Source organism: Paenibacillus sp. WLX2291 (assembly GCF_046603665.1).
In the GTDB taxonomy this organism is placed as follows: Bacteria; Bacillota; Bacilli; order Paenibacillales; family Paenibacillaceae; genus Saccharibacillus.
On sequence record NZ_CP176755.1, the window covers coordinates 4,197,101 to 4,658,473 of the forward strand.

Here is a 461,373-nt window from a genome sequence, read left to right on the forward strand (position 1 = left end):
ATGGAACGCCCGCATATACGGCTCTGCAAATATGATGTCGCACTCCGCGCGAGTGCGTGGATTGAAAGTGATAGGATACTAATCCTCCTGCCAGCTGCTCCGTCGCACTCCGCGCGAGTGCGTGGATTGAAAGTTCGCTTGGGTTCGGATGGTAGAGGCTGTAATCAAGTCGCACTCCGCGCGAGTGCTTGCAGCACGTACGTGTATACTACTTCAAAACCATCATAGTCTAAGCAAACTTTTATCCTCGAATTCATCTGTCAACGGATCTTCTCCAATCAAACCAAAAGCCCTGCTTCTGCTTAATCGCAGAAACAGGGCTTTTGATTATTTGTATTTTATTCCTCATTTGGTTGACCTATATCGTCTTGATGAATATTATCATCGAACTCCGGCTTGTTAAACATATCCACATACGCCTGATGAGGAAAAAGTAGCGGGTTATTGATTAGCATCAACAATTGATTCAATTGGAACGTTAACGTCAATAATGAAATCTCTTGACCGACCGCAGGGTTGGAATGGGTATGTACCCGGTATTGATCCATCGTAAAATGGAGCGGCTCTGGAATCGCATCTTCTCCTGTTCGTGACCTTTTATCCGTATAGGGCATCGCTTTTTCATTGTATTGTTTGTGATTATTCTGATTCAACTGACGCAACCAATATAAAATGCTGTTGTGAATATCATCTGGATATTCTTTCGCCTGTTCTTCCATCGGCATCTGCACACGTAGATGCCCTTTCGACTGTAGATTTGGAGAAATCACAAAGTCAAAACGTTGAATCTGCTTGTATAGTTCTCCACTACTGCTATTGTCTTGAGATAAATGACACAACATAACAATCGGTCGAGTCGATGTTTGTGCTAATCCTTTTTCATGAGGAATCCTACTGTCCTTAACATAGGTTTGATTTTCGTTATATGCATATCCCGTCATGATCCGGCTTATTCCACGCAACGAAGTCTGTAATTTCACAATACTATCTAACCATTTTTTAAGCGGTTTTATTTTCAAACTTTCACTCTTACATTGCACGACGACTGCTACTGCTTCAACGGGAATGTATTTGATAACGCCTTGTCGAAAAATATACGGCGTATACTGCTCGTCAAAAATAGCTAAATCTATTTCATCTGATATACGTCCTTGTGAGTCGATAATAAACACAGAGCGAGCAATTGAGAATTTTTGCGGAATCATCTGTTCAAACATAGACATCCACACTTCTTCGCGAAAACCGCCTGTTGTCAGATGATGATTGGGACTTGCCATTTGAAGTTGTTCGACTAGCGAACGTTCCCACGAGATATAGTTTTCTTTAATTTTACGAATCGTGGATGTCGCCAGCGGGGCCGCTGATGCGTTAGATTTCACTTTGCCTTTGTCCTTGGTTTTGCTTTTGGATTTGACTGTTGTCTGTATTGTATCAGCAACTTTGTTCGCTTTTTTGTTTTTGACCATCCCGTTCACGTCCTTTGTTTGCATAATAATATAGACTGCACCTTTGTATCGTAGCTAAGTCCATCCAAAGTTTATAGATCATTCATGTAAAATTCCTTGTTATATTAACTTCATCCGTCCATATCCAGCATTACGTTTGGCTCCGATACCGGAATGATGTAATGCTCCGACTACAATCTCTTGCGCTAGCTGTAACCAATGCTGCGCCACCTGCATCTGTTCACCACTGCACGTTACCATGAATTTGAACTCTCCTTGCACTGCAAAAAAATGTACAGGAATGGGAGAATCGTCGTCCCGCGGTGCGGGCAAGTCTTGCTTTGAACCATTATTAGTTGTGTCGCGGAGCGATGATGCAGGCATCTTCGACCGTTCATCTGATGAAGGTTGTTTGACCTGCTGAATTGTCATACTGTTATATGCTTGATGATGAGGGGTAAGCACATCCAGCTTCAGTGACGATACAACCGTCTTCGATAATGGCGATCTCATAACAATCGTGTCTGGCGTAATCAGTGCATCATGAAAGGTGATCGCACCTGCGCGATCCGGTGTTCCGAACAACACGACATCATCTGCGCCGCCGGGCAACAATGATGGAAATGCCGAACCGATGACCGTTCGTGCATAATGAGCAGCGACTCCTTTGATTGCGGTACCCGGTATAAAAGGAACCCCGTACATCCGATGCAATTCCACACTACTATCGAGTGCAGATACTTCGCCATGTCCAAGCAATAGATTGGATGCTGTACTCATGGAGAAGCAATGGGCAGCTTGCCCCGCAACGATTGTTTTGTAATATCGCTCGTATACTTTGCTATATAACGATACGTAAGGTGATTCGACGAATTCAGCAGATACGTTAGAAGTTTTCGTTCCTTCGTCTGGATTAATATTAAGATGTTCTTTCATCATATATTTATTGATTTCATCGGATAACGATTGTTTAGTCATCCTTCCTTCTATTAATTGCTGCAATAGAGAATCATTTTTTTTGTTTGAGACTTTTTTGTTTGAGTCTGTATTTGCTGGAGCCGGTGGATGTGCCCACGTTGCTTTCGTTAAACGTAAATACGTATTCATGCATGTTCCTCCACCATTGATGTCAAATCGTCTTCTACCGCTGTTTGATCAATTTGTAAAATCGCTTCTGCATATCGTTTGAACCACACCGAAGCATCCAGTGCGCGGCGTGACATATCGTAATACCGTAATGGCGATACGGTTTGCATCGAATGAATCCACTGCTGTAGATGAGCAGAAGCAGAAATAGACTGAGGTCGATGATGTAACGGCACAATCGCTTCATACATATCCTTCAAAAAACATTCGTATGCCTGTGCGACAGGTGTAGTCTGCTTCTTAGAATCGGAAGCACTCGACGAATCTACGTTTGCTTTTGCATAAAAAAAGACTAACGTCAATTGCAATCCATTATGACGCACCATAGCCGGGAAACGATGACATAATCGTCCATAGGTAGTCACTTTGGGGTCTGCTTGTTTTTGTGCAATCGATTCTAACGTCAGATCGTCTAGATTAGCGATGCCTATGATACCACCATACGCAATCTCTGCATAATGCTGTTGAGTCCTTTTCATCAGGCATCTCCTCTTCCGGTCAATAGAACGGTTATATCATTCAATGTATGCACACGAAATTGAACTCTGCCTTTTCCGACGCTAGTATTCCCTCCAATTTGCAGTACTGTGGATGTATGCAATTGATTGAGCATATCTTCTCGTAATTGAAGGTTAGAGCTTCCTTTGACACGATCGCACCAGATTAATCCGTACAAAATCGCTTCCGTGGGAATATATTCCTCATTCCACAATGCGCCTCTTTTTACAGTTCCCGTTTGTTCGTCCATACGAATCCGACTAATGACTTCACAGCTTAAATTGACAATATGCTGGAATAATTCATCTGAAACCATCACCAAATGCTCGCGCCACCATTGTTTATTAAAAAAAGAATCTTCCGCTCCAAATAAAAACGAGCCGCTCCATTCTGCCCACTGGGTAAATGATGCATCCACCATACTATCCGCTTCCAGTTCATCCAAAAACACTTTGTCTGTGGAAACGTTTTTTGCATAGGTCGAACGTTGATTACTCTCGGAACGTGATTGCTTTTCACAAACTTGACTTTTCTCACAAACGATAACTTTAGCTTCGTCGGGATCATTTAGCTGTTGTTGATGTTGTAGCCATGTTGATTGAATGGGAACGTGTTGTCCAGCAGCTGCTAGATCGCGATGAAATCGTTCAATCGCCAATGGACATGTAACATACGCAAACGTTCCAAAACGACTTGCCACCGGAAAAGCAAGCAGACGCGCATCGCTAAATACCAGCGCGCCAGCAGAAGCATCTGCTTCTTGTTGCATGTGATGACCAAACCAATCTTCTACTTGATGATGAGACTGCAATTCATAATAACTCCGCTTCACACCTTTGATCGTACTACCCGGAACGAATGGCCATTCCGTTACTTTTTCACGTATAATAGGCAGATCAATTCCACCTGCACCTTCACCACTGCCAACATGTAATGGGGTTAACGTATGAATGGAATATACTCGACTGGTCAAATTTAAAGTTGTACTCATTGAATGTATCACTCCTTTAACATCTCTAGTGTTTTATTATTGTTCCCATACGCCCCATAATGCTAATCCATATCCATCTTCCGCATCATGAGCTTCTCCACGTCGATTGCCATCCGATATCGGTTTGAGCCAAGTGTTACGAACGAATGTCCCCACTTGATCTTGTCCGGTAATCACTTCAAAAAAGTATACACTTCCTGCCGGAACCATACGTCGGATCGACTTTTCCTGATTCCCATTGGCAGTGGCATAACCGGAAACAGGTTGCCATCTAGGTAGACATGCCCAGCGTAAACGTAGTTCCAAACCGGGAGCCCATCGCTTCAAATGATCTCCCGATTGCAATTCTTCATTTAACCAACCGGGTTTCCAGCCTTTTGTAAAATAAGCTGGAGTTGCTAATATTAATCGTAAATACGTACTATTTTTTAATTTTTTTAATAATGTTTTAGGAGGACTTTGCCAAAAATCATTCACATCTGTCGTATTCGATTGCCTATTACTGTTGTGAATCATAGGCTTCTGTTCCTTAAAACGAGCAAGCCGACGCTTGCCACCTAAGGAATGTAGTTCGTCAACAGACGATAGCCCATGAGCTTGCCACACGTTGAAGCGACTTTCTATTTGTGCTTCGATCGTTAATCCTTCAGGAAATACAAGCGATTCTGTCGAAAACAGATGTTGATCTTGAGCGGTGTGTCGCTCTGTATCCATCTGAATATGAGTACGCTGCTCACGCACAAACGAATTCATAAAAGAAGGTGCTGGCTGTACCGGGTGATCGCGATGAGAGGCATCAAGGATCGTCGTAGCGGACGATGTTCTGCTAGCAAGATTGAATGTAGTTCCGTGTAGCCAGTGCTGTAATTCGTCGTTATGCATATCTTTCGCCATCTTTGGCGAACATAACCAGTGATACATCCACTGCTCGGAAACGTAAGCTGGTTGTCTATGAGATTCCAGCGGCTTTGTATATGAGGTATCGTCTTCCACATATGGCGGCCACAATACATGTTCCAATTGCCCATCCCGTCCAACGCCGTAACAACCTACATCTGTACTGTGATCAGGTACAGGCGTAATAATATTTAGCGCATATCGGTCTGATGATGCCTCACTAGACTTGATTTTATTCAACTCCATATCTTGCGGAATAGGAAAATACAAACTGCCCTGCCAACGGTACAAAGGACCGCGAATAGCCAATCGGCTTATGGCCGTACGATCCAGAGGAGCGAACGATTGTATCTGTTGATCGGACGTCGGCTGAGACGATTGAGCGGAACCATCTGAACGAACTGAAGGGGCATCTATCCCCGCTTTTTTGTACAGCATCGTACGAATCGTTCCTGCTAATGTAGTCGGTGATAGATGCCCCATTGTATGAGCGCGAATACCAGGCGTTTTGTGAAAAGGGCGACCATCACGAATCATCAAAGGTTCAAGGGGCTGGATAGAGATCAAGTTGCTTACTAATGAAGAATGATCTGTGGGAACAGATGATGCAGTAGCCTGTTTTTGCTTTTGCTTGTGCGTTTTTTTGTAGGAGCTTACAAAGGTGGACGATTGAGAATGTTTCTTTTTGCGCGATTTATTCATGATTGATTCCTGCTCCTTCCATCTGGATCAGCAAAATGAGTTGCTCTGCGATTTGTTGTAATGAGTGCAGCATTTTCTTCCTATCATCAGAGGCGTCTGAAGAAAGAGTATGACTTAATACAAATAATTGTTTTAGTTGTTTTAATCTTGCTTGCGCTACTGCTTCATTAGATGAAGAAGCTTGGGCAAAGATCGGTGTCTGTACTGATACAGCTGCCGATGAGAACGATACAGCAAAGGGATCATTGTCGGTCGTCTTTTTACGTAACAATCGCAAAACTTCTAACCATAACAATGCTTCCAGTTGCGCCGGATGTTCCGTTAGTGAAGGATGAAGATAGGTCGAAGATGCTCCAACCCATTGACGGTATTGTTCACATAGACGTTGCAGATCATAAGCAAATCCGTTGGATAATGGATAAGCTGCTCGTTGTTGTTGTAATCGAATCAGTTGCTGAAAAGAAGGCAATGTCGGATACAACTGCTTAGATGGATCAAAATATTCATTTTTAACGGCAGATTCCGTCCAAGGTAACGTAAGGGTATGTGGCTTTGCACCACCCCGTTTATGAAATTCAATCACTAATGTGCTACGCGTATCTTTTGCTTTCTTTTCAGCGGCATGTGCTCGTTGCCGAACTTCCTCTAGCGGCTCCAACATATGCACGATAACAAGCCCTGCCGACAAGGTAAACGGATAAAGCGGTTCTTCTTTGAAGATATACGCAAATGATTCCGCAAATGTCACTTGCAACTCTTGCACAGCGCGCAGACAGGTATGCAATGGCAAATACGCCATAATGTCATCGCCGCCTCCATAAATAAGCGTGCCTTCATGCTTCTCTACAATGCGCTTCGCTTTAGAGGAAAATGCCGACAAGTGAGCAGAAAATTCTTGATTTTTGCGGATCGCTTCCTGTACAGTCAATGACTTGCCCTTCAACAATCTTCGCAAATGATCGCCCATCTTATCTCCATCAGCAACGAGAAAAGCATAATAAGGCGAAGCTTCCGGCATGCGCTGTTGTTTCCTATTTGCTACATGTTGGGCTTGGTTGCGATTTGGCTGATCGACAGGTAGTGTACCCTCAGATGAGCAAGTAGATAACGGTTGAGGATCGTACGATATCCTACGTCGTGGTTGCCATACAGTCATACCATATAATATGTCTAGTTGCTTCGTGATATACGCTATCATTTGTTCTAATGTCTCTACGGGTAGTGATAAAGCAGGTTGTTTGGTAGCTGTAGACTCAACTGTCGCTTCCGTCGTTACAATCAAATATTCGTTCACAAAATCAGCAATTTGGCGACGGTAAAACAATCGTGGATTATAAGTCTCAACCAGTTTCTCATAGCTGATGTTTTTCTCTGTAAGCAAGGAGAGTGATGCTTTTTTTAATTTTTGTAAAGGTTCACAACATAAAGAAATATTGAATTGCGGATGATGCTGTTGTATTTGCTCCTCCATATATTGCGCAATATGATGCAAATACTCATGTACCGCAGTCGCCATCGTCTGTCTATTCTGTCCATTTGATTGTTGGTTCCGATCATCATGAGCAGATACTTTCAACTGCTCTAAATAAGGAAGAAATGCCTTTTCACATACCGAGACAAACATCCGATTCGTCCATCCTTGGTTTGTCGTGGACGCTGTCGATGTAGAATGAGGTTGCTGGGCATTTGTTCGCTGTGTATGTAAAAAAAGACGTTTGACAAGTGAGATCGCATCCAATTGCTCCACTGAAGTGTGCGAGTGAGCATGACGCGTAGCATCGGACGATGGTTCGCGTACGGTGATGCCCCACTGGCGCAATAACCGTTCCTCATCTGCATGCGGTTTAGCATTCAAACGCCATACCGATTCACGTCCGCCATCCAACGAGGATTTAGATTCACCAAATAATAGACGCGGCTCATTCGGCTTAAAGTCGCGTAATGTTTTGCGTGCCGTCATCATCGCTTCCGCTCGTCGTTGTGCATGGAAATAGGCATCTGCTTCGTCATTCACCTTACTCCACACTGCATAAAACTCGACCAGATCACGAACTTGACGATTCCACGCACCGATGTCGATCATCGGCTTTAACCCGCTAATATTTAACACTTGTTCTGATAACTCCATCCAACGTTTGGTAATGGCAAACCTGACGTTTCGAGCAATATCATGTGGCCGATCCGTATGAATCAGACCGATGATTTTGTTAGGTGCGTTTAATTCATCATCATCTGTTTCGCTTCTGGATTGCTCTTGTTGTTCAGCTTTTGGATCATATAGAACCGGATAAACCAACTCACCGGAAGCTACACCTGTCGTCACGTCTTTATTCTGAAAAGCTACTGCACCTGCCTGTGCTAGCTCCGATAACAAATATGAACCAAACCATAAATCCCGCGTCCGCCTAGCTTGCGCAATAAATTCCTGTACAGGCCCGATGGAAAAGATCATCAACCATCGGCAAGGTTGTTCATGAGGTGTAGTGAATGGTGTTATTGAGGTGTGCATGTTATCGGACAAAATTTTGCCTCCTTTGCTTTCTCCACATAGGCTTGTAATGCTGATGTGTAGGCTGTTTCAGTCAAATCTGGCGCTTTGTAATTTAATGGACTTTTTGGATAATGTAATGGAATATTAGGTAACCATTCAATATCTTCACATATACCTGGTTGTGTAAGGCAAAGTTGCCCATGAGGCGGATGATTCAAAACAGCAATCAAGGCAACACCTTCATCAGGACTAAATGCCAACGATTTTAAAATTAGGGGGGAAGCAAGCCGTTCTTTGCCTTTCGGTTTAAGCTGTGTACGGTCTGGTTCACACTTACCTTGTTTCTGCGGAACAAAATCTTTTGGTTCCCGTTCTGGATCATTTATTCTAAATTCAAAGTTAATCGGCATCCCCAATTCGGCTCTTGGATAAGCAATTACTGGAGTGTTGGACTGCGAAAAATAATGTGTGGGGCGATCATGCTTCCAGTAAGCTGTTTTAAATGCAGCTCGAATAGAATCCGCTTCTGGCCAATAACTTCGACCAAACTTGTTGATATTTCTTTTTTTCTTAGAGCAGTATTGTTTCGTTATAGGTCGTTGCTGACGAAATTTTTTGTAATCTTCGATTAAGATATTCCATATTTTTCGATTTCTTTGAGAAAACGAGTCGAATTTTGTATAGAATTCTGAACGAAGGGTAGGCCACGGACGATATTCCCCAGCAGGTAACAAGCAAACGTTAAAATCCTTTTGCTGCTGATTGAACCACTTTTGTAATTTATACTTATTTTTACAATCTTCTGACGATGGAGAGAATGATTCAGAGTATAAACTACCGCATCCTTTGCGTGTTCTTGCACCAACACCGCCAAAATTGATCCATGCCCAGAGCGCCGCTCGTAGATCGCACTGCCACTGTTTCATTTGTTCTATATACTGAGGTTTGATGCGGAGTTGCCATTGATGTTCTACATCATCTTGCTTATCGTATTCAAAAAAATGTGGAGACCACTTAATATGTAAAATAAAAGCATACTTTTCCAGACCATACCACTTGGTGCCTTTACCATCTTGTGTGAACTGAAACAAGTATGGCGGAATGCCTAAAATTTCATTTTTATATTCATGAATTTTTGGTTTAATTTCAGCCAATTCATCTTTATGTTCAACCCATATTGAGAAAGGTGAACTGTTAGCTGTATGTCCGAACACTTCTGCTTCTCGCTGGGCAAGTTCTGCAACGTTTGTATACACTGCTCCACGTGTCGCTCGCCACCAAAACCGTAAATGTCCTCGTACCGAACTCGCGCGAACTGGCGCAACTGGATCGACTTGACCTGCAATAACGCCGCCGCCAAACATAGGCGTTGTTAACGTTATCGTATATTGCTCGTGATGTGGAGAATCATTATCACTATGTGCCGCTTGTTGAAGGGATTGAATCGCATCTTTTACTTGAGATTCTGCTAATTGCGATGAGGAAGATGCAGGCGGGAGGCTAAGAAATAGTTGAGAGTATTGCGGTAATTTCATACACAAATCCCCTTTATAAGTTTTTAAAGGAATAAATACAATAAAATTATTTTTAAAGATGTAAATAGTAAATAAGTAAATATAAGTATAACTAGTTTTAGGTCTTTTGTCATGCTTTTCTTCTAATGTAATCATATTTCATTGTTTGTGATAAATGAAGGAGGAGTTAGGAGGGGAATAGTCATAAAAATAAGAAGCAATCGGTATAGTATGGCTATGCTCATACTTACAGATTGCTTCTTAGGTTGAACAGAAGAGACTGAAATAACTAAAAGCGTTGTGTGATCGACTCAAGATATTATGTTTTAAAGATTCTCAATGACAAATAAGATACTGAACGGATGGTAGTGTTTTGAAATATATATTTGTATAGGTGCAGTATGTATTGGTAAGAGCCAGTGCAATTATTTACAAGATAGCGATATAGCTCGATATGCGGCTCCTTTACTCCATGGACTCGCACGGAGTGCAACAACGCTGCGGATTTCTCCAGTTACCAGTACGCATCGTTGCACTCCATGCACTCGCACGGAGTGCAACGATGCGTTTTGGTCCGGGACAGATGATAGCAATCTTTCAATCCATACACTCGCACGGAGTGCAACTGATGCCATGTAAACCAAATTATCTACCTGATATCTTTCAATCCATACACTCGCACGGAGTGCAACACCAACGTCCCATATTATTCATTTTTTTAATTACTTTCAATCCATACACTCGCACGGAGTGCAACTTCGCGTCTTGAATCCCTTGCCACACAAGGGCAAAAACGTCTAAAAGCGCGAACCTCTTATTTAGCTTACTCAACACCAGCCCAAATTGCAATAAAATCCCCGACATCCCTTGCTAAGCAAGGAGCGCGAACCTCTTAGGGTTTTGATGTGAGCTTGGGGTTCGCGCTAGTGAACGTTATTGGCTCATCTGCAAACGATATCTTTTATCTTTCCACTTCCATCCCCGATCAAAACGGCTTGCATAGAAAAGTATCTTTTCTACACAAGCCGTATGGTTCTCTATTCTCTTACACTTACAGCTCAATCCCATTCTTTTCTATAAGTTCCCGAAACGTCATACTCACCATGTTCAGACTGGCAACCAACAGGATAAAAATATCACTTACTGGGCTTTGCGAATCTTTGGTTTATTTTCATTTTCGCAAACCATCTTCTACGTTACATCTTGACGCATTTTTTTCGGCTGTTAGGTAAGAAGACGATCTTCACGCTTTTTCTAAATATCGCCTACATCTAGCTCCAGTAAAACCTCGGAGATATGATCCAGAAAAATATTGTTCAGTGCAAAATAATCATTTTCTCTGTGGATATTTACTTCTATGTGTACTCTTTTCAAGTTCGCGCTTTGATTATGGTTTTCGCCATATTTTATCCGTGCATCATCATGATATGCGCTCTAGACAAAGGATGATTAGTTTATCATAAACGAATGAGGAATGCTACTATACTTCAAAATAAGGAATTCATCATGAATACGATATCCGATTAAATACGTAGGAATAAGCGCGAACCCCAAGCTCACATCAAAACCCTGGGAGGTTCGCGCTCCTTGCTACGACTGGGTTTTGAGCATTTTGCTTGTGTTTGATTGTCTTTTTAGGTACTCTAAAAAAGAGGTTCGCGATTTTGGCAGTATTTTTCCTTATGTAGCAAGGGCTGAAGGCCTCCACAACTCCGCGCGAGTGCGTGGATTGAAAGAACTTTGATGCTGATCTACGTGGTACAGAGCCTGAGTCGCACTCCGCGCGAGTGCGTGGATTGAAAGTTCTTTTCGTTGTTGTTTGTCTGATCCGAAGATTTGACGTCGCACTCCGCGCGAGTGCGTGGATTGAAAGACCGTACCGAGAACAGCCACTTGGTCCTGTCCTACTGTCGCACTTCATGTGAGTACGATAAGTATTGTCTATTTAATTTTGCAATTAATATTACGTAAATAACTTAGTTTTAATCTATACAATTTCTTTTATTCAATTTGTTATCTAAAAATTCATCAAAACTCAAAGACCCCATTTCTGCCTAGTTGCAGAAATGGGGTCTTGATTCTCTTTACACTTTATTATTAGTTCAACTTCATAGCATTTGTATAGTACTCTCTTTTGTGATGTGTTCATCAAATTTCCAGTTTAATTAAGCAAGAATTTTTATAAATAAGGTCTATTTAAATTTCAAAACTCAAATAGAGATAGATTCAATTTTCCTATACCTTGACTCTAAAAGAATGCAGGCAACCAAAATTTGAAAATATTCCATTATCTATGCTCAATTTATAATTCAAAAAATTTAATTGCATCTTAACACTAGGTATTTTACTTCAAACATTCACACGCAGTACAACTTAGTTACTAACTACAAGGTTGTCAAAATCAATGGCTCCTTTCAATCTATGCACTCGCACGGAGTGCAACTTCAATCGTTTACGAATCGCGATTATGATGCATATCTTTCAATCAATGCACTCGCATGGAGTGCAACCGTACACCTTCATTAGTAGTAGAATCTTTTGATCCTCTTTCAATCAATGTACTCGCATGGAGTGCAACGAAATAACGCAGGCGATTTATGGTACTGGTTCTCCACTTTCAATCCATACACTCGCACGGAGTGCAACGATTCGCGCAGCCGTTATGAAAGGCTATCCGGATGCTTTCAATCCATACACTCGCACGGAGTGCAACATATGAGCTTTCGCCTTCTGATCGTATCGTATGCTTTCAATCCATACACTCGCACGGAGTGCAACTGCGCGCCTTGAATCCCTTACCATACAAGGGCAAAAACTTCCAAAAACGCGAACCTCTTATTTAGCTTACTCAACACCAGCCCAAATTGCAATAAAATCCCCGCCATCCCTTGCTAGGCAAGGAGCGCGAACCTCCTAGGGTTTTGATGTGAGCTTAGGGTTCGCGCTAGTAGACATTATCGGCTCATCTGCAAACGACATCTTTTATCTTTCCACTTCCATACCCAATCAAAAAACGGCTTGCATAGAAAAGTATGTTTTCTACACAAGCCGTATGCTTCTCTATTCTCTTACACTTACAGTTCAATTCCGTGCTTTTCCAGCAGTTCACGAACGGTCACGCTAACCATAATCAGACCGGCAACCGGTGGGACAAAGGCGTTACTTGCCGGTGGCTGCTTCGCTTTGCGGATCTCTGGTGCATTTTCAGGTACGATCTTCTGAGTCACGTCCTGACGTGGCTTTTTCGGTTCTTCGGTGGAGAAGACGACTTTTACGCCTTTGCGGATACCATCTTTACGCAGCTTCGTACGTACGACGCGAGCGATTGGGTCCATATGGGTTTTGGAAATGTCGGCAACTTGGAAACGAGTTGGATCGATTTTGTTGGCTGCACCCATGCTGGAGATGATCGGGATCTTGCGCTTCAGACACTCCTTGATCAGATGGACTTTGTAAATGATCGTATCGGACGCGTCGATCACATAATCCAGATCGTATTTGAACAGTTCCTCATACGTCTCTTCCGTGTAAAACATATTCAGTGCAATCGCATCACATTCGGGGTTAATCAGCTTGGCGCGTTCGACCATCAGGTCTGCCTTTTTCTGACCGACCGTTGTCGTGAGCGCATGAATCTGGCGGTTGATGTTCGTAATGTCCACGACGTCCTTGTCGATCAGGATGATACGACCAACGCCTGTACGTGCCAGCGCTTCAACCGCAATCGAACCAACACCGCCAATACCGAGGACAGCAACGGTGCTGTTCTTCATTACTTCAATACCTTCCGGGCCAAACGCTAGCTCGGTGCGGGAAAATTGATTTAGCATAAATAAGCTCCTTTCAATATGTTTGCTTATACCATGTTGAGACTTCTTTACTACATTCTATATTGTATTAACCGTCATGCACAATCTCATTCAAGTTACACCGTTTACTCCAGTTCATATGATTGTCTCATAGCATGGGTTAACCCCCATATCCAGCATGATGCCAGACACAGGGGTTGAGTAGACATGCAATCCAAACCAATATATGCGTGAAGCCATTACATCGCAAGGATACAGACATAATCAGCAGACAGCTGATTGTGCCGTATTTAGTTTTTGTCGATAACTGGCTTTTTCGGAGCTAGACGGATATGCAAATCTTCCAGTTGTGCTTGATCGACTGGTGCCGGAGCATCCATCAGCAGATCGGTTGCACTTGCCGTTTTCGGGAAAGCGATCGTTTCACGCAAGTTGGTGCGACCAGCCAGCAGCATAACGAGACGATCCAGACCGAAAGCAATACCGCCGTGTGGTGGCGTACCATATTCAAACGCATCCATCAGGAAGCCAAATTGTGCGCGTGCCGCTTCCGGGGTGAAGCCGAGCATTTCGAACATTTTCTCTTGCAGATCGCGTTGGTAAATACGCTGGGAACCGCCGCCTACTTCGTAGCCGTTCAGGACGATATCGTACGCTTGCGCACGGATTTTGCCCGGATCGGTGTCGAACAGTTCCAGATCCTCTTCGTACGGACGAGTGAACGGATGGTGTTCCGCCACATAGCGCTTGGATGTTTCGTCGTAACCAAGCAGCGGGAAGTCGACAACCCATACAAATTTGTATGCTTTATCGTCGATCAGACCGAGGTCGCGTCCGATCTTCAGACGCATTGCGGCCAGTACATCGGCAACGACTTTTTTCGTATCCGCGGAGAACAACAGCAGATCGCCTTCTTCGGCATTGGTCGTTTCACGCAGTTGTTGAATCTCATCTTCGCCGAGGAATTTCACGATTGGACCGCGGAATTCGCCTTCTTTTACTTGAATCCATGCCAGACCTTTGGCACCGTAACGCTTCGCGTATGGCTCCAGACTGTCGATTTCTTTACGTGTCCATGTGCCGCAGCCTTTGGCGTTCAGCACTTTCACTTCGCCGCCTTTTTCGATGACGGTTGCGAATACTTTGGCACCGCTGTTCGCAACGATATGGCTAACGTTTACCAGTTCCAGACCGAAGCGCAGATCCGGTTTGTCGGAGCCGTATTTGTCCATCGCTTCCGCGTGAGTAATGCGTTGGAACGGAACCGGGATGTCCACGTTGATCGTTTCTTTGAACAGACGTACCATCAGTTGCTCCATCATGCCCAGCAGCTCATCGCGCTCAACGAAGGACGTCTCGATGTCGACCTGAGTAAATTCAGGCTGGCGATCCGCACGCAGATCCTCGTCACGGAAACAACGAGCGATCTGATAATAGCGTTCCAGACCACTCACCATCAACAGCTGTTTGTAGATTTGCGGCGATTGTGGCAGGGCGAAGAATTCACCTTCATGCACACGGCTTGGTACGAGATAGTCGCGCGCGCCTTCTGGAGTACTCTTAGTCAGGATCGGTGTTTCTACATCGATGAAGCCCTGCTCGTCAAGGTAGTCACGGAATACTTTGGTCGCTTTGGAACGCAGAATGAGCGTTTGCTGCATTTCCGGACGACGCAGATCCAGATAACGATATTTCATACGTAGCGATTCGTCGACTTCTACGCCGTCTTCGATAAAGAATGGTGGTGTTTTCGCTGCATTGATTACTTCGATTTCAGTAATGCGTACTTCGATATCACCCGTTGGCAAGTTTGCATTGATCGTTTCTTCGTCACGGCGAACGACTTCACCTTTGACCGACAATACATATTCACTGCGGACACGATCAGCGATTTGCAGTGCATCGCCGGAGTACGCCGGGTTGAATACGATCTGTACGATTCCGCTGCGATCGCGCAAATCGATAAACAGTACGCCCCCGAGGTCGCGACGAGTTTGCACCCATCCATTCAATGTGACTGTCTCGCCGATGTTGGCGGCGGTCAGCTTTCCGCAGTTGTGAGTCCTTAACATATTACATTCTCCTTTTGTAGTGAAATATACATCCCGCTTCATTCGACTGCTGTGTGATCAGCAATGCGAGCGGGTTGATGGTCGTGCATGAAATGGTAATATCCGAAACGTTCGGAGCTTACCAGCTTATTATTTTTTAAAAGTGTATTGCTTTATTTTAAGTGGTTAGCCAGCTCTACTAGCTTGACGGTTTGCTGTTCGCCAGTCGCCATATGCTTGAGCGCGATTTCGCCGTTTGCCAGCTCGTCATCGCCCAGAATGGCGGTATAGCGCGCTTCCAGACGGTCAGCCGATTTCATCTGAGCTTTCATTTTACGTCCCAGATAATCGCGTTCTGCCGCAAAACCTAGTGTACGCAGCTTGAAAAGCTGCTTGACGGTTTCTTTCTCAGCTGCTTCACCGAGTGCGATTAGATATACATCCAGCGGCTTGCTTGCAGGTACATCGACGCCCTGACTTTCCAAAATCAGTTGTAGACGCTCTAAGCCGATACCGAAGCCGATACCAGGTTGTTCCGGTCCACCTACTTCAGAGACGAGCTTGTTATACCGTCCACCGCCGCCGATAGTGTCGATAGCACCGATGCCCTGTGCTTTGTATTCAAACGCAGTGTGCGTATAATAATCCAGTCCGCGCACCAATCGTTCGTTAACGGTGTAGTCAATATCCATCGCTGTCAGGTAATCCTGTACATGCTGGAAATACGTACGGCTGTCTTCATCCAGACTATCCAGAATGGAAGGTGCGCCGACGAATTTGTCCTGATCCACTTTGCAGTCCAGTACACGCATCGGATTACGTCCCATTCGCTGCTGACAATCTTTGCACAGCGTTTCTTTCATCGGACGTAGGAAGCCAAGCAATGCTTCATTGTAAGCGGCGCGCGTCTCGGATGTTCCGACGGAGTTAATCTCCACTGTGACATCCTTCAAGCCCAATTCTTTGAAAAATTCCAATCCCAGTGCGATTACTTCAACATCAATCGCCGGATCGACCGAACCGAACGCTTCTACGCCAAACTGGTGGAATTGACGATACCGTCCAGCTTGTGGACGCTCGTATCGGAACATCGGTCCCATGTAATACAGCTTCGTTACGTCCGGCAATCCGTATAACTTGTTCTCTGCATAGGCGCGTACCACACCAGCCGTCCCTTCTGGACGAAGGGTCATGCTACGACCACCCTTGTCTTCAAAGGTGTACATTTCCTTCTGCACCACATCCGTCGTTTCGCCTACACCGCGCTGGAACAGCTCAGTTTGCTCAAACAACGGTGTACGAATCTCACGGTAATTGAATCGTCTGCACAGCTCTCTTGCTTTTTCTTCGACATACTGCCATTTCTCCACAGTGCCCGGCAGAAAATCCTGCGTGCCTGTCGGTTTTTGAAACGCCATAATTGCTCCTCCTTCAATCAGCTGAAGACCAGTGACTGTTTATGATGACTTTTTATTTTTGAGAACACAAAAAGCCCCACGTCACTGTTTTCACTTGCAAAACAGGGACGAGGGACTGGATATACCATTCACCCGTGGTGCCACCCACATTTCGAATGCTGCCGTGATCCGGCGTACGACTGATATGTTGCGCCATATGCCATTAGCAGATGACTACATATACAGCGGTTGTCTGATGAATCAAGCCGTTTCATCCATCCACATTCGCTTCATTAAAAGCGGTTAACGCCCGCTGACTACGCACAAAGTTACTTGGATTCCAAAAGCGGTATCCGCAATGAAGTCAAATCGACTATTCATCCGGCGATATCCAGCATATGCTTGTATACCGTTGCCTGCTTTTCCATCTTTCACTTTCTGTTCTCGGGGAGGTCTTTTCGCACCGTCGTCCAGGGATTCCTTGCAGCCTAAGGGAATGCCTCTCTTTTTCCAAAATGGAACTGTTCGTTGTCGGTGGTACTTTTCCCGTCCATGAATCGATCATACAGTTTTGCCTAACATATAGTATACCATCTGGCAGCTGTTCAAGCACTACTTTCCTGCTTTCTGTTACGAGACAGCTCCATGTTATATTTACCGATTGTAATGAAGTACTGTAGTAAAGTCAATACTTTTCAGACAAAGAAAAAACCTGCGGCAACGGGCCGCAGGCCAACAAGTATGTTAAAAGGGGGTCATGGGTTCATTATAGATGGTGTTTGTTAAGAGAAGATGTTTCCTATATTACAGTTTCATTACAATAGGTATAACATGCATGGTCAGATGATCCAAAGCCCTTGTTTATCAATGGTTTTAACAAGTCTTCAAGTAGCAGTCATATACTAGAAGCATCTCTTTGTCTCTCAAACAAAATAAAAAGCCCGATAGTATATACCGGGCTTTTCGTCGTTTATATTGTATACGTATATGATCCTGTAGATGCACATTCTGCAAAACGGAAGACTATTCTAATACTTCCACGAATGCATTGTTCGTGCGCAGCTTCTCTACCACTGCTTCTACATCCGCTTCCATCACAGTAGCAGATAATACATATTTCAGATCGTCATAATCTTTGTCGGTTGCACTGAACGCACTCCAACCATCCGCATCGTTGCGACGGTTTGCTGTATCGTCGTCAGTAACCTCATTGCGTTTGCCATCTTCATCAATAATAGCTGTTGGCGGTACAACCGTGCCTGGACCAACACCAGCAGATACGCCGGACGCTGTGCCGCCGCCTGCCGCTCCACCCGCGTTTAACGGAACAAGCGGAACGAGAACGCGGCTGCCTTGGCTAATTTGCTTATCAAGGCGTCCAACTTCTAGATTTTTGACATTAAAAGTTTGTAAAGACGTTTGTGCACCCTGTGCCTGATCTTCGGTACGGAAATAAGCCTGAATATGCTGGGTCATTATAATAACCTCCTCGCTAATGTACAGGTCGTCGTTCAGAAGACCTGTCAAAATAGGCTTGAACTAGGCGTTACATGTTGAGAATTACAATACTTTCAGCAGTTCGCGTACGAATGCGGGCTCGTCTTTTGGTGTGCGGGATGTAATATAGTTGCCATCTACAATCGCTTCACCATCTTGGAAGTTAGCACCAGCGTTCACCATGTCTACTTTCAATGGTGGATATGATGTAATGGTACGACCTTTCAGCAGATCAGCACTTGCCAGAATTTGTGGACCGTGGCAGATCGCTCCGATCGTTTTGTTGGCTTGACTGATTTCGGTCACGAAATTCAGTACATTCGGATCAAGACGCAGATTTTCGGGAGAAGAACCGCCCGGAATGACCAGCGCGTCATAATCGGAAGCTTGCACCTCGCTGATTGCTTTTTCGATTGTATATTCAGCTTTGCCATTTTTGCCAGTTACTTTCTCGCCTTTTTCCAGACCGATAATGTCTGCCTGATGACCGGCTTTGGTCAGTTCGTCGTAGGGAACCTGCATTTCAGTATCCTCAAATTCATTTGCCAACAGAAAAGCGATTTTACTCATGATGTGTATTCTCCCTTCATTGCTAGTGAATGATGTTCATATCTATACAGAAATGGACTTTGCGGTTCACGGAATTGCGCAGTGATGTTGCAGTCGTGGTGAGTGGAACCGCAAAGATGTTTTCGGTTTGTTATTACCCGGTTATAGACCGAATATAACAGAAGAATGGTAGATTCAAAGGTGAGAATTTGGGTACTTATTTACGCTTTTACAGGCACAATATTGCCATAATTGCATGAACATCGTGGATACTCTATTTATTCTGCTCTGGCTGGACTATCGACGATCAATGTTACCGGTCCCCAGTTAGTCAATGCCACGTCCATATCGGCGCCGAAGATGCCGGTTTCCACGGTTACTCCCTGACGACGAAGCGCCTCATTGAATGCTTCATACACAGGAACCGCCTGTTCCGGTCGTGCTGCATCAATAAAGCTAGGGCGTCTTCCTTTGCGGCAATCGCCGTATAGCGTAAATTGCGATACCGACAGCACTTGTCCGCCAATATCGCTAATACCGAGATTCATTTTGCCCTGTTCATCTTCAAAAATACGAATACTGGCTACCTTGCCCGCCAAATATTCGGCGTCTTCTACGGTATCTCCATGTGTGACACCAACTAGCACCATCAGTCCTTTGCCAATCTGACCGACAATCTCCTCGTTCACGGTTACGGATGCGTGCTTGCAGCGTTGAATAACAACTCTCATATGTAAGTCTCCTTTTACGATGATATCTAACATACACGACAATGTTGATCCAGCTTAGTTGGTCTATCCTATAGGTGAATAATATGACTAAAACTATCATACTCTTTTGAAAATGAAAAGCAGCCGACTCCGCGATACTACGGAATTGGCTGCTTTCATTTGACACCATTGCAATTACAGATTGTTTGACTATTCACAGACAGCGTCTTGTACACAATGACGACATCACTTATTGCATAATCCGGTGCACCGTATATACATCTTGCACGCGTTTGATCTTATCGACGACAGATTGTAGATGATCGGTATTGCGGATCATGATGGTCATGTGAATCATCGCCATTTTATTTTTGTCCGAGCGTCCAGAGACGGCGGAAATATTCGTTTTGCTCTCGGCTACCGTTTGCAGCACTTCGTTCAGCAGTCCGCGACGGTCGTGACCAGTGATCTCGATATCCACGTTGTAGTTCGCTTCTACCGCATCTTCCCACTCTACTTCAATCACACGAGCTGCTTCACTATTATCGCTCACATCCGGCACGTTCGTGCAGTCGCTGCGGTGAACAGATACACCGCGACCACGCGTAACATAACCGACAATATCGTCACCAGGCACGGGATTACAGCAGCGTGCAAAGCGCACGAGCAGATTGTCAACGCCTTTGATGCTCACGCCATGTGTTGGACGGCGTTTTTGCTCCGGTGCAGCGGTTTTGACTTCTTTAACCTGTGAAGACAATTCGATAATACTCGATTCTTCCTGCTCCCGGCGTAACTTTTCCGTCAGTCGTGTACAGATTTGTGCAGCCGTAATACCGCTAAATCCGATCGCTGCCAGCATATCCTCTACATCGTGGAATGCAAACTTCTTGCCGACTTCCAGCAGTTTGTCATCGGTCAGCCAGACAGAAGGTTCGAGGTTCAAGCGCTTCATCTCACGTTCGAGCGCTTCACGACCTTTTTGTACATTTTCCTCACGTTTTTCCTTTTTGTACCACTGCTTGATTTTGCTGCGCGCATGGGAAGACTGAGCGATCTTCAGCCAGTCCTGACTTGGTCCATACGAATGCTTGGATGTCAAAATCTCGATAATATCGCCTGTTTTCAGACGATGATCCAGCGGTACAATCCGTCCGTTCACCTTCGCGCCAATCGTACGGTTGCCGACCTCGGTATGAATGCGATACGCAAAATCAAGCGGTACCGAACCATTTGGCAACTCGATCACTTCACCTTTTGGCGTAAATACAAACACCAGATCGGAGAAAAAGTCCATTTTCAGCGACTCCACAAACTCGGACGCATCCTGAGCTTCATGTTGCAGCTCCAGAATTTCTTTGAAAAACGGCACTTTATTTTCCATTACGCCGCCATTGGAGCCGCCTTCTTTGTATGCCCAGTGAGCAGCGATACCGAACTCAGCTGTACGGTGCATATCCCACGTACGAATCTGTACTTCCGTCGGCTCACCATTCGGTCCGACTACGGTTGTGTGCAGCGATTGGTACATATTCGGCTTCGGCATAGCGATATAATCTTTGAATCGACCCGGCATCGGTTTCCACAATGTATGAATAATCCCGAGTGTGGCGTAACAATCTTTGATATTGTCAACGATAATACGAATCGCCAGCAGATCGTAGATTTCGTTAAATTGCTTGTTTTTGTTCGTCATCTTCTGATAAACGCTATAAATATGCTTTGGACGACCAGACAGATCGGCGTCAATGCCCATTTCCTTGAGTTTCTCGTGAATACGGTCAATGACGTTATCGATATACTGCTCACGTTCAGCGCGTTTTTTGTGCATCAGATTGGCGATGCGGTAGTATTGCTGCGGATTCAAATAGCGGAGTGCAATGTCCTCCATCTCCCATTTGATCGCGGAAATACCGAGACGATGCGCGACCGGACAGAAAATCTCCAGCGTTTCATAAGCGATACGGCGCTGACTTTCTTCGGACTGGTATTTCAAGGTACGCATATTGTGCAGACGGTCTGCCAGTTTAATAACGATAACCCGAATATCCTGAGCCATCGCGATAAACATTTTGCGGTAGTTCTCGTTCTGCTGTTCTTCTTTGGAGCGGAATTTGATCCGTTCCAGCTTGGTCAGACCATCAACCAGCATCGCACAGGTGTCGCCGAAACGGCTGCGGATTTCTTCAAGGGATACGGTCGTATCTTCAACAACATCATGCAGCAGCGCGGCGATGATCGAGATGGTGTCCATCTCCATGCCCACAACAATATCTGCAACTGCCAGTGGATGCAAAATATAAGGTTCTCCGGATTTGCGTACTTGACCGTGGTGAGCCTGCTCGGCAAACTCATACGCCTCATTGACGCGCTCCAGATCCTTTGGTTTTATATAGGCGGACGCCTTTTCGAGTAATCGCTCTATGCCCATGGAATCGTTGTCGTATCCTTTCTATTTGCAAAATAACATGCACGCCCTACTGGTACAGCCGGACGCAGCATGTAACACATTGGATTGTATATGAAAATGTTGACGTTTGTATGGAATCTTTTTCATGATACCAAACTCAAAATGGAACCTGTTCAGCAGTAAACACGGCGGCAGGTTCTCAAAAGAGGTTTCCCCTAATTATGCCTCTTGCACCTAACGGCGTCAACCGTTATACATGAAGGGTTTGTAAAGATTCCATACAGTCCCGCTGTCGACCTTTCGATTGCAAAGTATCCACATCCCTAACAAACAACGCGAAAATCTGTATTGAAAAAACCGGGCAAACTCATTAAGCTATTAAGGATGCAAATACGCACGTGCATAATGTACATATCAATCGACCTTTAAGGAGTGAAATGAGTGCAGCGTGAAATTCAAGTAAATGAAAAATTGTCGTTCGGACCGGGACTGCTGCTCAGTTTGCAGCATCTTTTTGCTATGTTCGGAAGTACGGTGCTTGTACCGAATCTGTTCAAAGTCGATCCCGGCATGATTTTGCTAATGAACGGTATTGGCACCCTGCTGTATATTTGGATCTGTCGCGGTAAAATTCCCGCTTATCTCGGTTCCAGCTTTGCCTTTATCGCACCGGTTACGCTTGTCTTGACCAAATACGGTTACGATGATACCGGCTATTCACTGGCACTTGGTGCTTTTATCGTGACTGGCGTCATCTTCCTGCTCGTTGCCCTGCTCGTCAAATATGCAGGTACTAGCTGGATTGATATTGTATTCCCGCCCGCAGCGATGGGTGCAATTGTCGCATTGATCGGATTGGAGTTGATTCCGGTTGCTGCACAGATGGCAGGCTTTATCGCTCCATCCGGTGTAGATGCAACTACATGGACACCGGATGGTCGAGTCATTACGTTGTCGCTCGTCACCCTTGGCGTGACACTGATCGGCGCCGTTACCTTCCGCGGCTTTCCCAAAATTATTCATATTCTAATCGGTATTGTCGTCGGGTATGTACTGGCATTCCCGCTCGGTCTGGCAGATACAACGCGAATTACCGAAGCGAGTCTGATCCAGCTGCCGCATATTACAACACCTACATTTAACTGGTCGGTCATTCTGACGATCATTCCTGTGGCCCTGGTCGTTATCGTAGAACATGTCGGTCATCTACTCGTTACCAGCAATATCGTTGGCAAAAACTTGTCCAAAGACCCCGGCTTGCATCGCTCGCTCATGGGTAACGGTATTTCGACCATTATTTCCGGGTTTGTCGGCTCGACACCAAATACGACATACGGTGAAAATATCGGCGTTATGGCATTAACCCGCGTGTATTCTGTATATGTAATCGGTGGCGCGGCGGTTATCGCAATTGTATTGTCGTTCTCTGGTACGTTTACTGGCGCAGTCTCTGCTATCCCAACACCGGTTATGGGCGGCGTATCACTACTGCTGTTTGGCGTCATCGCCGCATCTGGTCTGCGCATTCTGGTTGAACAAAAGGTCGATTATTCCAAAGCGCAAAATATGCTGCTCACTACCGTTGTACTGATTACCGGTCTGAGTGGTGCAACCGTAACATTCGGTACGGTACAGCTTAAAGGTATGGCGCTGGCAACAATCGTCGGCATTCTGCTCAGTCTGTTCTTCCGCATCTTACACGTCACCGGCTTATCCAACGACAAAAATGATGAAGCACCACCTGCGAAGATTCCAGACTGATTCCTCCCGATCAATACACAACATGAATATACAAAAAAGGACTGTTCCGTTACGGAGCAGTCCTTTTTTGCTATCGATGCCAAATAGACTAACATTTCATTTGCATTCCCTTTTATATTCGGCGGATATAATTTCCTGTCGATTGTGCATGTCCCAGTAGGATATCTTGGTTGTTCAAACCATCCTCAGCAAGTCATTTTCTTATAATACGATCTTGCATGTTACTCTCGTATTGCCTACCTGCGCTGCCGAACCAGTGCCGGTCGGCTAGACGTGTTATAGGAAAATAATTTGCTTGCTCTGTAATGCCCATGAATATTGATGATTTATTTGTTTGCTTTGTGAAGCCGGAAAATGCGCGACACGCCTTTGTAAATGAATTTCGACTCTTTGGTTAATAGCGGTCCGAGAATCGCCAGAATGAGTACATAGATCGCGGCAAATGGTTGTAGAATACCCGATAGCGCTCCAGCAGCACCCAGATTCGCCACAATAATGGAGAATTCGCCACGCGACATAATCGTCAGACCGACATTGGACGATGCTTGCGGAGACAGATTGGCGGTTTTGCCTGCCATCATACCTGCTGTATAGTTACCGATCATCGTAACGATCACTGCGCCAATTGCCAGCCATACCGCATTGCCACCCAGTGACAGTGGATCAATCGTCAAGCCGAAGCTGAAGAAGAACAAGGCGCCAAAGAAATCACGGAACGGTAAAATAATCTTTTCAATTCGATGCATATGCGACGTTTCTGCCAGTACCAGACCGACCAGCAGCGCACCGATTGCTTCGGCAACGTGGATCGTCTCGGAGAAACCAGCGATCAGGAACAATGCAGCAAAGATCACGCACATAAAGATTTCGTTTGACTGAATATTGAGCGCTTTATTAAGCAGCGGAACCGCCTTACGCCCGACAATCAGAATCAACAGCATATATCCAAGTGCAATTGCTGCCGACAACAGAATGCCACCAATTGATGTTGCACCGCTAAGCAGCAAACCAGACAGTACGGACAGATACACTGCAAGGAAGACATCCTCGAACATAATAATGCCCAGAATCATCTCGGTTTCTGGATTGGCTGTCCGCTTGAGATCGACCAGCACCTTCGCCACAATCGCACTAGATGAGATGGTAGTGATACCGGCGATAACAAGCACTTCTTTTAGATCAAAGCCTGTCAGGAAGCCGTACAGCAGCCCCAGCGTAAAGTTAATACCAATATAGATCGTTCCGCCAATCGCAATGGAACGTCCTGCCTTTACCAGCCGTCCGACCGAGAATTCGAGTCCCAGATAGAACAGCAGGAAAATCACACCGATCTTGCCCATGAACTCAATCAGCTCTGCGCTCTGGATAAACCGGAAGTCCACAATACCGAATACCGGCGCATGCGGTCCAACCGCCATCCCTGCCAGAATGTAAAAGGGAACGACCGAGAATCGCAACTTGGTTGCCAGCAATCCTGCCAGCGCGACCAATAGCACAGCAATACCGATCTCGAATACAATGTAATCCATTAGCCGCTCCCCCTTTCAAGCAGCTCTTTCAACGCCGTGATGCCATTACGCTCACCAGCAATGACGAGTGTAGTGCCTTGTTGCAGTACATATTCCGGTCCCGGAATAATACGCTGCTCCTGCGCGCCGATACCTGCGATAATGACAGCGCCCGTTTGCTCGCGGATGGACAACTCGCCAATCGTTTTGCCGATGCAATGTGTGTCATTTTTGAGCTTGTACCATTCGATGCTCAATTTTGAAATGGACAGCTCCGCCTTTTCCAGTGCGCTTGGTTGATAGCTCATACCACCGATAATGCTCGCCAGCTGACGTGCCTCATGATCGTTGAGCGTCATCACTAGCTCATGATCGTCTGGACTAGATACCGGATTGCGGTATACTTCACGCTTGCCATCCTCATGCACAACGATTGCCACCTGATCACGGTCGTCTGTTTCCACTACAAATTTCCTTCCAATACCGGGCAAGTCCGTTTCACGAATAATCGCCATACTTCCCCCTCCTTTTTCTCTAAAGTTGAACATACTGACACATGAAAATGCTTGCATATAAACAGCATGCCTCTTTACCTAATACGCAATACATCCAAGCAGGTTTCAAGAAAACGTTCATTTTCGACCGATTTTGTGCAAAAAAGACCAAAAAACCCGATTTCGTCTACAACGACGACAAAATCGGGTTTTTATGAACATGCACCAAATGGATATTATTACCATTATAAAACAAGAAAATCTTTGCGGTATCTGGTTTGCTTTATCCCGATACTGCAATACATATTCTTTGTTGTAATTAGAACGGATATTGCGTAAGTGTGAATACCTCGATATCTGGCAGTTTTTCGCGTCCGTTCAGATCCTGCAACTCGATCATGAATGCTGCACCAACTACATTACCGCCCACTTCACGGATCAAGTTGACACAAGTCGCAATCGTACCGCCAGTTGCCAGCAGATCATCAGCGATCAGTACGTTTTGACCCGGCTGAATTGCATCAACGTGCATTGCCAGTACATCTTTACCGTATTCCAGCGCGTATTCTGCTTGAATTGTTTTGTATGGCAGTTTGCCTGTTTTACGGATCGGGATGAAACCTACACCAAGAGCATAAGCCAGCGGCGCGCCTACAACAAAGCCGCGTGCTTCCGGTCCAGCGATCACATCAATTTTCAGGTCTTTCAGCATGACTTTCAGTTCGTCGATGGACTGTTTGTAAGCCTCGCCGTTTTGCAGCAGTGTTGTAATATCTTTGAAGCTGATTCCGGGCTGCGGAAAATCGGGAATCACACGAATATGCTCTTTAAAATCCAAAAAAATCTCCTCCTAAAATTAGCGTTTATGATACGCCTTGCATACGGGAAATCATCCATGAAGTCAATTGCGGCAGATCACTTTCACATAACATATATTCCATCTCAGCCAGCTCGCCAAGCTCCCGGTACAGCTGTGAGCTATGCAGCGGACGTTTCGCCGGAGCCTGATTCATCTGTATGGTGCCATTGTGGCGAATGATGAACTCCAGCTCCTCGAACACATCCAGCATCATCTGTACCATGCGTACCGAGCTGGACGTTTTTTGACTCAGGTAAGGAACAAGCTTACTCTCGTCCGACATATGCTGACTGCTTTTGGAAAGCCAGCCGTAGATCAGCTTGAAGATGTCGCGATCGGGAATTTGCAGGCGTTCCTGCTGGTTCGGTCGGTCATGCAGCAAAATGATATTTTCCAGCGATGTGAATGTGGCAAATATATGATCCAATTGCTGAATATGCGCCGGTAATGATAACAGACATAATGTGCGTATGGCTTCTGCCCCATGCTGTATGGAGACATGATTGCAAGCCGCAATATCAACCTGTCTATCATAACCCCAAAGGGATACATCAGACAATTGGCTTTTTAAAGTTTCAGCACGTTTTTCATCGCAAAGGACACCAAGTTGCCCACTTTCTACCGCCATATAACGCGACCATTTGCTACGAATATGATGCAAATTGCGATCCCATTGCCCTGATCCGCGCCGATCCCAGATTTGTAAGCCCGGTACGGCGAGATCCTGTACCATCAACTGTGGTTTACGATTGCCGCGCCATTCGTTGATGCTTGTCTCAGCGAGTATATCGATCACATCGCCCTCGCTGAGCAGTTCCGCCAATTCCCCTTTCCCAAAAGCAACGCCTTCGATCATGCTGCCATCCTGCTCAACGACCAGCCGGAGATGATCCAGTGTTTTACCGATCGCTTTTGCCTGCGAAATGGTAGCGCCGCGCAGCACGATTTTGGGCAACGGATTGGACATACCAAACGGGGCAAGTCGATCTAGTTCCTCCACCGCTGCCAGTGTCAGTTGATCAATGTGACCTTCGTAGTCGGCTTGCGTTTGCGGAATCAAGTCTTCTTCGGTCAACAGGGTAGCGGCACGGTCATTCAGTTTACGGCGAAAGGCATCCAGCTGATCCCTATGTAAGCTCATACCGGCAGCCGACGGATGTCCACCAAAGTGATCCAGCACATCTTCACAATCCAGCAGCGCACGATATATGTCATAGCCTGCAATCGAACGAGCAGAGCCTTTGCTCATACCGGTTTCAGGATCGATTCCCAGCACAATGGTTGGGCGATAATACCGATCCAGCAGCTTCGAGGCGACGATACCGACAACGCCGGGATTCCAGCCTTCGCCCGCTACGACGATCACATCGGGAACACCATGCGGATACTGATCCTTTTCGCTTTCCAGCATGACGATTGCTTCCTGCACCATCCGATTGACCAGCTCCTGCCGAGACTTGTTGAGTTGATCCAGTTCAAAGGAAATACGATCCGCCAGACTCATATTTTCCGTCGTCAGCAGTTCGACCGCCCGACTCGCATGCTCCATCCGTCCACTGGCATTAATACGTGGCGCCATAGCAAAGGCGATACTCGTTGCAGTCATTTGCGCAGGATCGATGGCGGCGATATTCATCAGCGCTCGTACACCGGGAAACGAACTGTTTTTCATATGCTCGACACCGATACGTACCATCATCCGATTCTCATCTTCCAGAGGCATTAGGTCAGCTACCGTACCGATCGATACGATCTCCAGCCATGCTTCCGGCACGTTCTCCATACCAAGTAATGCCTGAGCGAGCTTGTAAGCGACGCCTACGCCTGCCAATCCTTTGAACGGATAGTTACAATAGGGTAGCTTCGGATTGACCAGTGCGACCGCCTGCGGCAATTCAGCTGGCGGTTCATGGTGATCCGTAACGACCACATCGATCCCCAGCGCATTCGCATGAGCAATCTGCTCTACCGCACTAATCCCGGTATCTACCGTTACGATCAGGGTTACGCCTTGTGCATGTGCCTGATCCAGCGCATGATTATGAAGCCCGTAGCCTTCTTTGGAGCGATGCGGAATATACATGTCAAAATCAGCATGCAGATGGCGCAGCAACTGGATCATGAGCGATGTGCTAGATACACCGTCTGCATCATAATCGCCATAAATCCAGATTTTCTCACTGCGTTCCAATGCCAATCGAATACGATCAACTGCTTCCTGCATACCTGCCAGCAGAAAAGGATCATGGCTCGCCGTACGACTGCCTTCCAGAAATGCTTCCGCCTCTGGCACAGTCGTATACCCCCGACCGCTTAATAAGGCTGCGGTCAGTGGCGCAATGCCAAGCTCCATGCTGAGCTGCTGGGCAGCCTGCTGATCCGGCGTAGTCACATTCCAGTGATATTGTGAATGAATCATGATGTTGTTCCTCCTTCAGTGAAGCATTCCGTCGCCCGAGCGTCCTTCGCTACGGTTCCAATCATAGTTGGACTTGTACGGATAACCGCCATTGTACGGGACAACCTGTACATGGACATGACTAACATGGGTGAACCGGGTTAATAGTAGATTTTTGGCATAATCGGCAATCTCAGCAGCTGCCTGCACGGTAATCTGCGGATTAACGCCGATGATCAGTTGAATATGCACACCATCTTCCTGCTCCTGTGCTTGCAACTGTTCGACAGTGATCACGCCCTGTACGCGCTGTACCGTCTCCATATAGTCGCTGGCATCCTGTTGCTCCATCGTATGTACCAATCGACCGTAGATCGACTGACGAGCCAGTACATACCCCTGACGCCATAAGATCATACTGACAATCAGTGCCGAGATCGGCTGTACGTAATACAGTCGGTCTTGTTGCAGCTCCAATGCGGCAATCGTACCGAGTAATCCTGCAAGCACGACAATAGAGCAGTACAGCGAATAGCGATGAGTATCTACCATTTCCGTTAATGTCGTATGGTTCAACTTGCTCACATATCGATAACGGTACCGAAAGATTCCTTCATTGACTGCCATCGCCAAAAAGACAAGCACAATCGCAAACGGTTTCGGCTCTGCCATTTCATCTGCCATTATATCGCGAATCGCTGAGATTCCGATTTCCAGACCACCTAGCAATAGCAACACTGTCATCACCATATTGGCAAATGGAATACCGCTACTTCCATTTCCCGACGATACATCGACTGCCTGTGCTCTGCGCGTTCGACGACCATCCTGCCGAAAGACACGATCCGTCAGCTGACGTGCTGTTGCCGCAGCTGTATATAACGCATCCCCGATCAACGCCTTGTTCATCGCGAGATATCCTGTGATTCCTTTGACAATTGCCAGCGTTAATCCAGTCAGCATCGATGTCCAGAATACCTTTTCCTGTTGCCGGATAAACTTGTTCTCCATTGCATTCCTCCTAAGACGAAAGGAAGCCGCGTCAATAGCTGGACGCGGCTTCAACAGTTGAAAGCTTACAGGGTTACGCCGGTTTCGACGCTTTTTTTACTTTTGGCTTTTGTTTGTTTTTCAGTACTAGCCAGAGCGGGCTCGCGATAAAGATCGAGGAGTACGCACCGAATGCCAGACCGATCATCATTGCCAGCGAGAACATGCGAATCGACTCACTACCCATAATGAACAGGAACAGACACGCAATAAATACGGTCAATACTGTGTTCAGGGAACGGGTCATCGTCTGAGAAATACTCCGGTTGACGATGGTCGCCACATCGCTGCCTTTTTTCTGTTTCGAGAAACGTAGATTTTCACGGATACGGTCAAAGATAACGATCGTATCGTTCAGTGAGTAACCAATAATGGTCAGTACCGCTGTAATAAAGGTCAGATCGACTTCCAAGCGGAAGATTGAGAAGACCGAGATGACGAGAAACGCATCATGCAGCAATGCTACAACGGATGCAACCGCAAACCGCCATTCAAAACGAATCGTTACGTAAATGATAATACCGATACTGGCAAGCAGTACGGCATAGATCGCGTTACGCTCCAACTCTTTGGCAATTGCCGGATCAACGGTATTGACTTCAAAGGAAGCCCCGCTATCCAGTTGCTTGGTGAATGCTTCTTTCAGCTGATTTTCCTGCGTATCGGTCAATACCGTTTCGAAGCGGATCGACATTTTGCCGCCGCTACCGATATTGATGCTTGGATCATTAGAAAAATTCAGTTTATCGACCACAGGCTGAACTTCTGCCTCTGTCAATTGCTTGGTCAATGTAATATCCACATTGGAACCGGAACGGAAGTCAACGCCATAATTTAAACCGAGCGTTGCCAGTGAAATAATACCGGCAATGGTCACAATAATGGAAAATGTGTAGAAATACTTGCTCAGCTTAACAAAATCATAATTCCATTTAAAGCGCATTTCGTTCACTCTCCTTTACGCCGAAATACTCCGGTTTGTTGATCAGTCTTCCCTTAACAAGCAGGGACAACAGATAACGGGAGAAGAACAAGTTACTTGCAATACTTACGATAATGTTAAAGATCAGAACGAGGGCAAAACCACGTACTGCGCCTGTACCCAGACCGAACATAACCGCGGCTGCGATAATCGTAGTCAACTGGGCATCCATAACCGTACCAAAGGAACTGCGGCTACCGGATTTGAATGCGGATTGGATGCTCTTGCCGTTAATGATCTCATCCTTGATCCGTTCAAACGTAATAATGTTGGCATCGACGGCCATCCCGACCCCGAGTATGAAGGCGGCAATACCTGGCAATGTCAATGTGAAATCACCTGCGATAAAGATCATCAATGTCAGCCAGATGTACACGATGATACAGAAACCGGAGATCAAACCTGGTACACGGTAAACAAGAACCATGAATAACAGGATCACGATCGACGCAGCAATACCTGCACGCAGCGTATCAGTCAACGATTGCTGACCGAGCGAAGCGCCAACACTTTGGGAATACACTTCGGTCAGCTTCAACGGCAATGCGCCCAGATTGATCTGGTCTTTGAGCTGCTGTGCTTCCTGAGTGGTGTAATCACCAGAAATGCTTGCTGTACCACCTGTCAGTTCTGCACGTACAACCGGTGCAGACAACAGCGTATCATTCAAGAAAATCGCCAGCGGCTGATTGATCAGACGTTTGGTAATTTCGGCAAATTTGCTTGCATCTTTTACCTGAATGGTGATCTCAGGTTGGTTCAACTGGTTGTAGACAACCGATGCGCCATTTTCCTTGAAATCATCACCTTGCAGTTCCACCTTACAGTATACTTTCAATGGATCTTCATTGGCATAAGTATCGGACGTTGCAGATGAAGTAGCAGCGCCAGTGCTAGGCGTCACTTCTACTGCTGGTGTCGATTCCGCACTCTGTGTCGTTACCGTGTTGCTGTCGGAATTGCTCTTGCTGTCTGCAGATCCGCTTGATTTGCTTGTTGTGTTGCTGCTTTTTTCCGTGGACGACGACTTGTCCGAGGATTGTTGGCTGGACGTATCGGTCGAGCATCCAGACATACTGCGGAACGTCAACTCTGCCGGCTCCTTCATCGTCTGGCGAACGGTTGCTTCATCCGTTACACCGGCGATCCGAAGGCGAATCCGGTCGGTTCCCTCCGTCGTAATCTCGGGCTCACTTGTACCGAGCGCATTCGCGCGTTGCTCCAGACTTTTCGCAGTCTGAATCAGGGATTCCCTGGTGACTGCTTCCCCTTGCGTGGTTGGCGTAGCCTGATACAAAATCTCAAAACCGCCTTTAAGATCCAATCCCAAACGGATGTCTTTAAATAGCGGGGTCGTTGCGCCGATGATGCCAGCTACGACCAGTATGACGACTACGAAACTGATGACTCTTTTCATCCCGTATGTGGTTCCCCTTTCATTCTCAATATTCCTATTATATCGGTGACACAAATGACAGTCAATTTACCGGTGGTCGACAAAACAAACAAGCTGATGCCAGTAAAACACCGGTCCCAGCTTCCCATTGGTCCAATGAATTTGCTTATCCTGATGTGAACAAAATCTTACAATTGCCGATCGTTTCATCCACGACCGATATCCGTCACGTTTCCCCCTTACCGTACGGCATCACCATTTTTCCGCTTCTTTGTACGAGGACATTGTGAGATAGTGCATCAGCTGATTGGGCTTCATCGACAAAATATCGTTGACCAGCGCATACAACCGTGGCATTCCCTGCTTTTCATACTTGCTGTTCAGGCAATCCCATAATTCCTCGGAAGTAATCTGCTCGTAACCCAGCATTTTGAACTCATCGATTTTGCTCTGGCACAGCGATTCGATCAGCTCCGTCAACTCCGCATTGCTCAATTCATCCATGTCCACCAGCTACCTTCCTGTAATAAGCTTCAAAATCATGTTCTTGTTCACATTGACCGTTGCCGGGGTATATCCCTGCCAGCACACCATACACCCTGTACCTTTCGGCAAGGAAATGGCGAATTCCTGCTATTGTTCATAAACTTTACATATAAAAATGAGGAATTCGCAGATTGCGATTACCAAAGCGTTATAAGCTATACAAACTAGTCGACTCCATAACTCTCTTTTGCCACATAAGAACATAAACCTTTTACGGAATAAGCACATATCCTACATACAGAGAAGCAATAAGCAGTGAGAATAGCGTCAATGGCAAGCCAATTCTTAAAAATTCCAAATATCGCAGTCGCTGATTGTCGCGTTCAGCCATTGAGGCTGCAATTAGACCAGCTGCCGAGCTTAACAAAGTGCCACTACCTCCGATGCCTGCACCAAGCGCTAGCGCCCACCAGATCGGATGAAGCACACCAGCTGATTCTGCATCCATCTGGATACCTGTTTCCTGCACCAGCGGAATCATTACAGCGATCCACGGCATATGATCCATTGCCATCGACAACAATCCAGTCATCCATAGCAAAATAAGTGCAATCCACGCCATACTGCCATTCGTCAACTCAATGAGTGCAGTCGCTCCCGTCGTGATCCAACCAGATTGCACCAATCCACCAGCAATAATGAATAACCCGGCGAAAAAGAGCAATGGCTCCCATTCCAGCTGTTTCAGCATCGTCCCTGTTCGAATACCCGCCAGCTGCCCAATCAGCAGCATAACAACTGCACCAGCCGCTGCAATCCAGCCCGGTTTCCATCCAAGAGCAGGAGCGATCATCAACAATATGATCGTTAAAATAAAGATTACCAGTACCGCTTCACGGCTACCACGTCGTACCGTCTGCTGTACATCTTGCGGATCTGTGATATTCCACTTCTCCGGTTGTAGCAAGAGCGGCTGAAAACGTAGACTTTTATAATAAACAAGCCAGATGCACAGCACTTGAATACAGAGCAGCACCCCAATAATCGGACCAAGCACCTGAATGAATGCCATAAAAGTTAGCTGCGGATTGGCAGTACCGATCCACATATTGCTTGTCTGACCGATAAGCGTCGCAGTTGCCGCAGTATTGCTGATCAGCACCGCTCCGATTAGAAAAGGAGCAGCCGGCAAACGGCATTCTTTGGCAATGGATAACAGCATAGGTACGAGCAGCAGCATCGTCGATACGGAATCCAGCAATGCCGAACAGATCGCTGTTAGCACCATCAGCCCAATAAACATCCATGCCGGACGTCCACCGCTACGTCGCAGCACAAGCACTGTTAAGACACGAATCCAACCGCTACGCCCCAGCACTGCTGATATGATCATCATTCCAGTCCAGAGCAGTAACATATCCCAGTTTATATACGTGAATACATGATTCCAGCCCGCAATACCGAGCAGAAGAAACAGCACTGCCGCCACAATGGCAATCAACGTCCGATTTAATTGATCCGTCATCCATACCGCGTACGCTATTAGAAATAATAAAATCGCCACCGTAGGCTGCCAGCTCATCATCGTTTCTGTCATCTGCATACAATCATCCTTTCCACTATGTATACACATCATAAGCAAAACAAAAGGACCTCGCCGAGGCGCAGGTCCGCTTATCTGTTACATCATCATGTAGTACGTTACTGAACGCATGTCAGTTCTTACTTTGTCATGCGTGCCAAAGATTCCAATAGATTTCACTTATACTTTAGCAGCTGGAACCGTCGTTTCTTTTACTGTAGAATGACTGATTGCTGAACGGTCAAACGTCAGCTTCGTTACATCATTCACACGCAGAACAACGATATCGTCTGTAATTTCCACGATTGTTCCGTGCAGTCCGCCGATCGTTACGACTTTGTCGCCTTTGGACAGCGTATTCAGCATTTGATTACGTTGCTTTTGCTTTTTTTGCTGAGGACGGATCAGCAGGAAGTAGAATACAACAAACATCAATACGAATGGCAGAATCGCTCCTACCAGATTACCTGTACCGCCAGTCGAAGCAGCTAAGTTAAACATGGTATTTCCCCCTTATTAAAATATAAACCGGAAGCCGGTTGTTCGGCACCCGTTGTGTTTCCATTGTCATCGCTTACTTTGCTCATAAGCATACGTCTTTATTAAAAGCCTTTGTCATTATCATGCAATCCGTACTGAGTGAAGAACTCGTCGCGGAAATCCAACAGACGATCATCCATGATCGCCTGACGCACATTGCGCATCAGATTCAGCAGGAAATGCAGATTGTGGTACGTAGTCAGACGCAGACCGAATGTCTCGTCCGCCTTGATTAGATGGCGCAGATACGCGCGTGAATAATTCTGGCATGTATAACAATCACAGTTCGGGTCCAGTGGACCAAAATCGCGCGCATACTTTGCATTACGAACTACAACACGACCTTCGCTTGTCATCGTCGTACCGTTACGAGCGATTCGGGTAGGTAATACACAGTCGAACATATCAACACCACGAATCGAACCTTCGATCAACGCATCCGGTGAGCCCACGCCCATCAGATAACGAGGCTTGTTAGTCGGCAAAAATGGCACTGTAAAGTCCAGAGCCTGATACATCAAATGCTTCGGCTCCCCAACGCTCAGTCCACCAATAGCATACCCCGGGAAATCCATCGAAGTCAAATCAAGTGCACTCTGCTTGCGCAGGTCTTCATGCATACCACCCTGCACAATTGCGAACAGCCCTTGATCATGCGAACGATTATGACTTTCTAGGCAGCGTTCTGCCCAGCGCGTCGTACGTTCCAGCGATTGTTTAACGTATTTGTACTCTGCCGGATATGGCGGGCACTCGTCAAACGCCATCATAATATCAGAACCGAGCGCATTTTGAATTTCCATTGCCACTTCTGGTGATAAGAACAGCTTATCTCCATTCAGATGAGAGCGGAAATGTACGCCTTCTTCAGTGATTTTACGCATTTCGCTCAAGCTAAATACTTGAAACCCGCCGCTATCCGTCAGAATTGGACGATCCCAGTTCATGAATTTGTGCAATCCACCCGCTTCATGGATCAGATCATGACCCGGACGCAAGAACAGATGATACGTATTACTCAAAATAATATGCGCATCCATCTGCTTCAATTCTTCGGGACTCATCGTTTTGACGGTCGCCTGTGTACCGACTGGCATAAATGCAGGCGTTTCGATCACGCCATGCGGCGTGTGCACGCGACCAAGACGCGCGCCAGACTGTTTACACGTTTTAATATGTTCGTAACGAATAGGTGATGACATAATGTGTATTCTCTTCTTTCTGCATTCAAGATTTCGTATATCAATGACATTGATTTTGCTGCTTCCATTTAGCGTTATAGCTATGATCTATGCAATCTGTCGCTATGTTGAACCCAAATGGTCTGATAGCAGTCCCATCCTGCCTACTGCTTTATTTAACATGTTCATAAGCTACAATGGACTTCATTCTTCATATAGCTACTCGTAGCTGCTCGTGCTATCGAACGGCTACATCGTACCTGTCTTTCCGTTCAAAGCGCCCATGGTTCGCGATTTCTACAAGAGCACAAAAAACAAGGCGGCACCGACATTTTATTATACCGGAGCCACCCTGTTTCGCACAAGCTATGTTTATCTGAATATATCGATTTCTATAGCAATGTCACTATCGCGTTCTACAACTTCTTTCGACTGCGATGATAGACAAGGAATTAATAAATAAACATCGCGTCGCCAAAGCTGAAGAACCGATATTCTCGCTCAATCGCCTCGTGATACGCCGCCATAATATGATCTCGTCCTGCCAATGCGCTCACCAGCATCACCAGCGTCGACTTAGGCAAATGGAAATTCGTAATCATCGCATCCACCAGACCAAACGTATGACCTGGATAAATGAAAATCTGTGTCCAGCCGCTTGTCGCTTCCAGCGGTTGACCCGCAAAGTCGCGTGCGACTGTCTCCAGCGTACGTGCTGACGTCGTACCAACGGCTACAATACGTCCGCCGCGCGCTTTCGTTTTATTGATCAGAGTCGCTGTTTCTGCAGGCAGAGAATAATACTCCTCATGCATCACATGATCTTCTACTGTCTCCACACTCATCGGACGGAATGTTCCCAATCCAACATGTAGCGTCACGAAGCCTACCGATACACCTTTGGCACGAATTTGATCCAACAGCTCTGTCGTAAAGTGAAGCCCTGCTGTCGGAGCAGCAGCCGAGCCTTCATTTTTGGCATATACCGTCTGGTAACGCTCACGGTCATCCAGCGTTTCCTTAATATATGGAGGCAGCGGCATTTCGCCAAGTCGATCCAGAATCTCTTGGAAAATTCCTTGATACCGGAACGATAATACACGCATTCCCATATCGCCTTCTTCTTCGATCACCGCTTCCAGCTCATCACTGAAATGAATAACAGCGCCAGGCTTGATCTTTTTACCCGGTTTCACTAGCGCTTCCCAGCGATCACCCTCCAATTGTGTCAGCAGCAAAATCTCTGCTTTGGCACCGGTATCCTTTTTCGTCCCAAACAATCGAGCCGGAATGACACGCGTATCGTTCAGAATGAGCGTATCGCCCTCGTGCAAGTAATTCAAAATATCGCCAAAATGCTCATGCCGAGTCTCACCGCTTTGTTTATTCAGCGTGAGCAAGCGTGATGCCGTTCGGTCTTGCAGCGGCACCTGTGCAATTAGTCGTTCTGGTAATTCAAAATCATATACATCCACTTTCATTGTTCATTTATCCCTTCACTATGTCTACATCATGATAATAATGTTGCAAAATGTCTTTGTAATTCGATCCTTTGTCTGCCATGCCTTTGGCACCCCATTGCGACATGCCCAATCCGTGTCCATTGCCTTTACCGGTAAATAAGAACCCGCCTGCTTCTGTCACACGTGCGTTGCCATCACCATTCATAATGACAGTGCTTGATGTACCTGTTCCTTGACCGGAAGCACCTAGCAGTACTGTTCCTGCGGCACTTAGCTCATCTTGTGAGTTACCGGAGCCAATGACCGTATATTTATCCGTACTGACCACATCGAACAATGTGCTGGGTAAGCCGTTCAACGCGGAACGGAACACATCAGGATATTTAACAGCAACTACATTGCCATTGACCTTGATCTCGGTTACACGACCGGATGGACCGCGTTCGGTAATTTGAATCGAAGTGATCGTTGAAGGCAGACTGGACGTCGTTTTCCCTTTCAATGTTGCCACCAGTTGTGCCGACGTATATGGTCCTCTGATCCATTGATAACTGTTCGATTCCGGCACTACTTCCAATACAGTTGCTGCATCACCTGGATTGAGCTGGGCAACCGCCTGTACATTGCTCTGTACGACAGGCATTTTGCGAACATTCGTATTTTTGGTAGTTACCGTCATTTGATCCAAACCGGCATCAGTTTTGTCACCAGTCAGTTTGACATTGTCCTCGCGCACATAACCAGAATTTCCGTTGTCCAGTAGTACATGATACCACTTTTTCAACGAAGCCTGTGCTGCTTCATCTGCTTGCGAATCGACACTAACGAATACATCGCCACCACCGTTCCATACTTCCGAACTGTCTGCGCTGGCACCGCCCGCATTGGCAGAGAAGATCGTTTCGACCAGCTTGCCGTTTTTCATCACCACTTCGCCGTCCGTCGCATCAACAGCCGCAATGATCCGCTTATCTTCGGCACCTACGCCATTATAAGCCTGACTTAGCGTCGTATCAACCACATCGGCAATTTTAAATTTAGAGCCCTGTTCTTGAAAACGAGCATAACTGCGTGCTGCTACTGCTTGTGCTTTGAGCGCTTCTGCTGGCCATGAAGCCGAAACTTCACCACCAACAACCGAATACAAATATTCTTCCATCGGCAACACATTAATCCAAGCGAGTTGCCCATTGTAATTACTCAATTCAAAATCCCCACGATACGTGCGTGCAGAGCGTTCCGTTACTTGAGTACCGGAATCATTACCTTTGACCGTTAATACTGCACTATTGCCACTTAGCATATAATGATCGACCGGTGAAGGACTGGTTACACTGGACGTTACATTTTCGCGCATTATTAGCGCTGGTGCTGAACCGGATACCGTCGTTAAAGGAGCAGATGGCAAAGCGGCAGCAGCCGTTACTTTTAACTGTGCCAATCCAGTACTGTTGGCTTCTTCACCGATCCAGACTTGATACGAACTGCTGCCAGTCAACACGAGAAACGCATCCAATCCCGCATTTTGCGCTGTACTTAGCACTGTTTGCGCTTCTGCTGAACTGGCATAATTGCCTGCCGATAGATGCATATTTCCTTTCACTGCTGGTGTCTGTGTGCCAAGCAACGACTTGGCTGTCTGCGATACCCGTGTTGTCGCCGTCGTTGCTGCCGCCTCTGAAGCGTACATGCCAGTGTACAACTGATACACCGTGCTGCCGCCTTTCGAAGTAGCAAATACAATCGGCTTGTCGCTTGTTGGCTGCAATAGCTTGATCCCTGCCGCCGCTGTATCAAAGCTAGTCGTTTCCAGAACCTTTACCCGGTAGCCATCAATACCAAAGCTCGCCTGTCCGCCAATATCTGCCCACGAACGAAAACTTCCGCCGCTGTTCACCCCTACCTGCAAATCCCCAGCGGACTTCACATTAACAACCGGCACGATAGAAGAATACGTACTGCCACCATTAAAAAACAACCCGACCCGCACATCCTCCTCAAACGTCGCCGCTTGTGTATGCGGAACGTTGGACAGAAAAATAGCTGCAGCGGTCATAACCGCAACTGCCGCTGTACCGATTTTTTTGCCCATCTTCTTTTTCGCTGTTGCTGATAATAGCGGTCGATACGAACATATATTGTGATCCTGTAGTTGTTTTTTCATTACCATCTTCCTTCCCCTTGTCCTCCATTAGATTTCATTAGTTCTCATTTCTCTCATTAGCTCTCATTAGCTCTCATTAGCTCTCATTAGCTCTCATTTCTCTCATTAGCTCTCATTAGCTCTCATTAGCTCTCATTATAAACATAATTCTATCCGATCTTCATCCATAATGGATTCAACACATTCATCCAACCATGTAAAAAGTCCCAATATTCATTATACGCACATTTCCGCCAAATGACTTGGTGTCTTTTAAAATTGTTATCAATCAAAAAAACCTTCAAGAATATATCCTCATTTCGCAATAAGGATTTCCTATTCTTGAAGGCATTTCTAATACAGTACATGAACGAAAAGCAAATTCAATTATCTACCTTTCAAATCCTCTGGCATCGGAATCCCCAGATGACTATAAGCTTTCGGCGTTACAACACGACCACGCGGCGTCCGTTGCAAAAAACCCAACTGCAACAAATACGGCTCATACACATCCTCAATCGTTTGCCCTTCTTCACCAATCGTCGCCGCAATCGTATCCAAACCAACCGGACCACCGCGGAAGCTATGAATCATCGCTTCTAACATCTTATGATCGATCTGGTCCAAACCACAAGGATCAACCTGTAGCATATTCAGCGACTCCTCAGCAATCTCCGGCGTAATGATACCATCGCCTCGTACCTGCGCATAATCACGTACCCGCTTGAGCAGACGATTCGCAATCCGCGGCGTCCCTCGTCCACGAAGTGCAATCTCTTGTGCCGCATCGCCCAGAATCTCAATTCCGAGAATATCAGCACCACGGCTAACGATAAAAGTTAATTCATCCACCGTATAAAATTCCAATCGACTAACGACACCAAACCGATCACGAAGCGGTGCAGACAGCAACCCTGCTCTTGTCGTTGCCCCGATAAGCGTAAATGGCGGCAAATCCAGTCGCACCGACCGTGCACTCGGACCTTTACCAATCATAATATCAAGCGCTGAATCTTCCATCGCCGGATACAACACTTCCTCTACCGAACGATTTAGTCGATGAATCTCATCAATAAACAGCACATCGCCATCCTGCAAATTAGTCAGTAGCGCCGCTAGATCGCCCGGACGTTCAATCGCTGGACCGGAAGTCGTACGCAAATTAACGCCCAGCTCGTTCGCAATAATATTCGCTAACGTCGTTTTACCGAGTCCCGGTGGACCATACAACAGTACATGATCCAACGCCTCACCACGCATTTTGGCTGCTTCGATGTAAATTTTCAAATTTTCCTTAACCCGGCCCTGTCCGATATATTCAGCAAGGTAACGGGGACGCAGACTGAGTTCCACCGCTTGATCTTCCATCATCAAGTTAGCCGATATAATGCGGTCATCCGTCATCTTTATCGCTCCCCTCTTCTTGCCTTACGCAAGCTCATTTATCTATTCCATCATGAATTGAGCATAGCACAACTCAAATATACTTATGCAATCACAGGTGATCATCGAAACACCCGTATACATTACACGAATAAACCAAATCATGCAGCAAATCTATCTAGCATATAACTAATATCATATAATACGTCTGTACCATGTATAATATGTCTATGCAATATATAGTACGTCTATTCAACATATAATCAAATGCAATCATCCAGTACGCCCAACTAGAACATAACCAAGCATGATTATGTCAATATATAATTACATGAAATCATTTAATATACTTATTCCAGCATAAATTCCAGCACAAAACCAAACGTAATCGTGCACTACACCTATCTAGTACAAAAACTTAATGCATTCATGTAGTAACCCATCAGACACACAATATAATACATCCACAGTATGCTTATCCAGTATACAGCATTTTCAACGCACGTTTCATTACCGAATCCGCAGAATCTTCCGGGAACACCTCATGCTTGAGCATCTGCCAGATCCGATCCAGTTCGGTTTCCGTATATCCAAGCGCCTTCAAACCTTCACGTACTTCCGGCCACACTTCTCCCGATGAGACAGAAGACGAATCAATCGGTGCAAATAATCCTGTAGCAATAATGGAGCCACCAATTCCATCCAACTTGTCCTTCAAATCCAGAATCATACGCTGTGCCGTCTTCTTCCCTATTCCCGGCAGCTTGGTCAAAAATGTAATATTCTCCTGATAAATAGCTGCAATGACACCTTCCGGGCTACCACCACTCAAAATCCCCAGTGCCACTCGTGGACCAATACCAGATACTTCAATCAACTTACGAAACAATTTCTGCTCATCTCTGGTCGAAAATCCAAACAGTTGAATCGCATCTTCACGAACGTGATGATGGATATACACCATCACTTCACCGTTATTTTTAGCAATCGCATATGGATTCGGGCAAAAGACACGGTACCCTACTCCATTCACATCCATCACAACATATTCATTTTCCATATGAACTACAGGTCCGCGCAGAAAATCAATCATTTTTTCAATACCTCATTTAGTTTGGAATTCAAAACATAAGAATGTGCATGACATACAGCAACAGCTAGTGCATCCGCAACATCATCCGGCTTAGGAATCTTTTGCAAATTCAAAAACATCCGTATCATTTCCTGTACCTGACGCTTCTCTGCTTTACCGTAACCGACAATCGCCTGCTTCACCTGCATTGGTGTATATTCAGCAATAGGTAAACCCTTTTGCGCCGCTGCCAAAATTGCTACACCACGCGCCTGACTGACTGACATCGCTGTCGTCACATTCCGGCTAAAAAATAACTTCTCAAAAGCAACCATCTGCGGCTCATATTTTTCAATCAGCTGCACCATACCTTCATACACATGTACAAGACGATCTTCATCCGGCGTATGCGCCTCAGTTTGAATGCAACCATACTGCACTGGCGTCAGCTTACTACCATTTTTATCAATAAAACCGAAACCGACAATCGCAATTCCGGGGTCAATTCCCATAATACGCAAAACCATCTCTCCCCTATAATCATCCGTGTCCTTTACATATTCGCCTACGATCTTCAGCTTCACTTACTCTAGTTTCAATTCATAATAATGAACGTACATATCCCAATCTGCTTGTCTTCTATCATAAGCGAAATAAGCGAACATATGTATCATTTTTTTATTATATCAGAAAGTTTGACTATCGGGCTATGTTGCTTTGTTTAATGATCTGAATTTTATTTGCTACATCCTAATGAATAAAATTAAAACACAAAAAAACCACTATTCCTAAAGAATAGTGGTTTTTGGTATCGGGATGACACGATTTGAACATGCGACCCCCTGGTCCCAAACCAGGTGCTCTACCAAGCTGAGCTACATCCCGATATATGCCGGTGAAGGGACTCGAACCCCCACGGTTTCCCTCACGATTTTGAGTCGCGCGCGTCTGCCAATTCCGCCACACCGGCAAGTGTGAAGATATGAAAATAATGGCGCGCCCTAAGAGATTCGAACTCCTGACCTTTTGATTCGTAGTCAAACGCTCTATCCAGCTGAGCTAAGGGCGCAAATGGAGCGGACGACGGGAATCGAACCCGCGACCCTCGCCTTGGCAAGGCGATGCTCTACCGCTGAGCCACGTCCGCATTTTGCTTGTACTTCTCAGTCCATTTCCGCTTTTCGTTCGAAAACCAAAAGTGAAAATGGCGGAACCGACGGGATTTGAACCCGCGATCTCCTGCGTGACAGGCAGGCATGTTAACCCCTACACCACGGTTCCATCATTGCGGGGACAGGATTTGAACCTGTGACCTTCGGGTTATGAGCCCGACGAGCTACCGGACTGCTCCACCCCGCGTCGTTGAAAAAGAAAATCTAGATGGTGGAGACTGAGGGGATCGAACCCCCGACCCTCTGCTTGTAAGGCAGATGCTCTCCCAGCTGAGCTAAGTCTCCATCTCATGACCCGTAGGGGATTCGAACCCCTGTTACCTCCGTGAAAGGGAGGTGTCTTAACCCCTTGACCAACGGGCCTTACTTATAAACATCCTACATCATGTTAACATGTATTTCACAAACAGACAACCTGATCTTTACATATTAAATATATAGTATATTCAAATCTTTCTGGCGGAGAGAGAGGGATTCGAACCCTCGAGACGCTTGTGACGCCTACACGATTTCCAATCGTGCTCCTTCGGCCAACTCGGACACCTCTCCATATGGCTCCCCGAACAGGACTCGAACCTGTGACAACTCGATTAACAGTCGAGTGCTCTACCAACTGAGCTATCAGGGAATAGTCGCCACTCTCTAGAGTGGCTAGTCTTGCTGTTTCGCTTGGCAACGTCCTACTCTCCCAGGACCCTGCGGTCCAAGTACCATCGGCGCTGGAGGGCTTAACGGTCGTGTTCGGGATGGGTACGTGTGGAACCCCTCCGCCATCATCACCAAACGTGCAGATGTGTTCATCACCTGAAAACTGAATCCGAAACGATCCATCGCGTGTCTAGAATCTTGGATAAGCCCTCGACCGATTAGTATTGGTCAGCTCCATGCATTGCTGCACTTCCACCCCCAACCTATCAACCTCGTCGTCTTCAAGGGGTCTTACTAAACTTGGGAAATCTCATCTTGAGGGGGGCTTCACGCTTAGATGCTTTCAGCGCTTATCCCGTCCGCACGTAGCTACCCAGCGATGCTCCTGGCGGAACAACTGGTACACCAGCGGTGCGTCCATCCCGGTCCTCTCGTACTAAGGACAGCTCCTCTCAAATTTCCTACGCCCACGACAGATAGGGACCGAACTGTCTCACGACGTTCTGAACCCAGCTCGCGTACCGCTTTAATGGGCGAACAGCCCAACCCTTGGGACCTACTTCAGCCCCAGGATGCGATGAGCCGACATCGAGGTGCCAAACCTCCCCGTCGATGTGGACTCTTGGGGGAGATAAGCCTGTTATCCCCAGGGTAGCTTTTATCCGTTGAGCGATGGCCCTTCCATGCGGTACCACCGGATCACTAAGCCCGACTTTCGTCCCTGCTCGACGTGTAGGTCTCGCAGTCAAGCTCCCTTTTGCCTTTGCACTCTTCGAATGATTTCCAACCATTCTGAGGGAACCTTAGGGCGCCTCCGTTACATTTTAGGAGGCGACCGCCCCAGTCAAACTGCCCACCTGACACGGTCCCCGTACCGGATCACGGTACTAGGTTAGAACTCAGATGCGATCAGGGTGGTATCCCAACGGCGCCTCCAAGGAAGCTTGCGCTCCCTCTTCCTAGGCTCCCACCTATCCTGTACAAATCGCACCCCAGTTCAATATCAAGCTGCAGTAAAGCTCCATGGGGTCTTTCCGTCTTGTCGCGGGTAACCTGCATCTTCACAGGTATTAAAATTTCACCGGATCTCTCGTTGAGACAGCGCCCAAATCGTTACGCCATTCGTGCGGGTCAGAATTTACCTGACAAGGAATTTCGCGCTACTTAGGACCGTTATAGTTACGGCCGCCGTTTACTGGGGCTTCGGTTCATAGCTTCGCCCGAAGACTAACCACTCCCCTTAACCTTCCAGCACCGGGCAGGCGTCAGCCCGTATACTTCGCCTTGCGGCTTCGCACAGACCTGTGTTTTTGCTAAACAGTCGCTTGGGCCTTTTCACTGCGGCCCCCTCGTGCTATTCACACTACCGGGGCACCCCTTCTCCCGAAGTTACGGGGTCATTTTGCCGAGTTCCTTAACGAGAGTTCTTCCGCGCGCCTTAGAATTCTCTTCTCACCTACCTGTGTCGGTTTGCGGTACGGGCACCTGCTTCCTGGCTAGAGGCTTTTCTTGGCAGTGTGAGATCATGACCTTCGCTACTATAAGTTTCGCTCCCCATCACAGCTTGACCTTGGAGTGTGCGGATTTACCTACACACAAGTCTCACTGCTTAGACAGGCATCCATCAGCCTGCGTCACTACCCTCCTGCGTCACCCCGTTGCTCATAGCGGCTTTCGGTGGTACAGGAATTTCAACCTGTTGTCCGTCGACTACGCCTTTCGGCCTCGCCTTAGGTCCCGACTTACCCTGAGAGGACGAGCCTTCCTCAGGAACCCTTAGGTTTTCGGCGGATCAGATTCTCACTGATCTTTTCGTTACTCATACCGGCATTCTCACTTGAATGATGTCCAGCGCTCCTTGCGGTACACCTTCAATCCTCATTCAACGCTCCCCTACCCCTGATGCGAATGCATCAAGCCATAGCTTCGGTGGTGTGTTTAGCCCCGTTACATTTTCGGCGCAGAGTCACTCGACCAGTGAGCTATTACGCACTCTTTCAATGGTGGCTGCTTCTAAGCCAACATCCTGGTTGTCTGGGCAACTCCACATCCTTTCCCACTTAACACACACTTCGGGACCTTAGCTGATGGTCTGGGCTGTTTCCCTTTCGACAATGGACCTTAGCACCCACTGTCTGACTCCCGGAATAAAGTCTGCGGCATTCGGAGTTTGACTGAACTTGGTAACCCTTGCGGGCCCCGCATCCAATCAGTGCTCTACCTCCGCGACTCATCTTCCGAGGCTAGCCCTAAAGCTATTTCGGGGAGAACCAGCTATCTCCGGGTTCGATTGGAATTTCTCCGCTACCCCCACCTCATCCCCGCACTTTTCAACGTGCGTGGGTTCGGACCTCCAGTACGTGTTACCGTACCTTCATCCTGGACAGGGGTAGATCACCCGGTTTCGGGTCTACGTCCACGTACTCATGTCGCCCTATTCAGACTCGCTTTCGCTGCGGCTCCGGCTTCTCACCTTAACCTTGCACGGGAACGTAACTCGCCGGTTCATTCTACAAAAGGCACGCCATCACCCCTAAAACGGGCTCTGACTTGTTGTAAGCACACGGTTTCAGGTTCTATTTCACTCCCCTTCCGGGGTCCTTTTCACCTTTCCCTCACGGTACTGCTTCACTATCGGTCGCTAGGGAGTATTTAGCCTTACCAGATGGTCCTGGCAGATTCATACGGGGTTTCACGTGCCCCGCACTACTCGGGATCCGTCTCGGAGGGAATATACTTTCAATTACAGGGCTTTCACCTTCTACGGCGGGCCGTTCCAGACCTCTTCATCTACCATATTCCTTTGTCACTCCAAAGAGACGTCCCACAACCCCAAGAAGCAAGCTTCTTGGTTTAGGCTGTTCCGCGTTCGCTCGCCGCTACTGACGGAATCACTCTTGTTTTCTCTTCCTGAGGGTACTTAGATGTTTCAGTTCCCCTCGTCTGCCTCTACACATCCTATGTATTCAGATGTGAGTCACTGGAGATGAATCCAGTGAGGTTTCCCCATTCGGACATCCCCGGATCAATGCTTGCTTACAGCTCCCCGAGGCCTTATCGTTGTTCGCCACGTCCTTCGTCGGCTCCTAGCGCCTAGGCATCCACCGTGTGCTCTTACTAGCTTAACCTAGTTGGTGGTCTTCTTAGAAAAGAAGAACCTATCTTACTCTTCGTTACCGAATCCTGTTTACACAGTGTTCAGTAAGAACAGTCTTCTAAAACGCGATGTTTCGTTTCGGTATCCAGTTTTCAAGGATCAACTTGAAAGAGTAGTTGCTCTTTCAAAACTGACAACGAGTGAGTGTCGATCCACATGGGACCCGCGTCTGGTTTCCCAAACGACTTCGATTTGAATGTCTTCGTTGCAGAAGACGATTCTCCATAGAAAGGAGGTGATCCAGCCGCACCTTCCGATACGGCTACCTTGTTACGACTTCACCCCAATCATCTACCCCACCTTCGGCGGCTGGCTCCTTGCGGTTACCCCACCGACTTCGGGTGTTGCAAACTCTCGTGGTGTGACGGGCGGTGTGTACAAGACCCGGGAACGTATTCACCGCGGCATGCTGATCCGCGATTACTAGCAATTCCGACTTCATGCAGGCGAGTTGCAGCCTGCAATCCGAACTGAGACCGGCTTTTTAGGATTCGCTCCACCTCGCGGCTTCGCCTCCCGTTGTACCGGCCATTGTAGTACGTGTGTAGCCCAGGTCATAAGGGGCATGATGATTTGACGTCATCCCCACCTTCCTCCGGTTTGTCACCGGCAGTCTGCTTAGAGTGCCCACCATCATGTGCTGGCAACTAAGCATAAGGGTTGCGCTCGTTGCGGGACTTAACCCAACATCTCACGACACGAGCTGACGACAACCATGCACCACCTGTCTGGAATGTTCCGAAGAAAAGGTACATCTCTGTACCGGTCATTCCGATGTCAAGACCTGGTAAGGTTCTTCGCGTTGCTTCGAATTAAACCACATACTCCACTGCTTGTGCGGGTCCCCGTCAATTCCTTTGAGTTTCAGTCTTGCGACCGTACTCCCCAGGCGGAATGCTTAATGTGTTAACTTCGGCACCAAGGGTATCGAAACCCCTAACACCTAGCATTCATCGTTTACGGCGTGGACTACCAGGGTATCTAATCCTGTTTGCTCCCCACGCTTTCGCGCCTCAGCGTCAGTTACAGCCCAGAGAGTCGCCTTCGCCACTGGTGTTCCTCCACATCTCTACGCATTTCACCGCTACACGTGGAATTCCACTCTCCTCTTCTGCACTCAAGTCACCCAGTTTCCGATGCGACCCGAAGTTGAGCTTCGGGATTAAACACCAGACTTACATGACCGCCTGCGCGCGCTTTACGCCCAATAATTCCGGACAACGCTTGCCCCCTACGTATTACCGCGGCTGCTGGCACGTAGTTAGCCGGGGCTTTCTTCTCAGGTACCGTCACTTCTCTAGCAGTTACTCTAGAAAACGTTCTTCCCTGGCAACAGAGCTTTACGATCCGAAAACCTTCATCACTCACGCGGCGTTGCTCCGTCAGGCTTTCGCCCATTGCGGAAGATTCCCTACTGCTGCCTCCCGTAGGAGTCTGGGCCGTGTCTCAGTCCCAGTGTGGCCGATCACCCTCTCAGGTCGGCTACGCATCGTCGCCTTGGTGAGCCGTTACCCCACCAACTAGCTAATGCGCCGCAGGCCCATCCTTCAGTGACAGATTGCTCCGTCTTTCGTTCGTCGTCCATGCAGACATCGAACGTATCCGGTATTAGCTACCGTTTCCGGTAGTTATCCCAGGCTAAAGGGCAGGTTGCCTACGTGTTACTCACCCGTCCGCCGCTAAGTCTCAAGAAAGCAAGCTTTCTATTAACTCCGCTCGACTTGCATGTATTAGGCACGCCGCCAGCGTTCGTCCTGAGCCAGGATCAAACTCTCCATAAAAGTGTTTGACTTGCTCAATTCTTGCTGGCGAGAACATTGCTGTTCTCTATTGTTTGAAGAACCTAAGTTCTTCACTCACTCGTTGTTCAGTTTTCAAAGATCAAGCTCTTTCGTATGCCGTTGTATCTCTCAGCAGCAACTTCTATATCTTATCATTTTAACACTTTCTTGTCAACAACTTTTTTTGAAGAACTTTTGATCAATCTTAGTTCATTTCATTTATAAAGTTGTTGGATAAGTATGCACAAAATGTGCTATATACTTAATGGATTCAAAAGTGTTTTGTATCACGTCTCCGTGACAACTTTTATAATATATCATGTATCTAGCGTATTAGCAAGCATTTTCTTTTATAATTTTCCGAAACGTATTTTATTGAATTATTACTACACTTTTCTATTGTATCTTTAGCATTCTAATCATTAGATTAACAACAAACTTGATACGTTACAGCTGATTGATTTTTTATACATGCTATAGGCATATATTCATCCTGCAAAGATATTTTAATATCGAAAATCATAGAATATTGTGGTAAGGATAACTGTGCAAGCAAGTATTTGATTGTATGTTCTCTATATTAAGATAATCTTTTAACAGCTTTCACTGTAGCTTTATAGCTTTCATTCAGCATAGCTTTCTTTCGATCAAACTGTATTAAGCTATAATAAAGAAATTTATATACATCTGTATCAGGTTGTATAGCAGTTGAGTAGTATCGTGTTTGCAAAAATATGCTTAAAGATATTACATATGTACATAAAAAATGTACATAAAAAATCCCCTTTGGCATTTAGTGTTGATCTCATATTTGAAGAGAGATCTTTGTACTGTCTGCTTTGAGGGGACTTATTTTGTATACTTGTCTTGATTTTTAGACGCAACATAGAACCAATGTATTAGGCATTTTAAGTTTATTGCTGTTATAGATACTGAATTCAATCAAAGATTGGTACTGAGTAAGAATTGTATAGTCTCTATTATTAACTATTAACCCACACCATTAAGAAACCAGTAGGTTGCAAGGGTATTTGGTTCTTGGTTCTTGGTTCTTGGTTCTTGGTTCTTGGTTCTTGGTTCTTGGTTCTTGGGTTACAGCTGTATTGTATTGGTTAGCTGTTGGCTTGGGTCAGGTTTTATTCATAGCATGGGTAGGAACCTAGAATTCGGACCTGGCAGCCAAGTGCCTGGATTTCTTCCATTGCGGCGTTGAGCAGGACGGAGTTCTGTGCTGCCATTACGTCGATATAAAAGTAATAGTTACCTAGCTTTTTCTTGGTTGGACGGGATTCGATGCGGGACAGGTTTAGTTTGCGCCACGAGAAGGCGGCAAGTACTTGATGCAGTGCACCGGCAAAGTCTTCGGATAGTGTAATTAGCATACTTGTTTTGACATGATCCGCATCGCGCTTGACTTGAATCGGGCGATTGCCGATTAGAACGAAACGAGTATGGTTATTATCGTGATCGGTAACACGTTCAACGAGTATATCCAGCCCGTACTTTTGCGCACCTAGAGATGTACCAATCGCTGCGAGTCCTTGATCTGGATTCTGGCTGACCATTTGTACGGCTTCCGCAGTACTACCTACATGTTCCAATTCGGCTTCTGGCAATTCGCGGCGGATGAACTGGTGACATTGTGCCATCGCAACCGGGTGGGACAGTACTTTGCGAATGCGGCTATATTCTGGTTGACCGTCTGCTCCCGTAATCTCGGAACGACGTCCGATCAAGTTCTGAATCGATGGATATACCCACTCCAATTGCATTGGAATATCGACTTCATGAACAAGCCAATCCATATGAAGACTTACGGAGCCTTCGATTGTATTTTCGATCGGAATTACGCTATAGTCTGTTTTGCCCTGCACAGTTGACAGGAAAACATCGGCGATCATTTTGTGATGGGTAATCTCTATCGGTACATCGCCCATAATATGCAGCAAGGCTTCATGAGACACAGAACCGGACGGTAAGGCTGCTATACGAATCATAAACGAACTTCTCCTTTGACAGTATCCATAAATGAATAGGTTTCGGTGTCGTAATAGTATATAACGCCTTCTGTAACGGGTTCAAGCCACAATGTGCTCGCACTGATACCTTGAGCTTGCATCGTATCGGTCAAATATTGTGCCAGTTGTTGCTTTTGCGTAGAGTTGCGATCTACTAATGCGATCATCGTTGGCCCTGCTCCACTCAATGCGATTCCTAGTGCCCCGTGAGACACTCCTTCATCCAGTATTTGCTCCATACCTGGAATCAGTGCCGCGCGATAAGGCTGGTGCAAACGATCTTTCATCGCATCGCCTATCAGATCAAGACGATCGGAAGATAATGCGGCAACCAGCAGCGAGCTACGACTGATATTGTAAACGGCATCTGCTACTGACAATTGCGATGGTAATACTTCACGGGCTTTGGTGGTGGATAATTGGAAGTCAGGGATGACAACTAGCGCTTGTAAATCAACTGGTGGCGTAATGCGGATACAGTTCGCTTGCTCTCCGTTCCATGTTGCCGCGACAATACCACCATATAGAGAGGCACCGACATTATCGGGATGCTTTTCAAAAGCAGTTGCCATATTGAGCAATTCTTCATCAGGCAATGCATGACCGGTTAGCGCATTGGCAGCAGCTAACGCCCCGATTAACGCAGAAGCACTGCTACCAAGCCCGCGCGTCAATGGAATATCAGAATACATAGTGATATCCAGCTCAGGAATTGATATGCCTGCTTTGCGGAAAACGGATTGTGCCATTTTGTAGATCAGATTGCTTTTGTCAGTCGGAATGCCGTATAACTGATCGCCAAGCAGTGTAATATTGGTTTGTTCTGCTTCACGCATTTCGATCCATGAGTACAGACCGAGCGCCATGCCAAGCGTATCAAAACCCGGACCAAGGTTGGCGGTACTGGCAGGGATAGCGACACGTACTGCATTTCGGCGTTCATATACTTTGAGGGAAGGCTGATTATTCATCGTTGCATTACTCCTTTAACATCCATGCATGTTGATGGGTATATATGGAACAAAGCCGGTTTGACTGGTAGGTTAGGCACGTATGCCAACAGCAGTCGACCGGCTATTTTTTAAATTTGGTTATGTGGAAACAGACAACATTGCTGTTGTATTAAATATCTTCGACGCGATAGACGCTTTTGATCCGTTGAATAACGTCCAACTTTTCAAAATGCTGAAGTACTCTGTTAAAGCTCGCTTTGCTCGCGCGGTGAGTAATAATTACAATCTCCGCATCTGGATTTGTCTCACTTGGCTGTTGAACGACCGATGCCAGGCTGACTTCGTATTCGGCAAATACTTGAGTAATCTGCGCAAGTACACCTGCTTTATCATCGACGTGCAGCAAGATGAAGTTTTTGTAAAAGACATCTTCATCTGCCAGCAGCTTCTTCTCCTTATATGGCACAATCGCCTTGAGACCGTTAACGCCCAGCTTCAGGTTTTTGATCACAGCAATTAGGTCAGCAACAATAGAAGTAGCCGTTGGCAATTCGCCAGCACCGGCGCCATAGAACATGGTCTCCCCTACCGCTTCGCCATGAACGAATACGGCGTTGAATACACCATTGACCGAAGCGAGCGGATGGGTTTGTTTCACCATGGTTGGCTGTACGTTGATCGTAATATGATCATTCTGGCTTGAGGCGATACCAAGCAGCTTCATTTCATAGCCCAGGTTTTTGGCATACGCGATATCTTCGCGTGTAATCGAGGAAATGCCCTGCACTTCAACGTCACTCAGATCGACATTCGTACGGAACCCGAGCGTGCCGAGAATTGCCATTTTGCGTGCAGCATCCAATCCTTCAACATCACTGGTCGGATCGGATTCGGCATAGCCCAATTCCTGCGCTTCTTTGAGCACATCTTGATAAGAGACACCTTCCTGACTCATTTTGCTCAAAATATAGTTGGTCGTTCCGTTCACAATCCCCATGATTTTGACAATTCGGTCGGAAGAGAAGCCTTCGATCAATGTACGGATGATTGGAATTCCGCCCGCTACACTCGCCTCGTAAAATACATCGCACTGCTTTTCCTGCGCCTTTGCCAGAATTTCAGACCCGTGCAGCGCCATCAGATCTTTGTTCGCGGTAACGACATGCTTGCCGCGTTCCAGGGCTTCCAGAATGTACGATTTGGTCTGATCGATGCCGCCCATCACTTCGACGATCACATCAATCTCAGGATCACGGATGACTTCCCACGGATCAATAGTCAGTTTGGATGGATCGATCTCGATGCTACGCGCCTTGTCTGCACTGCGAACAGCGATCTTTTCAATAATAATCGGTGAACCGACCTGGCTACTAAGATCCTGTTGATTGCCCTCCAATATGCGCACTACTCCAGTACCGACGGTACCTAATCCTAACAAGCCAACTTTTACTGGTTTCATGTCGTACTCCTCCTCCTAGAACTTTCGTTATGCTCTCTAGTCTGATCTACTAGTATGATGATAGTACAGTGCAGATGAATTCTATGACAGATCAGCATGTCCATTGTCTGGATCACCCTTGACCGATAATATGGATATGCCGTACACCCGGAACATTCTGCATATCTTCAATCATGACATCCAAATCCTGTGTTAAACGTGTCGTCTCTACTGACAGAACGACATTCGCGCGTCCTTGCAATGGAATGCTTTGATGAATTGTCAGTACATTGCCGCCGTATTCTGCCATCAGTCCAAGCACATGCGACAAAATGCCGGAACGATGATCCAGATCAAAGGATACGGTAATGATTCGATCTTTTTCGAGTCGATTCAGTGGATGAATGCCGTCCTTGTATTTGTAAAATGCGCTCCGACTCAAGCCTACCTTCTCTACCGCTTCGTTAATCGTGCGTGTATCACCCGAAGCAAGCAGCTCCTTGACACGCATCGTTTTCAAAACAGCTTCCGGCAAAATGTCTTCCCGTACAAGATAATACTTCTCTTTCACAACGTCCTCTCCTTAAAGACTCGTGTTTTCATATAGTGGACATTATAAAGTAACCGTCTATGTCAGGCAACCACTTTTTCCATGAGAAGGCTTACATGAGCTGTAAAAGATAGAGGATTGTTATGATGCATTGATAGTTCGTGCACAAGAGCTAAGAAAAGCTGTGACCTATAATTCGTCAACAGTTGTCCATATGATAGGAGAACAGCTGTATTATAGGATTCGGACGATTCAAACGACAGCTCCATACAGCGATATAACAAAAACCTTTCCCGAGATAGAAACAGGAAAGGTTTGAAGTCAAACGAGCAATAGATTAGAGAAGTAAGATGACAATTCACTGGATCTCACTAGATCTAATTAGATCATTGCTGTTGTATCCGTGCTGCTGAAGAAGCAGAATGTCGATCATTACGCCGAAATGATGGAATCTCCAAATTGGTTCCGATTCGCCATAACCATTCGAATGGACCGTATTTGAAATATTTTAACCAATACGTAGCGAAGATCATCTGAGCGATGAAAAATAGTAAGGAGCCTGCAAATATGCGTCCATATGGCATTACATCCACCCAGCCAATATAACCAAACACCCCTTCGCCTGTAGCGGTAAATACAGAGACATAGATAAGGGATTGTAGCAAATAGCAACTGAATGCCATTCGACCAATCGGACCAAACAAGGACAGAACGCGACTTGCCCACCCTCCGCGATAGCCGATCCATACAATACAGAATATAGCGCTAATCGTTACAGCTACATAGGCAAAAGGGTAAAATTGTGCAATTGTCGATACCCATGGTGCAGTATAGCCGAATGAATTGGCTATTTTGCCTGCCAATCCAACAAGCAATAGTACAGCACCTACAATCGCAAAGCGACCTGGAAAACGAGCAATCTGTTGAAAGATGCCTTTACGATACGCATACATGCCGAATAGGAAAAAAGGTAAATGTTGAATCGCCAGTTGCCATTCGGACATCATTAAAAACCAATTTGGATGTTCATACCATTGTTGCAAGGAAGGCATGCTGCCAGACAATTGAGAAAGTAACCAGAACGGCCATGACGATGGATCGTAAGAAAGCCAATTCCTTTCACTTAGCCATGCCTGTAAACCGGGCGTCCAATCTTGCAATGTTGATGATGTTAATAGCAGTAATACAATACCTGTACTCAGCAAAAGCAGTGGTGACATCCACAAAAATGCTAACAGCATCAATCCATCCAGTGCATACATAAACAAAATATCACCGCTCCAGATCATATACAGATGCACACTGCCGATGAGCAGTAGCGTTAGCATCCGGCGTAGTAATGTCCAGTATGGCTGTCGATCTCGCCGCCGCGCACTATCGTAAATGAGCAGCATACTCATCCCGAACATAAAGGAAAACAAGGTACGACTGCTATCGCCCAGCACAATATGTACGAGCAGATACATCCAGCCTCCCGGTGTGCCGTCTGTGGCTGATGCTCCACTCAGCGCAACCAGGTTACATAAAAAGATAGATAGCAATGCTACCCCACGCATTTGATCCAATACTTCAATTCGTGCACCATCGCCTGACAGCGTTGGTTGCCGATAAACGAATACACCCATATGATCCTCCCCGACCGGTAACTATAACAACAAGCCCGGCTTTTTCATGTGACGTTATTATCATACTGGCATATGCCACCGCATTGTTTGCTGCAATACTTCAATTTCAACACAATATTGTTATGAATCAGATTGTAAAACGAACATTTCTGTCATTTGCAACCGTATTTGGACACATGCCGTGTGAATACATATAGTTGTTGCAATATAGAAGGAGCTTAACTATGTAAAGGAATTGGGGACGGGGAATGTTTATGCTCATTTGGGTGTAGCGTATATATTTGTCATCATTGGCTGTTGGAACGGGCAAAAAAGACCTTACTTCCGGACATTTGATCCCGAACGTAAGGTCTGCTGCATAATGTATGAATGAATATCTGATCAAACGTTGATTAATAGTAGCTACTGCCTTCAACGAATTCGAATTCTAGCTCGCCAATGCGTACAGGTGTACCGTCTTTGGCTCCACGTTTACGCAGTTCGTCGTCGACGCCCATATGACGGAGTGTACGACCGAGCTTGAGAATCGCATCTTCCGTATTCAGCTGCATGCGCTTCATGATATTTTCGATCTTTTTGCTCTCGACAACAAAGGTATCGTTCTCGCGGTGGATTGTAAAGCCATCGTCCTCTTCTTTTTCGAGACGATATACTTTACGTTCTGCTACTTCTTGAACTTCCTCAACTGCTACGACTTCTGGCATTTGATCCAGTTGGTCAGCTGCTTTGTACAGCAACTCCTGAATCCCTTGACGAGTCAACGAGGAGATCGGGATAATCTGGATATCAGGATGCGCTTCTTGTACCTGACGTGTGAATTCCGGCAGATTCTCCTGTGCTTCTTCCATATCCATTTTGTTGGCTGCTACGATTTGTGGACGGTTTGCCAGCTCCGGGTTGTACAGCTTCAATTCTTCATTGATCTTTTTCCAATCGTCAAACGGTTCGCGACCTTCTGAGCCGGATACATCCACAACGTGGATGATGACGCGTGTACGTTCAACGTGACGTAGGAACTCGTGTCCCAGACCGATACCTTCGTGCGCGCCTTCGATCAGACCCGGCAGATCCGCCATAACGAAGCTACGATCATCACCAACAGCAACGACGCCCAGATTCGGTGTAATAGTTGTAAAATGGTATGCACCGATCTTCGGTTCAGCTGCGGATACAACCGACAACAGCGTCGATTTGCCGACACTTGGGAAACCGACCAGACCGACATCTGCCATGACTTTCAGTTCCAGAACAATATTGCGTTCCTGTCCTTCTTCCCCATTTTCCGCCAGATAAGGCGCCGGGTTAGCTGGTGTAGAGAAACGACTATTTCCGCGTCCACCACGTCCGCCTTTGGCAACGACAATCTCCTGATTGTGGCGCGTCAGGTCAGCCAGAATTTCTTCGCTATCTGCATCAATAATAATCGTTCCCGGTGGAATCCGTACGATCATATCTTCAGCGCCAGCACCGTGCTGGTTTTTGGTACGTCCTTTTTCGCCGCGTTGGCCTTTAAAGTGACGTTGGTAACGGAAGTCCATCAGCGTACGCAAACCTTCATCTACACGAAAAATAACGTCGCCACCGCGTCCGCCATCACCGCCAGCAGGACCTCCGTTTGGCACGTATTTCTCACGACGGAAAGAGATTGTACCATTACCTCCGTCGCCGCCCTTTACATAAATCTTCGCTTTATCTACAAACATGTGTGCACCTCTATTTTCAAATTACTTGTCTTCCTGATTCTCCAAAGCAATCAGTGGAGAAATGTGCAGTGTAATGGATGCCGGGTCTTCTTCCAGCCGGGAACTAACAATGCCTGTTGATTGTACAGACGATTGAACATCCAGCCATAATCCTTCCGCATCGGGGTAGTTCTCATCAGGCTCGAAAATACATTCAAGCTCCTGTTCTTCGCTCCGAATCATAATGAGCAGTGTGGGGCACTCACCCCAGGACGATCCTCCATGCTGTGCATACGCGGAGATCGTCTGCTGCATGACTCGGGTCAATTCCTCACACTGCTGTGGCGTAAGCCCTGCGGCAAGGGAAATCCCATCTTCGATCTCCAGTTCCAACTGCATATCGCGTTGAATCGCTTTAAACGTTTGCAAGTAAAAAACCAGCTCAGGGACACCAAGCTTGGCTACGCGGCTCTCGGCTACCATCTGTTCCTTGATTCGCTCGATGTTCTCAATCAATCGCTCCCGATTCCCCATCTGGATGTATCCGTATAACAGCTGCAAATCATTCATCCAGTCATGACGATGGTGACTAAATGCTTCAATGGCTGTTGCATAGACATCCTCATTTTGTTTGTCCGGTAACGAAAAAGCGATGCGATCAATTCTGCGTTGTTCTTCCATCTCACCGTATACCATTTTCAAACTGAGTATATACACGACAGCAATCCACAGTCCAAGCAAAATGAATATCGGAATCGTATGAATACGGTATGCTGCAACCAAAGGTAAAATGATCGTTCCGGCAAGCACAGCCGGACGCCAGCCAAAATGCTTCATCGGTTCTCTCCAATCCTTACATGGCTTTTGAACAACATTAAGTATACCATAAACCATCATTGCGCCAACGACCCAATAACGATTGACTGGAAAAAATTAGCGAACCGATGGATAAGCTGTAGGTGTTGTGATGATGGATCGGAACGATACGAACTGGAATCACACAAAAAGCCTTCCATAAAATAGAATAAGCCCCCGGCACGAACAGTACCGGAGGCTTATTCATCCTGTCGTAAGACCGGATTATTGTTCGATTGCTGCTGCTACTGGAGCAACGTCAACCGGGTAGACGCTCACTTTTTTGCGGTCGCGGCCCCAACGTTCGAATTTCACGACGCCGTCAACTTTTGCAAACAGTGTATCGTCTTTACCGATGCCCACGTTTGTGCCTGGGTGAATTTTTGTACCGCGTTGACGATACAGGATGTTACCACCAAGTACGAACTGACCATCTGCACGTTTTGCACCAAGACGTTTGGAGTGGGAATCACGACCGTTCTTTGTGGAACCTACACCCTTCTTGGAAGCGAACAATTGCAAATTAAGCTTCAACATGTTTGTCTACCTCCTTTTTACGTTAATGTGACTTGCTTTATTTTGATATACTCACCGTAAGACTCTTCAATACTAACCAGCATGACCTGCATGGATTCCAGTAACAATTGGATCTTGTCGAGCGGGCTGTCTTCCGGAAGATCCGGTAAACGGGCGCTCAAAAATCCGTCTTTCATCTTTGCTTTCATTTCGACACCGGTCAGAGTTTCAATTGAGTTCACTGTACCTACCGTAATGGCAGATACTGCTGCACATACAATATCTTCTCCTGGATCGGCATAGCCGGCATGACCGCGAGAGGAAAAACCATGAATTGTACCATCTTCATGCCGTTCCATACGCACGATAATCAATTACCGCACCTTCTTATGCTTGGATTTTCTCGATAGTCACTTTAGTATATGGTTGGCGATGACCTTGTTTTTTGTGGTAGTTCTTTTTCGGTTTGTATTTGTAAACTACAACCTTTTGGCCTTTACCGTGTTTTTCAACTTTCGCTGTTACAGTAGCGCCTTCTACCAGTGGCAGACCTGTTGTCAGACCGTTCTCTTTGGATACAGCCAGAACACGGTCAAAAGTTACGCTGTCGCCGTCATTAGCATCCAGCTTTTCGATGAACAATACGTCGCCCTCTTGCACTTTGTATTGTTTACCACCTGTTTCGATAATTGCGTACATTTCCTTGCACCTCCTCATGTCTCAGACTCGCCTGATTCAGGTGTTATGCCAAAGCATAAGCTTAGGACCATACCAGAGCGGTTACAGCATGTGAGGGAGTTATATCCGACACATACCAAATGATTGTAGCACAGCGTGAAACAGAAATCAATCCTTAATCCAAGATGCAATTCTGCCGGTGCCGTGGCAGACGGAACAGGTCTGAAAAGCAAAGCTGATCGTTTCTTCACGCGCCTTTTTGCGGGTTAATTCCAGCAGCCCGAGTCGTGTCCAGCCGACGATATGCGTTTTGGTGCGATCCTGAAGCAATACTTGTTCCAGTGCGTCCACAACAGCATGGCGGCTTGATTCGTGATCCATGTCAATAAAGTCAATAATAATAATTCCACCGGTATCGCGAAGGCGAAGCAACCGTGCAATAGATTGTGCTGCTAGGATATTCGTATGAGTGACTGTTTCTTCCAGCGTAGCACCGCCGGTGAATTTGCCTGTATTGACATCAATGACAGTCAACGCCTCAGTCTGATCCCAGACAATATAACTGCCGCCCTCCAACCATATTTTACGCTGAAAATCATGATGCAATCGTTCCTCGACTCCAAGATGGGCGAAGATTGGCTCACGTTCCCGGTAGATCTCTACCACAGGCTGGATATCAGCAGATGATATACGCTGCAAAAATGATTCCGCTACAGCTGCGCATTGTGGATCATCGGTAATAAAACGATCCGCTTCTGGATGAAATACGTCGCGGATCATTCGCTCCACTAAGCCGAGATCGCGATGCAACTCCGCTGGCGGACGCTGACGTTCTGCTTCCGCTTCAATCCGATGCCAGATGTGACGCAGGTTGAGCATATCGTTTTCGATTGCTTCGTCTTGCTCGCCCTCGGCAACGGTACGAAGAATAACCCCTTCTTCGTTATCGCGCAGACGCTCCCCAAGATGTCGTAGCCGGTTCCGTTCCTGCTCGGTGCTCACCTTTTTGGAGACGGCGATGTAATCAGCATACGGCATATAAACGAGCCAGCGACCGGGTAACGAATAGTGAGTAGTCAACTTGGCACCCTTGCTGCCGGAAGGCTCCTTAGTCACCTGTACAATCAATTCCTGACCGGGATGCAGCAGATCAGCGATATTCGGTTTTACTCTAGGCTGCTTATCCATATGCGGATGCAGCACATCATCAATATACAAAAATCCATTCTTTTTCTGACCAATATCCACAAAGGCTGCCTGAATACCGGGCAGCACATTCATTACTTTTCCTTTGTAAAAGTTGCCGGCAATTCCCTTGACGGCTGAACGCTCAGAAGCAAATTCAACCAGTTGGCCTTCATCAAGCAACGCCATCCGCGTTTCCTTCGGATCACAGCTTACTATCATTTGCTTCATCGGGATATTTCACCTCTGTTGGTTTCGGGCGATGGCAACATGCAAAAGACGCCCTTTACCCCTAGACGCAGCGTTTCGGCAAAATGTTTCAGCAGACACGGGCGTAGAGAATGCCTGCAATGAAAACGATATTCGACGGATGAACTGTCTACACATAGACACTTCGAGATGCTCATATTCAAACTGGCGCTACATCGTATTATAGAATAAGTATGTCGGGATCGATGCACAACAAAACAGCCGGCATGATGACCATGCCGGTTGTTCTGTAGCTGTATTCTCTTAATCTACTTCGTACTTTTCTTGATAAATTTTGATACTCAATACGAGACCAATACTGAACATATTGAGGATCAGGGATGTACCGCCATAACTGATAAACGGAAGCGTAATCCCGGTAATCGGCATCAAACCGATCATCATGCCGACATTTTCAAAAATCTGAAAGACGAACATGCTGACTACGCCGACAATAATATAGGAACCCCGCCTGTCATAACACTGCAAGGCGATGAGTATCATTCGATAGATCAATAAAAAGTAGAACAGCAGCAGTACCGATGCACCGATAAAGCCAAACTCCTCGCCGATGACGACAAAGATCGAATCGGAATACGGATACGGAACGAATTTGTTGTTTTTCAACTGGCCCTGCATGTATCCATCGCCGAACAGCCCCCCGGAGCCGACTGCGATCTTCGCATAGCTGGATTGATGCTTGGCATCATCAGATGCCTGCGTCGGATCAATAAATGTGTTAATCCGCTCATACCAGTGAAATTTGTTGTTCTGATACAGATAATCATGAATCTGCTGGTTAAAGGTCGTAAACAGCACGATAACAAGCACAAGTGCACCAATAATCGTTGTCAAACCGATAATGACATGCGTGTATTTGGTATTCCCAATCCACAACATGCCGACCAGAATAATCAAATAAATGATGGCGTTACCCAGATCCGGCTGAATCAGCACGAGAACAAACGGCAGAAAAACGACCAGCGCGGTCGGTAGCAAATCCGTACGAAACCGCAACGGATCCCCTTCCCGTTTGCCGAGCAAATACGCGGTCGTCAACACGACAACAATCTTCACAATCTCCGCCGGCTGAATCTGGAAGCCCGGCAGATTGTACCAGGACTTGGCGCCGTTGATCTCAGCACCAAATGGATACAGCAGCAACAGCGATACGATACCAAATGCGTACAGATACCAGTGTTTGCGAAGCAGAATCCGGTAATCAAACAAACTGACAGCAAACATAATCACAAAACCAATGCCGTAGAAAACGATTGTACGTATGTCGTACCCAGCAAATTTCGGGTCCGGTGCAATCGCACTACGCACCAGCAATGTACTGAACACCATAAATACGCCGAGCAGGGTTACAATCCCCCAGTCCAGCTTTTTGAACTTGTTAAGCAAAATCCATCAACCCATTCCAAAAAACTTCTTAAAGCGAGAAAATGCACTTTTTTTCTGATCCATGGGCATGAGTGGAACCGTATCTCCCAAAATGCGGCGGGCAATATTACGGTACGCAATAGCTGCTTTGGAGTCAGGATTCATTACGGTCGGTTCACCTGAATTAGCGGCTTTGATGACCATTTCGTCATCGGGTACAACACCAAGCAGATCAATATTAAGCACTTGCAGCACTTCGTCGATATCCAGCATATCGCCGGATTTAACCATACTATGGCGAATCCGGTTCACGATTAACTTTGGTGAAGCAATATGTGAATTTTCCAACAGACCGATTACGCGGTCGGCATCGCGGACGGATGCATTTTCCGGTGTGGTCATGACGATCGCCTGATCAGCACCAGCAATAGCATTTTTGAAGCCTTGCTCAATACCGGCTGGACAATCGATCAAAATGTATTCAAAATCCTTTTTGAGTTCTTCGATGATTTCTTTCACTTGCTCTGGCGACACGGCATTTTTGTCTTTGGTCTGTGCGGCAGGCAGCATGTACAGCTCGTCAAAACGTTTATCTTTGACCAGCGCCTGGTTGAGCCGGCAGCGACCATCGGCTACGTCACACAGGTCATAAATGATGCGGTTTTCCAGGCCCATCACGACATCCAGATTGCGCAGACCGATATCGGTATCGACCAGACAGACCTTTTTGCCGAGAAGCGCGAGCGCGGTACCTATATTTGCGGAAGTGGTTGTCTTTCCAACTCCGCCTTTCCCTGAAGTGACGACAATAGCCTCTCCCATGTACTACACCCCTTTGAACACATTAAAATCCCGGCCAAGCCGGGCCATATTCGCCATCTTGTCAATTTTCATAATGCCATCCTGCAAATAGGCAAACTCCATATGAGATTCGCGGTTTTCACCCTCATCCGGTGGACGGCTGATCAGCTCGGCAATACGCAATTGGGTCGGCGAGAAAAATGAAGCCGCGATAACCGCATCCTCATTGCCGTTAATACCGGCATGCGCCATACCACGCAGCGCTCCGAGAATATAAATATCATCGGTACTCATAATCGTGCCACCTGCGTTCACATCGCCAAGCAATAGCACTGGTCCTTCGTGATGCAGAACCTGTCCGGAACGAACCATACCGGTTATGATGTGCACCCGGTTACGGTCATACGGAATGACTTCCGGTTCCACTTCAACAGGTTCTTCAAACGAACGGACAAGCAAATTGCCCTTCTGGCTCAAAATATCAAGCAGCGTGTCTTTCTGTTCTTCGGTCATCTGCCGCTCGCCAGTACGAATATCGACATGCACTAGCGGTCCGGTCAGAATGTTCTGGTGCGTATGCTCCAGCTTGAAGCGCAAATCGGCAACCAGATCTTCAAAATCACATGTATCGTCAAACTGGAATGTTAATCCGTCTTTAATCCCTTTTATCGTTACGAATCGTGAAGCCCTTACAGCCATTCATCGTTCACCCCCACCCTACTATCAGTTCGTGCTGATGGCGGGAATTCCTGCCTGAGCGGTAAATTAAGCACACCTGCGACGTATCGCCACATGTGTGTACACGAGACGTATTCATTCCTCTTCGGCAGCACGTTTGCGCAGCTTGGCGACCTTTTCCAGTTGACGACGTACGGGAATAAAGATCAGTAGCGCAAAGATAAAGTGCAGCAGCAAGTTTGGGAAAATATAATGCCCGAGTGCCCAGGCGTAAGGTTCACGCGTCAGTCCGAACACCAGATAGATTCCGTACAACAGGTGATCCAGCAGCAGGCTACCGATCAGCACAACAGTCATCATTAGCGGATACGGTGCGCGTGGCGACTGGAACAGCAGACCTAGCACGTATGCAGACAAGCCCATCGCAAACGAATATGCACCAATCATATCTCCGTAAAATACGACATCATGCAGCAGTCCAAAAATCAGACCAAGCGCCAATGCCGTATGACGATGATAATAAATCGATACGAACAAAATCAAAATATACGTCAGATGTGGAATCAGTCTGCCGTGCATTGCATCAGGAATGAGCCATGGCACGATGGTGCTTTCCCAAACGAAGACGAGAAATAACAGCAGCAGCAATACGATGCGGCGCACCATTATTCCTGTGTCTCCTTCGTATAAACTACGAATACTTCTTTCCAGTCTTTGAAATCAGCGGATGGATCGATCGTTGCCGTGTTAGTCAGACCGAAGTCACCGACTTGACGACTGATTACTTTACCGATGATCATGCCTTTCGGGAACAGACCGCCACTACCAGAGGATACGATCGTATCGCCTTTGGCAAGTGGATCGTTTTCCTTGATCTGCGTCATCGTCAGCATGCCTGTTGCTTTGTCATAACTCTCCACCATACCGAATGTTTCGTTCTCTTTGCCGACTGCCGTCGCTGCAATCGCTTTGGAGTTCGGATCAAGTGGATCAAGGGTCGTCAACAGTTTGACAGTCGCATGATAATTGCTCGTCTGACTCACAATTCCGACCATACCTTGCATCGAAATGACAGGCATGTCTTTGCGTACGCCGTCCTTGCTACCTAGATCGATGACGACTGTACCTGTATCCTCATCGTTATCCACACTTGTAACATTGGCAATATGCAAATCAAAATCATTTTGTGCCAGCTGGTTTTGCGTAAACTTCAGCTGATCTTTGTAGCGTTCATTTTCTTGTACCAAACTATTGTAGTTCGCCTGCTGCATCATGTACTGAGCAGCAACAATTTTCAATTGTTGGTTTTCTTCGTGCAATTTATCCAGATCGCCGATATCTTCAAAGAAGCCCGCTATGTAAGAAGCGGGCTTGTAAAATACACCTTGCACAAAACCGACCGTATCCCGGGCGAATTTCTCCGGCCAGGATATGGAACTGCGGTTGGTCAACGTATATCCCATTAACGCGATGAAGAGAATCAGTCCTACTAGCAGGATAAACAGTTTCTTGTTACCCAGCAGCTTAAACAGTTTCAACACCCTCTTAATTAACGGTTATTCTGTCCCTGGTAAGGGGTTGACCATAATGGCCGTAAATTAACGTTTCGAACGGACGGCCGAGCTGCTGCGTGTTTTGAACAGATGAATGTTTTCCAGCGCTTTGCCTGTACCGATAGCAACACAATCCAGCGGGTTCTCAGCAACGATGACTGGCATTCCTGTTTCACCAGCCAGCAGTTTGTCGAGGTTGCGAAGCAGTGCTCCACCACCGGTCAACACGATGCCACGATCCATAATGTCAGCTGCCAGTTCTGGCGGACATTTTTCCAGTGTGACTTTGACCGCTTCCACAATCGCACTTACCGTATCGGACAGCGCTTCGGAAATTTCGTCGGATGTGATGGTCAGTGTTTTTGGCAGACCGGTTACGAGGTCACGACCACGGATTTCCATCGTTTCTACTTTTTCAAATGGAATCGCGGAACCGATATCCATTTTCAGTTGTTCCGATGTGCGCTCACCGATCATCAGGTTGTACTGACGTTTGATGTACTGGATAATCGCTTCGTCCATTTCATCACCAGCTACACGTACGGAACGGCTTGTTACGATACCACCAAGCGAAATGACAGCTACTTCGGTTGTACCGCCACCGATATCAACGACCATACTGCCTGTCGGTTCCCAAACGGGAAGGTCAGCACCAATCGCTGCTGCAAATGGCTCTTCAATCGTGTACGCCTCACGCGCACCTGCTTGTTTGGTTGCATCTTCAACTGCACGTTGTTCAACAGCGGTAATACCGGATGGTACACAAACCATCACGTTTGGATGCTGCGGGAACATGGAGCGCTGCTTTTGCGCCTGACGGATAAAGTATTTGATCATCGTTGCCGTCGTGTCAAAATCGGCGATAACGCCGTCTTTCATCGGACGAATCGCACGGATATTACCCGGTGTACGACCGATCATTTTTTTGGCGGATTCACCGACAGCCTCGATTGTATTCGTATCGGTACGGATTGCCACGACAGAAGGTTCTCTCACGACAATGCCTTTTCCTCTTACATATACCAGTGTATTCGCTGTTCCTAGGTCAATGCCCAGATCTTTCGTAAAGCTCCCAAACATAACTTTTAACTCCCTTTCCTCTGAATCTCGACTATTATATTACATCAGACCCTGTTCCTTCAAACTTACGAATCGTGTATCCCCGATCACGACATGATCCAGCACTTCGATTCCGATCAAATGACCCGCTTCTACCAATCTGCGCGTGAGCGAGATATCTTCCGGGCTTGGCGTTGGATCGCCGCTCGGATGGTTATGGGCACAGATGACCGACGCACTGCTGCATTTGATCGCAGCGCGGAATACTTCACGCGGATGCACGATGGACGCGTTCAGACTGCCCATCGATAACGTTTCCTGGGAAATAATCTGATTCTTCGTATTGAGAAACAGACATACAAAATGTTCTTTTTGCAAATAACGCATCTGCTCCATAAGCAGATCGGCTGCGTCCTTTGGACTGCGAATCGCGATTGCCTCATCTCGGCTCGTCCGCGTAATGCGACGACCTAATTCGATACCGGCTTTGATCTGAATCGCTTTGGCGGTGCCGATGCCACGAATCTCTGTCAATTCTTCAATACTCAAATCAACGAGCTGGCGGATATTACCCACCTGCTTCAAAATACGGGTTGCCAGATGAATGGCAGATTCGTCCCGTGTACCGGTACGCAGCAAAATTGCCAGCAACTCGGCATGGCTGAGCGCCTCTGCCCCATAATTCATCATCCGCTCGCGCGGACGATCCTCATGAGGAATATCACGCAACAGATATTGTGGCGCCTCCATGATGGTGTCCCCTTTTCTCTAACGAAATCAAGACTCAAACACCGAAATGCCGAATTGCTCCAGCATATCGCTTAGCAATGGCACAGGCAATCCAACAACGGTAAAATAACAACCTTCGATTCGATCCACCAAGGTGGAGCCGAGACCCTGAATCGCGTAAGCGCCCGCCTTGTCAGCAGGCTCTCCGCTGCGTACGTAAGACTGAATGCGTTCCGCCATGAGCGGCTTCATATGTACGACAGTCCGGCTGTATTGACTCAATGTACGACCACTGGCCGCATCGATACACACAATACCGGTATACACATTATGACTGCGTCCTTGCAGAGATTGCAGCATACGTTCCGCTTCCGCCTCATCACGGGGCTTGCCAAAAATGACGCCGTCCAATACTACAATCGTATCGCTACCAATGATCAGCGCATCGTGCCATTGGCTGAGCGCTTGTTCACGTACGGCTTGCGCCTTGCGTAGCGACAACTCAGTAACTACCTGTTCTGGTGTCCATTCCTGCGGTACCGTCTCGTCGGCATCGCTTGGCAAAATTTCAAATTGAAGCTGTAAAGAGGTCATCAATTCCTTTCTCCGTGGAGAAGCGGACGCCAGTACAATCGTGTGACGTGAATGTTCTCTACCCATAAGAAAGGCCCTCTCCTTATCCATATTCATTGTCATTCATCAGTGAGTACTTAAAGTTTGCGATATAACCAGATTGCAGCTACGACTCCAATCAGGCTAAGCAGACTCATTTTGAAATGAAGCTCAATCGTATAGCGGATAATGTTCAAATTCGCACTGGGAGACCAGTCAATCGTCGTCGATTTTGTCAGAAAAGACAATACCGCTACCGGTTCAAGCAATGTAGCGATCCACGAGCCGATGAGCCAGCCCAGCAGTAAAAATAAAATCAGTGTTCCAGCGTTCTTTTTCATACTGATATTCCCCTGCCTTTAATTTGACACCACATTATTATACGTTGATTCCAGCAGCAATACAAACAAAAAAGAAAGTGAGTGATTTTGAGATGCTGTACAGTGAAAAAAGACTGCCGCATGACAGTCTTTTTCGCAAATGCTGCGACAGCGGCGGTATTGAGCCGCGCTGCATCAACAGATCAGTGACCGGTTTGTGTGGAAGTCAGCTGTTCTGCCAGCGCTTTGGATACTTTCCAAATGTCACCTGCACCCATCGTAATGATCAGGTCGCCCGGCTGCATAGAAGAGGACAATTCGTTGACAACGTCGTCCTTATCAGCGACATAACGTGCGCTGTCATTGCTGTGTTTGATGATCAGATCGACAAGAGCTGCGGAGTTTACGCCTTCGATCTGTTTTTCGCCTGCGGGTGCATAGATGTCAGTGATGATAACTTCGTCCGCTTCGCCAAATGCACGGCTGAATTCATCCAGCAGAAAGTACGTACGTGAATAGCGCTGCGGCTGGAAAATGGCAATGATCTTCTTGCCAGTAGCGCGCGCTGCCTTCAGGGTAGCTTCGATCTCGGTCGGATGGTGAGCGTAATCGTCCACAATCAGAATGTCGTTAGATTCGCCGATCACTTGGAAGCGACGCTTTGCTCCTTGGAAACGAACGATGGCGGCTGCGGCGGCCGTAAACGACAGTCCCGTTTCTACACAGGCAATCAGTGTTGCCATCGCATTGTACACATTATGCAGTCCCGGTACGGACAATTGCACCGTGCCCAGCTTCTCGCCTTGGTAGCTCATAACAAAGGAGATTTTACGATCGCCCGGTTGAATGTCGCTCGCTGTGTAGTCTGCTGGTTGGTCGATACCGAACGTAACGGTATCACCTTGAATGCTTGGCAACAACTCACGGATATTCTCGTCATCGGCATTGATAATCGCCTTGCCGCCTGAACGCAGCTGGCTCAGAAATTGCACGTAGGCTGCTTTGATATTGGCAAAGTCGCCATCGTAATTTTCCAGATGATCGGCTTCGATATTCGTAACAACAGCAATGGCCGGATGGTATTGCAAAAAGGTACCGTCGCTCTCATCGGCTTCGGCGACTACATACTCGCTTTTGCCTGCTTTGGCGTTCGTACCTAGATTAACGATCTCGCCACCGATAATGTATGTCGGATCGGCTTCGCACTCTTCCATAACGAGCGCGATCATTGACGAAGTCGTTGTTTTGCCGTGTGCACCGGCAACGGCGATGCCTTTGCGCTCATTGAGCAGACGCGCCAGCATTTCGGAGCGGTGCAATACTGGAATCTCCAGCTTGCGCGCTTCTACCAGTTCTACATCATCTTGCGATACTGCCGAGGAATAGACCAACAGATCGGCACCATGCACTTTTTCCGGTGCATGACCGATATGAATGTCTGCTCCTTGGTCTTGTAGCTTTTGCGCCAGCGCGCTCATCGCTACGTCCGAACCGGTTACTTTATATCCCATTTCAAGCAGGACTTTGGCGATAGCACTCATGCCGTAGCCGCCAATCCCAATAAAATATATATGTTGTTCTGTCTTGTTCATCCTGTCTCACCAGCCCTTTTCAGAATCGGTTTGATGCAAAAGAGTCGCTCTTACATCTGAAATTAAATACAGCGTTCCGGTCACGACCCCAAGATCTTCCCGTTCTGTCTGCGACTGTAGCAGCTGGATTGCCTGCTTCCAGTCTTTTTCCACAATAACCTGTACGTCGGTTCTGCCCATCTCCTGTTGCAGACGCTGTACCAGCTCTAACAGATGTTCCGCTAGCATTTTGCGACGGAAATCCGGCTCGGTCAAAATCAGCGTATCCGCAATGGACAGCAGATGGCGGAAAACCGGTTCATGCTGTTTATTTTCAAGCATTCCAGCGAGGAAATGCAGTTTGTTATACGTATACGTTTGCGGAATGCTCTTGACGAGCGATGCCGCACCTTCGGGATTATGCGCACCGTCCAGTACGATTCGCGGATTCGTCAGCACCGTCTCCAGACGACCTGCCCAAAAGGTATGGCGGAAGCCTTCCAGCAGCGGTTCATCATCTAGCACGAATGCCATATACTGACGCAGCACTTCCAGCGTCATCATCGCCAAACCGGCGTTGGTGCACTGGTGCTCGCCCTGCATCCCAATTTCGATATCCAATTCACGGAAAATGCCTTGGAAATGAAATTGTTGGCTGGCTTCATCGCCGCCTGTTCGTTCAGCGGTATAGTCGCGTCCTGCCAAATACATGCGGCTGCGGCATTGCTCTGCGCGTGCTGTCATCACCTGAATCACTTCCGGTTGATCCACACTCGTAACGACCGGGACGCCGGGTTTGATAATGCCTGCCTTTTCCCCAGCAATCTGCTCCAGTGTATCTCCCAAAATATCGGTATGGTCATAGCCTACATTGGTGATCACTGATACGACCGGATTCACAATATTCGTTACATCCATCCGTCCGCCCAATCCTGTTTCCCAAACGACGACATCAGGATAACATTCCTGTGCATAATACAGAATCGCCAGCGCCGTCGATACTTCAAACATCGTTGGCGAACCCAACTCGGTAGCGGCGATTTGCTGCACTAACGGATACAGCCGGTTAGAGAGCTTGAGCAGCGTCTCCTCTGGAATATCCTCGTTGTTGTATTGAAACCGATTGGTGAATTTCGTAATGTACGGCGATGTAAAAGTTCCCACATCATACCCGCAGTTGATCAGCACATTCGTCAAAAAGGCGCAAGTGCTGCCTTTGCCATTCGTACCAGCGACATGAACAAATTTCAGTCGTCGATGCGGATGTTCCAGCAACTCCATCAACATTTCAATCCGTTTCAGCCCAGGGCGAATGCCAAACGGAATCAGACCGTTAATCCATTCTACCGCCTGCTCATACGTATGTAGAGGGGCTGACTGCCCCTCCGCGGATTCATATTCCATCGATATCACCCTTAACCTTTCAGTTCGGCAATACGGGCAAGAACCTTGTCGCGTTTGTCGGAATAGTCAGCCTGTTTGGCGCGTTCTTCCTCGATCACTTTTGCCGGTGCTTTGGATACGAAGCCTTGATTGGACAGCTTCTTCTCTACGCGCTCTACTTCGCTGTTCAGCGTCGCCACTTCTTTTTCCAGACGGGCGATTTCTTGCGCGATATCCAGCAGCCCTGCTAACGGCAGATACAGTTCTGCGCCAGTTACTACGGTACTCATCGCTTTGTCCGGTGCTGCCAGATCAAGACCTGCTTCATACTCGGACGTGTTACAGAAGCGTTGAATATAATGCGCATTCGATTGGATAATATCCAGCGTTTTGCTATCGTTCGCTTTTACGAGCAATTCGATCTTTTTGCTCATCGGTACGTTCACTTCGGCACGGATATTACGTACAGAACGGATGATGTCGATCAGCAGCGTCATTTCTTCCTCAGCTGCTTTATTTTCCAGAGCTGGGTCGAAGGTCGGCCAAGCGGCAAGTGTGATCGTATCTCCTTCATGCGGCAGATGCTGCCAGATTTCTTCGGAAATGAACGGCATGAATGGATGGATCATGCGCATCGTACGATCCAGTACGTAAGCCAGTACCGATTGCGTCGTTTTCTTGGCAGCGGCATCTTCGCCGTACAGCGACAGCTTGGCAATCTCGATATACCAGTCGCACAGATCATCCCAGATGAAGTTGTACAGCAGACGTCCGGTTTCGCCAAACTCGTACGAATCAATTAGACGCGTAATATCGCGAGATGTTTCGTTCAGGCGATGCAAAATCCAGCGATCAGCTGTGCTGAGTTTACCAGTCAGATCGATTTCTTCAAAGGTAAAGCCTTCCATATTCATCAATGCAAAACGGGAGGCGTTCCAGATTTTGTTAGCAAAGTTACGCGCTTGTTCCACACGTTCCCAACGGAAACGCAAATCTTGTCCCGGTGTGCTGCTAGTGGAGATCATGTAACGCATTGCATCTGCGCCGTATTGCTCGATCACGTCCAGCGGGTCCACGCCATTACCAAGCGATTTGGACATTTTCTGTCCGTCGGAAGCACGTACAAGCCCGTGCATGAGTACATCTTTGAACGGAATCTCATCGGTAAATTCAAGTGCGGTGAAGATCATACGAGCAACCCAGAAGTAGATAATGTCATAGCCCGTTACGAGCAGATCGGTCGGGTAGTAACGCTTCAGATCGTCCGTTTGATCCGGCCAGCCGAGTGTAGAGAATGGCCATAGCGCGGAGCTGAACCACGTATCGAGTACGTCTTCGTCCTGACGCAGCGTTTTGCCTGCATGCTCTGGCAAACCGCTTGGATCTTCAGCGGATACGATGATCTCGCCTGTTTCTTCACAGTACCATGCCGGGATGCGATGTCCCCACCACAGCTGACGGGAAATACACCAGTCGCGTACATTTTCGATCCAGTTCAGATACGTTTTCTCAAAACGATCCGGTACGAAGTTCGTGCCGTTGCCGCTTTTTTGTGCTTCGATAGCAGCGTCTGCAAGAGGCTTCATTTTTACAAACCATTGCGTGGACAGATACGGCTCAACAACAGCGCCCGTACGCTCACTGTGCCCTACTTGATGTACGTGATCTTCGATGTTGATCAGTACGCCTGCTTCTTGCAAATCTTTGACGATCTGCTTGCGCGCGTCACTGCGATCCATGCCTTGATATTGATCAGCGTTCTCGTTCATGATGCCGCCTTCGTCCATTACAACGATCTGTGGCAGATCATGACGTTGACCCATTTCAAAGTCGTTCGGATCGTGGGCAGGGGTGATTTTTACCGCACCGCTACCAAATTCGCGATCTACGTAATCGTCGGCAATTACCGGAATGGCGCGGTTTACGATTGGCAGAATCAGCATTTTGCCGATCATATCTTTGTAGCGCTCATCCTTCGGATGAACAGCAACCGCCGTATCACCTAGCATCGTTTCAGGGCGCGTTGTCGCCACGGTAAGGAAACCACTGCCGTCTTCGAGCGGGTATTGCAGATGGTACAGATGACCGTTTACCTCTTTGTATTCAACCTCGATATCGGACAGAGCAGTACGAGCCTGCGGGTCCCAGTTGATAATGCGTTTGCCGCGATAGATGAGGTCTTTTTCATACAGGGTTACAAACACTTGGCGAACCGCTTTGGACAATCCTTCGTCCAACGTGAAGCGTTCGCGGGAATAGTCAAGGGAGAAGCCCATTTTCGCCCATTGTTCGTGAATCGTTTGAGCGTATTTATCTTTCCATTCCCATACTTTATCCACGAATTTCTCACGACCAAGATCATGACGGGTAATGCCTTCGGCGCGCAGATTTTGCTCTACTTTGGTTTGCGTCGCGATACCAGCGTGGTCAGAGCCTGGCAACCATAGTGCATCGTATCCTTGCATCCGTTTGGTACGGATCATGATATCTTGCAGAGTAAAGTCCAGTGCGTGACCGATATGCAGCATACCGGTTACGTTAGGCGGTGGAATGACAATCGTATAGGGTTGCGCATCCGGGCGCTGACCCGCTTTGAAATAATCATTGTTCATCCAATAGTCGTACCATTTGCGCTCGGCCGATTTGGGGTCATAGGTTGTTGGCATCTCGGTCGTTGCCGGGTTAGTGTTTGGTTCTGTCATGCAGATCCCTCCATCTTCATCATCAATATCAGAACAGGCGGCATGTACAACTATGCCGGAAAATAAAAAAAGCCCTTCGTCTCAAAGGACGAAAGGCTTTGCTCTCGTGGTACCACCTTTGTTTCGTTACCTGTATTGCTTTGTGATTTCCATTCAGAAATGCACCTCAGATAACGACACTCGAAGACAGATAACGGCTGCTACCGGTTTATTCTAGTCCCGCTGCAACAATGGCTAGTACTTGAATGACAATCAAGCACATACGGTATTCAAATAAACGACTCCCGGACGACTTCGACATCCCGTATCCTGTAGAACCTCTCAGCGCAGCAGCTCTACTCTCTTTAGGTCGATCATGTCTACTATTTCCGTTCACAGTCTGTATTATGGTGTTGCTTTCGTGAAAATATTTCGTTGATTATCATAACTTGTGCACGTAGGAAAGTCAATAAAAAAAGCTAACATCCGCACGATTGGCGCGGTGTCAGCCTGTATGTTGCATCCTGTTATGACAGCAATCCGAGCTTCTGCGCTGCCTGCTTAAAATCGTCCGGCCAGCGATCCTGGACTACGATCGTTTCCCCTGTCCATGGATGCACAAATTCCAGTTGCTCGCCATGCAATGCCTGACGCGACAATATGCCCGGTTTGCCACCATATAACGTATCGCCAACAAGCGGATGACCAGCATCACTCATATGCACGCGGATCTGGTGAGTACGTCCTGTTTCCAGCGTCAAACGCACCAGACTGGCAGATGACGCCGCATGGATCAGCTCCACATGCGTGACCGCTGATTGACCACCCGGCGAAACACGGCGGCGCTGCTTATGATGGCGATCCTTACCAATCGGCTCGTCGATCACACGCAGACGTCGATCCACCTTTCCCTGTACTAGCGCGACATAGCGGCGACCGATATCCTTGTCGCGCATCTGCTCATCTAGCAGCATCAAGGCAAATTCATTTTTGGCGTATAAAACAGGCCCTGTCGTATCGTCGTCCAATCGATGCACATGACGTACTGCACAGTGCTGATGGCTATGTTCAAAATAAGCAGCCACGGCACCTGCTAACGTCCGGCGCTGATCCTGTGCATCTGATGGATGAACAGCTACACCGGCAGGCTTGTGCACAACCAGCACGTAATCATCTTCAAACAGTACATCAGGCAAATGATGATGATCCGGAGTAAATCCATATTCGCTATCTGGAAACAGCCGCAATGTGATCATATCACCATCCACCTTGATCTCGCCGCGTGAGTGCAATCTCCCTAATAATTTGACCGGAAAATGATGCCCCAGCCATTCCATCATCCGACGATGACGCTGCTCTGTCTGCTGCAAATCCAGCTCTGTACCGGGCGTCACATCTAACCATTCTCCATTCCGGCTCGCTTCCGGGCGGGCAACCGCAGAAACAGGATGATCCGCTGCACCTGATGTGAGCGGATCAATCATACCGCCAGAATGATCAGCGGTAGAACGTTTATGTTGCAAAAAATCATCCATATATGAGCAGTCCTATTACAAGGACTTCATCACGTCGCGATGTGCGGCGATCGTCTGCTCAATATCTTCATCGCTGTGCACGCCAGAAACGAACATGCCTTCAAATGGCGATGGTGCTACGCTGATGCCCTGATTCAGCATACCGCCAAAATAACGTTTAAACCGATCCATATCGCTGACTTTTGCTGTGTCATAGTTAGTAACCGGACCTTCGGTCAGGAATGGACAAACCATCGAACCGACGCGATTGATCGTGAGCGGAATACCAGCTTCACGCGCATTGGCTTCAAAGCCCTCCTGCAAGCGTGCAGATACCTTTTCCAGACGATCATATACTTCCGGTGTCAGCAGGCTCAGCGTGGTATATCCCGCCGCCATTGCCAACGGATTGCCGCTCAGCGTACCTGCTTGATAAATCGGACCAGTTGGCGCGATCTGTTCCATAATCTCGCGTTTGCCACCATAAGCGCCGACTGGCAAACCGCCACCAATCACTTTTCCGAGACAGGTTAGATCAGGTGTGACACCGAAGCGTCCCTGCGCACTGTTCATATGCACACGGAAACCAGTCATCACCTCGTCGAAAATAAGCAATGCGCCGTATTGGGTCGTCACATCACGTAGCCCTTGCAAAAAGCCTTCCTGCGGTGGTACAACGCCCATGTTGCCTGCAACAGGCTCTACAATAATACACGCAATATCTTCGCCAAAGCGCTCAAATGCCAGTTTCACCGCGTCCAGATCGTTGTACGGAACAGTGATTGTATTGGAAGCGATAGACTCCGGTACACCGGGACTGTCCGGCAAACCGAGTGTCGCTACACCCGAACCAGCTTTGATCAGCAGACTATCGCCGTGACCATGATAAGAACCTTCGAATTTCAAAATTTTATTGCGCTTCGTATAGCCGCGTGCCAGACGAATCGCACTCATCGTCGCCTCTGTACCAGAATTGACCATGCGTACAATGTCGATTGAAGGGACGCGCTCTACAACCAGCTTTGCCATCTTTGTCTCAATCTCAGTTGGCGCGCCAAAGCTAGTACCTTTGACTGCCGTTTCGTGTAACGCTTGAATGACCTTCGGATGGGCATGTCCCATAATGAGCGGACCCCACGAACCGACATAGTCGATGAATGAATTGCCATCGATATCATACAGACGCGAACCTTCGCCGCGCTCAGCATAGACCGGAGTCAGACCGACCGTTTTAAATGCACGTACCGGGCTGTTCACACCACCCGGAATATACTGCTTGGCTTCCTCAAATGCTTCACGAGAACGCTCATCACGACGTACAGAATTGGTTTGATTCATTGATCAAGCACCTCCATAACATGGTTTACACACAAATGCACCTGTTTACACGTTTTCTATTCATCTTTCCACTGAACTTATGCCCAGTCCTCGCGCAACCAGCGCACAACATCTTTGGAGAAATAGGTGATAATCATATCGGCACCGGCACGTTTAAAGCCAAGCATCATCTCAGTTACGATACCACGCTCATCGATCCAGCCCTGCTGAGCAGCGGCTTTGACCATGGCGTATTCCCCGCTTACGTTATAAGCGACCAGCGGTAGATCGAAGTTCTCACGGACAGCGCGCAGTACGTCCATATACGCCAGTGAAGGTTTTACCATCAGCATATCAGCACCTTCCTGTACGTCGCTTTCTGCTTCGCGCAGTGCTTCACGTACATTGGCAGGGTCCATTTGATACGATTTACGGTCGCCGAATTGCGGTGCCGATTGTGCAGCTTCACGGAATGGACCATAAAATGCCGACGCGTATTTGACCGCATACGACATAATCGGAATATCGTGGAAGCCTGCTTCATCCAGCGCTTCACGAATCGCATATACAAAGCCGTCCATCATGTTGGACGGTGCGATAATGTCTGCACCCGCTTGCGCCTGTGATACGGCGGTTTGCGCCAGCAGTGCCAGCGATTCATCGTTGTCTACATCGGCATGAATATGTCCATCATGCTCGTGCGTATGCACAACACCGCAATGCCCATGATCGGTAAATTCGCACAGACACGTATCGGCGATCACGACCAGCTGTGGATGCTGCTGTTTGATCATACGAATCGCCTGTTGCACAATGCCTTGATCAGAATATGCGCCCGTACCTGTGCTGTCTTTGGCTTCTGCTTCTGGCACACCGAACACGATGACGGATGGAATACCTAGATCAACGATCTCCTGTACCTCTTCGCCAAGACGATCCAGCGAGAAGTTAAATACACCCGGCATTGAGGAGATTTCCTGTTTTACATCCGTACCATAGGTTACAAATACCGGTTGGATAAAATCGTTTTTGTGCAGCTGTGTTTCGCGTACCATACCTCGGATGGCAGGCGTTTTACGTAAACGACGGTGACGTGTAAATGGTTGACTCATAACTATATTTCCTCCTATACACTCATTTTATATGGTTGCTCATGCTCTGTTTTATCATATCCTGTGCATGATCTGTGTCCGTATTCAACCGCTCAAACATACAAAGCCGACCTGCTGATGCAATGGTCGGCATATGATCATGTCGATCAACGGGGGTAATGCTGAATATAAGTTTCTGACATCCATAACATAGGATGCGGTGATACCGTCATGCACTATGCTATCTTCTTATGATTGCGCAGGCAATTCCGATCCATTCCATTGGCATAGCACTTCCAGCAGTCCATTGATCGTTGATGACTCTGCCAGCAGATCAACTTGCAATCCAGCCTGCTCCGCAGTTTTTGCCGTTTGTGGACCGATGCAGGCAATGGTGCTGTGAGCCAAGGATGCTATCGGGTCTTCGATCCCCATCTTGCGCAGCGCTGTTAGCAGATTGGTCACTGTGGATGAGCTGGTAAAAGTCACAGCATGAATTGCCTGTTCTTCCAGCAGCTTTTTCAATTCCAGATCTTCTTCGGCTGCCAGAACGGTTTCGTACGTATCTACTTCCGTAACATCCAGCTTCATCCCACGCAGCGTTTCCGGCAACCATGCGCGTGCCAGATCGCCGCGCGGCAGTAGCACCTGTTGTCCCGGCTGCAACTGTGCTGCCAGACTATCCAGCATTCCTTCCGCGTGAAACTTCTCCGGTAACGATGTCACGTGAATGCCGCGACTACGCAGCGCCTCGCGGGTAGCCGGTCCGACGGCGACAATCCGGGCACGGTGCAAAGCACGAATATCCTGCTCTTGCTGCTCCAGATGTCGGAAGAAATACTCTACTCCGTTTACACTCGTAAAAAATACCCAATCGTACTGCTCCAGCTGTGCAAACACATTGGTAATATGCGCCTGCGTCTCGGTTCCAGTCGGCATCACCGTCTCAATGACCGGGTATTCATACGGCTCGCCGCCCAGCTCATCAATTCGATCAACTAGCTCGCTCGCCTGACTGCGCGCACGAGTAACCAGAATACGTTTGCCAAACAACGGCAACTGCTCCGCCCATTGCAATTGTTCACGCAAATTGACCACTTCGCCAACAACGATAACGGCTGGTGGTTTAAAATTAGCTTCTGCCACTTTGGCAGCAATATCTTGTAGCGTACCCGTCAACGTCTCCTGCTCTGCACGCGTGCCCCATCGCACGAGTGCCACTGGTGTATCTTGCGGACGACCATACCGAATCAATTGCTCACTAATATAGCCGATTTTGGCAACACCCATCATAAAGACGAGCGTACCGGTTGCATTGGTTACTTTGTCCCAATGAATACTGTGATCCAGCTTGTCAGGGCTTTCGTGACCCGTGATGATAGATACTGACGATGCCCAGTCCCGATGTGTAACCGGAATACCGGCATACGCAGGCACAGCAATCGACGAGCTGATGCCCGGCACAATTTCGTATGCAATGCCATTGCGTTGCAGCAGATCGGCTTCTTCAGCAACCCGTCCGAAAATAGTCGGATCGCCGCCTTTTAGTCGCACGACCGTTTTGCCTTGTAGCGCCAGATCGACGAGCAATTGATTAATCTCATCTTGTTTCATCGTATGACGATCAGGCAGCTTGCCGACATAGATTTTCTCCGCTCCCGGCTTTGCCTGCTTGAGCAAACGCGGACTTGCCAGCCGGTCGTACACGATCGCATCAGCCAGCCCGATGCATTCCCAACCGCGCAGTGTAATCAGTTTTAAAGCCCCCGGACCTGCGCCTACCAAATACACTTTACCGGTCATGATGTCATCCCCTAACGTCCGCCAGAATTTGATCCGCTCCCTGACGTTTCAGCTTGTCGGCGACTTCAATACCGAGCTGTACCGGATCAGTACCCTGCAACGTTTCCTTGAGCATAATATCTCCATCCGGTGAAGCAACCATACCAGTCAGTTGAATTACATGCTCCTGCTCCGAATGGTCAGGATGCAGACGCACAGCATACGCACCGATCGGCACCTGACAACCGCCATTCAGTTCCGCTAGAAATGTCCGTTCTGCCGTTACCGTCAGTGCTGTCAGATCATCGTTGTACAGCGATAGCAGACCAAGCAGTTCGATATCATCGGCACGACATTCTACACCCAGCGCACCCTGTCCAACTGCTGGTAAACACAACTCCGCAGGCAAATAAGCGCTAATACGATCATTCCAGCCCATACGCTCCAGTCCAGCAGCAGCAAGCATAATCGCGTCAAAGCCTTCCGTTTCCAGCTTACGCAGACGCGAGTCGATATTGCCGCGAATCGATTCAATGTTAAGATCTGGACGGTATGCTTTGAGCTGACTTGCCCGGCGTAAACTGCTTGTACCCAGCTTGGCTCCTTGTGGCAAGTCTTCCAGACCGCTACCATCGCGGGTAATCAGACAGTCACGCGGATCGACACGTTTCGGAATCGCTCCGTTCACCAATCCTTCGGGCAATACGGATGGCATATCCTTCATGCTGTGTACCGCCATATCAATCTCGCCATTGATTAACGCCTGCTCGATTTCCTTGACGAACAGCCCTTTACCACCGACCTTGGACAATGTGACATCCAGAATCTGATCGCCTTTGGTAACGATCTTTTGCACTTCAAATTCCACTTCCATGCCCTGCTCGGCAGCAAGTGCTTGTAGCGCGTCGATAACATGCCCCGTCTGGGTCAATGCCAGCGCACTCTGTCTGCTTCCCACGATTATTTTGCGCATTACATAACCTCTCCCCGATTGTGTCTAATCCATTGCTTCGTCTGCTCATCATCCCACCATACAAATTGCTTATGTCGGATTTGAGCCAAAATATCCAGTGCTGACGCTCGTTCCAGCAGTAATTTACGCTCAGCAGCATCATTTACTTCCGCTTGAATACGGTGACGCAAATAATGCAAAAAAGCGATATACGTTTCATATTCCTGTCCAAAATGTGCTTCCAGCTCCTGCACAATCCGACGACTGACAGCCGGACCTGCACCAGACGTAGAGATGGACGCAACCAATCCTCCGCGCCGAATTACCGCCGGGTTAATAAAGTTGCCTTCTTCCTGCCGATGCGCCACATTCACGGGAATGCTATATCGTTTCGCCGCTTGTGCAACCTGTTCATTGACATGTTGTTGTGACGATGCCGCATGGATGAGCCAATACCGCTGCGCGTCCACATCGCCATGCGTATACCCTCTGGCGTGCCAGATCAGACGTCGTTCCTCCGCCAACTGCTGCAAACCAGCCGTCACTTCCGGGCTGATCAGCGTAATTTGTGCGCCAGCTTCCAGCAAATGCAGTATTTTGCGTTCCGCTACCATTCCACCGCCTACAACAAGCACCTGCTGACCACGGCAATCGAGTAATACTGGCAAATACGGTATAGGCTCCTGTCTCTCACTCATACGCCTACCCACTGGTGAAATGCCGACCATGCATTAGCGGCAAAATTCAAAATAAACACGATATATCCAGCAATCGCCCAACGTGCCAGCACGACCGCCGAATAATTACGCATTTTACGAGTAGCAAAATAAGTCACATACACGCACAACGCCAGCAATGTGACGATCACTTTCAGATCCAGCAGCAGAATATAACGCCCTTCCGCAAAAATGGACATCAGCGCCACAATCAGCGATACGATCAATAGCGGCGTACCGATCAACATCGACGTGTACGTATACTTCTCCATACTTTCCAAGCTGGGCAAACGGCGCACCGTATTGTCCCATTTTTTCAATTTCAATTTGCGATGCAAGAACAGATACATTACTGCAAACACCGCTGATACTGTGTAAAAGGCAAAGCTCAAATTCGCCAGCACCACATGCAGAATCAGCAGCCCATGCACGGTATCCCAACCGGTCGGCAATGCGCCTTCCCCCGGCGAATGCAATCGATTCTGCACCATCGCGCAGAACCCAACGACATTCAGCAGCAATACGGCATAGTCTGTCTTCAATACCCGTTCAATAAAAAAGGAAATCAAGATAAGAATGAATGTCAGGAAAAAGAAAAAGTCATACGTTGAAAATAGCGGCAACGTCTTCTCTTCCACTGTACGAATCGTAATGCTGACCATCTGAATGACAAACACCATAACAAGAAACCCTGTGCCTATCCGCTTCGCCCTCGGATTGCGACGTATGCAATCCGAGAAATAAAACAGAAGGCTCAGGGCGTATAGATAGATAATAATATCGTATAACAGGTTGAACAGTGTCAACACAAATCACCTGCCTATAAGGTAGCGGAAGCAAAATAAGCCAGACTTCCTTCCACCACGGGTGGATGGGAAGCAATTGCTGTACGCTGTGTCGGTGCTTCTTTACGTTCATTCACCGGCTCAGCAGGCGCTTCGATATCATCTTCCAGCGCGAACAGGCGGGTAAACAATTCTAGTGTATCGGCACCATTTTTCTCGGCTGCCATTTCTTTGACCCGGTTGATCGGATCATGGTTCATCTGATTGACGATACTTTTGGTGAGACGGCTGATTACCTTACGCTGTCTCTCATCCAGTTCAGGCAACTTGTTAAACAAACTTTCCAGCGTTTCTTCATGAATGCGTGCACCGCGTTCTTGCAGAGCGCGGATGACCGGCTTCACGCCAAGTGTTTTCAACCATTGTTGGAAGACGTTGATCTCCTCGGAGATCATACGCTCGATCTTAATCGCTTCGGCACGGCGCATCGCCATATTGCTCTCTACGATCCCTTCCAGATCATCAATATCATACAGAAATACATTACTCAGTTCAGCAACTGCCGGATCAATATCACGAGGTACAGCAATATCAATCATAAACAGCGGACGCGATTTGCGCTGCTTCATACTGTACTCCATCACCTGTGGAGTAAGTACATAGCCCTGCGCCCCGGTAGAACTGATCAGAATGTCCACTTCATGCAGACGATTCAGTCCTTCTTCAATCGTGCAGGCAGTGCCACTAAATTTATGCGCCAATTCTTGAGCGCGACCAATCGTACGGTTCGCTACAATGACTTCTGCCGCACCATTGGCATACAGATGCTTCACGGTCAGCTCGCTCATTTTGCCTGCGCCCAGAATCATGATCGTTTTGTTATGAAAAGCACCAAAAATCCGTTTGCCCAGCTCTACCGCCGCATAGCTAACCGAGACCGCGCTCTCGCCGATCATCGTTTCCGCATGTGCGCGTTTGCCAAGCGTTACAGCTTGCTTGAACAACATATTGAACCATGTGCCCGTCGCTTTGTTTTCCTGAGCCAGCTGGAAGGAACGCTTCACCTGACCGAGAATCTGCGTTTCACCAAGTACCATCGAATCCAATCCGCATGCTACCCGGAACAGATGCTCAATCGCTTGCTCATCTTCATATATATACAAATGTTTCGTAAATTCTTGACGGGAAATACCGAACCATTGCTCCATAAAGCTACGGATATAATGTCCGCACATATGCAGACGATCCAGTACAACATAGATTTCCGTACGGTTGCAAGTTGCTACGATGGTGCCTTCCAATACACTTTGAGTATCTTTCAGCTGCCGGAGAGCTTCCGGTAATATTTCGTCCGCAATGGCAAACCGTTCTCTTACTTCAACCGGTGCTGTGCGGTAGTTGAGTCCGACAACAACTATGTGCATTGCAAGTTCACCTGCCTAGTCTAAAAGTTGTAACCAATATCGTTCATTCTTAACAATACGTTAATTATATCACATCAAATTGACCAAATTCGGCGTTTTTATGAAATGTTTATGAAATCCCCATCCATCTGGACAAATCGTAATACATTTGTCAAATCTTTCACCGACCGCTCCATGCATGAACCATCTGTTCCGTTTTTATATCGGTGTTTTATGGATAAACAGACAGAGCATATCACACAAAAAAGCATTCAGAGAGTCTGTTTAGACGTTACCGAATGCTTTTTTATCATTTTAACATATTCAATTCATCATATGCATGTTCATGGTAAAGCTTCATGTGATATTCAGAGTTGCTAGCGGCAATTACATGTATGCGGGTCACGTCAAAGCTACAGATTACGATTCCAATTTGAGTAAGCGTTTCAATTGAAATGCCAGTTCCTTGTCGACCAGCTGAGTGGATGGATGCTCCTCATTTCTGCGATCCAATAGCGTATCAATTAAGCCGAATGTGAGGGCAATATCTGCTTCAACCGTCTGTGCATCGTATAGCTTCTGCAATCGGCGCGAATCGCTCTGATGAGTGTAAATCAACTGCTCATGACCTTGTTCACATTCCAAAATCTGCTCAACGGTGCCGTGTCTGTAAGTGTAGTGCAATGCCAGCTGTCCACGCGTACGCAATACCAGACCTGTGCCATGAAACGCGATAAATAATCGCCGGATCAGATTGCTCAGCCGTACGTTGACCAGCTCACACGACAACTCGCATACATAATACCCATCACGCCATGCAAAAGGCAGCTGGACTTCTTCACCCCAGCGCGTGCCAAACCGGAATTCCTGATTGCCGTTATCCAGCACACGAATGTGCAGATGAATATGCGGGTCACTGGCATAGGCAATAAACTGCGAAAGCTGTTCCATCGACAACTGTATGCGCGCCTGTCGGTATTCGGTCACCAGCCGCTGGGTCATAGTCTTCCCCCGATTCCATGAAATGTACCATATGATGCATAGATTTATGCTTTGTCACAAAAATGTTGAGTATATTGCTGCTTATTCATGCTTACCATCATCGTCATTGTCGCTATGCTGAGCATGAAGTACTGCTGGTTGCTGCAATTCATTCTCAGTATCGCTAATTACAGCGTCCTCTGTTTCTTCTTCATCCCATTCGTCTTCCTCTGCTGCAAACGCATGACGCTCGATAATCGCCCACAGTTCATCTTTGCCAAGTCCGGTTTCCGAAGAAAACATTACAAAGTCATCTTCCGGCACAAATGCCAGCTCCTGTTTGACGATTTTTACATGTTTCGCCCATTTGCTACGCGGGATTTTGTCAGCTTTGGTTGCGACGACGCAAATATTACAATCGTAATATTTCAGCCATTCGTACATCATAATATCGTCTTTGGACGGCGCATGACGCAGGTCGATGACGAGCAGCACCAGCTTGAGCGGATCGCGCTCCAGCAAGTAACGCTCGATCATTTTGCCCCATGCTTCGCGCTGGGATTTGGATACTTTCGCATATCCATAACCCGGAAAATCAACGAAATACAGCATTTCGTTAATTTTATAATAGTTCAAATGCTGGGTTTTACCCGGTGTGGCACTTGTACGCGCCAGATTTTTGCGATTGATCAACCGGTTCGTCATCGACGATTTGCCGACATTGGAGCGTCCGGCAAGTGCAATTTCTGGCACGCCATCTTCCGGGTATTGATCTGGCTTCACAGCACTAATAATAAATTCAGCCTGATTTACTTTCATTTCGTATACATTCCCTTCTTATTTCAAACGGTCGTCGCAGACGCTTCCCTACATCCATCTGTTTCCACCGTAATCCTGTTGTTCGCTTGTGTATGCCCTATCGTTACATCGTGTCTAATACCGCATGCTATCTTTTTTTAGTGTATATGACACTTCAACTATATGCTTCTCTTACCGTTAGTTGTCGTTGAATCAACAGCTTGTCGCACGTATCTATCTCAGTCCAATATGATCGTTGACATGATAAAGGATAGTCATCTGAACATAGCTCATGACTTGTGAACCTCACCTAGTATATCATCTTTTGCAGACACCATGTGGAATTATACAAAGGAAAATGTAGCCACCATTATAGATACAAAAACAGCATCGCCTACCGCAGGACGGTAAACGATGCTGTCGATACTCTTACAATGCTGTTGGTGCTGATGGATCTGCGATCAATGCGTGTTCCAACACCTGATCCATATGAGCGACCGGTACAAAGGTCAGCTCGTTTTTGATACTTTCAGGAATATCTTTCAGATCGCGCTCATTGTCATGCGGCAACAAAATTTTCTTGTATCCGGCACGATGGGCAGCGAGTGTTTTTTCCTTTAAGCCACCGATTGGCAGCACGCGTCCGCGTAATGTAATCTCGCCAGTCATTGCCACTTCCTTGGACACATGACGTCCAGTGAGAGCAGAGATCAGCGCGGTTGCAATCGTGATGCCCGCCGATGGTCCATCTTTGGGAATCGCGCCTTCTGGGATATGAATATGAATATCATTTTTCTCATAAAAGTCGGCGTCGATACCGAGCGCGGTTGCTTTGGAGCGGGTGTAGCTGAATGCCGCCTGCGCGGATTCCTTCATGACATCACCTAGCTTACCAGTCAGCATTAACTTACCACTACCCGGAACGACAGTTACTTCGATGGTCAGCGTTTCACCACCAACTTCAGTCCATGCCAATCCGGTCACACTGCCGATCTGATTTTCTTTTTCCACCAGACCGTAACGGAATTTCGGCGTACCGAGGTATTCCTTTACATCGTCAGGTGCAATTACGACCTGTGTCTGTTCATCGGCAACGACGGCACGAGCAGCCTTGCGACATAATGCAGCAATCTGTTGTTCCAGATTACGTACACCGGATTCACGCGTATATTCACGAATGACGCGCAGCAGCGTATCTTCGCTAACGTTCAGTTGTTCTTCGGTCAAACCATGATCTTCCGTTTGTTTGGGAAGCAGGTATTGTCTGCCGATTTGCAGCTTTTCCAATTCGGTATAGCCGGGAATATACAGCATTTCCATCCGATCCAGCAATGGACGTGGAATACTCTGCACACTGTTTGCCGTGGTCACAAACATGACGTTCGACAGATCGAATGGCACTTCAACAAAATGATCGCTGAACGTATTGTTCTGCTCTGGATCAAGTACTTCCAGCAGTGCAGCCGACGGATCACCGCGGAAATCGGATGCCATTTTGTCGATCTCATCCAGCAGGAATACTGGATTGATGCTACCAGCATTGCGCATACCTTGAATGATTCGCCCTGGCATTGCGCCGACATACGTACGACGATGACCGCGAATTTCCGCTTCATCGCGTACACCACCAAGTGAAATCCGTACAAATTCACGTCCAAGCGATTTGGCGATGGAGCGTGCCAGAGACGTTTTACCAACGCCCGGTGGACCGACTAGACAGAGAATCGGGCCTTTGAGCTTTTTCACTAATTTTTGCACAGCCAGATATTCCAGCACACGCTCTTTGGGCTTGTCCAGACCGTAATGATCTTCATTCAAAATCTGCTCCGCATGATGCAGATCTAGATCGTCATCTGTACGTTTATCCCATGGCAGAGCGAGCAGCCAGTCCAGATAGTTGCGGATAATGCCGCCTTCTGCCGAGTTGGCAGGCGTTTTCTCCAGACGGTCGATCTCTTTCTCGATCTTTTCCTCGACTTTTTCTGGTACGGTCAAGTCAGCGAGCAATTGACGTAGTTCTTCCGCTTCCCCGGCACGTCCTTCTTTTTCGCCAAGTTCCTTCTGGATTGCTTTCATTTGCTCACGCAGGTAGTATTCACGTTGTGTTTTTTCCATTTGCTTTTTGACGCGCTGGCTGATTTTGCGTTCCAATTCCAGCACTTCACGTTCATTATGCAAAATATCCAGCAATCGTTCCAGACGCGTACGCACTTCAACCGCTTCCAGAATATGCTGTTTGTCTTTGATTTTGATAACCAGATGGCTAGTAATTACATCTGCCAGACGCCCCGGTTCTTCGATGTCCGATACGGCTGCCATCGTTTCCGGGGTTACCTTTTTGGACAGATTGATATAATGTTCAAATTCAGTTAACACGGTACGCATAAGTGCGAATACTTCAGTATCATTGTTTTCTTTTTCCGGCAGCTCGCGCGCCAGCACTTCGTAGTATTCTTCATTGTCTACATATTCTAGTACTTCGGCACGTTCCAGACCTTCCACCAGCACACGAATTGTTCCATTCGGCAGTTTCAGCATCTGTCTGACCTTTGCAATTGTGCCTATTCTAAAAATCTCATCCTCGCTCGGCTCCTCAATGTTCACTTCGGATTGGGAGCATAGCAGGATGAGGTTATCATCGACCATCGCCTTTTCTAAAGCCTTGACGGATTTATCGCGCCCGACATCCAGATGAAGCACCATGCTTGGATAAACGAGCAGTCCTCTCAAAGGCAGTAAAGGAAAACGACGTGCCTTGTTTTTATTGGGTCCCATCGCTTTCGTACCTCCTATATTATGCGTATCGCACTGTCTGTGTGGCTATATGCCTATATCATTCCTATTTTAACAAATATCACATTGAAACACCAATCGTGGGGAAAGCGGATGGGGGTTTTCTTCTGGGGTTACTGAGGGGGATTCGGATTTAGATGGGAGCGCTGCGGGAAGGAATTAGGGCACGTCCTCGGGTGGAGCCGCGGGAATCTTTTGGAATGGGGAGAGAATGAAGATTCCCGCCCCTCCAAAATCGTCCTTTGCCCTAATTCCCTTCCCTTCGCTCCGAGCTGAATCGAAACTTTGGAATGGGTTTAGTAAAGGAGAAAAAAGCTCATCCACGGGTGGGGGTAGCAGTAGAAAGATAAGGTGTTTGTAGGGTGAGATTGAGATGTATTGGTATGTGGCTACGCCTATGCCTACACCTACACCTACACCTACACCTACACCTACACCTACACCTTATTATCGGGAAAAGTTTAATTGATATAAAAAGATATAAACAGATATAAAAAAAGATACTGATGGGTTTCGCATCAGTATCTGGGAATTGTTGCATATTTCACATATGAAATTAGCGACAGGTATACGTGCATGGTGCCTGTGTTTTACATATGTGTTTGTTAGAGCTGTTTGGGATTAAGAATTTTAATTTTGATGATCTGTGCAGATGGTGATGGTTGGGATTGCGTCTATTACTGTTTTTATCCTGATGAAATCAGGATTGGACTGCGGGTTGGTGGCGTTCTTCGCGACCTGGGATTTTGCCAGTGGCTTCGAAGGCTTCGACGATGATGTCGATTTCTTTTTTGAGTTCTTCTACCATGTCGGCTTCAGGCACTTTGCGAATCATTTTACCGTAGCGGAACAGCAGACCTTCACCGCGTGCGCCGGCGATGCCGATATCGGCTTCTTTGGCTTCACCTGGTCCGTTGACTGCGCAACCGAGTACGGATACTTTGATCGGCACTTTCAGTTTTGAGATATATTCTTCGACTTCATTCGCAATGGAGAACAGATCAATATCGAGGCGACCACAGGTCGGGCAGGATACGAGTGTTGCCGCATTGGAGATCAGACCGAATGTTTTGAGCAGCTCACGAGCTACTTTTACCTCTTCCACAGGATCGGCGCTGAGGGAAATGCGAACGGTTGAACCGATACCGAGCGATAGCAATGCACCGATACCCGCGGAGCTTTTGATTGTACCGGCGTTCAATGTACCCGCTTCGGTAATGCCGAGATGCAGCGGATATTTGATCACTTCAGCAGCTTTGCTATAAGCAGCAATCGCCATCGGTACATCAGATGCTTTGAGCGATACGATAATATCGTGGAAATCAAGTTCTTCCAAAATATTAATATGGAACAAGGCGCTCTCTACCATTGCTTCCGGTGTTGGATACCCGTATTTCTCTAGCAAATGGTTTTCCAATGAACCGGCGTTCACACCGATACGAATTGGAATGTTTTTCTCCTTGCAGGCACGTACCACCGCTTCAACTTTATCGCGACGACCGATATTACCCGGATTAATACGGACTTTATCGATACCGTTCTCGATTGCCAGCAGAGCTAGCTTATGATTGAAGTGAATGTCGGCTACAAGTGGGATATTGATGCGTTTCTTGATTTCTTTGATAGCAGCAGCGGCTTCTTCGTTGTTCACTGTTACGCGAACCAACTGACAACCCGCTTCTTCCAAGCGCAAAATCTCGGCTACAGTTGCTTCCACATCTGCCGTCTTCGTCGTACACATACTTTGGATCAGAACTTCATTGTTGCCACCGATCGTCAGGTTGCCAACTTTGACAGGTCTCGTGTTTTCTCTCAAAAACATGGTTTCTTCTCCCTTGCATTTGGGCTTAATCGCAAACCAGCCTTTATCCTGCAAAGGAAAAAGGCCGGCGCGATTTCGATTTATCTATACGTGTAGAAGAATCGCATGAAACAGCGACACCCCGGAAATCGTCGTTGTTCAACGAGTACAGAGCGGGATGTCATAAGCTACTCAGGCACTTTCTTCTTGTTTTTTGTCTTTGCCAGTTTGGAGTTCAGGCACAACCTTGCTCTCCACTACTTGCTCAGTAATTACGCAACGAGTAACGTCATCACGCGATGGCACTTCGTACATCACGTCCAGCATAATGCCTTCGATGATAGCACGCAGACCACGGGCACCGGTATTACGTTTGATCGCTTCGCGGGCAATCGCCTGCAATGCGCCTGGCTCGAATACGAGTTCCACATTGTCCATTTCCAGCATTTTGGAATACTGTTTGGTCAGTGCGTTTTTCGGTTCAGACAGGATACGTACCAGTGTTTCTTCATCCAGCGGTTCCAGTGCAGAAATAACTGGCAGACGACCAACAAACTCTGGAATCAGACCGAATTTGAGCAAGTCTTCTGGAAGAACCATGCTCAGATATTCGCCGGCTTTCAGGTCTTTTTGACCTTGATTGTCGGAGCTGAAACCAATGACTTTTTTACCGATCCGGCGTTTGATGTATTGTTCCAGACCATCAAATGCACCGCCGACGATAAACAGAATGTTCGTTGTATCAATCTGGATAAATTCTTGATGCGGGTGTTTACGTCCGCCTTGCGGTGGAACAGAAGCAACCGTACCTTCCAGAATTTTCAGCAACGCTTGCTGTACGCCTTCACCAGATACGTCGCGGGTGATGGACGGATTTTCGGATTTGCGTGCCACTTTATCGATTTCATCGATATAAATGATGCCGCGTTCTGCTTTTTCTACATCATAGTCTGCTGCTTGAATCAGCTTCAGCAAGATGTTTTCTACGTCTTCACCAACATAACCAGCTTCTGTCAGGGAAGTCGCATCCGCAATCGCAAACGGCACATTCAAGATGCGCGCCATTGTTTGCGCCAGCAGTGTTTTACCAGAGCCTGTCGGACCAACGAGCATAATGTTACTTTTTTGCAGCTCGACGTCTTCAATTTTGCTTTGGGTATTGACGCGTTTGTAATGGTTATATACAGCAACGGACAGGGATTTCTTCGCTTGTTCCTGACCGATGACATATTGATCCAAAATGGAACGGATTTCTTGTGGTTTCGGAATGTCTTTGAGGTCGAGTTCTTCTTCATGACCCAGTTCTTCCTCCACAATCTCCGTGCACAGTTCGATACATTCGTCGCAGATATATACGCCTGGACCCGCTACCAGTTTGCGGACCTGATCCTGCGATTTACCGCAAAAAGAACATTTGAGCTGTCCTTTTTCATCGTTGAATTTAAACATGTCTACACCCCTTTTTAGCTTGTGACAGGACGGGTAATAACCTTGTCGATCAGCCCGTATGATTTGGCTTCCTCAGCATCCAGGAAGTAGTCACGATCCGTATCACGTTCAATTTTGTCCAGTGTCTGACCGGTGCGTTCTACATAAATCTGATTCAGCTTCTCGCGTGTTTTGATGATCCATTCGGCATGGATCTTCATATCGGACGCTTGTCCGCTAATACCGCCCAGTGGCTGGTGAATCATCACTTCGCTGTTAGGCAGCGCGAAACGTTTGCCTGGTGCGCCAGCTGTCAGTAACAGGGAGCCCATACTTGCGGCAAGTCCCATACAGATGGTCGACACATCCGGTTTAACGAATTGCATTGTATCGTATATACCCATACCCGCTGTTACAGAACCACCGGGAGAGTTGATGTACAAGTGGATATCTTTCTCCGGGTCTTCAGCAGCAAGGAATAATAATTGTGCGATAACAAGATTGGCTACATGATCATCAATCGCCGTATTCAAAAATATAATACGGTCCTTGAGCAATCTTGAGTAAATATCGTAAGATCGTTCGCCTCTACTGGTTTGTTCAACAACCATAGGTACCAGACTCATAGAACCAACCTCTTTCTTATCCAGGAATATGACGACGGGAATTGCATACATTGAAATACAGATGCAATTTCTATTTTAACATGTAGACTGCGTCATGTCATTTTTTCAAAGGTAAAGATTTGGAAAATATATCGCAGTCTACAAATGCATGACAGCAACTATTAACCAATTTCCGTACGCAAAAACCGTTATCTATAAACAAGTCCCTAAATAGGGAAAAATAAGGCACGCAGATTATACGTGCCTTATCAGTAGAGGTTGCACATTCATGCAACCGTACAGTATGCAATTGAATTATTCGGCTTTCTCAGCCACTGCTTCCACTTCTTTGCTGCTGTCAACCAGCAGTTCGATTGTTTTGCGCAGTTTGATTTCTTCGGAAAGACTTGCCAGGGAACCATTCGCACCCAGAATGCTGCGAACTTCTTCAGCACTGCGTTGGAATTGGGAAGCCATTTTTTCCAGCTCCGCATCCACTTCTTCGTCAGAAACTTCGATGTTCTCGTCTTTTGCGATTTGCTCCAGTACGAGGTTATTGCGTACACGTTTTGCAGCTTCTTCTTTCATTTGCTCTTTGAGGTCATCCGAAGTTTGACCGGAGAAGCTTGTGTACATTTCCAGGTTCATACCTTGTTGACGCAGACGGTTGTCGAAATCGCGAACCATGTTGTCGGTTTCGGAACTTACCATTGCATCTGGAATTTCGATTTCAGCGTTTTCAGCAGCTTTATCAACAACAGCTGCTTCTTTTGCTGCTTTTACTTCGTTTTCTTTGCGGGAAGCGATTTGTTGTTTCAGGTCTGCTTTGAATTCGTCCAGTGTGTCGAATTCACTAACATCTTTTGCAAACTCATCGTCCAGCTCAGGCAGGTTTTTGCGTTTGATTTCATGCAGTTTTACTTTGAACACGGCTTCTTTGCCAGCCAGTTCTGTTGCATGGTAGCTCTCAGGGAACGTTACCGTTACGTCTTTGAAGTCGCCAGTAGCCATACCAACTACTTGATCTTCAAAGCCTGGAATGAAGGAATTGGAACCCAGCTCCAGGGAGTAACGCTCAGCTTGACCGCCTTCAAATGCTTCGCCATCTACGAAACCTTCGAAATCGATAGATACGGTGTCGCCATTTTCAGCAGCGCCTTCTTCGATTACGGACAGTTCAGCATGACGTTGTTGCAGACGCTCCAGCTCGCTGGCGATGTCTTCGTCAGATACTTCAACTGCGGAAACAGGAACTTCCAGGCCTTTGTAGTCGCCCAGCTTCACTTCAGGTTTTACTGTTACTTTTGCTTTGAATTTGAAAGTTTTACCTTTTTCAAATTGCTCAATTTCGATTTCAGGACGATCAACAGGGAAGATATCTGTTTCGTCGATTGCTTCGGAGTATGCTTCCGGCAGCAGGATATCGATTGCATCGTTGTACACACTCTCGATACCAAAACGTGCTTCAAAGATCGAGCGAGGTACTTTACCTTTACGGAAACCCGGTACGTTCACGGATTTAACCACTTTGTTAAATGCTTTATCAATCGCTGCGCTTACACGCTCAACAGCGACTTCTACTTCAAGAACACCAAGGTTCTTTTCTGTTTTTTCCCATTTTGCTGTCATTTCAAGAATTCCCCTCCAACAAATATTTAACATGAATGATTTCGTTTAAATTGTACATTTTCACGTGCAGAATAACCACTATAGTATATACAACAATTCATGTTTTATCAAGTTCGTTTCTATATCCCTTCATGGGACGTTGTCATGCATACTGCACTCACGTACTCAGCGTGGTATTTGCCCGGATACGAACTGCTGCAATGCACGGTACGCTTGTTCATACCGGAATCGGATGCTGTCGGTGACGCCATACAGTGTGCGCGTCTCTTCCTCATCGCTAGAACCTTCCAGCGTCTCAGCAACCGTCTGATGCAAGGCTGCCGCCCACACATCAATCTCAGCATCATCGCCACGCGAGATGTACAGATAGTCCTGCGTACCGAAAATACTCATAATGAACTGCGACCACAGCTCCTGAGCAAAGTAGAACAGATTCGGCGCGCTAATTTCCGCCTTGTCAGATACCCGTTCCAGAATCTGAATAAAGGATAACGGAAACTCGGTCGGATCCAGCGGAACCGTCTCTACGTCCACATCAACGCGTTCATTGCGATGCATATAATGCACATTACCGCGATGACCACGGCGGCGCAACGTTTGCAGTACGCGGAATTGGATAAGCGGATGTAGCTGCCCATCCTGCTGTAGCCAGTCTACAATCTGTTCATCAATCTGTGGTTGCTCCAGATAAGATAGTTGCTCCAGCGCTAACAATGTGCGTTCCGATACAGGAAGCTCCATCGCAGTCTTGAGCAGCTTTTCTTCATACTGACGGTCTTCGGCTTGTTTGAGCCTAACTTTGTCCCGCATCAACTGCTCGTTATCAGGCGCTTCCTCTGGCTCGGATTCCATCTGCGCCATCGTTTGCTGACTGTAAGTCGCCTCTGGAAAAGTAGTCTGCAACCAGCCAAGCAGCGATTCCCACTCTTCTAGCTGACGTTCATCCTGTCCCTGACATTGCAGTAAAAACTGAAGCAGTTCCATCGCCTCTCGATAACGTTCCGTCTCCAACATGCTGGTTAATTCAACCTGATAATAATCCAGCGTTTTCGGAAACAGGACAACATTCCGATTATGTTCTGTATGTGAATGCGTTGAATCAGCGATAACGACACCTCCTGCACTTCTTGCTTCTTTATGCACAACTCCATGATTATAGCACAGCTTATCACAGCGCACAGCCGTGTTACACGTCTATACATACGTGGACTACTATTTTGTTTGCGACCTATTCATGTATTAACACACTGCATAGTAACGAAACGTCTGGCGTACAGATTGACTTTGGTAACAAGCATGCTTGTACAGAGTTGTTTGCGTTGCTGTATTTGGATAAAAATAGCTTGCTTTCTTTTACACCACATGTTAATATATTTTTGTTGCGCTTGAAACGTAAATTTTATATTTGTCCCAGTAGCTCAGCAGGATAGAGCAACGGCCTTCTAAGCCGTCGGTCAGGGGTTCGAATCCCTTCTGGGACGTCACAGAGAAAAGCATCTCCGTTTAAACGGGGATGCTTTTTTGTATATTCCGGTTTGGATATTCGCATATCTTGTTATGATCATTCAATACAATACACGCCACAGGTAAAAGGTAGCATACGACTCCCAGTTGCTCCAGCCTGCGGACAGCTTCAGCAATTCCTCGCGTGTTGGCTTTGCCGATGAACCGGTTAGATGACGAATTACATTATGAAGCCCCACATCATCAATCGGAAATGCAGACGGGATTCGTAGACAGCGCATGAGTACATAATTAGCAGTCCAAGGACCAATACCGCGAATACGAACGAGCATTTTCTCCGCTTCACGATATCCACCAGCAGCCAGCAATTTCTCTTTGCTCAGTTCTCCACTGGCAACAAGGCGAGCAGCATGAAGGATATATTCGCATTTTTTCACGGTCATATGCATCAATTCCAGATCGTCCATGTTAAGTTCTGCAATCCGCTCGGCTGTAGGGAAGATACGATACGTCTCTCCTTCGTATTCTACAGATTCGCCAAACGCTTCAGTCAAACGACATTTCAGCGTGTGTGCATAGCCGATATTGATCTGCTGACCAAGGATACCCCAGCATAATGTCTCAAATAGATCGGGAATCCCCATATTGCGTAATCCGTAAAAGGACTCCACCGCATGACCAAGCAGTGCGTCACTGCTGGCCAGTTTGTAGAACGGCAACAGATCGATACCCAGATCAAACCAATCACTCACATAGGCAGCTACCGCAGCACGTTCCAGTTCGTCGGTCGGTGCAGTATCGCCAAGAAATTGCACAACGATCTCACCCTGCTGCTCTTCAACGATACGCAGCAGTGGGCGCGACTCTCCAACCGCCAATGCTTTATACACATCGTGTTCGCCAACCGTAAACAAGCACTCGTTTGGCGAACTGCGTAAAAACTCAATATTCATGCGAAAGTTGAATTCAGCAGGTACAGGTAATATGAGACGATCGCCATGATCTTGCCATCGTCCATGCTGCTGAAAATGCTCAATTTCGGAAAGTGATAGTCCAGCGTAATAAGGTACTGCTGGCTGATCATCTATCCTTGATTTGGTTTCTTTTATATTGGAGTCATCATTTGAAGCATACGATGGATTATCTTTTGGATATGTCTGATGAGGTTGTTGCTGTTTGTCATAACCGGTCATAGTAGATCCTCCTGTGTTATATAACGATGTTCTCACAGTGTTATATACCCGATTTGACGACCGGTTGGACGATAAGACGTATGCAATGTACAGCTAACTGGTATAAGGTATGTGATTTGCTGTATTGTATCTTTTATTTGTCGTAAAAATGAACCAGTTGATCTACTTGTACGGGTAGCCCGGTACGAATCGACCGATTGGCAGCGATGCCTGTCAAAATTGAGCGCGCCCCATCGGTATGATTGGCGGCGCGATGAAAAGGATCATCCTTCGGTTCGCCAAATATATCATTTAATAATACCGGATCACCGCCACCATGACCGCCTGCTTGTTCTTCAACCTGTACTTCGTAAGGCTTATCAAACATAGGGTAGACAGTTATTTTTTTGCCTTCTAGTGCACCTTCGTCTGCTTTTTCACCACCAGCGTTAACGTACGATTTCTCTACAATCTCCATTTCGATACGTCCCTTTGTGCCGTTGAAGGCGATTCGGTATCCTTCCCACGGCATATAAGCGTTGAGCGAATAGGTTAGCATCGCTTGATTGCGGTAACGAACCACTACGCTCATCGTATCTTCAATGCTGATTCCGTCGCCAAATACGCTCTGATCACGTTGGTATCCATCCTCATGCTCGGCATCCAGATACATCGCTTTCAGATTATCATTCTGATCCAGATGCAGTGCAAACGGATCGTCCTTGGCATGTTCATTGCCTGTTGCCCGATTATAAAAGGACGTTTGTCCGCGCTGTTCGGCATTGTCACGTCCATAAAAGAGCAAATCGCCGAATGCAAATACTGTTTCCGGCTGTGAGTCAATCCAGAAATTGACCAGATCAAAATGATGGGTCGATTTGTGCACGAGCAGCCCGCCGCTATTGCGCTTGTCGCGATGCCAGCGCCGGAAATAATCTGCACCATGCTGTGTATTCAGCAGCCATTCAAAATGAATCGAAGTCACCTGACCAATCACACCATCGCGGATCAGCTCGCGTGCCTTCGTGTGATGCGGTGCATAGCGGTAGTTAAACGTCACTCTTACTTGTTTGCCAGTACGCTCTACAGTATCCAGAATTTGCTGACATTTGTGCTCGTCTACCGTCATCGGCTTCTCGGTAATTACGTTACAGCCTAGCTCCAGCGCCTGAATAATATAATGATGATGCGTTCGATCCACGCTCGTTACGATTACCTCATCCGGCTGCTTATCACGAATCATCTGCTCAAACTGGTCTGCACGGTACAGATCAATGGCAGGATGATCATACTTTTGCTGTAACAGTTGATTCGCGTATTGTGCCCGCGTCGTATTGATATCGCAAAAGGCTACCAGCTCTGCGGTTTCCCTAAAATCGCGTGCCATCGCTCCATAAAAAAATTCTGCGCGTCCGCCGGTGCCAACCAGTACATATCGCTTCTTGCTCATCTTGTTCTGCCTCCTGTTATCGTAAACTCACTTCTCCATCAGCTTAACAAAACAAGCGGGAACAATCGCCGCAAATGATGTCCTGTTTACAAATCCCGCATATTTTGTTGTATGATACTACATAAATGGATAACGCTTACATTGAAACGTACGAATGTATTGCATACATGTGTGACTTATATTTATCTGCTTTATTCAACAGCTTACTACCATCTTCACATTTGGAGGATAAACCTGATGACCCTAGATACGACGACTATGGATCTGCAAAGCAATCTGACGGATAGCCGGATGCCTGATGAGCTGGTGGGCGAATATGCGGCGCGACAGCATTATTTTGCAATGACGGATGAGCATCTGCATCCACATTATGAAATGTATATTTTGCTAGCTGGAGAACGGCAGTATTTTATTCGAGATCAGGTGTATACCGTTCATGCCGGAGATATTGTGTTTATTGGCAAGCATGAACTGCATCGGACACTGCCTGGTCAGCTGCCGGAGCATGAGCGAATTGTGCTCTACTTTAACGATACCTTTGCTACGAAACGACTAGGTGCATATGCCAATTGGTTGCTGACGCTTTTTGATCCAACGCATCCGGTATATCGTCCGCAGCATCGTCAACATATGTTGCACGAGATCATACAACAGCTGGTGCGCGAATTGAATACGCGTGCGCAGGGATATCAGCTTATGGTAGAGCAGCTAGCGATACAAATATTACTGCACTGCGCAAGACAGCCGTCAGATCAACCAACACGGGTTGATTCGTCATCACGGTCAGCGGTTCAGGGACAAATGTCCGCAGTCGCACGTCATATCCGCGAACATTACAATGAGCCGTTGCCGTTGCAACGACTGGCTGAGCAATGTCATCTCAGCCCTGCTCATCTCAGCCGTATATTCAAAAAAACGACCGGATTTCATGTAACCGAGTATATCAATACGATTCGAGTGCAGGCGGCACGGGAATTGCTGAGTCATACCGAGATGAGAATTATCGATGTCGCCGCAGCAGCAGGCTTTGGCAATGTTTCGCATTTTGGCAAAGTATTCAAGCACATATGTCACACCAGTCCACGCCAGTATCGGCAAACCGAACGCAAAAAACAGGCGTTACCGCAGCAATAATGCAGTAACGCCTGTTTGTAATTAATTGTCATGACGAATAGGGCGCGAATTGGATAAAAATAAAGCTCCGAGTAATACTAAAATAGCAATCGACCAGAGCATCGTATTCATCGCATTATCATAATCGACGATAATCAAACGGATGATCGCCGTGATGCCAATATAGATGAAGTAACGCAGCGGAAAATGAAATCCGCTTTTGAAATATTTGATGATCAAGGCAATAAACTCAAAGTACAGGAAAAAGACGAGCAGTGTAGCGGTAAATTCATACGATGTTGCTGCCTGATCATCCAGAAAGATAAAACTAAAGATATGCCAAGCTTCTTTAAATAGGAAAAAACAAAGTGTAAAAGCAACCAGCCCCAGCGTTACATTGAGTACAGCCTGTAAAATGGCGGGAATTTTGTACACATAGCGCATCCATCGATCCATTTATAATGCCTCCCGTTTTCACAGATATAGTGTTTTGACTTTTTGAAAAAATAAGAATGAATAAAGTATACAAGTTACTGAAATTCGCTGCAATGCCATCATTTTTTTACATTCAGATCGCTTTTATTATTGTGCTTCTGTGTACATTATATCGTCCATCCTAACAGCAAATATAAATGGCATATGTATTGCGGCAAGATCATGTAACGACAATAATATAAAATACATATATTGTAATTAATGGTTTTATTTTATTATATATACTTAATGTGTAATCCATATTAGACTAAGCTGGTAAGTCATTATAAAACGAAGGAGTGATTTACCGATGGCGCAACGCGAAGTGCATATTTCCGTAATTAATGTAACTGACAGTGAGCTTGTACTTGAAGACAAAACGGTGCTGGATCATGGAGAATGGGCGGTTTCACCGACCAATGTTCCTAACAATGCCAAGCCCGTGAATTTCGAGGCGGATTCGGACGGCTTTTCTACAGGTGTGGAAGGAACGATTTATTACAAGCTTCCGCAAGGAGAAATCACGTTATATTTTGATGATCCATTTGTTGGTTCAGACGGATTCTCGGCACAGAGCAGTTCACCTGCATACAACATTCAGGTGATTGGCGGCAGCGGTAATGTTTGTAATGTGACTTATCTGGTTAGCAATGCCTGAGTGCTCTGATTACGACCTTCATGGATAAGCCGCGAAATAATCGAAGTTATATTGTAAATGTCATGTATCCAGTTGGAAGATCTGACTGAAGGAACATACAAATGAACATAATGATGTACGCCAAAAAGCGTCTCCACTTAATTTACGGAGATGCTTTTTGGCGTAGGGTCTATTTTTTATATAGGATTTATGTTTTGCATAGGATCTATTTTGTATAGAATCTATAAAGGAACTGCTTTTTTGTGTACGATCCATTTTTTCGTGTTTTATGTCATTTTTGTATTCGTGTTTTTCGTAATGGATGAAATGGAAAACGAGAAAAATAGAATAACCAACTATGCTGACTTCTCAGACTATGTTCAAATTATTATGGTAAAAAAATATGGTAAAAAAACATCGCCCTCTTCGTCCAATAGTCCTATGATCAGCATTTTATACTATCTTTCTTCTACCTTCGATGCCAAATAGATAAAAAACATTTTAAAAAAAGGGACTTTTTATTCAAAAATGAGTTTAAATTGGGAAAATGTGTATTATAATATCAGTGTGCTTATTCATTAAATTACATACACAATATACGCACTACTTCATCTTACTCGTTTTGGAAGCGTACACACCGTTGCCATGCATACAAGATACAGGTTTTCTGAACCATTTCCATTCAAGATTCCCTACAGTAAAATATAGGAACTATTTATGTGCATATCAACGGGAGGGGATACAGAATGTCTAGACCCATCTCTGACGAGGAATTGGGACGCATCATTCAATCAGCTGACAACGATACCTCCGTATCCCTGAACACCCGGGAAGACGGACTTGCTGGCGATAGTAACAATGGTTGGATCAAAGTTAAGGATAACCGGATTCATGTCTTTTCACCAAAAGCAGGTGGCAAAATGGCATCGATCCGTGCTGTTCTACCCGTTACGCTCATTGTAAATGAGAATATCATTTCTGGTACTGCTCATGTGAGCGAAGAAGATGTAGTCAATTGGGAACTTCAACATACACCGATGTTCGAAATCAGTGTATCACCAGATCAGATGGAAGCGTACTTGACGCTGCATACCCGCGAACGGTTTGAATGGACGCTGGTTGATACGCCCGCAGCGAACCAGATGATCGTGCGTGCGATGCCAGACCAAACGCGCATCGTCGACACTGTACAATTCAAGCATATTACGAATGCGCTGGAACACCACGGCATTCGTAAACATATCGATAAAGTTGCCATTCTGGATGAATTGGAAGCACCCACTCATCAGCCGATCGTAATCGCGCGCGGGCAAGCCTCGATTCCCGGCACCGATGCGCGGCTGGAATTGTTTTTCCCGGAAAAGATTGAGACGATCTTCCACGAAGCGGGCGGGATTGTCGATTATCGTAGTCATCGCCGGATTCCATCGGTACATGAGGGCGAGATTGTCGCTGCCAAGCATGAACCGATACAGGGAATGCCGGGCTACGATGTATTCGGCAATGAACTGCTACCGCGTCCGGCACAGGATCTGGAAGTGGTAGCAGGAGAATTTGCTGAAATGAATGATCATGGACAGATTGTAGCGCTGCGCCCCGGTCGTCCGCGGATGACGGGTAAAGGCAATCGGCAGGTGATCGATATTTCCAATGCTTTTGTCGTAGATGGTGATGTTGATCTGCGAACAGGGAATATCGTGTTCGCCGGGGATGTGATTGTAAATGGAAATGTGACCGATCATATGATCATTGAATCGCTTGGCAATGTATATGTGCATGGTAATGTGTACAACTCCACTATTACGGCAACCGGCAGTATTTCGATTGAAGGAACGATTATTGGCGGGCGCATCTATTCTGGTTATTTTGGCGTGATGTTCAACCGGATGTATGCAGCGTCCAAGCAGCTCAGTCATGAGATTCGTCAGCTTGATCTGGCGGCGCATACGCTAGCGGAAGAAGTCGCTGCACGTCAGCAGACCGTACGTTATAGCCAGATGATTATGCTGCTCATCGAACGTAAATTCAAAACGATTCCTGAGCTATGCAAAGAATTATTGCAGGTATTTGCCAGTATTCAGCATGTGGATAGCCGTGAATCGGAGCAGCTCAAACATCATCTGCATTATTTTCTACATTCCGGTGCAATTCTGGAACAGGTTGATGAGCAGCAGATCGTATTGATTCGTGGGCTGCTGGATCGTCTGTATGCTAGCGTATCTTGTATGCAGGAGATTGAAGTCAATATCGAGCTGTACCGCTGTCAATCAAGTGAGATCAAGTCGAACGGTGATATTGTGATTACGCATGAAGGCGTTATGCAGAGCGAATTGTACTCAGCAGGCAGTATCGCTTTTATGAAGGAGCAATCCATTTGTCGTGGTTCCCGGTTACATGCGGAAGATCGGATTATTGCAGGAATGGTCGGTAGTGATGCGAATGCGGGTTGTATTTTGCAGGCGAAGAAGCATGTATATGTCAAGAAGTTGTATAACGGCTATATTATGATCGGCGATTATCGGCATCACGTATTGGAACCGGTTGAGGATCAGTTGTTTGATGAGGAGTATATGCAGAGTCGTCCGATATTCCATGCGGCGGGAACAGCTATGCAAAATATACCGAATGGACGAGCAATGATGAATGGACGTTAATCAAACGAACGTTAATCTAAAGTTATACGATTAGACAGTCCAGACTGTCCTAGATAGTAATATTAATAATTAGGCAGTATTTCAAACTACCTATACAAAAAAGCAGGCAGTTGTTGGTCATCAACAATTGCCTGCTTTTTCATTAGTATTGTCGTTTTACCTTCGGCTGCGGTTATGGATCGTTACAGTATTCTATGTGCTATATGATCGTGTTACATTACATTTCTTACAACTGCGGCACAGCTCGATACGCTTGCGGAATTCGCTCCAGCAGACCGTTTCCGTACAATTGATGGAACGGTTGCTCTGGCATATGAACATAGCCGATATAACATCCACACTGGCTCATCCCACATGGTCGTTTCTCTGCCATTTGCTCCAGTTCATGACGGTAAATGCTACCGATCACGCGCTTGTCCTGATAGCAGCGCTTCACGATTCCATTGCCCTGCACATAAAAGACCTGCTCGCCCGCCAGACAGGATTGTCCGAGACTGTCATAATCATTGAGATTATATGCAAAATACGGATCAATCTGCTGCAAATACTCCACTTCGCCGGGACGATAGTAGTTGGGGCGATCTTTGAACGCATTGATCCATACATACACATCATCAGGTAAACGTCGGCGCAGAGAAGCAATCGCTGCAAATGATTCGCGTAAGCCGACTGTACCAGCGCTAAAGGCAATGCCCTGTTCATACAGCGTCATACACTGTTCAAAAAATCGATCTTCCGTCGTCTCACCCGGATGATAGGTCGCCCAAAATGCAGCTTTGTCACGCTGCAATGCCGATGTCCAATCCAGCTTGACTGACAGATTCGTCTGAATCGCAATCTTATCCACATGCGGTAGCTGAGACAGTTTCACCATCGCCTGTCGATACCAGCTGTGCACCAACCCTTCGCCATATGGATTAAAGAAGATCGACAAACGGTGTCCCCGACTCTCCTGCTGACGCACCCAGTTTACGAACTTGTCCAATTGCTGACGATCACGCGCTAGCGTTTCGCGGCTGTCCACTCGTTTACTAAACGGGCAGTAAGGGCAAGCGTAATTACAAGATGACAGGCTGCCGCGATAATATACCGAAGCTTGCATGCCTGAAGCGATGGCAGGTCGATAGGAAGCAGCCGAAGAGGGAGCGGAAGCTGATGATAGGAATAATGGCTTGTCGCTCATACGCCCTCGTATCCTTCCATCAAAGCATACACATCCGGCGAGATCAGCCAATCGCCAATGCTGTCCGACAGTGCCATACCGCGCGGCGTCAGACGCAGCGTAGTAGGATGCTCCGAGATTGATCGAACAGGCTCAGCCTGTGTTGCCAATACCAAAGCGTTGGTCGGTACAACGGTCGGTATCCACTCCGCAAGCCCCGTCCAGATCAGTTGTTTCAGATCGGGAAGATCATCAAGCAACCAACTGCCAAAGCGCTCATAATAATCCAGCTGCTGCAAGCCTTCGCGATGCAGCAATGCTTTTAATACAAAGCGACGGCGACGTTCCTGCTCATTGAGTACAAAGCCGTAATCGGCAGTGTCGTATCGCTCAGCGGCAACATAGTCAGCGATAATGCTGCGCGTTGCTGCTGTCGTGACGCCATAATGCGAAGCATAATGCACATTGCGCGTATACGAGCGCGCCCCGCAGCCCATGCCGACCATGCCTTCCTCCTGACAGCTGTACGGCAACAATGTCTTCGTCGAATGAAACGGACGGGCAAAGCGGCGCATCGAATACTGTATATATCCTGCCTGCTCCAATTTCTCCCTTGCCGCCTCATACAGCTCCATCCGAATATCATGCTCCAATCCGGTATGACCCGGCTTGAGGATCGTATTCTCACGCACATATAACGGATATAGAAAAATCTCACCCGGTTCAAATTCTAGCGCTTGTTCGAGCGAATATAGCCATGAATCTATCGTTTGACCCGGCAGACCGTAGATCAGATCGACATTAAGCAGTGGAAAATCATACTGATTGAGCATAACGAGTGCTTGCCGCGCCAGATCAGGATTTTGCGGACGATAGATCGCCTTGCTCTCCTGCTCGATAAAGCTCTGAATACCCATACTAACCCGATCCACGCCCCAATGTTTCAAAATCTCCATACGTTCTTCGGTTACCGTTTCCGGCGACGTTTCCACCGAGATCGAGGACGTCTGTACATCTAGCCCCATAATATCCTGCGCAATCACAAACAATCGATTCAATTGCTCCGGTTCCAGCAATGTCGGTGTCCCTCCACCAATCGCAAATCGTGAAAAGGGACTGCCCGCCATAATCGGCGCCCACTGCATCGCCTGTCGTTCTAGCGCATCCACATACTGCTTATGTACATCCAGCCTTTTGTCAGGCAACGTAAATAAATTGCAAAATCCGCAGCGTGCTCCGCAAAACGGAATATGCATATATAGAAAGTAACTGTCCAGTTGTTCCTGTTCCCACAGCTGCTGTAGCGGATAGGGCGGATTCAATTCACGATACGCCGTCTTATGCGGATAAGAATACAGATAGGAACGATACGGTGCAGCCGATAGCTGCTGTTCCCACTCCCGCAATTCAGATGTCCATTCGTGAGGTGCCAGCGCGCGCAGCGGCGGGTTCATTTGCTTCTGCATCATGAGATCACACTCCTCCGGTTTACGATTTTACAGAAAAAATTCACGATACGGTACATTCCAGACTACTTCATGCGCCAGCCGATGTCCTTCATACCCATCTTCACCATACGCCGTTCCATGATCGGAAAAGACGAGACACAGCACTGGACGCTCCCGCTCACGTAAGGAAGCAAACAATCGTCCCAATTCCCCATCTACATAACGCAATGCCGCCCGCTGACTCTCTACCGAATCACTACGGTTATTGGGAATATAATAGTGATTCGGTCCATGAATCGCCGAAACATTCATGAATAGAAACAGCTTGTCCTGCTCTGATATGCCATCCAGTAATTTCAGCGCATGATCCACCTGATTGGCAGTAGAATTAGGATTGGTCACCCCAAAGTTCATACGCCAGTAGCTCTGTTGAAAATACCCCGGCAGAACGCGGGACAACTTGTTCTTTTTCGTAAAAAAAATCACGCCGCCGATGCAGATCGTACGGTATCCTTCCTGCGCCAATCCGCTTACGATATCCGGTGCATCGAATAACCAAGTGTTGGGATGAGTACGCAGCCCGCTATGCTTGCCATGAAATAAACGGACATGCGATGCCTTATCTGTATTAGCAGGCGTAGGTAGAAATCCACCAAAAAACGCATGGTGCGCCGCATACGTAAAGCTGCCCGGCGTATGCCGCTTCTCCCACCCGCCGCTTTCACATAGATGGGGACAGTTGTCCTGCTCTAGTACCGCGACATCATAACGAAGCGTATCAAGCGTAATCATCACAATATCGTGACTGCCTACAATATCATTCATATTTAGCATGCGTGCCTGTTTCCTTTCCTGATTGCCTATCGTTGCTATCGTCTCCTGCTGTCTGCTTAACGTTCCAATTGCCGTAGCAGACAATCCAGCTCCCATTCATACGGGCTCATGCCCCGGTGACGAATATGATACAGCAGATCGCCAAACGGATTCACATCCATAATGAGCGGACGACCGCCATGTTGTGGCACCAGTACATCCATGCCAGCGCAAAATGATCCTGCAAAGCATGACAATGCCTGCATCGCCACTGCCGAGATGCTGTCTACGGTCTGCGGCGGCAATTGACAATCTTCCAGCACAATACGCTCATTGCGCAAATGCAGGTTTGTGATTGGCGTTCGACTCAGACGCGCTACCGCATGTCCAGCTCCTTCACGACAAACGAGCTGACGTACATCATACGCCTTGCCGTTGATCATATCTTTGCTAACCCAGCGCTCCACATGTATACCTTCCACCGCCAGCCAATCTACAATCCGCCGGATATCATCATGCTGCGTATATCGAATCAAGCGCCCTGAATTGTAAAAGATCGTCTCGCCATTCACCTGCTCCATCCCAATCGTCGTCATCGCAATCTCGGCACCTGTATGTGGCTGATACTGATATGCGATTACGCCCGATGCTGCCGATCCGCAAAACAGCTTCACAAATACACGACGAGCATATTGCTGCTTCAAACTCTGATGCAGATGCTCATAGCCTGTAATACTCGTGATCGTATCGGTCGGCATATGAAAACTCTGACCTGCATGATGCAGCTGTTGACGTAACGTTTCATAATTAGATTCGCCAGATTGCCATTCACTATGCAATGCTCCATGATCTTGCATGGACAATATCGGCGGCACGGCTACTCCAGCAGTCGCCAGATGATGCGAGCACGCCCTTTTATCAAACATAAGCGCTACATCAGCTGGTGCATTCAGCCATTGCGCTTGCGGCATATGCAAAGACACCTGCTGCTGCAACCATGATAATAGTCGACAGTACCCGCGAAACCACTGCGCTGGATAAAAGATACGTCCATGCTGTGGCGGCAATGTTCTCGCCTGTGCAGCAGGGATACAATGCCCTTCGGTCAGCTGATCCAGCGGCACCAGATCATCATCATTCCAGCCTTCCGCATCTTCCGCTCCTAACGCAATCAATCCACGCTCCACAGCAAAATCATCGCCCGGTGCATCCAGACGCAGCAACAACGGCTGCTGCTCATCTGCCAATACAGCCTGCTGGCGGTTGCTCATGCCTTCCATCACTTCCGGTAACGACTCGCCTGCACGAATAGCGTGCAGCAATCGGACATACGGTACTTCCAACGCAGCGGCGCGTCCATGATAAGACAGGGCCTGCTGCCAGCCTGCGGTTCGTTTATTGCCCGGATTGCCAAATAAAATATGGTTAGTCGTGCGAGATAAGGTGGCTGTCATTATTCCGTCAACGCCGGATAGCGCCACTCCTCACCTAGATCCTGCTGCTCACCCGTACTAACGTTGAGACCTGTACGGCGCCAGCGGTTTAGCATCTCATCAGACATATAATGGTAGTTCAGATTTAGATGTTTAAGCTGACGAATCCCCTCGCTGTTGATCAGCGCTTCGGCTCCTTTGTCAGACAACGTGCCTTCGGACAAATCCAGTTCTTCCAGCTGAGACAGCACCGGTGCACTAGCTGCCGCAATGGCAATCTCATCCTGCAATTCACTATCCTTCAAGCCAAGATATACTAATTTCGGAAATGGATTATTATTCAGAAACGGCAAAATATCCTGCTCCAGATCGCCGTCAAATCCGTAATCGTCTACACCGAGATACAATTCCAGCTTACGCAGCTCCGGCAATGTACCATGATACACAGCTTGCAGTACACTCGCTGGCAATCCGCCACAAATAATGCTCAATTCTTTCAGATTGTGATGCTCCAACGGATTCAGCTCCAGATCGGTACTGCCTTTGACGATAAACGTTTCTAATTGTGGATAAGCGGATAGCAACGGCCCCAGATTACTCTGGTTAATCCAAGACACCTCACATTCCTCAAAGCTCATATCACCAATGAACAGCTTGCGCAGATTGGGAAATGAACGGCTCGCTTGTATTAAGACTGGCAGGAAATCATCCGGTGACTGCTCGTATGCACCGCCCCAGTCTCCGATGATCAGACTGGTCAGAGCATTGCTTTTCTCCGAGTCGGCAGCTAGTTCCTCAATTAGCGGTGCCAGTGTCTTCCCGTCCTCATGTGCATCAAAATCAATACTCAACTTCACTTCCATCGTATGTACATCCTCCTGTCACACCGGATGACCGGCATAGTATGGTGCTACTTCCAATTTTACAATACGGCAATTGTCGAAATCAAAAGATACAGTTTCACCACATATTCATTTCGAAAAGAAAAGCCATGCTGCGGTGATGATGCTTCCGGTCATGTCCGTCCGACTCTTCTACCTCTACCTGCATCAATTGCAACGAAAAGGGAATGAACGGCGGCTTGACCTGAAACGGTTTCCCGCGCATGGCTGTGCTAGTTCTTGTATCCAGTTACACTTCCAGTTGTAGCTGAGCGATCAGCTTGCGCAGCGCGGCGCCGCGGTGGCTGATGCTTTGCTTTTGTTCTATTGTCAGATCCGCCATCGTCTTCTGCTCAGTCGGCAGATAAAATAACGGATCATATCCAAAGCCGCTATTGCCTGACGGCGTAGTGGTAATCCAACCTTCTACCGTGCCTTCCGCTGTCCATGTCTGATGACTGGACGGATCATACAGTGCCAGGCTGCATACAAACCGTGCAGGACTGAGTAATGGTTGCTCGGTATCTTCACCCAGTTGTAATTGCTCCAGTGCATTCAGCAGCTTGGCATTGTTATCAGCATCGGTTGCCTGCTCACCCGCATAACGGGCAGAGTAGACACCCGGTTCGCCATCCAGACGATCCACACACAGACCGGAATCGTCCGCCAGCACAGGCACGCCAAGTGCATCGGCAACGATTTTGGCTTTTTTGAAGGCATTTTGGGAAAAGGTTGTCCCGTCTTCCACAATCTCCGGCAAATCAGGATAATCGAACATGCTGCGTACCTCAAAGCCGAGCGTGGCAAACGCATGCGCGAATTCCTTCACCTTGCCTTTATTTTTGGTTGCTACAATGACGATTTTGCCGGAAAGGACACTCATACCTGTGCGCCCGCCTGACCGGTACTGATCTTCAATGCAATCGGCCCCAAAATTTCTTTTTGCGCTTCGATCATAGTCAATACGCCCTGCTCACCAAGCTCTAGCATCTGATCCAGTTCCTTGCGGGTGAACGGACGCTCTTCGCCAGTGCCTTGCAGCTCGACGAATTCGCCTTTGCCCGTCATGACGATATTCATATCAACTTTGGCTTTGGAATCTTCTTCATAGTTCAAATCCAGTACGGCACGATCGCCGACTACACCTACGCTGACCGAAGCCAGATAATCAGTGATCGGGAAACGAGCCAGCTTGTGCTGAACCGCCAGTTTGTCGATTGCCATCGCCAGCGCGACAAACGAACCGGTGATGGAAGTTGTGCGTGTACCGCCATCCGCCTGAATGACGTCACAGTCAACTGTAATCGTGCGCTCGCCCAGTGCCTGCAAATCAACAATCGAGCGCAGCGCGCGACCAATCAAGCGCTGAATTTCCATCGTGCGTCCGCCCAGCTTGCCTTTGGCAGCTTCACGCTGATTGCGGGTTTGCGTAGCGCGTGGCAGCATGGAATATTCTGCGGTGACCCAGCCTCTGCCCTGTCCTTTCATAAAATGGGGAACCCGTTCTTCGACCGACGCGGTACACAGTACTTTGGTGTCGCCGACTTCGATATACACGGAACCTTCCGCGTATTTGTTCACATTGGGAGTTATTTTCAAAGGGCGCAATTCATTTTGCTGCCGTCCGTTGATTCTCATCGTTGTATGCCTCCTGCTTCTTATTCGCTTTTCCATTTTAACAAACATGGGGGGTAAAAGCACTCTAATAAAGTGTGGGGGTGCTGGAGAGTGTGCATGGAACGCTGCGGGAAGGAATAAGGGGACGTCCTCCGGTGGAGCCGCGGGAATCTTTGGATTAGGTAGAAAATGAAGATTCCCGCCCCTCCAAAGCAGTTAAGATATTTTGCTTTCGCAAAAATCACTTTTCATTGAACCCCGTGTTTGAAGAACACAAACACTAGAACTCGTCCTTTCCCCTTATTTCCTTCCCTCCGCTCTGTGCAACTTGCGCCAGTATGGTGGTCGAGGGGGCAGATAAGATCTTTTAAGAGTTTGGTGCGGTGAATTTGGGGCTTTTGTTGGTGGGATGTATTGGTGCAATGTACTGATAGGATGTATTGGAAAGTATTTGTAGGGTGGGTTAGGGATTAATAGCTTTGACGTTCGGGGGTTTGGTGGCGTGATTGGTGACTGATGGGGGAGTTGGTGGGTTGGTTGGGGATGTGAGGTTTAAATATGGTATAGGTACGGAGAGGTAGGAATTGATGTGGAAAGAGGCGATGATGATGGATAGCAATTCTTCGGGGAAAGTGCCTTATCGTTTGAGTAGTTTGAATGTGGGGCAGGCGACGTTGGAGTGGTTGGAGAAGCGTGGGGTGAGTATTCGGGAGATTGGGGAGCTGGTGTTGTTTTTGCAGCAGGGGTATTTTCCGGATTTGACGATTGAGGAATGTGAGCAGAGTGTGAAGAAGGTATTGATGAAGCGTGAGGTGCAGAATGCGTTGTTGACCGGGGTGCAGCTGGATATCCTGGCGGAGCAACGGCAATTGATCTCGCCGCTTCAAGAGATGATTGAGAATGATGAAGGATTGTATGGCGTGGACGAGATTTTGGCGTTTGCGATTGTGAATGTATATGGTAGCATCGGATTTACGAATTACGGGTATATCGATAAGCTGAAGCCGGGTGTACTCGGACGGCTGAATGATAAAAGTCTGGGACCGATCCATACGTTTTTTGATGATATTGTTGGCGCGATTGCGGCGGCAGCCAGTAGTCGGATTGCACATGGACGGCGAATGGAGCAGGAGCTGCATCAGGATACAGGCAGTATGGAACTGCCAGAGGATGATGAAACGAAATAAGGCAAGCGATGACGATCACGATTATTTGGAAAACGGATGGCACGTATCCTATCTCTGTTTCTTCGAAATTTGTTCAAAAAAACGCCAGTTTCTTTGCCGTTGTATGCTAGCTGCGTTCACCAGAAGTGAGCATAGCGGTACATATCGGGTGCAAAGAAGCGGGCGTTTTTACTGTAAAGCATGCACATACGCTTAGCGCATGATCGTATGCGATTCTTCTTCGTGCTGGTCATGCGAATCGCCTTTGCGGTTGCTCAGCTTGATATCCGGGCTGCGCAGGTTGAATTTGCGGCGCTGGCGTGCCTTATGCTCGGCTTCGCTATCGCTGGCAAGCGAGCGCAGTACAATGAGCCAGACGAGGCACAGAGCGGTAAATACATATACAAGCAATAAGGACAATAATCCTTCATAGTTACGAGTAGACAATCCGGACAGCATCAGTAGTCCAAGTACCGGAAACAACAATGCCGACAAAAAGCGTGGTGGCAAATGGGAGCCATTGCGGCGTGAAGCTAGCAGTGACGGTACGATATAAGCAAGCGTTGTATAAAAAGCGATCAGAGCAAATCCGTTACTGAGCCTGCCAGCGTACGTAGTAAACGGAATCAGCGCGGCGGACCAGCCCTGATAGACGGCGATATTAATCACACTGACGATTCCTTGCACAATAGTGAACGATAGTCCCAGATATACAAGAACCGAACGGATTCGATACCAGTTCGCCCCTTTACGCTCGGCGAGAATAGCCAGACTGCCAAACAGTCCGATCATGGCACTGACCAGTAATGATAAATAAGCGACCAAACGTAGTCCCTGTACTGCAATATCGATCCATGTGCTGTCTGCATTGTTCATGGTGAGGCCCCTTTCATCTCCGGGCTGAAATCAAACATACGGCGTTGAAGCGTTACAGTTAGTTTACGTTCGATAGCTTAATCCCTGATGAAATTGTACTTAATTCCAGTTAAATCCCGACGATAATGTCAAAGATTCTATGATATAATCGAACGAGAATACGACCGGAACGGAATATAATAAGGAAGAACCTGCACATGAATCTGCGCCTGTTGGATGAGACGATCAGGCGGCAGCAGCAGGAACAGATAATAACTATTGGGGGCTTGGCTGTATGTCGGACGAAGTAAACCGAATTCACCGGATTCCATTCCGAAAAATAAGCAGCATGCTGCATATCAAACAAAAAATTGTGAATGTGTATCCTGATCATGCTAGTAAAATGGTAGTCGTCGAAACGGAAAAGTTATCCCGCAAAATGGACACGGTTGTCATTGAAGTCAAAAACAATTATCTCGATATCGTGACCTTGACTGCTGCCGAGTATAATCAGCGTCCATCAGAGCTGTATGTTGCCGATAAACTAAAATCATTGCTCGATGAAGCAGAGCGCGATGCTTTATTGCATAGTTTGCAGTCTACCATTCGTCATACCGAAATTCAACTTGACCGCCAAACGTCATCACCGGATGAGCATGAGCAGGCAGAACAGTTTTTGACTCATGCCCGGCGCGCACTATCAAAGCTGACTGAGCGGCTTTGAGCATGATTTTCACGGTATTAAGCAAGTACAATCTATCCAACATGTTTCAGCGTATTCTACTGCCGCTGCTCATCATCCTGACGATGGCATACAGCGTTCATACGTTGTACGCGAATCTTATCGCTGATCCTCATGCCAGCGATTTTTTAAGCGTAAAAAAGGAATCCAATCAACCTACCAATCTGCCATTATGGCTCAATATTATGTATGTGCATGTGCTATTTGCCTGTCTGGCGCTAGTGTGCGGCGCTTTTAACTTTTCATCGTATCTGTTGCGTCGTTATCGTCGCTTGCACCGGGCAAACGGCTATCTGTATGTGATCGCGATTTTGCTAGTCGATCTGACTTCCGGTTATCTCGCGCCCTACGCAACCGGTGGCAAAATAACGAGTATTCCATTCAATCTCGTTAATATCGCATGGATCTGGATTACGATCATAGCGCTGGTGCAGATCAAAAAAGGGAATATTCAACGCCACCGCCGCTGGATGGTGCGCAGTTATCTGTTTTGTTTTACAAATATGTTTATTCATAGTATCGAATGGCTATGCCAGCATGTGGTAGGCATGAGTCTGCTGACCAGTTATGTAGTGGGTGTGTACGGAGCGATTGTATTGAATGTTCTCATTGCAGAAAGCATCAATACAATCTGGTTGCGTGGATCGATCCATCCAGATCATGTGTACCAAAGATGAAATCAGCAAAAAGAGCGGCATCTCCACTACACTATCATGATGGTATCGCGTCATGATGTGCAGCGGGATTGCCGCTCTTTTGGTATTCTATGTTGCGTAGATGATGTGACCATTCTGCTCTTCATGCCGGATTCTGCCGCAACGCTCCAGCTCTGCCAAATGCGCCAGTGTCTCTGACATCGCAAATCGCAGTTGATGCAAAGACAGCTTGCTGTTGAACAGACCGATGCAAATGTCATACCCGCTGGACGGTTGCTGACGGAGCATATGCTCCATTTTGTCCAATCGTTCACTATGATGCTCCAGCAGCTTGATCGTGCGTTCTTGAAATGCGGTAAAGGGACGACGATGTCCGGGGTATGCCTGCTCTACTTCATACTTGCCTAGCTCATGCAATCCTTGCAAATATAAATGCAGCGGATGTGGATCGCTGCCCGGAATCAAGCTAATATTCGGCGAAATCTGCGGCAGCACGGCATCTCCGCAAAAGATCATTTTCTGTTCCGGCTCATAAAAGGAAATATGACCAGCCGCATGACCGGACGTCTCAATCGTTTCCCATGTGCGTCCGCCCATTTGCAGCGGCTGTCCGGGTACGATGATGGATGTGTGCGGCTGCGGTGTGACCTGTGAAATGAAGCTATGCAGATGATCCGGCAGCTGTGAAGTAATCTCGTCTGGCATCCCGTTACGATTAAACTGCAACACCAGATCATGCGCTGCTGTACTGTCCAATCCCCATGAACGAATCGCTTCCGCTTGCGCCTTTTCCGACAACCATACAGGAATACCCGTCTGCTGCTGAAACCAGCCAGACATGCCGTAATGATCCGGGTGATGATGCGTTAGGACAATCGATTGTAGCGCTGACCACGGAATATCCAATTGTTGCAGTACATCATGCCATGCCTGCTCATTGTCGGCTGTACGCGGTCCCGGATCAATAATACTCCATCCATCCGCTCCGCCGACCAGATAGCTGTTAACCCAGCGTAATGGATAAGACATGGCAATTTTGACCTGAATAATCTCGTGTTCCCAATATGTAATCTCCGGCAGTTGCATACTTCCAAGCCCTCCACTTCTCAAATGCCCAGCCTTCTTCGCGATCATAACTCGTTCCTCATCATGACAACTACGTTCTTCATACTGACGCTAATTGGTAACGCTCTCCCAAATAAGGACAGCATATCATGATCCTTATCAAAATCAAATGCAATCCCAACACAAAAACCCTTCTCATCCTACCGTCTGCCCTTCAGCAGCAGGTATAGATTCGAAGGGTTTGTATCGTAGTCGTACGTTCATCAATCAATAACTTTCTTCCCACGGATTGAACATTTCGTGCTTGAAGTAAGCAGCATCAGCGGATTTTTCTTCCCAGCTCCATGTTTTCTGGCTTGCTTTTTCCATTTCTTCACTTTTGATTTCGCGAATTTGATCCAGAATTGTGTAATCTTTGCCCATCTCTTTTTGATGTTCCCAGATCACGAACATGATGCTATCCAAGTTATCGCCGTATCCTACAACATGTACACGACCAGCAGGATCATTCAGACCAACATTCAGGAAGTCATTGGTGACGATGTATTTATCGTTTTCCATATGATAGATAGCTGCCCATTGCTCCAGCTCGTTTTGGTTTTTGGAAGTCTCCGTGCTTTCTACAAAGCGGAACCAACCGCCGGAAACAGGTTTTGCTTTCTCCATGATTTTAACGTCTGTCAGTTGATTGTAATTCATTAGGTTAGCCCCCTCGATTTGCTTTAAAAGTAGTTTAACTTAAAATTAGGTTTTTTACAATTAATTTGTTTAAAATATTTTAGGTTACAACGTTTAATGTGATATTCTATTTATCGGAAGATTTTTGAAGAAGTTTATAGTTTCTTCCTCTTTTTCGTGTTATTCCGACAAATTATTTGACGAATATTGTTTTTGTTTGTGACTTAAGTATGCCTCTGGAACCAGTAGTTCCACAATAGGAAATGGTTCTTAATACTTAATAGTAATGAAGTGTGTACTTCCTACTCCTTGCTGACAGGTGCGCGATTACGCTATTACTATATTTATAACCACAGCCCGCTAGCTCAATCCCTTAAAGGGAATTTAATCAAATTTGAAGGAATTTTATAGGTGTTTTGACTGCTATTATGCCGTTTTAGCCACCATCATAATGGTTGGATACATATTATTCGTGTGCAAACTCATTTTGGTTTACAGATCAGAAGATTTTGTCGAAATAATTATGTGTCTATTGCTTACTTCCTACCTTCCTATTCCCAGATTCCCGGTAGGAACCTTTCATAGTAAATTCGCTGCAAAATAACGTAAATACGCTTAGTATTTTCCGTACACTTCAAGGATTTTGTACTTGTTTTTAGCAATTGTGCAAGTAAAAAACACGCTTTTGCTTTTACAATTGGCTAGCTCGGTTTAAAATAGGTGTATGTTGGACATATTGAGGACAACTACGCTGTCTTACTATAGATATTGTTTTCCTGTTGGATAGGAACCTCAGTGAAATCGGAAAATTCAATTTAGGAGACTCAACAAATGATCAAAACGCAACGAATCAATCAGATTAAGGAATATGTATTTGAACACGAATCCGTCTCACTGGAAGAATTGGTCGACCATTTTGGTGTCTCCAAAAATACGATTCGCCGTGATATTCGCTCGCTGGTGGATTCTGGTATTTTGAAAAAGGTGTATGGCGGGGTATCGGTCAATCATTCTACACTCGTCGTCTTTAATGAAAGAAAAGATCAGAACCTCACCAAAAAGCAAGAGATTGGACGGCTCGCTGCACGGTATGTGGAAGATGGAGATGTAATCTTCGTCGATTCTGGTACGACGACACTAGAACTGCTGCCGTACATTCAGGATCGCCAGTTGACAGTGGTGACGAACAATTTTGATTTTATTCATGGAGCCAAAGGGTTTCCGAATCTGACCATTTTCTCGACAGGCGGTATGTTTGAGCGCAAAACCGATTCGTTTGTCGGCTTTCAGAGTGTCGAGCTGCTAGGTAAATACAATATTAACAAGGCATTTGTGGCGTCGACCGGCATTTCGATTGTGAATGGCGTGACGAATTCGTCGCCGCTGGAGACGGATTTGAAAAGCACGGTCGTGAAAAAGAGTTCGAATGTGCTGTTGATGATAGATGACAGCAAGTTTGATAAGTATGCGCTGACGACGTATTGTGCGTTGAGTGAGATTGATTATTTGATCACGAATAGTGTGCCTGGGGATGAGTATGTGCAGTATGCGGGGCAGCACAGTATCGAGATTGTCACGCCCTGAATCAGGTCGTTGCTCCGTAGCGTGGTAGCAAGTACGCTTCGGAAAGCGATAAGGGAACGGACTCGGGTGGAGCCGCGGGAATCTTTTGGAATTTGGAGTAAATGAAGATTCCCGCACCTCCAAAGTCGTCCTTTTCCCTTATTCCCTTTCCTTCGCTCCACACGTACAGCTAATTTGGTGCTGGAAGGGCAGGAGCAAATACCCGCTTTAAGCATTCATGAGGTATGGCAGGATAAAAGGTACACAAGGAAAAGCAGCGGTCTATATCGCTCTGAATAAAAGGTCGAAGTTGGTGGCGACTTTTATTCAGAAGAGATGGATATGGACGGCTGCTTTTTTGTATGATCTGTATCGGGCAGATCACTCATAGTTTGGTTGTTTACTTTTTAGTTTTATCAATCCGCGAGTTGGGTGGAGACCGTAGCAGCTTTTCCGCTGGAGCGGAATTCGCGGATTTTGGAACGGACGCTGTCCTCGATCGCTTGGCGGGCGGGAGTGAGGATGGTGCGCGGTTCGGTTGTGTCGGGATCTTGTTCTAGGGTGCGTCGCAGCTGGAGTGACCAGGCGGTGACGCTTTCGGTGTTGATGTTCACTTTGGCATGACCGAGTTCGATTGCACGGGTTAGCTGGTTCAAAGGGATGCCGGATGCGCCGTGCAGGACGAGCGGGATGCCAATCGCCTGCGAGATGGCTTCCATTTCGGTAAAGCCGAGTTTCGGTTCGCCGATGTATTTGCCATGGACAGAGCCGAGTGCGGCGGCGAGTGCATCGATGCCCGTTTCGTCGACGATGCGGACGCACTCATGCAAATCGGCATACTGAATACCACCGATCAAGCCGTCCTCGATCCCGCCGACGGTGCCGACTTCGGCTTCGACAGATACTCCATGTGGAGCGGCGTATTCCACAACTTGGCGGGTTTGCTGGATATTGAGATCGATTGGGCCATGCGAACCGTCGAACATAACGGATGTAAAGCCTGCGTCGATCGCCTGCAAGCAGCTATCCACCGATTTGCCGTGGTCGAGATGCAGAGCAACCGGCACGGTAATGCCCTTTTCTTCCACCAATACACGAACCAATGTGGCGATGGTGCGGTAGCCGCCGAGAAAATCGATCAGACGATCAGACGCGGCAACGATGACTGGCGCTTGTTCCGCCTGTGCAGCGTCCAGAATACCATGCACCCACGACAATCCATTTACATTAAACTGTCCGACCGCATATTGCTCACGCTTCGCCTGTTGCAGCATTTCTTTCATGGATACCAGAGTCATGCTATGCCCCTCCCCATCCGGGTTTGGCCGACATTACACCAGACCAAGCCCTTCCTTCATCTTTTTCAACATAATAGCACTTGATTCTTCGGCACGATCACTATAGGCAAAGACGGAATTGGTGGCAATGCCGTCAAATTTCATCTCCCGCAGCTTGCGGAATAATGTATCAAAATCGACATCGCCTTCACCGATATTCAGATGCTGATGTACGGTTACCTGTGCATCTGGCGGATTGACGATATAACGCAGTCCGTAGGCAGCTTTGTGGTTAAATGTATCTGCGAACAGCACATGATCGAGCAGATCGCCCGCATCGTCGAGCATTTTGGCAATATCGCCGATTCCATCATCGTAGAAGAACGTATGCGCGACAGAATAGACCAGCTTGATCCAATCCCGATCCAGCGCACGGATCATATCGAGCGCTCCGGTATTCGTTTCAATAAAGTCGTACGGATGCGCCTGCAAATTCAAACGTACCTTTTCCTTTTCAAATACTGGAATCAGCTCATCCAGCGATTTGATGAATTTCTCCTCCGATGCCTGTGCTTCGTACTTGGAACCGGTGAATTCGCTGTTGACCAGATCAACATCCAGCTCTACCGCAATCTCAATCGCACGTTTCCAGTTGCGTACCGCAGCTTGACGACGGTCTTCATCTGGACCTGCCCAATGCTGCATCGGCAAAATGGATGACAGCTTCAAGCCCGCTTCGCTAAGCCACTTTTTCAATTGCTTGATCTTGTACTTGTCTACACGCGGATATTTGTAAAAGGGCAAGAAATCTTCGCGCGGTGACAGCTCGATATATTCGTATCCCATATCAGCTACTTTGAAAATCGTTTCCTCTAGGGAGTGGGAATCTCTGAAATGGGTCGGATCGTAGGCAAGTTTCATGAATCGTTCCTCCTGCAATATGGAATGGATTAGGTATGTGTTGCAATGAAATGATCAGTACGGTTTGGAGTTTTTCAGCATGTTCTCCTTATGTGCGTATGCTTTGCGGATACTTTCCTTGTCGGACACTTCCGCTACGCCCACATGCCACCAGCTGTCATAGCCGTCGGTCATCGTTTTGGGCAATACTTTCATTTCGATCAAGGTACAGCCATCATGTTGCTTGGCATCTTCAACAGCGGCTTTGATCTCTTTCACCGTGTTCGCACGATATACTTTGGCGCCGTACGCTTCGGCTACTTTGGCATAATCGATATTCAGAATTTGATTATCCACAGTACGGAATTCACAGAAGAACGTATCGCTGCCGTGATCCATTTGCAGATTATTGATGCAGCCAAAGCCGGAATTATCGAACAGCATAATATTAATCTTCTGCTTGTACTGGATCGCTGTGATCAGCTCAGAATGCAGCATCAGGAAACTACCGTCGCCAACCATCGAATACACTTCGCGCTCTGGATGTGCCAGCTTGATACCAAGTGCACCGGACACTTCATAGCCCATACAGGAATAGCCATATTCCAAATGGTACGTATTCGGTGCTTCTGGATTCCAGAGACGTTGCAGATCACCCGGCAATGAGCCAGCAGACGAAATAACGATGCTGTCCTTGTCCACCGTATCATTGATCGCAATCAGCGCATTTGTCTGCGGCAATTCGGTCTGTAGCACATCTGCATATTCATTCAAAGTCTGCTGGTCAAAATGGTTTTTGATCTCTGGCACGAAGTTGTCGCGGTTGAATTTCACATCAGCCAGACGAGCACGCTCAGCGTTCCATTCCTGCTTGAGCGTCGGAATACTACTGCCAAATTCACTGCGATATCCTGCCAGACGTTCATGCAGCGCAATCAATGCACGCTTGGCATCCGCCACCACACTAACTGCATCCAGCTTGTACGTCTGCATCCGGCTCACATTAATATTGAGGAAACGCGTGCGATCAAAGTCGAACGCCGTCTTCGATGATGTAGCAAAGTCCGTATACCGCGTACCAATCCCGATGATCAGATCAGCTTCGCGTGCTGCTTTGTTCGCTGCCAGTGTACCGGTAATCCCCATGCCGCCCAGATTGTTGGCAAATGTATATTCAACCGTCGACTTACCCGCCTGCGTCTCCACGAGCGGAATATCGTACGCTTCGGAAAAGGCGATCAATTCTTCGCGCGCTTCCGAATACTTGGCACCGCCACCGACGAGAATCAATGGCTTTTTGCTGCTGCGAATCAGTTCGGCAGCCGCATCCAGCTCCCGTGCACTCGGTTCACGGCGATCCACATAATGTACACGTTTCTGGAAAAATACTTCATCATAATCGTACGCTTCACCTTCGGTATCCTGACAAATACACACTGTTGCCGGACCACCCTGTGCCGGATCGGTCAACACTTCAAAGGCACGGATCAAACTGCTCATCAGCTGCTCTGGACGTGTGACCCGATCCCAATAACGGGATACCGGCTTCAGTGCATCATTCGTTGTGACAGCAGCGCTATATTCCTGCTCTACCTGCTGCAATACGGGATCGGGCTGACGAGTAGCAAAGGTGTCTGCCGGTAGCAGCAGCACCGGAATATTGTTTGCCAGCGCGGTTCCGGCTGCGGTTACCAGATTGGCAGAGCCGGGACCGGAGGAGGAGGATACGGCATAGATTTTCTGGCGTAGCTTTTCTTTGCTATAGGCGATGGCGGCGTGTGCCATGCCCTGTTCGTTTTTGCCTTGGAAGATTTTCAAATGACCAGCGTCCTGCTCTAGCGCCTGACCGATGCCCAGTACGTTACCATGACCGAAGACAGTGAACATGCCCTCAACAAACGGCGTTTCCTTGCCATCGACAGAGATATACTGCTGGTTCAAAAACTTGATCAGCGCCTGTGCGGTCGTAAGTCGGATTTTGTTTCCCATAAAAGTCTCCACCTTCGGTTAAAATGATGAGTCTGAATCAGGGTTGGATGACCGGTTGCTGTGAGATCAGCGCTTCAATCTCCTCCACAGTTGGCATCGCATCAGACGAGCTATGCTTGCTGACAACGATGGATGCAGAAGCACTACCGTATTTGAGCGCGGTTTCGATGTCTTTGCCGCGAATGATTGCGTACAGGAATGCGGACGCATACGAATCACCAGCGCCGAATGTTTTTAGCACTTTGGTTTTGTAAGCGTGACCACGATAGGTTTCACCAGTGCTTGTATATGCGTATGAACCGTCCACGCCATGCTTGATCACGACCAGTCCAACGCCTTGTGCGAACAGCGTCTGCGTCGTTTGTTCATTGGAGCCGTTTTGCGCCTGTTCCATTGCATCGTATTCGTCGCGCGTACCGATCACAATATCGCTTTGTGCAGCAACAAGTGAATAATACACTGCTGTTTCCGCTTTGGATGCCCAAGTGTATGGACGATAATCAAGTTCAAAAGCAATTTTGACACCGTTGCGGCGTGCATAATGAATCGCCTGCAATGTCGCTTCACGAGAAGGACTTTTTGCCAATGCCGTACCGGAGATGAGCAGCAAGCCTGCCTGTGTAATGTACGATTCATTGATCTCTTCAGGACGCAGATACAGGTCGGCAACATCGTCACGGTACATCAGAATGCTGCACTCATCCGGGCTTTTGATTTCGGTAAATGCCAGTCCGGTCTTATGCCCTTCCTCATCGACGACAAAATGAGAAGCGTCGACGCCAGCCTGCTCCATATAATTGCGGATAAAACGTCCATGCTGATCGTCAGCGATCTTGCCAATAAATCCAGTAGTCAATCCAAGGCGAGCGGCACCGATAGCGATATTCGCCGGTGAACCGCCTACATATTTGGAAAAGGTCATCGTCTCTTCCATAGGGCGATTGTATTCGACAGCGTTCAGGTCGATACATGCCCGTCCGAGCGTTACAAGCTCAAAACGCGGGGTCTTGTCAGTCATTATGTTCAGCGCTCCTTTATCAATCGCGATTCAGAATCCATTCATGATCCGGGTCATTATAGAACTTCCAGATACGCTTCGGACCAGCCATAACATTTAAATAGTAGGAAGTGTAGCCGTCCGGCACACCGACTGGGTGATATCCTGCTGGAACGATCACTACATCGCGGTTCTCTGCCGCCATCGTCTCGTCCAGACTACGGTCATCTGTGTACACACGCTGGAACAGAAATCCTTGCGGTGGGTCTAGCTCATGATAATACGTTTCTTCCAAAAATGACTCATCCGGTAGCTGGTCACGGTCATGCTTGTGCGGCGGATAGCTAGAGAAGTTACCGCCTTCGGTATATACTTCCACAACGAGCAGACTGCTGGCGGATGGATCATTGTCCGGCAAAATGTCATGCACGGTGCGCTGGTTGTTGTATTTGCCACGTTGGACGATACCGACATCTGATGCGGGCAGCAGCTTCGTAGGTAGAGCTTCCAGTGATGGCGAGTAGCACAGAGCTACCGTCGCACCGGACACGGCTTCCACTGTAAATGACTTGCCACCGGCGATAAAAACACTATCTGTCGGTTTGCGTTCAAATACGCTGTCGCGCGTACCAATCTCGGCAAAACGATTGTCGCCTTCCGTCACAGTAATCTTGCCGGTTACGGCGACGATACAGCATTCTTCCTTATCCAATGTTTCTTCATACACCGCTCCATCGTTCAGATCTAGCAACTTGAAGCCTACATAGGCAAGCGGTGAATTCGACGTAAGTACTTCCTGTACAACGGTAACGCCTGTTTGCGGCGATGATGATTGCGGTTTGCGTAACAGATGACTGGTCACTTGGAACCCTCCTGTTGGCTTGAAACTGGTTTATATTTCAGTACTTCCATATGTCAGGTCGCTGCAAGAAGCGTCATGCGTGAGATGTACGACGCTTCCGCTTGGCGACGATGTGTCGATCTGGTATGACCTACTATTGCATTCGTTTTGTCAGATTACGTCTGGCATGCCGAGCAGCAGCAACGAGCGATGATGTCATGCAATCATTCGAAATCTGGCTGCGGATACCGAGCGGTTACGACCTTTTTACGAGTGTAAAAGTCTACGCTGTCTTTGCCGTTGGCATGCAGTGTACCGTAGAACGATGATTTCCAGCCCGAGAATGGGAAGAATGCCATCGGTGCAGGCACACCCAGATTGATGCCCAGCATACCGGCGTCGATATTTTCACGGAAATAACGAATCGCGTTGGCATTGGAGCTGAACAGACACGCGCCGTTTGCAAATTCGGAACGGTTGGCGATATCGATTGCTTCTTTCAAGTTTTTGACGCGGATAACGGACAACACTGGTGCGAAGATCTCGTCTTTCCAGATCGTCATATCTGGTGTTACATTTTCAAAAATCGTCGGACCGATAAAGTAACCATCGTCGGACATACGCTCACGACCGTCGGTGAGCAAGGTTGCGCCTTCCTCAATGCCTTTTTCGATATATTGAATGGTGCGCGCTTTGTTCTCTTCGCGGATAACGGGACCGAGGAACACACCATCATCCAGACCGTTACCGATCTGTACGTTGATCGCACGCTCTTTGAGTTGCGCGATGAATTCGTCGGCGATGCCATCTTCTACAGTGACTACCGCGCATGCCATGCAGCGTTCGCCTGCGGAACCGAAAGCGGCGGAGATGACGTTGGTCAGCGTATCATCCAGATTCGCATCGTTCAGAACGATGGTATGGTTTTTGGCACCTGTCAGCGCTTGTACACGTTTCAGGTTTTCGCTGCCTTTTTTGTATACATATTCGCCGACTGGTTTGGAGCCGACAAAGGAGATCGCTTTGATCTCTGGATGCTCCAGCACGCCGTTTACGACATCATGCGCTCCATATACGATGTTGAATACGCCATCCGGCAAGCCTGCTTCGGTAAACAGCTCTGCCAGCTTCTCCGTCAGCAGCGGTGTACGCTCAGACGGCTTCAGGATGAATGTATTGCCAAGTGCAATCGCCATCGGGAACATCCAGCATGGCACCATCATCGGGAAGTTGAACGGTGCAATTCCGCCTACAACGCCGATCGGATAACGATAGTTGGCTGCTTCTACATCCGTAGCAATCGATGCAAGCGAATCGCCCATCATTAGCGTTGGTGCACCGGCAGCGAATTCTACGTTCTCGATCCCGCGTCCAACTTCACCCAATGCTTCGCTCAAGTTTTTACCGTTCTCCAATGTAATAAGACGTGCCAGCTCTTCTTTGTTCTGGCTGAGCAATTGTTGGAAGTTGAACAGAATACGTGCGCGTCTTGGTACAGCGACCTGTTTCCACTTTTCAAATGCTTTGCTAGCAACCTGTACGGCGTGCTCCACATCTTCTTTGGTCGAGATAGGAACCTGACAAATCAGTTCTTTGGTCGCCGGATTGTAAACGTCTTCATATACGGTCGTATTGCTCTCCACCCATTTGCCACCAACGTAGTTTTTCAACTTGCGGGCTGTGCCTGTCAATGTAGTCATCATGGAACTCCTCTCAACATTACGGAATGTAAATGAATAGGTACGGATTTCGCATTTGGTTATATCTTGGTTATATTTGTATGATATACAACAAACAAATCATCGTCAACCCTATTCCGTCACCAAACTTGATCATTTTGTTGAAACATTTCCGTTATTCTATTAAAAAACCTTATATATCAAGACTTTACGATCTCTTTTAGCGACAAAAAATATATAAAATCTGTATTTCATCATCCTATTCATTGGTATATGCTAATAAATTAATAATCATATATTGATTATATTTTGGTTATATTTTATATTAGTATCATCAAAGTTTATAGGAGAATGTCTATGAAAGCGAGACGTCTACAGGATATCGAGGAATATATCCGCACACAGAAGAGCGTCACACTAGATGAACTGTGCGTACGCTTTGATGTATCCAAAAACACCATTCGCCGCGATATTAACCAAATTGTACAAAAAGGCTCTATCGAAAAAGTATACGGTGGCGTCACCTCCGCCAGCGAACTCGTTCCATTCGAGAATCGCAATATTCGCAACCAATCCAAAAAGAATGAAATCGGACGGTTGGCGGCTGCCTGTATCGAAGCTCATGATCTGATCTATATCGATTCCGGTACGACCACCCGCAACATTATCGATCATCTTGATCCTGCCCTACCGTTGACGATTCTGACCAACAGTCTGGACGTGATTAATGGTGTAGCCGATATGCAGCATGTTACTTTGCTCGTCATTGGCAATACGTACAAGCCCAAGACGCGCTCGTTTGTCGGGATGGACAATCCGCTATCGCTGCAAAAGTACAATGTGAACAAAGCCTTTATGGCAGCAACTGGTGTCAGTATGACACACGGTCTGACCAATTCCGATCTACTGGAATACGAGATCAAAAAGGTCATTGCCGAGAAAGCGCAAAAGCTGATTCTGCTGGCGGACAATAGCAAATTTGGCAAATCCACATTGCTGACTTATGCCCCGCTAAAAGATGTGGACATCTTGATCTCATCCGAACCGCTGGATGACGATTATCGCAGCTTTTGCGAACAGCATCATATTCAACTGCAATCCCCATGATAAGAACCAAGTGATCATTTCTATATCCCAACTACTTAGGAGGAACAAAGTATGCCATTACTACGTTTTGATGTGATTGAAGGACGCACTGCCGAGCAATTACAATCGTTATTAGACACTGCTCATGATGCTATGGTGGAAGCGTTTACCGTTCCAGCTTCCGACCGCTACCAGATCGTCAGTCAGCACCCGGCGCATGAATTGGTAATTGAAGATACAGGGCTCGGTTTCCCGCGTACTAAGGATGTGGTTATCTTGACGATCACTAGCAAACAGCGTACATCAGAGCAAAAGCAAAAACTGTACGCCCTGCTCGCAGAACGTCTGGAACAACATTGCGGCATCGCCCCTACCGATCTGATGGTATCGATTGTCGAAAATGGTGACGCCGATTGGAGCTTTGGACAAGGACGTGCTCAATTTTTGACTGGTGAGCTGTAGACTGTTTATCCGTGCTGCTGATGATCTGCTTTACGCATACCAATTGAATATTACAATGAAACGCTTGATCTATTGCCATATGATGGCGATGTATCAGGCGTTTTCTGTTGATATGCGGGAATGATGATCATCGTGTCATAGATGTCTCGTGTATATAGCATGTGCAGTTATAAGCTAGATATGAAATATCAATTACCTATGCAATGCCAATAACCCAGATGCAGGTATACATCTGGGCACTGGCTCCGTCAACAGCTGGCGGAACATCTATTCATAATATGGAAGTTAATGATGGATACAGCAGACTTAGCCGACAGGCTGACTGCTATTGTAATGACGGAAAATGACCGATAGCGTCGTTTCCTTCGCAGTACGAATATTGTCCTCGGCACTGAGCTTGTAGTATTCCGGGCGGAACAGTTCAACCGATACGGCGCCGTCATAGCCTTTTCTTTTCAGGGTAGACAGAATAAAGTCCAGATCAATCACTCCCTGTCCCGGCCATACGCGATCTTCGTCTGTAAGGAAGCCAATCGGATAATCTTCGGTATCGTCGATATGCAAAATAAAGATTTTCGACGCATCCGCCTGCTCCAGATCTTCGCGCTTGGAACCCATCGCATGAAAATGGAAACAATCTAGCACCAGACCGACATTATCGCGGTCGACCGCTTGAATAATGTCATATGCCTGACCGAATGTATTCACGGTACATTGCGGATGTCCTACATATTCGAGCGCAATGCCGATGCCGTAAGGCTTCGCCAGATCAGATAACTCACGCAGCACCTGTACACTGCTTTCGTGGATATCTTTTTTGAGGAACTTCTGCTCAGTCACAAGTGGTACGGCAACGATATATGGCACACCTAGCTTGCTGCCCTTTTCCAGCATATCGATAAACTCGTTGCGGATCTCATCATATTCCGCTTCCGAACGGTTGTTGAAGAACACCAGCGCATTGAATGCCAGCGGCTTAATATGATGGGTATCAAAATAGTGGATCAGATCGTCGAGCGAATGATCTTGTAAGTATTCCGGCAGTTTGTCCATCGTGCGAATCTCGATATAGTCATATCCATGCTGCTCACAAAGTTCCAGATCAGTGACCAGATTGGAGTTCTCCAGTGTCGTTGCCTGATTAAAGCAAAGTTTCATGATTACGCTCCTCCCGCTATCTCTCCTATTGGTATACGATCGTGCTTGCATAACATTGTAAAAGAATACAAGGCGACACGGCACATCCGACGATCTACCGTGTCCCTACAGTGATCTGAATCGAAATCAAACGCTATACAATGGAGCCGCACCACCATAAAACTCTGGAGTTGGTCCCAAATCAATCGTTTCTTCCTGTCCGGATTCTTGCGCGCGTACACAAGCATCTGCTGTTACGGAAGCAATATATCCGTCCCACGAAGTTGGACCTTGCGGTTCGCCGCCTTTGCTCACTTGATCGATAAAGTCTTGCAATTCGCGATCATATGCATCGATAAAGCGATCTTTCCAATCGGTCAGCAAGTCTACGCCCAATTGTGCATTTTTGCGATATGTGATACCAGCCACTTCCGGCAGGCGCACGATGCCTTCTTCACCGATAATCTCGCATTGAATATCGTAGCCGTATTTGCAATTGACAAACACTTCGGTCGTAATCAAAATGCCACCTTTGGTTTCCAGTGTAATCACTTGTGGATCACGCAGATGACTGGAGGCGTGACGTGTTTTTTTCGGGAACGATACACGCACGGAAGTATAATCATCGTTGACCAGCCAATGCAATACATCAATCTCGTGTACCAATGTATCGGTTACTGCCATATCGGTTGTATAGGCTTCGTTCACTTCTGGGTTGCGGTGCGCACAGCGAATCATCAGTGGCTCGCCGATAAAGCGTTCGTCGACTGCGCGTTTCAATTGTTGGTAACCGCTATCATAACGGCGCATAAAGCCGACTTGTACTAGACGTTTGCCATGCGCGATCTCAGCATCCACAATTTGACGGCAACCTTCCGCAGTCGTAGCTAATGGTTTCTCGCAAAATACATATTTGCCTGCGGCGATACCTGCCAGTACACTCTGTTGATGCGCAGGTCCCCAGCTTGTTACGAGAATTGCATCTACATCATCTGCTGCAATCAGAGAGACGTCGTCTGGATAGACTTTCGCGTTTAGATTGTAATTTTCCACAGCTGCTTTGGCTGCATCTGCATTCACGTCCGTTACGGCGACGATCTCGCCACCGCTCAAATTGTTCGTAATCCGGCGAATATGCTCGCGTCCGATTGCTCCTGTACCGATAACTCCAATGCGTAATGTCATATCAATGGCCTCCTGAATGTGGGTTAATTTGAAATGATGTTACTCCGATTGCTGTTGGACTTACTGTTTGGTGGTAACAGGCTTCACTACATATGCCTGCTCTTCGGATGTTCCTTTGTCATAATGGTTGCGGAAGCTTTGTTCTAGTTGTTCCAGCGACAGATCTTTCGTTTCGGGAAGGAATACTTTGACAAATGTGATCGCCAGCAGTCCAAGCCCTGCGAAAATGTAGAACGTTGCCGACAGTCCAATGCCGCTGAGCAGAACTGGGAACAACAGCCCAATCGTAAAGTTAACGAGCCACAATACCAATACCGTAAAGCCCATACCAAGTCCACGCAAACGTTGCGGGAAAATCTCCGACAACATCAGCCATGTTACCGGTGAAATGGCTCCTTGCTGGAATGCAAGGAACAGAACGGTTAATGTCAGAACCGCATAGGGCAATGCAGGACTTCCTGCCAATAAAGCGGATACAATGGCAATGAGAAGTAAAGAAGTCGTCGTGCCGATCAAGCCTGTAATCAGCATCGGTCGACGACCAACACGACCGAGCAACCAGATACCAACAATCGTCGCAATAACGGAGATCGCACCATTGGCGATATTTCCGATCAGCGCTGCTTTGGTCTCAAATCCGGCATCTTTTAGAATCTCCGTACCGTAGTACATAATGGAATTGACACCGGTAATTTGCTGAACAATCGCAATCCCGATACCAATCCAGACGATCCGGCGAATCCATGGTGTTGCCAGGTCTTTGAAACTGGCTTTATCCATATGAGCTTCCTTCTGTACATTTTCCTGAATTTCCTGCAATTCCTTATGCGCATCTTCTTGGCTACGAATCTTTTGCAACACCTTCAGCGCTTCATCATTACGGTTGCGACTAATGAGCCAGCGCGGACTTTCCGGTTGACGCAGCATGCCGAAGAACAGCAGCAATGCAGGCAGAGCAGCGATAATCAACATATATCTCCATACATGTGCAATTTCGCCCAGCATCGTACCTAGAATGGCATTGATAACAAAGGCAGCTAACTGACCGCTAACGATCATCAACTCATTCTGGGTAACGATCCGCCCCCGCCGATCCGCTGGTGCCATTTCTGCCAGAAACGAAGGTACCGTTACCGAAGCACCACCGACTGCAATCCCAAGCAGGAAGCGAGCAGCTACCATGATTGTGACATTCGGTGCCAGTGTACAACCGACAGTAGCAAAGAAAAACAAAATCGACAAGTACAAAATATTTTGACGACGTCCGGCATAATCGGATAATCTGCCGCCAAACACAGCACCCAGTGCTGCGCCTAACAGCAGTGAGCTTGCCACGACCCCTTCTGTAAACGGTGTCAAATTCAGCTGATCAGCAGCCGACATATACGGCAATGCGCCGTTGATTACGCCGGTATCATAACCGAATAACAAACCGCCCAGCGTCGAGATAATGATGATTTTGCCAAGAGCCGCTTTATGTGCCGTTTCACTTTGCATAGGATTCATCTCCTTTTGGCTGCTGCCTTGCGAGCAATGCTTCATCAATATACTTGCGCGCAATCAGTGCATATTCCAACGGATGTGCCACATCCGGGTCCTGCTCCGCCTCTACGACAATCCAACCGCTGTAATCATGCTGAATTAGAAAATCATACACCTCGCGGAAATCGATACAGCCATCTCCCGGTACGGTGAACATGCCTCCAAGGAAGCAATCGCGGAACGATTTCCCTTGATCCCGGCAATTGGTTAAAACGTCAATCCGAGCATCCTTGAAATGGACATGCCGGATACGATCCATATGCTTGCGCAGCACATTCATATACTCCCCGTCCGATACATAGATATGACCGGTATCATATAGCAAATGTACATACGCTGGATCTGTGCCTTTCATTAGGCGATCAATCTCGTCTGCTGTCTGAACACCAGTGCCCAGATGATGATGGAATACTAGCAGTAATCCATACTCCTCAGCGACTTTACCAAGATGATTCAATCCGTTACTTAGAATCTGCCATTCTGGATCATTGAAGTATGGCTTGTCCGCAAATACGTTGCGATCCAATCCCTGCACACTATACGTCTGCTCCGATACGACAATGACATTTGCCTGCACCTGCTGCAAATAGCTGCATTGAAGACGGAAGGCTTGCTCCACCTGCTCCAAACCGTCGCGAATCAAGAAGCTACTGAACCATTGACCAGCGATGCGCAACTTGCGCAATTTCAGTTCCCGATTCAAAATATTTGGCTCCGGGAAAAATCCCCCTACCTCTGTACCTTGAAAACCCGCGACAACAATGTCGCTTAACAGATGTTGCAATGTGTTGCCCGCACCGATTTCCGGCATATCATCGTTACGCCAACCGATAGGTGCAATCCCCCAATGGATAATCTTCGCTGTCATACATGTCCTCCTCATCTATACCGATGGTGAAATAATGATCAACTTTTGATTACTATATGATTAGATATTATTGTTAAAAGCGCTTTCAGTCAATCTTATTTTAAAAAATTTGTTCTACATTCAATAAAACACTCATTTAGAACTATTTTTTCAACCACCAGCAGGTTGATTATGACTATACGCTTATTATTTTGAGTATGTTTTGATTAACTTATCATTTCAAGATGTAACAATAGGTACAAATATAGCATGAAATAATAAAAAACCGTTTTGCATGATAGTATGCAAAACGGTAGATTGAAATGGATAACGTGCGATGATGCAATACGCGGCAATGTTTGGTTGTTAGTGATGCGATACGACTGCCGCCGAAGCTTCAGACGTACTGACGTTCTTTTCTTTTACATACAAGACATACAGTACCAGACTACATAGCGCGATGCTCACCATTAGCCATTGCACGTATGCCGGTGCAAAGGTATCCAGCATATGACCTGCTGTAACCGAGAATAATCCGCCGCCGACAGCCGAACCCGCCATTAGAATGCTCGTATTGCGCGCGATGTTGCGCGGCATAAGCTTTTTGGCATATACCAGTGTCACGACGAACAATCCAGACAGTGTCAGACCAAGCAGTACAATCAATACATACGACAGTGTGACACTGCGATTCACAGCAAACAATGCCAGCAATACGATCATTCCTGTCCAATGGATAAACAGATATTTGCGATATCCGAGCTTCTCCGCTTCATATCCGGCAAACATCCGTCCAATTACCATCGCCGCCCAGAAGACGGTTACGCTAAATGGTGCCGTGCTATCATCCGCCAATCCGTTCACCAACATTAAGGAAGGCAAGTAATGCACCAGACCAATATCGGTCGAGCCGTACAAGAAGAATAATAGAACAAAGGCGGGCAGCAACAGACTGCCGCGTATCATCAGACGTCCGCGTGATGCAGGCGGCTGATTCGTCGCTGCTGCTGCAACCGCTGCACTGAGTGGGCCTGAAGAAGCGGCACCCATCGTCACCCCAGCTGATACATGTTGTTTGTGGGCTGGTAGAAATAACGGCTCTACTTCGTGGAACTTCATCACCCGCAGGAAGATCGATAACAGGATCGCATAAACCGCAATCCCGAATAAGGCGTAATTCCACATGCCCGATGTGATCAGAATCCCAATCGCTAGCGGCAATAGCAGACTGCCGATCCCGAAGGCAATTTCCAGACGACTCATAGCAATCGCGGCATTCGATCGTAAGCCTTCCAGAATAACGGCACCAATGACTGTATCAATAATACCGCCGAGGAATCCAACCAGACCAATCGCTAACAGCAGGATCGGCCAAGCAGGCAAGAATGCGACGATCGTGTAACAGATCGCGATTCCCCATGCCCCAATATGCAGCATCGTCTTTTTGGAGATTTGGTTGGATAACCATGGTTGAATCAGCATCCCGCCAATGGATGCGCCAAATTCTACAAAAATGAGCGTTCCCGCGTCTGTATACGCTTTGCCATACATGGGCAATAGCACCGTCAAAATCGATGCGACCGTTACTTTGACAAAACCCATCATGAGATAAAATAAACTGCCCATTAATACAAGCCTTTTCAACACGCTCACTTCCCTTCTATATGCAAGAGCATCTTAGATGTATATTGTATTCTTCCCCTAATTCTCAGCTCATCGAAACGATTATACTGGTTTTTTACTGAAAATAAAGAGTTTTTTCAATAATTTTTATATTTTCATTTTCTAACGCTTTTGGAACGTAGAATCGTATCGTCCAATGCTTGTAACAACGGCATTTGTTTTCAATCATGAAAAGCGAGACGTATCAGAAAACAAAGCAGACTATCCAGCGATAGAGCGTATCGCGGATAGCCTGCGGATCAGATCATTTCAGATACAATCATCAACTTGGATTAACCGAGTTGTTGCCCGGTCAGGAACAGATAACCGATCAAGAACAGATTCAGCGCGACGATAATGCCAGTCGCAATCCAAGCAATGAGTTTCGTCGTCGACGAGTTGGCAAAGCTGCCCATTTTGTGCTTATCGCTAGTAAACAGTACCAGTGGAATAATCGCAAATGGCAGTTGCAAACTAAGCACCACCTGACTCCACAACAGCAGATCGCCCGTACCGCGCGAACCATACAACCACGTAACGATAAAGGCAGGCACTACCGCCAGCAAGCGCGTAATGATCCGGCGCAGTACTGGCGAGATACGCAGACGCACAAATCCTTCCATCACGATCTGCCCAGCCAGTGTACCCGTAATGGTTGAGTTCTGACCAGAAGCAAGCAATGCGACTGCGAACAGCGTACTTGCAATACCGACACCAACAGTCGGACTGAGCAGCTCATACGCCGCTTCGATCTCAGTCACCTGCAAGCCGTTCCCATGAAACGCTGCCGCACCGAGAATCAGAATCGCCGAGTTGATCAAAAAGGCAACCGTCAGCGACATAACCGAATCCAGACGGGCAAATTTCACCGCTTCCCGTTTCCCTTCCTGATCGCGCTTATATTGACGCGATTGGATAATAGAGGAATGCAGGTACAGATTATGCGGCATAACGGTTGCGCCGAGAATCCCTAGCGCGACGAATAACATTTGCGAATTGGTCACTACTTCCAGCTTCGGCACATAACCGCCGAATAAGGCAGCCACATCTGGATGAGCGGCAATCATTTCAAAGCCAAATATGACAAAGATCGTCGCCATCAGTACGATGACGATAGACTCGATAATACGAAATCCTTTTTTCTGCAATAACAACAGCAGCAATACGTCAAAGGTAGTGATCAGAATGCCCCACAGCAGCGGAATGCCAAACAACAGATTCAGCGCAATTGCTGAACCGATAACTTCTGCCAGATCGGTAGCGATGATCGCCAGCTCGGTTAATATCCAGAGTACAACAGCTGTCTTCTTGCCAGTAGCGTCACGGGTTGCCTGCGCCAGATCCTTGCCCGTAACGATACCCAGCTTGGCTGCAAGACTTTGCAGCAGCATGGCGACCAGACTTGATATGAGCACGACCGATAGCAGCGTATAACCGAATCGCGAACCACCGGCAATCGAAGTTGCCCAGTTGCCCGGATCGACGTAACCGACTGCAACTAGCGCACCCGGTCCCGCAAACGCAAAAAATTTACGCCAGAAGCCCGCATTATGTGGGATTTTCACCGTATTGTTGACTTCTTCCAGACTGATCGACGACGTGCTACGCAGCCAGCCGTTCTTTTTCACCCCGGATGAAGGTTCCAGTTCCACTTCAGTATCCATTTACTCTCCCTCTTTTCTCTATGTCTCTCTTTAGGACAATCGTAATATGATGATCTTGCTATGATTGTGATGTAAATCTATACGTATGTTCATGGATGAACATACTATGGATCAAAATAGACATACCGTTTGCTTCTGACCATATTTTGCATCAGGGAAACTTATTTGTCAACGGGTAATTTTTATGGCTATTGGCAATTTAAAGACAGGTACAAGGTGAAGGAATATGCACTCTCTATCTCATTTAACCGATTATGACAGCATGTATAGATAAGAATGGAAATAATTATGTAGCAGCTGGAAAGCAGTCGGTACAGGTCGTATGTTTGCATGGCTGCTATCCTCTTTGTGCATGAAGGAATCACGCTATGCAAAAGCGCTCCAAACCGCGTGCTGCCATAGATGAGCAGCCTGCTGTTTGGAGCGCTTGTTTTGCTATTATTTTCTGCATAGTAGACGTGATGTAAATGATGGTACATACAAATGGATTGCAGATACTACGCATGTTCTCAAAGCGTTACTCTTTGTTAGTGATCATATCATCCTAACGCCTTTGCCACGGTATAATCCTCTACCGGAATATCTGGCTCAGCGTCCATTACGAGCTGAGAGAGCAAATATCCGACATACGGTCCCATCGTCAAGCCAGATGCACCAAGACCATTAGCAGCGAACAATCCTTGCCAGCCCGGAACTCTGCCGAATACCGGTAAAAAGTCAGCGGTAAACGGGCGGAAGCCCACGCGCATTTCGACAAAGGTACTGTCCACCAGCTTCGGTGCCAGCTCCAGCCCTTTGTTCAACACTTCCTGCATGCCACCCGGCGTCACGCGTGTATCGTAGCCCTGCACATCATTCTCATGCGTTGCCCCGATCACGATGCGCTGCTGTTCAAAAGCAAGCAAATACTGATCATTCGGCGGAATGACAACCGGCCAACTGCCAGTATCGTCATCCCCCGAATCATCCACATGCATAATCTGCGCCTTCTGGTAGTGCATATGAAACGTGATTCCGCAATTAGCGAATAGCTGCGACGCCCATGCTCCCGCACAGACGACTACCTCGTCTGCCGAATAGGTCTGACCGTTCACCTGTACACCGGTTACGACATGCTCGCCATATACCAATTCCGCATCACCATGTATCACTTGCGCACCATTGTTCTGCGCCGCACGTAGCAGTGCATCCCGTAGCAAACGACCGTCGATACGCGCTGCACCGCTCACATGTACCGCTTCATATCCGTGATCCAGCAGTGGAAATTGCTGCCGTACCTCTTCTTCATTTAGCAGCGTAATCTCGCCGATCTCCGGCGCATCATCCAGACGCTTCTGTGCACGCTTCTGCATGGCAAGGATTTTGTCATGATCACGATGCAAACTGAGTGCACCGACACGAGCATATCCCGTCTGATGCTCTCCATGTTGTGCCAGTTCAGCAATTAGCGTAGGATAAAATCGTGCGCCGCCACTTGCCAGTCGATACCATGACTGATTACGTCGCTGCGACAACCACGGGCAAATGATCCCGGCTGCCGCATCCGTTGCCTGCCCAATATCTTGCCGATCAATTAACATTACTTGGGCATTGCTTTTGCTTAATTGATAAGCCGTCGACGCGCCAAGAATACCGCCGCCGACCACAATAATCGTTTTCGTCATCTTTGATTCCTCTCTATCTTGCCTGTTACTCAGGAAATGTCCCGTACCCGAAGCTTCGGATCGTGATCTTCTTTCCATTATACACAAACATAACCCTGCACATGGACACACCAAAGACAAATGCATGCGCTACACTGTTGCTTATGAAGAGTAGAAGCATACTGAATATAAAGAGGGATAAGCATGAATGTAAAAAATAAATATACCAAACTGAATATGAGCCACGTACCGATGATTTTGCAGATGATCTTGAATGTGTGTCTGGTCGGCATGGCAGCTGTACTGAGCGCGCTATTGATCTACGAAACGTGGACGATCTTTTCCTTGTTTTTTTTGAATACGGATAGTGATGTTAGTTATTATCAGTTTACAGACGAGCTGCTGGTGTTCTTTTTGTACTTTGAGTTTCTCGCGCTGATCATTAAGTACTTTGAGGCGCATTTTCATTTTCCACTGCGGTACTTTATTTATATCGGAATTACCGCGATCATTCGTCTGATCATTGTCGATCACGACGATGCGATGCACACGTTCTGGTGGTCGCTAGCGATTATTGCGCTGACTGGCGCACTGTTTCTGTCCAATGCAAGAAAGTCCCACGGCGATCACTGATCACCGGGGACTTTTGGCTGTGTGGATCATTGTATTTGGCTAGGCGAATCATGATTGTGTGCAAGCTCTGCCACTTTGTCTACTTGCCGTCGATCATACCATTGCGCAGATGTTCTAGCAGCAATTGTCCGTTGTGATCCAGAATGGAGCAACCCACCGTATCACCGTCGCGCAGCACGACCGCACCCGGCGTACCCGTCATAATCACATCTCCCGGTAATAACGTCATCACCTGTGATAAGAACGATACGATATACCACGGTTGAAATTTCATATGATCCGTCTTATTTTCATGCACCAGCTCACCATTATGATGCGTCTGTACCGTCAACGACAGAACATCCTCCACCTCATCCGTTGTGATCAATTGCGAACCAAATCCAAAAAACGTATCAAAACTCTTGGCACGCGCCAAAAAACGTGGATGGCGGGCATGGATATCGGCTGCGGTCACATCAATCGCGGTACAGAAGCCAGCAATATAATGAGGCGCTTCCTCTTCCGTTACATGACGACAGACTTTGCCGATAATAAGCGCCAATTCCGCCTCCGCAGTCACCTTCTCCGATTGCGAGGGCAATTCGATCTCATTCTCCGGTCCAATAATCGTCGTATCTGGCTTCATAAAGCTAACCGGTTCCTCGTCTGGATCCCCTTGCTCCAGCTCCGCAATATCCTGCACGTAATTCATCCCGATGCCCCAGATTTTGCGTGGATGGCGATACAACGGTGCATGTACGACTTCGTCACTAGCTAGAGCAGGGATCTGCGCGAGACGCTGTCGCTGTTCGTCATTGGCGAGCAGTTGTGTCAGCTGCTCCCATTGCCCACTAGTGATCAGTTCAAACATTCCTGTTTCCCACTGCTGATCCCAAGCCTTGTTTACATCTTCCAACAATATGTACTTCTGTTCATGAACCCATGCCGCCTGTTCTTTCCCATTCACCTGAATCGTTGCCAGTTTCATATTCCGTCCTCCTGTTGCTGTATACATGAATAAATTGTTCTCATTATAGTACAGTCATGTTGGACAAATATAGAGACAATCTCGATTCCATCTATACGGCATGATGGTGAGGGACTTTTTCGTGCATTATGTACAAATCTATCTGTAAAGTGAAGCAGATTACTGTACCAGTATCATTTTTAATTATCACCATAATGAGTACGAAATGCGTAAAATTCAATAACACCTTCGCGCATGCGATATACTAAGCGATTCGTATCATCAATGCGACGACTCCAATAGCCAGATAAATCGCCGCGCAAAGGTTCGGGTTTACCAATTCCTGAATATCCATTACGTTCAATATCTGCAATTAGTGAGTTAATTCGTTTCAAAGTCTTACGATCTTGTGTTTGCCAATAAACGTAATCTTCCCATGCATGGCTTGTAAAAATCAAGTTACTCATCTGCCATACGCTCTAAATCTTTATATGATTTGTGTATGCTATTTCCCGACTCCATTTGCTGAATAGATTCACGTAATCTTTTCAAATTAGCGGGGTTATAAAAAGGATCGGTCTGTGTTGTAATTTCGAATGGAATTTTGCCTTGACGAACGGATTGGCGGATAAAAATATTGACTGCGGTAGACATATTCATTCCTAATTCAGAAAATAAGGATTCTGCTTCCCTTTTCAACTCTTCGTCCACCCGAATATTGATATTGGTCTGTGACATATACATTCCTCCTTCTATTTGTATTGTAAAGCAAAGTGCGCACATTGTTAATACACTGTCTGTATTTTTTGTTTATATCTATGAGAATTGATTATTTAGGATAATAAATAGAATTAAGATACACTTTTGTTGTCTCACACTCTATGCTTTTTTGTATTCGTGTTTTCGTCCAGTGGTTAAAAGTAGTACAATGGAATCCATAACGTTCAAAACGATTGTTATCGTATTTGTATAGATCATTATGGATATGATCATTTGAGGAGGAAGTACAACATGACCAATTATGCTACATATTTTCAGGAAAACCGCGAGCAGCATTTGGCGGAGCTGAAGGAATGGTTGTCCATTCCGAGTATCTCTGCGCTGTCCGAACACAAACCGGACATGCAGCAGGCAGCACAATGGCTGGCGGATAAATTGACCGCTGCCGGTCTGGAAAACGTCAAAATAAACACCACTGCCGGACACCCGATTGTGACGGCGGATCATCTACATGCTCCGGGCAAACCAACCATTCTCGTCTACGGTCATTATGACGTGCAACCGGTCGATCCGCTAAATCTGTGGGAGACGCCTCCATTCGAGCCAACGATTCGCGGCGAGAAGCTGTTCGCTCGCGGTGCAACGGATGACAAAGGTCAAGTCTTCCTGCATGTCAAAGCAGTAGAAGCGATCTTGAAGCAAGACGGTCAACTGCCCGTTAACATCAAATTCTGCATTGAGGGCGAAGAGGAAATTTCTAGCGCTCATCTGCCCGCATTCTTGGAAGAAAACCGCGAATACTTGGCAGCAGATGCTGTTCTCGTATCCGATACATCGCTGCTGGAACCGGGCAAACCGGCGATCAGCACTGGTCTGCGCGGTCTGTGCAGTCTGGAAGTATCGATCCAAACTGCGAACACCGATCTGCACTCCGGTTCATTTGGCGGCGGCGTTCCGAATGCACTGCACGCGATGGTCGAACTGCTGGCAACCCTGCATGACCGTGATGGCAAAGTACTGGTGGAAGGCTTCTACGACGACGTCATTCCATTGTCCGACGAGATGCACGCCGAATTTGAGAAACAAGGCTTTAACGAGCAAAAACTGCAAAACGATCTCGAACTGACAGCACTGCACGGTGAGGAAGGCTATTCCTTTGTTGAGCGTATTGGCGCACGTCCAACGCTGGAACTGAACGGCGTATACGGCGGCTTCCAAGGCGAAGGCAGCAAGACGGTAATTCCCAAAGAAGCCCATGCCAAAATCACTTGCCGCCTTGTGGCTGACCAGAATCCGCAGGATGTACTGGATAAAATCATCACCCATCTGGAAGCAGTGAAGCCAAACGGTGCCAAGCTGATCATCCACCCGGGTGAAAAAGCACGCGCCTTCAACATCGATCCATCTGGCGAATTGCTGCAAAAAGCAGCCGATGCGTATGCGACTGTGTACGGTACACGCGCCCTGTTTACCAAAGACGGCGGTTCGATTCCTATCGTGGAAGAGTTCTCGCGCGTGATCGCTCCTACCGTTGTCCTGATGGGCTTCGGTCTGCCGGACGAAAATCTGCACGCGCCGAACGAGCACTTCAATCTGGAAAACTTCGACAAAGGTCTACTGACCATCGTAGAATTCCTGAACCGCGTGTAAATAAGATCTGCACCAACGAATATAGCAAACAAAACTGCCCTCATCTATCCGGCAAATAACGGATGAATGAGGGCAGTTTGTATATACTGACTTTTTTAGATGAGATGCGCATCTTCCAAAATCTCGCTCAGATACGTATGCTGTGTTTTGGAAATGAAATGCTGCAATATTTTCCGTTCAATAAAGGGTAATTCCATCTCGGATAGCTCTTTCTGATCTGATAAATAGTAGATCGCTTTTGCTAATACTCGCAGATCGTAGGCAGAAGCGAATACCTCCGGCACACCGCGCTCTACCCCGAGCAGCCGATATACCGCCTCCATCGCTGTACGTACCGAGTATTCCGTCGTAAATACCGTATCCCGCTCCGTTTCCGCAAAATTACCGATAAACGCCAGATTACGTGAACCTTGCGGCACAACCAGCGGGCGATCTCCCGCCTGACGCAGCATGAAATACGACGTAATAAACGGCATATACACAGGTACAACATGGCAAGACTGCCCGGCAATCGCAGCAATGCGATCGTCCGGCACACCAAGATGATATAGCAGCTCCTGCGCAATCTCTTCGCCGGTACATTGCTCAATCGGCTTCTGTACATAGTTACCCGGTGTGTTGGACAATAGACCGTACACCCAAGTAATCACCTGATGATCCTGCTGCTCCTTGAAATGAGGCTGACGATGCGTCGCAAAGCTCAATAGCCAGTTGGAATCCTTGACAGTTACGATACCACCGCTGACAATATTGCCGGTATGCAGCTTGCGCCCAGTGATCGTTTCCAAATAGGGATCAATCTCATCGTTCTCCCATGTGATTGTTGCCGATACATACCAACTCTCGTCCGGCAAATTGGCACAGAAGGCGTCTGGATTACCAAATTCCGCTGATTGCTTGGCAAGGTTTTTCCATAAATTCCAGCTACCGCCAAGATCGTGCGTAACCGGTGCTGGTGTATGATGATTACCTTCGGTTGTACTCTCTGTGATAGAACCATTCGTGACGAATACCAGATCGTCGGCGCGGAGTTCCCATTCTTCCGCCTGTCCATCGCGGGTAAGCAGTAGCTTGCGAGCGGTTTTGACATCTTCTTCAATTTCAACGAGCACATTGCTCACCTGAATGCCGTATTGCACATCCACATGATGCTGTTCCAGATACGCCAGCATCGGCTTCACCAGCGATTCATACTGGTTGTAGCGAGTGAACTTTAACGATGTAAAATCCGGTAACCCTTCAATATGATGAATAAAGCGCAGGACATACCGCCGCATCTCAATCGCCGAATGCCATGTCTCAAACGCAAACATCGAACACCAATACAACCAGAAATTCGAAGCAAAAAACTCCTCGCCAAACACATCCTCAATTCGCTTACCTTCCAGCTGATCCTCAGACATCATAAACAGCGAGATCAGTTCCTTTTGCGCCGCTGGAGACAATGTGAATTGTCCGTCATCATCGGTACGTTCGCCACGGTTATGAATCAGCCGACAGTTCGAGGAGTTCGGATCATCATGATTCAGCCAGTAAAATTCATCCAGCACCGAAGCGCCTTCCACTTCCAGCGATGGAATCGAACGGAACAGATCCCACAAACATTCAAAATGCGATTCCATCTCCCGCCCACCACGCGTTACAAAGCCATTATGCGGTAGGAGCGTACCATCCAACGAACCACCGGAAACATGACGTTCTTCCAAAATATGAATCTGGTCACCACTCATATGACCATCCCGAATCAAAAAGACCGCTGCCGCTAAGCCTGCCAGTCCGCCGCCGATAATATAAGCGGATTTGTTCTCTACCCCCTCTGGTTTTCTGCTACGTACAAAAGCTTCATAATTGCCATTTGTATAGCGCATTTTATCCCACTTCTTTCTATATGAATGAACTTGCATCCAACACTTGATACATATAACTACCCTACGTGAACTTCGGCTGACCCAGATCAACGCATGAACGAATATGACGATTATTCCACATGTATGAACTATCAGTTCAGTATGCACGATAAGCTGAATAAACCCACGGTATATCAACACTTTGGCAAAGGTATACAACAAAAATGCCGCATGATACCTATCGCATCATGCGGCATTTCAAGTACATTATCTTATTTCCAATTCCACTTTGGTTCCATTGTTGCCTTCACGAGCAGCATGTAAATCAACCATCGCACGATGCAACCGCTCCATCGCTTCCTGTAACAAACTGCGCGAACATGCCAGATTCATCCGCATGAACCCTTCCCCATTTACCCCGAACGCACGACCGTCATTTAAAGCGATACGAGCGTCATGTAATAGGAAGGAAACGAGATCCTTTTGCTCCATCTGTAACTCGCGAAAATCTACCCACAACAGATATGTCGCTTCTGGCAGATTCACGGATAGCTCTGGCAAATGCTCGGCAAGGTACTGCTGCACATATTGCATATTGCACCGAATGTACGCCATACATTGCTCCAACCACTCTTGTCCGCCGCGATATGCCGCTTCCGTCGCGACCGCGCCAAACTGGCTGATGCTGCCAACACCGAAATTGTTTATTTTCAGCGCAAATGCATCACGCAATTCCTTGTTCGGAATGATGATGTTGGACGTATTCAGTCCGGCAATGTTAAATGTTTTGCTTGGCGCCGTGCATACAATGCTACGATTGCGCGCCGATTCGGACAGCATCGCATATGGAATATGACAATTCGGCTCATGCACGAGATCACCGTGAATCTCGTCGGATACGACGATAATACCGTACTTACTACACAGTGCATCCAGACGCTCCAACTCATCCCGCGTCCATACTCTGCCGACCGGATTATGCGGACTACACAGGATAAACAGCTTCACACTCTCGTCCAATGTACGCTCCAAATGGTCAAAATCCATCTCGTACTGCCCATTGTCCAATCGTGTAAGCGGACTTTCTACCAATTGCCGTCCATGACCTTTGACAACATTATAAAAAGGCGGATAGACCGGCGTTTGAATGACGACTTTGTCTCCACGTTCGGTAAACGTCTGCACAGCAAAGTTGAGTGCGGCGACGACGCCAGGTGTGAACACAACCCAGTCGTCTTCGATCTGCCAGCCGTGCTTGTGCTGCATCCAGTTTTTCAGCGCTTCATGATAGCCTGCGGACTTGAACGAATAGCCGACAACAGCGTGTTCGGAACTTTTTTGCAATGCGTTTTGTACAGGTTGCGCAATGGCATAATCCATGTCCGCGACCCACAATGGCAATACATCTTCCGTTCCAAATATATTCTGTAACAAGTCCCATTTCTCCGAATTTGTGCCTTGTCGTTGCGGCGGGTGGTCAAAATGCGAGGTGTAATCCATACGTGTAGCCTCCACTTCGGCGGCAGCGCTATCTGTATGTATGCGCTGGTACGCCCTGTATTTGGTATGACTCATTTTGGGAGTGGGTGCCGGGTGATTGGTGTGTGAATCGTGAGGAAATCCGGGTCTTTATGCCAAAATGAAATCAAGATTATGTTTATCATAACATGTTTGATGGGGAGGGCAAGCCTGATTAAACCGACTGATTTACTTGTTGTCTTTTGGCAGATGTGCTGGGATTGCATCATTCACTTCGAGAAGGAATAAGGGAACGTCCTCAAGTGGAGCCGCGGGAATCTTCGGATTAAGGAGAGAATGAAGATTCCCGCCCTTACAAAGCAGTAAGATATTTTGCTTCGCAAAAATCACTTTCTATTGAACCCCGTGTTTGAAAGTCACAAACACTGTAAGCAGTAAGATATTTTGCTTCGCAAAAATCACTTTCTATTGAACCCCGTGTTTGAAAGTCACAAACACTGTAAGTCGTCCTTATCCCTTATTTCCTTCCCTTCGTTCCGTGCAACTCGCATAATTACTGGAAAAGATATTGGATGGTATGGCAGATTGAAGCGTGCTTGAGTAGATTTGAGAGTGGTTGCTCAAAAGGCTCTTTTTATGTAGTAATCTATAAGTTCAATTTGATATAGTTTGATATAGATAAAATAAGGTGAGGCGAATACAAACGAAAAGACAGCCATTTCACACAATAAGGGCATTGTGGAAAGTGGGCTGTCTTTTGTTGAAACGTATTTGTTATTCCATCAGATCAGGTCGAGAATTTCGTCGACGCGTTCTAGGCGGTAGTCGGCGTCTTGGGAGTGGAGTCCGGCGTCGCCTACGGCGGCTACGTTCATGCCTCCGGCGATGGCGGCTTGGACGCCTGCTTCGGCGTCTTCGACGACGAGGCATTCTTCCGGTGCGATGTCCAGACGTTCGGCTGCCAGCAAGAACACCTCGGGATCGGGTTTGCTGCGCGTGATGTCATTGCCGTCTGCAACGGCGTCAAAGGCTTTAGACAGACCGATTTGTTCCAGAATAGTCGGTGTGTTTTTGCTGGATGAGCCGATGGCAATTTTGACTTTGCGCTTTTTCAGCTCGTCGATCGTCTCGCGGGCACCCGGCAGCAGGTCGTTTGGACTCAGTTCGTGCAATGACTCGCGGTATGATTCGTTTTTGCGTTCCGCCAGCTTCTGCTTTTCTTCTGGCGTATAGGTACGTGTTGCCTGTTCGAGAATGATATCCAGACTTTCCATACGGCTGACGCCGCGCAGACGGTTGTTGATCGTCTCGTTAAATGGAATGCCTTCTTCGTCGCTAATCTTTTTCCAAGCTTTGTAGTGGAACTGGTCGGTGGATACGATAACTCCATCCAAGTCAAAAATAACGGCTTTGATCGTCATGATTGTTTCCTCCTCTATGGCTGGCAAGTATGCGTCTTCTCTACATTCATGGTGCCCAAATCGGCAACGAAGCGGGCAACCGTCCATGCCGCGCAGTCCATGATGTTCTCAGCTATTTATAAACACAAACGGCTTGCCTGTATCTAATTAGCCGAAAAAACTTTGACGATTCCCATCATATGGATTTGTTATTCCACGAGTTATCGCACCCTTTTTCTACTGATGTTGATAAGATTTAGTGAATATAACGATAGTGTTATGCTTCGCGTTTCGGGCATACCGAGCAGTAAGCCGCATCGTCGGCAGATTGATAATACAGACAGCAGGTTTGACGCACTCGGCGCGGCGTATCGGAACCGGGTAAGGGACGTTTCGGTGTATTGAAGCGGGATACCGGATTCCAGCGTTCGCCGAACAGCGATGCAGCAGCTGAGCCTTTTAAATAAGCAAAGTCTTCCTCAATGCGCTGCCGATTGTAATCGTATGAGGGATCGGACAGCATCGTTTCATATACATAATAGACATAGATCGCGGTATTTTCCCACAAAATCGCTCGCGAGACACCTGCCGCTTTGGACAGACTGTTCCATACAGGCTGTAAATGATCGGCGAATATCGTATGCAGATACGCGTCACGCTGCGCCTCGTTCAATGGCACTTGCTGTGCATGTTCAGGAGCGTGTTGCTGCTGAGATTCATCCGCTGAGCATGAATTCGTTATCTCGTACGTATTCGTTATGTCGCACGTAACAGAAGTACTGTCAGCGTCGTGCAACAATAGAGCATCTTTCTGCTGCACACGCAGATGTGGCAACCAGATGTCGCCTTTGAATATAGATTCAACGCGGCAATTGTCCGGTGTAATCCGCAATCCTTTGCCAAACATCGTCATCGCGTACAGTGACGGCGCGACGATCATATAACTGTAACGCTTGGCAAACATCGATGCGATCAGCGGCAGAGAATCGCTCTCGTAAATATCTTGCAATGTATGCAGATAGGCGGCAGCCTTGTCCGGTATGAGTAACTCGGTAACATCGATACTATGAGCAACATCATCGGCTGGCTGGTCGGTCATACGCAAATCTTGTATAAGCGTCGTCCACTCCGCTTCATTCCAGACGGTGGATGACAATGGTAGATCGTTCATGAAGTCCCTCCTTTTGCAAACGGATACTTGCCAGAAAGTATACCTGTTACGACCGTGACTGTCCAATTCCAAGCTGCTGTTTACAAGTGATGCAATCGTCATATGTAGGTCATGCTACAGTCTTTTTTGACATAAATAATGATTGACGTTATGGGCGTTCCCCAGTATTATAAATACATTATTGAGAACGATTATCATTATTAAGGAGTGTTAACTTTCCATGAAAGCACGCTATACTCTGCCAGCAACCCTGCTGTTATCCTCTGTGCTGTTCGCAGCCTGCGGTAACCAGCAAGCCGCCACCACAACGTCAAACAACGAAGCAGCCAGCTCTGCTTCTACAGAGTCTGCCACTACAACGAATGAAGCCTCTTCCACAATAGCCGGAACCGAAGCTACCACAACTGATTTCTCTAGCGAGGTGGAACAGTACCGTACATATGCGATTTCGGAGATTGACGCCTTTGTCACTCAAACCGAAGGATTCACCGATGCCGTCAAAGCAGGCAAATTGGACGAAGCCAAAACGCTGTATGCACCTGCACGTATGCACTATGAGCGTATTGAGCCAATCGCCGAAGCACTGGGCAATCTCGACCCGGACATCGACGCTCGTCAAGGCGATGTAGATGATAAAGACTGGCGCGGATTCCACAAGATCGAACAGATTCTGTGGGAAAACAAAACAACCGACGGTGCTAGCGAATATGCAGATCGCCTATTGCAAGACGCCAAGCTGCTACGCGCCAAAGTTGAAACAGTGGATATCGATGCCAGCCTGCTCGTAACCGGTGCAGTTGAGCTGCTCAACGAAGTCTCCTCTTCCAAAGTAACTGGTGAAGAAGAGCGTTATTCCCGCACTGACCTGTACGACTTTGTCGCTAACGTGGAAGGCGCACAGAAAATCTATGAAATTCTCAAACCAAGTCTGGCTGCCAAAGACCCGGATCTGGAAAAACAAATCGGCGAGAAATTCGACGCGCTGAATAAGGAACTCGCTCCATTTGCTACGAAGGACGGCGGTTATGTCAGCTACGCCAAGCTGACCAAAGAAGACATCCGTACCCTGAGTCAGAATCTGGATGCACTGGCTGAACCGTTGTCGCAGATGGGAACCATTCTGGGAGTGTAACGATGAGCAATAATCATTCCTCTACACCACCATCTGACGGACAGCAGGATAATCAGCAGCAACCAGCAGTACAGCCGGAATCTGCATCATCAACCATGAACAATGAATCCCAACCCAAGTCCGTTTTTAGCAAGCCTGTAAGCCGCCGCGATATGCTGCGGCTTGCTGGCGCTTCTGGCGTTGGCTTATTGCTGGGCAGTACAGGCGCATTCGGTCTGATGGCAGCAACTAGCGGCAGTCTGCAACCTGCCTACGATCAGCCCGGTAGCACGGAAAATGTAACGACTGGTACAGAAGGCGGTAGCGACCGCTACGACTTTTACGGCAATCAGCAAGCAGGCATTGTGACACCGAGCCAGAATGTTATGTGCTTCGCTTCGTTTGATGTAACAGCAAGCGATGCTACCAGTCTAAAACGTATGCTGCAAAATTGGACCGTTGCTTCCGCTTCTCTGATGACCGGACAACTGCTGAACGGACAAAATGAAAATGAACATCTGCCGCCCGCAGACACAGGCGAAGCAGCAGGCTTGTTGCCATCCCGACTCACGATTACATTTGGTGCTGGACCGAGTTTGTTTGATAATCGGTTCGGATTAGCAGGTAAAAAGCCTGCTGGTTTCGCCGATCTGCCTGCTTTTAACGGCGACAATCTGCAACCAGAATGGTGCGGCGGCGATCTGGCAGTTCAAGTGTGCGCGGACGATATGCAGGTCGCTTTTCATGCGATGCGCAATCTGATTCGAATCGCTCGTGGTACGGCGGTATTGCGCTGGAGTCAGGAAGGATTTCAACGTAGTACCGCAGCGGACCCGAACAATTCCACCCCGCGTAATCTGATGGGCTTCAAGGACGGTACCGCTAATCCGAATATCAAGGATGCTGCGATGATGAACGAGGTCGTCTGGGTACAGCCGCAGGACAACGCAGGGTGGATGACTGGCGGCAGTTATATGGCAGTGCGGCGTATCCGTATGCGCATCGAGGTATGGGATCGCTCCAGTCTGGGTGATCAGGAGCAGACCTTTGGACGATATCGTGTTAGCGGTGCTCCGCTCGGATCGCAGCACGAAGCAGATCGCGGTGATATGAATGCCAAGGACGCATCCGGGCAGCCAGTCATTCCGATGAATGCGCATATGCGGGTCGCGCGTGGAGACGGCACTATGCAGATTTTGCGGCGTCCGTATTCGTATTCTAGCGGAATGGATAAAGTGACTGGTCAGCTGGATGCGGGACTCTTTTTCATTAGCTATCAGCGCAGTCTGGACAAGCAATTCATCCCGATGCAAAAGCGTCTGTCCGAGATTGATGCACTCAACGAATATACCCAGCATATCGGCAGCGCGACCTTCGCCTGCTTCCCGGGTGTTCGTCAAGGGGGATATATCGGGGATACGCTGTTGTGAGAATGTAGGCATATTGAGGGCATATACCAGCTCGAACAGTACGTATCATGTAACGGGTTGATGAATACATGGTATCGCCTAATTCTATATGCTCAGCAGCAGGATCGGGTCTACTATGATGAGATGCCTGCGCATATCCCATCAGAGAATATTCTGTTTGTTCATGAATAACGTTTGCAAGATCGACGCGGTTGATACGGCTATCGCTGATATCAGCCGCTTACTTTTTAGCGAAAAGAGGAACACAGCATGCTCAAACCTATGCTGAATCGTTATCAACCTTACCGGATCGCTTTGCTGACAGTGCTATTGGCATTGCTCATGCTGACGCTGTCCAATCTCATTCCAGCGAACATGGTATACACAAGTCAACTATCGGTATCGCACTCTTCGCTGTTGTATCCTTCTACTGCTTACGCAGCGGACAGTAAGCCAACTGCCGACGATCTGTTACCACTCGTCGGCAGCGCACTCGTCGATGCTGGTCAGCAAAAATGGAGCGATGCCAACAATGAGCTAAAGCAGTTCGCTGACGGCTGGGCAAAGCTGGACACTTCGGCAGCAGCTCAGCAGGCAACTGATGTGAACACTGCCCTGCAAGCGGCGCAACAGGCGTTAGCACAGGCAGATAGCAAGCCGGATGCCGTCACAACCGCACTCGGAAAGCTTGCCCGCGCAGTCAACAGCTATGCTGAAGCGGCAAACGGCACAGCTTCCGGTAACGGTGCTACGCCAGCAAATGGTTCTTCCGAAGCTGGTAAACAAGCGGTACAGGAAATTTTGCCGCTGACCACTACAACGCTGCAACATATCAATGCAGCCGACTGGCAGGCAGCGCAAGCCAGCTACAAGCAAATTGTCGATGCGTGGCCCAATGTAGAAAATGCGATTCGTGCCGATAACTTTACCGTGTATAGTCAATTGGAAACAACGATGAGCATGATCCGGGTTGCACTGCAAGCCGAACCACCGCGTGCTGATCAAGCCAAAGAACAAACGCAAAAGCTGATCGATCTGTTCAATCAGTACATTGCTGGCAATATCGCCGATAGCGCACCGGCAAGCGGCAGTATGCATCTGAGTGATGCGGTTACGCTGTTGCAACAGGTGCAAACATCCATCCAACAGCAGGATGCAGCGCAGGCAACAACGCAGATGCAGCAATTCATTACGATGTGGCCGCTGGTAGAAGGCGAAGTACAAATTTCTTCTTCGTCCACCTATACATCAGTTGAAAATGAAATGGCAGAAGCACAAGGGTATCTCGTTTCGACGCCGCCCAACTGGAATCAAGCGACAACTGTCGTGAATAATATGCTAGACGAATTAACGCCGATCACGTCCAAAACATCGTACACGTTCTGGGATGCGGCAGTCATTTTGCTGCGTGAAGGTCTGGAAGCCATTCTTGTACTCGCCGCACTGCTCGCTTATGCGAAACGCAGTGGCAGCAAACAGGCAGGAGCATGGATCTGGAGCGGTGCATTATCTGGTCTAATCCTGAGTGGTGCCATTGCTGCACTATTCGTATATGCCTTTTCCCAGATGGCTTCCAGCGGCAGTACGCGCGAACTGATCGAAGGTATTACTGGTCTCGTAGCCGTCGTACTGATGATCAGCGTCGGTAACTGGCTGCACCAGAAAGCCAATCTGAAAAACTGGAACAGCTATATCGAGAATCAGGTCAGCGGCGCGATTGCACGCGGCAGCCTGTGGTCGCTGGCAGCAGTGTCTGGTCTTGCGATTCTGCGGGAAGGTGCAGAGACAGCGATCTTCTACATCGGCATGGCACCAGCGATTGCATTATCCCAATTGCTGCTCGGGATCGGGCTGGCACTGGTCATTCTGATCGTAATTGCGGTGCTCATTATCCGCTTCAGTGTGAAGCTGCCGATTCGTCCGTTCTTCCTGACTGCAACCGTGCTAATCTACTATCTCGTCTTCCGCTTCCTCGGCGAAAGTATTCACGCTCTGCAAGTAGCAGGCAAATTGTCGGCACATACGATATCAAGTATGCCGTCAATCAGCTGGCTGGGCGTATATCCGACATGGGAAACGCTTATTCCGCAGCTGATCGTGCTCGTACTTCTTATTTGGAGATTTGTGCTGCCTGAGATTCGTGGCGGGCACAAACAAGCGGCTTAAACATAAACGTTTAGGCTTTCCGACATTCTGTAGTATACGAAGAGTGTTGTAGAATGGTTTATTTGTGCAGGACAGAATGAGTAATGATGGAAGTAAATATCCATTTGCTGCCTTCGACTTTACAGATGATTTCATTTACATCAATGCTCACATGTATAGATTAGTCTTCATCAAAAAGAGCCAGTACGCTGATCTGAGATCAAGCAGTGTACTGGCTCTTTTTGGATTTACATATTCGTTAGTCTGTATCTTTACTTATGCATATGTTAATTTCCATGTATCTGAGTCTGTTTTTCACCCGTGCTTAGCCTTGTTTTCGCCATTTAAGAGGATCTTCACTTTACCATGCCATCACGCCGTCGGCGTTTAGAAACTCGCCGTTGTGCCGGGTGCCATCGATAGCATAACGTACGATAATGGCGGCACCTTCTGCTTTCGTTTTACCACCCGGTGCATTTCCATTCAAATCGGTCGTTGTGAAGCCCGGTGTTACAGCGAATACCTGTGCACTACTGTCTCGCAATTCGTATGCCATCGATGTGGTCATGGCGTTGTTCGCCGTTTTTGACGCGTTATAATCAAACGCGTTCAGCGTTGTGGGTGCCTGTTGAATATGTGTCAGCGATGCCATATCTGTCGTCACATTGACGATCGTGCCATCGTTGCTCTTGATCAGCGGCAGCAGATGTTGATTCAACCGGAATGTACCGAAGAAATTAACTTCAAACGCATTGCGCAGATTCTCTTCTTGCGTCGCTGTAAACGAACTTGCAAATGCGCCCGGCATACCGGCATTGTTGATCAGTAACGATAGCTCTGGATATTCCTGCGTAATACGCGTCGCCGCCTGCGAGATGCTGTCCGCATCCGTCATATCGATAGCGACAAACGCAGCATCTATGCCTTGAGCAGTCAATTCAGCAGTCGCTGCTTCGCCGCGTTCCACATGACGCACGCCGACAATCACTTTCCAGCCTGCTTCGCCAAGCTGCTTGGCAATCTCGAATCCAATTCCTTTGTTGGCACCTGTTACAAAAGCAATTTGAGTCATCGTAGTTCCTCGTTTCGTATTGGATTTGTGTATCAACGACTTTAGATTACTATGCTACACTTAGTGTAGGTCAACCCTATTTTGCAAAAGAAATGAGGAGCTTATGTTTACGATTGGACAAGTTGCCAGAGAAGTCGGCGTCAACATCGGTGCGATTCGCTTTTATGAACGAAAAGGTCTGCTGGAGCCTGCTATACGCAGTGAGCAGAATAATCGACTGTACAGCGAGCTGGATTTGAAATGGCTGAACTTTATCAAATGTTTACGCGAAACAGGCATGAGTGTCGACGATATTAAGGATTATCACGATCTCGTAAAGGTCGGCACAGACACATTGCCGGAGCGTATCCGTTTGATTCAGGAGCAGAAGCAGAAACTGCTGGACGATATTGCATATAAACAATCACAGCTGGTGCATCTGGAAGAAAAGTTGGTGCGGTATTATAACGGAGAAAATTACTAAACGATCGCCACTCTTATCCCAAAATACCAAAGCCCCGATCCTACAGAGTATTCGTTGGAATGTCTGGATAGAGGATCGGGGCTTTACATGATTGAGATGCTGGTATGTCTAGGTTTGTTTGCACAGTTGTATTCCGAATGATGTTCGATTTCAACATAGAAATATCCTACAGGCAAACTCCAAACTTAAAAATAATCCGAGAAATACGGAATCTGCTGCTCAATTGCATCTTCCAGCATGTCCAGCGTATCCGCACCGCAGGTGATTCTGCCGATTTTGCGTAAATAATCCGGGCGCTTGTAGCCGAGCAGCATCGTCGTCATCGTCTGAATGTCGATACGAGAATCGGTCGATTCGCTCACACGCTCTACGCTCCCCCGTCCTTCCGGCGAAATATGCAGCCGGAATACACCTTGATTCCACGATAGCAGCGGGTCTTCCATCGTGAATGTCCACACCCGCTCCTTCGTATCCGGCTTAAACGGATATGCAGCGATAAACTGCTCCAGATCGACGATTCGTGCCATATAATACGGCGAAATGGACTCGTGAATATCCGCATCCTCCAGCAGAAATGCCAGCGGCTCGCTCGTATGAATATTGCCCTGCACCTTCGTAATCATCGAGAAATGCGCACTGACAAAGTTCCACAGCCCAATCCGCGCCTCTTCATTCAGGAAAATCATATCCTTAATATGGAACACTTCATCTGCGATCCAGTACAGTACATATCCTTCTGGCTCGCGCTTTTCATTGTAATAAATAGCGGCAACGAGATCGTCCAGATCCCACATAAAGTACTCCCGCCATGCCAGCTCATTACGCACCAATGCTCCATGCGTCTGCATCGCAAAATGCTGGTACGCCTGCTTCACCTCATCGCTCTCTGCCATGAAGCGCTCGACCTCACCCGGCACCTGCTTCATCTTGGGCAGCTGGTAATCGTTCACCTCGAACACGATCTTGTCTGAAATGATCTCCCAGCCTTTGCGCCGATAATATGGAATCGAATACGGGAACAGATACGAGATGCTCTGCCCTTTTAGACGCATATTTTCCAGCGCCTTGTTGAGCAGCTTGTTCATCAAGCCCTGCCCAGAATATTCGGGGAATGTGCCGACACTGGTCAGTCCGCCCATTTCATACGTTGTATTGAAGATTCGCACCTGAAACGGATACACCGCCACCTGCGAGATCAATTTGTCCTCATTAAACCAGCCCCATACATCTGCTTGATGCAGAGTCGACGCGAATACTTCTAGAATCTCGGCTTCTTCCCAACCGATATTGTTCAAATCCTGATGTGTCACCTGAAATACATAGCGCAGCAATTGCACATACTGCTCCAGATGCTGATCTCCGACCTTATTCATTTTCAGCTGTTTCTTTTTTCCCATAACGGTTTCCTTTCGCATGTTTGAAATGAATAGCTGATCCTTTGCTTGCTATTTTCATTATATCGCACCTAACATAGACTTGCGAAGACGAGAAATTTGTTAATCTTCTTTACAAATATAACGATCTTAGCGGAAAAGCTATTGCATTCCCCCATATCATGAATTACTATAAACTCAAGAAAATAATTTTCTTCTATATTTCTATAAAAGATTTGGTTCTTTTCACAAATGTTGTGATTTTATTTCATATTGTCTTTATATAACTGTAGTAGCAGCACTGTTGTCGCATGAAATTTATTTTCATTAAGATTGCCCATTTTGTAAAATATGAGGAGGAATGACCGGTGTCCCCGATACTTCATGTGCTGGAACAGGGATTGGATAAGCTGTCACCGCAGGAACGCAGACTTGCGCATTACATTTTGCAGCAGCCATCATCCATTATCCGGCTGGGCATTACGCAGCTGGCAACGCAGTGCGGGATTAGCCCGGCGACGGTGACGCGTTTTTGTAAGACGTTTCATTTTGAAGGCTTTCCTGATTTTAAGATGAAGCTGGCTGCCGAGCTGGCGCAGCAATCCATTCCCGGTTCGTATCAGGACATCATCGCCGGGAATCCGCTATCCGAGATCGTCAAAGCGATTGAATCCAATCATGTGACTTCCATCAACGATACGACACGACTGCTTAGTCTGCCGCGTCTGGAGCAGGCGGTCGGTTATCTGATCCGTGCACGGCGGATCGATCTGTATGGTATCGCTACATCGTCGATTGTGGCGCAGGACTTGTACCAGAAGCTGATTCGGATCGGCAAAAACTGCACAGCCTTCGCTGATTCGCACATGCAGATTACGTCCGCCTCCACCCTCACATCCGAGGATGTGGCGCTGGCAATCTCTTACTCTGGCGAGACGAAGGAGACGATCGACGCACTCACCTGTGCGAAGGAAAACGGAGCAACCACACTGTCGATTACCCAGTACAGCTCCAATCCGTTATCCTCAATCGCGGACATCTCACTCTTCTCCTCTTCACTAGAAAAAGGCATTCGACGTGGCGATATGGCATCCCGCATCGCCCAGCTTCATATTATCGATATTTTGTTCACCGGTATGATCAGCGCCCAGTTTAACGATTCCGTCAACAAGCTGGAGCTGTCTTATAAAAATGTGCGGCGTTACCGCAAAGACTCAGGAGGTTGAGATTCATGGTAAATTTGGTCAAGGTAGGCAACGAACAGGATTTTGGCAAAGTAGCAGCGTATATCGTATCCAGTCTGGTGCAAACATCGCCGCGTGCAGTGCTTGGTCTAGCAACAGGCGGCACACCAGTCGGATTATATAAAGAACTGATCGCCATTTACAATCAGGGCGTGATCAGCTTTGAGAAAGTGAAAACATACAATCTGGACGAATATGTGGGGTTGCCAACCGATCATCCGGCTTCGTATCGCACCTTCATGAACGAGCATCTGTTTAACCATATCGATATTTTGCCGGAAAATACGCAGGTGCCTAACGGTCAAGCTGCCGATCCGGCTCAAGAATGCCGTCGTTATGATGAAATGCTGTCCGAAGCATCGATCGATCTGCAAGTGCTCGGCATCGGACATAACGGACATATTGGCTTTAACGAGCCGGGCAATGAACTCGTGCCAAGCACGCACGTCGTCGATCTGCTACCGGAAACGCGTGAAGCGAATGCCCGTTATTTTAACTCCATCGACGAGGTGCCGACACAGGCGATTACGATGGGCGTCGGTACGATTATGAAGTCGCGCCAGATTCTGCTAATGGTACGCGGTGCGGACAAAGCGGAGATTATCCACCGCGCATTGACTGGTCCAATCACCACCTTGTGCCCAGCGTCGCTGCTGCAATTGCACCCGAACGTAACCGTACTGATGGATGCGGAGGCTGGGAGGTTGTTTCAGCAATGACCTATACCGATGATTCCAATGGAACACCTCTCCCGACTTCCTTTCGCATCGTCAACGGCAAGATTGTAACGCCAGAGCAGATCATCGAGAACGGAACACTGATTGTGGAAAATGGTGTGATTACGTATGTAGGACCGGCAGCGGAGCAGAGTACTCATACGATCTCTACTCCAAGTGCTGATACAGGTAATTCATTATCATCTGCTACAGATACCATCCCTGTATACGATGCCAACGGTGGCTTGGTACTGCCGGGCTTTGTGGACATTCATGTGCATGGCGGCATGGGACAGGATTTTATGGATTCTAATCCTGAGGTGCTGGATATCATCACTACGTTCCACGCCGGACAGGGTACGACATCCATTCTAGCGACAACGATGACCGCACCGCGTGCAGATATTGACCATGTGTTGGAGCAGGTGCAAGCCTATGTGCAACAAGGTGATATGCCGGGCGCGCAGGTCGTCGGTGTTCATCTGGAAGGGCCGTTTATTAGTCCGAAATGGCCGGGCGCGCAAAATCCGGGTCATATTGTACTGCCGAATGTGCAATGGCTGGAAGAATGGCATGCCGCCTATCCGGGTCTGATCAAGCAATTGACGCTAGCACCGGAGAGAGAAGGCGCGCTGGAAGTGATCTCATGGCTGCGTGTGCACAACATGACTGCTGCCGCAGGTCATACGGATGCGACATATGAGCAGATCATGGATGCGGTAGCTGCCGGACTCAATCATGCCGTGCATACTTTTAATGCGATGACGCCACTACATCATCGCAAACCGGGAACTGCTGGTGCTGTACTCGGTACGCCAGCCATTCATGCCGAAATCATCGCCGATGGCATTCACGTTCATCCGGCAGCTGTGTCTCTATTGGCACAGCTCAAACAGCAAAACAACCTGATCCTGATCACCGATGCAATGTCCGCCGCTGGTCTAGGCGATGGCGATTATATGCTGGGCGATCAGCCAGTCAAAGTCATCAACGGTATAGCGACATTGCCAGAAGATAGCGGCACACTCGCAGGTAGCCGATTGACGATGATCGAAGGCTTTCGTTTTCTGGTGGAACAAGCGGGATTGTCGATCTTACAGGCTTCGCAAGCGGCGAGTGGCAATCCAGCGCGTCAGTTGAATTTGTATGAACAGTTTGGCAGCTTGGAAGTTGGCAAGCAGGGCGATGTGCTGGTGCTGGATGAGCAGATGGAATTGCAGCATGTGTTTATTAAAGGTCAGCAGTTAGGTAGTTAATTAACAAAAATGACGTATAGATCATTACGCTGAATCAGGCGTAAGCTCTATACGTCATTTTATTTATCTGGCGAAATCGTTCCTTTTTCTTGCTCATATTGTTCGATATGTTGCTCAATCAAATACTCAATTTGCATTGCAATCGAGCGTTTATTCTTCTCGGCAATCACTTTAATTTTCTCGAAGTTCTCTTCTTTCAATCTCAGAGTAAAGACTCTTTTATCCGTAGCCATGAATGAAATCTCCTCAAAAGTGATGTCATTATTGTATCATTGTGAATGAATCGCATATACGATCACCTTGACTTCTAAGTGATGTCACTATAAACTAAAACAAATACTAAAAGTGACATCACCTTTGGAGGTAATCAGATGGATGAGTTTGACAAAGCGTTTGATCAATTCAAGTCTATACGCATGGAAAGTATCGCAAATCTATGTATTTATAATTCTAAAGATTATAAAAAGTTAATGATAGACAGTGATCGTTTATTTACTGAGTTGTGTACATATGTGAAACCGCAGGGAATGAAGTTGTTAATGGATTATTGTAATGCAATGACTCTGCTACAAGGAATAGCAGAGTCGATGATGTATGAGCAAGGATTAAAAGATGGGATTAATTTTTTGAATACAATTAAAATCAAATGATTTTTATTACTTCTTATTAACTATAGCCTCAAGCTCATCAAGGTCCTTCCATTCCAAGCACATTTCAGGTACTTCACAACTATGATTAACAAGAGAATCCAATAATGATAAAACTTTTATACTATGCGCCTCAGAATTTTTAATATTCTCAATAGCATTATATGGTTTATCACTTTTTACATCTAAACTAAAGAAAGCTTGTTCAAAATTAGGGATTAACGCAATGAGTCTTACCTTCTCATTATTTACATGCATCTTTTTGCTGTCCATAATATTTTGATTTACTGTCCAAGCAGAATTTCTAGTTTGATTTGAATTAAAAGGTTTATCGCTATCATGTAAAATAGAATATTGACTCTCAAATTGATTTAAAATCTTAACGAGTGAACAAATTATAGCTTTTCCTCGTGCTCTAATAATATGAATATCTTTGTACTTTTCTGGATTTTCACTTATTAAATATTTAAAGGCAGAGTATTCTGTATCCCCTTCAACAATTACAGATTTCCCTCCAAAGAAGAACTCTGCAACATAGGGATCACAAGCATTTAATAATTTTAGATTACTACGATCATTTTCATCTAGTTTAGCTGTTTTCGGTCTAAATAATGTTGTTCCTTGTATGTTTCCAGAATTATTTTTTTCTACTCTTACAATAGTTGTATTATCCCTAGAGAGATCTATAAAGGCAGGTGAATGTGTCGTCACCATAACTTGCCAATTACCAGAAGAAGGAAGTTCATACAATACATTGCAAGCTTCTCTGATAGCATTAGGATGTAAGCAAAGTTCAGGTTCATCTAGGAGTAACACATGCGGTCTCTCAGATTGTACGACTTTTTTTGAAATTCCTGATTCTGAAATATATTTTAATGCCGTCCATAATAATGTCCTTCTAGCACCACTACCCTGTCTTTCTATGTTGCTAAGGTACCCACCCTCTGGTCCCATTAACAATTGAGAACCTGCTTTGAAGAGATTTACAGCCTTATCTAAATCTTCCTCTGGTCTAGCATCAAACTTCACTCTGTATCCAGTGAAAACCTTACTAACTAAACTCGAAATTTCAGTTTCTATACGATCAATTTCTGTACTAGCGTCTTTAATAATTTTATTTTGAATTTCTTTAATATTTGATAATAACTTTTCATACTCCGATTGTTCTTCTGAAGATTCTTCAATTTTACTTATTTGAAATTGCTTCACTCTATCTTTTAATACACTTTCTAAAATTTTCACTATCTCATCTGCTTGTACTTTAGGATCAGCAAAAGCATCAACTTTATGTGGTTGAGGACGTTTAGAATTGGCTACATTAGGTGCTCCCCAAGGAACATTTTCTGACCAACTAGATGATGTCGCATCATAACCTTGTCTTTTAGGATCGCCCGGTGCTGTCCATACCCATTTTTCTTTAACTATTTTTTCTCCTTCTATTTCGTTAATCCATTGTGCGCCTACAGTTTCATCATAAATGACAGTATGTAATTCAATTTCTGGACATTCCCTAGTATTAAGAATACCACTAGGAAAATCATCAATTGTGATTTTCCCTAAATTAGAACCTTGATTCATTGCTAATTCGTAAGCTCTTAAAATCGTACTTTTCCCAGCATTATTTGGACCTACTAATACAACAATATCATCTAAATCTATTTCTACAGGTACAGAGCCAATACACCTAAAGTTTTTTACAAACAATTTAATTAATCTTGGTTTAGCAATAGAGGGATTTTGCGATTCCAACGTAACTTCATTAACTTCTTTTTTTGCTCTCGCCATTTTTATTCCTCCTAAGTTTTATGAAAATTATATTTATTAACTCAAATTTCAAAATTAGGACTAGCAAATTTTATTTAATTAAATTTCGTTAAAAATATTTGGGATTTGCTTATCACCTTTTTTATAGTCAGGACGATTTGCTTCAAATGAACCTTCAGTTTCAATAGAACTCATGTCTGCTACTTTGAATAGTCTCCAACCTAGCTTTCCAGATGAACTGTATCCATCGATTTGATATCCTCTAAGTAATTCGTGTCCTTTCGTACCAATACCATAACAATATGGTTCGACCGTCCTCGCACCACCATCATAAAAAAAGGTCAATAAATTCTTTTGATCAATTGCATCACTTATAGTTGAATTCATTTTGGCACCCCTTGTTTTCAATTTTATATATAAATTTGCTAGTCCACATATTAAAAATGTTATTATAATACTTTTAAATATATATTTATATTTAATGGATAATAATTACTATAATTATATTTATTGATGTAGCTACTGTAAAGTATTTTTTAAAATCACAAAGAGGTAGCTCCTGCTAGTTACAGGAACTACCTCTTTGTGATTTTCACTTCTCTTCCGCAGCCGAACTCGCACTATCAGCCGACTGAGCAGCGGTAGAGATATTATTCACCATCAGCTGATACGCCCATTTCCCACTTGGATCAACGATCCATACATGATCCTGATCTTGCGGCGATTGCCAGCCGGTGTAATGCTCTACTGTTGTCTTCTCGCCATTGAGCAGCTGCACATCCAGCGTCAATATTTGCTTGTATGACTGAACCTGTGCCGCTGGTACAGGTAACTCCGTAGTTGGCATGTTCTTGATGGCATCTGTCATATTACTCGCCAGATCGCTTGCCAGCGCTTTGCCATTTAGCATCCATTCATCTTGCGATGGGTCGGCGCTGTTGGCTTTATGCGTGAGTGTCCAGTTGGCAGATGGAGCACTGCTTTTCCAGACGACTTTGCTCAGTTGTTCGTCATCCCAGCCAATCGGCGTCGTGTCGATAAACTGGAAGGCGGTGCCGGACAGGTCATTGATATTTTGCTGAGATAATTCGATGACTGGACCGTCGTTCAGCCTAGCGTAGTAATAGCCTTTGGTTGGTACTTCGTCACCTAGCAGCAACGTGTACGTTTGTCCGCTACTGGTGGTGAGTACGATATTCGGTTTGTCTGCATGCAATCCGTATTTAGATAGATCGGACGGCTGCTCCTCAACGGTGCTGTGTACTGTCGCCGCCTTGAGCGTGCTCAGCCAGTCGTCGATCATGTACGTATTGACCGGATACGCAGCAGGAGATGTCATACTCCACTGCCCTTCGGTTTGCTCCAGTTGGATCACATCGGCAGACATCTGGGTAGATTGCTCCGCAGCTGCACCATTGTTCTGTGTACTGTCATCATTCTCACTGTTAGACGTGGTAGACGTAGCTTCATCTGTACTTTTCGTAGCCGTACTCTTGCCTGCTGCATTTGCAGCGGTTGTATCGCTGGCGGTATCATTTCCGCCTGCTGCGTTAGAGCGGATGACAATACTCTGTACCTCGCTATCCTCTACCGTCAATAGCTTGCTCTCTGCCGTAGTTGCCGCAGTGTCTTCGTTTTTGAAAAAGTTCTGGGAATACGCGTAGCCGACTCCTGCTGCCAAAATGAGCAGCAGGATGATCGAGGGTAGCAGTTTTTTCATCATATCTAACATGCCCCCTCCTTACGCTCTGCGGCGTCTCCACCACAGGAATATACCTGCCGCTACGAACAGCAGTGGGAATACGATCACGGTGGAAATCAGGATGATTCGTGCCTGCGGCAGTGTCAGTGTTGCAGTCTGGTACTGGTCTTCCACCTTCGGACGAATCGTTACCTGACTGTCATTGCCGATCAGATAATTGATGCTGTTCACGACAAAGTCCAGATTCCCCTGCTGCTGAATCGACTGATCCATCATAAAGGTAGAGCCGCCCAGCACAATCGCCTTCGGCTTGCTATCCGAACCGCCTACGGCAAAACCGAGGTCAAACGGTCCAGTCAGATCATTGGCATCCTTCTGTGTGGACGATTCCAGCAGCCCAGACAGATTCGTCTCGCCATAGCTCTCAGATGAAGTGGACAACAGTGGTGTAACGGTCAAACCGTCTTTGGCTTCCTGCTTGAGCGCAATCGACAGCGACATAATGGTATACAGATTACTATTCGCTAATTTGGTCGTAATCTCATGGTTGCCGTATTCCGGCACAATGGTCAGTGGATCGTACAGCGATTGTCCTTTTGGCTCGACCGCTACCGCATGCGTGTCGGTAATGCCGTACGTGCTCATCAGGGAATCGATGTTCGTCCAATCGGTTTTGGCTTTTTCATTGAAGCCGAGTGACAGGAACAGCTTGCCGCCCTTGTCGACATACTGGCGAATGACTTTCGTTTCCGCAGCGCTCAGATCGGTTTGCGGGGCAACGATCATCAGCACACTGGCGTCATCGGGAATACTGCCTTCCTGTGCCAGTGATAATTCGGATACGTCGATATTTTCTTCTTTTAACTGCCCTGCCAGTACGCTCAGTGTGGACGTATTAAATTCGTTATGCCCGTTGAGCAGGTACGCTTTGTACGTTTTGTCTGACGACAGCGACAACAGACCAGATGTAAGCTGCTGCTCGCCCGTAAATTGGTACGAGGTTGAAGCTGCTTCACTGTCGGTACTGTCGGCGTCACTGCTGCTGAACATGTTGTAGACAAGGATCGATTTGGTGCGCTCGCCTTGTTTTAATACGACTGTGCTCTCGGTTACGCCATACTGGCGCGCCAGTTCAGGATTTTGCAGCAGGTCGTATTGCTTCACTTCCAGCTTGCTATTCAGCTTATGGTATTCATCCAGCAAGTCCGTCACTTCGCGTGTATACACCTGCGCATCCTGCGAATTCATGAACACCATCGCCTCAACCGGCTCGTTGATGCTTTTCACTGTATTGATCGTCTGGTCGGACAAGGTGTTTTGTTTATTTTGCGTCAAATCCGTCTGGAAATTGCCTAGCGAGTTCAAAAATAACGTCAATACGATAAAAATACCAATCGCCGCCACCGAGACGACAATTGCATTTGTGCGTGTAATCCATTTGCTCATCTTCATTACCTCCACCGCTTCCGCTCTACGACTTGAATGCTCAGCACGAGGAATAGTGCCGACAAGGTGATGTAGAACAAAATATCCGGTCCGTGTAGTATCCCCTTAATCAGGTTATTGATACGCGCAGACAGGGAAAATGGAGTTAACCACTCCTGCAAACTGGAATTGGTAGCACCGGACATGAACGAATCCATCAGCCACAACGTTAACAAAATGACAAAGGCAATCACTGCCGCCACCATCTGGTGTTGTGACAAACTGGAAGCAAACAATCCAATCGCCATCATCGCTGCACCAAGCAAAAAGACTGCCAGCACCGACAATCCGAGCAGCGTCAGATCGAGTGTACCAAAAAAGGACATAGTCAACGGATAGACCAGATTGCAGACAATCAGTACGATGAGCAGTCCGAGTGAAGCTAGATATTTGCCGATCACAATCTCGGTTGCGCTGGCAGGTGAGGTTAATAATAGCTCATCCGTGCCCTGCCGGAATTCCTCCGACATGAGCCGCATCGTCAATAGCGGCACGACGATCAGCAGCATGAATATCGTATCCCCAAGTACAAGCCGGTAGTCGATAATGCTTGGCTGGTATACGACAAAGCTAACGTAAAACATCAGACTCGACAGCAGTACATAGACGGCAATGGCGAAGTATGAGGTCGGGTTTAAAAAGTACATCTGTAGTTCCTTGGAGCACACCGCCCACATTCGTCTCATTGAGCGTTGCCCCCTTTGTTGTCTTTTGGTTTGTGCGTATAGTTGGCATGTTCTGACGATGGTTCATCTGGCGAAGATGACGTTTCATTGTGTTCCGTTTGGTCATCCTCAGTAGTAGATGTCGCTTGTTCTACCATAATATTCTTTTGAGATACAGGTTCATCTAACGTTGCAGATGTTTCCAAAGCTGAAATAGGTTGAGTATTGGTTCTCTCTGCTGATTCCGACGCTAAAGTAGGCTGTGTATCCGTTCGTTCCAACGCTTCTGCCCCCATAATAGGCTGCGTATCTGCTTGTGCTGCTTCTGTCGTCAGCTTCACGAATACCTCTTCCAGACTCATGCGCTCTTTGCGCAGTTCCAGAATGGGAATACGTGCAGCGCCGAGTGCCAATGACAGCTTTTCCCGAAAATCGGTATCGTCCGTTCCTTGTAGACGTACTTGAATCGTCTGCTCCTGCTGATTATCCTGCGATAAGGTATAATCTGCCTGCGCCCATTTCCACGGATCAAGCAGCTTGCGTAGCGCCGCAGGACGCGCCTTCACTTCCAGCGCGACTTGGAAAGTGTTGTTCAGCGAGCTGTCGAGTTGGTTGGATGCGCCATCGGCAACTAGTTTGCCGTTATTAATGATCAGCACCCGATTGCATAACGTGCTGACTTCCTGCAAAATATGCGTACTCAGCAGCACTGTATGCTGTTCACCCAGTTCGCGAATCAACTGGCGAATCTCTACGATTTGATTCGGATCAAGCCCGGACGTTGGCTCATCCAAAATGAGCAAATCCGGTTGGTGGATAATCGCCTGTGCCAAGCCGAGCCGCTGCTTGTAGCCTTTGGACAGCGAACGAATCAATTGCCGTTCACGACCTTGCAGACCGAGCCGGGTGATCATTTCGCTGATGCGTAGCTTTTGCTGGCGTGCTGGTACATCACGTAGATCGGCGACAAACCGTAGATACGATTGCACCGTCATATCGGGATACAGCGGCGGCGTTTCCGGTAAATAACCGATACGTGCCCGTGCCTTGCGCGATTGTTCATGCATAGGCATACCGTCGACCCAGATTTGCCCAGACGTCGGCGTAAGATAGCCGGTAATCATGCGCATCGTGGTCGTCTTGCCTGCGCCATTGGGACCGAGAAACCCGACAATCTCCCCACGCTCCATCTCAAAATCAATCCCGTCCACACTCCGCCGCTGGTCAAAATATTTGCTAACTTGCTGGACTTGAAGCATTGTTGTCATCTCCCCCTATCTGCACACATCCCGAACATACTCTCTTTCCGTTCGTATCCGGTGATGTGGATGTATTTACAAAACACATTTTACTATACCGGATAAAGTATAAATTCAGCTTAAAAAACGATAAGGGGAAGCTTAAAAGGGCTGGAAGTGAAGATTGACATGCAAGTGGGTGGTGATTATTGAGGCATAGGGTGAAAAATGTAGGTGGTTAGGATGTAGGTAGATAGCAAAACCAGCCGGGCAGGTGGAGAGAGCCTGCTAAGCTGGTTTTTATACTTGTATATCTTATTTGTGAAATGTGAATTTGTCCGCTCATTTTGTAAGATGGCTTGAATCATCTAGGTGCAGCAAGATCGTAACATTCCATAAGATCACACGTTGAAACTGTTCAATTATCACCAGCGAATGACAATGGGTGTTTTGCTACTTACATCAATCGGAATATCCTTTGAACCGATGCCCGCAGCAGACGCCGCCATAATATCTTCTTCGATACCGATATTTTGTAGATTCAGTGTTCGTGCAGCTGTTAGCTTGAATTTGGGTTCGCGCTCCACCGGAAACGTGAGACTACCTTCGGAGGTGTTACCACCATTTGTCTGGATCGCCAGACTCGCAGCTGCGGAAATCTGATTGGAGTATTGCACCATGCGCTCATATAATAAATCGCCATTCTTGCTAGCTGTAAAATCCTCAGCAAAATGAGGTTCTTTTACAACTAGAGGCCAATCGCGCTGGGCATCGAATTGTTCACCAATTAACATCTCTTCCAGTTCTGGAGTCTGGATATCGTCCTTGATCATCTCTTCCAGTGTTAGACCTTCTCCATCATCGGGAGCTTCCTGCCGCTTTTGTAGATCTTCCAAATAATCGCTAATCGTTTCATCTGCGCGTTGTTCTAATCCTAGTTCATATTGCTTTTTCACTTCTTGCACTGCTGTCAACGAAGCCGCATCCGCAATATTTTGAGCCTGCCGCTTCTCAATGAACACGGTAAAATAGTAAAACATAAATGCACTGCCTAGAATGACAAAAGCAAGTGTCGCGATTGTCAAAATCGACATGCCGCCACGCTCATTGTTCATTCGCTCACGAAAGATTGCAATCCACTTGGTCATTTGTACCCTCTCCATTATTGTTCATTCCATTCTAAGGAAGCTATGAAATCAAATTTGAAGCAGTTTCGGAATCTGCTGTTTGATGCTCAAGATATAGCAACCTTGTTCACTGCTTGCTGTATGCTGTGCTCTTACTTATCGGTATACTCGACGAGCCATTGAGCCGCCTCTGCTCGGGAAACGTCCGCTTGCGGTTTGAGTAATGTTGTAAACCCAAACACATTGCGATAGGTCGGTTCACCATAAGCAAACGTAGCAACCGCACGAATGTATGGTTCTTTGTTTTGATAAGGCTTACCAATATCTTTGGCATCGCCGATAGTAAAGAGCGAATCCTGCACAGTAGATAGAGCAAGAATAGGGTCTTTTACACTGTTCATATCTTGATACCATGCCCATAACAAGGCTAATTGTTCACGCGTTAGCGGTTCGTCTAGCTTCAATGCATTGTCTTGATCCAGAGCAGGTAGAACGTCTGCTTTTCTCATTTGCTCTACTAGTGCATAGTCTGGATCGGCAGTATCGACATCGGAAAATGCTGCTGGTGCTTGATCGGCATCCTTCAGTTCCTTGTAGTCATATCCATGCATCCAACGAATAAAGTCGCGCCGTGTAATGCTCTCATCTGGTTGAAAGTTGCCTTGCTCATCTGTAGCCGCGATACCTGCTCTTAACAATGCAGCAATTTGCCATTGCACCGAACTGGTCGCGATATCATTGACGGTCACTGTGTTCTGGGCTGTCGATTCAGAACTAGGTTGCTCTGCTTCCTGTTCCAATTCTGCTGTCTTTTCTTGTTGTTCTTTCTGCTGATCATTGATTACAGTTTTATCTACAATCCAATGTGCAGCCTGTGCGCGGGTGACCGGTTGTTGAGGTTCTAATGTATCTTTCACATCGAACACTTGTTCAAGTGAGTGTTGCTCGTCTTTTGCATAGTGGGAAACTGCGAATACATACGTATCGCCAATTGTATTCCCATCTTTATACTTGTTTAATACAAACTCCATGATTGACTTATCAACGATAGGATTAGTGATACTTCGTTCGCGTTGATACCATCCCCACAGTAACGTGAGTTCCTGACGGGTCAGTTCTTTCTCTAATTTCATTGTGCCATCTGGAAAACCTGTAATCACACCGGCATTCTGTAATCCTTCTATCAACTTATAGTCAGGATTGGTAGCATCCACATCGCTAAAACTTGGCGTCTTTGCATCTTTGGGCTTGATATTTTTGTTGTCATAACCATACATCCAATGGATGAATTGAGAGCGCGTGATCGGCTCATCTGGATTGAAATTTTCACCGCTATCTAATGGAACGGCACCTGATGCCAGTAGTTTCGTAATCTGTTCTTTCTCCGGTATTTGTGCAATATCTGCTGGAACAGCAGTGTCAGACGATTGCGCTGCTGCTTCTCCACCACTGACAACAACCTGCACGAGAACCGGCTGCGCCAAAGGATCAACTATTGTATTGGTTGTGTCTTCATTGTTGGTGGTATCTTGCTGCGTCGTTGGAGCAGCAGTACTAGCTGGCTGTTGCGCAGCATTCTTGCTACAGCCAGCTAGTACTACAACTATCATAAGAAGTAAGAGTAAAGTTTTGTTCATTGGATTCACATCCTGCTATGTCGTTTAGTTAATAAATTATGTCTTCAATTATCTTCCATAACGCCAATAAGAGATTGTTCCGAATACAACTATTGCAAAATAGAGCTGCATCCTTGTAACCCTTCGTTCTTTTGCGTCAGAAACAATATATCGCAGTATAGCAGTTGTAATGAAAGGAGCAATGCATATACATGAAAGAATAACACTAGTTTTAAAATCAATTATTTGAAGGTTTCTGTTTAAATAGCTAATAACAAAACACCCTAATATAAAAATTGCAGTACTAATTTGCAAACAAAGAAGCTGTACTTTTTTATCAAATTTCTCGTTTAAAAAACTAATCATTATATCACCTCATTTCTTAGCCTTGTTTGTTTCTGCCTGTTGGCTGTCTATCCAATCTGAGATCTTATTCGTAACCTCACCTGTAAATTTCTCCCCTGGCTTTAAATAGCGATCATGAAAATCGAGACGCTCTTGGTTTCCAAGTAAATCATCATACTGCCTTTGTGTAAGTGAAGGACCATTTTGTGCCCATCTTTCTACAGTCTGCTCATTGCCACTTCGGTTCCACAATAAATTAAGTTGCCGATTAGTAATACTTTTCTGTCCAATGTCAGAGGAAGAGACATTAATCCCACGATCAGATAAATCTGAAAAACTAGTCGAGATATCGTTCTTATCCCTTATTCCTCTCATTATATTTCCAAAGAGAGGAGCTACAAACATGGATTTGAAAAACTCTCCAGCCGCTTGTTGTTCAAGACTTTTGTCATCTTTTTTATTAATAGCAGCTTTTATTGATGTCATAGATATTGATTCAACCATACCACCAAAAAAGCCAGCGATAGACTGCCCAAATTTTGATACTGCGGGCGCCTTGATTACATCCGCAACTTTATCAAAAATCAGAGCTCCGGCTACGCTCTCAAGCACCATCATTCCCATATCCTGTATGCTAGGATATTGTTTATCCAAAATTAGTTTACTAGCTCCACTCACAGCAAAGTTTACAGAAAATGCTTGATAAAATCTTGCACTAAACACAGCGGATTTTATCGTTTGAATTGGAGAAGTAATCAAACCTCGAAATCCATTTACTGCACCTTGTGCTAACCCTTTAAAATAATTAAGTCCTCCTCTTCCCAGTTGTGTAACCAATGCCTTTAATCCCTGATTACGAAATAAAGTTACACCTCCGCGGAAAGCTGCAATGATACCTGATTGAGCAATGCCTATTACAGATATCGCAGCCAGCGCGCCATAACCAATGCCAGCAACAAAACTAAAATTATCGCCCGCTACTAATCCGTAGATACCGCCTACTACAGCTCCAACAACCAAGGCAGTTATCAATATAGGAATAGATATTGGCGCACTGAGAATGAAAGCCCCAACTGCAGCAACTACAATAACTACGGCTGCAGCACCGATCAATCCTGCAGCAGCTCCCTTACCAAAGTTAGCTAAACTCTCAACTGGATGAGCAACTACATCTTTGGCTTTATCCCATAGCTGTTCATACCATGGGCGGTTATCCTGCTGTTTATTCCCTTGTTGATCTCCGTTTTCGGTATCCACTGCCAATGTATCCGTTGGATTCGTTTGTACACCATTCGGATCTATAGTGGAAGTAGAGGTGCCATTGCCACCCGGAGGTTGCACGGTTCCAGTACCGGGAACGGACACACCATCCGTTGGAACTGGAGTCGCTGGGGTCACATTGGTGCTGCTATTGCCATCTTGAGAATTACTATTTTGGGAATTGCCCTGCTGATTGCTTCCATCATTACCGGCACCAGAAGAATCGGAGTTTCCACCTTGCTGATTGCCGTTTCCTGTTTCATTACCAGGAGTTTGAACCCCCGGCGGTGGAACAGCTACATCGGTTGTTGTCTTCTCGGGTGTCTTATTCCGATCCTCCACTTCCACTTCACTTAGATGTGACTGGATGGGCGATTCAGATGGAGCAGCGTTAACGATGACCGGCAGGATCAACATAAAAACGAATAGCACTGCAAGCAGTGCTCCTCCGAATGTAGATATTAAGCGTCGGATATGAACCACTTCCTTCCCGCCTACTTATAGTGTATGCAATATCACGTTGCTACTTCTTGTACGTATGTGATTGCTTTCATTCGTATGTGATGGCTGTTATGTGTATGAGTTTTAATAAAAGACAATCGTTGGCTTACTGTGCATCATCCAGATCTTCTTTACGTACAGTCGCGCTAGAAGAAATGGGAATGGACAACCCTGACGTATCGAACAGATTACTCGACAACATCGGAGATTCTAATGTGACTTTGACCGTAACATACGTATTGCCACCAGATGAATATTCTGACTTGCTCATATCGGCAATTTTGTAATTTCCAGCAAAGTTGCGAATAGCCGTCTGATAACCGGATTCGCCAGACTGCTCTACCATCGCTGCCCTTGCTCCCTCCATCACCGCCTGTTTGACCGTCACGGCAGTAATCGCAGCAGACGCAAACTGAAATACGATCACAACCATTAAAAAGAACAACGGCAGCACACCGACGAATTCAATCGCCTGTGCGCCCCGTTCGTTTTGAAGATGTTGACGGACTACCTGTACCATATGCTGAATATGTTTATTAGATTTCATTGGATTAGCCACCAATTTTAATTTTGTCGATTGCTTCTTTGATTTTATCTGTCAAAGAAGAGGCAATACCACCGCTTTCTTTACCGAACAGACTCATCAACGCAATAATCAGAACAACAACTACTGCTGCTACACCTACATACTCAATCGCTTGTGCACCTTTTTCATTTTTGGTATATTGACCGATTGTCGATGCTTTGGCATACAGATACGAGCACATTTTGTTCAACATTGTTATTCACCTCCTCTCAAGCACTGATTATCATACCTTCCTTATTGCAATGCATCCCATGAGATTCCGATGCCTTCCGGATTATAAATAAAGTTCAGTACAAGCAACCCGACAATACATAACAATACCGCCGGTAAAATTAGAAAGCTTGTAATGAGCGTTACTTTCGGCCCTGCTTTGGCTGCTTTCTCTTTCATCATGCCAATTCGCGTTTCTCTCATATCTGTGGACAACAATTGAAATGTCTGTGAGATCGGTACACCCAATCGGCTCCCTTGTACAAGCGAATTGACCAGCGTTTCCAGTTCACGACTCTGATTGCGATTCATCAATCTCACATACGCATCATCACGCGGAACACCAATATCTAGCTCCTGTTGAAAACGAACCAGTTCTTCTTGCAGCGGTCCATCCATTTTGGACACAATCTGCTTCATCGCCGGGTCCATCGGCACACCTGCTTGAAGCGATACACTCATCGCATCCATAAAGTCGGGCAAGTCCAGACCGAGTCGTTCTTGTCGTTCTCTGGCAGCAGCTCGAAGCCACAAAGAAGGGAAAATCAGCCCGACCATGATAAACAAGATCAGTACCACTCCATTTCCAAATCCCGACCAGACGAGCAAGGTGCCTAGCAATAAACCTGTAAATACACATAAAAAGCGAAAACCATAAAAGGAATCAAGGCGTAATCCACCAGGATGTCCGGCAAGTTCAATCTGCCGTTCCATTTTGATCGGGTTGGTAAATAATCGAAAGCGCAATCCTAATGGAATCAATTTCTCCGACCATGAAAATATTCTTTTTTTGAAACGTTCGCTAAACTTGATGCGTTCTTTTTTATCCTGAATCATACCTAGCTTTTGACGCATCTTCAGGCGATTCAACTGGTAACGCCAGTAGAAAAATACAGCAGCGCCCCAAGATAATAAGGCGGTATATAAAAAAGTATTGATCCATATCATTATGCATTCACGCCTTTATATTGGTTACTTTGCGAATAGCCATAAAACCAATCAGCATCAGAATCACTACAACGACCAGCAGAATGAAACCCGGAACTGTAAACAGCGGTGTAATGAATCCTTTGAAAACAATGTTAAATGCCACAACTAGAAATACGGGCATCAGCGCCAGAGTCAATGCAATGTAACGGGACTCGGCTGTCTGGTTGTTCAATTCCTTATTCATTCTTTCGCGCTCTTCCAATGTTCTTGCCAGCTGATCCATCGCTTTGGCGAGATTCCCACCTGCTTGGCGCTGAATGGTAATCGTCTGGGTTAACAGACGAATATCGCGGCTACTGAATGTATCAGTCATATCACTTAATACGGTATCGATGGTATTACCAAGCTTCAATTCTCTTGCCATGCTCTGAAAGAGAGGGCCCGCAGGTGCCTTCAACTCCTCTGCCACCATACCAATCGCTTGCTGAATGCTCATTCCGGCACGTATAGAACTTCCTAACATTCGGCACACCTCCGGCAATTGACGATCAATCTGAGCCGCAAATTTGCGCCGTCTGGATTTAAGCCACTGTGAAGATCCAATCGTAACTACAAAATAAGCAACGATCATATCCATCGGAAATCTCATTCCGAGTAACGCATTCAGCAAGTAGGTGATCACAAACAGCAACACACATTGCATAAGTACATAGTTAAAACCGGTAATGCTCAGATCGGCTCCTGCTAGCTTCTGCTCCCAATCCTTGCCGTAATCGGATCGGTTGAATCTACCAGCCCAACGAAGATACATATTTTTTCGACTTTTCACTTCTTCTGTATGCAGTTCTGCAAGACGTTTGTTGAGCAGTTTACTTTTTCTGCGTACAGCAGACAATTCAAGTACCGCAAATGTAATCACAACAACAGTCAAAAATAGTAGTATCAAAAACCAAGTTTCAACTGTCATACCGAATCTCCTCTTCGGCAGGTTCGAAAAACGCTGTGCCAAGGTCATAGCCGAATGTAGTTAGCTTGTCTGCACAACGTGGAACATAACCGGTTGTGACAAAGCTGCCTCGTATCCGTCCACTAGCTTCAGTTGCAATACGCCGAAAGCGGAAAATATCCTTGAGCTGAATGCTTCCATTCTCACTAATCGCTTCGGCGATAGAGACAACTTTGCGTGTACCATCCGATAAACGCAGCGTTTGAACAACGAGTTGGATCGCAGATGAGATGAACGGTCGTACTACTTCGGCGGTCATGGAGGAATTGTTCATCAAGATCATCGCTTCCAAACGAGACATCGCATCCTGTGGACTGTTGGCATGGATTGTCGTTAATGATCCTTCATGACCGGTATTCATCGCTTGCAGCATATCCATCGCTTCGCCGCCACGAACCTCACCGACGATAATGCGATCGGGTCGCATCCGCAAAGCATTTTTGACCAGTTGCCGAATGGTGATCTCACCAGCACCTTCCATATTCGCGGGACGCGCTTCCAGCGAAACGACATTTTTACGATTCAAGCGAAGCTCTGCCATGTCCTCAATCGTAATAACACGTTCTCCAATAGGAATGGAAGCTGATACGACGTTCAGCAATGTCGTTTTACCGCTGCCTGTACCGCCGGAAATAATAACATTCATTTTGGCACCGACCATCGCTTCGATGAATTGCGACATTTTGGGAGTGAGGGTCTTGAAGGACATCAGATGATTGATCGTATACGGGTCTTTTTTAAATTTACGAATCGTGATCACTGGTCCATGCAGCGCGATCGGTGGAATAGCAGCATTCACACGACTGCCATCTTCCAAACGACCATCTACAAGCGGTGAACTTTCATCAATACGTCGACCGATTGGGGCGACAATACGATCAATGATATTGCGGATATGATCGTCATTTTTGAAGCTGATCTCAGAGAGCGTAATCTGACCTTTGCGTTCAATATAGATTTCATCTGGTCCGTTCACCATAATCTCCGTAATATCATCATCTTGTAGCAATGGCTCCAACGGTCCAAAGCCAACAGAATCATCCAGTATCATATCTAGTAATCGAGTTTTGTCCATCTGGGTAATGATTACTTTTTCTTGATCCATCATCTCGGTAATCAGCTTCTCAATCGCACGGCGTTTCTGGTAATTAGGCAGCTTGATCAGTTGATCCAGATTGGTTTCTTTTAGCAAACGATGTTTGTAATGATTGAACAGATAATCAATATAATCTAGCGGCTTCTGTTCTTCGATTGTCTGTTCATCAAGCCTGCTGCTCAACTCTCGGAAGATCGACATGACGCTCTCCTCCTTCCTGTCCACTCAATGCAGCCTGCAATTGAATAAATTCTTTGACCAGTCCCTTTAGACTTTTTAGTTTCTCCTGACGTTCCATAATGAGAGGCACGCCCAGATTGGCACTTGTTTGCAATTTGCCTTTCAAATCTTCGGTTATAGAACCAACAACCGGCAAATTGATAATTTTCTCTACATCTTCTCGGGTGACATCAGAGCGACGACTGTATTTGTTAATAATCAGGGCGATCTGACTAGTATCGATCAAATGGTATCGATCCAGAATATTCAAGATACTTTTCAAGCTGAGAATCGAGGATCGATCCAGATTTAATACATACACCAGTTGATCGGTCTGGCTAATCGCACTGATAGACACTTCATTCAACTCTCGCGGCAGATCAAGAATGATATAGTCAAAATTTTGCCGACAGACGCTAAATAGCAATTCAATATCTTCGCCTGTAAAATTCTCCGCTTCCTGTGGATGGGCAGGAGACATGAGCAGATGAAGATTGGACGATTCCAGCTTGTACAATACACTGCTCAGTTGACTGAACGTCAATTCATGCAAAACGGATTTTAGATCGCCTAGATTGCGTTCATATTCGATATCCAGATAATGCTGAATCCCACCAAATTGCAAATTCAGATCGATTAACAAAATCCGGGCATCTTTGTTCTGCAAAGCCATCGCCTGCGCTGTATTCACACTGACTGTTGTCGTTCCCGCACCGCCTTTACTGCTATAGACCGAAATGATTTTACCGCCGCTTCTGCCGTGTTGTAGTAATGGACGATGATCACTGCCGCGTAAAGCAATCTGTGAAGCCTTTTCCAGCATGGATTCTAGTTGTTCCAGTTCATCCGGAATCCGAATAACATCTGCAACGCCAGCGCGATACATTTCACGAATCCGCTCAAAATCTCCACTCCGACTAAGGAAAATGATTGGCGCACTTGCATTTACTTTTTTCAATTGCATCACGATAGGTGTTAATTCAATCTGTTCTTCTGGCTCGGCAAATAGTATAATTCGCGGTTCTTTGGGATCAATCTGCATATACGCTTCGCGCGGCTTCTCAATTACTTCGCCGGGCTGCATATTGTAAAAATGAATATTTTGAATGAGCTGCTGGGTCAGGCGCTCATTGCTTGAGATGATGGAAACTTTTACAGTAGACAAATGAGAACCCCCTCCGGTGGTAAGTATGTTGTTCTATTGAATGTCTTGTTATTGCGAACTTTGCTCTTTGGCTGCTTGCTGCTTCTCTGTAGCAGATTGACCAGATGTATTCGTATGTTCTTGTTTCGATTCGGATTTGGTGTTCGTAGTTGCATTAGATTTGTTGTTGGTTGTAGAAGTCTCTTTTTTGTTATTGGTCGATTGAGTTGAATTCGGTTTCTGACTAGCTTCATCGCTTTGACTTGATGAAGTATCAGTTGATGAATTGCTACTCTCCTCACCAACATCCTTGCTGCTGCCACTTTTCAGCAAACGTACTTCTTTGGCATAATTCAATGCCCAGATGACGGATTTGGAATCGCTAAGTTTGACGAGTACACCGATGGCGGTAATATCACTACCTGTTTTTTGTACACTATTGACTGTGACATCTTTTAGCAAAATTTTGGTGATTCGTTTATCTCCGCCTTGCCCTTTGTCTCCTGTCTGCTGAGAATCGTAGGAGTATAAAATATCGACCTTATCATAAGCATCAATCTGTTCGTCGAATACAGCCATTGGTGCTCTCATCATCACTTGACGATAATCGCCTTTGACAAAGGTGTTATTGCGCAATACGGAAGTTGTAATAACTGAACCTTTCGTAATCGGGACGACCGATATTTTGTTAGCCAGTTGTTGCTGAGTCGTAATCAGCGAATCCATCACATATTTGCGTGGAATCTCTTGATCTGTCAGCAGGGATGCATCAATGACTGTTCCCGCTGGAATATCCTCAGCTGCTACTTGAACAGTAACGAATTCACCTAGACTAGCTTTCGTTTCTCGCATATAGGTGGAGAATAAAATGACAGCTACTGCCCCAAGTACAATCGCTAGTAGCATAAATACAAATGCGCGTTTTTTAGATTCAAACATGAGCTTCGGCCACCTTCTGTAATAATGCTATAAGTAAAATTGTGCTCATTCCTATAAATGGTGCTAAAGGTAATTCTGATGGAACGTTTAGCTTGTTCGGTGCTACTTTTCTTACAATCAGCAATGGCCACGCCAACAATGCTGCAAGCGGAAACGTGAACAAAAATGCCCAGATTCCTACTGACCAGCCAAGATATGCTCCAATCATGGCAAATAACTTAATATCTCCGCCGCCAAGTTTACCTTTACTTATAATCGCTAGGAACAAGGAAATGCCTCCGAGACCGATCACTCCAACAATAGGTTCCCACCATACCAGATCACCTCGTATCCAGTGCAATAACATAAACATCAACATTCCGGGTAATGTAATAATGTCTGGAATGATACGTCTTCTACAATCCGTGACGATACATATGATTAGCAAAATCAAAAAAATAAGTTGAGCGGCGTAATCCATCTGCTTCTCCTATCAAGTTAAAAACTGACATTCCTGATTCCTGAATAAGTTTTACATGTTCCATTGTGTCCGAATTGTTACATCAGGTAAATAGAGCCATCTTCCCAGTATAAGGAAAATATAGTTACTCACTTCTCTTCCTAACGCGATTTTTCTGCTTTTTTTACCAATAAAAGGTTACAAGTCTGTTTCTTTTGGGTTCAGCAGGTTAATTTCGACAAAAATATAGATATATTTCTATTTTGTTAAGTCTAAGGTTTGAAATTAGAAAGGTTCTATGAACCTAGGTAAAATGAATTATATTTCTACGTTTTTGTACTTTTCTCAATAAAAGGTAACTGATTCTCTTTTATTCCATATGTATGTATATACTTATAAAACTGATGAAATGTAAGACAATAGACGCTATTTTATTACACAGATATGTAAATGTATTCCTCTATTGTTGATATAAAGTATGCGGCTATACCGAAACTCACTATCGTTTTCCTACATCGTTCTATTACCATTTGCAAATAAAAAAGGCTATATGCTCGTAGTAAACGCAGCAGATAGCTTTCTTTATTGAAACTTTGATGGAGAATTGATTTACCGTTTTCATATATAAGTTGCTTGATACAATCTACTATACTTTCACAACCAATCAACCCTGCTTGCACTCCGACCGCATACTGAGTACATCCGACGTTCCCTGCTGATGCAGATCCTCTAGCTCAACTTGTACCCGCGGCTTGCGATTCACCAAGCCAATCCCGGCAGCAATCAGCAGTAGCCCAGCGAACAGTGTCATCGTCACCATCTCGCCCAGCAGGAATATACTAAATACATTCGACAGCACCGGAATCGCGAACGTATACGATCCAACTGTACTCGCTTCGCCACTGTTGAGCAGCTTGAAGTAGACCAACCAGCCACCTGCAATCACGAATACCGAGATGAACAGCAGAATACTCGTAAACTGCGCCGTCCAGTGAATCTCTTGCCAGCTCTCCGTACCCGTTCCCAGCGCCAGCAGCACAACGCCGCCTATCAACAATTGCATCGTGAGCGCCCACAAAGAATCAATGCGGTTACTCTGTTTCTTCATATAAATGGTACCAATCGCCCAACTCAATGCGGAAGCAATCGCCCAACTCAATGCGGAAGCAATCGCCATGATGATACCGAATGGCGACAATTCACCTTCCAGACCGCCAGAGCTGATTACTGCTACACCAGCGAAGCCGCACAGCAGACCGATTGCTTTTAACATATACATCCGTTCGCCTAGCCACATCCAAGAGAACAATCCTAGCAGCACAGGTTGTAAGAACACGATGGTTGAGAACAATCCAGCAGGCAGATAACCGATGCCGATGGTTTGCAAACCGTAGTATCCGATAATATTAAAAATCCCCAGCACCGCATAGATATGCCAATTGCGTTTCCATTGTAATGTCGAGCGATTGCGCAATGCCAGTACCAGCAACAAGATGCCGCCAATCATCGTACGCAAACCGGAAAATAGCAGCGGCGGTACATCTGGCAGCACCATTTTGGTCAGTGGCCAGTTGATGCCCCATATGCTCACAAGGAACAGAACGAGCAGCAATGTCGTTTTACGTGATAACCCTTTATGTTCGTTACCAGATAGACGGGATTCCTCACGTTTGGACGATCTTCCGTTCTCATCAATAAACTGGTGCTTGTATTGGTCTTGCGATGACAAGTCAGTTGCGATATCACTGCTAGCCTGATGTTGTATAGAATGTACTGGTTCACCATGCCCGGAAGAAGCCGGATGGCTGACTGCATGTGTGGAATGTTGCTTCATACCGTTTCTCTCCTATCTATATGTTCATTTGTTTATATGCTTATGTTAACTTCTTTGATATGATAAATAAAATGAATCTTTTTCATAAAGGAGATAACTATTTTGTTATGACTATTACACAGATTATGATTTTCGTACGAGTTGCTGAAACGTTGAATTTTACGCAAGCTGCACAGGAGTTGCATATGACTCAGCCCGCTGTCAGTCATGCAATCGCCAGTATTGAGAACGAGCTAGATGTACAATTACTGCTGCGTGACCGGAAAAAAGGTGTATTGCTCACGGATGTCGGTCAGCGTGTTGTGCGCGAATTTCGGTCGATTTTGCAAAGTATGAACCGGGTTGAACAGCAGGTAGCTGCGGAAAAAGGCTTGGAAGTCGGTACGATCACTGTCGGTGCATTTCCGTCGGCTTCAGCGTATTTTCTACCCCCGATTATTCATAACATTCAGCAAAATTATCCGAAGCTGATCTTTGATCTGCACGAAGGTTCCACCAACGAAGTGAAGGAATGGGTGCATAGTCGCCGTCTGGATGCGGGCATTATTTTGCTGCCGGATCCGCTAGTTGATGCCATTCCGCTTCACTCTGACCGGATGGTGCTGTTATTACCGGACGGGCATCCACTACAAAAGCAGTCGCAGATCACGATCCGACATCTACATGGACAGGATATGATTCTGTGCAAAGGTGGGCATGAGGTGGCAATTCTGGAAGCCTTTGATCAGGAGAAAAGTCAGCTTGCGATCCGCTTCACTACGCACAATGTCAGCACGCTAGTCAATATGGTGCGACAAGGATTAGGGATTGGCATCGTATCTGATCTGGCGCTGTCGATGTTCCCACACGAGCTGGCAGTCAAGCCGGTATATCCCGTCATTCAGCGCCAGATCGGCATTGCAGTGCCTTCGTTGGAGCAAGCTTCACTGGCAACACGATTATTTATTAAAACTGCACAGGAGCTATTTGTAACCGAACCGGTATGATGCTGGTTCGGATTCTTTTTATTTTTGTAAGCGTTAACAAAAATGCATGGCATCTATATGTTATGTCGTTTATACTGAAGATAGTATATACAACAGTTGAACAACAGTTTGGCAAAAGATGCTCTATGATGTGCTTTGTCTGTCATTTATCCGTGAAGGGGATGTATATGCCGCATGACCACGTATTTTGATGAACCGCAGAGTATGTATTACCGTTTTGGAGAGGATCAATCGCAGGTGCTGAAGGTGCTGGCGGAACGATATATTGGTGCGAATGCGCAGGCGGACTTTGTGTATCGCGCCTTTCAACGGGAAGGTATATTGCAAACGTCTTCCGGCTTGTACGATCTGAATCTTGGTGAGCGATTTCCAGAAGTCATCAAGGGGCAGCTTGTCTACGCCGCTGGACTTGTGTGGGGTGATGAGGAGCGCAATCTGGATGTGCTGCTGCGCTGTTATGGACCTGTGCGCTTTTTCTTTAACGGAGCGCTGCATTACCGTTCCAACGTCATGGATGAGCTAGAGCCTGATTCTACGGTGAAAGTGTCTATCGACATCAAGCCGGGCTGGAATACGCTGGTATTGGAAATGAAATATACGCCTGCCGGATTCGGCTGTCAGTTTGGCTCAGACGAAGGCAAGGTGCGGATTCTAAACGTGGTAGCGCCTTTTGCAGAACGCGCGGGACAGGCTGGCTGGGCGTATTCTGTACCATTTACACCAGAACGGCAAACAACAGTAAACTCACATTCGTCATCTGCCGATGCGACAATTCTTGTACCAGAGTCATTGGATGTGTTCGGTCATGAGCAGGATAACGGTCTACAATGGCTGCCACGACAGGCATGGAATGAGCAGGAGCAAGTACTGCCACCCCTGGAGCGCATGTACGGACGTAGTGTACATCAAAGTGTGTATGCGTGGACGCGCATCAATCATACCGATCCGCAAAGTCATTCTATTCGTCTGCATGGTCAGGCAAGCGGTTCACTGCACATCTGGCTACAACAGCAGGAAGTGGTACGGTTAGAGCAAGCGGGAAGCTTCGATGTGACTGTTCCTGTTCACTTTGGCTTTAACGACTTGCTAGTATGCAGCACATGTAGCGATGCGGACACACCGTGGCAATTCACGGTACAAGCGCATAACAAAGAGCAAAACGTGCAACCGGAATTACCATGGCGGATTCGTGGAACGGGGCATGAGAATTGGCTATACGCTGGACCTTTTGCCAGCGGCGCAGAGCCGGCACCGGAATGGATGAACCGGATGGATCGGCTATATGACGGTGGCGGCAATTCCATTGCCCAGCATACGTATTGGCGGTTGGATCGTCCGGGGACATGGATTCGACCGTATTACGAAAATGCCATGCTCAGCAACAAATGGACAGTCGGGCAAGTGACCAATTACGGACGCTGGGATTATCCACTCGGCGTAACCATTTACGGGCTGCTTCAGGCAGGAGATTATCTGAATCGCCCGGATATTGTGCGTTATGCTGCCGAGCATGTGCAGTCATGTACACGGATGTACGATTATTCGCTCTGGGATCGGGAACAATACGGCTTTCCAGCGATTAATCAGCAGCTAGTCATGCTGAAAATGCTGGACAATTGCGGCTCCTTCGGCTCGGCGATGCTGCAAGCGTATGGTGCTTGCGAAGAACCGACCTTCCTGCCAATTGCCGAGCGGATTGCTGACTTTATATTAACCCGGCTGGAGCGGCAGCCAGACGGTGCCTTTTATCGCAAATGTATCGGTGAGTATGCCGCCAATACGATGTGGGCGGACGATCTGTATATGAGCACGCCATTTCTCGTTCGGTATGCCAGATTGACTGGTCGCACGGAAGCACTGGATGAAGCAGCGCGCCAGTTCCTACTATTCCGCAAATACCTGTATATGCCAGAGCAGCAAATTATGTCGCATGTGTATGATTTCAAATACAATCAGGCGACGCAGGTGCCGTGGGGACGTGGGAACGGCTGGACACTATTCTCATTATCCGAAGTATTGGAAGCGTTACCGAAGAACCATGCACAGCGCGGGGAATTGATCGCCTTTTTCAACGATCTATGTGCCGGATATGTCGCCTTGCAGGCAGATAGCGGGCTGTGGCATCAGGTGCTGAATGAGCCGGATACGTATGAAGAAGCATCCTGTACAGCGATGTTCGCATACGGGTTCGCGCGTGGCGTTCGGTTTGGCTGGCTGCATGATCCGGGTATCTATACAGCTGCTGCACAAAAAGCATGGAATGGTCTAACTCGTCATGCGATCGACCGTCAGGGCAATGTGCATGGCGTATGCAGCGGCTCGCGGTATGCTTTTACCCCGGAATATTACGACCGTGATCTGCGCACAGTGACGAACGACAATCACGGGATTGGTATTATGATGCTCGCCGGAACGGAAGTGGCGCGGATGAAGCAGCATCTGGGACAAACGATTGGCGTATCGGATGGCATCTTGTCATAGGATGATGCGTTTCTATAGCAATAGCCGGATATAACGAGAGAGCTTTCCCGTTCGTATCCGGCTGTTTGTCGTACTCCAATTCTTATTGCCTATCGTATTATTTAAGACATGAATCTCAAACTAGTTACCAATCTATATATCGAAGAACGTACATCAAGAAGCGAATTGCGAAATGAGAACGAGTCCCCAACTCGCTATAAACTTACAATGAGGTGCCTACCGGATGAGCCGAGGATGGGGCAACAATCTGGACGGTCAGCTCCCCCTCCTGCACCGTCACATTTACCGTGCAACCGGGCAAAGCTTCCCCGGCAATCAACGCACGAGCGACCTTCGTTTCCAGTGCACGCTGAATGAATCGTTTCAACGGACGTGCACCATATGCAGGATCGAAGCCTTCCTCAGCAATCAGGCTTGCCGCGTCATCGCTAATCTGTAGGTTAATCTGCCGATCATGCAGACGTTGACGTAGTCCCTCTGCCAGCTTGAGCACAATTTGACGGATCTCACTGCGATTCAGCGGTTTGAAGATGACGATATCGTCTACCCGATTCAGAAACTCCGGTCGAAAATGACTGTTCAGTTCACGCAATACGGTTTGTCGTACCGATTCCTGAATATCGCCATCACGTTCCATCGCATTCAGCAGGTGAACAGAACCGATATTGGAGGTCATGATAACAATCGTATTTTTAAAATCGACATTCCGCCCTTGCGAATCGGTCAACCGACCGTCATCCAGCAATTGCAGCAGCAGATGGAATACGTCAGGATGCGCCTTCTCCACTTCATCTAGCAAAATAACAGAATACGGCTGACGACGTACCGCTTCAGTCAACTGACCGCCTTCTTCATACCCGACATAGCCCGGAGGCGCACCAACCAGACGGGACACACTGTGCTTCTCCATATACTCGGACATATCGATACGGATCATATTCTCCTCACGGTCAAACAGGGAAGCGGCAATCGCTTTGGCAAGTTCGGTCTTGCCGACACCCGTAGGACCGAGAAACAGAAAGGAACCGATCGGTCGATTCGGGTCTTTGATTCCGGCGCGTGAACGGATCACTGCATCGGCAACAAGCTGCACTGCCTCCTCCTGACCGACAACCCGCTCATGCAGCACTTCTTCCAGACGTAACAGCTTCTCACGCTCACCTTCCACCAGACGACTGACCGGAACACCCGTCCAGCGGGACACGATATCCGCAATTTCCTCCTCAGTCACGGCTTCGCGCAGTAGCCGTCCATCCTGATCGCTCTGTGCCGCTTCTTCTGCCTGCTTCAGCCGACGCTCCAGATCGGGGATGATACCATAACTTAGCTCGGCGGACTTGTTGAGGTCATATTCTTCCTGTGCTTTTTCCAGATCCAGACGCGCTTGTTCCAGTTGCTTTTTGATATTGTTAATATCGTCGATCACTTCTTTTTCCTTGTCCCAGCGTGCCTTCATCTCCAGCTGTTTCTCCTTGAGATTCGCCAGTTCACGCTGCAAATGCTCCAGACGGGACAAGCTCAGCTCATCGGTTTCTTTTTTCAAAGCGGCTTCTTCAATCTCCATCTTCATGATGCGGCGGGTAACTTCGTCCATCTCGGACGGCATCGAATCAATCTCGGTCCGAATCATTGCGCAGGCTTCGTCGATCAGATCAATCGCTTTGTCTGGCAGAAAACGGTCCGAAATGTATCGATCCGACAGCACACCTGCTGCCACAATTGCGTTATCGTGAATTTTCACGCCATGATGCACTTCAAATCGTTCCTTCAAGCCGCGCAAAATAGAGATTGTATCTTCCACATTCGGCTCGCTCACAAGTACCTGCTGGAAGCGACGCTCCAGCGCAGCGTCCTTTTCGATATACGTGCGATATTCGTCCAGTGTCGTCGCACCGATACAATGCAGCTCACCACGCGCCAGCATCGGCTTCAGCATATTGCCCGCATCCATCGCACCTTCTGTTTTACCTGCGCCGACAATTGTATGCAGCTCATCGATAAAAAGAATGATCTGCCCGTTGCTCTGCTTGATCTCACGCAATACCGCTTGCAACCGTTCTTCAAACTCACCGCGATACTTGGCACCTGCTACCAATGCGCTCATATCAAGCGAAAAGATCATTTTATCCTTCAAGCCTTCCGGTACATCTTTGCGTACGATACGATGCGCCAATCCTTCCACAATGGCTGTCTTACCAACGCCCGGTTCACCGATGAGCACGGGGTTGTTTTTCGTTTTGCGTGATAGGATACGGATGACGCGGCGAATCTCGTCATCGCGACCGATCACCGGATCGACTTTGCCAGCACGCACATCGGCGACCAGATCACGTCCATATTTCTCCAATACTTCATATGTTGCTTCCGGGTCCTTGCTTGTAATACGCTGATGCCCGCGAATGTCTGATAATGCGGTCAATACGGTGTCGCGCTTCAACCCATGCTGACGCAGCAGTGTGCGTACATCCCGATTGCCGCTATCGTCCACATCCAGCAGTGCCAGCAATGCGTGCTCCACCGCCACATATTCGTCCTTCATCTCTGCTGCTTCCTGTTCTGCCCGATTCAAGACAGCCAACAGCCCTGCCGACGCATAGCGACTAACGGCTGTCGAACCGCTAATGCTTGCTTTGCGGCGCAGCTGTTCATCATTTTGCTGACGGATCACATGCGGCGAAACATTCAGCTTGTGCAGCAATCGAGGCAGTAAGCCTTCCTTCTGCTCCAGCAAGGCTTTGAGCAGATGGGCGGTACTGATCTCCTGATGTCCCATACTCGTTGCCAGCGATTGCGCCGTTGCTACCGCCTGTTGTAGCTTGTTGGTCAATTTGTTGTAATCCATATATTTTCGTCCTTTCTATAGGGTAGTTATTATTGATTTATAGAAGTTCTATCTTTATGAGAAATCGGCAAAATGCTGTATGGTACATTCGGCAACATGTCCGATTCACACATACAGCAGGGAAGGTATTTGGAGATAGCCCAATTGTTGTACAGCTATCGTATAGTAAAAGGCAGCTTCTTTCGTTCAGGATGCTACCCGTCTAGCAATTCAGAGCAGATAATGTGTGAATTACGTGAATTACGTGATACCTGAGTTATACGATGTCTGGATTACGCGATATCTGGATCATGCAATGTCTGATGTAATTCTGGATTACGTAATGTCTCCATCGTGAGTGCCTACAGGCTACAGATTACGCTTCATCCTCGCCCGATAACGGCTCGTGCGGGACAATTCCTCGTACAGCTCGCGTTCGCGTACACTCAGATCAGTCGGAACGACAATTTCCACGCTGAGCATCAGATCGCCGTATCCGCTATCATCGTCTTTTAGCCCTTTGCCGGGAATCCGTAGCTTGCGCCCGGACTGGATACCAGCTGGTACCTTCACCCGCACACGAGATGTATCAGGCAACTGCACCTGAGCTTCCGATCCGAATACCGCTTCCCATGGAGCAATCTGCAACGTTGCCAGCAAATGACTGCCATCCAGTTGAAAGGTACCATGTGGGAGAATATGCAGTGTGATCAGCAGCTCGGTATCTATACTGATCCCGTTCGCGCCTGTTCCACGAATACGGATCGTACGGTCATTCTGGATACGTTCGGGAATTTTGACATGGATATTGGAGCTTCCTAGTTGTACCGGCAGTTGATCGCCACGGTATGCCTGTTCTAGCGTAATATCCATCGTGGCACGCGTCGTACGCTGCTGCGATCCGCTATTCCAGTAATCACTGCCCAATCCGTTTGCCGCCTCGCCGAATATGTCATAGCCATTCATCCGCTCACCGAAAAACATATCAAATAAATCCTCATCCACAAACCCACGTCCAGCTCCGGTCTGTTGTTCGCGCCTTGCACCGGCTCCGCTATTGCTGCTACCGGATGAACGCTGCCCAGCTGATTGACCCGCGCCTGCTTCATATGCTCGGCGCGCCGATTCATATTGAAGCTGCTCATCATATGTTTGACGACTCTTCTCATTACCGATGGTCTCGTATGCTTCGGTGATTTCTTTGAATTTGGATTCTGCTTGTTCATCCTTGTTCACGTCAGGATGCCACTGCTTGGCGAGTTTCTGGTAGGCTTTTTTGACCTCCTGCTTGGAGGCGGTAGATGATACGCCGAGAATATCGTAGTAACTACGGGACATCTTCTCCCTCCTTTCCACAACATAAACATACAGGTATAACGTAAGACATGGTGAAAAGGTGCATTTTTGTCGTATCTATCGACAACACACTTTGGTGCAACTACTTGATCAAGCAGTGGCATATACAGTCACCAGCGATACTGGTTTGTGATTGGAATGTATCTCTGATCTAGTCGAAAAGGGAAGCGTATCATCCACTAGTCTACCTATTTTTAAGCCAATTTACTAGTGATCTAAACATGTGATATTTGATCTTTATTGACTTTCAATTGTATGACATAGCCCCGCTGCAACTAGGATCAAAAGCAAAATTCCTTCCTATTCCATCATGATCGCAGATCGAAGATATGATATCACCTATACCTGCATCGTATCCCTGTTTTTCATGAAATATTATGCTACTACTAATTGCTCGGAGCATGCCAACGTTTGCTCTTTTTGTAAGCTAGCGGTGTCATCTGCATCACATTGCGGAATCGCTCGATAAAATAGCTCGTACTGTTGAAGCCTACCTGATATGCCGCTTCGGTGACACTGCTCTCGCTCTGTAGCAGTATAAGACTTTGCTGAATTCGATAATCGGCAACGTAATTCAGCGGTGTCGTTTTTAAGAAACGGCGGAAGTAACGACAGCATTCCGAACGGCTCAGTGATCCGACGCTCGCGATCTCGTCTAACGTTATCCGATCGGCATAATGCTGATGAATCCAGTGCAGCATCTGCTTGATACGCTGACTTTTGATCATTTCTGCTGGGCTATATTCAGGCTGGAAACCATGACTGATCAAGCTTTTCCAGATGGACGTCAGCTGTACTGCCAGCTCCATTTCAAACAAGGCAGGGCGCTCCTGCAAACATTGCCGAATCCTACGTATCGCTTGCTTAATACAATGTCCCCATGTCTGCTGCGGATCAATGAGCATATACGGTACATTCGTCGCTTGAATATACGGCTGCACGCAGCTGATGTACAATTCCTGCGTGGTTACAAAATGGGGCGCCACATTCAGACAAATATATGTGCATTCATATCCACGTACCGCTTCTGCCATATGCAGACACCCGCTATTGATAAACAATCCTTCTCCTTCGCGTACATGCACCTGTTGATCCTGCACCTGAAATAATGCTTCCCCATGCGTAATCAGCACAAATTGCAATTCATCATGCCAGTGCAGCGGAATATAGCCCTGAGCATGCTGACGAATATGAGTTTCATAACAGGCAAGCGGCAGTGTCGTTGTCCGGTGCAGCGTCAATTCGCGGCGACTGCCGTTATCGATAGCAAAGCTATTAGCACACATATGCCTCCACCTCAATCTAGTGTTATTTTTGGATGATATATCGGTATTCTTGAACGGCTTCTTTCCTTATCCTAATCATATCATTGTAGTTTAGAAGGAGAAATGATTATGATTCTGTCATCCAGAAGTAAAGGATTATTGCTGGTGATCATTGGAGCAACCTGCTGGGGAATCGGCGGTACAGTTGCCAAAAAGCTATTCGAACAATTTGCGGTCGATGTGAATTGGCTGGTTAGCACGCGCTTGCTGGCAGCAGGCATTCTGCTGCTGACACTGCAAGCTATACTTGGCGGTCGCTCTGCCGTCACCTCCGTTTGGCAACAGAAATCGACGGCTGGGCGGTTAATTCTGTTCGGTCTGGCAGGCATGCTGGCAGTGCAATATACATATATGGCATCCATTCAGCATGGCAACGCCGCGGTCGCGACGCTGCTGCAATATTTGTCACCTGTGATGATCATTATGTATTTGCTGCTACGTCGGCAAATGGTGCTCTCATCTCGTGATCTGATGATGGTAACGCTGGCGCTACTGGGTTGCTTTTTGCTGCTGACGAACGGTTCGCTGGCAGGCTTGACGGTACCGATCCCTGCGATCATCTGGGGTGTGCTGTCCGGCGCGGCGGCTGCATTTTATACATTGTATGCCGCTGCGCTCGTGCGGGAACATGATTCGCTGACCATTGTCGGCTGGGCGATGATCATCGGAGGCTGCGGCTTGAGTATCCTTCATCCACCGTGGCGAGCGGACTTTGCCTATATGGCACCTACGATCTGGCTCTATATGGCGTTTATTATCATCTTCGGTACGATGATCGCCTTCTGGTTTTATGTCAAAAGTCTGCAATACTTGTCCGCACGCGAAGTCAGTCTGCTTGGTAGTCTGGAACCACTGGCAGCGGTGATCACAACCGTCTTCTGGCTACATACGCCTTTTGGGTGGTTTCAATGGCTTGGTACTGCGTGCATCATCGGATTGATTTTGCTGCTGACGCTGAATCGGCAATCGACATAGATCCAATGACATAAAATATAGTAAAAGAACCGCGCAATCGTTGATCCATTGCGCGGTTCTTTTACTATATGTGCATACGTGTATGTGTGTGTATTACATCATCATTCTATGATCATATCATGGTATAGGAAATGTCATGCGATGAACAATACGCTCCATACATTATCCAAAATGCTGCTGCAAAAACTCCATCGTCCGCCGTGTATGATGCGGTCCGACATAATGCCCGTCAAATGGATAGACCGCAATGTCCTTCGGTGCGCGAATACGGTTATACGCCGCGAAGATTGTTTCAGGCAAACAGACCATATCCTTTAGACCGCAGGAGACAAGCAGCGGAATCTTCACCCGGTCACCCAGATTGAGCATATCAAAATAGCTAAGCGTTTGCAGCACCTGACCAAGATGCTCCGGGTAACGGCTTACAAATTGCGCCGCTTCTTTGAGCGAACTTTCTGAATTCAAAATCCCAAAATCCATATGGCACATATTCGGAATATTAGCGACAGCAACCGCCGGAATATCGCTAAGCGCCGCCGTAATCAGTGACAATCCACCGCCCTGGCTCGCGCCGTAGACTGCAATCCGCGAAGCATCTACATCGTGACGCGCCGCTGCCCATTCTACTGCCTTCAGTGCATCGATCGTAATCGCCAGATAATAAAATTGCTCCTTATCCAGAATGCCCTGCGTCAGCCAGCCCGTGCTCATACCAAATTCTGACGGCAGACGATTGCCTGTCTCCCCGCCCTGTCCGCGTACATCAACAGCAAATACAGCATAGCCCATCGCCGCCCACTGGGCATACTCCTCCGGGTATCCTTTACTGCCGGTATATCCGTGGTACATCACAATACATGGTAACGCTTCCTGCTCCTGCCCAGCCGGACGAACAAACCAGCCCGACAACGGAGTATCGTCAAATCCTTCATACGTCACTTTGAATGCCTGTACCGTTCTCATCGGTGTAGGTTGTTCTTCCACATGATCGTTTAGCGGCTTGTCACGAAACGTATCCAGCGTCCGACTCCAGAATTCATCCAGATCTGCCGGTGCAGTCAACATCGGCGAATATTGCTCTAGATCGCGTATTCTGCGTGCAATCGCATGGCTTATCATCAGGTCAGGACTCCTTTATCATCAATTAAAATGGATCGGCAAGTACGTCATCTACTTCATTATGCGACTGCTCTGTATGCCAGCCTTATCACTTATTTGTTCAGCTTCACGATCCAGCCGGTAATCATACGGAAACAAAAGCTAAAAATCGCCGCCGGAATAAGCGCCACGATAAGCGTAAGCACGACACTACCGACACTAACCGTACCCGGGTTGTTACGAAACTCCAGTACGACCAACAAAATTGCCATAATAACATACCAGCCGATAAAATCGGACAGTCTAACATTGGATTTGATCCAGTTCATGCTTCTCCCTCTTTACTCCAGAATAAGCCTGCACCGCCGCAGCATGCCGGAGCGAAGGCTCAATATCCTCATGCTATCAATAAACGTGTAGGATGACAAGCCAGCATTGCCGTCTAAGTAACATTGCTGCAACCCGCATCCAATGAACCCGATATTGCGTATACACATTGGATGTAAATGGTAAAAAAACGCAACGCCTTTCCTATATCGTCGTAGTAAAGCGTAGACGTGAACAGCAGAGTCAACCGTTGTAATGAATCATGAAGGCGTAGTAGCTTATGCTTATCGCAACCCCAATACGATAGGCAATATAACGACTACCTCATGCAACAAACAATCACAATTTGTACATACGATACAACATATGCAGCTCACAAAAACAATAATGGAGGTTTCCTGATGAATACGTCTGGAACACGATTACAGCTTATCGATGCGATGCGCGGCTTTTCGCTGCTTGGCATCATCATAGCGAATATGCTCATTTTCCAATATGGCAGTTGGGGCTTGATCGATATACAATCAGCATCCTTCACCCGTCTGGATCACATCGTCAACGGACTGCTGGAAGTGTTGGTAGTTGGTAGTTTTATGCCGATTTTTGCTCTGTTATTTGGCTTTGGGATTGTGAAAATGAAAGATAGTCTGGAGCGAAAGCAACTGTCGCCATATACGCATCTGAGCAGACGCTTTTTGCTACTGATGTTGATCGGGATGGTGCATGCCTTTTTTATTTGGGAAGGCGATATTTTGACGTATTATGGGCTGTTTGGCTTTGGCTTGTTGCTGTATCTTCGCTGTCGTCCGAATACACTGCTAGTATGGACATCGATCGGATTTGGCGTATTGCTACTGATTGGACTGGTAAGCGTTATAATACCTGATCCAGGTAGCAGTATGGCAGAAGAGCAGTATTTGCAACATATGCTGACTGTGTACAGTCAGGGTAGTTATCTGGATATTTTGCTGCATCGCAATACAGAGACGCCGCTTGGCTCGTTTCCATTCAGCTTTGTGCTGATGTTTTTGTTACTTGCGATGACTTCGCTGCTCTATATTCCGATGTTCTGGCTCGGTATGTATATGGCGAAAACAGGTGTATTTGAGCAGGCAAATGCCAAACGTTCGCTGTATGCACGCGGTACGCTGATCTTACTTCCACTCGGTCTAATTCTCAAGGCGTTGCCGCTATTCATGCCAGTGCTGGAATGGGAAACGCTGGCGGTATTAGTGGGTGGTCCAATGCTAGCGATTGGCTATGTATTTGCTTTTGCATGGTTGTATGTCAACGTAGGTGAACGTCGCTGGATGAATCATTTTGCAGCAGTCGGGAAGTTATCGCTGAGCAACTATTTGCTACAAAGTCTGATCAGTACCACGCTATTTTATGGCTACGGTTTCGGCTGGTTCGGTCAGTTTGGCGTGGCGGCAGGTACCTGTATTGCGCTAGCGATTTATATGCTGCAATGGCTGCTTAGCCCGTTATATGTCCGCCGCTATTCATATGGTCCGGTAGAAAAGCTACTGCGTATGTGGACGAATCTATCTCGCAGCGGACAGCCAAAAGCGGCTTTCTTTGAATAAAAGAAAGCCGCTTTGTCATCGTATATATTCATATTTGTGCCAGCTTGTATACATTACTGCAATGGCTTCACAAACCCGGTCGAGCCTGCCTCATAACCCATATGGCGGTAAAAATCATGCGCCCCATTGCGTTCTTCGCGGTTGCCACTATTCAGTGTCATTGCGCGTGCGCCCATCGTACCTGCCCAGCCTTCTGCCGCCTGAAGCAGCGCGCGCCCGATGCCACCACCGCGTACGTTCTCATCTACAACCAATGCGCCAATACGCACATGCGTACCATCCCGTTCAAAACGCATCTGATGAATAAGCCCGATCATCCCTACTACTTCACCGTCTGCTTCTGCCACATATGTTTGATAATCCTGATGATCTTGCAATGCCGTAAAGCGTCTACGTAAATCGTCCTCGGATACAGGATAACCAAGCTGATCCATTAGTATCGTCAATGTTGGAATATCTTCCTGATGCGCTTCGCGAATAACAAGTGTGTGCTGTTCCATACGGTGTGCTCCTTTGAATGATATTGGGCCATGCGAAACGCTGATCTTTGATGTATACATCGCTTTTATGTATTTCATAGCAGCAGCTTACATGCAAGTTAACACAACGAGCCTGCACAATTCCATAGCAGCAAAATGATACGTTTGTTAGATTGTTAGACGTTCTCTACTCTATACCAGTAGCGATATCCATGCTGGAATCCGAGCTGCTCATACAGCTTGCAAGCCGGTTCATTATCTGCAATCACTTGCAAATACGCATATTGCGCGCCCATCTGCTCGCCCCAGTTCAGCAATGCATGCACTGCATAACGTGCCAATCCCCGACGGCGATATGCTTCACCTGTCATTACATCATATATACCCACAAATTCCCCATCGCATACAGCTAGCGCACAAGCTGCCGGTTGCCCTTCCACATAAACGATCACACCTGCATAGGGACATTGACTGGCTTGTAGCAATTGCGGAATCATCTGCTGCGCTTGTTCCGACATGTCACCAATGGAGTCTGCCAGCTTGATCCATTCGACTATAGCTTCATATTGAAGAGGAGTCTGATGGATACAATCCGTCTGAGTAGAACTGATGAACATCTTGCTGGTAGCTGCATTATTGATACTTCCAACTCTCTCATCATTATATTTGTTGTCCGGATGAAAATGATGTGCAATCTTCTGTATAGATTGATCTATAGCAGCATTGTTGGATGCGTACGTATCCAGCCGCAACCACTGCACAAGTGAAATATCGCATTTGTCATATCGCTGCTGCTCTAATACACGATCGAATGAAGCGGATATCTCATCCTCCGTGATTTTAAATATCGCTGGCAATTGCTGCGCATGATAATACGCTTCACATTGCGAGATGATATGCTGGATGTCTGCCAGATCTCCATCATAATTCAGCACACTCACGGAATTGGAGCGCTTGGTATAACCATTTGCCGTCCGTAGTGCTAGCCCTTGCAGATTATACGTATGCAGCGTCGCCCATGTACGAAGACTACTCTGCTCTAATGTCCGATGAAACTGTTCCATGATGTATACCTCCTTCACATTGTACATTCCCGTTATATGTACATACCAACTCACTCACTTCATAGTGATATCACATATTTACAACAACCGATTGACAGAACGATTAATAGAATAAAAATTCATTTTAATGAATAAAAATAATTATAAATATACTCGTAAATTGCCATACTAGCAAATATTTTGTGTAGAACAAAGTAGGTAAGCAGCAGCTCTCATATTCTCCAAATTCTACGATCCAAGTTACAAAATTTGTATAACACAGTGCAAAAGAGTATAATAGAGTCATCTCAATATGTAAATAAATATATATAAATGATGAAAATTGTAATATTGCACTGTTTCCCCATTTCAATATCTGTAAGGAGGATATGTATGAGTCAGACAAAAACGAAGTACGCCAACTATATCCCGATGCGAGAATTGAACACAACAGAGAACCAATTATATCCATTTCATGCGTATAGTGAATTACTAGAGCAAACGCCCGTCCGCTATGATGAGCATCGCAAATGCTGGGATGTATTCCGATACGAAGATGTGCAATATGTACTCAAACATCCGAAAGTATTTTCCTCTCAACGCAACCGTAGCAATCAGAGTCTGTTATACATGGATCCACCGAAGCACAAGCAGCTGCGCGATCTGGTAAATCAGGCATTTACTCCGAAAAAAATCGAACAGCTAGCACCGCATATTCAAAATATCGCTGACGATCTGCTGGCTCCGCATCTGGCAAACGGTACGATCCCTCTGGTGCATGAGCTGGCTACCCCATTGCCTGTTATCGTTATTGCGGAACTGCTCGGTGTACCAACGACAGACCGGGATGCGTTTAAGCACTGGTCAGATCTATTAGTCAAAGGCGCACGCGACGATAGTGAAGAAGCGTTCCAAGAGCTAATGGAAGAAAAAACGCGTGCTCATGAAGAGCTAGAGCAATATTTTGGTGAAATCGTCAATCAACGTCGTGAACAATTGAAAGACGATCTAATCTCCCTGCTCATTCAGGCAGATATCGAAGGGCAGCAATTAAGTGATATGGAGATTATCCGTTTCTGCATTCTGCTGCTGGCAGCCGGTAACGAGACGACGACCAACCTGATTACGAATGCAGTGCGTATTTTGTCTGAACAACCGGAGCTTCAGCAGCAATTGCGCGAGCACCCGGAATGGATTCCGACGACTGTGGAAGAAACATTGCGGTATTATCCGCCAATCGTGGCAATCGGTCGGGTTGCCCACGAAGACGTCGAGCTGCAAGGTCAACATATCCAAGCAGGGCAGCAAGTAATCTCATGGGTCGGTGCTGCCAACCGCGATGAACGCAAATTCCCGCAAGCGGAAACCTTTATCCCGAATCGCAAGCCAAATCAGCATATGGGCTTCGGCTTTGGTATTCACTTCTGCCTTGGCGCTCCACTCGCACGTCTGGAAGGTCGGGTCGTGCTACAAACGCTGCTGCGTCATATGGAGCAAATCCAGTTGGTAGAGGATGCTCAATTAAAGCCGATCCAAAGTGCATTTGTATTCGGCGTACAAGAATATCCAATCACATTCAAGCCGCTTAATCCGTGAGCTGGTGAGCTGGTTAATTATGACGATCGATTGTAGAGCAATATAGCCACTTTTTGCATATTGTATCGTGCATATCGATTGTTTGGTGAAAATGCCGTTCTGCTCTTTATGAGTAGAACGGCGTTTCTTTTTGCTGATGTAGTCTGTGCAGTACCGCGTGCATATGGCATGTACGATCCGTGCTTTGTATTCGCTCTCCGCCTCTACTCTACGTATAACCAACCTAGTATCACATATATAAATATGTCCATAGCCCCATTTTTCAGAGGATCTATCTTAGCGTTCCCACTCTCAATACAGACCCAACATCTTGGTAAAGATTTGATGAACATACAGGACTATTCGCTTATTTTTGGCTGTTTTTATATATTTTCAGCACATATACTCATCATTCGCCTGTGTTCGATCCCCATTACATAAGGGCAAACACTTGCCTATACATCCTTTCACCCAGCCATTATGGGACAAGTTCAGTCAAACTTGAAACATGTAATGTTACAGGTTACAATCAAGGCATTCCGGCAGCTATAGCTGACCGATACCTTTTGAAGGAGTGATCTGAATGCCAAGAAAAACATCCGTTTTGCTGAGTATGTCCCTCGCTTCCGTTCTAACGCTGACTACGGTCGGTACCGCAGGAGCTGCTGCGGCAGATAGTACCAACTGTCCATCCGTGAATGCTGTATCTGTAAAAACAAAAGCAGCTACTGCTCCCGCTCAACAAACCCAGCAGCAAAAAGCACAAAAACAATTAACACAAAACAAACAACTCGTACTGAATATGTTTAAAACGATTTTCACTGAACATAAGCTTGATCAGGCTAGCCGCTATATTGCTACCGACTACATCCAGCACAACCCGCTCGCTGCTAATGGGCGTCAAGCATTTGTCGACTTTTTCCAACCATTTGTCAAACAAAATCCAGATTATAACGTAGAGGTCAAACGGATCATTGCGCAAGGTGACCTTGTATTCGTACACAGTTTGGCGAAAACAACCAAAACAGATCGCGGTATGGCAGTCGTGGATATTTTCCGCGTCAAAAACAATAAGGTCGTTGAGCACTGGGATGTCGGTCAAGCCGTACCAGAAACGTCTGCCAACGATAATACGATGTTCCCACTGGCTGGTACACCTGTACAAGTCAAAGCTACCAGCACCAAGCAAGTTGCCGCCAATGTGAAGCTTGTAACGACATTCTACAATGATTTTTTCAATAAAAAAGATGGCAATGCGCTCACCAAATATGTAGCCGAGAATTATATCCAGCATAACCCTACCGTTCCAACCGGACGTAAACCGCTGGAATCGTTTATCCCTATGTTAAAACAAAACCCAGATAGCCAGAACAAAATCGTACGTGTCATTGCTGAAGGCGATATTGTAGCACTGCATGTACATTCCACAGCCAATAAACAAGACTGCGGCTCTGCCGTCGTCGATATTTTCCGCGTAGCCAATGGCAAAATCGTTGAACACTGGGATGTCATTCAAGAAGTTCCAGCGCAATCGGCGAATAATAATACAATGTTCTAACGATACGTTGGGAGTCGAATGGGACTCTGCTTCATTGCATTTGCAAAGATAGATCGGATTTACGAATAGACCTGTTTGTTCCGGGCATACAATTGCTGCCTGTAGAACAAACAGGTTTTATTCCATTCAAGCAGAGATGAATAGAACAATTAGGATGACAAAATCGTCTGTAAACGAACAAACCGATTGGATGTAAACAGCACTGTGTATATCTTTTATAACTACAAACAATAACACATTAGCTTATTAATAGCTTCAACCTATCAATCAATAGGATGCAAGTATTTGACCCTACAACGATTCCAGCGTAAAGTGAAACTCGTTCTTACATACTCCATGGGACTCAAACCAGCTTCACCGGAAAGGATGTTGTTCATGCTTACTCAGTTGCTAGCTACGATGTATCAGGTATTTCTGCCCATCTCTCTACCGGTGATAGGTGGCGTATTATTACGACGGTTTCGCGGACTAGATACGAAGCCACTAGTAACGTTATCGTTGTATGTACTCACACCGTCCATCGTATTCACTACATTGCTGCATGCAGATATTTCGCTTGGTGATGTAGGGCATACGATTAGCTTTTCGCTACTTAGTCTCGTTATTTTGTGGCTAGTGGCGGTTATGTTGAGTCGGGTGCTTCAGCTCAATCCACAAGAGCAAGCCGGGCTGACGATGATTTCGACATTTACGAATTGTGTCAATTACGGGTTGCCGCTCGTATTGTTGGCTTTTGGTCAACTTGGCTTGGATAAAGCTTCGGTGTATGTGATCGGGCAGATGATTATTGTGAATACAGTCGGGGTATTTTTCGCGGCTCGTTCTCATTTTTCGGTACGTCATGCGGTGTATTCGGTCTTTCGGTTGCCTGCTATTTATGCGGCGATGATAGCGACCATCTTACGGCTGAATGGATTATCACTCCCAACGGCGTTGGATGAAGGATTTGCGATGTTGGTTGCCGCTTATTCGCCGGTAGCACTGGCAGTTCTTGGTGCACAAATGATTCATGTCGGTGTGACCAACATCAATGCCAGCAGTAACGATCCCGCCCAGCTTGCTGCACAAGTTGCCCCCACTCGCCGTGCCTTGTGGGCAGGTTTGAGTTTGCGCATCATAGCGGCTCCGCTATTATCTTGGCTGCTTCTCCGGTTGCTTGGCATTGATGGAATCTTGTTCAATGTGCTGTTTATTTTGACTTCTATGCCGACAGCGGTGAATGCGGTCATTCTGGCAGAGCAATTTGGAGCTGCACCTCGTCTGGTGTCTCGCTGCATTTTATGGACAACCTTAAGCTCGATTGTTGTATTGCCTGTGTTGATTTACCTCCTTCAATAACAAACAGGGTATACAGTATGATGAGCAATGAGCCACGACAACACTAACTAGACGCAAAAAAGTAGAATACCACACTATGTCTGACATAGCGGAGTATCCTACTTTTTATATAAAACTTATATAGAACATCTATTGTATCTCAATCTGACATTGTACAAATATACCATCAACATGAGTCAGTCACAGAATACTGGCAAATGCGGATTACGCAGATGCTCAAACAACATTTGAATCTGCTGTTCCGTGTTACGATCAACCGACAACGGAGGCAATGCATCTTCGGCAAAAAAGCCTACGTCCATCGTCTCCGTTGTATCGGTGGCTGCTTCGCCTCCGGTAATCTCGCATAAAATAAATAGTTTATAAATATGCCAAGGTGATGGCGGATGCTGATGGAATTTTTTATCGAGGATGCCTAGCAGACGTACCGCTCTGGCTTCGTAGCCCGATTCTTCTGCTATTTCCTTCACGACAATCTCTTTGGGGGATAATCCGATGTCTGCCCAACCGCCCGGCAGCGCCCATGCTCCGTCGATCTTCTCGCGAATAAGCAAAATGCGTTCATCCCGAAATACGACACCACGCACATCCACTTTGGGCGTTGCATAACCCGTTTCATTCGCAAACAATCCACGAATCTGTTCTGTTTCCACATCCGTATACTGTTCCATGATCTCCACACTCAGCTCACGCAATTGCTGGAAACGCTCAATATCGTACACATCGCGCGAATATTCCAGTCCCGCTTGACTGATTGCTTGTATCTGCTTCGCCCATTCCAGCCACTTTGGCTCCACCGCTACCACCCTTTCCATTTCTCTCATCCGGCACTCAGTCTGCCGGGTTTGTCTCATATGGTAACAGATGGCGCGTGCAATTGTACAATTCGCAATTCCATTGCTCTGGCTCGTCACACTGGACGACGGTGATCGACATATTTTCAAGTGCATGCCATTTCGGTTCCTGCTGCAAAATAGCATTCAGCACATGATTCAGCAGTACACCGTGACTGACGATAAGAATACGTTCATTCGGATAGCGCTGTGCCAGCTCGCTCAAGCAGCTAATGCCGCGTGCTGCGCCAGATTCGGGTGTTTCCAGTCCAAGATCTTGTTGCTTCCAGTTCTCTCCCCAGCGTTCGATGCGTTCCGCCTGCGTCGTACCTTCAATTAATCCACCGTCCAGTTCACGCAGACGCGCATCGCAGGAGATGTCCAGCTTGGCGGCTTCGGCGATTGCCTGTGCAGTCTGCTGCGCGCGAATCAGGTCGCTGGCATAGATGCGATCCCAATGCTCACCAGCGATGCGTTCGCCGAGCAAACGTGCCTGTTGCCACCCGTTTTCATTTAGAGGAATGTCCGAACTACCCTGTGCACGGCCTTCTTTGTTCCAGATTGTACTTCCATGCCGGATCAAGCCGAAAGTCGTCATAATGATGCCTCCATTCCCTGTCGTTTCTGTTGAGATTCGCTGTATTATAAAGTGACTTTTGCATGTAAAAGGTATACAATGATCTTTTGGCAAGTCTGTTTGCATGATGCGCAATGCCACGTTCTGAACAGACCTCTATTTAGTGTATCATTTTTCGTGTACACGGTCTGTCCTTTTCGCAATTGTATTCAGGACGCTGGTCTTTCATTAGATATTAGCAGTACAGTCACAGATGGAACTGGTTCATTCTGCAATTGATTTTGCAGTTTATATATGGCAATATAACGAAACGGATTAACGTTCGGCTATTCGTGTTTATACTATTCAAACACGGTGTTTTCCGAGGTGGATGGCTGACAGTCATCGTATCTCACTGTTTATCGTTGTTATTTTGGAAAGGGGTTCAATCATATCATGGCCAATACCATGTTTCGTCTGTTCACCGAGTTATCTTCACGCAAGTGGGTATCTCGACTGACAGGCAGCTTTGCCCAATCACGCGCCAGCCGCGCAATGATTCCGAAGTTTATTCAATTGTACGGAATTCCGGCTGAAGAAGCAGAGAAAAAAGTGGAAGATTATCATACACTGAACGAGTTTTTTACCCGTCGACTGCGTCCAGGCGCACGACCGATTGATACGGACTCCATGTCCATAGCCAGTCCAGTCGATGCGCTGATTACCGCGATGGGTCCGCTGAACAATGAGCTGATTCCGAATGTCAAAGGGCAGGATTACACGCTGGAAGAACTGCTGAATCATTCCCCGCGTCTGGAATCGTACCGGGACGGCTATATGTTTGTGTTATACCTCAGTCCGCGTGATTATCATCGCATCCATGCACCTGTGACCGGCAAGCAAACGGAACGCGAGCATATCGCTGGTAAAGTATATCCGGTGAATGAGAAAAGCATGGTCAACATGCGTACCGTGCTGAGCCGCAATGAGCGCCAGATTACGTATATGGCGCACCATTGTGGAGAAGTCGCTGTAGTCAAAGTCGGCGCGCTCAATGTGAGCAGCATCCGCTATGCCGATGAACAGCGCACGAGCTGGAACAAAGGCGATGAACTCGCTTATTTTGAATTTGGCTCTACTATTGTGCTGCTCATGCAAAAAGGCACCTTTACCCCTGACGAACAATTATCTATCGGTAGCCGCGTCAAAATGGGCGAAAAACTCGGTACGCTGGTCGATCTGGAAGCTACACGTCCATACCAGCGAATCAAGGAAGCCGAATTGCAAAAATAGTAACTACAGCAACCGCAATCTACAGCAGCATTGATCAATTGTTACATTTGTAAACGACAGATAAAGCCTGGACAGCATCATGTGCTGACCAGGCTTTTTGCGTAAGCTTGTAAGGTGAATCCGCGTAAGATGCGAATTCTTATACCAAAATGAAGCTGTATATAAAATAAGTACGTTTACATCATTAAGTATAAACCGTTTTCAGAACCAAGCCTCTGCTTCGGGAATACTAATCTCAAAGCGGCGCAGGCGGCTGCGGAAACTTGTTCTACCGTTTCCTTGGTTACCGTTGCTTGTACGTCCCCGGCGTCTAAAGCGCATGACTGTACCCTCCTTTCTGGATGACTGTATGTGTAATCAAGCTGTATGTGAGTGGAGTGCTACATTTAGAATGAGGTGAGATTGTGTTTACACAGCCTTTACAAATCGATATAACATGATTTGTACTTACCCCCGCATGTCAGCAATGAAACAAGCAGGCAACAAGCTAGGATCGCGCAGCAATCAGCGGATTTCGGAAGGGCTTTTGCCTGTGTATTGTTTAAATTGACGACTGAAAAAGAAAATATCGCGGTATCCGAGCGCATCTGCCACCTCTGTTACATTCATGCCTGTATATACGAGCAGATGCTCAGCTCGCTCAATACGCATACGGATAATATAGGATTGTACTGATACGCCGATCAGTTCCTTGAATTTGATCGAAAAATAGCGTGGCGACAATCCGGCACGCGCAGCCAAATCCTCCACCCGGTGCGCCAAGCTTGGGTGCTGACGGATATAGTTTGCCACTTCCTGAATCGTCTCATTCAGCTGATTGCTCACTTTACGCGGTGCAGGTTTGTGCTGCTCATCACGCAGTAGATGGATCATAAGCTGCTTGAGAATCAGACGCGCTTCCTCTTCAGCGGCAAATGCCTGCTCTAACAACAGACGAACATAACGAACGAGCATATATTCAAAATCAATCGTTTCTTCCAATATACGATAATGTACAGGCACCTGACTGACCGGTTGATCCACATCGAAGTGAATATACGTTAACACCAACGGTTTTTGCGGATTATGGGTAGCGGTCGTCTCGTCACCCGGACGGAACAGAAAACAGCTGCCTTTGCTGATCGCATACGGCTCGCCGTTCAGAATCAATTCTCCTTCTCCGCTCCATACGTAGAACAGATCGTAGTTTGGCATCGGTTTATCTCGCTTCGGCCAGCGCCATTCCGGTTCACAGAAGATTTTGGCAAAAGCCGGTTTTAATACGTAAGAAGATGGTGATAATTCCAGCATTCATGTCCCCCCTTGATTCGTTTATGTGTATTTATGAGCAGCCGGAAGATGGAGATATACGATTCTCCACGACCGGCACATTGATCATGATGCAAAAAAGTTGCTATGCGCTTATATTGCGCAAAAAGAAGGCATTCGTCAATGGCTTGCCCTGCATCACTATCAGAAAGAGGCAAATGTACATACCAATCATCCTGTATCAAACCTGCGATACGCGTTGCCATGCTAGCTGCAAACGCTGGATGCCTTCGCGAATTTGTAGTTCATCCATCTGAGCAAAACTAAAGCACACTGACGGTGGTCCCGGCGTCAATCTGGAATCTGCTGCATCCCGCCAGTAGACTTGCAATTGACGAGCTTGCTGACGAAACCATTCATATTGCTCTACCGATTGTGTCCATATACCGTAACGATGCAACCCCGAATCGGTCGGCATCCATTCAAACAGACCGTTCAATTGTTCATCCATTTGCTGCTGCAACAGATCGAATCGAGCGCGATACAGCCGAGTCATCCGCCGCAAATGGCGCATATATTCGCCGCGCATCATAAAGCGTGCCAGCGCGCGTTGTTCCAATTGCGAGGATGGCAGTGGATCGTACAGCTTTTTGGCGGCGATTAGTGCGGACGATAGACCAGGTGGCATGACCGCATAGCCGATGCGCAGACCGGAAAACATACTTTTGGAAAAGGAACCGACATAAATGACTGATTCCGACGTATCCAGCGCCTTGAGCGGCTCAATTGGACGACCACCCCAGCGAAATTCGCTATCATAATCATCCTCTACAATCCAAGCTGAATGACGATCTGCCCATTGCAGCAGCTGTTGACGCCGCGCTAACGGTAAAATCACACCGGTCGGAAACTGGCGCCCCGGCGTGACAAACAACAGCTGCGATGCCCAATCCTGCGGCAAAATCCCATGCCGATCCAGCGGTGCCGGTATAATCTGTCCACCACTAGCAATAATGGCACGGGCGATGCCATTGTAACACGGGTCTTCTAGCACAACATCATCCTGCTCGTTAATTAGCAGCTGACAGAGCAGCACAATTACTTCCATCGAACCACTGCACAACACGACCTGCTCTGGTTTTGCCTGAATGCCTCTTGTTCGTCCCAGATGAGTGCAAATCGTTTCGCGCAGACGTTCATCACCAGCGATACCAGTACTTCCTGCAAAATCAGGCGACTGCATATCGCGACTTGCTGCTGCCAGCGCCGTTTTCCATGCCGCTAATGAGCTACCAGACAGCAAAATATCCGGTGGAGCAAACGAAATAGGTGACAGATGTTCTTCTGTACACGCATGGAGATGTGTAGGTAGCAACGAATGATTCAACGATCCATGTAGGCTAGAAATCGGATTGGTCGAAGTCTGTTCTGAATTGTTGGGCTGACCTTGGATAGAAGAACGATGATCAAGATCCAACACCCGCTGTCCCCAGCGTGATAATTGTGGACGGTCAGATGGAAGATCTTCGTTTTCTTTTTCGTTTTTATTTTCTTTTGCTTTTGCTTTTGCTTTTGGATCATCGTTGTCATAAACGTGATTGGATTGTGACCATGCAGATGGCTGGTGATGCGATTGTTCGTTAGACGTACTGTTGGAATGAAGCGGGGGCAATCCCGCCAGCTCATCGGATACGTATGTGCCGCGTCCGACAGCAGATTCTACATAGCCCTCTGCCAGCAACAGATCATATGCCTCCGCTGCACTACCACGCGAAATTCCGTACACTTCCGCCAGCTTACGAGTCGAAGGCAACCGACTACCGCGTGCAAGCGTTCCATTCAAAATCCCTTCCCGCAGCGCATAATACAGCGCCAAATATTTATGCCCATGACGCTCCAATTGACGCTGATACGAGATCATAATCTCCATCGTACTGTCCCTCCTTTCGCAATCCTGTCTTAGTCTCAAACGATGATGTCAAATGCTATGTATAATTTCTATATACTATCTTTACACTTTAACCCACTAAAATTGGACTACTCGTTTTCTGGATTATTGGATCTTTTCACCTGTCACTTTTTAGCATAATCTCAAACTACATAATTGGTCAACCAATGGCAATGCGAGCTTGTACATGGCAAAGAATGTATACAATAGACAGAGGGAGAGAATACACATGCGCAGAAAAGATTTCTCGATTAAGGAGCAGCAGGAAATTGAAGAATTTTTGGAAGAAGTTAGTTTTGGATTTCTGGGAATTCCTAGCGAGGATGGATGGCCGCGAGTCGTGCCGCTGAATTTTGCGTATGGCAATGGTGTCTTTTACGTACATGGCAGTCGTGTGGGCGAGAAGATGAAGCTACTGCAACACGATAATCGGGTCAGCTTCTCGGCGGCACACGAATATGCGCTGATTCCTTCGTATTTTACAGATGCGGATATGGCATGCCCAGCGTCGTCCTTTTTCAAAAGTGTTACTGTACGCGGACATGCGGAGATCGTTACCGATCTGGATGAGAAGGCGGAAGCGTTAGGGATTTTCATGCGCAAATTGCAGCCCGAAGGCGGCTACGATCCGATCACCACCGACGATCCACGATATGTTCCACGTCTCAAAGGCGTAGCGCTGATCAAGATCGTTCCACAGGAATGGAGTGCCAAATTCAAATTTGGGCAAAATGCGCGCGACAAAGAGCGCCAGCAATTAATGACTGGCTTGCAACAGCGCGGTACCCCGGGCGATCTGGCAACGCTGGAAATGATGGAAAAGTACTGCCCAGCTCACCGCTCCGCACAAAATCCAGAATAATATTTCACCTGATCCTATACCTTTCTGTTCACATACATCGTCACTTGACTCTTGGCTATCCTATTTTCCAATATATATCGTAGGAACAAATTTTGTAGATGCGTCAGCTATGTGCTGTATAGCCAATATGTATTCACATCCTTTTCACATCTCAACGCTTAAAATTCACCGTCTGCACCGTGACACCTTCGCATCGTCAATGCTATACTATGAGACAGCGAAATCAGGCGGAAGCTCCTGAACAATCTCCATACTCTTCGCCTGGTTAATATTTAAGCAGACCCGGAAGGATGAAAAAGATGAACCCACTGGCAGTACAATTGAATGACAATTTGAAACAGGACAGTCCTTACATTTATGATATGCTGTCCGCGCTCGGCAAAGAGCTGTATTTTCCGAAGGAAGGCATTTTGAGCCAATCGGCGGAAGCGTCGAGCAAGGCGAAGAAATACAATGCCACGATCGGGATTGCGACGGAAAACGGCAAGCCGATGCATTTGAAGGTCATTCAGGACTCCTTATCCGCTTTTCAGCCAAAAGATCTGTACCCGTATGCACCACCAGCCGGCAAACCGGAATTGCGTACCGCATGGCGTGAGAAAATGATCAAGGACAATCCGTCTCTAGCCGACAAAACATTCGGTAATCCGGTAGCTACCAATGCGCTAACCCACGGTTTGAGCATTGTTGCCGATCTATTCGCCGACGTTGGCGATGCGATCATTTACCCGGACAAAAACTGGGAAAATTACGAACTGACCTTCGGCGTACGTCGCGGTTCAGAGATCGTCAATTATGAACTCTATACCGACGACATGAAATTCAATAGCGACGGACTGCGTGAAGCATTGCTGGCGCAAAAAGATAAAGGCAAAGCGATCGTCATTCTCAATTTCCCAAACAACCCGACAGGCTATACGCCAGATGTGGAAGACGGTCATCGCATTGTTGCAGCGATCAATGAAGCGGCGCTGGCAGGCATCAATGTCGTTGTCGTAACAGATGATGCGTACTTCGGATTGTTCTTTGAAGATTCGATGCACGAATCGCTGTTCGGTGAGCTGACAGGTTTGCATCCGCGTGTGCTGCCGATCAAAGTCGATGGCGCGACCAAAGAAGAATATGTATGGGGCTTCCGCGTCGGATTTATTACGTATGGCGCTCAAAGCAGTGTCGCTCTGAATGTACTGGAGCAAAAAACACTGGGTATTATCCGCTCCACGATTTCCAGCGGTGCGCATCCTTCGCAAACATTCGTACTGCACGCACTACAATCGCCGGATTTTGAAGCACAAAAAGAAGAAAAGTTCCGGATTATGAAAGGTCGTGCCAACAAGGTCAAAGATTTGCTCAATAGCGGCAAATATGACGATGTGTGGGAGTATTATCCGTTTAACTCCGGGTACTTTATGTGTCTGAGACTAAAAGATGTATCCGCTGAAGCGGTACGTCAACGTCTGCTGAGTGAGTACGAGATCGGCACGATTGCCCTGGGCGACCACGATCTGCGCGTCGCATTTTCCTGTATTGAAGAGGCGTATCTGGAAGATCTGTATAATCTGATTTACCAGGCGGTTCTGGATGTGAAGCAGGGGTAAGTTTCTCTTTTCAGTCAATATAGCAATCCATCATAATATATTCTTTATATATTCTTTGAAATTTATGTATCCAGTAGCCATCACAAGACGGCTACTGGATTTTTTTGATCAAATGTACTTACAGGTCTTCAAGATAATCGCTGGAGAATGTATATCCCGGAATTGTCGAAGAAGCAGAATATTGCTGCTTGCTCGAATCTACCCACACCTTCACATAATTCACTCCATTATTTGAGCCTTGAGTCATATTTATGATTCCCGCGTTGTTATAATATTTCCCTACAACTGCACCGAAATCGGGAGAGCCTTCACAGATAATAATAGAACCTGTCGGACTTCCATAATATCCCCACTGTCTTTCATTTAGTAGACTTCCAGTTTTAGAATCGATCACTTGTAAAGCCACGCCTTGAACAGTCATATTTTGATTTTCTGTCGTTTGTGTTGGACTAACGGCATTGGAAGCAGAAGCATACGTAGTCGTAATTCCTGTTGCGATTCCAAAGGAACAAGTAACGGCGAGCATGGATACAGCTAATTTTTTTCTAATCATAAATATTCCTCCTAATGGAATTATTTTGATTAGGTGCCATTTTACACATGATATTTCAGTAACGTCAAACAGGGCAGCAAGCACTTTTACACAAATCATAAGGCATTATAAAGCTGTCTTTGCCTGTCGTTATAGGCTTTACATCATTTTTGATTTTTGTTCAAAAAAATCTAATTTTGAAGTAATATATTGTTACTTTTACTATATTCCGATAATTTTTTCACACGAAAAAAAGAGCCATTTTAAGGGCTCTTTCTGGTTAAAATATGCACTACTTTTTATTAAACAGCTGAATACTGAATGCTTTAGATTCAACCCAATTAGTATTGATAGATTTATTATTAAGCCAAATACGCCTCTTTCACCTGATCATTTTTCAGTAACTCGCCCGCTTGATCTTGTAGCGTAATCTCGCCTGTCTGAATGACATATCCGCGATGCGCGATTTGTAGCGCTTGATACGCATTTTGTTCCACCAGCAAAATTGTCATGCCAGTCTCATTCAGCTCTTGAATGATCTCAAAAATCTGATCCACGATGACCGGTGCTAATCCCATCGACGGCTCATCCAGCAGCAGGATTTTGGGACCCATCATCAACCCGCGCGCAATCGCCAGCATCTGCTGTTCGCCGCCGCTCATCGTACCGCCGACCTGATGATACCGCTCCTTCAATCTTGGAAAATAAGCAAATGCCTTTTCGGTACGCTCTTTGATCAGACTTTTGCTTTTTACAGAGAATGCACCCATTTCCAAATTCTCTTTGACTGTTAAACGCGGGAAAATGCGGCGTCCTTCCGGCACATGAGCAATGCCGCCCTGCGCAGTCAGATGTGGCGGCTGGGCGGTTATGTTTTTACCGTTGAACCAGATTTCGCCTTTCATCTTCACCTGACCGCAGATTGATTTGAGTGTGGTTGATTTGCCTGCTCCGTTGGAGCCAATCAGGGTAACAATCTCGCCCTCGTTCACTTCGATATCGATGCCGCGCAGCGCTTGAATGGCGCCGTAATAAGCCTCGACCTGTTTCAGTTGCAGCAGACTCATTCCGCCACCACTCCTTCCTCCACCGCACTTTTACCGAGATACGCCTCGATCACTTTCGGATTGGTGCGAATATCTTCTGGACCACCTTCTGCAATTTTGACTCCGTGATCCAGTACTAGAATATGATGTGACAGCTCCATCACGAGCTTCATGTCATGCTCGATCAGAATAATGGAAATGTTCAGCTCGCTCTGGATGCGCCGGATCAATCCGGTCAGATCGGCGGTTTCACGCCGATTCATCCCAGCGGCTGGTTCGTCGAGCAATAATACTTTCGGCTTGGCTGCCAGTGCACGGGCAATTTCCAGTCGTCGTTGCGCGCCGTATGACAGACTGCTTGCTTCGGAATTGTACCATTCTGCCAGACCTACATATTCCAGCAACCGATACGCTTCTTGCTGTGAATGATGCTCTTCGTGCCGAACGCGCGGCAGATTCAGTAGCGTACCGACGACACCGGTTTTCAGATGGATATGCATGCCGACCTGTACATTTTCCAGTACGGTCATGCTGCCGAACAATCGGATATTTTGAAACGTACGGGCGATGCCTTTGCCAGTAATGCGATCCGGCTTCACATTGACGATTGATTCACCGTCTAGCTGAATACTGCCGCCGTCCGGTACGTAAATGCCCGTGATCATATTGAAAAAGGTTGTTTTGCCCGCACCATTGGGTCCGATGACTGCGGAAATCTGACCGCTTGGAAACTCAAAATCCACGCCGCCCACCGCCGTCAGCCCGCCGAATGTTTTGGTCAATCCGCTCACCTTCAGGATGCTCATTCTGCCAACCCCCTTTTTGTATATTCCTTACAGCTTCAATTCGATGATGCATACCATCGTAATCTTCCGATCTGATCCATCAGTGGCTATGCAATGTATATTTTTAGTGATGATTCGCTTCCGAGGTCGGTACAGGAACGATAACTACAGGGGTGTAGCGCGCCATGATCGAACCGGTGAGATGAATATACGCATTGCTCCAGAACGATGAACGCTTTTGAGACGATTGTTGTACCGTCTGGCTTTCGCTGAAGACATCGGATGTAGATGCTGTGTGCTGAATATTCCGTTCCAATGTATCCTGTTCATTTGGAGCTGACTTCGGTACGAATGGCAGCAGCAGGGGTTTTAGAGTTTGGATGATGGTCACCGGTAACAACCTCCTTCGGAATTTTGCGATTTTTGGCAGCGATAAGACCGTTGGGACGGAAGATCGCGACCAGAATCAAGATCATGCCGAAAATAAACCGTTGCATTTTGGATGGAGATAGCGCTGTCGGTACATTAATAATGCCTTGCATGGACAGCTGGTTGAGCCAGTTGGTCACTTCCGTTAGCACCTGCAAATTCAAGATCGTGACAAGACTCGCGCCGAGAATAACACCTGGTACACTCCCCATACCGCCGAGCACGACCATAACAAGAATCGTCGTCGATTCGATCAGCGTAAAGCTTGTCGGATCGATAAATGTCTGCTTCGCCGCGAACACTACACCCATCATCCCGGAAAAGGATGCCCCGATCGCAAAGGCGATCAGCTTGGTACGAATGAGCGGAATCCCCATCGACTGAGCAGCGATTTCATTTTCACGAACCGCTTTCCATGAACGTCCGAGTCGGGAATGCTCCAAGCGACGTACTGCGAAGATTACGATCAGCAAGATCGCAATCACGATAAAGTAAAACTGATGCGGAAACGTAAAATCAAAACCGAACAGATCTGGCGGCTGAATCGAGGATAAGCCCATCGCGCCGTTCGTGATGTTCACTGGCTTTTCCAGATTGTTAAAGATGATGCGGATAATCTCCCCAAAACCGAGAGTGACGATTGCTAAGTAATCGCCCTTGACCCGCAGTACTGGCAACCCAAGCAGAATCCCGAAGATGCCTGCCATAAAGCCGCCGAGCAAAATGAAAATCCAGAATGTACCACCGGATAGCGGAAACAGCTCACCGGAGATAAAATTGTTCGCCTGATCGGTAGCAAAGATACCGTACGTATATGCCCCAACCGCGAAAAAAGCGATAAAGCCCATATCCAGCAGACCGGCAAAGCCGACCACAATATTCAATCCCAGCGCCATCGCCACATAGATGCCGCATTGCGTCGCCACTTCCATATACGATTCATACGAAGAGCCGCCGGATGTAGCGAACGGAATGACGACCACCAGCAGCACGAGTGCGATGATCCATTTGATTCCATTCGTAAACGAGGTGTAATACAGTAACAGCAACGATCCTAGCATTAACAAAAAGGCGGTGACCGAACGATCCATTAGATAAACCGCCCCCGCCGTCACGAGTGTGAAGGCAATCAGGAGTAATCCTTGTGCCAGCTTGCTGCCACGCAGCGATGAGCGTACATTTGCCAGTTTTCCCATATGCTTCACCTACACTTTCTCTTTGACGGCTTTGCCAAACAAGCCTTCCGGTTTGAAGATCAGTACGACGATCAGAATCGCAAATGCGAATACATCCTTGTACTCTGCACCGAAATTGCCACCGGTCATAATGCCGAGGTTCGCAGAAGCAAACATCTCCAGCACACCGATTACGACACCGCCGAACATCGCGCCGCGGATATTGCCAATCCCGCCCAGTACCGCAGCAGTAAAAGCTTTTAGCCCGAGAATAAAGCCGATATACGGATCAATCGTGCCATACTGCTGTGCGAACAGAACACCTGTCGAACCGCCTAGTGCCGAACCGATAAAGAAGGTTAGCAAAATGACCTTGTTCACGTTGATCGACATCAAGGAAGCCGTCTCCCGATCCTGCGCCACGGCACGCATCGCGCCGCCCCATTTGGAACGATTGACGAAGATGTCCAGACCGATCATCAATACAATCGCTACGATAAAAATAAAAATCGTATTTGTCTTCACTGTTGCATTGCCAAACGCCGCCGACAACGACGAGAACCCGAGTGTAAAACGCCCTTCAAACAACTGCGGTACGCTGACGATATAATTGCCTGTTTTCAGCTCAGCGATAAACCGAACCACGTCCTGCAAAACGAACGAAACGCCGAATGCCGAGATGAGTGAGATCAGCTTCGGTGCCTTGCGCAGCGGACGATACGCTACACGCTCAATACCGACACCGAGTGCTCCAGTGACCATCATCGCAATAAACAGAATAAGTACATACGAGAGCCATGGCGGCATGCCGCTCGATAAGCCCATCGCCTGAAATCCGAACAGGACAGCGGTACCAACAAATGCTCCGGTCATGAAAATCTCCCCGTGCGCAAAGTTGATCAATTCCAGAATGCCATATACCATCGTGTATCCGAGTGCCACGACCGCATAGATCGCACCCAATGCCAGACCGTCAATTAGCACCTGGGGCAATGTTTGTAAAATAGTTGCGAACATGAACGTACCCCTTTCGTAAGGAATAAAACAAGAGCCAAAAGGTATGCCGTCAACCTGCACATACCTTTTGGCCGCATGCTAACTTCCGTATTATTGGCTCACTTCGGAAACAAGCTCACCCGGATAAGTGTCCCCTTTAAATTCGTAAATGTAGACTTTTGCAAAGGAGTTGTCGCCTTTGTCATCAAAGGAAACTTCGGTGGCAATCCCTTTGAAATCTTTCGTTGCACGGACTGCATCACGAACGGCTTCACGAGTTGGCAGTTCGCCTTTGCTGCTTTCAACTGTTTTCTTGATTGCATCCAGCATGATGGTCATGGAGTCGTAGGCGTAAGCGGAGTAACCTTCTGGCGCTTTGCCGAATTCTTTTTGGTAACGTCCTGCCCAATCTGTACCGCCTTCCATTTTGGCAATTTCACCGGCTACGGAGCTGTACAGTGCACCTTTGACATCGGCACCTGCAACTTCTACCAGACCGGAGGAATCCAGTGCATCGCCGCCCATGATCGGTGCGGTAATGCCTTTATCGCGTGCCTGCTTGATGATCAGACCGCCTTCCGCATACAGACCGCCGAAGAAGATAAAGTCTGGGCTTTGCGTTGCCGCAATGTTAAGTACGCCGTTGAAATCTTTCTCACCGACGGTAATGCCTTCATAACCGACGATCGTTGCACCTAGCTCCTGCGCTTTATCGCGGAATGCTTCGGCAAGACCTTGACCGTATGCCGTTTTATCCTGAATGACAAAGATCTTTTTCGCGCCGACCGTGTTCACCGCGTAATCAGCAGCTGCCGGACCCTGGAAGTCATCACGCGCTACGACGCGGTTAGCAACTTTCAGCTTGCGATCTGTAAACTCGGTTGCCGTACTGGCTGGCGAGATCATTGGAATATTGTATTTTTCATACACAACGGAAGATGGAATGGATACCCCGGAGTTCAGGTGACCGATAACGCCCAGTACGGATTGATCGGCACCGATTTGCTCAGCGTTGGCAACGCCTTTTTTCGGATCGCCCTGATCATCGTAAGGAACGAGTTCGAGGGAATAGCCCAGTTTGGTGAATTCTTCTTTGTGATCTTCGAGCGACATCTGCGCGCCGAGACGGATCGCTTCGCCCTGAATCGAGCTGCCGCCGGATAGAGGGGATTGGGTGGCAATTTTGATTACTTTGCCTCCACTGCTATCTCCTCCAGATGCGCCGGTTGTTGTTCCCGTACTACCACTGTTGCCACAACCTGCCAGCAAGCCCGTAATCAATGTTGCTACCACCAAACCATTCCATTTCCACTTCATACTTTGTAATCCCCCTCTTTAATGTAAGTTTATATAACATATAAAGATATAATAACTTGACTAAAGTATACATAGACGTCATGCATAGAGCAATCAAAACTTTTAATCCAAAACTTCATATATTGGAATATATTATGAATTAATATTTCAAAATTCCGAATATTATGCTGGATAAACGTGTTTATTTTTCGTTTTAGACGAATTTCGTATACATTCTATAAATAAATATGCATTTTCGAGTGATTTCATTCATAGTCATTTGTAGGATTATGTAGTTTTTCATAGGTTTTAGTTTAGAATTTTCTCTGTTTTAAATGTTATTTTATATAACATTTAAAATAAATATTTTCTATTGAAATGTTAAATTTTATTTATCGGCTTTATTTCTGGAATATATATGTAAAAAGCGATCTACCTAGTAGGCAGATCGCTTCGATATTTATAATGTGGCAAGCATTTTGATCATATGAATTTCCCATGTACTCATTCATTGTATATATCCTTTGATGCGAGCGATGGCTTGTTTAGCAGCTGTTTTCCCATTGGGCGATCCAATACGCACAACATCCGCAAGCCATTCCAGCGCTTGTTCATCACGATGATATCCTAGAATCTCACATGCCCGTTCTTGCACATACATATCTTCATCCTGCACATAATGATATAGTGTGTGCAATTGTTGTGCAGGAGTCAATGCCATAATGCAATACAACCATTGGCAACGTAGATCATCATCTATATCCATCTGTTGCAGTCGAGATTGAAGTTCAATGATACATTCCACATCCAATTGCATCTGTTTTTCCGCTACTGAATATTCCAAAGTTGCCGGATAATCACGTCTCCACTCACTCCACATCGCAGAAGGACGCTGTTCCCACTGCATTAGAAAAGAAGACAGGTCACAAAACATAGGAGAAATATCTGTCTCTTCATGTCGCACAGCACAAATACGATACGACAAAGGTCCCTTATAAAAGACACCTATATAATTAGACTCATCATCTGTCCATAATAGTAAGATATCGTGAAACACTTCAATTTGAGATGTGAACGTAAGCATCTCCTGAATCTCATCCAACTCCATAAAACGAATGTTACATTCATTCGGCGGCAACATAGCCAGTTGGGATCTATGCCGGTCTAGCGGCTCTATCCATTGGGGAGGTAATGAAATCGATACGGCTTCTAATATTTCGCTAATTAGCATATGTAATAACTCCTTGCTTCGGTATTCGCTTCTGTATTTGATTGTACTACAGTTATATAGAACGACTCCAATAAAGATATAGCTTGGATAACATCCAATATTCCTTCGACATACAGCCTTCAATATACAAAAAGAAAAGGAAACGCTTGGCAAAGCGCCTCCTTTCCGAGATAGATTTCTCAGGAACTTGGATCGAGAATATGGTTAACCAGATCGTTTAAAGGCACAGTTGCCAGCGCGATGGCGGTATCGGTTACGCCATAGTAAATATAGAGCAGATCGTCTTTGACAATGTTGCCAGTTGGGAAGATCACGTTGGGAATCTGGAAGCCGAATTTCTCATAGTAGGTTTCGGGTTCCATAATGAAGTGATGGGTGCGAGCGATGACCAATTCCGGGTTGTCCAAGTCGAGCAGCATAGCGCCGACACGGTAAACGATCTGGTCGTCCACTCCGTGGTATAACACAAGCCAGCCTTTATCGGTACGAATTGGTGGAGTCGAGCCGCCGATTTTGCGGGATTCCCAATCCATGTTTTCCGCTTTGGCGAGTAGCTTAGGTTCATCCCAGTGAATCAGATCATCAGAATAGGTGATCCACATCGCTGCTTTATCTGTGCCGTATGGTGTGCCTATGTATTCTTCAGGACGGCGCAACAGGACGTATTTGCCGTTGATTTTTTCTGGAAACAAAATATTGTCACGGTCGTTAATCTCCAGCGGAGTCGTATCGGACACATGCTTCCAGTGGATTAGATCAGTAGAGGATACGATGCCAGAGCGGGTCAACCAGTGTCCCGGCTCGTTGCCCCAGCCGTCAGGATATTCGGGAATGGAGCGCTCAGGAATACCAGCACCGGTCGGATAGTAATTCATCGCACACGGACGCAGTGCATAATTCAGGTAAAAGGTGTCGTCAATTTTGACAATACGGGGGTCTTGTACACTACCATACGGAAATCCCAGCTCATCCGGCGTCAATACTGGTTGATCCACCACATGGGTAAAATGCACACCGTCATCGCTTTCCAGCAAACCAAGATAGTTTTTACAAGGGGTTAGCGAACCGGCGGTGCGCTCGATCATATAAAATTTGTCATTGTCCACGATAACGGCGGGATTGAATACAGTCACTTTGCGCCATTCATACTCGCCGGGTACGACGATCGGATTGGCTTCATGTCTTGTAATTTTCATTCACTGCCTCCTGCGATATGGAATGTGGGTAGGTCATATACTTTATTTAATATAACATTATGATGTTTAAAATAAAAACAAAATATCCCTTCCTATCAAAAAAGATGATAGTCCATCCCAATAAATTATAACGTAGCAGTGCAGATGTCGTGCAGCAGAAGTCATTCTATATTCTCAGACAGCAATGATCCCTTCATCCTTCCAACCTCGCGCTGTCGTAGTCGAAAGGTGCGGAACGATGAAGGGATGACATTGTACTATTCTTTGTATATGAATCGTAGCTATAGTCTATTGCCTCTCAGGTAAAATAAATTAGCTCATCGCGGCAAAGGTTTTCTCCAATGCTTGTTCAATCGCGACATGCTCGTAGCCAAGATCGCGAGCAACCGCTTCATACGTCATGAAGCCTGCGGCGGTGTTTACACCTAGCTTGAGTGCAGCATTCTTTTCCAATGCAATGCGCAGACCGAGATTGGCGATTAACGAAACATAAGGCATGGTGACATTAGTCAGCGCCAATGTGGACGTTTTCGGTACAGCTCCAGGCATGTTCGCGACGGCATAATGCACGACATCATGCTTTTCGTAGGTTGGATCATTATGAGTAGTAATGCGATCCACTGTCTCCACAATGCCACCCTGATCAATCGCCACATCAACGATGACAGAATGAGCTTCCATCTGCTTGACCATATCCTCAGTCACTAGCTTCGGTGCTTTGGCACCCGGAATCAGTACAGCACCGATCACAAGATCAGATGCTTTTACCGCTTCTGCGATATTGTACGGATTGGACATCAGCGTCTGTACGGACGAACCGAAAATCTCCTCCAGTTGACGCAGACGGTCGGCGCTCAGATCAATAATCGTTACGTCCGCGCCCATACCAACAGCAACGCGGGCTGCATTTGTACCGACGACTCCACCGCCAATAACGGTCACTTTGCCTTTTTTCACACCCGGTACACCACTAAGCAAAATCCCTTTACCACCGTGCGGACGCTCCAAGAACTGGGCACCGATCTGTACTGCCATCCGTCCGGCAACTTCACTCATCGGGGTCAACAGCGGCAGCGTGCGATTCACTTCTACCGTTTCATAAGCGATACCGATGACCTTTTTGTCCAATAATGCAGCAGCCAGTTCTGGAGCCGCCGCCAGATGGAGATAGGTGAACAGAATGAGTCCTTCGCGGAAATAACCATACTCCGATGGCAACGGTTCTTTGACCTTGAGGATCATATCCGCAGTTGCCCACACGTCAGCAGACTGTGGCAGCAGTGTTGCGCCTGTCGCTGCATAAGCTTCATCAGTAAATCCGCTACCTGTGCCTGCACCGCTCTCCACATATACATTATGCCCTGCACCTGTTAACGTTGCCACACCTGCTGGCGTAATTGCCACGCGGTTTTCGTTGTTTTTGATTTCCTTCGGGACTCCAATCTTCATATCCATTCCTCCTTAAAATGTACTGCTATATCGAACGTTGCTGAACCATACATTCATTATAGGATAGCTAAAATATCATGTAATCGTCTGTTTCCCCAAATTTGATAGAATTTACTTGTTCAAAAACACAAAAAGCCCCCTATAATGTCATTTAAATTGACACAAAAGAAGGCTTATTACATTGTGATGCTATGTTGAGGTGGATATACTAGTAAGTTTTTATGGCATTATGTTAATCTTTTACCCGTGTATGACAGGTTCGTATCATTTCATTATAGTCTGATGGCATACCTATGCTGATTTTGTAGGTATCACTATAGATATGCTACATGTATCGATACGTATACACCCTTCGACTTAATGCTCACCGTCAAACCAGAGCAGCTTCAATTCCAAGTACAAGGTCACCTTTTCCGCCATGCTATTGAGGTTAATCCCACCCACCTCGGCAATGCGGCGCAGGCGATAATTCAGCGTATTACTATGCACATGCAAAATCGCCGCAGCTTGCTTACCATCGCTATCCCGATCCAGAAATACCGCCAGTGTTTGTAGCAGATTGCTGTTATGCTCCTGATCGTAAGCAGCTAAGCGATCCAGCGGTCCCCATGATACCGGGAATTGACGCGCCTCGCGATGCATCGCTGGTAAATATCTGTAAAAGCCCGCATCCGGGTAATACGTGATGGACTGCGTTTCCGGCAAATGCTGATGCAGCACGAGCAGCTCTTTTGCCTGTTCGTAGCTACGCTGGATATGCAGCGCTGAGCTAACCTGTTCTCCGGCGGCGATCATGCCAAACTCACTGACAGGTAACAATTGCTGTACCCGCGCGACCATAGAACGAATACGCGTGGGCAGATCGGACGGCTGTTGTCCCGCCTGACAGCCGCACAGTAAAATCAGTCGATTCCCTTCTTCCATATATAGAGGAATCCGCACTGCATATTCTACTGCTGCCTGCTGGATACGCTCCGTACATGTATGTAGATGACGATGCTCGCCTTGCTCCATCAGCAGTACATAATGGTACGGAAGCAGCTCAATGCTATGACTGCGTGCATGATCTGCGGCTTCCTGCTCCGATTGAAAACGACCATTTAACAGACGGCGTAACAGATCGATCTTCTGTTGACGTTGTTGCTGCTGCATCATTTTGGAAGCGGCGATTACAGCGCCTCGGCGAAACTGCTCCAATTGCTCATCGCTATACGAACCGTCATGCTCCATTAGCCAGATATAACCGATGACCTCATCGTAATGACGAACCGAGATCGCCATGCGGCGGCTCAAGCCCACATCACTCAATTGCCGAATATGCTGCGGCTCAGCACTATCCTGCAATTGTTGCATCGCTCCAGATTCATATAATGCTCGCTGGACATGCTCGGGTACACGACGACCGATAATCGTCGCAATGCGCGCCGGATCGGTATTCGGATCGTGCATACTATAGGCAAGCAGCCGATGCGCTTCATCCTCAATCGTCACCGGGCTGCCCATCACTTCGCTGATCATCTCCGCCAGTGTTTGCAAACTATCCACTTCGTGCTCATTTATTTTTTTCATATCCATCGGTGTCCACCACCTGTCTGCCGGTTGTTGGTCATGTTTCATTGTGCATGGTCTAATCGATCGCTGGATACAACGACAGCAAGCCGGGCTTACGAAGCACCGGCGCTGTTATTGTACATAGGTATGATTCTAGATTGTATAGGCTTGTGTTGTTGCACATAGCTGTTTGTGTGTATAACGATTGTTCTACATCGTATATTCTCATGCTGTTGGCTAGCTTTGCATTCTGAACATGTAAGCGAGCTTGTTATCCCAACTCATCATCAGCTGCCAGATCGCGCAGCCATTTCCGATTGAGCGAAGCGCGCTGCATCCATACGACGACTAGACCTGCTGCCAGTGTCCATACCATACGCAGCGGATCGCCAGTGAATAGAAATGGAATCCACAGCACTACCGCGATTAACAACTGGGCGTGAGTGATCAGGCGCACCGTTTCTAGTCGCTGTGCTGTAACCGGTAGCGGATAAATGGATAACCAGAGTGTGTCCGTATGCTGTTTGCGTAGCATCGTCATCTGAACGCCGGACAGCAGAATGAACAGCAGATATACCGCTACTCCAAACCACGACAGACGCGCCAGTAGCACTAGCACAATCCCGATGATGACGAACCGTGCCAGCGTTGGCAGAAGTTCGCTACGTACAAAAGTCTTGATTAACAGAAAACGGAATGCCTGCTCCTGATTCCAAGGCACTCGGCGTCCGATAAAGGACAACCAGCGACGGTGATTGATCTTGCGTTCACCGGTCGGTACATCGACGAACCAACCGAGCATACGCATCACACCTGCGGCATGATTCTTCTCAGCAGCAATCAATCGTTCCCAAGGCACAGCCGCTTTACCAGGCAGACGCAGAACTAGCCAGTACACGATCACGCCCACAATCACAACGACACTCGCAGTCGTCAGTGGTAGCCACAGCCATGCCGCCAGCAAAGCGGTAATATACACATACCGCAATAGTCGGAACAGCACACGCGCAGTCTGTCCATTGATGCGTAGCTCCTGCCAACTGCCGTAATTGCTGGCGATTTTGAGCAGTAATAGAACAGCGAACAGCAGCAATAGCGGCTTGGCATCAGCGGCGGCACGTACATAGAACGGCCACGATACGAGCGCAATGAGCGCCAGCCAGATATATTTGCCAATCACACTACTACGCCATGCTGGAGCAAAATAGTTCTGCATCTGTGTTTCCAGTGGCAGCATGAAGATTACATCCGCCGGTCGCATATACGTACGAACTGTTCCATATAGCGTCAGCGGTGTCAGCAGCACCAGCATAATCCAGTACACTGGCAATCCTGCTGGAATATGTTGCACAAACGTCGTATACCAGGCGGCAAAGGCAATGAGCAGAAAGAAAGTCACAACTGCCACACCGCTCTGGACAATATATTGCGTATACGGCAAAATGCGACCCCAGAACTCACCGCGCCGCTTTTGCCGCAGCTCTGCCAGATTAATCATTGCTAACCGTCCAGGTCGAATCCTGTACCAGATCATAGAAAATCTGCTCCAGCGGTACGCCCTGCTGACCCGTCTGCTCACGAATCTGCTCCAGTGTACCTTGTACAATTACGCGACCTTTGTGCAATACGATAAATCGGTCGCAATAATTCTCAATCGTGGACAAAATATGCGAACTGAGCAAAATCGACGAACCGCTCTGCTTCGTTTCTACCATAAAATCAAGCAAGGAACGAATACCGAGCGGATCGAGTCCGAGAAACGGCTCATCGATCACATACAGCGGCGGTGCCGCCACAAAGGCGCACATGATCATGACCTTTTGCTTCATCCCTTTGGACAGATGCATGGACAAACTATCTTCCTTTTCGCCCATATTGAACAGCGAGATGAGGCGTGCTGCCCGCTGTTCATACAGACTCTGATCGACACCGTAAGCGCGTGCGGTGAATTCCAGATGCTCACGCACCGTCATTTCCTCATACAGCTGCGGCGACTCCGGTACAAATGCTAGCGAAGAACGGTACTGCTGAGCATCGCCTTGCAGTGTCGTTCCATGAATCTGTACTTCGCCACCCTGCGGTGTCATCAGACCGAGAATATGCTTCATCGTTGTACTTTTGCCTGCACCGTTCAAACCGATCAGACCGATCATCTCGCCACGGCCAACGCTGAAACTAATATCGTGCAGGACAGGCTTGCCAAGACTGTAGCCGCCAGTCAGACGGTCTACCTGAAGTACGGGCACCTGTTCCATAGACTATAACCTCACTTTTCGTCAGAAGCGCCATTCCGTTTGGCTTTTAGCCATTTTGGCGCTCCTTTGCTTTTTTGATCGGCTTTGCGCACTTTGGCTTTGCCATCGCGTTTGGTTGGTGCAGCTTTGCCAGTAGCTGGACGGCGCGCTGGTGCTTCTGATGATGTGTGTTCCTGCGTGCGGAAGCCATTCGTCTGACCTTGATTACTAGATGCAGCTGTATTGGCATTTCCTAAGCCTGCACCATTGCTATTGATTGCCTGATCGCCTACTGGTTTATCGTTGCGGACAACCGGCTTTTTGCTGCGCGGCTTGGCTGGGGAAGCGGTACGTGCTTCGCCACTCTCCAGAACGAGTTCTTTTAACGAGATATGCAGCGTATCGCTGAACTTGCGCATAATGAAGCGCTCGCGTTCGGTAATGATCGAAGCGGACACGCCTTTTTTGCCCATACGACCGGTACGTCCACTACGATGCACATAAAATTCCGCATCAAATGCCGGGTCCAGACTGACGACCAGATTCAGGTCTTCGATATCCAGTCCACGCGCAGCTACATCGGTTGCGACCAGCACCTGCAATTTGCCGGAGCGGAATTGTGCCAGCACGGTGCTGCGGGTTACTTTGTCAGCGTCACCGTAGATCGCTCGCGCTCTAAAGCCCATATATTCCAGCTTGGATTCGACTTCAGCAATCTGCTCGGTATCGTTAACGAATACGATAGAACGCGGTGCTTTGTAATGGCGCAGCACACGACGCAGCGTATCCACTTTGTCGCGTTCTTCCGTTACAAAATACACATGATCAATCGCGGACGCGGTATGCTGTCCCGGCTCGATGCCAACGATAGCATGATCGTTCATCTCGCGCTGAGCGATGCTATGAATCTCTTCATTAATCGTAGCCGACAGGAACACAAGCTGACGGTCACGTTTGGCGCTTTTGATAATCCGTTGTACATCGCTACCGCCGCCAAGCCCAAGTACCTGATCCACTTCATCGACTACGATCGTACTAACGTTGTGCATCTTCAGCTTACGTACATTGATCAGCTCGTTGATACGTCCCGGCGTACCGACCGCGATATGTGGATGACGACGCAGCTTTTCGATTTGACGCTTGATTGCTGCGCCGCCGATCAGTCCGAGTGAAGTGATGCCTTTCTCTTCGCCGTACCGCTCACATTCGCGAACGATTTGCATCGCCAGCTCCTGCGTTGGTGCGAGGATCAGCGCCTGCATCTCCTTTTGCTCTGGATTGATCTTTTCCAAAATCGGCAGCAGATACGCTAACGTCTTACCGCTACCAGTCTGCGATTGAGCAAGCACATCGCGTCCTTCCAAAATAAGCGGAATGCTCTGTTCCTGCACCGGGGATGGTGCGGTAATGCCATAACGGGACAGTGCATCATTCAGCGATTCGCCAATGCCCAGCCCAAGAAAATTTACGTTGGTTTCCATAAGTTTCATCCTTTATCTTTCCATACTATAGCGTATTGACAAACAATTACTTCACGCCATGCAGCAAGTACCATTATATCAGCAATTCACCCTTGTCCGCACACAATCTATCCGTTCCTTTATTTACGGTCAAAAAACGAATACGTCAGGCGATCGACGAGCCGTGGGAACAGCTGATACAATCGCAGTGCAAACCCGGCATAACGCGGCAAATCCACTTCCTCACGTCGGCGTTCCATCATGCGTACGATCTCGCGACAGACTTTGTCCGTCGATAACATAAAGCTACTCACATTGCTCACATAAGCCCCCGTTGGGTCCGCACGATCAAAGAACGCGGTACTGATCGGACCCGGGTTGATCGCAGATACAGTAATGCCACTGTTCCGCAGCTCCTGACGCAATGAATTGGTAAAGCCCAGCACCGCGAATTTGGTCGCCGTATAGGCGGTTGATTTGGCAGTCGGAAACTTGCCCGCCATCGACGCGACGTTGATGATCTGACCGCTACCGCGCTCCAGCATATGTGGGACAATCGCTTTGGTACAACGAACGATGCCCATATAATTCACATCCATCATCTGCGCATATTCATCTACACCCGTTTCTGCTAGTGTCGTGAATTGCCCGTAGCCCGCGTTGTTCAGCACAATATCAATGCGTCCGTACTGGTCTAGTACCTGCTGCACTACTCTCTCGACATCCTCCTGCTGCTGTACATCCATACGATACACGCGATGCTCACCTTGCAAGCCAGCCGATAACGTCTTTAGCTTATCCTCGGAACGGGCAGTCAATATCGGAATGGCGCCTTTCTCCGTCAATAATTGCGCCGTATGAGCGCCCAATCCGCTTGAGGCGCCGGTAATGAATACGATTTTGTTGTTCAATTTCAACGCCAATCCCTCCAGTCTACCTTATTTTAGGTGATGCACGGTTACATATCCAGCACAAACAAAAAAGCCGTTCTTTCCCCCTCTACCAAAGGGGCTAAAGAACAGCTTGCTTGTTTACTGCATTTTCATTAAATTGTATCTTACTCAGAAACGAAATCAAGCAATAAGCGAAATTAGGATACCATAACCTGAATATCCAGCTCGCCGATCCCATCCATAATCAATGGAATCGTCAGTGCTTTGGCAGACATGAAGCCTGTTACCGCACTCGTTTTCATCACTTTTGGTGGCGTGATATCTACTACTACACCTTGATTCGATAAAATAGTACTAGCGTTACCGCTGATCATATTGCCCAGCTCCGAAATCGCGCTCTGTCCCATCTCATCCATCTCCGTTAGCACAAAACCGCCCATCATTGCCGAAACCATACGCAGTGCTACACTTTCATGAATACCAAAAATAATATCTCCGCTCATTTGCCCGGTCATACCAATTTGAATCCAGATATGATCATCAACCAGCTCGATATCTTTGATACCGAGACTGCCTGTAGAAGGTGAGACTTGAACGACCTGACCAATAACGAGTCTCGCTGCTTCCAAAAATGGATTAATAACTTCCGCCTTCATACCTTAATACTCCCTCCACTAATGGGCTATATTTTAAATGAAACTTATGACCTATGATTAATATGCTCATTATACCTTATAACCTAGGACAATTCATCCAGAAACATGGCTACAACCCAAAATTTTAAAATTATTTTTACAAAATGGGAGCGAAATCGACATGTTACGATTTTATTGGGTATAAAGACTGGTATAACGAACCTTTTTATGGGTCCATTTGACGACTTTTTATTATTATCGGAAGGTAACGATGTTTTATGTAGACCAAAAGCTGGCGTTTTATTCAAATTCCAGTGTTTTTCTGGTAAAAATTTCGTCGAATTTCGCTGTAAATGATCCATGATTGCTTTTGCAAAACTTGCGAAATGGAGAATTGGATTTTCAGCATCATTGCCGCTTTTTCGGCAATCCACTATAATTTACTAACAGGTGTACATAAGGAGGAACTCATGAATATCAGTCAACTGGAAACATTATTGACCATTTCGCGGACGATGAGCTTCCGTAAAGCAGGCGAGCTGCTGAATCTGACCCAGCCTGCGGTGTCCGCCCAGATCAAAAGTCTGGAGGACGAGTTCAAGACGGTACTGGTGAACCGGAACCAACCGGTGACACTGACCGATCAAGGAACGGTCTTTCTGGAGCATGCCGAACAGATTCTGGCTGTTGTGGAACAGCTGAAGCAGCGTCTGGCAGATCTGGATGAGACTCCGCAGGGACGCATTTTGCTCGGTACGACAACTTCGTTTGCCATTCAGATTCTGCCGCGCGTGCTTGCTTATTTTCAAAATCAATTTCCGCTGATCAAAACGATGATTCATTCGATGCCTTCCTCCCAAATCTACTACAGTGTGGAAAATGGTATGGTTGATGTTGGAATCGGTTACCTGATCGAACGCAACCCGAACCTCGAAACCTCCATCCTGTATTACGATATGTTTGAGCTGGTCGTTTCTCCCCAGCATCCGCTGGCTCGCACCAAAAAGGCAACCATTCAGGATTTGCAGCATCTGCCGCTTATCATGCTCTCACCGGATACCGTCGGACGCAAATTCGTAGATGATGTATTCAAAAAGCACGGCGTTGTGCCGGAGATCATTATGGAGCTGTCCAGCAGCGAGGAAGTGAAGCGCATGGTCGAGATCGATCTCGGTGCTGCAATCATCTCCCGCCAGTCTATCTCCAGCGAGCTGCGTCATGGCACACTGGTTATGATTCCGATGCCAGAGTTTGAAGTAAGTCACCCGGTCGGTCTGATTTACAAATCCGGTCGTTATCTGAATTCGGCGATGCGCCAGTTTCTGGATGATCTCAAAGGCATGCCGGAAGACCGCTTTATCAGCCCTGAATAAATCAACAAGGTAGCTGTACGAAGTTGCGATTCCCGTGTGCTGCAACTGGTGATATGTTATGTACCAGTTCATCCGCACCTCATTCCCATGGAAGCAAAGGAGCCTGTTTGCCAATGAAATTCGATCTTCATACTCATCATTATCGCTGTGGACACGCGGATGGCGACATCCGAGACTATATTGAAGCAGGCATTGCCGCCGGGCTGCAAGTGATCGGCATTTCCGATCATACGCCATACTTTGGCTTTGACGAAGACCAGGCATTTCCTAACACCGCTATGGGCAAAAGCCAGCTATCCGCCTACGTGCAGGAAGTGCTGGATCTGAAAAAGGAATATGAGGGCAAGATCGACGTTCTGCTCGGCATCGAATCCGACTATTTCCCGCATCATGCCCATTTGTACAAACAACAGCTGGATTCATATCCATTTGACTATATTATCGGCTCTGTTCATTTTAGCAGCGGTCGCAGCATCTTCGATCCTACTCGTTGGGATGAACTGGACAATGCTGGCAAAGTGACGGTCAAGGAAGAATACTTCCGCATGATCGGCCAATCCGCCCAGAGTGGATTGTTCCATATTCTTGGTCACATTGACGCCATGAAAAGCAACTACCCGGCGTTCACCGACATCGAAGCACCGCACGCGCTGGATCAAATGCTGCAAACGATTGCTACTTCTGGCGTCGCCATCGAGGTCAACACCTCCGGCAAAATCAAAGCCTGCGGACTCTGGCACCCTGTCGATGCCATTCTGGAACGAGCCTACCATTTTGGCGTAGAAATCTCCTTCGGCTCCGACTCCCACATCCCACAACGCGTCGGCGACGATTTCGACGTTGTGGCTCAGAAGCTACGCGATATCGGCTATACCGAATGGGTATATTACAAACAAAAACAACGCCAAGTCGTGGCGCTGTAATAGTAAAATCAATCTATCACGATCTTATCACCTACCATCCAAGTCCTGCCGACCAAAGCAGGACTTTTTTTGTTTTCCACTAACCATAATTAGATAATCCCTCATCCCTCCACATCCAATAAAACACGTCCCCTACTCTAAAAAACCGCACCCCATTGTAACAAATACAAGGTTTACGGTTTACGGTTTACGGTTTACGGTTTACGGTTTACGGTTTACGGTTTACGGTTTACGGTTTACGGTTTACGGTTTACGGTTTACGGTTTACGGTTTACGGTTTACGGTTTACGGTTTACGGTTTACGGTTTACTCTTCTGCCCTTCCAACTGCCCCCTCCGTATCTGGACAAATCCGACATGGCGCGGAAGCACATAGCGGCGTAAAGGGAATAGGGAACAAAGACGACTTATAGTGTTTTCTTCAAACACGAGGTTCAATAAAAAGTGATTTTTGCGGAAGCAAAATATCTTACTGCTTTGGAGCGCGGGAATCTACCTTCACTTCCATTGCGTAGATTCCTGCGGCTCCACCGGAGTCTGTTTCCCTATCCCTTTACAGAGCGATTGTTGCTCCAAGCTCAAACTGTCGATTTCCCCACCCATACCCACAAATAAAAAGAGACCCGCCAAGTCGACGGGTCACATGCATATACCAAAAAGGGGGTCTTACACTATGTATCTTACCCGCTCCCTGTTAAAGTTAGATTGCAACCACATTGCAGTTACATAACATTAAATAACATAAGCATTTCCACTCCAGCTAACGCTGATTTGGTGTATCATCCATACCAGCAGTACTCACTGCCCGCCGCTCCTGATTCACCAGTACAATCCCGCACGTCACCAACGCCAGCGCCGCAAAAGACCAGATCGATGCCTGTTCATGCAGCCACAACGCCGACAGAATCACACCGAACGGCGGCGACAAAAACAAATACATCGACACCTTACCGACCTCGTTGTACTTCATCACCGTATTCCACAGTGCAAACGCGCCAGCCGACAACAGCGACAAATACAACAGCATCAATAGCCCCGTCCCATCCCAATCAAACGGAAACGGATTCCCCGACGCGCAACCGACGATCACCAGCCCGATCCCACCCCAGAACATCTGTCTACCAGTCAGACTGATCACCGGTTCAAAAGCTGCCTGACGACGTGCCAGCACATTCCCAACACCGCCGGACAGAGCAGACAGCAGCATCAGCAATTCAGCCACACCAAACGCCAGATGCTGATTGCCCCCCGACGCCATCCCCATCACCGCAATACCGCCAAAGCCTAGCAACAACCCTAGCCACTTACGCGTGGACAGACGCTCCGTACGCACCAGCCAGCGCACTGCCAGCAGTTGGAACAACGATACTGAACCTGAAATGATCGACATCGTCATACCTGAGCCGTTGCCTAGCGCCGCATATACGAAAATATACTGCAAAAAAGTTTGCGTTAATGCCAGCACCACCAGCGAGGAAGCCGGAATACGTGTCGCCGGAACACCACGCGGTTTGAGCAGCCACGCCAGTCCCATTAGCAGCAATCCCGCTAGTACAAACCGATACCCTGCAAACAGCCACTGAGCGAACAGATCGCCACTACCAATATGTAGATGCGCATAGCTTAATTTGATAAAAGGCAATGCACTGCCCCATAGCATTGTTGCCAGCACTGAACTGACAACAACGCCAAGGCGACTCGTAAACCAGCGTTCCACCGTCATGGCGCAACAGAATCGCCGCCGTGTTCACGCGAGGACGCATACAGTGCGGCGCGGTCTTTGCGGAGCTGAAATTCACTCTGAGCGACCGAGTACACAATGATGCCCATCTCCTGCCAGTAGCTTTTGATACCGGAATTGGAAGGCGGCTGTTGACGCATGCCGTTCTTTTCCAGCACCCGGATCGACAGATCGTTTTTGACATGACAGCGACCGACGATATGAGACAAGCCCATCTGCTCAAACCCAAAGCTGATCAGACTGCCCACTGCTTCGGTGGCATAGCCTTTGCCCCAAAATGTTTTGCATAGCGCAAAGCCAATTTCGGCGCGCGCGGCATGCTCGTCCCAGCGTTGAAAGGAGCAAACGCCGTACATGGATTCTCCGTCTTTGGACATGATCGCAAAATGAATCGAACTCATACTACGGAACGCTTCCTCCACCCGGCGCCCGAGTCGATCTGGCTGTAGCACCTGATATTCCTTCATCTCCGGTGTACCGTACAGATAGGTGAGCACCTGGGGATCGCTAGCGCACTCCCACCAGCGCTCCACGTGCTCTGCTGTCAGGCGACGCAGCACCAGCCGGTCGGTATGCAGCTCAGGCACAGCTCTTTTCAAATCCTGTTTACTCAGCATCGCCATTCCTCCGTTTCCTTACTTCTGCAATGCCCGGTAGATACCGGTACGCAGTTCTTTCATATAATAATCCAGCGCCGGAATACCAGCGTCAACCGCATCCTGTACAGCTTGCTCCACATCATACGGAATACGGGCAAATTGAATGGAATACGGAACTGGCTCTGTGGCATCTGGTTCGCCTTCAAGAATGACATACGATGCTCCTTTGCCATCTAATGGATTACCTACGCTACCGGTATTAAACAGGACGCGTCCATCCAGATGCTGCAAATACGCATTATGAATATCTCCGTAGCCGACTAGCTCAGGAATGCGCGGAAGAGATGTATCTTCGTCCGGCACCGGAGCAAACATGCCCATGCGACTGTCCAGATCGTCCCACGGTTGTACACGCTGAAATACACTTTCCGGCGAAGCGTGGACGAGCGAGATCAGCCGTCCGCTGAATGTGAAGTCATATCGCAGTGGCAAGGAATCCAAAAAGGACAACCGTTCTTCGCCCAAACGACGATGATGCCAGCCGAACAACTCGTCTTCGTTGCTCATGCGCACGATCAGCTCCTCCCAGTTGCCGCGCAGCACAAGTTCACAGCGTTCTCTCACACTGTCGGTAATAGCAACCGAATCCGGTCCCTTCCCCACAATGTCGCCAAGACAAAAAATGCGCCGTATCCCACGGCGATCTATATCATCCAGCACTGCCTGCCAAGCAGGCATATTTCCATGAATATCCGATACAAGTGCAATACGTTCCATGATTTCCCCCTCCATCCTGACCGTTTGCCGGCATAATTCAGTAAGCGCCCGCAGATCAGGTCGACGCGCGGTGCAAGGTAAAGATAGTCAGCTCCGGTCGGCACATAAACCGCACCGGTAGCTGCGACATCCCGATTCCTCGATTCACATACAGCGGCAGATGACCGTTGATTCCAGCCTTGTAACCGCCCATCACATATTTGCGTGAGCCTTTGGGCGTAATGACCGCTCCGACCAGCGGTACCCGAATTTGCCCACCATGACTGTGCCCGGACAACTGCAAGCCGAATTGTAACTCCTCCGGTATACGGTCGGCATAATCCGGCTCATGCATCAGCAGAATGCGGCAGGCATCATCTGGAATGCCTTTCGCTCCTTTATGTACATCCGGGTTGCCGAGTAATTGATCATCCAGTCCGGCGATTGCCAGCACACCGTCATCGCGAGTGATAATATGATTTTCGTTAATAAGCATCTGGAATCCACCTTGACGCATCTGCTGCGATACTGCTAACACATCATCCAGATAATCGTGATTGCCGAGTACGGCGAATTTACCTAGTGGTGCCTGCATTCGCTGCAAGGCGGCAATTCCGCCGTTCAGCTCGCTAGCATATTCATCTACCATATCACCAGTAAAGCACAGCAGATCGGGCTTTTCACCCATAATCACATCTGCCAGCTTATCCAGATCGCCGATATTCTTGCCCATGCCGAGATGCATATCGCTAAACTGTACTAGCCGCATCCCATTCAGACTAGGTGGCAAATTCGGTAATTCCAGCGAAATATATACCTTTTCCAGCCAGTTCGGTTCACCGATCCAAGTGTAACTCAGCCCACCCAGACCAAGCGCTGCGCCAGTAGCAAGACTGCCTTTGAGAAACTGACGCCGACTAAAGGTGCGAGGATGCTGTGGTTTGTTCTGATTTGTATTTGAATTGATTGCTGTCCATACATGCAATTCCGGGGAATGGGTACTCCCGAAGCAGGTATATGCTTGATTATAATATGGCTTCAGGTATGTTCCCTCCATTTCCCATCCAAACGGCGATCCGCTGTTATCATTATAAGTTCTCATAATATATAATGATTATTTTGCCGAATCCTTGCGCCGCCGTCAAATGTGGAACGAAGCAATACCCAATCATACATCGTGCATTGCCAGCAATACAGCCTGCTGTGTCCTTCCGAACATGATGTATTCTGTTCTTCGTAATCTAACCTTGCTTACGCCGATTCGGTTCCTCGGAATACCACTTCCTGCAATCGCTCTTCTGACGCCTCGTATGCCGCTTCCATGCCTTTTTCGGCGATCAGGGACTTGGACACTTCGCGATAAATAATCGTCGCTTCAAACGACTCCAGGAACGGGAACGGATCAAGTACAACCTGACGCTCATCCAACCATGTTGGCATAATCGTCTTCTGGTCGGCGGCGTCCAGCTTTTTACCAACTTCAAAGCCTTCTTTCCACCATTCCATCTCGTCTTTTTTGTCTACACCCGGCTCATTCAAGCACACATATAGTGACAGATCATCGCATAATTCCAGCACAGCGCGATGGTAACGTAGCTCCTCTTCGCCCGGTGCGGTCTGCTCTTTGATCCGCTCCTGACGCTTCTTCTCCTCATCCAGAAACCCTCGTCCAAATGGATCTTGTGCACCATATTCACCGATTAGCGCGCCATAATGGAAGCTGGCAAGCATACCTGCATACGGACACATCTCCTCTAACTGATCAATCCCGTATCGGTAAAATACTAGCTTCGCAGGCTCTGGAAAATCCATAAACGAAAATGGACGCTCCTTCACTTCATTCCACATCGGAATCTGATCCAGCGGAATCCAGCCGCGATCATGCTGCTCACAAGCGAGTAACACATCGTCCCAGCGCTGCTGATCGCGTGAAGCCCCTTGATCCATATGACGGGAAATCGCTCCCGATATGCGGGCATGGTCGTGCTGTCGAATCATAATAAATGAATCTTTTCGTTCTCTCCAGATCATATCTGTCATCCCCCTAGTCATGTACTTGCTGTCATTATCTATATATCCTTAGCGGTTCTGTTCCAACCAGCTTGCTGCATAATCCACCAATCCACGTTGTTTGATCAATTTGGCAGTCGCACTGCCGATGGTGCCTTGAACGACCAGATGCGGACAATCCTGCTCCAGATCAGCACCAATACGGTCAAAATCATCAGAATCAAAGTTCAGATCGCGGAATCGTACCCATTGCTTGCCCTTCTCCGTCGTCATCGGTGCATCCATCGTAATCTGCTTTTTGCCATTCCATTCCCCATGATATTCCGCCAGATGAATCGAAGTGTTGGTGAGATACGTCGTACCGAGCATCAGCACGTATCCATCAGCGTCATATAGATGTTGAAGTGGCGATTGATCGCCCAATCCAAAGTCCAGCGGATGCTGCTCCGCCCACTCTTTTCCATGCTTGCCACGAATCGCAAATGATACATGCGGATGATGACTGCGATACACGCCATGTTGCTTACGGAATGTCTCAGCGATCACCCCCATGCCTGTCGTAACAGTAAAATCTGGATCATATGGCGGCATACTTTCGCGAATCAGATCCCACCAGCGCGGATCGGCAGGTGGGTAGCGCCATAATTTGGGATCGGTCAATTGTGATGTCTGCGTTGGCATCATAAGGGTGCCTTCGGAGCCGAGCACATCTTCTAACGCCAGAATGACCGTTTCCGCACCGCCGGGAATCCAGCCGCCGATTTGTTTGAGCGAGGAATGCAGCAGCAGATTCATGCCGGGCTGCACGCCGAGCGCGGCAAATTCAGTTTTCAATTGGGTATAGTTAATCGGACGTTCCGTAATCATATTCATTCCTCCGGTCATATCTTGCTGCTATGTATATTTCAGGTACAGCAACCGAACAGATAGGAAAAAGCGGGCTGCACAATTGTGTGCTACCCGCCTTCACCGGAACCTACACGACGAGTGTATTTCCGTTCTGTATTTGCTGCCGGTCTATATGAAATTATACACTCAACCAGCGTTTAAACATACGTTTGTTCGTTTCCTTGTTCAGATCCGCAATAGATGTTGTGAGCGGAATGCCTTTCGGGCAAGAACGTACGCAGTTTTGTGAGTTCCCGCACGCTTCGATACCGCCTTCGCCCATGATCGCATCCAGACGTTCTTCCTGATTCATCTCGCCTGTCGGATGCGCATTGAACAAACGCACCTGAGACAATGGTGCCGGACCGATAAAGTCCGTTTTCTCATTCACGTTCGGGCAAGCTTCCAGACAAACGCCGCAGGTCATACATTTGGACAGCTCATACGCCCACTGACGCTTCGTTTCCGCCATCCGCGGACCCGGACCAAGATCATACGTACCGTCGATCGGAATCCATGCTTTGACCTTTTTCAGCGCACTGAACATGCGGCTGCGGTCAATGACAAGGTCGCGTACGACCGGGAATGTTTTCATCGGTGCAATCGTGATCGGTTGCTCCAGCTTGTCGACCAGCGATGAACATGCCTGACGCGGTTTGCCGTTGATGACCATCGAGCAGGCTCCGCATACTTCCTCCAGGCAGTTGGATTCCCAGCATACCGGAGCGGTGTCTTTGCCCCCGCTGTTGATCGGATTACGCTGAATTTCCATCAGGGCGCTAATTACGTTCATACCCGGACGGTATGGAATCTCAAATTCCTCATTATACGATGGACCTTCCGGTTGATCCTGACGGGTGATGACAAACTTCACTTTCTTGGCTGTCTGCTGTGCTGCCGGGTTTCCGGTGGTTACTGCTTCCGCCATTGCTAATGCCCCCTTGTTTGGACAATAAGATAGGTTGCGTGTGCAACATGATGCTGATCAGGCTCCCTGTAGAATTACGTCATGCACAGAAAGCCTTGTATTGGCTGAACCTGACATTATCATAAACAGACTTGACGTCTTAGCTTTTGGAATAGTCGCGGATACGCGGCGGGATGAGCGATACATCTACTTCGTCGTAGGAGATCTTCGGTCCATCCGGTGTCCAAGTGGCTACCGTTGTTTTCAAGAAATCTTCGTCATTCCGACTTGGGAAGTCTGGCTTGTAGTGCGCGCCGCGACTTTCATCACGGAGCAGAGCACCGAGCGTCATCGCTTCTGCCAATTCCAGCATGTTCCACAGCTGACGGGTAAAGGCTACACCCGGGTTGTTCCAGCGGGAAGCATCGTTGACGTTGATCTTGTTATACCGCTGCTTCAGTTCCTTGATCTTGTTGATCGTCGCTTGCAGCTTGTCGTTGTAACGAACAACCGTCATATTGTCGGTCATCCATTCGCCCAGCTCACGGTGAATCACATAAGCGTTCTCCGTACCGTCCATGCCGAGCAAACGCTCATACTTGTCTTCCTGCTGCTTGCGTGCGCCGTCGAATACACTTTGCGATATATCGGCGGACGATTTTTTCAGACCTTTGACATATTCGACTGCCTTCGGACCAGCGATCATGCCGCCATAGATGGCAGACAGTAACGAGTTGGCGCCCAGACGGTTTGCACCATGATACTGGTACTCACACTCACCGGCTGCGAATAGACCGGGAATATTCGTCATCTGGTTATAATCGACCCACATGCCGCCCATCGAATAGTGGACTGCCGGGAAGATTTTCATCGGGATTTTGCGCGGATCGTCGCCCATGAATTTTTCATAGATTTCGATGATGCCGCCCAGTTTGACGTCTAGCTCTTTCGGGTCTTTGTGAGACAGATCGAGATAGACCATGTTTTCATTGTTCACGCCTAGCTTCTGGTTAACGCAGACGTCGAAGATTTCGCGGGTAGCGATATCACGCGGAACGAGGTTACCGTAGGAAGGATATTTTTCCTCTAGGAAGTACCAAGGCTTGCCGTCTTTGTACGTCCAGATCCGTCCACCTTCTCCACGCGCTGATTCAGACATGAGACGCAGCTTGTCGTCGCCCGGAATCGCGGTCGGGTGAATCTGGATAAATTCGCCGTTCGCGTAATTCACGCCCTGCTGATACACGGCGCTTGCCGCTGTACCTGTATTGATAACCGAGTTGGTCGTTTTACCGAAAATAATACCGGGACCACCGCTCGCAAGAATGACCGCATCTGCGCCAAACGTAACGATCTCCATCGTGCGCAGATTTTGTGCAGCCACACCGCGGCATACGCCTTCGTCATCCAGTACGGCATTCAGGAATTCCCAATTTTCGTACTTGGTGACCAGACCAGCAGTTTCCCAGCGACGTGCCTGCTCATCCAGTGCGTACAGCAATTGCTGACCCGTCGTCGCGCCTGCGAAAGCGGTACGGTGATGCTTTGTTCCGCCGAAACGACGGAAGTCGAGCAGACCTTCCGGTGTCCGGTTGAACATGACGCCCATCCGGTCCATCAAGTGAATAATACCCGGTGCCGCATCACACATCGCTTTGACAGGCGGCTGGTTAGCGAGGAAGTCACCGCCATAGACTGTATCGTCAAAATGCAGCCACGGCGAGTCGCCTTCCCCTTTTGTATTAACCGCACCGTTGATACCGCCTTGCGCACATACGGAGTGCGAGCGTTTGACCGGTACGAGTGAGAATAAATGAACGTGAACGCCAGCTTCCGCCGCTTTGACGGTTGCCATCAGACCAGCAAGACCGCCGCCCACGATAATAATATTGGATGTTGCCATAAGAAATTACCCTCCCCTTATAACGTGCCTACTCCGGCAGGTGAGCAACGAATCCGCTCTGCCGGTAATTTATGCGACTAGATGACGAATACTTTCAAATGCAACAGTCGGATCTTGGAAGTCCACATTGCGGAATGCCACCATGGACAGCAAGAACATAATTGCAACCACTACGAAGATGGTCATGCAGATATAGCTGGATACACGCTGCGCGCGCGGTCCCACTGTGATGCCCCACGTAACGAGGAAGGACCAGAGTCCATTGGAAAAGTGGAACGATGCAGAAACGACGCCGATCGCGTACAATACGAAGGTAACAGGATTGGTCATAATATTGTGCATAATCCCGCCAAGCTGTTCATGTGTTACATTGCCCAGTGCAACTTGGAAACGTGTATCGTACACATGCCATGAAATATAAACAAATGTAATAACACCGGTTACACGCTGAAGCGTATACCGCCAGTTGCGCTCATTGCCGAAATGATTGTTGTTCGGTTTCGCCTGATACGCGATATACAGACCGTAAATCCCGTGATACAGCAATGGCAAAAAGATAAACACAAGTTCCAGAAACAGGACTAGCGGCAAACCGTTCAAAAATGCCACACCTGAGTCAAATGATTCCTTTCCCCCTTCGTATGCGGAAAAGTTGGTGATCATATGCTCAATAAAGAACAATCCGAGCGGAATGATCCCGAGCAGCGAGTGCAGCCTTCTGGCGTAGAAGCCTTTCATGAATGACGTTCCCCTTTCATAATAAGAGCGTTTTCATTGCGACAGGCATGTAAAATGCCGCCTAGACTCGGATAGACGGTAATGAATCGGACCTCCGGCTACCCTTGCATAGGAAGTTCCCCATCTTCCGCAGCGTTGCAACCTGTTATTTAGCCATCATCGTATCTTGCGTTACAGTCACTCCATTCAGGGAGGCTGTCACATAAAATTACGTTGTGAACAAGTTGTGTCTTTTTCATGTTACTCTAAATTGTCTTATAATGGAATTGCAATATAATTATTAATTGTTATAACTTTTTTGCATAAGAGAGGAGACTTTTGTCAGATGATTGAAGATCTGGATGTGTTTGCAGTCGTTGTTGAGCAATCCAGCCTAAATCAGGCTTCCCGCCTGCTCAACTTATCGCAGCCTGCTTTATCACGCAAAGTTGCCAAATTAGAGGAACAGTTAGGCGTATCGCTATTCAATCGCAACGGTAAACGGCTGGAGCTAACCGCGATCGGACGGCTAACGTATACATTCGCCTTGGAACAGCGTCAGCAGCAGCTGCGCTTTTTGCAAAGTTTGAACCGCTATAAGTCCGAGGAACAGACCACCGTCACCTTCGGCGCCAGCCTGACTACGTTACAAACGACGATGCCACCGCTCGTACGCAGCTTTACCGAGAAGCATCCGTATGCCGAAGTAAAGCTAATTACGGGCAAGACACATGAGATTGTCAATGACATTCGTGACAAACGTGCTGATATCGGCATCGTCGCTTCGTCGATCCATGAATCCGGTCTTGTCTGCGCGCCACTGTTCGACGATCACTTAGAACTGGTCATTCCGAAAAGTCATCCGCTTGCTGAGCAGAAACAGCCGGGTATGCAAAGTCTGCAAGGATTGCCGATGATCATGTTCTCCAAAGGCACCTGGTATCGCAAACTGATCGACGATGTATTTCACCGTTACATGGTCATGCCAGACTTGCGCATGGAGATTGATTCCTTTGAAGCGATTGTACGCTTACTGCCGATCTGTATGGCGGCGGCACTGTTACCGCGCTCGTATATCGGGGAGCAGCTGTTGTCTAGCAATGAATTGGTATCGCTGCACATTCCAGAGCTGGAACAGACACGGCGCACAACCTGTCTCATTTACAATGAAGCGGCAGAGCTGGGTAGCGCCGCTCGCCAGTGGATCGCGGATACGACTGCCAATTTTGGCGATCGTTCACCGATGATTCGCGATGCCAATATCCGGGTGGAAGATAATCCGCCTCTATTGGAAAATGAACAATTATCACCGGATGAAGAGTAACGTTGCACTCGCCGTTTACCTTTTTACAATCGTGAACATACATCCTGCCATTCATACACAATCCCGTTGTAAAAGAAGACATGAGTCTTTTGCAATGGGTACGGTATTGCGATACACTTGCATTACGTATGCCTGCGCTCATCCACTACTCTATCAGAGCAAGATCATAGTTGATTCCAGCACGGTTTGTTGCGGTTAATATCCCGTATCATTACAGACTGCAATTTACAGCATACGTTCATTTATTTCATTATGAGGAGGAACTCATGAATCCAACCGGACAGCCCGTACAATTGAAACCTAATTATAAAATACTGGGCATACTCGCTATGATCGGTCTGATCTTCTTTCTGTTTACACAGGTGTTTCCCATTACGCCGTCCGACACACTGGAAACCGAACAGACCGCATCCATCACCCCACAGCAAGCGCTGCAAACCGCAGAAACATTCAAGTCCAGTCTGCCGTTGAACCCAGAGGAACGCAGTGATCTAGGCACGCCCAGCGTTACCTACGTAACCAATGCAGAACTGAGCGGTTATATCGCGCGCGAGAAGCTAGGCAGCGAATATTCCAAATCCGTCGAGAAGCTCGCTCCCTACGATGTGTTTCGCGTTCATTACGGCAACCCTGCGTATTCTGTAGATATTGATGTACATATGAACACTGGCAATGTCACTGGCTTCAAAATCGGTAAAGTATCCCATGCACTGAGCAGTATGACGAGCATGACTACCGAATCCCCAGTCAGCAATGATGGCTCGCTCACCCTTGCGGATAAAGAAGAACTGGCACATCCGCTGTTGCTAACGCTCGGTTATGATCCTGCCAAGCTGAAACTGCAAAGCACCGAAGATCAGCCGGGGCTGGATTATATAGTAGATGGCGCTACAATCGGCGACGCACAATTGCATCTCAAATTGGCATTCGACGACAATCAGGTTGCATCTCTAGAACCCGTATTGACACCACCATCGTCGTATACCGGTTATATCGAGTCCCAGACCAATCTGGCGCTCTGGTTAACGCTGGGCGGTTACGGCTTCTTCACACTGGTGCTTGGCGTACTAGCGATTGTGTTCGCATCGATCAAACGCCGCCATACTTCCTTTAAAAGAGGAATTATTCTCAGCATCATCTACTGCGCAGTATCGATCATCAGCGTTGTGAACATGTGGCCGTATCTGGAGCGCATGTATGGCGGCGGCTCTTACGGCGAATTGACCATGCTCATCATGGTCGCACTGCAACTCGTACTGAATGTGCTGATGGCAGTACTGCTATACTTCTCGCTTGTCGGCGGGGATGCATTATGGCGCGAGCGCGGCATGAATATGTGGCCACGTCTTCGTGAAAAAGGCTATGGCACCTATGTACTGCACAGCGCAGCGATTGGTTATCTGTTTGCAATCATTTTGCTGGGCGTGCAATCGGTCATTTATCTGTTGCTCGAAAACTCACTCGGTGTCTTCTCATCCAGTGACGATTCCAGTTCACCATACAATATGGTCATTCCCGTGCTGCTGCCGCTGCTGGCATGGATGGCAGGCATCGGCGAAGAAGGTGTATACCGTCTGTTCGGGATCGGCATGCTCAAAAAGCTGCTACGCAATACATTTATCGCGTCCGTCCTGACATCGATTATCTGGGCGCTTGGTCATACGCTGTATCCGATCTATCCGGTCTATTCGCGTCCGATTGAGCTGCTAATTATCGGTCTGCTGTTCAGTCTTGTGTTCTTACGCTATGGCTTTATGGCTGCGGTCTTCGCACACGTCATGTTCGATACCATTCTGATGTCGTTCAGCCTGATGTTAACTGGCGGTGCAACCAATGTGGCGTTTGGTATTTTCTATATCATTATGCCAGCGATTATCGCGTATCTGATCTATCTGTATGCACGTAACAAAGGTGCGGATAACGCCTATCCGCCATACACACCACCGCCGCATCCGTATGCACCATTCCCGGGTGCTGTACCGGATGGTGGACAACCATACTATCGTCCAGATTTACCGCCACCGCCGGGTAACATACCAAACGATCCGCAGCGCTTCCGCATGTATGAGGAACCGCAGCAAGGTCAGTCACAACCGTCTGATCCACAACAGCCGACACAGACACCATATGATGGGCATTCCGTTCAGCAGAACATACCGCCCGTGCGACAACAACCGACGGATACTTCATCTGTGCAATCGGAACACAATGATTCTTCTCTGCAACAGAAGGATTCTTCACAACAAAAGGATTCCCATTCGCTGGACAAAGATGACGATCCCGATCGCAAAGTGTAAAGGATCAAATACGAATAGATATACTGGAACACTCGTTCCGAACGATCCTATGATCATCCTTCATAAAAATGTTCATCAGAATAAGTAAAGAAATAGCTGCTGAAAAACCTACTGAAATAACCAAAGAGCCTCGACCTTATATCGGTCGAGGCTCTCTTTATTCATTTGTTATACCTGCATTGTATCCATACTGTACCTAATTGTAATGCCAGTTAGAATTGCATACATACCATACGCTGCCGCTGGAGTATCATCTACTCTTCCTTCAACGCATCCAAAATCGTATGTGCCAGCTTATCTCCAATCGACAACGGACGGAAATCCTCCACACTCGCCTCGCGAATCTTCTTCACCGAGCCAAAATGCTTCAGCAACTGCTTACGCCGCTTTTCGCCAATACCCGGAATGCTATCCAGCTGCGATACGACCATCGACTTGGCACGCTGCTCACGGTGGAACGTAATCGCGAATCGGTGAACCTCATCCTGAATCCGTTGCAACAGGTAAAATTCCTGACTGTCGCGCGCCAGCTTCACCGCTTCCGGCGGATCGCCGATCATCAGCTGTGCGGTACGGTGCTTCGCATCTTTGACCAGACCACAAACTGGAATAAACAAGCCGAGTTCATTTTCCAGTACTTCAATCGCCGATGAAATCTGACCTTTCCCGCCATCGACGACGATCAGATCAGGCATCTCCAGATTTTCCTTGAGTACACGCTCATAGCGACGGCGAATGACTTCGCGCATCGTGCCATAATCATCCGAGCCTTCTACGGTACGGACTTTGTATTTGCGATACTCTTTGCGGGCAGGCTTACCATCTACAAAGACGACCATCGCCGATACCGGATTGGTTCCCTGAATGTTGGAGTTATCAAACGCTTCGACCCGATGTAGATTTTGCAGACCGATTGCCTGACCGAGATTCTCGGCAGCTTTGGATGTACGTTCCTCGTCACGTTCAATCAGACGGAATTTCTCATCCAGCGAGACGCGTGCATTATCCTGCGCCATCGTAATCATCTGCTTTTTCAATCCACGGCGTGGGATCAAGACCTTCACATTTAGCCATTGCTGCAATAAGGCTGCGCTGCTGATCGCGTCCAACGAATCTTTACTACCCGCCACTGCTTCGCCTGCGGCAACGATTACTTCACCAGACATATCTAGCGTATCGCCTGACTCTCGCTGCGCTTCTTCCGCCTGTTGTGCAGCTTGTGCAGCCGATTGTACCGCATACTCCTCACCTTGCTCCGCTACCTGATCAGCAACATCATTGAATCCGGTCGCAACGTCATTGCCATCCACGTCGCTACCGTTCAATCCTTGCTGTTCCGCCGCATCCAGCGCTACATCATCTGCACTGCTCAGATCGGTAAACAATTCTTCCGCTGGCAGCATAATTTCTTGTGGCATCGCCGGATTATCACTATAGTATTGCGTCACATACGACATAAAGTCATTATACGGCTCTCCGTAAAAAGGAAAGACGGACGCATGACGCTCGATCATTTTGCCCTGACGCACGTACAGAATCTGCACACACATCCAGCCTTTGTCGACGGCAAAGCCAAACACGTCGCGGTCTTTGGCATCCGCCATCGTGATCTTTTGCTTCTCCATCAGCGCATCAATATGACGAATCTGATCGCGTAATTCCTTTGCACGTTCAAAATACAAATCTTCCGCTGCTTCTTCCATTTTGCGCTGCAAGTCCTGTTTGATCTCTTCATGACCACCACTTAGAAAACGCGTAATCTCCTGACGGATATCTTCATACGATTTCTCTGGCACTTCATATTCACAGGGCGCCAGACATTGTCCCATATGATAGTACAAACACACTTCCTTCGGCATCACTTTGCATTTACGTAGCGGATACATACGATCCAGCAGCTTCTTCGTCTGTTGAGCGGCAAAAGCATTCGGATACGGACCAAAATACTTCGCTTTATCTTTCAGCACCCGGCGCGTAACTTCCAGCCGCGGATGCTCCTCATTCGTGATCTTAATGTAGGGAAATGTTTTATCGTCCTTCAGCAGAACGTTATATTTGGGCTGATGCGTTTTGATCAGATTACACTCCAGAATGAGTGCTTCCATATTACTTCCAGTAACGATATATTCAAAATCGCGGATATCCGCGACCAGACGCTGGGTTTTGCCATCATGACTGCCTGTAAAATAAGAACGGACACGATTTTTGAGTATTTTCGCCTTACCGACGTAAATGATCGTACCCTGCCGATTTTTCATCAGATAACAGCCCGGCAGATCAGGCAGCAGCGCAAGCTTATTGCGAATATTGTCAATCGCCTGCTCCTGTTCCTGAATTGTTTCGTAGTGCGACTCCATAGACTGCTCCTTTCTGTCTCTGTACGCAGATTACCGATCACGCTGGGCATAGGGCTACTTGTGCCCTAAAGCAATCTTCCATCGTATCAGTCTGCTTCTCTGTTGTATAGCTAGCATTGTATAAACTATGCTCTTGCAAGCAAATCACTATCTCGATGAAACATCTCAAAATAAAAGCTTTCAATGATGACTATTACTTATTAACCGCATATAGCACACTTGCCGCGCTGTCATCAGAGCATATGCTATCGTGCCTATCCTGACTCGCCAAAACATTCATTCCTTTTTGCAACAATAGAGAAACATATGTTCTATTCTATTATAAAACATTCTGCCTATTATAATCTATCCCCAGATAATCATTACAGCAGCCACTCTCGCCTGCTCTGTATACCTGTCTTCTGAATATATGGAATCAAACACGACAAAAATACGGCAACCGCCCTAATGGACAGTTGCCGTATTATATTGCATTACATTACATGATAAAATGCGAATTATTGGTGTTTTGCCAGGATCGATTTCAGGGAGTCTTTGGAGTTCAGACCTACCACTTTATCAACCGGTTGACCATCTTTGAAGAAGATCATTGTAGGGATACTCATTACACCGAAACGGGAAGCCGATTCAGGGTTTTCGTCTACATTGACTTTAGCGATTTTTACATTGTCGCCAACTTCAGTTGCCAGTTCATCCAGAATAGGAGCTAGCATTTTACAAGGACCGCACCATGGTGCCCAGAAGTCTACCAGTACTGTGCCTTGTCCTTCCACTTCGTTTGAGAACGTTTGATCAGATACATTAACGATTGCCATGGAAAAATCCTCCTCTAAATATACATGTATTTAAATTATTACTTATTTAAACAACGAATGCTGTCATTACAACACTATTATAACACAGAAAACGGTATCCCGAAACAGTAAATAGGAATTTTTCATATATAACTTTATTTTCGTAAGTTATATCCATTCTGGAACTATGTTATAAAAGATGTCTGTTTTATTATAATCTTTTCGTGCGGAAAAGGAATCTTCTTCATCAGAAAATCATAATCCAACTTCTCTATGACAGATTGTCCATATTGCCGCGTTTGTTATCGCCGCTAACACTGACAACGTCGACAAAAGGCGCGATCCGATTCAACAACCGCTCGCCTTTGTATCGTTCTTCACCGTCTTTGTTCGTAAAGCTCAAATGCTGCAAGAGTGCATCCAACGAATAATTGGATGTATAAAAGGTAGGCTTGCGCTCCATACGGTAGTTAAGAATAGCACCGAGCACATGGTCACGCGCCCAAGGGTTTAAATTTTCCGCACCGATATCGTCAAAGATGAGCAGATCGGTATTCTTCATCATTTCAATCGTTTCTTTGAGTCGGTTGTTATCTTGCATCATAAACTTCAAATCTTCCACAAATTCCGGCATGTAGACGATGACGCCAGTATAGCCGACCTTTGCTAGTTCATGCAGCATATAAGACATCAAAAAGGTCTTGCCTGTACCAAAATGTCCGACCAGATACAGTCCCTTGTCGGTCAGACCATTTTGTTTGACCCCGTTAATATAGTTAAAAATCTGCTTCACTGCCGGTACGCGCTCCATATCTTTGGATACGATCTCGACAGCGTTATAGCCTTCATTCAGTGCGCGGTCATCCACATAAAAACTATGGATGCGTTCCCGCACCTGAAGTTCATGTTGATGGACGAGTTGCTTCTGACAGGGCGTTTTGCGTTCATGCAGCCGTGCGCCGTTTTCGGACGGTTGGACGACCAGATTCGTATAATGTCCTTGAAAATCGTTCGGGCATTTGTCCAGTCCGGGGCAGTTATCACAGTGGCGTCGATCCCCGACGTATTGATACAGTTTGCTCAGATTGGTCAGCAGTTCCTGATCGGTTAGATCAGGGTGCTTGCTTCGCAGTTCCAGTACCAGCGGGTCGCCGAGCAACTGCGCGGCAATTTTATTCGATTGTTCCCGAAAACGGGAATTTTTCATCTGTCGCAGCAGATCACCGATGGATTCCATGGTGGGCTCCCTTCAAGTAAAGTGTTGGTGTGGATGGTTTTGCTCTGTTTGGAGCGGCTTGATGTGGGGCGCTGTTGAGGGACAGCGCTTCAGAAAGGGATGAAGGAACAGGCTCCGGTGGAACGGCAGCAATCTACGAAATAGGAATAAATTGTAGATTCCTACCGTTCCAAGGTCGCCTTTTTCCTTCATTCCCTTTCCTTCGCTCCGTGCAAAGCGTTCATTGTGGTGCTTGTAAGGCGTAAAACGATCCACTCCTTGTGGAGGGGATAGCAGGAAAAGAAAATGGATTCGTGTTGGGTGGCTCTTGGTGAACGTACATTTTGGTAAATGTGCATATACTTTATATATATCAATTGCATCAAGCGATTTGGAGATTTTAGATTTGGTGTCGATATTGTTTGTACATATTAGAGACTTGGGATAGGTCGTGGAGCATATCTCTTTGTATTGTGTACATATGAAGTCGACATGGGAACGCGGATTTTTCAGGTGTCGAACAGGTGTTGTGCTTTTCCCGTTCTTTTATTGTACTGTTCTTTTATAGGATGGGCTATTGTTTTATTTGGTGGCAAAAGGGCACAAGCAGGCTGCGGCAGCCTGGGATTGGGAGGCTGGTGCGGCCTGCTTGTGGGGTATTAGTTTCCGTTTTTGCCGGATTGCATTTGTTCGGCGAGACGCATAACTTCGGCGAGTTCCTCTTCAGAGATGCCGGATGGTTTGCCTTTGGTATTCTCAACGATTGGGATTTCCGGTTTGGGACGAGTATTACGGTTGTAGGTGCGACCGGGTGTGCGTTTGCCACCAGCGGCAGCTGCGCGACCGCGTGCCTGATCGGTCAGTTGAACGTCGAGTTTTTGCTGTTCGCGTACGTAGCGTACGGCTTTTTCGTACGTGTCTACTTGCTGATTCAGCATATTGGTTACGATCCAATCGACGAATTTGCTACTCAGGCGTTCACCCGGTTGCGACATTTTGATTGCCAGCAAATAGTGAATCAATACGTTCATCACTTGCTCTGGCAATTTGTAATTGATATCGATATGTTCGAATATATCGTGAATGCTGTTCGGCACACTGCCGGGATAGAACATTTCCAGCACTCTTGTGTATGGGTGGTTGCGCAGCATCATATTATATTGGTGGATATCGCATTTGCCGGTAAACTGGCGCGGCACCTCCAGATAATATTCCATCTCTACCGCGTATTCGACTTGCAGATCCTGTGTCTGCTCCGGCGTCTCCGCAGTCTCGGCAGCTTGAGCAGACTGCTCAGCTTCCTGTTGTTTGCGCAGCGAGACGACCTTCGCTTCGTGAATCTGGCGCTCCTCTGTCCGTTTTTTGCCCTGACGGAATTGCAGATTGGCACGACGCTGAATTTCTTCCTCTGCCAGTTCGCCTGTCGATGTGAACACACCATCTTCGTCCAGCATACGACAGATATCCTGAATATCCAGTTTGTATTTGTAAGCGATATAACTTAGCACATTCATTTGCTCAGGCTGGAAGCGTAATTGCTCCACCTGCGCCCGATTGCGTGAACCGCGCGGGAAGTAGCGAATAATGTCCGCATAGTTGATCAGGTCTTCTTCGCTCACTTTATGCTGACGATTGCGCGGCTGTGCAGCCACTTCAGTTAGCGCCTGCTCCAACTCGTAATCGATCACATGCGTATTCAATTCGAAAATATCATAAAACGGCTGCGAAATGTTTTCACGCTGCAATGACGGATGTTCCCATCCTTCCGGCTGTGGTGCAAAAAACTGTTCACGTAGCGAGAGCACAGCGAATTTGCCGATTTTGTCCCGCAGCAACAATGTTAAATGCTGTGTTCGGAAAAACTCGCCCGGTGACAGCGGCGGTTGAAGCTCGTATTCATATATATAATCATCCTGCTCAGGAAAATAAACCCGGCTCGTCTGCAACAGACCGACCGCCTCCAAGAGCGAAGCCTGCTCCATCAGCTGCTTGCGTCCTCGTTCCCCCGGTTCCAGACCAAGTGTGAGAAACAGCCCACGCTGCTGTTCAGCTGCGGAATAACCGACCCGGCGTGCATCCACCTGCTCGCACAGTAACCGATACAGACTAACGGCAAAAGCACCAGTTAGCGGCTGATATACGAGATTCAGCATCCGTTCGTCCAGACTGCTCAAACCGAATTCGCGGTATACGCAGTAGCGATGATTTTCGGTAAAATGTAGTAAATTCTTGATGCGCATAGTCCGCCCCCTTTCTGTTTGTGCTTCATAATGCGGAATTTCATTCTACCACAAATCCAATATCGCAGGCGGCAAAAAGAAGTTCAAATTCTCGGCAAAATCATCACCGCTCGGGCTGAACATCCATCGTTTGCGACCTTACGCCAGATCGCCTGTTTTTTTATCAGCATACAAATGAAACAAGCATGAACAGACTGTGAAGTGAATTGCCCTGCCCTGATGCTTACGGTACAATGGAAAAGACAGATTTTGCATGATTCGTCTGTTACGTTTCCTTGCTTGCCTAAGCAAAGTAACGGGCAGACGATCCGAATAAATGTATGTTATTAACCATTATAGGAGTGAATGATCATATGAACGAAGCTGTAGCTACATTAGAAGGCTGGTACGCCTTGCATGATTTCCGCACGATCGATTGGACAGCATGGAAAGCGACAGATGATGAAGAGCGCGCTGGTGCATTAGAAGATCTGAATGTGCTGCTGGATCAGTGGAACAGCATTAGTGAAGCAGGCACAGGCAGTACTGCTACGTACAGCATTGTCGGGCAAAAAGCTGATTTTGTATTCATGCACTTGCGTGAAACGCTGGAAGAGCTGAACGAGATCGAAACGGAATTTAATAAAACAGGCTTCGCCAAGTTTACGCAAAAAGCCTACTCTTATGTAAGCGTCGTTGAACTGAGCAGCTACATGGCAGGCAACAGCGATGAAGATCCGATGCAGAATCCGCATATCGTTTCCCGTCTGAAACCAGCATTGCCGGGTTCGCGTTACATCTGCTTCTATCCGATGAACAAAACACGCAATCTGGGCGACAACTGGTATATGCTGCCGATGGACGAGCGCCGCGAGATGATTCGCAGCCACGGTCTGATCGGACGCAGCTATGCAGGTAAAGTGAAACAGATCATCACCGGTTCGGTTGGTCTGGATGACTGGGAATGGGGCGTTACGCTCTTCTCCGACGATGCACTGCAATTCAAAAAACTCGTTTACGAAATGCGCTTCGATGAAGCAAGCGCGCGTTTTGGCGAATTTGGTGCCTTTTATGTAGGCAGTCTGCTGAACAGCCAGAAATTCGACGATATGCTCAAACTGTAATGTATAGTTTCCCAATCATCCCCATACTGCTTCTCGTGATGGAAGCCGGTGCGGGGTATTTGCGTATAATATTTACTGTTGATTACTATCCTTTTTATGCGCATGTATGCAAATTTGGTAAGTATTCATGCCTATTGGAGTAGTAGGAATAGATTCATTTTTCTATAATTTTGAAAAAAAGGAGATAGAAACACTGATTTCATTGAATTTTTTGTCGAAAAAGGTAATCTTTCAGTTAATAGCGGACGATATAGAAATCAAGCTGATAGACACATCGAACGCGTGAAGCAGATCGTCAGCAAAACAAGATGACCGTGAAAAGAGGGGAACGCTTATGTCACTGAAATTCAAATTGATTTTGCTTGTCGTATCTGCCGTTATTCTGATCGCTGTTCCTGTAGGGGGGATCGCATTGTATGCGATCAAAGGCGAAGCGACAGAATCCGTCCATAATGAATTGCAAAACACCGTTCAAAGCGCTGTAAGCCAGACGCAAGGCTGGGTGAATACAAACCGTAAAGTACTGGAAACGATGGGCAGTTTCATTCAAGACAATATCCCATTGGATCAGGTCACAACCAAACAACTGTCCGTTTACAAAAATGAATACAACGGCGGCAGTATTTCCGATATGTATCTTGGTCTTACCAATAACAAACTGGTAGACGGAAGCGGCTGGGTGCCAGATGCGGGTTATGATCTGCGTACGCGTCCATGGTATATCAACGGCAAAGCGGCTGGGAAACTAGCAGTCAACGATCCGTATCTGGATCTGAGCAGCAACAAATATTCCGTTCCAATGACTATGCCGATGAAAGATGCAAATGGCGACTTCGCTGGTATTCTCGGCGCCGATATGTATCTGTCCACCATTACCGATTATATCAACTCCATCAAAACACCAGGGGGCTTCAGCTTCCTGCTCGATAGTAAAGGCACCGTTCTGTCATATCCAAATGCAGACTTTGTTAATAAACCATTGTCCGAGCAAGCCGACTACAAATCCGTTGCTTCCAGTCTGCTCGCCAGCGATTCCGGCAATGTCACTTACAACTATAACGGCGACCCGCAACTGATGTACTTCCAGAAACTGCCGGATACGGGCTGGGTCATCGCCACTTCTATTTCTGAAAAATACGCGTTTGCTGAATATGTAAAACTGCGTAACAATATCGCGCTGATTCTAGTTGCGCTGACAATCGTCTTTATCGTGCTTGCTGTCATTATTGCAACACGCATCGTTAGACCGCTGATCAAACTGAAAGAAAATGCACAAAAACTCGCTGAAGGTGATCTCACCGGTCAAGTTGAGGTCAAAGGCAAAGACGAAATCGCTCAACTGGGCACAGCATTTAACAAAATGTCCACTTCCTTACGCGGTCTGATCCGTACCGTCTCTGGCTCTGCAACAAGCGTCAATGATGCTTCCCAGCAAATGCATCGCAATGCTGGCAACTCCAGCGATATCGCGCAGCAAATCTCCACTGTCATCGAAGAAATCGCTCGTGGTGCCAACGAACAAGCAGAATCGATCCAAAGCGGTGCTGAAATGGTCGGCGACATGACATCATCACTGGATAAAGTATCCAACCATGCAGAACAAGCTGCCAGCATGATCGGTAGTGTGAATGAAGCGATGACACGCGGTACTGATGCGATTACGCGTCAATCGTCCCTGTCACAAGCGAGCCAAGAAGCGACTGGTCGCGTTGAATCGTCCAATACCCTGCTGCTGCACAAGCTTGATGAGATCGCCAAGATTACACAGGTGATTCGAGAAATCAGCAGCCAGACCAATCTGCTATCGTTGAATGCTTCGATTGAAGCGGCACGCGCTAGCGAACACGGACGCGGTTTCGCCGTCGTTGCCAGTGAAGTTCAAAAGCTTGCTGAGCAAGCTGCCGGTTCCGCTGAAGATATCAACCGTCTGCTGAGCGAACTGCAAGAAGCAGGCAAACAAAGTACCGAAGTGCTGGGCATCTTCCGCGATACGAATACCCAACAGCTTGGTTCGATGAACGAAACCAAAGCTTCCTTTGACGAAATTCGTGAATCGGTAGACGGTATTATCTCACGCATTACGCTCGTTCTGTCTGGTGTGAACGATGTACAATCTGGCGCAGCACGCGTCTCCGATGTGATCACTGGACTCGCTGCTGTTGCTGAAGAAAGTGCTGCTGCAACTGAAGAAGCTGCTTCGTCCACATTGGAACAAGCGCAATCCATTTCCAGCATCTCCACATCGTCCCGTAATCTGACCGACAGCGCTGATCTGCTGCTGCAAGAAATCGGACAATTCAAAGTGGACAACACTGGCGATGCTACAACATCTACTCATACTGCACCATCTGACAACACATCCGACCCTAACGCTCCAAAAAGCAAAAAAGATAGTTTCTTCCGCCGTTCGGCTTGATCGTAGTACAAACAAAAAGCAGGTTTTCCCTAATCGGAAAACCTGCTTTTTTATACATACTATATCTATTCATTTCCATATGAGACTTGCTGTTAGGAACAACAACTTGCAACAAGAGGTTGTTCCTCGCGTCGTGCACGATATTCAGTCCGTATCGATAGCGGAGCCGTCCTGACGGGAAGCCAGATAATCCTGTTCTTCCCGATCGCGGGTACGGCTTTTGTCCTTGAGCCGTTCGATGGCTGGCAGAATCAGAATGTCGACTTCTTGCTGGATGATATAAGCAAGATCATACTTGCTCTGATCTTCCAGAAAGCCGCCAACTTCCATTAAACCGTTGTATCGGTCTAACTCCTCACGTGTGAGCAGACCGCGCACTTGAACGCTACAGTGTCTCATCTTAGAAGAATTTACCTTTTTTCAGTGCCAGTGATACGCCGCCGATGATGAACAGCCAACGGATATCGATTACTTTTTTCAGTTGTGCAGCTACGAAGCCTTTCAGCTTACGGTCGCCTACGATACCTACCGCTTCACCTTTACCCAGGGATGCTACAGTACCTTTGTTGTGGAAGACGAATTTCTTCGGCTGTTGACCACGGATCGAAGCTACGATATTTTGTGCAACGATTGGACCTTGTTGCATTGCGATTTGTGCTGTTGGAGGGTACGGGCGACCTTCCGGATTGAACATCAGCGCGCTGTCACCGATGATGTAGATATCATCATGACCCGGTGCATGCAGGTACTCGTCGATTTTGACACGACCACGCATGTTTTCGAAGCCAGCATCTTCTACGATACGGTTACCACGGATACCACCTGTCCATACAACTGTGTTGGCAGGGATTTTCTCCAGATCGTCGCCAACAACTACGCCGTCTGTTTGACATTCTTTGATCGCGATACCGATTTTGAATGTAACGCCTTTGTTTTTCAGAACGTTCATTGCATACTCAACCAGTTCCGGATCGAAGCCTGGCAGTGCAGTTGGAGCTGCTTCTACGTTGTAGATTTTTACCAGCGAACGGTCGATACCGTGCTTGCGGCACAGTTCAGGAACACGGTCAGCCAGCTCAGCTACGAATTCGATACCTGTGAAGCCGGCACCGCCGACAACAAAACTCAGACGCTCAGGTTTTTGATCTTGTTTGTAAGCTACGAATTGACCTTCGATGTGCTCACGGATTTTGCGGATGGAGTTGATGCTGCGGATCATCATCGCATTTTCCATCATACCCGGGATACCGAATGTTTCCGGCTCGCCGCCCAGAGAGATAACGAGGTAGTCGTAAGACAGTGTACCGTCTTCCAAAACAACCTTTTTCTCTTGTGGCAGGATTTGTTTGATGTTGGATTTCACCAGATCGACTTTGAATTCGTCAACCAGTTTGGAGATCGCTACTTGTGCGTTCTCTTCTGCATCGGTACCTGCAGCAGGCATATGCAGATGCGTAGTGAAGTAATGATAGTCGTGACGGTTAACGAGTGTCACGTCAGCCTCATTATAGTTCAGTTCTTTTTGAAGACGTTGTGCTGTCATCAGACCGCCGTAACCAGCGCCCAGAATGACGATTTTTGGAATGCTACTCATGTCAGTTTTCCCCTTCCAGGTTTGTTCGATTATAGGTAATTGAAAATAATCTACTCATTATTAACCATACTTCCGATACCGGTTTGCAAAAATACCGGAAATCAGCAAAGAATGGGCTGTATTCCGGATTAACAGACGTTTTTGCAATATTGTATAATTGTGAAAATATACACAACAGTATGCAAAGATACGTGTTTCAACAAAAGTACTATGTCATATCTCACATAACATTGTAACCTTTATCGCTTATCTTTTCAAAAAAAGTTTGACTTTTTTCAAAAAAATGTTCGTTTTCTGTCACAAACCAATATCGACACAACTGAAATGATAGCGATTTTCAGACAAAAGATCAAGAGTTAAATTGACAATATCGTCAAATTTCATATTTTATTCCTTTAAAGCGCTCACATCAACGTAAATCCGTTAACCGTGCCCTGTTCCACTTTCTTTTCCTTTGAAAATCGTTCTCAAGCGACTTATAATGAGTAAGACTGGTGTTGACCGGATGCATCGCTGTTTGTCATCCGCAATCCTATATAAATAGAGAACCATTGCAACATGCGCTGCTTACAAGCCGCAATCATTTGACCCTTATGGAGGTGTACACGGTGACATCTACAACCACCGGAGAACGTACTGATATTATTATTATTGGCGGAGGCCCTGCGGGCATGTTCGCTGCATTTTATGGCGGTATGCGTCAGGCATCCGTGACATTGATCGAAAGTATGCCACAGTTGGGCGGACAGCTGGCTGCCCTTTATCCCGAAAAATACATTTATGATGTAGCTGGTTTTCCAAAAGTAACCGCACAGGAACTGGTGAACAACCTGCAACAACAGATGAACCTGTTCGACGCGGATATCAAGCTGGAGGAAAAAGTAATCAGCGTGGAGAAAAAAGGCGACCGTCACTTCGTCGTTACGACGGACAAAGGTGTTCACGAAAGTAAAGCCGTGATCATTACCGCTGGTGTCGGCGCATTTGAACCACGTCGTCTGGAGCTGGAAGGCGCGGACAAATTTGAAAAGCAAAACCTGCACTATTTTGTCAGCGATCTGAGTCGTTTTGCTGGACGCAAAGTGCTGATCAGCGGCGGCGGCGATTCCGCTGTCGATTGGGCGCTGATGCTGGAACCGATCGCTACTGAAGTGACGCTGATTCACCGTCGCGACAAATTCCGCGCGCATGAGCACAGTGTAGAGAATCTGATGGCTTCCGGTGTGAAGGTCATTACCCCGACTGAAATTACCGAACTGCATGGCGACGAGCAGATTGAACGCGTGACATTGTCTCATGTAAAAACCAAAGAAACGCAAGAGATCGAAGTCGACGACGTGATCGTTAACTTTGGCTTCCTCTCCTCACTCGGTCCGATCGCTGAATGGGGTATCGAGATTGACAAAAACTCCATCGTGGTCGATTCGCGTATGGAAACAAGCGTTGAAGGCATTTTCGCTGCCGGTGACATTACGACGTATCCGGGCAAACTGAAGCTGATTGCTGTCGGCTTTGGTGAAGCACCAACCGCGATCAACAATGCTAAGGTATACGTTGATCCAGACGCCAAGCTGTCTCCGGGACATAGTAGTAACCTGAAGCTGTAACGGATCGAAATGGAGTTTCTTTAACGTTACTATCATCCAATCAGATGATATCGTTGTAACACTTCTTGTCTCGTCATATCCTATACAATCTGTACTATGTACAATTTGTAATATGCACTAAGCGCCTGTTTCGCTGTATCAGTAATGATGCACGGAACAGGCGCTTTTTTGTTCCCAATGTTGGTATTTGTTCATCTTTTAGCAGGCAAAATGATCTATTTTTGTCGTATAGTATAAAGAAGTGAAGCAAACTGTTTTAAATTGGGCTATTTCAAATCAAACGCAATACACACGGCAGTCGTGTTGCTGGTTGCACTACAGCATACTGTACGGCTGCGTCTCATGAAGTCTGCTGTGCAGACCTATGCTTGTATAATAAAGGAGGTTTACTGCTTGAGCGTTGGTGTATATTTGATTCTCCGCGTGATTATCTCGCTGGTGCTGGTCGTTATTGGCGGCATGATGGTCATTCTCGGACGCAAATTTTTCAAACAGAGCAGCAAGGCGGCTGGGATTGGCTTCGTCGTATTTGGTCTGCTCGTGATTTCGCTTGCCGTACGTGGCGTTATTATGAATTTTGCCTGATTCGTAGCGGCTGGAATGAACGTTCGGGAGGTGCGACATGTTGCAATGGCTAGCAATGATTACGATGCTGATTGATCATCTTGGATATGCCTTTTTTCCAGATGAGCGTTATTTGAGGGTAATCGGACGACTTGCTTTTCCGATTTACTGCTACTTTATTGTGGTCGGCTACAGCTATACCCGTAACAAGGGCAACTATGCTGGTCGGCTGTTAACCATTGCGGTACTGGCACAATTTCCATTCATGTTCGCTTTTAACATTCAGAATCTGAATGTTGTGTTTACGCTCTTATTCGGTCTGCTGCTTATTCTTGCGATCGACCGGATTCCTAAGCCGTATTTCCCATTGTCGATCTTGCTAGCGCTTGCTGTTGCCTGGATTGCCGAAGCGCTGCATACGGATTACGGAGCATATGGTATTCTGCTGATTCTGATCTTCCGCTACGCGCAAGGTTACTGGCGAGTGCTGCTGCATCTGATGATGGATATCTTGTTCTTGCTCGGTCATTTGAACAGCTCTATCCAGATCTACAGTGTACTGGCTACCCTTCTCATTACGGTTAGTGAGCAGGTACAAGCACAGCAGATGTCCAAGTCGCCAACCGAACGTCCTTCGTGGCTAGGCTGGTTGCAACCCCCGCGCTGGCTATGGCGCGCCTTCTATCCCGCCCATCTGGCGATTATCGCCATCATTGTTCAAGGAAGCGCCTATGGGTATCTGTAGGTGCTTTTTTATCGGGTAGATGAAGAATTTTCGATTTTTTCTGTTTTTATATAAAAAGCTATCGCCAGATCAACAGTCATGGAGTATAATCTTTACCGGAACAATTCCGCTGGCATCAGGCGGTTTTAAATATAGGAAGGGGCTCCTCCATGAAATCGAACAAAAAACATAACCTGACTGAAGACATTCATTTTTTTACGGCAGGGCTGTCCGGCAGTCTGATTACCGTATGGCAGGAAGATGCTGCTAGTGTCTACTGTGAAATCGGGCGTGGATATGTTGAAGCTTACACAAACAAGTATGTACGTGTACGCAATCTGCAATCTGGAACGAAAAGCCTGTATAGTCGCGATGTAACGATGTTTCAAACTGACTGATTTCGTGGCAATAACGAACACAATTGTATACAAAGGCATATTGCCTGTTGACTCACATCAACCACTGTTTTCTGCGACCAGCAGTAAAACGGTGGTTTTTTTGCGCTTTTCGATGATTCTGTCATCTCTATGAGCATATGAGATCAGGCGCTACAGCGGAATAGGAGAGTGCTTTTTTCACGTTTTTTGCCAGCTTGCTATATGAACAAAAGCTGAATTTTTTTTTAGATACTGTTCACGTACAGTTCATTTCATCTACCTATACTTCATCTCAGAGCCGAACCGATTCGTATTCCATTCAGCAGAGTCGGCTCTCACACAGAGGAGGAATTTATGATGAAAACTAATACTTTGAAAATGTTGTCCGGCGTTGCACTATCCGCTGCTATTCTGGGAGGCACCTTCGCTTCATTCAGCACTGCCAGCGCTGCTACCCCGACATCTACCGTCACCCATAAAACAACTGCTGTTACAGCGCAAAAAGCAACCGCTCAGGCAAAACCAGCGGCACTGACCGAAGAGCAATTGGCGGCACAACAAGCGGCTCAAGCACCAGATACCGATGCACCCGCTCCTGCCAATGATGATGCTACTGCACCTGCTCCCCTGCCAGACGATCAGCTGAATCAGGCAACGCAACCAGCCCCTGTACCTGCAAAACCAGTTGTCAAAGCTACATCAATTAACAAAGTGAGCACTGTCAGCGAACAGGAGCTGATCATTGGTAAAATCAAAGCGATCACTGGTAACAAAATTACGATCTACCGTTCCAAAGGCGAAGATTGGGACAGCCCTTCCTACAACGGCGCAACCGTCACCTACACATTGACTGAATCTACCCCAATCACAACCGTCCTGCATGACGAAGATGGCGATGTAGTCAAAGAAACGAAGCAAAACCTGTCCAATCTGAAAGTTGGCGACCTGCTCGCTATCCATCTCGCTTCCGGTAGCCAAAAAGTGATCGAAGTCGAATTGATGAAGTAACCTGTTGAACGAAGATCATTAAAAAAGTTCTTAACAATTGTTAAGAACTTTTTTATACAAATTCAGACTTTATTCATTGGGAGTTCATATAGTCAGCCTATACTTTGTACAGTAAGACAGTCACCTGGCTTACATTAACCTTAACATTTCGGGAGGAACTCAATAATGAAAGCACTCAAAGTACTATCCGGTATCGCTTTATCCGCAGCACTTCTGGCAGGCACGGCTGCCGCATCGGTTTCGACAGCTAGTGCAGCAACAACAACCAAATCGACGACAACGAAAACGACAACTGCCAAGTCCAGCACAGCCAAAGCACCAACGGCTAATACGAATGCGATTGTTGCAAAAGTGAAATCGGTAAGCAGCGGTAAACTGGTTGTCTACAAATCATCCACACAGCCGGATATTCCAAGCGGTACCGAAGGTTCCACAGCTCCAAAAGCTGGCGAAGCGCCTCCAAGTGGTACGGCTCCTACAGCTCCAGCAGACGGCGCAGCCAAAGCAGATGCAGGCGGTCAACCACCTAGCATGAGCTTCAGCACGACAGCGACTACACTGACAACAACTAGTGCAACCAGCGTCGTGAGTGTGACTCGTACAGCGAACAGCACCAAAGCAACAGAAACGAAAAAATCCCTGTCTTCCCTGAAAGCCGGTGACGTTGTCTTCATCACGCTGGCATCCGGTAGCACAACCAAAGTTAGCAAAATCGAGATCATGCCTGCTCAAACCGCTGCCAAAACGACAGCAAAAACAACAACGAAAACGACAACTAGCAAATAAGCATAATCGTCGTATCGCAGCTTGTTGCAAGCATATCGCAATATCGGCGTTGTACTCACTGCCTGACAACGCTGCTACACACATGAAATCACGATTGCGCATAAGCAATATTCGTATATTTCGCATATATTGTACAAAAGGATCGTACCGGGTTATCCCTGGTCACGATCCTTTTTAATATGTACATAGTTACAACTATACCTGCGCTGAATCTCTGTTATCCGTCCTAATCCGCAGATTATATTCTCTTTTATCATTTTTTTCTTAAAATTTTATGCTGTTTTCCAAGCTTATGTAAACCGCATAACAACAGGCTTTGTGATCGATATATAGTTTTTTTGCAAGCGAAAGGAAAGGAAATTTTAAGTTTCTGTTCATATAGAATTCATATAGCGTGGGTACACTCCGTGAGAACATGCTTTTCAAACTCATGTTCAGCAATGTTAAGGAGGAATAAACATATGAAGACAATGTGGAAAGTACTCTCCGGTTCAGCGTTCTCAGCAGTATTGCTGGCTGGTACAGTCTCTACAGCAACATTCGTATCAGCAGCTCCAGGTGGCGGTCCCGGTGGACAAGGCGGCAATGGCAATAATGGACGTGCAGCCCAGGTACAACAGGGTCCGGCAGCATTTGGACCAGGCTCCCAACAACAGCAGGATCGGAACCAGGCGCAAAGCACCTCTTCCAATAGCACGACAGCAACAACTGCCGAGCGTCCCGCTCCTCCGTCAAATAGCAATGGCGAAGCACCAACACCACCTGCACTGCCAAATGCAGATGCTCATGGAAAACATGTGGATGGTAACATTACAGCGATCAGCGGCAGCACGATCACTGTAGAACGACCAACTCCACCAACTCCACCGGTGAAGGCGGACAAATCGACAACGACTGATACATCCACAAAAGCAACCAAAACAACGAAAACCGACAAATCGGCGAAAACAGGCAAAACGTCTGACCGTCCAGCATCCGTTCAACGTGATACGTACGGTGAGAACAAACCTGTTAAACCTTTGCCTTCTGTAGGTAACGACACGTATGGCGGCAGCACAACGGTGACTGTCACCGACTCTACGTATATTGTAAAAGTAAGCGGCGACCCGAAATCGGGCATCACCGAAACGAAACTGTCTCTGTCCGATCTGAATGTCGGTGATCATATCTCCGTTATTCTGGAAAGCGACAGCAAACAGGCAGCACGTATCGAAGTACGCGAAGCGCCTGAAGCACCGGCAGATGGCAAAGGTCTTCCTAAGCCACCAACTCCGGGCAAAGATGCTCCAACTCCACCGGACGGTCCACCAGCACCACCGGTAGCAACAAATGAATCAACCTCTTCGGAATCCTGATTATTGCTGATCCGAACGCACCATCTGTAGAGGACAAAACAGCTATTATGCTGAATAGTAAAACCCCCGTATCTCTGAATATATCGAGATACGGGGGTTTTGTCATTTCTATTGTGCTATCAACCTGCGGAAGTGGTAGATGCGCTGCTGTCGGTTGTAGAACCGGAATTGCTATCAGCTGGTGCACCGCCTCCATTCCCTTGCGGTGCTCCGCCGGAGCCGCCAGGACCGCCCATTCCGCCGCCCTGCATGCCGCCACCCATTCCATCAGATAACTGGATTTTGTCAGCTGTTGAGGAGTCGCTGGCGTTCAGCCATACGCTAATGATGTCGCCTTCTTTGAGGTCAGATACAGATTTGGTCGTTGTACTCGTTTGATTGTTGTCCATTGTCATCGCAGAGATTTCAGTGCTATCGGAAACCGTAATCGTAACCGTTTCGTCAGAGAACATATTTTGTCCGCCGCCCTGTCCGCCACCGCCGTTACTTTGCGAAGTTGATGTAGATGATGCGTCGCTAGATTGTCCGGTTGGTGCTTGCGTGCCTTCATTTGGTGGAGCGGTTGGTGTCTCACCATCCGGTACTGCTGGTGGAGTCTGACCGCCATCAGCTGGCGAAGCGCCGCCGTCGCCCGGTTGTCCTTGCGGTGGTGTACCGCCTCCGCCTCCACCGCCGCCCATCGCGGACGGGTCCATATTGGACTTGTACAGTGTGATCGTATTGCCGTCTACCGATTTGATTTTGCCGAATAGGTCAGCGGTCTGCTGATTCTGCGTATTGTCTGTCGATCCAGCAGCGGAATCCGTTGCCGACGAGCTGTCGGTTGTCGATGTGCTTGCTGTTGCTGTAGTTGCCGCGCTGGTTGCAGCTGTATTCGTACCGGTGCTGCATCCTGCCAGCATCGCGATTGCCATTGTCGTGCCCAAAACGATTGTCCATTTTTTCATATCACTTGCCTCCTTGTGTTGTAGCCGGTGCTGTAATCCAAGTTGTATTCGGCTATGAATGCATTGTAAAAAAGGCTTGTGAACTACGCATGAACACTTTCTAAAAAAAATTTAAGGTAATCTGTGATATGATAAATGGAACCATCGTACCGCAACTTAGCACCGCTGAAACAGAATAGTACTTTGACATATCTATATCCCCGTATTGTATGCAGAGGAGGAATCCCCTATGACACAGCGAATGATTGCCATCAGCGATATTCACGGCGAGGTTGACCTGCTGAACCGACTGCTTGAACTAACCGAATATGACCCTGCGCAAGATCAGCTTATTTTGCTGGGTGACTATGTAGATCGGGGCAGCGATGCCCGAGAAACATTGGAACGTGTAATGGAACTCGTAGATCAGGGTGCGGTTGCTCTGCTAGGCAATCACGAGGATCTGATGCTGACTGCACTGACTAGCGGACGCGAATCTGACTGGAACCGCTGGTTAAAGGTAAACGGCGGACTGGCAACACTGCAAAGCTATGGTTTTACACGTGAGCAGCTGATTACGCTCTCTGGTGAAGATTTTCATTTGCCTGATCTGCATAATGAGGTGCTGGATCGGCATCTGGCGTTTATCCGCACATTGCAGCTGTATTATGAGACACCGAATTATATTTGCGTGCATGCAGGTATTGAACCGGGCAAAACGCCGGAGGAATGTTCCCGACGCGAGTTGATCTGGATTCGCGAAGCGTTTCATAATGGATATGATGGCGACAAATTCGTTGTATTCGGTCATACGCCGACCTTTTATCTGTATCATGACAATAGCAATTTTGAGATTTATTACGGCGTGAATCGGATTATTGGCATCGACGGTGGCGCAGTATACGGCGGTCAACTCAATGCGCTTGATCTGACTACTGGAACAGCTTATTCTGTCCGCAAAGTACAGGCATAGTGTAGTGCCTATAACGCTTTGATCTGCGCGGTTCAACGAAACAAGCTGGTGGTAGTGCTATGATGCTTCGTGCTTCGGTATTGTTATGGTGCTTGCACTTGGTAGTAGCACTTATATTATTGATATAGACCTACAGCGCTGATCGTTCAAACCAGATTGTTATATACGCGCAGATCGAGCATCTATTCAAACGGTATATCTATCTGTATGATGGAGCGAATGCAAAGACTGAATTTGTACATATGTATCCTTTTCGTGACGAATTGCTGGAATATTTGTCATTGGGGGCTGAAGCTTTTACAATAGAGAATAAGACTGTTATATAACAACGATGACCAATGACCGGCAAACAAAGATCTGTTTCTGTTCTTCTGTTTGTTCCCGGTGAACCGACAAGGAGGCGCCATGAACGAAAGCACCGAGCGCAAATTGACCACCAATGTCCATTTCTTCGCCGCCGCCCTGTTTCAGGAACGCATCTACGCCTGGCAGCCCGGCTTTAGCGTGGAGCATGGCATTATCGAGCGAATTGGCAGTGATTATATAGCACTGAGAAATGAACTCGGAGACCTGACCTTTTACCAGCGCAACCAGACGATCTTCGTCAACAAATGAATCTGCCGCCAATAGCACGATGGGGTGCTAACGGTTGGCGGATATTCCGTTTGTACATAATCAGAGTTCGCATCAGAGCACGAACAACAACGTTCAAGTACTAATTAATAACAGCCAACGTATTACTATAATCAGTTGAGTTATACACGAAATACCAGTGCCAAAAAGCACCTGCGTAGCAGAATAACCTTCTGTAGGCAGGTGCTTTGATGTGCTTGTGCTTCTTATGTGCCGCAAACGCTATACATGTTGTAGCTCAGTCGCGCTCATTGCATGTTATACACTTAGTCCTCGCAAGGCTGAGCCAGTACTTCATCTTCCTCGCGTGTGCGGAACGATGAACCGCAGCCACACGTTGCGATCGCGTTCGGATTGTGGATCGTGAAGCCGCCGGACAGACCGGATTCTTCAAAGTCGATCTCCACACCGTTCAGAAACTTCAGGTCTTCTTTATCGACAACCACTTTCATGTCCTGAATCGTCATATATATATCCTGTTCGGATTCCTCACTATCAAAGCCCATCGCATACGAAAATCCGCTGCATCCGCCAGCATTCACGCCTACGCGAACAAACAGGCCGGGAATGTCCTGGTCAGCCATGATTCCCTTCATGCGTGTTGCTGCTGCATCACTAATTGTAATCATCTGTATTCCCTCCTTTTCCCTTTTCATTATACTCCTCCATGCACAGGGTCTCAAGGCATATTCCTATACGAAAATACCTCATTTTTTAAGCAATTGTGTTGCCCGTGTCCCGGTAGAGGTTTATAATGATAAGTGAACGCTGACATGAAATGTCGAATTTTCGTCATAAACAATTCCCGTTTTAGCCTTATTTTTCGTTGTACCTTTTTTCACAAATATAGTCTTTTTCTGATGACTTCTTATGTATATTATTGTATATTGGATAATGGACAACATTTTACCTGTGGTTTCTCGCTGTCGAATACTGGTATGAATCACAGATAAATGATGACCGATAGACTTCTTCTATTATTCAATAGTGCCAAATTGGTGTAAGACAGGACAAGGGGAGTCTTACCGTATGATGACACCAGAGACAGAAGCGTCAAGGAGAACAGGAGGAATCTAGCATGTCCACCATTATTACACCGCATACGGATACTCGCATGGCGGAGATCATTCACAAAGTACGCACCGGTGAGCGTTTGACGCTCGAAGATGGCGTCTATTTATATGAAAGTGACGATATTTTGACCATCGGGCAGCTGGCGAACGAAGCCAACCAGCGCAAAAATGGCAATAAAGTCTACTTTATCGAAAATATGAGCCTGTACTTTACCAATGTGTGTGAAGCACATTGCGCATTCTGTAACTTCCGTAAGGATGAAGGCGAAGAAGGCTCGTACACACTGAGCGGTCAGGAAATGGTCGACTATGTGCAACAGCATATTCACCCTGGCATCCGTGAGTTCCATATTGTCGGCGGTCACAACAACAACGTACCGTTCCAATATTATGTAGACTCTCTCAAAGCATTAAACGAAGCGTTCCCAGATGTTACACTCAAAGCCTACACCGCAGCGGAGATCGACTTCTTCACTCGGATCAGCGGATTGAATGTACGCGAAGTACTGATCAAGCTGCGCGAAGCAGGTCTGCAATCGTTGACCGGCGGTGGCGCGGAGATTCTATCCGACGAATATCGTAAAAAAATGCGTGTCGACAAAGCGAATGTGGATCGTTATCTGGAAGTGCACCGCACCGCTCATGAACTCGGTATGCGTACGCACACTACAATGCTGTATGGTTCCATCGAGAGCTATGAAGATCGCGTGCAGCATATGATTCATATCCGCGAGCTTCAAGACGACACGAACGGATTCCAAGTATTCATTCCGTTATCCATGCAGCCAAAAAGCAAAAACGCAAGCATTATGCGCCGTAACTCGGCGTATGAAGATCTCAAAACGATTGCGATCAGCCGCCTGATGCTGGACAATATCGACCATATCAAAGCTTATTTTATCAACATCGGGACACAGCTCACTCAGATGGCACTGGCGTTCGGCGCATCCGACGTACACGGCACTATTCTGAAAGAGCGCATCAGTCACGCAGCCGGCGCTCTAACACCGGAAGGATTGACCCGTAAAGAGCTGGTATGGCTTGTAAAAGGTGCTGGACGCATTCCTGTCGAGCGCGATACGTTCTATAACGAAATCAAAGTGTACGACTGAGCAGATTAGACAGGATGGCGCGCGGCATAACCGTGCGCTTCATCCGCTATGATTCTCACGCTTTCCATTTCAACACATACCGGGCTTTACTTTTGAGAATTGCATGCATACATGTGCGCTCATCGAGTAAAGCCCGTTTATACGCCTGCCGTCGTACATACCGCTGATGCCAGGCTACAATCGGCTTCACCCGGTCTCTTCTGTCCCCAATCATGCCGGATGATGCCTGTACACATCATGATCATTTCCATCTATATCATTGCTATCCGGGAATCTACTGCATTCCCTATCCATCACACTGCATATAAGGGAGAAGATACTATGAAAAACTTTGTCATTCTGGGTGGGGGTTACGGCGGCATCACGCTGCTGCACGAACTGCTGGATCAGAAAATACCGGCGGATACTCAGATCATTCTCGTAGACCGCATGCCATTTCAGGGACTGAAGACCGAATATTACGCACTGGCGGCAGGCACATCCTCCGATATGGAGTTACGTGTCAAATATCCAACCCATCCTAAGCTGAACATTCGTTACGGCGAAGTGACGGGCATCAATTTGGACGAGAAAAGTATCCAATTTCAAGATAGCGAAGTCATTGCTTACGATCAACTCGTGATCGCACTCGGTTGTACCGACAATTTCCACGGTGTACCCGGTGCAGATGAATATACATGTACCATTCAAACGTTTGAAGCGACGAGAGAAACGTACCGTCGGATCAACAATCTGCCTCCACAATCGACGGTGAATATTGTCGGCGGTGGTCTGAGCGGAATCGAGATCGCTGCAGAAATTCGCGAAAGTCGTGAAGACCTGCATGTACGCATTCTGGATCGCGGTGAGCGTCTGCTCTCCTCTTCCCCGGCACGTATGTCCAAATATGTAGAAGCATGGTTCCGCGAGCATAATGTAGAGCTGCGCAACAAGATCAATATTAGCCGTGTCGAAGAAGATTGTGTCTACAATGGACCCGACGAGCGCATTGCCGCCGATATTACCGTCTGGACTGCCGGTATCCGTCCGGTGCCGCTGATCGACGAACTGAATGTCAATCAGGACAACTCCGGTCGCGTCATTCTGGATGATCTGTACCGCATCCCAGGTCGCCCAGAAGTATTCGTATGCGGCGATTGTGCATCCTTGCCATTCGCAGCTAGCGCGCAAGCAGCGGAGTCTCAGGCAGAACAAATTGCCAATGTCGTCGTAGCTGGCTGGAAAGGCGAAACGCCAAAAGTACAACCGCTCAAGCTAAAAGGCACACTCGGCGCACTCGGCAAACACGCTGGCTTCGGTTCCGGCTTTGGCTTTGGTGGCAAAAGCTCTGTAACCGGTCGTGTACCGCGTCTGCTGAAAAGTGGCGTATTGTGGATGTCCAAGCATCATTTCGGCTAGATCCTACGCTGAAATAGCAATTGGATGAAAATACGCTGTGAAGTGTATCCTAACTAATTACAGAGACTCTTCTAACTAGTTACAGAGTATATTCTGACTTGCTACATCTTCGCTGGAAGCTGTGACAACGTATGGATATCCGACACAGCATGATCTCATATCAAAAAAACCTTCTGCATCCGTCGAGTGAAGCGATTGCTTCCTCTTGGAGTGCAGAAGGTTTTTTATGTTAAATCCATCGTCCTCAATAGTATCATGCTTGGCAGAAATCGGTGACCTCAATCGAGGTCCAAATTCGCCCATGCGTCGGCTTCGGCAATCTTTTCTTTGATTAGGGTATATAGGGAATCAGCATCGTCGGCTGATACAATTTCTCCATTTACGAGCGCGTACGGCATCGCATAACATTGTCCGCAGTTGCCCAGACAACCATATTCCACAACATCATAATCCGGGTGATTCTCTAGTTCTTTCAAGATTGCGTCCGTGCCATTATGCATATTGCTCTGACAAAATTCAATAATCGGTCTCATCATACGTAACACTCCAATCTGTATTGCGGTACATCTTTTTTATTCTAGCACGATGTGCTCGTTCTGTGCCGGATAATAAGGCGATTTTTAAAATAAATTTGAAATGAGTATAAAAATCAATGTTACAAATGCTGAAATTGGTTTACTTTTATATTATAATGTAGTTACGAAAGGAGTTGAACAATATGAGTGATAATAGCGTACAAACACAAATGTATGATGAAGTGCTTGAAGTGCTGGATAAATTGCGTCCGTTCCTGCAGCGCGATGGCGGTGACGTGGAATTGGTAGACGTTGAAGACGGTATCGTCAAACTGAAACTGATGGGTGCATGCGGTAGTTGCCCAAGCTCCACCATCACGCTGAAAGCCGGTATTGAGCGCGCCCTTTTCGAAGAAGTTGAAGGTGTAGAAGAGGTTGTACAGGTATTCTAATCTGTCTCCTGTTCATGCTTAATGTATAGGCGATTACCAGCCAAAAGAGACCTTTCCATTGCGGAAGGTCTCTTTTTTATATGCCATTTGATATCACTATTATTTACCAACATATGGACGAATGGGGTCTAGACCACCGGAAATGTCCATAATATTACCAGTGATAAAATCGGAATTCTCTTCGCACAGGTACGAAATCACGCGAGCAATATCCTCGCCGCTGCCGGGGCGTCCACGCGGAGTTTCTCCGTCGCTCATGCCGAGTACATCCTGAATGCGCTTTTCTTTGTTATCGCCACGTATATCGCCTGGGCAGATCATATTCACGGTGATTCCGTTAGATGCTTCTTCAACAGCCAACGTTTTTGTAAACGAGACCAGCCCGACTTTAGCTGCTGCATATACTGCACGGTGCGGCCAAGAACGCGACTCGGCAGCGTGACCGAAGCCAAAGTGGATAATACGTCCCCATTTGCGCTCTCGCATACTAGCCAGTACTCTATGATCCAGCAGCATGGTGCCGATCAGATTGCCCTGTAGCAGCTCCATAATCTCAGAGCGCTGATAGTCGGCAAACAAACGTCGTTCACGGATAAACGGCCCTGCATTGTTCACCAGAATATCCACATTGCCCAGTTGTCGCTCTACCTCGTCGATCAGCCGGTCGATATCTTCTTCCTGCGATACATTCGCCTGCACTGCAATACAGCGCACACCCATATGTTCAATCTGCCGCTGAAGTTGCTCCGCCTCATGCCGGCTGTGTACGTAATTCAATGCAATATCATGACCCTGGCTCGCTAATGTGAGCGCCGTCATTTTACCAAGACCTTTGGCACTTCCGGTAATTAGGGCGGTTTTACGTTCCAATCGTGTGCCTCCTTCGATCCATCCTGCTTGTGTTTCCTTTTCAGTGTACCGATTTATTTGCCATTATGTCAAAGCAACCAGCAAATCTATGCCCATATTCTGATCATGCAGCATCCTCAAGCAGGTTAGCTATCAAATTCCTTACCCGTGCCGCTATCGGTTTGAAACCACACGATATTTGCAGTACATTAGAACCAGAGACATCCAAAGCTGCGGATAGCCTTACACAGACACACGATGAAAGGAGTACGACGATGAGTTCAGCCAAAGTCAAGACGAATGCGATGCGCATTCTGGACAAAGAACATATCCTCTACTATGTACACGAATATGATCCCGAAGATGGTCAAATACACGGCAATGCCGTAGCCGAAAGAATCGGCAAACCCGCCGAGGTCGTACATAAAACGCTCGTCACTCGCGGCAAACAGGGACTGCACATCTTCGTCATTCCGGTTGCCGAGGAACTCGATCTGAAAAAGGCAGCGCGCGTCGCAGGCGAGAAAAAGCTAGATATGCTGCCTGTAAAAGAACTGCTTGCTCACACCGGCTACATTCGCGGTGGCTGCTCGCCAGTCGGTATGAAAAAGCTATATCCTACTTTTATCGATCATCGCGCGCAGACACTGGACATGATGATCGTCAGCGCTGGGAAAGTCGGTATGCAAGTGGAACTTGCTCCACAGCAATTGGCAGATGTGGTCAAAGCCCATTTTGCCGAAGTTTGTATGTGATTATATGAATATAGGGGAAAAAGCATTCTGTCTGTAGCAGATAGAATGCTCTTTTGATTATCAAAACAGGTTACCAAAAACGATATTGGTATATCTTGCGATTCGTCCTCAACAACAAAAAGGCACGTTATCTCTACTACGATAACGTGCCTCTTGTATCCATGATTCACTTTTCAGGTGATACTCGGAATCTGATTCGACCATCCATACATTAGAACTTAAAATGCAGGGATAACTGCACCTTTGTACTGTTCTTCAATGAATTTCTTCGTATCGTCGGAAGTCAGTGCTTTTGCCAGCTTTTGGATCGCTTCGGAATCTTTGTTGTCCGCACGGGATACCAGGTAGTTGGCATATGGAGCGCTGCTGTCTTCGACGATCAGCGCGGATTTGGGATCAATCTTCGCTTCCAGTACATAGTTCATGTTGATCATCGCCAGATCGACTTGATCCAGTTGACGAGTCAGCATCGCTGCATCCAGCTCTTTAAATTGCAGGTTTTTTGGGTTGGATGTGATGTCTTTGGTAGTCGAAGTGATGTTTGTTTTGTCTTTCAGTTCGATCAAACCATTGTTAGCCAGCAGGATCAGTGCGCGCGCACCGTTGGATACTTCGTTCGGGATTGCGATCGTTGCACCATCAGGCAGTTGGTCGATAGAAGTGTACTTTTTGGAATACCCACCGAAAGGCTCGATGTGTACGCCCTGTACAGTTACCAGATCCATACCGCGGGATTTGTTTTGCTCATCCAGGTAGGGCTTGGTTTGGAAATAGTTTGCATCCAGTTTACCATCGTTCAGCTGTACGTTCGGTTGGATGTAATCAGTAAATTCAACAACGTCCAGGTTTACGCCTTCCGCTTCCAATGTTGGTTTCAGATGGTTCAGAATTTCAGCATGTGGTACAGCTGTTGCGCCAACGCGCAGTGTGACTGGCTCGCTAGAGCTACCGGAAGTACCAGATTGTGCGGATTCATTGCTAGTGCTGGAAGAACTGTTACCGCAAGCGGCAACAACCGCGATCAGCATAACGCTAAGAAGTGCAAGCAACCATTTTTTCATGTTCATGTTCCCCTTTTTCTAATGTGTATTTGTATGATAAAAGTGTCATAAACGCATTATACCTACCCGATAACTTGCTTATCGGCGTGAAAAATGAATCACCAGGCGATCGCCCAGCATTTGTAGCGCTTGTACGATCACAACCATCAGCACAACCGCAACGAGCATGACGCCCATATCATAACGGTAGTATCCGTAGTTGATTGCCAGCGTACCCAGTCCGCCTGCACCGATCATACCTGCCATTGCTGTATTCGATACGAGTGCAACGACCGTTACCGTCAGACCAGCAAGCAGTCCCGGCATCGCTTCGCGCAGCAATACTTTGCCTACAACCTGTCCAGTTGATGCACCCATTGCATAAGCGGCTTCGATTACACCACGATCTACTTCACGCAGTGCCGTCTCCACTAACCTTGCAAAAAACGGCGCAGCCGCAATGACGAGCGGCGGGATCGTTCCTTTGACACCAAGTGTCGTACCAACAATCAGATCCGTGACCGGCAACAATGCCACGATCAGGATAATAAATGGTACTGAACGCAAAATGTTCACGATAACTGACAATACCGTATACAAGCCGCGTAAAAAGCCAGATGTAGAACGAGCAGTCATAAACAGCAACACGCCCAGCGGTAAACCGATCAGCAAGGTAAACAGTCCAGATGCTCCAACCATCTCCAGCGTCTCAATCGTCGCCGTACCGAATTCGCCCCAGTCAATCTGTGAAAAGTCCAGTTCGCCAAAGTTGCTCACGATTCTATCACCTCCACATTCAGACCTTCGGCTTTCAGCATATCCAGCGTCCGCTGAACCGCAGCCGGTTCGCCGTCAAAACGTACGACCAGTTGTCCGTACGGTACACTTTTGAGCGTTCCGATCGTCCCCTGCAAAATGGCAAAGTCTACACCAGTCTCACGTACCGCGCGCGATAAAATCGACTCGTACGTCTTCTCGCCAAGGAAGGAAACTTTGACAGCCGTCGAAGATGCACTGTGTGGACCTGCTAACACGGCATCCAGCAAGGAGCCTTCACTAGATTCACGAGTAATAAAGTCGCGTGTAACTACATGTTTCGGCTTCAGAAATACTTCTGCTACCGGACCTTGCTCGACAATGCCACCCTGATGAATGACTGCGACGCGATCACAGATCGTCTGGATTACGTTCATTTCATGCGTAATCAACACAATCGTCAGATGGAAGCGCTGGTTAATGTCTAGCAGCAGATTGAGGATCGATTGGGTCGTCTGCGGATCAAGCGCCGATGTCGCTTCATCGCATAGCAGCACATCTGGATCGCTTGCTAGTGCACGAGCGATGCCGACACGCTGCTTTTGTCCACCAGACAGCTGCGCTGGATACTTGCGCGCGTGTGCTTCCAGACCGACCAGATTTAGCAATTCCTGCACGCGGGAGCGAATTTTGGCTTCCGGCGTTTTAACCAGACGCAACGGGAAAGCGATATTATCATACACCGTTGCTGAGGACAGCAGATTGAAATGCTGAAAGATCATGCCGATTTTGCGGCGACGGGTTTGCAATGCCCGCTTGCCGAGCCGGGTCATATCTACATCGTCGATCCAGACATGCCCGGAAGTCGGACGCTCCAACAAATTGATACATCGGATGAGCGTACTTTTGCCTGCACCGGAATGACCGATCACACCGAAAATTTCACCTTTTTCAATCGACATGTTCAGGTTGTCCAGTGCCGGACTCAGGTTCTTGCCTTTTCCATATACTTTGGTTAAGTTCTCAAGACGGATCAAACGTAGGGTCCTCCTCCCTGTTGTCAATCATGTTGTGATTTCGTTCGTATCTATTTTCAACCGGTTCTTTTTTATACACAAAAAGAGCCCATTTCCTGCAGAAAAGGGCTCTCTATCCGTAAGATATTGCCTTCTCATCTGCCAAAATCACAGACTGTGCATATGCTGTACAGCTGTCATCTTGTAGGATTTAGCACCATGTCATTTTGAAAAGGCACATGCCATTCACAAAATCGGTTGCCGGGCTTCATCGGGCCAGTCCCTCCACCACTCTCGATAAGAAAATATGAAAACATCGAATGAAAATCTTTACTCAGTATAGTGAACTTCACAGTCTTTGTAAAGTGCAAAATGGGCTTTTTTCACCTATTTCAGCAAATATTCATATTGGTAGAAAGTTCCGCCATTTCCCGTTCACATCGAGTTGGATTGGAAATTAAAATACGTAAAACGGCATATACTGCTAGAACGTGATCGTTGCCATTGCCTACAAAAACAGCTGACAAACACGAATATATCCGTGCTGTCAGCTGTACGTGGCTCGTGGCTCGTAGCTCGTAGCTCGTGGCTCGTGGCTCGTGGCTCGTGGCTCGTGGCTCGTGGCTCGTGGCTCGTGGCTCGTGGCTCGTGGCTCGTGGCTCGTGGCTCGTGGCTCGTGGCTCGTGGCTCGTGGCTCGTGGCTCGTGGCTCGTGGCTCGTGGCTCGTGGCTCGTGGCTCGTGGCTCGTGGCAATTATACTGTAATCATTATCGTGGCGCAGGTACGCCTTTGTCGCCTGGTGTTTCTTTGTTCCATGCGTCCGGTGCGATTTCGCCGCGTGGTCCACGGCTTAATTGCCACGTACGCAAACTCATGTAACATAGAATCCCGAATAAGAACTGAATGAGCAATGTATGTGTCATCGTAGCGAAGAAATAAATTTCCGGCACACTCATCGTAAAGATGTTCACTGCACCGCTCACAAATTGCAGCAAAATGAACAGAACGGCGATCAGACCCATTTTGCGGATACCCGGATTGTTCGGATGATACCGGTAAGCGTAATGACCGAGAATCGCAATGACGATCACCAACGCGACCGCTGCCACACGATGCAGGAAGGCAACGGCTACACCGCCAGACAATTCCGGCACAATCGCTCCATTACAGAGCGGGAAGCCCGAACAGCCACCGCGTGAATCGGTATGTGTAACGAACGCTCCAGTATACACGACGATATACGTGAAGATTGTTGCAAACCAAGTCAGGTTACGGAAGCCTTTGCTGACAGGTGGCTGATTGGACAGATCATGCGTCCGCTGACGTATATGGAGCCGCCGTGCAGTGAACGCCATCAGCATGGAGCTAGAGAAGGCGATCATCGAGAACCCAAAGTGCAATGCCATAACAGCCGAAGATTGTGAAAATACAACTGCCAGTGCGCCCATAATCGCCTGCAATACGACGAAAATAAAGGTCAGCAACGCATACAGTCGCAATTCCCGATTTTTGTTAAAAAACATAAATCCGATAAACGAGAACAATGCGGTCAAACCGGCAAATCCGCTTACTGCCCGATGCGTGTACTCAATAAATGAAGAGATCGTATAGGCGGGAATAAATTTGCCATGACAAAGCGGCCATTGAGCGCCGCATCCCATCCCGGAGCCGGTCTTCGTAACGACTAGACCGCCCATGGTAGCCAAGAACATGGCGAGACAGGTTATATAGCTCAACCATTTTAACTGTTGAATCGTGATCAGTGGCTTGCGTGCCATAATAAGAATCACCCGCTGTTTAGTTAATAGTGACGTTCATGTGAAGTCCTCTTTTATTATAACGAAAGGACAGCCTGTGATACCGCAGGCTTTGTGACAAAAAACGATCAATCTTGCCTACATATCCAACAAAAACAGCCTGCCCCGCATCAGATCGGAACAGGCTATTGACTTGCAATTGTTATTCAGCAGTTTGTGCATTCAATGTATGGTACACCTCAACCGCACGATCGAGAAACTGCTCAATTTCTTGACGGGATTTGCGTGCTTTGTTCACAAAACGGATCAATTCTTTGCCGTTTGCATACGCAACAAAGCTTGGGATGCCGAGAATATTTTGCTCCTGACTCACGTCGCCTACACCGTCTACATCGACTTCTACCAGTGTCAGACGATCCGCATAGTTAGACTCTACCTCTGGCATAAATGGATCGATAAATTTGCAGTCTCCACACCAGTCGGCTTTGAACACGGCAACCGTCAGTTCTGGTGAAGCAATAGCTGTATGGAAGCTTTCGCTTGTATTAATGATTTGCATCACATATTCCTCCTTTTGAAACATAGTATGACTTTGTATCTACCACCTAAGAGATTGTAGATACGTGCTGCGGACGATCAGCGATCCTGTCCAATGCAGCAATGTTGAGCAAAAATCAAATCAAGATGCTCTGCCGCGCTGCAATCTCATGAGCGGACTGAGCAATTTGCGTAGTGGTCCCGGATACGTGGATAATTCCTCGGCTCGTACCACACGCAGCACAACAAGTGAAACAGGATAAATAATCAGCGTTGCTATTCCTACCATACAACAACCAATGAAAAATGCAACCCTGTGGTTCATATATGCTGTCAGCGCAATGCCCGCCTGATTGAGTAGCAGACCGACTACTGTCAAAATCATCACCGTCAGAATAAAGCCAATCCAGCGATTACCGAGCACAGAGAACGGCACTACCTGACGCAGCGAACGCAAATTAAGTACTGTGATCAGGATAAAGCATAATCCGGTCGCTGCGATAATACCGTAGATGCCTAGCAGCGGTGCCAGCGCCACGCTCATGATCAATTTTAATACGATACCAGCAAGCACATGGAACATAGACAGATTGACTTTATTAATCCCGATCAGCATGGAGTTGGTCGTCATCATCGTAATCTGGAAAATCGTGCCCAGTGTGAGCAGCGCGATAATACCTGCTCCTTCGGTATTCGTAAACAGCAAGCCGTTAATTGAGTACGCTGCCGTCGTCAGCATCAATACGATCGGAATACCGGTCAATACCGATATACGCAGCGCTAGTGAAATCTGACGTTTCAGATTATCTTCTTCCCGGCGCGCATAAGCTGCCGAGATGATCGGAATGAGCGATGTACTGAGTGCAATCGCTAGAATCGGCGGAATACCGGCAATGCTTTGTGCACGCGTACCGAGAATACCGAGTGCCGCAGTTGCTGCCGCATCGCCGATATGACCGACTAACAGCGGCTTGATCAGCGTACCATCAATAAAGTTTACCGCCGGAATCGTCAGCGACGAGATAACAATCGGAATCGACAATTTGAAAATATCACCATAAATTTGGCGCAGTGGAATTACTGTTTCCGATTGCAGCGATGTTGCATGGATTCGATTCGCTGCATCCTGACGACGCAATTTCAAAGTATAGTACAGCATAACGGCAAATGCCCCGATACTCCCCAGCACACTACCAAACGATGCTCCGGCTGCAACTTCAATATCGCCGTAACCAATCCGCAGCAACGTATATGCGAGCAAAATGGCAGTCAACACACGCGCAAACTGCTCAATAATTTGCGAGATACCTCCGGCAGACATCATATTGCGTCCTTGAAAATACCCGCGCATCATCGCAATTGCCGGGAACAGCAGCAGAGATGGCGCGATTGCCTGCAATGCCAGTGCCGCAGACGGTTCTTTTGCCATTTGTGCGTAATACGGTGCCCCTATGTACATCAGCAGCGTCATCACTACACCGGCTGCTCCCGCGAATAACAGCGCCGCATAATAAATGCGCTGTGCTTCATGTGGTCGTCCGAGTGCATAGCGTTCGGACACCATTTTGCTGAGCGTACTTGGAATACCGGCTGTGGCAACCGCCAATAGCATTAAATACACATTATTCGCTAGCGTAAACGAAGCATCCCCGGTAAACCCGAGCATATGCTCCAGCGGCACGCGCTGTACCAGACCAAGCACGCGCGCAACGAGTGCAGCGGCTGCCAGAATGATCGTGCCTTTAATAAATGATTCGCCTTTGGACAAAATAATTCCCCTTCTCTCAGTGCCATATTGCAAACTAGCAGACAATATAAAAACCGGAAGGCTGATTCGCCTCCCGGTCGTCGTTTTACGTCAGCATTACTATTATAGACACGCATCGCCCCGCTTCGCAATGCGACAAAACAAACGAAATCGTCAGTTAGCCACAATCCAGATGATCCAGACACCGATCATCGCCAGTTGCAAAATAATCTTTACAACGGCACTGGCGAATAGTCCAAGCACGGTTCCCCAGCCAACGCGCAGTGCATTTTGCCAATCGCGTCCCTGAATAAGTTCCGCCGAAACCGCACCGATCAATGGACCGAGGATCAGACCGAACGCCGGAATGACAAACGGACCAATCACCATACCGACAATCGACAGAATCACTGCCAATCGTGAACCGCCAAATTTCTTCGTTCCATAAGCACCGACCAAATAATCGGCAACGAGCAGCACGACTACGATCACCGTTTCAATGATCCAGAACCATGGTCCAAATTCATTAAAGGTGAAAAACCAGCCGTACACGAAAAAGGCAAAATAAATCGCTACAACCGAAGGCAGGATCGGATAAATTGTACCCAGCATCCCGACAATAAACAGGGCAATCACAAGCACCCAGCCGATAATCTCCATCGTCATATCTAGTCTCTCCTCATTGTGATGTCCGGTAAGCGGACAATCGAAATCGATGTGTATTGCTAGGAAGTCTTCTACATGACTCCATACGTTTGTATACCTGTATACTGTGCAAATGACACATTCGTTTCAAAAACATGTGGAGTCGGCTAGCTACATGTGTAGATGGTTCTGCCTAAGCAGCCTATTGCCTTACACGAGAATATGGTCGCGGATTACTTCTACAATGCCGTCGTCATTGTTGCTGGCGACGACCAGATCGGCTTCTTCTTTGACCGTATCCTGTGCATTGCCCATCGCTACGCCAAGACCGACCGCTTGGATCACCGCTAGATCGTTCAGACTGTCACCGACGGCAACTACCTCGGACATGTCGATATTCAGCAGCTTGCACACTTCAGCGATACCGGTTGCTTTGTTAATGCCGAGTGGATTGATCTCCAGATTGTACGGCGACGAATTGGAAATTTCCAGTCCGCCCATATTTTGCAGCGTCATCAGAATATCATGACGCAGTTCGTCATTTGGTGTGTTGTAGCCAAACTTGAGCCATTCCACCTGTTCCAGCGGCTGATCTTCGTTCAGCCAGTTATCGCGATTGTATAGACGCTCAACAGAATATGCCCAGAACCAAACGTCTTTGTCGATAGCAAGCTGGTGCATTTTGCGGATATTGTCCGGGTCGAGCAACGTACGACGATGCAGCTCGCGTGGGGACTTCCATACTTCGCTGCCGTTTACGGTGACCATCGGTGTTTCCAGTCCAAGCTCTTGTCCGTATGGCAATGCGCTGGAAGCAGCGCGACCGGTGGACAGGCAGACATGGATGCCAGCGTCCATCGCTTTGTGAATCCATTTGCTTGTTTCGAGACTGATCTCGTGGTTATCATTGAGCAGGGTGCCATCCATGTCGAGGGCTAGTAGTTTGTATTTAGGGGTTGTCATTGGTGGAGCCTCCAGTTGAAATTTAGTCTGTTGGGAAGTGTAGGTGATGCTTGCGGTTTGATGCTTTATCCACTGCGGAAAAGAATAAGGGAACGTCCTCAGGTGGAGCCGCGGCAATCTTCTGATTAGGAGAGAATGAAGATTCCCGCCCCTCCAAAATCGTCCTTGTCCCTTATTCCTTCCCTCCGTTCCGTGCATATTGTTACTCTCACTTCTCACTTCTCACTTCTCACTTCTCACTTCTCACTTCTCACTTCTCACTTCTCACTTCTCACTTCTCACTTCTCAAAATTATAGCGATGTAGGCATAAAGGTATTCAAAACTGAATGCAATATATACATGCAGTTTGAGAAAGTAATGGGATTGTTGAGCATTTTGGGATTGGTAGTGCATGTACAGTTTTGTGAGGTGGTCTATATTCGCAATCTCAGTAACTTCATATCAAGATAAGTGTAGCATACTCTGATTGGTGCTCTCAAAATTTTTTGTAAAATGTAAATGAAGTTTTCGTAAGATTTTTCTTTTGACTCATTTGTTCCTATGCTTATTCGCCAAGGGAGAATGGGAGCATGGTTGGGGTGGTGGACAATTGGCAATTTGCTAGTTCACAATCAATTTCAATAATCAGTAAAAAGGTACAGTGCGTATGGCACTGTACCTTTTATGTTAGCTGATGTTCTGGTTGTGTATTGGTATGGATTGGACATGTAGTTGGAATAGCGAGTGAACGTATATACATGGTGCTCTATGCCACTTGTTTGCTTGCATCTTACGCTGTTCCCGATTATTTGGCTGGGATGGCGCGGGTTTGGCGCCATTTGCGCAGAAGGATGCCGTGGCGGGGGGAAAGCAGGAACGTGATGATGAACAGGATACCTGCTGTGGTGACGATGCTGCCGCCGATGGAGGCGTTTAAGATGTAAGCGGCGGCGTAGCCTAGAATGGAACTGGCGACGCCGACGGCTACGCTGGACAGCAGCATCATGTGCAGACGGTCGGTCAGCAGGTAGGCAGTAGCTGCCGGGATGACGAGCATACCGACGACGAGGATTGCGCCTACGCTTTCGAAGGATGCTACTGATGTCATAGACACCATACCCATGAGCAGGTAGTGGAACAACAGTACCGGAATGCCGCAGGCTGCGGCGAGTGCCGGGTCAAAGGCAGTTAGTTTGAATTGTTTATAACATAGTGTTAATAGTGTTACGACGACTAGCAAGGTGAAGCCTAGCATCCACACAGAACGCGGTCCCATGTCTATGCCGTTGAATGCCCACGTATCCCATTGCACATAGGCGATCTCGCCGAATAGGACACAATCGAGATCCAGATCAATATTGCGCGCGTTCAGACTTACAACGATGACGCCGATCGCGAACAGCGCGGTGAAAATAATGCCGATAGACGCATCTGACTGTACACCGGAGCTTTGCAGCCATTGAATGAGGAAGACCGCCAGCAGTCCGAGCGCTGTGGCACCGATCATCATTGCGAGCGAATCGCGTCCGCCACTAAATAGAAAAGCAATGGCGATGCCCGGCAACACAGCATGGCTGATGGCGTCGCCGATCAGTGCCATTTTGCGCAAAATAAGAAAGCACCCGAGCAATCCGCAGCTTGCCGACATTAGAATCGCTGTCGTAATAATCCAAAAATCACTGCTCATGCGTCGCCCCTCCGTTTCGCTGCCATTGTTGTCGATTGCGTCGATGCTGCCACATGCGTGCCAGCCAGCCGCGGCGCGGTGATGCCAATGCCGATATAGCAAAAATCAACGTTGCCGCCAATACGGTTACTGGTCCGGTCGGCAGCTGTGATACCATGCCACTCCATAACGTACCTACCATTCCGCTGACAGCGCCGAATATGCCCGCTAGTATGAGCATGATGTGCAGGCGATCTGTCCAATAGCGTGCCGCAACCGCTGGCGTAATCAGCAACGCCGACATCAGCACAACGCCAACTGCCTGAATACCGGATACGACCACTACGACCGTTAATAGCAAGATCAACTGCTCCAGCCAGACCACCCGCCAGCCCAAGCCACGGGCAAAATCACGATCAAAGCTGATCAGCTTGAACTGTTTGAAGAGCAAGCCGCACAGCACGAGTAAAACAACGCTAATTCCTGCCAGCAAATACAAATCTTCACGCATCATCGACGCCGCTTGACCGAACAGAAATTTGTCCAGCCCACTTTGCCCACCATCTCCACTATGTTGAATCCGGGTCAACAATAGCACACCGATGCCAAAAAAGAGCGACAACACAATGCCTAATGCCGCGTCTTGCTTGATCCGTGAATAAGTCGTAATCCAGCGTATACCGAAAGTAGCAATTACCCCGGCAATCAATGCTCCGATAAAAAAGCCAAGCGCCGATTTCACCCCGGTCAGCATAAAAGCGATACAGATGCCCGGCAATGCCGCATGGGCGAGCGCATCGCCGATCAGGCTACGCTTTTGCAAGACCATGTAGCAGCCGATCACGCCGCTGCTTAATCCGAGTAACATGCAGCCTGCGATAATCCAGCGCACATTCGGATCGCCAAGCATGTATATGAGCAGTTCCATTCTGTATCCCTCCTTATTTGCCGGCGATGATCATGCCGCCTTGATCGTTATGTTGCAGAAATGTAATTTTGCCGCCATACGCACGTTGCAGGGTCTCGGCTGTAAATGTCTCACTGACCGGACCAGCTGCGATCAGTTCACGATTCAGCAGCAGCACATCGTCAAAATACGATGCCACCGTCGATAGATCGTGATGCACAACAAGCACCGTTTTGCCTTGCTGCTTGAGCTGCTCCAGCAGTGTGATGATCGCCTTTTCCGTTGTGGCATCTACACCGGCAAACGGTTCGTCCATCAGATACAAATCCGCCTGCTGTGCCAGTGCTCGCGCCAAAAAGATACGCTGCTGCTGTCCGCCAGACAACTGGCTAATCTGACGATCTGCATAGTCTGCCATGCCAACCTGACGCAGGCACTCCATTGCGGTTTCTTTTTCCCGTTTGCCCGGACGACGGAACCAGCCGAGTCGTCCATATGTGCCCATCAGTACAACATCCAGCGCATGCGTCGGAAAATCCCAGTCGACCGATTCGCGCTGCGGCACATAACCAATCCGTTTCCGCTGCTCTGTATACGTCTTGCCATAAATGTGTACCTGTCCGCTGAGCGTTGGTACTAATCCCAGCATCGCTTTGAGCAGCGTTGATTTACCAGCACCGTTCGGTCCAAGCAGACCGATGAGCCGACCTTCGCCCAGTGTAAAAGAGACATTTTGCACGACAGGCTTTTTGTGATAACTAACCGTCATATTCTCTACACGGAGCGGATAATCATTTGCAGAGATAGACCTGCTCGTAGTCTCTGTTGCGGTTGATGCCGTAACTGATGTAGTCATGGAATGACCCTCCTTGCTCGTGATTGGTATGATGAACGTTTCTACATAGGATACTATTCGCTGATCGTTACGATTCAGCTATGGATCGATCCTATGCTCTTTCGATGCAATATGTTATTTCAGCGCATTGACGATCGTTACGGTGTTGTGTTTGACCATGCCTACGTATGTGCCTGCTTCACTGTCAGCAGCGCCAAGGGCATCGGAGTACAATTCACCGCCAATGCTCACCTGATGACCTTGCTCTGCGGCTCCGGCAATGATAGCTTCCATCGAACGTGCCGGGATGCTACTTTCGACAAATACAGCTTTGATACCGCGTTCTACTAACATATTGCGCAGCTCGACGACATCTTTGGAGCCATATTCCGAAGCGGTGCTGATGCCCTGCAATCCGCGTACTTCAATATCGTAAGCATCGCCATAATATCCAAAAGCATCATGGGCGGTGACCAGCACCCGACTTTGCTGCGGAATATTCGCAATTTGCTGCTGTACATCGGTATGCAGCTGCTCTAGCTCTTTTAAATACGTATCCGCATTGCTGCGATAAGCATCTGCATGAGCAGGATCGGCAGCTACCATAGCATCGCGGGCACGTTCAACCGCACTCATCCACAAACTGACATTGAACCAGATGTGCGGATCATGCTCAGTTGTATTTTCCTCACTTTGACGTAGACGCTCTGGCTCGATCTGGTCGGTGATCGCAACAACTTGTCGCGTATCGCTCATCTTTTCCAAAATGTCGGTCATGCTACCTTCCAGATGCAATCCGTTGTACAGCACCAAATCGGCATCGTCCAGCTTGCGAATATCGCCTTGAGACGCTTTGTACATATGCGGATCGACGCCCGGTCCCATCAGACCGACAACTTCCACATGCTCGCCGCCTATTTCTCGCGCGGCATCGGCAATCATGCCAGTAGTGGCAGTAATATGCAAAATGCCATCTTCCGGTTCACCCGCTGCCTGTCCACTACTGCACCCGGAAAGGACGACAATCAGAGCAATGAGCATGGCAGACTGCATCCAACGACGACGCCATGTGCGAACAGACTGGATATGACGTATTACTACCGCTGACGATAAAGTCTCCATAGCTTGATTTTGTTTGCCAGTCTGAACGTGTTGATCTGTTTGCGCATGATGTACAGCATCTGCTGATGCATGAGAAGAATGTTGGGAGGATGATTGGGATGGCAATTGCTTGTTGTACATAAATGATTCCCCTTTCGTCATTCGCTTTTGATTATGGATGGAATGTATGAACTCAATGTTTCCTCTATGACTTTATTTTTATATACACCATATTTGTTTCCTTAGTGCAAATTTTAAGGTGTAGGGAAAGAAAAAACAAGAATGTAATTTTGAACATATTCATTTCAAGACAATAGAAAAAAGCCTGTTTGTCTATGAAAGAACAAACAGGCTTGCTTCAACTAGCGTTGTGTATCTTTTTGTTGATCGTCTTTTGCATGTGGGTAAGACGGTCTATTTTGCAATTTATCAGAAGTGGATGCAGGCTTACTGTTGGATATTATCCATTTGCGCATCGGCATTTTGATTTTGCGTTTTCTTCGGTACACCGTCCAGACCGTACTCCTGATCGTAAGCGTCAAAGATTTTGACCGCAACTGGTGCCGCGCTACGAGAACCGAAGCCGCCTTCTGGAATAACAACTGCGACAGCCAGTTTCGGGTTATCACGTGGGGCGAAGGCGATGAACACACCGTTATCGACAATTTTGCCGTATACGGATTGCTGGGATGTACCTGTTTTGCGCGCAACATCATAGCGATAGTTGTTCAGTACTTCCACTTTACTGCGCATTCCGTTAATAACTACGTTCCAGTCTTCCGCTGGGAAATTGATGGTGTTAAGCACTTCACGTCCATATGTTTTGACCGTATTGCCTTTGGCATCTGTAATTTTGCTGACAAACTGAGGCTTTAAGCGCTCGCCACGGTTAGCGATTGTAGTTACATACTGCGCCAATTGTAATGCAGTATAACGCCCCTGCTGACCAAAAGAAGCATATGCCATCGCCGCCTGTGCACTACCGGCAGCTTTGATATTCGTATATTCACCACGTCCGGGATTCTCGTAAGGTAGACCGCTTTGCGTCGATACACCCAATCCAAATTCCTTCATGTATTTGTCCCACACATTGACCGATTCGTTGCCGTATTTGCTGTATAACGGTTTACCAACCATATCAATCATAAACGCATTGGACGATTTTTGAATAGCAGTTGAAGGAGTTAATGAGCTTAATACTTCACCCAATGCATTTCTGACTCGCGTTTCGTAGCCTGCTTTACCAAACTCAGCATAGCCGCGATCATAGTAACCAGCATAAGGTCCAAAAAATCCTTCCTTCATCCCAATGAGTACACTAAGCGGCTTAATAACCGAGCCCATCAGCACAAGCGACGAAGCACGTCTGCCATTGTAAATCTCCCGAATGGTACCGTTTGGATAATACGGTTCAATCGCCTTCAATTGTTCAGCTGTCGGTGACTGCGACCAGATCATCGGATCGTAGTCCGGCATACTTGCCATGGCAACGACATTCCCTGTATCGACTTCCATCGCCACTGCATACCCAGTCAGCGCATTGGCAGCATGAGCAGTACCGCTACGATATGAACGCAGAAATGCCACTTGATCCGTAATTGCCTGCTGAGTAGCCAGCTGTACATTTTTATCAATCGTCATCCACAGATTGTAGCCCTTTTGCGGCGGTGTCAGCTCTGATCGTCCGTCTACACGATTGAGTGCATTAATCGGTGTGCTGCGAACGCCATTTTGACCGCGCAGCTCATCTTGGAACGTATACTCCAATCCGTCTACACCGACCAGTTCGGTATCCATATACCGTTCATCAGTTCCGCTAAGACGCGCGCGGTTTTTGTATTTGTTCATACTGGATTTTACACCGGAAAATCCTTTCAAATAGCCAATCGTCTGCACAGCTACACGATCCGGGCTATACTCGCGGATACTTTCTTCACGTACTTCAATTCCTCGATATTCGTCCTTATGCTCCAAGAAATAAGCGATTTCTTTGTTACTCAGGTCTTTCTTGATTCGACGCGGAGTATAGCCGTAGTTTTTACGATACGTAATATCCATCGCTTCGATAATCTGATCGGCAGTCATCTTATTGTTCGGGTCGCCATATGTATTGAATACCCGCTTCAGATCGCCGACAATTTTCAAAAATTCATCTTTGTTCTCATCCAGACGATAGTCTTTGCTTAATGTAAAATAAAGCGATTGCGTCGATAGCGAATACGCAATCTTGCTGCCCGACGCATCGTAGATGATGCCCCTGCTCGGCATAATCGGCGTCTCATTGTTCACGATACTGGACTCCGCTTCCGTCAAGGTTGGACCTTCTACAAACTGTAAAATTGCCAGTCGCACGACCAGCACACTAAAGATCAGAAACGTGGCAAAAAAGAAAATATTCAAACGGATCGAAAACTGCCGCCGGTGACTCTCTTCAAATTCTTCGGAATCGGTCGAATTCCATTTTTTCATCGACTGGGTAAACCTCCTATTTGCTACAAAATATAAAATCAAGCGACAGGTATATGATTCATATTCAACAATTTTCATATTCCATAATATGTAGTTGTTTCTTCATTTTAGCATATGTGTGAACAAGAACAAATGCCATTCAACATCCTGAGCAAAATATGTGTAATACCTTATTCCACCTACAAAATGGAGAAGGTCATACCTTATGAATCATGTTCTAACGTTTTAGATGCAAAAGCCCCGGAAGTTCCCTTCCGAGGCTCATTATATTCTATCTCCCAATGTACGAACCGATCTTCAAAATGTAACTGGTAGCGAAGCCAGACTTTGAGACGACAGCGAGAAATGCCAGACGATATCGTCGCGCGGAATGCCTAGTCGAATATTCGGCATGCGTTGCAGCAATGTCGTAAATGCCACATCCCCTTCCACCCGTGCCAGCGGAGCGCCCAGACACATATGCACACCATTGCCAAATGCGAGATGACGGTTAATATCGCGCGTAATATCCAATTCCTCGGATTGCTCAAACTGATGCTCATCCCGATTCGCCGATTTATTGAATACGATCACTGTATCGCCCTTCTGAATCTGTTGACCGCCAAACTCAATATCTTCTTTAGCAAAACGTGGACCGACAATCGTAGATGGACCGTTAAAACGTAGTAACTCCTCTACTGCATTCGGGATCAAGCTATGATCGTTTTTGAGCTTTTCTAATTGCTCTGGGTAATCGAACAGCATCAGCATACCGGTCGCAATCAGATTGGATGTCGTCTCATGGCCGGCAAAGATCAGTAATGTGATCATTGAGGTCAATTCGTCTACACTAAGCTTATCGCCTTCTTCTTCAATCGCAATCAACTGACTGATCAGATCATCCTGCGGATGCTTACGCTTTTGCTCAACCAGTTGCAGCGTATATTCACCAAATTTGCGCATATTGTCAGCGACGCCGGGATCGGTTTTACCAAGTCCCAGACCGCTTGCCAGCGCATCCGACCATTCCTGAATGCGAATATGATCTTCCTTTGGTACGCCCAGCATTTCCGAGATTACCCGAATCGGCAGTAAAAAAGCATAATCGTTGACCAGATCCATATGCCCTTGCTCCTGCACCTGATCCAGCAGCTCGTCTGCAATTTGCTGCACTCTCGGTCTGAGACCCTCCATATACCGCGGCGTAAATGCCTTGGATACCAATCCACGTAATCGACGATGATCCATACCGTCGGACGTATGCATCGATTTGCCAGTAAAGAAGGTCGCTGGACCCGACGGATCCGCCTGCTGCTTCAATGCGCGATTCGGCGGCTCGTATCCTTCGATCAATGCTGGATCGACCGTAAAATGATTGCGATCCTTCAGCACAGCTATCGCCTCTTCCATACGTGTAACGAGCCATGCCGGACGCTCCGACAATCCCCACGGCGAAGCAATCGGAACAACGGGTGCGACACCGCGTACTTCCGCAATGGCTGGAAATGGATTATCGCCTGCCTCACCTTTGAAGATACGAAATGCTTTGTCAGATACTTGCGTATTGGATGGATTCATAATGAATAACCTCCTGTTGTTGTTTTGATGTGAATGCAGGAGTCTCTCCCGTGAAATAAATAGTAAACCTACCTAAAATCAATCGCAAGTTTCCTATTTTTCGCAAAAACGTAACATAACACTCATTTACTGCTAGTGTGATTGGAAGTGAGCATGCCATTTTACCCAGTTTTTGAAGGTGCTAAAATAGACATATCATTCTCTATATCCCTTGCTGTATATCGTATGAATAGATTCTTGCTACTTTTACATGGATGTGTGTAACGCGCTTTTTTACTTTGGATCAGTGTACGCCTGTAGACTACCCGTTTAGCATAAAAAATGATAATAATTACTTAGTATAAATGAACATATGTATTTTTAATAATAAGTACTTTTCACTCTACATTATAGAATGTACTTTCAGATCTTAGAATAAACAAAAAAGAAGCAAGCGTATCGCCTGCTTCTTTTTGTACTTTGACGAACAGATGCTAAATCGTGATCTGTTGGCTGATTATACTATTATTGACTTGTGTTCGTGCTATCCGCATTCGCATCTGTCGATTGTTTTTTCGGTACGCCATCCAGACCGTATTCCTGATCGTAAGCATCGAAAATCTTACGAGCGACTGGCGCAGCACTTTGCGCACCAAAGCCACCTTCGGGAATCACGACAGCGACAGCCAGTTTCGGATTATCGCGTGGAGCAAAAGCGATAAATACACCGTTATCGACATTATGTCCATAAATGGATTGCTCGGATGTACCTGTTTTACGCGCGATAGCGTAAGGGAAATCATCGAATACCTGTACATCCGTTTGCATCCCTCTAATCACGGTGTTCCAATACTCATCTGGGAAACTAACCGTATTCACAACTTGCGCCTTGAATTGCTTCACCACATTGCCTTCCGAGTCCGTAATTTTACTAACCATCTGTGGTTTCAGACGTTTACCTCTATTGGCAATCGTTGTTACATACTGAGCCAGTTGCAGTGTTGTATATTTCCCCCCTTGACCGAAGGAAGCAAATGCCATTGCTGCCTGTGTACTACCCGCAGCTTTGACATTCAAATACTCACCGGAACCTGCACTTTCGCCAGGCAGCCCACTCTTTGTCGAAACGCCCAGTCCAAATTCTTTCATGTATTTATCCCATACATTGACTGAATCTGCTTGGTATTTGCGATATAGCGGCATGCCGACTTCATCAATCATGAAAGCATTGGAGGAATGCTGAATCGCAGTAGCAGGATTCAGACCACCATATACGTGCCCACTGGCATTTTTGATTTTGGTCGTATGCCCTTCTTTACCGATCTCGGCATATCCTCTATCTTGATAGTACGTATACGGAGTAATAACTCCTTCTTTTAATCCAATCAGTACCGTGAGCGGTTTGATAACCGAACCCATTAATACCATGGAAGAGGCATGACCTTCACGATATACCTCTTTGATCGTTCCGTTTGGATAATAAGGTGTAATATCCTTGATCTCATCGCTCGAAGGCGACGTGCCCCAGATATTGGAGTCGTAATCTGGCATACTTGCCATCGCAACAACGTTACCGTTAGTCACATCCATAGCGACTGCATAACCGGTTTGCGCATTGGGTGCATACGCATTCCCACTACGGTATGAGTGCAAATAGGACAATTGATCCGTAATCGCTTTTTGCGCTGCTAGCTGGACATTTTTGTCGATCGTCAGCCAGACGTTATCGCCTTTTTGCGGAGCAGTCAGTTCGGTACGTCCGGTTGCGATATTCAGCGAGTTGACCGGAGTCGTTTTCAGACCGTTTTTACCGCGCAGAGCGTCTTGATACGCATACTCAATACCGTCGACACCTACATATTCAGTAGACAGATATTTCTCATCCGCATCAGTGATGCGCGATTTGTTAATATAGTGATCCATCGTAGTGCTAACGCCGCTAAATTGACGAAGATAGCCAACCGTCTGCACAGCTACACGATCTGTATCGTAGTGACGAACACTTTCTTCTACAACTTCAATTCCCGGAAATTCATCTTTGTGCTCTAGAAAATGAGCGATCTCCTCATTGGTTAGATCTTTTTTGATCCGACGCGGGGTGTAGCCGTAGTTTTTCTTATAGGTAATATCCATCGCATCAATGATCTGCTGAGCCGTCATCTTCTCGTTGGGATCGCCATATTTGTTGAATACTTGCTTCAACTTGGCAACAATGCTGTACAGCTCGTCTTTATTTTTCTCCAGCGAGTAGTTTTTGGACAAGGTAAAGTAGAGCGACTGGGACGAAGTAGAGTAAGCGATTCGCTGTGTACCGCTGGCATCCAGAATGTTACCCCGGATCGGCGGGATTGGCGTACTTTTCGTGGAGATACTGGCTTCCTGCTCACGCAGATTCGGTCCTTCCACAAACTGCAAAATCGCCAGTCGTACAATGAGAATGGTAAATACGATAAACGTGGCAAAAAAGAACACATTCAGACGGATAGAGAATTGGCGCTGATTTCTGAGTTCGCGTTTGGACGACTCATCAATACCCGATTTTTTCATTGGCTGGATCTTTTCCCTTCTCTTGCGGCATTGCTTTATGATGCCTGCTTGAATCTTAGTTTTGCGTGTTTCTTGATCTTGAACGACAGCAGCTTACGCTGCACGAATATGCAACAAACTTTATATTAGCACACGGATTACCATGTTGAGAAATTTTGCGTTCATATGATGTGATATGACATGGTTACAATACACTTTGCTCGACATGTGTCTCGGCAAACTTCGGTGGATTGAACCAGTTGCCTGCGGATGCCCATGTTGGATCAAGTGGAATCCATTGACCAGAACTCGGCACATACACTTGATTCCACGCATGCGGACCGTACCCGCCTTGACCGTTATATCCAAGCCCAGTTACAACGCGCACATCAATTCCTTGCGAACGAGCCATGACCGCATACAAACGAGCATAGTCGATACATACACCGAGTTTCGTTTCAAATGTATCTTCCGGTGTTTGTTCATGCCAGACGCCGCGCTGCTCATAATCGGCAACTTTGCCATAGTCGTAGCTGACGCGCGAGCCGACCCAGTCATATAGCAGTTTGGCTTTCGTCTCGGTATCGGTCGTAGTACCGACAATCTCGGCAGCTGCCTGTTCAATATTATCTGGAATGCTGCGATCCACTACATCATATTTACGCTGGAAAATGCCAGTCAATTCCTGCTCCACCGCACTGGTGAACACAGGCAGCGTATTTTTGACAAAGGAGCCGGTCAGCGGCTGTACAACCGATTTGACCGTACCATTGTATAATGACGATGCTTCCACATACGACGACCATTTGTTGTTGGGATACAGACTGACCGCGATAAATAGAATTACGATCACAATCGCACCGCGTAGCACACCATTTAGCAGCCCGACCAGACCGCCGAGTATTCGGCTCAGCCAGCCTGAACGCCGCCCTTCCGTCGGAACGGGGCCACGTCGCAGACGTTCTGGAATAAGCAATACCGCCAGCAACGAAAAGGTGATATTCGCTATGACATAACTCAACATAAACAACACAGCAAACCGTAACAGCGAGAATTCCGAGATTAGATAAATGGCGGAGTAATACATTTCCCACCACCATTGCAAATTGCCGTCCGGCACGGAATTGGACACCTGCTCTGCCCATGACTGCACATACGGAGAAACGAATAGCGCAAACGGCGCCGCCAGCAGCAGCGCCAGTACCGTTAGCAGTGTGCGTCCTGCCCACGAAAATAGACGCCCTGCCGAGCGGCTTGCCCCGCTGCGGACGCCTTGCAACACCGAGATCAATACGATGACATACAGCAGACAGGAAACGAAGCTGCTGTCAAACCACGCTGCAATATCCTTTACTTCCATCTACGTCCTCCTCTAGCATGACGGTCTGTATACCGCTTGCCAGTATGCTCTGTCATTCGATGATCACATGAACGAACACTCTGGATGCTTCCATTCTTCATTTACTTGCCGCCGTATTTTGCTTTGCCTGCGTAATGACCGATTGAATCGTACTGTTCACGTCCCATTCGCCAAGCGGCACACCGCGGAAGGTCATGCTGACTTTGCCTGCACCTGGTTCACCGGTAAACTCGATATTGTCCGATTTCACGGTGTACGTGCCATCTCCATTTTGAATAAAGCGTGCATCCTTGGCTTCGTTTTTCATCACGTCCAGTGCCTGATCGCGCAATGCACCGACCGTTTGATCCGTTACATTGGTAACGGTATCGCGAATCTGATCCAGTGAGATGCCGCTGTAAATACAGACCGCTGCGACGATAATGATCACGATCAGCCATTTGATGACTGTTTTGACCAGATTGATCACGAGAAATAATATAATTAGAGCTACCAGAATGATCAGCCAATTCTGTCTGAAAAATTCGCTCCATACTTGCCAATCCATCTGTATAACCTCCAATATGCATTTTCCTATGGTGTCTGTACGATCTATTTTTTGTCCATGATGGTATTCAGTAGCTAGCTTTTTGGCTAGTCTATAGTATAACCGAAATATGCTTATGGTGTCAGTAGTCGCCTTGCCGCTTACAACATCGAATACGAGCTGTTCATTCCTTTCCAATCTTAGACAGAGGTGATTGCCCTGATTCATATTATCGTAGAAGGCAAAAACGACCGTAGTAAATTGCGTCGTGTCCTACAACCGGAAGTGCAGATTCTATGCACCTTTGGCACACTAAACTCGCAAAAGCTGGAAAAGCTCCGCAAGCAGGTTGGACAGGACGAAGTGTATCTGTTTCTGGATAACGATTCGTCCGGTCGCAAAATTCGCGGCGTGCTCAGCGATGCCTTTCCAGATGCAACGCATATGTATACCCGTCGCGGTTATGCCGGTGTGGAAGGCACGCCGGATGAGTATGTCGCAGCACAACTGGAAAAGGCAGGGTTAGACGAATATATTATCTACCCTGCCCCGCCTTTTTAAAGTTTTGTTATTCGTATTCGTCGCAGACTGACATCATTCTCAGCGATGCACCGTGTCAATCATCATCAAAATAAAGCTTATCGTCAAATAGTTAATCGAAAAGATAAATGCTCTTTTCGCCCATTGATCCTTGTTCTGCTTTTGGAAACCAGCGATTGCCATCACCAGCCATGTCACAGACAGCACCAATGAAGTCACCATATAGATCCAACCAGTATAGCCGTACACATACATTAGAATCGGCACTGGAATTAGCAATGCAATATACGGTAGCATCTGATACTGGGTACGAGTAATGCCTTTGACAACGGGCAAAAGTGGAAAGCCCGCAGCACGATATTCTTCCACCCGACGAATGCCCAACGCCCAGAAATGCGGCGGTTGCCACAGAAACAGCATCGCAAACAATAACCATGCGCCCATATCTATTTGTTGCGACACCGCTACGTATCCGATCACTGGTGGCATCGCGCCTGATATACCGCCGATCGATGTACTCCAAGTGGAGCTTCGTTTCAGCCATAGCGTATAGATGACGATATAGACAAACATGCCCAGCGCACCAAGTGCCGCTGCCAACAGCCCTGCGAATATTGCCAGTACGGATAAGCCAACGATGCCGAGTCCAATCGCATACCACAATACAATAGTAGGAGATAGGCGACCAGTTGCCAGCACACGGTCGCGGGTACGCGTCATTTTCATATCCAGTTCGCGATCCCAGTAATTGTTAAATACGCACGATGATGCCATCACCAGCATCGTTCCAAGTAATGTCCATAACAAATGTCCAAACTGAATATGCCAGCCCGAAGCGAGCCAGAAGCCGCCAAAGGTAGCAATCAGATTGGAGCGCAAAATCCCCGGTTTGGTAAGCGCGATAAAGTCACGCCAGCTTGCTCCTTGCTCGCCTGGAGCCGGAGTTTCATGTAAGCTAGAATCCGGTAGTGTAGAATAGCCCGGTTGTTTATCCAAGTGAACTTCTTCCTCCTTAACATTAGGTTGCATGCAACCGATGATTACAACATAGGGCTGTTCATAAAAAAGGCTCACCTCTTCCACTCCCTATTTCCATAGGAAGATGCAGGGTGAATCCCGATACATCCGTACAAATCGCCTTATCCACTTTATCATACTCCCATGCAATTGTCTTTGCCTTTGCCAAGAGATGGCGGCGATTATGACAATTTGTTGAAGGATGCGTATTTTAATCTCAGTTTCACGTTTTTGCTAACTGGTTATGGTAAACTACAGGCGAAATGAAGCAAAGCTACTGCGTCATTGCAAAATTGGAATTGCATACGAGATGAGACGCCGAATGACTAAGGAGAGAATATTCAATGGATACTGCCACCCATTTTGCCATGGGGTTTGGACTTGCCGGACTTGCTTATGTAGACCCTGTTGTCGCTTCCGACCCCGGTCTGGCGATTGCAGTTATGGTCGCAACGATTATCGGTTCGCAAGCACCGGATTTTGATACTATATTACGTTTAAAAGACAATGCCACTTATGTACGCAATCATCGCGGCATTACGCATTCCTTGCCATTTATGGCGTTTTGGATTGCGCTGATCGGCGGAGGCACTTCGCTGCTGCTACATCATGAAGGCTTCTGGCACATTGTATTGTGGACTGCGATTGCGGTCGTCCTGCATGTGTTTACCGATTTGTTTAACACCTACGGTACACAGGCGGTGCGACCATTTAGCGAAACGTGGATTTCGTGGAATATTATTAATATTTTTGACCCGTTTATTTTTGGAACGCATATTGCGGCGCTGCTGCTGTGGGTAACCGGATTGGTTCCGCCTGCACCGCTATTTATTACGCTGTATTCGACCATCGCTGTCTATTATGTATGGCGGACGACGACACACTGGTATTTGACCCGTAAGGTAGAGCGTATGGATATTGAAGACGGACGCTCGCCGGAGCCGGATGGACATTATGTGCTCATTCCGACCATTTCGCTGCGCCGCTGGCATGTAGTACATGCCAAACAAGACGGCAGCTACCGAGTCGGCTGGTATAGCCCGAATAAACTGATCTGGATTGACGCTGTGGCATCGATGCAGCATCCAGCGATTGAAGCGTCCCGTCAGCATCGGGATATTCAAGCGCTGCTGTACTTTTCCTCGTATACCATTTCTGAGGTGGAGCAGACGGCTGGCGGGTATATTGTACGCTGGGCGGATGTGCGCTATCGCCATCGTCGCCAGTATCCGTTTGTCGCGGTTGTAGTGATGGATAAGGAGTTTCATACGCTGGATTCGTATGTGGGCTGGTTGAGCCCGGATAAGATGAATGAGCGGTTGAGTGTGCATGTTGGATAGGTGTTAGGGAAAGGCTGAAATGACTTGGCAGTTGCATCAAACACTTCGGGAGGGAATAAGGGAACGGGACTCCGGTGGAGCCGCGGGAATCTTTTGGATTAGGAAGGAATGAAGATTCCCGCCCCTCCAAAGTCGTCCCTATCCCTTATTTCCTTCCCTTCGTTCTGAGCTTCCGCCTCATTTTCACTTTCACTTGGTAGGGGAAGTAGAATTTAGAACATGAACATTGCTGTAGAGTAGAAACGGGATTACTGTTTTGGATTCAATTTTTATGTGTATTATCTATTAGTTTACTGGTTCACTATTTTGTTGGTTTACTGGTTTGCTGGTTTACTATTTTAATTGGTTGATTTGTTTATTGGTTTACTAGTTTGTTGGTTTATTGGCTTAGTCGTGTATGGGTACATTATGATTAGTAAACGTTATGTATCTCTATCATTTTAAAAAAAGCCCTGATTGGTTTGGCAGCTGGAGTGCTGGGACCGGATCAGGGCTTTTAGTGTTTTGGGTTTGTTGGTTGGTTGGAGCTTGGTGTTGTAGTGTATGAAAGAGCGTAAATAATACGGTTGGGTGATGGTGGGCTGCATGGGTTGGTGGGCTATGCAGCGAGTGGTGATGATTGTTGTACGTTTTTCTTACGTGTTACTTTTAGCGGTTGGAGTTACTGAATTTCGTTTATTGCATTTATTTCGTTATTGGCGTTTGGGGTTAATTGGAAAATAGTTTTTCGGCGTCGTCTAGTGCCATGCGGTGACCTAGGGATGAGTAGTCTAGCCATTTTTGACCGTCGAGCATGTAGACGTGTTTTTCTTTGACGGCTTTTAGGTTTTGCCAGACTGGGTTTTTCTCTAGTTCGTCAAAGGTTGCCTGCGCTTCGTTGCCTTTGCTGATGATAACGAAGATCGCGTCGGCGTTGTAGTCGGGCAGTACTTCTTTGGAGACGACGGCGAATGGTTCGTCGGTAGAGATTTGTTTGACCATGTCTGGTGCTTGTAGTTTCAGGTCGGTGTACATAATTGGACCAAGTGGGCGAGCGGTGCTCATCACGCGCAGTTCTTTGGCGGTGGCGCGGATTGCCATGACTTTGGCGTTTTCGCCTAGTTTGCTGTGGATCAGGGTGCTGACTTCATCGGCTTTTTGTGTGTATTCTTTAATAAATGCGTCGGCTTTGTCAGTCAGTCCGATATGCCCGGCGATTTGTTTCAGGTGATCTTGCCATGTGCCTTCGTCCATGTTGATAGAGATGGTTGGTGCGATTTTCTCATATTTGGAAAGGTCTGTGCCTGCATACGTTTGGTCAACGTAGATTACATCCGGGTTCAATGCCAATAGGGCTTCCATATCAGGATCATCTACTGTGCCCAGCTTGGTAGTGCCTTGCAATTGATCGGCAACATGCGGCAGGAAGTCTTTGACATCGCCACCAACAACAGAGCCGACTGGTTGAATGCCTAGCGCCAACAGATTGTTCGTAACGTGGATGGACAGCGATGCAACGCGTGCGTCGGCTGTATGTGTAATAGTGCCATTCTCGGTTTTAACTTTGGATGATGCTTCACCAGTAGCGCTGCTTTCGGTCGTGCTTGCGCTCTGACCGCATGCTGCCAGCAGAGCAATTAGCAGCCCCAATACGATAAATAGATGTACCTTTTTCAACATGTCTCTTACTCCTCCGAATAAATACTTATTTATAGTTGTGTTGTCTGTTTACATTTCAAAACATAATCTCTGTTCAAAATTTACTTCGGAACAGCAAATACAGAAAATACGGTCCGCCAATCGCCGATACGACGACACCAGCAGGAACAGCATTCGGTTGGAAAATCGAGCGTCCGATCGTATCCGCTGTTAGCAAAATGACCAGTCCGATCAATCCGGCAGCAGGCAGAAAATATTTGTGCTGCGCACCAGTCAGGCGACGCGCAATATGCGGCGCGACTAATCCGATAAAGCCAATAGAACCGACCATCGCTACACTCGCACACGACAGAGCCACCGCCAGCAGCAGCATTTCGATCCGGCTGCGACTGACATGACCGCCCACGCCTAGTGCGAGTTCATCTCCAAGCGCGAACAAATCAAGTCGGGATGAACGATAATATACCCACGGTACAATCAGCACGATCCACGGAAATAGCGTCCACACATGAATCCAATCGCGCGCCCATACACTGCCCGCCAGCCAAGTCGCGGTAAAGCTGTACGTGTCTTCGTTCAACCGAAGCGATAGCAGCAGTGTCAGTGCACTGATACCCGCCGCTACTGCAATGCCAACCAGTATAAGCCGAATGGGCAACAGTCCGCGTCTACGGTCGTAGGCAAGGGTGAAAATGAACAATGCTGTGAGCGTACCACCGACAAAGGTGAAGATCGGAATCCAGATTGAGGACGAACCTTCCAATGTACGGAAAAAGGACACATACACAATCAAGCCCAACCCAGCTCCAGCATGAATACCAAGAATACCCGGATCAGCGAGTGAATTACGCGACGTCCCTTGCAAAATCGCTCCAGCAATCCCAATGCCAATTCCCGCCAGCATCGTAATGAGAATACGCGGTAGCCGATAATCGAACAAAATCAGTTGCTCTTGCCTGCTGCCTGAGCCAAATAATGTAGACAGTACGCGCAGCGGAGACAAGCGGATTGTGCCAGTGTTAAGACTGACGAGTACAACTAGTACTGACACGACGATGAGCAGCAGACTGACGAGCCATGCGCGCCGAGCTCTTTTCATCTGTACGCTATGTAGATCCATCACAGTCCTCTCCCTTCCCGGCGCGCCAGATAAAGGAAGAATGGAACGCCGACCATCGCGACCATCGCTCCAATCGCAAATTCACGCGGCGGCTGTACCATCCGTGATGCAAAGTCCGCCCAGACGAGCAAAATCGCACCCAGCAATGCGGAGAACGGAATGATCAACCGATAATCAACACCGATCAAGCGGCGTGCAATATGCGGGATCACTAGCCCGACAAAGCTGATCGCTCCGGCTGCCGATACCGATACCCCTGCCAGAATCACGACAGCAATCAGCGACAGCACCTTGATCCATCGTACCCGCACACCTAGATTAACCGCAGACTCCTCACCAAGTGCCAGAAAAGTAATCGGTCTGCCCAACGTGATCGCCCAGATCGTCGTTAGTACAATGATTGGTACTAACAGCTTCAGTTGATCCCAGCTAATCCCGCCGACTCCCCCTGCATACCAGAATGCCAGATCCTGACTGAGATCATAATAGATGGCAATGCCTGTACTAAGTGAATGCAGCATTGCCGCAATCACGGCTCCGGCTACTGTCAACTTCATCGAGTTCAGCCCGCCCGGTGTCGATGCGCCCAATGCAACGATCAATACCGTCGCCAGCGCCGCTCCGACAAAGGACATCAGCATGAGCGACGAATACGATAATGTCGGCAAAAAGGCAAAGCTCAACGCCACCACCAACGACGAACCGGCATTGATACCGAGCACACCAGTGTCCGCCATCGGATTACGTGTGACCCCCTGCATGACTGCACCGGCAACAGCAAATGCCATACCGACAATGACTGCCCCGATGACGCGTGGCAAACGCAGATTATAAATAATCTGATCCGCCGTAGCCGCCGGGTTATAATGAAAAACCGCCGACCATACAGCCGACAGCGTCAATTCCTTCGCTCCATACGAAATGGCAAAAAAGACGGACAGCAATAGCCCGGCTACAGCACAGGCAAACCAGATGCCTGTTTTCAGTTGTTTGTGTAATCTACTCAAAGCATACCGCCGCTTTCTTCCAATTAATAGTGAGAATCATTATCATTATAACATCGTTATTATAACGTATTCCCGACATTTGTATATAGTCATTCTGGCTTTCATTTGGCTTGACCATCTTCTCAAACTACGGCAAAATAGAAAACAGAAGTCTTGTAATACGCTTACATGACTTCTGCTTCGGGATGTATATTCTATGCTGTCGAGACTGTATCATGTAAAAAGCAGGTGTGTTCCGATTCACCCCATTTGGGTAAATCGAACCAACACCCGCTCTCATCCATCTTATCTATTTCAGGAGGCTGTCATCGCTATGAGCAAGATTCTTTCCGCCTGGTTTGCCTTTTCTTCCATTATTTTGTTGTTATTCTGTGCTGTTGCTATTTCGTACTCTGCCTGGCTCGCCATTTTGCTTGGTGTCGTTGCTATTGGCAATATCGGCTGGGGCTTTGTCATCAAAGCCAAACAACAACGCCGTAGCGGGAATTATCCCGCCTGACCGATACGCATGATGCGTATGTTCTTGCAACGCTGCATTGCCTAGCAGAGTATACAACCGCTTATCGCGATACAGGCAAGAAGCCCATTTTCTCTTTGACGCCAGTCAATATTGTCTCCGCTGAGGCTTGTGCATGTTGTGCGCCCTGGCGGAGAATGTCGCGTACCTCGCCGGATTCACGAATTTCTTTGTAGCGCTGCTGCAACGGTTCCAGACCGGCAACAACCACTTCGCCCAATTCCTTTTTGAATCCTCCGTACATTTGACCTTCGAATTTGTCAGCTACCTGCGCCAGACTCAAGCCCGAAAATTGCGAATAAATCGTCATCAGATTACTCACTTCCGGTTTGTTGATCGGATCATATTGCACTTCGCGTCCAGAATCGGTTGTCGCGCGGCTGAACTTTTTGCGAATGACATCCGGCGGGTCTAGCACGGCGATATAACTGCCTGCGTTCGGGCTGCTTTTGCTCATCTTTTTCTTAGCGTCATCCAGTGACATGATGCGTGCGCCCACTTCGGGAATGTACGGATCTGGAATGGTGAAATACTCGCCAAAGCGGTGATTAAAGCGTGCAGCCAGATCGCGTGTTAGCTCCAAATGCTGCTTCTGATCATCGCCAACCGGTACTAGATCCGCATTATACAGCAGAATATCCGCTGCCATCAGTGCCGGATATACAAATAGACCGGTACCAATATTTTCTTTACCTGCGGATTTGTCTTTGAACTGAGTCATACGTTCCAGCTCGCCCATCGAAGCGAGCGTTGTCATAATCCATCCCAGTTCCGCGTGCTGCGGCACATGCGATTGCATAAAAATATTCGATTTGGACGGATCCAAACCTGCGGCAAGATACAGCGCAGCAACCGATTCGGATGCTTCGCGCAGTGCTGCTGGTTCTTGAGCTACTGTGATCGCATGCAGATCGACAACCATAAAGTAACAGTTGTATTCATGTTGCAGTTGAACAAAGTTCTGGATGGCTCCAATGTAGTTACCGATCGTCAACAGACCGCTTGGCTGAATGCCGGATAGTACAGTTTTCATGCTTATTTCCTCCCTTGTCGTTGGCTTACTACGTATACAGCTGTGTGTATTCTACATATCAGGAGTGTTCAGCTGACATGTATAACCTTCGTGCTATTGTTATGTACAGCGCGTTCGAATGGCTTACCCATTGATCCGCCTGCACCATCATCGGATATGGGCGAACGCAAAAAAGGCCCACATCCTGCAAGGGACGTGTGACCGTGGTGCCACCCTTATTTACCGGAAAAGAATACTCAAACAGACAGCAAACTGTGCGTCGTATATACATCGCAGCAGTCTGTGCGCATGCTTGCATCTTACAATCGCAAGCACATAACAGCGTCCAAACGCCAAACGTGAAGCTGTCCCGTTCGTAACTGAACCCAGCGGTTCTGATCCGGCCTTTATGCCACGTTAACGGCGGGCTGCCGGCCGGCATACTGAGGACGATCGCTGTGCAATCTCCGCTTCAACCTGGCACTCCAGAGTCCATTCGGCAAACCATCTTCACCGGTTTCCATCACCCACCGGCTTTCTGTAGAAGCATTCTTCTGCCTACTCTTCTCTATCATCGTTTTCCGATATTTACAAAAATACGCGTTGGTGCTGCGTGTTCTTTGAAACTCATCATAATTGGCAAATCGTCAAATGTCAAATCGCTTTTTGCCCAAAAAATCTGGTATGATAATGATACTATATTTGCACTTTATTTGTTCTGCAAGATGAGGAAGGAGCCGCGCAATGACAGTTAGCAAAGGAACCTGGAACCAATATGAAACCTATATTCTCAAAAGCAAACAGCTCGAAGTCACGCTGCTGCCTAAGCTTGGCAACAATGTAATCGGACTGCGCGATGTACAGGAAAACCGCGAGATTTTGCGCCGTCCTGAAGAAAGCGAACTTGATTTTTATTTGCAAAAGCCATACCACTTCGGTATGCCTATGCTGATGCCGCCGGGACGTATTCGCCGTGGGCATTTTGAATTCGACGGTGTGGAATATCAGTTTGATCAAAATACAGCTAACGATAATCATATTCACGGATTGCATCGTACCCAGTCATGGCGAGTTGCTGATATTGATGAGAGCGAAGACGGTTGCCAGATCGTTACCGAGTTGTTAACGGCTGATGATCCCAACTGGATTCGGCAATATCCTACCCCGCTCAAGCTGGAAATGACGTTGCAATTGCAAGGAACTTCCCTGATGCAACGCCTCAAAATTACCAATCTGGGGCAAAACTCTGCTCCGTTCGGATTCGGTCTACATACCTGGTTCCTGTTAGATGGCGAACCGGAGCGTTGGACGCTGAAAATCCCGGTGAGCAATCAGCTATTGCAGGATGAAGAGCAGATTCCGACGGGCGAAGTCGTGCCGCTGGAGGAATGGGACGAACTGAATACCGGCATGAACATGCAACATCGCAATTGGGACAATCTGCTGCGCATTGGTGATAAACGTCCAGTGAGTGCCGAATTGAAACGCGATGATGGTTACGGGCTGCGCTATTCTGCTGATCCGGATCATTTTAAATACTGGGTGTTGTACACCAAGGGCGAAAGCGACCAGTTCTTATGTATCGAGCCGTATACAAGTCTGCCGGACGCACCGAATTCGACACATCCACGCGACTTTACCGGTCTGATCGAATTGCATCCAGGGCAACCGGTGGAATTGAATTTACAGCTGGATGTTATTGAGAAATATACACAACTGTAATAGAAACACAGCTGTAACAGAAACATAGCTGTAACAGAGCAAACGATTGTGTTGCTGCCTTGGATCAAGGCTGCTGCATAGCTTCGATATTGCGTTGTGCGACCTAGCTGAATCCATCTACACACAAAAAGCGACTCCATAAGGAGTCGCTTTTGTTTGATATGATCGTGCTATCCATTGTTCCATCCCAGCACACCGGGTATGTGGCTCAATCGAGCCGAATAGGAATATAAAATAATATAATGGCAGGAATCATGATGCCTGTTCCGGTTCAATGGCGGTATTGCGTTCAGTGCTAGTTATGATATTGGTTGTACATCCGTATGATACGTTCTAGTGTACCGCTTGATTCTGTTGTTACTACTTTGCGAATAGATGCGTAACAATCGCTTGCTAACTACGTTCCTTCTGAATAAGTGCTGCTTATGATTATTGCTCGTATAGTTTGTGTTTAGTGCTTGTTATATCTAGTTTTGTTTCAAATTGGTTCTAGTTTCGTTCTACTTTTGCTCTCATTTCAATCTACTTTTCTACACTCTACCTCTTGCTACGTATTGCCTTGCTACCACAACTAAATCCTTACTACTTGCTTCTCACCAATCGTTAGATCGACGGTGTACATACTGGCTAATTACGACAATTCTGCATTTGCCTCGTTGTATGTAGCTCTTGGATAACGAATCATGTGGTTCGCCATGTTGTAGTTAGATTCGATCACAGTGTCGACCATGATTAATCCTTTGGATACAGCGAATTCGTAACTGATCTCTCCGTGTGTCCAGTGGTTTTTGAATTTTAGCGATTCAATTGCCATTTGGCGGAACGATTTGATCTGCATTGCCGTCAATCCATCTTCTGGACCGCTCCATTCTCCGTTTCTACCACTGATCGGGTTATGCTTGATACCAAACTTACCAATCGTATTGTTGCGGATCTGTACGAATACTGTACCAGAATCCAGATGTGCCAATTCATTTTCCAGTTCTTTGAACACAATGTCTACTTGTCTGGATAATGAAAACAAATCATTTTTAGGCATTTGTTCCCCTTCCTTTCTCTGTCAATCATGTAAATTCAGGACTTCGGACTCATTATATGGTGATTATGGAGTAGTGGCAAGCACATCATCAATAAATAGGTCTTTATAACTATTATTCGACATTTTTCACTGTTATTATACTGTTTTCTGCCGTGTTTTACGACAGCAACTGAGTTAAATTTGTCACTTTGTAACTTGCGCATTTATGCAAAAATTAAGAGTCAGTAGTAAAAAAAGAAAGGCTTTGTCTATGAAAAGACAAAGCCTTCTTTACATCATATGTTGCATGGAATTGGATCTTTTACTGTATATTCATGCAGCAGGAATGACATTCTTTTTACCAATACATCATGCGTATTGGAACAAATTATTGTTGTACCCGGTCAGCAGTCATTTCCAGGAATAGATTCACATCGGCGATACTCGCGTCGACTGCTTGCTGCCAAAATTCTGGCTGTGTCAGATCGACACCAAGATGTTTCTGTGCCAGATCTTCGACTGTCATCCGACCAGTATCACGCAGTAGCGCATCATAACGAGCAGCAAAGCCTGCACCTTCTTGTTGAGCCAGTGCATAGATACCGGTGCTGAACAGATAGCCAAATGTATACGGGAAGTTATAAAATGGCACGCCCGTTTTGTAAAAGTGCAGCTTGGATGCCCAGAAATGTGGATGATACGAAGACAACGTATCGCAGAACGCTTCACGCTGCGCATCTTCCATCAATTGATTCAGTTGCTCGCTACCTACCATACTGGAACGACGCTGCTCGTAAAAGCGTGTTTCAAACAAGAAACGCGCATGAATATTCATATAAAAAGCAATGCTGCGTTGAATTTTATCTTCTAGCAGAGACAGCTTTTCTTCATCGTTAGCTGCACCTTTGACCAGTGAATCGGCAACAATCATTTCCGCAAATGTAGACGCCGTTTCCGCTACATTCATCGCATATTGTTGACTGAACGCAGGCAGCTCGTTCATCACATGCTGATGATACCCATGACCGAGTTCGTGTGCTAGCGTCGATACATTGGACGCTGTACCGCTATAGGTCATGAAAATACGGGTTTCCTTACTTTGCGGCAGCGATGTACAGAAGCCACCCGGACGCTTACCAGCACGATCTTCCGCTTCAATCCAGCGCTGGTCAAATGCTTTGACCGCAAAGTCTGCCATATCGGGATTAAACTTGCGGAACTGCTCTACGATCAGATCGGCGGCATCGTCATAGCTAACTTGACTATCCACATTACCGATTGGCGCATCCACGTCATTCCAGCTCAATTTCTCGACACCTAGCACTTGAGCCTTCCGCTCCAGATACGATACGAAGACAGGCTTATTTTTGACAATAACATCCCACATCGTATCTAGCGTTTGCTGAGACATACGGTTTATATGCAATGGCTCCTTGAGTACACTGTTCCAGCCACGATTATCATACAATTTCAGACGGAATCCACCGAGATGGTTGAGCGTATCGGCGCAGAAATCTTCTACTCCAGTCCATGCTTCTTCCCATTTGCGGAACATGTCTTCACGTACTTCTCGGTTTGTATCGTTCATTTTGTTGGCAGCCTGTCCAGCGGACAACTGCACGGTTTCACCATTTTGTTCAAATGGAATTCGCACATGGCTTACGATCGTATCATAGAAGTCACTCCAGCCATGATATCCATCAACCGCCAGACCTAGCGCCAGACTTTCCAGTTCTGGTGTCATTTTCTCACGTGCCAGACTACGAATTTCGTTCAGGAAAAAGGAGATCGGCTCCACTTTTGGGCGTTTGATCCACTGCGCGAATACGTCATCTTCTGTATTCAGCAGGATACTTTGAAATTGTACAAATAGACTTTGCAAACGTGCTGACAAATCGCCAAGCGATGCCGATAGACGAACCGCCTGCTTATCACTCTGATCCTGTGCAGTCAGACAACCTGCAAAGGAAGCAGCTTCGCGCAGACGAATCCGAGCATGTTGCAGTTGTTCCAGCAAACCGTCAAAAGCCGTTGTCTCTTCTACTGTGTTCGGAGCAGACACGGTTTTGACCTGTTCAGTCAGTTTTGTAATATCTTCGGTCAGCTGCTGTAAGTGCTGTTGCAGTTGTTCCGAGCCAGAGCCTCCAGCAAAGATCGGTTCCAGATTCCATGTTTGGTTAAGCGGATGGTTCATGATGACATCACCTTTCTGTGTAAGTTTGCAGACAGACCACCTGCGGTTGCTATGTACAATAGATCTCTCATCGCCAAGTGGGTATAACTATAGTATACTCTAATTCAACACTATTTTGGTATGGAGGAGGAAGCCTGACATGCGACCACTACAAATCTCAGCTGATACCGCCGTCAAGCTGGCAGAGAAGCTGAATATCCCGCTTGAACAGCTGATGCACATGCCTCAGCATATTTTAATGCAGAAACTGGCTGAAATGGCTAAGGACGAACTGGGTGACAAGTCTCAATGATTCCGTTCAACCAGGCATGGCCTTACGATATTGTGATGAACGATGTATATATTCAAGACTGCCCCTTTTGCCAAGCTGGCAATGTGCTGTTACCGATCAAGCCGAAGGAATTGGCAACAATCCGCAACGGTAAAAAAAGGCTGCTCGTCTTCCCATGTTGCAGCAATCGGGTGACTTTGCTAGACAGTGATAGCGATTATTTGCTGACGGATACCGTTTTACGCTGATTGACCCGCCGATCAAGCACGTTTGTCACTAGAACATGGTTCATTAGCTACGTATGGAGAATACGCGGATACAGGTATCTCGTACGGATGTTGTTTACATGTGAGCAGAAATAATGAGAAAAAGAACCGTCTTTCGCAGTATCCAGTGCGCAAGACGGTTCTTTTTTGTGGTTTATCTTTAAAGTTTCAGCATTTTCTAAACATAGTATCCTGCTGACTACTCTTGCATCTCATGCGGAAGCTCGTGATTTTTCGCTAGCATCTGCTCGCGCAGAACGACCCATTGCTCACGCGAAGCACGAATCATCGCGGAATCGGTAATGCGCTGGTCGTTGATAACACGTGAGAACCATTTGACCGCTTCGTTAAATTGATCAAGACGCCGGTGCAGCTCACCGATCAGGAACATGAGCCGAGCATCGCTACCGCCGATACTTTCTAGTTCATATACACGGATGTACGAATCCATGCAGTATTTTAAAAAGCGCAGTTCCTGCTCGGTTTCGCCATTGTAACGGTGCAACCATGCGATATGATGCAAAAAGCTGGCAATAATCCGTTCTCTGTCACCGATTGCTTGCGCACACATCAGCGCCAGTTTATACGTTTCCAGCGCTTGCTCGCGTGTACGATGACCGCCCATATCACGTTTGGCAAGTCGATTACCGATTTCGGTCATAAACTTTTGCTTATGGGCGGAGCTAAGTGTAGCCATCGAATTCTCCGTTGAGGCAAAGCCGCAATGCGGACAAACCCGTACGACGTAGAAATCAGGATTCTCATGCTGGTAATATGCGCAAAAATCAGAATCCCGGCGTGAGACGCGTTTTAGACTTGGTCGTACACGACTCGTCTGAAACGATTCCTCACATTGCGGGCATTGGACGTTGATTTGATATAGCGGTTCTAACTGTATGGACTCCTCCATCTGTACTTCTTCCCCCACGTTTATTTATACTTCTGTATGCTGACGATACAGAACTCAATGACTATTTACAAAGTGATGTGCTGGACCGGATAAACGGTCGACTACGAATTGACGCAATTCATCCTGCACGCCAATCTCCTGAAGCGCTGCATTCATGCAAGCTAGCCAGGCATCTGCCTTCTCATTCGTAATCGGAAACGCCATATGCCGCGCACGCATCATAGGATGACCATACGCATCAGAAAATAACGATGGACCACCAAAAAACTGTGACAAAAACATATACTGTTTCTCCATCACAGGATAAATATCTTCTGGAAACAAAGGACCAATCAATGGGTCTTGCTGCACTTTCGGATAAAAAGCCTCCACCAGACGGCGGACACCTTCGGCACCGCCAAGCAGCTCATAAAGAGATGCACGATTATTCAAAGGGTATCGCCAACTTTCGTTACGTCGTTGCCCAAAGTATACCATAGTTACCGGGCAAGTGGGACGCGCGTTGTCGAAATTTCTGCTATCCCACGGTCGTCAACAATGTCTGTCGCCTCTGATCTGGTATAGACGAAGCATTCCAAGACAATGACATATAAAAAAGGACGCTAACTCAATGTTTAGCGTCCTTGTGCAGCCGAGCGTATCTACGCGGCTGCGTCTATAGGTTCAAGTTCAACAATTCAATTCATACTGCTCACCCTGCTGACTTGCAGCAGTTGTTCATTCAGTCCATACGTCATACCAACTGATTTCAGTACATGCTGCCGTCTTCTTCCCCGGGTTGCGCGAAAGAGGATCGGATGACATATACAAAACCACACACTAGAAGTCCGGAAATAATGCTTATACCCATCATGATCACTCCAATTCTTGAATGTGTTGTTGACTACCGACGGTTGATTACGGTTAACTTATGTATTCATTTTACCATACTGACTACGAAATAGTACCCTTTTTGTAAGCGTTTACTTTAACAATTAGATTACAGGCTCTTTACAAAAGATCGTATTATTGCGGTTTTGTTGCATAACCCTAACGAATGTCAACGTTTGCCTGCCAACTGGCTGTTTATCTATCGTTTGGAGATGTGTTCTGTGAAGATCCCTGCCCAAAAAGATTGTTTTCATTGCCAGAATTGATTATCATCAAAAGGGAGCAGGTTAACGATTCTGGATAAAGGAGCTTCCCCAACTTGAGATACTATGTACTGGATCGCGGAGACCAACTATCGATCGAACTAAGTGAACGGTTTCATAAGCTGGCTGCCGGATATGGCTTTCAGCTCGATGCGGAATCGCCGGAAATTGTTGTCTCTATCGGCGGAGACGGCACGATGCTGCACGCTTTTCATACGTTTATTGACCATATTCCTGATCTTGCCTTTGTCGGTATTCATACCGGTCATCTCGGCTTCTATGCCGACTGGAAAGCAGATGAGCTGGAAGATCTGGTAAAATTCATGGCTGGTGAGGTTAGCGAAGAAGACGATCACAATCCGAAAATCGTCAAATATCCGCTGATCGATCTGGAAATTCACGCCAAAAGCGGGGTATCTCGCTATACGGCACTGAACGAGTTTACGTTAAAAGGGCTAGATGGCACGACCATCGTGGCACAGCTGGACATCAATGATGAGATTTTCGAAATGTTTCGCGGTGACGGCATTTGCATCTCTACCCCTTCTGGCAGTACAGCCTATAACAAGGCACTTGGTGGGGCGATGGTGCATCCGACGATTGAAGCGCTACAAATCGCCGAGATTGCGTCGATCAACAATCGAGTCTATCGCACACTCGGCTCGTCCATGATGCTGCCCAAGCATCACCACTGCGATATTCACTCGCGCAAGCAGCAGCGCTTGCAGCTGACGGTGGATCATCTGAACATTCCAATCGACGATCTCATCTCGATCCGCTGTCAGGTGTCCAACATCCGCGTCAGCTTCGCCCGCTACCGTCCGTATCCGTTCTGGAATCGGGTCAGACAGTCGTTCCTCGGTTGAACTGACAGCTGACAGTAGCAATACGTAGTAACGCTACACCACATTTTCAATTGTATACATGAAAACAAGCCTTCCTCTCTCCGCCGGCTGATCCCGTTGGAGTGAAGAAGGCTTGTTTGTATATCACCTAGATTTTGGAGTTGAATGTTTCTTTGTCCGTGTGCAGTTGCTGTTTTAAAATCCTACTGAACAATGCAGGAGAAATTTCACCTGTTCCTTTAGAAACCCGACATTTTAAAATATCCCCATTAGGTAAAACTTTTCTATACATATCATCGACGCCCCGTCTGTACATTTCCCAACCATCTCTTTGCAAATACCTTCTTAAGTCTTTCCAACTAGCCATGTAATAAGTTTACAATCTCTTCGGGACTGTTATAGACAAGTACACGCATAATATAGGGAACATGCTTTTTACGGTTAGGGGCATTCTGATACTGCTCAAAATATTCAAAATATTCTTCCGCATATTCAAATAATTGAGTAGCCAGAGACAATTTTAATTCTTCAAGCGTGTTTGCTTCGGCAATAATATCTTCAATTTGTTCAATCGAACCAACGAATGTGTCGTTTGTCTGTTCATATTCAAAAGTAAACTCGTATGCTGCAAAAATTAACTTTAGCTGCTCTATGGAAAAACTGGCAATAATATCGCGATTACGTTTGACGAATTGTGGTTTCACTCTAACAACATCATCAATATATTGTCCAAAGTTAGCTCTTACTTCAGTAGCACTTTGTATAGCATTCATAAAAAGCACTCCTTTCTGTATGTATGATTATACAACTATAAATGAGAAAAGTACAGACTGTACATTTTGTACTTTTTTAAATTTCACAAATAAAAACTCCTTCTGCATTCACTGTATTTCACAGTAAGTATAGAAGGAGTTTCATTGAAGGTTATTTAATCCTTTTGCGGCTCGTTGGCTGCCTGTGGGGCTGCTGCGGGTGCAGGAGCTGCCGGAGCAGGTGCCGGATTGTTCCGCTGGGATGGAGAAGGTTGCTGCGTTTGCTGTTGTGGTTGTTGATTGGAAGCTTGCTGCTGTTGATTAGGAGACTGCTGTTGGTTCTGACGTTGCTGATTATTCTGGTGATACTGTTGGTTCTGATTCTGGTTATTCTGCTGCTTTTGCCGTGGAGATGACTCTTTGGCTTGATTGTCAGCAAAACCAGTGGCTGTTGCTTGGGCAGAAGCTTGTTGCTTGCCCTGCTTTTGACCGGAAGAGCCTTTGTCCTGACGGTCACCACGGTCACGTTTGCCGTGACTTCTGCTGGAGCGCTGTGGTTTGTCGCCGCCCTCGCTAGACTTGGCTTCCGGCGGGCCGTCTTTGGTCTTTTGCAGAACAAAGTAGGCACAGCCAAAATTGCAGTATTCGTTAATATACTCGGTCAGACTGGATAGAGAACTGTCCTTCGCCGCTTTCGGATGACCATCCCGGTAAAATCCTTTGAGTCGAAGCTGGTTATAGCCCCAATCGCCCAAAATATAATCATACCGTTCCAGTACTTCGCTATAGCGTTCACGGAAAATATCGACATTCCAGCCGTTCCGGTATTCTTTGATGATCTCGTAGGTTTTGCCACCAATCTGAATCAAGGTCGTCCCGCCTTTCGCAATTAAACGGTCGAAGTTTCCTTCGACTTCGATGCGGATTTTACCTGTTCATGCGCATGGTAGGAGCTGCGAACGAGCGGACCGGATTCTACATGGCTGAATCCGCGCTTCAGTCCTTCTTCTTTTAAAATCGCAAATTCTTCTGGTGTGTAATATTTCGCCACGTTCAGATGCTTCGGACTTGGCTGCAAATATTGACCCAGCGTCAGAATATCGCAATCCACGGCACGCAGGTCATCCATAGATTGTAAAATTTCATCCCACTCCTCGCCTACGCCCAGCATGATGCTGGATTTGGTCGGAATGTTTGGTTGCAATGTTTTGGAGTTGCGCAGCAGTTCCATCGAGCGTGGGTATTTTGCTCTCGCTCTGACACGATCGGACATGCGCTCTACCGTTTCAATATTATGGTTCAAAATATCCGGTTTGGCATCCATAACAATGCGCAGCGATTCAATATCGCCCATAAAGTCAGGAATCAGCACTTCCACACTGCACAGCGGCAGGCGTTTGCGCATCGCACGGATCGTTTCCGCAAAAATCATTGCCCCGCCGTCTTTGAGATCGTCACGGGCAACACTTGTAATTACACAATGATTCAGGCCCATCTGCTCTGCGGCTTCAGCTACCCTTTCTGGTTCTTGCAAATCAAGTTCCGTCGGCATCCCTGTATTCACGGCACAGAAACGACAAGCGCGCGTACAGATATCTCCCAGTATCATGAATGTAGCAGTCCGGTTCGCCCAGCATTCGTAAATGTTCGGGCAACGAGCTTCCTCACATACGGTATGCAGCGTTTTGGAGCGCATCATGCTTTTGATTTCCTGATAGTTTTCGTTGTTGGTCATCTTGATTTTGATCCATTCGGGCTTCGGTTGCTTAGCTTTTGTAGACAAGATGCTTGACCTACCTTCCTCGGGTGTATTGTCATTCAGGATTTATCAATCATTGGGATTCATTATAGCATGAAATGCATAAGCCTGAAATCTTTGCTTTGTTTAAATGGTAATGATCGTTTACACTAATGATTGTCGTGCGGATGCTTCGTTCCCGTCATACGGCGGTTGCGGAGGATTCGCCAAAGTTACGGAAAGGACGGCATAATCAATATGAACAAAATAAATGCAAACAAAACGTTGTCAGCCGAAAACATGAGTTCCTCGCGTCGCCTGCTGACCGCGCTCATTCTCGGTTCGCTATCGGCATTCGCGCCGCTATCAATCGATATGTATTTGCCAGCATTACCTACGCTGGCGGATAATCTGCACACGCAAGCATCGCTTGCCCAGCTCAGTCTGACCGCATGTCTACTCGGTCTTGCTTTTGGACAGCTCGTTGTCGGGCCGCTCAGTGATGTGAAAGGTCGCCGGATGCCGCTGTTATTTTCACTCGTGTTGTACACAATCTCCTCGCTATTGTGCGCTTTTACCGGCAACATCTGGGTATTGATCTTGCTGCGGTTTATTCAAGGTGTAACCGGAGCTGCCGGAATTGTCATCTCACGGGCGGTCGTACGCGATCTGTATTCTGGTCACGAGCTGACCAAATTCTTCTCTCTGTTGATGCTGATTAACGGGGTGGCGCCGATTGCTGCACCGATCATTGGCGGATTATTGTTAAAGGTTGTACCATGGCAGGGTGTATTTGTAGTATTGGCTATAATAGGGGCAGTTATGCTGATTGCGGTAACGTTCGGTTTGCCAGAATCCCTGCCATCGGATCGCAAAGCTGCTGGGGGGTTGAGCAGTACGCTTCGTACATTCGGTCGTCTTGTACGTGATCGTGCTTTTATGGGCTTTGCATTGTCGCAGGCGTTTGTTACAGCAGCGATGTTTGCTTATATTTCCGGTTCGCCCTTTGTGATTCAGGATATTTTTGGCGTATCGGCACAGGGCTTCAGTCTGTTCTTCGCGCTGAATGGTCTCGGGATTGTCATCTGCTCTCAGCTGGCAGGTCGTCTGTCTGGAACGTTTGGCGAATTGCGTATATTGCGTCTTAGTTTGACCGTTGCTTTTACAGCGGCGTTACTGCTGCTGATTATCGCATTCTCAGGTGGCGGATTGTTCCTGATCGCAGCCATGCTGTTCCTGATCGTATCGTGTGTCGGTTCGGTTGCGGCTACGTCTACTTCACTGGCAATGCAAACACAGGGAAATTCAGCAGGTAGTGCCTCCGCTCTGCTCGGTCTGCTGCCGTTAACGCTAGGCGCTGCCGCTTCCCCATTGGTCGGTCTCGGTAGCGGAACAACAGCGGTGCCGATGAGCGTCGTTATTTTCACAGCGGAGACGCTGGCAGTGATCTGCTTCCTATTACTGGTCAAAAAAAGACAGTAGCAGGCGAAATCGCAATAACAGCGTAATGACCTACAATCAGGCACAAAGGATGTTGCAACAAACGATGGTGATTATTTAAGACACAGGATTGTTTGTTTTTATTTGAGATGATTGCTTCATATAAGGTACATTTTGAAAGAAGTTATGTCTTAGAAGAAGTTACATTTTAGAAGACATTGCGTATTGGATAAGCATTTATTTTAGAACAAATTGAGTGTAGAACAAGTTAGATTTGAGAACGATATACAGGTAGAACAGGTGGCACTTTGCAAATGATGCAGGGTGCCACCTGTTTGTATATCATCTGTTTGTCTGCTGTACATATATGCTATACAGGTACGTTAAATCTGTAGCTGTATGTATATGCTGAATTTGTAAATGTAGATATCCTATTCAAAAATCCATTTATATCCATATAAATCTAAAATTAGGGCATAAATGTCCGATATACATACAGATAAGCACGAATAAAAGAAATCGAACCGCCAATCACGTACCTTCATAATGAAAACCAAATCTCGTAATGAGAACTATATAATGAAACGTGTTTACTTACCTGTCCCTTCAATGAATACTCGCTACGTCAACCTACGTACAGGATCGAAATTGTTTCGCTTGATATGGAACTGTAATTTAATTTAATGATAAAGGGGATTTGCAGGCATGTGGATGGATCGGCATTTTGGTAAAATAACCGGGGTAGTCGTCTTTCTAATGATTATGAATTTCTTGTTGCTGCATACAGGATGGAATGTGCTGCTTGGTATGATCTATGTAGGTATGGCAGCTGTGCATTATCGCGATGGAATCCGGCATTTTGTTCATCTGTCATTGCTACATCGGTATGGAACAGCGCTCGGTGGGCTGCTTCTCACCGGAGTAATCTCGCTGCTGCTGTTCTGGTACGGATTGGATCTGGCAAGTCAGTCTCAACATGCTGCATTGTTACACTGGACATGGATGAGTGCCGCCGCAGCGACTCTACTGACAGCGTATCTATTCTCGATGATCTGGCTACGCAAAAAGCCAGCTACACCTAACAGCTAATCTGTTCTACTTCATATGATAGCTTTCGCTACCATCAACAGGCTGTCTTCCGTAGATACACTATGGGAGGCAGCCTGTTGTATGCTGTATGAATCTACTTATTGGATCGTAACGGATAGATTTGCGTTTGTCTTCATTATATGGTACGTTCTGCTACAATCCTACTATTCCTAGTATCATTTGTGGAAATTTCTGTGTATCGCAGCGCTGATTTGTTTCCATCCGAACTATTTTTGTCTGGATGGTCATGTTAAAATGGTGGGACAGTTTAACGCAATCCGCTAGGTGATCATGATCTGATTTGAGTATTTATGCCATAGTAGTTAAAGCGGTTACTTACATGTGCAAAATTTCTCATTGATCCTATCCTGCGACAATCTTTTATTTAGCGAAGTGCTGTCATGATTCCCCGTTTGTTTTGCTTATAGATATTTATTGGTAAAGGATGAGATCAGAATGACTACTAATATTTTGGAGCGTCTGCGGACAGATACTGCGGAAGCCCATCGTCAGATTGAGAATAATGACTATGCGCGCTCCATGATGGATAAAAGTATGACGTTACCGCAATATACTGAATATTTGCAGCTGTTTTACGGATTTTTGCGTCCGTTGGAGCAACATGCGATATCTTCTGGACTGCCAGAGCAGCTCGGATTAGATATGGATATTCGTGGTAAAACAGCATTGCTCGAACAAGATTTACTGCATCTCGGTGTAACTCGTGAACAGTTGGATGCCTTGCCACTATGCGACCGTTTGCCGGATATCTCTACATCTGCGCGCTTAATCGGCAGTATGTATGTCATCGAAGGTTCTACGCTCGGTGGACAGATAATTACGAAGCAATTGATGAAATTCCTACCGGTTGAGCCGGGAGCAGGTATTTCCTATTTTAACGGGTATGGTCAGGATACACGTGACCAATGGCAAAGCTTCCGCGATGTAGTTGTGAATCGTGGACAATCGCCGCAGGAACAACAAGAGATTGTGGATGCGGCACGCCAGACGTTCCAACTGCTTGATGCGTGGTTCCATACGTAATTCGTCTTCTTACAACACAGGAATGGAGGTCAGCCTACAATGTCTGACGCCAGCAACAAGAACGATCAACCACTCAATCGCACTTTGCTGACAGAAGGAAACTACGTCACCAAGGAACCGATTGACCTGACTAATTGCGATAAAGAACCGATTCATATTCCAGGTCGTATTCAGCCGCACGGCATCCTGCTTGCTGTCACCAAAGATAGCGAGCATACGATTGTTCAGTGCAGTACGAATACGAAGAATATGCTGGGCTATACACCGGATGAACTACTGGGGCAACCACTGGAACGCATTATCGGAACAGAACAGCTACTCAGTTTACTACATAGTGATCTTAGTGCTGAAGCTACTTCCGATTTGCAATATACCGAAATTGTCATTGATGTAAATGGAGAAACGATAACGTTCTATGCCGTTTTGCATGAAAGTGAAGGGCTTATTATTATTGAAATGGAATATCCGACAGCAGATGAAGCAATCGGAAATGATTTTGAATGGATCCAGTCCTTTTTTACGAAGGTCAAGCAAACGAACAACCGGATCGAAGCGAGTCAAGCGGCGGCGGAGCAGATTCAAGATATGCTTGGCTATGATCGGGTCATGATTTATGAATTCGATAATCAGTGGAATGGTAAAGTGATTGCGGAAGCCAAAAATGAAGGATTAGAACCGTTTCTCGGTCATCATTATCCGGCTTCCGACATTCCGAAGCAGGCACGCGCGCTCTATCTGCGCAATTGGCTGCGACTGATCGTCGACGTCAACTACGAGCCTGTTGAAATTGTTCCAACAACTCAACCGCTTACTGGGAAACCACTCAATCTGAGCTTATCCGTATTGCGCAGCGTATCCCCGCTGCACATCGAATATTTGCACAATATGGGTGTGGGTGCGACGATGACTATCTCGCTGATTCATGATAATCAGCTGTGGGGTCTAATTACCTGCCATCATTATTCGGCAAAATACATTTCCCATCGTAAACGCAATCTTTGCAATTTTCTTGGTTCGTTCTTCTCCAGCGAATTGTATCAGCGTCAGCAACTGGACAATTATGAAGCCGAACTGCAATTGCGCAAAACGGCATTACGTATTGCGAGTATCTTCACCGGTAATACAAGTTCGGTACGGGTAGCAGAACAGCTGCATGACGAAGAACATACGTTACTTGCCTTAATGAGCGCATCTGGTGCAGCAATCAGTTATCAGGACAAGCTGCTGACGTTCGGCAATACGCCAACTCCGCAGCAGATTCGCGAGCTGGCAGGCTGGATGGGCGGGCGTTCGCGCGAATACTGGCATGCTACTTCGCGGCTCAGTCTGGAATACGAAGCAGCCAAAGCATACAAAGCCAAAGCGTCCGGTGCGTTATACCTAGCGATCTCGCCGGGGCAGCAAAATTATATTATCTGGTTCCGCCCTGAAGTACTGCAAATCGTCGATTGGGCAGGCGACCCTGCCAAAGCAGTCATTCAAGAAAATGACGGTATCCGACTCTCCCCACGTAAATCGTTTGAAAAGTGGCGACAGGTCGTGCAATCCACCTCCTTCCCTTGGCAGCCCAAAGAGCTGAATATTTTGCCGGAATTGAAAGCAATTGTGCATCGGCAAACGGAAAGTCAATTGCGGCAAGTTGAAGAACAAGCGCTTCAGGATGCACGTACACTGCGTCGGAACGAGCAGCGATATTTACAGCTCATGGAGATGTCCCCAGTTGCCTTCTTCACGCTGACGGAACGTCGAATCATCTATTCCAATCACGAGGCTGCTGTACTGCTCGGTCTGGAACAGAGCGATGATCTGCTTGGTCTGGACTTCATGCAGTTTGTACAAGATGATTCCAAGGATGAGATGGTCAATTATCTGGAACAATTGGAGCAGAATCTGATCCATATGATCACAAACAATACCTTTTTCCAAAATCGAAACGGCGATTCGTTAAAATTGGAATTAACGCTGGCTTCGATTAGCTATGGCGGCAAACCGTCAGTCATGATCATTGCACGCGAATCTTCACTTGATACCGGTCTGGAAGAAGCATATCATGTCGTCAGTGATCAGCTGCAAAACTATATGACAACCGATCCGCTCACTGATATGCCAAACCGCGTGTCATTTGAGAAGAAGCTGATGGAAGACTGGTATACCGCTATTCAGCAGGAGGAATTGATGTCTCTGCTGCTCGTTGATATTGACGATCTGCGAGAATACAATGCCATCCACGGACTTAACGGCGGCGATCTATGCGTACAATGGGTTGCGGACGTGTTGAATGTAATCGCAAGTGGTGCAGAATCAGATATTGCCCGTTTTAGTGGCGGTACCTTTATGATTAATCTGCGCGGCAGCAGCAAAGACGATGTAGTCCAACTTGCTGAGGATATTCGCAGTAGCGTCTTAGCACTGCAAATTCCTGCGAACACGGCGGAAACCGGCGACTTTATTACCGTTAGCGTTGGCGGAGTTATGCTGCAACCAGATCCACTCGTTCACCCGACCGATCTGATCCTGCGCGCCGAAGAAGCGTTAATGCAGGCGAAGAATCTTGGTAAAAATCAGGTTGCCTTTTTATAAATGATATCCATCGTCCTGTATACGATGACAGGATGAAATAACATAAATAGCCCGCATCGCCAGAACCATTGCAACTGAATTGCATAGATGGTTAACGACGGATGACGGGCTATTTGTATTTGTAAGTTACGAAAGCATACAACAACTAGACGATGAATAGATCATAGATAGAACGATAGGTAGAACTTTAGATATTTTCTCAAAAAATAAGATGCAGGTTTACCAAGAATGAATCGGCGCTTTGTAAAACTTTGTTAGACGCAACCTTGGGTGTTTGCAGATGATTGTATAAATGAATATTGTGACGTATCCGTTATGTATGTGCATATATAAACAAGACCATCACTGTGTTGCACTACGAATGACACTGGAAAAGATTGCTGTATAATAGGCTAAGCACCGATTCAAGTATGTACATAGTACGGCTCTATTCCCTTTGCTCCTATGCAATCAGGCGAACAGATTATGAAAATGGAATACGGCACAGAACGAGAAGGATTTTACTTTTTAAGGAGGTTCCTATGTCTCAGCAACAACCCAAAGAATCACTATTGCAACTCATCAAAAAAGGAAATACCTCTTCCGCTGTCGCCATGATCGGCAATGCGGTTATCGCCATCTGCAAAGGTGTCGCTTTTGCCTTTAGCGGCAGTGGTGCGATATTCGCGTCAGCGATGCACTCGCTGGCAGATGCGGTCAATCAGGGGTTTGTATTTGTTGGTAGTGTCTTATCTGAAAAGAAACCAACTCCACGCTTTCCGAACGGCTTCGGACGGGTTATCAATATTTTCTGTATGATCGCGGTAATTGTCGTTACGATTATGGCGTATGAAACGATCCATGAGGGCATTCATCTGCTTCAGCATCCAGCAGCTAGCGGCAGCGGTGTCTGGCTCAACATTATTGTGTTGATCATCAATATTCTGGTCGATGGGCTCATTCTAATCAAAGCGATGAAGGAGATTATTCACGAATCGCGCGCCGGAAGCGCATGGATTGGGCATTGTTTCCAGTGCGTTCCGCAATGTAGGACGTGCAGCACCGCCGACACGGCTCGTCTTTTACGAAGATATTGTAGCGGTACTAGGAGCAACACTGGCGCTAATATCGGTAATTGTGATTGCACTGACCAACTTTGCACTGTTGGATGGTATCGTCACGCTGATGATTGGCTGTCTGATGATTGCTGTTGCCTTCCGGGTCGGTTACGACAATATGATCGGGTTGATCGGTGTCTCCGCGCCGAAGGATGTGGAAGATAAAGTGACCGAGACGATCTTTGCAGATGAACAAGTCGCAGATATTCAAATGCTGCGCATCGTGCAAGAAGGTCGTTATTATCATGTAGATGGCGTGATTGAGCTGAAGCAAGGATTGACGTTAGCGGATGCTGACGATATTAAATTACGCGTTCAGCAGGCACTACTCACGAATCCCGACATCGCCGATGCGGCGCTTAGTATTATCGAGGATGACCGTATTCAGACGTGGAAAGACAGCGATGCCGAACTTGATCGAGTGTAATAATCTACATCTTATATAGCAATATAGAATGTAGATGGATGCGGCATAATAAATAGCATGACTATATTCTGCATCAGCCTATTCATTCCGTACCAATTCATTCTATACAACAACTGTACCAAAATAATCGTGGCTACCTCTATGTATCATACAATACGCCTGAGCAGAATGAATATCACTGCTCAGGCGTATTGTTTTGATTCATGTTTCGTTCGTAAGGCAATCGTAGTATCAGGCGCGATAGTATGTGCCGACAACTTTCAGCTCTGCCGATTTGACGATCCGAAACGGGTAGATATATCCGTGCCGGATTTTTCTTTTGCCTTTGCCCCAGATGTCGGTGCCGCTGGTGAAGCGGTATGCCTGATCAATAAATTTGGAGCAATAGTTGTTGGTCACATCGTCCATTCCCGTATGCAGACGGTACGCTTTGACCTGTTTGTAATACTGCTCCGCCCACTCTGCCGCCAGCACACCTACATCTTCGTGGCGTGCACGAAAAACGACAAAGCGGTCACCTACATAAAAGCGTTTGACATACCATTCCACCGTATCCGAGAATACCGGACCAAACGGATGCACATGATATACGCGTCCATCTGTCCCGAGAATGCCCATATGACCAGCATAATACGTCGATTCCGAGCTGGGCGTGTACAAAATATCGCCCGGTTTCAGCGGAATCTCCCGAATACGCGATACTGGTAGATCGCTCTCCTGACGACGTGCAGCTGCACGCTTGCGCGGAGTCTCCACTAGCGCCCGGTGAAAGACACCGCCGATTGCCAGATACACTTCTGCCCATTTGATTCTATGATCCTGATCGCGATCCAGCCATTTACGTAGAAAAGACCGGATACGCTCTATTGTTTTCCCCATATTGCACCTCTACTCTGATCCTGTACCTGCTGTGAATGTATTACCCATTACTCGCCCGTTGTCTGTACTTTATGTGATCGCTGGGCTATGCTGGATAGTAATCTTATTTTGATACATACACAGGATACAAATCAACATTGGAAGGAGCAGGAATATATGCATATTATTGATCTGCATTGCGATGCACTGTATAAACTAGCTGAAGCGCAAGGAACACTCAGCTACAGCGATGCGCCGGAGCTGGAAACAAACTATGCTCGCTTACAGGAAGGGCAGGTGCGGATGCAGGGATTTGCCATTTTCGTTGATCCAGCATTACCTGATCCGTTGCGATTCCAGAATTGTCTGGATCAGGTGCATTACTTTTACGATGAAGTGTTAGGCAAACATCCACAGATGGTTCATATTACCGATTGGCAGCAAATTGCCCAATTGCAGCCCGGACAGATTGGTGCGTTATTGACGTTAGAAGGTGTCGATCCGATTGGCAATGATCTAAAAAAGATGCACATTCTGTATCGGCTTGGTGTACGCTCGGTCGGGCTGACATGGAACTTTGCCAATCTGGCGGCAGATGGAGCGCTGGAGGAACGTGGAGCGGGTCTGACGGCATTTGGACATGAGCTGGTGCAATTTTATAATGACCATCGCATATTGACGGATGTGAGTCATCTATGCGAGCGCTCGTTCTGGGATGTGCTCGATGTGGCGAAATATCCCTTTGCTTCGCATTCGAATGCACGCGCTATTCTGGATCATCCGCGCAATCTGACCGATGAGCAGGCAGTGGCGATGTTTGAACGAAATGCGATGGTGCATGTTGTGTATTGCCCGTATTTTATTAAGGAAGGTGATCAGGTTCAGATCACTGATCTGCTGCGGCATATCGATCACTTCTGCTCGCTGGGCGGCGTGAAGCATATCGGGCTGGGATCGGACTTTGACGGGATTAGCGAGCATGTACAGCAGCTGGAGCATGCGGGGAAATCGCAGCTGGTCATTGATGAGCTACTCAAGCATTACAGCGAGGAACAGGTGCGCGGGTTTGCGCATGAGAATGTTATCCGGCATTTGCCTGAATGATAGTTGATAGATGCCTGGTAGTCGCAAAATAAAAGTAGATGTTTGTATTACGATAATGAAGAGTATACTGAGCTTCAAATGCGCAGTACTAGCAAAAAGCCGGACTTGTCCTATTACTGGACAGATCTGGCTTTGCGTCGTTGCTTCAGTTATCTTGCTGATGCGTTTCGTTCTGGTTAGGATTTTCCCAGTGTTTGAATTGCCCACCTCTGCTTATTACATCCTCATTGGGAAATAGCTGCGTCCATTGTCCGACGCCCCGATCAGTATACATATAGGTCTGATGAGGTTCATCTCGAAAAATGACGTACATCGGAAAAGTGGGTAATGTACTTATTTTCGTTTCTATACTGTAAATATCGTTGGCTGCATATCGCTTCTCGTGAACCAGATAGTTTGTTACATCTTTTTTGAGATACATAATTTTTAAATGAATCGTTGCAAATATTAGCGTTGCGATAACTGCCAACATCAGCAGTACCCACCATCGCTTTCTCATGAATACCTTCCTCTCTCTATTTCTCTTCGTTTCGTGCTATATCCAGTATGTATAGTTCTGTTTCGCGACTCGAATACTGGTAAACCTGTATGTAATGTATACAATCGCCCGAACAGCAAAGTTGTGCAGTTCGGGCGATTGTGTGAGTATTGGATTGATTCAAAATCTTGTTATTACGTGCTGTGATTACTGATCTGTACGCCTTATCAAGCACCAAACTGAGCGGCATGCAAACGGGCATAGGCACCACCAGCGTTGATCAATTCGTCATGTGCGCCTTGCTCGGCGATGCCTTCTTTGGTCACGACGATGATGCGGTCGGCGTTCTTGATCGTTGCCAGGCGGTGGGCGATAATCAGTGTTGTCCGACCGACGGACAGCTCATTCAGGGATTGCTGAATCGCTGCTTCTGTTTCGGTATCAAGTGCCGACGTTGCTTCGTCCAGAATGAGGATCGGCGGATTTTTCAAGAACATGCGGGCAATGGACAGACGCTGCTTCTGTCCACCTGACAGCTTCACGCCACGTTCCCCAATAATCGTATCCATGCCTTCCGCATACGACTGGATCAAGGTTTCCAGTTGCGCCTGACGCGCTGCTTGCCAGATCTCCTCATCGGTCGCATCCAGTTTGCCATAAGCGATATTTTCCCGAATCGTACCGTCAAACAGGAACACATCCTGCTGGACAATGCCGATCTGTGTCCGCAGTGACGATAAGGTCATCTGCTGGACATTCAAACCGTCAATCGTAATCTCGCCAGCACGAATATCATAGAAGCGTGGCAGCAGACTGCATAACGTCGTTTTCCCCGCACCGGATGGTCCGACTAACGCGACCGTCTCTCCTTCACGAATATCCAGATCGATGTTGTGCAAAATATCATCCTTGCCTTCATATCCGAACGAGACGCCGCGATAGCTAATCTGTCCACGCAATGGCGGTGCAGGCTGCGCACCCGGCAGATCATGAATCTCGGTATCGGTTTCCAGCAATTCCTCATAACGGCGGAAACCGGCAATGCCTTTTGGATACGTCTCAATAACCGAGTTCAGCTGTTTGATCGGCGTCAGGAACACATTAGATAACAGCACGAAAGCGACAAAATCGCCATATGTCATGCCCCGTTCCAATACGAACCATGTTCCACATACGAGTACAAACAGCGATACGAATTTCATCAAAATATAACTAATTGACGAGTTCCACGCCATAATCCGGTATGCAATCAGCTTCGTACGGCGGAAGCTGCCGTTATCTACCGCAAACTGAGCAATCTCGTGATCTTCGTTAGCAAATGCTTGTACAACGCGCATACCACTTACGTTGTTCTCTACGCGTGCATTGAAGTTAGCGATATCGCCAAACATTTTGCTGAAGGCGCGCGACATTTTCCGACCGAAGAAGATCGACAGATAGATCATGAGCGGAATAACGATAAAGGTCAGAATCGCCAATTCCAGATTCAGACTTGCCATCAGCAGGAATGCCCCGATTAGCGTCATCACCGCGATAAATAAATCTTCTGGTCCGTGGTGGGCAATCTCCCCGATATCCATCAGATCGCTCGTCATCCGCGAGACGAGATGACCGGTCTTCGCATTGTCGAAAAAGCGGAACGGCAGACGCTGAATATGATCAAACAGCTTTTTGCGCATGTCCGTCTCAATATTAATTCCAAGCTTGTGACCCCAGTATGTAACGATATATTGCAAAATAGAACTAACTAGGAATATACCGAGCAACCCGGCACATGCCCACAAAATAACCTGCCAATTGCCACTCGGCAGCAAATCATCGATCACGCGCTGTACCGCAATCGGAAAAGCTAACTCCAGCAGCCCTGCGATCACAGCACAACCAAAGTCGATCATAAACAAACCTCGATACGGTTTGTAATAAGCAAAAAAGCGACGCAGCATATAAACCCTCCCTTTTCTAGCATTTGCCAGCAACATGGTGACATAGCACGACGCCGTACGAGCGACAGAAACTGCCACACATACAGCGCCGAGCTGCACTGAAAATCAATTATAGCACTACCAGACACAGTTGAGAATAGTTATCAATTACTTTTCTCACATATTTTTCACATAAAGGCGCGGATAAAATAAAGTACTGGCACCGCCACGACATAAAACATCGCAAATTGCAGCCGTTGCGCCCGTGGCATCGTCAACAATCCAATAATAATCCCAATCGCCAGCAGCGCCATGCCGACCAGCACTGCCGCCCGGGTCTGAAATAGAATGTATACGACAACCGCAGCCAGTACCAGCAGCCAGCTTGTCCATTTGTACATCGTGTTGTTCATGATTGTCATCTTCCGCACCTCGTCTCCGTATGATGGTTCCATCTGCTGAGTGGCTGCTCTCGCTTATCCGGCTATAGGAACGGAATCGTCAACCTGTTGACGTCGTTGTTTGTAAAATAAGATCAGCGCTATGTTAAGCCAGTCAGTATACTATGTATTTCAACCGATTCAGGCAGCTTCTATCAAAAAATGTACATATTCAGCATATTTTTTTGCAACGAATGGTTGGAGTTCCTATTCAGTCATACAAAAAACAGAATGCCTGCTCAGTCTATGACTGAACGACATCCTGTTTTGTATGATCAAACTATTTATATATTCCCGTATTGTTACTGAATCTTATTGCTCTGACGGATACTTTAGTCCCCATTGACTGCGCACTTCATCCAGCAGACGCATAATGGACAGCGATTCTTCCAGCGGCATAATGTCGCTTTCCAGCTCGCCTTCGAGAATGAGGCGACCTGCTTCCTCCGCTTCAAAGGCATAGCCCTCAGACTCGCGGTCATCGGTAAAATGCTCTACCTCTTCCCCGTTAATGTACAGGTACGCTTCGCGGCTAAACAGGAATTGCGGAATGCGGATGTATCCTTCAGTACCGTGAATGTATGCTTCATTCGGGAACAAGATGTTGACTGCGCCGTTCAGACTGGCAGCGCGTCCGCCTTCGTAATCTAGCAGGATAGAAAATTGCTCGTCCACACCCGTTTGTCCGATATACGATGTGCTGTGAATGTTGTTAGGCTTGGCACCTAGTACCATGGAAGCGAACGATACCGGGTAAATGCCTGTATCCAGCAGTGCCCCACCGCCCAATTCTTTGTTAAGCAAACGATGATCTGGATCGCCGTCAAAACGGAATCCAAAATCTGCCTTCACCAATCGCACTTCACCGATTTTGCCATCTTGAATCCATTCTCGCACTTGGCGCAGCGGCGGTAAGAAGCGCGTCCACATGCCTTCCATCAGGAACAGCTTGTTCTCGCGGGCAAGCTGGATTGCTTCTTCGAGTTCACCAGCGTTCATCATAAACGGCTTCTCACACAGGACATGCTTGCCAGCATGCAGCGCGTCCAGCACATTTTGCTTATGTAATGGATGCGGTGTACCGACATAGATCGCATCGACCTGCTCGTCCTGTAATAGCTTCTCGTAGCTGTCGTACCCAACGGTCATATTGTATTTACGAACGAATTCATCTGCACTTTCCTGACTGCGCGAACTGGCGGCATACGCCACTCCGTTATTCGTAAACGGCAGATCGCCGACAAATTTATTAGAGATACCACCGGTGCCGATGATGCCCCAGTTGATTTTGCGTTCACTAGCTTGAGACATATAATACCCTCCACTTCGATAATAGACTTGCGGCATATTGCTGCTAATTCTATATTTCACCATTACAGCCTTCTTTTAAGCGTAAAAGGTTTTGACGATGCCGTATAGCAATATTCTGATATTTTATATCATATATTTGCGCTCGTCTTACATGGGATTACAGAATAGGGAAAAACAGTCGGATGTTGTTGATCCGACTGCTCTTTTTGTGGATATAAAACATACTGTTGATTCTACTACTTCTGCTACTTCTTCTACGTTCTACTTCTACTTTTTCTATTGTTGTACCTTTTCCCGATCTTTGCCTTTATCAGCTTCGCCTGCGTTGCGGTTGGCAGCATCGCGGTCTTCCTGCATTTCGGCGACGGTTTTGACCTTCAGGCGTGCTGCACCAGCGTAATCTTGTGTCGGCAGCAGATTGCCGCTGTCCAGACGCTGTTTGGCGGCGGCGATTGCTTCACCGTATTGCGGTAGCCATGCTTCGCCTGCGACTAGCATCTCGTCCACCATTTGCCAGATTTCCGGTGGATTGCAGACTGCGCCGATCAGCGGGTCCATCATAAATGCCTGACGTAGCAGCTTGTCATCGCCATGCACAGCTGCTTCTACCGCCAAGCGCTGCACTGAAATGCTCACATTGCACACTGCCGCCGGACCAAGTGGCAAATCTCCTACATGCGGCATCGAAATGCCATTACGATCTACATAACCAGGGGCTTCGATCACAGCATCATTCGGCAGATTGGAGATGACGCCGTTGTTAATCACATTAAAATGTCCACGGTACACGCGCCCCGTTTCCAGCGCTTCGATAATGTACGAGCCGTGTTCTTCGCTGCGTTCTTCCGCGGCAAAGCGCTTGGGTTCCTCCTGCATCCAGTTCGGGAAATCCGTTTCAAACCAGTTACGTCCTTCGGTACATACACGTAGATAGCCGCCCGTCTCGCCGTTAATCCAGCTGTTCAAATCGATCCAGTCACCAATCTCCTGCGGACGCTTGCGATACCAAGGCACATATTCGCTCAAATGACCGTTCGATTCGGTGCTGTAATATCCGAACCGGCGCAGCATATCAATGCGTACCTTTTCCGTACGGCTATATTCGTCATGCTTCTCAAATGCTTCCAGCAAACCAGCCGTCAGGTCGCGCCCCTGATGACTCGCCCGAATATACCATGTCTGATGATTAATACCAGCACAGACGATATCGACATCCTGTTTGTCCAGTCCGTACACGTCCGCAATCTGATGATGACCATGCTGTACGCCGTGACAGAGACCCACCGTATTGACACCGCCATACGTATTGCACGCCCATGTTAGCATCGCCATCGGGTTGGAGTAATTCAGCAGCAGTACATGATCGTCTGCGACCTCGCGAATATCGCGGCAAATGTTCAGCATCTCGGCAACACCGCGCTGACCGTACATAATGCCACCGGCGCACAACGTATCACCGACGCATTGATCAACACCGTATCTAAGCGGAATGTCTACATCTGTCGCAAAGGCTTCCAGTCCGCCGACACGGATCGTACAGATGACGTACTTCGCATCCTTCAGCGCTTCCCTGCGATCAGTAGTATGCTGAATGCGAATATTCAGCCCGTTGCCGTCGATATCCCGCTGACAGAGCCGGGTCACCATATCCAGATTGTGCTCGTTAATATCTGTAAATGCGAGTTCAATCTCGGCAAACTCTGGCACTGCTAGCAGATCACGCAGCAACCCGCGTGTGAATCCGATACTTCCCGCTCCTACAAACGCTACTTTAAAAGACATGATACCATCCCTCCATCTACTATAATGAATGTATTGTAAAACGCCTCTCCAAGTAAGCGTTATCAATATTGTGACTCTTTCCACGGTGATCTGTCCAAAATCCTAACCTTCCTCACTCATGAAACGGTTGGTTATCTGTCGTCTCGTTCGCAGGCTCTTGATAGCTACGTACAAATCGCTCGGATTGCATCCGATAATCGGCAGGTGTATGCCCAGTATGCTTTTTGAATAACAGATGAAAATAAGGGCGGCTGGCAACACCTACATAATCGGCGATCTCGGCAATAGGAATGTCCGTTTGACCAAGCAGCATCATCGCCTTGTCCATGCGCAATGTGTTTAAATAATCCGTCGGTGTGCTGTGCATATGTTTTTTGAAGATACGATGCAGATAGCTTGGATGTACATTAACGGATGCAGCAATCTGTTCCATGCGAATGCTGCGGTCATAGTTCTGACGCATAAACTGGATGCTCTGATGTACATATCTCTCGCTCAGGGGCGTCTGCTGCTGCCGATGTTCCTGTGATAGTCTTGCAATGCGTACGAGCAGCTGAGCAAATAGCAGATCGCCCAGCATCGATCCTTCACGCTGCTGATCCAGCTCCAATACAAGCGACTTGAGCGTGTAATACACATCCTCTGGATCGGACAGCACCATATAGGGCTGGGATGTATGAATCAGCTCTGCTAGTTCTTTTTCCTGCTGAATCAGTTGATGCAGGATGGATGCGGTCGGTGCACAGCTTTGCAATCCAAATTCCAGATTAAGCATGCGACATGGTGTATCGCCAACGATCAGGCGGTGCGGAATATTCGCATCAATCACGATAAATTGTCCTTTTTGCAGATCAACGCTCACACCCTTCACAGCATTGTCGTTCTCCGCTTGCTTCGGTGTACCTGACGAAGGATATAGCTCGATACGACAGCAACCGGAGATCATATACATAATCTCTGTGGACTGGTGCTGATGATAGTCCATTTCGTACTGTTTCCATTGTTTGTAATAGTAGGCATAATGCTGCGGTCGATAGCCCGATTCTGCGATATGTAGATGATACAGACTGGCGGACAATGCTGGGTCATGTGCATCTGTAGGATGATGATTTGCTCGCGTTGAAGCATCGTACACCTGAATGGAAGGTAAAGCCTCATTGGAAGGTCGACGTGCAGAAGCTGTCTTTTTACCTTGACGATGTGGGCTGTTATTGTCCGGTCGTTGTGCAGTCATAGTTGATCACCTGCCTGATTACATTAAGATGGTACTGCTATCCTACCGCATTCCCTCTATTGGTCACAAGTGAGCGTATATATTCATTGTGTGCTATATAGATATCTTCATTACGTACTAGATCGTATAGAAACCATACTACATAACATGTATAAAAATAACGTAGATCAAAAAGTATAAAAAAGCTTCGCCGTTATCACATTGCTGTCGGCGAAGCTTGCTTTATGTTACGTTCAGATTAACGGAATTCAGGTGGTGTACGACGTGCTACACCAGTCGCAATCGCTGCTTGGATAACACCGCGACGAACTTCCTGCACGACCTGTTCGTTAAATACACCGGGAATGATGTACAGCTCGTTCAGCTCGTCTTCCTTCACGACCGAAGCGATGGCGCGTGCAGCAGCGACTTTCATCTCCTCATTGATCACGCTGGCACGGCAATCCAAGGCACCACGGAAAATGCCGGGGAAGCACAGCACGTTGTTGATCTGATTCGGGTAATCGCTGCGCCCAGTTGCCATTACGCGTACATGACGCTCTGCCACTTCAGGATCAATCTCAGGATCAGGATTCGCCATCGCAAATACGATCCGATCTTCTGCCATCGTATGCAGATGATCGACGGTCAGCAGCCCCGGACGAGACACACCGACGAATACATCGGCACCTTGAATGACGTCGCTCAGACTACCTTTTTCCAATTGCGAATTACTGTTGTTGGCGATCCAGTTCCACATCTCGTGCGGATATTCTTCGTCGCGTACCAATGCGCCGTTTTTATCGACAGCGATCAGGTTTTTCGCACCGGCGGACAGCAGCATTTTGACACAGGCTGCTCCTGCTGCTCCGATACCGAGCACGACGATTTTCGCCGTTTCCAGCGATTTGCCAACGATGCGTAGCGAATTGAGCAATCCAGCAAGAACAACGACTGCTGTACCATGCTGATCATCGTGGAATACCGGAATATCCAGTTCTTCCGTCAATCGACGTTCGATCTCAAAGCAGCGCGGCGAACTGATATCTTCCAGGTTGATCCCACCGAATGCCGGAGCTAGCCATTTGACCGCTTGAATGATCTCTTCCGTATCCGTTGTATCCAAGCAGATCGGGAATGCATCGACTTCGCCAAATTGCTTGAACAGCATCGCCTTCCCTTCCATAACTGGCATTGCCGCTTCTGGACCGATATCACCTAGTCCGAGCACTGCCGTACCGTCGGAGACGACTGCGATCATATTACGTTTTACGGTTAGGGAAAATGCCTTTTGCCGATCTTCATGAATCGCCATGCACACTTTGGCTACGCCCGGTGTATACACATGGGAGAGATCTTCCCGGTTTTTGACTGGAGACTTGGGCTGTACTTCAATCTTGCCGCCCAGATGCGCCAGAAAGGTACGGTCTGATACGTTAACGACTTTGACTCCCGGCAGTGCCCCAACCGATTGTAGCATTTGCTCGCGCACATTTTCTGGCAAGTTGACGGTTAAGTCACGCGTCGTACTTTCCGGGCTGGCATGAATGACGTCAATCGCCACCACATCGCCACCAGATTCGGCAATCGCACCAGCCACATCGCCAAAACTCACCTGTTTCTTATCCATCTGCAAACGCATAATCATGCTCGTTCCAAGAGCCATCGTTATACCTCCTGCAAAATACGATTTTGGGTATTGCCCATCACTATCGGATATTCATCATCCACAGCGCCAATCGCCACGATACCGCTATCTAGCCGGCTTGCGCCCGCTGTATATATGGCAGAAATCGGTGCATGGGATAATGATATGTAAGCGGCATTTCCTTCCATCCGCTTCATAATAATAACGCTTACATTGGAAGACGGACTTAATTATAACATAGTTTGCGGTGAAATAAACGCAGTCCCACGCTCGGAAATGAGATTGCCTTTGCCATTTTCGATACGATGGTTGGACGGTTGCTATTCAGCATTCCTACTCGTTGATCGCCATGCTTCAACATTCCGCTTCTCGACGTGCTGAACCCATTCTTTTACATATTCCAAAAAACGCCGCATCGCAGGTGAGGCTTTTGATAGCGATTGCACCGCCAAACCAAGCGAACGGAAACTTCGTTCCTCTAGCTCTAGCATCCCGGCATTGTGATCCCGCCCCTGCAAGACGAGTTCTGGTAAAATGCTAATTCCCAGCCCGTTCTCCACCATCGCGATAATCGCATAATCATCGCCCAGTACAAAGCGCACATTCGGCGTAATACCTGTATGTTCCAGTACACGCCGCACATCGTAATCCGAACCTTCGCGCGGCATAATAAAATCCTCTTCTGACAACCGTGACAACGGAAAGGTATCCGCCTCCCGCAGTGGATGATCTGGCGGTACGATTACTAACATCCGATCTTGACGTAGCGGCAAAATATCAAATGTCCCGCGCGCAGGCAATGTCATAAAGCCACAATCGATCTCACCGTTAGCAATCCACTCTTCAATTTCCTCATAATCGCCTTCGATCAACCGGAACGTGATGCCCGGATAATGACGCTGAAATTCCTTAATCATCCCCGGTAGCCAGTGCACCGACACACTTGTAAAGGTGCCAATCCGAATGACACCGGATGCAAGCCCATGAATGGACGAGACTACCTGCTTGAGCTGTTCGTTCCAATTCACCGTCTCACGCATTGGAATCAATACACGTTCACCATTAGCAGTCAGTCGTACCCCGGAACGGTCGCGTAATAACAATGGAAAGCCAAATTCCCGTTCCAACCCGTGAATAATATGACTCACCCCGGATTGCGTAAATCCTAGCACTTCCGCTGCCCGTGTCAGACTGCCCAGCTCTACCACTTTGAGCAGAACCTCATATTTATGAATACTCAATCTGTATCCGCTCCTTTGGCCGCTGTATCAGCTGCATCTATTAAGAAACAATCAATGCTGCTTACACTTTGTTCTATGTTTGCCGACTTCATAATTCGCAGGATGATTCGCAAGGATTTAGCCATTACTTCTTCTCATGTATATCATTATAAACATTCAATATACTTATACTTCTAACGCTACTATACTGATTTTATTAACCCGTTGCTAGCAGGAATTCGGAGCCTGTGTGCAGCGTCTATGACTACACCAATCAAAGGATGGATTATCATGAAACAATCGCGGGCTGACCTGCTGATCTTTATCGTTACATTATGCTGGGGGTCCTCTTATTTATTTATGAAAATGGGCATGGATTCGCTTAGCCCCTACAATCTAATTGCGCTGCGTTTTGGCTTTGCCTTTATTCTGACAGCGCTCATCTTCTTCCGCCAATTGCGGCATCTGGACTGGCGCACAACCGGATACGGCGCGCTACTCGGATTATGCCTGTTTGGCGTGTTTGCGTTTATTATGTTCGGTTTGCAGACGACCTCGACGTCCAATGCAGGCTTTCTCGTTAGCCTGACGGTCATTTTTGTCCCGATTCTGTATTGGATCATCTTCCGGCGCAGATTGGCAGGGCGGCAGATTGCCGGTGTACTAATGGCTTTGTCAGGGATTGGATTATTGACCTTGAACGGGCAACTCAGTATTCATCCCGGCGATGCGCTCTGTATTCTGGCGGCACTCTGTTATGCAGGTTATATTCTAATGACTGGTGCGGCGGCGCGCATTACGTCTAGTACGCTGAATCTGGGCATCATGCAGCTGGGATTCGCTGGTCTGTACGGACTGATCTTTTCGTTTCTATACGAAACGCCAACCTTGCCGCAGACAAGCGACGGTTGGATCGCCGTGTTGGCGCTCAGTGTAGTGTGCAGTGCCTTTGGATTTGTCATACAGCCGATTGCTCAGAAATATACAACACCAACGCGTACCGGGCTGATCTTTGCACTGGAACCGGTGTTTGCGGCGCTGTTCGCTTTCTGGTTCGAGCATGAAATGCTGTCAGTCAAAGGGTATATTGGTGCTGCTCTGGTGCTTGCAGGTGTAGTCGTATCCGAGTGGAAGTTGAAAATAAAAGCGCCTAAACCAGTCATACCGCCACAGGACGTGCAGAAGGTTTCACCGCTCTAAATATGATATGCGGAAATAGCTACTTTTCGTGATTGTGACAAAGTATAATACTGATATTCTAGAATATCTAATTATATTTCACCCGCAAGCCGCTGTATCTCTTCATTTATGAATCGCAAAATCAGCAGATTTTTCTTTGAATATACTTAATTTCACCGCCGATTGCTCTTGAAGGACCAACAATGACAATTAGTAAATTCCTCGAGTAGCCGTTAACCATGAACGATCTAGTGCGAATTGATGTGTTAGAGCATATAGCTTCTGTTTTACTATAGGCGCTGATAAGTAGCAAATTCAACATTTTTATCAGTGGCGGAACAGGGTCGGGTAAAACGACTTTTTAATGCGTTCAATAGACGACCGGGTGATTACGATTGAGGATTCTGCTGAGTTACAAATTCGCACTGGCCGAATCTGATCTCGATGAAAACACGTAATCTCGACATGGAAGGTAAGGGCAAGATTAGCATTCGCAATCTGATTCGTTCTTCGTTGCCTATGCGTCCAAACCACATTACTGTTGGTGAAGTACATGGGGCAAAAGTACTTAATATGCTGTAAGCAATGAACATAGGTCACGATGGCAGACCTCTATAATCGTGAATCGTGTGCTAGCATTTTTAGTTTGTATACCCAATCGCAAAGAAACTTTTGCTCAATAATTAAATTCTATATACTATTTTATTGAAATAAAAGTAAAAAAGTGATACTATTACCAGTGCAAGAAAGAGTCTATATAAATAATACATATTAACTAGGAGGAACGAATGAAAAAAACAACCATGGTTTTAATTTTATCTACATCTATGCTATTATCAGGAGCAAGTTTAGCATCTGCACAAAGTACTACAGATAGTACTGATCAAGCTACAAATTCAGCAAGTAATCCAATAGTTTTAACTCCAGTAAGTCCAAGTGATTTTAATGGCTCTATAAATTCTGGAAATGTAAAGGGTTCTGTTATGAGTCCTTTAGACACAGATGGGCAAAATATTTCTTATAGCTTCGGGCATTTTACAGATTACGTGAGAAGTTCTAGTCCACTTCCAGCTCATAGATATGGTACAATCAGACTCCAGATAGCTCAAACTACTAATACAGATAAGAACCCAGCTAATTTGACTTATGTGTTTCAATCAACAGATGCGAAGCTAAAATCATCCAACTATGTAGTAAGTGGAAATAAAAATGGAGATATTATTACCTTCACTAATGTACCTAAAGGCACAGCAGATAAACCTATCTATCTTTACATTTACAATACAAATACTTCATCTACAGTCAGACTAAGTGGGAATGGACATACTCTTGATTAAGAAAGGATGATTTTAATGAGCAACAAAAGTTGGAGATTGAGTAGAGTTACAATTGTTACAATATGTGTTATTGGAACATGCTTGATTTTATTTAGTAACTTTAGTCAAGAAACAAAAGCTGCAACTAAACAACCATCTGTGGTGGAAGGTACTGCTTCTACTGAAGAAATGAAACAAGTCAAAGATAATGTTAGCACTATTTATGCAGGTGATTACTACTACAATGTTACTACTCAATCAACAAATAATCTTCCAACGGATCAAGTTGCTCATGGGGTTGAAAATGTTACTGATAAAACTATATTAATTATTATGGATAATGGAAAAACTTATATTAGAGCTGGAAAAGCTGAATAGTAAAAAGCGACAGGTTTATAAACCTGTCGCTTTTTTTATATTGTTTAAGCTGAACTATATATATTCAGTTGAAGAACCCGTGGTACTAGTTCCAGTTAATCTTGGATTACACCTATTTGTAATCGTATATGCAAGCTAAATCTTGTCTGAATGCACTTCAAACCCTTATACACTTTTATAGCGAATGGAAGTCAGAGTGAAACGACGGATCAAGATAGAAAATACTATTTCCATTTGCTCTCTTTTTTGTAGCATCTAACGTGTATATCATGAATCAAAGTAGTAGGCAGTAAGTAACTTAGGATGAAATCTAGCAAATCAACTTGCAAAATAGTAGAAAATTGGCTTTGTAACGACTGTTTTTTTGTACAATCAAAAATGTCGTTACATGCGAATCCACCTTCTGAAATGAGATTTGATCACTTTCATTTTGATCGTTTTTCTGGGTAAGACTATTTTTTAACTAGCACAACGGGCTTAGTTGATTTAAAACCCATTTATCACCTGGTACTTACCCTCGATTCATTTCTCTTGACCATTTATTAATGATCGTGAACTTTCGTTACTATAATATGTTGTTTTTTTGTATAAAATCACCTTATCTTAACGAAAATGGAAAATCAGGTTATGGTACATATCCCTTTTTCACGATCACATCAGTACAGCTTACCAACTGCCTCTGCTTGAAATGGTTTCAGTTCGTCCAGACGATTGTCATGAATTTTGGCTGCCCATGCTGGATCGGCAAGCAGAGCGCGACCGACGGCAATCAGATCAAATTCGCCTTGTTGCAATCGTTCTGCCAGACCGCTTACACTTCCCTGCTGCTCAGCATCTGCACCGGATGCGAAAAATTCGGTAAAATCCTGCTTCAAGCCGACCGAGCCAACGGTAATGACGGCTTTGCCAGTGAGCTGTTTTGCCCAGCCTGCCAGACTGAGCGGTGAACCTTCAAATTCCGGCTCCCAAAAACGACGGGTGGACGCATGGAAAATATCTACACCTGCTGCGGCAAGCGGCTTCAGCAGCGCTGCCAGTTCCTCTGCATCATGTGCCAGCTTCGCTGTGTACACTGGATATTTCCACTGCGAGAACCGGAAAACAATCGGAAAGTCAGGACCGATCGCACGGCGGCACGCTTCTACCACTTCCACGGCAAAACGTGCCCGGTTGGCAATACTTCCACCGTATTCATCTTCGCGGCGATTGGTCGTTTCCCATAGAAACTGATCGATCAGATAACCATGCGCCCCGTGCAGCTCAATGCCGTCAAAACCCAGCTGCTGCGCTTGCGCTGCCGCATCAGCAAATGCCTGTACAACCTCCTTGATCTGCTCTACCGTCATGATTTCGCCTTGTACGGCACCATTCACATCCAGACCTGACGGCCCGATCGACGGTACGGCACCTTCCGGTTGTGGAAAGTTCTCTCTAGCGATACCAGCATGAATAAGCTGCGGCATAATTTTGCCGCCGACGCGATGCACCTCGTCAACGACATGCTTCCAGCCTGCACGAGCAGCTTCACTGCCAAAGTCCGGGCTGTTCGCCGGGTCCTGATTGGCAGAAGGATGCGGAATGGAGACATTTTCAGTAATAATCAGACCGACGCGTTGTTCAGCACGACGACGATAATAATCCGCCACCTCGGTTCCGGGTACACCGTTGGGCGAGAACCCACGCGCCATCGGTGCCATAACGATGCGACTGGACAGCTTCAATTGACCAAGTGTAAATGATTCAAACAGCGGTGCCACATACTGTGTATGATTGGATTGCATATTATTGTTAGTACGATTCATATTTATCGTAACCTCCAGAGATGTTTTCGGTTATACTGTTATTATTATCTTTAGGAAATAAATATATAAAAGTAAGCTTGAGTGTAAAAGAAGTCCCGCTCCGGTGCATGCTGCCGGGTGGGTATATGCCTGATTGTACAGGCGTCTAGCAACAGATACAACCAACAGAAACCCAGATGTGTCGTTTAAGTCTCACATGTTAGTAATTGTAGTTTAGACATTGGCACATGACTACTATATGACCGATACAGGAGGTATCCCCTATGAATACAGCACCACGCCCGAATGCGCAGGACCCTCGTGTCATTCGTACACGCCAATTGATTCATCAGGCGTTTGTCGAATTGCTGCAAACGAAAGAATTTAATGAGATTACGGTGAGCGATATTACCCGTCGTGCCACCATTAACCGGGTTACATTTTACACTCATTACACCGACAAATACGAATTACTGGAATATATGATCTCCACACAGTTGATTCAATTGCTGTACAAAGGCATCGATCCGCAACAGGCACTTTCTGCGGAAGCACTAACGACCCTAATCTGTGCGCTATGCAATTATCACGAATATTCCAGTTCCCAATGTCCCAAAAATTTCGATTCGCTCAGTCCGTTGGTCGAGAAAAATATGAAGTCCCAATTGCAGCAGTATATACTACAACAGTTAACTCATCATCTGCCGGATCAGGATGAGGCGCAATTGGTTCCTTTGTCCGCGATGATCAGCTGGTCGCTGTACGGCGCAACCTTACAATGGAATCTGGAGCAAAAGGATCGCCGCGAAACGCCGCAGCAATTGGCGTCGAGAATCGTTCCGTTGCTGACGAGCTGGATGACGATGTCTGGTATAGAATATCCCATTTCTAACCAACTCCCAGCAGCTACTACCAGCAATACGATCCTACCAACCTCTGTATGCCTATCCCAATGGAGTGAATCATATGAACTCAAAACAAGTATCTGAATTGTTCGGCATCTCGATTGATACACTGCGATATTATGAAAAGTCAGCTATCATTCCACCTGTCACCCGCAATACCAATGGTTATCGTGATTACCAGACACGAGATTTGAATTGGATTTACTTGGTGAAAACACTCCGCAAAGCTGGAATGACGATGGAATCGCTACAGGAATTTTTACGGTTATCGCAAGCACGCGAAGCAGATGAGCAACATGTCGCAGACCAACAAAAACAAATTCTGATTGATCAATTGGAAGAAGTAGATGAAAAATTACGGGAGATTCAGACTGCACGCGATCTGCTTGCTTATAAAATAGAAACGTATGACGATCATATCGCCAAGTTTAAAAGTAACACCTTTTCGGATGCCGATATTGAGAAATTATGGGAGTTGAATAAAAAGTAGTTGCTATGGAGTGGACTCCATCGTTTACTTTTATACAAGAAACCGCAATAACATGAAGGAGGACACACAAGTATGCAAACAGTCCAACTCAATAATGGTATAGACATTCCTATTTTGGGGTTTGGAGTATTTCAAATACCCAAAGAACAGACAGCTCAGGCAGTTCAAAATGCGATCCATGCTGGTTATCGACATATCGACACTGCACAGAGTTATCTGAATGAGCGCGAAGTAGGGGAAGGTATCGCCGCATCCGGCATTGCTCGCGACGAATTGTTCGTAACTACAAAAATCTGGGTACACAATGTCAGTTACGACGGAGTGATGAGATCATTTGATGAATCCCTGGCACGTCTTGGACTGGATTATGTAGATTTGCTGTTGATTCATCAGCCTTTCAACGATGTGTATGGTGCATGGCGTGCTATGGAACAACTGCAAACAGCGGGTCACGTGCGCTCCATCGGCATTTCAAACTTTGCCGTTGATCGTGCAGTCGATTTAGCCGAATTTAACGAAGTTGTACCGCAGATCAACCAAATCGAAATCAATCCGTTCCAGCAACAGGTGAGCCAGATCCAAGCATTGCAGCAAGAAGGCATCGCAGTTGAAGCATGGGCACCTTTTGCCGAGGGCAAAAATGATATTTTTAGCCATCCCGTCCTGAGCGAAATCGCTCAACGATACAATAAGTCGATTGCTCAGGTAATCGTTCGCTGGCTAGTTGAACAAGATGTCATCGTACTCGCCAAATCGATCCAACCAGAACGTATGGTGGAAAATATCGATGTTTTCGATTTTGCATTAACCGCTGACGACAAAGCTGAAATCGCCACTTTAAATCTAGGGGAGAGCCAATTTTTCTCTCATGCTGATCCAGCTATGATCAAATGGATGCGTGGTCGTGAACTGGAAGGAATATAATGTCTCATTCCTATATAAGTAGGATCGGGTAAAGACAATCAGATGAGCTGTTTTACGAACAGTGAATACAAACAGTGAATACAAAAAAACCTGTCCTACCCCAAAGGGTGCGACAGGTTTTTTGTGCTAGTACAGCCTATTTATCTTTGGAGAGCCACGTGATTGTGATGCAGCTCCCCGCTCAAATGATCCGCTTAAAAGGCAGGTACTGCGATATCTGCGTAGTTATCTTGCAGGAACTTCTTCACTTCTGGACCTGCCATATGTTCTTTCAGCTTTTGGATAGCAGCGGAGTCCTTGTTGTCTTCGCGTGCAACAAGTGTGATGGCGAAGGTGGAGTCTTCTTTTTCCGTTACAAGTGCGTCTTTGACTGGAGTCAGGTTCAGCGGTTTGGCATAGGCTGGAGTCATTGCTACCAGATCAGCTTCGTCATACATCCGTGCTAGCATCAGCAGATCGACTTCTTTGAATTTGAAGTTTTTCGGATTGGCTGTAATATCGGCTTGTACGGCATTCATGCCTACGCCGTCTTTGAGCGTGATCATGCCAGCTTGGGCAAACATTTGCAGGGAGCGACCGATGTTGGACGGATCGTTAGCGATCGCGATCGTTGCGCCTTCTGGCAGAGCGTCGATGCTTTTATAGTTTTTGGAATACGCGCCATAGATGGCGTTGTAGATCGGTTGAATGCCTACGAGATTGCTGCCTTTGCTTTCATTGTACTGCGTCATATATGGTACGTGCTGGAAGAAGTTGGCGTCGACTTCTTTGTTTGCCAGTGCATCGTTCGGCTGTACGTTATCTGATAACACGATAACATCCAGATTGATGCCGTCCTGCTTCATCAGCGGTTTCACGATGTCCAGAATATCGGTCATTGGCGGGATCAGAGTAGCGACTTTTAATGTCGTTTCGCTAGTTGTGCTTGCTCCGCTCGTGCTTTCACTGGATGCGTTGTTCGTTTCGGTAGTTACTTGTTGTCCACATGCTGCCAGTAGCAGTGCCATAGCGAACAGTAGGATCAGGATCGGTTTTTTGTTAAACATATGCAATAGATACCCCCGTATTTGTGTAGTGATAATGTAGATGTTACTTTTTTGGCTTTTCCAGCATTTCCTTATCCGTCAACGCTTGTCGATCAGGCGCGAGATTAAGCTGCCAGTGAATTGTACCGCCTGTACTAAAATAATCATAAGAATGATCATATAGACCATTACATCGGTTTCAAAGCGCTGATACCCGTATCGAATCGCAAAATCACCAATTCCGCCGCCACCGACAATACCGACCACGGTCGAGTACGAGATGAAGCTAATCGCTGATGTCGTGAGTCCCAGTACGAGTCCAGAACGCGCCTCAACGTACAGAAATTTGAAAACGATCTGTATACCAGATGCCCCCATCGCACGAGCCGTTTCGACGATGCCGCGCGGCACATCCAGCAGCGCCTGCTCCACCAGCCGCGAATAATACGCAATGGCGATAATCGACAGCGGTACGGATGCTGCTTCGGTGCCAATCGATGTGCCGACCACTATACGTGTAAATGGAATCAGAAATACGACCAGCAGCAGAAATGGAAAGGAACGTACGACATTGACGATACTGTTCAGCAGCCCGGACAGATACACATTTTCATACAGCTGTCCTTTGCGAGTGATATAGATCCAAGTACCGAGCGGCAAACCGATCAGAATGGCAGCTGCTAGTGAAATGCCGACCATTGTAAAGGTATCGCCAATCGCCTGCCAGATCTCTGTCTGATACTTCTCTACCATTTCACCGAAGGTGCGTGTATTATCCACGGTCGCCACCTCCGATGCCGAGCAATTGCTCACGATACGATAGCGTATAATCCGGCGCAGGGGCAAAGCCGTCCTCTGCGCGCGAATACCTCTCCACGATCATGCCCTGCTCCATGACGGAGACGGTATGACAGAGGCTTTTCACTACATCCATCTCATGCGTAACAAGTATAATCGTTACGCCCAGCTGCTCGTTGATCTGCCGAAGCAGCCCGAGAATATCTGCGGTCGTACCGGGATCAAGCGCTGATGTCGGTTCATCGCATAACAGCACCTGCGGACGTGTAGCAATCGCACGCGCAATGCCAACACGCTGGCGCTGCCCTCCGCTTAATTGAGACGGATAATATTGGATTCGATCCAACAAGCCAACCTGCTCCAGACACTCTTTAATGCGCTGTTCTCGTTCTGCCCGCTTGATGCCTGCTAGTTCGAGCGCCGCTGACACATTGCCGCCAACGGTACGATTGTGCACCAGATTGAATTGCTGAAAAATCATACCGATTCGCTGGCGTACTGGACGCAATTGACGTTCCGACAAGGTGGTCAACTGCTGTTCGCCTACGATGACACGACCTTCATCAGGACGCTCTAGCATGTTGATCATACGCAGTAGTGTAGATTTACCTGCGCCACTGCTGCCGACGATGCCATGAATATCGCCTGCACCAATATGCAAATCCACCTGCTTGACCGCAGGAAGTGTACTACCAATTTTGCCAAAATATTTGCTCACGCCTTCCAGCGTAATCATTGCTATTCCCTCCTCCGCCTCAATCCGGACCGATGAGGATAAGTGTATTACTATTTTGGTATATCTGTTATAGCCTGTTACTCCTGCTACATTATAAGCAAATGCTGCGCCTGTGTCACTATTTTTCACAGGTTATTAAAAATGAAATATGTATGAAGATACTACGCGTTCCTTCTATACAAACAAACACCGCCTGTATTGTCGCTCTCATGACGGCAATACAGGCGGTGCTATATACAAATGATTTTGTCATATCCAACTCATCCAACGGCGATCCAGACCTGATCCTGTTCCACCTTAACCGGGAATGTGCGTACTTGCCCTTCATCCGGCGCTTGCACCAATCCAGTTTCCAGATCGATCTGCCAATCATACAGTGGATCATATAGAACGTGACCGGAGACGATGCCTTCGGCAATTGGTCCACCCTTCGGATGCGGGTTGCGATTTTCGAGCGCGAAGACTTGATCGTCTGACGTGCGGAATACGGCAAGTTCCAGACCTTGGATCTCCAGAACACGTCCGATTCGGCTTAGAAATTCATGTTTGGTTCCTGCGGGGTAAAAATGTTGTGTGCTGTTCATCGCTAATCCTCTCCTTTGCTGCATCGTATGGATGCTGTACACTTCTATTGCTGATTTATATTATTGGCGATTCATACTACTCTTGATTATTTATACTTCTACTTTTTTGCCAAATAGGGCGGTGCGCGTTTGTTCGTCGTTCAGTACTTGTTTCCATGGATCTTCGACTTGTGCCAGCGCCAGATTGACGCGTTCGATTAGCTGTTGGCGATTGTTCTCATCGTCCAGCACAGCCGCTCTGATCGATTCCAGTCCCATGCGCTCCACCCACTCCGAGGTGCGTTCGAGATATTTCCCTGTTTCGCGGTAGTATTGGATAATTGCGCCGCACAGATCGATCAGCTCCTGATCAGTTTTTACTTTGCAGAACGAATCCGCCAGACGAGCCTTGATCCCGCCGTTACCGCCGATGAAGATCTCCCAGCCGCCATCGTTGCCGACGATGCCGATGTCTTTCGTACACGATTCAGCGCAGTTGCGTGGGCAGCCGTTAACTGCCATTTTGAATTTGGCAGGGAAGTCGAGACGTTCAAACCGCTGTTCCAGTAGGGCGCCCATGCCCATCGAATCCTGTGTACCAAAGCGGCAAAATTGGGAGCCGACACAGGTTTTGACGGTACGGAGCGATTTGGCGTAGGCGTACCCAGATGGCATATCAAGTTCTTCCCAGACGCTGGGCAGGTCTTCTTTTTGTACACCGATCAGGTCGATCCGTTGTCCGCCCGTCATTTTTACAGCTTTGACATTGTATTTGACCGAGACGTCGGCGATTTTTTTCAGATCTTCTGGTGTCGTAACACCGCCGTACATCCGTGGGACTACAGTGTAGGTGCCGTCTTTTTGAATATTGGCGTTCATGCGTTCGTTGACGAAGCGCGATTCTTTTTCATCTTGATATTGAACCGGGTTGATCATACCGAGATAGTAGTTGATCGCTGGACGGCATTTCGAGCAGCCTTCAGGATGCTTCCACTCCATCACGTTCATCACTTCTTTGATCGTTTTCAGACCTTTGTCGCGAATAGCAGCAACTACATCGTCACGGCTGTGGGTTGTACAAGCGCACATTCCTTGGCTCGAAGCGACAGCTGCGCCGTCACCGAGGACGAATTGCAGAATTTGCTCCACAACGGGTTTACAACCGCCACACGAGCGGGTGGCGCCAGTGCAAGCTTTGATCTCATCTACGCTGGTCAGCCCTTTGTCTTGAATCGCACTAACGATATCCAGCTTGGTAACACCGTTACAACCGCAGACGATTTCGTCATCCGACATCGTTTCAACCGAAGCTTTTTTCTTGCTATGACTGCAACCGCCGGTGCCCATCAGCTCAGCATACAGCTCGTCAGTCATCGGTGCGCTATCGCGGATCAATTTTTGCAATTGTGCCGAATCGTTAATATCGCCAAACAGGACGGCACCGACGATCATATTGTCTTGCAAAATGATCTTTTTATATGTTTTCTTCCAATCATCACGCGCGGTGATGACGGATTGTTGTTCATTTTCGATAAAGACGCCAGCCGAGAATACATCGACGCCGGAGATTTTCAATTTGGTGGATACGGTTGAACCTTCATATGGTGTCGCTGGATTGCCGCAAATGTGTTTGGCAAGTACCATACCTTGTTCAAACAGCGGAGCAACCAAACCGTAGCAGTTGCCACGATGCTGTACGCATTCGCCGACAGCATATACGTTGTCCATCGATGTTTGCAAATAGTCGTTAACCAGAATGCCGCGTTCTGTTTCAATTCCACTATTACGTGCCACTGCTATATTCGGACGGATACCGGCTGCCATAACGACAAAGTCAGCTTCCAGTACGGTTCCATCTTTGAACAATAGGCTTTCTACGCGTTCGCCGCCTTGCAGTTCAGCCGTTTGTGCACCCATCATGAATTTGATGCCTTGCGATTCCAGTTCTTTTTTCAGCATAGCGGCAGCGACGTAATCCAGTTGACGTTCCATCAGATCGTTCATCAGATGCACAACCGTGACGTCCATGCCGAGACTAACCAGACCTTTGGCGGCTTCCAGACCGAGCAATCCGCCGCCGATAACGGCTGCGCGCGGATAATGAGCTGCTGCTTCCATCATCTGATGACAATCTGCAATATCGCGGAAACCGACAACACCTTGCTTGTCATGACCCGGAATCGGTAGAATGAGCGAGCTGGAGCCAGTAGCGATAATCACTTTGTCGTAAGGAACCGCTGTGCCGTTATCTGTCATGATCAGGCGATTGTCATTGTCAATCGATGTGACTGTGACACCAGTATGCAGCGTGATGCCATTCTCCTCATACCATTCGCGGCTGTTCAGCACGATATCATCAATCGTCTGACTGCCTTCCAGTACGTAGGACAGCATGATCCGGTTATAGTTCGGATGTGGTTCGCTACCGATGACGGTGATATCATAATTGCCGCCTAATTTGATAATCTGCTCCAGTGTTGCTACGCCTGCCATTCCGTTTCCAATCAGTACAAGTCGTTCACGTGTTGTGGTCATTACGTTTCCCTCCGTTTATTTCTGTTGTTGTCGCTTCGGCAATGATATGCCTATCTATAGGGTGATGTATCATAACTATGTTACATATTTCACAATCTTTAATATCTAAAATTAAATGCTTTTGATGTACCCAGTATACCGCTGGTAAAATAGGCATGATGTGATCTAGATCACCTTATTTTTTGTAAGAAGCCTACCTGCTGCGTATAGTTAGCTTGCATAAATTCATTTAACAAGGAACATACGAAATAATCGAATCTTTGCTATCTTCATCCAAATGTGAATAACATTTGACTATATATAATTTTAAATTCCGAACCTATCTATGTATTTTTTATGTATTCAAAATAAAAGTAAAAACCATGCGATCCACATCCTATTCAGATGATGTTCATTGCATGGTTTTTACTCTTATTCAAATGTTATACGGTATCTACCGATCTGCATGAAGACGGATGGTCAGTACACTTTGCTCTGTCCAGCGTTCGCAGCAACCATATCTGGCAATTGCTCCAGCATATGCTCATCCAGCACGATAATGCCATGACGGCGAAATAACGCTGCCGTCAAACCGGAGCCAGGCAATTTGCTACCGCTAAAGGTACCATCGTATACCATCCGGCTGCCGCAGGATGGGCTGTTCGCTTTTAACACTGCTACTGTAATACCAGCCTGCTGCGCTTGTTCCAGTGCAAGCTGTGCACCGTGTTGAAAAGCAGCCGTCACATCTTCACCGGATACCGTCAGCACTTTTGCCTGTCCTTCCCATACATCCTCCGCTGTACCGCCCACAATCTCCGCTGGTTCGCGTGGTGTACTCAGACCGCCCAGCACTTCCGGGCAAAAAGCGACGGCTGTGCCTGCTGAGATCATTTCATCCAGCGGCTGTACCAGATTGCTGCGTCCGTCGTACCGGCAAGCGGCACCAGTCAGACATGCACTGATTCCGATCATGTCCATCCCTCCTCAAATCTCATCGCCCAATTCATTCCGGCTACCGTTCCTCTCCATCTCCGGTTCTTCCCATTGCTGCTCCAATCGCTCTTCGTCAGCAATGCCCTGAATATCCTCGGAGTTGATGCTAATATAACGATACCCTTCCTCCTGCTGACGCTTGAGCGCTTCTTCTTTTACGAAGCGCGGGCTGCCTTCTCCTGCATCTTCGTCATATACTAGCACAATGCCGTCTGTTTTGCGGAACAGCAGTTCATCACGCGCTTTGAATTGCCAGATGCCCTGATACGGCTGGTTGCTGACGATGCCGTGGAAATCAATGCCTTTCAAAATCTGATTGTAATAGTCCTTCTTGTCATCGCTCCAACGTTCCTCTGGATTAGCAAACGCGGACAATATCGACACCCGCAGCTGTGGATACTCCTGCTTCAATTCAATTGCCGTCTCGCACGCCCACAGATCGACGCCGTACTGTCCAGGCGTAATCACCCATTCCAAGCCTTCTTCCAGCAGCGGAATTAGCTTACTGCGGATCGCCTGACGGATATAGTGGATGCCTTCATGCTTTTGACTGAAAATGCTCAGTTCATGCGCACGGTAGCCGGTGACGAGTAGATTCTTCATGCTGTTCTGCCTCCGCTTCCGTTTCCATTGTTCTATGATGTCCCTATACATGATTCTGTTATTCATCATATCATGTTACCGGGCGAAAAGTGAAAAGCCTGCTCCATTAAAGGCAGCAGGCTACAATTATGAACAAGCGATTGATGTTCTGGATATTTTACGTAAACGCGTAAGTCACATAGAGGTATAGAACGACTCATTTCAATCATTATTACTACATATCACACACGAACAATCCATTGATTTTATAGGCGAGCATACGAGTATGCAAGTCTCTTATGACATCGGAGTCAGTTTACCACCGTCCTGCAAGGTTACCGTTTTGCCGTTCAACCAGCTGTTGGCACTGTTGTCGGCATCGTAGTAGATCGTATGACCGTTGTCGTTGATATTTGCCAGCGTTGTGTCACTGTCAGTCAGAGCAGTCACGTAGGAATTGGCAGTTACGTTCCAGCTGCTCGTTACATCCAGCTTCAAGGTTGCCGATTTCAGCTTCTGATCGCTGTTCAATGCGCCTGACCAAGTGCTATCAGTAGCCAGTTTGAGCGTAATCGTGCTCAGGCTGTCGCCGATAACATTGCCGGATAACTCTTGATTATTCGCATTCAACGTCACAATCGCACCATTGGAACCGGTGGTGCCCCATTTGTCAGCTTGAGCCTGCAACAGCGTGCCGGAAGCTCCCGTTACATCGGCATTGTTCAGGTTAATGACTGCATCCGTATTCGTGGAATAGAAGATCGGTCCAGCAGTTGCATTGAGCGAGCCGCCAGTCATTGTAAATGTACCTGTGCCATCTTCAGCATCGCCGGAATAGCTTTGATAGATCATGACACCGCGTGTACCTGCACCAGTCAGGGATGTATTTTTCACCGTAGCGGAGTTCCGACCTTCGATAACGACAGCTTCGGAGCCAGTTGCTTTGATCGTCGCACCGGATACGGTAATCTTACCAGTAGAATAGATGCCTGGTGAGCCTTCGCCGGATGTGTTCATTGTGCCGCCAGTTACATTCACTGTACCTTCACCACGATCGGTAGCAATTGCAGCAGCGTGTTCGCCAGCTGTCGTGATCTTCACATTCGTCGCGTTGACCGTGCCAGTCATCGTTGCATCCAAACCGCGCGAGGAATCTTGACTTGTTTGGATCGTAGAATCAGAGATGTTCAGTACCGAGCCTTCGCCAGTGGAGAAGGTTGCGTTAGAGCCGTCTGCATCGGTCATAATGGATGTATTTTTTACCGTAACTGTACTGCCGGATTCCGACAGAACCGCAGCATTCAAACCGTAAAAGTTACTGTTATCTTCAGACGATGTATCGCCAGTTTTGGTAATGGTTGAGTCGGTCAGGGTCAGTGTTCCGCTGTCGGATACTTTGACGGCGGATTGGTCGGCTTCGGTTGCAGCAATCGTCTGATCCGATTTGGTGACGGTATCGCCGGATTGTGTATATTTGCCTGTACCTTCGACTTTGGCATCTGTACCGTAGCCGCTATCGGTGCCATCTGGCTTGGCTGGTGCTTGATCACCGTCCGGTTTGGCTGGTGCCAGATCGCCTTCCGGCTTGGCAGGTACATTCTCATCGGTATTGATATCTGCGCCAGTGCTTTCGTCGTCTGCTGTAGCAGTCGTACCGCTGGTCAGCTTGACCGTAGAGTTGGTGCTATCATAGGCTGCGGTCACGCCGAGTGCTTTGGACAATGCACGGATTGGCAAATAGATCGTACCGTTATAATTGATCGGTTCTACTGTGTTACCAGAACTGTCGGTAAGTGTTGTTTGCTGACCATTCAGCATGATCTTCACATCGCTTAGTGCGGCGGAGACGCTTTTCTGAATGGGTGCAGCGTAAGCGGAGAATGAAGTGGTCAATACGGCGGTCAATGCTGCGCCGAGAATAAAGCCTTTGATACCGGATTTTCGTGTCATGGGAATTCCCTTCCTTTGAATAAAATAGTGTGTATATCCTGTGTATGGATGAAGCGTAGTATACAATCAAATCCAAGCATGAAAGAGTATAAATTCGTATAAAGGAGATTTTCGTGTGTTCTCTTCCTGCTGACAAACACATCTTACTGCTGCTTTGTGAATTTCATATGTACAGTGAGGAATAATTGCGATCGTTTACAAAATAAAAATTCGCGCACAAAAAAGACCGGTTCGGATCAGCGAATCGGTCTTTTCGGGATGAATATTATGGATGCAGTAAATCAGACTGCGCATGGGAAGAGATTAGGTTCCCATCTTTTTGCGCTGGTTGTTTACTTTTTTGGTCATCTGGCTTTTCATCGATTTGGTGCCGGTGGATTGTTGTCCGTTGCCACCTTTGCCTTGATTGCCTTGCTTTTTCTGTGCCAGCAGACGTTTAGCCATCTCGGCTTGACTCAGCTTTTTCGCTGAAGCCTCTTCCGATGTGGATGCTGGTTGATTATGTTCTGTCGTCAATAGACTCACCTCAGCTCCATCATAGCATATCGTAACCGTCAACTCTATCCCAAAACGACAACAATTGCCTGACAATACGCATGTACTTATTCTAGCAAATATACCTGTTGCCGATGCGTATTCAGCAATGCCAGTACCGCGCCGCCACTGCTAGCAGACAGGAACCGAAAGCGCTCGGCACCGCCGACGATCATTTCCGGTTGCATGTCATAACGCATACGCAGCGTATCTGGCAAATGATCCAGTATAATCGCACTCATCTCCTGCGCTTCCAGCCGATCTAGCAGCAAATGCTGATCCATCGGACGATGATTGCCGATCAGTTCGTCAATGTGCCGAAATTCGCCAGTACGCTGATAATGAGTGCGTGCGTATAGATAACTGTATACATTTTCCGCATACGAGCGAGCTTCAAAATTAGCTATGCTGGACAATGCCACCTGTACTTGCTCCCCGTAATCGACGGCGGACCGCTTCTCATGCAGATAATACTCACAGTTGCGGTCAAAATCCTCCACTAACCACGCGTACACCTCTGGAATATTCACCCCGCCAAACACATCGATATCGCCAAGAAAGCGGTACTTGCCATCGTGATATTCAAAGCCCCAAATATGCTGCTCGCTATATAGCGCATCATCTAAACATTGCAACCCGTCTGTACTTAATAGATGAATCCGATACGCACGCTGATCTTCCAGATGCTCATGCGTAAATGACAACATCGGCAAAAAGTAACAGGTCAACGATGGATCTTCCAGTACATCCTCCGGTTCTGGAAATAGCGTAATCGCTGGATCTTCCGTTGTCGATACATAGTTATTCAACTTGCGCTCCATCATGAGAGTCACCTCCCGTTTAACCGTTCCCACCTTGGAACGAAGGGTATTTGGTCATGCCACCATCGGCAAAAATGGTAATCCCAGTTACGTAACTAGCTTCGGAAGAAGCAAGCCATACGGCGACCGAAGCGATCTCGGACGGTTCCCCGATATATCCCATCGGAATCAGCTTGGTGACGGCTGCCTTTTTCTCCTCGTCTTCAAACTTCTCAGCATTGATCGGTGTGTTAATTGCACCCGGCCCGATGCCATTTACCCGGATACCATTCGGCGCGTATTCCATTGCCAGCGTCTGGGTCATCATCTTCACGCCGCCCTTACTAGCGGTATAGTGTACAAAATGCGGCCACGGAATAATCTCGTGCACGCTCGACATATTGATAATGCTGCCTTTGATATTATGTTTCAGCATGTAACGGATCGCTTCACGGCTACCAAGGAACGTCCCGGTCAGATTGACGTTGATTACTTTGTTCCAATCTTCCAGTGACAGTTCATGCGATGGTACTTCATTTTCCATACCTGCATTGTTAACCATGATATCCATGCTGCCAAATGTATCATGTGCCGTCTGAATGATGCGCTGTGCATCCTCTTCATTCGACATATCGCCTTGAACATCAATCGCCTGTCCGCCGGCTTCCTTGATCTTCTGAATCGCTTCTTCCACGCCATCGTGGTTGCTATGGTAATTAATCACTACATTCGCTTTTTCCTGTCCAAAACGAAGCGCAATCGCTTGACCGATTCCTGTTGCCGCCCCAGTGACAATGACTGTTTTGCCCTGCAAATCCGGATACATACTGTCGCCTCCTTGATCATCATGCTGTCGTATTCAGCTCATCTTTTACCAATACAGCTTGTTGCTGGTAAAAGAAGGTACAACCATTGGTTACACGAAATCGCATGATGGTAAACAGTCGCGCCCTTTGTTTTACGATATTCCAGCTTCTTTGAGCGCCTGAAGTAGCGATTGTGTCAGATTCTCCTCATTGTCGGACGCTGCGGGATGATCGTGTACGAATAACACTTCCGCTGCGTACGCATAATTGAATCGAATATACCCGCCAACACTATGATAAAATAGCTGCCCAGAATGTTCTGTTTCCAATCGCAAATCTGGCGGCCATTGCAAAGCGATCCGATCAGCCGTTTCCTTGAGTCGCAATCGTAAAGGTTCACGGCTGCTCGGATGTGGTGTAATCTCGGCACTGGAAGAACCTGATGCTCCAACAGCGTATGTCATATCCGCGCCAGGATCGTTGACGATAAACACACCGCCTGCGCTGGTAGCTGATGAAGAGGCGTTAGGTGTAGAATGATCATTTCCATACGCGGCTTGGCTAGCGTGTCCTTTTTTCGATTTGCCTTTCTGTAACATCAATTGATGATATTGCTTAGATTCATTCAACGGTTCAAAATAAGCTTTCTCACGCAGCTGTTCATAACCGGGATGATAGCGCTTGCCCAGCTCCATATCCATAAATTGCTGCCACGATAATGTGCCCCAATCGAGTGATTCGATAATCGTCGCATGACGCGGCAACCAGATACCGCCCGGCAATTCACGATGCAGTGCAATCATATCGCCGTCAATTGTACTGGCAATTACGATACATTCTTCGAGCTGCTGGGCGGTAATGTGGCTGCTCTCGTCATGATCCCATAACTCATATTGAGCAAACCCCTGCAACTGCTGCGCATCAGGTTGTTCAACATGCAGCAATCCACAATACGTCCCCTGTCCATACTGCTGCAAAAATTCACTGTACGCCGCAGGCAATGTAACTTCATGCTCCTGCTCCCACTGTCGCAACTGTTCTGCATCGATAAGATTGTTCTGCTTGGATACCAGATACATGTTGTTGCCTCCTTCATAATAATGCCTCTGATTTCTTTTAAACCATTCCGATCATCTTTATACAAAAAATTCCTCTGCGAATAGATACGCAGAGGAATACTATGGGTTGTTTGGCGTCATATTGTCATAATCAGCTGACGCTGCATCGCTTGTCCAATCGCCATACGTGACCGATCATTACTGCCTACTTGGAGTGGTTATGCAGTAGATTCAGCACACCACGCAGATCGGCAATCGGAATCTGTCCCGGCGCAGAGGCACGTTGGACAGCGCCAAAGGTCAACGCCGAACCGACCAGCTCACCTGCGAGACGACTGATCAATCCCTGACCACCCATCGACATCGTAATGAGTGGACGTTCCGCATACTGTTCTCGCATCGTTACGGTCGCATCCAGCAAAGCAATGACATCCGCAGCAGATGTTGGCATCACTGCCAGCTTCAGCAGATCGCCACCCAGCTCCTGTGCTCGGCGCAAACGTGAAATCATCTCTTCCTTTGGCGGCGTTCCCTGAAAATCATGATTGGAAATAATCACCGCCGTATGATGCTGATGCGCCTTGTCCACGATGGTCTGTATATGTTCGTCGCCGCTGAACAGCTCAATATCGATCAGATCGACCTGACCGGAAGCTGCCAGCGACTGATTCAGCTGTACATAATAATCGGCATCAATCTCGCGTTCTCCGCCTTCTTTTGCCGTACGGAACGTAAAGATCATCGGCACAGATGGCAAATACGCACGAATCTCCAGCAATGCAGCGCGAACGCGTTCTATACTATCCACATGTTCAAAAAAGTCCGCTCGCCATTCCACGACATCCACATCAGCGGTTTGTAAAAAGCGTGCTTCTTCCTGCAATTGTTCGGTGGTGCGACCGACGAGCGGCACGCATAATTTCGGTGCGCCTTCGCCAATCACCACATGTTTTACAATAACGGGTGTAAAGTCGTTAGCCATAAATAAGCTCCTTTTCGACGAAATGATAAGGTTATCCATGCAGTATACAGGGCATACGCCGGACAGCAGTGAATGAGGTGTTCATGGTGTATGTATGGAATACTGCTGTGTGACAGCTGTCAGTAACAAGGATATGCCTATTGCCATCACACCGAACTGCCCGGCATGGACGTTCATTGCCCTAGTATACCCGTTATTGTCGCGCTTGAGAATGACAAGCTGCATGGACATTTTCTGCAATGCTGCTGTGGAGCGCTTTACCATGATGTAAGTTACAGCATCTAACACGGATCATGCGTTATGGTAAACCAAGCTAGCCATATCACGGAAAAAGAAGGTCTGTCTATTATGAATGTCAGGAAATTAGCGCAACGATTCGGATTCAACACGTATGGACGAAAACAATTACAATGCGATCTGATCGCCGGTTGTACAGTCGGCATTATCGCCATTCCGCTCGGCATGGCATTTGCCATCGCTTCCGGTGTGAAGCCGGAAACGGGACTATATACAACGATTATCGCCGGCATCTTGATCTCATTATTCGGCGGATCTCGATTCCAGATTGGCGGTCCCACTGGCGCATTTATCCCTGTCTTGCTCGCCATCGTACTTCAATACGGATACGATAAATTACTCGTTGCCGGCTTTCTAGCTGGTATATTGCTCGTTGTAATGGGATTGCTGCGTCTTGGCGCACTCATTCGCTTTATACCAAGACCTGTCACCGTAGGTTTTACCGCCGGGATTGCCGTTACGATTTTCACCGGACAGATCGGCAGCTTCCTCGGATTGACCGGCTTACAACGTCACGAAAGCTTTCTATTGAATATGAAAGAAATCGGCTTGCATCTGCATACGATCAATCTATATAGCGTCGCAATCGCACTTCTCTGTCTAACCGCATTGCTACTCATTCCACGCGTATTGCCCCGCATCCCCGCTTCACTCGTCGGTCTGCTCACGGCTACGCTATTCTCCGTCTGGCTATGGAGCGGCAAGGTAGCAACGATTGGCTCTGCTTACGGTGAGATTCCAGCCGCCTTACCCGGTCTGCATGGGCTTGATCTCTCTTGGTCGACCATTGTACTTATGATTCAACCCGCTTGTATTATCGCTCTGCTCGGAAGTATCGAATCCTTGCTATCTGCTGTCGTGGCGGATGAGATGAGCGGTACGCGACATCGCGCCAATCGCGAATTGATCGGACAGGGTATTGCCAATATGATAACGCCATTGTTCGGCGGCATTCCGGCAACAGGAGCGATTGCTCGTACAGCTACGAATATCAAAAGCGGTGCCTTCTCCAAAGTGTCCGGTATCGTACATGGATTGGTCGTTCTGCTCGTCTTGCTGCTTCTTGCACCGTATGCTTCTGCTATTCCGTTATCCTCTATGGCACCGATTCTGATGGTGGTCGCTTGGAATATGAGCGAGCGGCGCAGCTTTGCAGCTATTTTGCGTTTACGAAATGGAGATTCGCTGGTGCTGCTGGTGACTTTTCTGCTGACTGTCGGTACAACATTAACGCTAGCAGTCGAAGTCGGCTTGGCGCTATCCATGATTATGTTTGTATACAAAAGTGCAGCCGCGCAGCAGATTCGGCAAGTCGTACCAGATCATCAACTCCGTCACGGTAAAGTAGCTCCCTTATCTGTACATGCTGGAGATAGCAATACGATGCATTGTGAGCGATTGTCTATTTTCACGCTTCAGGGTCCGCTATTTTTCGGATCGGTCAATCCGTTTGAACAGCCCGAATTTGTGCAGGCGTATCGACCGGAAGGCGTCCTGCTATTACGGATGGGCAGAGTTAGCCTGATCGATGCTTCCGGTGAAGCACGATTGCGTACACTTCACAATCAGATCAGCCAGCATGGTGGCAGACTGCTGCTATCTGGTCTGGTTGCCCAGCCGCTTCATCTGTTGAAGCGTAGCGGTTTGTTGCATCAGATTGGTGAACAGTGCTGCTTTGACCATACAGGCGAAGCGATCAGTGCCGCTCTGCAAACGGACAATCGTACCTGCTGTATCAATTGCGCTGGTGGTCCTTATCGAGAATGCCGTGCACTGTGTACAAACAGTGACCGACCATCCGATTCGTCCGAACGTTCGGTTTCCGCTGAGACTGCTATCCTCTGATTATGTTTTTGCTTGATTATGTGCCGGATTGATGGAACCGTTCATGCGCGCATAGGTAGCATCGTCACATAATACGAACAGCTTGGCATCTTCCGGTATTGCGTCATTTAGCTTGCGGTTGATCGTCATATCATTACGATCACTGATCAATGTTGCACCTTCCGCCAGTAGCGCATGAAAGGCATCACCATAGCTGCGCCATTCCGCACGTACTGGCACATGAAATAGATCCTCGCCATATCGCCGATTCAATAGCTGATTAATAATATCATTGTTGCCTTCGTGCAGCGCCGAACGTACCGCGAGACGTGAGATCGCATCATGAGATAGTACAAATTCATTAATATGCACATGACGAAAGTTTTTGATATGATTTTCCAGCATAATTTCTACGGTGGTATGTACTTGCGGGGCGATGCGTTCGATACTGGAAGCGACTAGCAGTGATTTGCCATCTACGAGGGAAGCATCGTCAATCCGCGAATCAGCGAAAATAATTGCCGATTGCGCATGGGCGATATTCGCCTGCTCTAGTACTTCTTCGCGTGTCGGATCACCATGCACATAATGCACCTGCGGATGATCGTGCGGATGCTTGTCCAGCTCGTCGATAATAATAATGTCCAATTGCGGATTACTGGAAAATAGCTCATCAATCGCATATTGCGCCTTTTTGCTCCAATTGATAATGACGACATGATTGTGCCCGGTATAACTCAATTTGCCCGCGTCCCTTCTGCGATTGTATTCCCCCATGGAGTCGATGATTTTCCCGATAATCAGACTAAGCAGCCCGATCCCAAAGATGTATAGAAATATCGTAAATAGCTTGCCCGGTACGTGTTCCATAAAATAATCTCCGTACCCGACCGTCGACATCGTCGTCAGCACCCAGTACAGCGCATTAAACCAGTGCCCAAACGTCTGCGGCTCCAGCGCATACGCGATCAACGAGCTGACAAGAACAAACAGCAGTGCGGTAAACGCCAGCACCGATTTGCGCATTCGGATCAGCCGACGCGACAATTGAATCAGGATATGCATGAGTCTATTCCTTTCGTATGTATATTCTGTTGTTCACTTTGCTTATTCCATCCTACTCCATTTGTACTTTCATCCGCTATAATAAAAACAACGAGAGAGAAATCGCACACAAATATGCGGCCATTGGCAGATTCAACAAGGCAAAACAAAGGGGTAGGCGCACTATGGAGATTGCAGTTTTGGATTGGCTGTCTTATCTTAACGAAGACAATCTAAAGCGATGGATGAATGAATATCGGTCACTCGGACCATTGATTAGCATTCTGATTCCATTTCTAAAATCATTTATTCCACCGATGCCAACGGTGATCGTACTGGGCGTCAATGCCGCCGTGTACGGGCTATGGATCGGTTTTCTGTATTCGTATATCGGCATTATCGGCGGATCGCTGGTGGCGTTTGTGCTGATTCGCAAGCTGTCACAGCACCGTTATCTGGCGCGTCTTGCCAATCGCCCCAAAGTAGATCGTACCCGGCGCTGGATTCGCGACAATGGATTTACGTATGTATTTCTGCTCAGTCTGTTTCCAGTCGGTCCATTTACGATGCTGAATATTGCGGCGGGCTTGAGCGGTATTCGCTTTCGCTCGTTTCTGATTGCGATTCTGTTCGGGCGAGGGCTGATGGTATTCGCCGTTTCGTTTATCGGTGCAGATCTGGCACTATACTGGGAAAAGCCGTGGTATATTGCACTTGTAATGCTGTTCATCGTCGTCTGTCTGATGATCAGCCGCCGAATCGAAGCTTTTTTTAGCAAAAAGGATGCACAGACACAAGCTTGAACAATGATTGAGTTGCACAGGTAATGAAATTTACCAGCAACGCGGTCAGATATGGATGGAACGGGTAATTATACGTATAGCACCATATCGGCTGCCTGCAATGCCTTGGCGTTCATCGTGATCTTCGTCTACTGTTGACGAGTCGTATGATCGCATCATATTCAATCATGCAGCCGCCAGCTCCCAATTTTGGGTCGCTGGCGGTTTTGTTTTTTTATAAAAGGAAGGAATGAAACGAATGGATATCACACTGCTGCTCTCCTCTACGGCAGATCAGGATATAACGGACATGATGGAGCAATATCGCGCCTTCGGTCCACTGGTCAGTATTGCGCTTGCCTTTTTACTATCGTTTGTACCGCCACTGCCTACGATGGTCGTCATTGGGCTTAATGCAGCGGCAAATGGATTATGGTATGGCTTCCTCTATTCATGGCTCGGTGTAATGGTCGGCATATTGACCGTATTCCTGCTTGTTCGTCAATTGTCACACTGGACCTACATTCAACGCTTTGCCCAGCGAAAAAGTATTCGCAAAAGCTTGAGCTGGATCGAAAAAAACGGCTTTCTGTATTTATTTCTGTTCAGCTTGCTGCCATTTGGACCGTTTACCGTGATGCACGCAGCCGCAGGATTAAGCGGCATCTCGCTACGTTCCTTTCTCATTGCCTCTGCAACGGGACGGGCAATTATGATCTTTATCGTATCGTATATCGGTTCCGATCTGGACAGTTATATAGAGAATCCGTGGCTATTATTGCCCGTTGCTCTATTCATTGCTGCCGGATTATTTCTGGTCAAAAAATTGGAGAGCTGGGTTGGCAAGCATCATGAAGAAGCAGCTGCCACTGCTGACAGATAATCGCTTACCATGAAGCGATAGCCCCATCTGTTCGTGATTCCGTACCGCCGATCAGCACACCATTCTGCTCATCACGCACGATTATTTGTCCGCGTCCAAATCCACCGGAGCTGTTGGCACGGCGAATGACATGACCTTTGCGCATCAGACTTTGGGCAAGATGATCGGGGAACGACGGTTCTACTTCGATCACTTTCCCTTCCAACCATTGCCAGCGCGGAGCATCTAGCGCTGCCTGCGGATTCAGCCCGAAGTCGATCATATTCATCACCACCTGCACATGCCCCTGTGGTTGCATAAACCCGCCCATCACGCCGAATGGACCGACCGGACGATTCTCCTTGGTCAGGAAGCCGGGAATGATCGTATGATACGTCTTTTTGCCAGGTTCCAGTCGATTATCGTGAGTAGTATCCAGTGAAAAGGAATGCCCCCGATTTTGCAAGCCAATGCCTGTACCCGGAATGACGATACCGGAGCCAAAGCCCATATAGTTACTCTGGATATAAGACACCATATTGCCTTCATCGTCCGCCGTTGCTAGGTACACAGTTCCACCAGCTGGCGGCTCCCCCGGTGCGGGCTGCAATGCGGTATCGCCAATCAGCTGACGACGCTGCTCAGCATACTCGTCGGATAACAGTTGTGCGGCGCGGATCGTCATTTTGTCTTCTTGCGTAATATATTTGAGCCCATCGATAAATGCCAGCTTCATCGCTTCCATCTGCTTATGATGCGTATCGACCGTATCCCGCTCGGTAAAGGTATATCCTTTGAGCACATTCAGCGCCATGAGTGCGATTAGCCCCTGCCCTGCTGGCGGGATCTCCCACACATCGTAGCCGCGATAATTCACCGAGATCGGCTGCACCCACTCCGGCTTGAACGACGCCAAATCCTCCTTACGCAAATAACCACCATGCGCACGAGAATGTGCATCTATCTGCTCAGCCAATTCCCCTCTGTAAAAGGATTCTGCGCCGCTCTCTGCAATACTGCGCAACGTTGCGGCATGTCCTGGCGATGACCAGATCTCACCGATACGCGGTGCTCTGCCCTGCGGTGCAAATGTATCAAACCAACCACGATACTGCTCGCCTTCTAACACCTCACTGAAACGCTGATACGCTATATTCCAGTAATATCCGAGTGTAGGCGATATCGGAAAGCCCTGTTCTGCATAATCAATCGCTGGCTGCAACACTTCCGTCAAGGGCAAGCGTCCAAATCGCTGCGATAGCGCCTGCCACGCTGCGGGCGCACCCGGCACTGTAACAGGTGTCCAGCCATGTGTCGGCATCTGCTCATGCCCAGCTTGTTTGACTGCATCGATAGAGATCGACTGCGGCGCAGGACCATTCGCGTTCAGTCCATGCAGCTCATCCTTCATCCAGACGAGTGCAAATGCATCGCCGCCAATGCCATTCGATGTCGGCTCCACTACAGTCAGGCATGCTGCTGTAGCGATAGCAGCATCGACCGCATTGCCACCCTTTTTCAAAATATCCAGCCCTGCTTGTGCTGCCAGTGGCTGTGACGTTGCCACCATCCCATTGCGCGCATACACGGCATTACGCTGCGAAGAGTACGGGTAAAATAACGGATCAAATGTAGTCATCTTCATCCTCCATTTCAACAATTACGATGTATGCCCATTATAAACCAAAAACCGCAAAGCCGTTTCTGTCACGAAACGAACCTTGCGGTTTGCTGTTAAAGTATATCGTTGATCGGAGTTATTTTTAATTGTTCGGACGGTCGTTGTCCCGTTGATCGGAAGACTGAATTTGGTTGCTATTATCATTCGTGGTAAACTATGCGAATAGCATCATCTCATTTCTTTGCTTATATTACACAGGCTACTGTTCCCTACTTCTTACACAGAAAGGTAATTGCGTATGCTATTTATTCGTAAAAAGGTAATCAACCGACTCGCCGAACCATACAGAGAACCAGACATGGTATGCTGTTATGTAGAGTCACAAAGTATGGCTTCCACTACCAGTCGTGCCATTCTGCTAATCAATCACAATACGATGAAGGTACTATTTCTCAATTTCTTCTCTACCAAAGTTGTACATACGATGCAATGGAATACGGCTGACCTGTATAACCATTCCTTTCTATACCGGATGCCACTGGTGTCCATCTGGTCCTTCGATGCAGGCGGGGAACATTGGCGCTTTCTGATCAACAAGTTCATTCTGACGCTCGGTTCCATGCAAGGCGATTTCCTAGACTTTATAAGTCACCATATCGTGCACGAGTACCAGCTGTAACTCTCCGTATGCAAGACGCGTCATCAAACCATTCCACCAACAAAAGACCACATCCACGTATCAAGAGTGCTTCTCCTACGTAGTCGTGGTCTTTTATTTTCCATTTTTCGTTGTTTATTTGTGCTTTAACATGCCATATTGCCAAACATTAGATCATCACATTGTTGAGTTTCCCCTGACGTGATACCGCGATCACATCGCTCACCTTGCGCAGAATCTCATCCATCGAAGCTGGATCATGTACATCATATTCGTCAATGTTCAGACGCAGCACCGGGCATGCGCTGAATTCGTTGATCCAGTTGGAATATCGACCATGCATCTGTTCCCAGTATGAACGATCTGTATCAATCTCCATCTGGCGTCCGCGTAGCTGAATACGGTTCAGAATAGATGGCAGACTGCCTTCCAGATAGACAAGCACATCCGGGTGCGGGAAATACGGTGTCATGACCATCGCCTCAAATAAGCTCGTATATGTCTCGTAATCGGTCGCTGACATCGTGCCTTTGTCTGCGTGCATTTTGGCAAAAATACCGGTATCTTCATAGATCGAACGATCCTGTACAAAGCCACCGCCCGCTTCAAAAATATGCTTTTGCTCCTTAAATCTTTCAGCCAGAAAATAAATTTGCAGATGAAAGCTCCAACGTTCAAAATCATGATAGAATTTTTCCAGATACGGGTTGTGATCGACCTTTTCCAGTGATGTTTTGAAATTCAGTCGCTCTGCCAGCGTCGCCGTCAACGTCGATTTGCCGACACCTACTGTACCGGCAATCGTGATCAGGGCATTCTCAGGTATGTTGTATTCGTTCATGTATAAGCTCCTTTAAGGCGGCAGCAATTTCGCTGAATTGCGCCGGATTTTCCACAAAATCAACGGCATCGCCGTCAATGGTAATGATCTTCGTCTCCGGCTCATTGACCGCAATCGCTGCCATCGCACTATCATAATCAGCGATCAACTGCTCTAAATATGCTGTATCCATCGCCTGTTCAAACGAACGTCCACGACGCGCAATCCGCGTTAACAGCGTATCCAGACTAGCACGAATATAGAGAATAATATCTGGCTTCGGCAGATCGTCGGTTAGCAGATGATAAATCTGGCGGTACTTATCGCGTTTGACGCCTTTGAGTGTGCGTTCGGCGAAGATCATGTTTTTGTAGATATGATAATCGGAAATGACCGGCTGATTGTTAGCGATATATTGCAGCCCGGTATCTTCCAATTGCTTGTATCGGTTGCAGAGAAAGAACATTTCCAGCTGAAAGCTCCACTCATCGATATTCTCGTAAAACTTGCCGAGAAACGGATTTTCTTCCACAATCTCTTTGATTAGCGGCAGGTCAAACTGCTGCGACAGCATTGTGGACAGTGTCGTTTTTCCAGCGCCAATTGGGCCTTCTACGGCAATAAACGGGGGTTGTGTCATAGGCTGTACTATCCTTCCTGTATCGCATCGTCGTGCATAGACTTTATGTATTGTATCACGAAAAATGAGGTTGACCAGCGAGGTGTTACATTTATGCCAGAATTTTTTGTGACGCCGCTGGACAACCGTGTAGCTATGCCTATATAGCGGAATCAGTCGCAATATGACAACAACGCTAGCTATAACTTGATCGGCGCATCTCCATGTTCATAACATACAAAATACGACCCAAAGCGGTTCTTAACCACCGCAAGTAGGCGATCGTTAGGAATCGATTTGGGTCGTATTTATTTTGAAGAAGCGCAGGTAGACTTGAGATTGCCTATTATTATTCCTCGAACAAATACACAATCATGCTGTGGTCTTGTTCAAAGTTCCAATCTACATAAATATCAGCTACCTTCTTGCCGACAATGGATTGGATACCGACATGATTTTCCAACAATTTCTTCTCAAGACGATCCTTCGTCATGCGCAGCATATGTTCATAACCGAGACTGATAAATTCCTTTTCCAGCAAAATCGTAACCCCGCGCCTGAAAATAAACAGCATACGGCTGTTGATCCACCATGAATCGATATCATCGGGCGGCTTTTGCAAAGCACTGGTCGCTTCGATGATACGCTCATGAATCAGCACCTTGTTGTCATAGTCGGCGGCAGACGACATGTCCTTGCCCAACAAGGCAATAATTACACCGGATGCGTGATACAGTCCCCAATCGTAATACCAGTCCAGCACTTCCATATGCAGTTGATTCTGCAAAAAACTACGTAGTTCTGGTAATAACGATTTCATCAACAAATCGCGCGTATAGCGGAACGCCTGCTCTTCTTCCTGACTTAGCAGAAACTTCTCCACTGGGCTTATAAAATTTTTCAGATGAAATACCATACAGTTCTTATTCAAATAAATGGATACCGACTCCGGACCTTTGCCAAAACGATTGCGCAAAAGTTTGGTCGTATAACTGGTTGTTTGGGTAATTATGCTTTTTGCGTTCACTGATTTATACACTCCAGGTTCCATAGAGTTTAGAGGATATCGGGATTGGATTGCCGTAGAGCATGGCAGTAGGACAGCGCTGATTTCACTCCACGCTGTAAGACGAACTAACTTAACTGCTCAGTTCGCGACGAAGCTGACGGACAAAACTAAACAGATGTAACGGCTTGGTAAAATAGCGCCCAAACCCGGCTTCAAATGCCCGCACGACATCCTGATCCATCGCAAAACCACTAACCGCCCACACCGACATGTCTGTATGCGGTAGATGCTGCTGCAATTGGGCAGGGATCGTATATTCTTCCATGACAGGCAGCTGGATATCCACAATGACCAGTTTGGGCAAATGCAGTTGTGCCTGCTGCACTGCCTCGACTCCATTTGTGGCTTCAATTAATGTGATATGCGGGAACTTTTTGTGCAGCAAAGAGCGGAGTAACTGGAGGTTGATTGGATCGTGACCTACATACAAAATGGCTGTCATCTTCTCATGTCCCCCTTATAAATAAATAGGCCGAAGCAGAGGCGTTGTACACCTCTGCTTCGGCCTAATATCAGCGCATGTTCATGTCTGAATTATTACCGAACTCCATATTCGTCTGTATCATGACTATTATGATTTGAATGTATACAGGATCAAGCTGTCATCCGCCTGAAAGTTCCAGTCCGTATACACATCTTCGATCTCCTTTTGAAACAGACTTTCTAAGCTGGTCTGCTGCTGCAATAATCTTTTCTCCAGTCTGCGCTTCGCTGCACGCAACTGATTCTCATAACCCAGTTCACAAAGCTCTTTTTCCAGAAGTACGGTTATACCCTTTCGAAAGATCGCCAGTGTGTTGGGCGTTAACCACCATGAATCCATGAATGAAGCCTGCCGCTGAATCGCTCCGGTCACCTCATTAATCTGTTGATGTACCGTCTGCTTTCCTTCATAGTCTGCCGTCTGCCCCAGTTCTGGATCATGCAAAATCCCTGCAATGATACCAGAGGCATTATGCATACCCCAATCATAATATAACCGATCTACCTGCAAATTTAAATGCTCCTCCAAAAATTGTATTAGTTCAGGTAGCAGTGATTTCATTACCAACTCGCGAGTATGCAGAAAGGTCTGCTCCTCTTGCTCGTTTAATAAAAATGCCTCCACCGGGTTCAAAAAGTGATGCAATTGGATCAAGATCGTATGTTGATCCATGGTAATCGACATCGATTCGGGACCTTTTCCAAAGCGTGTGCGCAGCAATTTGCCGGCATAACTTGTGGTCCGGCTGATCATCTCGGTATTGTTCATTGGAAATGCACCCACTATCATCTATGCAAAATTTAGTACCACTTCACTCCTTCACTATACTCCATTTATATGGATACATGTTCAACGAACCTATAAATGGTTCTCATTTGGCAAAATCAAGACTATAGTTGCAGACAAAATACGCATACGCTTATATCCATTCTATTGCTTGGATATCATGGTTTGGGTAAATTTACCTTCCAAAATCAGCCGTTATATGTTACTAATTAGTAGGTAATACAATACATAGATAGATAAGGGGTAATTTGGATGAAATGGTTTCTTTATGTTTTGAAGCATTACGCGACCTTTACAGGTCGAGCATCGCGTACAGAGTTCTGGATGTTTGCATTGTTTAATGCGCTATTTGCGATTGCCTGTCTGATTATTGACAATATTCTCGGCACTGAGCGCATTCTGTACGCTGTGTACATGCTAGCAGTTCTGGTTCCTTCGATCGCAGTTAGCGTACGCCGTCTGCACGATATCGGTCGCACTGGTTGGTGGTATCTATTGAACTTCGTACCATTCGGTGCATTTGTAATTCTCGTATTCGATTGCCTGCCAAGCGAACCAGCAGATAACCAGTACGGTATACACCCGGATTATATCAATTACAACAATCCACAAAAGCAATCCGCATAAACGCAGCTTGACCACATCGAACGCTACATCATAGGTCCAACGCAAGATAAGATATTCAAGCAGTAGCTATTCCAACCAACATACGCAAAGTAACAAAACAAACCGCCAATCTACAGCTTTGATCATTCTTCTCCTACGAGAACAAGATCAGCCAGAGATTGGCGGTTTTCTGTTAACATCACATAGTAAGTGGACTCCATACTACACTTCTGCTGTCGGCATATGCTCTCTCATCGTTCTATATTCTCATTCTGATAAAAATATCATTCTTTTATAACTAACAAATGCACTGAATTCTGGTAAAATAGGAAGGGTTGAACAGTGTATGTAGTGAGCGTTCTTATTCGTCCACTCCATCGGAGCATAATGATCTGATTGCACCCAGATCATTGCAGTAAATTGCTCACCATGACCAACCGTTCCGCTCTCTAGCTTGTATACAACAGACCGTACATATCCCACAACGAACAGGAGCCTTACACATGCAAACAGACTCTACATCTATGCAAACGTTACACAAAAAATGGATTAGCGCCGCTTTGTCACTGACGATCGCAGCTACTGGCGTATTCACGACCGTGCCAGCAGCATCGGTAGCTGAAGCTGCCACGTCGTCCAAGATCAGCATTACCCTTGACGGCTACAATCTACCTTTCCCGGTTGCTCCGACGATGATCAAAGGCACTACCATGGTGCCATTCCGTACCATTTCCGAAGCGCTGGGCATTACCGTATCATGGAATCAATCCGCCAAAACGATTACCGCCACATCACCTGCTGGACAAACCAGCAAAAAAGTCGTCCTGAAGATGAACGATACAAACGCAACAGTGAACGGTCAAAATGTAACACTTGCTGTTGCTCCGCAAAGTATTAGCAATAATACGATGATTCCGCTTAGCTTTTTCAGTCAGCAATTCGGTGCGGATGTGAAATGGAATGCAGCGGCACGAACGGTAGAGATTGTATCGCCTGCTGAAGATCTGTACACACTAGGCTTTTACGCGATTTCATCGTACGATGAACGCAGCTTTGTGCCAGACTTTGACAGCGTTGCTTACGGATGGAGCCGGATTACAACGGACGGCGAATTTTCCACCACCAGCACCGAATACAAATGGCCGCAAGCAGCAGGCACCGACACACCGGATACCATTATTCAAAATACCGCAACCCAAGGCACATCGCCTTATCTGATGGTCTATTCCGTGGACGGACACGGTGAGCTGACCAAAAATCTACAAGACGCTACCTTGCAAAATCGCACGATCAGCGCCATCGTCGATACTGCCACCAGCAAAGGTTTCAAAGGCATCGTACTCGACTTTGAAGGTCTTGGTTGGAGCGGCGATAAAGCGAAAGCACGCACGGAATACAACGCCTTTATCCAAAATATGTCTGCCCGTGCACATCAGGCAGGTTTGAAGCTGACACTGGCATTGCATCCGCTGAATAGCTCGTACACCGGCTATGATTACAAAACGCTCGGCACGCTTGCAGACGATCTGATCATTATGGCATACGATTATGCCGACAAAAAAAGCCCTGAACCAATCGCCAAAGTTGACGATGCCATCCAACTCGCTATGAAGCAAGTAGATAAAAGCAAGCTGATTCTTGGCATCTCACTCAGCAGCGAAGATAGCAGCTCCGTTAACACCAAGATCGGTCTTGCCAAGCGCTACGATCTGAAAGGCATCGCTCTCTGGCGTCTTGGCATCATCGGACAAAACGCATGGACAGCCATGCACAAGTCCGTTACGTTTAAGTAATCTATTGTGAGCAGGTACATTCGCCATATACGAGCACAGTTTGATAATAAAACATATCCAAGTAGAGGATATGACAGCAAGCCACGAACGTTACCTTACATGAATGTAAGCTTTTTTTAAGATCATTCGATAGTACAGCAACCTCCGTATTGCATATGATGAAATCAGCAAAAGGCGTATCTGCCTTCTTCTCTACGTTGCCGTTGATGCTTTTACGCAATCGACAACTATGACTGGAAGATAGGCATCATTCGCGCGGTTCATCTATTTCAAACGGAGGTTTTTTGTCATGTCTACACTTACTGCTCTTCCCGGCTTCAAATATTTACAAGTCAACAGCTTTCAGCTCAAGCTGATCGGTATTGTTCTCATGGTGTTCGATCATATTCATCAGTTTTTCTGGATGGACGGAATACCGATGTGGTTCACTTGGATTGGACGGATCGTGGCTCCTATTTTCCTGTTTGCTAGTGCCGAAGGATTTCATTATACGCGTAGCAGAGGCAAGTATTTGCTGCATCTGTATATCGGATTCTTGTTTATGAATGGCGTTAGCTTTGTTGTTCAGCAGCAATTCCCTTCAGACGATGTGTTGATGAACAATATTTTTGGTACGTTGTTTTTGGCTGTATGGTATATGTGGATGATGAAGATGCTGAAATCGTCTGTCACCGAACGAAGTTGGCGCAAAGGCATGATAGCTGCTGTTGGTTTGCTAATTCCGATAGGCTTGAGTGTGGTTGTACTGGTAGCGCTGAGTGCTGAGACGCCGCAAGTAGGCGTTATGTATCTATCCATGCTGTTCCCGGTTCCGATTACAGTAGAAGGCGGCTACTGGTTTGTACTGCTCGGTATTGCCTTTTATTTGTTGCGTCGCAGCCGTGCTTTACAAATCGCTGCACTTACTGGATTGTCCGCATTTTTGGTATATAACAGCGGCTTCAACTGGATCGGTGAATTTCAGTGGATGATGGTCTTCGCCGCCATTCCAATTGCGCTATACAACAGGCAAAAAGGGCGCAATATGAAATATCTGTTTTATGTATTCTACCCGGCGCATATTTATTTCCTATACTTCCTTGCTTATTTTTTGCATAAATAAATGTGTGCTTGGGATATTGTAGATGGATGCTACTGATGGAATTTTCAATGTATTCGTTCTATCATGATAGGAATTGTATTCGTTCTGTATGAGAGGAATTTTAATTCATTAAGGCTGTTTAGGTGAATCTCAGTCTATGCATATGCTGTTATAAACAGCTTCTGCCTTTTTTGTACTATGAAATATGCACCCCAAATGCTCATTAGTGTACCCGTGGGGGTTTCTAATGAGCATTTGGGGTGCATTTTAGTGTACTTGTGTGTGTTCTCGTGTGTGTTCTAATGTGTAGTTTAAGCGAGCAGTACCTAGAAGTACAAAAGCTTTTTCGTTATAGATGACTGCACTTCGTTAACATACTCGGTTACAAGACTTCTTACTATTTTGCAGATGGTACTTCAACGGTATTGCTTGTAAAAAGGGGATTTGGAAAATGAAGAATCCTATATCGCTATAGAAGCACATCTTGAGAATAAAAGGTCATATGTCGCTATGAAGACACATTTGGAAAATGAACGATTCTTTCTCATTATGCAAACACAGCTATGACTGTTTCCGATCTTCATCAATGAGTGCCGGATGATTTGAAATCGCTATATGACGATTCATCTGTATCGTAGAATATAACATCCCCATCGGCTACGATATATTTTACGTTGTACGGATCGGTCACAATACGATCACGCTCACCATCTGTATTGTCGAATTGCTCCATGTCCCACCATTGATTATCTAGCGGTGCATGAATGTATTGCAGATGTGGCTGACTCGTATTGCCGTTGACAATCGACTCCAGATCAAAATTGACAGTAATATAGCCCTGCTTCAAAAAGATCGGTGCTTTCTCATCCAGTGTATGGGTACGTCCGTATTCCGCCAGATTGGTTCCCTGCGGTACAGCGTACACATTGGCAGGCAGACTATATTCACCGTACCACTGCTGTACACTTGCATTCACTCGTGCCTGAGACGCCGAAGCATTGTCCGGTCGTTCTGCCGAAGAGATGAATGTACGCAGCGGCGATGGCAGAATCTGAATATCATAGCCGCCGGTATACGTCGTTTGCTGTGCTCGCTTCAAAAAGCTTGCGATATACTGCTCCTTGCTCACAGTCCAGCCTTGATTTAGCTCGTAAATGGTAGCTGCTGTACGGTTCAAGTCAGCAGTCGGTACATTGCGTAGCCGCTGATTCAACGTAACCGTACGACGCTCCGTGTCCGCTGACGAACCGATTTTGATGAATTTCCGCTGGTCGGAATGGTAATACAGATCGACTGGTATTCGTTTTGGTGCAGTAGCTGTATCTTTATCTTGATACACAAACGAAGGCGTAATCCGAATCGCATCCTTGTCGCCAAATAGATTGCCTTTTGTTTTCAGATCGAATTTGAAATGGTAGCCTGTTTTGACGGCTATATTTTTGTAGCCCTGTGACGGATGACTACCACGCATAATCGGAAGTGTATACGGGGCTTGGTTTCCACGCGCTGCGCCGTCGATATTACCAGTGCCGACCCAGTAAGCCGCACCAGTCGAGGCATTGCTGCCAGTTGCCTTGCGAAATACTTGTTCCCAGTTAAAGTCAGCAATATCGGTCACTCGGAAATCATACATCCGACCAATCACCTCAACCTCTACTGTATCCTTGGCAACATGGTTGGTCAGGTCGGTATTGGCATCTTGCTGAGCGGTAAAGCTGGCAGGCGCATTCTCAGCGATAGTACGGAACGATACCGTATAATTGCCTTCGTCGATCCAGACTGGCAGGTTGAATACCGTATCCAGTTGGCTGACCGGTACGTTAATCCATGTGTTTTTTGGATAAAACGTAGTCCTATCCTTGCTATACACATCGAACGGAAATAGCACCTGTTTGGCTTTTACATATTTTGCATAATCTCGATTACCATAGCCAGGGTAATTGACATGTTGTCCACTTGTCGGAATGCGAACCGTGAACGGACGATCCAAAATGAGTGCCATCCGTCCGGTTGTCGGCTGTGTCTTCTGGTTATGCTGCTTGTCATCGGAAATGCTGGAATAGTTCACCACTGGCGTATGCACAGTGACCGTATTAATGCCGTAAATATCGTAGGAAGCATTGGCACCGCCCTTGATATTGCCCGGCATCACGATGTAGTCGATGCTGCCTTTGCTGGTGGTGTTGGAGCGGTTCGTTTTGCTAATTGGAACAGTGTTGCCGGTGCTGTATAGAATATTTTTGCCGATCATTTGCGGTTCTGGAATCGGTTTGGGATCGGGACCGTTTACGGCTGTTTTGGTATTATCCATCAGTACATCGTTGTTGAATTTTAGATAGTCGTTTTCTACTTCCACATCATCCACAGCGTTTTCGGCTTTATTTTTGAATGAACTCGATTCATTCGGGATGCTAGGACGACTTTTGTTGCCGGTCAATGATTTGTTACCGCCATTGATGACACCCGGTGTGGGCGGTGCATCGTAAGCACCTGTCGTTTTCGCAGAAAAGGATGGTGAAATATAGTTGTTAGGTGAAATCTCTATTGTTTCACCTGAGAACGCATAGTTCATCAAGGTCGCCTGATCGATTTTGTATACTTCCAGATTGTCGATCTTCCAGTAGGAGTAAGGACGTTTGACGTCATAGCTATAGTTTTTCGTTTCGGTCGCTCGTTTGGTGCGTCCGGCATTATTTTCCCATTTGAGATTGTAGGTTCGTTTGACAACGACTTTGTATGTACAGACGCCGGAATATTCGGTGAATGTATGCTTGGACAGATACGTGCGTGCGAGTACATTACCGTATAGACTCTCGCTGGTAGGGATACCTTTGGAAACGTCAAACTGTTCGGAATCACGTTTGTCTGCTTTGATCACAGCCGTTGCTAGCGGGTCCATGTATTTGCCGATGATCTGTTTGCCAGGTTGTGGGATGGAACAGATACCAGTTGGTTCAGGTGGAGGCTCTTGCTGATCCACTCCGACTGCGATTTCGACGGTATCTTTGAGGTTCCAGACACCATCTGCGGACTTCCATGTAGCGGAAACCTGCGTTGTTCCTTCTGCAAGAGCGGTGACAAGACCGGTAGGACTTACTGTAGCAACTGAAGTGTCCGAAGACTCCCAAGTAGTTTGTGTTCGGTTAGTGACGCTTGTCCAGTTGTCGTCAAAATCTTGCATGTCGTATGTTTTGGTACGTACCTCAGCTGCGAGCTGCGTAGTATCTCCTACTTGCAGCTCAGCATCTTCGGTAACTTGAATTTCTTTTTTTTCGGTGACATGACCAGTATATTGAATTTGTAATGGAGTATAATATTCTACTTTTCTTTTATCGTATCCGTCTGCTCTGGTACTATATTTATATTCTCCTTGCGGTATATAAGGATAACCAGTTTCGGCATAAATGATTGCAAAGATTGCACCTTTCTCATACTCAATACTTTTACCACCGTAATAATAAAACCTTTTATCTTCTGTCTTTTCATTACTTTTAATATCATAAGCGAATTGTTTATTAAACTCTATTTTTTCGAACCCTAAATCTGAGATGTACTTTTGATTGTACGGTTTTCTGTTCGCATCGACCATGCTTTTTGGAGGGTATTGTTCAGCAGTAATTTTATTCTTAACTATTTCTGCCAGCGGATATGTGTCATTTTTTTCACCATGTGTACCAGTAGTGTAATTATCATATCCATCATTGCGCGAGGCAGTCCATTCCTCACCATCTGTTTGAACCCATATTACTTTAGGACGTGGATCAGCTTCACCAGTTAAAGGTATTTCTATAGTTTGTACCTTGGAAGGCCCTTTTGGGCTTACTACAGCATCAGATGGATAGCTTAGCGATTCATTACTTTCCGCCTTTGTAATATCTTCATTCAAAATTGTATTACTCAATACAATAAAGATAAGTAAAATAAGCATTTTTTTTTTAGTCATAAGTCCACCTACATTGTGATTGAAAATATTGATCCGTCGTCTGTACGATAAGTCGCTAATGAATTATCTGCTTCAATATAATTTCTTGTCCATATTTCCATACCTATTTGATTACTTACATACTTCTGAAATGGTTCTATGGGATCTCCTGTGGGGAGTGTTTGATAACCATATTTTTTTGGGAGTTCATTACGAATAGCTACTCCAACAGCCCAATGATCTGTACTTGAATTCATATAGTCGTCACGACTAAAACCTTTTTTTTCAGGGTATAAAGTTTGTTGTATATATACACGATAATAGTCTTTCTCATCTGGACGTCTTTCATCTTCTACAACAAAAGTAGAATTATAGATACTTTTTCTATTTTTCCAGTCCCGAGTATCTACGACCAAAAAATAATTAAGAGTTGATTTACCAGCACCATTTTTAAAATTCATTTTTTTAAATTGTACGTTTTCGAACTTTGTAATACCCGTACTTAAATTAGTAATTGATTTAAGATTCGTCCCAGTCGTCCCTACCTCGCGTAGCTCATTCAAGTCTGAAAACGAATCTGCCTTCTTTGACTGAACGTCTGCCAATCGCATCAAAATCACAGCCGCTTCGGCGCGTGTTGTGGTCTTTACTGGGCCGAAGGTTCCGTCAGCGTAACCGCCCATTAATCCGGTTCCGATCACTACGGATACATATGGCAGATCACTCTTGCTCATCGTCTTTTTAAAATACTCCGCTACTGGCACGACGGTATCCGCCGTATCACTCAGTGCCTGCTTGTAATCATCCGATTCAGCTGCCAATCCAGAGGACATCCATTTGGCCATTTCTTTACGCGTAATTGGCGTGGATGGTTTGAATCCGTTCGGGTAATCGGCGGTTGTGATAAAGCCTTTGGCGGATGCGCTTTTCACGCCACTTTCACTCCAATTTCCAGTCACATCAGAGAACGAAGCGCTGGTGCCATCCGCTTGGTTCGTTGATACACGATCTAGCAATACGGCGAATTCTGCGCGTGTCACAGATGCGCTGGGTTTGAATGTTCCGTCCGCATACCCTTTAAAATATCCTTTGGATACGGCTTGATCGATAGCGGTTTTTGCCCAGTGCGAGGATGGAACATCCTTGAAGCTGGCTGCTGCTGCGCTGGAATGGTGCTCAGTTGGGCTGCCCAGCATGAGCATGGACGCCGCCAGTACGGTAAACACAGTTTTCTTCATTACTCTTGTTGTACTCTCAAATCTTATCTTCATTTCGAAATCCCCCTGCATGAATAGTATGGCTTTGCTTGCTATCCTATGTAGATACTCAGTTAGCAATATAGTGTCAGTTCTCAATATACACCAATTCTGGCATCTTTTCTTGCTTTTTATCGGTCGAAAGCACTACTTTTGATAGCCGATTGTGCAATTGAGCGGTTGATAGCCTTTGCGCGCTGCTTCTTTGGGAGAAGTAAACAATTCTTCTGCTGTATAATCCGACGTGCAGGAGCTGGTGGAATAGTAATATTTGCGTCCATTCGCGACAATGCCCTGATACATGTCCTGCTTCATAATACGTGCGCCGCCAAGTGCGTAATTGTTGTAATACGCGTTCCCTAACGGAATCCCCTGCACAAAAGCAAGGACACCGGCATCGTCGATCGTATTGTTCCACTGTTCCTGATCGATGTAAGGCACGGTAAAGGTATACGAGACGCCGTATTGCTTGGAAAGCGTATTATAACGGTTAATCGTTGCACTGAGGTCGTTTTGAATTGTATTCACGATGGCGGTACGTCTTGCAGCATCATAAGAAGCTTCATCCTGCAAAAATGGAATCCCGCTATCTCCCTGTAGATCTCGGCGGAATCCTTCCAGCCATTTGCCATCCACAGCACGATTCACGGTTACATAGTCGTCCAGCGTAAAGTTGTAGGTGTTATGATCCTGATCTTCATACGCATACGGCTTTTTGGGACTCCATACATGGCGCATCTCTGTCTCTCCGGCAGCATTGCGGTATGCTTCAAACTGATACACATAATATCCGTCGTACCCGATCACCAGTAGCGCAGGAATATATCCATTCAACACCTGCTGACCGACAGGATCGTGACTGACGCCAAAATTCAAATACATCGTATGAAAAAACGTATCCGCTGCCTCTTCTTTGTTAATGCGGACATTTTTGGCTGATTGGTACTGGCTTTCTAGTGGCTGACTGGCATTGGTCAGCAGTGCCTGTGCAGCATCTTGCGTCGCGGTATCGACCGCACGATTGTAGCGGACTTGCAGTTGCAAATTGTTGCGATTATCCTCCTGATCCAAAGCGTTTTTGACGAATACAAATAGTAGAATCAGTACGAAGAAAATCGCCCAGTTAGTAATCTTCATTCAGCACCATGCCTCCGTACGGAATGACAATCTTCTCATTGGGAGCACTGCCGCCATTGAACAACAGATCGCCCATCAGAGTTGCCATGGTGCGATTGGTGTTTTTGACGGTAACGCTAAAATAATCCCCTGCCGCCAATTTGTACATCCGTGCTGGATCATGCATATTGTCGTTGCCAGCTGGAAATAACTTTGCCCGGATCTGACTGTTGTAATATCCTTCTTTATTCACCTGATAACTGTCCTGAAACGAACCGTCGTCGTTGTACACGGGATCATAGCGCTTATGCTGATGCTCCATCTGAACATCATACGTATTGCCAGTGAGATACAATTGATCTTCAAACTGCTGGTACATCTCCGGCGTAATATATCCTTTATCCCGTACGCTGTCTACGAATTTGGTCACGGTATTCAGCACGATAATCTGGGAATTGCTATCCTGCGAGCTGTAGGCGGTATAGATCGGCCAGATGCCCATCAGCAGCACCGCCAGCAGCGCTGCGAATATTTTCAGAATGGCATTGCTCATGATCGTCCCTCCTTCAGTGATATTGCAGTAATACCAGATTACCGGACGTATCCCGCACATAGATCGGGGCATAGTCGCGGTTCAGATCAATACCGGATACATCCACATCGTCTGGTTCCAATTCCTTGCTATACCGGATTCCGTCCACCTCAATATCGACACCGATATCATGGATCATATGAATACTCTGGCGCACCTCGGCTCCGCTGGCAGTCTCACTCTGTTGTATCTTCAATGTAGACTGTTGATTCCGATCGGTCGTTGACGTTAACGCATACGTTTGAGCATTTATGGTTGCCGTTGTGCGGAATGATGACGAACCGGCAGACAGGCACATAATGAAAATCAATATGCCTGCCCCTAGCCACAATGCCGATTTAGCATGTTCTCCTAAGCCCATCATAGATATGCCTGGATTAATTCTGTTTGAAAATCAAAGCGCGTACGACATTACTGCGGTCGCGGATGATTTGACTTTTGAATGTACCTGTTGGATTGATATAGTTACCGGACGATTGTGCCAGTGCATCTGCAAATGTTCCGCCAGCTTTGTCAGTGCTGACCGTACCGTAATCGGTGCTATCTGCGGATGCTGTCGTATTCACCTGATGGAAATACCAAGTACCGGATGGATTTTTACCAGTTAGCACTTGAATGCCGAACGATTCCTGATCCTGAAACTTACGTAGCGAGGAGATTACTTGACTACCGGAAATATTCGTATTGTCATACACGGCATATTGCGTCTGATCCAGTTCCTTCTGAATACCGGAAAAGTTATTTTGAGCAGTTTTTGTTGCTTCCTGTGCGCTAATAAACAGCACAACAACGATAGTGATAAGGGCGATAGTCAGGAACAGTCCTGCGGCTACTTTCAAAGCGGCTGATGCGTTATTCATGGTTTAACTCCTTTAAATTGAATTGGGATGAAATACGTGCTAGTAAAACTGTATAAAACGATAAACTGGTTGATATGTGTTCAATAGAGCTGATGGATGATTCTTCACAATCTATTCCTGATGGTTCATTTCTTGCTGTTCATTCTTCGCTGTTCATTCTTCGCTATTCATTCGTCATAGTTGATTCAATTGCTGGTAATATGCACTCATCTGCTGGAAGCTCATATAAATAAACGGCAGTACCAGATACATAAAAGTCAGTACCGTCATCGGCGCAAACCCGATGATACGTCCCCATTCGGACTTCGTATCGATCATGCGTTCATAATCCTGCTTACGCTTCTCAAAATTGTAATTGCGCTCATTGTCCAGATCGTCGAATGCTTCCTTGATCGGAATACGCTCCACTGACAAAATGAGTTTGTCAATCGTGCGGGATAATGGTACAAACGGCGCATCATGCTTCAGCACTTCCAGCGCCTGCTCCGCCCCACTTTCAAAATCCAGCACCGCCTTGTGCAGCGGTTCGCGGAAAATGGTCGAGAATCGCTCCATCCACTCCAGCATCATATCAACCGACATACGGTCAATCTGGCAGAGCATGGCGAGAATCGTATGGAATTGATCGACTTCATTTTGCATATCGATATAACGGACTTTTTTCTGAAATAACAGCATCGCGTATGGAAGCAGATAGCCGCCATAGGCAATTGCCGCTGCCAACAATAACTCGTACCATTTAAAATATTCATTTTGCAGTACATATAGCTTGTCTTCGATACGTTGTGTTGTTGTTAGCATTTGCGAGCTATTGCCTGCCAGCTCTGGATTGGCATATAGCAGTTGCATCAGTCGATCTTCCACCTGCTCTGGCTGCATCTGTTGTAGCTGTGTAATAACACTCGTATCAAAAGCGGTTGTTTGCCGCGCCTTGTCCATCTCTACATCCGATAATTGACCGAACATCGTGCCGTTCTGAGTTGGTGCTTGCAAGATGTTATGTACCGTAATGGAATGCATCGTTTGCAATGACATCATCATCACTGCGAATAGTGCAACAGCGAGCAGTATCCGGTGCAAATAATGCCATTCCAGCGGCGTTCCCGCATTGGCATCCTTGATCAGCGTCGTAATACGATAGCGTGCCGTTGTACGCGGTGCAGGTAGGAAACGATTTACGATCCACTCGATCGGTGTGAAAGATAGCAGCTTTTGCTCCCACAGAATTTTGCGTACCTTTGCCTGATACAATCCCTCTTGCTGATCCTGCAATTTTTTGAGCAAAATGTACGATAGCAGAATAACTGCAAAGATAATAATTTTGAAAAAAAAGCCAAATTTGCTGTCGTAAAATTGCTCCATCACGGGAAAGTTGTTTTTCGCCCATACTTCAATTGGTTTGGTGAACAAAATCGGAGCGATGCAGATCGCCGTCAGCCCTTTTAACAAATAACTGAGCTTTGTGCGCTTGAGCAGTTCCAGATTGATTTCGTTAGTTAGCCTGCCCATATTGCTAAGATACAGCGAACCGTCCTTGACCGTTTTGTCGCCAAATTCCTTTACCAGACAGGTAATTCCGGCAAAAGCCTTGAGAAAGCGGTTCGGCGCTGCTTGATAATAATGTTGCAGCAGCTTTTCGGGCTCAGGCGCAACCAGAATATCGTGCACCTTGCGCGCATGCAGTGAAGCTTCGTGGGTCGAAGATTCTGCCGCATCATGTAATGCTTCTTCGATCATGCCGTGCTGCTGATAACTGTGCCGTACATCGTCCATGACTGATTTAAGCTGGATGAGCAGGCGATTTTCTACCCGATTCACAAACGTATCGATCAGCATGCCGTTCATCACCAGCGCCGTCAGTGCAATCATGAACATAAAGGTCATATCTTTGTTCATAAACAGCAGCACCAGAATGAAGGTGGATAGGATCGCTAGTGTCGCAAATACGATCTTCATCGTCTCGCGGCGCATGGAGAATTCATCATAAGAGTGAATACTTTGCAGCCGTTTGCGTACCCGCATAATGTAATGGCGCAGTAGCGGCACACGTATATACGCATGATACGAATCTTGCAAAAATCGGTTATACTGCCGGATACGTCTGGATTTGCCGGAACCAATATAATCGGCATAGGTGCGATACAGATCGGCATTGCCATTTTGCATATTACGGCGCTGGACAAACTTGAACGCCGCAAACAGCACCACAAAGCCAAATGCTGAACCAATCAGTATATAGATCAGTACATTAAGAAGCGTCAACGGTTATGCCACCCCAGTTCTCCGCCATAAATTGTTGGAATCGGAGCTGATCGGCAGGCTCCATCATCGTCAGCATCTGCTGTCGGTTATAGTCCGAAATCGGATGCACCGCCACATAACGTCCATTCTGATATTCGATAATGTTGCGTCCCTCGCCCACTTTGCGATTGGTCGAGCGCTGGAAGTATTCGGTCATACTCTCCATCATCGCCGTAAAGCGCTCGTCGGAACGCTTGGCGGTTTTGAAGCTGGTCGGATAGTCCTGCTCCTGATCGACAATGATACATTCGGTAATCCGCTCAATATAACGCGAACCATCTGGATCACGGCGCAAATGCACATCAAAGTTCAGCACGCGCACGACCTGTTCTTCGGCGGTTTTCTCATTGCTGAAAATATTTTGCTTGAGCAGTGCATTACGCAGCGAGTACACCAGATCGCGGAACGTTTTGGCGTGGTGGGTGAAGATGGTGAACAAGCTTGCGACCTGCGCCATCTGGATCATCCATGCAGCGACCTCGTCCGTCGCTACCTCACCGAGAATGTTGACAGTACCGTCGGTTTTCTTTTGCACATCCAGCCCGGCTTGACCGGATACTGTTTCGGTTTCTTTAAAGGTCAAAATATTGCGTTTGTTGTAAATTTTACGCAGATGTAGCTCGAACGACATTTCCTGAATCCGCAACGTGAACGTTTCGTTAATATGAGCGACAAGCGCCATTAACAGCGTCGTTTTACCGGAACCTTGCGCACCTGTAATCGCTACAATACGCCCGCCCTTCATCAGGTAGATGAGTAGCGATTTGACCACATCATGGTTGGCGATATTGTCAGTAATGAGCTGATCCAATGTCGCCGAAGCGGGATCGAATTTGCGGACGAAAAACGCCCATGATTCCGAGAAGCTTGGACGCACGACTACAATTCGGCTGCCGTCCTTCATTTCGTTCACTTTGAATCCATTCGCTTCGGACAATTGACCCGGATTGTTGTACCGGTAAATGTTCTGGCATACGCGCTTCAATTCGGCTTCAGTGCCAAACGACAGAAACTCCAGATGCACACTTTTTCCCCGGTAAAAGATCCACACGCTATCATGGCTGAACGGAATCTTCCGCTCATTGATCGCTGAGGTAAAATCGTAAAAGTCATCATCGTATTCCACCTGATTGACTGGAACACCGGACACACCACCACTGACACCATCGATCTTCATATCACGGATTTCATCAATGACACTGAAGCCTTTGAATGTCTGGTAAATGCGCTGTACAACAATATACAGCTTGTCCTCAAAGCCCAGCATACCGGGGAAATCATCGTATACACGATTGATTTCATCGGCTGTGATCATGTACGAACCGGAGCCGCCAGATTGTGGATCATATTTCAATCCTGCCAGCGAATAATCTTCCAGTAATCGCGACAAACCGTTCAAACCGTGCATCATTTTGTACTGATACAGCAAAATATCGAACTTCTCCTGACTGCTCAGTGCCATCGCATGTTGAAATGGAATGACTTTATCCAGATTGTCCTCCGTCAATTCATACGTTTTGAGTAGCAGATCATAGATCGTGCTTTTAACAAATGTTTTGGCATTCAGATCGCCATGCGTACAGTCTTTGAGCGACTTGATCAGCGTTGCACGCTGGTTAAGCCGTCGTGTATATTCCTCCTCGGACAATCCAAGATCGTCCAGCGACGATGAGGTCATTTCGTTCAGTGCGGCTTTGACATAATCAATCATCGTCGGCAATGTATATTTGCTGCTCTGACGGTCTTTTTTATCATTTGCACTGCCTTTGTATGCCAGCTTGAAATAAGCGAGCACGAACAAGATTAGTACAATCAGACCAATACAGGCACGGTTGATCAGCAATGCTATATCGAGGCTAGCCATATCGCTTTACGCCTCCTTAGCAAACATATGGTGATCCACTGCCAGCGCATCGAAGATGCCGCGGTTCAGTTTGCGTACGTCATGTAGCAATCCATAGTCCGGCTGATCATGGTGCACATGCTTGCGTTTCAAGAAAAACTCAACCACTCGCTGCTCGTTGCAAGCATCCATATACCCGCTATTGTGCGGAATCGTAAACAAAGGTGCTTTGATTTTGAACAATCGGCGGATATTGGCAGCTGTCAGTCTTGAACTGCTATCATACTGACCAATGACCAGTACAACCTTCTTATCATGCAGCCATGCTGGTGGATGATGGAAAAATTGACGCAGCATACTCAGATTCTGACTGAGTGAAATGACGACCAGATTCGCGCTATCAAGTACAGCTTCCATCAATGGATCAACCTCACCACTGCCAATATCGAACAGCGTCAGATCGTACGCACTGCGTGCCGTTTCACAGATCGTACCTGCCACTTCGTGCATCGACAGTAACATATGTCGATCCGGCTTGTTCGTACCGGGCAGCAGATCAAGCGATTCGCTGAATACAGGCATCGTATAATCTTTCATCATTGCTGGCGTCAGTTGACCGGAGCGTGCCAGCATCTCTAGCGAATCCATGCCAAGCTGCGAATACCGAAGCGCCATCTCATCAAAGGAGCGCTGTTGACGGCGAAACGCGTCTTCGACCAGCGAACCTCCATATTGCGTATGCCCAACCAGAATCCGGCTTACATAATCCATCGCCAGCACTGCCGCCGAGGATACCAGATTGGAAGAACTCCCTGTCTGCCCGGCACGCGCTCCCCAGTAAGCAATTACATTCCCCATACCGGCTGATTCCTCCGTGACATTTTTTTGGCGTATACTTTCAACTGCTGTTGATCCAGCTCGCACACATTGCCTGCCATCTGCTGAATCGTACTGCGTAGTGGACGCGAGATGCGTTTGATGCTGATCGTATTACTGTTCTGATTCATAATTTTCTGCATATAATCCATCTCATCGAATGGAATCGTGAATGCCTGTTCTTCAAAAATGACTGGTAATACATCCAGCATTTTCTCGATATAATCCTCTGCCAATCCGCTATCTAACTGATTTACAAACAATCGTCCAAACGGAATACGCGGCTGTCTGCTATCTCGTCCGTGCAGCAGCAGGCTCATCAGCTCAATCGCCTTTTCCAAAGAACGACGTTCTGGTGAAATGACGACAAACCGTTGTTTGAAGCTCAGTAAATCGGATTCAACTATAAAATCAGGCTGAGAGCAAAAGACCAATACCTGATCGTACTGCTGCTCCTGATCCAATTGAAGCTTCATATCACCAAATGCAGCAAAATCATACCCGATATCAAATTCATCGTACTGGGATACACCAGCTTCGGTAGCGAGAATCGGTGTGTTATAGCGGATAAACCCTTCACTGCTCGCATCGACCAGCAATACCCGCCGACCTGCGGTTTGCAGAAATTTGCTCAGATAGATCAGCAGATCGCTAATGTCGGTTGAACCGAGAAATAACGTGTAATTCATAGTAATCCTCCTTGCGAAATACAGAATATAGGTGGTGCAGCATATACTATTTGATTAATGGCTGTTCGAATACATCGTTCGCTTTTTGATCGGCTGATGATGACGAATTGCCTGCACTTGCATCGGATGAAGCATCCGTTGTGCCTGTCGTGGATGAAACAGACGTTGAATCCTGCTGAATCGGTGTCACGATTGGCTGCTGTGATGACGGCATGGCAGACGGGTCAGTCTCCGGTACAGCAGACACCGCTGGCTCAGATTGCAGCGTTGGCGTCTGCGAAGTCAAAGAATCACTTGATGTAGAACTTGTTGCATCATCAGACAGATCAGTTGTTGAATGAGCAGATGTGCTGTTGTTCATGGAAGCACTGGACGCCTTGGCTTTGTCAGCTTCACTCATGCGGCTCAGACTCTCATCCAGTGTAGTACGTGCTGCTTTGCTCAATTGCAGGGTCGCTTTTTCCAACACATTCGGATCGGACTGGATCAGATTGATAACATCTGTATTCGCCGGATAGTTAGGAATTGCTTTGTCCTGCATGTATGGATCGGCGTAAGAGATAGCGTACAGCTTCGCACCTTGCAAATACGCATCGACAATCGCGCTACTCATAACGAGCAATTCCGATTCGTTGATGTTGTACCAGACATTGGTGCCGGACAGGTCTTGAACCTTTTTCTTGGATAATACGATGTAGTCGTTACCATTCGGAAAACCAATCCGTACATCGACATAATCGCCTTTTTGCAAACGGCTTGGCAATTGCAGTACGTTATACTCGCGAATCCGCAGATCGTTCGGTGTAGCACCTTCGGCGTACACCATCGCAGGAGTTAGCGCCGTTCCTTTGCTGGTATCGATTTTCATTACTTTGCCGATCAACTGCTTCGGATCGGTCAGTGCATTACTTGGTGCGCCTTGTTTGGATACAAAGGCGGTCGTAATTTGCTTGCTGCTGATGGTATCCCCAGCTTTCAGTTCACCAGTTGTCACCACGATTTTGCTAGATACGGCTTGCTGTTCTTCCAGTGCTTGTTGCGTTTGCAGCAGTTCGACTTCATACTGGGCTTTGACGGCTTTTAACTGCTTGGATTGGTAATTGATGAGAAATATGTATCCTAGCGACGATACAATCGCCACGATCAGACCGCCGATGAGACCGGCGTAAATCTTATTTTTCATCCGAAAACGAATAATGGACACGTGCTAACACTCCTTACGCAAAGCTGGTTTCGATCTGTTTTGATATATTGGGTTTGATGCTGATTTTGGATCTACTATTTACTCATTATTGGTGTGGGCTTGCTTGGATATACTTAGGATTGCTTTGCATTGCTTTCATTCCCTGTCTGTGATCGACCAGATCGGCGTATTCAGTACTTGCTGGATCAATTGCTTTTCATGCTCGGTCGGTTGGCTTTGTGCATTTTCCAGACGGCTAATGCGTGTCTGATACGAACCGATATGGCGTGCCAGCTCGCCTTGAGACAGCTTTTGTCGTTTACGTGCGAAGATCAATCGCTCCGCTTCGTTTAGCATGATTTCCAATGATTATGGCTCCTTTCTGCAAAATGGACAACAAAAAAAGCACGCAAAATGTCCTAAGACATTAAGCGTGCTTCGCTTATACTGAGTAGGTATTGTTTATTTATACAGCCATATTATATGATTCTTTCGTACTATGTCAATCGCTTTTTTGCAAAAGATGGTAGTTCTCTCGCCATCATACCTTTACATAGATCAAGGAGGACGACTATGGAACAACCGAAAAAATACCGCATCGGCGTAGAAGTCACACTGGAAATCATCGGTGGCAAATGGAAAAGCGTCATTCTGTACCATCTGACCGAAGGTGAGAAACGATACAACGAATTGAAACGGCTCATCCCGAATATCAGCCAGAAAATGCTCACTCAGCAGCTGCGCGAATTGGAACGTGACGACGTAGTCATTCGTCATGATTATGGCGAGGTTCCGCCACGAGTGGAGTATAGTTTGAGCGCGTATGGCGAGAGTCTGATTGAAGTGCTGGACTTCTTTTGCCATTGGGGTGAGAATCATCTGGAGCGCGTCTACGGCGACAAGCATCTGATGCTGGATGAATATTTTCTGGACGATCATCCATCACCGACCAAGGATCAATAATGTGCTACAGGGTAGGTACTTGAAAGTGCCTACTTAACAGAGCATGGACTTCCCTCTACAATGGCGTTACGGCTTCACACACCATAACACTACGTACAGGAGGAATTTGCTTTATGAAAACATTGATCGTTGTCGCCCATCCGAATCTGCATGAATCCCGTATCAATAAACGTTGGTTGCAAGAGCTGGAACAGTACTCCGACCGGCTGACTATTCACAATCTATATGAGCAATATCCTGATAGCAAGCTGGATATTGCTCGTGAACAGACGTTACTAGAACAACACGACCGCATAATATTACAGTTTCCACTGTACTGGTTCAGCAGTCCGCCGCTGCTCAAGCAATGGCTAGATGAAGTATTTTTGGAAGATTGGGCGTATGGCACAGATATTGAGCTATTTCACAGCAAAACGATTAGCGTGGCAATCTCCGCCGGCAGTCGGGAAAGCGATTATCAGATGGATAGCAAATATTGCTATGATATCCACCACATCCTCAGTCCGTTTGAAGTAACAGCGCGATATCTGAATGCGCAGTATCGGGAACCATTTGTGCTGTATGCTGCCGGGTCGCACTTGAGCGATGATGCGCTGGAAGATAGTGCAAAGCGTTATGCCGAATATGCATTGCAGCCTTATGCTGATGCACAAGCTGTACAATACCTACACTGATGCTAGCAGTATTAGCCTTAAATACTACTTTGCAACTACCACTCAAAAAACAAGCGTATGGCAAGGGAATGCTCCCTTATGCCATACGCTTGTTCCCATTCCATCTTCCTATACCCCATACTAGCAGCGACAGTACAATCATCACACCACCGGACAGGCTAACCGCCGACCAACCGCCATGCTCCCACATATAACTGCCGACCGACGAACCGACCGCACCGCCGATAAATGTACTAACCATCAGCACCGTATTCAGCCGACTCCGTGCCGCCGCTTCCAGTGCATAAATGCGCGTCTGATTGGAAATTTGCGCACCCTGTACACCCAGATCAAGTAGCAAAATACCGACGATCAATCCGATCAGCCACATACCGGCAAAGCCGAACAACAACCAAGACAGCAGCGTAATACCTAACATACCACCGATAATCCAATGCGGCGCTATGCGATCTGCTAATCGTCCAACCCACGGCGCGCCCAATGCTCCCGCTACACCAAACAAGCCGAACAACCCGGCGATGCGGCTGTCATAATGATACGGTGTTCCTTCCAAATAAAAACTAAGCGACGTCCAGAATACGCTAAATGCGCCAAAGTTCAGCGCACCAATCAGCGCGCCTTCGCGCAAGGTAGCATACTTGCGAATCAAGCCCGTAATCGACAGCATCAGCTCACCGTACGAAGATTTCAATTCCGGCTCTACACGCGGCAACCGACTGCGCAGCACGATCAGCAGCACCAACATAAATGCCGCCGCCAGCACATACATCCAGCGCCATCCCCATGTACCACCGATCAGACCAGATATCGTACGCGCGAGCAGAATGCCGAATAACAAGCCACTCATCACCATACCGATCACTTTGCCACGCTGCTCCGGCGATGCCAGCTGTGCGGAAAAAGGCACCAGAATCTGTGGTACGACAGTGCTGAGTCCAATGATCAGACTGGCTACGTACATCCACTGAATCGATGGAGCCGCCGCTGCACCGAGCAGCGATAACGTAACAACCGCCAGCAAAATAGAGATGAACCCGCGCCGTTCCCGAATATCGCCCAATGGTACAAACAGTAGCATTCCTACCGCATAACCGATCTGCGTAAACGTCGAAATATACCCCGCTTCATCGCGTGATACGCCAAACGAACGCGCCATATCCGCCAATAGCGGCTGATTATAATACAAATTGGCAACTGCGGCACCGGCAGCAATCGCCATCGTCCAGATCAAGCCCGGAGTCAACTGTTTATTATGCGTCATTCCACCGACTCCTTATGTGTTGTTGCTTTGATAGATTTTGTTGAGCAGCTGCCACAGCTGTTCCTTTTCCTCATCCGTCAAACTGCTGGTCAATTGCTCATTGGCTGCTAATAGCGTCTGATACAGCACCGGTTCAAAATCAACCGCCCGCTTTGTCGGATACAGCAAATACGCACGACGATCATTGGGATCGACACGGCGCTCAATATATCCTGCTTCTTCGAGCTGACGCACCGAGCGCGCCGTCGTTGCTTTATCAAATTTGAGATCATTGGTCAGCTGATCCTGATTCACACCCGGACGCTGCAAAATCGCTTTTAAGTAACTATGATGCCCACCGCTACCGATGTCATGCGGCTTGAACATGCGAGCTAGGTGCTTCTGATTTAAACGATTGATATAGGAGATCAGCTTGCCGATCGTATCCCTTTTCATACATGTACACCTTCTCTACCGAATATAAAGCGTCGTTCAAGAAACATTCAAATTTTATAATAAAATAGTTGCGAGCGCAACAAAATATCATTATACTCAGGTTGCAAACATTGTTGCACCTGCAACTAATTAGATAAATGAGGTGTATGACATGAGTGAAGCCGCCAATCGGCGCACATATCAGGACGATCCCGATATTCAGCGTAAACGCTGGATTATTCTGATCGTTCTCAATCTGTTTACTTTTATGGCTACACTGGACGGTAGCATCGTCAACATCGCGCTGCCGACCATTTCCGAAACGTTAGGCTTACCCGTTGCACAGAGTGAATGGGTGACAACGAGTTACCTGATGGCGATCTGTTCCGCTATTCTGTTCTTCGGGAAGCTGGGCGACAGTATCGGTAAAATCAAAATCTTCAAGCTGGGCATGGCAATTTTCATCGTCGGTTCGCTGTTATGCGGATTCAGCCATAGTCTGTCGTTTCTGCTTATTTCACGAGTAGTACAGGCGATAGGCGCTTCCATGACGATGGCGAACAGTCAGGGCATCGTAACGGATATTTTCCCGCCGACCGAACGCGGCAAAGCACTCGGTCTGGTCGGTACATTCGTCTCGCTCGGCAGTATTGCCGGACCAAGTCTAGGTGGTGTCATCCTGTCGTCGCTAGGTTGGGAATATATTTTCTGGGTGAATGTGCCGATCGGCATTATCGCTATCATCTTTGGTCTGAAGCTGTTACCGCCAGATATGGTAAAAACAGGCGCCAAAATCGACACCACCGGCACCTTGCTATTTACTGGATTTATCCTGTTTCTATTTGCCGGATTGCTGCTTGGACAGCAGTTGGGATATGGAGATGGTCGCATCGTAGGTTCACTGATTGCGTCTGTCGTGTTGCTAGGCATCTTCTTATGGGTGGAAAAACGTAAAAGCGATCCCTTGCTTCAACTTGATCTATTCCGCAATCCGCTGTTCTCGCTTGGGATTCTGTGCGGCTTTCTCGTGTTCGTTGCTAACTTCTGCTTTAACATTATCGCACCGTTCTATACGCAGAGCATCTTGAATCTGTCACCGTTTCAAGCGGGCTTTCTGTTAATGCTGTTGCCAATTATGATGGTCATTATCGCACCACTGAGCGGCGCGCTGTCGGACAAAATCGGTTCAGAAATTCTGACCTTTGTCGGGTTGATCGTGATGGTAATCGCGCAGTTCGGGCTATCGCGTCTGCATCAGGGTAGCCCGCTACCAATCGTCGGCACATGGGTCGCAATGCTCGGAATCGGCAGCGGCTTGTTCCAATCGCCGAACAATTCGCTGATCATGTCCCGTATCGCTCGTACCCAGCTTGGCATCGCTGGCAGCGTCAATTCCTTGATCCGTAACGTAGGTATGGTTGTCGGGATTACTGTCGCAACCAGTACGTTATTCGGCGTCATGAGCCGCGAAGCCGGGCAACGTGTGACTGGATTGATCCCAGGACAGCCCGACATTTTCCTGAGCGGGATGCATGTTGTGTTTACTGTGTCGGCAATCATCTGTCTGGTCGCTGCCATCTTGACTGGCTGGCGGATGCTCCGTTCGCGTCAGGATGAAGTCGGTAGTGCGGAACCGCAGCAGCGAATGGCAGAAGGCAGGGCTGGCGGGAAATAAGAATAGAGTTATAAGGTATTGTGTCGGGCATACTAAGCTTCTGCATAATAGCCTAGTGATATAAGCATATAACTACATTGGCAACGTTGATCCAATTGCTTACTACGCGAAAAAACCTCTGTTATTCGACAGAGGTTTTTCTGCTTTTATTTTGCTGTATATACTCACTACATATTCGATCTAAAATCCAATCTTGATACTCTCGCCTTCCATCGCCACCGCAGGCGACTTGGTCAAAGACAGCTTCTGATCTTCCGAATAACCTAGCGTTTCGCCATCGTGCAGTACTACATTGCTGCCTACTACATAGCTAATAATATTCAGCGTAAATTCAAATACATCTTCAATCGACTGCTTGGAATCGATAATTTCCAGCTCGTCTTTGCCAAAATTCTTCAAACCGACTGTGTAAGCACCGCTACCAGAGCCGTCTTCGGTTTTGTACAATCCGAGGAATACCCATAGTTGAACTGGCAATTCCTGCTCTTTTAGAATCTCGGCGCTCTCCACATACGATTCTGCCGACATGACCATAGGTGGTGCATAATACGCAATCGCATTGCTCAACTGCAATATACTACTGGTCAACTGTGTAAATAGCGCATGACCGAGCAATACGTCCGTAATGCCCATCACGGTAATAATTACATGCGACTGGTGGGTGGCTACAACTTGTTCCGCTTCCGGCCACAGTACGTTAAATTTGCAGTTTTCTTCCACTTCACGGTTCGGAACCGGACCTGGCATATGAGCGATCGCAACATTCATTCCGCCCAGTTCAAACACCATATTGTCATCCGGCTGTAAATCAGCAATCGTAATGCCCCACTGTTCACGCATAATCTCTACTAACTGCGTCGCATCAAAGGTATCGTCATTTAGCAAGGCAAAGCCAAGCAGCATCGTTGCTGGTTCTGGCAAATACGACTGTACTTGTACAGCAGATGCCGCTTCTGTATCGTAACCAAATGCGCTTGGCTGACTGGATGCCGTAGTCGGCTCTGTCTGGCGTTGTTGCTGTTGAGCGGTTGATTCCGCTTCTTGTTTCTTACGTCGAAACTTATCAAAAAATCCCATTATGCATCGCTCCTTTATTATGTAATGAATGGCGTCAAATGCTTTTTATCCGCATCCAACCAGCAGTTACGGCTGTCCGGCGATTGCAGATCATGATTGCAGCGTTCGTTTCCAGTGTATCAGGTATGACAGCATTTTCCTATCTTCCCTCAGAACATTTGGCAGGAAGAGGAAATGGAAAAGCGAACGTTCTCCACATTTACCTATTCAAAAATCTGACATCAAAAAAAGTCTGACATCCCGTTATATACTGTGGAATGTCAGACTTGGATCGAAAAAATGAGTGTATATTACACATCCATTGATGTGTTGTTGATTGGCTCATATGTTGTAAATGTTCTTAATACATGTACGTGGTAACTCTCAATATCCATCCTGTCTAAATCGGTAACATCATCAAAATGATCGAAGACAATCCTAGACAGACGCTGATCAAACATAGTACCAGCAACACCTGCTGGGGATTCAATCCACTCGACAGCAGGCGATAATGAATTTGCGTCGCATCTGCTTCATAGATCTTTTGCCCTCTCATCATGCGCCGAATCACGACAAAGATATTGTCAAAGATTGGCACACCCAGTGCCAGAATCGGCACAAACAACGATAGCAAAGTCGCCTGTTTGAACGCTCCATCCAGCGCGATAATCGCCAGCACGAAGCCGAGGAAGGTCGCACCTGAATCGCCCATATATACTTTTGCAGGCGGTTTGTTGTAACGCAGATAACCAATGCCTACACCGACTAAGCTAATCGCCATGATCGCGGGACCGCTTTGCCCCTGTGCCATCGCGACGATGAATAGCGTAATTGCCGAGATTGTCGCCAGACTGCCTGCCAATCCATCCATGCCATCGCTAAAATTAATAACCGTCGTCACGCCAAAAATCCACAGCAGGGTCAATACCAGCTGTAACCACTCGGGCAACAAAATATACTCACCGTTAAACGGATTGGAAAAACCGACAAACTGAATGCCCGCCATATAAACGATTAATGCTGCTGCCAGTTGAACAAGCATTTTGGGCAGAGCTGGAAACTCGCGATGACTGACTTTGTACCAATCATCTACCAGCCCGATGATGAGCACCAGCAGCGAGCCTCCAAGCACCGCTGCCATTTTGCCCGGACTGGCATCCATAAATGTTATGTAGGAGATGACAAATCCGCCAAATAGTGCGATCCCTGCCATGAGTGGCACTGGTTCTTTGTGCAGCTTGCGCTCACTATCCGGGCGCGGCTTGTCTACAAAATCCAGTGTAATCGCCCATTTGCGCAGCATCGGAATCGTGATCAGTACGAAGACAAACGACAGGATAAAAGCCGCAATATATTGCATAGTTCCCTCCTTGGGATTGGACATCACGATCATGGCTTGTTGGTTGAAGATGAAGAGATCGAAACAGATGTTGTTGATTCACGGGCAGTAGGTCTAAATTACATATACAGCGAAATTAGGGCGAGGGCAATATGGCAAATCTGATATTTCTGTCAGAATTGTTTTGAAGGGTGTATGGGAGGGGATGTTTGGGCAGCATTCACTGCGGGAAGGAATAAGGGAACGGGACTCCGGTGGAGCCGCGGGAATCTTTTGGATTTGGGAATGAATGAAGATTCCCGCATCTCCAAAGCAGTAAGATATTTTGCTTCGCAAAAATCATTTTTCATTGAACCCGTGTTTGAAGTTCGCAAACACTATAAGTCGCCCTTTTCCCTTATTTCCTTCCCTCCGTTCCGTGCTTGCCCATCATCTGCCCTCAACATACAACTTCAAAAAATTCCTATAGAGGGTGGGTAGTAGGATTAGAGATTAGGTTGATTCGGTTGGTTAGGTTGCTTGGGAATTATATTGGCTGGATAAGGAGTTGTTTGAGTATGGGATTGGTTGGGATTTTGTTGTAAGGTGTTGAGATTGTTAGGGGATAGGATTTTGAATGTGGGGTTGGTGGTGGTATGCTTAGTTTGTGATTTTATACATAATATGGAAGTTGCTTGAGTTTGTGATTTAGTTGGGGATTAGAGGTTTGGGGATTAGTTTGTATATGGGAAGGTGATGGGATTGGTGGGGATGTTTAGAAGAAAGGGTTGGGTGCTTGGATTGTGGAAGATTTGGGTGGTTGTGGGGATAATGGGTTGGGTGGGGATGTGGGGTTGTGGACTAGTTGAGGCGGGCGGTGTTCCTGATGATGTGAGGGTGAAGGTTGAGCAGGAGTTGCGGGATTCGCAGACGCAGGTTCATATATTGGGACAGGATGGAACAGTGCAAGGGCAAGAGCATGTTTCTGTTCGTGAGGATACATATACGTTGGGTGAAGGGTATCCGTATTATAGTTTGAATGGAATTGCGGTTGAGAAGCTTGGTGGGCAGGCAGATAAACGGGAGATTTCTGCGAATCAGGTTCTGGATCTGGCAGGGTATGTATTTACGACGCAATATCACGGGCAGGATCAGTCGTTGATTTATACGTCTACTCCGCCGAAATATGATGCGATTACGACGGTTGCGACTTCTGAAGGGTTCTCAGAGGATGATTTTACGCGACCATTGCAGCATGCTATTGCTTGGAGCGGTAATGATGGGGATGGTAAATTGATTGATGATATGCGTACTGGGATTAAGGCATGGGTTGCTGATGTTGATGGTCAAGAGCAGGTTATGCTAATACAAAACAATATGTTGTTAGAGATGAAGCAGTTTGATACGCTGACGCTTGAGGAATTTGTACACCGATTGTGGAGCGCTGAAAAATCACGGGCGGATTGGCAGGATGCGCCGGGGAATGGATGGAATCATGATGCTAGCGAAATGTCTGGGGCGGTTGGAGCTAGTGTACATGTAGACGATACAGAAAACTATAATGCCGATGATACGAATGATGGAATGGTTTGGATTTGGGGTGGTGTTGCTCTGGGAGTCGTTGTTGTGGGAATTGCAGGATGGTTGGTTGCTCGTAAGATTAGAATGAAGCGTAGGCAGCAGTAGTTTTAAGATTAGGGTGCTGGGTGCTGGGTGCTGGGTGCTGGGTGCTGGGTGCTGGGTGCTGGGTGCTGGGTGCTGGGTGCTGGGTGCTGGGTGCTGGTTAAGTATAATAAATTTGCAAAAAAAGGGATACCTGCTTGATCAGCGGGTGTCCCTTTTTGGATGAACGATTCGGTTGGAAGCTTACGCTTCTTCGAAGATTTTCTCAACTTGTGGCATGATGTCGTCCCAGCTTGCGTCAGGCAGTTTGCTGACGGTGACGAAGTCGCGCATGCCGAAGATGTTGTCTACGCCGTCGATGTTGACGAGGGCTTGTGCCAGCGCGTGGTCAGTGGTGTCGCCTGCTTTGACGGATTTGCTGCCTGCACCTTCGAAGATCGTTTGGTCTGCGTTGATTTTTACGGCATTTGGGTTTGGTGTTGGTTGTAATTGGATTTGAATCGCCATGATTGTCATTCTCCTTTGCATCCTATAGTGGTTGTATGAGCAATTAGGAATTGCGTTTGTTATTGCGGGTGTTGGCTTTGGGCTTGTCTTTTTTCGGGTTAATCGTCAGATCGAGACTTTCCCAGCGACCGCGCAGCCAGTTGTCGAATTCGTCGCCTTTTTCGCCTTCGTAGGCGTTATAGATATCGGCGCGCATTTTGTTCAGTTTGTCTTTGAAGTCCTCGTAGCTGTGATCAGCAGGCAAACTTTTTTTGATACGGATCAGCGTTTTGGTCATGTGGTTGAACAGTTCGCCGCCTTGACGCTCTGGCAGTTCTACATCCTGTCCCAATTGACGCAGCTGTTCGTATGCTTCCTGACGTACCGCTGTTACAGGATCGTTATGCAGCAAATGTTGCAGCAGATCGATAACCGGCGGCAGATCGTATTGACCCAGCTCGCGAGCCGCTTCTTGACGGCGCTGCCAATCCGACTGACGATGCGCATCCTTTTTCAGCTGGCTATAGTTTTCCGGCAGTTCATATTGTCGGGCAGGCACTGCCTGTTCCTGTTGTTCTTCGTTGAATTCATTACTCAAAATATTCATTTCCTCTCTGTGCTTCATCACATGAAGCGTGCATTGTTCCAGCCTCTATATTAGCATACTTACCACGGTTACAGCATATGAACACCAAAATGCCTATATTCCTGTTTACGATACGTACGATTTCCTAGAAGTGACGTTTGCACCTATGGTACCATACAGCTATACATAGCCTTACAGGAGGAACGATTGTGATCAGAAAAACACTACGCTTATTCCCTATACTCATTTTTCTATTTCCCGCCATTTTGTTGAGCTTCTTCGTTTGGAACGAATATACCGATAGCTTGAATCCAGTAACGTCTTCGCAATATTCGAACGAAATCAGCAACATTTTTTATGTCGATCAGGGACATCGTGTTGTTGCCCTTTCCCCATCTACGTCGGACAATCAACTGAATGCGTATCTGTATCAGGCAGACGGATCGCAATATGAAGGGGAAGTGAGCATGGACTCTAATATCTTCATGGAGCATCTGGCGGCTTACTACAAGGATCAGCTTCTTCTGACTGTAAAAGATCAAGAGAACGATGCCCATGCTTATATGCTCGATACTGCAACCAAACAGCTCACCAATCTCATCAACCAGCCGCTGTCGATTACCAGTTATCTGAGTTCGGACAGCTATATGTGGCGCAATCAAATCATCTTCGCGCAGGCAGATCAGAGTGGACAATACGACGCGTTTATCGCCCGCATTGCCAATGGAAAGTTCCAGTATATCAACTTGCAGGATGGCAGTTATTTCAAAGGGCAACGTCCAACCAGCATCGATGCAGTCAGTGATACTTTCGACAATGCAGGCGGCACCATTCCGATGTTCAACGTATCACTGGCAGATTCCACTACCGCTTACATTAGCGGCATTCTGGACGACAAGGGTAACATCGACGTGTATTACCATCCCGAAAAGCAAGACAATACCTTTGAAGCAGAGGATCTGGCGCAGCTGCAATTCCGCAAGCATTTTGGCACGCAGTCGCGTCCTGTCATCAAGATCAATAGCACGTATCCGGTACAGGCGTATACGTATTCGCAAGACGACGATGCACTGGCGGTCGTTCCTACACCAAAGCCGGTCTACGACGCCCAGCTCTTTTTGCTAAATGACCATGAAATCCTTCTTGCCGGTTCCACCACACCAGACCCGGTCAAAGGCAAGCGCAGCGGCTATGTCTACAACGAACAAACCAAGCAATCCATCGACGTCTCTGCGTTACTGGCTAACTTGAGCGTAGAAGACTTCAACAATAACGAATTGCGATTTTACAAAGAATCCGGCAGTCTGCTGATCTACTATTCGTATGAAGATCATGGGGGCGGGTGGTTGAATACCGATACGAAGAAAACGGCTTCCCTACAAACGGACGCTGTACAACGCTGGCAGCTAAACGGACAAACAGGTGCGCTGAGCGATTCGCCATCTGTACATGGATTTCTTGCTTTTGTCGGTCAAGGCGGTGCGCTGGTCATCAACTGGCTGATCTGGCTTGTCATTCCGGTGCTGATGATTCTAGTGCCGCTCCTACTCATTCCGCTGCTGCGCTATCGTAAGAAACGACAGTTATCCAGAGGCATCGTGGTGGATGCGGTCATTACACGAATGAAGGAAACCGGTACCCGGATCAATGAACAGCCGTTGGTCGATTTTACGATTGCTTTTCATATGGAAAATCAACCGCGTGAGCTGCATATACGCAAAGTGATCTCCTTGCTGAATGCACCTTCGGTCGGCGATACGGTCATGATCAGCTATGATCCAGCACGCAACAAAGCGATATTTGTTAGCGAAAATGATGACGTTCCACTGCCGCAAGAAGCACCAGAGCCAGAGTTGATTCAGAATGCTACGCTTCAGCGTATTGACCGAATCGATTCCGTTCAGCGGGCAGAAGCACTGGTGCTGCATTTTGAAGCGGGCGGACAGCATTATGACATTCCTGTTGTGCAGTCTGTCGGATTCACGTATCGAACTTGGGAGCAAGCGACTCTCGCTGTCATCGCTGGCACTCCGCGCTTGTTCCGTTACGGCGCATCCCAGCCATATCGTCCAGAAGATCATCTGACGTTGCAGGGGGAACTGATTTACAGCAAACCGTATCCGATACGTAGTGGAGATCGTCAACTGGTGCTCATGGAAATTTCTATTCAAGCGGGCGAACAAGTCATCCGACGGATGAATAGTCTGTTTGTACAGGATGCAGTGTTGCGCGCCATGCGTATCGGCATGACCGTGCCTGTCAGTGTCAATCGATATGAACTGGAACGCGAAATCCGTTTGCTGCGCGGCAAGCAAGGTAGCGCTATCGTACAACAGGTAGAGTTTCAAGGAACGATTGGCGAACGTCCACTGGCGAAGATCACTGTACAGCGCGATGGTCGTCATTATGTGATCGAACAGTCCATTGAACCACTGTTCGGCGTGCAAATCGGCGATGAGCTATGGATCGCTTATGACAAGCAGTTACAGGAAGCGATCATCGTAAAATATGCTCATAGCTGACCGTAGAGGTTATCAGCGAAACGGTATCAGTTTGAACAGACCGATATCCGCAATAATGTCGCGAATGCGTACAATCTGCTGCTTCGCTTCGTCAGCGGCATGCGATGCCGGATATTGCTCTGAACCACCTAACAGTTCTAGCTTGCTGAGCCGCATGAGATGAAGCAATCGGTGATTCGCTTCGCCTACCGGATCATCGGCAGAGATATGGCGGTCCAGATCGTTCGGCTGTACCATATCGCCCTCCAAAAAACGCTGATGAACTTTGCGCTTGATCTCCACCACGTCCGGCTTGCCTGTATTCACTGCTGATTCGATAGCAGCGATGGCTTGCTGCTTGGCTGTATCTGCCTGTTCGGCTGGTGCAAGCACCGCATGTAGCACATGGGCATGTTCAAGCCATGTCCAGTAATCGTAGCTATTCTCAAAAGGGACGGTGATGAGCGGTTCGGTAATGTGGCGCGCAATATCCTCCTCCCCATTTACATACAGCAGCCATGCCAGTTCAACGAAGCATTGCAGCTGCCCTTTGTCATTGCGCATCTGTCGCTTGGGAAGACGCTGGATGTAGGAAGAGAGCATTTCTGTTTCTTGAGCTGGTGCAGTGTTAGAAGTGGCATGTTCATCGGCGTTAGCACTGGCTGGGTCGGTAGTGGAAAGCGATGAATTGGGCGATTGAGATTGGGCGGCTTCTTGGATTTGTGTGAGAGCCTGTTGTAGAGTTTGTGTTTCGCTCATACGTGTACCTCCGGGTATGTAGTTTGGGATTAGTCCATCATGTGCAATCTGTGCGACAGAGGGCATGACTTTGATTCACGTGATGCAACCTTTGCGTACGATAACCTCTGCGCACGATTCATCTCGTTCCACTGCTGTGCATCATGGGTGGTACGTTGTTTCTTTTACACTATTAACCCCTACAGTATACCTGAAAAGATAAATCTGGCTACAGCTTGCTCATAGCGTACCATTTTATCAGTATAGAACGAGCCAAAAAGGTCAGAACCAATTGATACATCATCATGGTTCTGACCTTTTCTTTTGGCTTGTTCTATTTATCTTACACCCGCTTCGGCAGCCATTTGCTGTACTGGCGGCGCAGACGGTGCAGTTCCTCGCCGTGGCGCATCGCTTTTTGCTCCTGCGATTTGCCAATTGCGACGATTAGCGCTTCCAGCATAACGAGCGGCGCTGCCATGGAGTGAAATTCCCACACTTCGCCGCGTGCGGTATACAACGCGACGTCCGCTTTTTGTCGCATGTCGCTGACGACCAGATCAGTCAGCAGGATGATGCGACAGCCGCATTGACGCGCATAATGAAACAGCGTTGCCATCTCTGGCGATTCCGATACAAAGCCGAACATAACCACTGCATCCCCCGCGCGCATATGGATAAAGTATTCCAGCAGTTCATGCCCGCCGTGATCCATCGTGCGCACACGGTTGCCAAATCGAGTCAGACGAAATTCCAACAACTCCGCCAGCGCGCGTGCCGAACCGGGGGCATACATATGAATCGTACCCGCTTCGGTCAGCATGCGTACCGCCCGGTCAAAATCCTTTTGCTCCAGACGGTCGGCAGTTTGCTGTACATAATTGGCGGTGTCCATCATTTGCGCGGTGGTGCTGCCCTGCTCCTCCAAACGGTCAAAAGCAGATTGCAGCTTGCGTGTCGGTGAGACCAGACCTTCTTTTTTGACGCGGTTTTTGAATTCTTTCAGGTTGCGGCATTCAATCTCTGCCCAAAAGCGCGAAACGGTCGATACGCTCACCTCGCAAGCGGAAGCGATATCTTCCTCCACCATAAAAGGGATGCCGTCGATATGTTTTAAAATATAATCTGCCACCCGCTGGTGACTGCGCGACAATTTGACATGATCAAACGTTAGTCCCATCGCCGTCCCTCCCTTATGTTGTTCCCGATGTCCATACTAGATATATAATGTGCGTCATACAGGTTCTTGCTGCTATACATTATATTGGTATGAAAACATACGACTGCATGCGCCACTTCTATTTTTGCTATTTTATCCGCCTACAAGTGATTCTCTTATCCGTGCAGGGAATCAACAACTTCGACTTTCTTTTTCAATAGCTTTTTGACGGTATTGGCGGCGCGTACTTGTAAATGTAGAGATGGCGAAATGTGGCGTTTGCACAGTCCAGCGGCGATGGCGGCACGGATATTTGCAACGGTGTCGTAATTGCCCGGCAATTCGTTGTACACACAGCCGACTTGGAACATCTGGTGCGCGTCACTGCCTGCTACGACTGGTACACCGTGTTGCTCGCCCAGTGTGAGCACTTTGGCGATATTTTCTTGAATACCGATTTCGTGTAGATCTTTGCCGTTCAGATCGAACGCGTCGAATCGGCGTAGCAGTTCAGGTGCTACATGGTAGAGATGATTGGATTTGCGGAACGGGTGTCCGCCGATGACCATCAATCCGGCGGGTTCGCACAGCTCGAACAACGCTTCCAGCGGGATAAAGCGATCTGGTGAAATGTAGCCGTCCAGCGCTTTGCGTACGCTTAGTAATTGTTCCTTTGGTCCGCTGATCAGGATATGACCGCCTTCGGCAACGTCTACCTCCATACCGGTAAAGATGCGGAAGCCGTTACGGTCGTAGTAGTGACCGTTGCATGGGAAATGCTGATCCAGTGTGCCGTATACGTCGTCAAAGCGGTGAGTGTTGAAGTGCTCGGTGAGGATGATCGCGTCGAGTCCGTGCATCTTGGCTTCGTCGAGGATCGTGGTGAAGTGTTCGATGGAGAAGTCGGTTTTTTTAGACAGTTTGGCGTGAATGTGGAAATCGAATTTCATGGTGGGGTACCTCCGGGTGAATGTATTTGGTTGGATACAGTTAGGAAATGCTGAACCGCTCCGGGAAGGGATTGGGAAACGGACTCCGGTGGAGCTACGAGAATCTACGGAATAGGAGATACTTGTAGATTCTCGCACCTCCAAAGTCGTCCTTTTTCCCAATTCCCTTCCCTCCGCTCCGTGCGATTTAGTTACTCATATGGAACGAATGCAGCAAATTCACACGGAGGTGGAGAGAGAGTAGTATAGAAAGATTTTAGGGCATGTTACTTTAAACGATTGGTGTAGAGATAATGGTGAGTTTGGGCTTGAACATTTAGGGTTGAGCGGTGTTACTCTATTTTGGGTTGTAGCTTCGGGTATATTCAGCAGTTTGTATTTGGTTCTATATTCATTTAGCTTTTATTTACTTAGGTTCTGTTCTTTTAGCTTCTAAGCTTTGGGTTTCTGTTCACTTAGAATGTACTCGTTTTTCTATTTACCATCGTTTGGTTTGTTGGCTGCTATCTACTTGCTTTTACTGGGCTGCTACTTAGTTACTTTCTATACCTTGTTTCTATCTTCTTTATATCCTATACCCTGCTTAGGCGCGGATGGTTTCGCGTTTGGGGAAGGTATAGGGGGGGGGGTCGGCGATGGGGGTTGGGATTGGGGTTGGGATTGGGGTTAGGTTTGATAGTAGGGTTCCCGTTTCGCCGTGGTATAGGTTGATGTGGTTTGGGTGTAGCAGCATGTAGATTGGGGTGCCGGGTTCGTAGGTTGTGTCGCCTAGGGTGCGGGCGGTTAGAATTCTGCCGTTGGTGTGGACGGTTACGGTTGTTTCGGCGCCTGCTGGGATGACGGTTTCGATGGTACAAGGAATGGCGCCGGGTGTGTAGTGCTTTTGTAATTGGATGTGTTCGGGCTTGATTGTTAAGACGACGGGTTGGCTGGATTGCGGCGCTGGATCGTCATGGGATGCTGAATTGCTCTCGTTCTTGTTATGAGCGACAGCAAAGGAGCAAACAGGGCTGCTGATGTATAGGTTGCCGCCATCGGTTGGAACAAGCTCGGCTTCCAGATGATTGGTATCCATGCCACCGTTACCAAAGAAATCGGCGATCCGTAGAGTCGTGGGGCGGCGATATAATTCCTGTGGACGATCCACCTGAACGATATTGCCATCGAAAAAGACAGCGATTCGCGTAGACAGCGTCAATGCTTCCTGTTGATCATGGGTAACGTAAATGATCGTGGCGCCTAGCTCGCGATGCAGTCGTTTCAACTCGGCTCTCATCTCTACCCGCAGTCGGGCATCCAGATTGGATAGCGGTTCATCAAGCAGCAGCAATTCTGGCTCGGTCACGATGGCACGGGCAATGGCGACGCGCTGCTGCTGTCCACCAGATAGTTCGCCGGGATAGCGGTCTGACAGCTCGGCGATGCGTACTTTGTGCAGAGCGGATTGTACCTTTTGCCGAATGTCGGCTTTGCTCATTTTGCGTACCTGTAAGCCGAAGGCAACGTTGTCGAATACGGACATATGGGGCCATAGCGCATAGCTCTGGAAGACGAGATTCAGTCCACGCTTTGCCGGGTCCATATGGTAAGCGGTATCGCCGTTGGCAACCTCGCGACCGCTTAATACGATGCTGCCTCCACTCGCCTGCTGCAATCCCGCAATGGTACGCAGCAGAGTCGTTTTGCCACAGCCGGAAGGACCGAGAAAGGTCATGAATTCGCCCTTTTCCACAGTCAGATCAATGCCTGACAGCACCTGCTTGCTGCCAATCTGCACCTGTACGCCCTGCAATTGTATTGCACTCATATTACTGTCCTCCAATTCCTGTAGTCAGATCGGCTTTGCCGTAACGGGTCGCTAGTGCATATACCGCAATGACGATGCCGATCATGATCATCAGCACGACGTTGGTCAGCTGGGTATAGCCCTTTTCCACATATTCAAATGTTAGCGTAGTCAGCGTCTCGGTTCGCGGCGTCACTAGCATGATGATCAGCTCCGTCTCCTTCATCGCCCCGATAAACACAAGCAAAAACGCAGACAGTAGGCTTTTCCGATTCAGCGGTAGCAAAATGCGCCGGAACCGTCGCCACCACGACGCACCATTCATCTGCGCCGATTCTTCCAATTCGCCGCCAATCTGCATCATCGCGGCACTGCCTGCTTTGACCGTAAACGGCAGTTCCTTTACAACGGTAATCAAAATAATGAGCCAGATCGTACCATACAGCGCGGGAACGATCCAATGCGGCTTGGCGAACATCGTAATATAGATCGCCGATAGCGAGATCCCCGGCATCAGATACGGTAGAAACGATACCTGATCTACCGTACGCCCGATCCATGTCTGCTTGCCGCGCGCCACCACATAACCGAGAATCAGCCCAAAGATCGCCGCAATGATCGCCGAAGCTCCAGCGATTAACAGCGAATTACGCAGTGCCAGTAGGAAAATCGGATTGTGCAGCACTCCCTTTTCCCCGGAATTGATCTCGCTCACCGAACCGCCGATCCAGTAATGCAGTGTTAGATTATCCAGACTATACACGCCTTCGCGCAGCATGAATGTTTGCAGTAACAGAATAAGCAGCGGCACGACCGAGATGAGCAGCATCAGCACGGTTGTTATGCTCGCTACTGGTGAACGCCATTTACCTAGTGTCAGTAATGTACGTGGACTGTCCTTACCAGTAATCGTCACAAAGCTGCGCTGCCGCCCCATAATCCGGCTATTCCAATAGATCATCAGCATCGAGATGAGCATGAGCATCAGCCCGAGCACATGTGCTTCTGTCGTCAGACGGGCACGCATACTGGAATATAGCATCGTCGAAATCATATAAAAGTCTACTGGTGTTCCTAGAATCGCTGGAACGCCATACGAGCTAATCGCCCGTGTAAAGGTAAGAATGAAGCCTGACAGAATCGCGGGCAGCATGAGTGGAAAGACGATTTTGCGCAAAATATGCAGTCGCCCCGCTCCGCTAATACTCGCCGCTTCCTCCAACTGTGTATTCATCGAACTAAGCGCCGCCCCGACCAGCAGGAAGAAGTACACACTGTCATGAATCGTCAGCGACATCACAATCGGAAGGAATCCGTATGCCAGTCCGTCCGGCGTACTCAGATGGGTCAGCGATTGCCAGATGCCCGGCGTACCGCCAATTTTGTCATTTTTGAAAAAGGTCAGCCATGCTTGCGCAATGACCCATGACGGCAATAGATATGGAATGACCGCGAGAAAGGTAATGCCCTTTTTGAAAGGCACATCCGTACGCGTCACCAGCCATGCCAGCCCGCAGCCGAGTAGCATCGACAGAATGGCAACCGTCACTGCTACTGCTCCAGCATGCAGTACCGGCTTATAAAAGAGTGACGTACTTATATCGCTCGCCAGCACCCGCTGCCAATGATACAGTGTGAAATGCCCCGGATTCGCTTCCGCCGTCACGCGCATATCCTGCTGTTTCCAGACAAAGGTGGAGATCAGAATGCTGATCACCGGCCATACAATCGTATACGCGAGAAACAGCAAGCCAAGCCCGCCGATCAGATGAACCGGGCTGCGCAGCCAGCGCAGGAGTGTATTGCGCAAGCGAAGCCGCTGTTGTTGGGGAGAAAGGGAACGGATAGGCGTGCTCGACATGTGTTCAGGCTCCTTTAATAGAGGATGGGATACAATACGTTCGTATAAGTCCGTGTAACTTTTCAATGAATCTTTGGTCATAACTGGCTTGAAACTATCAGCTTGCTATCTTACAGCATCTAGACGCTTACTTCTGCTTGATCCAGAAATCGCGTACTTTCGGCGATGTCATATACAGCGTATCCGCATCAAAGTCCCACAGATGCAATTGCTCAAAGCCAACCGGATTCTTCGTCTTCACATCAGAACGCGGTACCCAGGAACCGACTTCGTTGAACGGCGCCAGTCCTTCGCCTTTGCCGTCCGCTTCGCCCATCATCCAGCGGATGAATAGCTTGCCTGCCGCTTCATGTGGTGCTTGTTTGGCAAGGTATAGATACCCGGCATCCGGTACAGCGGTTTTGGGCTGAATATCGTAGATTGGCTGCACATGCCAGCCCTTTTCTTCCACTTTGGACACGTCGCCCGAAACGGCGATTCCGACGGCATCACTGGACGTTTTGCCGATGGCGTCGAGTACATCGTCGCTGCCTTTAAGTACGGTCAGACCGTTGGCGAACAGCTGGCGGATAAATTCATATCCGGCATTTTCCGTGCCTTGCAGCTGAATGTCCTTGCCGAACTTTTCTTTGTATGCCGCTGCCATATCGTCGCTATGAATGACCATTGTGGTGAACAGATCCATAAATGCTGGCGAGCTGAGCGGATCGGCAACATACACTTTATTTGTAAATGCGGGTGTTGTCAGATCCCACCAGTTGGTCACCGGAATCTGCTTGTAATGATCGGTATTGTAAAAGAGGGTACGAAACTCTACATAGTTGGCATACCCCGGTGCCTGTGTGCGATACGGCTCATCCACCTTGGACGCGATATCGTCGGGCAAATATTTCAGATAGCGTCCCTGCTCGACCATCTCTTTGCCAACTGCTCCACTCACTTCCTTGGTGATGATTACGTCCGGGTTGAATTGTCCGGCATCCTGCTCGTTCGTAACCTTGTCCATCATCTCGTCGGATTTGACTTTGCTGACTTCGACTTGGATGTCGGGGTATTGTTTCATAAAGGTTTCTGCGGCATCGTTAGCGCGACCGGAAGTGGAATAGACGACTACTTTGCCACCTTCTTCTTTTGCCTGCTGGTATAGGGTATCTGCCGTCTCACTCGTTGTGACCGTCGATACTGCCTGCCCGTTAGCGACGGATGAATCGGTGCTGTTGCCACATGCGGACAGCAGCAGTGCCGGAATGAGCAGCATGGAGAATACACTGGTCGCTCCCGCTTTACGAAGTGAAGATTTCCCTTTGAATGTTGTGTTCATGAATTCCTCCTGGAATAATGATAATTGGCTTTGGCATGAGCAACTCGTGATTGCGTGTGCAGTTAACAACAGACAGCAGCAGAAGTGGAACATCGATGTTGATCGAGAGTATGTATGACTTGTAGATATGTTATCGCTGCCTGCATGTCCCATACTAAAGCCGAAGTGTCAAAATGAGATTAAGTCATATGTCGATTTTGGTAAAAAATTATCACGTTCTGTATACTTGGTATTTTATTATCAAAAAAACTCGGAATATTACAAAAAACGCTTACTGCCCTCGTTTTGAGGAAAGTAAGCGTTTCGCTATTGATGATGTATTCAGGTGTATTGCCAATCTTATCAGTTACAGCGACCATATCAGGACTCATAATATTGCTTGGTAAATGGCTCCGCTAATCGCGAAGGATGAATCGTCGCTCCCGTCGTAAAAAACTCGCAAAAATTCATAATCAGCGGATGCCAGCGTTCGGCTATGATGCGCTGCCGATCGTTCAGCAATGCTTCTTCGATATGGACGCGTTCAATTCTCAACTCGGCGGCGCAAATATGTCCGCCACCTTTTTCATCAAATACGTGCGCTTGTTCCAGCACAGCTTCCATTTGCACCGGGCACTCCTGTATACATGGCGCTTGCACCGTCTGTGATGGTACAGCAGTCAAACCAGCATGTTGGAATTTGTCCGCTACATGGACATAGCCTATATTCTGCTTGTACTCTGGCACTGGAAACGATCCTGTCGTCAACGCCAATCGGTCAACCGCATGCACCAAATCGGCAGAAGCGAGATTGATCGTGCACTGCTTTTCCCTTTGCAGATTAGCAATTGTCTGCGAACGATTCGACATACCGATCATGCACGATTGATTGATCCACCAAATGGACGAAATCGGTGCGATATTCGGCGTGCCGTCCGGGTTGAGTGTGCTAATAATGACAACAGGTGTGCCAAAGTATAAAATTTGTGGCTGAATGGTCTGATGCATGAAGATGCCCCTCTCTGTAATCCATAGTATGGACATAGTATAGATGAGAGGGGCAGGAGCTTCTTTTGTTATCTTGCGGCTTCATTCTGTACAGGAGCAAGATGCTGCTGACGGTAGGCGGTTGGCGTGAAGCCTGTCTTTTGCTTGAATAAGGTTGCAAAATAGGACGGGTTATCCAATCCGACCTGTATGCCAATTTGTGATATGCTCTGTGTCGTCGTCAACAGCAGCTTCTCCGCTTCACGGATACGCACGGTCTGGATATATTGTGTCGGCGTGTATCCTTTTACTATACGGAATGAGCGTTGCAGGTGAAACGGGCTTCCGCTCGCGAGCCGGGATAATTCCTCTAGCTTTAGATCGTCCCAGTAGTATTGGTGTATTAGTTGTACAATCTCTTCCACCCACTGCTCCTGTGGAGAATATAGTTGATCTGGGCAGCATCGCTTGCACGCCTGAAATCCTGCCTGCATCGCCTGTTGCACGGTAGAGAATAGTCGCACATTGTGACGATTCGGTATCCGTGATTTGCAAGATGGACGACAGAAGATTTTGGTTGTTTTGACACTATAAAAAAACGTCCCGTCATACTGCTGATCATTTTGAACAATCGCTTGCCAGTAAACATCAGTCAGTACAGGAGAAGCATCGGTCGTTTCGGATAGTATCACGTTCATATTCATCACACTCCTGCACGTAGTGTACTATGACTCCATATGCTCTATTCTATGAGGATTTCTGTTCCTATACATCAGTCTAGTGGATAGCGTTCTTTGCGATTGGTTCGATTTAATAAATAATCGGTACTTGTATCGTGAAAATCAGCGATTTTGATTAAAATATGCGTTGGAATATCCACTTCGCCACGTTCGTAATTGCTATAAATGCGCTGGCTGCATTGAAGATACTGCGCCATCTGTGTTTGTGTTAAATCTTTGTCTTCACGTAAATGGCGGATTCGTATGTACATAAACTACACCTCCAACGCCAGCATATCCTAGCGAATATCTCGCTATTGATTTTTAGCGAAAATATCGCTAGAGTGTAGTTATCAAATATTTCACGAGGAGCAGATCATATGAGTATTTTGGAAGAAATATATTACGGAACGTATCGACCATGTGAGCAGATTAAACCTGATTCCAAAGAATACGGACAAATCAATAATCGTATACATACTATGCTTGAAGCACTACAGCATCGAATGACCGAAGCGGATTATCAATTATTACAGGATATGTTTGATCTATATGACGAGGTAACTTCGTTATACACTGCATCTGCATATACTCACGGATTTAAAGCGGGGATTCAGATGTGGAATGAAATGCATCACGAGAAAATATAATAAATTATTTTTTTAAAAATAAAAATAATATTATCCTCTTCAAGCCAAGAACAAAAACATCATAATACGTAGAATACAACTAGTACATAATATGATTGAGGATAGTATTATTTCTCAACAAAATACTTTTTAGTTGTACACTCTGTCATCAGTGTAGAGTATTAATTTAACATTAATAAGTTCACTCTTTAATATGCTCAGTTGTATAAGCAACAAATTTAAAAATTTATGGATAAGCAATGCTAAAAGGATAGTTTCTACTTTACATGGTTCTTCTTCTTTGCTTATCTGATTCCTCATATCTTTCCATTCCCAATGCAGTAATTTTTATAAGTATACTTTCTTCAGTTGTTATTATCTCTATAAAATGTTTGTCATTTAAATACTGATATGCAAGTCTTTTTTCTACAGCAAGACTATTATATTGTTCAAGTTCATATTGAATATCATTTGACTTCTCTGAAAATGTATCATGATAGATCTTACTAAGTAATGTGTTTCTTAATGTCTCTCTGTTACTAATATTTAAAATAGCGTCTCCTTTATCTTGCATTACTTCTTCACGCATAGATTGTATAGAAATTGCCATGGAATCTTCCCATATATTAGATGGGTCAAAAAATACTTCGTTTAAATTTGCAAAGCTATAATCATCATTATGAGCTGTTTTTTTTTATAATTCTCTTTATATATCTTTTTTTTGTTTATCAGGCGATTTTCTTTGCATCTTATTTAATTTTTCTATGCTATAAAAGGTAGCTAGTCTTAAAGTATCCATTTGAAATTTATAGGTTAATGCACCATCTGGATCAATCAATTCAGCATTAAATGCAAGTTGCCAGATTTGAAAGAAAAGAATACGTGATTTAAAAAAATAATCATGTTTTCGTATGTCTTTATATTTTAAACTTTTTAAATAGAATGCTTCTAAAACCTTACAAAATAACTCCAATTCTCTTTGTTCTGAACCCCTCTCAGAATTATCATCATACATTTTGTATCTTTGAAATTCATAATATGCAATTAGTGTATTATTGTCCGCATATTTTATGTTATCTTCAAATATTTTAAAGATCTCTTGCTTCAATTCATATGGTGTACTTTCTACATCTCTTAATTCGCCTGGGCGAAAGACAGTTGACCTTTCAAAATAATTCATTATTGCCGAGTATAACGGCCAATAGAAATTGCTTTTAGCTATGATCCAATTTTTTTTATTCTCTCGAATTTCTGTAACAATATAGTTATAGGTTTGTGCCCCAGCAATACCAGCAATCAATGTAACCCATGAGTTAGAAGCAAAAGATAAAATCAATTCACTTCGTTTAGGAGTATCTCTAAAGAAATACATATAAGAAAAATATAAAACAATAAAAGCAATAATAGAAAAAATTAATATTTTCACTTTAGAATAAGATTGCAAATAAATTAACCCTCTTGGCAAATAGATATCCCATTTAACTATTTTACTTTTTAATGCAATCCAAATATCACTTAACTTAGCTATTTATTCCACCACCTCTATTAGTTTTAATTCTTTTATACTATCCTTTCGTAAAAAATAAAAGAACTAAATCACTCTATATTCAGTAAAATTCTGCTTTGATATAAATCAGAAATACCTCAAGTGATTACTAGCATAACTTTACCCGAATATGCATACAATTAAAAACCCGGAGTGAAAACCTGTACGTAGGCAATCATCCGGGTTATTTATATAGATTTAGCTAATATGCAAAATCCACTTACACCATCACTTTACAAATATCATTCGTAAACTCAACCGGATCTTGTAGCGGCAGTCCTTCGATCAGCAGCGCTTGGTTGTACAGCAGGTTCGTGTACAATCCCAGCTTCTCGCTATCGCTCTCATGCGCTTTTTTCAGCGATTGGAATACGTCGTGGTTGATGTTGATTTCCAGTACTTTCTCGGCTTTGACATCCTGGCTGTTTGGCATCATTTGCAGGATTTTCTCCATTTCGATTGACAGCTCGCCGTCAGTAGACAGGCAGACCGGATGGGATTTGAGGCGTTTGGATGCTTTGACATCCTTCACTTTGCCGCCCAGTACGTCCTTCATCGCTGCGAACAGTTCTTTGCTTTCGTTCTGTTCCGCTTCTGCTGCTTCGTCCTTCTCATCCGGCTCGATGCCCAGATCGCCGCTGGATACGGATTTGAATTCTTTTTCTTTGTATGCGCTGATGATCTTGATTGCAAACTCGTCGATATCGTCGGTCAGGTACAGAATTTCGTAGCCTTTGTCCGATACCATCTCGGTTTGTGGCAGCTTCTCAATGCGCTCGATGGAATCACCAGCAGCATAATAGATATACTTCTGATCTTCCGGCATCCGCGATACGTATTCATCCAGTGTAACAAGCTTCTTCTCTTTGGACGAATGGAACATGATCAGGTCTTGCAGATCGTCCTTGTGCATGCCGTAGTCATTGTAGACGCCAAATTTCAGCTGACGACCGAATGATTGATAGAACTTCTCGTAATTGTCACGCTCGTCTTTGATCAGGCTTTGCAGTTGGGATTTGATTTTGTTTTTGATGTTTTTGGCGATCAGCTTCAGCTGACGGTCATGCTGCAACAGCTCGCGCGAGATATTCAGCGACAGGTCTTCGGAATCGACCATCCCTTTGACAAAGCTAAAATAATCCGGCAGCAAATCCGCACATTTGTCCATGATCAGAACGCCGTTGGAGTAGAGTTCCAGCCCTTTTTCATACTCTTTGGTGTAGTAATCGAACGGCGTATTTTCCGGGATAAACAGGATCGCGTTATACACAACGGCACCGTCGGCACTAATATGCACATGCTTGAGCGGCTTGTCGAAGCCGTAGCGTTTTTCCTGATAAAAGTTGTTGTAATCGTCGTCGGTCAGTTCGCTTTTGTTTTTGCGCCAGATCGGGATCATGCTGTTGATCGTCTGTTCTTCGGTATATTCTACGTATTCCGGCTCTGCGTCTTCTGCTGCATCTTCTGCCTTCTCGACCGGACGGCTGTTCGTCACATCCATCTTGATCGGGTAGCGGATAAAGTCGGAATATTTTTTCACGATGGTACGCAGACGATATTCGTCCAAATACTCGTCGTATTGATCGTCCTCGGTATTTTCCTTAATGCTGAGGATGATGTCCGTACCAACGGTTTCTTTGTCCGTTGGCTCGATGGTGTAGCCATCTGCGCCTTCGGAATGCCATTTGTACGCTTGGTCGCTGCCAAGTGCGCGCGTGATCACAGTTACTTCATCCGCCACCATAAAGGCAGCATAGAAGCCGACACCGAATTGACCGATGATATTGTGACCGTCCTGCGCCTGGTTTTCCTTTTTAAAGGCAAGCGAGCCGCTCTTCGCGATAATACCGAGGTTGTTTTCCAGCTCCTCGGATGTCATACCAATCCCTGTATCAGAGATGGTCAGCGTACGAGTCTCTTGGTTTGGCTTGATTTTGACGTAGTAATCTTCCTTATGGAACGTCAGATTGTCGTCGCTCAATGTTTTGTAGTAAATTTTGTCGATGGCATCACTGGCGTTGGAGATCAGCTCGCGCAGGAAAATCTCGCGGTGCGTGTAGATCGAGTTGATCATCATTTCTAGGAGACGTTTGGATTCAGCTTGAAATTGCTTTTTGCTCATAATGAAGTGAAAGCCCCTTTCCATTCTTGTATAAAATAGCAGGTATATTCCGCTTGGCGACACGTATGCCGCATAGCAGATACCTTATGTATCGTGACATTGTTATTTAGCACTCTAATCAATCGAGTGCTAAACCTATCTTTTATATATCATATTCCCAATTTCCATGTCAATGTTTGATCTGATTCATCCACTTTACGGAAAGGCAAGATCCATACGGAACTACTGTATATTATTTACATTACAGGTATACCCTTTTCTCACTAACTGAACTATTATATACTACTCTTAATGTCCCCTCGCTGAGAAAAAGTTATTGCTTATGCAACCATCTAATTTTAAAATACATACTTTGCCTGATCTCAGGCACCAAGGAGTGAATACCGATGCCCCACTCGTACCGCATCCAGCTGAAACCGCTACCGGGATTTGAATGGTCCAGCTTGACTGGCAACGTCGCCAGTGCTGCCGCTTATGTAGGTAGCGATTATATGTATGCCTTTGCCGATGCTTGGTCGTTCTCCTGCTTGAAGGAACAGCCAACATCCGGCTTTGCCGCGCTCGGGCAGGAATCGGTATTGTACAACACCTCATATGAACAGATTCTCGACTGGAGCCGGATCGATTACCGCGTATCCAACCATTTACCTGCTGAAGAAGCACTCGGAATCATTCGGCTGGAGCTAGCGCAGGAGCGTCCGGTGCTGGTGAAGGGCGATTCCTTTTATTGCGGCTGGTTTCCGGAAAATTATGGGCAACAGCACAGCCACAACTTTTACCTGATTACTGGATATGACGATCTGACTCATCAGCTATTTTGTACGGATGTGGCGTATATGACGCATCAGTATCCGCAATCAGTGAGCGATTTCAGTCTGGGCTTTGCCGGGGAACTGATGACGATGTGGCCTACCCATGATCGCTATCGTCCGATTGTGCATCAGCCAACGCGAAACGAAATTCTGGCGCGCAGTGCGGAGCGCAATCTAGGTCACAATCATGAAGCTTGTCCGATGGTTGAATCGATGTTGCGATTTGCTGACGAATTGCCAGAGCTGGATCGGCTAGCAGTGGAGCAGCAACAGCAGGACGGTCCGGGGAGTATGAATCGACTCAGCCTGGAGCTGCTTTATATCGTACAATCACGGATGCAGTTTGTACGATTGCTGGACAAGCTGTGTAATGAGCAGGATCAGGCGATGTGTCCGTTAAACGATGCATTTACCCAGAGTGTACGTAGCTGGTCCTTGATTCGTTCTGCGTATTTACATACATTTGAGCCGCGTATCAAACGCGAACGTATTCTGGATAGCATGGCAGCCGAGATTCGAGTCACGGCAGCGTTAGAACGGGAAATAGCGCAGAGTATTCTACATATTCGCCGTTTACAGCATGTATCTGAGCGTTACCAACAGCGAGTGTTAGGCGGCTAGCTCGTGTACAAAACACCTGCAATACCTGTAGATTGCGCATCATGAATCGGGGTCAATGATCGGCAGGAAGATGATAGACCGAAGCAAGATAAGCAAGTACCCACTCCGCTTCATGCACATTGTAATCCAGCGTCATTGTCTGGGCGAGTTGCTGAGCTGTCTCATGAAACAATGAGGTCATAATCCAGACAGCACTCCAGATATGTGCAGTTTCGGCGCGCGGATATGTATCCAACAATCGCTGATACGTCGCGCTTGGTAAATATTTGTGCAAATATTTACCGCTTTTGCCTACATTGATGCCTTCTGGATGCTCACTTGCTACTTGCCATGACAATAGCAGCTCCAACATCGGGCGTACATACCGATTCAGATGATCCAGCGCGTATAACAGCTCGCCGCGTCGCAATCCTTTGGCGATGTAGGTGGACACCCACCAGAATTCATTACAGCAATCGGCAAAATGCTGCGCAGTTGGCAACTGAGTGCGATGACTTGCATCTGTCGGCGATGGAATCGTCGGCATGATGCCGTCCTTATCCAGCACAATTCTTGTTAACGTATCCTCCTGCACATAGTCATATCGCTGCTCCATCGGCAGCAGTCGCAGATCGATCCGGTTGCCATCGGCAAACAGCATCAAATACATGAAGCTGCCATTGTTCGCGGGCGGAACGAGCGTCCCTTGCTCCGGCATCTGCATGATGATGCGCTCGCCGAACACCTCTACCCAATCGTGATTGTCCATAAAAAACTGCATCTCATCCACGATATACACCACATCATAATCCTGAAAAGAATCACGCGTCGCCGCCGAATTGACGCGTGATCCATTCATCGCCACCGCCCGCACATGCTCATACTGCTGCGCCACATGCACAATCAACTCCATCATCTGCTGCTCACTTCGCATCTCGTTCTTTCCTCCTCTGTATTCACGTCAATACAGCATGCTCCAACCGCTGCTCTGCTACATTAGGAACCGTATAGATACCAGTTGTCTATTAAATTGACCGTATGCTACGGACATGTTTTAGTATTTTAGCTCCTTTTCCACCATGCTATGATGAATGCATCACCACAAGCCAAGCCTTCATGCACTGTCAGCCTTCAGGAGGTGATATTTATCATAACGCTATCATTCAGGCAAAAGCAAATGATTCATCTGCTGCTTCAGCATGAACATTATTTGCCTGCCAAACAGCTTGCTGACGCTATGCAGCTATCCGAAAAGACCATCTATCGAGAGTTGCAAGTCATTGAAGAATTGCTTCACGACTGCGGCATCGAATTGCACAAGCAAACCGGACGCGGCTATCGGCTAGAATTGACTGCCGCTCAGCGAACACAGCTGCATCTGAATGAACCACCGGAACAAGCGGAAAGTATTTTATCAATCCCAAGTCGGCGCATTCGGATTTTGGCACAGCTACTCAGTCAGGCTCCACATGAAACGTCGATCAGCCGACTGGCAACGCAGTATTACATCAGCAATGCCTCCATCGTCAACGATCTGCGTTTTATTGAAGATATGCTCGAACCGTTTGAGTTAAAGCTCGTTCGCAATCAGCGCGGCACTTGTATTACCGGCTCCGAAGCGGACATTCGCAAAGCATTTATGCATCTGATCAACGATCTGATTCTGACCGAGCCGTATGGTGCCGAATATGCGGTGCATGAACGACTCGATCATCTAACTGTTCGCGAATTGAAGCAGCAGTTTGCCGCAGATGATATCGTCTTTGTGCAATCGCTGTTGGAGGAAGCGGAACAGGAACTGCATTATCCGATTGGTGATCCGTACTATATCAATATTCTCACCCATCTGCTCATTCTGATGAAGCGGATGGAGCATGGCAAGCTGCTCACCGGTAAGCTGAATACGGCGCAGGCACAATCGCCGGACGAACGTATTTTCCGGCTGGCACGGCGGATGCTGTTACAGATTGAAGCGTACCGCGGCAATCGGCTGCCAGAAGAGGAAATCTATTTTATTTATCAATATCTGATCAGCTCCGGGGCAGGCGTATCGCTGCATGAACATACCGCTACTGAGCTGATCGTGCAGGACAGCCCGCATATACCGGAGCTGGTGCAGCAGTTGATTCGTTATTTTGCCACTTTGTCGCACACGTCGTCATTGGATACAGAGCAGCTGGCACATGGCATGCTTGTTCATTTCAAACCGATGCTGAATCGGCTCAAGTATCAGATTTCGATCAAAAACCCGCTGATTCAGCAGATCAAGCATGAATTTCCGGCAGTGTATGATCGTACTGCGCTAGCAGTGAGTCTGATGCTGGAACAGCTGCATATCCGGCATATGAGCGAGGATGAGATTGGCTATCTGGCATTGTATTTTCAAAATGCACTGGAACAGCAGGTGCGCCATCAGCGTGTACTGCTCGTCTGCTCCAGTGGTGTCGGAACTTCGCATCTGCTGAAAAGCCGGATTGCGCGCGCCTTTCCCGACTGGGAGATTGTGCAGATTGTATCATCGAGCCAGCTGGCACAGGCGATGCAGGAAATGGAACCCTCCATCGATCTGATTATCTCTACTGTCAAGCTGCGTGAGAGTGAATGGTCTGTCATTTATGTAAGCGCTCTATTCAATGAGGATGATGTCAAACAGGTGACTGCGCACATCCTGCAACATGCGAGAACGCATGAGCAGGCGACTTCGCTAGAGACGCATTTCAGCCGCTATCTGAATGATCGTCATCTGGAGATCATTACGCAGGATAAGGCGCGCGCCATACGCCGACTCGCAAGCAAAATGAGCGGCAAACGTCAGCGCGGCAGTCAATTGACGGGCTTGCAGCAGATCAATCTCTCTTGCGGCGATCGCATCTCGTTAGTAGCTGCCGCTGCATCATCCCAGCCACAGCTTGGCGTGATTCTCACCTGCGATGCAGAGGATCGGATTCAGTCGCTGGACTGGCTACTCTGCTTGCCAGATCAGGATACCGGTCTGCAACTGCTCACACAACTTGCCGACTGGTATCATCTCTCCGACGGTCGTCAGCATCTGCTCCAATTGTCAGGCTCACACGTCAACAGCACTTCATTTCAACAACGATTGAAGGAGGATCATTATGGATATCACGAAAATCATCAATAAACATCGGATCAAGCTGGATTTGCAAGCAACTACCAAAGATGAAGTCTTTCATGAGTTGAGTGAATTGCTCTACGAGCAGGGCGTGTTGTCATCGGTTGATGCATTTGTCGCCGACATCTACCAGCGCGAAGCCGAAGGACAGACCGGGCTGGAAAATCATATTGCCATCCCGCACGGCAAATCCGAAGCTGTACTGCAAACATCGCTCGCTATCGGACGCACCGCCCACCCGATTCCGTGGGAAACAATCGACGGCAAGCCCGTGCACTGCATTATCCTATTCGCCGTCCGTATGGTTGATAAGACGACTACCCATATTAAATTAATGTCGCAGGTCGCTTCCGCGCTTGCTGATGAGGAGGTGGTGGACAGGCTGTTGACCGAGCCAGACCCGGATAAGCTGATTGCCCTGTTCTCGGTTCACGCCGAGACACACTAACGGGATACAGCCGTTCCCCACCTCAAGCGTACAGTTACATCCGACGATATAACTTCATTCCATATTCAAATCCAGTGCATTAGGGAGGAAACACAGATGAAGATTGTTGCTGTTGCCGCCTGCACCGCAGGTATTGCCCATACGTATATCGCCCGTGAGAAGCTGATCAAAGGCGCTCAGGCGCGTGGTCATGAGATCAAAGTCGAAACTCAGGGCACGATTGGCACCGAAAATGAACTGTCGTCCGCCGATGTTGCCGCTGCCGATGTGGTCATTCTAGCAGTTGATATCAAGATCGGTGGCGAGGAGCGCTTCAAAGGCAAACCGATTATTCGCGTCAAAACAGAGACGGTGATCAAATCGCCGGTACAGTTTGTGGAGAAGGTAGAGAAATCGCTGGCAACCATCTGATTGCTGGGAGGGAATAATGATGACGACCCGTAGTAAAATGATTGGTCAAAACATCAAAAAGCATCTGTTGACCGGTATTTCGTACATGATTCCATTGATTGTAGCGGCAGGGATCTGTATCGCGCTTGGACAAGTGCTTGGCGGTATTCATGTATCCAAAGCCGTTGGCACCATTCCGTATTATCTCAATGAGATTGGCGGCTGGGGAATGGGGCTGGTCGTACCGCTGATTTGTGCGGCGATTGCCTACTCCATCTCTGATCGCCCCGGCATCGCACCTGGTCTGATCGTCGGCTATTTGTGCGGACAGATTCAGGCAGGCTTTATCGGTGGGATGGTTGGCGGTTTTCTAGTCGGTTATGTCGTACTGGCAATTAAAAAGTACATCCGGCTCCCTGCCTCCATGCAAGGCTTAATGCCAGTCATGATTATCCCCGTGCTGGCGACTGCCTTTTCTGGACTGATCATGTTTCTGTTTATCGGTCAACCGATTGTCTGGCTGCAAAATGGTCTGGTGCATATGCTGGAATCGATGCAAGGCGGTTCCAAATTCGTGCTTGGCGCTGTACTCGGCGCGATGGCAACCTTTGATTTTGGCGGTCCTGTTAACAAGACGATGTCCTTGTTCGCTGACGGTCTGCTCGTACAAGGCATTTATGGACCGGAAGCCGTCAAATTCGTCGGCTCCATCATTCCGCCGCTCGGTATCACCTTGTCGTATCTGCTAACTCGCAAAAAGTATACCAAAGCGGAAAAAGAAGCGCTCAAAGCCGCCTTCCCGATGGGCATCTGTATGATCACCGAAGGCGTCATCCCCATTGCCGCACGCGATCTCGTACGGGTTGTACTCTCCTGCGTTATCGCATCGGCAGTCGCTGGCGGGCTGATTATGACTTGGGGTGTGGAAGCACCCGTGCCACACGGCGGACTGTTCGTTGTCCCATTGTTCACACATCCGTGGCTGTTCATGCTGGCACTGCTAATCGGCACTACCATCTGCGGCGTTGTCCTGTCTGCGATCAAGAAGCCAGTGACCGAGCTGGACGAGCAGTTTGACGATAGCATTGACCAGCAGGTGGATGAAGACGATATCGTATTTACATTTGAAAAGGCGGAAAAAATCTGACGTCATTCCATGTATATATCACCAACGATGTATATCTAACGATCTATACTAACCAAGAGGAGTGTTGACCATGTTGTTGACGATGAGCGAGTTGCTAAAAGTCGCACAGGAGAACAAATTTGCAGTAGGTGCATTCAATATTGCGGATAGTACGTTTGTACGGGCGGTGATTGAAGAAGCAGAACGCTCGCAATCCCCGGCGATTCTCTCCTTCCACCCGACCGAATTGGAATTTGTAACAGATGAGTTCTTCGGTTATGTCCGTGAACGTGCCGTGAAAAGTAGTGTGCCGTTTGTCATTCATCTGGATCATGGCGGCTCCATTGCGGACGTCGTTCGGGCAATCAAATGTGGCTTCACCTCCGTTATGATCGACGGCTCGCTATTGCCGTATGAGGACAATGTCGCGCTCACGCAGCAAGTAGTCCAACTGGCGCATGCTGTCGGCGTATCGGTCGAAGCAGAGCTAGGTACAATCGGCAGCACTGGCAATTCGGTCGAGGGCGGCGTAACCGAAGTAACGTATACCGATCCGAATCAAGCGGAGGATTTTGTTCGTCGTACAGGTACAGATACGCTGGCGGTAGCGATTGGCACGGCGCATGGCATCTATCCGAAACATGTGAAGCCGAAGCTGCAACTGGATATTTTGCAGGATATCTCGACACGCGTCGATATTCCGCTCGTCCTGCATGGCGGCTCCTCGAATCCAGATGCCGAGATTGCCCAATCGGTCACTATGGGCATCGCCAAAGTTAATATTTCCAGCGATATGAAGTACGCCTACTTCGCCAAAGCACGCGAAATTCTCGCCCGCGAAGAATGGTGGGACCCGAACGTCATTTATCCAGAATGCATCGTTGCCGCGCAAGAAGTCATTCGCTACAAAATGAATCTGTTCCAATCAGTTGGTAAAAGCGAGTTGTACCAGAAGCAGCCTGTGCTGCAATAACTCATCATTTCATAAAACAAGCGACCGTGCCTTGAGCATCGTCGCTTGTTCTTTGTTGTTATTGCTTGTTCTGTACAGTAAGCGATAATCAGACTGGAAATGACGTTCAGCCGTTGCTCACTCCATTGTTCTGTACGCAGAACAGTTCCGCCGGGGTACATATACAATAGGATGATATACTGATCACAGCGTTACAGTATGGCACAGGTGGGAGCGTTATAGTATTGGCCGCCTATAAACATACACGCTTATAGTTAAGGAGGTCAGCTGGATGAAGGTATTGCGCAAATTCATTCTCGCTTTTCTATTGTCCAATGTGATCGGCAATTGGAGCTTCAAGCAGATCTCCTTTTTGCAATACGATCTGGCGACGGGCTGGCTGAGTACTGGCAATATGGTTCGCTATCTGGTCAATCTCGCCTGCTACATCGCAGTGGCAGTCTGGATCTATCAGATTCTGGAATGGATCGAAAAGCGGCGAGAGCAGCGTAAAGAGGAATCCGGTTAACGCAGCAACGAACATCGTGCAACAGACGATAACCGTTGCCCTGTATGTCACCGGCTTCCTTTTTGCTGTGAGGCATTGCTTGTTTGCTACTAAATCAGAGCACAACTATCATCTAAATGCACCCCCAATGAGTGATCCGCAAATATAGTTTAATTTTTATTGATGATTGTGATTTATATCACATATTAAATTTTAGTTTTAATTTAATATAAAGGCATGGAAGAGATGATCATCCCTCACAACAAAAGATCAGCAGCACAGGGCAGCAGCAACCGGTCGCACCGGCAGCAGTTCTAGCCCCGACCGCTCCCTTGTTAGCAACTGACTGATCTGTATTTCAACAGCATGTCCCTCATATCAGAACCGTATCACACAAATATAATATTCCTAAGGAGTGTATGAATCATGAACGCATGGCTCAGACAAAACAAAATCGCAATGTGGCTGTTAACTGTTCTTCGTATCTATATCGGTCTTCAATGGATTCAAGGTGGGTGGGGTAAATTAACGGGTGGATTCGACGCCAGCGGCTTCCTCAATAACGCGATCACACTCAGCACTGGTGAAAAACCAGTCGTCAAAGCAGCTTGGGCGGGCTTCCTGCAACACTTTGCTCTTCCAAATGTAGAGCTGTTCAACATCCTCGTACCCGTTGGCGAATTCTTAGTCGGTCTTGGCTTGATCCTCGGCACCTTCACAACCGTTGCTGCACTAATGGGTATGGTCATGAACTTTGCCTTCCTGTTCTCGGGTACAATCAGCACCAACCCATACCTGATCCTGCTGGAAGTATTCATCGTCGTCGCTGGTGCAAACGCTGGTAAAATCGGTCTGGATCGCTGGGTACTGCCTTACCTGAAAGCTCACGTCTTCAAACGTCAGCCCAAAGACAGTGGCGGCGGCGCACCAACCGCACCGACTCACAAAGCGGCGTAACTGATAAAGTTTTATATAAAAGAAATAACGCGCAATTCTCGAAATAAGGATGCGCGTATTTCTTTTTTCAGTTCCATTGCATATTCAATCCTACCGCTTCTACATATCATGAAGGATTCCAAGATCAGTACCGCTCGCCATCATCACCAACTACATACGCATTAAGCGCTGATGCAATTTCTTTCATTTTGGGCACTACCCATTCATCGCCTCCACTTACAATCAACCGACCATCAAAATAACGGAAAGGAATTTCAATCTCGTCTTCTTCCGTTTTCCACACAAAAAAGTTGCCCTCCATAGAAATAGTAAACGGTCCTCCACCAGAAGTAATTTCCTTTTGGTATGAGAAATCATCTTGTCCTGCAAAATAATGTTGCAATTCCTCAAGTGTGATCGGGTACTTCGTCGACTCGTAAAACTCTTGTGCACGCGTAATATGTAGATCGTAGCTCAATGATTTCACTCCTTTACTATTGAACGATCGTTATACATCTGTTTGCTTATTCTTATTGATGAATAGGACAACGCCGTGTGTATAGTTTACATTGGGCAGCCCTATTCATCTCAATACAATGAATGTAAAATAAAATCCGATTTCCTATCATAATCCACCTGACTTAAACGTCTCGGCTCGGCTCGCCACAAACACATACGTTGCCATCGAACCGATCACATCCGTTTGCTGCACGGAATGCTCCAGCATGCGTACCTCAGATTCAATCAGCGAACGCAGCTTGTCCGGTACATCAAACAATGCGTCCAGCTCGTCCTCATACGTATTCAGCACCATGTCTGTCTCCCACTGTCCATCCTGTAGCTGCACAGACTCTATCGACTGCTCGCGCTCGATGGTCCAGCCTGCTTCCGCAGCTACCCGATGAATGTCATCCACCGTAAACAGCGTGCGGATATTGGCGGTACTATTTTCCTTGAAGCATTCGTATTTGGCTTGAATCAACACTGCCAGAAGATGTGGAAACTGCTGAATGTGCTCGATCCGTGTATCCCATTCGGCAAAGCACAAACGCTTGCCCCAGTGACGTACACGCTCCAGAATCTGGCGCAATTCTTCAAACGAAGCCATATACCACGACGCATGCGAGATCACAACATAATCAAACGCATCTTCTGGAAAATGAGTATCGAAGCTCAGCACATCCACCTCATAGTCCATCTGAATCGGCGCACCCAGCTTGGAATCCAGCAAATAGTTCGCTGAATCGCCAACAGTGATAGGGCTACCATAATCGCGCGTTGCTACATCAATACCATGCACCAATCCGTCCGAACCGGTCGCCCACGCCAGCACCGCCGTCGTATCTCCCTGTCCACAACCGATTTCCAGTACCGTATCGCCCGGCTGAATGCCCCAGAACTTTACCAGCTTTAACCGATGCTCAGTCTGAATACGCTGAACGTCCTTATGCTCCTGCCCGGTCGCCATACAACTCACAATCTCATCTACAATCCGCTGCCGCTCATCTATTTCGTATTCTTGGCTCATTCTTGTACCCCTTTCGTTATTGAGAATGTGCTGAAGGACAGACAAAGCTTTCTTTACATCGTGCCAGTAGGATTGCTGTGCAAGCCAACAATCTCAATCACTTCCATCTCCGCTACTGCTCGTGCTCCTTCCATCATATAGGCACGCGTACCAATCTGTATTTGATGTATATGAACCTGACGACGACGCTCTGGAATAACGATCCACATGCTCGCAGTGCCTGTAGAAGGAACAGGCTCTATTTGAAGAATAACTGCTCCCTGTTCATCCTCAAACTCTGGATGAATCATATACAATTCTGAAAGAATAACATTCGGCGGTACGTCGTTATATTTACCGTTGCGCTCCAATATTGCTGGCGTGTCACCCTGCTTTGCTGGAACATTCTTGACTGGCATTTCGTAAGCAAAATCTGGACGATACCCTTGCCATGGCAATACCCGACGACCGCCCTCGTCTGGGCTGTAAAATCGGTAACGTACGCGAAAATCGGGCGGATATCCCAACACTTCCTCATAGCTTTTTCTAGTATCCATGTTCATCTTCCTTCTCTTGTTATGGCATGAGCGCATGCTCTCCACCTTATCCATTCATTGACTACATCCACTTGCCAGAAACTGATGAATCCTATGTACCTTTCAAACGATCACTGTATTCATTTCCCACTTTAGGTATGCACTTCTTGATTCCGTTTATTCTGCTTGCTTGTACCGTTGTCCACGCTTGCTGTAACGGGATACGCTGCTTCTATTGTAATACATCTTTATCCATAATAAATATCATTTTCCACATTCATATAGTACTAGAACATTCTCCACCCGTTTGACGTCGCTGGCTGGTCGTGATATTTTAACAAAAAGCCAATACGACGGTGCAGCATAGTAAAGCGGGCAGAATGGTCGGCAATTCGGCGATTTGGTTCCGATGTTATCTCATGGTGCAGCGAATTTACATACTGGCGACGGGAGGATGTATATGAGAGAACAATGGTTTGGCGAACTGGAACAATTGGAAAAGGATATCGTGGATTGGCGCAGACATATGCACCAATACCCGGAATTATCGTTTCAAGAAGTGAAAACATCGCAGTTTATCGCAGATACATTACAAGGCTTTGGTTATGACGTTCGCACAAATGTGGGCGAAGGCGGCGTGCTTGCCGATCTGAAGGGGGCATTGCCGGGACCAACGATTGCGTTTCGCGCGGACTTTGACGCATTGCCGATTCATGAGGAAAATCAAGTGCCGTACCGTTCGCAAAATGACGGCGTGATGCACGCTTGCGGGCATGACGGTCATACCGCGTCCCTGCTCGGCGTAGCCAAAGTACTCAGTCAGCATAGTGACCAGCTGCAAGGCAGCGTTCGATTTATTTTCCAACATGCTGAGGAGAAAATTCCCGGCGGTGCCAAAGCGATGATTGACGACGGCGCACTGGAAGGCGTCGATGAAGTGTACGGTGCCCATCTAGCAAGCTACCTTCCTTACGGCAAAATCGCAGTCGTGTCCGGTCCATCCATGGCAGCGGCAGACGGCTTCTCCGTCGTCATTCAAGGGAAAGGCGGTCATGGTGCACGTCCAGATCAGACAATCGACTCTATCGTTGTCGGCAGTCAAGTCGTTGGCGCTTTGCAGCATATCGTCTCCCGTCATGTCGATCCGCTCAAATCGGCAGTCGTGACTGTCGGCGTCTTCCAAGCAGGTTCGGCGTTCAACGTAATCGCCGATACCGCCAAGATCGAAGGCACCGTGCGTACGTTTGATCCACAAGTACGGGTTCAGATCGAAGAAGACATTCAGACCATTTTGCAAGGCATCACGTCGGCGGCACGCGCGACCTTCAAGCTGGAGTATACGCACGGCTATCCGGCTGTCGTGAATCCACCGGAGCAGGCGGACTATGTTCGCTCGCTGGTGAGAGATTCGCTTGGTGAGGAAGCGTTGCAGGAAGTTCCACCTTCTATGGGTGCTGAGGACTTTGCTTATTATCTCGAAGAGCGTCCGGGCAACTTCTTCTATGTCGGCTCCCAGCAAAACGAAGACACAGCGTTTCCGCATCACCATCCACGCTTTGACATTGACGAGCGTGCGCTACTGAATACAGGTAGAGTGTTCCTGAGTATTGTCGCTGACAAACTGTTGACCCCTTCGCCAGAAGCAGCACCAGTTCGTTAATCGACTAACCACATGTTACAAGCATAATGACAACGTATATACGTTTATTGCAAAAGCCCGTCCTGTTCTCATTTGAGAATACGACGGGCTTTTTGGATATTCGTATTGTATTGTACACATATGGTGCACAATAACTGCTGTTGCTTACGTTGCAACAGTGCATGTTATAGCAATCCTCTTTATATCGTTTCTCTTTGTATCCTTTGTTTTTGTCTCTGTTCCGTGTATGTCAGTTCACTTCACAGCAGGTACTATAGCACTTTGCAGTTGGATCATCTTCTGAATGGTAAGCAGCACCCCTTTTTCTTCATTGGATTTGGTAATCCAGTCGGCAGCGCGCTTCGTATTATCGCAGGCATTGGATACGGCAAAGCTGTATTTGGCGATATCCATCAATTCCACATCATTTTCCCCATCGCCAAATGCCATCGTCTGTTCATACGTCACATGAAGCAGCTCCTGCAATCGTTTGACTGTTTCTCCCTTATGCGTATGCAGAGCGGTAATATCCAGCCATCTCGGCTCGGAGTCGATAATATAGATCGTATCCAGCAATTCGCTCTCAACATGGGCGCGCAACGCGGCACTACGCTGTAATGGATCGAAGACGGTTAGCTTGAGGAATTCCTCTCTAATCTCTACAAATGAACCAATCTTGATCACTTCCTGATACGAGCCTTTGACCACTCGATACAGATCAGGGGAAATCGTATCTTTTACGTATGCGGCTCCGCTTGTGCAAGCGATTAGTGTCAGCTCAGTATCAAATTGCTCAATCAACCGAATCGCATGCAGTGCGCGTTCACGCTCCAGAATGAATTCGCGGATCAGTTGACCGTCTTTTTTGATACGGGTTGCGCTGTCTCCCAGTATCCAGATGCCTTCTCCCGCATGCTCGAACAATTTCTCCACCCGCTCACACTGCTTGCCTGTACAAGCGACAAATTCGATGCCTTGCTGCTGCATCTGCGCATACACCTCACGAAACAATTCCAGATCAAACGAACTCTCATTATTCAAAAACGTCCCATCCAAATCGGTCACAACTAGCTTAATCATATCCATTCTCCTCGCTCTTCATGAAATTGACAGGTCACGTTGGTTCTCATTGTTCCTCGTACCCTTTCCTATACGCCTGCCGCATAAATTCTTTATAAATATAGTGAAAACGTCGATGTGTAGCCGGATGCTCGACAATCCGCTCGAGCGTATAATAAATGGCGATCAATGCAAGAATAGCTACAAGTGCCTGCACAAACATCCACATAAGCACAACCTCCCTTTCGTAATCTCTTTATAAACACTCTTTATGAAGTGAATGCAAATGTAATCACATCATCTTCCCTGATCGCCAATGTTTTTGATCCACCGATACCGATTGACTTTCACTGCTGCAACGATACATTTTAGCATCTGGTCACTTTTTAAAATGAGGAAGATCCACACTGGCGACCAATTCCATACGAATGCACCCAACAACGACAATGGCAAAATCAGCAACCACATAAAGATAAAATCGTTGTACATGACAAACTTGGTATCGCCTCCACTCTGCACAATACCGGATAACGACGGCATTTCATAAGAAGTACCAACTACCGTGATCGACAGAATGGTCATGAAGGTAAGCGCCAGCTCACGAGTATCCGGTGAGATCGAATACAGGAATAGCACATGATCTTTGAGCACATACAATGCAATGCCTGTCACCAAGCCGATGCGCACATATATGAATTGCAACGTACGACTGTACAACTTCACTTGTGTCATATTGCCTTCACCGACTGTTTTGCCCATGATGACGGACGAAGCACTTGCCGCCGCATATGCCCCTACAGTGACGAATTGGAAAATGCTTGTCGCCACACTATTCGCGGCAATCGCAGCTGTGCCCATATGACCGAGGATACCAGTCTGTAATGCCATCGCAGCCGCCCATGACAAACTTGCCAGCAAAATCGGCAGCGACACTTGAATGTACGACTTCCAGACGTTTACGGACAATGACATATAATCCCGCAGACGGGGAATAGCAGACAATTGACGGATGCGCACATACCCGACCACAAGCAGACATTCGATGATGCGCGAGATCAGCGTAGCGATAGCAGAGCCTTCCACTCCAAGGCTGGGCAAGCCTAAATAACCATACACTAGTACTATATTCAGCACAATATTCACAACTAACGTGCAAACGGATACGATCAAGCCAATACGTACGATTTCCAGACTACGCAGCGTTGCCAGCAACACATTCGTCACCGCATAGAATACATAAGACCAAGCAATGATTGTAAGAAAAAGCGCTCCTTCGCGCACAATCTCCTCTTCATTGGTCATCATACTCAATATCGGTGTAGCAAACAGAAACGAAGCTAGCCACATGACGATCCCAATACCTAGCGATATAACCATACCAGCACTAGTCGCTTGCCCAATCAGATGCTCCTGCCCGGAGCCGCGATAACGCGCAGCAACAATCACAACGCCCTGTGCACAGCCGATCATAAGAAAGGTAGCGATAAACTGAATCTGATTGGCAAGAGCGGAAGCGGACAATGCAGTCTCACTATATCCACCCAATATCAGATTGTCCGATACAGCGACGGCGACGGTAATTATATTTTGCAGACCGATCATGAACGTCAAGCGGAAGAAACGGGTATAAAATTGACGATCTCGCGTGATCCATGTCATCGTTCAAGACTCCTTTGATGCGATTGCATTCAGGAGTCGACCGTATAGTCTTTGTAATAATATAGCTTGTCCTGCTCGTTGATCTCCCGTAATACCCGGCACGGGTTACCAACTGCGATGACACCTGCCGGAATATCGCGCGTTACGATGCTGCCTGCACCGATCACACTGCCGCGCCCAATACGGATACCCGGATTGATGATCACACCGCTACCGATCCACACATGATCTTCAATCACAACCGGGAATGCATACATTTGCCCAGTCGCTCGTAAGGTGGGATCTACCGGGTGCCCTACCGTACATATCGTCACATTGGGACCGAGCAGTACGTGATTGCCAATCGTAATCGTCGTATCATCAATCAGCGTCAGATTCGTATTCGCGTAGAAGTGGCTGCCAATCTCAGTATTGGAGCCATAGCACAGATGCAGCGGCGGCTCAATCCAACTGTTCGCTCCGATCTGCCCGAAGATTTGCCGGATCAGATCATGACGTTTGTCCGCTTCAGATGGGCGTGTATGGTTAAAGTCGTACACTAATTCTTTTCCCCGTAGACGATCTTGTGGCAATCCTTCGCCCATATCGGTAAATAATTTGCCCTGACGTATTCGTTCGCGCTGTGATTCGCTTTCCGACATATTCTTCAACCTTCTCTCTACTAATGCAGCGTTGTATGATAACTATAGTATGATTATAGTGTGAGATAACGATGAGAAATATCGAAATAGGATTCTTTTTTATAACAATCGTACACAGGAGGGCCTATGCAGCAGCAATTGAATATTATGGACAATGGTTCGGAAATTGTTGAGTATGATACACCGCATCTGGCGATTCGTTCGCGTGCGTCCAGACTTTCGTATTTTCAGAATCGGGCGGCGACCTGTCATTGGCATCAGGATTGGGAATGGGTATGGGTGTTGAGCGGGCATATGTACTATTTTGTAGATGGGGAGACATATACGCTGGAAGCGGGACAGGGGATATTTGTCAATTCCAATCGTCTGCATTACGGATATGGAGATGAGGAAGATTGCGAATTTCGGGTGCTACTGCTCAGCCCTTCACTGCTAGTGCGCAATACGTACATGGAGGAGCAGTATATCCGCCCCTTTATCGAGGATCAGTATACCGGGGCGCTCCTACTGGACACGCAGACGCATTGGAAGCGCCAAGTGCTGAAGCAACTTAACGAGCTGTACGAGATTTGCCAGCAGCGACAGGATGGATATGAATGGATGGCACTGAGCCGCTATGAACTGCTGTTTTGGGAATTGTACCGGAATACGATTGCCCAGTATGGCTCTCATCGCGGACATTCACGAGATATGGAAGCGGTAAAGCAGATGCTTGCGTATATTCAGCAGCATTTCGCTGAATCTGTACAGCTTCACCATATCGCTGCCGCTGGCTCGGTATCCAGAAGCAAATGCTGTGCGCTATTCAAGCAATCCTTACACAAAACACCGATTGAATATTTGAACAGCTATCGGTTGCAAAAAAGTATAGATTACATGAATAACGCCCAGTTGAATATTACAGAGATTGCGGCTGCTAGCGGCTTTAACAGCTCCGCTTATTACGCGGAATTATTCAAAAAACAGATCGGCGTTTCGCCGCTGGAATATCGCAAACAGCATCACAGATAGCGACGACCATCTCCATGATCGGCACATACAGATAGTTAGTGTATAGATCGGCATAGAGACGGTTAGCATATGAATCGGTACGTTGGCGAAACAGAAAGCGCGATAAGCAAATGATCATTTATTCCGATGAATCGTCCTCTTCCAAACGCAGCTGTCTTGCCATTTCCAGCACATCTTGCAGGGGATGGTTGGAGATCGTGCCGATTTGAATCGAATGCGCCGCTTGTGGATTGACCTTCATATACGTATATACCATTTCTGTACGGGACAGCTGGTTCGTACCGCCTTGCGGCTCTACTTCGACCTCTACCTGAATCGTCTGCCGCTCATACAACGAACGATGCACATCCTCCCAGGTGTCGACCATCTCCAGTTCCTTTTCGGTTAGCCGCAGCAACTGTCCATGAACGTTGGATTTGGGTGTTTCCCGCAGGTAAAAGTAACCATCCTCGTCCGCCACAATCGCATGCCCCGGCAATACTGCCGGTTCCATCGGCTTCACTCCGCCAAACAAAATCATCTGCAATTCCATACTGGTCAACGTCCCGTAACAAAACATCCGATATGAAGCCATTTTCTGCATCACTTATGCCTCCTGCCATGTTTTGATCAACACAATTTCTAACGGCTCTCCTAGCGATAGCGCTCCGATATCCCCAGCATCATAATAGAACAACGAAGTCGCTTGCTCTACCAGCATGATTTTATGCTAGCTCACTCGCTGTGATATGCTAGAGGAGCAAGATGATTCGGTAGCGATAATGCGGCGATTGCGGTGTTTGGGCTGACTGCGTAATACTTTTCTCCAAACCATTTGCGTTTTACGTAGGCGCTACCGTCAATCGTGGGTAATACAACTTAGATAGCGATTCAAACATAAGCTACAGCCTATTCTTTGAATGAACGGAGAGATGATAATTATGGAACAGAAAAATCTTTTATTCGGCGTTGTTGCCGGTGCATTGGTTGGTGTAGGAGCGGCTCTGCTGTTTACTCCCAAATCAGGTGAAGACCTGCGTGAAAGTCTGAAATCAGGTGCCAGTTCGTCAGCTTCCAACCTGACAACGACATTGAAAGTCAAAGGGCAAGAAGTGAAATCGAACACCGAGGAACTGATTCAACTTGCCAAAGAAATTACGCCAGTCGTCAAAGAAGCGATCGGTGTCGTACAGGAATGGAAAGAAATGATCGTAGGTGCAAAAGCTGAATTGACCGGCGAGGTCAACAAGCTCAAAGGACCTTCTACCACGACTTCCCTGCCTGAAGGCGGTTCAAACCATTCCGCAGCTCTGTAAAACGCAATCTTATATTACGTCGAGAATGCAGTCCGTTGATCGGTATCTCACCGATTGATTGGCTGCATTTTTGTATGGATTTCGTGCTGACTGATTTGCGTATGTGTACACATTCGCCTTATTACGCCAATTCCCTACTTTTTCGTCACCTGACTTTAGCATCAATTTTGCGTGAAGACATCGCCTTTTGAACCATGCCTTGGACTATGTTGTGCATATGTGATCAGCGTCTGATTCGTTCATTATCTGCTCATTGTGGTCAACGAGGAAGCTGTATATCCCATTTTCATATGTATTCCGTTTCGTTCTATAACGTATGAGTTTACTGCTATGTCTTCGGTATTCTCCTATCGTCTTCGTTAATATGTCATTTTTTATACGTGCTTTTGGTGCTTTCAACCTATACCTGTCCCTTCCAACCCATGCTAACTTTTAAATGTAAGCACTTACATTATGAATTCCAAAGGAGAGATTAACACATGAAGAACAAAGGTTTTAGAAAAGGAACTGCCTGGCTGCTTAGCAGTGCATTGCTGTTAGGTGGACTCTCTGTCGTCGGTCAATCGGCTGCTGCCTCTTCGCCCTCTCTTATTCATTCTAATTTTGCAAACGTTAACATTTTATCGTCGCTATCGCAAATTACTTCTTCCGAGCCGGGTGCAACGACAACTGAACCCGGTGTTGGCACACTGGCTGCCGCGCAGGCTACTACATATAGCGCCTACAATTTGACCGGCTTCTCAGCTGGCAATCCGGGCGGCGGCTCCATTGCCGAGACCGATTCCCGCTACAAAAAAGTATACAATGCCACCGATCTCGCTCAAGCACTGAAAAAAGGCTCCAGCATCAAGGTGATCGAGATTATGAACGATCTCAATCTAGGCTGGAGTGAATTACCGACAGCCGCACAAACGTCCCCATTTGCCGCGCACAATGCGCCCCTCACTCATCCTGTGCTCAAGAAAACAGGTGTCAGTAAACTGACGATTGACGGATTCGACGGATTGACTATTTTCTCTGCTAACGGTGCCAAGATCAAGCATGTCGGTATTACGGTGAAGCGCAGCTCCAATCTGATCATTCGCAATCTTGAATTTGACGAGCTGTGGGAATGGGATGAAGCAAGCAAAGGCGATTATGACAAAAACGACTGGGATTATCTAACGCTGGAGCAAACGAACAAAGCATGGATCGACCACTGTACGTTTAACAAAGCCTATGACGGTATCGTCGATGTGAAAAAAGGCAGCAATGGCGTAACGATCTCATGGTCCTACTTCCGTGGAGATGACGGCAGCTCCAACAGCTGGGTCACTCAACAGGTGAAAGCGATGGAAGCTGACAAAGCATCGTATCCGATGTACAACTATCTGCGCAGTAGCGCCGTCGGACTGAGCCAAGCGGATATTATCTCCATCGCCAGCGGACAGAAGAAAACGCATCTGGTCGGTGCAACGGAATTTGCATCGGACAATGCTGATCTGCAAGTGACGCTGCATCACAATTATTATCAGGATTCCCAAGATCGCATGCCGCGTCTGCGTGGTGGCAATGCCCATGCCTACAATATCGTAATGGATGCAAGCGGTCTAGTAAGTGCCAAGAGCAAGATCACAGACGCAATGGAAAAAGCAATCACGTCCAAAGGCTACCATTTTACGGTAACTAGCAATGGTGCGATCTCGACCGAAGGTGGCGCTGTATTGGTAGAGAAATCGAATATTATCGGCGTTGCCTCACCGATTCGCAATAACCAGACCGATCCCAATGATGCCAAATATACCGGTAAAATCCGTGCGGTCGATACGATCTACACCGCCAATGGCACGACCTTCCGCGGCAACAGCGATACCGCTGGCAGCCCGCTTGCTCCTTATCCGGCTGCGGCTCTCACCTTCTCGTGGAATGGCTTCACCACACTGCCGTATACGTACCAGACAGATGATCCATCCACACTGATTAGTCGTTTGAAAGCTTCTGACGGTGCAGGCTCTGGCAAACTGTCATGGACGAAAACAAACTGGCTGCTCACTTCGTATTGATATCCATATATTCCAGCAAAACAGGCTGCGCAATGAAAGCGCAGCCTGTTTTTGTCGGTTCTTCATCATAATAGAATTGGAAATATCCAGTTGTTCATCTGTAAAAAGACGCATAAACACGTTGATACGTATAAAAAAGTCTGTATTTCTGCTCGCCAAGTCGCTTAACACCGATTACATTCTCTCTACTTGTGGTTAATACTAAACAACCATATTTTCACATTGTAAAGGAGAAATTGCCGTGCCGCATACCATCAATCTGGAAGCCATTACCCAACAGCTTGAATTGCTGGGTCAAAGTCAATTTGGCAAGCTGCCCAGCTCCATCGATATTCATACCAATGAACATTGTGTTGCTATCTTTCTGAACGACTTAACCGATCCCACTGATAACAGAATGCCGGACGATCTGGATGAACGTTATACGCATGTGTATATTTTACTGGATCAATTCATTTTCCCCGCGATCAAAAAGAAAATCGAACAGGCGACAGGAAGTACGGTCGTGAGTCATTTTATTGATTGGAAAGAAGAATCAAACTGCGCTTCGATTGTCGCTGCATTCAATCTGGAGCCTGATCGACTTACAGAAGACCTATACTCCGGCAAAGCCGATCTGCATATGAAGGTCAGTCAGATCACCGAAGATGTGCAAAAAACACCGACCGATATCGAATCATTCTGGATGACTTCCTCCATTCTGGTCGTGATTCGCAAAGGATTGCTGATTAGTCTGGAAAAACGGATTATCAAAAAAGGCTTCAACAATGCGCTGCGTGTTTCCAAGCGTGAGCTGGAACTGGACCGCTTTGTTGAAGAGTTGCCGGTAGAAGACATTCTCGGCAAACAGCTGGACAGTGCTTTTCTCGACTGGGATTTTGAACATGATAATAGTCTGCTTATCCTCACGTTCCAAACCGATGGTACATCGAAGAAAATCAAAGCTTGATCATACTCGGCATTACCGCCCTTGATCCACGACAAACAACCGAATCTCATGACTGCATTGTTGCAGTAACATGAGATCGGTTGTTTGTTTATGGATTGCATTGTTTATTATGTTTATTTGCTGTTGGTACGGTTACTGTTGCGCTTGCATGCTTACAGATGCTGAAGTTCGTTGACGATTCGCCCCAGCGTCTCCTCGGACACGCGTGTTATTTTGTTATCAGCAATCTGACGCAAGGAAGACTGATGGACAATGTTCGTTAACGCACCGTTCAGCAATTGTGGTGCATAACGGTTAAGCACATCTACCGCCTGCTGATCCATTTGCAGCTCCGACAACATCGTCTGCTCGGTATACGTACGCCGGAACAAGCCGCCTGCCGGATAACTGAATCGGTAGACACCAGAGCCGATTTTCAAACGTACCCCATCTGCCTCCTTCTCCACTCGCAAAATACCTGCTACTACATGAACATTCTGTCCACTCTCTAGCAGTTGCTCAGCAGCGGCACCGCGCAATGTTAAACTGGCAGTCGTATTCGCAGGAATACGCACATTCACGAACAGTTGCCCATGATCCAGTGTCCAGCCACATTCAATCGTTCCATACAGACTTTCGTGTGCAGCCCGTGCGTATGTAAGCTGACGACCACCAAACTGTGGATGGAGACGAATACGACGATAAGCCGGTGTATCTTCTCGCATATCCAGTCCAGCAATGCGGCGGTACATCCAATCCCCCACTGCGCCGTACGAATAGTGATTGAACGAATTCATATCGTCACTCCAGAAGGAGCCATCCGGCTTGATGCTGTCCCAATGCTCCCAGATCGTAGTCGCCCCCTGTGATACCGAATACAACCACCCCGGATATGATTGCTGCATCAATAGCCGCATGGCCGTTTCATGATACCCATGATCTGACAACGCAAAGCATAGATACGGTGTACCGACGAACCCGGTCGTCAGATGATAATCATTGTCCACAACGAGCCGATTCAGATCAGCTGCCACCCGTGCCCGAATCGCTGGCTCTACCAGATCAAATACAAGTGCTAGCACATGCGCAGTCTGAGTCGGTGCAGCGATTCGTCCGCGCAACGTTACGAATTCCTCGCGAAATGCTCGTACGACTTGTTCATGCAGCAGATGGTAATAGGCTGCATCGTCCAGCAGATTCAGCACGTCCGCCGCCTGTGCCACCAATCGGCAGGAATAAGCGTAATACGCCGTCGCAATCAGATCGGTCGGAGTTGCTCCCACATAATCGCCTTCTTTGGCATCCAAGCCTAGCCAATCGCCAAAATGAAAGCCGGTGTTCCACAAATATTCATCCTCGCCCTGTGCTCGAATATAGTCCACCCAGCGCTTCATGCTGTCGTACTGCTCTGCCAGCAAACGCGTATCCCCGTAATATTGATACATCGTCCACGGGCAAATTACAGCCGCATCGCCCCATGCCGCCGAGCTAGACCCTTCGATAATATTAGGCACAACAAAGGGAATCCCCCCATCCGGCTGCTGCTCCGCTTGTACATCATGCAACCATTTCGTGAAAAATGGTCCGCCGCCATAATTGAATAGCGCTGTCGAGATGAACACCTGCGCGTCACCCGTCCATCCTAGCCGCTCATCGCGCTGCGGACAATCGGTCGGTACATCAAGGAAATTGCCACGCTGCCCCCAGCGGATATTTTGCTGCAACTGATTGATCCGATCATCGGAACAGGCAAATTCACCCGTAGATGGCATATCCGAATGCAGCACTTCCCCGCTAAAATCCGCTAACGATAATCCGTGCTGCTCCTGCCCCGGATATCCTTCTACCTGCACATACCGGAATCCCTGAAACGTAAAATGCGGTGCATACTGTTCATGCTCATCACCAGATGCCCGGTAGGTGACCGTCTGCTTCGCCGTGCGCAAATTGCCAAAATAAATATTTCCTTCCGCATCCAGCACTTCGGCAAAACGCAGCGTAATCTCACTCCCTTTGTCCGCTCCTCGTACAGATAGCCGTAACCGTCCAACCATATTTTGCCCCATATCCAGAATATGCGCACCAGCTGGCGTGATCCATGTCTTCACCGGTTGTATTTTCTGCGTCACAACGGTTGCCCAATTTTCCTGCGCCAGCAGCGGTTCATACGGCAGACGCAGTGTCTGTACTGGTGACCAATGTGAATCATCGAATCCATGCTCATTCCATCCGTGTTGTTCTAGCGACGCATCATACACTTCCCCATGATACAGATTGGAATACAGTACTGGTCCAGTCAACGCTTTCCAGCTACTATCACTAATTACGACCTGTTCTCGTCCATCACGATACCGCACATGTAGCTCCAGCAGCGCCGCCCGATGATCGCCATATACAAAATGAGTATCGTTGAAGCCCAATTTGCCCCGGTACCAGCCGTCTCCAAGCCAGATTCCGATCGCATTGCCGCCATTACGCAGCAGAGCGGTCACATCATACGTCTGGTATTGCAGCCGATGATGGTAACTCGTCCAGCCCGGTGCCAGCACATCGTCCGATGCCTGCTGTCCATTGATATACAGCTCATACACTCCGGCAGCAGTCGCATACACGCGAGCAGATACGATATCGTGATCCAGTTCGAATTCACGCCGCAATTGGAATATCGGCTCCGATTCGCGATGAATACGGTTTACATCTGGTGTGATCCACTTTGCCTGCCACTGACTAGGATGCAGTAATCCGGTTTCCACTGTGATTGCCTCACTCCACTCACTCTCCGCGCCACAGGACGACCATACCTTCACTCGGAAACTATACGCTGTACGTGCGCGTAATTCCTTTCCTTCGTAGGCAAACTGGATCGATTGCTCTGTCTCTATTTTGCCAGAATCCCAGAGCGGATCATGAAAGTCGATATCGTCCGCCAGCGTCAATTGCAGTCGACATGCATGCTGAATGATGCCCCGTTCTGCACTATGTAGCTTCCAACTAAAACGTGGGATAGCGATATCCGTACCTAGCAAATGCTTGCGATATTCACATAACACCTCTGTAATCTCAATAACAGACATTCCTGCATCTCTCCTCTGTATGATCAGATGAATCCATTGGCAATGCGGTGAACATGTCGTTTACAGCTGCGACGATGAATAGAACGATTAGATCCCAGCACATGCAAAAATGCTTTCTTTACTTTTCACCGAAATATGGCGCATTCCTGCTGTTTTTTGACAGATTGGCAAATAAAAAAACAGCCGCCCTGAACATAAGGACAGCTGTTTGAGACGCGTAGGGAGGTTTGAGTTTAGCAACATTTGCATATTCTGCTACTGCATCTGTACGTGACCATATCTGGATCAGAGCCAATACCGCACGCCTGCCATGAGTACGACACCTGTAATAACAGTGATCGATAAGCTTTTCGTTTTCAACGCAATGAGCAGTGTCGGCACCAATACGATGACCGCATGCCAATCGACATACAGGGTGCTCCCTTGCTTATCCAGCGCACTTTCTACAATCAATGCTGTCAAAATACATACTGGGATATACGACAACCATCTCATCACGACAGTAGGTAAGGCGATATTACGTACAACGAGAAACGGAATGACCCGCGGTAGCATCGTTACGAGCGCACAACCAATGATAACGAGCAATACACTCCACTCTATACTCATCGCTCAGTCACCACCCCGATCGTCGCTACAATTATTGTCGACAAAATAACTGCCAGCTGCGTCGACATGAATAACGACAACACGACCATCGCAATGACCATATACACAATTAGACGCAGAATATGATTGAGTTTGTCTGGTAATATGCTGCCCAGTTGCAGTACCAGCAGCGCGATAAACATCGCAGTCAGTGCGTAATCCAGCCCGAACATCTCTGGATCAGCGATCCAGTTGCCGAATAGCGCACCGATGGTACACGAGACAATCCAGACGAGATATGCCGTAATATTCAAGCCATGCATCCAGCGATCATTCAGCGGACGTCCATCCGCAATTCGTCCCGCTGCCACGCCAAATGACTCATCCGTTACTAGCAAACCGATGCCCAGATTGTTCCACAGCGAATATCGGGTGAATTGCGGCGCTAACGTCGCACTCAGCAGAAAATGCCGCAAATTCACAATAAACGTCGTCAAAATAATCGCTGAGGCTGGTGTATGTACCGCCAGCAAAGCGCAAATAATAAACTGCGACGCTCCCGCATACACCAGAATCGACATCAAGGTCACTTCCAGCACACTCAGATGCGAAGCCGCCCCGACAATACCTGCCGCTAGCCCGATGCTAATATAGCCTAACAACGTCGGAATACAATCCCGCACCCCTTCTACAAATGTAGGCTCCGCTGCCGTTCTGTCTTGCATCGTTTCCGCTTGCCCACTCAACATACGCACCTGTACCTTCCTTTCAAGTTCTACACTATGTACAATCCAAACTGTCTATCTCTTCATGAGCTATCCATATGCTACAATGGACTAAAGTTTAATATAGTATACATATATTCTATATAGCATACAATAGTCTGTTATATTAAATATCATTACTAAAGGAGACTACCCATGGAAGCCATTCAACATACCGTTGCCCGTAATCTTGTCAAACTGCGCAAAAGTCGCAACCTCACGCTAGAGCAGACATCCGAGCTGACAGGTGTGAGCAAGGCGATGCTTGCGCAGATTGAAAATCAAAAATCCAATCCGACTGTTACCACCCTCTGGAAGATCGCTAACGGTCTGCAAGTGTCGTTTACTACCTTTCTCAAAGAAGAGGAGCAGCCTATTCGCAAGCTGAATATCAAAGACCTGAATCTGATCACTGATAGCGATGATAAGTATCTGGTGTATCCCTTCTTCGCCTACCACCCGGAAAAGAAATTCGAAGTGTATGTCGTCGATCTACTCCCCGGCTGCTCGCATCCACTTGAAACGGAACCGCTCAAAATGCATCCGGGCGAGGAATATCTGATTATGAAAGAAGGCACCATCACTGTGAATCTAAACGGTGCGCAGTACGAAGTGTCCGAAGGAGACGCGCTGCAATTTTCCGGTACGATTCCGCATGGCTATTTTAATCATTCGGATGAAAAAGCCAGCTATTTTATGGTCATGTATTATCCCGAAGATGGCTCGCATCAGTTGTAACAGCAAGTCGATCTCCACGTTACTATGACCACATGACAAAGAGGCAGAACAGATATGTGGTAACAAGTATCTGTTCTGCCTCTTTTTTCTGATCTTAGAACCTTTTCCATGCTTACAACCATTTGCGATTCTACAATTCATTGGAATGTTAGAACTTTTGCAATATTAGAAAATTGAGATCAATTCCCGCGTATATTCATGCCGATCCTCAGCGAATAGCTGCTGTTGATCAAATGTATCGACTACACGTCCATCCTTCATCACCATCAGCCGCTGACTCATCCGGCTCACAGCTGCCAGATCGTGCGAAATAAACAGATACGACAGATTCAACTGCTCTCGCAGCTCCGTTAACAGCTTCAGCACTGCCCCCTGCGAGATTACATCCAGACTTGCCGTCGGCTCATCCAGTATGATCAATTCCGGCTCAATGCTGATCGCTCGCGCAATCGTCACCCGCTGCCGCTGTCCACCGCTCAATTCATGCGGATATCGGTCTGCCAGTTCTGTCGGCAACTCCACTGCATCCAGCAATTCGTTGACCAGCTGCTTCCCCGATCTCGCTGTAAAGTGCTGTAAGCTCAACACATCCCTATACTGCTTATACGGATCAAGTAAAGAATCGCGGATGTTCAGCTTTGGATTCAGTGCAGCCGACGGATTTTGGAAAACGATCTGCATGCGGCGGCGCCATGGATACAGTTGCCGTTCGCTTAACGACTCTAACGATTGTCCATTCCATATGATCTGTCCGCTGTCGATACGTTCGATCCGCATGAGACAGCGTGCTAGCGTGCTTTTGCCACATCCACTTTCGCCTACTAGCCCTAGACACTCACCCTGATTCAGATCAAATGACACCTGATTTACAGCCATATGCGACGACTGCGATTGTTCTTCGTCATTATCTACAATTAGCGGACGCTGGTGTCGGTACGATTTGCACAATTGCCTTACTTGCAGCAATGTCATCATGGCTCTACTCCTTCCAAACCGGATGTCAGCACATGTCCCGGTCGTTGCAGCATAGGCGCAGCCGCAATGAGCTGCCGTGTATATTCATGCTGCGGATGATCCAACACCCGATGTTTATTACCGGTTTCGACTATTTGACCATCCTTCATCACTGCCAGTCGATCGGCATATCGGCGTACATGTCGCCAGTCATGAGTGATGAACAGAATGCCGCAACCCGTTTCTCGCTGCTTATCTCGCAGCAACTCCAGAATCCGATGACCGGATACACTGTCCAGTGCAGTCGTCACTTCGTCCGCAATAAGCAGCGCTGGCGATAACAGTAGGGCAAGCGCGATGGAAGCACGCTGCAATTGCCCGCCGCTCAGTTGAAACGGATACCGCTCATACAAATCCCCATCCAATCCGACGGATTCCAGTGCTTCTATTCCTTTGCGCCGCCGCACCGTGCGCGACTTCTCACCATGCACCTGCTGGTACTCATCCAGATGCTGACCAATCCTTAGAAACGGAGTAAAGGAGCCTTGATAATCCTGAAACGCATACGCGATCTGCCGTCCACGCAGACTGCGAAGGTTGGACGGTGGTAATGTAGTCAGCTCCTGATTGCGAAACATTACACTGCCGCTCATCCGCAGATTATTAGGTAGCATCTGTCCAATGCCCTGCGACAGCAAGCTTTTGCCACTACCGCTCTGACCGACTAGCGCGAGCCATTCACCTGCACGTAGAGAGAGGGAGACGTGATCCACAAGCATCTGCTGCCGACTGGCAATGCTCACTTCCTGCAATGTCAACATGATCACGATACCTCCCGGTTCAGATTGTCCTTTTTCACATCAAAGCGGTCGCGTAGCCAGTCGCCCAGCATATTTGCGAGCAGCACTGTTAGTACAATTGCCAGACCGGGATAGACCATCAGCTCTGGCATCGATTGAAAATACGGACGCGAATCGTTCAGCATCGCACCCCATTCCGGCGTCGGCGGCTGCGTGCCGAGTCCGATGTAGGAGAACGACGAGATCAGCAAAATAATTTTGCCCAGATCCAGACTCGCCAGCACCAGCACATGCCCGATAATATGCGGCAGCAGATGTCTACGCATAATCGTAGCGTCCGATAGCCCGTTCGTACGGGCGATGATCACGTAGTCCTTTTGCGCTTCACTCAGCACGACACTACGCACCAAGCGTGCATAATTGACCCATTTGACCAGTACAATCACCAGCACCAGATTGCCGATGCCAGCGCCCAGCAACCCGCTCAACACAATCGCTACAATCGTATCGGGAAAAGCCAGAAAGCCGTCCGCAATACGCATAAAGATCACATCTACCCAGCCGCGCCGATACCCTGCAATCAGCCCGAAAGGAATGCCTAGCACTAGCGCCGCTCCCAATGCCAGCGCGCTAAAGCCGAGCGTCTGCTGACCGCCAAGTAACAGACGTGTCAGCACATCTCGCCCCAGATGATCCGTACCGAGCGGATGCTGCCAGCTGATGCCCTGTAACCGTTGCCCCAGATCAGTCAGCAGCGGATCATGCTGTAAATACAGAAATGTATATGCGCATGCTGCAACGATCAGGATAACCATCCCAATCAGCACACCGCCCTGTATCTTCCGACGATGGAAGATGCGTTTGGAATCAGGCAGGGCAAGAACATGTTCTGTTGTCATTTTGCTCATACACCTGCATTCCTTTCCTTCAATCTCATTTCCGGGTTCAAATAGCGATAGGACAGATCGACCGCCGTATTCACCACGAACACGATCAGCGCCATAATCAGAATGTAACCCTGAATGAGCGGATAATCACGCTGCCGAATCGAATCAACGATCAGTTTGCCAATACCCGGATATGCAAATAGCACCTCGATGACGATAACGCCGCCGATCAGACTACCAAGACTGACACCAAATACGGTAATCACTGGCGGCAGACTGTGCCGCAGCACATGCACGCGGAAGATGCGCCATTCCGAATATCCACGCGCCCGTGCCGCTCGTACAAATTCCTGACTGAGCGAATCGAGCAGGCTAGAGCGTAGCAGACGCACATAAACGCTGGAAATTGCCAATCCCAGCGTCAATGAAGGCAGTATGAGCGAGATCCAGCCATCGCGTCCCATCGTTGGCAGCCAGCCAAGTCGTACACCGAGCAAGTCGATAAGGATCAAGCCGAGCCAGAAGCTGGGCACTGCCGCACCGACAATCGATAGCAATCGGCTCAGATGATCAATCCAACTGCCACGATACAATGCAGATAGCGAACCGAGCGGTAATGCCACTAGCAGCATGACCAGTAGCGCACCAGTTGTCAGTTCCAGCGTCGCTGGCAATCCCGCCAGAATCATCTGCATAACCGGTTGCCCGGTCACATACGATTGTCCAAAATCCAGCCGTACAAAGTCCGCCAGCCACATGCCATATTGCACCAACAGCGGCTGATTAAATCCCATTTCCTCCTTGAGCGCCTCCACCTGTTCGGTGCTGACAGACAGCTCATCCACATTCAAAATCGTCAGCACCGGATCGCCCGGTGCCAACCGTATAAACAGAAAGCTGATTAATGTAATAAACAGGACAAAGCCTATCGTCTCAATCAGCTTTCGTAAGATAATTGCTAGCATTACATCACATCCAGTTGGTTGGTGATCATATAATATTCACTGCGCGTCGTGACCCAGTGTTTCACCTTGTTTTCGTTATAAGCAACAATCGTCGCTGGATGCAGAACGAACGAATTGATCACATTGTCATGCACATAATCCGCTGCCTGCTCTGCCAGTACTGCCCGATCTTCGGGCTTCACCGTCCGATTGAGCTTGTCGATAATGTCTGTCAGCTGCTTGTCCTGTGCACCACTGAAATTCAGCGCACCATTCGGGTGATACGTCGCATTCAGATAATAACCAGCATCCCCACGCGGTGCAGTCAGATTGCTGTACGTTGCGAGATCCCAATCGCGATTGGACGCCATATAATCTTCTGGCGTATCAATCTGACGAATGTCTACCTTGATCCCGATCCGTCCAGCATCCGATTGGAATACCTGCGCAATAAGCGGCAGATCGGCACGAGCAGAATATGTCAGCAGTGTCATCGTCAGCGGCTGACCGTTTTTTTGCATGACACCATTTTGCAGCGTATAGCCTGCTTGGTTCAAATAATCTACAGCTGCTTGCTCACCAGAAGGCGAAGGCTCATACGTCGGTGCAAAAGGCAGCGATGGCAGAAACGGTCCAACCGCTGGCTCGCCATATCCTAACAAAATGCTATCCACAATCTCTTTGCGATCAATCAACGCATCTATCGCCCGGCGCACATTCACATCCTGTAATGCCGGACGCTCCATATTCATCGTCATCTGATGCACGCGGAATGTAGAAGTCGATTCCACCTTAATCCCATCCTTCGCATCCAGCGTTTCCAGACTTTCCACTTCAGGACGATATACAATGTCGACCTGACCGGAAGTTAGCGCCAGTGAGCGTGCATTGGCATCTTCATTAAACGAAAAGGTTACTCCGTCCAGCGGTGACGCGCCATCCCAATAGTCTGCATATTTCTGCAATTCCAGCTTACTGCCCGGTGTAAACGAAGTCAGCATAAACGGTCCTGTACCAATCGGTTTATTGACAATATCGCTCTCGTTCACGTCAATGATCGACGTATTTGGATTCACCAGCTCGGATACAAATTCTGGAAACGGTTCAGTCGTCGTAATGTTGAGCGTATTGCCATTCGCTTCTATGCTTTGAATTTTCAAAGCGTTTTTCACTCCGATATTCTCGGTTGTGGCGCGTTCTAGCGATGCTTTGACTGCATCACCTGTTAGTGGCTTGCCATTCTGAAAGGTAACATCATCACGCAGATGAAGGGTCCAGTGCTGTCCATCCTCGCCTTCCCAACTCTTCGCAAGCCACGGTGCAACCGTCAGCTTGTCCTCATCCAGTCGCACCAGCGTCTCAGCGATGCCCGCACGAATCGGCACATAGCTGGAATCAACATGCGGATCAAGCGATTGCGTGGAGAAGTTGTATAGAAAATGTACATGCTTGCCCTGCTCCTGACTGGCTGCATTTTGCGAAGACGATGAGCAAGCACTGAGTACAAGCACGAGTACCACAATGACAGGCAACAACAAGCGATTGGACTTCAGATTTCTGGCTGACCAATGTCCAGTGAACAAGTTTGTTAGAGCTTGCCGCCTATGTGTCGTTGGAGGCTGGATGGTTTGCCATGATCCGGTTTGTGGAATATTTTTATATTGAATTTGAGATGTGACAGGGTCAATTGCAATGCATGCTTCATTCGCATACGTACCAGCTTCGATATGGCGGTATGGTTGAGCTGCTGTATCCATGCCTTGCTTGGATTTCTTACCGATTGCTGTCTGGTGTTCCGCTTGATTCTTCATATCATGTTGTTTCCTGAAGGTGATTGCTGTAGCTCCATGCTCATTACTGTTTGTATTCATCTGATATAATCTCTCCCCCGTATGTATAGCTGCCAAGCAGCCTTATATCATTATTTACATTTTATTAGTAAAGTTTACGATCTACATCTTATCGTAACGTTTACGATTTGACAAGCAAAAAATCGGTATTCCATCTGAATTGATAGAATACCGGTTTTTCATATGTTGATAGGTATATATGAAATATGTTCACTTTGTATAACTTAGTAATGATACTCTTTCGGTACAAAGCATGCCGCGATCAGATAGATCAGCAAACTGGCTCCACTTGTTACGAAAATACTAATAACGAACAGAATCCGCAGCAGACTTGCATCCATATTCCACATTTGTGCCAATCCGCCGATCAGACCTGTCATCATCCTGTTTTGACTAGAACGGTATAATTTTCTCATCATGATCAATCTCCCTTAAAATAGTTTGGTTTACACATTGAGCTTATACATCTGCATTCGCTTGCTTCACATGTACATTCGCCTAATTCACTTACCTGACTTGCACTTGATGAGTACGTTTTTATCGTACAGATTCAAGTAGCACTTCTGTTCCGGCGTTATCGCCGTTGATTGTATGATCATTACGCTCTGGTTGTTAAGCTCATTGATTTTCTTTTTGCTATTCCATTCCTTTGTGTTTCGTCTTGCTTTTATATTACCGGACACAGCATTCCGTTCAAACCGTCCAACGACTGTTTTTGAGTTTGGACTTTGGTCGGGGAATGAGCTGGACTAACATACTGGATGTACATACGAGGATTGGATATGAACGCTCCACTGCTATTGCTTTTTAGATGGATGAAGCTTACACTACACTTATTAAAAGTATTATCAAAAGTAAATACACTCTCAGGCAAGGAGCCTTATTTCTATGAATGTACCAACTCACAGCACCCAGCATGTCAAAAAAATAAATACCGAGCTGGTCAAGCAGACACTGCGCACGAACACTACTGGCACCAAAGCGTCTATCGCCCGCTTAACTGGACTGAGTGTCGCTACCTGCGGCACTATTCTGAATGAACTCGTTCACAGCGGAGAGATTATCGACCTCGGTACGGATGAATCCAGCGGTGGTCGTCCGGCGAACCGTTATCGTTTTAACGCCGATTATGCCAGTATGATCTGCATGATTGTACGCACCGAAGGCGGGGTTCATACGATCACCTGCGCCGTTGCCAATCTGAACGGCGAACTGGCAGAGCATGAGATTCATACGCTAGAGCAGATTGATGTACCGATTATTGAGCAGTTGCTGGACGATTTGACACAAACATATACGCATGTGCGCGCAATCGGCATCGGCATCCCCGGAGTGGCATTAGGCGATACGATCGTCATCTGCGATGTACCGCAACTGTCGAATCAGCCGCTAGCAAGTTTGTTGAAGCAGCGGTATGAAGGCATAGAGATTTTGCTGGAAAACGATATGAATCTGACCGTGTACGGACTGTATCAGCAGTTGCAGCTGGAACAGGATCGTAACTTTGCTATCGTGACATTTCCACGCAATCATTATCCGGGCGCTGGCTTTATCGTGAATGGTCAGCCGATGAACGGCAACAGCTACTTTAGCGGTGAAATTTCGTATTTGCCATATGGCGTTAGTCGTGAACAACAGCTGGAATTCCTGCAATCTGCTGAACAAGCAGCCGAATTCATCGTGCAATCGCTCGTATCCATTATTGCGATTATCAACCCGGTGCAGATCGTTATTACCGGTGACTCCATCACTGCCGATATGCTATCCAAACTGGACGCAGGCTGCCGGGCAATCATTCCAGCCGAGCACATGCCAACACTACTCATTCAAAATGACACTCGATCCGAATATCTAAGCGGTCTGATCACCGCCACTCTGGAACGTCTCACGTATCACATTCAACTCATTCAGCGCCGCTAGAACAACGTCACACCCGTCACACCCGTCACACCCGTCACACCCGTCACACCCGTCACACCCGTCACTGTAAAAGTATATGTTCGCCAATCTTGCCGCGCCACATATTCCGACACTTCATACACAACAATTTATGATCCATTGCTCAGGAGGACATTGCTCATCATGGCACATCTGCAAACCAACACGCCCAAGCGTAAACGCAATACTATCTACATCATGCAACTGGTGACTATTTTCCTCGGCTTTATCGTTTTCGGCATCTCGGAAAATATCAAAGGACCTGCCATCCCGCGCATCCAGTTTGATTTTAATCTTAATGAACAGCAGCTTGGCACCCTGCTATCGCTCAATGCGCTCGGTTATTTGATCGCCTGCTCGTTCACCGCCATTCTCGTACGTAAATGGGGCATCAAAATCGTCAGCATTCTCGCCTTCGGCTCCATGGTGCTGTCGGGCGTATTCATTTTCGTATCTCATACATATCCACTGTTCTCCGCATCGTATTTCTTTATGTACATTGGCAACGGCATGCTGGAAATCGCACTCGCGATTCTCGGCGCACGCATCTTCGTCAAAAATACCGGCATGATGATGAATCTGTCACACTTTTTTTACGGACTCAGCTCAACTGCGGCGCCGCTACTCGCTACTGGTGTGATGTCGCTAACCGTATTCGGTCATGAACTGGACTGGCGCGGCATGTATTTGGTCATGCTGGCTCTCTGCATTTTGCCAATTCTAACTGCGCTGCGCAGTACATTTCCCGGCGACGATCTGCCGCATGAGGATCGGATCTCGCTGAACATGTTGCTGCGCGATCCCGCACTGTGGATGATGGTCATGATCCTCTCCTCTGGCGTCGTATCTGAATTAGCAGTCGGCGGATGGTTGGTCAACTTTTTGGAAAAGGCATACGCTTGGGATACCGTCAAAGCGTCCGGTATGCTATCGTCCTTCTTCCTCGTCTTCTCGCTCGGTCGACTGTTGCTCGGTCCACTCACTGACCGCATCGGCTTTGTGCTATCGCTGATCATCTTCTCGGCATTCTCGGCGGTTTGCACCTTTGCTGCATTAGGCGGTGGTGAGTCGCTGGCGTTTCTGTTTGCCTTGTCAGGTGCAGGTATTGCGATCATTTATCCAACGGTGATGGCATTTATCGCGCGTCGTTATCCGACGGGTAGTGATACGGCGATTACGTTTGTCGTGACCATGATGGGTGTAGGCAGTGTGATCGGGAATTATGTAATTGGCTGGATTATTGAATTTGTAAAACAGATGTATGCAGCGGGCAGCACCGTTGGATTATTACGCGGATTGCAGGCGGGATATGGATTTATCGGCTTGTGTGCTGCTGTCTGCGCGGTATCGGGGATTGTGCTGTATGTGTATTTGAAGCGTAAACAGGAACTAATTTGATAAAGAATGGATTGAAATTGGCCTTTGTGAAATTGGGGATTTCGTTTATTGGCAGTTCATTGGATGAAGTTGAGTATGAGGCACATACAAAGTCAATATGATGGAATTACAACATAGATTGACTTTGAAGTCATCACGCTTTGCACCTCTAACCAAGCACGCATCATGTTATTATGTATACTTGGCAAATCAAAATAGACCGCCCATGTTCATAGAGCGGTCTATTCGTGTTCCTATTGATTATAGGTGTAAGGTGTAAGGTGTAAGGTGTAACGTATAAGGTATAAGGTATAAGGTATAAGGTATAAAATTATTCTAAAAGCGACACGTACACAAAGACCATATTATATATCTAAATCGTAGCTCCACACAGTCTCTATCCCTTTTACCAAAAAGCTCATCTCACGTTACTCGCCCATAATATAAGACTATAGGTCAATAGCCAAAGCTGACCGGAGTCATTATAATCAAGATTGGAGAAAGGAGGAAATCCAGCGTGTATTTAACACGTATGTTATAAAAACGCATCCCATCCACCATCAACTGGATTAGATTGAGCTATTTATTCATCAAACAAGCAGCTTGGACATGTATGCACGGCGATACGATACATATAGCACTATCAGAAACAAGTAATAGGAATCTATTCTTTGTACTACACGATCGTCTTATATTTGCATACATATGTAACACCTGTACGTTATTCAATAAACGTATTGCATCAAAAACTAAATGAAAACGAGGACGAACAAGAGATGGGAACCATGAACGCTTCTTTACATATGGAGAAAGACAATCAGCTTCACCAATATAAACTGTACGAACAACGCATGCGATATGAGGAGAATGAATTCTATGCCAGCCTTTGGAGAAGATGGCTGGCATTCACAGTGGACCGAATGATTCTATTTGTCGCTTGTCTTGCTTGTATCTGGATGCTGGTCGTACTAGGTGAGCAGATCGAGATCATGCAGCATTCAGATATGTATACTGCCATTGATCATGCCAAAGATAATGTATTCATAGGCATCTTTGGCGGGGCATTGCTATTTATGCTGTTTGTATGCCCTTGTCTGTATTACGCTCTGTTTGAAAGTTCACGTCTGCAAGCAACACCGGGCAAGCTTTTACTTGGACTAGCTGTTGTGGATCAACACAATAAACGCGTGCGTTTTACTCGCACACTCAGTCGATCCATTTCCAAAGAAATCAGCAGTTGGCTCTTCGGCATCGGCTTTCTACTCGCTCGATTCACGCCTAACAAACAGGCACTCCACGACATGATCGCCAAAACGTATGTCGTGGACAATCAAGCACGACATCGAATCAACTATCTGCAATACAAATGTGAGCAGCATATCGATTTGCTGGATACATAGATATTTCGCTCATAACATCCAAAATTGCCGGAGGTGCACCGCATGATATTCCGTATCATTCGAGGTATGTAGCTGTCGGGCTGGATCAAAACGCGTACCAGCCGCCACGGGATACGTCTGTCCTCTGGCTTCATCTGCTGCATCATCACGAGTAGCGGAATGACGATCATCCGATATATTCCGCTGCGGATTCCTCTATTTACGGAAAGGCGGAACCTTTATGAACGAAACGGACTACCAGGCATTTTATGAACAAGTGGGCAATAGCAATGGCTGGAACTTTGATCACATTCGCTGTATAACGGAAGGCACAGCAGTAGATCTGTATCAACACGTACAATCATTGCTGCAACCGCATCATCTACTGCTAGATATCGGTACAGGCGGCGGTGAAGCCTTGCTGAGTCTGACAGCCAGCGCAGCATTGCTGGTCGGTATCGATCAATCGGCTGCCATGATCAACACAGCCCGGCGTAATCTAAACATCGCTAATACTCCTCATGTGCGCTTGATGGAAATGGATGCACAGCAGCTACAATTCCCAAATGACTTTTTCGATATCATCTCCTGTCGGCATGCGCCAATGCATATCTCTGAAGCTGCCCGAGTACTGCGTCCCGGAGGTTATTTGCTCACTCAGCAAGTTGCGGAACAGGATAAATGGAATCTCAAACAGGCTTTTAAACGCGGTCAGGCTTACGATGTACCGCCTCATACATTGCAGCGTCAATACATGCAGCAATTGGAGCAAGCCGGATTTCAGGATGTAGAAATATTACAATCGGAAGTGCACGAATATTATGAGTCCGCGGAAGATTTAATTTTCCTGCTCCAGCATACGCCGATCATTCCCGACTTTGGTCAATGTGAAAGTGATTGGCGGATTCTGCACCATTTTATCGAACATCATACAACTGACAAAGGCATTTGCACCACAGCCGCGCGCTTTATGATTATTGCTAGATTGGTATAACACTGGTGTATACAATACGGAAGATGAAATAGTTAAAAAAGCTCCTACCATCGCATACTAAATGCTTGCTGGTAGGAGCCTTTTTGTTAATCGAATTTACGTAATACTCGCAGTCTACCAATCATGCCTACCACACCGTCACATTGGAACTTCCGCTGCTCTGGTATCCTTCCGTCGCCAGCACCTGATATGACCATGTACTGCCCAGATTCATACCGTGACTCGCCCATGCTTTGACATGATTGGCAAAAGTAATCGTCGAATTCACACCAGTCGGACGCTTGGTCTGGCGTACGCTCCAATACTGGGTAAATGTCTTCGTGCCCTCAATGGATGGCGCATTCGTACGAGTAGCAGTATAAATATCGTACGTACCACCGTCGCTAGTAAATGTGCCTTTGTATGTACCTGTCGGACGATACGTACCCCAACTGTCGACCACATAATACTCGATCAGCGAATTACGCGTCCAGCCGTACAGCGTCAAATACCCGTTACCAGAAGGTGACCATACCCCGGCGTTGTAGTTAATGACCCGATTCGGCGATCCGGTTGCCCAGCCTTTGCCGATGACGAAATTGCCAGTGTTTTTCCAAGTTACGCTGTAATTGCCACCAGAGCCGTTCACCGCATTGACCGTACCGCCGCCATCCGTCCAATTTTGCCAGTAATCTGTAGTTGCTGCGCTAGACGTAGCTGTCAACAGACCGGAACTCATGGAGATGGCGAGAATCGTAGTGAGAACTTTCTTTTTAAAAGGGAACATGTATAACCTCCTAGAGAGAATGAAATGAATGTTGACATGAATGGCGAATTGCCTTACAGCTCGTACATAGTCCGCCGAATTACTGACGAACCGTCAAGCTTTTGCTGGCGTTATCCCAGACCAGATTGCCATGAAATGCAGTTACGAGCGAAGCCGCCTGCACATAGGTCGTATCGCCGATCAGACGTCCATCCTGTAACGGATGCCCATCCTGTAACGGATGCCCATCCACCGTTGCTGTTTTGGTAGCAGCGTCAAAGCCAACGGCGAATCCAAACACCGACTGCAATTCACGCAATGGCACATAGTCCTCATTGTCGATCAACAGCCCTGCGGCATGCACCGTCTGTCCATTATGAATATAATTCACCGTCGTTGGCACAGGTTGAGCGGCGGCAGTTGAACTAGATGAAGAGGAAGCAGATGCTGCTGATTGTTGCGCAAAAGACTGCGGATGTGCCACATCAGGCGCCTTCGAACCTGCACTAGCATACTGCTGGAGCAGGTCCAGTCCACCTTGAAATTGATTCAGATCTACCTTTCCACTAATGCCGTCTACCTGACCCGCGTCACTATACTGCCAGAAGTTCCACTGTTTCCATGCGGCGGTATCCTCGGGCGGCACCCCATCACTGTAACGGGCAATCCACAGATTGTACGTGCCCAATGGAGCATCAAAATTCTGCCCAAACGCATTCCCCGTATACACAAGCGGCTTGCGCCCACTCAGCCGCTCCACATCTTGCAAAAAAGCAAGTGCAATAGCATTGATCGTCGCCCGATCCACATTCGACGGATTGTTTTCACAATCCATCACTAACGGCAACTCCAATACCCCCACCGATTGCACCACACTCACAAAATGCGCCGCTTCCGCCTGAGCCGCCGCCGTAGATGTCGCCGTCAGAAAATGATACGCCCCCACCAGCAATCCCGCGGCATGTGCACCCTGTACATTGCTGCTAAAATTCTCATCCTGAGAAGCGGAGCCTTCACTCGCTTTGACAAAGACGAACGCCTTACCCGCCGCTTTTACCTTATGCCAATCAATCGCCCCTTGATAATGGCTAACATCAATTCCCTGCGTATTGCTAGTTTGCCCTGCTTGCATGGAAGTTGCTCCCTTCGATGGTTGAAGTGGTGAGGATGTTGATATTATTGAGTTTTAGGCATTGGTGGATACAATGGGATGTGCGTGATCAAGATAGTGAAGTGCATTTGTTTCTAGTAGTGAAAGGATCATGCCGATCCATTGCTTATGATGATAATCTAATCTTTCTTGAATATATATTCCATATGAAGGAATTAAAACCTTTTTCATCCTTGTTATAGGAATGTATAAAATAAGCGAAATGGTGGGAAAGGATGGATAAAATAGAAAAAGGCCTTTCCGGCTGGCAATCGCTACTCTTGTGATCATTGAGTAATCATGCGCTGCTGCTCGGGAAAGGCTTGTTTAAATGAAATGAACTTGTCATCTCAAATGTTTGCTGTACTTAGTTGCTGTATTCGCTCACTTCAAAGGTCAAGATTTTATCGAAAATCACATAATCTTTGCGACTGCTGAAGGGACCTTTGTTGTTATCGTGCTTGTCGATCGCATAGGATGCTTTACCTGTACCAGCTTGTTTGGCTTCATACCAAGAGATGAAGTCATTGACCTCAGTCATGCTAAGATCAAATTCTTTTTCCAGCCCAGTGATCATAGTTATAACCAAAATCGCGCGATTGCCGTTTTCTGGCTCTGGAGTTGGAGTCGGGGTAGGCTCTGGTTCAGAAGCTGGAACTGCGCTCATCATCTCCAATTCATCAATACTTACATAAATGCCACCATTGTTTTGAGTAACATTAATACGATATTTGGAAAATTTCTCTGTATTCGCAAAAGTAAATTCGCGCTTCTCTCCTGCTAACCAAGTAGTTTCATTTTCACGATGATCCAATACAATCCATTTGTTATTTTGCTCATCATAAGCTTCGAAATTCCAAACTTTTGGTGCACGATCAATATTTTCTGCTAATCTTGGGGTGATTCCTTTGATCGTATATTTGGAGATAGCGACTGGCTCTGGAAATTGATAAGACAACCAACCTGTAGACGTTCTAGGTTCCCATGTATCTTCATACGATTGGCTAGTAGAACGATTAAATGCTTTGTAAGCTGCATAGAGTGAACTATACTCTTCATTAGCCGATGCTACACCAGATGGAGCAGTATTGGATGTCATTTGTGGAATCAAATTGTTGGAATACTCTGTTGTGGCTGCGAACGAGGCGCTTGTAGGGAAAATAATTAGTGTAATAAGCATTGCCAAGATTAACTTCATTTTCATATGTATCTATCCTTTACTATGTTTTTAAAATTATAGTAGAGCATCCATTAAAATATTGCCAAACATTAAATTCTATAATAGGGATATATGACTAAAATTTACCTAAAACCTAAAAATAAAAATGAGAAGCTACACATTGGATAGGGTAGCCTCTCATTGGGAACTATTTCATCTCATGTGAAATGAGATTGTTATTCTATTTAACTACACTTATTTTTTCAAAAAAGAGGTTACCTTATATCTACAATACAATCGCGATAATTCTCTTGAAAGCCTTAATGTTCCTCCACAACTTCCACTTGCTTCGCCTTAAAATCATTCAACATCGCCCGCACCTCATCCGTCGAACGAGCACTCATCAACTCATTCCGCAGTTCACTCGCCCCACGGAACCCACGTACATAAATCTTGAAAAACCGTGGCAACGGCTTAAACGAACGCGGCTCAATCGCCGAATACTTATCATGCAGATCCATATGCAGCCGCAACAAATCCAGCAATTCCTCACTATTATGCTCTACCGGCTCCACTTCAAAAGCAAATGGATTACTGAAAATTCCCCGTCCGATCATCACGCCATCCACGCCGTACTGCTCCACCAGCTTCAACCCTGCCGCCCGATCCGCAATATCCCCGTTAATCGTCAGCAGCGTCTGCGGCGCAATCTCATCCCGCAACTTCTTGATCTCTGGAATCAGCTCCCAGTGCGCAGGCACCTTGCTCATCTCATCCCGCGTCCGCAAATGAATCGACAGATTCGCAATATCCTGCTGCAAAATATGCGTCAGCCAGCTCCGCCACTCGCCTACTTCACTAAAACCAAGTCGCGTCTTTACACTGACTGGCAATCCGCCAGCTTTTGCCGCTTGAACAATCTCGCCCGCCAGATCGGGACGGCAGATCAGCCCGCTGCCTTTCCCATTCTCGGCAACATTCGGTACAGGACAGCCCATGTTGATGTCGATGCCTTTGAAGCCCTGCTCCGCCATACCAATACTCATCTGGCGGAAAAACTCCGGCTTGTCCCCCCAAATATGAGCCACCATCGGCTGTTCATCCTCGGTGAACATCAATCGCCCGCGCACACTATGGTGCCCCTCCGGGTGACAATAACTCTCCGTATTGGCAAACTCCGTAAAAAACACATCCGGTCTAGCCGCCGCACTCACCACATGACGAAACACCACATCCGTCACATCCTCCATCGGTGCCAGTATAAAAAAAGGCTTCGGTAAATCACGCCAAAAATTGTCTGTCATGTTAAAAATCCTTTCGTTTTGCATATCGCTGTGATTCTTTATCCAGTGTGTATGGATAGTTATTAGACGTATATGATAAATTTCAATTCAAAGATTTTTGCTTAGATTCAGTGAAAATTGTATCACCTTATAGGGTGAAAATCACACTGTAGTAGACATAAGTAGATCAACAGTAACTTTACTGAACTCAACTATTATACTAGATTGTACAACAAAAAAAGAGAATTAATTTAACTCTCTTCACTAACTTATTTATATTCTCGGATTAATTTTGCTAAATCTGTAAGGTATACAATATTCAATCTTGCTTTTCTTTTTAGTACGGTATGTATAAAGCAATACGATTATGCCATACTCTTGCATAGTAGTACTATGCCTTTTCAATTGCGAACTTGTTTAAATTCACCACAACTCGCACATAGCTTTGCTCTTGGCGTTCTTAATGGTTTCCCGCAATAGTGGCAAGACTCACCAAACAAAGAAATCTGATGATGCATGATTGCATTATGATAAACACCTGAAACACCAGTAATTTTCTCATATTCTTTTACAACAGGGCTAAATCTTTCATCCATCGATATTTGCTCTAGTGATAGTCCATGCTTATGTCTAAACTCATCAGTTGCTTTCATACATTCACCGTATAGCTTATACACAATAGGGTACTCTTCTTCATCCAACATCGGCATCTCACATCTGCAACGCCAACACCACATCATTTTCATAGTGTATCACTCCATATTATGGTTAGAATTATAAGCAAACATCTCGAAATAAATGTCATGAAATTTTCTTTTACTAATACATTTACCAAATAAAAGGTACAATCGCCATAACAACGGGCAATCGTCGTAGATCAAAATTATATTTCTTTACTAATAAAACGAATTGATTATTAGTTTTTATCAGAACTCGATACTACCCATGTATAGAGTATCCAGTGTGAAAAAGCAAGCTTTATGATTTGCTCCTATCTTAGATCATTGACTTTATCTTAGGCTTAACTTATGATCAACATAAGATAAACCTAAGATTTATTTTATAGGAGGAATTATGACAATAACTGAAAATCTTTACTGCTCGTATTATACAAAATCTGAGTACATAACTGATTACATGGTAAAAAGGCTACAAGTCCAAAGTGATAGTATTATCCTAGAGCCCTCTGCAGGTGATGGAGTGTTCATTGACCCATTACTAGAAATTGATTCTAACTTGAATATTACTGCTATTGATTTAAATCCTGAGACGGTTACTCTGCTAAAAGGTAAATATTCTAATAATCCAAATATTAAAATACTTGAAGCTGATACCCTATTGGATAATAGCCTCGATCAAAAGGTAATCGTTAATGGATATTATGACAAAATAATTGGAAACCCTCCTTATGGAGCATGGCAGGATTACAAAAAAAGAGAGGAATTAAAGAAACGATATAAGGGTTACTATGTTAAAGAGACTTACACTTTATTCCTATTACGCTGTGTCTCCCTTTTGAGGAGACATGGGACTCTTACTTTTATTATTCCAGATACTTTTCTGAATCTCCATATGCATAAACAATTGAGAGAATACATTCTCTTAAACACGAAGATCAGTGAAATATTAATGATTCCTTCTAACTTTTTTCCTGGAGTTAACTTTGGTTACGCAAATTTAACAATAATTACTGTAAAGAAGTGTAGTAAAGAAGATGCCCTTAATAACACTATCCGTATCATAAGCGGACTGAAAAAAGTTTCTGATATTGAGAATATTACAGAGGAAAAAAACTTAGAAAAGTATAACATCATCAACATTAAACAAAAAGAAGTTTTCGATTCTATCGATATGGCTTTCCTAATAAAATCAGGAGATGATATTCGCCGCTTAATAAACAACTCTGAAACCACATTAGGCGATCTAGCTGATTGTGTAACGGGTTTTTATTCTGGAGATAATAGCAGATTCTTCAAAGTTGCTAATTCACAAGTTAGAAATATTAGTAAATGCGAAGTCATCAAAACAGAGGAAATTAATTATAATTTTATAGATTATCCTGATATTCTTGATGGAATTGATGAACAAAGATGCTTTATCCCTGTAATTAAAGGTAATTCTAAAGGATATTTACGTAAAGATGAATGGTTTCTGAATTGGAGCAAGGAGGCAGTCCAACACTATAAAACAGATAAAAAAGCCAGATTCCAAAATTCGCAGTATTATTTTAGGAAAGGTATAGCATTACCTATGGTTAAGGCATCAAAAGTAAGTGCTAGCTTAATTGATAACAAAGTATTTGATCAGTCAATCGTAGGAGTATTTCCGAAAGATACAAAACATTTATACCTTTTGCTGGCTTTAATTAATTCGGATATTGCTAATACAATTATTCAAACAATCAACCATACTGCAAATAATTCAGCAAATTACATTAAAAAAATTCCGATTGTCATTCCATCCGATACTTTACTCGCAAAAATTAATAAGTTAGTAGAGAACCAGATCTCTCAAATTAAGAAAACTGGTTCTCATGATAAGAATATTGATTTGGAACTTAACAAGATATTTAAAGAATTATACCAAGGATAATTACCACTTCAAATATTGGGCCAGATTTGATTCACAGAGATATTGCATTGTTTCTGGCTCAATATCATTTTCCCAAGTGATATTTTGCATAATCCACTTCTTTAGAGGAAACCCAGTCAGATCTTCAATTTGTTTATAGGTTTGATCACCACAATAAACAGTCCAAACACCTGATTTTTTGAGTGTCTGTAAATAATTATTATTTTCCTCTTCAACAGCTCTTACAAGTATTATGTTATTGTAATTGGAGTTTAGTTTTTTGTAGATGCTCCCCACCATTAATAATCTATTGGTGTTTCCTTTTTCATTTGAGCCGAACCCACTTTTAAAATCAATATTATAATGTGCGCCATTAGATTCAAAATGAAGATCACTTTTTAACTGAATATCTCCCGAAGCAACTAACTCCCAAATCAGATCGAAATACTTAAAAATCTCTTCTTTCTCTGATAGGATAAGCGAAGTTGTGTTTAGGAAGTCAACTACCCCACCAGTTATTATGTCCTTGACATCACCATATGTTGGTGGGTCAAAAAAAGTAATTTTCCTACCTACTGGTAGAGCCCAACAGAGCTTACAAAAAGGCTCCCATAGCTCACCAATTCTCCGAGAAAACGCCATGTAATCATATTTCCACACTCTATTTCTATATTCCAACATAACTACATTAGCCGCATGTGTTAGTAATAAAATCACATGTAAGAACTCATAATTCTCCCAGCCTTTTTCAATCCCTTTTTGTTGTGCTTGGGTGATTAAACTTACCTTATGAGCCTGTATTGATCTATTTAAAAAGCTCGCTAATTTTTTAGTATCTCCATTTTTAGCCTTTGTTAGCAATAAATCTCCTATACCTCTAAATTCTTCTAAAATCTCATCTTTTGTGATCTTTCTACTTATTTTCAAAATATCTTCACCATCCATTTTATAAACTTCTACTATTATACCCTCATATCTGTACCCCATCATAGCAACCGATGACTAATGGATGCTTATGGGTGTATAAACATCGTGCACCACACATGATGATTTATCTGCATTTAAGAGAACGAAGCTAAGAGAATTGGTAGTTAGAGTTGTATCTTTTTAAAAATCCAATTTTTCTAACCATCCTTAATTATAGTCTGTGACGTTCACCTCTATCCTAAACTGTCTAATCTATATAATAGAACACATGCTGCAAATAGAGTAACAATCAATGATTCATCCTGTAAAATAATACATTTTCAAGACTCGATTAACTCGCAAAGCATCTCCTATCCTAAATGGCATATCGCTCCAAAGACTTAAAGATTGTATTTCCGGGTATATTGCTTCAATTCTACAAAGAATCATTAACGTGATGATTCAGAATAGTTACAATGAAAATGAAGTACAGTCATAGTATCTCCAACGGCGCAGGTAGAAGGCTGAACAAGAACTTCACACCTCTACTGATACGAAAGAATAGGACCTTGTAATTGATAAAGAGCATGCTGAAACGGTCAGAAAAATCTAGCATGTTTATGAAGGATGAGACTGGTTTAAAATCATCAATTATCTAGGTGAAAACGAAGCACCAAATCCTTGATCAGGGCGTGAAAAACAGGGGGTTATTCATCTGCTCCTGTTAATTTTATCAACACCGCCACCGACTCCACATGCACCGTATGCGGGAACATATCTCTATATTTCGCTTTCTGTTATATTCGCTGAAACTCTTTATAAATAAAGAGTTTCAGCGATCATTTATTTTGTTTTGCGTTTATTACTTGGCACTTAATATCATTTTTCACATCAATTTCACATCAAAAAATTTAATGGAATACTTTTAAGAAAATCATAGAAACTTTAAATAAGGAACTTCATTCATATTAAGTTTAATAATTAAACAAATTTCATAATAAAAAGACACTGTCTTTGAGACAATGCCTTTAAAGTAGTATTCCTCTTTATCCCACTAGCATGGAGCGATAATATTCGATCATGGATTCTTTCGAAATTATATTATTAGAATTTTCATACTCTGATAAACCCGCTCTAGCATCAATCCACGGACTCTCCAAGTGAGTTAAATTTTCAAGTACTTTCGCATCAAACATACCATATTTATTCCATACATCGTCTAAGAAATCAATCTCTTCACTTTCAAACTTATTCTTATCGATCGTTGTTTTCTCATTGATATTTCCCCAACCATATCTCTTATAGCGACTATACAATGTATAATTGGCTGGACCATGAATCCAAGCTTCAAAATCCTCAGCAAATAATTGCGTTCCTCCTGTTAACGCCAAACGCCACGCTTGAGCATAGTAACAAAGCTTTTGTAATTTTAATTGAGTTATTACACTACCTTCTTCATGCGATTTATTGATAAAGAAAAATGCGATGTCTAAAATACTCTTGGTATGCATGTATTTTTCCTCCTTTTGTAATGAAGGGATATAATTAATATAACCTAAAAGTACACGATTTAGTAGGTCCTTTAGTCTAAATTAATCTTTTTTTAAAATACTTCTTTTAATATTACCTAAAAATTCTTTATCATTTAAATAAAGTAGTCCATATTTATCTTTTGATTTCATTATTTTTTCATACATATAATTTATATAAGGAGTATCGACAACGAGTTGGAATATAGGAATATAAGGCTTAACTTTGACTTCTTTATCCAATACAGCTCTTGCTTGTAAAACATAGCGTTGCTGAAAATATAAAAGAAGTGAAAATTTTCTAAAGCAATAGTCTATGGTTTTTTTATTTAGATCAATACTAACAGAAAGTTTCGCAATATTTTCGTAGTACATATTGGTGTCGATCTCTTTTTCTATAAGTCCTTCTTCTAGTTTTATATAAACCTCTTTAATTAATTCACCATCGAAATTAGTAACTAAAAATTTGATGATGAATCCAACTTGAGCATATTGAGATAATTCTATGCATTTTATTGCCGCTAGATAAATAGAGTAAATTTTAGCTTTTAACTTTATGATATCTTCATCAACTGCTCTAATCATTGGCAAGGGTATTTCAGATAACTTCAAACCAACCTCATTTATTTTTTTGTCAGCTCTTCTGCTTTCTACATGATTCGTTGTCATCTTATAAATAACTTTCGAAAGTAACTTAACATCATTTTTTTCAATAGAGTTCATGATCATTCGATCATATAAAGATAGTATTAATCCAGAATCTTGAGGAGGTTCTAAATTTATTAGATTTATAAATTCATCTAAAAATAAATTAATGAATTCTTGCTTAAAAGCAAGAAAAACAAGTTCATTGAGTGCAGTTCCATAATAATAACTTTTCAAGTCATGTGGATTTAACTTAAGTGTTTTAAGTAACTGCAAAGCTTCTTTTGCTTCTTCAATTCTATTATTTTGGATATTACGTGAAATTAAAGTGATATGGTTTTTCAAAATACTTTTATAAAAATCTTCAAATTCTTTGTATCCTGTGTCATCTCTAACATAAATCCAGAGTAAATTTCATCTTTATATTTTATTCTACGTGGTTCATTAGCAATCAAAGAGACTGTACTACTCCATTTTTCAAAATTATTTTTATAGTCCTGAACCATATTTTTTTCAGTTGCTAAAAATAATAATTGATAAATACTATCTACTGTACGAGAAAGCGGAGAGTAGTATGCTGCCAGTTGTCTCTTAGTATAGGTTATATATGATAAATTAAGATAAATATTCATTTTTTCAATGTTTTTAACAAGCTGATAGTTTAAATTGAAATTATTCATTTGATCTTTTACTACAGATAAGCCTGACATAATAGTGAAAAATAAAAATATTAGCCATAAGTAAATTTTATACTCATAATCTTCAACTTTTATAATAGATGTGTCATTTAATGAAAGAATCAAGCTAATATGTTTTCCTAATATAATTGAGAACAAAGAACTTATTATAAAAGCTAACATTTTATAATTCCAGAAACCATTAAGACTTATAGACAGCGATTTTTGTTCACGATAACTAAAATAAAAAAAAGTAAGCGTTATAGGTATGATAAACACTAGAAATTTAGTACCACTCTTAATCAAAGCAACATAAAGTTTATCTGTTGCTGTTACATCCATTTTAGTTAGGACCGAGCTCGCTATTTCAAAACCATTTTTATCATAACCTATCAAATTTCCTATAATTCCAGTATAAAGTAAACAGAAAAAAAGTATAATAATCCAAGTCGTTAAACTTGAAAGCATGTTTCTAAAAAAATAAATAATAGATATTGGAAAAAAAACCAAAAAAATCAACACTAATTTTTCAGAAAATAACCATGCTAAAAAATACAATCCGATCAATACTAAACCAAATATAATAGGTATTTTTAAAAAACGTTTTAAATTATAGAATAACGCCCATAAAGACCATCCTGTTAGCTTAATTATATAAAAAATGAATTTCAAAAAAACTAATAATATCTTTAAATGAACGCTTTCTTTCTTCCTATCCATTCACTTTGCATCTCCCTAGCCGATATCAGTTTCTAACTTAACAATATAATATTACCATTTTATGTAATTAAAGTAAATAAAGACTTTATTGTATTCATAGATATTAAGTAGTGTATATTGTTAAAAACCTCAATATCTTCCATTATATATAATAATATTTACACCTTACTTTAGTTATATATCTATTTAACTCATATATGTAAAAAAATATCACCACTAATGATTGTACATCTATTAAATTAACAATGTGCTTGTTAATAGCTATTTAATAGGCTGTATCTGAATATACTAAAATACTAAGTTACATTGCAATTAATGCAATGATAAAATACATGAGTTCTAAAAACTACATAGTATATTTGTAAAAGAACTGAAAATCGCTTTTATTTTTTATACAGATAGGAGAATTCGATTGAGAATAATAAATATCACTATTGATGAAAAACATCTAATAGAGTTTTTCTCAGCAGGAATCAAAACTCAAATTTAAGAAATCGAAAATGAATTTGTCTACTGGGATCGCAAAGAATTGATGCGTCGTACGTGCATGAGTTGGACTTTCATCCAGCAAACATTCTTCCACGATCCTCGATTTCCTAAATACAAAGTTAATTCTAAATGGCTATTTCCAGCAACAGAAGCGAGACAATTTCTGACCATGTGGCTGAAAGAACAAGCGAAAGAGGAAAGAAAATGAGCAATTTTTAGGTGTTTAACTTCAATACAAGTGAAGCGAAAATTTCAATTATTGGCGGTCAGCCATGGTTGGTCGCGAAAGATATATGTGCAGCATTGGACATAGACCAAACCCAAACCCGCCGGCTAGATGAAGAAGAAAAGAGGGAGTTTCAACCGACACCCTTCGCGGAACACAATCATTACAAGCTGTAAACGAACCTGGCTTGTACTCTCTAGTACTTGGTAGCCGGAAGCGAAAGAATTCGCTGGATTACTCACGACGTACTTTCATTGATCCACCGCATCGGCATGTACGCCACGGACGAACTGCTGACTAATGATAGAGCAACTAAAAGTTAAAAGGATGTACATTGAACTTACCCCCTTCGCAAAATTTAAATGAACTAAGATTATATTCATGGTTAATAAGTAAATAATAATCAAAAGGAGATGATATGATTGAGTAAATCCAAACCTGTGAAGAAATCTGAAGATAGCAAACTAGTCTTTATTATCATCTGGCACAATTCAATACCACCATCGAATCTTGAAGAATATATGTGATCGTGCTGTTGAATGGAAGATTATTAAGAATAATCCAGTTGCTGATGCAAAGCGCTCCAAGGTTAAAATAAGGACATTGTTCCTTATGATGAACATGAAGTACAACTGCTGCTACATGCGCTTCAGAAGGAAGCTTATCATTGGAGAGTAATGATTACATTAGCGCTCACAACTGGATTGCGACGCGGCGAATTGTTAGGTTTGGAATGGCATCATATTGATATGGATACAGGCACGATAGACGTATCTCAAAGCGTCTCAACTACGGTAGCCGGTATTGCAAAAGTTAAAACTCCTAAAACCAAAAATTCCAAACGAAAAGTAGCTGTTCCTGCATCTGTATTAACAGAGTTGAAAGAATATTATTTGTACCGTCGTAAAGAAAAATTAAAAATTGGCGATGCGTGGCAAGGTGGAGAACGCTTCTTTGTATTTGCACATATTGATGATAAGGCATTTCACCATGAGCGACCCTATCTATGGTTCCGTAAATTTATCCAGAAGAATAATCTACGCTATATTCGCTTTCACGATCTTAGACATACATCAGCAACTCTACTAATCAATCAGGGAGTGCATGCAAAGATCATATCTGAACGTCTCGGTCATGGTAGTATATCGATTACTATGAACATCTATGGTCATGCGCTGCGTTCTGCCGATCAGGCTGCCGCTGATAAACTTGAATCGCTGTTTACCCCAGCACATAATATTCCAAATTAAAGGCGCTCAGAACATCAGTTCTCAGCGCCTTATCTTTCACTTCTATTTGTTTCTTTTATCTCTACATGCTTTACGTTCGCACGTTTTTTTACATCAGTTTTACATCAGCTCATAAAAACATCGTCTGTAATACATGGATTTGAGTCTCTGTATTATTCCATAAAGGCTTATAGAGCAACCATTCTTAAAGCTGTACTAATCACGGACTAATACAGCTACAGATTCTACATGAACTGTATGCGGGAACATATCAACCGGCTGCACTTCCACCGTACGATACCCCCCCACCTCCAATATCTGCAAATCCCGTGCCAGCGTCGACGGATTACACGATACATACACAACCTTCTCCGGCTGCATCTGCAAAATCGTCTCCAGCAACCTCGGATCGCAGCCTTTGCGCGGTGGATCGACCACGATCACGTCCGACGTAATTCCCTGCTCTTTCCAGCGTGGAATCACATCCTCGGAAGCGCCAACCTCAAACTCCACATTGCTCATACCATTCAGCTCAGCATTTTTCCGAGCATCTTCAATCGCTTCATTCACAATCTCCACACCATACACTCGCTCAGCATGTTGTGCGAGGAACAGCGAGATGGTACCGATTCCGCAGTACGCATCAATCACTGTTTCCTTGCCCGTCAATCCAGCATACTGTACCGCCTTCTCATACAATACTTCCGTTTGCACCGGATTCACTTGGTAAAACGACCGCGCCGAGATGGCAAATTTCACATCGCCGATGTAATCGTGGATCACTTCGTTCCCCCACAATACAATCGTCTCATCGCCGAAAATAACGTTCGTTTGCTTCATGTTAATATTCTGGCAAATGCTAACCACCTGCGGCATTTCGGCGCGGATGCGTTCGATCCATTCCGGTTTGCGGGGCAGGCGTTCGCCGTTGGTAACGAGGACGACCATCATCTCATTGGTGCTGAAGCCGACTTTCACTACGACGTGACGCAGGATGCCTTCGCCAGTTTCTTCGTTATACGTCGGGATGCGCAGGTCGCTGCCGATCTGTTTGACTTTATTCACCAGCTGATCGTTGCGACTATCTTGGATCAGGCAGCTTTGCATATCGATGATCCGGTGGCTGCCACGCGCGTAGAAGCCGCCGATCAGGCGACCGTCTTGTTCACCCATCGGTACTTGGGCTTTGTTACGATAACGCCAAGGTTCTGCCATTCCGAGCGTTGGCAGGACACGGATACCCGATGTGGAAGTAGTCTGTTGACGTGGATCAGTAGAAATCGTGTTCTCATAGGCACTCGCAGCATTATTGTTGCCGTGAACGTTATCCATGTCTTGAGTTAACGTAATTTCGTTTATTGTATCTGTAGCTTTGTCTGCTTCATCGCTATTTCCATCCATATTTGTTTGCTCAATAGAGGATGACTCTACTAACACTTTGAGCTTGCCGATCCGCTCCAGATTGTCGATGACGTGCTGGCGTTTCCATTCCAGCTGTGCATGGTAGTTCATATGCTGAATCTGGCAGCCGCCGCATTGGGAGAAAATCGGGCATGGAGCGCTGACGCGATCTGGGCTTTCTTGCAGTAGGGTCAGCATTTTGGCGTAGCCGTACTGCTTTTTCGTTTTGACCACGCGGGCTTGTACCTTTTCGCCGGGCAGTGCGCCGGAGACGAATAGGGTGTAGCCGTCGGCGCGTCCGACGCCTTCGCCTTCGTGGGTCAGTCCGATGATATCCAATTCCAGTTCGTCGTTTTTGGAGACAGGCAGGTTGGCGATTGCCGCCGTTGTAGCTGCCGATTGACGTCGGGGAGCATTATGTTTTTTACCGCCTCTGCGGTTGTTATTATTCATGATTGCTTCTGTTCCACCTTCATTAAATTGATCTGTCCGAAACGTGCATCGACACAGATCGGGGCATAGGATTGTTCCATATGCGTAACTATTAAATTGTATAGAAAACTGCACGACGTTACAATACATATCGCTACTTTACCGACGGATTGTTGGATTTTTATCGACACTTGCACGTAGAAATGCGTCATTTTGCTCGTTCTTGATGACCAAGTAGCGATAGTAAACGGAAAAGCATTCTATGTTTCTACATTTCTTTGTTATACATTCCTTTTTTGTGCATTATGCTATTATCTATTTCTCTTTTCTACATTTCTCTGTTTTGCATTATGCTACTTCTCTACTTTTCTATCCTACATTCTGCTGTTCTCTATCCTTCTCTTACACTCTATTAACTGGAATAGATCGAGCAGAACGTACGGTCAAATCTGCCTGCGAGCAAGTCTTCTTTGCGAATGAAGAAGTGCATATAGCCTGCATCCCACCAGACGAAGCCGATTTGTTGGTCGCTGTCCGCTTCTAGCAGCATGAATACATCGTCTAGCTCCTGCTGCAAGCGCGCCTCATCTCCGCCAAAATGTGGCAATAGCCGTTTGCGATCCTCTTCACTTTTGTACAGATACTTGCCATTGTACCAATACGACGTCGCGATGAGTTCATCGTCACCGTGCTGACCTTCGGCATAGCCGAACAGTTGACCGATTCTATTGTCCGGCTTCCAGTCCATCTCCTCGCTGATGAGCATATAGCTTTCATCGGATTCTTCGGTCAGTGTGTCCTGATCTAACAGATGCAGAGTACTGTAACCATAGTTCGGAAATTCTACATCTGCATGCGCATGGACTTCATATGCTTCAAACTTGATCTGATCTTCTTCCTCCAAAATGGTAAAGTCTTCTTCCTCCTGATACCGCAGCTGAGATACATCATCTCCACTCCAATACAGTACTTGATGTTCAATGTTCTGTGCGGTTTCCCCTTCCCCTACAAAAAAGTATAATATCCCCTGCTTAGGCAATAACGAGCTATGTACACCTTGATATGCTTCATCCTGTATTTCCGCCTGCAACTGGGCAAGGTTCAATTGCGCGATTAAGGTCATCTTATGTCCATCTCGCGTCTGCGGCCATGTCAGCTGCTCTGGCAAATCAGGGGAACCGCCAAAGCGTGAATGTCCGATGCGCTCATGACCTTTTTCACCGCGGATCAATTTCACCACAGGGCGCTGGTGATTGCACAAATAATGCTCTAGCTCAGGCGCTTCGTACTTGTCGAGTAGTTTCTTTAATTCCGCGTCAGGCAGCAGATTCGGGTAATTGGAATACGTGGTCATTGTAGATAACTCCTTTCAAATGTAAGCCTATTGGAAAAAATTCGAATTGTCGTACTGATAGAATCTGTTGGACAACCATTACAAAATAAAGCCTCCGTCGTCCGTATGCTGTTCTTTCTTTGCAGAAATTCAGTATAGGGACGGTGGAAGCTTGAGATGATTTGACTATTCATTACAATCTGAATCTGTTACGGCAATCTTCTATTCTGCAATCTTGTATTCTCATGAAAATTAACGCCACTTACCTTTACAACGGACGATTATCGTTGGCGAAGATGCGCAGCTTGTGCTTGAGCACTTCAAACTTGCCCGGTAGCTTGCCGCCTAATTCTCCGTCGAGATTCAGCATCACACGGTCGTTGTTCGGCGACTCAATCTCTAGCCGACTCGTGCGGAAGTACAGCACCTTCGGATCGCCCAGATGCTCCCCACGCAGCGCCATTGTGACGAGGCGGATAAACTCGGCGAGATTGCAATTTTTCACAGCAATCACATCGAACAATCCATCGTCGATACGCGCGTCAGGTGCCAGCTTTTCAAAACCACCGACGGAGTTCGTATTGGCGACGAGGAAGATCATAAACTGGTCATGGATTGGCTCCATACCTTCCGGGCGGATGATCAGCTCGGTTGGTGCCAGATTGACCATCTTCTCGATGCCCTTCATATAATATGCCATCTGACCGATCATCGTTTTGAGCTTGCTGGGCACTTCATATGTCAGCTCGGTAAAGGAACCGCCACCAGCGATGTTGATAAAATAACGATCGTTCACTTTGCCGATATCAATCGGACGCGTCTGCTGGCGGATGACGAGATCGCAGTACTCTTCCCAATTACGCGAAATGCCCAGCGCACGGGACAGATCGTTTGTCGTTCCCAGCGGGAAGATGCCCAGCGGTGGCGGGTTGTCGTACGCCGCCATCCCGTTGATGACTTCATAGATTGTACCGTCGCCACCTGCGGCGATGATCATATCGTATCCACCGCGTTCAATCGCATCCATCGTGGCGTGGGTTGCATCGTGTTCGCCAGTTGTTGCATGACAGCTCGTTTCGATACCGCCCTGATCCAGACGCTGCAAAATATCCGCCAAGCGGCGGCGCATTTCTTCGCGTCCGGAGGTCGGATTATAGATTAATCTCGCTCTTTTCATTCCATTCTGCCACCTATTGTTGATGTGATAAGCCTGTTGAAGCAGTAATACGGCTACCCGTTCCAGTCAGAGACATGCAAAATAACAGGCTCGGCTATGTTCTATTGTTTCCGTATACGTTCTTGACCTGCACTATGGTTCATCTGCTGCAATAATAGATCCGCTTGTCGCTCCATCCAATGGGACAGACGCGGATGCGGCAGCAGCGCTTCACCAGCATATTGATAGCTTAACCCTTCCAGTCGGCGGGGAATCACGGTATTCAGGAAATAGCCCCGACTCAGAAACAAGGGCGCAACCAGCACCCGATACCCACGATTACTCCATTTGCGCGTCTTCAGCGTCAAGCTGTCAGGATTCAGCAGGGCATAGTCTGCATACGCTGTGCCACTAACATGACCAATTCTTCGCGATAGGGAAGATATGCCTTTCACCCAGCGATGCAGAAAGCCCGGATGGATACTGCCATGACCGACGACCAATACGACTTCACACGCCGGGTCTTCTGACAGGTGCTTGATTTTATCCCAGATCATATGCGCAATATCCTCGTCATCGTCGACCGGATATCCGAAATGAACATTCGCTGTAATCGCAAAAGGCTCCAGATCGGTTTCTTTTTCCGGAGCTTCTTTGATGCCAAGGGCATACCCTATTTCGTCGATATGTGTACTGCCAGAGGATACAAACAGGGGGATAACCAGCAGATCGGTTACCCCTTGATGCTCCAGCTCATTGATTCCATCCTGTATCAATCGCCCCGGCACATTGTCCAGATAGCTGCTGTATACAGGCAAGTCTGCCGGAAAAGATGTAGCGGCGACGGCTTCGTCAATCCAATGCATCCATTCCGACTCCGGCGATCCATGACTAATAATCAATATCCCCGGTTTGCTCATCCGTTATCGTCCCAGACGCTCCAGCGTCATTTTGTAGCCGTCGTTGCCATAGTTCAGGCAGCGTTTTACACGCGAAATGGTTGCCGTGCTTGCGCCGGTTTCCGCTTCGATCTGGTTGTACGTTGCACCTTTGCCAAGCATGCGAGCGACTTCAAGACGCTGAGACAGAGATTGAATTTCGTTTACAGTGCACAGGTCATCGAAAAATATATAGCATTCTTCCAAATTTTTGAGCGTCAGAATCGCTTCGAATAATTGATCTACGCTTTTATCATCAAGTTTTTTAAGTTGCACGATTAGATCATCCCCTACTACGGTTAATGTACCTTCATTGTATAGATTCCCATTTGTTTTTTCAAGCGTTAACGATGTACAGTGTTGCAGAATAACAACGCCGGAATAGTTTGGCTGTGCCGCAGTAAAGCCAAGAACGCGTATGAAAATATGATTATTCTTTTCAATATTCGTTGTCCTTTTCAGCAGGACAGCAAAAAATGCACCGTTCCCTATCTAGCGGCTGATAACAAAGGTCTGTCGGGAAATGCGGCAATCAACGATTTACCGACCTCTGTCCTCATATGATAGACAGTGCTATTATTTTGAAAATAGTTGAGCGTACAGAAGCATCATGAAAACCGAGCGTCACTCTATAGCAACATCCATCATCATACTGATGTCCATTCGGTCATTGATCTTGTCTTGGTTCACAACATGTAAAATAGAAACATTCTATGACATATACATACGCTGCATTTCCATATTGCCATCTTTATCTGGCATTTGTATTCGATATCCGTCCATTCTGTACTTCAGCTTGTTGCCGTTATTTAAACCAGCCTCGCCGTGTGAACAGCAGCATCATCCCGCCGCCCAGTATTAGCATGAGGAACAATATAGCAAAATAGCCGTATTTCCAATGCAGCTCCGGCATATTGTCGAAGTTCATTCCGTAAATGCCCGCGATCAACGTCAACGGCATGAATACGGTCGTAATCACGGTCAATGTCTTCATAATGCCATTCATCCGATTGGAATTGAGCGAAATATAACTATCCCGCAAATCCGACGTCATCTCACGATCCGACTCGATCATATCGGACAGCTTGAGCAAATGATCGTAAATATCGCCAAAATACGAATGATGCTCGTCGACCTTCTGAATATGCTGGGAGTTAATAATCCGGTACATCAGATCGCGCATCGGTACAATCGTCCGGCGCAGCTTGAGCAGTCGTGAGCGCAGGGCGAACACCTGATTGAGCAGCTCATCCACCGCTTCATTCGGACCGAGTTTCTCCAGCGCATCCAATTCATCCTCAATATCGAATACGCATGGAAAATATTCATCGACGATTTTATCGATAATCATATAGGCGACAGCAATCGGTCCGCGCAGCCATTTGGGGCGTTTGCCATCATGGTAGCTCAGCACGCGTTGCCATGCAGTATCAACTTCTTGATGCTGCTCATGATGAAACGAGACAATCAGACGATCGCTAATGAACAGATCGACTTCCTCAGCATTCAATGTATCGCGCTGTACTTTATGCAAAACGAGAAATTGGACATCCCCGTAGTAATCCATCTTGGGACGTTGCAGCAGGTGCATACAATCCTCTACTGCCAGCGGGTGAAAATGAAAAAAGGTGCTTAGTAGCTCCGACTCTTCTTCTGTCGGTCGATCAAAATCGACCCAGCACCAAGCATATTTCTCATGATGAATATCTTCCAGTGGCACATGCTCCACAATAGTATGTTCTGGTGTGATGCCAAGTATGCGTATCAACCGGCTCATCCTCATTTCCTACAAGAATCGCTAATCTTCCGCGAGTATATCACAACTGGATATGCAGCACATAGTCTGGCGCCACAGCGCATAAAAAACCGCCGTCACAGAGCAACGGCGGAATGGTATACGTATCATCGCCTGTCTGACTGACCACTCACCAGAAGTCAGACAGAGGATGATAGCTTATGCAAGGATGTGATTAGAACAGTTTGAACAGCAAGAGATAGATCAGACCGGACAAACCGGCAGCGACCGGAATGGTCACAATCCACGCGATTACGATCCGACCAGCAAGTCCCCACTTCACTTCACGGAAACGCTTGGCAGCACCGACACCGAGAATGGCGGAAGTTACAGCATGCGTTGTACTGACTGGCAAATGAGTCAGTGTCGCAGTGAAGATAACCGTTGCGGACGTTGCATCTGCGGCAAAACCGTTAATCGGTTCGATTTTGAAAATTTTCGTACCCATTGTTTTGATGATTTTCCAACCACCAACCGATGTACCGAGTGCCATCGCGGTTGCAGCAGAGATTTTCACCCATAAAGGGACTTCCAGATGATCCTGCACACCGGCAGCAACCAGCGCGAACGTAATGATCCCCATTGCCTTCTGCGCATCATTCGTACCGTGCGAGAATGACTGTAGTGCTGCGGTCAGAATCTGCATCGTACGGAAGCCTTTGTTGACCGTATGCGGGCTACGCTTGGCGAAGATCCATTTCAGAATATACATGACGATAAAACCCATCACAAATGCGATCAATGGCGACAACAACAAACCTTCAACGATCGTACCGAATCCGCTCCAATTGACCGAATCGGAACCCGCTCCAACGAGTACCGCTCCAGCCAGCGCACCGATCAATGCGTGAGAGGAAGAAGACGGAATACCGAACAACCAGGTCGCCAGGTTCCAGATGATCGCCGCGATCAAGGTCGCGATTACGATCTGAATCCCGTTGTCCAGCTTGGTCGGATCGGCTACACTACCACCAATCGTTTTGGCAACGCCAGTAAAGGTAATCGCACCGACAAAGTTCATCACTGCCGCCATTAGAATGGCGGTACGTGGTGGCAATGCGCGAGTCGATACCGATGTGGCAATCGCATTCGCCGTATCGTGGAAGCCGTTGATAAAGTCAAAGGCGAGCGCCAGGAATACGACAATGCCTAATACCCATAATGAGGTTTCTACCATATTTATTCATCATTCGGTTGTGCTCCCACTCCTATCCACGGGAACCGAATGATCCTACCTCCTTAATTATCGTGAGATTTTGCCCATTCCGCAAAATCATCATGTCTGTAATGGTTCGTTTAAACTGCAATGCTGATGATCACGTTTAGCACAACGGGAGCAGTATACACCGTTCCAGCGGCAAACGAAAAACGAACCACTCTTGTACAGGTCGGTTCGATTTTCCATTCATGATCAGGAGTTGCTCATGATGATGGATTCCAGCATGTTAGCTACATCTTCACAGGCGTCGGTTGTCGTTTCCAAGCGCTCGTAGATTTCTTTGCGTTTGATCAGTTCGATCGGGTCTTTGACGTTAGCGAACAGTTCTTTGATACATTCACGCATTACGTCATCGCCTTGGTTCTCCAGATCGTTCAAACGAATCGTATGCTCGCGGATTGCCAGCAGTTTTTTCTGGGAAAGCAAGTGAATCGCTTTTTGCATCTCATACGCACACTCGCGCAGAATCTCTGCAAAACGGTTAATATATTGGTCAGGCTCACTCAGGTGATACATATCAAAACGGGAAGCACAAGCTTCCATGCCGTCGATTACATCATCCATCGTCGTCGTGAGATCCATAATATCGTCACGTTCCAGCGGTGTAATGAATGTTTTGTTCAGCTCGGTAATGATCGTATGCGTGTAAGTGTCGCACTGATTCTCGTAATCTTTCATCGTTTTGGTGAATTGCTGGATATTGTTCAGACCCGCAACTTGTTCAGCGAAGTAATCTGCGGCCTGTACAATCGTATCCGCCATATTCTCCAGCGTCTCAAAAAAGATATCCTTCTTTTTAATACGCATTCCTCTAACCCCTTTTCACAATTGTGCCGAAACTTGTCGGCAAAATGCATTTTAAACGCATCAAACGCAAATTTGGCTCTGATAGCAACCTTTGTTATCTTATCAATCCGTACACCATTTTGTAAAGAATAGCTTATAAAATCATGCATAATTATCATACAAAAATCATACAACATTCGACGTCTACCCTATACATTACACTTAAAATGGATATTTCATCCATTTCCATCCATTTTTTCACCATCAATTGTAAGATGACTGTTAAATGAGCCGCTGTTCGGCACAATGTTATAGTAGGTCACTCCGGGCACAAATGGCACTTCTTTGCCATCCTGATAAAAGCGGATAACATCGCCGGATTTGCGACTCCATTGTCCCGAAATCATATTGCCTTGTTGAAATAAAATCGCCTCCCCACCAGAATTCATATCCAGACTGAGCCGACCGACATCGTCGAGTACTTTGTAGTCTCCGCCCAGCATGAGTACATTGGCGGCGGTAAGCACCTTACCGGTATTGAGATCGATATGATCCTCACCATTCATCTGACGTTTGTACAAACCAGTTGCTTCATTGTAGAGATAACCAACCTTGTAGCTGTCGAGCAGGAAGCGTAGTTCGATCGTAGTTGCTTGTTCGCGCGCAGTATATGCACTTCGTTCACCAGCAGGACTAGTGTTGCTTACCGTTGGATCAGACATTTCTGTAGCAGTGCCTGCCGTATTGGAATCCATGGCATCTGTTGGCGGCGTTATTGCAGCATCCGTTGCACCAGAATCCCCGGTATCGGTTGATGATGTTGCGGATTGCTCTGCTCCATGCACAAAGGAAAATGTCGGCAAAGTTACCGTTTCGGCATAGCCTTTTTTCTGTGCGGCTTCCCGTAGTTTGACTTCATTTGTGTACAGATTATGCGGAGCCTTGCGACTGGAATCGCGCCAGAAGGGAGCGCTGGCATTGGTGATCTCGTCCAGATGCTCTGTATCATCACGCTGCAAAATAGAATAAGCGTCCGTACTGCCACCAGCATGTACTAGCAAGGCATGAAGCGTATCGCCGATATGAATCAAATACGGACGAATACTGCGTACCGGACCGATCGTGACGTCACCATGATAACTCTGATACACAGCGATCAGCCGCGTAATCCCGCCTTCTGCCAGCACCTCGTACACCATATCCGCCTGTGCTAATCCAGATTGTGGACGCGCGGCAAGCGCATTGTTAATCATTACCGCAATCGGACGTGCATCATCCGGCTGCTCCACATCCAACCCGGTTAACGGTGCAGTATATGCAGGCTGCTGAACAGGTTCTTCCGGGATCGGCTCGGTTGACGGTGTTTGCTCTGGTACGGATACGGCTGGTGGCGCAGGCTGCGCTGCTTCTTCCGACTGGCACGCTGTAAGTACAGCGGCAAGCACCATGATACAGCACCAGCAGCTTCTTTTCAGGGATGACAATGCGTTCATCAGTTCCTCCTTGAATAGCAGAACCGCCATACTCGTATTCATTCCTTCTTGCTGCAATGCTTCGTATAATCTGCCATGTATATCCTTTTCGCTCAGCGCTGTATAGTCAGCGTAGCAGAGCCGGATGAACTTCGCATGAACAGGAATCATGGACAGAAGGGAATGAATGTGCATATTGGTTCTGAATCTAATATGACATATGAAGCTTAAACGAACCTGTAAACGTGCAACTATGTATTCTTCTGCTTCATATAATAAGCTCATTATATACATAGCTGATTCGCTAGCGGAACGGTATCCGATATATTTCTGGAATTTATATGTAAATTACTACGCTTTACAATGACTTAATATAAGAATATTAAAAAATAAGCTTGATTGTGATTTTTGTTACATATTAAATTTTAATCATGTTTTAAAATAAAGTCATGAAAGAGATGATCATTACAAATTGATTAAGGGGTGTATGAATCATGAACACATGGCTCAGACAAAACAAAATTGCAATGTGGTTGTTAACCGTTCTTCGTATTTATGTCGGCTTTCAATGGATTGAAGGCGGCTGGGGCAAATTGACTGGCGGATTCGATGCTAGTGGATTCCTGACAAATGCGATTGCATTAAGCACCGGGGAAAAGCCAGTCGTGAAAGCAGCATGGGCAGGCTTCCTAGAACACTTTGCCCTGCCAAATGTCGGATTATTCAACATACTTGTACCGTGTGGTGAGTTCCTCGTTGGTCTTGGTCTGATCCTTGGTACATTTACAACCGTCGCAGCTCTGATGGGTATGGTGATGAACTTTGCCTTCCTGTTCTCGGGTACGATCAGCACGAATCCTTACCTGATCCTGCTCGAAATCTTCATCGTCGTTGCGGGTGCCAATGCTGGTAAAATCGGTCTGGATCGCTGGGTACTGCCTTATCTGAGAACACATATTTTCAAACGCCAACCTAACCACGGCGATGGAACGCCCAATACGCCGAAGCATAACGCGATCTAACTGAATTTGCGCACTGTGTGCAGAGTTCGATAGCGTGTAGAAGAATAGGCTGTGTATGTACGGAATCAGGTATGGGGCAAGAGGAATCCATCGCAGGGATTACCAATTGAGCGTTACACATACCCTTCCATTGCAAACGTTCCTTGTATGACAACGATGCTCCGTTACGACAACGATGTTCCGGCG

At 46.9% G+C, this 461,373-nt stretch carries 398 protein-coding genes, 11 tRNA genes, 3 rRNA genes, 2 pseudogenes, 1 riboswitch and 3 other annotated features; of the genes and pseudogenes, 105 read left to right on the forward strand and 309 right to left on the reverse strand.

Annotated features, from left to right (window positions below; genetic code table 11):
* Positions 1-338: 338 nt before the first annotated feature.
* The 14 genes from ACDE64_RS17930 to ACDE64_RS17995 form a co-directional block, all read right to left on the reverse strand.
* On the reverse strand, positions 339-1,466 hold the full coding sequence (locus ACDE64_RS17930) for a DUF6602 domain-containing protein (protein WP_411347749.1): 1,128 nt from the start codon (positions 1,464-1,466) through the stop codon (positions 339-341).
* A gap of 99 nt (positions 1,467-1,565) precedes the next feature.
* Positions 1,566-2,423, reverse strand: coding sequence for a type III-B CRISPR module RAMP protein Cmr6 (cmr6, locus tag ACDE64_RS17935; protein WP_411347750.1), 858 nt, complete (start codon positions 2,421-2,423; stop codon positions 1,566-1,568).
* Between the two features lie 125 nt (positions 2,424-2,548).
* Positions 2,549-3,070, reverse strand: coding sequence for a type III-B CRISPR module-associated protein Cmr5 (gene cmr5, locus ACDE64_RS17940; protein ID WP_411347751.1), 522 nt, complete (start codon positions 3,068-3,070; stop codon positions 2,549-2,551).
* Positions 3,070-4,080 carry a type III-B CRISPR module RAMP protein Cmr4 gene (gene cmr4 / locus ACDE64_RS17945; RefSeq protein ID WP_411347752.1) on the reverse strand — a complete coding sequence of 337 codons (1,011 nt, stop codon included), beginning with the start codon at positions 4,078-4,080 and terminating at the stop codon, positions 3,070-3,072. The genes cmr5 and cmr4 overlap by 1 nt, the downstream gene beginning before the upstream one ends.
* A gap of 36 nt (positions 4,081-4,116) precedes the next feature.
* Positions 4,117-5,679 carry a type III-B CRISPR module-associated Cmr3 family protein gene (locus ACDE64_RS17950; RefSeq protein WP_411347753.1) on the reverse strand — a complete coding sequence of 521 codons (1,563 nt, stop codon included), beginning with the start codon at positions 5,677-5,679 and terminating at the stop codon, positions 4,117-4,119.
* A complete protein-coding gene (gene cas10, locus ACDE64_RS17955; RefSeq protein WP_411347754.1) occupies positions 5,672-8,200 on the reverse strand; it encodes a type III-B CRISPR-associated protein Cas10/Cmr2 in 2,529 nt (842 codons plus the stop codon). The genes ACDE64_RS17950 and cas10 overlap by 8 nt, the downstream gene beginning before the upstream one ends.
* Positions 8,173-9,705, reverse strand: a complete 1,533-nt coding sequence (cmr1, locus tag ACDE64_RS17960; protein ID WP_411347756.1) for a type III-B CRISPR module RAMP protein Cmr1 — start codon at positions 9,703-9,705, stop codon at positions 8,173-8,175. Before cmr1 ends, cas10 begins: the two co-directional genes overlap by 28 nt.
* 3,053 nt (positions 9,706-12,758) lie before the next feature.
* The gene (locus ACDE64_RS17965; protein ID WP_411343476.1) at positions 12,759-13,514 is read right to left on the reverse strand and encodes a ThiF family adenylyltransferase; all 756 of its coding nucleotides are present in this window, start codon (positions 13,512-13,514) and stop codon (positions 12,759-12,761) included.
* A gap of 269 nt (positions 13,515-13,783) precedes the next feature.
* Positions 13,784-15,565, reverse strand: coding sequence for an aspartate--tRNA ligase (gene aspS / locus ACDE64_RS17970; RefSeq protein WP_411347757.1), 1,782 nt, complete (start codon positions 15,563-15,565; stop codon positions 13,784-13,786).
* Positions 15,566-15,717: 152 nt separating this feature from the next.
* Positions 15,718-16,962, reverse strand: coding sequence for a histidine--tRNA ligase (gene hisS / locus ACDE64_RS17975; RefSeq protein WP_411347758.1), 1,245 nt, complete (start codon positions 16,960-16,962; stop codon positions 15,718-15,720).
* A gap of 1,002 nt (positions 16,963-17,964) precedes the next feature.
* Positions 17,965-18,417 (reverse strand): hypothetical protein, encoded by a 453-nt coding sequence (locus tag ACDE64_RS17980; protein WP_411343479.1) that lies wholly within the window; start codon positions 18,415-18,417, stop codon positions 17,965-17,967.
* Positions 18,418-18,501: 84 nt separating this feature from the next.
* Positions 18,502-19,008, reverse strand: a complete 507-nt coding sequence (locus ACDE64_RS17985; RefSeq protein WP_411343480.1) for a type 1 glutamine amidotransferase domain-containing protein — start codon at positions 19,006-19,008, stop codon at positions 18,502-18,504.
* A 257-nt stretch (positions 19,009-19,265) separates the two neighbouring features.
* Positions 19,266-19,718 (reverse strand): D-aminoacyl-tRNA deacylase, encoded by a 453-nt coding sequence (gene dtd, locus ACDE64_RS17990; protein WP_411347759.1) that lies wholly within the window; start codon positions 19,716-19,718, stop codon positions 19,266-19,268.
* Positions 19,719-19,947: 229 nt separating this feature from the next.
* Positions 19,948-22,128 (reverse strand): RelA/SpoT family protein, encoded by a 2,181-nt coding sequence (locus ACDE64_RS17995; RefSeq protein WP_411347760.1) that lies wholly within the window; start codon positions 22,126-22,128, stop codon positions 19,948-19,950.
* A 420-nt stretch (positions 22,129-22,548) separates the two neighbouring features.
* Here ACDE64_RS17995 and uraA point away from each other — a divergent pair, with 420 nt between their 5' ends.
* A complete protein-coding gene (gene uraA / locus ACDE64_RS18000; RefSeq protein ID WP_411347761.1) occupies positions 22,549-23,868 on the forward strand; it encodes a uracil permease in 1,320 nt (439 codons plus the stop codon).
* 326 nt (positions 23,869-24,194) lie between these two features.
* Here uraA and ACDE64_RS18005 read toward each other — a convergent pair whose 3' ends face one another.
* The 68 genes from ACDE64_RS18005 to ACDE64_RS18340 all read right to left on the reverse strand — a co-directional run bounded on the left by ACDE64_RS18005 (position 24,195) and on the right by ACDE64_RS18340 (position 94,294).
* The gene (locus tag ACDE64_RS18005) at positions 24,195-25,397 is read right to left on the reverse strand and encodes a cation:proton antiporter (protein WP_411343484.1); all 1,203 of its coding nucleotides are present in this window, start codon (positions 25,395-25,397) and stop codon (positions 24,195-24,197) included.
* Positions 25,397-25,891 carry a cation:proton antiporter regulatory subunit gene (locus ACDE64_RS18010; RefSeq protein WP_411343485.1) on the reverse strand — a complete coding sequence of 165 codons (495 nt, stop codon included), beginning with the start codon at positions 25,889-25,891 and terminating at the stop codon, positions 25,397-25,399. Before ACDE64_RS18010 ends, ACDE64_RS18005 begins: the two co-directional genes overlap by 1 nt.
* 298 nt (positions 25,892-26,189) lie before the next feature.
* Positions 26,190-26,708: an adenine phosphoribosyltransferase gene (locus tag ACDE64_RS18015; RefSeq protein WP_411343486.1), complete on the reverse strand. Its 519-nt coding sequence runs from the start codon at positions 26,706-26,708 to the stop codon at positions 26,190-26,192.
* A 25-nt stretch (positions 26,709-26,733) separates the two neighbouring features.
* Positions 26,734-29,148, reverse strand: coding sequence for a single-stranded-DNA-specific exonuclease RecJ (gene recJ / locus ACDE64_RS18020; protein WP_411347762.1), 2,415 nt, complete (start codon positions 29,146-29,148; stop codon positions 26,734-26,736).
* Between the two features lie 15 nt (positions 29,149-29,163).
* A complete protein-coding gene (locus ACDE64_RS18025) occupies positions 29,164-30,138 on the reverse strand; it encodes a cation diffusion facilitator family transporter (RefSeq protein WP_411347763.1) in 975 nt (324 codons plus the stop codon).
* Positions 30,139-30,211: 73 nt separating this feature from the next.
* Positions 30,212-31,120, reverse strand: a complete 909-nt coding sequence (gene secF, locus ACDE64_RS18030) for a protein translocase subunit SecF (protein WP_411343489.1) — start codon at positions 31,118-31,120, stop codon at positions 30,212-30,214.
* Positions 31,110-32,576, reverse strand: a complete 1,467-nt coding sequence (secD, locus tag ACDE64_RS18035) for a protein translocase subunit SecD (RefSeq protein WP_411347764.1) — start codon at positions 32,574-32,576, stop codon at positions 31,110-31,112. The genes secF and secD overlap by 11 nt, the downstream gene beginning before the upstream one ends.
* 231 nt (positions 32,577-32,807) lie before the next feature.
* On the reverse strand, positions 32,808-33,059 hold the full coding sequence (locus ACDE64_RS18040) for a post-transcriptional regulator (RefSeq protein ID WP_411346841.1): 252 nt from the start codon (positions 33,057-33,059) through the stop codon (positions 32,808-32,810).
* Positions 33,060-33,312: 253 nt separating this feature from the next.
* A complete protein-coding gene (locus tag ACDE64_RS18045; RefSeq protein WP_411347765.1) occupies positions 33,313-34,644 on the reverse strand; it encodes an SLC13 family permease in 1,332 nt (443 codons plus the stop codon).
* Positions 34,645-34,803: 159 nt separating this feature from the next.
* Positions 34,804-35,124: a preprotein translocase subunit YajC gene (gene yajC / locus ACDE64_RS18050; protein WP_411343492.1), complete on the reverse strand. Its 321-nt coding sequence runs from the start codon at positions 35,122-35,124 to the stop codon at positions 34,804-34,806.
* A 101-nt stretch (positions 35,125-35,225) separates the two neighbouring features.
* Positions 35,226-36,365, reverse strand: a complete 1,140-nt coding sequence (tgt, locus tag ACDE64_RS18055; RefSeq protein ID WP_411347766.1) for a tRNA guanosine(34) transglycosylase Tgt — start codon at positions 36,363-36,365, stop codon at positions 35,226-35,228.
* Positions 36,366-36,796: 431 nt separating this feature from the next.
* Complete coding sequence (queA, locus tag ACDE64_RS18060) at positions 36,797-37,825, reverse strand: tRNA preQ1(34) S-adenosylmethionine ribosyltransferase-isomerase QueA (RefSeq protein WP_411347767.1); 1,029 nt, start codon at positions 37,823-37,825, stop codon at positions 36,797-36,799.
* A gap of 7 nt (positions 37,826-37,832) precedes the next feature.
* A complete protein-coding gene (locus ACDE64_RS18065) occupies positions 37,833-39,971 on the reverse strand; it encodes a SpoIID/LytB domain-containing protein (RefSeq protein ID WP_411347768.1) in 2,139 nt (712 codons plus the stop codon).
* Positions 39,972-40,337: 366 nt separating this feature from the next.
* Complete coding sequence (ruvB, locus tag ACDE64_RS18070; RefSeq protein WP_411343496.1) at positions 40,338-41,354, reverse strand: Holliday junction branch migration DNA helicase RuvB; 1,017 nt, start codon at positions 41,352-41,354, stop codon at positions 40,338-40,340.
* Between the two features lie 454 nt (positions 41,355-41,808).
* Positions 41,809-42,426, reverse strand: a complete 618-nt coding sequence (ruvA, locus tag ACDE64_RS18075) for a Holliday junction branch migration protein RuvA (protein ID WP_411347769.1) — start codon at positions 42,424-42,426, stop codon at positions 41,809-41,811.
* Positions 42,423-42,926: a crossover junction endodeoxyribonuclease RuvC gene (gene ruvC / locus ACDE64_RS18080; protein WP_411347770.1), complete on the reverse strand. Its 504-nt coding sequence runs from the start codon at positions 42,924-42,926 to the stop codon at positions 42,423-42,425. Before ruvC ends, ruvA begins: the two co-directional genes overlap by 4 nt.
* A gap of 290 nt (positions 42,927-43,216) precedes the next feature.
* Positions 43,217-43,290: transfer RNA gene (locus ACDE64_RS18085), tRNA-Pro, on the reverse strand.
* A gap of 5 nt (positions 43,291-43,295) precedes the next feature.
* Positions 43,296-43,375 (reverse strand) — tRNA-Leu (locus ACDE64_RS18090).
* A gap of 22 nt (positions 43,376-43,397) precedes the next feature.
* Positions 43,398-43,474 (reverse strand) — tRNA-Arg (locus ACDE64_RS18095).
* A 3-nt stretch (positions 43,475-43,477) separates the two neighbouring features.
* Positions 43,478-43,552, reverse strand: a tRNA-Gly gene (locus tag ACDE64_RS18100).
* A 58-nt stretch (positions 43,553-43,610) separates the two neighbouring features.
* A tRNA-Asp gene (locus ACDE64_RS18105) sits at positions 43,611-43,686 on the reverse strand.
* A gap of 4 nt (positions 43,687-43,690) precedes the next feature.
* A tRNA-Met gene (locus tag ACDE64_RS18110) sits at positions 43,691-43,764 on the reverse strand.
* Between the two features lie 22 nt (positions 43,765-43,786).
* Positions 43,787-43,862: transfer RNA gene (locus tag ACDE64_RS18115), tRNA-Val, on the reverse strand.
* Between the two features lie 6 nt (positions 43,863-43,868).
* Positions 43,869-43,940, reverse strand: a tRNA-Glu gene (locus ACDE64_RS18120).
* Between the two features lie 94 nt (positions 43,941-44,034).
* Positions 44,035-44,126: transfer RNA gene (locus ACDE64_RS18125), tRNA-Ser, on the reverse strand.
* Between the two features lie 3 nt (positions 44,127-44,129).
* Positions 44,130-44,205, reverse strand: a tRNA-Asn gene (locus ACDE64_RS18130).
* Positions 44,206-44,244: 39 nt separating this feature from the next.
* Positions 44,245-44,361 (reverse strand): 5S ribosomal RNA (gene rrf / locus ACDE64_RS18135).
* Positions 44,362-44,423: 62 nt separating this feature from the next.
* A 23S ribosomal RNA gene (locus tag ACDE64_RS18140) occupies positions 44,424-47,353 on the reverse strand.
* A gap of 257 nt (positions 47,354-47,610) precedes the next feature.
* Positions 47,611-49,163 (reverse strand): 16S ribosomal RNA (locus tag ACDE64_RS18145).
* The 16S, 23S and 5S rRNA genes sit together here with 10 tRNA genes alongside, the layout of an rRNA operon.
* Before the next feature lie 1,136 nt (positions 49,164-50,299).
* Positions 50,300-51,160 (reverse strand): prephenate dehydratase, encoded by an 861-nt coding sequence (gene pheA / locus ACDE64_RS18150; protein ID WP_411347771.1) that lies wholly within the window; start codon positions 51,158-51,160, stop codon positions 50,300-50,302.
* Positions 51,157-52,152 (reverse strand): homoserine kinase, encoded by a 996-nt coding sequence (gene thrB / locus ACDE64_RS18155; RefSeq protein ID WP_411347772.1) that lies wholly within the window; start codon positions 52,150-52,152, stop codon positions 51,157-51,159. The genes pheA and thrB overlap by 4 nt, the downstream gene beginning before the upstream one ends.
* A gap of 151 nt (positions 52,153-52,303) precedes the next feature.
* Complete coding sequence (locus ACDE64_RS18160) at positions 52,304-53,593, reverse strand: homoserine dehydrogenase (RefSeq protein WP_411347773.1); 1,290 nt, start codon at positions 53,591-53,593, stop codon at positions 52,304-52,306.
* Between the two features lie 112 nt (positions 53,594-53,705).
* On the reverse strand, positions 53,706-54,143 hold the full coding sequence (locus ACDE64_RS18165; protein WP_367062841.1) for an ACT domain-containing protein: 438 nt from the start codon (positions 54,141-54,143) through the stop codon (positions 53,706-53,708).
* Positions 54,144-54,508: 365 nt separating this feature from the next.
* Positions 54,509-55,747, reverse strand: a complete 1,239-nt coding sequence (locus ACDE64_RS18170) for a DUF418 domain-containing protein (RefSeq protein WP_411347774.1) — start codon at positions 55,745-55,747, stop codon at positions 54,509-54,511.
* Positions 55,748-56,139: 392 nt separating this feature from the next.
* On the reverse strand, positions 56,140-57,450 hold the full coding sequence (gene obgE / locus ACDE64_RS18175; protein WP_411343503.1) for a GTPase ObgE: 1,311 nt from the start codon (positions 57,448-57,450) through the stop codon (positions 56,140-56,142).
* A 21-nt stretch (positions 57,451-57,471) separates the two neighbouring features.
* The gene (locus tag ACDE64_RS18180) at positions 57,472-58,266 is read right to left on the reverse strand and encodes a Spo0B domain-containing protein (protein WP_411347775.1); all 795 of its coding nucleotides are present in this window, start codon (positions 58,264-58,266) and stop codon (positions 57,472-57,474) included.
* A 243-nt stretch (positions 58,267-58,509) separates the two neighbouring features.
* On the reverse strand, positions 58,510-58,821 hold the full coding sequence (gene rpmA / locus ACDE64_RS18185; protein ID WP_188777152.1) for a 50S ribosomal protein L27: 312 nt from the start codon (positions 58,819-58,821) through the stop codon (positions 58,510-58,512).
* 17 nt (positions 58,822-58,838) lie between these two features.
* On the reverse strand, positions 58,839-59,174 hold the full coding sequence (locus ACDE64_RS18190) for a ribosomal-processing cysteine protease Prp (RefSeq protein ID WP_411343505.1): 336 nt from the start codon (positions 59,172-59,174) through the stop codon (positions 58,839-58,841).
* A gap of 13 nt (positions 59,175-59,187) precedes the next feature.
* A complete protein-coding gene (rplU, locus tag ACDE64_RS18195) occupies positions 59,188-59,499 on the reverse strand; it encodes a 50S ribosomal protein L21 (RefSeq protein WP_411343506.1) in 312 nt (103 codons plus the stop codon).
* Positions 59,500-59,512: 13 nt separating this feature from the next.
* Positions 59,513-59,592: a sequence feature (ribosomal protein L21 leader region), on the reverse strand.
* A 54-nt stretch (positions 59,593-59,646) separates the two neighbouring features.
* Positions 59,647-60,894, reverse strand: a complete 1,248-nt coding sequence (locus tag ACDE64_RS18200; RefSeq protein WP_411347776.1) for an Rne/Rng family ribonuclease — start codon at positions 60,892-60,894, stop codon at positions 59,647-59,649.
* A 282-nt stretch (positions 60,895-61,176) separates the two neighbouring features.
* Positions 61,177-62,319 (reverse strand): FtsW/RodA/SpoVE family cell cycle protein, encoded by a 1,143-nt coding sequence (locus tag ACDE64_RS18205; RefSeq protein WP_411347777.1) that lies wholly within the window; start codon positions 62,317-62,319, stop codon positions 61,177-61,179.
* 6 nt (positions 62,320-62,325) lie between these two features.
* On the reverse strand, positions 62,326-63,120 hold the full coding sequence (gene minD / locus ACDE64_RS18210; protein ID WP_411343509.1) for a septum site-determining protein MinD: 795 nt from the start codon (positions 63,118-63,120) through the stop codon (positions 62,326-62,328).
* Between the two features lie 3 nt (positions 63,121-63,123).
* Positions 63,124-63,798 (reverse strand): septum site-determining protein MinC, encoded by a 675-nt coding sequence (locus tag ACDE64_RS18215; protein ID WP_411343510.1) that lies wholly within the window; start codon positions 63,796-63,798, stop codon positions 63,124-63,126.
* Between the two features lie 114 nt (positions 63,799-63,912).
* Positions 63,913-64,443, reverse strand: coding sequence for a rod shape-determining protein MreD (gene mreD, locus ACDE64_RS18220; RefSeq protein WP_411343511.1), 531 nt, complete (start codon positions 64,441-64,443; stop codon positions 63,913-63,915).
* A complete protein-coding gene (gene mreC / locus ACDE64_RS18225) occupies positions 64,443-65,315 on the reverse strand; it encodes a rod shape-determining protein MreC (RefSeq protein WP_411343512.1) in 873 nt (290 codons plus the stop codon). The genes mreD and mreC overlap by 1 nt, the downstream gene beginning before the upstream one ends.
* 60 nt (positions 65,316-65,375) lie before the next feature.
* Positions 65,376-66,410 carry a rod shape-determining protein gene (locus ACDE64_RS18230; RefSeq protein ID WP_411343513.1) on the reverse strand — a complete coding sequence of 345 codons (1,035 nt, stop codon included), beginning with the start codon at positions 66,408-66,410 and terminating at the stop codon, positions 65,376-65,378.
* A gap of 39 nt (positions 66,411-66,449) precedes the next feature.
* Entirely contained in the window at positions 66,450-67,139 is a 690-nt protein-coding gene (radC, locus tag ACDE64_RS18235; RefSeq protein ID WP_411343514.1) for a RadC family protein, read from the reverse strand.
* A 27-nt stretch (positions 67,140-67,166) separates the two neighbouring features.
* Positions 67,167-67,778, reverse strand: a complete 612-nt coding sequence (locus tag ACDE64_RS18240) for a Maf family protein (protein ID WP_411347778.1) — start codon at positions 67,776-67,778, stop codon at positions 67,167-67,169.
* Positions 67,779-67,828: 50 nt separating this feature from the next.
* Positions 67,829-68,071: a DUF4321 domain-containing protein gene (locus ACDE64_RS18245; RefSeq protein ID WP_411343516.1), complete on the reverse strand. Its 243-nt coding sequence runs from the start codon at positions 68,069-68,071 to the stop codon at positions 67,829-67,831.
* A gap of 182 nt (positions 68,072-68,253) precedes the next feature.
* A complete protein-coding gene (murC, locus tag ACDE64_RS18250; protein ID WP_411347779.1) occupies positions 68,254-69,642 on the reverse strand; it encodes a UDP-N-acetylmuramate--L-alanine ligase in 1,389 nt (462 codons plus the stop codon).
* A 6-nt stretch (positions 69,643-69,648) separates the two neighbouring features.
* Complete coding sequence (locus ACDE64_RS18255) at positions 69,649-71,025, reverse strand: bifunctional folylpolyglutamate synthase/dihydrofolate synthase (protein ID WP_411347780.1); 1,377 nt, start codon at positions 71,023-71,025, stop codon at positions 69,649-69,651.
* An 11-nt stretch (positions 71,026-71,036) separates the two neighbouring features.
* On the reverse strand, positions 71,037-73,706 hold the full coding sequence (locus tag ACDE64_RS18260) for a valine--tRNA ligase (protein ID WP_411347781.1): 2,670 nt from the start codon (positions 73,704-73,706) through the stop codon (positions 71,037-71,039).
* 81 nt (positions 73,707-73,787) lie between these two features.
* Positions 73,788-74,091, reverse strand: a binding site (T-box leader).
* A 121-nt stretch (positions 74,092-74,212) separates the two neighbouring features.
* Entirely contained in the window at positions 74,213-75,220 is a 1,008-nt protein-coding gene (locus ACDE64_RS18265) for an RluA family pseudouridine synthase (RefSeq protein WP_411347782.1), read from the reverse strand.
* A gap of 15 nt (positions 75,221-75,235) precedes the next feature.
* Positions 75,236-76,537, reverse strand: a complete 1,302-nt coding sequence (gene hemL / locus ACDE64_RS18270; RefSeq protein WP_411347783.1) for a glutamate-1-semialdehyde 2,1-aminomutase — start codon at positions 76,535-76,537, stop codon at positions 75,236-75,238.
* A gap of 77 nt (positions 76,538-76,614) precedes the next feature.
* Positions 76,615-77,628 (reverse strand): porphobilinogen synthase, encoded by a 1,014-nt coding sequence (hemB, locus tag ACDE64_RS18275; protein ID WP_411347784.1) that lies wholly within the window; start codon positions 77,626-77,628, stop codon positions 76,615-76,617.
* A 228-nt stretch (positions 77,629-77,856) separates the two neighbouring features.
* Positions 77,857-79,410 carry a uroporphyrinogen-III C-methyltransferase gene (gene cobA, locus ACDE64_RS18280; protein WP_411347785.1) on the reverse strand — a complete coding sequence of 518 codons (1,554 nt, stop codon included), beginning with the start codon at positions 79,408-79,410 and terminating at the stop codon, positions 77,857-77,859.
* A 4-nt stretch (positions 79,411-79,414) separates the two neighbouring features.
* Positions 79,415-80,362, reverse strand: a complete 948-nt coding sequence (hemC, locus tag ACDE64_RS18285; RefSeq protein ID WP_411347786.1) for a hydroxymethylbilane synthase — start codon at positions 80,360-80,362, stop codon at positions 79,415-79,417.
* Positions 80,362-81,039 carry a bifunctional precorrin-2 dehydrogenase/sirohydrochlorin ferrochelatase gene (locus tag ACDE64_RS18290; RefSeq protein ID WP_411347787.1) on the reverse strand — a complete coding sequence of 226 codons (678 nt, stop codon included), beginning with the start codon at positions 81,037-81,039 and terminating at the stop codon, positions 80,362-80,364. The genes hemC and ACDE64_RS18290 overlap by 1 nt, the downstream gene beginning before the upstream one ends.
* A complete protein-coding gene (ccsA, locus tag ACDE64_RS18295) occupies positions 81,036-81,737 on the reverse strand; it encodes a cytochrome c biogenesis protein CcsA (protein ID WP_411343529.1) in 702 nt (233 codons plus the stop codon). The genes ACDE64_RS18290 and ccsA overlap by 4 nt, the downstream gene beginning before the upstream one ends.
* A 140-nt stretch (positions 81,738-81,877) precedes the next feature.
* Positions 81,878-83,266: a glutamyl-tRNA reductase gene (gene hemA / locus ACDE64_RS18300; RefSeq protein ID WP_411343530.1), complete on the reverse strand. Its 1,389-nt coding sequence runs from the start codon at positions 83,264-83,266 to the stop codon at positions 81,878-81,880.
* A 399-nt stretch (positions 83,267-83,665) separates the two neighbouring features.
* A complete protein-coding gene (locus tag ACDE64_RS18305; RefSeq protein WP_411347788.1) occupies positions 83,666-84,247 on the reverse strand; it encodes a non-ribosomal peptide synthetase module in 582 nt (193 codons plus the stop codon).
* 81 nt (positions 84,248-84,328) lie between these two features.
* A complete protein-coding gene (gene yihA, locus ACDE64_RS18310; RefSeq protein ID WP_411347789.1) occupies positions 84,329-85,045 on the reverse strand; it encodes a ribosome biogenesis GTP-binding protein YihA/YsxC in 717 nt (238 codons plus the stop codon).
* A gap of 408 nt (positions 85,046-85,453) precedes the next feature.
* The gene (lon, locus tag ACDE64_RS18315) at positions 85,454-87,799 is read right to left on the reverse strand and encodes an endopeptidase La (RefSeq protein ID WP_411343533.1); all 2,346 of its coding nucleotides are present in this window, start codon (positions 87,797-87,799) and stop codon (positions 85,454-85,456) included.
* A gap of 718 nt (positions 87,800-88,517) precedes the next feature.
* On the reverse strand, positions 88,518-89,639 hold the full coding sequence (ispG, locus tag ACDE64_RS18320; protein WP_411343534.1) for a flavodoxin-dependent (E)-4-hydroxy-3-methylbut-2-enyl-diphosphate synthase: 1,122 nt from the start codon (positions 89,637-89,639) through the stop codon (positions 88,518-88,520).
* Positions 89,640-89,810: 171 nt separating this feature from the next.
* Positions 89,811-91,067, reverse strand: a complete 1,257-nt coding sequence (clpX, locus tag ACDE64_RS18325) for an ATP-dependent protease ATP-binding subunit ClpX (RefSeq protein ID WP_367062897.1) — start codon at positions 91,065-91,067, stop codon at positions 89,811-89,813.
* A 14-nt stretch (positions 91,068-91,081) separates the two neighbouring features.
* On the reverse strand, positions 91,082-91,672 hold the full coding sequence (clpP, locus tag ACDE64_RS18330; RefSeq protein ID WP_411343535.1) for an ATP-dependent Clp endopeptidase proteolytic subunit ClpP: 591 nt from the start codon (positions 91,670-91,672) through the stop codon (positions 91,082-91,084).
* 294 nt (positions 91,673-91,966) lie between these two features.
* Positions 91,967-93,280: a trigger factor gene (tig, locus tag ACDE64_RS18335; protein ID WP_411343536.1), complete on the reverse strand. Its 1,314-nt coding sequence runs from the start codon at positions 93,278-93,280 to the stop codon at positions 91,967-91,969.
* 165 nt (positions 93,281-93,445) lie between these two features.
* Complete coding sequence (locus ACDE64_RS18340) at positions 93,446-94,294, reverse strand: hypothetical protein (RefSeq protein WP_411347790.1); 849 nt, start codon at positions 94,292-94,294, stop codon at positions 93,446-93,448.
* A gap of 393 nt (positions 94,295-94,687) precedes the next feature.
* Here ACDE64_RS18340 and ACDE64_RS18345 point away from each other — a divergent pair.
* Positions 94,688-94,761, forward strand: a tRNA-Arg gene (locus ACDE64_RS18345).
* An 84-nt stretch (positions 94,762-94,845) separates the two neighbouring features.
* Here ACDE64_RS18345 and ACDE64_RS18350 read toward each other — a convergent pair.
* Positions 94,846-95,937 (reverse strand): DNA-3-methyladenine glycosylase family protein, encoded by a 1,092-nt coding sequence (locus ACDE64_RS18350; protein WP_411347791.1) that lies wholly within the window; start codon positions 95,935-95,937, stop codon positions 94,846-94,848.
* Between the two features lie 133 nt (positions 95,938-96,070).
* Positions 96,071-97,366 (reverse strand): Gfo/Idh/MocA family protein, encoded by a 1,296-nt coding sequence (locus ACDE64_RS18355; RefSeq protein WP_411347792.1) that lies wholly within the window; start codon positions 97,364-97,366, stop codon positions 96,071-96,073.
* Positions 97,367-97,603: 237 nt separating this feature from the next.
* Here ACDE64_RS18355 and ACDE64_RS18360 point away from each other — a divergent pair, with 237 nt between their 5' ends.
* Positions 97,604-98,500, forward strand: a complete 897-nt coding sequence (locus tag ACDE64_RS18360) for a helix-turn-helix domain-containing protein (protein ID WP_411347793.1) — start codon at positions 97,604-97,606, stop codon at positions 98,498-98,500.
* Between the two features lie 21 nt (positions 98,501-98,521).
* Here the strand turns inward: ACDE64_RS18360 and psiE (ACDE64_RS18365) are convergent, their stop codons facing one another.
* Positions 98,522-98,935 (reverse strand): phosphate-starvation-inducible protein PsiE, encoded by a 414-nt coding sequence (gene psiE, locus ACDE64_RS18365; RefSeq protein WP_411343541.1) that lies wholly within the window; start codon positions 98,933-98,935, stop codon positions 98,522-98,524.
* 328 nt (positions 98,936-99,263) lie between these two features.
* On the opposite strand from psiE (ACDE64_RS18365), the gene ACDE64_RS18370 reads away from it, so the two are divergent.
* Positions 99,264-99,611: an aegerolysin family protein gene (locus ACDE64_RS18370; protein ID WP_411343542.1), complete on the forward strand. Its 348-nt coding sequence runs from the start codon at positions 99,264-99,266 to the stop codon at positions 99,609-99,611.
* Between the two features lie 725 nt (positions 99,612-100,336).
* The gene (locus tag ACDE64_RS18375) at positions 100,337-102,244 is read left to right on the forward strand and encodes a DUF342 domain-containing protein (RefSeq protein WP_411347794.1); all 1,908 of its coding nucleotides are present in this window, start codon (positions 100,337-100,339) and stop codon (positions 102,242-102,244) included.
* Positions 102,245-102,470: 226 nt separating this feature from the next.
* On the opposite strand, the gene ACDE64_RS18380 is transcribed toward ACDE64_RS18375, so the two are convergent.
* The 7 genes from ACDE64_RS18380 to rph all read right to left on the reverse strand — a co-directional run bounded on the left by ACDE64_RS18380 (position 102,471) and on the right by rph (position 109,619).
* Complete coding sequence (locus ACDE64_RS18380; protein WP_411350335.1) at positions 102,471-103,346, reverse strand: STM4011 family radical SAM protein; 876 nt, start codon at positions 103,344-103,346, stop codon at positions 102,471-102,473.
* A gap of 77 nt (positions 103,347-103,423) precedes the next feature.
* Positions 103,424-104,875, reverse strand: coding sequence for an STM4012 family radical SAM protein (locus ACDE64_RS18385; RefSeq protein WP_411347795.1), 1,452 nt, complete (start codon positions 104,873-104,875; stop codon positions 103,424-103,426).
* 27 nt (positions 104,876-104,902) lie between these two features.
* Complete coding sequence (locus ACDE64_RS18390) at positions 104,903-105,688, reverse strand: STM4013/SEN3800 family hydrolase (RefSeq protein ID WP_411347796.1); 786 nt, start codon at positions 105,686-105,688, stop codon at positions 104,903-104,905.
* A 56-nt stretch (positions 105,689-105,744) separates the two neighbouring features.
* Positions 105,745-107,121, reverse strand: a complete 1,377-nt coding sequence (locus ACDE64_RS18395) for an STM4014 family protein (protein ID WP_411347797.1) — start codon at positions 107,119-107,121, stop codon at positions 105,745-105,747.
* Positions 107,121-107,963, reverse strand: a complete 843-nt coding sequence (locus ACDE64_RS18400; protein ID WP_411347798.1) for an STM4015 family protein — start codon at positions 107,961-107,963, stop codon at positions 107,121-107,123. The genes ACDE64_RS18395 and ACDE64_RS18400 overlap by 1 nt, the downstream gene beginning before the upstream one ends.
* A 268-nt stretch (positions 107,964-108,231) precedes the next feature.
* The gene (locus ACDE64_RS18405) at positions 108,232-108,864 is read right to left on the reverse strand and encodes an XTP/dITP diphosphatase (protein ID WP_411347799.1); all 633 of its coding nucleotides are present in this window, start codon (positions 108,862-108,864) and stop codon (positions 108,232-108,234) included.
* Positions 108,861-109,619, reverse strand: a complete 759-nt coding sequence (gene rph, locus ACDE64_RS18410) for a ribonuclease PH (RefSeq protein WP_411347800.1) — start codon at positions 109,617-109,619, stop codon at positions 108,861-108,863. The genes ACDE64_RS18405 and rph overlap by 4 nt, the downstream gene beginning before the upstream one ends.
* A 566-nt stretch (positions 109,620-110,185) precedes the next feature.
* Here rph and ACDE64_RS18415 point away from each other — a divergent pair.
* Complete coding sequence (locus ACDE64_RS18415) at positions 110,186-110,785, forward strand: phosphatidylglycerophosphatase A (RefSeq protein ID WP_411350336.1); 600 nt, start codon at positions 110,186-110,188, stop codon at positions 110,783-110,785.
* A 192-nt stretch (positions 110,786-110,977) separates the two neighbouring features.
* Here the strand turns inward: ACDE64_RS18415 and ACDE64_RS18420 are convergent, their stop codons facing one another.
* Entirely contained in the window at positions 110,978-111,640 is a 663-nt protein-coding gene (locus ACDE64_RS18420; RefSeq protein ID WP_411343549.1) for a hypothetical protein, read from the reverse strand.
* 274 nt (positions 111,641-111,914) lie between these two features.
* On the opposite strand from ACDE64_RS18420, the gene ACDE64_RS18425 reads away from it, so the two are divergent.
* Both ACDE64_RS18425 and ACDE64_RS18430 read left to right on the forward strand, forming a co-directional pair.
* Entirely contained in the window at positions 111,915-112,343 is a 429-nt protein-coding gene (locus ACDE64_RS18425) for a hypothetical protein (protein WP_411343550.1), read from the forward strand.
* A 2-nt stretch (positions 112,344-112,345) separates the two neighbouring features.
* The gene (locus ACDE64_RS18430) at positions 112,346-113,038 is read left to right on the forward strand and encodes a DUF2306 domain-containing protein (RefSeq protein WP_411346845.1); all 693 of its coding nucleotides are present in this window, start codon (positions 112,346-112,348) and stop codon (positions 113,036-113,038) included.
* Between the two features lie 87 nt (positions 113,039-113,125).
* On the opposite strand, the gene ACDE64_RS18435 is transcribed toward ACDE64_RS18430, so the two are convergent.
* Positions 113,126-114,151: an MBL fold metallo-hydrolase gene (locus ACDE64_RS18435; protein ID WP_411347801.1), complete on the reverse strand. Its 1,026-nt coding sequence runs from the start codon at positions 114,149-114,151 to the stop codon at positions 113,126-113,128.
* Between the two features lie 198 nt (positions 114,152-114,349).
* Positions 114,350-114,781 carry a hypothetical protein gene (locus ACDE64_RS18440; protein WP_411343552.1) on the reverse strand — a complete coding sequence of 144 codons (432 nt, stop codon included), beginning with the start codon at positions 114,779-114,781 and terminating at the stop codon, positions 114,350-114,352.
* 810 nt (positions 114,782-115,591) lie between these two features.
* On the opposite strand from ACDE64_RS18440, the gene ACDE64_RS18445 reads away from it, so the two are divergent.
* On the forward strand, positions 115,592-116,344 hold the full coding sequence (locus ACDE64_RS18445; protein WP_411347802.1) for a DeoR/GlpR family DNA-binding transcription regulator: 753 nt from the start codon (positions 115,592-115,594) through the stop codon (positions 116,342-116,344).
* A 395-nt stretch (positions 116,345-116,739) separates the two neighbouring features.
* On the opposite strand, the gene fba is transcribed toward ACDE64_RS18445, so the two are convergent.
* From fba to iolA, 6 genes are all read right to left on the reverse strand, one after another.
* On the reverse strand, positions 116,740-117,621 hold the full coding sequence (fba, locus tag ACDE64_RS18450) for a class II fructose-1,6-bisphosphate aldolase (RefSeq protein ID WP_411347803.1): 882 nt from the start codon (positions 117,619-117,621) through the stop codon (positions 116,740-116,742).
* Positions 117,622-117,654: 33 nt separating this feature from the next.
* Positions 117,655-118,521 (reverse strand): sugar phosphate isomerase/epimerase family protein, encoded by an 867-nt coding sequence (locus tag ACDE64_RS18455; protein WP_411347804.1) that lies wholly within the window; start codon positions 118,519-118,521, stop codon positions 117,655-117,657.
* 54 nt (positions 118,522-118,575) lie between these two features.
* A complete protein-coding gene (gene iolD / locus ACDE64_RS18460; protein ID WP_411347805.1) occupies positions 118,576-120,489 on the reverse strand; it encodes a 3D-(3,5/4)-trihydroxycyclohexane-1,2-dione acylhydrolase (decyclizing) in 1,914 nt (637 codons plus the stop codon).
* Positions 120,490-120,526: 37 nt separating this feature from the next.
* Positions 120,527-121,507 carry a 5-dehydro-2-deoxygluconokinase gene (gene iolC / locus ACDE64_RS18465; RefSeq protein WP_411347806.1) on the reverse strand — a complete coding sequence of 327 codons (981 nt, stop codon included), beginning with the start codon at positions 121,505-121,507 and terminating at the stop codon, positions 120,527-120,529.
* A gap of 19 nt (positions 121,508-121,526) precedes the next feature.
* Positions 121,527-122,348, reverse strand: a complete 822-nt coding sequence (gene iolB, locus ACDE64_RS18470) for a 5-deoxy-glucuronate isomerase (RefSeq protein ID WP_411347807.1) — start codon at positions 122,346-122,348, stop codon at positions 121,527-121,529.
* A 203-nt stretch (positions 122,349-122,551) separates the two neighbouring features.
* A complete protein-coding gene (iolA, locus tag ACDE64_RS18475) occupies positions 122,552-124,027 on the reverse strand; it encodes a methylmalonate-semialdehyde dehydrogenase (RefSeq protein WP_411350337.1) in 1,476 nt (491 codons plus the stop codon).
* Positions 124,028-124,363: 336 nt separating this feature from the next.
* On the opposite strand from iolA, the gene ACDE64_RS18480 reads away from it, so the two are divergent.
* Positions 124,364-125,113: a DeoR/GlpR family DNA-binding transcription regulator gene (locus ACDE64_RS18480; RefSeq protein ID WP_411347808.1), complete on the forward strand. Its 750-nt coding sequence runs from the start codon at positions 124,364-124,366 to the stop codon at positions 125,111-125,113.
* Between the two features lie 51 nt (positions 125,114-125,164).
* Positions 125,165-125,554 carry a tautomerase family protein gene (locus ACDE64_RS18485; RefSeq protein ID WP_411343560.1) on the forward strand — a complete coding sequence of 130 codons (390 nt, stop codon included), beginning with the start codon at positions 125,165-125,167 and terminating at the stop codon, positions 125,552-125,554.
* 306 nt (positions 125,555-125,860) lie between these two features.
* Here ACDE64_RS18485 and iolI read toward each other — a convergent pair whose 3' ends face one another.
* The 7 genes from iolI to ACDE64_RS18520 all read right to left on the reverse strand — a co-directional run bounded on the left by iolI (position 125,861) and on the right by ACDE64_RS18520 (position 135,255).
* Positions 125,861-126,712: a 2-keto-myo-inositol isomerase gene (gene iolI, locus ACDE64_RS18490; RefSeq protein WP_411347809.1), complete on the reverse strand. Its 852-nt coding sequence runs from the start codon at positions 126,710-126,712 to the stop codon at positions 125,861-125,863.
* A gap of 126 nt (positions 126,713-126,838) precedes the next feature.
* The gene (locus tag ACDE64_RS18495) at positions 126,839-127,876 is read right to left on the reverse strand and encodes a Gfo/Idh/MocA family protein (RefSeq protein ID WP_411347810.1); all 1,038 of its coding nucleotides are present in this window, start codon (positions 127,874-127,876) and stop codon (positions 126,839-126,841) included.
* Between the two features lie 60 nt (positions 127,877-127,936).
* Entirely contained in the window at positions 127,937-129,373 is a 1,437-nt protein-coding gene (locus ACDE64_RS18500; protein ID WP_411347811.1) for a sugar porter family MFS transporter, read from the reverse strand.
* Positions 129,363-130,286, reverse strand: a complete 924-nt coding sequence (gene iolE / locus ACDE64_RS18505; RefSeq protein ID WP_411347812.1) for a myo-inosose-2 dehydratase — start codon at positions 130,284-130,286, stop codon at positions 129,363-129,365. Before iolE ends, ACDE64_RS18500 begins: the two co-directional genes overlap by 11 nt.
* Positions 130,287-130,631: 345 nt before the next feature.
* Positions 130,632-131,912 (reverse strand): MFS transporter, encoded by a 1,281-nt coding sequence (locus ACDE64_RS18510; protein WP_411347813.1) that lies wholly within the window; start codon positions 131,910-131,912, stop codon positions 130,632-130,634.
* 308 nt (positions 131,913-132,220) lie between these two features.
* Positions 132,221-133,591, reverse strand: coding sequence for an Nramp family divalent metal transporter (locus tag ACDE64_RS18515; protein ID WP_411343566.1), 1,371 nt, complete (start codon positions 133,589-133,591; stop codon positions 132,221-132,223).
* Positions 133,592-134,130: 539 nt separating this feature from the next.
* Positions 134,131-135,255: an NAD(P)/FAD-dependent oxidoreductase gene (locus ACDE64_RS18520; RefSeq protein WP_411347814.1), complete on the reverse strand. Its 1,125-nt coding sequence runs from the start codon at positions 135,253-135,255 to the stop codon at positions 134,131-134,133.
* A 183-nt stretch (positions 135,256-135,438) separates the two neighbouring features.
* Between ACDE64_RS18520 and psiE (ACDE64_RS18525) the strand changes: the two genes are divergently transcribed.
* A complete protein-coding gene (gene psiE, locus ACDE64_RS18525) occupies positions 135,439-135,867 on the forward strand; it encodes a phosphate-starvation-inducible protein PsiE (RefSeq protein ID WP_411347815.1) in 429 nt (142 codons plus the stop codon).
* 79 nt (positions 135,868-135,946) lie between these two features.
* On the opposite strand, the gene ACDE64_RS18530 is transcribed toward psiE (ACDE64_RS18525), so the two are convergent.
* The 3 genes from ACDE64_RS18530 to ACDE64_RS18540 all read right to left on the reverse strand — a co-directional run bounded on the left by ACDE64_RS18530 (position 135,947) and on the right by ACDE64_RS18540 (position 137,551).
* Entirely contained in the window at positions 135,947-136,834 is an 888-nt protein-coding gene (locus ACDE64_RS18530) for a fumarylacetoacetate hydrolase family protein (protein ID WP_411347816.1), read from the reverse strand.
* A 179-nt stretch (positions 136,835-137,013) separates the two neighbouring features.
* Positions 137,014-137,280, reverse strand: a complete 267-nt coding sequence (locus ACDE64_RS18535; RefSeq protein WP_411347817.1) for a Txe/YoeB family addiction module toxin — start codon at positions 137,278-137,280, stop codon at positions 137,014-137,016.
* Complete coding sequence (locus ACDE64_RS18540; protein WP_411347818.1) at positions 137,273-137,551, reverse strand: type II toxin-antitoxin system RelB/DinJ family antitoxin; 279 nt, start codon at positions 137,549-137,551, stop codon at positions 137,273-137,275. The genes ACDE64_RS18535 and ACDE64_RS18540 overlap by 8 nt, the downstream gene beginning before the upstream one ends.
* Positions 137,552-137,824: 273 nt before the next feature.
* On the opposite strand from ACDE64_RS18540, the gene ACDE64_RS18545 reads away from it, so the two are divergent.
* Positions 137,825-139,183: a dipeptidase gene (locus tag ACDE64_RS18545; protein ID WP_411347819.1), complete on the forward strand. Its 1,359-nt coding sequence runs from the start codon at positions 137,825-137,827 to the stop codon at positions 139,181-139,183.
* Positions 139,184-139,278: 95 nt separating this feature from the next.
* Here ACDE64_RS18545 and ACDE64_RS18550 read toward each other — a convergent pair whose 3' ends face one another.
* From ACDE64_RS18550 to ACDE64_RS18565, 4 genes are all read right to left on the reverse strand, one after another.
* Complete coding sequence (locus ACDE64_RS18550) at positions 139,279-141,051, reverse strand: oleate hydratase (protein ID WP_411347820.1); 1,773 nt, start codon at positions 141,049-141,051, stop codon at positions 139,279-139,281.
* A gap of 246 nt (positions 141,052-141,297) precedes the next feature.
* Positions 141,298-142,530 carry a MalY/PatB family protein gene (locus tag ACDE64_RS18555; RefSeq protein WP_411347821.1) on the reverse strand — a complete coding sequence of 411 codons (1,233 nt, stop codon included), beginning with the start codon at positions 142,528-142,530 and terminating at the stop codon, positions 141,298-141,300.
* 761 nt (positions 142,531-143,291) lie between these two features.
* Positions 143,292-143,930, reverse strand: a complete 639-nt coding sequence (gene pgmB, locus ACDE64_RS18560) for a beta-phosphoglucomutase (protein ID WP_411343574.1) — start codon at positions 143,928-143,930, stop codon at positions 143,292-143,294.
* 256 nt (positions 143,931-144,186) lie between these two features.
* Complete coding sequence (locus ACDE64_RS18565) at positions 144,187-145,080, reverse strand: IucA/IucC family C-terminal-domain containing protein (RefSeq protein ID WP_411347822.1); 894 nt, start codon at positions 145,078-145,080, stop codon at positions 144,187-144,189.
* A gap of 220 nt (positions 145,081-145,300) precedes the next feature.
* On the opposite strand from ACDE64_RS18565, the gene efeO reads away from it, so the two are divergent.
* The 3 genes from efeO (at position 145,301) to ACDE64_RS18580 (ending at position 149,766) form a co-directional block, all read left to right on the forward strand.
* Positions 145,301-146,212: an iron uptake system protein EfeO gene (gene efeO, locus ACDE64_RS18570; RefSeq protein WP_411347823.1), complete on the forward strand. Its 912-nt coding sequence runs from the start codon at positions 145,301-145,303 to the stop codon at positions 146,210-146,212.
* Positions 146,213-146,307: 95 nt separating this feature from the next.
* A complete protein-coding gene (efeB, locus tag ACDE64_RS18575) occupies positions 146,308-147,621 on the forward strand; it encodes an iron uptake transporter deferrochelatase/peroxidase subunit (protein ID WP_411350338.1) in 1,314 nt (437 codons plus the stop codon).
* Between the two features lie 249 nt (positions 147,622-147,870).
* Positions 147,871-149,766, forward strand: coding sequence for an FTR1 family protein (locus tag ACDE64_RS18580; RefSeq protein WP_411347824.1), 1,896 nt, complete (start codon positions 147,871-147,873; stop codon positions 149,764-149,766).
* Between the two features lie 340 nt (positions 149,767-150,106).
* Here the strand turns inward: ACDE64_RS18580 and ACDE64_RS18585 are convergent, their stop codons facing one another.
* Complete coding sequence (locus ACDE64_RS18585) at positions 150,107-150,817, reverse strand: SDR family NAD(P)-dependent oxidoreductase (protein ID WP_411347825.1); 711 nt, start codon at positions 150,815-150,817, stop codon at positions 150,107-150,109.
* Positions 150,818-150,920: 103 nt separating this feature from the next.
* Here ACDE64_RS18585 and ACDE64_RS18590 point away from each other — a divergent pair, with 103 nt between their 5' ends.
* On the forward strand, positions 150,921-151,280 hold the full coding sequence (locus ACDE64_RS18590) for a MerR family transcriptional regulator (protein ID WP_411343580.1): 360 nt from the start codon (positions 150,921-150,923) through the stop codon (positions 151,278-151,280).
* Between the two features lie 185 nt (positions 151,281-151,465).
* Here ACDE64_RS18590 and eis read toward each other — a convergent pair whose 3' ends face one another.
* Complete coding sequence (gene eis, locus ACDE64_RS18595; RefSeq protein ID WP_411343581.1) at positions 151,466-152,677, reverse strand: enhanced intracellular survival protein Eis; 1,212 nt, start codon at positions 152,675-152,677, stop codon at positions 151,466-151,468.
* A 344-nt stretch (positions 152,678-153,021) separates the two neighbouring features.
* On the opposite strand from eis, the gene ACDE64_RS18600 reads away from it, so the two are divergent.
* From ACDE64_RS18600 to nagA, 3 genes are read left to right on the forward strand one after another with little or no spacing between them, the layout of a single operon-like run.
* Complete coding sequence (locus ACDE64_RS18600; RefSeq protein ID WP_411343582.1) at positions 153,022-153,879, forward strand: MurR/RpiR family transcriptional regulator; 858 nt, start codon at positions 153,022-153,024, stop codon at positions 153,877-153,879.
* Between the two features lie 5 nt (positions 153,880-153,884).
* Complete coding sequence (gene nagB / locus ACDE64_RS18605) at positions 153,885-154,616, forward strand: glucosamine-6-phosphate deaminase (protein WP_411343583.1); 732 nt, start codon at positions 153,885-153,887, stop codon at positions 154,614-154,616.
* On the forward strand, positions 154,613-155,869 hold the full coding sequence (gene nagA / locus ACDE64_RS18610; RefSeq protein WP_411347826.1) for an N-acetylglucosamine-6-phosphate deacetylase: 1,257 nt from the start codon (positions 154,613-154,615) through the stop codon (positions 155,867-155,869). Before nagB ends, nagA begins: the two co-directional genes overlap by 4 nt.
* A gap of 59 nt (positions 155,870-155,928) precedes the next feature.
* Here nagA and ACDE64_RS18615 read toward each other — a convergent pair whose 3' ends face one another.
* Complete coding sequence (locus ACDE64_RS18615) at positions 155,929-156,102, reverse strand: Arc family DNA-binding protein (protein ID WP_411343585.1); 174 nt, start codon at positions 156,100-156,102, stop codon at positions 155,929-155,931.
* A gap of 138 nt (positions 156,103-156,240) precedes the next feature.
* Between ACDE64_RS18615 and ACDE64_RS18620 the strand changes: the two genes are divergently transcribed.
* Positions 156,241-156,519, forward strand: coding sequence for a hypothetical protein (locus ACDE64_RS18620; protein WP_411343586.1), 279 nt, complete (start codon positions 156,241-156,243; stop codon positions 156,517-156,519).
* Positions 156,520-156,525: 6 nt separating this feature from the next.
* Here ACDE64_RS18620 and ACDE64_RS18625 read toward each other — a convergent pair whose 3' ends face one another.
* From ACDE64_RS18625 to ACDE64_RS18710, 18 genes are all read right to left on the reverse strand, one after another.
* The gene (locus ACDE64_RS18625) at positions 156,526-158,301 is read right to left on the reverse strand and encodes an ATP-dependent nuclease (protein ID WP_411347827.1); all 1,776 of its coding nucleotides are present in this window, start codon (positions 158,299-158,301) and stop codon (positions 156,526-156,528) included.
* 78 nt (positions 158,302-158,379) lie between these two features.
* Positions 158,380-158,667, reverse strand: coding sequence for a hypothetical protein (locus tag ACDE64_RS18630; RefSeq protein WP_411343588.1), 288 nt, complete (start codon positions 158,665-158,667; stop codon positions 158,380-158,382).
* 205 nt (positions 158,668-158,872) lie between these two features.
* On the reverse strand, positions 158,873-160,003 hold the full coding sequence (locus ACDE64_RS18635) for a DUF4340 domain-containing protein (protein WP_411347828.1): 1,131 nt from the start codon (positions 160,001-160,003) through the stop codon (positions 158,873-158,875).
* Between the two features lie 18 nt (positions 160,004-160,021).
* Positions 160,022-161,428, reverse strand: coding sequence for a GldG family protein (locus ACDE64_RS18640; RefSeq protein ID WP_411347829.1), 1,407 nt, complete (start codon positions 161,426-161,428; stop codon positions 160,022-160,024).
* Positions 161,429-161,433: 5 nt separating this feature from the next.
* Positions 161,434-162,153: an ABC transporter permease gene (locus tag ACDE64_RS18645; protein WP_411343591.1), complete on the reverse strand. Its 720-nt coding sequence runs from the start codon at positions 162,151-162,153 to the stop codon at positions 161,434-161,436.
* The gene (locus ACDE64_RS18650; RefSeq protein WP_411347830.1) at positions 162,150-163,391 is read right to left on the reverse strand and encodes an ABC transporter ATP-binding protein; all 1,242 of its coding nucleotides are present in this window, start codon (positions 163,389-163,391) and stop codon (positions 162,150-162,152) included. The genes ACDE64_RS18645 and ACDE64_RS18650 overlap by 4 nt, the downstream gene beginning before the upstream one ends.
* A gap of 404 nt (positions 163,392-163,795) precedes the next feature.
* Positions 163,796-164,518 carry a pilus assembly protein TadG-related protein gene (locus ACDE64_RS18655; RefSeq protein ID WP_411347831.1) on the reverse strand — a complete coding sequence of 241 codons (723 nt, stop codon included), beginning with the start codon at positions 164,516-164,518 and terminating at the stop codon, positions 163,796-163,798.
* Between the two features lie 131 nt (positions 164,519-164,649).
* On the reverse strand, positions 164,650-166,134 hold the full coding sequence (locus ACDE64_RS18660) for an S-layer homology domain-containing protein (RefSeq protein ID WP_411347832.1): 1,485 nt from the start codon (positions 166,132-166,134) through the stop codon (positions 164,650-164,652).
* A gap of 354 nt (positions 166,135-166,488) precedes the next feature.
* Positions 166,489-168,150 (reverse strand): hypothetical protein, encoded by a 1,662-nt coding sequence (locus ACDE64_RS18665; protein ID WP_411347833.1) that lies wholly within the window; start codon positions 168,148-168,150, stop codon positions 166,489-166,491.
* Between the two features lie 175 nt (positions 168,151-168,325).
* Positions 168,326-168,766 carry a TadE/TadG family type IV pilus assembly protein gene (locus tag ACDE64_RS18670; RefSeq protein ID WP_411347834.1) on the reverse strand — a complete coding sequence of 147 codons (441 nt, stop codon included), beginning with the start codon at positions 168,764-168,766 and terminating at the stop codon, positions 168,326-168,328.
* A 4-nt stretch (positions 168,767-168,770) separates the two neighbouring features.
* Positions 168,771-168,998 (reverse strand): hypothetical protein, encoded by a 228-nt coding sequence (locus ACDE64_RS18675; RefSeq protein ID WP_411347836.1) that lies wholly within the window; start codon positions 168,996-168,998, stop codon positions 168,771-168,773.
* A gap of 41 nt (positions 168,999-169,039) precedes the next feature.
* Positions 169,040-169,963, reverse strand: coding sequence for a type II secretion system F family protein (locus tag ACDE64_RS18680; RefSeq protein ID WP_411347837.1), 924 nt, complete (start codon positions 169,961-169,963; stop codon positions 169,040-169,042).
* A 7-nt stretch (positions 169,964-169,970) separates the two neighbouring features.
* Positions 169,971-170,912: a type II secretion system F family protein gene (locus ACDE64_RS18685; RefSeq protein WP_411347838.1), complete on the reverse strand. Its 942-nt coding sequence runs from the start codon at positions 170,910-170,912 to the stop codon at positions 169,971-169,973.
* The gene (locus ACDE64_RS18690; protein ID WP_411347839.1) at positions 170,902-172,248 is read right to left on the reverse strand and encodes a CpaF family protein; all 1,347 of its coding nucleotides are present in this window, start codon (positions 172,246-172,248) and stop codon (positions 170,902-170,904) included. Before ACDE64_RS18690 ends, ACDE64_RS18685 begins: the two co-directional genes overlap by 11 nt.
* On the reverse strand, positions 172,214-173,431 hold the full coding sequence (locus ACDE64_RS18695; protein ID WP_411347840.1) for a CpaE family protein: 1,218 nt from the start codon (positions 173,429-173,431) through the stop codon (positions 172,214-172,216). Before ACDE64_RS18695 ends, ACDE64_RS18690 begins: the two co-directional genes overlap by 35 nt.
* Before the next feature lie 48 nt (positions 173,432-173,479).
* Positions 173,480-174,349 (reverse strand): Flp pilus assembly protein CpaB, encoded by an 870-nt coding sequence (locus ACDE64_RS18700; RefSeq protein WP_411347841.1) that lies wholly within the window; start codon positions 174,347-174,349, stop codon positions 173,480-173,482.
* Positions 174,342-174,809 (reverse strand): prepilin peptidase, encoded by a 468-nt coding sequence (locus ACDE64_RS18705; RefSeq protein WP_411347842.1) that lies wholly within the window; start codon positions 174,807-174,809, stop codon positions 174,342-174,344. The genes ACDE64_RS18700 and ACDE64_RS18705 overlap by 8 nt, the downstream gene beginning before the upstream one ends.
* 643 nt (positions 174,810-175,452) lie before the next feature.
* A complete protein-coding gene (locus ACDE64_RS18710; RefSeq protein WP_411347843.1) occupies positions 175,453-176,622 on the reverse strand; it encodes a DMT family transporter in 1,170 nt (389 codons plus the stop codon).
* 107 nt (positions 176,623-176,729) lie between these two features.
* Between ACDE64_RS18710 and ACDE64_RS18715 the strand changes: the two genes are divergently transcribed.
* Both ACDE64_RS18715 and ACDE64_RS18720 read left to right on the forward strand, forming a co-directional pair.
* Positions 176,730-177,608, forward strand: a complete 879-nt coding sequence (locus ACDE64_RS18715) for a LysR family transcriptional regulator (RefSeq protein WP_411347844.1) — start codon at positions 176,730-176,732, stop codon at positions 177,606-177,608.
* 174 nt (positions 177,609-177,782) lie between these two features.
* The gene (locus ACDE64_RS18720; RefSeq protein WP_411347845.1) at positions 177,783-180,089 is read left to right on the forward strand and encodes a glycoside hydrolase family 105 protein; all 2,307 of its coding nucleotides are present in this window, start codon (positions 177,783-177,785) and stop codon (positions 180,087-180,089) included.
* A gap of 202 nt (positions 180,090-180,291) precedes the next feature.
* On the opposite strand, the gene clpB is transcribed toward ACDE64_RS18720, so the two are convergent.
* The 3 genes from clpB to ACDE64_RS18735 all read right to left on the reverse strand — a co-directional run bounded on the left by clpB (position 180,292) and on the right by ACDE64_RS18735 (position 185,552).
* Positions 180,292-182,931 carry an ATP-dependent chaperone ClpB gene (clpB, locus tag ACDE64_RS18725; RefSeq protein ID WP_411347846.1) on the reverse strand — a complete coding sequence of 880 codons (2,640 nt, stop codon included), beginning with the start codon at positions 182,929-182,931 and terminating at the stop codon, positions 180,292-180,294.
* Positions 182,932-183,279: 348 nt separating this feature from the next.
* Positions 183,280-184,248 (reverse strand): DnaJ C-terminal domain-containing protein, encoded by a 969-nt coding sequence (locus tag ACDE64_RS18730; protein WP_411343598.1) that lies wholly within the window; start codon positions 184,246-184,248, stop codon positions 183,280-183,282.
* Positions 184,249-184,652: 404 nt separating this feature from the next.
* Entirely contained in the window at positions 184,653-185,552 is a 900-nt protein-coding gene (locus ACDE64_RS18735; RefSeq protein WP_411347847.1) for a helix-turn-helix domain-containing protein, read from the reverse strand.
* A gap of 108 nt (positions 185,553-185,660) precedes the next feature.
* Here ACDE64_RS18735 and ACDE64_RS18740 point away from each other — a divergent pair, with 108 nt between their 5' ends.
* Positions 185,661-186,566 (forward strand): EamA family transporter, encoded by a 906-nt coding sequence (locus tag ACDE64_RS18740; protein ID WP_411347848.1) that lies wholly within the window; start codon positions 185,661-185,663, stop codon positions 186,564-186,566.
* Between the two features lie 162 nt (positions 186,567-186,728).
* Here the strand turns inward: ACDE64_RS18740 and ACDE64_RS18745 are convergent, their stop codons facing one another.
* Positions 186,729-187,685, reverse strand: a complete 957-nt coding sequence (locus ACDE64_RS18745; RefSeq protein WP_411347849.1) for an acetylxylan esterase — start codon at positions 187,683-187,685, stop codon at positions 186,729-186,731.
* A 92-nt stretch (positions 187,686-187,777) separates the two neighbouring features.
* Entirely contained in the window at positions 187,778-187,993 is a 216-nt protein-coding gene (locus ACDE64_RS18750) for a hypothetical protein (protein ID WP_411343602.1), read from the reverse strand.
* Between the two features lie 399 nt (positions 187,994-188,392).
* Here ACDE64_RS18750 and ACDE64_RS18755 point away from each other — a divergent pair, with 399 nt between their 5' ends.
* A complete protein-coding gene (locus tag ACDE64_RS18755) occupies positions 188,393-189,577 on the forward strand; it encodes a DUF418 domain-containing protein (RefSeq protein ID WP_411347850.1) in 1,185 nt (394 codons plus the stop codon).
* 53 nt (positions 189,578-189,630) lie between these two features.
* On the opposite strand, the gene ACDE64_RS18760 is transcribed toward ACDE64_RS18755, so the two are convergent.
* Together ACDE64_RS18760 and ACDE64_RS18765 are read right to left on the reverse strand one after the other, a co-directional pair.
* Positions 189,631-190,077: a GNAT family N-acetyltransferase gene (locus ACDE64_RS18760; RefSeq protein WP_411343604.1), complete on the reverse strand. Its 447-nt coding sequence runs from the start codon at positions 190,075-190,077 to the stop codon at positions 189,631-189,633.
* Positions 190,078-190,232: 155 nt separating this feature from the next.
* The gene (locus ACDE64_RS18765; protein WP_411347851.1) at positions 190,233-191,120 is read right to left on the reverse strand and encodes a GNAT family N-acetyltransferase; all 888 of its coding nucleotides are present in this window, start codon (positions 191,118-191,120) and stop codon (positions 190,233-190,235) included.
* A 372-nt stretch (positions 191,121-191,492) separates the two neighbouring features.
* Between ACDE64_RS18765 and ACDE64_RS18770 the strand changes: the two genes are divergently transcribed.
* The 3 genes from ACDE64_RS18770 to ACDE64_RS18780 all read left to right on the forward strand — a co-directional run bounded on the left by ACDE64_RS18770 (position 191,493) and on the right by ACDE64_RS18780 (position 195,570).
* Positions 191,493-192,695 carry a cytochrome P450 gene (locus ACDE64_RS18770; RefSeq protein ID WP_411347852.1) on the forward strand — a complete coding sequence of 401 codons (1,203 nt, stop codon included), beginning with the start codon at positions 191,493-191,495 and terminating at the stop codon, positions 192,693-192,695.
* A 562-nt stretch (positions 192,696-193,257) separates the two neighbouring features.
* Entirely contained in the window at positions 193,258-194,232 is a 975-nt protein-coding gene (locus ACDE64_RS18775) for an ester cyclase (RefSeq protein ID WP_411347853.1), read from the forward strand.
* A gap of 375 nt (positions 194,233-194,607) precedes the next feature.
* A complete protein-coding gene (locus tag ACDE64_RS18780; RefSeq protein WP_411347854.1) occupies positions 194,608-195,570 on the forward strand; it encodes an AEC family transporter in 963 nt (320 codons plus the stop codon).
* A gap of 176 nt (positions 195,571-195,746) precedes the next feature.
* Here ACDE64_RS18780 and ACDE64_RS18785 read toward each other — a convergent pair whose 3' ends face one another.
* The gene (locus ACDE64_RS18785; RefSeq protein WP_411350339.1) at positions 195,747-196,367 is read right to left on the reverse strand and encodes an NUDIX hydrolase; all 621 of its coding nucleotides are present in this window, start codon (positions 196,365-196,367) and stop codon (positions 195,747-195,749) included.
* A gap of 34 nt (positions 196,368-196,401) precedes the next feature.
* A complete protein-coding gene (locus ACDE64_RS18790) occupies positions 196,402-197,001 on the reverse strand; it encodes a histidine phosphatase family protein (RefSeq protein ID WP_411343609.1) in 600 nt (199 codons plus the stop codon).
* A 414-nt stretch (positions 197,002-197,415) separates the two neighbouring features.
* On the opposite strand from ACDE64_RS18790, the gene asd reads away from it, so the two are divergent.
* Positions 197,416-198,252, forward strand: coding sequence for an archaetidylserine decarboxylase (gene asd / locus ACDE64_RS18795; RefSeq protein ID WP_411347855.1), 837 nt, complete (start codon positions 197,416-197,418; stop codon positions 198,250-198,252).
* Between the two features lie 504 nt (positions 198,253-198,756).
* On the opposite strand, the gene ACDE64_RS18800 is transcribed toward asd, so the two are convergent.
* The gene (locus ACDE64_RS18800) at positions 198,757-199,542 is read right to left on the reverse strand and encodes a helix-turn-helix domain-containing protein (RefSeq protein ID WP_411347857.1); all 786 of its coding nucleotides are present in this window, start codon (positions 199,540-199,542) and stop codon (positions 198,757-198,759) included.
* A gap of 199 nt (positions 199,543-199,741) precedes the next feature.
* Positions 199,742-201,430, reverse strand: coding sequence for a PLP-dependent aminotransferase family protein (locus ACDE64_RS18805; protein WP_411347858.1), 1,689 nt, complete (start codon positions 201,428-201,430; stop codon positions 199,742-199,744).
* A 247-nt stretch (positions 201,431-201,677) separates the two neighbouring features.
* Between ACDE64_RS18805 and ACDE64_RS18810 the strand changes: the two genes are divergently transcribed.
* Both ACDE64_RS18810 and ACDE64_RS18815 read left to right on the forward strand, forming a co-directional pair.
* Positions 201,678-202,310, forward strand: coding sequence for a pyridoxamine 5'-phosphate oxidase family protein (locus ACDE64_RS18810; RefSeq protein ID WP_411347859.1), 633 nt, complete (start codon positions 201,678-201,680; stop codon positions 202,308-202,310).
* A 299-nt stretch (positions 202,311-202,609) separates the two neighbouring features.
* Positions 202,610-203,908: an aminotransferase class I/II-fold pyridoxal phosphate-dependent enzyme gene (locus ACDE64_RS18815; RefSeq protein ID WP_411350340.1), complete on the forward strand. Its 1,299-nt coding sequence runs from the start codon at positions 202,610-202,612 to the stop codon at positions 203,906-203,908.
* Between the two features lie 118 nt (positions 203,909-204,026).
* On the opposite strand, the gene ACDE64_RS18820 is transcribed toward ACDE64_RS18815, so the two are convergent.
* The 16 genes from ACDE64_RS18820 to ACDE64_RS18895 form a co-directional block, all read right to left on the reverse strand.
* Positions 204,027-204,461 (reverse strand): hypothetical protein, encoded by a 435-nt coding sequence (locus tag ACDE64_RS18820; RefSeq protein WP_411347860.1) that lies wholly within the window; start codon positions 204,459-204,461, stop codon positions 204,027-204,029.
* A 341-nt stretch (positions 204,462-204,802) separates the two neighbouring features.
* On the reverse strand, positions 204,803-205,507 hold the full coding sequence (locus ACDE64_RS18825) for an ABC transporter ATP-binding protein (RefSeq protein WP_411343616.1): 705 nt from the start codon (positions 205,505-205,507) through the stop codon (positions 204,803-204,805).
* Complete coding sequence (locus ACDE64_RS18830) at positions 205,504-206,292, reverse strand: ABC transporter ATP-binding protein (protein WP_411347861.1); 789 nt, start codon at positions 206,290-206,292, stop codon at positions 205,504-205,506. Before ACDE64_RS18830 ends, ACDE64_RS18825 begins: the two co-directional genes overlap by 4 nt.
* Positions 206,293-206,395: 103 nt before the next feature.
* Positions 206,396-206,662, reverse strand: a complete 267-nt coding sequence (locus tag ACDE64_RS18835; RefSeq protein WP_411343618.1) for a hypothetical protein — start codon at positions 206,660-206,662, stop codon at positions 206,396-206,398.
* Positions 206,598-207,896 carry a branched-chain amino acid ABC transporter permease gene (locus tag ACDE64_RS18840; protein ID WP_411343619.1) on the reverse strand — a complete coding sequence of 433 codons (1,299 nt, stop codon included), beginning with the start codon at positions 207,894-207,896 and terminating at the stop codon, positions 206,598-206,600. The genes ACDE64_RS18835 and ACDE64_RS18840 overlap by 65 nt, the downstream gene beginning before the upstream one ends.
* Positions 207,897-207,905: 9 nt before the next feature.
* Positions 207,906-208,892, reverse strand: a complete 987-nt coding sequence (locus tag ACDE64_RS18845; protein ID WP_367063079.1) for a branched-chain amino acid ABC transporter permease — start codon at positions 208,890-208,892, stop codon at positions 207,906-207,908.
* A 90-nt stretch (positions 208,893-208,982) separates the two neighbouring features.
* Positions 208,983-210,188, reverse strand: a complete 1,206-nt coding sequence (locus ACDE64_RS18850) for a branched-chain amino acid ABC transporter substrate-binding protein (protein ID WP_411343620.1) — start codon at positions 210,186-210,188, stop codon at positions 208,983-208,985.
* Between the two features lie 487 nt (positions 210,189-210,675).
* Positions 210,676-211,398, reverse strand: coding sequence for a HEAT repeat domain-containing protein (locus ACDE64_RS18855; protein ID WP_411347862.1), 723 nt, complete (start codon positions 211,396-211,398; stop codon positions 210,676-210,678).
* A 179-nt stretch (positions 211,399-211,577) separates the two neighbouring features.
* Positions 211,578-212,594 (reverse strand): glycosidase, encoded by a 1,017-nt coding sequence (locus tag ACDE64_RS18860; protein ID WP_411347863.1) that lies wholly within the window; start codon positions 212,592-212,594, stop codon positions 211,578-211,580.
* Positions 212,595-212,906: 312 nt separating this feature from the next.
* The gene (gene ald, locus ACDE64_RS18865) at positions 212,907-214,043 is read right to left on the reverse strand and encodes an alanine dehydrogenase (protein WP_411347864.1); all 1,137 of its coding nucleotides are present in this window, start codon (positions 214,041-214,043) and stop codon (positions 212,907-212,909) included.
* Between the two features lie 357 nt (positions 214,044-214,400).
* On the reverse strand, positions 214,401-215,618 hold the full coding sequence (locus ACDE64_RS18870; protein WP_411343624.1) for a PucR family transcriptional regulator: 1,218 nt from the start codon (positions 215,616-215,618) through the stop codon (positions 214,401-214,403).
* 247 nt (positions 215,619-215,865) lie between these two features.
* A complete protein-coding gene (locus ACDE64_RS18875; RefSeq protein ID WP_411347865.1) occupies positions 215,866-217,092 on the reverse strand; it encodes an ABC transporter permease in 1,227 nt (408 codons plus the stop codon).
* The gene (locus ACDE64_RS18880; protein ID WP_411347866.1) at positions 217,085-217,849 is read right to left on the reverse strand and encodes an ABC transporter ATP-binding protein; all 765 of its coding nucleotides are present in this window, start codon (positions 217,847-217,849) and stop codon (positions 217,085-217,087) included. The genes ACDE64_RS18875 and ACDE64_RS18880 overlap by 8 nt, the downstream gene beginning before the upstream one ends.
* 11 nt (positions 217,850-217,860) lie before the next feature.
* Positions 217,861-219,309, reverse strand: coding sequence for a DEAD/DEAH box helicase (locus ACDE64_RS18885; protein WP_411347867.1), 1,449 nt, complete (start codon positions 219,307-219,309; stop codon positions 217,861-217,863).
* Between the two features lie 119 nt (positions 219,310-219,428).
* Positions 219,429-220,205, reverse strand: coding sequence for an SDR family NAD(P)-dependent oxidoreductase (locus tag ACDE64_RS18890; protein ID WP_411347868.1), 777 nt, complete (start codon positions 220,203-220,205; stop codon positions 219,429-219,431).
* A gap of 173 nt (positions 220,206-220,378) precedes the next feature.
* Positions 220,379-220,837 carry a chemotaxis protein CheX gene (locus ACDE64_RS18895; RefSeq protein WP_411343629.1) on the reverse strand — a complete coding sequence of 153 codons (459 nt, stop codon included), beginning with the start codon at positions 220,835-220,837 and terminating at the stop codon, positions 220,379-220,381.
* 449 nt (positions 220,838-221,286) lie between these two features.
* Between ACDE64_RS18895 and ACDE64_RS18900 the strand changes: the two genes are divergently transcribed.
* Together ACDE64_RS18900 and ACDE64_RS18905 are read left to right on the forward strand one after the other, a co-directional pair.
* Positions 221,287-222,189: a LysR family transcriptional regulator gene (locus ACDE64_RS18900; protein ID WP_411343630.1), complete on the forward strand. Its 903-nt coding sequence runs from the start codon at positions 221,287-221,289 to the stop codon at positions 222,187-222,189.
* A 113-nt stretch (positions 222,190-222,302) separates the two neighbouring features.
* Entirely contained in the window at positions 222,303-223,112 is an 810-nt protein-coding gene (locus tag ACDE64_RS18905) for a histidinol-phosphatase (RefSeq protein ID WP_411347869.1), read from the forward strand.
* A 759-nt stretch (positions 223,113-223,871) separates the two neighbouring features.
* Here the strand turns inward: ACDE64_RS18905 and ACDE64_RS18910 are convergent.
* From ACDE64_RS18910 to ACDE64_RS18950, 9 genes are all read right to left on the reverse strand, one after another.
* Positions 223,872-224,834 (reverse strand): DMT family transporter, encoded by a 963-nt coding sequence (locus ACDE64_RS18910; RefSeq protein ID WP_411347870.1) that lies wholly within the window; start codon positions 224,832-224,834, stop codon positions 223,872-223,874.
* Complete coding sequence (locus tag ACDE64_RS18915; protein WP_411347871.1) at positions 224,831-225,469, reverse strand: GNAT family N-acetyltransferase; 639 nt, start codon at positions 225,467-225,469, stop codon at positions 224,831-224,833. The genes ACDE64_RS18910 and ACDE64_RS18915 overlap by 4 nt, the downstream gene beginning before the upstream one ends.
* Positions 225,470-225,487: 18 nt before the next feature.
* Positions 225,488-226,228 carry a metallophosphoesterase family protein gene (locus ACDE64_RS18920; protein WP_411343634.1) on the reverse strand — a complete coding sequence of 247 codons (741 nt, stop codon included), beginning with the start codon at positions 226,226-226,228 and terminating at the stop codon, positions 225,488-225,490.
* 55 nt (positions 226,229-226,283) lie between these two features.
* Positions 226,284-227,264: a metallophosphoesterase gene (locus ACDE64_RS18925; RefSeq protein WP_411347872.1), complete on the reverse strand. Its 981-nt coding sequence runs from the start codon at positions 227,262-227,264 to the stop codon at positions 226,284-226,286.
* Positions 227,265-227,458: 194 nt separating this feature from the next.
* Positions 227,459-228,238: a DUF3891 family protein gene (locus tag ACDE64_RS18930; protein WP_411347873.1), complete on the reverse strand. Its 780-nt coding sequence runs from the start codon at positions 228,236-228,238 to the stop codon at positions 227,459-227,461.
* A gap of 48 nt (positions 228,239-228,286) precedes the next feature.
* Positions 228,287-229,084: an aminoglycoside N(3)-acetyltransferase gene (locus tag ACDE64_RS18935; protein WP_411347874.1), complete on the reverse strand. Its 798-nt coding sequence runs from the start codon at positions 229,082-229,084 to the stop codon at positions 228,287-228,289.
* A gap of 160 nt (positions 229,085-229,244) precedes the next feature.
* Positions 229,245-230,033, reverse strand: a complete 789-nt coding sequence (gene sdhB / locus ACDE64_RS18940; RefSeq protein ID WP_411343638.1) for a succinate dehydrogenase iron-sulfur subunit — start codon at positions 230,031-230,033, stop codon at positions 229,245-229,247.
* A 139-nt stretch (positions 230,034-230,172) separates the two neighbouring features.
* A complete protein-coding gene (gene sdhA / locus ACDE64_RS18945; protein WP_411347875.1) occupies positions 230,173-231,915 on the reverse strand; it encodes a succinate dehydrogenase flavoprotein subunit in 1,743 nt (580 codons plus the stop codon).
* 69 nt (positions 231,916-231,984) lie between these two features.
* Positions 231,985-232,653, reverse strand: coding sequence for a succinate dehydrogenase cytochrome b558 subunit (locus ACDE64_RS18950; RefSeq protein ID WP_411343640.1), 669 nt, complete (start codon positions 232,651-232,653; stop codon positions 231,985-231,987).
* A 325-nt stretch (positions 232,654-232,978) separates the two neighbouring features.
* On the opposite strand from ACDE64_RS18950, the gene ACDE64_RS18955 reads away from it, so the two are divergent.
* Positions 232,979-233,956, forward strand: coding sequence for a LysR family transcriptional regulator (locus ACDE64_RS18955; protein WP_411343641.1), 978 nt, complete (start codon positions 232,979-232,981; stop codon positions 233,954-233,956).
* A gap of 266 nt (positions 233,957-234,222) precedes the next feature.
* On the forward strand, positions 234,223-236,253 hold the full coding sequence (locus ACDE64_RS18960; RefSeq protein ID WP_411347876.1) for a type II CAAX prenyl endopeptidase Rce1 family protein: 2,031 nt from the start codon (positions 234,223-234,225) through the stop codon (positions 236,251-236,253).
* 254 nt (positions 236,254-236,507) lie between these two features.
* Here ACDE64_RS18960 and uvrC read toward each other — a convergent pair whose 3' ends face one another.
* The 4 genes from uvrC to ACDE64_RS18980 form a co-directional block, all read right to left on the reverse strand.
* Positions 236,508-238,610: an excinuclease ABC subunit UvrC gene (uvrC, locus tag ACDE64_RS18965; RefSeq protein ID WP_411347877.1), complete on the reverse strand. Its 2,103-nt coding sequence runs from the start codon at positions 238,608-238,610 to the stop codon at positions 236,508-236,510.
* 497 nt (positions 238,611-239,107) lie between these two features.
* Positions 239,108-239,425 (reverse strand): thioredoxin, encoded by a 318-nt coding sequence (gene trxA, locus ACDE64_RS18970; RefSeq protein WP_411343644.1) that lies wholly within the window; start codon positions 239,423-239,425, stop codon positions 239,108-239,110.
* Between the two features lie 250 nt (positions 239,426-239,675).
* Positions 239,676-240,641 (reverse strand): primosomal protein DnaI, encoded by a 966-nt coding sequence (gene dnaI, locus ACDE64_RS18975; protein WP_411343645.1) that lies wholly within the window; start codon positions 240,639-240,641, stop codon positions 239,676-239,678.
* Positions 240,642-241,279: 638 nt separating this feature from the next.
* Entirely contained in the window at positions 241,280-242,860 is a 1,581-nt protein-coding gene (locus ACDE64_RS18980; RefSeq protein WP_411347878.1) for a helicase DnaB, read from the reverse strand.
* 353 nt (positions 242,861-243,213) lie between these two features.
* On the opposite strand from ACDE64_RS18980, the gene hemQ reads away from it, so the two are divergent.
* Both hemQ and ACDE64_RS18990 read left to right on the forward strand, forming a co-directional pair.
* Positions 243,214-243,963, forward strand: a complete 750-nt coding sequence (gene hemQ, locus ACDE64_RS18985; RefSeq protein ID WP_411343647.1) for a hydrogen peroxide-dependent heme synthase — start codon at positions 243,214-243,216, stop codon at positions 243,961-243,963.
* A 334-nt stretch (positions 243,964-244,297) separates the two neighbouring features.
* Entirely contained in the window at positions 244,298-246,379 is a 2,082-nt protein-coding gene (locus ACDE64_RS18990) for a methyl-accepting chemotaxis protein (RefSeq protein WP_411347879.1), read from the forward strand.
* A 144-nt stretch (positions 246,380-246,523) separates the two neighbouring features.
* On the opposite strand, the gene ACDE64_RS18995 is transcribed toward ACDE64_RS18990, so the two are convergent.
* Complete coding sequence (locus ACDE64_RS18995; protein ID WP_411347880.1) at positions 246,524-246,778, reverse strand: hypothetical protein; 255 nt, start codon at positions 246,776-246,778, stop codon at positions 246,524-246,526.
* Position 246,779: 1 nt separating this feature from the next.
* On the reverse strand, positions 246,780-247,973 hold the full coding sequence (locus ACDE64_RS19000; RefSeq protein ID WP_411343650.1) for an NAD(P)/FAD-dependent oxidoreductase: 1,194 nt from the start codon (positions 247,971-247,973) through the stop codon (positions 246,780-246,782).
* Positions 247,974-248,581: 608 nt separating this feature from the next.
* Between ACDE64_RS19000 and ACDE64_RS19005 the strand changes: the two genes are divergently transcribed.
* The 7 genes from ACDE64_RS19005 to ACDE64_RS19035 all read left to right on the forward strand — a co-directional run bounded on the left by ACDE64_RS19005 (position 248,582) and on the right by ACDE64_RS19035 (position 254,394).
* On the forward strand, positions 248,582-249,580 hold the full coding sequence (locus ACDE64_RS19005) for an NAD(P)/FAD-dependent oxidoreductase (protein WP_411347881.1): 999 nt from the start codon (positions 248,582-248,584) through the stop codon (positions 249,578-249,580).
* 393 nt (positions 249,581-249,973) lie between these two features.
* Positions 249,974-250,165, forward strand: a complete 192-nt coding sequence (locus tag ACDE64_RS19010) for a hypothetical protein (protein ID WP_411343652.1) — start codon at positions 249,974-249,976, stop codon at positions 250,163-250,165.
* Positions 250,166-250,202: 37 nt separating this feature from the next.
* The gene (locus ACDE64_RS19015; RefSeq protein WP_411347882.1) at positions 250,203-250,889 is read left to right on the forward strand and encodes a TraX family protein; all 687 of its coding nucleotides are present in this window, start codon (positions 250,203-250,205) and stop codon (positions 250,887-250,889) included.
* A gap of 149 nt (positions 250,890-251,038) precedes the next feature.
* Entirely contained in the window at positions 251,039-251,266 is a 228-nt protein-coding gene (locus ACDE64_RS19020) for a hypothetical protein (RefSeq protein ID WP_411343654.1), read from the forward strand.
* A gap of 333 nt (positions 251,267-251,599) precedes the next feature.
* A complete protein-coding gene (locus tag ACDE64_RS19025; RefSeq protein WP_411347883.1) occupies positions 251,600-252,253 on the forward strand; it encodes a hypothetical protein in 654 nt (217 codons plus the stop codon).
* 165 nt (positions 252,254-252,418) lie between these two features.
* Positions 252,419-253,039 carry a hypothetical protein gene (locus tag ACDE64_RS19030; protein ID WP_411343656.1) on the forward strand — a complete coding sequence of 207 codons (621 nt, stop codon included), beginning with the start codon at positions 252,419-252,421 and terminating at the stop codon, positions 253,037-253,039.
* Between the two features lie 461 nt (positions 253,040-253,500).
* A complete protein-coding gene (locus ACDE64_RS19035; protein ID WP_411347884.1) occupies positions 253,501-254,394 on the forward strand; it encodes a hypothetical protein in 894 nt (297 codons plus the stop codon).
* A gap of 119 nt (positions 254,395-254,513) precedes the next feature.
* Here the strand turns inward: ACDE64_RS19035 and ACDE64_RS19040 are convergent, their stop codons facing one another.
* A complete protein-coding gene (locus tag ACDE64_RS19040; protein ID WP_411347885.1) occupies positions 254,514-255,341 on the reverse strand; it encodes a hypothetical protein in 828 nt (275 codons plus the stop codon).
* A gap of 229 nt (positions 255,342-255,570) precedes the next feature.
* On the opposite strand from ACDE64_RS19040, the gene ACDE64_RS19045 reads away from it, so the two are divergent.
* Both ACDE64_RS19045 and ACDE64_RS19050 read left to right on the forward strand, forming a co-directional pair.
* On the forward strand, positions 255,571-256,293 hold the full coding sequence (locus tag ACDE64_RS19045; RefSeq protein WP_411347886.1) for a metallophosphoesterase family protein: 723 nt from the start codon (positions 255,571-255,573) through the stop codon (positions 256,291-256,293).
* A 405-nt stretch (positions 256,294-256,698) separates the two neighbouring features.
* Entirely contained in the window at positions 256,699-256,908 is a 210-nt protein-coding gene (locus ACDE64_RS19050) for a hypothetical protein (RefSeq protein WP_411343660.1), read from the forward strand.
* A gap of 284 nt (positions 256,909-257,192) precedes the next feature.
* Here the strand turns inward: ACDE64_RS19050 and ACDE64_RS19055 are convergent, their stop codons facing one another.
* Entirely contained in the window at positions 257,193-257,555 is a 363-nt protein-coding gene (locus ACDE64_RS19055; RefSeq protein WP_411343661.1) for a HesB/IscA family protein, read from the reverse strand.
* Positions 257,556-258,004: 449 nt separating this feature from the next.
* Here ACDE64_RS19055 and mqnE point away from each other — a divergent pair, with 449 nt between their 5' ends.
* Positions 258,005-259,111 carry an aminofutalosine synthase MqnE gene (gene mqnE / locus ACDE64_RS19060; protein ID WP_411347887.1) on the forward strand — a complete coding sequence of 369 codons (1,107 nt, stop codon included), beginning with the start codon at positions 258,005-258,007 and terminating at the stop codon, positions 259,109-259,111.
* Positions 259,112-259,432: 321 nt separating this feature from the next.
* Positions 259,433-260,509 carry an NAD(P)/FAD-dependent oxidoreductase gene (locus tag ACDE64_RS19065; RefSeq protein ID WP_411347888.1) on the forward strand — a complete coding sequence of 359 codons (1,077 nt, stop codon included), beginning with the start codon at positions 259,433-259,435 and terminating at the stop codon, positions 260,507-260,509.
* A gap of 278 nt (positions 260,510-260,787) precedes the next feature.
* Here the strand turns inward: ACDE64_RS19065 and ACDE64_RS19070 are convergent, their stop codons facing one another.
* Positions 260,788-261,045 carry a YuzB family protein gene (locus tag ACDE64_RS19070; protein ID WP_411347889.1) on the reverse strand — a complete coding sequence of 86 codons (258 nt, stop codon included), beginning with the start codon at positions 261,043-261,045 and terminating at the stop codon, positions 260,788-260,790.
* Between the two features lie 182 nt (positions 261,046-261,227).
* On the opposite strand from ACDE64_RS19070, the gene ACDE64_RS19075 reads away from it, so the two are divergent.
* The gene (locus ACDE64_RS19075) at positions 261,228-261,476 is read left to right on the forward strand and encodes a NifU family protein (protein WP_367063181.1); all 249 of its coding nucleotides are present in this window, start codon (positions 261,228-261,230) and stop codon (positions 261,474-261,476) included.
* A 99-nt stretch (positions 261,477-261,575) separates the two neighbouring features.
* Here ACDE64_RS19075 and ACDE64_RS19080 read toward each other — a convergent pair whose 3' ends face one another.
* Positions 261,576-262,346 carry an SDR family oxidoreductase gene (locus ACDE64_RS19080; protein WP_411343665.1) on the reverse strand — a complete coding sequence of 257 codons (771 nt, stop codon included), beginning with the start codon at positions 262,344-262,346 and terminating at the stop codon, positions 261,576-261,578.
* A 254-nt stretch (positions 262,347-262,600) separates the two neighbouring features.
* Between ACDE64_RS19080 and ybaK the strand changes: the two genes are divergently transcribed.
* Positions 262,601-263,080 carry a Cys-tRNA(Pro) deacylase gene (ybaK, locus tag ACDE64_RS19085; protein WP_411347890.1) on the forward strand — a complete coding sequence of 160 codons (480 nt, stop codon included), beginning with the start codon at positions 262,601-262,603 and terminating at the stop codon, positions 263,078-263,080.
* A gap of 218 nt (positions 263,081-263,298) precedes the next feature.
* On the opposite strand, the gene ACDE64_RS19090 is transcribed toward ybaK, so the two are convergent.
* From ACDE64_RS19090 to ACDE64_RS19170, 17 genes are all read right to left on the reverse strand, one after another.
* Positions 263,299-264,141, reverse strand: a complete 843-nt coding sequence (locus tag ACDE64_RS19090) for a MetQ/NlpA family ABC transporter substrate-binding protein (RefSeq protein ID WP_411343667.1) — start codon at positions 264,139-264,141, stop codon at positions 263,299-263,301.
* Positions 264,142-264,219: 78 nt separating this feature from the next.
* Entirely contained in the window at positions 264,220-264,819 is a 600-nt protein-coding gene (locus ACDE64_RS19095; protein ID WP_411346848.1) for a methionine ABC transporter permease, read from the reverse strand.
* Between the two features lie 74 nt (positions 264,820-264,893).
* Positions 264,894-265,913 carry a methionine ABC transporter ATP-binding protein gene (locus ACDE64_RS19100; protein ID WP_411347891.1) on the reverse strand — a complete coding sequence of 340 codons (1,020 nt, stop codon included), beginning with the start codon at positions 265,911-265,913 and terminating at the stop codon, positions 264,894-264,896.
* A gap of 131 nt (positions 265,914-266,044) precedes the next feature.
* A riboswitch (SAM riboswitch) is annotated at positions 266,045-266,196 on the reverse strand.
* A gap of 463 nt (positions 266,197-266,659) precedes the next feature.
* Entirely contained in the window at positions 266,660-267,670 is a 1,011-nt protein-coding gene (locus ACDE64_RS19105; protein ID WP_411343669.1) for a COX15/CtaA family protein, read from the reverse strand.
* Positions 267,671-267,851: 181 nt separating this feature from the next.
* On the reverse strand, positions 267,852-268,208 hold the full coding sequence (locus ACDE64_RS19110) for a thioredoxin family protein (protein WP_411343670.1): 357 nt from the start codon (positions 268,206-268,208) through the stop codon (positions 267,852-267,854).
* 120 nt (positions 268,209-268,328) lie between these two features.
* On the reverse strand, positions 268,329-269,954 hold the full coding sequence (locus ACDE64_RS19115) for an oligosaccharide flippase family protein (RefSeq protein WP_411347892.1): 1,626 nt from the start codon (positions 269,952-269,954) through the stop codon (positions 268,329-268,331).
* Between the two features lie 153 nt (positions 269,955-270,107).
* Positions 270,108-270,593: a DUF456 domain-containing protein gene (locus tag ACDE64_RS19120; RefSeq protein ID WP_411350341.1), complete on the reverse strand. Its 486-nt coding sequence runs from the start codon at positions 270,591-270,593 to the stop codon at positions 270,108-270,110.
* Between the two features lie 195 nt (positions 270,594-270,788).
* Positions 270,789-271,541 (reverse strand): Cof-type HAD-IIB family hydrolase, encoded by a 753-nt coding sequence (locus tag ACDE64_RS19125; RefSeq protein WP_411343672.1) that lies wholly within the window; start codon positions 271,539-271,541, stop codon positions 270,789-270,791.
* 785 nt (positions 271,542-272,326) lie between these two features.
* The gene (locus ACDE64_RS19130; protein ID WP_411343673.1) at positions 272,327-273,208 is read right to left on the reverse strand and encodes a metal ABC transporter permease; all 882 of its coding nucleotides are present in this window, start codon (positions 273,206-273,208) and stop codon (positions 272,327-272,329) included.
* The gene (locus ACDE64_RS19135; RefSeq protein WP_411343674.1) at positions 273,198-274,115 is read right to left on the reverse strand and encodes a metal ABC transporter permease; all 918 of its coding nucleotides are present in this window, start codon (positions 274,113-274,115) and stop codon (positions 273,198-273,200) included. The genes ACDE64_RS19130 and ACDE64_RS19135 overlap by 11 nt, the downstream gene beginning before the upstream one ends.
* A gap of 13 nt (positions 274,116-274,128) precedes the next feature.
* Entirely contained in the window at positions 274,129-274,863 is a 735-nt protein-coding gene (locus tag ACDE64_RS19140; RefSeq protein WP_411350342.1) for a metal ABC transporter ATP-binding protein, read from the reverse strand.
* A gap of 201 nt (positions 274,864-275,064) precedes the next feature.
* Positions 275,065-275,982: a metal ABC transporter solute-binding protein, Zn/Mn family gene (locus ACDE64_RS19145; protein WP_411350343.1), complete on the reverse strand. Its 918-nt coding sequence runs from the start codon at positions 275,980-275,982 to the stop codon at positions 275,065-275,067.
* A 495-nt stretch (positions 275,983-276,477) separates the two neighbouring features.
* Positions 276,478-278,499 (reverse strand): peptidoglycan D,D-transpeptidase FtsI family protein, encoded by a 2,022-nt coding sequence (locus tag ACDE64_RS19150; protein WP_411347893.1) that lies wholly within the window; start codon positions 278,497-278,499, stop codon positions 276,478-276,480.
* 297 nt (positions 278,500-278,796) lie between these two features.
* Positions 278,797-280,056: a cytochrome P450 family protein gene (locus tag ACDE64_RS19155; protein ID WP_411347894.1), complete on the reverse strand. Its 1,260-nt coding sequence runs from the start codon at positions 280,054-280,056 to the stop codon at positions 278,797-278,799.
* A gap of 504 nt (positions 280,057-280,560) precedes the next feature.
* Positions 280,561-282,582 carry a peptidoglycan D,D-transpeptidase FtsI family protein gene (locus ACDE64_RS19160; RefSeq protein ID WP_411347895.1) on the reverse strand — a complete coding sequence of 674 codons (2,022 nt, stop codon included), beginning with the start codon at positions 282,580-282,582 and terminating at the stop codon, positions 280,561-280,563.
* 184 nt (positions 282,583-282,766) lie between these two features.
* A complete protein-coding gene (locus tag ACDE64_RS19165) occupies positions 282,767-283,921 on the reverse strand; it encodes a transglutaminase-like domain-containing protein (RefSeq protein WP_411343678.1) in 1,155 nt (384 codons plus the stop codon).
* Between the two features lie 97 nt (positions 283,922-284,018).
* The gene (locus ACDE64_RS19170; RefSeq protein WP_411347896.1) at positions 284,019-284,468 is read right to left on the reverse strand and encodes an ATPase; all 450 of its coding nucleotides are present in this window, start codon (positions 284,466-284,468) and stop codon (positions 284,019-284,021) included.
* A 198-nt stretch (positions 284,469-284,666) separates the two neighbouring features.
* On the opposite strand from ACDE64_RS19170, the gene ACDE64_RS19175 reads away from it, so the two are divergent.
* Positions 284,667-285,008: a toprim domain-containing protein gene (locus ACDE64_RS19175; protein ID WP_411346852.1), complete on the forward strand. Its 342-nt coding sequence runs from the start codon at positions 284,667-284,669 to the stop codon at positions 285,006-285,008.
* A gap of 39 nt (positions 285,009-285,047) precedes the next feature.
* Here the strand turns inward: ACDE64_RS19175 and cyoE are convergent, their stop codons facing one another.
* Positions 285,048-285,983 carry a heme o synthase gene (cyoE, locus tag ACDE64_RS19180; RefSeq protein ID WP_411347897.1) on the reverse strand — a complete coding sequence of 312 codons (936 nt, stop codon included), beginning with the start codon at positions 285,981-285,983 and terminating at the stop codon, positions 285,048-285,050.
* 365 nt (positions 285,984-286,348) lie between these two features.
* Here cyoE and ACDE64_RS19185 point away from each other — a divergent pair, with 365 nt between their 5' ends.
* The gene (locus ACDE64_RS19185; protein WP_411343681.1) at positions 286,349-287,344 is read left to right on the forward strand and encodes a metal-dependent hydrolase; all 996 of its coding nucleotides are present in this window, start codon (positions 286,349-286,351) and stop codon (positions 287,342-287,344) included.
* A gap of 708 nt (positions 287,345-288,052) precedes the next feature.
* On the opposite strand, the gene ACDE64_RS19190 is transcribed toward ACDE64_RS19185, so the two are convergent.
* From ACDE64_RS19190 to ACDE64_RS19200, 3 genes are all read right to left on the reverse strand, one after another.
* Positions 288,053-289,003 carry an ABC transporter substrate-binding protein gene (locus ACDE64_RS19190; protein WP_411347898.1) on the reverse strand — a complete coding sequence of 317 codons (951 nt, stop codon included), beginning with the start codon at positions 289,001-289,003 and terminating at the stop codon, positions 288,053-288,055.
* 73 nt (positions 289,004-289,076) lie between these two features.
* Positions 289,077-290,102 carry a FecCD family ABC transporter permease gene (locus ACDE64_RS19195; RefSeq protein WP_411347899.1) on the reverse strand — a complete coding sequence of 342 codons (1,026 nt, stop codon included), beginning with the start codon at positions 290,100-290,102 and terminating at the stop codon, positions 289,077-289,079.
* On the reverse strand, positions 290,102-291,109 hold the full coding sequence (locus ACDE64_RS19200) for a FecCD family ABC transporter permease (protein WP_411347900.1): 1,008 nt from the start codon (positions 291,107-291,109) through the stop codon (positions 290,102-290,104). The genes ACDE64_RS19195 and ACDE64_RS19200 overlap by 1 nt, the downstream gene beginning before the upstream one ends.
* Positions 291,110-291,422: 313 nt before the next feature.
* Between ACDE64_RS19200 and ACDE64_RS19205 the strand changes: the two genes are divergently transcribed.
* Complete coding sequence (locus tag ACDE64_RS19205) at positions 291,423-291,608, forward strand: hypothetical protein (protein WP_411347901.1); 186 nt, start codon at positions 291,423-291,425, stop codon at positions 291,606-291,608.
* A 61-nt stretch (positions 291,609-291,669) separates the two neighbouring features.
* Here the strand turns inward: ACDE64_RS19205 and trpS are convergent, their stop codons facing one another.
* A complete protein-coding gene (trpS, locus tag ACDE64_RS19210; RefSeq protein WP_411347902.1) occupies positions 291,670-292,659 on the reverse strand; it encodes a tryptophan--tRNA ligase in 990 nt (329 codons plus the stop codon).
* Positions 292,660-292,845: 186 nt separating this feature from the next.
* Positions 292,846-293,222 (reverse strand) — a binding site (T-box leader).
* Between the two features lie 160 nt (positions 293,223-293,382).
* On the opposite strand from trpS, the gene ACDE64_RS19215 reads away from it, so the two are divergent.
* Positions 293,383-294,360 carry an aldose 1-epimerase gene (locus tag ACDE64_RS19215; RefSeq protein ID WP_411343687.1) on the forward strand — a complete coding sequence of 326 codons (978 nt, stop codon included), beginning with the start codon at positions 293,383-293,385 and terminating at the stop codon, positions 294,358-294,360.
* 631 nt (positions 294,361-294,991) lie between these two features.
* On the opposite strand, the gene ACDE64_RS19220 is transcribed toward ACDE64_RS19215, so the two are convergent.
* Both ACDE64_RS19220 and ACDE64_RS19225 read right to left on the reverse strand, forming a co-directional pair.
* Positions 294,992-295,399 (reverse strand): O-methyltransferase, encoded by a 408-nt coding sequence (locus ACDE64_RS19220; protein WP_411343688.1) that lies wholly within the window; start codon positions 295,397-295,399, stop codon positions 294,992-294,994.
* A gap of 367 nt (positions 295,400-295,766) precedes the next feature.
* The gene (locus ACDE64_RS19225) at positions 295,767-297,572 is read right to left on the reverse strand and encodes a M3 family oligoendopeptidase (protein WP_411347903.1); all 1,806 of its coding nucleotides are present in this window, start codon (positions 297,570-297,572) and stop codon (positions 295,767-295,769) included.
* Between the two features lie 139 nt (positions 297,573-297,711).
* On the opposite strand from ACDE64_RS19225, the gene ACDE64_RS19230 reads away from it, so the two are divergent.
* Positions 297,712-297,864 (forward strand): YycC family protein, encoded by a 153-nt coding sequence (locus ACDE64_RS19230; RefSeq protein WP_411347904.1) that lies wholly within the window; start codon positions 297,712-297,714, stop codon positions 297,862-297,864.
* A complete protein-coding gene (locus tag ACDE64_RS19235; RefSeq protein ID WP_411347905.1) occupies positions 297,861-298,091 on the forward strand; it encodes a hypothetical protein in 231 nt (76 codons plus the stop codon). The genes ACDE64_RS19230 and ACDE64_RS19235 overlap by 4 nt, the downstream gene beginning before the upstream one ends.
* A 217-nt stretch (positions 298,092-298,308) precedes the next feature.
* Here the strand turns inward: ACDE64_RS19235 and ACDE64_RS19240 are convergent, their stop codons facing one another.
* Positions 298,309-299,019, reverse strand: a complete 711-nt coding sequence (locus tag ACDE64_RS19240; RefSeq protein ID WP_411343692.1) for a DUF2225 domain-containing protein — start codon at positions 299,017-299,019, stop codon at positions 298,309-298,311.
* Positions 299,020-299,073: 54 nt separating this feature from the next.
* A complete protein-coding gene (locus ACDE64_RS19245; RefSeq protein WP_411343693.1) occupies positions 299,074-299,451 on the reverse strand; it encodes a globin in 378 nt (125 codons plus the stop codon).
* Positions 299,452-300,208: 757 nt separating this feature from the next.
* Here ACDE64_RS19245 and ACDE64_RS19250 point away from each other — a divergent pair.
* Positions 300,209-301,018, forward strand: coding sequence for an NAD kinase (locus tag ACDE64_RS19250; RefSeq protein WP_411343694.1), 810 nt, complete (start codon positions 300,209-300,211; stop codon positions 301,016-301,018).
* A gap of 338 nt (positions 301,019-301,356) precedes the next feature.
* On the opposite strand, the gene ACDE64_RS19255 is transcribed toward ACDE64_RS19250, so the two are convergent.
* The 3 genes from ACDE64_RS19255 to lipA all read right to left on the reverse strand — a co-directional run bounded on the left by ACDE64_RS19255 (position 301,357) and on the right by lipA (position 303,532).
* Positions 301,357-301,770, reverse strand: coding sequence for a hypothetical protein (locus ACDE64_RS19255; RefSeq protein WP_411343695.1), 414 nt, complete (start codon positions 301,768-301,770; stop codon positions 301,357-301,359).
* A 155-nt stretch (positions 301,771-301,925) separates the two neighbouring features.
* Entirely contained in the window at positions 301,926-302,618 is a 693-nt protein-coding gene (locus ACDE64_RS19260; RefSeq protein ID WP_411347906.1) for a YutD family protein, read from the reverse strand.
* 20 nt (positions 302,619-302,638) lie between these two features.
* Positions 302,639-303,532, reverse strand: a complete 894-nt coding sequence (gene lipA, locus ACDE64_RS19265; protein ID WP_411343697.1) for a lipoyl synthase — start codon at positions 303,530-303,532, stop codon at positions 302,639-302,641.
* A gap of 213 nt (positions 303,533-303,745) precedes the next feature.
* Here lipA and ACDE64_RS19270 point away from each other — a divergent pair, with 213 nt between their 5' ends.
* The 5 genes and pseudogenes from ACDE64_RS19270 to ACDE64_RS19290 all read left to right on the forward strand — a co-directional run bounded on the left by ACDE64_RS19270 (position 303,746) and on the right by ACDE64_RS19290 (position 311,164).
* Positions 303,746-304,969 carry a multidrug effflux MFS transporter gene (locus ACDE64_RS19270; RefSeq protein WP_411347907.1) on the forward strand — a complete coding sequence of 408 codons (1,224 nt, stop codon included), beginning with the start codon at positions 303,746-303,748 and terminating at the stop codon, positions 304,967-304,969.
* Between the two features lie 663 nt (positions 304,970-305,632).
* Positions 305,633-306,016, forward strand: a complete 384-nt coding sequence (locus ACDE64_RS19275) for a hypothetical protein (protein WP_411347908.1) — start codon at positions 305,633-305,635, stop codon at positions 306,014-306,016.
* Positions 306,017-306,472: 456 nt separating this feature from the next.
* Entirely contained in the window at positions 306,473-307,060 is a 588-nt protein-coding gene (locus ACDE64_RS19280; RefSeq protein ID WP_411347909.1) for a biliverdin-producing heme oxygenase, read from the forward strand.
* Between the two features lie 39 nt (positions 307,061-307,099).
* Positions 307,100-309,640 (forward strand): diguanylate cyclase domain-containing protein, encoded by a 2,541-nt coding sequence (locus tag ACDE64_RS19285; RefSeq protein WP_411347910.1) that lies wholly within the window; start codon positions 307,100-307,102, stop codon positions 309,638-309,640.
* Positions 309,641-310,161: 521 nt separating this feature from the next.
* Positions 310,162-311,164 (forward strand): annotated as a pseudogene (locus ACDE64_RS19290) (cation diffusion facilitator family transporter).
* 231 nt (positions 311,165-311,395) lie between these two features.
* Here ACDE64_RS19290 and ACDE64_RS19295 read toward each other — a convergent pair.
* A complete protein-coding gene (locus tag ACDE64_RS19295; protein WP_411347911.1) occupies positions 311,396-312,043 on the reverse strand; it encodes a hypothetical protein in 648 nt (215 codons plus the stop codon).
* Positions 312,044-312,199: 156 nt separating this feature from the next.
* On the opposite strand from ACDE64_RS19295, the gene ACDE64_RS19300 reads away from it, so the two are divergent.
* On the forward strand, positions 312,200-313,126 hold the full coding sequence (locus ACDE64_RS19300) for a dipeptidase (protein ID WP_411347912.1): 927 nt from the start codon (positions 312,200-312,202) through the stop codon (positions 313,124-313,126).
* Positions 313,127-313,271: 145 nt separating this feature from the next.
* Here ACDE64_RS19300 and ACDE64_RS19305 read toward each other — a convergent pair whose 3' ends face one another.
* The 9 genes from ACDE64_RS19305 to ACDE64_RS19345 form a co-directional block, all read right to left on the reverse strand.
* Entirely contained in the window at positions 313,272-313,625 is a 354-nt protein-coding gene (locus tag ACDE64_RS19305; RefSeq protein ID WP_411347913.1) for a DUF3139 domain-containing protein, read from the reverse strand.
* Positions 313,626-313,831: 206 nt separating this feature from the next.
* Positions 313,832-315,547: an ABC transporter ATP-binding protein gene (locus tag ACDE64_RS19310; RefSeq protein ID WP_411347914.1), complete on the reverse strand. Its 1,716-nt coding sequence runs from the start codon at positions 315,545-315,547 to the stop codon at positions 313,832-313,834.
* A 167-nt stretch (positions 315,548-315,714) separates the two neighbouring features.
* Complete coding sequence (locus ACDE64_RS19315) at positions 315,715-315,948, reverse strand: hypothetical protein (protein ID WP_411347915.1); 234 nt, start codon at positions 315,946-315,948, stop codon at positions 315,715-315,717.
* A 330-nt stretch (positions 315,949-316,278) separates the two neighbouring features.
* A complete protein-coding gene (locus ACDE64_RS19320) occupies positions 316,279-317,277 on the reverse strand; it encodes a Gfo/Idh/MocA family protein (RefSeq protein WP_411347916.1) in 999 nt (332 codons plus the stop codon).
* A gap of 276 nt (positions 317,278-317,553) precedes the next feature.
* Positions 317,554-319,059: an alpha-glucosidase/alpha-galactosidase gene (locus ACDE64_RS19325; RefSeq protein ID WP_411347917.1), complete on the reverse strand. Its 1,506-nt coding sequence runs from the start codon at positions 319,057-319,059 to the stop codon at positions 317,554-317,556.
* A gap of 112 nt (positions 319,060-319,171) precedes the next feature.
* Positions 319,172-320,137, reverse strand: coding sequence for a helix-turn-helix domain-containing protein (locus ACDE64_RS19330; RefSeq protein WP_411350344.1), 966 nt, complete (start codon positions 320,135-320,137; stop codon positions 319,172-319,174).
* A 394-nt stretch (positions 320,138-320,531) separates the two neighbouring features.
* Entirely contained in the window at positions 320,532-321,938 is a 1,407-nt protein-coding gene (locus tag ACDE64_RS19335; protein ID WP_411343713.1) for an NAD-dependent malic enzyme, read from the reverse strand.
* Between the two features lie 2 nt (positions 321,939-321,940).
* On the reverse strand, positions 321,941-322,117 hold the full coding sequence (locus ACDE64_RS19340; RefSeq protein ID WP_411347918.1) for a hypothetical protein: 177 nt from the start codon (positions 322,115-322,117) through the stop codon (positions 321,941-321,943).
* 123 nt (positions 322,118-322,240) lie between these two features.
* A complete protein-coding gene (locus ACDE64_RS19345; protein WP_411347919.1) occupies positions 322,241-323,161 on the reverse strand; it encodes a LysR family transcriptional regulator in 921 nt (306 codons plus the stop codon).
* Between the two features lie 270 nt (positions 323,162-323,431).
* Between ACDE64_RS19345 and ACDE64_RS19350 the strand changes: the two genes are divergently transcribed.
* The 4 genes and pseudogenes from ACDE64_RS19350 to ACDE64_RS19365 all read left to right on the forward strand — a co-directional run bounded on the left by ACDE64_RS19350 (position 323,432) and on the right by ACDE64_RS19365 (position 326,013).
* Positions 323,432-324,340 (forward strand): DMT family transporter, encoded by a 909-nt coding sequence (locus ACDE64_RS19350; protein WP_411347920.1) that lies wholly within the window; start codon positions 323,432-323,434, stop codon positions 324,338-324,340.
* A 140-nt stretch (positions 324,341-324,480) separates the two neighbouring features.
* Positions 324,481-324,901 (forward strand): annotated as a pseudogene (locus ACDE64_RS19355) (ATPase, T2SS/T4P/T4SS family); the annotation flags it as partial.
* 206 nt (positions 324,902-325,107) lie between these two features.
* Positions 325,108-325,656, forward strand: a complete 549-nt coding sequence (locus ACDE64_RS19360; RefSeq protein ID WP_411347921.1) for a hypothetical protein — start codon at positions 325,108-325,110, stop codon at positions 325,654-325,656.
* A 15-nt stretch (positions 325,657-325,671) separates the two neighbouring features.
* Positions 325,672-326,013, forward strand: coding sequence for a hypothetical protein (locus tag ACDE64_RS19365; RefSeq protein ID WP_411347922.1), 342 nt, complete (start codon positions 325,672-325,674; stop codon positions 326,011-326,013).
* 656 nt (positions 326,014-326,669) lie between these two features.
* Here ACDE64_RS19365 and ACDE64_RS19370 read toward each other — a convergent pair.
* Positions 326,670-327,815: an NADH:flavin oxidoreductase gene (locus ACDE64_RS19370; RefSeq protein ID WP_411347923.1), complete on the reverse strand. Its 1,146-nt coding sequence runs from the start codon at positions 327,813-327,815 to the stop codon at positions 326,670-326,672.
* 263 nt (positions 327,816-328,078) lie between these two features.
* Here ACDE64_RS19370 and ACDE64_RS19375 point away from each other — a divergent pair, with 263 nt between their 5' ends.
* The 3 genes from ACDE64_RS19375 to ACDE64_RS19385 all read left to right on the forward strand — a co-directional run bounded on the left by ACDE64_RS19375 (position 328,079) and on the right by ACDE64_RS19385 (position 330,113).
* Complete coding sequence (locus ACDE64_RS19375; RefSeq protein WP_411347924.1) at positions 328,079-328,783, forward strand: TetR family transcriptional regulator; 705 nt, start codon at positions 328,079-328,081, stop codon at positions 328,781-328,783.
* Entirely contained in the window at positions 328,761-329,189 is a 429-nt protein-coding gene (locus tag ACDE64_RS19380; protein ID WP_411347925.1) for a MerR family transcriptional regulator, read from the forward strand. The genes ACDE64_RS19375 and ACDE64_RS19380 overlap by 23 nt, the downstream gene beginning before the upstream one ends.
* Before the next feature lie 72 nt (positions 329,190-329,261).
* A complete protein-coding gene (locus ACDE64_RS19385) occupies positions 329,262-330,113 on the forward strand; it encodes an aldo/keto reductase (protein WP_411347926.1) in 852 nt (283 codons plus the stop codon).
* Between the two features lie 194 nt (positions 330,114-330,307).
* Here the strand turns inward: ACDE64_RS19385 and ACDE64_RS19390 are convergent, their stop codons facing one another.
* The 13 genes from ACDE64_RS19390 to aroD form a co-directional block, all read right to left on the reverse strand.
* Positions 330,308-331,159 carry a MetQ/NlpA family ABC transporter substrate-binding protein gene (locus ACDE64_RS19390; protein WP_411347927.1) on the reverse strand — a complete coding sequence of 284 codons (852 nt, stop codon included), beginning with the start codon at positions 331,157-331,159 and terminating at the stop codon, positions 330,308-330,310.
* Positions 331,160-331,237: 78 nt separating this feature from the next.
* The gene (locus ACDE64_RS19395; RefSeq protein WP_411350345.1) at positions 331,238-331,891 is read right to left on the reverse strand and encodes a methionine ABC transporter permease; all 654 of its coding nucleotides are present in this window, start codon (positions 331,889-331,891) and stop codon (positions 331,238-331,240) included.
* 19 nt (positions 331,892-331,910) lie between these two features.
* Positions 331,911-332,672 carry a methionine ABC transporter ATP-binding protein gene (locus tag ACDE64_RS19400; protein WP_411347928.1) on the reverse strand — a complete coding sequence of 254 codons (762 nt, stop codon included), beginning with the start codon at positions 332,670-332,672 and terminating at the stop codon, positions 331,911-331,913.
* A 260-nt stretch (positions 332,673-332,932) separates the two neighbouring features.
* Positions 332,933-333,256 (reverse strand): nitrite reductase small subunit NirD, encoded by a 324-nt coding sequence (gene nirD / locus ACDE64_RS19405; RefSeq protein WP_411343721.1) that lies wholly within the window; start codon positions 333,254-333,256, stop codon positions 332,933-332,935.
* 90 nt (positions 333,257-333,346) lie between these two features.
* The gene (gene nirB, locus ACDE64_RS19410) at positions 333,347-335,770 is read right to left on the reverse strand and encodes a nitrite reductase large subunit NirB (RefSeq protein WP_411347930.1); all 2,424 of its coding nucleotides are present in this window, start codon (positions 335,768-335,770) and stop codon (positions 333,347-333,349) included.
* 459 nt (positions 335,771-336,229) lie between these two features.
* Positions 336,230-336,724 carry a DUF523 domain-containing protein gene (locus tag ACDE64_RS19415; protein ID WP_411347932.1) on the reverse strand — a complete coding sequence of 165 codons (495 nt, stop codon included), beginning with the start codon at positions 336,722-336,724 and terminating at the stop codon, positions 336,230-336,232.
* 12 nt (positions 336,725-336,736) lie between these two features.
* The gene (locus ACDE64_RS19420; RefSeq protein ID WP_411347934.1) at positions 336,737-337,348 is read right to left on the reverse strand and encodes a DUF1273 domain-containing protein; all 612 of its coding nucleotides are present in this window, start codon (positions 337,346-337,348) and stop codon (positions 336,737-336,739) included.
* Between the two features lie 276 nt (positions 337,349-337,624).
* Positions 337,625-339,277, reverse strand: a complete 1,653-nt coding sequence (locus tag ACDE64_RS19425; RefSeq protein WP_411347935.1) for a stalk domain-containing protein — start codon at positions 339,275-339,277, stop codon at positions 337,625-337,627.
* Between the two features lie 303 nt (positions 339,278-339,580).
* Positions 339,581-339,793 (reverse strand): hypothetical protein, encoded by a 213-nt coding sequence (locus ACDE64_RS19430; RefSeq protein WP_411343726.1) that lies wholly within the window; start codon positions 339,791-339,793, stop codon positions 339,581-339,583.
* Between the two features lie 86 nt (positions 339,794-339,879).
* On the reverse strand, positions 339,880-340,635 hold the full coding sequence (locus ACDE64_RS19435) for a hypothetical protein (RefSeq protein WP_411347936.1): 756 nt from the start codon (positions 340,633-340,635) through the stop codon (positions 339,880-339,882).
* 16 nt (positions 340,636-340,651) lie between these two features.
* Complete coding sequence (locus tag ACDE64_RS19440) at positions 340,652-341,437, reverse strand: glucose-1-dehydrogenase (protein WP_411343728.1); 786 nt, start codon at positions 341,435-341,437, stop codon at positions 340,652-340,654.
* A gap of 132 nt (positions 341,438-341,569) precedes the next feature.
* Positions 341,570-342,496 (reverse strand): SMI1/KNR4 family protein, encoded by a 927-nt coding sequence (locus ACDE64_RS19445; RefSeq protein ID WP_411347937.1) that lies wholly within the window; start codon positions 342,494-342,496, stop codon positions 341,570-341,572.
* A gap of 184 nt (positions 342,497-342,680) precedes the next feature.
* Positions 342,681-343,457 (reverse strand): type I 3-dehydroquinate dehydratase, encoded by a 777-nt coding sequence (aroD, locus tag ACDE64_RS19450; RefSeq protein WP_411347938.1) that lies wholly within the window; start codon positions 343,455-343,457, stop codon positions 342,681-342,683.
* A 348-nt stretch (positions 343,458-343,805) separates the two neighbouring features.
* On the opposite strand from aroD, the gene ACDE64_RS19455 reads away from it, so the two are divergent.
* Entirely contained in the window at positions 343,806-345,599 is a 1,794-nt protein-coding gene (locus ACDE64_RS19455) for a SulP family inorganic anion transporter (protein WP_411347939.1), read from the forward strand.
* Here ACDE64_RS19455 and ACDE64_RS19460 read toward each other — a convergent pair whose 3' ends face one another.
* Entirely contained in the window at positions 345,600-346,643 is a 1,044-nt protein-coding gene (locus tag ACDE64_RS19460) for a potassium channel family protein (protein WP_411347940.1), read from the reverse strand.
* Positions 346,644-346,807: 164 nt separating this feature from the next.
* Here ACDE64_RS19460 and ACDE64_RS19465 point away from each other — a divergent pair, with 164 nt between their 5' ends.
* Positions 346,808-347,425, forward strand: a complete 618-nt coding sequence (locus tag ACDE64_RS19465) for a TVP38/TMEM64 family protein (RefSeq protein WP_411347941.1) — start codon at positions 346,808-346,810, stop codon at positions 347,423-347,425.
* 229 nt (positions 347,426-347,654) lie between these two features.
* The gene (locus ACDE64_RS19470; RefSeq protein ID WP_411347942.1) at positions 347,655-348,287 is read left to right on the forward strand and encodes a TVP38/TMEM64 family protein; all 633 of its coding nucleotides are present in this window, start codon (positions 347,655-347,657) and stop codon (positions 348,285-348,287) included.
* A 4-nt stretch (positions 348,288-348,291) separates the two neighbouring features.
* On the opposite strand, the gene ACDE64_RS19475 is transcribed toward ACDE64_RS19470, so the two are convergent.
* A complete protein-coding gene (locus tag ACDE64_RS19475; RefSeq protein WP_411347943.1) occupies positions 348,292-349,905 on the reverse strand; it encodes a gamma-glutamyltransferase family protein in 1,614 nt (537 codons plus the stop codon).
* 280 nt (positions 349,906-350,185) lie between these two features.
* Here ACDE64_RS19475 and ACDE64_RS19480 point away from each other — a divergent pair, with 280 nt between their 5' ends.
* Positions 350,186-350,566: a hypothetical protein gene (locus ACDE64_RS19480; protein ID WP_411347944.1), complete on the forward strand. Its 381-nt coding sequence runs from the start codon at positions 350,186-350,188 to the stop codon at positions 350,564-350,566.
* Between the two features lie 148 nt (positions 350,567-350,714).
* Here the strand turns inward: ACDE64_RS19480 and ACDE64_RS19485 are convergent, their stop codons facing one another.
* The 5 genes from ACDE64_RS19485 to ACDE64_RS19505 form a co-directional block, all read right to left on the reverse strand.
* Positions 350,715-351,386 (reverse strand): deoxynucleoside kinase, encoded by a 672-nt coding sequence (locus ACDE64_RS19485; RefSeq protein ID WP_411347945.1) that lies wholly within the window; start codon positions 351,384-351,386, stop codon positions 350,715-350,717.
* Complete coding sequence (locus ACDE64_RS19490; RefSeq protein ID WP_411347946.1) at positions 351,364-352,005, reverse strand: deoxynucleoside kinase; 642 nt, start codon at positions 352,003-352,005, stop codon at positions 351,364-351,366. Before ACDE64_RS19490 ends, ACDE64_RS19485 begins: the two co-directional genes overlap by 23 nt.
* Positions 352,006-352,333: 328 nt before the next feature.
* Entirely contained in the window at positions 352,334-353,011 is a 678-nt protein-coding gene (locus tag ACDE64_RS19495) for a Na-translocating system protein MpsC family protein (protein WP_411343740.1), read from the reverse strand.
* 112 nt (positions 353,012-353,123) lie between these two features.
* Positions 353,124-353,495 (reverse strand): response regulator, encoded by a 372-nt coding sequence (locus ACDE64_RS19500; RefSeq protein ID WP_411347947.1) that lies wholly within the window; start codon positions 353,493-353,495, stop codon positions 353,124-353,126.
* 129 nt (positions 353,496-353,624) lie between these two features.
* Positions 353,625-354,305, reverse strand: a complete 681-nt coding sequence (locus ACDE64_RS19505) for a Na-translocating system protein MpsC family protein (RefSeq protein ID WP_411347948.1) — start codon at positions 354,303-354,305, stop codon at positions 353,625-353,627.
* Between the two features lie 270 nt (positions 354,306-354,575).
* Here ACDE64_RS19505 and ACDE64_RS19510 point away from each other — a divergent pair, with 270 nt between their 5' ends.
* From ACDE64_RS19510 to ACDE64_RS19520, 3 genes are all read left to right on the forward strand, one after another.
* A complete protein-coding gene (locus tag ACDE64_RS19510) occupies positions 354,576-354,950 on the forward strand; it encodes a DUF805 domain-containing protein (RefSeq protein ID WP_411347949.1) in 375 nt (124 codons plus the stop codon).
* 503 nt (positions 354,951-355,453) lie between these two features.
* Positions 355,454-356,722, forward strand: coding sequence for a stalk domain-containing protein (locus tag ACDE64_RS19515; RefSeq protein WP_411350346.1), 1,269 nt, complete (start codon positions 355,454-355,456; stop codon positions 356,720-356,722).
* A gap of 289 nt (positions 356,723-357,011) precedes the next feature.
* Positions 357,012-357,824, forward strand: a complete 813-nt coding sequence (locus tag ACDE64_RS19520) for a TraX family protein (RefSeq protein WP_411347950.1) — start codon at positions 357,012-357,014, stop codon at positions 357,822-357,824.
* 562 nt (positions 357,825-358,386) lie between these two features.
* Here the strand turns inward: ACDE64_RS19520 and ACDE64_RS19525 are convergent.
* The 12 genes from ACDE64_RS19525 to ACDE64_RS19580 all read right to left on the reverse strand — a co-directional run bounded on the left by ACDE64_RS19525 (position 358,387) and on the right by ACDE64_RS19580 (position 372,798).
* Positions 358,387-361,746, reverse strand: coding sequence for a DUF5704 domain-containing protein (locus ACDE64_RS19525; protein ID WP_411347951.1), 3,360 nt, complete (start codon positions 361,744-361,746; stop codon positions 358,387-358,389).
* 8 nt (positions 361,747-361,754) lie between these two features.
* Complete coding sequence (locus ACDE64_RS19530) at positions 361,755-362,996, reverse strand: S-layer homology domain-containing protein (RefSeq protein WP_411347952.1); 1,242 nt, start codon at positions 362,994-362,996, stop codon at positions 361,755-361,757.
* Positions 362,997-363,128: 132 nt separating this feature from the next.
* Entirely contained in the window at positions 363,129-364,118 is a 990-nt protein-coding gene (locus ACDE64_RS19535) for a hypothetical protein (RefSeq protein ID WP_411347953.1), read from the reverse strand.
* Positions 364,105-364,650: a hypothetical protein gene (locus ACDE64_RS19540; protein WP_411347954.1), complete on the reverse strand. Its 546-nt coding sequence runs from the start codon at positions 364,648-364,650 to the stop codon at positions 364,105-364,107. Before ACDE64_RS19540 ends, ACDE64_RS19535 begins: the two co-directional genes overlap by 14 nt.
* Before the next feature lie 13 nt (positions 364,651-364,663).
* Positions 364,664-364,999 carry a hypothetical protein gene (locus ACDE64_RS19545; protein ID WP_411347955.1) on the reverse strand — a complete coding sequence of 112 codons (336 nt, stop codon included), beginning with the start codon at positions 364,997-364,999 and terminating at the stop codon, positions 364,664-364,666.
* A gap of 67 nt (positions 365,000-365,066) precedes the next feature.
* Positions 365,067-365,549, reverse strand: a complete 483-nt coding sequence (locus ACDE64_RS19550; protein ID WP_411343751.1) for an ABC transporter permease — start codon at positions 365,547-365,549, stop codon at positions 365,067-365,069.
* Positions 365,550-365,723: 174 nt separating this feature from the next.
* Positions 365,724-367,811 (reverse strand): hypothetical protein, encoded by a 2,088-nt coding sequence (locus tag ACDE64_RS19555; protein ID WP_411347956.1) that lies wholly within the window; start codon positions 367,809-367,811, stop codon positions 365,724-365,726.
* Positions 367,798-369,714, reverse strand: a complete 1,917-nt coding sequence (locus tag ACDE64_RS19560) for an ATPase, T2SS/T4P/T4SS family (protein WP_411347957.1) — start codon at positions 369,712-369,714, stop codon at positions 367,798-367,800. The genes ACDE64_RS19555 and ACDE64_RS19560 overlap by 14 nt, the downstream gene beginning before the upstream one ends.
* Positions 369,715-369,720: 6 nt before the next feature.
* The gene (locus ACDE64_RS19565) at positions 369,721-370,551 is read right to left on the reverse strand and encodes a hypothetical protein (RefSeq protein ID WP_411347958.1); all 831 of its coding nucleotides are present in this window, start codon (positions 370,549-370,551) and stop codon (positions 369,721-369,723) included.
* Positions 370,539-371,258 carry a hypothetical protein gene (locus ACDE64_RS19570; RefSeq protein WP_411347959.1) on the reverse strand — a complete coding sequence of 240 codons (720 nt, stop codon included), beginning with the start codon at positions 371,256-371,258 and terminating at the stop codon, positions 370,539-370,541. The genes ACDE64_RS19565 and ACDE64_RS19570 overlap by 13 nt, the downstream gene beginning before the upstream one ends.
* A 46-nt stretch (positions 371,259-371,304) precedes the next feature.
* Positions 371,305-372,462 carry an SAF domain-containing protein gene (locus tag ACDE64_RS19575; RefSeq protein ID WP_411347960.1) on the reverse strand — a complete coding sequence of 386 codons (1,158 nt, stop codon included), beginning with the start codon at positions 372,460-372,462 and terminating at the stop codon, positions 371,305-371,307.
* A 135-nt stretch (positions 372,463-372,597) separates the two neighbouring features.
* The gene (locus tag ACDE64_RS19580; protein ID WP_411346856.1) at positions 372,598-372,798 is read right to left on the reverse strand and encodes a helix-turn-helix domain-containing protein; all 201 of its coding nucleotides are present in this window, start codon (positions 372,796-372,798) and stop codon (positions 372,598-372,600) included.
* 216 nt (positions 372,799-373,014) lie between these two features.
* On the opposite strand from ACDE64_RS19580, the gene ACDE64_RS19585 reads away from it, so the two are divergent.
* Positions 373,015-373,404, forward strand: coding sequence for a winged helix-turn-helix transcriptional regulator (locus ACDE64_RS19585; RefSeq protein WP_411343757.1), 390 nt, complete (start codon positions 373,015-373,017; stop codon positions 373,402-373,404).
* Positions 373,405-373,517: 113 nt separating this feature from the next.
* The gene (locus ACDE64_RS19590; protein ID WP_411347961.1) at positions 373,518-374,078 is read left to right on the forward strand and encodes an NAD(P)H-dependent oxidoreductase; all 561 of its coding nucleotides are present in this window, start codon (positions 373,518-373,520) and stop codon (positions 374,076-374,078) included.
* A 76-nt stretch (positions 374,079-374,154) separates the two neighbouring features.
* Here the strand turns inward: ACDE64_RS19590 and ACDE64_RS19595 are convergent, their stop codons facing one another.
* Both ACDE64_RS19595 and ACDE64_RS19600 read right to left on the reverse strand, forming a co-directional pair.
* Positions 374,155-375,339, reverse strand: coding sequence for an MFS transporter (locus ACDE64_RS19595; protein ID WP_411347962.1), 1,185 nt, complete (start codon positions 375,337-375,339; stop codon positions 374,155-374,157).
* 12 nt (positions 375,340-375,351) lie between these two features.
* Complete coding sequence (locus tag ACDE64_RS19600; protein ID WP_411343760.1) at positions 375,352-375,774, reverse strand: MarR family winged helix-turn-helix transcriptional regulator; 423 nt, start codon at positions 375,772-375,774, stop codon at positions 375,352-375,354.
* 151 nt (positions 375,775-375,925) lie between these two features.
* Here ACDE64_RS19600 and ACDE64_RS19605 point away from each other — a divergent pair, with 151 nt between their 5' ends.
* Complete coding sequence (locus tag ACDE64_RS19605) at positions 375,926-377,428, forward strand: MFS transporter (protein WP_411347963.1); 1,503 nt, start codon at positions 375,926-375,928, stop codon at positions 377,426-377,428.
* A gap of 180 nt (positions 377,429-377,608) precedes the next feature.
* Here ACDE64_RS19605 and ACDE64_RS19610 read toward each other — a convergent pair whose 3' ends face one another.
* Positions 377,609-378,505, reverse strand: coding sequence for a DUF4261 domain-containing protein (locus ACDE64_RS19610; RefSeq protein ID WP_411347964.1), 897 nt, complete (start codon positions 378,503-378,505; stop codon positions 377,609-377,611).
* A gap of 379 nt (positions 378,506-378,884) precedes the next feature.
* Complete coding sequence (locus ACDE64_RS19615) at positions 378,885-379,844, reverse strand: MraY family glycosyltransferase (protein WP_411343763.1); 960 nt, start codon at positions 379,842-379,844, stop codon at positions 378,885-378,887.
* A 729-nt stretch (positions 379,845-380,573) separates the two neighbouring features.
* Here ACDE64_RS19615 and ACDE64_RS19620 point away from each other — a divergent pair.
* On the forward strand, positions 380,574-381,488 hold the full coding sequence (locus tag ACDE64_RS19620) for a hypothetical protein (RefSeq protein WP_411347965.1): 915 nt from the start codon (positions 380,574-380,576) through the stop codon (positions 381,486-381,488).
* A gap of 180 nt (positions 381,489-381,668) precedes the next feature.
* Here the strand turns inward: ACDE64_RS19620 and ACDE64_RS19625 are convergent, their stop codons facing one another.
* Together ACDE64_RS19625 and ACDE64_RS19630 are read right to left on the reverse strand one after the other, a co-directional pair.
* The gene (locus ACDE64_RS19625; RefSeq protein WP_411347966.1) at positions 381,669-381,932 is read right to left on the reverse strand and encodes a NifU N-terminal domain-containing protein; all 264 of its coding nucleotides are present in this window, start codon (positions 381,930-381,932) and stop codon (positions 381,669-381,671) included.
* 43 nt (positions 381,933-381,975) lie between these two features.
* A complete protein-coding gene (locus ACDE64_RS19630; RefSeq protein WP_411343766.1) occupies positions 381,976-382,509 on the reverse strand; it encodes a HEAT repeat domain-containing protein in 534 nt (177 codons plus the stop codon).
* A 197-nt stretch (positions 382,510-382,706) separates the two neighbouring features.
* Here ACDE64_RS19630 and ACDE64_RS19635 point away from each other — a divergent pair, with 197 nt between their 5' ends.
* A complete protein-coding gene (locus ACDE64_RS19635) occupies positions 382,707-385,019 on the forward strand; it encodes a hypothetical protein (protein ID WP_411347967.1) in 2,313 nt (770 codons plus the stop codon).
* 12 nt (positions 385,020-385,031) lie between these two features.
* On the opposite strand, the gene ACDE64_RS19640 is transcribed toward ACDE64_RS19635, so the two are convergent.
* From ACDE64_RS19640 to ACDE64_RS19680, 9 genes are all read right to left on the reverse strand, one after another.
* Positions 385,032-385,757: a DUF6707 family protein gene (locus ACDE64_RS19640; RefSeq protein ID WP_411347968.1), complete on the reverse strand. Its 726-nt coding sequence runs from the start codon at positions 385,755-385,757 to the stop codon at positions 385,032-385,034.
* Between the two features lie 322 nt (positions 385,758-386,079).
* Complete coding sequence (locus ACDE64_RS19645; protein ID WP_411343769.1) at positions 386,080-386,916, reverse strand: MurR/RpiR family transcriptional regulator; 837 nt, start codon at positions 386,914-386,916, stop codon at positions 386,080-386,082.
* Positions 386,917-387,071: 155 nt separating this feature from the next.
* Positions 387,072-387,845 (reverse strand): PHP-associated domain-containing protein, encoded by a 774-nt coding sequence (locus tag ACDE64_RS19650; RefSeq protein WP_411347969.1) that lies wholly within the window; start codon positions 387,843-387,845, stop codon positions 387,072-387,074.
* A 583-nt stretch (positions 387,846-388,428) separates the two neighbouring features.
* Complete coding sequence (locus ACDE64_RS19655; protein WP_411347970.1) at positions 388,429-389,652, reverse strand: ABC transporter ATP-binding protein; 1,224 nt, start codon at positions 389,650-389,652, stop codon at positions 388,429-388,431.
* Between the two features lies 1 nt (position 389,653).
* Complete coding sequence (locus ACDE64_RS19660) at positions 389,654-391,492, reverse strand: ABC transporter permease (RefSeq protein ID WP_411347971.1); 1,839 nt, start codon at positions 391,490-391,492, stop codon at positions 389,654-389,656.
* A gap of 127 nt (positions 391,493-391,619) precedes the next feature.
* Positions 391,620-392,813, reverse strand: coding sequence for an extracellular solute-binding protein (locus ACDE64_RS19665; protein ID WP_411347972.1), 1,194 nt, complete (start codon positions 392,811-392,813; stop codon positions 391,620-391,622).
* Positions 392,814-393,173: 360 nt separating this feature from the next.
* Positions 393,174-393,800: a flavin reductase family protein gene (locus tag ACDE64_RS19670; RefSeq protein ID WP_411347973.1), complete on the reverse strand. Its 627-nt coding sequence runs from the start codon at positions 393,798-393,800 to the stop codon at positions 393,174-393,176.
* 68 nt (positions 393,801-393,868) lie between these two features.
* Positions 393,869-394,477, reverse strand: a complete 609-nt coding sequence (locus tag ACDE64_RS19675; protein ID WP_411347974.1) for a bifunctional transcriptional activator/DNA repair enzyme AdaA — start codon at positions 394,475-394,477, stop codon at positions 393,869-393,871.
* 74 nt (positions 394,478-394,551) lie between these two features.
* Positions 394,552-394,770: a helix-turn-helix domain-containing protein gene (locus ACDE64_RS19680; protein ID WP_411347975.1), complete on the reverse strand. Its 219-nt coding sequence runs from the start codon at positions 394,768-394,770 to the stop codon at positions 394,552-394,554.
* Between the two features lie 108 nt (positions 394,771-394,878).
* Between ACDE64_RS19680 and ACDE64_RS19685 the strand changes: the two genes are divergently transcribed.
* Positions 394,879-395,148 (forward strand): DUF6809 family protein, encoded by a 270-nt coding sequence (locus ACDE64_RS19685; RefSeq protein ID WP_411347976.1) that lies wholly within the window; start codon positions 394,879-394,881, stop codon positions 395,146-395,148.
* A 262-nt stretch (positions 395,149-395,410) separates the two neighbouring features.
* Here the strand turns inward: ACDE64_RS19685 and ACDE64_RS19690 are convergent, their stop codons facing one another.
* The 3 genes from ACDE64_RS19690 to htpG all read right to left on the reverse strand — a co-directional run bounded on the left by ACDE64_RS19690 (position 395,411) and on the right by htpG (position 398,795).
* Positions 395,411-395,737 carry a hypothetical protein gene (locus ACDE64_RS19690; RefSeq protein WP_411347977.1) on the reverse strand — a complete coding sequence of 109 codons (327 nt, stop codon included), beginning with the start codon at positions 395,735-395,737 and terminating at the stop codon, positions 395,411-395,413.
* A gap of 96 nt (positions 395,738-395,833) precedes the next feature.
* Complete coding sequence (locus tag ACDE64_RS19695; RefSeq protein ID WP_411347978.1) at positions 395,834-396,571, reverse strand: hypothetical protein; 738 nt, start codon at positions 396,569-396,571, stop codon at positions 395,834-395,836.
* Positions 396,572-396,893: 322 nt separating this feature from the next.
* Complete coding sequence (gene htpG / locus ACDE64_RS19700; RefSeq protein ID WP_411343778.1) at positions 396,894-398,795, reverse strand: molecular chaperone HtpG; 1,902 nt, start codon at positions 398,793-398,795, stop codon at positions 396,894-396,896.
* Between the two features lie 386 nt (positions 398,796-399,181).
* Between htpG and ACDE64_RS19705 the strand changes: the two genes are divergently transcribed.
* Entirely contained in the window at positions 399,182-400,228 is a 1,047-nt protein-coding gene (locus ACDE64_RS19705; protein ID WP_411347979.1) for a hypothetical protein, read from the forward strand.
* 52 nt (positions 400,229-400,280) lie between these two features.
* Here the strand turns inward: ACDE64_RS19705 and ACDE64_RS19710 are convergent, their stop codons facing one another.
* A complete protein-coding gene (locus tag ACDE64_RS19710; RefSeq protein WP_411347980.1) occupies positions 400,281-401,141 on the reverse strand; it encodes an aminoglycoside 6-adenylyltransferase in 861 nt (286 codons plus the stop codon).
* 153 nt (positions 401,142-401,294) lie between these two features.
* Here ACDE64_RS19710 and ACDE64_RS19715 point away from each other — a divergent pair, with 153 nt between their 5' ends.
* The 7 genes from ACDE64_RS19715 (at position 401,295) to ACDE64_RS19745 (ending at position 407,721) form a co-directional block, all read left to right on the forward strand.
* Positions 401,295-403,349, forward strand: a complete 2,055-nt coding sequence (locus ACDE64_RS19715) for a BglG family transcription antiterminator (protein ID WP_411350347.1) — start codon at positions 401,295-401,297, stop codon at positions 403,347-403,349.
* Positions 403,324-403,788, forward strand: a complete 465-nt coding sequence (locus ACDE64_RS19720; protein WP_411343781.1) for a PTS sugar transporter subunit IIA — start codon at positions 403,324-403,326, stop codon at positions 403,786-403,788. The genes ACDE64_RS19715 and ACDE64_RS19720 overlap by 26 nt, the downstream gene beginning before the upstream one ends.
* A gap of 96 nt (positions 403,789-403,884) precedes the next feature.
* Positions 403,885-404,199, forward strand: coding sequence for a PTS fructose transporter subunit IIB (locus tag ACDE64_RS19725; protein WP_411347981.1), 315 nt, complete (start codon positions 403,885-403,887; stop codon positions 404,197-404,199).
* A gap of 16 nt (positions 404,200-404,215) precedes the next feature.
* On the forward strand, positions 404,216-405,325 hold the full coding sequence (locus ACDE64_RS19730) for a PTS fructose transporter subunit IIC (protein ID WP_411343783.1): 1,110 nt from the start codon (positions 404,216-404,218) through the stop codon (positions 405,323-405,325).
* A gap of 70 nt (positions 405,326-405,395) precedes the next feature.
* A complete protein-coding gene (locus tag ACDE64_RS19735) occupies positions 405,396-406,277 on the forward strand; it encodes a ketose-bisphosphate aldolase (RefSeq protein ID WP_411343784.1) in 882 nt (293 codons plus the stop codon).
* A 271-nt stretch (positions 406,278-406,548) separates the two neighbouring features.
* On the forward strand, positions 406,549-406,785 hold the full coding sequence (locus ACDE64_RS19740; RefSeq protein ID WP_411347982.1) for a hypothetical protein: 237 nt from the start codon (positions 406,549-406,551) through the stop codon (positions 406,783-406,785).
* 402 nt (positions 406,786-407,187) lie between these two features.
* The gene (locus ACDE64_RS19745; protein ID WP_411346858.1) at positions 407,188-407,721 is read left to right on the forward strand and encodes a DoxX family protein; all 534 of its coding nucleotides are present in this window, start codon (positions 407,188-407,190) and stop codon (positions 407,719-407,721) included.
* Positions 407,722-407,845: 124 nt separating this feature from the next.
* Here ACDE64_RS19745 and ACDE64_RS19750 read toward each other — a convergent pair whose 3' ends face one another.
* From ACDE64_RS19750 to ACDE64_RS19760, 3 genes are all read right to left on the reverse strand, one after another.
* Entirely contained in the window at positions 407,846-408,178 is a 333-nt protein-coding gene (locus tag ACDE64_RS19750) for a hypothetical protein (protein ID WP_411347983.1), read from the reverse strand.
* Between the two features lie 147 nt (positions 408,179-408,325).
* Entirely contained in the window at positions 408,326-409,228 is a 903-nt protein-coding gene (locus ACDE64_RS19755) for a class I SAM-dependent methyltransferase (protein WP_411347984.1), read from the reverse strand.
* Between the two features lie 53 nt (positions 409,229-409,281).
* A complete protein-coding gene (locus tag ACDE64_RS19760) occupies positions 409,282-409,764 on the reverse strand; it encodes a hypothetical protein (RefSeq protein ID WP_411347985.1) in 483 nt (160 codons plus the stop codon).
* Between the two features lie 439 nt (positions 409,765-410,203).
* Here ACDE64_RS19760 and ACDE64_RS19765 point away from each other — a divergent pair, with 439 nt between their 5' ends.
* Complete coding sequence (locus tag ACDE64_RS19765; protein ID WP_411347986.1) at positions 410,204-411,403, forward strand: M20 metallopeptidase family protein; 1,200 nt, start codon at positions 410,204-410,206, stop codon at positions 411,401-411,403.
* 234 nt (positions 411,404-411,637) lie between these two features.
* Here ACDE64_RS19765 and ACDE64_RS19770 read toward each other — a convergent pair whose 3' ends face one another.
* The 4 genes from ACDE64_RS19770 to ACDE64_RS19785 form a co-directional block, all read right to left on the reverse strand.
* Positions 411,638-412,462 (reverse strand): HAD family hydrolase, encoded by an 825-nt coding sequence (locus ACDE64_RS19770; protein ID WP_411347987.1) that lies wholly within the window; start codon positions 412,460-412,462, stop codon positions 411,638-411,640.
* A gap of 46 nt (positions 412,463-412,508) precedes the next feature.
* Positions 412,509-412,670 (reverse strand): hypothetical protein, encoded by a 162-nt coding sequence (locus tag ACDE64_RS19775; protein WP_411343790.1) that lies wholly within the window; start codon positions 412,668-412,670, stop codon positions 412,509-412,511.
* Between the two features lie 68 nt (positions 412,671-412,738).
* The gene (locus ACDE64_RS19780; RefSeq protein WP_411347988.1) at positions 412,739-414,100 is read right to left on the reverse strand and encodes an MATE family efflux transporter; all 1,362 of its coding nucleotides are present in this window, start codon (positions 414,098-414,100) and stop codon (positions 412,739-412,741) included.
* A gap of 29 nt (positions 414,101-414,129) precedes the next feature.
* Positions 414,130-414,741: a maltose acetyltransferase domain-containing protein gene (locus ACDE64_RS19785; RefSeq protein ID WP_411347989.1), complete on the reverse strand. Its 612-nt coding sequence runs from the start codon at positions 414,739-414,741 to the stop codon at positions 414,130-414,132.
* 126 nt (positions 414,742-414,867) lie between these two features.
* Here ACDE64_RS19785 and ACDE64_RS19790 point away from each other — a divergent pair, with 126 nt between their 5' ends.
* Positions 414,868-415,752 (forward strand): helix-turn-helix domain-containing protein, encoded by an 885-nt coding sequence (locus tag ACDE64_RS19790; protein ID WP_411343793.1) that lies wholly within the window; start codon positions 414,868-414,870, stop codon positions 415,750-415,752.
* Positions 415,753-415,870: 118 nt separating this feature from the next.
* On the opposite strand, the gene ACDE64_RS19795 is transcribed toward ACDE64_RS19790, so the two are convergent.
* Positions 415,871-416,335, reverse strand: coding sequence for a gamma-glutamylcyclotransferase family protein (locus ACDE64_RS19795; protein ID WP_411343794.1), 465 nt, complete (start codon positions 416,333-416,335; stop codon positions 415,871-415,873).
* Between the two features lie 337 nt (positions 416,336-416,672).
* On the opposite strand from ACDE64_RS19795, the gene ACDE64_RS19800 reads away from it, so the two are divergent.
* The 3 genes from ACDE64_RS19800 to ACDE64_RS19810 all read left to right on the forward strand — a co-directional run bounded on the left by ACDE64_RS19800 (position 416,673) and on the right by ACDE64_RS19810 (position 420,038).
* Positions 416,673-417,047 (forward strand): YtxH domain-containing protein, encoded by a 375-nt coding sequence (locus ACDE64_RS19800; protein WP_411347990.1) that lies wholly within the window; start codon positions 416,673-416,675, stop codon positions 417,045-417,047.
* 479 nt (positions 417,048-417,526) lie between these two features.
* Positions 417,527-419,089 (forward strand): hypothetical protein, encoded by a 1,563-nt coding sequence (locus tag ACDE64_RS19805; RefSeq protein ID WP_411347991.1) that lies wholly within the window; start codon positions 417,527-417,529, stop codon positions 419,087-419,089.
* Positions 419,090-419,330: 241 nt separating this feature from the next.
* Complete coding sequence (locus tag ACDE64_RS19810) at positions 419,331-420,038, forward strand: Na-translocating system protein MpsC family protein (protein ID WP_411347992.1); 708 nt, start codon at positions 419,331-419,333, stop codon at positions 420,036-420,038.
* Between the two features lie 152 nt (positions 420,039-420,190).
* Here ACDE64_RS19810 and ACDE64_RS19815 read toward each other — a convergent pair whose 3' ends face one another.
* From ACDE64_RS19815 to ACDE64_RS19825, 3 genes are all read right to left on the reverse strand, one after another.
* Positions 420,191-423,091 (reverse strand): family 78 glycoside hydrolase catalytic domain, encoded by a 2,901-nt coding sequence (locus ACDE64_RS19815; protein ID WP_411347993.1) that lies wholly within the window; start codon positions 423,089-423,091, stop codon positions 420,191-420,193.
* Between the two features lie 285 nt (positions 423,092-423,376).
* Positions 423,377-423,700, reverse strand: a complete 324-nt coding sequence (locus ACDE64_RS19820) for an AzlD domain-containing protein (RefSeq protein ID WP_411347994.1) — start codon at positions 423,698-423,700, stop codon at positions 423,377-423,379.
* On the reverse strand, positions 423,697-424,428 hold the full coding sequence (locus ACDE64_RS19825; protein ID WP_411350348.1) for an AzlC family ABC transporter permease: 732 nt from the start codon (positions 424,426-424,428) through the stop codon (positions 423,697-423,699). The genes ACDE64_RS19820 and ACDE64_RS19825 overlap by 4 nt, the downstream gene beginning before the upstream one ends.
* Positions 424,429-424,599: 171 nt before the next feature.
* Between ACDE64_RS19825 and ACDE64_RS19830 the strand changes: the two genes are divergently transcribed.
* Entirely contained in the window at positions 424,600-425,181 is a 582-nt protein-coding gene (locus ACDE64_RS19830) for a helix-turn-helix domain-containing protein (RefSeq protein ID WP_411347995.1), read from the forward strand.
* Between the two features lie 165 nt (positions 425,182-425,346).
* On the opposite strand, the gene ACDE64_RS19835 is transcribed toward ACDE64_RS19830, so the two are convergent.
* The 6 genes from ACDE64_RS19835 to ACDE64_RS19860 form a co-directional block, all read right to left on the reverse strand.
* Positions 425,347-426,153, reverse strand: a complete 807-nt coding sequence (locus ACDE64_RS19835) for an ABC transporter ATP-binding protein (RefSeq protein WP_411350349.1) — start codon at positions 426,151-426,153, stop codon at positions 425,347-425,349.
* Entirely contained in the window at positions 426,153-426,956 is an 804-nt protein-coding gene (locus tag ACDE64_RS19840; RefSeq protein ID WP_411347996.1) for an ATP-binding cassette domain-containing protein, read from the reverse strand. Before ACDE64_RS19840 ends, ACDE64_RS19835 begins: the two co-directional genes overlap by 1 nt.
* 2 nt (positions 426,957-426,958) lie before the next feature.
* Positions 426,959-427,750 carry a nickel transporter permease gene (gene nikC, locus ACDE64_RS19845; protein ID WP_411350350.1) on the reverse strand — a complete coding sequence of 264 codons (792 nt, stop codon included), beginning with the start codon at positions 427,748-427,750 and terminating at the stop codon, positions 426,959-426,961.
* An 89-nt stretch (positions 427,751-427,839) separates the two neighbouring features.
* Entirely contained in the window at positions 427,840-428,787 is a 948-nt protein-coding gene (gene nikB, locus ACDE64_RS19850; RefSeq protein ID WP_411347997.1) for a nickel ABC transporter permease, read from the reverse strand.
* Entirely contained in the window at positions 428,787-430,577 is a 1,791-nt protein-coding gene (nikA, locus tag ACDE64_RS19855) for a nickel ABC transporter substrate-binding protein (RefSeq protein ID WP_411347998.1), read from the reverse strand. The genes nikB and nikA overlap by 1 nt, the downstream gene beginning before the upstream one ends.
* 263 nt (positions 430,578-430,840) lie before the next feature.
* The gene (locus ACDE64_RS19860; protein WP_411343804.1) at positions 430,841-431,035 is read right to left on the reverse strand and encodes a PspC domain-containing protein; all 195 of its coding nucleotides are present in this window, start codon (positions 431,033-431,035) and stop codon (positions 430,841-430,843) included.
* Between the two features lie 469 nt (positions 431,036-431,504).
* Here ACDE64_RS19860 and ACDE64_RS19865 point away from each other — a divergent pair, with 469 nt between their 5' ends.
* Complete coding sequence (locus tag ACDE64_RS19865) at positions 431,505-432,536, forward strand: ROK family protein (protein ID WP_411347999.1); 1,032 nt, start codon at positions 431,505-431,507, stop codon at positions 432,534-432,536.
* Here the strand turns inward: ACDE64_RS19865 and ACDE64_RS19870 are convergent.
* Complete coding sequence (locus tag ACDE64_RS19870) at positions 432,533-432,658, reverse strand: hypothetical protein (protein WP_411348000.1); 126 nt, start codon at positions 432,656-432,658, stop codon at positions 432,533-432,535. The two genes, ACDE64_RS19865 and ACDE64_RS19870, sit on opposite strands and share 4 nt — an antisense overlap.
* 40 nt (positions 432,659-432,698) lie before the next feature.
* Here ACDE64_RS19870 and ACDE64_RS19875 point away from each other — a divergent pair, with 40 nt between their 5' ends.
* The 3 genes from ACDE64_RS19875 (at position 432,699) to ACDE64_RS19885 (ending at position 436,304) form a co-directional block, all read left to right on the forward strand.
* A complete protein-coding gene (locus tag ACDE64_RS19875; RefSeq protein ID WP_411348001.1) occupies positions 432,699-433,952 on the forward strand; it encodes an MFS transporter in 1,254 nt (417 codons plus the stop codon).
* A gap of 764 nt (positions 433,953-434,716) precedes the next feature.
* On the forward strand, positions 434,717-435,331 hold the full coding sequence (locus tag ACDE64_RS19880) for an RDD family protein (RefSeq protein ID WP_411348002.1): 615 nt from the start codon (positions 434,717-434,719) through the stop codon (positions 435,329-435,331).
* Positions 435,332-435,551: 220 nt separating this feature from the next.
* A complete protein-coding gene (locus ACDE64_RS19885; RefSeq protein WP_411348003.1) occupies positions 435,552-436,304 on the forward strand; it encodes a class I SAM-dependent methyltransferase in 753 nt (250 codons plus the stop codon).
* A 127-nt stretch (positions 436,305-436,431) separates the two neighbouring features.
* Here the strand turns inward: ACDE64_RS19885 and ACDE64_RS19890 are convergent, their stop codons facing one another.
* The 5 genes from ACDE64_RS19890 to ACDE64_RS19910 form a co-directional block, all read right to left on the reverse strand.
* Complete coding sequence (locus ACDE64_RS19890; protein WP_411343810.1) at positions 436,432-437,070, reverse strand: glycoside hydrolase family 11 protein; 639 nt, start codon at positions 437,068-437,070, stop codon at positions 436,432-436,434.
* A 79-nt stretch (positions 437,071-437,149) separates the two neighbouring features.
* A complete protein-coding gene (locus ACDE64_RS19895) occupies positions 437,150-438,181 on the reverse strand; it encodes a GH25 family lysozyme (protein ID WP_411348004.1) in 1,032 nt (343 codons plus the stop codon).
* A 385-nt stretch (positions 438,182-438,566) separates the two neighbouring features.
* Positions 438,567-439,403: a hypothetical protein gene (locus ACDE64_RS19900; RefSeq protein WP_411348005.1), complete on the reverse strand. Its 837-nt coding sequence runs from the start codon at positions 439,401-439,403 to the stop codon at positions 438,567-438,569.
* A gap of 275 nt (positions 439,404-439,678) precedes the next feature.
* Positions 439,679-440,662, reverse strand: coding sequence for a tRNA dihydrouridine synthase (locus ACDE64_RS19905; RefSeq protein ID WP_411348006.1), 984 nt, complete (start codon positions 440,660-440,662; stop codon positions 439,679-439,681).
* A gap of 380 nt (positions 440,663-441,042) precedes the next feature.
* The gene (locus tag ACDE64_RS19910; RefSeq protein WP_411348007.1) at positions 441,043-441,387 is read right to left on the reverse strand and encodes a hypothetical protein; all 345 of its coding nucleotides are present in this window, start codon (positions 441,385-441,387) and stop codon (positions 441,043-441,045) included.
* A 328-nt stretch (positions 441,388-441,715) separates the two neighbouring features.
* Between ACDE64_RS19910 and ACDE64_RS19915 the strand changes: the two genes are divergently transcribed.
* Complete coding sequence (locus ACDE64_RS19915; RefSeq protein ID WP_411348008.1) at positions 441,716-443,233, forward strand: Eco57I restriction-modification methylase domain-containing protein; 1,518 nt, start codon at positions 441,716-441,718, stop codon at positions 443,231-443,233.
* Here the strand turns inward: ACDE64_RS19915 and ACDE64_RS19920 are convergent, their stop codons facing one another.
* The 4 genes from ACDE64_RS19920 to ACDE64_RS19935 all read right to left on the reverse strand — a co-directional run bounded on the left by ACDE64_RS19920 (position 443,234) and on the right by ACDE64_RS19935 (position 447,689).
* Complete coding sequence (locus ACDE64_RS19920) at positions 443,234-444,157, reverse strand: hypothetical protein (RefSeq protein ID WP_411348009.1); 924 nt, start codon at positions 444,155-444,157, stop codon at positions 443,234-443,236.
* Positions 444,158-445,164: 1,007 nt separating this feature from the next.
* A complete protein-coding gene (locus ACDE64_RS19925; protein ID WP_411348010.1) occupies positions 445,165-445,629 on the reverse strand; it encodes a Panacea domain-containing protein in 465 nt (154 codons plus the stop codon).
* A gap of 81 nt (positions 445,630-445,710) precedes the next feature.
* Entirely contained in the window at positions 445,711-446,637 is a 927-nt protein-coding gene (locus ACDE64_RS19930) for a hypothetical protein (RefSeq protein WP_411348011.1), read from the reverse strand.
* Entirely contained in the window at positions 446,634-447,689 is a 1,056-nt protein-coding gene (locus ACDE64_RS19935) for a hypothetical protein (protein WP_411348012.1), read from the reverse strand. Before ACDE64_RS19935 ends, ACDE64_RS19930 begins: the two co-directional genes overlap by 4 nt.
* 708 nt (positions 447,690-448,397) lie before the next feature.
* Between ACDE64_RS19935 and ACDE64_RS19940 the strand changes: the two genes are divergently transcribed.
* Positions 448,398-448,580 carry a BRO family protein gene (locus ACDE64_RS19940; RefSeq protein ID WP_411348013.1) on the forward strand — a complete coding sequence of 61 codons (183 nt, stop codon included), beginning with the start codon at positions 448,398-448,400 and terminating at the stop codon, positions 448,578-448,580.
* A 459-nt stretch (positions 448,581-449,039) separates the two neighbouring features.
* Complete coding sequence (locus ACDE64_RS19945) at positions 449,040-449,654, forward strand: site-specific integrase (protein WP_411350351.1); 615 nt, start codon at positions 449,040-449,042, stop codon at positions 449,652-449,654.
* A gap of 195 nt (positions 449,655-449,849) precedes the next feature.
* Here the strand turns inward: ACDE64_RS19945 and rlmD are convergent, their stop codons facing one another.
* The 9 genes from rlmD to ACDE64_RS19990 all read right to left on the reverse strand — a co-directional run bounded on the left by rlmD (position 449,850) and on the right by ACDE64_RS19990 (position 460,186).
* On the reverse strand, positions 449,850-451,487 hold the full coding sequence (gene rlmD, locus ACDE64_RS19950; protein WP_411348014.1) for a 23S rRNA (uracil(1939)-C(5))-methyltransferase RlmD: 1,638 nt from the start codon (positions 451,485-451,487) through the stop codon (positions 449,850-449,852).
* 391 nt (positions 451,488-451,878) lie between these two features.
* Positions 451,879-452,820: a DUF1963 domain-containing protein gene (locus ACDE64_RS19955; RefSeq protein WP_411348015.1), complete on the reverse strand. Its 942-nt coding sequence runs from the start codon at positions 452,818-452,820 to the stop codon at positions 451,879-451,881.
* 247 nt (positions 452,821-453,067) lie between these two features.
* Entirely contained in the window at positions 453,068-453,976 is a 909-nt protein-coding gene (locus tag ACDE64_RS19960; protein ID WP_411348016.1) for a diacylglycerol kinase, read from the reverse strand.
* Between the two features lie 101 nt (positions 453,977-454,077).
* Positions 454,078-454,875, reverse strand: a complete 798-nt coding sequence (locus ACDE64_RS19965) for a sirohydrochlorin chelatase (protein WP_411348017.1) — start codon at positions 454,873-454,875, stop codon at positions 454,078-454,080.
* A 3-nt stretch (positions 454,876-454,878) separates the two neighbouring features.
* Complete coding sequence (locus ACDE64_RS19970; protein ID WP_188778663.1) at positions 454,879-455,169, reverse strand: YerC/YecD family TrpR-related protein; 291 nt, start codon at positions 455,167-455,169, stop codon at positions 454,879-454,881.
* Positions 455,170-455,698: 529 nt separating this feature from the next.
* Positions 455,699-456,661, reverse strand: a complete 963-nt coding sequence (gene corA / locus ACDE64_RS19975; RefSeq protein ID WP_411350352.1) for a magnesium/cobalt transporter CorA — start codon at positions 456,659-456,661, stop codon at positions 455,699-455,701.
* Positions 456,662-456,863: 202 nt separating this feature from the next.
* On the reverse strand, positions 456,864-457,865 hold the full coding sequence (locus ACDE64_RS19980; RefSeq protein WP_411343823.1) for an anion permease: 1,002 nt from the start codon (positions 457,863-457,865) through the stop codon (positions 456,864-456,866).
* A gap of 234 nt (positions 457,866-458,099) precedes the next feature.
* The gene (locus ACDE64_RS19985) at positions 458,100-458,714 is read right to left on the reverse strand and encodes a DUF47 domain-containing protein (protein ID WP_411348018.1); all 615 of its coding nucleotides are present in this window, start codon (positions 458,712-458,714) and stop codon (positions 458,100-458,102) included.
* Positions 458,715-458,929: 215 nt separating this feature from the next.
* The gene (locus ACDE64_RS19990; protein WP_411348019.1) at positions 458,930-460,186 is read right to left on the reverse strand and encodes a DUF3048 domain-containing protein; all 1,257 of its coding nucleotides are present in this window, start codon (positions 460,184-460,186) and stop codon (positions 458,930-458,932) included.
* A gap of 470 nt (positions 460,187-460,656) precedes the next feature.
* Here ACDE64_RS19990 and ACDE64_RS19995 point away from each other — a divergent pair, with 470 nt between their 5' ends.
* Positions 460,657-461,187 carry a DoxX family protein gene (locus ACDE64_RS19995; RefSeq protein ID WP_411350353.1) on the forward strand — a complete coding sequence of 177 codons (531 nt, stop codon included), beginning with the start codon at positions 460,657-460,659 and terminating at the stop codon, positions 461,185-461,187.
* The last annotated feature ends 186 nt before the right edge of the window (positions 461,188-461,373 follow it).

Bases quoted from the DNA above. Each gene is read 5' to 3' on its own strand.
- ACDE64_RS17930 (WP_411347749.1), bottom strand. From the start codon at position 1,466: ATGGTCAAAAACAAAAAAGCGAACAAAGTTGCTGATACAATACAGACA.
- cmr6 (WP_411347750.1), bottom strand. From the start codon at position 2,423: ATGACTAAACAATCGTTATCCGATGAAATCAATAAATATATGATGAAA.
- cmr5 (WP_411347751.1), bottom strand. From the start codon at position 3,070: ATGAAAAGGACTCAACAGCATTATGCAGAGATTGCGTATGGTGGTATC.
- cmr4 (WP_411347752.1), bottom strand. From the start codon at position 4,080: ATGAGTACAACTTTAAATTTGACCAGTCGAGTATATTCCATTCATACG.
- ACDE64_RS17950 (WP_411347753.1), bottom strand. From the start codon at position 5,679: ATGAATAAATCGCGCAAAAAGAAACATTCTCAATCGTCCACCTTTGTA.
- cmr1 (WP_411347756.1), bottom strand. From the start codon at position 9,705: ATGAAATTACCGCAATACTCTCAACTATTTCTTAGCCTCCCGCCTGCA.
- ACDE64_RS17965 (WP_411343476.1), bottom strand. From the start codon at position 13,514: ATGCTAAATCAATTTTCCCGCACCGAGCTAGCGTTTGGCCCGGAAGGT.
- aspS (WP_411347757.1), bottom strand. From the start codon at position 15,565: ATGTTAAGGACTCACAACTGCGGAAAGCTGACCGCCGCCAACATCGGC.
- hisS (WP_411347758.1), bottom strand. From the start codon at position 16,962: ATGGCGTTTCAAAAACCGACAGGCACGCAGGATTTTCTGCCGGGCACT.
- ACDE64_RS17980 (WP_411343479.1), bottom strand. From the start codon at position 18,417: ATGACCCAGCATATTCAGGCTTATTTCCGTACCGAAGATCAGGCACAG.
- ACDE64_RS17985 (WP_411343480.1), bottom strand. From the start codon at position 19,008: ATGAGTAAAATCGCTTTTCTGTTGGCAAATGAATTTGAGGATACTGAA.
- dtd (WP_411347759.1), bottom strand. From the start codon at position 19,718: ATGAGAGTTGTTATTCAACGCTGCAAGCACGCATCCGTAACCGTGAAC.
- ACDE64_RS17995 (WP_411347760.1), bottom strand. From the start codon at position 22,128: ATGGGCATAGAGCGATTACTCGAAAAGGCGTCCGCCTATATAAAACCA.
- ACDE64_RS18005 (WP_411343484.1), bottom strand. From the start codon at position 25,397: ATGGATTACATTGTATTCGAGATCGGTATTGCTGTGCTATTGGTCGCG.
- ACDE64_RS18010 (WP_411343485.1), bottom strand. From the start codon at position 25,891: ATGGCGATTATTCGTGAAACGGACTTGCCCGGTATTGGAAGGAAATTT.
- recJ (WP_411347762.1), bottom strand. From the start codon at position 29,148: ATGATTCATTCACAATATCACTGGAATGTGACTACGCCGGATCAGCAG.
- ACDE64_RS18025 (WP_411347763.1), bottom strand. From the start codon at position 30,138: ATGGAGAACAAGTTTATCCGGCAACAGGAAAAGGTATTCTGGACATCG.
- secF (WP_411343489.1), bottom strand. From the start codon at position 31,120: ATGCGCTTTAAATGGAATTATGATTTTGTTAAGCTGAGCAAGTATTTC.
- secD (WP_411347764.1), bottom strand. From the start codon at position 32,576: ATGAAAAGAGTCATCAGTTTCGTAGTCGTCATACTGGTCGTAGCTGGC.
- ACDE64_RS18040 (WP_411346841.1), bottom strand. From the start codon at position 33,059: ATGGATGAATTGAGCAATGCGGAGTTGACGGAGCTGATCGAATCGCTG.
- ACDE64_RS18045 (WP_411347765.1), bottom strand. From the start codon at position 34,644: ATGCAGATGACAGAAACGATGATGAGCTGGCAGCCTACGGTGGCGATT.
- yajC (WP_411343492.1), bottom strand. From the start codon at position 35,124: ATGTTTAACTTAGCTGCTTCGACTGGCGGTACAGGTAATCTGGTAGGA.
- tgt (WP_411347766.1), bottom strand. From the start codon at position 36,365: ATGTCATCACCTATTCGTTACGAACATATTAAAACGTGTAAACAGTCT.
- queA (WP_411347767.1), bottom strand. From the start codon at position 37,825: ATGAAAGTGGATGTATATGATTTTGAATTACCAGAACGACTAATTGCA.
- ACDE64_RS18065 (WP_411347768.1), bottom strand. From the start codon at position 39,971: ATGAAAAAACAACTACAGGATCACAATATATGTTCGTATCGACCGCTA.
- ruvB (WP_411343496.1), bottom strand. From the start codon at position 41,354: ATGACGGATGACCGCATTATATCGGCTAACTTGATGATGGAAGATCAA.
- ruvA (WP_411347769.1), bottom strand. From the start codon at position 42,426: ATGATTGATTTTCTGCGCGGACCTGTAGTTCATATGGAAAATGAATAT.
- pheA (WP_411347771.1), bottom strand. From the start codon at position 51,160: ATGATTCGTATAGCAGCCTTACCGTCCGGTTCTGTGTCTCATGAAGCC.
- thrB (WP_411347772.1), bottom strand. From the start codon at position 52,152: ATGAATAATCAGCCTTCCCTCAAAGTATATGAACGCCGAAATGCAGTA.
- ACDE64_RS18160 (WP_411347773.1), bottom strand. From the start codon at position 53,593: ATGAAACCAGTAAAAGTTGGCTTGTTAGGATTAGGTACCGTCGGTACT.
- ACDE64_RS18170 (WP_411347774.1), bottom strand. From the start codon at position 55,747: ATGGGTGTATTCGTTTATCGGCAACCAACGCTGTCAGGCGATGGTGCA.
- obgE (WP_411343503.1), bottom strand. From the start codon at position 57,450: ATGTTTGTAGATAAAGCGAAGATTTATGTAAAGGGCGGCGACGGAGGT.
- ACDE64_RS18180 (WP_411347775.1), bottom strand. From the start codon at position 58,266: ATGAAGCATTTTGGCTGGCGTCCGGCTGTGCTTGCCGGAACGATCATT.
- rpmA (WP_188777152.1), bottom strand. From the start codon at position 58,821: ATGTTGAAGCTTAATTTGCAATTGTTCGCTTCCAAGAAGGGTGTAGGT.
- rplU (WP_411343506.1), bottom strand. From the start codon at position 59,499: ATGTACGCAATTATCGAAACAGGTGGTAAACAATACAAAGTGCAAGAG.
- ACDE64_RS18200 (WP_411347776.1), bottom strand. From the start codon at position 60,894: ATGAAGCAAATGATAGTAAGCTGTGATCCGAAGGAAACGCGGATGGCG.
- minD (WP_411343509.1), bottom strand. From the start codon at position 63,120: ATGGGAGAGGCTATTGTCGTCACTTCAGGGAAAGGCGGAGTTGGAAAG.
- ACDE64_RS18215 (WP_411343510.1), bottom strand. From the start codon at position 63,798: ATGGCTGTAAGGGCTTCACGATTCGTAACGATAAAAGGGATTAAAGAC.
- mreD (WP_411343511.1), bottom strand. From the start codon at position 64,443: ATGGTGCGCCGCATCGTATTGCTGCTGCTGTTATTTCTCGTCTTCGTT.
- ACDE64_RS18230 (WP_411343513.1), bottom strand. From the start codon at position 66,410: ATGTTTGGGAGCTTTACGAAAGATCTGGGCATTGACCTAGGAACAGCG.
- radC (WP_411343514.1), bottom strand. From the start codon at position 67,139: ATGGAGGCGCCACAATATCTGTTGCGTGATATTCCTCATGAGGATCGT.
- ACDE64_RS18240 (WP_411347778.1), bottom strand. From the start codon at position 67,778: ATGGGTAGAGAACATTCACGTCACACGATTGTACTGGCGTCCGCTTCT.
- ACDE64_RS18245 (WP_411343516.1), bottom strand. From the start codon at position 68,071: ATGAAAAAGAACGCTGGAACACTGATTTTATTTTTACTGCTGGGCTGG.
- murC (WP_411347779.1), bottom strand. From the start codon at position 69,642: ATGAACAAGACAGAACAACATATATATTTTATTGGGATTGGCGGCTAC.
- ACDE64_RS18255 (WP_411347780.1), bottom strand. From the start codon at position 71,025: ATGGAATATGAATCCGCGGAGGGGCAGTCAGCCCCTCTACATACGTAT.
- ACDE64_RS18260 (WP_411347781.1), bottom strand. From the start codon at position 73,706: ATGACAGAACCAAACACTAACCCGGCAACGACCGAGATGCCAACAACC.
- ACDE64_RS18265 (WP_411347782.1), bottom strand. From the start codon at position 75,220: ATGGATGATTTTTTGCAACATAAACGTTCTACCGCTGATCATTCTGGC.
- hemL (WP_411347783.1), bottom strand. From the start codon at position 76,537: ATGAATCAAACCAATTCTGTACGTCGTGATGAGCGTTCTCGTGAAGCA.
- hemB (WP_411347784.1), bottom strand. From the start codon at position 77,628: ATGAGTCAACCATTTACACGTCACCGTCGTTTACGTAAAACGCCTGCC.
- cobA (WP_411347785.1), bottom strand. From the start codon at position 79,410: ATGACCGGTAAAGTGTATTTGGTAGGCGCAGGTCCGGGGGCTTTAAAA.
- hemC (WP_411347786.1), bottom strand. From the start codon at position 80,362: ATGCGCAAAATAATCGTGGGAAGCAGACAGAGTGCGCTGGCATTGACC.
- ACDE64_RS18290 (WP_411347787.1), bottom strand. From the start codon at position 81,039: ATGAGTGAGAGACAGGAGCCTATACCGTATTTGCCAGTATTACTCGAT.
- ccsA (WP_411343529.1), bottom strand. From the start codon at position 81,737: ATGGTGTTTGTCATTCAGATGGTCAGCATTACGATTCGTACAGTGGAA.
- hemA (WP_411343530.1), bottom strand. From the start codon at position 83,266: ATGCACATAGTTGTTGTCGGACTCAACTACCGCACAGCACCGGTTGAA.
- ACDE64_RS18305 (WP_411347788.1), bottom strand. From the start codon at position 84,247: ATGACCCAGCGGCTGGTGACCGAATACCGACAGGCGCGCATACAGTTG.
- yihA (WP_411347789.1), bottom strand. From the start codon at position 85,045: ATGAAAGTAAATCAGGCTGAATTTATTATTAGTGCTGTGAAGCCAGAT.
- lon (WP_411343533.1), bottom strand. From the start codon at position 87,799: ATGGGACCCAATAAAAACAAGGCACGTCGTTTTCCTTTACTGCCTTTG.
- ispG (WP_411343534.1), bottom strand. From the start codon at position 89,639: ATGTTTTTGAGAGAAAACACGAGACCTGTCAAAGTTGGCAACCTGACG.
- clpX (WP_367062897.1), bottom strand. From the start codon at position 91,067: ATGTTTAAATTCAACGATGAAAAAGGACAGCTCAAATGTTCTTTTTGC.
- clpP (WP_411343535.1), bottom strand. From the start codon at position 91,672: ATGAGTCTGGTACCTATGGTTGTTGAACAAACCAGTAGAGGCGAACGA.
- tig (WP_411343536.1), bottom strand. From the start codon at position 93,280: ATGACAGCAAAATGGGAAAAAACAGAAAAGAACCTTGGTGTTCTTGAA.
- ACDE64_RS18340 (WP_411347790.1), bottom strand. From the start codon at position 94,294: ATGTTGGAGACGGAACGTTATCGAGAGGCGATGGAACTGCTTCAGTTT.
- ACDE64_RS18350 (WP_411347791.1), bottom strand. From the start codon at position 95,937: ATGACCGGTTATGACAAACAGCAACAACCTCATCAGACATATCCAAAA.
- ACDE64_RS18355 (WP_411347792.1), bottom strand. From the start codon at position 97,366: ATGAGCAAGAAGCGATATGTACTGGTTGGCACCGGCGGACGCGCAGAA.
- ACDE64_RS18360 (WP_411347793.1), top strand. From the start codon at position 97,604: ATGACCCTAGATACGACGACTATGGATCTGCAAAGCAATCTGACGGAT.
- psiE (WP_411343541.1), bottom strand. From the start codon at position 98,935: ATGGATCGATGGATGCGCTATGTGTACAAAATTCCCGCCATTTTACAG.
- ACDE64_RS18370 (WP_411343542.1), top strand. From the start codon at position 99,264: ATGGCGCAACGCGAAGTGCATATTTCCGTAATTAATGTAACTGACAGT.
- ACDE64_RS18375 (WP_411347794.1), top strand. From the start codon at position 100,337: ATGTCTAGACCCATCTCTGACGAGGAATTGGGACGCATCATTCAATCA.
- ACDE64_RS18380 (WP_411350335.1), bottom strand. From the start codon at position 103,346: ATGCAAGCTTCGGTATATTATCGCGGCAGCCTGTCATCTTGTAATTAC.
- ACDE64_RS18385 (WP_411347795.1), bottom strand. From the start codon at position 104,875: ATGATGCAGAAGCAAATGAACCCGCCGCTGCGCGCGCTGGCACCTCAC.
- ACDE64_RS18390 (WP_411347796.1), bottom strand. From the start codon at position 105,688: ATGCTAAATATGAATGATATTGTAGGCAGTCACGATATTGTGATGATT.
- ACDE64_RS18395 (WP_411347797.1), bottom strand. From the start codon at position 107,121: ATGACAGCCACCTTATCTCGCACGACTAACCATATTTTATTTGGCAAT.
- ACDE64_RS18400 (WP_411347798.1), bottom strand. From the start codon at position 107,963: ATGGAAGTGAAGTTGAGTATTGATTTTGATGCACATGAGGACGGGAAG.
- ACDE64_RS18405 (WP_411347799.1), bottom strand. From the start codon at position 108,864: ATGAGTGTCCTTTCCGGCAAAATCGTCATTGTAGCAACCAAAAATAAA.
- rph (WP_411347800.1), bottom strand. From the start codon at position 109,619: ATGAGAATCAACGGACGGCAGCAAAATGAATTGCGCCCTTTGAAAATA.
- ACDE64_RS18415 (WP_411350336.1), top strand. From the start codon at position 110,186: ATGTGGAAAGAGGCGATGATGATGGATAGCAATTCTTCGGGGAAAGTG.
- ACDE64_RS18420 (WP_411343549.1), bottom strand. From the start codon at position 111,640: ATGAACAATGCAGACAGCACATGGATCGATATTGCAGTACAGGGACTA.
- ACDE64_RS18425 (WP_411343550.1), top strand. From the start codon at position 111,915: ATGTCGGACGAAGTAAACCGAATTCACCGGATTCCATTCCGAAAAATA.
- ACDE64_RS18430 (WP_411346845.1), top strand. From the start codon at position 112,346: ATGATTTTCACGGTATTAAGCAAGTACAATCTATCCAACATGTTTCAG.
- ACDE64_RS18435 (WP_411347801.1), bottom strand. From the start codon at position 114,151: ATGATCGCGAAGAAGGCTGGGCATTTGAGAAGTGGAGGGCTTGGAAGT.
- ACDE64_RS18440 (WP_411343552.1), bottom strand. From the start codon at position 114,781: ATGAATTACAATCAACTGACAGACGTTAAAATCATGGAGAAAGCAAAA.
- ACDE64_RS18445 (WP_411347802.1), top strand. From the start codon at position 115,592: ATGATCAAAACGCAACGAATCAATCAGATTAAGGAATATGTATTTGAA.
- fba (WP_411347803.1), bottom strand. From the start codon at position 117,621: ATGACTCTGGTATCCATGAAAGAAATGCTGCAACAGGCGAAGCGTGAG.
- ACDE64_RS18455 (WP_411347804.1), bottom strand. From the start codon at position 118,521: ATGAAACTTGCCTACGATCCGACCCATTTCAGAGATTCCCACTCCCTA.
- iolD (WP_411347805.1), bottom strand. From the start codon at position 120,489: ATGGGAAACAAAATCCGACTTACGACCGCACAGGCGCTGATCAAGTTT.
- iolC (WP_411347806.1), bottom strand. From the start codon at position 121,507: ATGACTGACAAGACCCCGCGTTTTGAGCTTGTAACGCTCGGACGGGCA.
- iolA (WP_411350337.1), bottom strand. From the start codon at position 124,027: ATGACTACATTGACAGGCACAGCCCGCAAGTTGAAAAACTACGTTGGT.
- ACDE64_RS18480 (WP_411347808.1), top strand. From the start codon at position 124,364: ATGAAAGCGAGACGTCTACAGGATATCGAGGAATATATCCGCACACAG.
- ACDE64_RS18485 (WP_411343560.1), top strand. From the start codon at position 125,165: ATGCCATTACTACGTTTTGATGTGATTGAAGGACGCACTGCCGAGCAA.
- iolI (WP_411347809.1), bottom strand. From the start codon at position 126,712: ATGAAACTTTGCTTTAATCAGGCAACGACACTGGAGAACTCCAATCTG.
- ACDE64_RS18495 (WP_411347810.1), bottom strand. From the start codon at position 127,876: ATGACATTACGCATTGGAGTTATCGGTACAGGAGCAATCGGACGCGAG.
- ACDE64_RS18500 (WP_411347811.1), bottom strand. From the start codon at position 129,373: ATGCAAAGTGAAACGGCACATAAAGCGGCTCTTGGCAAAATCATCATT.
- iolE (WP_411347812.1), bottom strand. From the start codon at position 130,286: ATGACAGCGAAGATTATCCATTGGGGGATTGCACCTATCGGTTGGCGT.
- ACDE64_RS18515 (WP_411343566.1), bottom strand. From the start codon at position 133,591: ATGGATACTGAAGTGGAACTGGAACCTTCATCCGGGGTGAAAAAGAAC.
- ACDE64_RS18520 (WP_411347814.1), bottom strand. From the start codon at position 135,255: ATGACGAAAACGATTATTGTGGTCGGCGGCGGTATTCTTGGCGCGTCG.
- psiE (WP_411347815.1), top strand. From the start codon at position 135,439: ATGAATGTAAAAAATAAATATACCAAACTGAATATGAGCCACGTACCG.
- ACDE64_RS18530 (WP_411347816.1), bottom strand. From the start codon at position 136,834: ATGAAACTGGCAACGATTCAGGTGAATGGGAAAGAACAGGCGGCATGG.
- ACDE64_RS18535 (WP_411347817.1), bottom strand. From the start codon at position 137,280: ATGAGTAACTTGATTTTTACAAGCCATGCATGGGAAGATTACGTTTAT.
- ACDE64_RS18540 (WP_411347818.1), bottom strand. From the start codon at position 137,551: ATGTCACAGACCAATATCAATATTCGGGTGGACGAAGAGTTGAAAAGG.
- ACDE64_RS18545 (WP_411347819.1), top strand. From the start codon at position 137,825: ATGACCAATTATGCTACATATTTTCAGGAAAACCGCGAGCAGCATTTG.
- ACDE64_RS18550 (WP_411347820.1), bottom strand. From the start codon at position 141,051: ATGCGCTATACAAATGGCAATTATGAAGCTTTTGTACGTAGCAGAAAA.
- ACDE64_RS18555 (WP_411347821.1), bottom strand. From the start codon at position 142,530: ATGGATTACACCTCGCATTTTGACCACCCGCCGCAACGACAAGGCACA.
- pgmB (WP_411343574.1), bottom strand. From the start codon at position 143,930: ATGACGATCAAAGCCGTTATTTTTGACTTGGATGGAGTTATCGTATCC.
- ACDE64_RS18565 (WP_411347822.1), bottom strand. From the start codon at position 145,080: ATGAACGATCTACCATTGTCATCCACCGTCTGGAATGAAGCGGAGTGG.
- efeO (WP_411347823.1), top strand. From the start codon at position 145,301: ATGAAAGCACGCTATACTCTGCCAGCAACCCTGCTGTTATCCTCTGTG.
- efeB (WP_411350338.1), top strand. From the start codon at position 146,308: ATGAACAATGAATCCCAACCCAAGTCCGTTTTTAGCAAGCCTGTAAGC.
- ACDE64_RS18580 (WP_411347824.1), top strand. From the start codon at position 147,871: ATGCTCAAACCTATGCTGAATCGTTATCAACCTTACCGGATCGCTTTG.
- ACDE64_RS18585 (WP_411347825.1), bottom strand. From the start codon at position 150,817: ATGACTCAAATTGCTTTTGTAACAGGTGCCAACAAAGGAATTGGATTC.
- ACDE64_RS18590 (WP_411343580.1), top strand. From the start codon at position 150,921: ATGTTTACGATTGGACAAGTTGCCAGAGAAGTCGGCGTCAACATCGGT.
- eis (WP_411343581.1), bottom strand. From the start codon at position 152,677: ATGGGAAAAAAGAAACAGCTGAAAATGAATAAGGTCGGAGATCAGCAT.
- nagB (WP_411343583.1), top strand. From the start codon at position 153,885: ATGGTAAATTTGGTCAAGGTAGGCAACGAACAGGATTTTGGCAAAGTA.
- nagA (WP_411347826.1), top strand. From the start codon at position 154,613: ATGACCTATACCGATGATTCCAATGGAACACCTCTCCCGACTTCCTTT.
- ACDE64_RS18615 (WP_411343585.1), bottom strand. From the start codon at position 156,102: ATGGCTACGGATAAAAGAGTCTTTACTCTGAGATTGAAAGAAGAGAAC.
- ACDE64_RS18620 (WP_411343586.1), top strand. From the start codon at position 156,241: ATGGATGAGTTTGACAAAGCGTTTGATCAATTCAAGTCTATACGCATG.
- ACDE64_RS18625 (WP_411347827.1), bottom strand. From the start codon at position 158,301: ATGGCGAGAGCAAAAAAAGAAGTTAATGAAGTTACGTTGGAATCGCAA.
- ACDE64_RS18630 (WP_411343588.1), bottom strand. From the start codon at position 158,667: ATGAATTCAACTATAAGTGATGCAATTGATCAAAAGAATTTATTGACC.
- ACDE64_RS18635 (WP_411347828.1), bottom strand. From the start codon at position 160,003: ATGATGAAAAAACTGCTACCCTCGATCATCCTGCTGCTCATTTTGGCA.
- ACDE64_RS18640 (WP_411347829.1), bottom strand. From the start codon at position 161,428: ATGAGCAAATGGATTACACGCACAAATGCAATTGTCGTCTCGGTGGCG.
- ACDE64_RS18645 (WP_411343591.1), bottom strand. From the start codon at position 162,153: ATGAGACGAATGTGGGCGGTGTGCTCCAAGGAACTACAGATGTACTTT.
- ACDE64_RS18650 (WP_411347830.1), bottom strand. From the start codon at position 163,391: ATGCTTCAAGTCCAGCAAGTTAGCAAATATTTTGACCAGCGGCGGAGT.
- ACDE64_RS18655 (WP_411347831.1), bottom strand. From the start codon at position 164,518: ATGACCAAGTGGATTGCAATCTTTCGTGAGCGAATGAACAATGAGCGT.
- ACDE64_RS18660 (WP_411347832.1), bottom strand. From the start codon at position 166,134: ATGAACAAAACTTTACTCTTACTTCTTATGATAGTTGTAGTACTAGCT.
- ACDE64_RS18670 (WP_411347834.1), bottom strand. From the start codon at position 168,766: ATGAAATCTAATAAACATATTCAGCATATGGTACAGGTAGTCCGTCAA.
- ACDE64_RS18675 (WP_411347836.1), bottom strand. From the start codon at position 168,998: ATGTTGAACAAAATGTGCTCGTATCTGTATGCCAAAGCATCGACAATC.
- ACDE64_RS18680 (WP_411347837.1), bottom strand. From the start codon at position 169,963: ATGATATGGATCAATACTTTTTTATATACCGCCTTATTATCTTGGGGC.
- ACDE64_RS18685 (WP_411347838.1), bottom strand. From the start codon at position 170,912: ATGACAGTTGAAACTTGGTTTTTGATACTACTATTTTTGACTGTTGTT.
- ACDE64_RS18690 (WP_411347839.1), bottom strand. From the start codon at position 172,248: ATGTCGATCTTCCGAGAGTTGAGCAGCAGGCTTGATGAACAGACAATC.
- ACDE64_RS18700 (WP_411347841.1), bottom strand. From the start codon at position 174,349: ATGTTTGAATCTAAAAAACGCGCATTTGTATTTATGCTACTAGCGATT.
- ACDE64_RS18705 (WP_411347842.1), bottom strand. From the start codon at position 174,809: ATGGATTACGCCGCTCAACTTATTTTTTTGATTTTGCTAATCATATGT.
- ACDE64_RS18710 (WP_411347843.1), bottom strand. From the start codon at position 176,622: ATGAAGCAACATTCCACACATGCAGTCAGCCATCCGGCTTCTTCCGGG.
- ACDE64_RS18715 (WP_411347844.1), top strand. From the start codon at position 176,730: ATGACTATTACACAGATTATGATTTTCGTACGAGTTGCTGAAACGTTG.
- ACDE64_RS18720 (WP_411347845.1), top strand. From the start codon at position 177,783: ATGACCACGTATTTTGATGAACCGCAGAGTATGTATTACCGTTTTGGA.
- clpB (WP_411347846.1), bottom strand. From the start codon at position 182,931: ATGGATTACAACAAATTGACCAACAAGCTACAACAGGCGGTAGCAACG.
- ACDE64_RS18730 (WP_411343598.1), bottom strand. From the start codon at position 184,248: ATGTCCCGTAGTTACTACGATATTCTCGGCGTATCATCTACCGCCTCC.
- ACDE64_RS18735 (WP_411347847.1), bottom strand. From the start codon at position 185,552: ATGTGTGCTAATAGCTTTGCTATCGATAACGGCAGTCGCCGCGAATTG.
- ACDE64_RS18740 (WP_411347848.1), top strand. From the start codon at position 185,661: ATGATTCTGTCATCCAGAAGTAAAGGATTATTGCTGGTGATCATTGGA.
- ACDE64_RS18745 (WP_411347849.1), bottom strand. From the start codon at position 187,685: ATGATAAGCCATGCGATTGCACGCAGAATACGCGATCTAGAGCAATAT.
- ACDE64_RS18750 (WP_411343602.1), bottom strand. From the start codon at position 187,993: ATGAACTGGATCAAATCCAATGTTAGACTGTCCGATTTTATCGGCTGG.
- ACDE64_RS18755 (WP_411347850.1), top strand. From the start codon at position 188,393: ATGAATACGTCTGGAACACGATTACAGCTTATCGATGCGATGCGCGGC.
- ACDE64_RS18760 (WP_411343604.1), bottom strand. From the start codon at position 190,077: ATGGAACAGCACACACTTGTTATTCGCGAAGCGCATCAGGAAGATATT.
- ACDE64_RS18765 (WP_411347851.1), bottom strand. From the start codon at position 191,120: ATGGAACAGTTTCATCGGACATTAGAGCAGAGTAGTCTTCGTACATGG.
- ACDE64_RS18770 (WP_411347852.1), top strand. From the start codon at position 191,493: ATGAGTCAGACAAAAACGAAGTACGCCAACTATATCCCGATGCGAGAA.
- ACDE64_RS18775 (WP_411347853.1), top strand. From the start codon at position 193,258: ATGCCAAGAAAAACATCCGTTTTGCTGAGTATGTCCCTCGCTTCCGTT.
- ACDE64_RS18780 (WP_411347854.1), top strand. From the start codon at position 194,608: ATGCTTACTCAGTTGCTAGCTACGATGTATCAGGTATTTCTGCCCATC.
- ACDE64_RS18790 (WP_411343609.1), bottom strand. From the start codon at position 197,001: ATGACGACTTTCGGCTTGATCCGGCATGGAAGTACAATCTGGAACAAA.
- asd (WP_411347855.1), top strand. From the start codon at position 197,416: ATGGCCAATACCATGTTTCGTCTGTTCACCGAGTTATCTTCACGCAAG.
- ACDE64_RS18800 (WP_411347857.1), bottom strand. From the start codon at position 199,542: ATGCTGGAATTATCACCATCTTCTTACGTATTAAAACCGGCTTTTGCC.
- ACDE64_RS18805 (WP_411347858.1), bottom strand. From the start codon at position 201,430: ATGGAGATTATGATCTCGTATCAGCGTCAATTGGAGCGTCATGGGCAT.
- ACDE64_RS18810 (WP_411347859.1), top strand. From the start codon at position 201,678: ATGCGCAGAAAAGATTTCTCGATTAAGGAGCAGCAGGAAATTGAAGAA.
- ACDE64_RS18815 (WP_411350340.1), top strand. From the start codon at position 202,610: ATGAACCCACTGGCAGTACAATTGAATGACAATTTGAAACAGGACAGT.
- ACDE64_RS18820 (WP_411347860.1), bottom strand. From the start codon at position 204,461: ATGATTAGAAAAAAATTAGCTGTATCCATGCTCGCCGTTACTTGTTCC.
- ACDE64_RS18825 (WP_411343616.1), bottom strand. From the start codon at position 205,507: ATGAGTCTGCTGCAACTGAAACAGGTCGAGGCTTATTACGGCGCCATT.
- ACDE64_RS18830 (WP_411347861.1), bottom strand. From the start codon at position 206,292: ATGAGCATCCTGAAGGTGAGCGGATTGACCAAAACATTCGGCGGGCTG.
- ACDE64_RS18840 (WP_411343619.1), bottom strand. From the start codon at position 207,896: ATGGGAAAACTGGCAAATGTACGCTCATCGCTGCGTGGCAGCAAGCTG.
- ACDE64_RS18845 (WP_367063079.1), bottom strand. From the start codon at position 208,892: ATGTTCGCAACTATTTTACAAACATTGCCCCAGGTGCTAATTGACGGT.
- ACDE64_RS18850 (WP_411343620.1), bottom strand. From the start codon at position 210,188: ATGAAGTGGAAATGGAATGGTTTGGTGGTAGCAACATTGATTACGGGC.
- ACDE64_RS18855 (WP_411347862.1), bottom strand. From the start codon at position 211,398: ATGCTAATTAGCGAAATATTAGAAGCCGTATCGATTTCATTACCTCCC.
- ACDE64_RS18860 (WP_411347863.1), bottom strand. From the start codon at position 212,594: ATGAAAATTACAAGACATGAAGCCAATCCGATCGTCGTACCCGGCGAG.
- ald (WP_411347864.1), bottom strand. From the start codon at position 214,043: ATGAAGATTGGAGTCCCGAAGGAAATCAAAAACAACGAAAACCGCGTG.
- ACDE64_RS18870 (WP_411343624.1), bottom strand. From the start codon at position 215,618: ATGGATATGAAAAAAATAAATGAGCACGAAGTGGATAGTTTGCAAACA.
- ACDE64_RS18875 (WP_411347865.1), bottom strand. From the start codon at position 217,092: ATGATTAATCTGGCAGAGCTGCGGCAAAAGCGGCGCGGTGAGTTCTGG.
- ACDE64_RS18880 (WP_411347866.1), bottom strand. From the start codon at position 217,849: ATGGAACAGGTGCCCGTACTTCAGGTAGACCGTCTGACTGGCGGCTAC.
- ACDE64_RS18885 (WP_411347867.1), bottom strand. From the start codon at position 219,309: ATGGAAACCAACGTAAATTTTCTTGGGCTGGGCATTGGCGAATCGCTG.
- ACDE64_RS18895 (WP_411343629.1), bottom strand. From the start codon at position 220,837: ATGAAGGCGGAAGTTATTAATCCATTTTTGGAAGCAGCGAGACTCGTT.
- ACDE64_RS18900 (WP_411343630.1), top strand. From the start codon at position 221,287: ATGAATATCAGTCAACTGGAAACATTATTGACCATTTCGCGGACGATG.
- ACDE64_RS18905 (WP_411347869.1), top strand. From the start codon at position 222,303: ATGAAATTCGATCTTCATACTCATCATTATCGCTGTGGACACGCGGAT.
- ACDE64_RS18910 (WP_411347870.1), bottom strand. From the start codon at position 224,834: ATGACGGTGGAACGCTGGTTTACGAGTCGCCTTGGCGTTGTTGTCAGT.
- ACDE64_RS18915 (WP_411347871.1), bottom strand. From the start codon at position 225,469: ATGCTGAGTAAACAGGATTTGAAAAGAGCTGTGCCTGAGCTGCATACC.
- ACDE64_RS18920 (WP_411343634.1), bottom strand. From the start codon at position 226,228: ATGGAACGTATTGCACTTGTATCGGATATTCATGGAAATATGCCTGCT.
- ACDE64_RS18925 (WP_411347872.1), bottom strand. From the start codon at position 227,264: ATGGAGGGAACATACCTGAAGCCATATTATAATCAAGCATATACCTGC.
- ACDE64_RS18930 (WP_411347873.1), bottom strand. From the start codon at position 228,238: ATGATCTGGAGAGAACGAAAAGATTCATTTATTATGATTCGACAGCAC.
- ACDE64_RS18935 (WP_411347874.1), bottom strand. From the start codon at position 229,084: ATGATTACGGAACGTCCGATTAACTATACCCAATTGAAAACTGAATTT.
- sdhB (WP_411343638.1), bottom strand. From the start codon at position 230,033: ATGGCGGAAGCAGTAACCACCGGAAACCCGGCAGCACAGCAGACAGCC.
- sdhA (WP_411347875.1), bottom strand. From the start codon at position 231,915: ATGGCAACATCCAATATTATTATCGTGGGCGGCGGTCTTGCTGGTCTG.
- ACDE64_RS18950 (WP_411343640.1), bottom strand. From the start codon at position 232,653: ATGAAAGGCTTCTACGCCAGAAGGCTGCACTCGCTGCTCGGGATCATT.
- ACDE64_RS18955 (WP_411343641.1), top strand. From the start codon at position 232,979: ATGATTGAAGATCTGGATGTGTTTGCAGTCGTTGTTGAGCAATCCAGC.
- ACDE64_RS18960 (WP_411347876.1), top strand. From the start codon at position 234,223: ATGAATCCAACCGGACAGCCCGTACAATTGAAACCTAATTATAAAATA.
- uvrC (WP_411347877.1), bottom strand. From the start codon at position 238,610: ATGGAGTCGCACTACGAAACAATTCAGGAACAGGAGCAGGCGATTGAC.
- trxA (WP_411343644.1), bottom strand. From the start codon at position 239,425: ATGGCAATCGTTAATGTATCTGATCAAACGTTCTCAAACGAAGTGGAA.
- dnaI (WP_411343645.1), bottom strand. From the start codon at position 240,641: ATGGAATCCATCGGTGATCTGCTGCGACAGATGAAAAATTCCCGTTTT.
- ACDE64_RS18980 (WP_411347878.1), bottom strand. From the start codon at position 242,860: ATGCGCATCAAGAATTTACTACATTTTACCGAAAATCATCGCTACTGC.
- hemQ (WP_411343647.1), top strand. From the start codon at position 243,214: ATGAACGAAGCTGTAGCTACATTAGAAGGCTGGTACGCCTTGCATGAT.
- ACDE64_RS18990 (WP_411347879.1), top strand. From the start codon at position 244,298: ATGTCACTGAAATTCAAATTGATTTTGCTTGTCGTATCTGCCGTTATT.
- ACDE64_RS18995 (WP_411347880.1), bottom strand. From the start codon at position 246,778: ATGAGACACTGTAGCGTTCAAGTGCGCGGTCTGCTCACACGTGAGGAG.
- ACDE64_RS19000 (WP_411343650.1), bottom strand. From the start codon at position 247,973: ATGAGTAGCATTCCAAAAATCGTCATTCTGGGCGCTGGTTACGGCGGT.
- ACDE64_RS19015 (WP_411347882.1), top strand. From the start codon at position 250,203: ATGTTGCAATGGCTAGCAATGATTACGATGCTGATTGATCATCTTGGA.
- ACDE64_RS19020 (WP_411343654.1), top strand. From the start codon at position 251,039: ATGAAATCGAACAAAAAACATAACCTGACTGAAGACATTCATTTTTTT.
- ACDE64_RS19025 (WP_411347883.1), top strand. From the start codon at position 251,600: ATGATGAAAACTAATACTTTGAAAATGTTGTCCGGCGTTGCACTATCC.
- ACDE64_RS19030 (WP_411343656.1), top strand. From the start codon at position 252,419: ATGAAAGCACTCAAAGTACTATCCGGTATCGCTTTATCCGCAGCACTT.
- ACDE64_RS19035 (WP_411347884.1), top strand. From the start codon at position 253,501: ATGAAGACAATGTGGAAAGTACTCTCCGGTTCAGCGTTCTCAGCAGTA.
- ACDE64_RS19040 (WP_411347885.1), bottom strand. From the start codon at position 255,341: ATGAAAAAATGGACAATCGTTTTGGGCACGACAATGGCAATCGCGATG.
- ACDE64_RS19045 (WP_411347886.1), top strand. From the start codon at position 255,571: ATGACACAGCGAATGATTGCCATCAGCGATATTCACGGCGAGGTTGAC.
- ACDE64_RS19050 (WP_411343660.1), top strand. From the start codon at position 256,699: ATGAACGAAAGCACCGAGCGCAAATTGACCACCAATGTCCATTTCTTC.
- ACDE64_RS19055 (WP_411343661.1), bottom strand. From the start codon at position 257,555: ATGATTACAATTAGTGATGCAGCAGCAACACGCATGAAGGGAATCATG.
- mqnE (WP_411347887.1), top strand. From the start codon at position 258,005: ATGTCCACCATTATTACACCGCATACGGATACTCGCATGGCGGAGATC.
- ACDE64_RS19065 (WP_411347888.1), top strand. From the start codon at position 259,433: ATGAAAAACTTTGTCATTCTGGGTGGGGGTTACGGCGGCATCACGCTG.
- ACDE64_RS19070 (WP_411347889.1), bottom strand. From the start codon at position 261,045: ATGATGAGACCGATTATTGAATTTTGTCAGAGCAATATGCATAATGGC.
- ACDE64_RS19075 (WP_367063181.1), top strand. From the start codon at position 261,228: ATGAGTGATAATAGCGTACAAACACAAATGTATGATGAAGTGCTTGAA.
- ybaK (WP_411347890.1), top strand. From the start codon at position 262,601: ATGAGTTCAGCCAAAGTCAAGACGAATGCGATGCGCATTCTGGACAAA.
- ACDE64_RS19090 (WP_411343667.1), bottom strand. From the start codon at position 264,141: ATGAAAAAATGGTTGCTTGCACTTCTTAGCGTTATGCTGATCGCGGTT.
- ACDE64_RS19095 (WP_411346848.1), bottom strand. From the start codon at position 264,819: ATGGTTGGAGCATCTGGACTGTTTACCTTGCTGATCGGTTTACCGCTG.
- ACDE64_RS19105 (WP_411343669.1), bottom strand. From the start codon at position 267,670: ATGGCACGCAAGCCACTGATCACGATTCAACAGTTAAAATGGTTGAGC.
- ACDE64_RS19110 (WP_411343670.1), bottom strand. From the start codon at position 268,208: ATGCAAATCATTAATACAAGCGAAAGCTTCCATACAGCTATTGCTTCA.
- ACDE64_RS19120 (WP_411350341.1), bottom strand. From the start codon at position 270,593: ATGGAGATTATCGGCTGGGTGCTTGTGATTGCCCTGTTTATTGTCGGG.
- ACDE64_RS19125 (WP_411343672.1), bottom strand. From the start codon at position 271,541: ATGACAACCCCTAAATACAAACTACTAGCCCTCGACATGGATGGCACC.
- ACDE64_RS19130 (WP_411343673.1), bottom strand. From the start codon at position 273,208: ATGAGCAGTGATTTTTGGATTATTACGACAGCGATTCTAATGTCGGCA.
- ACDE64_RS19135 (WP_411343674.1), bottom strand. From the start codon at position 274,115: ATGGAACTGCTCATATACATGCTTGGCGATCCGAATGTGCGCTGGATT.
- ACDE64_RS19140 (WP_411350342.1), bottom strand. From the start codon at position 274,863: ATGACGGTTAGTTATCACAAAAAGCCTGTCGTGCAAAATGTCTCTTTT.
- ACDE64_RS19145 (WP_411350343.1), bottom strand. From the start codon at position 275,982: ATGCAGTCTGCCATGCTCATTGCTCTGATTGTCGTCCTTTCCGGGTGC.
- ACDE64_RS19150 (WP_411347893.1), bottom strand. From the start codon at position 278,499: ATGAAAAAATGGAATTCGACCGATTCCGAAGAATTTGAAGAGAGTCAC.
- ACDE64_RS19155 (WP_411347894.1), bottom strand. From the start codon at position 280,056: ATGAATCCATCCAATACGCAAGTATCTGACAAAGCATTTCGTATCTTC.
- ACDE64_RS19160 (WP_411347895.1), bottom strand. From the start codon at position 282,582: ATGAAAAAATCGGGTATTGATGAGTCGTCCAAACGCGAACTCAGAAAT.
- ACDE64_RS19165 (WP_411343678.1), bottom strand. From the start codon at position 283,921: ATGGAAGTAAAGGATATTGCAGCGTGGTTTGACAGCAGCTTCGTTTCC.
- ACDE64_RS19170 (WP_411347896.1), bottom strand. From the start codon at position 284,468: ATGGATTGGCAAGTATGGAGCGAATTTTTCAGACAGAATTGGCTGATC.
- ACDE64_RS19185 (WP_411343681.1), top strand. From the start codon at position 286,349: ATGGATACTGCCACCCATTTTGCCATGGGGTTTGGACTTGCCGGACTT.
- ACDE64_RS19190 (WP_411347898.1), bottom strand. From the start codon at position 289,003: ATGTTGAAAAAGGTACATCTATTTATCGTATTGGGGCTGCTAATTGCT.
- ACDE64_RS19195 (WP_411347899.1), bottom strand. From the start codon at position 290,102: ATGGATCTACATAGCGTACAGATGAAAAGAGCTCGGCGCGCATGGCTC.
- ACDE64_RS19205 (WP_411347901.1), top strand. From the start codon at position 291,423: ATGAGCAAGATTCTTTCCGCCTGGTTTGCCTTTTCTTCCATTATTTTG.
- trpS (WP_411347902.1), bottom strand. From the start codon at position 292,659: ATGAAAACTGTACTATCCGGCATTCAGCCAAGCGGTCTGTTGACGATC.
- ACDE64_RS19215 (WP_411343687.1), top strand. From the start codon at position 293,383: ATGACAGTTAGCAAAGGAACCTGGAACCAATATGAAACCTATATTCTC.
- ACDE64_RS19220 (WP_411343688.1), bottom strand. From the start codon at position 295,399: ATGCCTAAAAATGATTTGTTTTCATTATCCAGACAAGTAGACATTGTG.
- ACDE64_RS19225 (WP_411347903.1), bottom strand. From the start codon at position 297,572: ATGAACCATCCGCTTAACCAAACATGGAATCTGGAACCGATCTTTGCT.
- ACDE64_RS19230 (WP_411347904.1), top strand. From the start codon at position 297,712: ATGCGACCACTACAAATCTCAGCTGATACCGCCGTCAAGCTGGCAGAG.
- ACDE64_RS19235 (WP_411347905.1), top strand. From the start codon at position 297,861: ATGATTCCGTTCAACCAGGCATGGCCTTACGATATTGTGATGAACGAT.
- ACDE64_RS19240 (WP_411343692.1), bottom strand. From the start codon at position 299,019: ATGGAGGAGTCCATACAGTTAGAACCGCTATATCAAATCAACGTCCAA.
- ACDE64_RS19255 (WP_411343695.1), bottom strand. From the start codon at position 301,770: ATGAATGCTATACAAAGTGCTACTGAAGTAAGAGCTAACTTTGGACAA.
- ACDE64_RS19270 (WP_411347907.1), top strand. From the start codon at position 303,746: ATGAACAAAATAAATGCAAACAAAACGTTGTCAGCCGAAAACATGAGT.
- ACDE64_RS19275 (WP_411347908.1), top strand. From the start codon at position 305,633: ATGTGGATGGATCGGCATTTTGGTAAAATAACCGGGGTAGTCGTCTTT.
- ACDE64_RS19280 (WP_411347909.1), top strand. From the start codon at position 306,473: ATGACTACTAATATTTTGGAGCGTCTGCGGACAGATACTGCGGAAGCC.
- ACDE64_RS19285 (WP_411347910.1), top strand. From the start codon at position 307,100: ATGTCTGACGCCAGCAACAAGAACGATCAACCACTCAATCGCACTTTG.
- ACDE64_RS19295 (WP_411347911.1), bottom strand. From the start codon at position 312,043: ATGGGGAAAACAATAGAGCGTATCCGGTCTTTTCTACGTAAATGGCTG.
- ACDE64_RS19300 (WP_411347912.1), top strand. From the start codon at position 312,200: ATGCATATTATTGATCTGCATTGCGATGCACTGTATAAACTAGCTGAA.
- ACDE64_RS19305 (WP_411347913.1), bottom strand. From the start codon at position 313,625: ATGAGAAAGCGATGGTGGGTACTGCTGATGTTGGCAGTTATCGCAACG.
- ACDE64_RS19310 (WP_411347914.1), bottom strand. From the start codon at position 315,547: ATGCTGCGTCGCTTTTTTGCTTATTACAAACCGTATCGAGGTTTGTTT.
- ACDE64_RS19315 (WP_411347915.1), bottom strand. From the start codon at position 315,948: ATGACAATCATGAACAACACGATGTACAAATGGACAAGCTGGCTGCTG.
- ACDE64_RS19320 (WP_411347916.1), bottom strand. From the start codon at position 317,277: ATGTCTCAAGCTAGTGAACGCAAAATCAACTGGGGCATCATCGGCACC.
- ACDE64_RS19325 (WP_411347917.1), bottom strand. From the start codon at position 319,059: ATGTCTTTTAAAGTAGCGTTTGTAGGAGCGGGAAGTATCGGATTCACA.
- ACDE64_RS19335 (WP_411343713.1), bottom strand. From the start codon at position 321,938: ATGGCTCTTGGAACGAGCATGATTATGCGTTTGCAGATGGATAAGAAA.
- ACDE64_RS19340 (WP_411347918.1), bottom strand. From the start codon at position 322,117: ATGAAGCGGATGGAAGGAAATGCCGCTTACATATCATTATCCCATGCA.
- ACDE64_RS19350 (WP_411347920.1), top strand. From the start codon at position 323,432: ATGAAACAATCGCGGGCTGACCTGCTGATCTTTATCGTTACATTATGC.
- ACDE64_RS19360 (WP_411347921.1), top strand. From the start codon at position 325,108: ATGAAAAAAACAACCATGGTTTTAATTTTATCTACATCTATGCTATTA.
- ACDE64_RS19365 (WP_411347922.1), top strand. From the start codon at position 325,672: ATGAGCAACAAAAGTTGGAGATTGAGTAGAGTTACAATTGTTACAATA.
- ACDE64_RS19370 (WP_411347923.1), bottom strand. From the start codon at position 327,815: ATGAATCGTACTAACAATAATATGCAATCCAATCATACACAGTATGTG.
- ACDE64_RS19375 (WP_411347924.1), top strand. From the start codon at position 328,079: ATGAATACAGCACCACGCCCGAATGCGCAGGACCCTCGTGTCATTCGT.
- ACDE64_RS19380 (WP_411347925.1), top strand. From the start codon at position 328,761: ATGAACTCAAAACAAGTATCTGAATTGTTCGGCATCTCGATTGATACA.
- ACDE64_RS19385 (WP_411347926.1), top strand. From the start codon at position 329,262: ATGCAAACAGTCCAACTCAATAATGGTATAGACATTCCTATTTTGGGG.
- ACDE64_RS19390 (WP_411347927.1), bottom strand. From the start codon at position 331,159: ATGTTTAACAAAAAACCGATCCTGATCCTACTGTTCGCTATGGCACTG.
- ACDE64_RS19395 (WP_411350345.1), bottom strand. From the start codon at position 331,891: ATGGTAGAGAAGTATCAGACAGAGATCTGGCAGGCGATTGGCGATACC.
- ACDE64_RS19400 (WP_411347928.1), bottom strand. From the start codon at position 332,672: ATGATTACGCTGGAAGGCGTGAGCAAATATTTTGGCAAAATTGGTAGT.
- nirD (WP_411343721.1), bottom strand. From the start codon at position 333,256: ATGAACAGCACACAACATTTTTACCCCGCAGGAACCAAACATGAATTT.
- nirB (WP_411347930.1), bottom strand. From the start codon at position 335,770: ATGACCACAACACGTGAACGACTTGTACTGATTGGAAACGGAATGGCA.
- ACDE64_RS19415 (WP_411347932.1), bottom strand. From the start codon at position 336,724: ATGATCGGAATCAGTGCATGTCTGACTGGTGCCGCTTGCCGGTACGAC.
- ACDE64_RS19420 (WP_411347934.1), bottom strand. From the start codon at position 337,348: ATGAAGAATCTACTCGTCACCGGCTACCGTGCGCATGAACTGAGCATT.
- ACDE64_RS19425 (WP_411347935.1), bottom strand. From the start codon at position 339,277: ATGACACGAAAATCCGGTATCAAAGGCTTTATTCTCGGCGCAGCATTG.
- ACDE64_RS19435 (WP_411347936.1), bottom strand. From the start codon at position 340,635: ATGATGGAGCGCAAGTTGAATAACTATGTATCGACAACGGAAGATCCA.
- ACDE64_RS19440 (WP_411343728.1), bottom strand. From the start codon at position 341,437: ATGTATCCGGATTTGCAGGGCAAAACAGTCATTGTCACTGGGGCGGCA.
- ACDE64_RS19445 (WP_411347937.1), bottom strand. From the start codon at position 342,496: ATGTATCTGGTATCCAAGCAGAACAATCTTATCGATGCAGAACAGTTG.
- aroD (WP_411347938.1), bottom strand. From the start codon at position 343,457: ATGGCTAACGACTTTACACCCGTTATTGTAAAACATGTGGTGATTGGC.
- ACDE64_RS19455 (WP_411347939.1), top strand. From the start codon at position 343,806: ATGAATGTCAGGAAATTAGCGCAACGATTCGGATTCAACACGTATGGA.
- ACDE64_RS19460 (WP_411347940.1), bottom strand. From the start codon at position 346,643: ATGCATATCCTGATTCAATTGTCGCGTCGGCTGATCCGAATGCGCAAA.
- ACDE64_RS19465 (WP_411347941.1), top strand. From the start codon at position 346,808: ATGGAGATTGCAGTTTTGGATTGGCTGTCTTATCTTAACGAAGACAAT.
- ACDE64_RS19470 (WP_411347942.1), top strand. From the start codon at position 347,655: ATGAAACGAATGGATATCACACTGCTGCTCTCCTCTACGGCAGATCAG.
- ACDE64_RS19475 (WP_411347943.1), bottom strand. From the start codon at position 349,905: ATGACTACATTTGATCCGTTATTTTACCCGTACTCTTCGCAGCGTAAT.
- ACDE64_RS19480 (WP_411347944.1), top strand. From the start codon at position 350,186: ATGCTATTTATTCGTAAAAAGGTAATCAACCGACTCGCCGAACCATAC.
- ACDE64_RS19485 (WP_411347945.1), bottom strand. From the start codon at position 351,386: ATGAACGAATACAACATACCTGAGAATGCCCTGATCACGATTGCCGGT.
- ACDE64_RS19490 (WP_411347946.1), bottom strand. From the start codon at position 352,005: ATGACACAACCCCCGTTTATTGCCGTAGAAGGCCCAATTGGCGCTGGA.
- ACDE64_RS19500 (WP_411347947.1), bottom strand. From the start codon at position 353,495: ATGACAGCCATTTTGTATGTAGGTCACGATCCAATCAACCTCCAGTTA.
- ACDE64_RS19505 (WP_411347948.1), bottom strand. From the start codon at position 354,305: ATGAACAATACCGAGATGATCAGCCGGACCACAAGTTATGCCGGCAAA.
- ACDE64_RS19510 (WP_411347949.1), top strand. From the start codon at position 354,576: ATGAAATGGTTTCTTTATGTTTTGAAGCATTACGCGACCTTTACAGGT.
- ACDE64_RS19515 (WP_411350346.1), top strand. From the start codon at position 355,454: ATGCAAACGTTACACAAAAAATGGATTAGCGCCGCTTTGTCACTGACG.
- ACDE64_RS19520 (WP_411347950.1), top strand. From the start codon at position 357,012: ATGTCTACACTTACTGCTCTTCCCGGCTTCAAATATTTACAAGTCAAC.
- ACDE64_RS19525 (WP_411347951.1), bottom strand. From the start codon at position 361,746: ATGACTAAAAAAAAAATGCTTATTTTACTTATCTTTATTGTATTGAGT.
- ACDE64_RS19530 (WP_411347952.1), bottom strand. From the start codon at position 362,996: ATGAAGATAAGATTTGAGAGTACAACAAGAGTAATGAAGAAAACTGTG.
- ACDE64_RS19535 (WP_411347953.1), bottom strand. From the start codon at position 364,118: ATGAAGATTACTAACTGGGCGATTTTCTTCGTACTGATTCTACTATTT.
- ACDE64_RS19540 (WP_411347954.1), bottom strand. From the start codon at position 364,650: ATGAGCAATGCCATTCTGAAAATATTCGCAGCGCTGCTGGCGGTGCTG.
- ACDE64_RS19550 (WP_411343751.1), bottom strand. From the start codon at position 365,549: ATGAATAACGCATCAGCCGCTTTGAAAGTAGCCGCAGGACTGTTCCTG.
- ACDE64_RS19560 (WP_411347957.1), bottom strand. From the start codon at position 369,714: ATGGCTAGCCTCGATATAGCATTGCTGATCAACCGTGCCTGTATTGGT.
- ACDE64_RS19565 (WP_411347958.1), bottom strand. From the start codon at position 370,551: ATGGGGAATGTAATTGCTTACTGGGGAGCGCGTGCCGGGCAGACAGGG.
- ACDE64_RS19570 (WP_411347959.1), bottom strand. From the start codon at position 371,258: ATGAATTACACGTTATTTCTCGGTTCAACCGACATTAGCGATCTGCTG.
- ACDE64_RS19580 (WP_411346856.1), bottom strand. From the start codon at position 372,798: ATGCTAAACGAAGCGGAGCGATTGATCTTCGCACGTAAACGACAAAAG.
- ACDE64_RS19585 (WP_411343757.1), top strand. From the start codon at position 373,015: ATGGAACAACCGAAAAAATACCGCATCGGCGTAGAAGTCACACTGGAA.
- ACDE64_RS19590 (WP_411347961.1), top strand. From the start codon at position 373,518: ATGAAAACATTGATCGTTGTCGCCCATCCGAATCTGCATGAATCCCGT.
- ACDE64_RS19595 (WP_411347962.1), bottom strand. From the start codon at position 375,339: ATGACGCATAATAAACAGTTGACTCCGGGCTTGATCTGGACGATGGCG.
- ACDE64_RS19600 (WP_411343760.1), bottom strand. From the start codon at position 375,774: ATGAAAAGGGATACGATCGGCAAGCTGATCTCCTATATCAATCGTTTA.
- ACDE64_RS19605 (WP_411347963.1), top strand. From the start codon at position 375,926: ATGAGTGAAGCCGCCAATCGGCGCACATATCAGGACGATCCCGATATT.
- ACDE64_RS19610 (WP_411347964.1), bottom strand. From the start codon at position 378,505: ATGGGATTTTTTGATAAGTTTCGACGTAAGAAACAAGAAGCGGAATCA.
- ACDE64_RS19615 (WP_411343763.1), bottom strand. From the start codon at position 379,844: ATGCAATATATTGCGGCTTTTATCCTGTCGTTTGTCTTCGTACTGATC.
- ACDE64_RS19620 (WP_411347965.1), top strand. From the start codon at position 380,574: ATGTTTAGAAGAAAGGGTTGGGTGCTTGGATTGTGGAAGATTTGGGTG.
- ACDE64_RS19625 (WP_411347966.1), bottom strand. From the start codon at position 381,932: ATGGCGATTCAAATCCAATTACAACCAACACCAAACCCAAATGCCGTA.
- ACDE64_RS19640 (WP_411347968.1), bottom strand. From the start codon at position 385,757: ATGAGCGAAACACAAACTCTACAACAGGCTCTCACACAAATCCAAGAA.
- ACDE64_RS19645 (WP_411343769.1), bottom strand. From the start codon at position 386,916: ATGGGACTAACGTTTGATCATGTCAAATTGTCGCGCAGTCACCAGCGG.
- ACDE64_RS19650 (WP_411347969.1), bottom strand. From the start codon at position 387,845: ATGAAATTCGATTTCCACATTCACGCCAAACTGTCTAAAAAAACCGAC.
- ACDE64_RS19655 (WP_411347970.1), bottom strand. From the start codon at position 389,652: ATGAGTGCAATACAATTGCAGGGCGTACAGGTGCAGATTGGCAGCAAG.
- ACDE64_RS19660 (WP_411347971.1), bottom strand. From the start codon at position 391,492: ATGTCGAGCACGCCTATCCGTTCCCTTTCTCCCCAACAACAGCGGCTT.
- ACDE64_RS19665 (WP_411347972.1), bottom strand. From the start codon at position 392,813: ATGAACACAACATTCAAAGGGAAATCTTCACTTCGTAAAGCGGGAGCG.
- ACDE64_RS19670 (WP_411347973.1), bottom strand. From the start codon at position 393,800: ATGCATCAGACCATTCAGCCACAAATTTTATACTTTGGCACACCTGTT.
- ACDE64_RS19675 (WP_411347974.1), bottom strand. From the start codon at position 394,477: ATGAACGTGATACTATCCGAAACGACCGATGCTTCTCCTGTACTGACT.
- ACDE64_RS19680 (WP_411347975.1), bottom strand. From the start codon at position 394,770: ATGTACATACGAATCCGCCATTTACGTGAAGACAAAGATTTAACACAA.
- ACDE64_RS19685 (WP_411347976.1), top strand. From the start codon at position 394,879: ATGAGTATTTTGGAAGAAATATATTACGGAACGTATCGACCATGTGAG.
- ACDE64_RS19690 (WP_411347977.1), bottom strand. From the start codon at position 395,737: ATGGCAATTTCTATACAATCTATGCGTGAAGAAGTAATGCAAGATAAA.
- htpG (WP_411343778.1), bottom strand. From the start codon at position 398,795: ATGAGCAAAAAGCAATTTCAAGCTGAATCCAAACGTCTCCTAGAAATG.
- ACDE64_RS19705 (WP_411347979.1), top strand. From the start codon at position 399,182: ATGCCCCACTCGTACCGCATCCAGCTGAAACCGCTACCGGGATTTGAA.
- ACDE64_RS19710 (WP_411347980.1), bottom strand. From the start codon at position 401,141: ATGCGAAGTGAGCAGCAGATGATGGAGTTGATTGTGCATGTGGCGCAG.
- ACDE64_RS19715 (WP_411350347.1), top strand. From the start codon at position 401,295: ATGAATGCATCACCACAAGCCAAGCCTTCATGCACTGTCAGCCTTCAG.
- ACDE64_RS19720 (WP_411343781.1), top strand. From the start codon at position 403,324: ATGGATATCACGAAAATCATCAATAAACATCGGATCAAGCTGGATTTG.
- ACDE64_RS19725 (WP_411347981.1), top strand. From the start codon at position 403,885: ATGAAGATTGTTGCTGTTGCCGCCTGCACCGCAGGTATTGCCCATACG.
- ACDE64_RS19730 (WP_411343783.1), top strand. From the start codon at position 404,216: ATGATGACGACCCGTAGTAAAATGATTGGTCAAAACATCAAAAAGCAT.
- ACDE64_RS19735 (WP_411343784.1), top strand. From the start codon at position 405,396: ATGTTGTTGACGATGAGCGAGTTGCTAAAAGTCGCACAGGAGAACAAA.
- ACDE64_RS19740 (WP_411347982.1), top strand. From the start codon at position 406,549: ATGAAGGTATTGCGCAAATTCATTCTCGCTTTTCTATTGTCCAATGTG.
- ACDE64_RS19755 (WP_411347984.1), bottom strand. From the start codon at position 409,228: ATGAGCCAAGAATACGAAATAGATGAGCGGCAGCGGATTGTAGATGAG.
- ACDE64_RS19760 (WP_411347985.1), bottom strand. From the start codon at position 409,764: ATGGATACTAGAAAAAGCTATGAGGAAGTGTTGGGATATCCGCCCGAT.
- ACDE64_RS19765 (WP_411347986.1), top strand. From the start codon at position 410,204: ATGAGAGAACAATGGTTTGGCGAACTGGAACAATTGGAAAAGGATATC.
- ACDE64_RS19770 (WP_411347987.1), bottom strand. From the start codon at position 412,462: ATGATTAAGCTAGTTGTGACCGATTTGGATGGGACGTTTTTGAATAAT.
- ACDE64_RS19775 (WP_411343790.1), bottom strand. From the start codon at position 412,670: ATGTGGATGTTTGTGCAGGCACTTGTAGCTATTCTTGCATTGATCGCC.
- ACDE64_RS19780 (WP_411347988.1), bottom strand. From the start codon at position 414,100: ATGACATGGATCACGCGAGATCGTCAATTTTATACCCGTTTCTTCCGC.
- ACDE64_RS19785 (WP_411347989.1), bottom strand. From the start codon at position 414,741: ATGTCGGAAAGCGAATCACAGCGCGAACGAATACGTCAGGGCAAATTA.
- ACDE64_RS19790 (WP_411343793.1), top strand. From the start codon at position 414,868: ATGCAGCAGCAATTGAATATTATGGACAATGGTTCGGAAATTGTTGAG.
- ACDE64_RS19795 (WP_411343794.1), bottom strand. From the start codon at position 416,335: ATGCAGAAAATGGCTTCATATCGGATGTTTTGTTACGGGACGTTGACC.
- ACDE64_RS19800 (WP_411347990.1), top strand. From the start codon at position 416,673: ATGGAACAGAAAAATCTTTTATTCGGCGTTGTTGCCGGTGCATTGGTT.
- ACDE64_RS19805 (WP_411347991.1), top strand. From the start codon at position 417,527: ATGAAGAACAAAGGTTTTAGAAAAGGAACTGCCTGGCTGCTTAGCAGT.
- ACDE64_RS19815 (WP_411347993.1), bottom strand. From the start codon at position 423,091: ATGTCTGTTATTGAGATTACAGAGGTGTTATGTGAATATCGCAAGCAT.
- ACDE64_RS19820 (WP_411347994.1), bottom strand. From the start codon at position 423,700: ATGAGTATAGAGTGGAGTGTATTGCTCGTTATCATTGGTTGTGCGCTC.
- ACDE64_RS19825 (WP_411350348.1), bottom strand. From the start codon at position 424,428: ATGTTGAGTGGGCAAGCGGAAACGATGCAAGACAGAACGGCAGCGGAG.
- ACDE64_RS19830 (WP_411347995.1), top strand. From the start codon at position 424,600: ATGGAAGCCATTCAACATACCGTTGCCCGTAATCTTGTCAAACTGCGC.
- ACDE64_RS19835 (WP_411350349.1), bottom strand. From the start codon at position 426,153: ATGACATTGCTGCAAGTAAGGCAATTGTGCAAATCGTACCGACACCAG.
- ACDE64_RS19840 (WP_411347996.1), bottom strand. From the start codon at position 426,956: ATGTTGACATTGCAGGAAGTGAGCATTGCCAGTCGGCAGCAGATGCTT.
- nikC (WP_411350350.1), bottom strand. From the start codon at position 427,750: ATGGTTATCCTGATCGTTGCAGCATGCGCATATACATTTCTGTATTTA.
- nikB (WP_411347997.1), bottom strand. From the start codon at position 428,787: ATGCTAGCAATTATCTTACGAAAGCTGATTGAGACGATAGGCTTTGTC.
- nikA (WP_411347998.1), bottom strand. From the start codon at position 430,577: ATGAAGAATCAAGCGGAACACCAGACAGCAATCGGTAAGAAATCCAAG.
- ACDE64_RS19860 (WP_411343804.1), bottom strand. From the start codon at position 431,035: ATGATGAGAAAATTATACCGTTCTAGTCAAAACAGGATGATGACAGGT.
- ACDE64_RS19865 (WP_411347999.1), top strand. From the start codon at position 431,505: ATGAATGTACCAACTCACAGCACCCAGCATGTCAAAAAAATAAATACC.
- ACDE64_RS19875 (WP_411348001.1), top strand. From the start codon at position 432,699: ATGGCACATCTGCAAACCAACACGCCCAAGCGTAAACGCAATACTATC.
- ACDE64_RS19880 (WP_411348002.1), top strand. From the start codon at position 434,717: ATGAACGCTTCTTTACATATGGAGAAAGACAATCAGCTTCACCAATAT.
- ACDE64_RS19885 (WP_411348003.1), top strand. From the start codon at position 435,552: ATGAACGAAACGGACTACCAGGCATTTTATGAACAAGTGGGCAATAGC.
- ACDE64_RS19890 (WP_411343810.1), bottom strand. From the start codon at position 437,070: ATGTTCCCTTTTAAAAAGAAAGTTCTCACTACGATTCTCGCCATCTCC.
- ACDE64_RS19895 (WP_411348004.1), bottom strand. From the start codon at position 438,181: ATGCAAGCAGGGCAAACTAGCAATACGCAGGGAATTGATGTTAGCCAT.
- ACDE64_RS19900 (WP_411348005.1), bottom strand. From the start codon at position 439,403: ATGAAAATGAAGTTAATCTTGGCAATGCTTATTACACTAATTATTTTC.
- ACDE64_RS19905 (WP_411348006.1), bottom strand. From the start codon at position 440,662: ATGACAGACAATTTTTGGCGTGATTTACCGAAGCCTTTTTTTATACTG.
- ACDE64_RS19910 (WP_411348007.1), bottom strand. From the start codon at position 441,387: ATGAAAATGATGTGGTGTTGGCGTTGCAGATGTGAGATGCCGATGTTG.
- ACDE64_RS19915 (WP_411348008.1), top strand. From the start codon at position 441,716: ATGACAATAACTGAAAATCTTTACTGCTCGTATTATACAAAATCTGAG.
- ACDE64_RS19920 (WP_411348009.1), bottom strand. From the start codon at position 444,157: ATGGATGGTGAAGATATTTTGAAAATAAGTAGAAAGATCACAAAAGAT.
- ACDE64_RS19925 (WP_411348010.1), bottom strand. From the start codon at position 445,629: ATGCATACCAAGAGTATTTTAGACATCGCATTTTTCTTTATCAATAAA.
- ACDE64_RS19935 (WP_411348012.1), bottom strand. From the start codon at position 447,689: ATGGATAGGAAGAAAGAAAGCGTTCATTTAAAGATATTATTAGTTTTT.
- rlmD (WP_411348014.1), bottom strand. From the start codon at position 451,487: ATGAATAATAACAACCGCAGAGGCGGTAAAAAACATAATGCTCCCCGA.
- ACDE64_RS19955 (WP_411348015.1), bottom strand. From the start codon at position 452,820: ATGACCACGTATTCCAATTACCCGAATCTGCTGCCTGACGCGGAATTA.
- ACDE64_RS19960 (WP_411348016.1), bottom strand. From the start codon at position 453,976: ATGAAAAGAGCGAGATTAATCTATAATCCGACCTCCGGACGCGAAGAA.
- ACDE64_RS19965 (WP_411348017.1), bottom strand. From the start codon at position 454,875: ATGAGCAAACCGGGGATATTGATTATTAGTCATGGATCGCCGGAGTCG.
- ACDE64_RS19980 (WP_411343823.1), bottom strand. From the start codon at position 457,865: ATGGTAGAAACCTCATTATGGGTATTAGGCATTGTCGTATTCCTGGCG.
- ACDE64_RS19985 (WP_411348018.1), bottom strand. From the start codon at position 458,714: ATGCGTATTAAAAAGAAGGATATCTTTTTTGAGACGCTGGAGAATATG.
- ACDE64_RS19990 (WP_411348019.1), bottom strand. From the start codon at position 460,186: ATGAACGCATTGTCATCCCTGAAAAGAAGCTGCTGGTGCTGTATCATG.